This is a genomic window from Hymenobacter terrigena, assembly GCF_054776515.1.
In genome coordinates this window covers 115,344-576,716 of record NZ_BAAHBU010000002.1, presented here as the reverse complement: position 1 = coordinate 576,716, position 461,373 = coordinate 115,344, and the positions used below count along the sequence as shown (strand labels likewise).

Genomic DNA, 461,373 nt, shown 5'->3' with positions numbered 1-461,373 from the left:
TCGCTCACGCCTAGATGCGGCTGGATGCGCGAAATGACCTTCGGGGCTTTGAAGCCGTGCATGCGGTTGTGCACCGGGTCATCTTCGCCCACAAACAGGATGGGCGTGCTGGAGCCCGCCCCGCCCACCAGCCGCCACACCTGCTTCACAAACGGCAGAGCCCAGCCGGCGCTGTGCTTGAAATACACCACCGCCAGCTTGCTTTTGGGAATGGCCCGCACCGTGATATCCTTGTATAAATCTTCGCTGTCGGGCTCAATGGTGAGAATTTCCAGCGGAAACTCCTCGCTCAGCCGGTCGGTAATGGCGTTGGCTTCTTCCAAATCCACCTCATTGAAAACGAAGAATATATCCGTTTCCTTCTCGATGATGGGCGCCGGCGGGGCGGCCTGACGGAGGCTGCTGCGCAGGTCCTCGACCAGTTGCATGGCGCTGGGTGCGTTGGTGAAGGTGCACTGCTCGGTGAGCTCGTTGCGGATGGTGTTCACGAAGGCTTTCTGGGCGGGTTTCACGGCCAGGGCCTCATCGGGGCAGTACCACACAAACTGCCGGAAGGCCGGCCGGCTGCCGGCTACCCGCCGCGCCTCCTGGTAGGCATACATCGGGAAGGAGCATTCGTCGTCGTCCTCAAACCGGCGGCCAAACTCATTGCCCAGCAAATGCAGCGCGCACACCGCCGAGGCCAGTGCCTCCTGCGTGCGCAGCCGGAACTCGTTCTCATCCAGCGGGCAGTCGGACGCAGGTACTACGTGCAGGCCGGCTTTGGTGCATACCAGCACCAGTTCCTCGCGCCGGGCCGCCAGCTCCTTCGAGGTCCAGGCCAGAAAAACCACTGGGCCGGCGGCAGCCGACGGCACCTCCGCAATCGGGGCCGGTGTTGCCGGCGACCAAGTCGGAGCTGGGGCAGCGGCAGGCGTACTCTGGTGCTTAGCAGCGGCCACGAGCTCCTTGATGGCGTTGGCTACCTTGTTGATTTGGTTGCGGTAGAGCAGGCCGCCGGCGGGGCGGGGCAGCTCGTCGTCCTTGGCGCGCAGGGGGCGGTTCACGCCCAGGTCCTCGTACACGAAGTCTATCGTACGCAGTGGGCCGCCCATGGTGTGCTCCAGGAGCTGCACATCGGTGGCATCGAGGTTGTGGATGCGCAGGGGCAGGATGCGGCAGCCCACGTTGCCGCTGGGCAGGCGCAGGTGCAGGCCCAGGCGGTCGGCGCTGGCCTGTTGCAGAAAGGGCAGAAACTCGTGCTGCCACGAAAACCGCTCGGTGTCGCAGTAGGTCTGCGAGATGAGCGGAATCAGGATGAAGGAGCGCAGGCGGTGAGCCAGGCTGGGGCCCACAATGTGCGTATCGCCCAGGCCGTCGGTGCGGTCCTTGTCGAAATAAATGCTCAGCCGCTCCTTGATAGTGGCCGCTAGCTCTTCCTGCAGCCGGGCCACAAACTCGGTCACCCAGCCGTCGAATCGGTTGTCGTTGTGCCGGTAGCTGATGAAGATGTCGTACTCGAACTCGGGTAGCAGGGCAGCCATAAGGCAGGTAGAGTTGGAAAAGAAGCCGGCCGAAAGCTGCCTCATGCCGGATGGAGCGGCGTTTGTCTGAATATAGCCGGGCCGCAAGGTAGCAGTTGCCAGTTGTTTATGGAAAAGCAGGGTTGAGAAAAGGCCCTGAACCTGTTCGGCGGTGCCGTAGCCGTGCGTACTTCGCCGCGGGACGGGCGTGGCGGTTGGGGTGGGTCGGCATTCGTTCCCCGCTATCTTGCTCATTCCTCGCTAACTAGCGCATCATCCCATTGCTCTTCGATGCGGCTTGTATTATGCAAAATTCCAGCGCCTTAAGTCCTGAGCTATTCGTCATCGGTTTTGTGGGCAAGCGCCTGTTGCCGCCGGGCGGCGAGGCGACTTTGCGTGCCACGCTCGCGCAGGTGCTTGACCACCTGGAAGCCGAGCACCCCGGCCCGGACCACGCGCTGCTGGGCGTTTCGTCGCTGGCGCTGGGGGCTGATACCGTATTTGTTGAGCTGCTAGCGGAGCGCGCCCGCCGGGTGCCCGCCACCGGCCAGCCGGCTTACGCGCAGCTGATATTTCTGCCCACGCCACCCGCTGGTTTCTTCCTGCCCGAAGACTTCCGCCTGGGCGACGAGGCCGCCACCGACCCCGCCGTGGCAGCCCGGGTGGCTCGCTCAGAAAGCCTGCTACGAGGCCCCAACGTGCGCGAGGTACGTATCACGGGCACCAGTGCGGACCGCGACGAGCGGTTTGCCGAAACGGCCTTCGCCATTGTGGCTGCGTGCGATGTGCTACTGGTAGCCTGCACCCAGGCCGACTACGACGCAGCCCTCGCCCCGGAGCCGACTACCAAGCTGGCCCGCGGCGGCTCGGCCGAGACGTTGCGGCATGCCAGGGCCGCGCACAAGCGGGCCACAGTGATAATAGTAGACGCACTAGGAGCAAATGCGCAACTACCCATTAAACTGGTAGAACCGCTCTTATAGCGCGTGGTCGGTCTTCACATCCTGGCCCGACCAGATTTGGCGGGCGGTCCAGTCCTGCGCCGGGCTGGTCCAGAACGGGTCGCTCGCGGGCAGGCCCAGCGGCAGAAACGCGGTGGTGCACAGGTACAGGCTGCCAGTCGAAATGTAGGTTTCGCCAATGCCCGGCTGGTGTCCGCACAGCCCGATTTGCAGCCAGCCCTGCGCGTCGAACGTGCCTTTGGGTTCCATCGTGCGCCGAATCACGGCCGTGAGGGCACTGCGCACCTGCCCGGCCGGCAGCTCGGCGGTCAATAATTGCTGCAAACTGACCTGAGCCAGGTGCTGAAAGGCCCCGCAACGATAAGCCAGTGAGCGCCCGAAAGCCGCAAACGAGCCATCGGGCGCAATCAGCCGTTCCTGCACGGCGGCGTAGCGCCGGGCGCGGGCCTGGAGGCGCTCCAGCAGCTCCTTGGTTTCCTTGCCGGCCGCCACCAGCGTGCCCACCACGTCCAGCAGCATGGGCTGAATGACGTAGCTGTTGTAATAGTCCCAATGAAAATCGGGGCCGTCGCCGTAGGTGCCGTCGCCCTTGTACCAGGTCTGGTGCTCCTTGATGGCGTAATCCATCCGCATCAAATCGCCGCTACCAGTGAACTTGAGCAATGCTGCCTCAATGATGCCACTGAACAATAACCAGTTGCTATACACCGGCTTGATAATGCGGCTGCTTTGCAGCGCCTGCACCAACTGCTGCTGCGTGGCAGCGGGCAGTTTGGCCCAGAGTTGAGTAGGCGCGCGTAATAGGGCATGAGCCAGGAAAGCCGCATCTACCACCGGCTGTCCGCCCTGAGTAAAGTTCAGAAAACCTGGCGACTGTGGGTTTACAGCGTGGGCAATGGTCTGGCGGGCCTGTTCGGCGGCGCGCTGCTGGCGCGCTTGCTCGGTCGCGGGCACGTCGGCCAGTTCCAGCCAGGGGGCCAGGCCGGCCAGGGTGCGGCCCAGCGCTTCGAGGTGCGTGACGCGGCGGCGGCTTTCCTGCTGCCCGGCCGCTGATTCCACGGGCATAGCTGTTTTGAGTGTGCCTTCGGCCCCGGCTTTTAGCACCGGCTCTACGATACGCAGCAGAGTTGTCACCCAGTAGTCGCGGTCGGCCACCGGCTTGGCGGGCCGCGTGGCCTCGATGGGCAACGCCACCGTCGGCATTGAAAGCGCCGACAGGCCCGCACCAACTCCCGCAATAAATGAGCGTCGCTTCATAGGTAGCAGGGCCGAAAGGCCGCTAAATCAATGCTTGAGCTTGATGACTTCGGAGCCGGCCAGCAGGAAGGCCCCGGTGCCGTACACTTCCCAGCTTTCGGCCGAAAAGTCGCGGCGCGGGTCGGCCCCGATGGGCTGCACCCAGCCCACGCGGCCTTCCGGCGATACCACTTTGTTGAGCGCTACCCAGGCTTTTTGCACGGCGGGCAGGTAGGTGGCCTGGTCGAGCAGGCCGTTATTGATGCCCCAGGCCATGGCGTAGGTATCGAAGCCCGAGCCCGAGGTTTCGCCGCCGGGGTAAGCGGCCGGGTCGAGCAGGCTGGAGCGCCACAGGCCGTCGGGCTGCTGCAATTGCACCAGCCGGGCGCTCATTTCCTTGAACAGGCCCGCGTAGAAAGGCCGCGTGGGATGGTTCGTGGGCAGTTCCTGGAGGATTTGCACCAGGCCGCCCATCACCCAGCCATTGCCCCGGCTCCAGAAAATGCGTTGGCCATTGCTCTCCTTTTTGCCTTCACCCGATTCGCTCCACAGGTAGGAAGCATCGCGCGAAAACAGGTGCTCCTGGTGGTTGAACAGCCGCCGGTACGTCTGCTGATACAGCGTGTCGCTCAGGGCCACGTATTTGGGCTGATTCTCAATCAAACCCAGCTTCACGAGCACGGGTGGCCCCATGAACAGGGCATCGCACCACCACCAAGCAATGCCGTTTTTCTGCACTTCCGGGCCGGGCACGGTGCGGAATTTTTCCACCACGGCCAGGGTCGGCTCTATCATGCGCCGGTCCTTTTTCAGGCGGTAGAGGTTGAGGTAGGTCTGGCAGATGGCAATGTCGTCGGCGTGGTCGTAGCGGCGGTCGGGCTGCCACTTGGTGCGTTCGCCCATGGCCATGAGCGAGTCGAGAATGAGCTTCGACTTGGTGGTCTGGTACGCGGCAAACACGCCGGAGTAGAACGCGCCGTTGGTCCAGTCCGTGACCTTGTGCTTTGGATGGGCCAGCTGCCATTTGGTGGCTTTCAGCAACTGCTGCTTGATGAATTTGGGCTTGAAAACGGCCTTGTCGGCGGCGGTCATTTCCTGGGCGTGGCCGGCGCGGCCGAGGCCCAGGGCCAGCAGCAGCCCGCAGGCCAGCGGACGAAGAGAGAGGAACATATGGATGGGGTGGGGAATGAAGCGGGCCGAATCCGGCGGCGAAATCTAACCACAATACTAGGCCACCCCGCCGGGATTTGGCGGGGGCGTTTTGGGAGATTAGGGGGGCGGTTTTCGTCGGGTAGCTTGAAGGGATGCTGATTGTCAATGCCGTATACATGAGAATGCCATGCTTCGACTTCGCTCAGCATAACGTTCTTGCGCTTCACGCCACTGGTTCGGCCGAGGCGGCTTCCCGGCCCTGCCGGTGCTGCTTGGCGTATTCGGAGGGCGAGACGTTGTAGATTTTCTGGAACGCCTTGCGGAAATACTTGGCGTCCTCAATGCCCACTTCGAAGGCTACTTCGGACACGCGCATCTGGGTTTGAGCCAGCAGTTGGGCGGCGCGCTTCATGCGCACGTCGCGGATAAACTCCACGGCCGTCTGCCCGGTGATGCTCTTGATGCGGCGGTAGAAAACGGACTGGCTCATGGCCATTTCCTTCACCAGTACCTGCACGCTGAACTCGGAGTTGTCGAGGTTTCGCTCCACCACGCCCATGGCCTGCTCCAGAAATTGCCGGTCGGCATCGGCCACTACTATTTCGGTGGGCTCCAGCAGGATGTGGCGCTGGTAATACTCGTGCAGCAGCTCGGGCGACGAGCGGTGGCCCGCAACGGAACCGGCGTGCCCATCACCTTCGGCAGCGTCACGCTGCCGGGCGTGAACAGCCAAGTGGGGCTGTTGGCCCGCCTGAGAGACACGACGCTGCCTACGCAAAGTAGAGAAGGTTAAGACGGGGCACTGGAACCTTGCATTCGATAAGCGGTGTAGTGCTTAAACGTAAAACTAAATGCCTTGTGGCGGCAGTAGTTTCGCAGGGATGTATATTTGGGTTAGCCGTGCCGGGCGGGTTTATTTCCGGTGCTTTCTGGTTCGTCTGTGTTTAAAAGGCCTATAGTTTGTTGGATGAGCTGGTTGCTGCCCGTGTGGCTGCTGCTCATGGGCTGTGCCAGGCCAGCTGCACCCCCGGCATACCGCATTGGTTTCTCTCAGTGCAGCACCCACGGCGTCTGGCGCAAGGCCGTCTTAGAGGGGATGCAGCGGGAATTGAGTTTTCACCCGGAGGTCCAGCTGCGCATGCTCGATGCCGAGGACAGCAGCCCCCGGCAGGCCGAGCAGATTCGCCAGCTGATGCGCGAGGGCATCGACCTGCTGATAGTGTCTCCCTACGAGCCCGGTCCCGTGACGCCCGCGGTGGAGGAGGCCTTCCAAAACGGTATTCCTGTGGTACTGCTCGACCGTCGGATTACTTCGCAGCAGTACACGGCCTACGTGGGCGGCGACAACGTGGAGATAGGGCAAATAGCGGCTAAATACGCCGCTCAATTGCTGCATAAGCGCGGCGAAATCATCGAAATTCTGGGGGCACCCGGCTCTTCGGCGACCATAGGGCGGCATCAGGGATTTTCTCAGGCGTTGACGGCTTTTCCGGGCATGCGGCTGGTAGCACAGGTGAATGGCAACTGGAATATTACGACGCTCAAGCCGGTGCTACGGGCTGCTTTGCAGGCACATCCCGATGTGTCGCTCATCTTTTCGCACAACGACAATATGGGCCGCGCCGCCTCCGAGGTGCTAACGCAGCTGGGGCGCAAAGGGCAGGTGCGCATCATTGGGGTCGATGGCTTGACGCCCGAGCTGGTGAAGCAAGGCATCCTCACCGCCTCGATGTTGAACTCGCCAGCGGGCGAAGATGCCATTCGTACGGCGCTGAAAATTCTCAATCGGCAGCCCTTCAAGCGGGAAAACAAGCTGAACACGGTTGTCATCGATTCGACGAATGTGCTGACGATGCAGCAGCAAAGCGAGAAAATCCTCACGCAGCAAAAAGACATCGAGCTACAGCACGGCCTGCTGCAAAGCCTGCGCGCCACGTACGCCAGCCAGCAAACCGTGCTCTACGTGCTGCTCGCCACGCTGTTGATTGCCCTAGCGCTGGGCGCTATTGCTTGGCGCTCGGCCCGGCAGCTGGCCCTCCGGAGCGCAGAAAATGACCGCATCAACCGTCGGCTAACGGTTCAGAACGAGGAAATCAGCGCGCAGCGTAACCAGATTCAGGAATTGGCCGAGCAAGCCCGGGCCGATACCGAGGCCAAGCTGCGCTTCTTTACCAATTTCTCGCACGAGCTGCGCACGCCCCTCACCCTTATTCTGGGCCCGGTGGAAGAGCTGCTCAGCGCGAGCGCCAGCTTCTCGGGACCGCAGCGGCAGGACCTGGCCTTGGTGCGGCGCAATACCCAGCGGCTGCTGCAGCTGGTGAACCAGCTGCTCGACTTCCGCAAGCTTGAGGTAGGCAAAATGGCGGTGCACGCGACGGAAGGCGACTTGGTGGCATTTCTGCGGGAAATTGTGGAGGTGTTTGAAAAGCCGGCGCAGCTTCGGGGCGTGCGCATGCAGCTGCTGGCGGCCGAGCCGGTGCTGCCCGCCTGGTTCGACGGCAATATTCTCGACAAGGTGTTTTTTAACCTGCTGTCCAATGCCTTAAAGTTTACGCCCGACCAAGGCCTGATTACCATCAGCGTGCAGGCCGCCGAGCCGGGCCGGGTGCAGGTGAGCGTTGCCGATACCGGCCGGGGCATCAGCGACCGGGACCGGGCGCATATTTTCGAGTGGTTTTACCAGGGCGACCAGGGAGCCGTAGCCAAGGGCTCGGGCATGGGGCTGGCCCTGGCGCAGGGGCTGGTGCGCCTGCACCAGGGCCAGCTGGATTTCAGCAGCCAGCCCGGCAAGGGCAGCACCTTCACCGTGACGCTGCCCCGCGAGCTGCCCGAGGCGCTCCGCGCCGTGGGGCCCGCCAGTTTGCCCGCCATCACCCTCCTCGACGAGCCCGAGCCTATTCCGACTGACGCGGAAGGCGCTATGGCCGCGGAGGCTGCCGACCCCGGAAACGAAACCGTGGTGCTCGTCATCGAAGACAACCAGGAAGTAAACGATTTTCTGGTGCGGAAGCTGGGCAGCGCCTTCCAGGTGCGCAGCGCTACCGATGGCCACTCGGGCTTTCAGCTGGCCACCGACCTGATTCCCGACCTGATTGTGTGCGATGTGATGATGCCCGGCCTCAGTGGCCTGGAAGTGGTGACGCTGCTCAAGGCCGACTGGCGCACCAGCCACATTCCGGTGGTGCTGCTCACGGCCCGCAATGCGTCGGAGCAGCAGTTGGAGGGCGTGCAGGCCGGGGCCGACCTCTACCTCACCAAGCCCTTCAACCCTACCTTCCTGCTCGAAAGCGTGCGTACCCTGCTGGCCAACCGCGCCCGCCAGCGCGAGCATTTCCGCCGCGAGCTGAGCGTGGATACGGCCACGGTGGCCCCGGCCAGCCCCGACCAGAAATTCCTGGCCGACCTCACCGCCGCCGTCGAGGCCGGCCTGAGCGAGGCCGACGTGAGCGTGGAGGAAGTCGCCCGTCGGCTGGGCATCTCGCGCATGCAACTGTATCGAAAAGTGAAGGCGGTGCTGGGCACCGGCGTCACCGACTTCATCCAAAGCGTGCGCCTGACAAAAGCCCGCGAGCTGTTGCTCGACAGCCAGCGCTCCATTGCCGATGTGTCGTACGAGCTGGGCTTCTCGTCGCCGGCCTATTTCGCCACTAGTTTCCGGGCGCGCTACCAGCTTTCGCCATCGGCGTTTCGGGCGCTGCATATTTCCACCCCGAACTGAAACAATCCCGAAAGCCCTGTAATAAAATCGAAACCGATTCCCGAATGGGAGTCGGTTTTTGCTTTTTATATAATTGACAATTAATGATTTGAGTAAAAATCGGGGATTGAACAAACGTTGCAAAAAATGAGAAAGTGATACGGGTAAGCAGAAAAGAACTTTGAGATGTAGCAGGCTTACCCCCGAAGCAGCTTCCGTGAGTTGCCTTTGGCCGTGGAAGCTGACGCATCCCTCAACCATCTCTTTTCAATGGCTGGTGCTCCTTTGGGGCAACAGCTGAAAATCCCACCCCCGAGCAATTTTCAGGCTTAGCCTCTGGAAGTGGCCCGGTGCTTATTCGCAACGAACATGAGTTCTGTCAATCTCAAGCAGCTTGCCGCCCATTTGGGCCTGGCACAGTCCACGGTATCCCGCGCTTTGCGCGACAGCTACGAAATCAGTACGGCCACCTGCCAGCGGGTTCAGGAAGTAGCGCGGCAGCTTAACTACACGCCCAATCCCTACGCCGGCAGCCTGCGCAACAACGTAACCAAAACCATCGGCTTGGTGCTGCCCGAGGTCGATAACCACTTTTTCTCGCTGGCCATCAACGGCATCGAGGAAATCGCGCAGCAAAACGGCTACCACGTGCTCATCTACATCACGCACGACAGCCAGGAGCAGGAAGTTGCCGTGTCCAAATACCTCACCAGCGGCCGCGTCGATGGCATCCTGGTTTCACTGGCCAGCGGCACGGTCGATATCACGCATCTGGAAAACCTGAAGGAGATGGGCGTGCCCATGGTGCAGTTCGACCGTGTGAGCGAAAAGCTCAACACCGCCACCGTGACGACGGACGACTTTGCCAGCGGCTACAACGCCACCGAACACCTGCTCAAGGCGGGCTGCCGCCACATTGCCCACCTGCAGGTAGCCGAGAATTTATCAATTGGCAGCAAGCGGCTGCAAGGCTATATGGCCGCCCTTGAGGCCCATCAGGTGCCTTACGACGCCAGCCTGGTGCTCGACAGCAACGGCTCGAATGACGAAAACCTGGCGAACATCAAAAACCTACTGGAGCAGCACCCGCAAATCGATGGCATTTTTGCCGCGGTCGAGCGCCTGGCGTTGGGCAGCTACCGGGCCTGCCAGAGCCTGGGGAAAAGCATTCCCGATGACGTAAAAATCATTGGTTTTTCCAACATGGAAACGGCCTCGCTGCTCGCGCCCAGCCTGACCACCATCACCCAGCCCGCCTATGCCATCGGGAAGGAGGCGGCCCGGATACTGTTTCAGGCCATCAATAAAAACAAGCCGGTACTACCCAGCCAAAGCCTCGAATTGAAATCGGAGCTCATCGTCCGGGCTTCGTCGGCGGGGAACGGGCATTCTAAGTTGCGCAGCCTTTTTGAGAAGGCGTCTGCTTCCGATGATGAGGGCGCTAACTGGTACGGCCGCGTGGGATAGGCTTGCCATACGGGAGCCGGTTGCGGTCTGTTTGGCCGGCGTACCGGCGTAACACTGGCTGCTCATCGGCGCGCTTCAATACAGCAGCACGACGAGGCTGCGGGCGCCGTGGGCGCCAATGACGAGCGACTGCTCGATGTCGGCCGTCTTGGAGGGCCCGGCCACGAACTTGCCGTAGCCGCCGGTGGTGGGCAGCTGGGCGTAGGCCTGGTGCATGGTGGCCACCAGGCGCCGCTGGTCGAGCACCAGGGCCAGGTGCTGGGTGACGGTGGGCAGCGCCCGGTGCAGCATGTTGGCCTCGGGCAGCCACACGGCCCCGTTCTCGGCCACGCCGATTTCGCCCGGCAACACCGCCAAATCGATAGCCGCCAGAATGCCGGTGGGCGTCTGCGCATTGATGGGCACAGAGGCGGCAAACAAAGGCGAGGCCGTGGTGCGCGCCTCGGGGAAAAGCTGCTGCAGCGTGGGCACCAGCTCGCCCAGACCATTCAGGCGCACGACCGTGCCGCCGATGCCGGCCAGCACCGTGGTGAACCGTTCAATGGTGGCCTCGCCGCCAAAGTCGGGCACGGTGGGCAGGGGCAACTCGGCGGGTTTGTTGGCCCTGACGGCGGCCAGGATGCGGTCGCGGGATGCGGTGCTCATGCGGACGGTTTGGGTTGGGCGGGCTGGGCGGCGGGGGGGGGCTGCTGGGCGTACCACTCGCGGAAGCTGTGCCTGGGCGGCTCGGGCAGCTCGCGGGCCACGGCCCAGGCGTTGAAGCCTTTGGCGTGGGTCAGGCCGTGGGGCAGCAGGCGCAGGGCCCGGCGGGCAAACTGCCCGCCCAGCCCATACACGCGGGTGCTGGCCAGCACGCGGCCCATAAATTTCATACTCCACTTCTTGGCGGCCGGGAGTTCGCCCGCCTCGCCCAGCACCTGGCGCCACTTGTAGAGCTGGGCGTGGATGTCGATTTTCACCGGGCACACGTCGGTGCACGAGCCGCAGAGCGTGCTGGCAAAGGGCAGCGAGGCGTGCTTTTTCAGGTCGATGTTGGGCGAGAGGATGGCCCCAATCGGCCCGGGCACGGTAAAATCGTAGCTGTGGCCGCCGCTGCGCCGGTACACCGGGCAGGTGTTCATGCAGGCCCCGCACCGGATGCACTTGAGCGAAGCCCGGAAGTCGGGCCGGCCCAGTTGCTGGGTGCGGCCATTGTCCACGATGACAATGTGCATCTCCTTGCCTGCCACCGGCTTGGTAAAGTGTGACGTGTACGTCGTAACCGGCTGGCCGGTGGCGCTGCGGGCCAGCAGCCGCGTGAATACGCCCAAATCCGTGAGGCGCGGAATCAGCTTTTCGATGCCCATGCAGGCGATGTGGACAGCCGCCAGGCTCACGCCCAGGTCGGCGTTGCCCTCGTTGGTGCACACCACCACGCTGCCGGTTTCGGCAATCGCAAAATTCACCCCCGAAATAGCCACTTGCCCGGCAATAAACTTGCCCCGCAAATGCTGGCGGGCGGCCTCGGCGAGGCGCTGCGGGTCGCTTTCGCCCTTTTCCGTGCCCAGGTGGGTGTGAAAGGTGTCGCCCACGTCCTCCTTTTTCAGGTGGATGGCGGGCAGCACAATGTGGCTCGGCGGCTCGTCCCGGAACTGAATAATCCGTTCACCTAAATCCGTGTCCACCACCTCAATGCCGTGCTGTATCAGGTACGGGTTCAGGTGGCATTCCTCCGTCAGCATCGACTTGCTTTTGACAATGCGTGTGGCGCCCTGCTGCCGGATAATATCCAGAATAATGGCGTTGTGCTCGGCCGCGTCGGCGGCCCAGTGCACGTGCACGCCATTGGCCTTAGCGGCAGCTTCGAACGCCTGCAAGTAGTGGTCGAGCCGGCTCAGCGTGTGGTCCTTGATGGCGGAGGCCAACTCACGCAGCTCCTGAAACTCGGGTACGGCGTACGCGGCGCGGTCGCGCTTCTCGCGCACGAACCACAGGGTCTCGTCGTGCCAGCTGGTGCGGTCGGCATCCAGCAGGAATTTATCGGCGCGGGTGGCGTGGGTCATGGCGTAACTCCGTTTAAGATTTCGGCGGCGTGCAGCACGCGGATGGGCAGCTGGGCGCGGCGCACGATGCCCTCCAGGTGCATCAGGCACGACATGTCGCTGCCGGTGAGCACCTGCGTGCCGTTGCGCACGTGGTCGGCCACGCGGTCCTGCCCCATGCGGGCCGAAATGCCGGCTTCGCTCACGCAGAACGTGCCGCCGAAGCCGCAGCACTCGTCGTTGCGGTTGAGCTGGGTGAGTTCGAGGCCATCAAGGGAGCGCAGCAGGCGGCTGAGCTGCCCGTCGCGCACGGGCGTCAGTTCCGATTCGGTGGCCTGGTGCAGGCCGCGCTGGCCGTGGCAGCTCAGGTGCAAACCCACTTTGTGCGGGAAGGCACCGGGCAGGCTCTCTACCTTCAGAACGGTGGTGATGAAGTCAATCAGGTCGTAGGCCGCGGCGCGCACGTGCTGCACGTCGGCCGTCTGCTCGAGCTTATCGAAGTGCTTGCGCACGTGGTAGACGCAGCTGCCGGAGGGGGCCACCACGTAGTCGTAGTCGCGGAAGGTGTCGACGAAGTGCCGGTAGATGGGCAGGGCCTCGCGCTCGCAGCCGCTGTTGGCCAGCGGCTGGCCGCAGCAGGTTTGCCGGGCCGGGAAATGGGCCCGCACCCCCAGCTTCTCCAACAGCTGCAGCGTGGCAATGCCGACCTGCGGGTAGAACTGGTCGATGTAACACGGAACAAATAGCGCAACTTTCATTTAAATTATAGACAGGAAAATTAAAATTGGGAAGTTATGTTCACTGCGTAACGTAATTTGCGACAACCAAAATAATCAGAAAAAATATGGAATATTTAAAGCAAAATGCGCCGGTTAATTTTAAGAGGTTTTGCAAAACCATGGCATTGCAAGACAACCCTCAGCTAATTGAGCAATATAAAAAAGTGCATGCCCCAGGGGCAGTATGGCCCGCGGTCACCCAGGGAATGAAAGAAGTAGGGATTCTGGATATGGAAATATACTTCTTTAAAAATCACCTGTTTATGATTATGGATACGGTTGTTGATTTCGACCATGAGCAGGCAATGCAGGCCCTGGCGTTAAAACCTCAGCAATCAGAATGGGAGGCGTTTGTATCGCAATTCCAGAAAGCCGACGCAACAAATTCTGCTGCTGAAAAATGGGAATTGGTGGAACGAATTTACGTGCTTGACAAATAAGGCTAACTCGGTGCCAATAATCCGGTGGATAATTAATGAATTAGCGGTAATGGCTGCTGCTAAGCGTTAGCAGCCAGAGTCGGGTTTATGTCCTGACTTTGTAAAGCTTGGCTCCGAATAAAAATATAATAGCGTAACAGACGATGGGCAAATAGTAAGCTCTTGCTACGTCGTGGTTGGCTACCAGGCCCATAATTGGCGGGAAAACGGCCCCTCCAACCACTGACATGACTAGGAGGGAAGAGCCCTGTTGGGTCAGGGGACCCAAATCCTTTAATCCGAGGCTAAAGATGGTGGGGAACATGATGCTGATAAAGAAATTAAGCAGCAATAAGGCCACGAAGGAGGGCCAGCCCAAGTTTTGCGCAACTACTACGCACATGGCAATGCTACCCAGCGCGAAACCAGCCAATAATTTATTCGGGGCAATAAAGCGCATGAGGAAGGTGCCAACAAAGCGGCCTATCATGAGCAACAGCATGCTGAACGCAAAATAGTAGGAGGCTTTTTCCGCAACCAGCCCGATTTTTTCGATTCCGTAATTGATGAAAAAAGCCCACGCGCCGCACTGGGCCGCGACATTGAAAAATTGTGCGACTATCGCCCACACAAAATGGCGGCGGGCGAATAGCTTGCCCGGACGCTGCAAATCGTTGGGGTTGATGGGGGCGGCGTAGGAATCGGCCTCCGCTTCAACGGCGTGAATATCCTGAAACGCCGGAACCTTGACGAAATAAAATGCTACCGCTAATAAAAGAATGACCGCGCCGATTATTTGGTAAAGTAGCTTCACCGAAGCCAGGTCGTTGGAGTGTTCCTGGCCAGTGCGCAGAATGAAATAGCCGCCAATGAGGGGGCCCAGCACGGCGCCCAGGCCATTAAAAGCCTGGGCAAAATTGAGCCGCTGGTCGCTGCTGCGCTGGTCGCCGAGGGAGGCGACGAAAGGATGTGCTACCGCCTCTAACGTGGCCAGCCCGCAGGCCAGGACAAATAGTGCGATGCGGAACATCCCAAAAGATTCGGCATTGGCGGCGGGAACGAATAGAAATGCGCCTACCGCGTAAAGACTCAGCCCGAACAAAACGCCGTTTTTATAGCCGAAGCGCTTCATGACCATGCCCGCCGGTATTCCCATCACGGCATAAGCACCGAAGATGGAAAATTGCACTAACCCGGACTGCGCTTTGGATACGTGCAGCACATTTTGGAAGTGCCGGTTGAGCACGTCGCCCATGGTAATGGCAATGCCCCAGAGCATAAACAGCGAGGTGACAAATGCCAGGGTGACAATAAACTTCTTCTGGGTAAAAGCGGCCTTCGATGTTAAATCGGGAGCAGTAAGGGTATTGTTCATGAACAGAAGACCGTTGAAAAATTAAGTGACGGATGAGCTGAATTACTGAAAATTATTGCAGCAATTACTGCTGTTTTCAGGCCTAAAATTCAACTCTGCTTATTCGGTGGTAGAGTATAAGTAGGTTAGTGGGGCAAGTTAGTTTTTGGGAGCGATTGAACAAAACAGGTGTTTGTGAATGCCATACGGCATACGATTGCAAAAGCAACAACTCTTTTGTTTTGATATTGATAATCAGGGTTATAATCTGGTTGGTTGAGCTGTTTATTTACGCAACCGATTCCGTTGATTTTTCTTCGGAATCGGTTGCGTAAATAAACAGCTCAATTGGTGGTGCTTATTGTCAAAGGTCAACCTAGCTTTATTGTCTAATTCGTGTATGCTTCTTAATTGTAAGTAGTCAAAATACGCGTACGGATTTCGATTATTTGAGCTATTTCCAAGGCCTGGGCTTGGTTACACCGCTTTGTCGGACTCACGCAATACTTATTTAACCAAACGCGCTGAATTTTTCGCTTTAAAAAATAACCGATGAATAGAAGTAGACTCTTTCTGTTGCTCGTGGCTTTGCTAATTGCCTTTGCTGCCCAGGCGCAGCAGAGGCAGATTAGTGGCAGAGTAGTTGGTGCTGGCGATAAATCTCCTTTGCCGGGGGTAACCGTTTTGCTGAAGGGCACAACGACGGGGGCCGCAACCGATAACGATGGCAAATTCACCCTCTCGGTTCCGGCTGCTGGCGAAGCGGTGCTCGTATTTTCTTTTGTTGGGTATGACGCGACGGAAGTTCGGGTCGGGGCTGACTCGAACGTGGAGGTGGCCCTGAAGGAAAAAGCTACTTCCTTGTCCGATGTGGTGGTGGTGGGCTACGGCACGCAGCGCCGGGGCAGCGTAACCGGCTCGGTGGCAACGGTTAAAAGCGAGGATATTTCTAAAAGCGCGGTTACTGGCGTGGGCCAGGCCCTGCAGGGCAAGGTGTCGGGCGTTCAGATAACCAGAACGTCGGGAGCGCCCGGAGCCGGGGTTGATATTCGCATTCGCGGAGAGGGCACGCTTAATTCAGGCAAGGGCCCGCTGGTAATTGTTGATGGAATTGAAGGGCAGGATTTGAATACCATCAGCCCCAAAGACATTGATAATATCACGGTGCTAAAGGATGCCTCGGCGAGTGCTATTTATGGCTCGCGGGCTGCCAACGGGGTGATTGTGGTGACCACCAAGCGGGGTGCCGTGGGCAAAACCGTGGTTGACTATTCCTACGCTTACGGCGTGTCGCAGATTGCCCGGATGCCCAAATTGTTGAATGCTCACGACTTTGTGCGCCTGCAAAACGAGTCCATTATTAATGCCGGCGGCCAGCCGACCTGGAGCGACGACCAGATTGCGTCCTTCGGCGACGGCACCGACTGGCTGAAGGCGGTGCTGCGCAACGGCATCCGGCAGGAGCATAACATCTCGGTGAAGGGAGGCTCCGAAAAAGTACGCTATTTAATAGCTGCCAATTACCTCGACGAAACGGGCATCGTGGAATATTCGTCGTTCAAGCGCATAACGGGAAGGGTAAATCTGGATGCCAAGCTGAACGATAAAATTAGTGTTGGCCTGAACGCCTTTGTTTTCAATAGCAAGTCGCCCACCAGCGCGCAAATCAATTATAGCTCGGCGATTGAGTTTGTGCCCACGATTCCGCTGACCAACCCCGATGGCACGCCGGGCTACCGCTTGCCCGGCGGCCCCACCAACGCCGAAAATGGTGGCCTGAACCCCCTGCAAACCGCAGCTATTGGGGCCGATTACACGAATAATGGCCCTACCACGGGAACGAACTCGTCGTTCTTCGTCGAATACAATCCGTTTAGCTTCCTCAAGTTTCGTAGCACGGGCGGCATAAACCTGTCGTACAACCATTCGCAGACGTTTTTGCCGTCCTACAGCATTGTCGATTCCAAGGGGGTAACGGTTTCCGAGCGTCTGCCCCAGCAGCGGCAATTGACGGAAACCGACCGGCTCAACAATAACTGGATTGTCAACAACGTGCTGACGTTCACTCAGGCTTTTGGCGACCATAATACGTCGGTTTTGCTGGGCCATTCGGAGCAATACTCCAAGTCTGAATTCAATTCGCTGCAACGGACCAATTTCCCGAGCAACCAATTTATGGTGCTCGACGCGGGCAGCAATTTGCTGGACCGCGTGGTAGGCAACGTGCCGAACGAGAATTCGCTGCGCTCGTTTTTCGGGCGGGTGAACTATGATTACAAGCAGCGCTATTTGCTGGAGCTGGTAGGGCGCTACGACGGCTCCTCGCGCTTTTCGCCGTCGCGCAAATACGGTTTCTTCCCGTCGGCTTCGGTGGGGTGGCGCATTTCGGATGAGCCGTTTTTTGCCCCCTACACCAAATCGGTAAATGAATTGAAGCTGCGCGCCAGCTACGGCGCCATTGGCAACGAGGCAATTCCCAATTTCGTGTATTTACAAGGGGCCAGCCTCAACAACCCGTATTACCTGAATAACAACACGGTACAAGGTGTAGCGTATGATATTCAGAAAAACCCCGACATCAGATGGGAAACCGCCCTGCTCGCGGACATCGGCTTGGATATGGGCTTTTTTCAGAATAAGCTGACCGTTACGGTTGATGCTTATGATAAGCTGACGAAAGATATTCTGACCAACGTGCCGATTCCGGCTACGTCCGGTTTTTTTGGCACCGATGTTATAGCGGCGACGCAGATTCGGAACGTTGGTCAGGTGCGCAACCGCGGGGTCGAATTATTTACGGGTTACTCCGATTCGTGGGGGAAGGATTTGAAGTATTCCCTGAGCTTCACCGGCTCATATAACCAGAATAAGGTTGTCAGCCTGGGCGAGCCCGGCACGGTGATTTACGGCGACGCGGGCCGCTCCATCACGGCGGTGGGTTATCCGGTGGGCAGCGTGTACGGGTACCGCTCCATCGGGGTGTGGCAAAATGCCCGGGAAATTGGTGAAAACCCCCATCAGGTGAACGACCAGCCCGGTGACCTGCGGCTGGCCGATTTGAACGGTGATGGCAAAGTGGACGGCGCCGATAAGGAGGTGCTGGGCTCGTCGTTGCCGAAGTACACGCTGGGCATCAACGGCAATTTGTCCTACAAGAATTTCGACTTTAACGCGAGCACGCAGGGCGATTACGGCCGGCAGATACTACGCTACGCCGTGGGGGGCTATTTCGAGCTGGCTTACACCACCCGCAACAATTTCGACTACGTGCTGAACCGCTGGCGCGGCGAAGGCACGTCGAATACCATTCCGCGCGTGGTGAATTCCGAATACAACACCGGCGAAGCCACCAGCCTGCGCGTACAGGACGCGTCTTATTTCAAGGTGCGCCACCTGGAATTGGGGTATACCATTCCCCAATCCCTGACCCAAAAAGTCAAAATTGGCAGTGTGCGGGTGTATGCGGCCGGTGAAAACCTGTTCCTGTTCACGCCTTTTGTCGGGCTCGACCCCGAGCGGCCCGGCACGGTGCAACGGCAAAACGAAACGTACCCGCAGGCCAAAACTTACCTGTTCGGGGTCAACGTGCAGATTTAATTATACGGGCAATCATGAAAGCAACTAAAACGATGGTGTGGTGCATGGGTACCGCATTGGTATTGCTGGCGGGATGCAAGAAGGATTTGCTGGAATTGCAGCCGCAGTCTTCGTACACCGAGGAAAATTTCTTTCAAAATTCCAACGACGCGATTCTGGCCGTTAACGGCATTTACTCGTACCTGGTGAGCGACAATTTCTCGCGGGATTTAACCAACGAGAACGTCCTGACCGACGACGAAGCCCCCCAGATTCAGGGCACCGATGACCACATGTGGGGCCTGGCCAATGGCATTGAAACGGCCGCCGGGCGCAACGCCTATCCCTACCGCTTCTGGACGAGCCATTACGTTATCATCGGGCGGGCTAATGTGTTTCTGTCGAAGGTGGACGCCATTCCGATGGATGCCACGCTGAAGAAGCGCCTGATTGCCGAAGCCAAGTTCCTACGGGCGTTTTGCTACCATCGCCTCATCTGGCGCTTCGGCGACGTGCCGCTGCTCACCAAGAACCCCGACCAGGAGCCCGCGCTGCCCAGCCGTTCGCCCAAAGCGGACGTGGTAAAGCTGATTTACCAGGACCTGGCCGCGTCGTATGCCGATTTGCCCGCCAAATACACCGGCGCAGATAAGGGCCGCGTGACGCAGGGCGGCGCGTTGCTGCTGCTGGCCAAGGAATACCTGTACAACAACGACAACGTCAACGCCGCCAAATATGCCAAAATAGCCATGGGCCTGGGTTACACCCTGCTGCCCAATATGTCCGATTTATTTAAGGCAGGAAATAAGAATACCGACGAAGCCTTGTTTGAAATTCAGGCGGGCGACTCGAAGGGTGGGGGATACCCCAACATTCAAACGCGCTATCCGAACAATTCGAACGCGGCGCAGCAGGTGCCCGGTGGCGGCTCTTCCTACGGCAATTATTCGGCGCTACAATCCCTGGTCAACGACTTCGAGAAAACCGACGGGTCCAAGTTTAGCCCCGCCGGCATCGACGTAACGACCAACGACGCGCAGTACCAGGGCCGCGACCCGCGCCTGGGCATTTCGGTGGTGTACAACGGCGCCGACTACTACGGCAAGCCCTGGAGCCGCAGCTGGACGCCTTCGGGCTACACCTTCCGGAAATACACCGTTTCCAAGGCCGACCAGACCTTGTATACCGCGCAGGTTTCGGGCCTCTCGAACACGGGGCTGAACTGGATTATGTACCGCTACGCCGACGTGCTGCTCACCTACGCCGAAGCGCAGAACGAGGCCGTGGGTCCCGATGCCACGGTGCTGTCGGCCATCAACGCGGTGCGGGCCCGGGTATCCATGCCGGCTCTGCAAACCACTGACCCCAGCAAGCCAACTTACGTGGCCAACCAGGCCGATATGCGCGAGCGCATCCGCCACGAGCGGCACGTGGAATTTGCCGGCGAGTCGTCCCGCTTTGAGGATTTGGTGCGCTGGCGCCTGCTGAAAAGCGCGTTGGAAAACAAGTACCTGAACCTGGGAGCCAGCAGCTACCGGATTAGCAACTGGCAGGATTTCCGCTACCTGTGGCCCATTCCGCAGCTCGAAATCAACAACAACCCCAACCTGACGCAAAACTCCGGCTATTAATACTGAGCACCATGAAAATGTCGAAATATCTGCTCGTGGGCCTGGGAGTGGCTACGTTGGGCCTGGGCGCATGCAAAAAGAATTTCCCGGACGGCGGCACCTATGAAGAGCCCACGTTTCTAAAAATCTCGGGCCCGACGCAGGTAGCCAAAAACACCTCGCGCACCTACGCCACTTATTACCTGGATAACGGCGGCTACGTGTGGAGCTTCCCCGCCGATGCCGTGGCCACCACCGACCAGGGCAAATCCCAGATAACCGTCAAGTTCGGCGTGCAGAGCGGGAAAGTAACGGTGAAGGCCAAAGGCATGGAAGCCTCGGTGGACGTGGTGGTGCAATAGCCGTGGCCCTGTCAACCATCAACGCTTCGAACACCAAAAGCAGCAGCGCGGCCCATGGGGCGCTGCTGCTTTTTGATGCCCGGAAATTAAGCTTTTCTCCCTTAAATCAACGCTCGCCAGTGCCTTCATTCACGCGTTTGCCCCGGCTGTTGCGGGGCCTGACCAGCGCCTGCTTGTTGCTGGGGGCTGCCCCCGCAGCCTTCGCGCAGTCGGAAATCACGGCCGTGAGCCCCGACGGGGCAGTGGCGTTTCGGGCGTTTGTGCGCGATAAGCAGCTGAGCTATTCGGTGACGTACCAGAAGGCGCCCGTGGTGGAAGCTTCCCCCATCAAGCTGACTATTGACGGCGTCGACATTACCACCGGCGTGCAGCTGGCGGCAGCCCAAAAATCTTCCCTCAACGAAACGTACCCCTGGTACGGGGCGCACGCCCAGGCAGTAAACCACTACAACGGCCTCGCCATTCCGGCCACGGCCAACGGGCAGCAGTACACCGTGGAGGTGCGGGTTTTTAATGATGGCGCGGCGTTTCGGGTGGTGGTGCCCGGCGCAGCCACCGCGCAGCGGGTGCCGGACGAGGCTACTGCTTTTGTGGTGCCCGTCCGGGCCACCGCGTGGTACCACGACATGAACATGCACTACGAGAGCGTGCACGTCAAAAAGGCCATCGAAGACATCAGGGCCGGGGAATGGGCTGCGCCGCCTGCCACCTTCAAGCTGGCGGGCAGCAACCTGTACTTGGCCATTACGGAGGCCGCGCTGCAGAACTACAGCGGCATGGCCTTGCAGAGCGACGGCAAGAGGGGCCTAGTGGTGCGCCTGGCCAACAACCAGCGCACGTCGTACCCCTACAAGCTGCGGTATAGCCCCGAGGACACGGCCCGGCTGGCCAAGCCCGCCGTCGTGACCGGCACCATCACCACGCCCTGGCGGGTGATGATTGTGGGCAAAGACCTGAACGCTTTCGTCAACAACGACGTGGTGGCCAACCTCAACCCGGGGCCCGACAAAGCCCTGTTTCCGCAGGGCATCAAGACCGATTGGGTGAAGCCGGGCCGGGCCGTGTGGCAATACCTCGACGGCAAGAGCGACGGCACGGTGGCGCAGATGAAGGAGTTTTCCAAAATGGCCGCGCAGCTCGGCTTTGAGCACAACATCTTGGAAGGGTTTTGGAACCGGTGGAGCGACGAGGAAGTGAAGGACTTGGTGGCGTATTCGCGGCAGCTCAATGTGGGCATCTGGGTCTGGAAGCATTCGAAAGGCCTCGCGGACACCAGAACCCGGCAGGATTTCTTCCGCCGTTGCCACGACCTGGGCATTGCGGGCGTCAAAATTGATTTCTTCGACCACGAGGCGAAGGAAGTGATAGACCTGTATCAGCACATTCTGCGCGAAACGGCTGAACAGCACCTGCTGGTCGACTTTCACGGCGCCAACAAGCCCACCGGGCTGGCGCGCACCTGGCCCAACGCCCTCACCAGCGAAGCCGTGAAGGGCATGGAAGCCAGCAAGCTGGAAAACCGGGCCACCCACGAAACCACCATCCCATTCACCCGCTTCATAGTGGGACCGGCTGAGTATACGGTGGTGCATTTCGGCGACCGCCGCAAGAACACCACCTGGGCGCACCAGATTGCCAGCGCCGCCATCCTGAGCGCGCCGCTGCTCACCTATGCCGCCAACCCGGCGAATATCCTGGCTAACCCGGCGGTGGAAGTCATCAAAAGCATTCCGGCCACTTGGGACGAAACCATTGTGCTGCCGGGCTCCGAAATTGGAGAAGTGGCCGCGTTTGCCCGCCGCAAAGGCAGCACCTGGTTTATCAGCGTGATGAACGGCACCGCGCCCCGCAAGCTCACCATCCCCTTGAAGTTTCTGGGCCCCGGCAGCTACCGGGTCACCCAGGTGAAGGACGTGCCGGGCAGCCCGGCGGCGGTAAAAATGGAAAACGCAGCCTTCAAAAAAGGTGCAGTACTGAGCCTGGACCTAGGCGAAGGCGGCGGCTACGTTGCCAAGCTCGAACAATAGCCAACCCAGCCGCCGCACTTCAACTTCTTGATGATGAAAAAAACACTATTCTTCCTCGCCTGCCTCGCCGGCTCACACACCGGGGCGTATGCGCAAAAAAGCGTGACCCAGGATGAGCGCATGCAGTGGTGGCGCGACGGTCGCTTTGGCCTGTTCATTCACTGGGGACTCTACGCCATTCCGGCGGGCGAGTGGAAAGGCCAGGAAGTGCCTGGCATCGGCGAGTGGATAATGAAGCGCGCCCAGATTCCGGCCGTTGAATACCGCGAGCTGGCCAAGCAGTTCAACCCGGTGAAGTTTGACGCCAAAGCCTTCGTGGCGGTGGCCAAAAACGCGGGCATGAAGTACGTGACCCTCACGGCCAAGCACCACGACGGCTTTGCCATGTTCAAGTCGGCGGCCTCGCCCTACAACATCGTGGACGCCACGCCCTACGGCAAAGACGTGGTGAAAGCCCTGGCCGACGAATGCCACCGGCAGGGCCTGAAGATGTGCTTCTACTACTCACAGTCGCGCGACTGGAACGAGCCCAACGGCCTCGACAACGACTGGGACTTCCCGGCCACCCGCAACTTCCAGCAGTACCTCGACCAGAAGGTGAAGCCCCAGCTCACCGAGCTGCTGACGCAGTACGGCGAGGTGGGCATGATTTGGTTCGACACGCCGCTGACCATCAGCAAGGAGCAGGCCCAGAGCCTCAAGGACCTGGTGCGCCGCCTGCAACCGGCCTGCATCATCAGCGGGCGCCTGGGGGGCGGGGTCGAGACGGATTACAAATCGACAGGTGACAACTCGATTCCAGCCACCGTGCTGCGCGAAGACTGGGAGGTGCCCGCCACGCTCAACAACACCTGGGGCTTCAAGAAAAACGACCACAACTGGAAGTCGGCGGAGGTGATTACGCGCCTGCTGTTCGACATTGCCAGCAAGGGCGGCAACTACCTGCTGAACGTGGGGCCGACGGCCGAAGGCGTGATTCCCGAAGAATCGGTGAAGATTCTGGGCACCGTCGGCGACTGGATGAAGGTGAACCACGAGGCCATTTACGGCACCCAGGCCAGCCCTTTTACCACGGAGTTTGCCTGGGGCAACATTACCACCAAGCCTGGCAAAATGTACCTGGGCATCTATCAGTGGCCCACGAAGGAGCTGTATCTGGAAGGTGTTAAAAACAAGGTGCAGCGGGTGTACCTGCTGGCCGACCCGACCAAAAAAGCCATTGCCTTCACCGAAACCTACGACAAGGCCAACGACCACCACGTGATGAAGCTGGCCCTGCCCGCCAAAGCCCCGGACAAGGTTGTGTCCGTAGTGGTGGTGGAAATGCAGGGCGTGGCCAGCGTCGAAAATACCCTGGTGCAGCAGCAGGACCATAGCATCAACCTGCCCGGTGCGGTGGCCGATGTGCGCAGGCAGGATGCCCCGGCCAAGCTCAACTTCATTTCGCGCGCCGGCGGGGCCGAGGGCTGGACAGACCCCGCCATTTCGCTGAGCTGGGATTTCAAAGTGCTCAAGCCGGGCACCTACAAAGTCGACTTCATCACCACCGAAACCGGGCCCGCCGACAACCCCATCTGGCAGGGAGACCACGAAGTGAAAGTCAACTCCGGCACGCAGGCCTTCACCACCAAAATTGTGGCCGATTCCAAGGAGTTCAACCAGCGCAGCCAGTACTGGAAAAAGATTCACACCACGGGTGGTACGCTGGCTTTCAGCAAGCCGGGGGTGTACCACCTCACCCTCGCGCCTGTGAAAATGGCCGAGGGCAAGACGGGCTTCACTTTCCGCGAACTCCACCTGCTGCCCGTCAACTAAGCCAGTGCCTACGCAACTCATGAAAACAAGCAATTGGATGGTGGCCCTGGGCCTTGTGCTGAGCGCGCTCACGGCGCGCGCCGGCGCCGTGCCGGAGCCCAGGGCGGCCGTGAACTGGGCGGCCTTCCTGGCCCGCAACGACGCCGTGTGGAACCAGCTGCCCACGGGCTGGGACGATGCCGTGCTGCTGGGCAATGGCCTGCTCGGCACCACGCTGTTTCAGGAGGGCACCACGGGCCTGCACTTTGAAATCAGCCGCACCGATGTGTACGACCACCGCACCGCCTACAGCACGGTGGTGGGGCGCTGCCGGCTGCCCAACGGGCATTTTCAGCTGCAATACGCGGGCACCAACCCTACCGGCACCATGCGGCTGGACCTGTGGAATGCCGAAGCCCGCGGCACGGTGAAAACCAGCGCCGGCACCATTCAGGTGCGCTCCTTCGTGCACGCAACGGAAAAGGTATTGGTGGTGGAACTCCTTACCACGGGCCGCGAAAGCCAGGCCGCCTGGCAGTGGCGCCCCGATACCGCAAAAACCCCGGTAGCCGCCGGCATTCCGGCCGACTACGTGGCCTACCCGCAGCCGCAACAAAGCGCGACCGACGGCATCAACGTGAGCGTGCAGGCCCTGCCGGAAGGGGAGGCCTATAAGAATGCGGGCCAGGGCGCGGGCCAATACGCCACGGCTTGGAAAGTGGTGGATGCCGGCGCGGGCCGCCGGCTCATTTACATCAGCGAAGGCTACTCCTTCCCCGGCACCACGGCCGCTCAGGAAGCGGTAGCCTCGGTGAAAAAGGCCCTGAATGCCGGTATGACGCCTTTGGAGGCCTCGCACCGTGCCTGGTGGCATAGCTACTACCCCAAAAGCTTTTTGACGCTGCCCAGCGCAAAGGTGGAGGGCTTCTACTGGATGCAGATGTACAAAATGGCCGCCGCCACCCGCGCCGACCGGCCCATGATTGACCTGCTCGGCCCCTGGTTCACGCGCACCAAGTGGCCCGCCATCTGGTGGAATCTGAACGCGCAGCTGGCGTATGCTCCTTTTTACGCGGCCAACCACAACGACCTGGCCAACCCGCTGGTGAATGTGCTCAACGAACACCGGGCGGTGCTGACCGCGAATTCCGGTTTTCCGGACTCCTACAACATCGGCCGCTCGTCGGGCCTCGATTTGGTGCGGCCCGTGGGCCCGGAATGCGCCGACCTGACCTACGCCCTGCAAAACGTGTGGCAGCAGTACCGCGCCACCATGGACGAGGACCTGCTGCGCCACAAGCTCTTCCCGCTGATGAAGGGCAGCTTCGCCTACTTTACCCACCTGATGAAGACCGAGGCCGACGGCAAAATTCACATTCCGGCCACCGGCTCGCCCGAGTACCCGGGGGGCGAAAAGGCCGACGACGCCAACTACACGCTGTCGCTGGTGAAGTGGCTGGCCCGCACTCTCGTCTACGCCGACGACCGGCTGGGGCTGCACGACCCCGCCCGCGCCACCTGGCAGCAAATGGTGACCAACCTGGTGCCTTACCCCGCCGACTCGACCGGCTTTTTGGTAGCTAGGAACCTGCCGTTTGCGGTGTCGCACCGGCACTGGTCGCACCTGTTCATGATTTACCCGCTCTACGAGTACACCTACGACAACCCCGCCCAGGTGCCCCTCATCGAACGCTCGCTGAATAACTGGCTGAAGCGGCCGGAGGCATTTCGCGGGTTCTCGCGGGCCGGGGCGGTGTCCATCTACTCGATGGGCGGCAAGGGCAACGACGCCCTTAAGTACCTGAACATCTTGCTGGACCCGGCGGTACGCTACCCCATTTTGCCCAACACGCTCTACAAAGAAGGCGGGGCCGTCATCGAAACGCCGCTCTATGGGGCCCGGGCAATTCAGGACATGGTGCTGCAGAGCTACAACGGCATTATCCGGGTGTTTCCGGCCGTGCCTGATGCCTGGCCCAGCCTGGCGTTCGATAAGTTCCGGGCCGACGGCGCCTTTCTGGTGTCGGCCAAGCGCGAAAAGGGCAAAACGGCTTTCATCAAAGTGCAGAGCCTGGCCGGGGAGGTATGCCGGTTAAAATCGGACCTCGTGGGCCCGCTCAAAGCCGTCGGCAGCCGCGCCTTTACCCTGAAAAAGCTACCGAACAACGTGGTGGAAATCGACCTGAAAAAAGGCGAGTGGGCGGTGCTCTACGCCGGTGCCACGCCGCCAGCTTTCACCATCGACCAAGTGGCTACGGTGGACAAACCCAACTACTGGGGCCGCAAGTGAGGCGCCCGCACCCTGAAGATTTTTGCATGAAGTCCCCGAAAATGACATTCCTGAAAACCTGGCTCAGCCTCGGCCTACTGGTCCTCTCGGCCGGGCTGGCGCAAGCCACCGATGTGGACGTGAGCAAGTACGGCGCGGTGGGCGACGGCACGACGCTGAACACGGCGGCCATTCAGCAGGCCATTGATGCCTGTGCGAAGAGCGGCGGGGGCAAAGTGGTGGTGCCCGCCGGTAAGTTTCTCTCGGGCACCATCGCGCTGAAAGACAACGTCACGCTGCACCTTAACAAGGACGCGCTGCTGCTGGGTAGCCTCAACCTGGCCGATTACCAGAACCTGGACCCCTTCGCCGACGGGCTGGGCGTGGACGTGGGCTGGGCGCTGCTGGTGGCCGTCGACGCCAAAAACATCGGGCTGGAAGGCGAGGGCATCATCGACGGGCAGGGCTCGAAGCTCAAGGAGCAGCAGCTGCAGACCGACACCCGGCCCGAGGGGCAGCGCTGGGGGCGGCGGCCGTTTCTGGTGCGCATGGTGCGCTGCACGGGCGTGGCGGTGAAGGGCATCACGCTGCACTACGCGGCGGCCTGGACCTCGCACTATTTCCAGTGCAAGCAGGTGCGCATCGAAAACGTGAAGATTGAAAGCCACGGCGTGGCCCACAACGACGGCATCGACATCGACGGCTGCCAGGACGTGCGCATCAAGGACTGCGACATCGTGAGCGGCGACGACGCGCTGTGCTTCAAAACCACGTCGAGCAAGATGGCCTGCCGCGACATTGTGGTGTCGGGCATGCGCCTGCGCAGCAACCAGGGCGCCATCAAGATGGGCACGGAGTCGATGGCCAATTTTGAAAACATTAAAATTTCAAACTGCTACATCTACAACACCACCAACGGCGGCATCAAGTTGCTGACCGTGGACGGGGCGCACCTGCGCAACGTAGACATTTCCGACATCACCATGGTGGAGGTGAAAACGCCCATTCTGGTTCGGTTGGGCTCGCGGCTGAGCGTGTTTCGCAAGGGCCAGGACACCCAGCAGCCCACCGGCACGCTGGAAAATGTGCGTATCCGCAACGTGAAGGCCAAAGCCGCCGACAACGCCCAGCTTACCCCGCCCTCCGGCGTGCTGATTACGGGCGTGCCCGGCCACTACATCACCGGCCTCACGCTCGAAAACATTGAGATTGAGCTGGCCGGCGGCGGCACCGCCGAAGACGGCCGCCAGGTGGTGCCCGAGGCCATCGACAAGTATCCGGAAGTGAAAACCTTCGGCCCCCGCGTGCCGGCCTACGGCATCTGGGCCCGCCACGTGCAGGACCTGAAGCTCATCAACGTGACTTTCAAGCTGGGCAGCAACGACCTGCGCCCGGCCCTGGTGTGCGAAGACGGCAAGAACGTGCAAGTCACGAACTGGAAGCTGCCCCAAACCGAGGGCAGTCAGGCTCTCATCCGGTTCGAGGGCGTAGCGGGCGCCCGCGTGAGTGGGGTAGAGGCCAAGGGCACGACCCAGGCGCTGGTGCGCATTGAGGGGGCCGGCAGCCAGGGCGTGCAGGTGCTGAAAAACACGGCGCCCGGCAGCAAGAAGACAGTTGAGCTAGCCCCGGATGTAAACCCCGGCGCAGCAGTAACCGCCGCCAAAAACTAGCCCCGTCCGCATGAACCGCACCCAACAACTGCTGCAACGAACCGTGCTGGGCCTGGCGCTCCTGCATGGCGGGTGGGCGCACGCCCAAACGGCCGGCGACGAGGACAAAAGCATGCTCAACCGCGTGCAGCCGCGCGACCAGCAGGCCATCGACGAGGCCCAGCGCACCTGGAACCCGCAGGCCCAGAAAACCCGCGACCAGCGCCTGGCCTGGTGGCGCGAGGGTCGCTTCGGCATGTTCGTGCACTGGGGCGTGTACTCGCAGGCCGGGGGCGAGTACAAAGGCAAAAAGGTGAGCGGCTACGCCGAGCACCTGATGCGCAAAGAGAAGATTTCGCGCGCCGACTACCTGGCGCTGGCCAGCCAGTTCAACCCGGTGAAATTCGACGCCGAGCAGTGGGTGAAAACCGCTCAGCAGGCCGGCATGAAGTACCTGGTGGTGACGGCCAAGCACCACGACGGCTTCGCCATGTTCGACTCCAAGGTGTCGGACTTCAACATCGTGAAAAAGACGCCGTTTCGGCGCGACCCCATGGCCGAGCTGGCCGCCGCCTGCCGCAAGCACGGGCTCAAATTTGGGTTCTACTACTCCCACGCCTTCGACTGGGAGCACCCCGACGCCCCCGGCAACGACTGGGAATACGACAACCCCGGCGGCGACCGGCTGCTCCACGGCGGCGCCAACTGGTTTGATGCCGAGCCCGAGCGCCTGCCCAAAGCCGTGAAATACGTGAACGAGAAGGCCATTCCGCAGATTCAGGAGCTCATCCGCCAGTACCACCCCGACATCCTCTGGTTTGATACCCCGCACAAGCTGCCGCTGTCCGAGAACCTGCGCATTCTGAAAGTCATCCGCGAGACGGACCCCCGCGTGGTGGTGAACGGCCGGCTGGCGCGCAGCGGCTCGTATTCGTTCGGCGACTACAAAAACACCGCCGACCGTCCCGCCGAGTTTTACCCGGTGGAGGGCGACTGGGAGGCCATCCCGACCACCAACGAGTCGTACGGCTATTCCAAGTACGACTTGAGCCATAAGCCCGCCAGCTTTTTCATCCAGCTGCTGGCCAAGTCGGCCTCGCGCGGCGGCAACCTGCTCCTGAACATCGGGCCCAAGGGCGACGGCTCCTTTGACGAGAAAGACGCCGCCATTCTGAAGGGCATTGGCGCCTGGATGGCCCGCAACAGCGAGAGCATCTATGGCACCCACGCCTCGCCGCTGGCCTTGCAAAGCTGGGGTGTGAGCACGCAGAAGGGCAATAAGCTCTACCTGCACGTCTTCAACTGGCCCTCGAATGGCAAGCTGGTGGTGGGCGGCCTGAAAGGCACCATCACCAAAGCCTACCTGCTGGCCGATGCCGGCAAGAAAAGCCTGCCCGTGAAGCCCGAAAACGCTGCTGACCTAGCCGTGCAACTGCCCCGGCAAGCCCCCGACCCTGTGAACACCGTGGTGGTGCTGGAAACCAGCGGAGCTCTTACTACCGACCCCGTGCGGCTGCTGGCCACCGCCGGGCCCGCCAACCGCCTGCTGGCTTTTGACGCCGCGCAGCACGGCAAGGGCCTGCGCTACGGCGACGGCAAGGCTAACCGCTACTACGTGGAAGGCTGGAAAAGCCCCGACCAATGGCTGAGCTGGAACGTGCGCGTGAACGAGCCCGTGACCTACCAGCTGGCACTCAAATGCGCCAGCGCGGCCCAAACCGGCGGCACCTACCAGGTCAGCCTGGGCGATTTCAGCCAGCAGTTTACCACGCCCGCAGCACCCGCCACCGAGGCCGTGACCACCCAAAACCTGGGCACGGTGAAGCTGGTCCCCGGCCGCTACGAGCTGAAGCTGACGGCCGTGAATATTACCCAAGGCGAGCTGATGAAGCCGCTGGAAATCGAGCTTATTCCGCAGTAACGCCGGTACCGGCCGGCCCGCATACCCACACCAAATCCCCACCATTCAAGCACTAAACCGATGAAAAAGACCCTGGCTGGTACCGCCGCGCTGCTGCTCCTGGGGGCCCCGCTGTGGGCAAAGGACTACAAAATAAAATCGGCCGCCGAGCTGAGCGCCCTCAAGCTGGTGGCCGGCGACATGGTGATTTTGCAGCGCGGCGACTGGAAAGACCAGCGCCTGGTGCTGCAAGGCACGGGCACGCAGGCGCAACCCATCACGCTCACCACCGAGGCGCCCGGGCAGGTATTCCTGACGGGGCAATCCTCGCTGCAGCTCGATGGCACCTGGCTGGTGGCCGACGGGCTGGCCTTCAAGGACGGCTTTTCGGTGAAGGACGACGTGGTGCTTTTCAGCACCAAAGCCGAGTGGTGCCGGCTCACCAACAGCTCCATCGTCAACTTCGACAACCCCGACAAGAAAGTGGACTACAAGTGGGTGTCGCTGAATGGCGTGCACAACCGCGTCGACCACTGCTACATCAAGGGCAAAACCCACCAGGGCACCACGCTGGTGGTGTGGCTGGCCGACAAAGCCAACTACCACCGCATCGACCACAACTACTTCGCCGACCGGCCCGACCTGGGCGTGAACGGCGGCGAAACCATCCGCATCGGCACCAGCACCTGGTCGATGCACGACTCCTACACCACGGTCGAAAACAACATCTTCAACCACTGCGACGGGGAGCTGGAAATCATCTCCAACAAGTCCTGCCACAACACCATCCGCAACAACGTTTTCTTCGAAAGCAGCGGCATGCTCACGCTGCGCCACGGCAATTTTGCGGAGGTGTACGACAACTTTTTCATCGGTAACGGCAAGCCCAAAAGCGGCGGCATTCGCATCATCGGCGAGAACCACAAGGTTTACAACAACTACCTGAACGGCCTGACAGGCACCGGCGTGATGTCGGCCATCTGCCTGGTCGATGGCATCCCCAACTCGCCCCTGGTGGGCTACTGGCAGGTGAAAAACGCCCAGGTGGTGAACAACACCATCGTGAACTGCGCCGAGCCGTTCGCCCTGGGCTTCGGAAAGAACCCCCAGCGGTATTTGCCGCCGCTGGACTGCACCATTGCCAACAACCTAGTGGTGGGTACGGGCAAGTTTCTGACCTACTACGACCAGCCGACGGGGCTGAAGTTCGAGAACAACCTGGCCTCGGGCCTGGCGGCGGGGGAGGAGTTGCCGGCCGGCATCCGGCTGGCGACCGTGCCCGGCAAGGCCGACCAATGGGGCGCTTGGCGGCCGACAGCCAACAGCGCGGCGCAAGGGGCCGGCAGCAACGCCTTTGCCTTTGTGAAGCAAGACATGGACGGGCAGCCGCGTGGCACGAAGGTGGACGTGGGCGCCGACCAGATAAGCTCCAAAGCCGAACCGATTTTGAAGGAAACCGACATTGGTCCGGGCTGGCTGGGCCTGCCCGTAGTCTCCACCATTCGCATCAAATAAGCCCGCCGGGGTGGTTAGCCCTGGGGTATTCAAGAAATGAGTAACGTAAAATTGCCCTCCGCGCTGTTGTTGTCCGCCTTGCTGGTGTCGACGGCGGCCTCGGGCCAGAGCAAGAAGTCCATCTACCACAAAGGCTGGATTGACTTCAACAAGAACGGCAAAAAGGAAGTGTTTGAAGACGCGGCCCAGCCCGTCGAGGCCCGCATCGCCGACCTGCTGGCGCAAATGACGGTGGACGAAAAAACCTGCCAGACGGCCACGCTCTACGGCTACGGGCGGGTGCTGAAGGAAGAAATGCCCTCGCCGGACTGGAAAAACCACGTCTGGAAGGACGGCATCGCCAACATCGACGAAGAGCTGAACAGCGTGGCCTTCCACCCGGCCACCGACACCAAGTACTCCTATCCCTTCAGCAAGCACGCCGTGGCCATCAACGACGTGCAGAAGTGGTTTGTGGAAGAAACCCGGCTGGGCATTCCGGTCGATTTCACGAACGAGGCCATCCACGGGCTGTGCCACGACCGCGCCACGCCGCTGCCGGCCCCCATCAGCATTGGTAGCACCTGGGACAAGGCCCTGGTGCGGCAGGCGGGCGCCATCGTGGGCCGCGAAGCCAAGGCCCTGGGCTACACCAACGTGTACGCCCCCATTCTGGACCCGGCCCGCGACCAGCGCTGGGGCCGCGTGGTGGAGTGCTACGGCGAAGACCCGTTTCACATTGCGGAGCTGGGCAAGCAAATGGTGCTCGGCATTCAGGAGCAGGGCGTGGCGGCCACGCTCAAGCACTACGCGGTGTACAGCGTGCCTAAGGGCGGGCGCGACGGCAACGTGCGCACCGACCCGCACGTGGCCCCGCGCGAGATGCACCAGCTCTACCTCTACCCGTTCCGGCGCGTTATTCAGGAAGCTCACCCCATGGGCGTGATGAGCAGCTACAACGACTGGGACGGCGTGCCCATCACGGGCAGCCATTATTTCCTCACCGAGCTGCTGCGCGAGAAATTCGGCTTCACCGGCTATGTGGTGTCCGATAGCGAGGCCGTGGAGTACATCTTCAGCAAGCACCACGTGGCTGATTCCCGCAAGGAAGCCGTGCGCCAGGCCTTCGAGGCGGGCCTAAACGTGCGCACCAACTTCACCATGCCGGAAACCTACATCGGGCCCCTGCGGGAGCTGCTGAAAGAGGGCCGCGTGTCGATGAAAACCCTCGATGCGCGCGTGGCCGATGTGCTGCGCGTCAAGTTTCAGCTGGGTTTGTTCGACCACCCCTACGTGGCCGACCCCAAGGCCGCCGACAAGACGGTGCACACCCCAAGCGACGAGGAATTTGCCCTGCGCCTGAACCGGGAGTCGCTGGTGCTGCTCAAAAACGAGAACAACCTGCTGCCGCTTGACCTGAAAAGCCTCAAGAACGTGCTGGTAACTGGCCCGCTGGCCACCGAGACGCGCTACACCACCAGCCGCTACGGCCCGTCGAACAACCCCGTCACGTCCGTGCTCGACGGCATCACGAAGTACGTGGGCAGCGCCGCCAAGGTGAGCTACGCCAAGGGCTGCGACGTGGTGGACGCCACCTGGCCGGAAAGCGAAATCATCGAAACGCCCTTGACTAAGGAAGAGCAGGCCGGCATCGACGAGGCCGTGGCGCAAGCCCGGCAGGCCGACGTGGTGATTGCCGTGGTGGGCGAGGACGAGAAGCGCGTGGGCGAAAGTCTCTCGCGCACCGGCCTCAACCTGCCGGGCCGGCAGCTACGCCTGATTCAGGCGCTGCAAGCCACCGGCAAACCCGTGGTGATGGTCATGATTAACGGCCAGCCCCTCACCATTAACTGGGAAAACCGCTACGTGCCCGCCATTCTGGAAGCCTGGTTTCCGGGTCCGGAAAGTGGGCGGGTGGTGGCCGAAACTCTGTTTGGCGACTACAACCCCGGCGGCAAGCTGGCCATTACCTTCCCTAAGTCGACTGGGCAGCTGGAGTTCAACTTCCCGTTCAAGCCTGCGTCGCAGGCCGGGCAGCCCACTTCGGGGCCCAACGGCTACGGCAAAACCAGCGTGAACGGCGCTCTGTATCCCTTCGGCTACGGGTTGAGCTACACCACCTTCGAGTACAGCAACCTGGTGGTAAACCAGCCCAGCCAGCACGCCAAGGCCGATATTCAGGTGACGGTGGACGTGACCAATACCGGCAAGCGCGCCGGCGACGAGGTGGTGCAGCTCTACCTGAAAGACAAGGTGAGCAGCGTGACCACCTACGAGTCGGACCTGCGCGGCTTCGAGCGCGTGGCGCTGGGGCCGGGCGAGAAGAAAACCGTCAGCTTCACCCTGCACCCTGACGACCTGGCTCTGCTCGACAAAGACATGAACTGGACCGTGGAGCCCGGCGACTTCGAGGTGATGCTCGGCAGCTCGTCGGAAGACATTCGCCTGAAAAAAACCTTCACCGTGCAGGCTGACTAAAAAACCATCCAAATAGCAAAAGTGAACAGTCATGCTAAGCGCAGTCGAAGCATCTCTACCGCGCACTAACTCATTTGCTGCAACGAGTGAGGTGGGACGAATTCGTTGTGGAGTTGGTGAGCTGCATAACGCAACGAAGCGGTAGAGGTGCCTCGACTGCGCTCAGCATGACGCCTGTTTTGATTGATACTGCGCCCGTGCAGGCGCGTGGCCTCACTTTTTTATTTCTCTTCCCCTTGATGTTGATGCCCGCTTTTGACCTAAAATTTTCCGGTATCCGGCTGTTGGCCGCCTTGCTGCTGTGCGGCGGCCTTGCGCGGGAGGCCGCAGCCCAGGCCCCGGCGGCCAACCGTTGGAAAATCAACCCCGACGGGTCGACTACCTGGGTCATTGACCAGCGCCTGCCCCACGCCGACAACATCGAAATGAGCGGGGAGAAGATGTCGACCATCATCCGCTACGGCGTGGATGCCGACGGCGCCTTCACCGTGAGCCGCAGCTTCGTGTGGCCCATGCTGCGCTTTGCACCCAACAAAACCCGCAACCACCTGGCCCGCAACTCGGACTGGAACATTCTAAGCACTATCCAGGCCAACGGCGCCGCCCTGACGGGCGAGAAAGTATCGGCAATAACCCTGAACGGAGAGATGACGGTGAAAAGCACCGTGAAGCCAGGGCTGGAATTCACCCGCACGCTTTTTCCTTCGCCCACCCAGCCGGTGTTTCTGGAAAAGTACCTGCTGAAAAACACCTCGGAAAAGCCGGTATTTGTAGAGATTCCCAGCTACCTGAATACGTTCACGACCGATTCGGCTACGGCCATTTATGGCAAATACACCGTCACGTACCGGTCTACCGGCGGGCGCAGCCTGACGCTGGCCCCGGGCCAGAGCACCGCCTTCGGCGCCGTGTTCGGGGCTGCGAAGGCGGGCGAAAGCATCGCCGCCGTGAGTGCCGACGCTGAAGAAAAGCAGCGCCAGCAGCGAGTAGGGGAGTGGTGGAACAACCTGGTGCTGGAAACCCCCGACGAAACCCTGAACCGGGCGTTCGCCTTCGCAAAAATTCGCGGGGCGGAAAGCATTTACCGCACCAAGGGCGGCCTGATGCACGGCCCGGGCGGCGGGGCGTACTACGCGGCCATTTGGGCCAACGACCAGGCCGAATACATTGGGCCGTTCTTTCCCTTTCTGGGCTATACCGTGGGCAATGAGGCGTCGCTGAATGCCTATCTGCAGTTCGCACGCTTCATGAACCCCGAATACAAGCCCTTGCCCAGCTCCATTATTGCCGAAGGGGAGGGCGTGTGGCAGGGCGCCAAGGACCGCGGCGACGCCGCCATGATTGCCTACGGCGCCGCGCGGTTTGCCCTGGCTTCCGGTGATAAAAAGGTGGCCACGCAAGTGTGGCCGCTGGTGGAATGGACCCTGGAGTACTGCCGCCGCAAGCTGACCGACCAGGGGGTGGTGGCCTCCAACTCCGACGAGCTGGAAAACCGCTTTCCGGCCGGCAACGCCAACCTGAACACGTCCTCGCTGTATTACGACGCGCTGATTTCAGCGGCTGACCTGGGCAAGTCGCTGGGCAAGCCCGGCAGCCAGTTGCAGGCCTACCAAACGCAGGCGCAGCAGCTGCGCGCGGCCATCGAGAAGCACTTTGGGGCCAAGGTGGAAGGCTTCGACACCTACCGCTACTACGAGGGCAACGATGTGCTGCGGGCCTGGATTTGCACGCCGCTCACGATGGGCATTTATGACAGAAAGCAGGGCACCATCGCGGCGCTGTTTTCGCCCCGCCTGTGGACGCCCGACGGCCTGGCCACCCAGGCTGGTAAGGAGACTTTCTGGGACCGGGCCACGCTCTACGCGCTGCGCGGGATTTTCGCGGCCGGCGAAAAGGAAAAGGCCCTCGATTACCTGAAATACTATTCCAACCGCCGCCTGCTGGGCGAGCACGTGCCCTACGCGGTGGAGGCCTACCCGGAGGGCAACCAGCGGCACCTGTCGGCTGAAAGCGGCCTGTACTGTCGCATCTACACCGAGGGTTTGTTCGGCATCCGGCCGTCGGGCCTGAAGTCCTTCCGCACCACGCCCTACCTGCCCAACCAGTGGAACCAGATGGCCCTGCGCCACATCCACGCCTTCGGCGGCGACTTCGACCTGCAGGTGAAACGCGAAAAAGGCAACCTGCGCCTGACGGCTTTTGCTGGCAAGCGCCGGGTGTACAACGCTCGCATCAAGGAGGGGCAAACGGTTGAAATCAAGCTCTAAATACCGATGCCGAACCCCATTACGAACATGAGCTTTTTTGCCCTCTGCCAGCGCCGCCTCGGCCTGGCCGTGCTCTTCAGCGGCCTGGTGCTGCTGGCTTTCGGCGCGCGGGGCCAAAGCGAGAAGCAGGTATTGATTGAAACCAAAAACACGGTTCTGATTCTGACCATTGGCAACAACCAGCGCCTGTACCAAAGCTATTACGGGCCGCAGCTGACCGACCGCAGCGACTACACGCTTTTCAACAGCACGCGCCACGAGGCCTACGTAGCCGCCGGCATGGAGGACCTGTTCGAGCCGGCCATCCAGATGCTGCACGCCGACGGCAACCCCTCGCTGGAGCTGAAACACGCCAACACCGCCGTGCAGAAGCAGGACGACAACGTGACCACAACCATCTTCACGCTACGCGACCCGAAGTACCCGGTAGAGGTGACCCTGCACTACACGGCATATGCCAACGAGGACGTTATCAAGGCCTGGACGGAGATTAAGCACCAGGAAAAGAAGCCGGTCACGCTCAGCCGCTATGCCTCGTCGATGCTGCACTTTGATGCGGCCAGCTACTGGCTCACGCAATTCGACGGCGACTACATGACCGAGATGGGCATGAAGGAAACCGAGCTGGTGGCCGGCATCAAAACCCTGGACAGCAAGCTGGGCACCCGCGCGCACATGTACCGCAGCCCGGTTTTCTTTCTTTCCACCGGCGGGCGCTCCACCGAAACCACCGGCGACGTGGTGGCGGGCACGCTGGCGTGGTCGGGCAATTTTCAGATTTCGTTTGAGGTGGACCAGGCTAATTCCCTGCGGGTGCTGTCGGGCATGAATCCCTACAGCTCCGAGTACCGCTTGGACGCCGGCAAGCCCTTCGTGACCCCGGCCTTCCTCTACACCTACTCGGGCCAGGGCAAGGGGCAGGCCAGCCGCAACCTGCACCGCTGGGCCCGCCGCTACGGTGTGCTCGACGGCAACGAGCCCCGCCTGACGCTGCTCAACAACTGGGAGGCCACGCACATGGGCTTCGACGAGAAGCAGCTCGTTGAGCTGTTTGACGGAGCCAAAAAACTCGGCGTCGACCTGTTTTTGCTCGACGACGGCTGGTTCGGTACCACGTTTCCGCGCGACAACGACAAGGCCGGGCTTGGCGACTGGCAGGTCGACAAAAAGAAGCTGCCCAGCGGCTTGGGCTACCTGGTGAAGGAAGCGCAGGCCCGGGACCTGAAATTCGGCATCTGGCTGGAGCCCGAGATGGTGAACCCCAAGAGCGAGCTGTACCGGAAGCATCCCGAGTGGCTGCTGAAGCTGCCCAACCGCGACGAAAACTACTCGCGCAACCAGCTGGTGCTCGACCTGACCAACCCCAAGGTGCAGAACTTCGTGTACAAAACGGTGGACGACCTGTTCACGCAAACGCCGGGCATCTCGTTCATCAAGTGGGACTGCAACCGCATGATGACCAACGCCTTCTCGCCGTATCTGAAAGACCGGCAGGCCAACCTGTTCGTTGATTATACCCGCAGCCTGTACGACGTGCTGGCCCGGCTGCGCCAGAAGTACCCGCACCTGCCCATCATGCTGTGCTCGGGCGGCGGCGGCCGCACGGATTACGGCGGGCTAAAGTACTTCACCGAGTTCTGGCCCAGCGACAACACCAACGCCTTCGAGCGCATCTTCATCCAGTGGGGCTACCTCAACTTCTTCCCCGCGGTCACGGTCACGAGCCACGTCACCTCGATGGGCAAGCAGCCGCTGAAGTTCCGCACCGACGTGGCCATGATGGGCAAAATGGGCTACGACATCAAGGTGAGCAGCCTGACGGAGCAAGAGGTGCAGTTCTGCAGCGAAGCCGTGCGAACCTACAAGCGCATCAGCGACGTGGTGTGGAAGGGCGACCTGTACCGCTTGGTGTCGCCCTACGAGGCCAACCGCGCCGTGCTGATGTACGCCGCCGCGGATAAGAAACGGGCCATTCTGTTCAATTACATCATGAATACCCGGCACAAGGAAAAGCTACCGCTGGTGCGCCTGCATGGGCTGGACCCGGCCAAGCGCTACAAAATCGAAGAAATCAACCTGCTGCCCGGCACGCAGTCACTTAATCCCGCCCACGGCAACACCTACAGCGGCGACTACCTGATGAAGGTGGGCCTGAACCTGGCGCCGGGCCGCCTGACACCCATCACTAGCAACGTTTTTGAACTGACCGAGCAGTAAACGCCGGCTGTGGCCCGGCGCTAGCTGCCGATTATCAAATTGAAATTCCCATACCAATTCCTGAAGAAACCTATGAAAAAGATTCTGCTCTGTTTGCTGCTGACGCTGCTGTTTGGCGGCTCCGTTTCGGCCCAGCAAAAGGCCCTCACCAAGGACGAGCGCATGAAATGGTGGCGCGAAGCCCGCTTCGGCATGTTCATTCACTGGGGCCTGTACGCCCAATTGGCCGGGGTATACAAAGGCCACGAGGTAGGGCGCGGCGGCGAGTGGATTATGAACCGCGGCAAAATACCGGTGGCCGAGTACCAGGCGTATGCCAAGCAGTTTAACCCGGTGAAGTTTGACGCCGACGCCTGGGTAAAGACGGCGAAAGACGCGGGCATGAGGTACATCGTCATCACGGCCAAGCACCACGACGGCTTCGCTATGTTCAAGTCGAATGCCAGCAAATGGAATATTGCCGATGCCACGCCCTACGGCAAAGACGTGCTGAAGCCGCTGGCTGCCGCCTGCAAAAAGTACGGCGTGAAGCTGGGCTTCTACTACTCGCAGGCCCAGGACTGGAACAACCCGGGCGGCTCGGCGGCCCGCAAAATCACGGCGGAAGGCTGGGCCAACCCCGATTCGGCCAAGATTGACGCCTTCACCAAAGAGCACCACGGCCACTGGGACCCCGCCCAGGAAACCGCCACTTTTGAGCAGTATATCGACCGCGTGGCCGTGCCACAGGTGAAGGAGCTGATGACCAACTACGGCGACGTGGCCGTGCTGTGGTGGGACACCCCCACCAACATGACCGACGAAGCTGCCCTCAAACTCCAGGAGGTGTTGAAGCTGCAGCCCAACATCATCACCAACGACCGCCTCAAGCGGCCCAATTTCCCCGGCGACACCAAAACGCCCGAGCAAAAAATCCCCGGCCTGAACGAGCTCGACGGCAAGGACTGGGAAACCTGCATGACCATGAACGGCACCTGGGGCTACAAAAGCTGGGACAACAAGTGGAAATCGACCGAAACCCTGATTCGCAACCTCGTCGATATCGCCTCGAAAGGCGGCAACTACCTGCTGAACGTGGGCCCCAAAGCCGACGGCACTTTCCCCGAGCAAAGCACCGAGCGCCTCAAGGAAATCGGGCAGTGGATGAAGGTGAACAGCGAGGCCATCTACGCCACCAAGGCCAGCCCGCTGGAGGCCCTGCCCTGGGGCCGCTGCACCAAAAAGGACACCAAAGACGGCACCACGCTGTACCTGAGCGTATTCGAGTGGCCCAAAGACGGCAAGCTCACCGTGCCAGGCCTCAAAAACAAAGTGGCCGCCGCCAGCCTGCTGGCCAACGGCACCAAGCTGAAAACCCAGGTGGTGGGCAACGACCTGGTGATTGAAGTACCCGCCAAAGCCCTCGACCCCATTGCCACCGTCATCAAGCTGCAAGTGAAAGGCCCGGTAGAAAGCGCCGCGGCACTAAACGGCAAAATGAAAAGCGGCGCGCTGGATTAAGGCCCCTCCGCTTAATTCGCCGTAAACCGACCAAAAAGAAACCTCCGCGGCACGTGCCGCGGAGGTTTCTTTTTGGTCGGTTTACGCGAAAAGCAATGCTTTACTTTTTGCCTTGCTTGGGTGGGTAATAGTTGTCTACCGGCTGCACCTCAATCCAGGACTGCTCTTTGGCGGTAAGGCAGGAGGTGAAAAAGGCCGTGATTTTCCCCTGCTCGTTCACGAATACAAACGGCCGCTCCCGGCGCCGGAAGGTTTCGGAAGTGCCGTCGTCGTAGGTTACCGTTTTGGTGTAAATCGATTCCTTGGACACCAATTGGTAATTGATGCCGTCGAGGGAGGAATACTGGGCGCCGTTTTTCGGGGCGCCCGTCGCGTCGCCGCGAAAGTCGCTCAGAATGACGTTGTACTGGTTGGCCGCCCACCAGATGGTAGGGTCCTCCAGCTGGTTTTGGCCGGGCAGCAGGTTTTTGCCCTCGTTCAATAGCGTGTATTTGGCATTGAAAGCGGGCGCCTGATAGCCCTGCGCGATGCGAATGTCATTCACCGATTTGCGCCCGAAAACGTACACGCTGCCATCGGGCCGCACCAGGGGCGCGGGGTTGGAAAACGGCATGGCCACCGAATCAACGCGCGTCCAGGGGCCGGTGATGGACTTGGCGTAGGCGTAGCCCGTTTCGTTGGCCGAGGAAATGTAGTAGAGCACAAATGTGTTGCCGCTCCGCACAATCTTCGGATTGTGGGCGCGGTCGTTGTCCCATTTGCCCTCCCGTTTCTGAATCACGACTTCCTGAAACGTGTACGGGCCGACCAATTTGTCGGAAGTAGCGCGCACAATTTCCGAGTACTTGGTCCAGCCGCCCAAGCCGTATTGCTCGGGCCAGCGCGAGGCAAACATGTGGTAGGTTTTGCCCACTTTGATGACGCTCGGGCACCACAAAATGTAGCCGGGCATCTTGAAACCGCCGTTTTTCACGGCGGGCTTCAGGGCGTCTTTCAGCGTTTGGGCGCGGGCGGTCGGGCAGCTCAGGCCCAGCGCCAGCACCAAGAGCAGCAGCCAGCGTGCGCCGGGGCGGGCATTTTCGTTCGGGTATTTCTTCATAGCAGCTACAGAGGTTTTGCTGATGACCAGGCTAGCGCAACAGGGCCGCGGCACACCACAGGATGGGGGCCTGGCCGTGGTTGTCGCCGATGTTGCGCTTGCGGTCGAGGTAATATTGGCGGTCGTTTTTCTTGTTGGTGCCTTCGCACACTTCGTGCACTTCCGCGTTTTCGTCGATGTACGACACCAGGCTCAGCCAGCCTTTGCGGGCGGCGGGGCCGTAGGTCCTGGCATCGAGCCAGCCGTTCTTCACACCCGTAATCATGGCAAAGGTGAACATGCCCGTGCCGGAGGTTTCCGGCCAGGCCTGCGGGTCGTCGATGAGCTGGTGCCACATGCCTTTTTCATCCTGGTATTTCAGCAGCGAGGCCATCATCAGCTTGTAGCCTTTCATAATGCGGGCGTAGTTGGGGTCGCTTTTGGGCAGGCTGCGCAGCACTTCGCTCATGCCGGCGGCCATCCAGCCATCGCCCCGGCCCCAGTAAAAAGGCACGTCGGGGGCATGGTAAAACAGGCCATTGGGCTGCTGGAGCGAATCCAGGTACACCACCATTTCCTTGGCGGCCCGGTCGATGTACTTGCGGTCGCCCGTTGCGCGGTAAGCCTGGGCCTGCAGGGCCGTAATCATGAACATGTCGTCAATCCACATCCGAGTTTGCCAGCTCAGCCCCCGGTTGTAGAAGCCCTGCGATTCGGGCTTCACCCGGGGGCCTTCGGGCGGGCCCCACTGCTTGTCGGCAATGCCCTGGCCCAGGGTCAGGTATTTCTTGTCCTTGGTCTGAATGTACAGTTCCAGCGGCACCGCCCCGAAAACCGAGTAGTCCACATGGTCCGGCGTGGGAATCATACTGGCTTCGGCGCCAAAAAGCGGGTCGAACCGTTTTACCAGCTCCGCTTTCAGGGTTTTGTCCTTGCTTTCCTTGGCAAAGCTGAGCGCCCCATACCACACGCAGGTTTCGGGATAAGTAATGACTTTGGGCGGCGTGGTACGATTGAAATTGGAATGCGGCAACGACACGAAATGCTCGGCCACGCGCTTGCCAATTTCCTGCGGCGTGGCGCCCTTCGGGAAGTTCTTCAAATCGGCCTCATTTGGCCGGGTTTGCGCCTGGCCAATTCCCAGCGTAGCGGGCAGCAGCACCAAGGCCATCAGCAGGCCTTTTCGGGTAAGCATCATCATATGTTTTTATTTGGGTTAAGTGGTGGTGTCGAATAATTAATTCTTGCCCGCCCAACTTTCTGAACGAGCTATGAATAATAGGAAGGGAAGGGAGGCAATGCGCGCTGACACACCTGGCGCGGGCCAGGCATAGCGATGCCCAAAAAAATGCCTGTCGTCGACAGCCGCAATTTTCGATTTAAAACCAGTTAACCCTGCAAAAACAGCTACGCCAGCGGCTTATTTGGCATCTGGCGGGAGTGGCCGCGCGGGCTGCGCAGCGTGCCTCTTTTTCGGCGGCGGCCCGCCGCATTATTTGGCAACGCAAGGTAATTTAGAAAGGCGAATAAATATGCCGAAATGAGCCGCTAATTGTTGCGCAAATAAATAAAATATGCTTGGTGTTTATGGGCGTAAATAATACCTTTGCTTACATGGTAGGCCAACACGCTTGTTGGCACACAATACCAGTCAGTATTCAGCCCCTCGGAACCCCAAATTAGGCCAATTTAATTGGCCGGGGAGCGGCGCGTGTAATTTGTGTAATTACGGCCGCCCGGTCTGCTCAGGGAGTTTCAGCCTAACATGAACATGATGGAAAAAGAAGCAAGCGCGTATCTGCGGATTCATCCGGCCGATAACGTTTTGGTGGCGCTACAGGATTTGGCCGCGCAAACGACGGTTCGTTTCGAAGGCGACACCATTGTACTGCAGGAAGACATTCCGGCCAAGCACAAATTCTTCATCACCGATATGCACCCCGGCGATGAGATGCGCATGTACGGCGTGCTGGTGGGCAAGGCGCAGACCGCCATTCCCAAAGGCGGCCGCATGACCACCCAAAACACCGTGCACGCCGCCGAGGCCTACGCTTACCGCGGCTCAACTTCTGAGTGGCAGGCACCCGATGTAGCCCGGTTTCAGCGCCGCACTTTCAACGGGTACCGTCGCCCCGACGGCCGCGTAGGCACGGCCAATTACTGGCTCTTCGTGCCCATGGTTTTTTGCGAAAACCGCAACCTGGACATCATCAAGGAGTCGCTGCAGAACGAGTTGGGCTACGCCGCCACCGACAAATACCGCAGCTTCACCCGCCGCCTGCTGCAGGCTTATGAAGCCGACGGCAGCCTGCAAAGTGTGGACCTGAGCCCCACGCCCTTCACGCAGAATGAGCGGTATTTCAAAAATGTGGACGGCATTAAATTCCTGAATCACAACGGCGGCTGCGGCGGCACCCGCCAGGATGCCAGCACGCTGGGCGACTTGCTCGCGGCCTATGCCGACCACCCCAACGTGGCGGGCATTACAGCCCTGAGCCTGGGCTGTCAGCACCTGCAAACGGCTGACTTTCTGACTAGTATCAAGCGGCGTAATCCGTCCTTCGATAAGCCGCTGCTTGTATTCGAACAGCAGCTCGCCCAGAGCGAGGAGCAGCTGATTCGCGAAGCCATTCAGCAGACCTTTGAAGGGCTGGTGCAGATAAACAAAGTCGAGCGCGAGCCCGCGCCGCTGAGCGAGCTGTGCATCGGCGTGAAGTGCGGGGGCAGCGACGGCTTCAGCGGAATTTCGGCCAATCCGGCCGTGGGCTATGCGTCCGATTTGCTGGTGGCCCTGGGCGGAAAAATCCTATTAGCGGAGTTCCCTGAGCTGTGCGGCGCCGAGCAGAATATCCTCGACCGTTGCCCACAGCCCGAAACGGCCGACAAGTTCATTCGCCTCATGCAGTCTTACGACGAGCTAGCAACCAAAGTCGGCTCGGGCTTCTACATGAACCCCTCGCCGGGCAACATCAAGGACGGCCTGATTACCGACGCCATCAAATCGACGGGCGCGGCCAAAAAAGGCGGCACCTCGCCCGTGGTCGACGTGCTGGACTACACCGAGCCCGTCACCAAACCCGGCCTGAGCCTGGTGTGCACGCCCGGCAACGACGTGGAAGCCACCACCGGCAAGGCGGCGGCGGGTGCTACCCTCATCCTGTTCACCACGGGGCTGGGCACGCCCACCGGCAACCCGGTGGCCCCCGTCATCAAAGTGGCCACCAACTCGGCGCTCGCCCACCGCATGAGCGACATCATCGACATCGACACCGGCGACATCATCAACGGCACGAAAACCATCCCGCAAATGGGGGAGGAGATTCTGGAGTTCTGCATCAAAGTAGCCAGCGGCGAAATTATTCCCAAGGCCGTGCTGCTAGGACAGGATGACTTTATTCCTTGGAAACGAGGGGTTTCACTCTAGCGCAGCCGGTGTGAACCACCACTGCACGCCATTCACCATCCAACTCATTCATGTTTAGTCTACAAGGAAAAAGCGCCGTCATCACCGGCGGGGGCAGCGGCATTGGCAAGGCCATTGCGCAGCTGTTTGCCAGCCAGGGGGCCGCCGTGCACCTCATTGAACTCAATGCGGAAGCAGGCCAGCAGGCCGTCGACGAAATCAGACAAGCCGGCGGCATCGCCCACGTCTACGGGGCCGACGTGAGCCAGCAGGCGCAGGTGCTGGACGTGTTTCGCCAGATTGGCCAAGTAAATATCCTAGTCAACAATGCTGGTATCGCGCACGTCGGTACCGTCGAGAACACCGCCGAAGCGGATTTCGAGCGGGTGTATCAGGTCAACGTCAAGGGCGCGTACAACTGCCTTTTCGCCGCCATTCCGCTCCTGAAAGCCAGCGGTGGCGGGGCCATTGTCAACATGGCCTCCATCGCGGCCCACGTCGGCATCACCGACCGGTTTGCTTATTCGATGAGCAAGGGAGCCATTTTTGCCATGACCCTGTCCGTGGCCCGCGATTACCTGAAGGAGAACATCCGCTGCAACAGCATTTCGCCGGCCCGGGTGCACACGCCTTTCGTCGATGGGTTTATTGCGAAGAGCTACCCCGGCAAGGAAGCGGAAATCTTTGAAAAGCTGTCCCGGAGCCAGCCCATCGGGCGTATGGGCACCCCCGAGGAGGTGGCCACGCTGGCCCTGTACCTGTGTGCCGACGAAGCCGGGTTCATCACGGGCTGCGACTATCCCCTGGATGGCGGCTTCATCAAGCTCAATAACTAATTCATTTTTAAGCGCTACGTAATGAAGCTAATACGCTACGGTCAGGCCGACCAGGAGAAACCAGGCATTATCCTCGGCGATAAACGCTATGATGTTTCGGGGTTCGGGGAAGATTTCAACGAGGCTTTTTTTGCCAAAGATGGCCTCAGCCGCTTGGCCGCGTTTGTGCAGGCCCAGGCCGGCCGGCTGCCGGAAGTGGGAGCTGATGAGCGGCTGGGCTCGCCCGTCGCCCGCCCGTCCAAGATTCTCTGCATCGGCCTCAACTACGCCGACCATGCCCGGGAAACCGGGGCTGCCACGCCCGCCGAGCCCATTCTGTTCATGAAGTCGACCACGGCGCTGGTGGGGCCCAACGATGACATCGTCATTCCCAAAAACTCGGTGAAAACCGACTGGGAAGTAGAGTTGGCCGTGGTCATTGGCAAGCGGGCCTCGTATGTGGAGGAGGTTGATGCCCAGCAATATATTGCCGGCTATGCGCTGCACAACGACGTGTCGGAACGCGAGTTTCAGCTGGAGCGCGGCGGCACCTGGGACAAGGGCAAGGGCTGCGACACGTTTGCGCCCGTCGGCCCGTTCCTGGCCACGCCCGATGAAATCGGCGACGTGGACAACCTGCGCCTCTGGCTCTCGGTGAACGGGCACATGATGCAGGACGGCACCACCGCCAACCTCATTTTCAAGATTCCCTTCCTGATTTCCTACCTCAGCCAATTTATGACGCTGCTGCCCGGCGACATCATCTCGACCGGCACGCCCGCGGGCGTGGGCCTGGGCTTCAAGCCGCCGGTGTACCTGAAGCCCGGCGACGTGGTGGAGCTGGGCATCGACGGCTTGGGCACGTCGCGGCAGGTGGTGAAGGCATATGCTTAGAATCGACGCCCACCAGCATTTCTGGCAGTTCGACCCCGTGCGCGATGCCTGGATAACGGATGACATGGCCGCCATCCGGCGCGATTTTCTGCCGGAGGATTTGGCTCCGCTGCTCGAGGCGGCCGGCGTGGGCGGCTGCGTGGCCGTGCAGGCCGACCAGTCGGAAGCCGAAACGGAATTCCTGCTCGCCCTGGCTGCCAGGCACGACTTCATCCGGGGCGTGGTGGGCTGGGTCGACCTGCAGGCCGGTAACATCGAAGCGCGGCTGGCCCACTTTGCCCGGTTCGGCAAGCTCAAGGGCTTTCGTCATGTGCTGCAGGGCGAAAAAAACCGCGCCCTGATGCTTACGCCGGCCTTCAGGCGAGGCATCAAGGCCTTGCAGGCTTTCGGTTTCACCTACGACCTGCTCATTTTGCCAGACCAACTGGGCTATGCCGCCGAGCTGCTGGAGGCCTTTCCCGAGCAGCGTTTCGTTATCGACCACATCGCCAAACCGGCCATCCAGCGGCACGAAATGGCGGAGTGGGCCCAGGGGATTCGCGCCGTGGCCGCGCACGGCAATGCCTGGTGCAAGGTGTCCGGCCTCATCACCGAAGCCGATTGGCAGCACTGGCAGCCCGCCGATTTTCGGCCCTATATCGACACCGTGTTCGAGGCCTTCGGACCCGATAAAGTCCTATTTGGTTCCGATTGGCCGGTATGCCTGGTAGCGGGGCAATACCCGCGGGTCGTCGGCTTGCTTGAGTATTACCTGGCGGCCTTCTCGGCCACCGAGCAGGCGCAGTTTTGGGCGGACAACGCCTGCGAATTCTATCATCTTTAGCCTTTACACCGACATGGATTTACAACTCAAAAACAAGGTAATCATCGTTACGGGCGGCGCGAAAGGCATTGGCGAGGGCATTTGCCGCGTACTGGCCGCCGAAGGCGCTATCCCGGTAATTGTGGGCCGGAGCGAGGCCGATAACCGGCAGACCGTCGCGGCCCTGGAAGCCGCCGGGGGCCAGGCCTGGCAGGTGGTCGCGGAGCTGTCGGCTCCCGAAGCCTGCGAAGCGGCGGTACGGGCAGTGGTAGCGCAGTTCGGCCGCATCGAGGGCCTGGTGAACAACGCAGGCGTGAACGACGGTATTGGGCTGGAGTCTGGTGATTATCAACGCTTCATGGATAGCCTGCATAAGAACGTGGTGCACTACTACCTGATGGCCCACTACGCGCTGCCCGAGTTGAAAAAGACCCGGGGTGCTATCGTCAACATCACTTCCAAAACCGCCGAAACCGGCCAGGGCAATACCTCGGCCTACGCCGCTGCCAACGGGGCCCGCAACGCGCTAACTCGCGAGTGGGCCGTAGAGCTGCTGAAATACAGCCTGCGCGTGAACGCCATTGTGGTCGCAGAATGCTGGACGCCCCAGTACGAAACCTGGATTAAAACCCTGCCCAACGCGGAGGAAAAGCTGCGGGAGATTACCTCGAAAATTCCGCTGGAAAACCGGATGACGACCACCGAAGAAATTGGCAATGCCACGGCTTTTTTATTGTCGGAACGCTCCAGCCATACCACCGGCCAGATTGTGCACGTGGATGGTGGCTACGTGCACTTAGACAGGGCTTTGGCCAATGCCTAGTCGCATTTTAAAAAGTTGGTATTTCAATTAAATGCCAACTTTTTAAAGGGGATTTATCGCAATATTTCCATCTATAAAAAAGACTGATAACCAAAATAGAAACCTATTAACTAAGGTGTCATTTTTACGCAACCGATTCCGTAGAAATACAGCTTTCGCAACATTGTATCCGACCAACTTTCTCTATACTTGCACGGCCAAGCAACACAAAAAGATTTGGAGGAAAGGTGATGCAAAAACGTAGACTCGCCTTATCCGACGTAGTGGTGGTAGGCTACGGCACCCAGATATGTTCTGATATTACCAGTGCAATCGTTTCCATCGACGAGAAAGCCATTCGGGAGGTGCAGGTCGCCAACCTGGCCCAGGCCCATGAGTGAAATCGAACCCACTTACCTGCAGGAGGATTTGCGCCCGGCGTTTGTGCTCGGCCACGTGAGCGGGGCCACCCTGCACGACATCAGGGTGCAGAAAGCCGCCGGGGAGTCGGCAATCGTGCTGACCAATGTGAAGGACTTTGCGATTGCCGACAGCCAGCCAGTGGCGGATTTTAAAACGGCCGACGTCGCCCAAAAAGAATTGCCGTGAAACCTAATCGCATGAAAACAAATATCCTATCCCGATATCTGCTGCTGTCGGCGGCGCTGGGTGGCAGCCTGGCGCTCTACGCCCTGAAAACCGACGTTCGGGTGGTGCCTGATGCCGATAATGCGGGGCTGAAGCTGCCAGCCGGCTTTGGCGCGCTGAAAGTGGCCGACCTGGGAGCCAAGGCCCGGCACCTGGTAGTAACGCCGCAGGGCATCCTTTACGTGAAGCTGGCCAAGCCTACCAAGGACGGTGGCATTGTCGTGCTGCAGGAGGGCAGCAATGGCAAGGCCGAAGTCAAAAGCACGTTCGGCAACTACGGCGGCACCGGCATCTGCTTGAAAAACGGGTATTTATATGCGTCCTCCAACCGGGAGGTATTCCGTTACAAGCTGAACGGCACCAACGAGGTTATCAGCCCAGCCCAACCCGAAACCATTATTACCGGGCTGAAAATGGGCCGGCAGCACGAAACAAAATCCATCGTGCTCGACAACGCGGGCAACATCTACGTCAACATCGGGGCCTATTCCAACTCTTGTCAGGAAGCCGACCGCAAAGTGGGCTCGATGGGCATCCCCAACTGCCCGGTGCTGGACTCGGCGGGCGGTATCTGGCAGTTCCGGGCCGATAAAGCCAATCAATCGTACCGCGAAGGGGTAAAGTACGCCACCGGCCTGCGCAACGTGGTGGGGCTGGACTGGAACCAGCAGGACAACCAGCTTTTCGTGATGCAGCACGGCCGCGACCAGCTCTCGAACATGTTTCCGCAGTACTACGACAATAAAACCTCGGCCCTGGTGCCGGCCGAGTGCCTGTACGCCTTGAAAAAGGGCGATAACGCCGGCTGGCCCTACATGTACTACGACCAGCTACAGCATAAAAAAATGCTGGCCCCGGAATACGGCGGCGATGGCCGGAAAGAAGCCGACAGCAAATTTCTTGACCCCGCCGCGGCCTATCCCGGTCACCTGGCGCCCAACGGCTTGTTATTTTACACCGGCACCATGTTTCCGGAGAAGTACCGCAATGGCGCCTTCATCGCTTTTCACGGTTCCTGGAACCGGGCTCCCGAGCCGCAGGCCGGGTATTTTGTGGTTTTCCAGCCCTTCAAAAACGGCCGGCCTGCGGGCGACTGGGAGGTGTTTGCCGATAATTTTGCCGGTAGCCCCGAAAAAGCCGCCGCAGGCCGGGCCGACCACCGCCCCTGCGGCCTGGCGCAAGGGGCGGATGGCTCGCTGTACGTGACGGATGATTCGAAAGGCGCCATCTACCGCATCCTCTACACCCGCAAATAAGCGCCCGGCCGGCTCTAGGGCGTGCCGGCGGCAACGTCTTTGCCGGTGAGCCGGAGCTGCAGCTGCGCTTCAAACAGGGACTTGGGCAGCACGGCCTGGCCCTGAAGCTGGTTGAGGCCGGCATTTTCAAAAGTCACCGGTTTATCGGACTGGAAGCCGATGAGATAGGGCAGCGCAATGGTGTAGTTTCTACGGCGCGTCATGTCCCAGAAATTATAGTGCTGCTCTTTCGTCGAGCTATGCTGGAAATTCCAGAGTACCAATTGTTTGCCGTGATGCGGGTGGCCAGGCTCCGGGCCTCCCAGATTGTAAAATACCCCTCCCCGAATATCATCAAAAAGCGTTGCGTAGGGCTGCCCCGAATGAATATCGAAATTTTGGTCGGTGCCCAGCGTGCATTGGGTAATCACGGTGCCGGCAGCACTGTAGCCCGTGCCGGCCCCGTGGTGTTGGGCGTTATTAAAGTCACAGTTTTTTATCAGCACGCCATAGCCCGTGCGGGCATGCACCGAAGCATGGCCTTTCTTCCCCTTGAAGCTCACATTCAGAACGCTGACTTGGTAGCCCGCCCGAATAAAAATTCCCTCATTCCAGTCCAGAAACTCACAGTTTCTTACCCAGCTGTTTTTCACGTACTCCATTCCCAGCGCCTCATACGCATAGTCATGAATTGAATTTTTATGGTGAATAAATTCCTCGGGGTAATTCTTCCAATTGCTCGTGAACCGGATGTCTTCCACGCCGCATTCCTGCATTGAAAAATAAGGGTACAAATCAAATGTGCTGCTCGGCACCAGCTTAACATCCAGATGCAGCGGATTTTTGAATTTAACCCGGTTGCCCTCAATTTTCTCAATGGTATGAATCTCGCTAATCTGCATGCCGCCCCCGGGGCCGAACAGCCTCGTCCACTGCGGCTTGAGTTCCAGCGGGGCGAAATACTGGCGAGTGTATTCTTCACTGCGATGGCGTACCACCACATCCTGGCCGGCTTTGAGCCCGGCGGCGCTGGCTACTTTAATCCAGAAGCTTTCGCGGGCCGCGTCTTTGGTGATGGTCGTCAGCCGGGGGCCGCCCGTTTTGGTGGGCATAAACATGAATTGGCGGCCATTGATGCGTTTGTTGGCCTGATAAATTTCGGTTCCCTGCGCGCCGCTGCCGCTGCCTTTTAATACGATGTTGCTTTTGGAAATGCGAATCTGCTTTTTACTGTCCTCGTCGGGGGCAATTAGGAATTTTCCCGCCGGAAAGTAAACCACGCCGCCACCCACGTTTTTCTCCGCAGCATTTATTGCCGCCTGAATAGCTTCGTCATCAAATTTATCATCATTAGGAATCGCCCCGAAATCACGCACGTTGAAGACTTTTTTGGCAGAAACATCCGGAATCGGATTTTCCGAAAAGTGGTAGCCCGCATAGGAAAAATCGGGCAAGACCGGTTCCGCAGCCTTCTTTTTAGCTTCCACAAACTCCTTCCACAGTGGCGCTACCACCTGGGCATGTGCAGAAATAATAACAGGTGATGCGAATAGTGCGCAAATGATTTTTTTCATGTGATTTTTGACTGAAATTTATCTGAATCTCACGGCAATTTAGAGGTTAAATCCATTGTTTTTTACTCGCAGTGATAAAATATTTCGTACTACGTAAAACTTAATTTTAAATTAAAAATACAGCTCGCCAAAATGAAAAAAATAGTCTTCGTTTTACTCCTGTTGCTTGGCTGCCGCAGCCTAGTAAATGCGCAAGCTTTCGTCGGAAAAGTGTCAGGGGTACGGTCGGAACATCCGTTTAAGGCACCGGCCCTGCAGTTGCCGACTTTTGCCAGCCGCACCTTTAATGTGAAGGACTTCGGGGCAACCGGCGATGGCCAAACCAATGATACCCAGGCTATCAACCAGGCTATCGAGCAGTGTAATAAGGCCGGCGGCGGCACGATTACCTTCCCTGCGGGACGGTACGTGGCGGCCTCCATTCACCTCAAAAGCAATATTCGCTTTGCCCTAGATGGCAATGCCGAACTGTACGGCGCCGCCAGTGGCTACGATGCGCCGGAATCGCACGAGCCGTACGAAAAATACCAGGACTACGGGCACAGCCATTTTCACAATGCGCTGATGTGGGGCGAGGACATTGTGAATTTCGCCATTGAAGGCGGCAAAGTGACCGGTGGCCCCATCATCCAGGGCGACCCGAAAGGCCGGGATATCGGCGACAAAGTAATTGTCATTGTTCGGGGTAAAAACCTGATGTTCAAGAACGTGACCCACGATACCGGCGGGCATTTCGTGTACTTACTCAATGATTGCGAAAATATCCTCCTTGACCATGTCGTCATTAAAAAATCGCGCGATGCCGTCGATTTTATGGGGTGCCGCAATGTGCAGGTAGTTGGCTGCCATTTCACTGGTTGCGTGGACGACACGATTGGAATCAAGAGCGACTATGTATTGGGACGCCGGATTGCAAGCGCCAACTTTTACATCTGGGACTGCTATTTCGAAAGCGGGTGCAATGGCATTCAGTTTGGCTCGGAAACGGCTGGTGACTTCAAAAATATCCGGGCCTGGAGCATCAAAATCAACCTGGCTATGAAGGCGGGCCTGGGCATTACCAGCAACGACAGCGGCGTGATTGAGGATGTTGAATACCGCGACATTGAAATAAAGAACGCGGCCAATCCCATCTTCATCCTGATAACCGACCGGCTCCGGACGGGGGAGGCGGGCGCAAAAGTTGGGAAGATTAAAAATGTGAAAATCAGTAATGTTACGATTGCTGAGCAGCGGGCGGGCGCGCACCACGGGCCCGTCAGTACGGCGACCGTTTCGGGGTTGCCGGGCTTTCCCGTGGAGAACCTCACGTTGGAGAACATCCGGATTACCTACGCGGGTGGGGGCACCCCGGCCGATGCCGCCGCCGTGCCGCCATACTCGAAAGATTATTCGCCCAATGTATTCAAGACGCGCCCGGCTGCGGGCCTTTTTGTGCGTCATGCCCGGGGCCTGACCCTGAAAAACGTCGATTTTGCGTACGAGACGCCGGATTTACGGCCCTCGGTAGTGCTGTGGGATGCGCAGAATGTTACGCTCGATAAATTCAGCGCGCCCCGGCCGGAAGGCGTTGCGGGGCTTGCGATGAAAGATGTAAGCGGGCTAACCGTCCGCAATTCGGCGGGTATTCCCGGTGCCCGAAATGAGGCCGTGAAAGAGGGCAGTCGGTAGTATACCAGCAGGCAATAAGCCGCTTCGGCCCAGTGGTCGACCTGGCCCGTGCTAACGGCCCGGCATGCGATAGGACTGCGGGCGCGTGTCCGCAGTCCCATTGCTATTGATAGAAAGAATGGGAACTAAGCGTGGGTAGACCAGATGAGGGGTTGTACCTGGTTAAGACAGCCTTTATGCTGGCCCGGCCTGGCAAAGCTGATGCTGCAGCAGTGGCTACTGCTCCGGAACTAAGGTACTTACACTGTCAGGATAGGCGCTACAAGAATTTGACAGCCTATGGGTTGAGTACTGACCAGACTGAATTATCCGCAATCGATTCCGTAAATAAAAGTCGGTATTTCTTACGCTTGGCTAGCGGCCGCTTGTAAATTTGATAGGCTATATATCCTCTTCGTTGTGCCTTAAACTCAAAGAATGCCTTGCTCTAAATGGTTGTCTATAACCGGAATTGAGCAGCTTCTGGAGATGACCGAAAGGCTGGTTTAAAAACTCCTTGCACGGTCTGGAAAACACCGTTTAAAATTCCCACCAACGTACTTACTCATGATTAAAACAGTACACAGAAAGGCACCCGGCTTCCGGGTGCTCCTCACGCTATTCCTGCTGCTGATGGCGAGCCATGCGTGGGCTCAGCAGACCATCAAAGGGAGGGTAGTAGCGAACGATGGCAGTGCCCTGCCGGGCGTGACGGTCCGAGTAGAAGGAACCACAGTTGGGACTTCCACTGGGCCGGATGGCGAATACCAGTTGAGCGTGCCCGGCAGCAAGTCCGTGCTGGCCTTCTCCTTCGTGGGGTATGCCCCGAAAACGGTAGCCGTAGGCAGCCAGACGAGCATCAACGTAACACTGGTAGACGATGCAAAAGCCCTGGACGAAGTGGTGGTGGTGGGCTACGGCACGCAGAAGCAGCGCGATGTGACGGGTTCGATTGTGAGCGTCAACGCCGAGAAAATCAAGGAACGTCAACCCGTAACCGTATTGGATGCCTTGCAGGGCCAGGCTTCCGGGGTCCAGATAAACACCGAAAGCCAGCCGGGCGGCGGGGCCTCCATCCGCATTCGGGGCACGGGCACCTTCCTCGGGGGCTCAGACCCCCTGTATGTGGTAGACGGCGTGCCGATGGAAAACATCAACGGCATCAACCCCAACGACGTGCAGTCGATGGAAGTGCTGAAAGATGCGGCGTCTACCGCCATTTACGGCTCCCGCTCGGCGAACGGCGTTATCATCATTACCACGAAGAAGGGCGTGCTGGGCAAGCCGCAGCTGAACGTGACCTACAACCACGTATTAGGCCAGCTGGCCCACAAGCTCCCCCAGGCCACGGCCAACGACCGTCGCCTGTATGACTTGAAAATGAAAGGCAGCCTGGGCACCATCTCCCTGAGCGCGGACTCGCTGAACCCGTCGCAAAACGCCGACAACGACCTGCAGAAGATGCTGACCCGCACGTCGAACCGCGACCAGGTTGACCTGACGGTAAGCGGTGCCACGGATAAGCTGAACTACTATACCAGCCTGGGCTTCCTCAACGACCAGGGGATTATCATCAACAGCTACGACCGGATTGCCCGGGCGCGCATCAATGTTGATTATAAAGCCACGGAGCGATTCACCTACGGCAACCGGATGCAGTTTTCGTACGAAGCCGGCAACAGCATCGACGAAGGCAATACCCTGCGCCAGGCCATGCAGCGGCCGCCAACCTTCCGGATTTACCTGCCGGACGGCAGCTTTGCCGGCAACCTGGGCGGCCGGCACAACCCGGTGGCCGAAGCGCTGCTGTACAAAAACTACAACACGGCCTACGAGGGCAGCGTGTACAATTATCTGAGCTTTAAAATTCTGGACGGTCTGAAACTGACGTCCGACTTTAACGTGCGCCTGCGCTACAGCGAAAACACCAGCTTTTCGCCTAAAATCCTGAGTAACGACGGCACCCAGAATAGCGGCTCTTATAGCAACGGCCTGAACCTCTACTGGCTGCAAACGAATTACTTCAACTACGACAAGGTTTTTGCCCAGAATCATACCGTGAATGCGGTGCTGGGCATGAGCACCGAGTACTGGAACGACCAGAACACCCGCCTGAACGGCTCCAGCTACGTTTCGGAGGACATCCTGACGTCGAACGCCATGGGTATCCGGGACCTGACGAGAACCGACAATACGGCTACCCGCCACACCATGGTGGGCATGTTTGCCCGCTTTGGGTACAGCTTTAAAGGCAAATACATTTTCAACGCGAACGTGCGGCGCGATGGCTCCTCCCGCTTCGGAAGCAGCAACCGCTGGGGCCTGTTTCCCTCGGCTTCGGTGGGCTGGCGCTTCTCCGATGAAGGCTTTATGAGCTGGGCCCAGCGCTACCTGCAGGACGGCAAGCTGCGCCTGAGCTACGGCGCCACCGGCAACGAGCGCATTGGCAACTACAGCTCCCAGGGGCTCTACACCTTCGGCAGCAACTACTACAACGGTATTTCGGGCATCGTGCCGTCGAACCAGCTCGGCAACGACCGGCTGAGCTGGGAGACCACCAAGCAGTTAGACGCCGGTATCGACCTCACTTTCCTGGACAACCGCATTTCCTTCACGGCCGATTATTACCAGAAGGAAACCTCCAACCTGCTCTACAACGCCCCTCTGCCTTCCGAAATCGGCTTCACCACGACTACCGTCAACGTGGGCTCGGTGCAGAACAAAGGCTTTGAGTTTTCCATTAACGCATTCCCGGTGCGCACCGCGACTGTCAAATGGAACGTGGGCTACAACATGTCGTTTAACCGCAACTCGGTTAATAGCCTGTACGGGGGCACGGCCTTCATCCAGTCCAACATGTGGTACATCCGGGAAGGCGGCCAGCTGGGTGATTTCTTCGGCTACAAAAACCTGGGCGTGTATGCCTACGACCAGTCGAACGCTTACACCCCGGACGGCACCCGGCTCACGCCGAACTTCAACGAGCAGGGCACGTTCGTGAACTACAGCCTGGACGGCCAGACCTACACGGGCACGGTGAAACAGCTGAAAACTACCGGCGGGGTTTCCAAAGGCGGCGACGTGATTTGGCAGGACACCAACGGCGATGGCCTGATTGACGACAAAGACCGGGTGGTGTTGGGCAATGCCCAGCCCAAGTTTACGGCCGGCCTGTACAACCAGGTGAGCTATAAGCAGTTTTCGCTGTCATTCAACCTCTACACCCAGTGGGGCAACACCATCTACAACAAAGGCCGCTACGACCAGAGCACCTTCAACGGCACCAACCTGACGCCGGACCGCTACATCATCCAGCAGGCGTGGACGAAGCCGGGCGACATTACCAACGTGCCGAAAGTGCCCGGGGCCAGCACCATGATGAACATGCCGGAGCTGAACAGCTACTTCCTGGAAAACGGCTCCTTTATCCGCCTGCGCAACGTGCGCCTCACCTACGACCTGAACCCGGCGGTGGCCAACTACTTAAAGTTGAAAGCGCTGAGCGTGTACGTGTACGGCAACAACCTCGTCACCTGGACCAACTACCTCTGGTTTGACCCGGAGCTTAATCTGGGCAGCCCGCTCACCATGGGCCTGGACGCAGGGGTGTATCCCCGCAGCCGCCAGGTTGGCGCTGGTTTAAATCTTAGCTTCTAATACCGATGACTACGTTCAAGCACTTCAAAAAAACGCTTTGGGCCCTTCTGCCCCTGGGGCTGGCCCTGTCGGCCTGCGAAAGCTTTCTGGACCAGCAGCCCGTGTCGCAGCTGTCCACGGACCAGTTCTGGGAATCGCGCGATGACATTATCGCGGGCACGGCCGGTATGTATGACGGGCTGCAGTCGGTGGTGAGCAACCGCTACATCGACTGGGGCGAAGGCCGCTCCGATAACCTGACCAACGGCGGCACCGGCGTCACCTCGATTAACTTCGCCCTGAACGGGCTGACGTCCAACATGTCGGAAACGAGCTGGGATGCCTTGTATTCCACTATCGGGCGGGCCAACCTGATTATCCAGAACGTTCCAGGGATAACGAAAAACATCACGGTAGCGGAGAAAAACAATTTTCTGGCGCAGGCCTATGCCATGCGGGCGTACTGCCACTTCACGGGCATGAAGGTGTGGGGCGACGTGCCCCTGATACTTGCCCCCGTCACCGACCGCACGTATCAGCCGGTGCGCACGCCCGCCAACCAGGTGCTTACGCAGGTGGTGGCCGACCTCAACCAGGCGCTGACCCTGGTGGACCCGGCGAACACCGACGTCTACTCGCTCAATGTCGGGGCCATCCAGTCCATCCTCATGGATGCGTACATGTGGCAGCGCGACTACCAGAATGCGCTGACGATAAGCGACAAATTGATTGCCCTGAAACGGTACAGCCTCGTGACGCTGCCCCTCGACTGGAACACGATTTTCACCAACCCGGCCACGTCGAAGGAAGCCATCTGGAGCTTGTCGTGGGTGCTGGCCCAGGACGGGGCCAATGGCTACGCGGGTAAGCTAGGCTCGAGCAGCAACACCAGCCCCTACATCATGGACCCCGCGGTGCTTTCCCGCTGGGAAACGCAGAAGCGCGATTTCCGCCGCTACCTGACCTACGACACGGTAGAAGCCAAAACCGGCAGCGTGCAGGACATCTACAAGTACTACCCCGTGGTGGGGGGCAAACAGGCCCTGCCGACCACCTCGACTTGCGAAGTTCGCAATTCGATGTATCGCTACGCCGACATCCTGCTGATGCGCGCCGAGGCTTACAACCAGCTCAACAACAAAACGGCGGCCGTGCCGCTGCTCAACCAAGTGAAGGCCCGGGCCGGGGCTCCGCAGGTGTCGGCGACCGCGTTCACCACGGTGAGTGCCTTGGAAACGGCTATCCTGAACGAGCGGCAACTTGAACTCTTCGGGGAAGGCAAGCGCTGGTTTGACCTCCGCAGAACGGGCCACGTCATCGACGTGATGGACCCCGTCATTCGGCAACGCCAAACCTCGCGCAACCTAGTGGTGACGGGCTTCGGTGACCCTGGGCGTATTTTGTTTCCGCTCAACACCAACAACCTGAACGCCAACCCCAACCTGATTCAAAATTCGCCCTACACCCGGTAGGGTCTAACCCGCATTCGCAATGAAGAAGCATCTATTTGGCGTCAACGGGCTCCTCGTATTGGTACTGCTGTGCCTGTGCAGCAGCTGTGAACTAGTGGGCCTGAAGTTTCAGAAAGACGACCCCTACAACTACCACGTACTCGACCCGAAAGTCAACATGACGGCCTGGGAATACATCAACCAGCCTCGGACCGACACATTGTTCAACATGATGCTGCGCGGCATTAAGTACGCGGGCCTCGAAGACGAATACAAGAAGCCGAACCGCACCTTTCTGATTCTGACCAACAAGGCCATCGTGGCCTACGACTCGAAGGGTGTAGTGCTACCCACCACGCTGTTCGGTGCCAAAACCGTGGGTGGCAAGGCCGTGAAATCGTGGTCGGGCTATACGGTGGCCCAGGCGCGCAACTACCTGCTCTACCACACCATGGAGGGAGTGTACTCGTACGATAACCTCACGGCCGACAACCTTATTGTGCCCACGTTGCTCGCCGCGACGCCTAACACGATAGCGCTCAAGGTGACCAATGACCGCAACTCCAACCTTCAGGTGAACAACTTCACCGGCACGCTGCGCACGGTGAACGCCCGTACCAGCAACATCCAAACCACCAATGGCGTGGTGCACGTGTTCGATGGCTTTGTGGAGCCCGGGCCCTAAGGGAAAAGTAAAGGGGCCCATTACTCGCTAGTGGGTCCCTTTATCAACTAGCACACCCCAAGCCGGAAGCATAAAATGACCGGGCCGCCGCGCAAAATGCGGCCGGGGTGGAGCCCTTTTGCCGATAGCGGCAGGGCCAGGACGTGAGAATTGCCCGGATAGTGGTAGAAAGAATTGTTTAGGTGGAAGGAGAAAGCCCCGCCTCGTGGTCCAGGACCTGGGGCCGCCTCGGCATGCTGGCAAAGGCAGCTGCAGGGAGCAACAGCTTTAGTGAAAATGCATAAAATCCTTATTGTCTTACTTGTCCTCCTCGGAGTCGGCCGCGCCGCTGCGGCGCCGCCCAAAAAGCTGGACGGCACGCTGAAGCTGTGGTACAACCGCCCGGCCGCTAACTGGAACGAAGCCCTGCCCATCGGCAACGGCCGGCTGGGAGCCATGGTGTTCGGGCAGCCGGCCAGCGAGCAGCTGCAGCTCAACGAAGAAACCGTGTGGTCGGGCGGGCCGAACAACAACGTAACGCCCGAATCGGGCGCAGCCATCCCGGAGCTGCGCAAGCTGCTGTTTGAAGGCAAATTCATGGAAGCGCAGGCCCTGGCCGACGCCAAGATGATGCCCAAGAAAAACAGCGGCATGGTGTACGAAACCGTGGGCAGCCTGTTTTTGAAATTTCCGGGCCACGAAAACGCGAAAAACTACTACCGCGACCTCAATATTGAGAAAGCCATTGCGCGGGTGAGCTACGAGGTGGGCGGCGTGAGATACACGCGGGAAATGTTTTCCTCCTTTCCCGACCAGGTGATTATGGTGCGCCTTACAGCCGACAAGCCGGGGATGATATCCTTCGCGGCCTCGCTGGAAAGCCCGCAGCAAAGCACCATCGGCATTGAAAATGGCCGGCTGGTGCTGGCGGGTACCACGGCCGACCACGAAGGCGAAAAGGGCCAGGTTAAATTCTGCACGCTGGTGAAAGCGGTGGCGGAAGGAGGGAAGGTATCCACGGAGAATAAGGCGCTGGTAGTCCAGCATGCCAACTCCGCTATCGTGTACGTGTCAATTGCAACGAACTTTAAGAACTACCACGACATCAGCGGCGACGCACCGACCAAAGCCGCGTCGTATCTGGACCGGGCGCTGACCCGGAAATACTCCGCTGCTACTGACGCCCACACCAAGGCCTACCAGCAGTATTTCAACCGATTGAAGCTGAACCTGGGCGTGACCGACGCCGTGAATTTGCCCACCGACGAGCGGATTCAACGGTTTGCCCAGACCAACGACCTGCAGCTGGCCGCGCTGTACTTTCAGTTCGGTCGCTACCTGCTGATTTCGAGCTCCCAGCCGGGCACCCAGCCGCCCACGCTCCAGGGCATCTGGAACGACAAGATGCTGCCGCCCTGGGATAGCAAGTACACGATTAACATCAACACCGAGATGAATTACTGGCCCGCCGAGGTCACGAATTTGTCGGAGCTGCACGACCCGCTGTTCAAGATGCTCAAGGACCTGTCCGTAACCGGTCAGGAAGCAGCCAAGCTCGTGTACGGCGCCAACGGCTGGGTGACGCACCACAACACCGACCTGTGGCGCATCAGCGGCCCCGTCGACAAGCCCTACTCCGGGCTGTGGCCCATGGGCGGCTGCTGGCTGAGCCAGCACCTGTGGGAGCATTACCTGTTCACGGGCGACCGGAAGTTTTTGCAGGAATACTACCCGGTGCTGAAAGGCGCGAGCGAGTTTTTTCTCGATGTGCTGCAAGAGGAGCCCACCCATAAATGGCTGGTGGTGGCCCCATCGGTGTCGCCCGAAAATACCTACGTGGAAGGCAAACGGGTGTCCATCTCGGCCGGCACCACCATGGACAACCAGTTGGTGTTCGACCTGCTGACCCGCACGGCCAAAGCTGCCGAGGTGCTGAATACGGACGCGGCCTTCCGGCAGCGCTTGCTGGCCACGCAGGCCCGCCTGGCCCCCATGCAGGTGGGCCGGCACAGCCAGCTGCAGGAATGGATGCACGACTCCGACCGGCCCAACGACGTGCACCGCCACGTGTCGCATCTGTATGGCCTGTACCCGAGCAACCAGATTTCGCCCTTCCGCACCCCGGAGCTGTTCGATGCCGCCCGCACCTCGCTGCAGTACCGCGGCGACCCCGCCACGGGCTGGTCGATGGGCTGGAAAGTGAACCTATGGGCCCGTTTCCTGGATGGCAACCACGCCTACAAGCTGATGACCGACCAGCTGAAGCTGGTGAGCGGCACGCAGGACGGCGTGACCATGCAGGGTGGGGGCACCTACCCCAACATGTTCGACGCGCACCCGCCGTTTCAGATTGACGGCAACTTTGGGTGCACGGCGGGCATCGCCGAAATGCTGGTGCAGTCCCATGACGGCGCCGTGTACATCCTGCCCGCCCTGCCCGATAACTGGCCCTCGGGCGAAGTGAGCGGCCTGGTGGCGCGGGGCGGCTTCGAAATTGCCATCACCTGGAAAAACAAGCAGATTAGCCAGCTCAAGGTGAAATCGCGGCTCGGCGGCAACTGCCGCCTGCGGCTCGACGAGGCCCTCAAACTCACGGGCCCCGTGAAGCTGACCGCGGCACAAGGCCCCAACCCCAACCCGTTTTTTGAGGTGCCGGCCGTGAAGGCCCCGCTCGTTTCGCCGGAGGCGAAGCTGAAGCCGGTCAACGTGAAGGCCTCCCGGCTGTACGATTTCAACACGGTGGCGGGCCAGGAATATGTTTTCAAGGGCTAAGAGCCCTGCTCCGTGGGCAAGGGCCAGCGCCATCTTCAACAAGTAGTTAACCAATCCAACGAATGAAGCTTTTCCATTCCCTCTTTAGCATTGGCCTGGCCGTGGCCTTCGGGCACGCCGCGCAGGCGCAGCAGCTAAAGTGGACCGAAGTGCAGCCCGGCATTTGGAAAACCGTGGTGGGCAAGCCCGAAGAATACGACTTGCTGAAAGCCAGCGGCGCTACGCCCAACAAGGAAGCCCTGGCTGGCCTGGCCAAGGTGTCGTTTCCGACCTTTCAGGACGACATCACGGCCCGGGTAGCCGATGGCAAAACCTACCTGCATTTCCCGCTGGAGCAGGCCGAGCAAATCTTTGGCTTCGGGCTGAACTTCCAGACCGTGCACCAGCGGGGCAAGATACTGGAGTTGCACGTCGACAACTACGCCGGCAAGGACAACGGCCATACGCACGCGCCGACGCCGTTCTACGTGTCCTCCAAAGGCTACGGCGTGTTCATCAACGCCGCCCGCTACATCAAGGTATACGCCGGCACGGCTGTGCAGCGCGACAGCAAAACGCCGCCCAAGGTGCAGGACCGCAACCTGGACAAGAGCTGGACGTCGCACCCGTATTCCGATGCCGTGGATATGCTGGTGCCCGCCGAGGGCGTGGAGATTTACGTGTTTGGCGGCCCCAAGCCGCTCGATGTGGTGCGCCGCTACAACCTGCTCAATGGCGGCGGCTGCCTGCCGCCGCGCTGGGGTCTGGGCTTCACGCAGCGCGTGCAACGCCTGACCGATGACGCCGGCGTGCGCAAGGAAGCCAAGGACTTCGAAGAGAAAGGCTACCCGCTGGACTTCATCGGCCTGGAGCCGGGCTGGCAGAGCAAGTCGTACCCCTGCACGTTTGAGTGGGACCCGAACCGCTTTCCGCAGCCGAAAGCCCTGGCCCAGGACTTGCTGAAATCCGGCGTGCGGCTCAACCTCTGGTCCAACCCCTACGTGTCGCCGGAGGCGTCCATCTACAGCAGCATCAAGCCCCTGACCGGCAGCCACACTGTGTGGAACGGCCTGGTGGCCGACATGACCCTGCCCGCGGCCCGGGATATTTTCTTCGGCCAGCTCAAGAAAAGCCAGGTCGACATCGGCATCAGCGGCTACAAGTTCGACGAAGTGGACGGCGGCGACCAGTACCTCTGGCCCGACGTGTCCACCTTCCCCTCGGGCCACAGCGCCGAGCAGATGCGCCAGACCTACGGCCTGCTGATGCAGCGCTACAGCGCCGAGATGTACCACCAGCGCAACCAGCGCACGTTCGGGCTGGTGCGGGCCTCGAATGGCGGCGGCTCGTCGTTTCCCTACGTCATCTACAACGACTACTACAACCACCAGGATTTCATCACGGCGCTGATAAACAGCGGGTTTGCCGGTACGCTGTGGACGCCGGAAGTGCGCGCCTCCAAAACGGCAGAGGAGTGGCTGCGGCGCTTCCAGTCGAACGTGTTTTCGCCCATGGCCATGATAAACGCCTGGTCCAGCGGCACCAAGCCCTGGACCTTCCCCGAGGTGGCCGAAGAAGTGAAGAAAACGGCCCTGCTACGCATGCAAATGATGCCGTACTGGTACAGCGAGTTTGCCAAATACCATTTTGAAGGCACGCCGCCCTTCCGGGCCATGAACCTGGAGGAAGGTTTCCAGGGCGAGGTGAAGAAGGAAGTGAAAAAAGGCGAGCCCAACCTGGAAGAGAATCCCTACGAGGAGGTAGCGAGCAAGGAAGTGAAGGACCAGTACATGGCCGGCGAAAACCTGCTGGTGGCGCCCATGTTCACGGGCCAGACCACGCGCAAGGTGATTCTGCCCAAGGGCGACTGGTACGACTTCTACACCGGCAAGCTGGCCGGCAACGGCGAGGTGATAAGCGTGACGCCCGGCCTCGATAAAATCCCGGTGTACGTGAAGGACGGCGGCATTATCCCGATGATGCCCGCCCTGTTGCACGCCCCCAAGGCGGCCCAGAAAGTTGACATCGAGGTGCGCTACTACGGCCGCAAGCCCGGCTCGTACCGGCTGTACGACGACGACGGCGAGACCTTCAACTACGAGCAGGGTCAGTTCTCGTTCCGCGAAATCAAAGTGGAAAAGCAGAACGGCCGCCTCAAAGGCAGCATTGCCGCGGCCGTGAAAGGCAAGCCCAACACCGTGGGCAAGGTGACCTTCAAAATGATGACCAACTAACCCGCCGCTCAGGTCGACTACTCATGCTGAGGAACGCAATAGGCTTTATGACCTTGTTGGTGGCGCTGTGGGCCGCCTGCCCCTTGCCGGTCCTGGCCGATGCAGGCAGCCCGGCCATTGAAAAAGCCGCCCGGGAAGTACTGCGGAAATCAGTGCTCGAAGAAGCGGCCTGGGCCATGAAGCAGGCCCCCGAAACGGTTACGGCCCATACTTCGCCGCGCAGCGCTGGCGGCCCGCACGACTTCTACTCCGAAGGCGACTACTGGTGGCCCAACCCGGCCGACGCCAACGGTCCCTACGTGCAGCGCGACGGCATGACCAACCCCGACAATTTCGTGGCCCACCGCCTAGCCATGATTCGCTTCAGCCGCATTATTGGGGCGCTGGCCTCGGCCTACAAGCTTACCAAAGACGAGAAGTATGTGCGCCAGGCCGTGGTGCACCTAAAGGCATGGTTTATCACGCCGGAAACGCTGATGAATCCCAACCTGCAGTTCGCGCAGGCCATCAAAGGGGTTTCAACGGGGCGGGGCATTGGCATCATCGACACCATTCAGCTGATGGAAGTGGCCCAGGGGGTGCTGGTGATGGAAGGCGCCACGGCGCTGGATGCCAACACGCGGGGCGGCGTAAAAAAGTGGTTTGCCGACTACCTGGAATGGCTCACGACCAGTAAAAACGGCCGCGATGAGCGGGCCGCCAAAAACAACCACGGCACCTGCTGGGCCATGCAGGCCGCGGCCTTTGCCCGCCTCACCGGCAACCAGGCCATTCTGGATTCGTGCCGCGTGCGCTACAAAACGGTGCTGCTGCCCAACCAGATGGCCGCCGACGGCAGCTTCCCGCAGGAACTGCGGCGCACCAAGCCCCTGGGCTACTCGCTGTTCAACCTGGACGCGATGACCACGCTGTGCCAGATTCTTTCGACCAAGTCCGACAACCTCTGGACGTTCCAGACGGCCGACGGGCGCTCCATCCGCAAAGGCATCGCCTACCTGCACCCCTTCATCGCCGACAAAAGCAAGTGGCCCTTCGCCAAGGATGTGATGTACTGGGAAAACTGGCCGGTGGCGCAACCCGCCCTGATTTTTGGCGCCAACGCCTACCAGGAGCAAACTTGGTTCGACACCTGGAAAAGGCTTGACCATAGCCCTAGGGTGGAAGAAGTCATTCGTAACCTGCCCGTGCGGCATCCTCTCATCTGGCTGTAGCCAGGCCCTACCTATCCCTTGTCCTTATTCATTCCCGGCTTGCTGTTATGACTCATTATTTCAAACTCGGGCTGGTGTGTGCCGCCCTGTTGCTCCCCGGCCTGGGCGCTTCGGCCCAAAGCAGCCGAAGCCCGTTTATCCTGCTCGATGCCGCGCAAATGGCCGCTTACAAGGCCGCGTATGCCAAAGGCAGCCCCGCGGAGGTGAAGCAGGTGAAAGCCGTGGTCAGCGAAGCCGACCATGCCCTAACCGCCGGGCCGTACACCATCACCACCAAGCCGCAGGTGCCGCCCAGCGGCGACAAGCACGACTACATTTCGCAGGCGCCTTACTGGTGGGCCGACCCCACCAAGCCCGACGGCAAGCCCTACATCCAGAAGGACGGGCTGCGCAATCCCGAGTCGGCCAATATGAAAGACAGCGACAACTTGTCGAATCTGTGCAAGGATACCAAGACGCTGGGCCTGGCTTACTACTTCACCGGCAACGAAAAATACGCCGACCACGCCGCCGCGCTGCTGCGCACGTTTTTCCTCGATGCCAACACCCGGATGAACCCCAACCTGAACTACGGGCAGGGGATTCCGGGCACGACCAACGGCCGCAGCTTCGGCATCATCGAAACCCGCAACCTGGTGGAAATACCCGATGCGCTGGCTTTGATGGCCGGCAGCAAGAGCCTGAATGAGCCGGTGGTGAATGGGGTGAAGGCGTGGTTCAAGCAGTTTAATACCTGGCTGACCACCAGCAAAATCGGCATCGAGGAAGGCAACAACAAGAACAACCACGGTACTTTCCATGACGTGCAGGTGGTCGACTTCGCCCTGTTTACCGGCGATGTGGCCCTGGCCAAAAAAGTGCTCAAAGACCAGACCCTGCCGCGGGTGCCGGTGCAACTGGCCCCCGACGGTGCCCAACCCCTGGAGCTGGCCCGCACGCGGCCCTGGAACTACACCAGCATGAACCTGCAGGGGTGGGTGCGCTTGGCCCAGCTGGCCAAAAAGGTCGACGTGGACCTGTGGCACTACGCCACGCCTGATGGCCGCAGCCTGCAAAAAGCGGTGGCCTGGTTCCGTCCCTACCTGCTGCACGAAAAGCAGATGGAGAAGAAGGAGCTAACTCCCTCCAGCAATACCACGGTGCTGGCCATCTACGGCCTTGCTGCCCGCGAGTACCCGGCCCTGGACGCCCCAAAAGTTTTTGCCCAATATCCTGATTTTGCCCGGACCCCGTGGGGAATTTAGGGCGAATAGCGGCAACCCCCTATTTCATGAAATTGACTCTAAAAGTCTCCTGCGCAGTACTGTCGCTGCTTTTTTCGGCCACCGGCGCGTGGGCGCAGGGGCGCAACGGCCTGCCCGTGGCCAAAGTGGTGGCCCGGGCCGAAGCCCAGTACGCCGCCTACCTGCACCAGTACCCGGACAGCACCCAGCACCCCCGTAGCACGAAAGAAGACGGCTCCATTCTGCTCACCAACTCGCGCAACTGGACCAGCGGCTTCTTCGCTGGCAACCTGTGGTACCTCGCCCGGCTTACCGGCAAGGAGGGCTGGCGCCGCCGCGCCGCCGCGTGGACCGAAACCCTGGAAGCCGAGAAAAACGTGACCACGACCCACGACCTCGGCTTTATCCTCAACGATTCCTATGGTCAGGGCTACGCACAGGTTAAAGACCCGAAATACAAAGCGGTGCTGCTGCAAGCCGCAGCCTCGCTGTCGAAACGCTTCAACCCCACGGTGGGCGCCATCCGGTCCTGGGACCACCACGCTGAACTGTGGTCGTACCCGGTCATCGTCGACAACCTGATGAACCTGGAAATGCTCTTCTCGGCTTCCCGGCTCAGCGGCGATACGTCGTACGCCCACATCGCCAAAACCCACGCCGCTACCGATTTGAAGCATCGCTTTCGCAAGGATTTCAGCACCTACCACGTCCTGAATTTCGACCCGGCCACCGGCAAGCTGCTCACCTCGGTCACCCACCAGGGCTTTGCCGATAACTCCTGCTGGGCGCGCGGGCAGGCCTGGGCCATCTACGGCTACACCATGGTGTACCGCGAAACCAAAAATCCGAAATTCCTGGCCGCGGCCATGCACGCGGCCGATTATTTCATTCAGCAAACCAACAAAATACCGGACCACATTCCGTACTGGGATTTCAACGCGCCCGACATCCCCAACGCCCCGCGCGATGCCTCGGCCGCCGCCGCTGCTGCGTCGGGCATGCTGGAAATGAGCAAATACACCAAGGACAAGAAGTACTACAACGCCGCCGTGGCCATGCTGAATAGCCTGTGCTCGGACCAATACCTGGCGGCCCCAGGCACCAACCAGTTCTTCCTGCTAAAGCACAGCACCGGCAACATGCCCGGCAAGTCGGAAATCGACGCGCCCCTGGTGTACGCCGATTATTATTTCCTGGAAGCGCTGTGGCGCTACCAGCATTATGCCGACCTGAATCTTAACTAACTGGAAACAGACATGACCGATAATTTTTCCTTGCAGGATAAAGTAATAGTGGTGACCGGGGGCACCGGCATTCTGGGTAATTCCTTTGTGAATGCCATTGCCGAAGCGGGCGGCACGGTGGCCATTCTGGGCCGCACCGAAGCGGTGGCCCGGGAGCGGGCCGAAGCCGTGGTGCAGCAGGGCGGCAAAGCCCTGGCGCTGGTAGCCGACGTGCTGAAGGAAGACCAGCTAACCGCTGCCTGCCAGCAGGTGCTGAACACCTTTGGCCGCATCGACGGCCTGGTAAACGCCGCCGGCGGCAACGGCCCCGACGGCGTACTCGACCCCGCGGAAGACGTCTTCAAGATGAATCTGGAGGGCATGAAGCGCGTGATGGAGCTCAATGTATGGGGCACGCTGCTGCCCACGCAGGTATTCGGCGAAGCCATTGCCCATTCGGGCAAAGGCAGCATCGTGAACATCTCGTCGATGAACTCCAAGCGGGCCATCACCAAAGTGCTGGGCTACAACATGGGCAAGGCCGCCGTGGACTGCTACAACCAGTGGTTTGCCGTGGAGATGGCCAACCGCTACGGCGACAAAATCCGCATGAACGCCCTGGCACCCGGCTTCTTCCTGACCGAGCAAAACCGCAGCCTGCTCACCAAGCCCGACGGCGGGTTCACGGAGCGCGGAGAGAAGGTGATTCGCCAGACGCCGTTCAAGCGGTTCGGTCACCCCGACGAGCTGAAGGGCGCCCTGGTCTGGCTGCTAAGCGACGCCTCGCAGTTCGTCACCGGCTCCATGATTTGTGTGGATGGCGGCTTCTCCATTTTTGGAGGGGTTTAAGCGCATGACATCGCCCCAACCCTACACCCTGCAACAAACCATGCGGTGGTACGGCCCGGCCGACCCGGTGAGTCTGGCCGATATCCGCCAGGCCGGGTGCACGGGCGTGGTCACGGCCCTGCACCATATTCCCAACGGCGAAGTGTGGCCGGTGGCGGAAATTGAGCAGCGCCAGGCCGAAGTAGCCGCTGCCGGCCTGGTCTGGAGCGTTGTGGAAAGCGTGCCCGTGCACGAAAGCATCAAAACGCAGTCGGGGGATTTCCAGCGCTACATCGCCAACTACCAGGAGTCGCTGCGCAACCTGGCCGCCTGCGGCATTTTCATTGTCACCTACAACTTCATGCCGGTGCTGGACTGGACCCGCACCGACCTGGCCTACGAAGTAGCAGACGGCTCCCGGGCCCTGCGCTTCGAGCGGGCCGCGTTCGTGGCCTTCGATGCCCTGCTGCTGAAGCGCGCCAACGCCGCGGCGGATTACTCGCCCGAGGAGCTGGCTCGGGCCCAGGCGCGGTTCGAGCAGATGACTGACGCGGAACGGCAGCAGTTGCAGCGCAACATCATTGCCGGCCTGCCGGGCAGCGAGGAAAGCTTTACCCTGGCGCAGTTTCAGCTGGCCCTCGATGCCTACCAGGGCATCGATGCGGCCCGGCTGCGGGCGCACCTCGTCTATTTTTTGCAGCAAGTAGCCCCGGTGGCCGAAGCCTGCGGCGTAAAGCTGGTGATTCATCCCGACGACCCGCCCTACCCAATTCTCGGGCTGCCGCGGGTGGTGAGCACGGCGGCCGACGTGGCGGCGCTATTTGAAGCCGTGCCTTCGCCGAGCAACGGCCTGTGCTTCTGCACCGGCTCCTTCGGCGTGCGGGCCGATAACGACCTGCCCGCCATGGTGCGGCAGTTTGCGGACCGCATCCACTTCGTGCACCTGCGCAGCACCCGCCGCAACGAAGCCGGCGACTTCTACGAGGACAACCACCTCGAAGGCGACGTGGACATGTACGCCGTGGTGCGCGAGCTCATCCAAGCCATGCGCGCCCGGAAAGTCAGCCTGCCCATGCGCCCCGACCACGGCCACCAGATGCTCGACGACCTGCACAAGAAAACCAACCCGGGCTACTCGGCCATTGGCCGCCTGCGCGGCCTGGCCGAGCTGCGCGGTTTGGGGATGGGCATCTACCGAAGTCTGCCTGAAAAAACTGAAAAATGAGCAGCTGGATTCATGGAGGCGCCTTAAACGGGGCGGACTTCTGTGCACCAGCGAGTTTGCCGTAGCGTATTAAGTGCCACACCGTGAGAATTAGAATACTTATTGCCGCCCTGCTGGCCTTCGCATTAAGCAGCCGCGTGAGTTTTGCCCAACAGAAAACCCGGCTGAATGCCGACTGGGAATTTATCCGGCAGGACCTGGGCGGCCCGTGGGAAGCCGTGCGCGCCGTGGTGGCCGGCAATCCCGAAAGCGTGCCCTTGTGGCAGCCCGTCACCTTGCCGCACTGCTTCAACGCCCGCGATGCCGTGGACCCCGACGTGAACTACTACCAGGGGCCCGGCTGGTACCGCACCCAGCTCACTGTCAAAAACCCCTACCAGAGCGGCCGCACCCTGCTCCACTTCGAAGGTGCGGGCCAGAAAACGGAGGTTTACATCAACACAACCAAGGTGGGCAGCCACGTGGGCGGCTACGACGAGTGGACCGTGGACATCACGCAGGCGGTGGCCGACTTCCAGAAAACTGAGGCCTTTCAGAAGCAGTTCAAGGGCAAGGTGCCGCTGTCTATTCGCTGCGATAATTCGCGCGATTTGGAAATGATGCCATCCGACCTGTCCGACTTCAACCTCTACGGCGGCATCTACCGCTACCTGAACCTAGTATATGTGCCCGCGCATTCTTTCGAGCACGTGCTGGCCAAGACCGAAGTCGACAAAGCCGGGACCGTAGGCAAGCTTGGAATTCGGGCTTCCTTGCTGAAGCCGACCGGCAGCGATGCCGACGTAAGCGTGCGCGTGGCCGACCCCAAGGGGAAAGTAGTGGGCCAGTACCAGGGCAAAATGCCCGCAGCGGAAGGCGAGCAGGATATTCATGCTTTCCAGCTCAAAAAGCCCGCCCTGTGGTCGCCGGATAACCCGCAGCTCTACACCGTCACGGTCACGGTGAAAGCCGGCGCCGACACGTATTCGCAAACCGAAAAGGTCGGTTTCCGCAACATTGAGTTCGTGGAGCACGGCCCGTTTATGCTGAACGGCAAGCGCCTGCTGCTGCGCGGCACGCACCGCCACGAGGACCACGCCGGCGTGGCCGCCGCCATGACCGAACCCATGATTCGCACCGAAATGCGGATGATGAAAGACATGGGCGTCAACTTTATTCGGCTGGGCCACTACCAGCAGTCACGCATCGTGCTCAACCTCTGCGATTCGCTGGGCATCACGGTGTGGGAGGAGGAGCCCTGGTGCCGGGGCGGCCTGGGCGGCGCGGTGTACCAGGCCCAGGGCCGGCGTATGCTCACCAACATGATTCAGCAGCACTTCAACCACCCGGCCATCATCATCTGGGGGCTGGGCAATGAAAACGACTGGCCCGGCGACTTCCCCGAGTTCGACAAGGAGAAAATCCGCACGTTCATGAAGGCGCAGAACGACTTGGCCCACCAGCTCGACCCCTCGCGCTACACCGCCATCCGGCGCTGCGACTTCTGCAAGGACATCCCCGACGTGTACTCGCCCTCCATCTGGGCCGGTTGGTACCGCGGCATCTACACCGAGTATAAGGAGGCCACCGAGAAGGAGTTTAACGGCGTGAAACGCTTCCTGCACGTGGAATGGGGTGGCGACAGCCACGCCGGCCGCCACTCGGAAAGCCCCGATAATGCCCTGGCCAAAGTAAGCCGGGGCCAGGGGGCCGACGAGCGCGCCGGCGACGCCAGCTTGTTCGGCGGCAGCGCCCGCGTCTCGAAAGACGGCGACTGGAGTGAAAGCTACCTCTGCAACCTGGTCGACTGGCACCTCAAGGAACAGGAAACCATGCCTTGGCTCAGCGGGGCCGCCTACTGGCCGTTCAAGGATTTCTCAACGCCCGTACGCCCTGACAACCCGGTGCCCTACATGAACCAGAAAGGGGTGGTGGAGCGTGACTTCACCAAAAAAGAAGCCTACTACGTCTTCCAGTCCTACTGGACCGCTAAGCCGATGGTCCACCTCTACGGCCACTCCTGGCCCGTGCGCTGGGGCGAGGTTGGCGAGCAGAAAATGGTGAAAGTGTACTCCAACTGCGAAGAAGCCGAGCTGTTTGTGAACGGCAAAAGCTACGGCGTCAAAAAGCGCAACAGCCAGGATTTCCCGGCCGCCGGTCTGCGCTGGCTGGTGGCCCTCAATGAAGGCAACAACACCTTCAAAGTAGTTGCAAAAAAAGGCAAAGCCGTGGTGCAGGACGAAATAACCCAGCAATACCAAACCGCAAAATGGACCAAGCCGGCTAAAATAACCCTCGAAAAAATCGCCGAAAAAGACGGCATCGCCACTGTTCAGGTGAAGTTCCTCGATGCCCAAGGTGTTGCCTGCCTCGACGCCGCCAACTGGATAAACTACTCCTTAGCCGGTGACGGCACTCTGCTCGACGACTTGGGCACGAGCACGGGCTCGCGCAAAGTGCAGGCCATGAATGGCCGCGGCCTTATGCGGGTGAAAACCAACGGCGGCAAAAGCGTGCTGAGCGTTAGTTCCAATGGCTTGGCGACAGCGTTTGTCAACCTCTAACCGTCAATGCGCGGTGCTAAGCCCGCGCATGAGCAAGGGCGTTAGGCACGGACCTGCGCATTCAAGCAGCAATTAACTGTAATTACACGCCCTATTGCTATTGACTCTACTGACGAAACGGAACCGGGCAGTCGCAGAATGGTGGGAACAGTAAGGCGACTGCCCGGGGAAGTTTTATCAATGAATCCGAACAAGGTTTATTTCATTTTCAACTGGCCATATGAGAGCAGTTTGGATTAGCACTGCTTATTGAACACTTATTGCCACCCACCTAAAGGCCCCGAAAACAGCATTTTCGGGGCCTTTATTATTGGGAGTATTTGAACGCTCTACCTTTTGGAAAATCACTTTTCGTGGACTACTCCTGTCTTCCGGATAAGGTGGCCAACAGCTTCTCCAGGTTGCTCAATGACATCTTCATGCCCTTGGTGAAGCCGTCCAGTATTCTTTCTATCCTTTCCAGGGATTCATTGTAAATCGAGAGGCGCACGGTGGTGGTGCCGTTTTGCTCGCTGAACGCATGATGCCATTCGGAACCGGGCAATTCGGGGTTTTCGTCCTTGTCGGCAAACGCATTGTGCATGGTGAAGTGGGTCTTTGGCGTGATGGACGTGTATGCCTGGAGGGCCCAGCGCTCCTCGCCTTCGGGACTGACCAGGGCATAAAAGCGTTTTCCCCCACTTTGAAATCCTGGTATTGGGTCTTGGCGGTCATGGGGTGCGGGGGCAGCCATTGGTCCAACAGCTCGGCTTTGGTAAACGCATCCCATACCAAGGAAAGGTCGGCGTCAAATTTCCGGGTGATGTTTACGGTTTTGGCTGCCTTGTCAACAGCAAAATCAAATGCTACAGCGTCGCTCATTGTTTCTGATTTTTTAGGGTTGATAATACCGTGTCCAATTGCTTGAACCGCGTTTCCCACAGCTGCCGGTAGTGGCTCAGCCAGTGGTCAATTTCTTTCAGCCGTTCCAGTTGAAGGGAGTAGTAAATTTCCCGGCCCTGCGGTTCCTGCCTGACCAGCTCGCATTCCGTTAACACGCGCAGGTGTTTGGATACCGCTTGCCGGGTGGTGTTGAAGTGTTCGGCAAGGGCGTTGGGCGTCATGGCTTGCAGGGCAATTAAGGCGATGATGGCTCGCCTGGTCGGGTCTGCTATTGCTTGAAAAATATCTCTGCGCATGGGGTCGAGGCATTTTTTATGAAACCGATTGGTTGCAAATATATGCGCAGCCAATCGGTTTTATAAATGTGTTTCAATTATTTTATCAAATTATCTAAAACGTCTGGTGAGGTGTCTATTCGGGGCTTTTTAAACGCCCGAAAAAAAGGCCCCAAAAACCGTGTTTTTGGGGCCTTCTGGTGGGTACCGAAAAGTGTTCAAAAAAGAAATCTAATTTGAACAGTAGCTTGCTAACTTGAACCACCGTTTGAATGAACGCCTTCCTCTGAATCATGGAAACGAATCCGCCATCATTTCCCTTCGACCAGAAGGGCACCATCCTCGATGGCGAAAACGCGGGCTGGTCGGTCTGGATTGTCGATGACACCGCTGAAACGGGCGGCTATTTTATTTATATCGAGGACCCCAACCCTAACCCGGATTCTGCGGACTTCGAGGTATATGATTGGTGGCTTGAACACGCCGCACACATTCCGGTCTTCCTCAACGACATGGACTGGCAAATCCAGTGGCCTGCTGCTGCAACAGAAATTTAAATAATCGTCTACCGATTGACCGTTAAGCTGAACGCCCGCCATAGATTTGGTGGGTCCCTGACAGCGCGTACTGGGTGCCGCTATTCCTTTGGTGTGGCGGGCCACAGGCCCCGCTCGCGCAGCATCCGCGCCACCGGCGAGGTGGGGCGCAGCAGCGGCTGCACGGCTGCCCAGGGAATCGTGACGAGGGGCATGCCGTAGGCATAGGCCCCCAGTTCGTAGTCGGTATATTGGAAGGTCAAGCCATCGGCGGTCATGCCCACCCCGGCGGCTGCCAGCGCGGTCGTGGCCGAGTCCCCCTCGGCGGGGGCCAATACTTCCGCGTCGGGGAAGCCGTTGGCTCCCATCTCTCGCTGCAGGGCGGGGGTGACAAGCCGGCGCAGGGCCGGCTCGGTGCCGGGCCGCAGCAGCGCGGTCAGGTCCAGTGCCCGGCCGGTGCGGAGGTCGTACACCGCGGCGTCGACGTCGTGGCTGGGGTGGGCCGCGCCCTGGTAGTACAGCTCGTGGTACCCGGCCGTAGCCAGCAGGCCGTGGCCCAGGTAGGTAACGGTTACGTTCTCGGTCAAGTTGGCACAGTCGCCGGCCTCGCGCAGGGCGGCGCGCATGGCGCGGCGGCGCTGAGCCAGGGGCGGGCATTGCAGCCGGCTCAGCGCGGGCTGGAGGGTGTCGGGGCCCAATAGGTGCAGGAATTGCTGGTCCAGCGAGGCCGGAGGCAGGTCTTTGAGGCGTGCCCGGTACTCGGCCGGCGTTTCATCGGGGGCGCGCGCCGGCCGGCACGGGGTACCGGTGACAGTTTCGTGCAGCACTTCGTAGGACAGGGACACGCGGTGCCCGCGCCCGTCGGTGTAGTCCTCGCGCAGGACGAAAGACAGCGCGGGGCCCGCGGGGCTGCGCCACGTGCCCGTGAGCAGGGAACCGGCTGGTTGCGACGCCTGCCACGTGCCCGTGGCCACGCCTGGATGAGCGGCGTCGGTTTCGGTGAAAAACAGGGGCTGCCCCGGCCGGTAGGGCCGCGGGCCCTGCAGCAACAGCTGCCCGGCCGGGTGGCGGTCGTAGGTGCACGTCCCCCGGCACGCCAGCGGACCGGTGCCATCATCGCCCCGGTCCACGATGACCTCCACCGTGACGGCTTGGCCGCCCACGGTGCCCCGGTAGCGGCGTAATCCAAGAAAAGGGGTGCCGGTAACCGTAGCCGGGCGGTTGCCCGGGCTCTCAGCCGGTAGCGCGGCAGCGCCCCCGGCAGGAAGTTCGGGGGCCGCGCTGTGGGCGGGGTGTTTTTCGGGCGTGGACTGACAACTAGCCAGCAGGGCCACCCCAAGCAGGGGAATTCTCAGCGCATGCATGCGTCAAAGCTAAGGGGATAATACAGAGAGGAGGGAGTCCTAAAAGCTCCTTAAACCATATTGCCGCGTCTACCTTCGGACCGTGGCTGTTGCAGAAGTCGGTAAATGCCTTGAATCGGCTTGAGGTAGTCTGGGTGAAGGCGGCAAAGGCCTGTTCCCGCGCATTGCGGACCCACGTCCAGCTTTAAACCATCCGTCGGCCGAGTCTAATCGGACTTCTGCAACAGCCACGACCCTTTTCGTGAACCGTAATTTAATTGAATCATGAAAGCCCTCCTTGTCCTCTTTTTCTGGTTCGCCATTGAAGGCTCTTGCGTTGCACAGGATATTGTGCTTAGAAAAAGCGAGGCGTTTCTGTTAAAGCAGGAAGACGACAAAGCGGGAAAAATTCTGATTGAGGCGCTCAAAACAGACCCCACTAATTTGGATTACCAAGCGAAACTAGGGTTCGTCTACATGCGCATCCGCAACGACAGCAGTGCCCTGGGAAAGCAGCTGTTATTAAAGGTCTTGGCCAAGGATAGTCTCCAGCAGTTGGCCAATCTGTATTTAAGCATCTTGAGCTACCAGGAGAAGCAATACCGCAAAGCCATCCAGCAGGGCCAGCGGGCCACGGCCACCCCCAACCGCACGGGAACGGAGGATTACTTTCGGGCCTATTACATGATTGCGTATTCGTACAAACGCTTGTTGTCCCTCGAAGGCTTGACCTACACAGAAGTGGACCGCATGCTTGCTACCATGCGGCTATTCGCCAAGTCACCCTTGGCCACCTACCCGCGGGACGTGCTGAAGTACATCCAATACATTGAATCCACCAGACCAGATGCCTTTGTTGAAAAATGGCAGAAGATTGATTGAGGTTGTCAGGGCATGATGGCCCGCCGGCCTCGTCGACGCGAAATCAGGGGCTATCCTTTGGGCAGGCAGGAACCAAGAGGGCGGACATCTAAAACGTTCGTGGCTGTTGCAGAACTCATTAGGTAGCACAAAGACGGCGTAGGCGAGCGTCTATAGGACGGTGAAAGGCCCATTTCATGGCCTCATTAGCGTGGTTCATCTCGCGGAATGATTGCTGAACAGGCCTGCCGTGAGTTCTGCAACAGCCACCCTCGTTTCCGTGAACGGCTCCTTTCGGCTCCCTTAATTCGGTCAGTGAACCAATTGGAGTGACAAAACTTCCCCTCGGGGATGAATTTCGTGCACCGCGAGTCATCCAAAAGACATCGTATTCCGGGCTTTTCAAGGTACTCAAACGGCCCGAAAATGCAAGAAGCCCCGGTCGCTCACGCAGCCGGGGCTTCTTCTTGCTTCTCCTTTGCCAAGTCTGCGGGCAGCGGGCTTTTTTGGTTTGGCCAATCTTCGATTTGGCGAACTCAGCAGCGGAAGCTACGGCGTAGTGCTGCTTCACGGGGTAAGCGCCGCTGCCCTACCGGTCGACGTGCTGGCCGGGTCGGGAGAAACTAGCGACGCAGGCGGGATAGGTCTAGGCTATTGAGGGTTATGCCGCTGGTGACTAGCAGCAAACGCGTAAGCAACTTAATCATGTAAAGAAAAGGGCTGTTTGCTTTACAGGTATTCGACTTCGTGTAAAGCAAACAGCCCTTTTCTTTACATAACCTTTCACTTTCTCCCGTACGCTTTATGAATGCTTTGTGGCAACTCTCGCCGTTACCTCCCACCATCGAGCTAGAAACCCGGGTGGTGCTAAAGCGGCTGCCCGCAGCTCACCGCGCTTTGGCTGAGTTGAAAGGCATACTGGGCACCCTTCCCGATGCTGAAATCTTACTAAACACGCTGCCGCTGCAAGAAGCCAAAGACAGCTCTGCCGTTGAGAACATCATCACCACCCACGATGAGCTATTTCGGGCTACTTTGCAAGCCGACACGCAACCCAACCAAGCCACTAAGGAAGTTCAGAACTACGCAGCGGCCCTGCAACGCGGCTTCGAGTTGGTGCAGAAGCACGGGTTTCTGAGCGTGAACCAACTGGTCCAGATTCAGCAGGAACTGGAGCACAACAACGCCGGCTACCGCCGCCTGCCGGGCACCACACTAAAAAACCAGCAGACTGGCCAGGTTGTGTATACGCCCCCGCAGGACTACGACACCATTATGCAGCTGATGAGCAATCTCGAAAAGTATCTCAACGACGATGAGTTGAGCGATGTCGACCCGTTGGTGAAAATGGCCGTGCTGCATTTTCAGTTCGAAAGCATCCACCCATTCTACGATGGCAACGGCCGCACCGGGCGCATCCTCAATATCTTGTACTTGGTGCTCAAAGGCTTGCTCGACCTGCCGGTACTTTACCTCAGCCGCTACCTTATCCGTAACAAGGCCGCTTACTACCAGCACTTGCAGCAAGTACGTGATACCGGCAACTGGGAGCCGTGGCTGCTCTACCTCATCACTGGCGTAGAGCAAACCGCTCAGGAAACCATCACGCTCATCAATGCCATGCGGCAACTTATGCAGCGCACTCAGCAGCAACTCCGCGGCTACCGCTTCTACAGTCAGGACTTGCTCAACCACCTATTCCGTCATCCCTATACCAAAATCGAATTCGTGCAGCACGAATTGAATGTGAGCCGCCTTACCGCCGCCACCTACCTCAATCAATTAGCCGAGCCCGGCGGCTTGTTGCAGAAATACAAGCAAGGGAAAGCCAATTACTACGTCAATCAGCCGCTATTCGAGTTGCTCTCGAAGATGGAATAGCCCGTGAAGTGGCGGAGAATAGGGCGTGCGCCGCTTCGGGGGAAACTGGCGGCGCAGATGGGGCCGCAACTTCTCAAAAAGAAATCTGATTTGAACGGTGACTTGCTAACTTGAACTACCGTTTCGGCGAACTTAGAGTTCTTGCACCTCAAAGCTTCGGGCAATGACATAACAGGTGCCAATGAAGAGCACGCTGAAGGGCTCCGTAATGGGTGCGGGTGCGGGGCCGAGCGGCCCCAGGGAATAAATGGCTGCCCCGTGTTGTTGGCAAACCGCCGAAACGGCTTGGGCAATGACCACAGGCGCGCCTTCCACCAGCAGGCCGCTGCCATCGGCTAAATTCTGTTCCAGCAACGCCAACGAGTTCGCCCGGTTGGACCCAAATAAGTAGCGGTCCAGCGCGCGCCATTGGTGCGAGGCGGTGGCCACGGCGCGTTGCAGGGCGTCGACCAGCGCGGGTGGGTCCGGGGCCGCGCCCGATACGTACAGCGTGTTCCAGGGCCCATTGTAATCCCACAGCAATGGGTGCTCGGTGACGTGCGCCAGTGCCCCGTTGGCCCCGTTCCGAATCAGAAACTCGGCTTTGTCGCGGTAATGAACGCGGAACGTGCCGGTCGTAACCGCCAAGTCCAGGAAAGTGGTTTGGGTCCGGGTAATGGTTGCCGTCGCGTATTGTTCAATGAAGGCGTCAAGCATGGGGGCAACCTGCCGGGTACAAATGGATTGCAAATAACCGCTCCTTTTGCTGTTCTGACCCTTTTCCTAAACGGCCTGCATTTGCGACCTTGGTGTTAGCGAGGGAGGCGTCAGAGTGGTTGCCTGCAGCAAGGCCTCAATAAAAAGCCCCGTTGGCATTGCCAGCGGGGCTTTTTATTGAGGCCTTGAAAAGTTACTCCCGCACGATGCGGCGCACGTCGTTGCCCCTGTCGGTGGCCGCGCGTAGCAGGTAGATGCCCGCGGCCGAGCTCGACAGGTCCAGCTGGGCCCGCGTCTGGCCGGGGGCCACTTCCTGCGCGAATAGTACACGGCCGAGCGCGTCGATAACCGTCAGTTTCACCGCTTTGGCGTAGCCCCTGAGTTCTAGGGTGAGCCTGCCATCCGCTGTGGGATTGGGGAACAAGTGCAATGACGTGCCGGTCAGCGGCTGAGCCGTCGATGTCACCGTGAGCGGGGGCGAAGGGAGCGATTGGCAACCAGTGGCCGTGCTGAGGAAGCGCACGGTGTAGGCGCCCGGGGCCGTGGCGCCGGCGGCCGTGTACGTCTGGGCCGTGGCCCCGGCAATGGCCGTGGTGCTCGTGCCCGTGGTCAGGTACCACTGGTAGGCGGTGCCGGCCGGCGCCACGCTACTGGTCATGTGCACCGTGCTGGGCGTGGGGTACGTGTAGGTGTAGGTCGGCGTAGCCGGCAGTGCGTTGATGGTCACGGTGGCCGCGCTCGTCGCGGCGGCGCAGCCACCGGAAGCGGCCACGGTGTTGGTCACGGTGTAGGTGCCCGCCACGGCCGTTGCGCTGACCGTCACCACCCCCGTGGCGGCGTTCACCGACAGGCCCGTGGCGGCGGGCAGCGTGAACGTGCCGGCAGTGCTCGTGCCCAGTGCCGGCGTGAGCGTGCTGGCCGTGCCCGCGCAGCTGCCGGTGGTGGGGTAGCTGAAGGCGGCCGTGGCCGGCGCCGTGATGGTGACGTTCTGCGTGGCCGAGCTGGGACAGGGGCCACTCACCGCGTAGGTCACGGTATATGTACCGGGCGTTGAGGCGCTCAAGTTGATGATGCCCGTGGCCGCAGCCAAACTCAGGCCGGCGGCGGCGGAGAACGTACCCCCTACGGTACCCGTTACGGCCGGCGCGGGATTGGCCCCGCCCACGCAAAACGAGGACCCATTGTAGGCAAATGTGGCCGTGGTGGGCGGGCTCGCCGTGACGGTCGCGGTGGCCGTCGCGGTGCAGCCCGCGGAGTTGGTCACCGTCACGCTGTAGGAACCGCCAGCCGAGACGGTGATGCTGGCGGCGGTGGCCCCCGTGCTCCATAGGTAGGTCCCCGCGCCGCTGGCGGTGAGGGTCACGGCCCCGCCCTGGCAGAGGGCCAGCGGCCCGCTCGGCGTGATGCTCAGCGCAGGCGTGGCATTCACCGTAGCGGTCACCGGCACGCGCGTGCTTTCGCAGCCCGATGCCGCGCGCACGCTGACGTAATAGGTGGTCGTGGCATTCAGCACCGGGGTGGTGTAGGTGGCACCGGTAGCACCCGCAATGCTGGCCCCGCCGGTCGAAGTCGTGTACCAGCTGTAGCCCCCGCCGCTGCCCGGCGTGCCGGAGGCCACCAGGGCCAGTGCCCCGCTGCCGCACCGGCTGCTGCCGGTAACGGCCGGAGCCGCGGGCCGCGGGCCGGTCGTGACGGTGGTGTTCACATAAGCCGAGCCGCAGTTATTGATGTCGCCCGTCACGGAATAAGTGCCGGGCGTGGTCACGGTGATGCTGGCCGTGGTTTGGCCCGTGCTCCAGAAATAGGAGGTGGCACCGCTGGCCGTGAGCGTGACGCTGGAGCCGCTGCAGAGCGCCAGCGGACCGTTGGCCGTGACCGTGACCGTGGGCGGCAGTGTAACGTAGGCCGTCACGGCGGCCCGGGGGCCTTCGCAGGCCGTGCTGCCGCTGCCCGTGGTCACGGCCACGTAATAGGTGGTGGTGGCCGACAGCACGGGGCTGTAGAGTGCCCCCGTTACGCCCGGCAGGGGCGTGCCGCCGGTCGGTACCGTGTACCACGCGTAGCCACTGCTGGCCACGTTGGGCGAACCCGATACACGCAAGGCCACCGGCCCCACGTCGCACCCCGAAGCCGAATAAGGCGTGGTGGTATAAGTGACGCAAAACGGCGCACTGGTGGCCGTTCCGCCAGGAGTGGTCACGGTAAACACCCCGGCGGTGGCGCCTGCAGGGAGCAACAGGGTAATGGCCGTGCCCGTGCTGTTGACGAAGGCGCTGGGCACCGCCACGCCGTTGAGCGTGACCGACGTGCTGCCCACCACGAAGTTGCTGCCCGTCAGCGTTACCGTGGCGCCCACCGTGCCCGTGCTGGGGCTCATGTTGGTGAGCACCGGCGCCGGATAGGGGGCCGCGCCCCGCAGGTTTACCAGGTAAGTACCCAGTTCGGAGGTCAGGCGGAGGAGGCCCGTCCGGGGGCCTACCTGGGTGGGGGTACAGGTAAGCGCAAGCGGGGCGCTGCCGCCGGGCGGCAGGGCCGAGGGCAACGTCCCCGCCAGGGCAAAGTCGCCACTGACCCGAATGTCGGTCAGGGTGAGGGGGGCGGTGCCGACATTGGCCAGCCGGAACGTGACCGGGGGCGAGGTTGCGTTCAGGGCGTAGGTGCCGAAATCGTAGGTGGCTCCGCTACGGTAATACGCGCTGCCCTGCTCCACCCGCAGCTGGGCGGCGGCCAGCGTGGAGTCGGTCAGCGACGCCACAATATTAAAGTCGTTGCTGGACGGGAGGCCGGCACCAGGCAGCGGAATGGGATGGGTACCAAAAGCAGAGGGCAGTTGCGCGGTGCCGGTCACCAGCAGAGTGGTTCCGTTCAGCGCCAATTGGTTGCCGGTTTCGCTGCGCGCGCCACCGCCCTGCCTGACCCAGTTGAAGGTAGTGGCCGGCCCGGCCTCCGTCAGCTTGGCCACGTACACATCCGGAGCTCTCAACCCGGGCGTGGTCGGGAGGGGGGGAGGCGGCAGGGTCTGCGCGCCAAACCGCGTGGCGGTGCCACTGTAGTACCCCGTCAGGTAAATGTTGGCGTTGCGCACCAGCAGCCCGCCCACCCGGGTCGACGTGCCGTTGGCATCGCCCGCTGCCTGAATCCAGTCGCCCACGAAGGTCGTCCCCTGGTCCAGCACCCGGGCCACAAACACGCTGGAAACCGCCGCGCTGACCCCACTTAGCGGGTTGGGATTGGCCAGCGTGAGGGTGCCAATTCTTAACTGCTGGCTATCGAAGTTGCCGGTCAGGTACACGCCGGCGGCATCGGCCGCGAGGGCCTCCACGGTCTCGGCGTACGAGCCACTCCCGCTCACGCCGGTGGCCCAGCTCACCGCCGCGCTGCTGCCGTTGTCGAGGAGCTGCGTGAGGTAGTAGTCGTAGTTGTTGGAGGCGTACAGCGTCGTGCTGCCCAGCGGGAGGATGCCATTGAATTGCCCACTCACGTACACCTTGTTGCTAACCGCGGCCACCTGGGTCACCCGGTCACTGTTGGAGCTGTAGAGCAACCGGGCCCAGCCGGCACTGCCCGAGGGGCCGGCATCGACAAACTTGGCCAGAAACCCGCCCACGCAAACCGAGCAGCGCGAACCGGTCAGGGTGGTGGTGCCACTCGTCACCGAACTGCCATTGGTGTAGCCGCCCACGTACACATTGGTCCCGCTCACGGCCACCGCGGTGCCGCGTTCCGAGCCCAGCCCGCCCACGCGCTGCGCCCACAGGCAACGGGCGCTGGTGCCATCGTCGGTGAGTTTGACCACAAACGCGTCGGACGTCCGGATATTGGCCGTGTTCGGGTCGGTGTTCCCGAGGCTCACTGAGCCCATGGAAAACGCCCGCCCGGTATAAAAGCCGGTGATGTAAATGTTGCTGCCGCTCACCGCCAGGCTGCTCACGGTGTTGTCGTCGTACGAACTGCTACCGGGCACCACCCACACGAAAGTGCCCGTAGCCGGGCTCCATTTGGCGACGAATGCGTCGTTGAAACCCAGGGAGGTGAGACTGGTTGCCCCAAAGCTGACCGTGCCAGAAAAACTACCGGCCATAAAAATATTGCCCGCTGCGTCCGTCGCCGTCGCCGCAATGACTGGTTGGTTGGTCGCAACCGGAAACAGCGCGGCGGCGTTTTCCCAGATAGGGGCTTGCGCCTTAGCGCCCTGAACGAGCGAGATGAGCAGGGCCAGCAGCGAGAGCCGACTGCCCCGCAGCAGAGAGTAGATATAGTTCAGCATAAACGAGAAAGGAATAAGTCACAAAGCTAGGTATCTATGCTGATTCTCTGACCGGTTGAGCCGACAGCGCTTCTCCTTGTCGGCTTGCGTAGTGGGCTTTCCGTCGGTGTGGAAGCCGTCGCGAGCTTCTGTTGGCCCTAGCCCATCATTTCCACTTGTAAGCATTAATAATGGCAAGCGTGTGGGGGCTGTTCTGCCGGTTGTTTACAGGCAGTGGTGGCCACCGACAACGCGTGAAAATGGAGTTTAAGAAACTCATTCATTCGGCGCGTTTCGTAAACTTTGATTCGTAGACGAGTTTCGTAAACTCGCCACGTGCCGCAGTAGCTTGCAGGCACCTGATAGCGGGCTGCTGCTAGTGGTTTGCCGAAAGGAGGGTAATTTTAACGCATGCGTTTACCTGAAGACGACCTGCTGGATATCCAGTGCTTTGTGTATTTCCTCTTCAAGGGCACGTTACACCCCAAGTTGATTGGAGCGGATTACGTTTCCCACTTGGTGCGAGAACCCCACCTGCTTGAAAATGTCTTTCTGCTATTCACCGAGGCACTACGGCAGCATGGCCCGGGTCAACGAGCCGATGACCGGGCAGCAGAGTACCTAGTCGAGTACTTCGTTAACCGGGACATGGAGCAAGCACAGGTGCTGCTGGCCACGGCCCCTGTTGAGCAGCCGGACGACGTTTACGCACACTTTTTTCAGTTGGCCCATCACTTCATTCACAACACCTTTGCTGACCCCATTCAATCGCCCAATTACTTGTTGGGACTCGATGGCGTTGGCACCGATGCGGTGCCCGCCTTTGCCGTGTGGACCAATGTGGTAAACGCGCCGGCACCTGATGAAGCCACGGCATACGCGCGGGCCTTGCGACGAGCCAATGACCGTGCGCGTGCGCAGTTAGACGGAGACATGCCGCAGGAGCCATTCACCGAATGGGAACTGGAGCAAGAAATCTATTAGCGCGGCCTATTCATCAACGCAGCTTAGTAGGTTCACGAAAACGGTGGGATAAATCTACGAGACTGCACGAGTAATTTCGGGGATGAGAGTAGCCATCTACGCCCGGGTATCGACGAAAGACAAAGGCCAGGACCCGGAGAACTAGGTGCACCAGCTGCGCGAGTTTGCCGAGCAGCACGGCACCATCTATAAGGTGTTCACCGAGGAGGTGTCGGGCGGCAAGTCCGACCGCGCCCAGTTTAAGCAGCTACTTCTCGAAGCCTACCAGAAGAAGTTCGACCTGGTCGTGTTCTGGCGGCTGGACCGCTTCAGCCGGGAAGGGGCCCTGCCCACGCTCAAGTACCTGAAGGAACTGCGCGACCATGGGGTGAACTACAAATCCTTCACTGAGCCTTACCTCGACTCCCTCGGGCCGTTCGGCGATGTGATTGTCTCGATGCTGGCCACCATCGCCGCCCAGGACCTGATTAAGATTTCGGAGAACACCAAAGCCTCGCTGGCCAAGAAGAAAGCGGTTGGCATTAAGCTCGGGGCACCCACGAAAAGCCCGGTGGTAGAGCAGGCACGGGTACTGAAGGGGGAGGGAAAGTCGAACGGCTACATCGCCCGCACCCTAGGAATCTCCCCCAGTACGGTGGCCAAATACATAGCCTGAAAGAAACTGCCACCAAAACTGCCACCAGTATTAAAGAAAAAGGCCCTCAGCGTGTGCTGAGGGCCTTTTTTGTGGTCGTGTAAGGAGTCGAACCTTAAACCTTCTGATTCGTAGTCAGATGCTCTATCCAATTGAGCTACACAACCATTTCCCTGTGTTGGGAGCACAAAGGTAAGAGGAGAAAAAGCGGCTGTGCAAGCCACGCGCACTTTTTGCCGCAAGAAAAATGCATGCGTGGCAGCAAGTGGCTAATAATCAGCCGGAGATTTTTTGTTCGTTTCGGCGCCGCCCTGGCGCAATACCCGTTGCAGGGCTCGATTGAAAACGAAATACAGCCCGAACAGCGACGCCGCTACCAAGCCCAGCAGTACCAGCTTGCTGAGTGTGCCCTCGTCGGGGTCGCGTAGGAGGGCCAGCACATCGGAGGCTTTTGTGCCGAGCCAGTAGAAGAACAGGCTGCGCGGCAGCATGCCCAGCACCGAAGCAGCCAGGAAGCGCTTGCGCGGCACGCCCACGATGGCCAGCACAAACGTCATCAGGGCAAAGGGCAGCACCGGCGACAGGCGCGTGAGCAGGATGAGCTGCCAGCTCTGGTTTTGGAGTTCGCCCAGCACGGCCTCGGCCTTGGGGAAGAGGTGCAGGAAGTGGCGCAGCTTGCCGTGGTCGAGGCGCTGGGCCAGCTCGTAGCCGATGGCGGCGGCCAGCGCGTAGGCCAGCACCATGCCCGGCAGCCCCGCCCAGCCAAAGTAGTAGCCCGTCACGATGGCCACAAACGTGGTGGGCGTGAGCGCAAACGCCATCGTAAACGCAATGACCACGAAATACAGCACCGCCTGCCCCGCGCTGAGGTGGTGCAGCAAGTCCTGCTTTTCATACAGTAGCGTCAGCAGCGAGGCCGAGCCCAGCAGCGGCACCGCCACCAGCAGAAACATGGTGAGCAGCGTGGAAAAGTTTTTCTGGAAAAGCTCGCGCAGCAGTCGGAACATAAAGAAGGCCGAAACTCCGCCAGTTGGCAGCAGAGTTTCGGCCTGCAAGTACGGCGGAAAGCCGGGGAGCGGCGAAAAAATTACGCCTCGGGAGTTTCTTCGGTGGGCTCTTCGTCGGGGGCGGGGCCGCCGGCGGGGGCCAGCTTTTTGCCCGTAAAGAAGCGCTTGATGCCCGCCCAGGCGCCGCTGAGCGCCAGCAGGCCCAGCTTCCAGAACTTGAGCAGCACGGCAAACAGGCCCACTTTGGCCAGTACCTTGCCCGCAATGAGCCCGCCGATGCCGTAGGCGGCCACTTCGTCGAGGCCGGAATTAAAGTCGGTGTACTGCTGGCCTTTGGCGAAACTCACGGCATTGAGCAGGCCCGGAATGCTGGCCTTTATATCGCCCAGCTGCTGCTCAGAGCCCACAGCGTTCAGGATGAGCACACCCTTGCGGCCCAGCACGCGCACGTTGTAGTTCAGGGTGTTATCGGGACTGTCGCCGAATTTCAGGGTTTTGGCCCAGTGCAGGGTGTGGGTAGCTTTGTCGTAGTAGGGCGAAGACGCCCAGCCCACCAGCGCCACGGGCTCGTAGCCGGCGGCGGTGCGCTCCTTGTTGGCAGCTGCCATGTCGTCGCGCATTTCCTTCAGCAGGTCGTCGTAGTTGATGTCGTCGGCATCGTCGTCCTTCACGTGGCCCGAGGGGTCGTATTCGATGACGTAGGCCCAGCTGTTCTCATCCAGCGGGTTCAGCTTGCTGGGGAAGAGCATGCCCAGCGACGTGCCGTCGGGGTTGTGCCAGTAGCGGGTGAGCACCGTGCGGCTCTGGGCCGAGTCGAGGTAGCGGAACCCGTTGGGCACTTCAATCTCGCTGATGCCGCCGGGCAGCGTCACGTGGCCTTGCTGGTAGTGCAGCGAATGGTTGAGCGAGTCGAGGAGAAAGGTGCGACGGGCGGCCGAGTCGGCGGCCGTGAGCAGGGGTTTTGGGGTGGCCTGGGCCGCCAGGGGCAGCGCGAGGGTAGCCAGGGCAAGTAGAAAATGCTTCATGCAGAAGGAATACAAATACGTGGATGTGAAAAGGGTTGAAAAAATCAGCAGGCAAGGTAGGCACGGAAGGCGAGCCGGCACCGCCGGCCGTTTCCGATTATTCGCCGACCTTTGCCGCCGGCCCGCGCGGCCCTTCAACTCTCACAGCCCATCCATGAAATTCGCCACCAAAGCCATTCACGCCGGCGTGCACCCAGACCCCGCCACCGGGGCCATCATGACGCCCATCTACCAGACTTCGACCTACGTGCAAACGTCGCCCGGCAAGAACATGGGCTTCGAGTACTCGCGCACGCACAACCCCACCCGCTCGCAGCTGCAGGATGCCCTCGCGGCCCTTGACAATGGCCAGCACGGCCTGGCGTTCGCCTCGGGCATGGCCGCTATGGACTGCGTGATGAAGCTGCTGAAACCCGGCGATGAGGTGATTTCGACCAACGACCTGTACGGCGGCAGCTACCGCCTCTTCACCAAAGTGTACGAGCCGTTCGGCATCAAATTCCACTTCGTGCCCATGCACGACATGGAAGCCGTGCGCGCCGTGGTGAGCGAAAAAACCAAGCTCATCTGGGTCGAAACGCCCACCAACCCGCTGCTCAACGTTATCGACATTGCCGCTGCCGCTGCTGTGGCTAAGGAAGCCGGCGCGCTGCTGGCCGTAGACAACACCTTCAGCACGCCCTATCTGCAAACGCCGATGGACCTTGGGGCCGACATCGTGATGTACTCGCTGACCAAGTACATGGCCGGCCACTCCGATACCGTGATGGGCGCGCTGGTGGTGAACGACGACAGCTTGCACGAGCGCCTGAGCTTCTACCAGAATGCCTGCGGCGGCACGCCCGGCCCGCAGGACTGCTTCTTAGTGCTGCGCGGCCTCAAAACCCTGCACATTCGGATGCAGCGGCACTGCGAAAACGGCCGCGCCGTGGCCGAATACCTGCGCCAGCACCCCAAAGTGGAAAAAGTGTACTGGCCCGGCTTCGAAAACCACCCCAACCACGCGGTGGCCGCAAAGCAGATGCGCGATTTCGGCGGCATGCTTTCCTTCATCCTGAAAGGGGATAAGCAGGAAGATGCTATTGCCGTGCTCGAGAAATTCCAGTACTTCACCCTGGCCGAAAGCCTGGGCGGCGTGGAAAGCCTCAGCGGCCACCCGGCCACCATGACGCACGCCAGCATCCCGGCCGAGCAGCGCCGGAAGTCGGGCCTGAGCGACTCGCTCATCCGCCTGAGCGTTGGTATTGAAGATGCCGAGGATTTGATTGCGGATTTGGCCCAGGCCATTGGGTAATGCGGAGGGCATGCACTGCCGCCGCGCTGGGCGGGCTGCTGAGTTTGGCGCTTCCGGCGGCTCAGCAACCCGCTCCGGCCGCCGGACCAACCAGCCGGGCCAACCTGATACTGGTAGCAACTGCAGCCCAGCCGGCTGAGGTGCTGGCCGGGCTGCGGGCCTATTTGACCAGCAATGGCTTTGTAACGGATACGCTGGACCCCGCCCGCGGCCTGCTCACGACCCGGGTGCAGGAATCGGGGGAAACGCTGACGGAACAGATGAAAATCCGGGCCGTGCGCGTGGCCGATGGCTGGAAGCTGACGGGGGTTTATCTTATGGGCGGACCAATGAATAGCGGTTACACCGCCTTCCCGGCCACATTCTTTGGTCTCAACGATGCTCCGGCGAAAGTTGCTTTCCGGGAGTTGGATGCCGCCGCCCGGGCTATTCCCGGCGGTACGCTGCGCTACGGCCGCGCCAAAGTCCCGTTTGGGGCGTTTACCAAGTGGCAGGATGCGCTGAAGATGCCCTGGTGATTCGGGGCAGTCGTGCAGGGCGTTGGTCAGGCTTGGCGACCAGCACCGGACGATAAACAGTCGAAGAGTTGACCAGACGGCCTCACCAGCAGAATGACGTATGCAGAACCCGCCCATCATCACCCTGCCGCTCTTCCCGGAGCTCGACCGGTTGCTACTGGAGTTGCTGCGCTCCCTCACGCCCGAAGACTGGCAGCGCCCCACCCTGGCCCGCAAGTGGACGGTGAAGGATGTAGTGGCCCACTTATTGGATGGCAACCTGCGCATTGTGTCGATGTTGCGCGACGGATATTTTGGCGAAGCACCGGATGATTTTTCCTATCCCGGCATGGTGGCCTACCTCAATCGCCTGAATGCTGAGTGGGTGCGGGCCATGCATCGGCTCAGTCCGGCCGTGCTCACGGAGCTGCTGGCGCAAACAGGCCCGGCCTACATTACTTACCTGGCCTCGCTCGACCCCTGGGCCCCGGCGGCGTGGTCGGTAGCCTGGGCCGGCGAAAGCGAGTCGCTGAACTGGTTCCACATCGCCCGCGACTACACCGAGAAATGGCACCACCAGCAGCAAATCCGCGAAGCCGTGGGCCAGACCGCGCCGCTACTGGAGCCGAAATTCTTCCGGCCCTTCATCGAAACGATGATGCGGGGGCTGCCGCACGCTTACCGGGCGGTGGCCGCGTCGGTGGGTACCCGGGTGCAGGTGGTGGTGAGCACGGACGCGGGCGGCACCTGGGAACTGGCCCGCGCCGCCGAGGGCTGGCACCTGCAGCCGCCCGGAACAGCCGCGCCAGCCGCCACCCTCACGCTGGCCCCGGCCGATGCCTGGCAGCTGTTTACCAAAGGCTTGAGTGCGGCTAAGGCCCGGGAGCGGGCTGCGGTGGCCGGCGATGAGAACCTGGCCCAGGCCGCCCTGCACATGGTGGCCGTGATGGGGTAGGGGCAAGGGGCGGCAATCTGCATGCGGCGGCGCGGCGTAGGTGTGTCGCTTACTGCCAAACTGCTTATGATGTCGCTGCGCCCGCTGCTGGTTTCTTTGCTGATTTTTTGCTGCAATGGCTGCGCCGTGTCGCCGCCCTCACCGGCTCCCAGCGTTAATGCTCCCGGCGTGTCGTTTCTGGCGCTGGGCGATTCGTATACCATAGGCGAGGGCGAGACGGAGGCGGGCCGCTGGCCCGTGCAGCTGGCGGCGCTGGCCCGGCAGCAGGGCCTGGCCTTGCAGGCGCCCACCCTCATTGCCCGCACCGGCTGGACCACCGCCGAGCTGCAGGCCGCCATCGCCGACGCCCATCCGGCTTCAACCTACGGGCTGGTGTCGCTGCTGATTGGGGTGAACAACCAGTACCGGGGACAGGGCGCGGCGCGCTACCGCCCCGAGTTTCGGGCGCTGCTGCACCAGGCCATCGGCTTTGCCGGCGGGCGGGCCGGGCGGGTAGTAGTGCTGTCCATTCCCGACTGGGGCCAGTCGCCGTTTGGGCAGCAGCAGGGCCGCGATGTGGCGGCTATCGGCCTTGAAATCGACCAGTTCAACGCCGTGGCGCAGGACGAATGCCGCCAGGCCGGCGTGGCCTACGTCGACATCACACCCCTAACCCGCGCCGCGGCCACTGACCGCAGCCAGTTCACCCGCGACGGCCTGCACTACTCCCAATCCCAGATGCGTCAGTGGGCCGAGCGGGTGCTGCCCGTGGTGCAGTCGCAGCTGCAATAAGCTGTATAAGCGACCTGAAAACTCCGCCGGTGAAGCATTAAAAGCGCATTAATGCCTAACCCTGTCCCAACGGATGAGGTTTAAGGAGCAATTCTGTTTTTATTGGTCGGCCTCGCGCCGGCTCTGTTGTGTATGCTTCCCTTTACCGATTGGCGCCGCTGGGGGCGCGTGCTGCCCGGCATTGCGCTGCTGGGACTAGCGGGCTGTAACCTGATTGAATTCAGCCCCAACGACCACCGCGTCCCCGAAGAATTCACCAACCTCACCGAGAAAAACCTGGCCCGGCTGGCTGGCCGCCCGCTGCCCGCCGGCGATACCCTGCGCTTCATCTTCACCGGCGACTCGCAGCAATTCTACGACGAGGCCGAGGCACTGGTAGCCAGCGTGAACCAGCAGCCCGGCATCTCCTTTCTGGTGGTGGCCGGTGACATTTCCGACTTCGGCCTAGCCCGCGAAATGCAGTGGGTAGACGAGAAGCTGCGCCGCCTCACAGTGCCCTACGTCACGGTCATCGGCAACCATGATTTGGTAGGCAATGGCCGGCCCACTTACCAGCACATTTTCGGGGCGTTCAACTACTCGTTCATATACGGCAACACCAAATTCATCATGGTCGACACCAACGGCCGCGAGTATAATTTCGACGGCACGGCCCCCGATTTGGGCTGGTTGAAGCCCCAACTGGCCAATCACGACGGGGCGCGGCGGCAGGTGGTGATTTCGCACGTGCCGCCTACCAACGACGACTTCGACCCCGCCCTGCGCCAGCCCTACGTGCAGGCCCTGCGCGAGGCTCCGAATCTGGTATTTGAGATGAATGGCCACAACCACTCCTCCAGCATCACGCAGCCCTACAACGACGGTGTGACCTACGTCAATTCCGACGCTTTTTCAGAGCGCCACTACATGGTGGTCACCGTGTGGGGCGACAAACAGTTTCGCATCAAACGGGTCGCTTTCTAATGAAAAAATTCCTGCTCTCCGTGCTGCTGCTGGCTGCTGGCGTTCCGGCCTTCGCCACGCCGCCCGATACTGCCGCCGTCGCGGCTCCGCCCATTGGTGCCCGCGCCGCGCGGCCCTGGTACCGCCCCACCCACCTGGCCCTGCAAACCGGCGGCGGCCTGGGCATGGTGGCCGCCGGGGCCGGCTACGAATTCTCGAAAACCCGCCTCGAAACCGATATTCTCATCGGTTACGTGCCGAAGCACTACGCCGGCTCCACGCTCAGCCTGGCTTCGCTGAAGTTTATGTATTCGCCCTTTCACCTGCCGGTGGGCGAGAAGATTCAGGTGGTGCCCCTCACCGTGGGGGCCTATTTCAGCTACACCCACGGCACCATCAACGACGAGCTGAAGGGCCAGTATGCCAGCGACTACTATTGGTTTTCGACCGATACCCGCTATGGTCCGTTGCTGGGCAGCCGCGTCACGTTTCTGACCCCGCCCGTGGCGGCCACCGGCCAGCCGCGCAAAGTGTCGGTGTATTATGAGCTGGGAAGTAACGATTTATACCTGGCCAGCTACCTCAACAATCGCAACGGCGGCCTGGGCTTCGGCCAGCTGCTGACGTTGGCGCTGGGTATAAAAGCGGACTTTTAGCCCAAGCCATCAAAACAAGCTTTCCCGGCGCTGCATCAAACATTGCGGCCGCTGCTGCGTCTACGCCTGCGATGAAACCAGTAGCCTCCGCCCGCCTGCAAGCCGTTCGCCACGGCAAAATCTATCAAAACGCCGTGCCCACCAGCGTCAGCCCGCCCTCTGGCTACGGCACACTGATGAAGCGCTGGTTGTTTGAGAAAGCCGAGCGGGAGCCCAAAAAGCCCCTCGGCCCTTTCCACGCCGATGCCGCCGCCCTGGCCGCCCCCGTGCCGGCCGATGCCCTGCGCGCCACCTGGCTGGGCCACAGCAGCATGCTGCTCGAAATCGACGGCCACCGCTTCCTCACCGACCCGGTGTGGAGCGAGCGGGTGTCGCCCTCGCAGCTGATGGGGCCAAAGCGGTTTTTTGCCCCGCCGCTGCCCTTGGATAAGCTGCCAAAGCTCGACGCCGTTATCCTCTCGCACGACCATTACGACCACCTTGATTCGGCCGCCATTCGCGTGTTGGGGCGCACGGGCGTACCATTTTTCTGCCCGCTGGGCGTGGGCGCGCACCTGCGCCGCTGGGGCGTGCCCGCCGCCAACATCACCGAGCTGAGCTGGTGGGAAACCGCCCCACTGGGCGACGACTTCACGCTGGCGGCCACGCCGGCCCGCCATTTCTCGGGCCGGGGCCTCACCCGCAACGATACCCTCTGGGCCTCGTGGTGCCTGCTGGGGCCGACGCACAAGGTGTTTTTCGGTGGCGACTCCGGCCCCTTCGAGGAAGGCTTCCGGCAGATAGGGGAGGCCTACGGGCCGTTCGATTTGACCATGCTGGAAATCGGTGCTTCCGACCCCGAGTGGGCCGATATCCACATGGGCCCCGACCACGCCCTCACGGCCCACCGGCTGCTGGGCGGCGGCCCGCTGCTGCCGCTGCACTGGGGCACGTTCAACCTGGCATTCCACGCCTGGCAGCAGCCCGTGCAGCGCCTGCTCGAAGCCGCCGGCCCGGAGGTAGCGCTGCTGCTGCCTGCCCCCGGCCAGCGCGTAGACGTGGCCGCCGGCCCGCTCAACTCGCGCTGGTGGGAGCGGTAGAATAAGTGGTTAAATAAGCGCGGCCGTAAACAATTATTGCGTCCGCCGCTTATACCCACTCGATTCCGGCCGCAGCCGTGGCCCGGCAATCCGACTTTATTTTTACCGCGTGATACAATTTCTCACAGCCGCCCCTTTATCGGGAAATCGGCTGGCCTCCACCAGCTTTTCCCCAAACCTTGCCAGCCTGTCCGTGCCCATGCACGCGGCGATGGTAGGGTGCTGTTGCTGTTGTTGTTAGGCTAGAGCGTTGGCCGGTGTGCACAGGTGATTTCCTTGCCCAGCCAAATGCCAGACCAGAAAAGTGCGGGATGCTGCCCCGGTGCCAATAGCCGCGCCGCGAGAAAGCTGCACAGCAACCTTTTGGTTGCTTATACTATATAATTTATTGGTTTTGTGGACGTCTATGGCGTCGGAGTTGCCATACGGCCGGCTCCGGCCAACGGCCGCCGTGGCTTTTCTTTTTCCTGGGTTTATCCGGCCCAAAACCCGCTGAGGCGGCCGCCGGAATCCCGTTTTACTTCCCCTTTTTCTTATGACACATCCCACAACTACCCGAATCGGGCTGGTAGCGCTGCTTTTGTGGCTGACCACTGCCGCTGCCTGGGCTCAGAATCTCACCGTAACCGGCCGCGTGCTCGACGCCACCGGCCAAAGCCAGCCCGGCGTGACCGTGCTGGAGCAAGGCACCACCAACGGCACCAGCACCGACGGCGACGGCCGTTTTACCCTCAGCAACGTGCCCGGCACGGCCACGCTGGTCTTTTCCGCCGTGGGCTCGCTCACCCAAACGATACCACTGAATGGCCGCACCAGCCTCGAAATTCGCCTCGCCGCCAACCAGACTGAGCTGAACGAAGTGGTCGTAACGGGCTCGCGCGCTACCGAGGGCCGCTCCAACATCCTCACCACCTCGCCGGTGGATGTGATTTCGGCCCGCGAAATCAAGGCGTACGCCCAAACCGACGTTACCCAGATTCTGACATACATCGCGCCCTCGTTCCAGAGCACGCGCCAGACCGTGACCGACGGCACCGATTTTGTGGACCCCGCCACGCTGCGCGGCCTCGGCCCCGACCAGGTGCTGGTGCTCGTGAACGGCAAGCGTCGCCACACGTCAGCCCTCGTCAACATCAACGGCACGCCCGGCCGCGGCTCGGTGGGCACGGATATGAACGTGATTCCGCCCGCCGCCATCAAGCGGATTGAGGTGCTGCGCGACGGCGCCGCTGCTCAGTACGGCTCCGATGCCATCGCCGGCGTCATCAACATTCAGCTGAAGGACGACACCACCGGCATCAGCGTGAGCAGCACCGCCGGCCAGACCACCAAGAGCGACGGCCAGTTGTTCCAGGCCGATGCCAACCTCGGTTTCGGCCTCGGCCACCGGGGCTTTGTGGACGTGAGCGGCCAGTTCTCGAATCGCAGCTACGTGGACCGCAGCGGACTCGATACGGCCCCGCTCATCTACCTGGGCACCACCGGCGGCAACTACCCGGCCGGCCTCAGCGACGCCCAAAAACTCGACCTGAAAGCCCGGGACAACGCCCTGGTGGCTCAGAACGGCTTCAACCGCCGCGACATCCGGGTGGGTAGCGCCGATACGCGCACCTACGGTAGCTTCGTGAATGCGGCCTATACGCTGGCCCCCAGCATCGGCCTCGAAGCCTATTTTTCGGGCGGCCTCACGCGCCGCACGGGCTCGTCGGGCGCGCTGTACCGGCTGCCCACGCAGGTCACCCAAACCGATGCCAGCATCTACCCCAACGGCTTCCTGCCCTTCATCAACAGCACCGTGAACGACGGCTCGGCCATCGTGGGTTTGCGCGGCAAGGTCTTCGGCTTCGCGGCTGATGTGAGCAATACCTATGGCCGCAACGCGCTCAAATACAACATTACCAACACGCTGAACGCCTCGCTGCCGGCCGGCACCAGCCCCACCAGCTTCTATGCCGGCGAGCTGGCTTTTCAGCAGAATACGACCAACTTGGGCTTCACCCGCAAGTTCGTTGAGGTGGGCCCGCTGGCCACGCTGAACGTGGCGTTCGGCGGCGAGTTTCGGGTGGATAACTTCCAGATTAACGCCGGTGATGAGGGCTCTTATATCCTCGGGCCGCGCCTGGTGAACGGTACGCCGGCTGCCGCGGGCTCACAGGGTTTTGCCGGCTACCGGCCTTCCGATGCGCTGAACCGGAGCCGCAACAACGTGTCGGGCTACATTGATTTGGAAAGTGACCTGACCGATAAGCTACTGGTGGACGTAGCCGGCCGCGCCGAGCGCTACTCCGATTTCGGCTCGAACGTGAGCGGCAAAGTGGCCGCCCGCTACAGCATTCTCGACGACCTGGCCCTGCGCGGCGCACTCAGCAACGGCTTCCGGGCGCCCTCGCTCCAGCAGCGCTACTTCACTAATTCGAGCACCCAGTTTACCAGCGGCGAGCTGCGCGAAGTGCTGACCACCAATAACGACGACCCCATCACCAAAGCCTTCGGCATTGGCTCGCTGAAGCAGGAAAAGTCGACCAATTACAGCCTCGGTCTAACGGCGCGCCTCTTCAAAACCATCACGCTGACCGTGGATGCCTACCAGATTGACATCCGCGACCGCATCGTGCTCAGCTCGCAGTTCAGCCGCGGTAATGCGGCCGTGGCCGCCATTCTCGCCGCCAACCCGCGCCCCGGCCAGAACCCGGTGCAGGGCGTGCAGTTTTTCGCCAACGCCGTGAACACCCGCACCCAAGGCATCGACATCGTGGCCAATGAGCGCCTGACCCTCGGCCCCGACAGCCGCCTGACCCTGACGGCTGCCGCCAACTTCAACGAAACCGTGGTGCGCAGCTTCAACAGCTCCAGCACCATCGACAACAATGCCAGCCTGCAAAACACGCTGTTTGACCGCGCCCAGCGCGCCCGCCTCGAAAACGGCCAGCCCCGCAGCAAAATCAACCTGAGCGCCGATTACGGTTACAAAATCTTCGGCCTGAACCTGCGCACCGTGCGCTTCGGCGAAGTGCAGACCAAGGACGCCGACCCCACCCGCTCGTTCATCGACCAGACGTTCTCTGCCAAATGGGTGACCGACCTGACCCTGAGCGCGCAGGTTATTAAGAACATCGGTCTGAGCGTGGGCGTGAACAACCTGTTTAACGTTTACCCTGACCGCCTCTACCAGGACCCCAACAACAACGAGCAGAGCCTGAACTACACCACCCTCGACGCCACCAACCGGGGCCGCTTCCCCTACGGCTCCAACCAGTTCGGTTTCAACGGTGCGTTCTACTTCGGCCGCGTGAATTTCACGCTGTAATTCTGCCGTTTTTATTGCTGAAAAAGCCAGCTCCGTACCCGGGGCTGGCTTTTTTGCTGGTTGGCTGGCGGGTGATAAGGCGCGGAGGAAGTCGGGCCTGAGCAACAGGCGATGCTATTAGCAGTTAAAATATATAAAATATAATATTTTTATAGTACTTTCCATCGTCTTCCTGCATTTCTGCGATTTATGGCCGCGGGCTTGGTCCGGCGGGCACAAAAGCGCCGTCGCAGGGCAAGGGCCACTGTCGCATCTTCTTATCACTAAAAACTTCGCTGTATGAAAACTCTTCTACTTCTCATTTTGCTGGTGCTGATGGCCGGGGCTGCGGCCCAGGCGCAGAAATCGACCGTAACGGGCCGGGTTGTGGGAGCGCAGGGCGAGGGGCTGCCCGGCGCCACGGTGCTGGAACGTGGCACCAGCAACGGCACCAGCACGGGTTCCAGCGGCGATTTTACGCTCTCGGTCGACCCCGGCGCCATCATCACGGTGCAGGCCATTGGCTACGCCACCCAGCAGATTCCGCTCAACGGCCGCACCACGCTGGACGTGCGCCTGGTAGCTACTGCCCAGGATTTGAACGAGGTCGTCGTCACCGGCTCACGGGCTTCTGAGGGTCGCTCCAACATCCTCACCACAGCCCCGGTCGATGTGATTTCGGCCCGTGAAATCAAGGCCTACGCCCAGACCGACGTGGCCCAGGTACTGTCCTACGTGGCGCCCTCGTTTCAGTCGTCGCGCCAAACCATTTCCGATGGCACCGACCACATCGACCCCGCCAGCCTGCGCGGCCTCGGCCCCGACCAGGTGCTGGTGCTCGTGAACGGCAAGCGCCGCCACAATTCCTCGCTCGTGAACATCAACGGTACCATCGGGCGCGGCTCGGTGGGCACCGATTTGAACGTGATTCCCACCGCCAGCATCAAGCGGATTGAGGTGCTGCGCGACGGGGCGGCCGCCCTCTACGGCTCCGATGCCATTGCCGGCGTTATCAACATTCAGCTTAAAGACGACTCGACGGGCGTGACGGCCAGCAGCACCGTGGGCCAGACCGTGGAAAAGGACGGCGGCGTGATTCAGGCCGATTTCAATGTGGGCATTGGCCTGAACAAGCGCGGCTACCTCGATTTGAGCGGCCAGTTTCAGAAGCACAATGCCTACAACCGCGGCTTTGCCGACACGGCCCCGCTCATTTATCTCGGCAATAATGGCGGCAACTACCCCGCCAGCGCCACTACCGAGCAGGCCCGCCGCGACCTCAAGGCCCAGGACGATGCCCTGGTGGCCCAGCGCGGCTTCAACCGCAACGACCTGCGCATCGGCAACGCCGCTACGCGCAACTACGGCGGCTTTCTCAACGGGGCCTACCGCCTCGGGCAAGGCTACGAAGTGTACGTATCGGGCGGAGCCACGTACCGCACGGGCACGTCGGCGGGTTTCAACCGCCTGCCCAATCAGGCCACCCAGAGCGACCTCACGCTGTTTCCAAACGGTTTTCTGCCGCTCATCAACACCACTATTTACGACCAGTCGGCCATTGTGGGCCTGCGCAAAGTCTTCAGTGAATTCGCGATTGACCTGAGCAACACTTTCGGCCGCAACGAGCTGCGCTACGACATCAGCAACACCGTAAATGCCTCGCTGCCACAGGGCCCCGGCATTGTGAATCCCACCGATTTCTACGCCGGTCGGCTGGCCTTCCTGCAAAATACCACCGACCTGGGCGTGTCGCGCAAATTCACGGACGTGGGCTTTCTGCCCACCGTGAACCTGGCTTTTGGCGGCGAGTTTCGCTACGATAAATTCCTGATTGGCAAGGGCGAATACGCGTCCTACATCAACGGCGGCCGCCTGATTGGGACCACGCCCGCGGCTTCGGGCTCGCAGGTGTTTCCCGGCTACCAGGCGCAGGACGAGGTGAACAAGAGCCGCACGAACGTGGCGGGCTACGTCGATTTGGAAAGCGACATCACCGAAAAGCTGCTGGTGCACCTGGCGGGCCGGGTCGAGAATTACTCCGATTTCGGCAGCAGCGTGAGCGGCCAGGCCGCCGCCCGCTTCAGCATTCTGGAGGGGCTGGCGTTGCGCGGGTCCATCGGCAACGGCTTCCGGGCGCCGTCGTTGCAGCAGCGCTACTTCACCAACACCAGCACGCAGTTTGTGAACGGCCTGCCCAACCAGGTGCTCACCGTGAACAACGACAACCCCATCGTGCGCAACCAGGCCACGGACGCGCAGCCGGGCTTTGGCCTGGGCGCCCTCACCAAGGAAAACTCGCGCAACTACAGCCTGGGCCTCACCGCCCGCGTGGCCCGCACCATCACCCTGACGGTGGATGCCTACCAGATTGACATCGACAACCGCATTGTGCTCTCGTCGCAGTTCACCCGCACCAACCCCACGGTGAACACCATTCTGGGCACGCGCGACGTGAGCCGGGTGCAGTTTTTCGCCAATGCCGTGGATACCCGCACCCGGGGCATCGACATCGTGGCCAACGAGCGCATTGCGCTGGGCGACAAAAGCCGGCTGGGCCTGACGGCTGCCGCCAACTTCAACGAAACCACGGTGCGCGCCTTCAACAGCACGTCCACCACCATCAACAACGACCCGACCACCGGCACCGCCAGCCTGCAAAACACGCTGTTCGACCGCCAGCAGCGCGCCCGCCTCGAATCGGGCAACCCGCGCTCGAAAATCAACCTCTCGGCCAACTACGGCTACGGCATCTTCGGCATCGAAGCCCGGACCGTGCGCTTCGGCGAGGTGCAGTACAAGGACGCCGACCCCGCCCGCTCGTTCATCGACCAAACCTTTGCTGCCAAATGGGTGACCGACCTGACCCTGAGCGCCCAAATCACCAAGCAAATTGGCGTCATCGTGGGCGTGAACAACCTGTTCAACGTCTACCCCGACAAGTTCTTCCAGAACCCCCGCAACAACGAGTTCAACTTCTCCGTCGACCCCAACCTGAGCTACAACTCCACCCTCGACAACACCAACCGGGGCCGTTTCGTGTACCCCGCCAACCAGTTCGGCTTCCAGGGTGCTTTCTACTTCGGGCGGGTGAACGTAACGCTGCCGTAGCGGCTACGCGAGTCATTAAAAAGGCCGCCCTGGCTCCAGAGCGGCCTTTTTTGATGCGGAATAAATAAGCCTCGAGCTGGCGTTACCTGCCGTTGTAGGACAAGCGGGCTACCTGGGTGCCGCTCTGGTTGCGGGCGATGTAGAGGCCGGCGGCCACGCTGGTAGCCGGCCGCCACACCACGCTGCCGTCCGCAGCGGTGGTGAGCTGCGCCACTGCCCGGCCCATTTCATCGGTAATGAGCACGGTTTGGCGGCCCTGCCCCGTCAACTGAAACCGGACCTCGTCCTGAAACGGCACCGGGAAGGGCGGCTGCGCCAGCGCTTGCCGTGAACGGGTGGCCAGCACCTGCTGCGTAACCAGCACGGGTACCGTCACCACGCCGAAGCCCGGGGCCGGGCACGCATTATCATTGGCCGTAACGGGCAGCACGTAATGTCCCAGCGGCAGCGTGGCCGGCACCTGCCAGGTGAGCTGGCCCTGGCCGTTGCCCAGGTCCTGAAACGTGGTGCCGGGCACGATGCCCGGCACGATGCTGCCCAGCGTCAGCGTTTGTCCAGCATCGGGGTCGGCGGCCGTGAGCGAGAGCACCAGGGTTTGGCCGGGGTTGACGCGAATGGTTTGGCCCAGCAGCTGGCCGGTTGGGTTGCTGGCGAGGGCCACGCGGGTAAAGGCCGGTACCTGATTGGTGCCAACCGACACCAGATACGTCATATCGCGCGTGATGCTGCCGATTTGCTGCCAGGCTCCGCCCACCCGCCGGTACTCATCGACCCGCGCCGCCAGGGCGTAACGGCCCTGCTGCGTGGGGCCCGCCACCGTCAGGAGCTCGCCCGTGGTGGCATTCAGCTGAAAGTGGGGCGCGATGGCTCCAACTGTGGGTTGGCCGCAGGGCACTGCCGTAGTCGGGTTGGCCAGCGGCTGCACCAGCTGATAGACCAGCGAGTCGCCTTCGCTGTCGAAGGCACTCAGGCTGTAGTGCTGCGGCTGCGTACTGGTGAGGTGCAGAAGCTGGGCAGTGGTGAAGCGGGGTGAAAAATTGGTCAGGCCCGTGGTGTTGTCCAGCACCGCCTGCACGTAGGTACTCATCTGCATCGATTGGGCAACGTTGGCCAAGCCGTCGGACCGGTTCGAACAGTTGATGCTCAGCGTCCAGCGGGCGGGTGCCAGCTGAACCATGCCTTCCAAAGTGCTGATTTGAAAGGGGAACTCTGAATTGGCACAGGCCCGGGGCGCCACCACAACCCCCGTGCGCACCAGCTGAGTAGTGAAACTGCCGGGCAGCGTAGCCGCGCATCCATTTTTGCCACAGGTTAGCTCCATTTGGACGTCTGCCACCGGCGAATTCAGGTCTTGAAAGAGCCGGGCCGTGACGTGGTATTGGTTGGGATTAGCAGCGGTGCCTGCGTACTCGTAGGTTAGTTCTGCCCCCAGAATGTGAGTGGCCTGCGCAACCGAGAAACTGCCCAGCAAACAGGCGAGAATTGCGAAGCCGCGGGAAAGGAAAGATGGATGCATGTTCAAATTGGAAAAGGGTAGTTACCAAATAAGGCCTCCGGCGTTTCCGGAGGCCTTGCGAAGGTATCCCAAATCGACTGAAAATGTGTCCGTTGAAGTAACTATTTATTTGTCGGCCGGGGCCACTGCCGGGGTGGCCGGTGTGCTGGAATTGCTGTCCAGAATCTGAAATAGGTCGTTGAGCTTGGGCGTGAGAATAATCTCGGTGCGGCGGTTCATGGCCTTATTCGCCGGCGTGTCGTTGGCGGCCACGGGCACGTACTGGCCCCGGCCCGACGCCGTGACGCGCTCCGGCGAAACCCCCGCCGTGGTGAGCAAACGCGCAATTTCGGTGGCGCGCAGGGCGCTCAGGTCCCAGTTATCGGTCATGCCGGCCGTGCCGCGCAGGATGGGCACGTTGTCGGTGTGGCCTTCCACCACCACGTTTACGTCTTTCTGCTCCTGGAGCACGGTGGCGAGCTTTTTCAGCGCCTCCTGGCCCTTGGGGTCCACTTTGGTCGAGCCCGATTTGAACAGCAGCTGCTCCGACAGTGACACATACACCTTGCCGTCCTTTAGCTTCACCTGCAAGTCGCTGCTGTTGAAGCTGAGCAGGGCCTTGCTCACGCGGGCTTTCAGGTCGTCCACGGCTTTGTCCTTGTCGGCCAGGGCTTTGGTGAGCTCGGCGAGGCGCACTTCGCGGGCCTGCAGGTCGGCGGCGAGGCGGTCGTTGTTGGCTTTGCTTTTCTGGAGGGTGGTTTCCAGGTCGCCCAACTCGGCCTCGCGGCGGGCCAGGTCCTTAGCTACTTTGTTGTAGTCGGAGGACTTATTGGCTAGCTCCCGGTCACTGTTTTTGAGCAGCTTGTCGTAGCTGCTGTTCAGCTCGTTGTAGAGGGTGCGGGTTTTGCGGTAGGCCGCGCCAGTTTCGGCCGAGTCGGTCACAAGGCGCTTTTGGGTGAGGCGTAGTTGGGCCAGCTCGTCGCTGGCCTTTTGCAGCTCGGCGGTAGCCCCGCGGTACTGGCGCTCGGCGGCGGCTTTGCCCTCGGCATCGGCCTTTTGGCGGGCGCTGAGGTCGTCGTATTTTTTGGCCGTCACGCAGCTGTTCAGCACCGGGGCGGCCAGCAGGCAAAGGCCCAGCAGGGCAGGGGAGAGGGTTTTCACGGAGGAGAGAGGGACGAAGTACCGGGCCTTTCGCGGCCGGACTGCCCGGCCGCGTTGGCGAGGCAAGGTAGCGCTTAACCCGCGCTCAATCCTTCCGAAACCGCTTTCGGCCTGTGTTTTCGGGCTATATTTGCTTGCTTCCCACCCTGGTACGTGCCCGCCCGGCCCGGCCCGGCCTGCATCCGCGCTTGCTCATGGCTGATTCCATCTCCTTAAGCCCCGAAAACGAAGCCCTGCTTTCCCACCAATGCGTGGTGAATAAGGACCTGCTGCACGCGCCCGGCCCCGATTTTCTGGACCGCTGCTTTGTGCCCGGCAGCCGCTCGGTCCAAGTGCTGCGCAGCCTCGGGGCCATTTACGGGCACGGCCGGTTGGGCGGCACCGGCTACGTTAGCATCCTGCCCGTCGACCAGGGAATTGAGCACACCGCCGGCTCGGCTTTTGGGCCAAATCCGATGTATTTCGACCCCGAAAACATCCTGCGGCTGGCCGTGGAAGGCGGCTGCAATGCCGTGGCAACCACCTTCGGTACCTTCGGCACGGTGGCCCGGAAGTACGCCCACAAAATTCCATTTCTGGTTAAAATCAACCACAACGAGCTGCTCACCTACCCCAATAAGTTCGACCAAATCATGTTCGGCTCGGTGCAGCAGGCCTGGGACATGGGCGCCACCGCCGTGGGGGCCACCGTCTATTTCGGCTCGGCCGAAAGCAACCGCCAGATTACGGAAGTGACCGCCGCCTTCGAAGAAGCGCACGCGCTGGGCCTGGCCACCGTGCTCTGGTGCTACACGCGCAACAATTCCTTCAAAACCGCCGATAAGGACTTTCACGTCGCCGCCGACCTCACTGGCCAGGCCAACCACCTGGGAGTAACCATGGGCGCCGATATCATTAAGCAAAAACTGCCCGAAAATAACGGCGGCTTCACCACGCTGAAATTCGGCAAAACCTTCCCGAGTATGTACGACACGCTCAGCACCGACCACCCCATCGACCTGACGCGCTACCAGGTGCTGAACTGCTACGCCGGCCGCATCGGCCTCATTAATTCCGGTGGCGAAAGCCATGGCGCTACTGACCGCGAAGAGGCCATTCGCACCGCCATCATCAACAAGCGCGCCGGTGGGCAGGGGCTGATTTCGGGCCGCAAAGCCTTCCAGCGGCCTTTTGCCGAGGGCGTAGCACTCCTCAATGCCATTCAGGACGTATATCTCGACGGCCGCATCGCCCTGGCGTAGCCTGGGCCCGATGACCGGCGCAAGCGTCGGCCGCTTTCTTTGCAAAATGAGGCGTTAGTTATGGCTTATCTTTGACGCCCTGTATTAGTCTTTGCAAGCCCGAAGCTTGCGGCTCTTCTTCAAAAAATATCCGCTGTCGGGCCCCGGTCCCCAGCTCCTAGCAACTAAAAAATGGCCTGGTTCAAGCGCGTAGAAAAGGGCATTGTGACCCCCACCGACCAGAAAAAAGAGACGCCTGACGGCCTCTGGTACAAGTGTCCCGAGTGTAAAACGGTGGCCACCATGGCCGAGCACAAGCGCCTGCTGTTTGTGTGTGGCAATTGCGGTCACCACGACCGCATTGACGCGGCCGATTACTTCGAATTGCTCTTCGACCAGGGCGACTTCACGGAGCTCGACGCCGACCTAACCTCCGGCGACCCGCTGCACTTCGTGGACACCAAGGCCTACCCGCAGCGCGTGGCGGCCACCGAGCGCAACACCGGCCTGAAAGACGCCGTGCGCACTGCCCACGGCCTCAGCGCTGGCCAGCCGCTAGTGGTAGCAGCCATGGATTTCAAGTTCATTGGCGGTTCGATGGGCTCGGTGGTGGGCGAGAAAATTGCCCGCGCCATCGACTTCGCCCGCCAGAATCGCACGCCGTTCCTGATGATTTCGCGCTCCGGCGGGGCCCGCATGATGGAAGCCGGCTACTCGCTCATGCAAATGGCCAAAACCTCGGCCAAGCTGGCCCTGCTCGCCGAAGCCGGCGTGCCCTACGTAAGCCTGCTGACGGACCCCACCACGGGCGGCGTCACGGCGTCGTTTGCCATGCTGGGCGACTTTAACATTGCCGAGCCCGGCGCGCTCATCGGCTTTGCCGGCCCGCGCGTTATCAAAGAAACCATCGGCAAGGACCTGCCCAAGGGCTTCCAGAGCGCCGAATTTGTGCTCGAGCACGGCTTCCTCGATTTTATTGTGGACCGCCGCGAGTTGAAGCAGCGCCTGGCCGATTTGCTGGGCATGCTGCAGCCTGCGTCGGCTGCGGCTGCCAGCACTCCTGCGCCGCGCCGCGCCGCCGCCAAGGCCCCGCAGCAATAAAGGGAAGGCCCTTTTCGTTTTCGGCACACTTCTTGAAAACCCGCTTTCCGACCCCGGAGCGGGTTTTTCCGTATACGGGCCGAAAACAACTTCACCAATCCCTCATTTTCACATGAACACCTCCAAATCCCTTCTTTCTGTTCTAATGGCTTTCGTGCTGCTGTTCAGCTCCTGCGCCACTTCGCAGCAAGCCAGCACCACCCAACCCGACCTCTCGACTAACAACGGCACCGGCGCCCGCAAAACCGGTATGAGTAAAACGACTAAAGGTGGCCTGTTGGGCGCCGGCGGTGGCGCCGTATTGGGCGGCGTAGTAGGTGGCCTGCTGGGCGGCGGCAAAGGCACGGCCATTGGCGCTATCGTGGGTGCCGCCGCTGGTGGTACCACGGGTGCCATCATCGGCCGCAAGATGGACAAAGCCGCTGCCGAGCTGCAAAATGACATGAAAGGTGCCCGGGTAGAGCGCGTGGGCGAGGGCATCAAAATCACCTTCGATTCGGGCATTCTCTTCGATACCAACTCGGCTACGCTGCGGCCGGCTTCGGAAGCCGACATCACCAAGATGGCCGCTGTGCTCCAGAAATACCCCGACACCAACGTGCTGATTGAAGGCCACACCGACAACTCGGGTTCCGATGCCATCAATCAGCCCCTGTCCGAGCGTCGTGCGCAGGCAGTGGCCAACTCCACCATCGCCAAAGGTGTGGCATCGAGCCGCATCACCACTCAGGGCTACGGTTCGAGCCAACCCGTGGGCGACAACACCACCCCCGAAGGCAAGCAGGCCAACCGTCGCGTAGAAGTGGCCATCTATGCCAACGAGAAGATGAAAAAGGCCGCTGAGCAAGGCCGTCTCTAGTCAGCAGAACCCCGGCACTAGCTGCGTGTGGCATCAAAAAGGCCGTCTCCGTGGAGACGGCCTTTTTTGTGGCTTTTGGGCCGAAAGGCAACGAAAGGTTTTGGCCCTTTCAGCAACCCTGGTTGTTTGGTGTGCGTTGAAACCCCGTAATCCCTCCCATTAACTCTAACTTCCTGAATCATGAAATCCCTGCGCGTAGTATTCGCTTTGCTTTTGATGCTCTTTGTATTAGCTGGCTCCAGTGTTCAGGCCCAAACTCCCAAGAAGGGGTGGAGCAATAAGGCCAAAGGCGCGGCCATTGGCGGTGGCGCGGGTGCCGTGACGGGTGCCGTGCTCGGCGGCGGCAAAGGTGCCCTGATTGGCGGTGCGGCTGGTGTTATTGGCGGCGGCCTGATTGGCCGCAACAAAGACAAGAAGAAAGACCCGGCCCGCTACAACGCTTACCACAACAAGAAGTAACTCCGCTGCGCAACATCGTTGCTTCAACCGAATAAAAAAAGGCCCTGCCACTCGGCGGGGCCTTTTTTATGGCTAAACGGGCCGGGCAATGGGTTGGGCGCGCCAACAGGCTTGCCCAACCCGAATAGTTTGGCAAGGTGGTTGCAAATGGCGTACTTGCTGGCCTAATTCACGAGCTGTGCTTTCTGGCCGGCATTTTTTATCCAAACCCTTTTTTAAACATGAAATTTCTTCGTTCCTCCCTTGCGTTTCTGTTCGCCCTGCTGCTGCTGGTAAACAACTTCGCGCAAGCCCAAACTTCTACCGTTTCGACGGATAAGCCGAAAGGCATGAGCAAAACCCTCAAAGGCGGCATCATTGGCGGCCTGGGCGGCGCAGTGGCCGGTGGCGTAGCCGGCCGCCTGATTGGTGGTAAGTCGGGCACGGCCAAAGGCGCTATCATTGGCGCCGTGGTAGGTGGCACCGCGGGTGCCCTCATCGGCCGCAAAATGGACAAAGCCGCCGCCGAGCTGCGCCGCGACCTCGAAGGCGCGACCGTAGAGCGTGTGGGCGAAGGCATCAAAATCACTTTCGCTTCGGGCATCCTGTTCGGCACCAATTCGTCGAGCCTGACCCCGGAAGCTGCCGGCAACATCGACCAGCTGGCTACCACGCTGAAAAAATACGCCGACACCAACGTGGTAGTAGAAGGCCACACCGACAACTCGGGTTCGGATGCTATCAACCAGCCCCTCTCGGAGCGCCGGGCGCAGGCTGTATCGAATGAGATTCAGGCCCAGGGCGTGGATGCGGCCCGCATCACGGCCAAAGGCTACGGTTCGAGCCAGCCCGTGGGCGATAACTCTACCGCCGCTGGCAAAGCTGCCAACCGCCGCGTAGAAGTGGCCATTTTCGCCAACGAGAAGATGCAGAAGGCCGCCAAAAAAGGCCAGCTGTAAGACAAAGCCGGCGGTGTAAGAGCCGCCGGTATTCAACTGAAAAGGCGACCAGCTTGGTCGCCTTTTTTTATGCTGTTAAAGCAGCGTGGAGGCTAAATAAACGCTGGGAGCGGGCAACTTTGCCCGGAGCTAAACGGTAAACCCGTCATGCCTGCTCCCGACGCTACCTATGCTTCGCCCGCCGCCGAAAAAGCCTGGGCCGACCACCAGATTCTCGACCATTTCTATGGCCACCTGCCACCCGAGCCGCGCCGCACGCCCATGCGCGAACTCATTTCCACGGTTCTGTCGCACCGCACTACGCACGCCGACGAAGAGCTGGCCTACGACCGCATGCTGGAAGCTTTCGGTGACTGGGCCGGAGTGGAGGCCGCCCCAACGCAGGACCTGGCCCACGCCATTCGCACCACGCGCTGGCCCGATACCCAGGCGCCGCGCATCCAGGAAATCCTGCGCCGCATCCGGGCCGAAACGGGCGGGCCGTTCGACCTGGATTTCCTGGCTGACTGGCCGACCGAGAAAGGCATGGCCTGGCTCACCGATATGCCCGGCATTGGGCTGAAAACGGCTTCGCTGGTGCTGCTGTTTAATTACCACAAGCCCGTGCTGCCTGTCGATACGCACGTGCACCGGGTGGCGCAGCGAGTGGGTTTTCTGGGGCCGAAAGTATCGGTGGAGAAGGCGCATAGCGTGCTGTTGGCCCTGCTGCCGGCCGATGCCGAAATGCTGTTTAACTTCCACAAGCACAACTACTGGCATGGCCAGCAGATTTGCTTTTTCCTGCGGCCCAACTGCGCGCGTTGCCCGCTCAAGGGCTTCTGCAATTACTATCAAGAGCATTTCGGGGAAGCCACGGCCGAGGCGCTGGCTGCCACGCCCACGCAATGGGACCCGGCTGCCTGGGGCAAGCTGCCGCATTAGCTTTGTAGCGCGGACTTTTAGTCCGCGAGTTGAAAACTATTCAGGTGCCTGCTCGGTAGCTCGCAATTGAAAATCAGTTCATGCGCGGACTAAAAGTCCGCGCTACCGCCATGCGCCTCGTCAAGCACCCCGTTCTCTGCAATTACTACGTGACCTACCGCTGCAATGCGAAGTGTGCGTTTTGCGACATCTGGGAGAAGCCCTCGCCCTACATCACGCTCGAAGATGTGGACCGCAACCTGCGCGACCTCAAGCGGCTGGGCGTGTCGGTTATTGACTTCACCGGCGGCGAGCCGCTGCTGCACCGGCAGCTGCCCGAGTTTCTGGCCTTGGCGCGGGAGCTGGGCTTCATCACCACCGTCACTACCAACGGCCTGCTCTACCCCAAAAATGCGGAGAAACTGCGCGGCAAGGTCGACATGCTGCACTTCTCGCTCGACTCGGCCGACCGCGACACCCACGACCTGGGCCGGGGCGTGGCCTGCTACGATTTCGTGCTCGAAAGCATTCGCGTAGCCAAAGAGTTGGGCGAGCGACCGGACATCCTCTTCACCGTCTTTCGCAAAAACCTGAAGGATTTGGAGGCCGTGTACCGCGACATCACCCAGCCCAACGGCCTCGTGCTCATCCTCAACCCCGCCTTCGAGTACGGCGACGTGGAAACCGGCGAGCAGCTCACGCCCGAGGAGCTGGACTACCTCTCTGCCTTCGGCAAGCGCAAGGGCGTGTACCTGAACGAGGCCTTCATCGAGCTGCGGCGCGATGGCGGCAACCACGTGGCCGCGCCCGTGTGCCGGGCCGCTAGCACCACCCTCGTCATTTCGCCCAGCAACGAGCTGGTGCTGCCCTGCTACCACCTCGGCGAGCAGAAATTCCCCATCGATGGGAAGCTATTCGACCTCTACAACGCGCCCGAAACCCAGCGCTTGGCCGCACTCGAAGGCCGCCTGCCTGCCTGCGAGGGCTGCACCATCAACTGCTACATGCAGCCCAGCTTCGCGGTGGAAACCAGCAAGTACTTTTGGCAGGCGCTGCCCAGCACGCTCAAGTACAACTGGGAAAAGGGAACCTGGAAGCGGCTGATTGGGGCGTAGTATGCAACTAGTTCAGCCCGGCAACTGGCCCAGTGCTTGTAAAGTGGCGGCCAATTCCTCGGGCCGCTGAGTACCAAGGAGCAGGCGGTCGCCGCTCTGAAACACGAGCTGTAGACCGTGGCTGCCCCATACGTTGTAGGCCAGGTTACCGGGGAAACCTCGGATGCCCCAGCCGCCAAAGTCACCGAGCGGGGAATAGGTACGGGGTTTAACCTGCCGGAAATCTGCCCAGGGCCAGTGCCGCCAGCGGTTGAGAAGAGGCAGGTAACGGTAATGAATGCCTACCTCATCAATTCGAGTTTCGAGGCGCATGAGCCATACCAGGCTGCCGGCCGCTATGCCAATGAGGGCTGGTCCACTACGTACCCACAACGTGGCCTTCTCGGCCATTAATAGGCTAGGCAAAAGGCCCAGCGCTGCTATGATTAACGCCAGCCACCACCAACGGCGGCCCATCACCTGGGTTTCGATAAAGACCGGCGAAGCAGCATTGTCGAATTTCATGGGGCTAATTTAGCGACGAATCCAACGGTGGCATCCCAATCAGCCCCGCCCGTTTACCCGCTTTTTATGCCCGCTCTCATCCTCCCCATCCACGGCATCACGCCCACCATTCCCGCCGACTGCTACATCGCCGATAACGCCACCATCATCGGCGATGTCGTGCTGGGCAATAAGTGCACCGTCTGGTTCACGGCGGTCATTCGTGGCGACGTACACAGTATCCGAATCGGCGACGAAACCAATATCCAGGATGGGGCCGTGCTGCACTGTACCTACCAGAAGGCCCCTCTCAGCATCGGCAGCCGCGTGAGCATCGGGCACCGGGCGCTGGTGCACGGCTGCACCGTGGAGGATGACGTGCTCATCGGTATGGGCGCCATTGTGATGGACCATGCCGTGGTGGGCACCGGCTGCATCATCGCGGCCGGGGCCGTGGTGCTGGAGAATTTCGTGTGCGAGCCGGGTTTTCTCTACGCCGGCGTTCCGGCCAAGAAAATCAAGTCCGTGACGGAAGAACAGCGCGCCGGCCTACGCCGCACCGCCGCCAACTACCAGACCTACGCCAGCTGGCTGCAGCCAAAGCACTAATCGGTCTCAATGGGCAGAAACAGGTGGCTATACGTAGCTGTGCTGCCGAGCCAGGTAAGGGGGCAATGGCGGGCTGTGTTCCATATGGATAGTTTGGTCTAAAAATATTCTAAAATCAATAGAAAAAATTAGGATGCTATTCAGGCATTTCTATAGCTTTGCCACGAACATCCAATCCAACCATCTTTTTTCAATGAAAAAATTTTACAAGCTTATGCTGGCGCTCACTATGGGCGCAGCCACTGTTTCATCGTGCAGCCGCGCCAACTTTGCCTTTAACCCGGCCGGTGCTTCGTACATGGGCACTACCCGCGCCCACGCTGCCGTGGCTGTAGCCGCCGACGAGCCCGAAGCTATGCCCGAATTCACTGCTTCGACGGAGGCTACCCCTTCGGTGATGCCGTCGGCTGCCCGCACCGTGGCCCATCACGCCGCGGCACCGGCCGCCGCTCCGCAGGGAGCTGCCGTTGCCCATGTTTCGCGCACCAGCTTCACCAAGGTCGAGCGTCAGCAGCTGAAGCAGCTGGTGCGTCAGGCCAAGCACGAGGCCAAGCAGAAAATGTCGCCCGCCAGCACCACCGACGAAGGCAAAAGCCAAATTATTGCGCTGATTTTGGCGGTTCTCGTGGGCGGCCTCGGCATTCACCGCTTCTACCTGGGCTATACCGGCATCGGCATCGCGCAACTGCTCACGCTGGGCGGCTGCGGCATCTGGTCCCTCATCGACCTGGTGCGCATCATCACCGGCGACCTGAAGCCCAAAGGTGGCGACTACGCTAAAAAACTTTAAGCGGGTCCGGGCGCAGGCAGTGGTAGTGGGGTCGGTGCTCATCTGGCTCACCCTGCTGCTGCTGCCGGCCTCGTTCTTCGACCACGGCCAATCCATTTGCCTGAGCCAGCTGCTGCTGCACCGGGCCTGTCCCGGCTGCGGCATGACCCGCGCCTGCTTGCACGCGCTGCACTTCGACTGGGCCCAGGCCTGGCACTACAACCGCTTGGTGGTAGTGGTGCTGCCGCTGCTAACCTGGCTCTGGGGCCAGGAAGTATGGCAGCAGCTACGCCAGCTGGACTGGGTGCCCGCCAACTGGCGCCATTAGTGGTCAAGCGGATTCCGCCACCGTCTGCCCGGACGGCTGCTCAAACAAAAAAACGCTCCGAGTCACTCGGAGCGTTTTTTTGTTGGCCATAAGCAAGGCCGGCCTAAGGCACATTACACCTCGTCGCTCAACTCGCCGCGCGGGGCTTCGCGCTCGGCGGGCGTCGTCACGCGAAGCTGTACCAGCTCCACGGCGCGGCGTGAGCGTTGCAGCACGCGGAACTCGTAGGGGTCGAGCACGGCCACGTCGCCCACTTCCGGGATGCTGCCGTAGATGACGTTGAGCAGGCCGCCCACGGTTTCGTAGTCTTCGCCCTCGGGCAGCGGGTAGGGGAGGAATTCGTTGGCGTCGGGGATGGGGGTGGCGGGGTTCACGCGGTACTCGTCCTCGGCCACTTTCTCCACAACGGGCACCTCGTTGTCGTACTCGTCCTGGATTTCGCCCACCAGTTCCTCCATGATATCCTCGATAGTGACGATGCCCGACACGCCGCCGAACTCGTCGCTCACAATGGCCATCACAATGTGCTTGCGCTGAAACTGGCGCAGCAAGCGGTTAATTTTCTTGGTTTCGGGCACGAAGTAGGGCGGGCGCATGATGCGCGCCAGCTCCACTGCCTCGCCGCGCCGGATGAGGGGCAGCAGGTCTTTCACGTTGAGCACGCCCACGATGTTGTCGATGTTGCCCTCGTATACGGGCATCCGCGAAAATCCTTCGCTGAAGATGGTGTCGAGCAGCTGGTCGGCGGGCGCGTTCACGTCCAGGGCCGAGAGCTTGGTGCGGGGCACCATAATCTGCTTCACCATGCGGTCGTTGAACTGAAACACGTTCTCAATCAGCTCGTGCTCCGAATCCTGAATCTCGCCACTTTCCTTGCTCTGGTCGAGCAGCAGGCGCAATTCGTCAGAGGTGTGGGCCTCAGTGCCGTGCACGTTCTGGATACCCACCGCGCCCAGCAGCAGGTTGCTGGCCTTCGATAAGAACCAGGTGAGGGGCCGGGTAATAAAATAGAAGCCCCGCAGCGGCAGCACCAGCGCCAGGCTCACCGCCTCGGGCCGCTGAATGGCCAGCGCTTTTGGAAACAGCTCACCAAACAGCACGTGCATGAACGTGAGGACAATCAACCCCATCGCCACGGCGATGCTGTGCGCCGTAAGGGGCGAAATGGGCAGGCCCATCCGGGGCAGGAAGCCCAGAAATATTTCTGTGAACAGCTCTTCGCCCACCGCACCCAAGAGCAGCGAGGCAATGGTAACGCCCAATTGCGTGGCCGAGAGGTAGTCGTATAGCTTATGGAGCACCCCTAAGGCCTGACCGGCCAGCCGGCTGCCTTCCTTGGCTTTAATCTCCAGTTGCGAGAGGCGCACGCGAATCAACGAGAATTCGGCGGCCACGAAAAATCCGTTTACTAAGACGAGTAAAACGGTAAATAGTATTTGTAAACCCATGTCGGCGGCCCCCGCGACGCGGTCGGTCTGAAGGCCTTTGTAACCCAAAAGTACGCAGTTTGGCGCAGGTGGTTGGCTCGCTGAACTTTTAACTCACCCGTTTGTCATGTAGCGGGACTTAATTTTGGGGCCCGAAGCAGGTGTAAGCTCTGGCTGGCCGGCCCGACTACCAACTGCCCCCAATGGGGTAATTGCAACGAGAATGGCCCTTTGCCGGTTAGGAAGAAGCCAGGCGTGGCGAGTGATAACGCGTTATTCAAATACAATGAAGAATTTCCGGATGCTGACTGCGGTGCTGCTCTGGCTGGGCCTGATGGGGCCGGCCACCGCCCAGATTCTCACGCCCACCCACCTGAGCACCGCCCTGAGCAAGCCCACCGCCAAAGTAGGCGAGGAGGTCGAACTCATCATCAACGCCCGCATCGACGACAAGTGGCATCTCTATGCTTCTGATTTCAGCGATGAAGTGGGGCCGGTGGTGTTCACGCTTAAGTTCAAGCCCAGCCCGGCCTACGAAATAGTAGGTAAGCTCCAGGCCATCAAGTCGCACCACGAGCAGGACGAGGTGTTCAAGGGCGAAGTCGCCTTCTGGGAAAAAACCGGCCAAATGCGCCAGCGCATTAAAGTCCTGCAACCCGGCCCGCTCACCGTCCTGGCCGATGCCGACTACCAAAGCTGCACCAGCGTGGATGGTAAATGCGTGCCCGGCAACGAAACCCTGAAATTCGGCCCGCTGACCGTGACCGGTGCGGCAGCTCCCGATAAAGCGGCTGCTATGGTAATACCTGCGCCCCCTAGGCCTAATCCTCATGGCATTGCCCCGGTCGTTTTGAAGGCTGACACCAGCCAAAAGGCCGATGCTGTTTCAGCAACCGCACCGGGAGTTGCAACTGTCGCCGATACCATGCCCGCTGTGGCCGCTGCGCCGACTGCCGCTGCTCCGGCTGAAACCAAGTCCGCCAAAGCAGCCCCTGCGCCCGCCGTGGCTGATGTCGCGCTCAACGCCGACCCCGTGAACAAGGCGGGCGGCCTGTGGGCTTTTGCGTTGCTGGCCTTCACCTTTGGCCTCGCCGCCCTCATCACGCCCTGCGTGTTCCCGATGGTGCCCATGACGGTTTCGCTCTTCACCAGCGGCAACGACAGCCGCCAGCGCGGCATCTTCAAGGCCTTGGTGTACGGGGCCAGCATTATCGGAATTTATGTGCTGATGGGCGTGCTCGTGTCGGTGCTGCTGGGCGAGGACGGGCCGAATCTCATTGCCACGCACTGGGTTCCGAATCTAATTTTCTTTGTCGTTTTCGTGGTGTTCGGCCTTTCGTTTCTGGGCTTGTTTGAAATCACGCTGCCCCACCAGATTGTGAACACCGTGGATGCGCAGGCCGACAAGGGCGGCTGGGCCGGCATCTTCTTCATGGCCCTCACGCTGGTGGTGGTGTCGTTTTCGTGCACCGCGCCCATCGTGGGCAGCATCCTGAGCATGGCCGCCCGGGGCGAACGGATTACGCCCATTGTGGGCATGCTGGGCTTCTCGCTGGCCTTTGCGCTGCCATTCACGCTGTTCGCCATTTTCCCCTCGTGGCTGAAAAGCCTGCCCCGCTCCGGTGGGTGGCTGAACACGGTGAAAGTCGTGCTGGGCTTCATCGAGCTGATGCTGGCCCTCAAATTCCTGAGTACTGCCGACCTGGCCTACCACTGGCACCTGCTCAACCGCGACGTGTACATTGTGCTCTGGATTGTGCTCTCCGCGCTGCTGGGTTTCTACCTGCTGGGCAAGTTCCGCCTCTCGCACGACTCGCCGATTGACCACCTCAGTGTGGGCCGCTTGATGATGGCAGTGCTCGCCTTCGCCTTCACCGTCTACCTGGTGCCGGGCCTGTTTGGCGCGCCGCTGCCGCTGCTGGCCGGCTACCTGCCACCCCAGAGCAAGCACGATTTCTCGGTGGCCGCTGCTGAGGGCAGTGCCGTGCCCGCCGTAGCCACCAGCGCTACCGCCGCGCACGAATCTCCCCGCTTCGGTGATTTCCTGGAGCTGCCCCACAACCTCGACGGCTACTTCGACCTGGAACAGGCCAAGCGCGTGGCTCGCTTGCAGCACAAGCCCATTTTTGTTGATTTCACCGGCCACGCTTGCGTGAACTGCCGCAAGATGGAAGCTACGGTGTGGAGCGACCCGCAGGTGCTCACCCAACTCCGCAACGACTACGTGGTGGTGGCCCTGTACGTGGACGATAAAACCGAACTGCCCCAGAATGAGTGGTACACGTCCACTCACGATAAACAGCTAAAAACCACCCTCGGCAAGCAGAACGCCGACTTGCAGATAACGCGCTATGGCATCAATGCCCAGCCTTATTATGTAATTCTCGACCCCGACGATGCAACCAATAAGCCCCTGGTGACGCCTATTGCCTATGAGCCCGACGTGGCGCAATTCAGCACTTTCCTGCAAGCCGGTTCGAAGCAATTCCGCAATCAGCGCGGACCGGTGGCGGCCCGCTGAAAACCAGTTGAGTAGAACCTTGTCGGCAGCACAAACGAACCCCAAACGATTGAAAGCACGAAGAGGCGGCCCCCACCCAGAGGCCGCCTCTTACAAGTGTGAGGAGCGCACCCACCCAGATGCGCGGCCTCGTTTTCCCCTCTTCTCCTCCGTATCCAACCACGGCCGTAACAAAAGGAAATATCCTTTTGTGAAGAACTTAGCGTGTAACATTGCCGAAATATCGGCCTTGTTTCAAACGCTGGTAGGTTCTTGCTTAGCACCGCGGCCTTCTGCCTAGGATTGTAACAAATGTAAGTGGCTTGGTTAGATGGTGCAAATAATTCTTTCGTTTAACTGAAAATTTGCAATAAATTTAAATTTCAGCGTTTAATTCAACATACTTTCCAAATCCTTTCTGCAAAAAATGGCCAGAAATTACGAACTTGATGACACCGACCGGAACATTTTGAATCTTTTGATTCAGGATGCGAAAATGCCGTACACCGAAATCGCCCGCAAAGTCAACGTTTCGGGCGGCACCGTGCACGTGCGAATGGCGCGGCTTGAGGAGCTGGGAATCGTGCAGGGCGCGACGTTGCGCATCGATTACCAGAAGCTGGGCTACGGCGTAAGCGCCTTCCTGGGGATTTACCTGCTGAAAAGCTCGGTGTATACCAGTGTGGTGCAGCAGCTGCGGGAGATACCGGAAGTGGTGAGCATTCACTTCACCACCGGTGCATATGGGGTCTTTGCTCGCCTGGTGTGCCGCGACACCCAGCACTTGCGCGACGTGCTCCACGACCGCATTCAGCCGATTGACGGCATTGAGCGCACCGAAACCCTGATTTCGCTGGAAGAAGTGGTGAACCGCCCCACGCAGCTGACCTAGCCACGCCGGCTGAAATTCAGTTGCAAAACTTATGAGGGCATGCCGCATTGGCCAAGCGTAGATTGCGCTGGCCGGTGCCGCATGTCCTTTGTTTTTGCTTGGCATTGAGCGAAAGTGGTAGCCGGAGCCAAAGCAAGCATACCCGCAACACCGTAATTTTGTGCCGTGCCCACGACTCCTGCCCCGCCCGCCACGCTGCTCATCCAAACCGCTTTCATCGGCGACGTTATTCTGATGACGGCGCTGCTGGAATACCTGCACCAGACCGAGCCCGCTACGCCCGTGGATGTGCTGGTGCGACGCGGCAACGAAGGCCTGCTGGCTGGCCACCCACACGTGCGCAACGTGCTGATTTGGGACAAGAAACACCGCAAATACGCCGCGCTGTGGGACTTGCTGGGGCAGATTCGGGCCGCGCAGTACGGCCGCGTCGTGACCTTGCAGCGCTTTGCCAGCACGGGCTTCCTCACGGCATTTTCCAAAGCCCGGGAACGCATCGGCTTTGCCAAAAACCCGTTGAGCCGGTTTTTCACGCGCCGCGTGCCGCACCACATCGGCGACGGCACCCATGAAGTGACGCGCAACCTACGCCTGCTCACCGACGCCGAGTCCACGCCCCTGGTGCCGCCCCGCCTATACCCCTCCGCGGCCGATGAGGCGGCCGTCGCGCCATATGCCACGGCTGGCCCTTACATCTGCCTGGCCCCGACTTCGGTTTGGTTCACGAAGCAGTACCCGGAAGCGAAGTGGCTGGAATTGCTGGCCTCCCTGCCCCAGAATGTGCGGGTATATCTGCTGGGTGGCCCGCCCGATGTGGCCGCCTGTGAGCGTCTGGCAGCCGCCAGCGGCCGCGAAAACGTGACCAGCATAGCCGGCAAAATCGGCCTGCTGGCCTCGGCTGCCCTCATGCGCGGAGCGGTGATGAATTACGTGAACGACTCGGCCCCGATGCACCTGTGCTCGGCCGTGGGCGCGCCCGTGACGGCGGTTTTTTGCAGCACCGTGCCGGCCTTTGGGTTTGGGCCGCTGTCGCCCGTTTCCTTCATTGTGGAGACTAAGGAAGAACTGGCCTGCCGGCCGTGCGGGCTGCACGGGCATGCGGCCTGCCCGCTGGGGCACTTTCGCTGCGCTTACGGCATTGAGGTGGAACAACTACTGGCCACCTTGCCGGTTGATGTAGTGCGGACTTTGTAGTCCGCGTCCCGCGCCATTTATAATAACAACGTTCTGGGACGCGGACTACAACCGAAGGACGGCAGCCAACGTCCGCGCTACGGTACCTTTGCAATCTTATGCTCGATTATCACATTCACGAATATCCCAACGGTATCCGCCTCTTACACAAGCAGGTACTGCACACTAAAATAGCGCATTGCGGGTTTTTGCTCGACATTGGCTCGCGCGATGAGGCGCCGCACCAGCAGGGCCTGGCCCACTTCTGGGAGCACATGGCCTTCAAAGGCACCGAAAAACGCAAGTCGTTTCATATCCTCAACCGCCTCGAAACCGTGGGCGGCGAGCTGAACGCCTACACCACCAAGGAAAAAATCTGCTTCTACGCCTCGCTGCTGAGCACGCACTTCGAGCGGGCGTTTGAGCTGTTGACCGATTTGACGTTTAACTCCGTATTTCCGGGCCGCGAGCTGGAAAAGGAGCGGGGCGTCATTTTGGAAGAAATGAGCATGTACCAGGATGCCCCGGAAGATGCCATCATCGATGATTTCGATACCGTCGTGTTTGGCGACCACCCGCTGGGCGTGAACATTCTGGGCACGCGCGAGAGCGTGAGCCGCTTCCAGACGGCCGATTTTCATGCCTTTTTGCAAGAGCAGATGCGAACCGACCGGCTGGTATTCAGCTCGGTGAGCAACCTGCCGTTTGAGGCAGTGAAGAAATTAGCCGATAAATTCCTGGCCCCGCTGCCGGCCCGGCTGGGGCCGCGCACGCGCCGCCCGGTGGGCAGCTACGAGCGCAAAACGCAGACCGAAACCCGGCCCATCTCCCAGGCGCACTGCCTGGTGGGCGGCCCGGCCTACTCGCTGAACGATGCCCGCCGCATCCCGTTTTTCATGCTGAATAACATTCTGGGCGGGCCGGGCATGAACTCGCGCCTCAACCTGGCCGTGCGCGAGAAATACGGCCTCGTGTACACCATCGACAGCACGTACTCGCCCTACACCGATACCGGTTTGTTCGGCATCTACTTCGGCACCGAGGGCAAGCAAGTGAAGCGCACGCTGGGCCTGGTGCAGAAAGAGCTGAAGCTGCTGCGCGAAAAAGAGCTGACCACCAATCAGCTGCACACCGCCAAGCACCAGCTCATGGGCCAGCTCGCCATGAGCGAGGAAAGCAACGGCGGTATGATGCAGCTCCTCGGCAAAAGCACCCTGGACCTGGGCCGCGTGGAGCCGCTGAGCGAGATTTTCCAGAAAATCGAGAAGATTTCGGCCGCCGAGCTGCGCGACATGGCCAACGAAGTGCTGACCGAGGAGCACCTGAGCGTGCTGCAATACCTGCCGGAAGGGAAGTAATGGCGCAGCCCGTTTTTGGTCACGTGGGCAGCTACCGGCCGGGCGACACGTTCCGCAACCGCATCGAGTTATCCCTGACTGGCGTGCACCGGCCGCGCCGGGCGGGCGTGTGCGGTACCCAATTGCTCGGCGCCGAAAGCATTGTCTTGGCCGGGCAGTACGAGGAAGACGACTTCAGCGAGGACGAAATCCGCTATTCCGGCAACGGCGGCCGCGACCCCAAAACCGGTCATCAAATTAGTGACCAGGTAGCCACCACGGGGATACTAGCGTTGCTGAAAAGCGTGGAAGCCGGCCTGCCGGTACGGGTGATGCGCAAAGTGCCGGCCGAAGATGGCGGGCTTGAGGTGTACCGCTACGAGGGGTTGTACCGGGTGGTGGGCTCCAGCTACGGGCCGGGCAAGTCGGGCTTTCAGGTTTTCGTATTCCGGTTGCGGCCACTGGTGTAAATGTGCTTTTTGAAAAAATGACGACCAACGAAACGGCCATCCAAACCTACGCCGAGCAGCACACCGCGCCCGAGCCGCCGCTCCTCGCCCAGCTCACCCGCGAAACCCACCTGCAATTGCTGATGCCGCGCATGAGCAGCGGTCCGCTGCAAGGCCGGCTGCTGAGCATGCTCAGCCACCTGGCGCGGCCGCGCCGCATCCTTGAAATCGGCACGTTTTGCGGATATGCCACGCTGTGTCTGGCCGAAGGATTGGCAGAGGGCGGCTTGCTGCACACCATCGAAATTGACCCGGAGAAGGAGGCGCGCATCCGGCGCTACGTGGCGGCGGCCGGCCGCACGGAGCAGGTGCGGCTGCACATTGGCGCGGCGCTCGACGTTTTGCCGGGCCTGGTCGATGAAGTGTGGGATTTGGTCTTTATTGATGCCGACAAGCGCAACAACGACGCGTATTTTGAAGCGGTGATTGACCAGGTGCGGCCCGGCGGGCTGCTCATCGTTGATAATGTGCTGTGGGGCGGCAAGGTGCTGCCCGCGCACGAATTGAAATCTGGCGACAAGGACACGCCGTTGGTGCGGGCTTTCAACGACAAGATGGCCCGGGATGCGCGGGTGGAGCCGGTTTTCCTGCCCCTGCGCGATGGCCTGCTGCTGCTGCGCAAGAAGTAGCGGCGGCCGGCCCCGGCTAACCTTCGGCCCCGGAATACCGTCAGACACCCCTATATCGTTTTAACCAAGTCTATGCGGCATTTTACGGTTTTGTTTTTTCTGCTGATTGGGTTGCAGGCAGCCCGGGCCCAGGCCCCCACCACCGTGAGCGGGCGCGTGACGGACGGCAAGGACCAGTCGGCCCTCATCGGGGCCAACGTGCTGCTGATTCACCTGCCCGACTCGGCCAAAAGCGGTGCTGCAGCCGACGCCGAGGGCCGGTTTCAGTTCGATAACGTGGCCGCCGGGCGCTATGTAATTGATGCTTCCTTTGTGGGTTATCAGAAGATTCGCCAGACCGTGACGGTGGCTGGGGCGCCCGTGCAGCTGGGCACGCTGGCGCTGCAAGCCGGCGGCGTGCAGCTGAAAGGCGTGGTGGTGACGGGTGCCGCTGCGCAATCGGTGCAGAAGGGCGATACCACCCAATTCAACGCCCGCGCCTTCAAAACCAACCCCGACGCCACCACCGGCGACCTCATCGACAAGCTGCCCGGCGTGAGCCGCGGCACCGACGGCAAGGTGCAGGCCCAGGGCGAAAACGTGCAGCAGGTGCTGGTGGACGGCAAGCCCTTCTTCGGCAACGACCCCGACGCGGTGCTCAAAAACCTGCCCGCCGAAATGGTGGACAAGATTGAGGTATTCGACCAGCGCAGCGAGCAAAGCCGCTTTTCGGGATTCGATGACGGCAACACGACCAAGACCATCAACATCGTGACCAAGGTGGAATTCCGCAACGGCACCTTCGGGCGGGTGGTGGCCGGCGCGGGGCCGGACCGCTACAAGGCCAGCGGCAACGTGAACAAATTCAAGGGCAACGAGCGGATGTCGGTGCTGGCCCAGAGCAACAACGTGAATGAGCAGAACTTCGGTACCGAAGACCTGCTGGGCGTGGTAGGCAACTCGAACCAGGGCGGCGGTGGGCGCGGCGGCCAGCGCGGCGGTGGGGGAGGCGGTGGCGGCAACGGCGGCAATGCCGGCGACTTCCTCGTGAACCAGAGCGGCGGCATCACCAAAACCAACGCCGTGGGCCTGAATTACTCGAACTCGTGGAACAAGAAAACCGACCTTTCGGCCAGCTACTTCTTTAATAGAGCCAATAATACCCTCAACAGCAACACCAACCGCCAGTACGTGCTGCCGGCCGGCACCACCTACACCCAGAACGCCAACACCAACAGCCTCAATACCAACCAGCGCTTCAACCTGCGCCTGGAGCATAAGATTGACTCGGCCAATTCCGTCCTGTTCCGCCCGCGTTTCAGCTACCAAATGAACGACGCCAACAGCAGCGTGAATGGCCTCACGCGCCGCGCCGACACCACGCAGAGCAAAATCAACAGCCTCTACGGCTCCAACAACAAGGGCCTCAACACGGGCGGCGACCTGTTGCTGCGCCACCGCTTTGCCAAGGCCGGCCGCACGGCCAGCCTCAGCATCGGCGGCACTTACACGCAGCGCAACAGCAATACCACCCTGCGAACCACCGACACTGGCTCGCGCCTTAACAACCTCAACCAGGCCAGCGACTTAACCCAACACGGCGGCAGCATCAACACCAACCTCTCGCTTACCGAGGCACTGACCAGGCAGGACATGCTGCAGGGCAACTACGCCATCAACTACGCGCCCAACAACTCCAGCAAATACACTTACGACGTGCTCACCGGCGACACCCGCCAACTGAATGAAGGCCTGAGCAACGTGTTCCAAAATTATTATCTGACGCAGTCGGGCGGGCTTACCTACCGGCACATTACGCCCAAGTACCAGGCGAGTTTCGGGCTGGCCGGGCAGTATTCGGAGCTGTACAGCGACGCGCAGTACCCGCGCCCCAGCATCGGGCGCTACTATTTCGTGAACGTGCTGCCCAACGCCATGCTCAACTACCGCTTCACGAAGCAGAAGAACCTGCGCCTGTTCTATCGCACCAATACCAATGCGCCCAGCGTGAGCCAGTTGCAGGCGGTGGTGAACAACTCCAACCCGCTCCAGCTCACCATCGGCAACCCCACGCTGCGCCAGGAATTCCAGCATTCGGTCAATATTCGCTACTCGGCCTCCAACCCCGAAGTGTCGAGCAACTTCTTTGCGCTGCTGTCGGGGGCTTACACCCAGAACCCAATTTCGAACCGCACCATCGTGGCCGCCCGCGACACCATGGTCACACCCGAAGGCGCGCCCGCCGTGCGCCTGCCCGCCGGGGGGCAGCTCATCCAGCCCACCAACCTCAGCCAGCAGTACACGGTGCGCTCGCTGGTGAGCTACGGCCAGCCCATCAAGGCCATCAAAACCAACGTGAACCTGAGCGCCAACGCCGGCTTCACCCAAACCCCGGGCTTGGTAAACGGTGGCCTGAATTACGCCCGCGTGCCCACCTTCGGAGCCGGCCTCACGCTGAGCTCCAACATCAGCGCCAACCTGGATTTCACGGCTTCCACTACTTCGAATAAGAATTTCGTCATCAACACGCTCCAGACGCGCCTCAACACCAACTACTTCTCGCAGGTAACACGCTTCCGCCTGAACTGGATTGTAGGCCCCGGCATCAACATTGCCACCGACCTGCTGCACCAGGCCTATTCGGGCCTCTCGGCCGGCTACAACCAGCAGTACCTGCTCTGGAACGCCAGTCTCGGCAAGAAGCTCTTCCCCGGCCAGCGCGGCGAAATCCGGGTGTACGCCTTCGACTTGCTGGGCCAGAACCGCAGCATCTCGCGCAACGTGACCGACGCTTACTACGAAGACGTGCAAACCACCATCCTCCAGCGCTACGTCATGCTGATGTTTACCTACAACATCCGCAGCGGCAACGTGATAGCACCCGCGCCGGGCGAAGGCGGCGGGCGCGGCGAAGGCCGGGGCTTTGGTCGCCCGGATGGTGGGCGGCCCGATGGGGGCGGTGGCCGGCCCGATGGGGGTGGAGGGCCGCAGTAGTAGCGCGCTTTTGCGCAAAAATCAGGTTCTTTGTAGCTTCCGGGTCGAACGCCGCTGCGGTAGCCGCTGTCGGCCGGGGATTGTTTATGCGAAATTCGATTCTGCTGCTGGCACTTCTACTGACGTTTACCGGCCCGCTGGCGGCCCAGCCGCTGGCCCCGCGCCCGCACCCCGACGTGCCCGCCGCCATGGACGTGGCCGGCATTCACCTCGTCCTCAGTGAAGAAGCCCAGCGCCTCGTGCAGCAAAAAGCCGACGGCCTGTGCCGCCACCAGCCGTCCTTTCAGGCGCGGGTTGATTTGGCCGATGCCTCGTTTCCCATCATCGACCGGGTCTTGAAAGAAGAAGGCGTGCCGCTCGATTTCCGCTACCTCGCCCTCCAGGAAAGCGCTTTGGTAGGCAATGCGCGCAGCAACCACGAGGCCGTGGGCTACTGGCAGCTCAAGCAGGAAACTGCCACCGGCTTGGGTCTCAGCGTGAATGAGGCCGTGGATGAGCGCCAGCACCTCACGGCCAGCACCCGCGCCGCCGCCCGCTACCTCACCCGCAGCAACGCCAGTTTGCACAACTGGATGAACGCCCTGCTGAGCTACTACACCGGTCTGGGCGGCGTGAAGCCCTACACGCTCCCCACCGATTTCGACGCCACCGAAATGGCCATCACCGAGGCCACCTCGCCCTACGTGCTGATGTTTCTGGCCCAGAAAGTAGCCTTCGAGCCCGCCTGCGGCCTCAACCCCCGGCCGAAACTACTGCTCCGGGAGTTTCCCGCCGTGGCCGGCCAGAGCCTCTATGACCAGGCCCTCACGCTGCACGTCGACTCAGGCGCGCTGGTCACCCACAACCACTGGCTGTTGGCCGCCGCCGTGCCCGCCGACAAAGCCTATACGCTCATCGTGCCGGTCGGCGACATCACCCAGGCTGCCGGCATCGTGGCCAACCAGCGCCTGCAAAGCCGCGGCCAGCTCCTGAACGCGCCCACCGTGGCCGCCAACGCCGCCGAAGTGCGCCTCAACAACCTGCGCGCCCTCATTGCCTTGCCCGGCGAAACTATGGCCGACCTGGCCCGCCGGGGCCACCAGCGTCTGGGTGAATTCCTGAAACACAACGAATTGTCGGCCTTCGACCAGGTAGTAACCGGCCGGCCATATTTCCTCGAAAAAAAGCGCGACGTGGCCGCCGTGGAATACCACGTCCTCCAGCCCGGCGAGCGGATTTTCGACGTGGCCCAGAAGTACGGCATCCGGCAGAAAGCCATTTACAGCAAAAACCGCATGGCCCGCGTCGAGGAGCTGCGGCCCGGCCGCGTGCTGTGGCTCCAGCACACCCGCCCCCGCGAAACCGCCATTGAATACCGCACCCAGCCCGAAGGCGCGGCCCTGGAGCGGCCCAGCATAGCCGCCACAGTCGCCGAAACCGAAACGGATATTCTGGTCGACCAAGCCAATGAAGCCGTCGCCGCCCGCCGCACCGAATCGGGCGGCGACGGCAAAGTGAAGGTTAAAATCAAGGTCAAAAGCGACACTGGCAAAACCAAGCGCGTCAGCACGGAAAGCACCGATGGCTGGGGCGAGGCGCTGGAAACGGCCACCACGACAGCCGCTACGGCACCCGCAGCAGCACCCGCGCCTGAACCGGTGGCATCTGCGCCCGCTGTGCCGGCCCCGGCTCCCGTTCGCCCAACTCCAACGCCGACCCGCCCGGCTCCGGTTGCCGCCCCCACGCAGCCGTCTTTTGCCAAAAGAACCTACCTGCCGCCCCCCGCTGCTGCCCCGGCTCCTGCCCCCCTGGCCGATGAGCCGCGCCAGCCCGACTCGACCGTGGCGGTACCTGCGGTTAGCCGTCCGGCGGTAGTTGCCAAGCCCGTAAACGTGCCCACCGCGCCGGTATATGTGCCGAAGCCGGCTCCGGTGAAAGTGGTTGCACCCGCTGTTTCTGCTCCGGTTGCCGTTACGCCAAAACCGGAGGCTGCCTCGGTGCCTACCGCGGCCGCACCCACATCAAAGCCCGCCACTGCGGCCGTGCGCGCCATTCCCAGTGATGCTACCCACCGTGTGGAAGCCCGCGAAACCGTGTATTCCGTGGGCCGGCTCTACAATATTCCGCCCGCCACGTTGATTGCCATCAACCAATTGGCCCCGCCTTATGGTTTGGTCACGGGCCAGGTGCTGACGTTGAAAGCCGCCGAACAACAGCCCACTCCGGCCGCCAAAGCTGCTCCGGTTACTACACCCGCGCCGATGCCAGCCGCACACGCCTCCGGGCAAATAAACCCGGCGCTGCTGTACGTGCCCAAAGCGCCCCAAAAGGCTTCTCCAGCAGCTACCACCGCACCATCCGTACCGGCTGTCCAAACGGCCACCCAGCACACCGTTGTAAAAGGTGAAACCCTGTACAGCATCGCCAAACGCTACCAGGTAACCGTTGCCGACCTGCAAGCCTGGAACAACAAGCCTGATGCCTCGGTAAAGCTGGGCGAAGTGCTGCGCGTGCAGGCCGATACGAAATAAAACAGCGCGAAAAGCGGGGTGGGGCCGGCTCACGAGCCGTAAAAAACGCAGCAGTCAGGGAATCAGCACGCAGGAGTTTAGGGTTTGGGAATGCCTGCCAGCCGGGGGTATCTTTACGATTAGCCCGTTCCCAACGCCTTGCCCTATGCCCGTTTTCTCGCACCTCCACAGCCACACGCAATACTCGCTTCTCGACGGCCAAGCCAGCATTTCGGCCCTGATGAAGAAGGCCCAGAAGGACGGCATGCCCGCCGTGGCCCTCACCGACCACGGCAACATGTTCGGCGCGTTCAACTTCGTGGCTGAGGCCAACAAGTACAACGTGAAGCCCATCGTGGGCTGCGAGTTTTACCTCGTGGAGGACCGCCACAAGAAGGCATTCAGCCGCGAAAAGGGCGAGCGCGACACCCGCCACCACCAGCTGTTGCTGGCCAAGGACCAGGCAGGCTACCACAACCTAGCCAAGCTCTGCTCGCTGAGCTTCATCGAGGGCGTGTACTCCAAATTCCCGCGCATCGACAAGGAGCTGTTGCTCAAATACCACGAGGGTCTGATTGCCACGAGCTGCTGCATCGGGGCGGAGATTCCGCAAACCATCCTCTTCGGCACCGAAGCTGAGGCCGAGGAAAAGCTAAAGTGGTGGCTCGATTTGTTCGGCGAGGACTACTACATCGAAATCCAGCGCCACGGGTTGATGAATTTCGACGGCACCGGCAAAAGCCAGGAAGACGTGAACCAGATTCTGCTGGGCTTTGCGAAGAAATACAACGTCAAGGTCATCTGCACCAACGACTCGCACTACGTCGACCAGACCGACTACGCCGCCCACGACCTGCTGCTGTGCGTGAACACCGGCGAGGAGCACAGCATCCCCGTCGGCGACATTCGCACCAATTACTACACCCTGATGACCAATCAGGGCGAGGTGAAGTACGACCTGCTCGACAATCTGCGCCGCGACCACTCCCGCGATGAAATGGCGATGCGCCAGCTCCGGCGCATCGACGAGGAACTGCAGAAGCCCAAGCCGCACACCCGCTTCGGCTTCGCCAACGACCAGTTCTTCTTCAAGACGCAGGCGCAGATGAACGACTTGTTCGCCGACGTGCCCGAAAGCGTGGACAACACCAATGAGATTGTCGACAAAATCACGCCCCCGAAGCTGGCGCGTGACATTCTGTTGCCCAACTTCCCCATTCCCGCGCCTTTCGCCAACGCCGACGAATTCCTGCGCGAGCTGACCTACGTGGGCGCTTTCGGGCCGAGCGCTGGCAAGGGCGTGGTGACGATGAGCAAGCCGCCGCGCTACTCCGAGCGCACGCCCGAAATTGAGGAACGGCTTGATTACGAGCTGCGCATCATCCAGACGATGGGCTTTGCCGGCTACTTCCTCATCACCCAGGACTTCATCAACCACGGCCGCAACATCGGCGTGGCGGTGGGGCCGGGCCGGGGGTCGGCCGCCGGCTCGGCGGTGGCCTATTGCGTGGGCATCACCAACATCGACCCGATTAAGTATTCGCTGCTGTTCGAGCGCTTCCTCAACCCCGAGCGTGTGTCGATGCCTGATATTGACATTGACTTTGACGACGTGAACCGTCAGAGAGTCATTGACTACGTGGTAAATAAGTACGGCAAGACGCAGGTAGCCCAGATTATTACCTTCGGCACCATGGCCGCCAAGTCCAGTATCAAGGACGTGGCCCGCGCCATGGAGCTGCCCCTGCCGCACACCAACGACCTCACCAAAATGGTGCCCGACAAGCCCGGCACCACCCTGGCCGGCGCCTTCGCCGAAAACCAGGAGCTGGACATGATTCGGCGCGACGAAAGCCCCGAAAACCTGAAGGGCCAGATTCTGCGCCTCGCCACGCAGCTGGAAGGCTCGGTGCGCAACACCGGCATCCACGCCGCCGGCGTCATCATCGCGCCCGACGACATCACGAAGTACATCCCCGTTTCGACCTCCAAGGACTCGGACCTGCTCATCACGCAGTTCGACGGCAAGGTGATTGAATCGGCCGGGATGCTGAAAATGGACTTTCTGGGCCTCAAAACCCTGACGGTTATCGTGGATGCCATGAATCTGATTGAGCGCAACCACGGCGTGAAAATCGACATCGACAATATTCCGCTCGACGACGAAAAGACCTACGCGCTCTACCAGCGCGGCGACACCATCGGCACGTTCCAATTTGAATCCGAAGGGATGCGTCAGTACCTCAAGGACTTGAAGCCGACCAACATCGAGGACTTGATTGCCATGAACGCCTTGTACCGTCCCGGCCCGATGCAGTTCATCCCGAACTTCATCAACCGCAAGCACGGCCGCGAGGAGGTGGAGTACCCGCACGAGCTGCTGAAACCCATCCTGGAGTACAGCCAGGGCATCATGGTGTACCAGGAGCAAATTATGCAGACGGCCCAGATTCTGGCCGGCTACTCGCTCGGTGGCGCCGACTTGCTGCGCCGCGCCATGGGTAAAAAGGACATGAAAAAGATGGCCCTGGAGCGTGAGAAATTCATCGAAGGCGCCAAGAACATCCACGGCATCCCGGCGAAAAAGGCCAACGAAGTCTTCGACGTGATGGAGAAATTTGCCGAGTACGGCTTCAACCGCTCGCACTCGGCCGCCTACTCGGTGGTGGCCTACCAGACTGGTTATCTGAAAGCTAACTACCCAGCCGAGTACATGGCCGCCGTGCTCACCAACAACATGGGCGATATCAAGAAGGTGACCTTCTTCATTGAGGAAGCCCGCAAGCAGGGCGTGCCCGTGCTCGGGCCCGACGTGAACGAAAGCCTCCTGAAATTCAACGTGAACCAGGAAGGCGCCATTCGTTTCGGGATGGGCGCGGTGAAGGGCGCGGGCGAACTGGCCGTGGAAAGCATGGTGCAGGAGCGCGAGAAAGCCGGCCCGTATTCTGATATTTTCGACTTCGCCAAGCGTGTAAACCTGCGCACCGTGAACAAGAAAACCTTCGAAAGCCTGGCTCAGGCCGGCGCGTTCGACGGCTTCGACAAGCACCGCCGCCTCTACCTCGATGCCCCGGCCGGCGACCAGAACCTCATCGAAAAGGCAATGCGCGTGGGGCAGCAACACGCGGCGGCCAAGGAATCGGCCCAGCACAGCCTGTTTGGCGCGGGCGCCTTTGGCGCGGTGGCCGCCCCCATGCCCAAAATCCACGACATGGAGCCCTGGAGCAAAACCGAGCAGCTGCGCCGCGAAAAAGAAGTGGTGGGCTTCTACCTCTCGGGCCACCCGCTCGACGCCTACAAGCTGGAGCTGGACGCCTACTGCACTTGCGGCCTGGAGAAAGTCGACGAAATCAAGAACAAGGAAATTGCCGTAGCTGGCTTGATTAACAATGTGTTATTCAAGACAACGAAAACCGGCCAGCCCTTCTGCACCTTCACCCTGGAGGATTATGAGACGAGTATCAACCCGGCCCTGTTCCGCGACGACTACACCAAATTCGCGCCCCTCATCAACCCGCGCAACTACCCCAACGAGCAGGTGCCGCCCATGTACGTCAAGCTCAAGCAGGAGCTGCGCCGCCACACCCAGGACCAGTGGGACCTGCGCATCCTGACCATGGAGCCGCTGGCCGACGTGGCCGAAAAACGCAGCAAAGGCGTGCGCGTGCGCCTCGACCTGCGCACCGTGACCGCCCCCATGCTCGACCGCCTCGAAGAAGCCATCGAGCACGCGCCCGGCGGCAAGCGCCTCGAAATCCAGTTTGTGGAGCCGCACGAGCACCTGGCGGTGGATATGTTCTCGCGCCGCTTCCAGATTGAGCCCAAGGCTTTCATCGAGAAGATGAAGGAGCTGGACATGGAAGTTTGCACGCTGATTTAGGCCCGTCTGTCGTGCTGGGCGTCGCGACGTGCTTAGTTAAAGCTGGCGTGGGATGCGCGCCGGTAATCAGATGCTTCGTGGTGCTCGGCGTGACGTTCGGATAGAATTTTGCGACCTTCGTCCGGCGGAAACCACCCCGCTGAACTTTCCCCCGGTCCCGCTGTTTTACCATCCAATCTGCTACCTTGCGACCCCGTTGGCCGTATACGCCAGACTATTTTTAACCCCAACCCAAATTGAAATGGGACACAAAGCAATTGAGATAACCGACGCCAATTTTGACGAAATCATCGGCGGCGACAAGCCCGTATTGGTCGATTTCTGGGCCGAATGGTGCGGCCCCTGCCGCATGGTGGGCCCCGTAGTGGAGGAGCTGGCCGGCGAATACGAAGGCAAAGTCGTGGTCGGCAAAGTTGACGTGGACGCCAACCCCCAAACTTCCATGAAGTTCGGCATCCGCAGCATCCCCACGCTGCTGGTCTTCAAGAATGGCCAAATCGTTGATAAACAAGTAGGCGCCGTGCCCAAGCACGTGCTCGCCCAGAAGCTCGAAGCCCAGGTGACGGCTTAATTGCCACCGCCTGATGCTAAAAAAGCCCCTTGCCGCATTGGCACGGGGCTTTTTTATGGCCGAAAGTCAGACCAGGTACTAGTTCAGGGCGCGGGTGCAGCGCCGTTTGCGGGCCTGAGAGGCGTGCAGGGCCTGCCGTTTCAGCTGCTTCTGGTGCTGGTGCAAGCGCCAGTCCAACTTGCCTGGGGAGGTGACTTTCCGGGTGGCTTCCAGGCCCAACAGCACGAGCACGGCCCTGCGGAGCTTGGTAGATGATTTGCGGGTGGTTCGGGCGTTGGTGCGGGTCATTAAGGCGGCTTTTTTGGCTGCTACAGCGCGCTCCCGTGCCGCCTTGCGCTGGATTTCGGTCGGATTATCTTCGGTATCGGAAGCCCGGCCAGGTGCCGCGGCAGCAATGTCCGGAGATAGCAGCAGCCCTCCGGCTAGCAGCAAGGTGTAGCAGTGTATATTCATGATAGTGTTGGGAAAAGGGGAAAGAATGAAATCATGCCGGACTACCAGGGGCCCGCGCTTGCAGCGGCCCCTGGGTTACCGTTGGCCTTGATTATATACTAAAATATATATTTCATAATAAATTCACAAATTATTTCTACTGTGTTCAGGTGTTTTGCTGTAGTGAACCAGAACAGTGAAGGTGTACCATTTTAATGAATAGCAAAACGCCCCTTGCCGGGGGCGGCAAGGGGCGTTTTAGGGTAATTAAGCCGGCTGAGGCCTACTCATGGGCACGGTGGCGATGGGCGCGGGCGGCCATGCGTGCCCGGGCCTTCAACTGTTTCTGGTGGGAGTGGAGTTGGCGGCGAAGGCGTGCCGGCGAGGTAACGGCTTTGCTCTCTTCCAGGCCAAGAATCACGAGTACGGCTCGCTGAAGCTTACTCGATACTTTGCGGGATTTTACGGCAAGACGCTGCATTTTGGAAGCCTTCTTGGCTGCGACAACTTTTGCACGGGCGGCGGCCTTCTGCTCGCGGGCGGCGGTTTTGCGCTGTGCGTCGGCGGGCGTGTCGTTCAGGCTGTGGTGGGTAGGAGCAGCGCTGGCTGAGGGCGCCCCAAGTAGCAACAAAGAGCTGATAGTTAGGACGGAGTAAAGAATGTGTTTCATAAAAAGAGCGGCAGGAAGTGGATGGATGAACCGGCAGATTCCAGCCGGGTATGTCTTTGTGTGCACTAAAGTAATATTTAATTTAAAAACTCAACCATTGTTCATAAAAAATCCCTGCATCTGATAACAGATGCAGGGATTTTAGCAACGTAATAAGAGGCGATAGGACCGACTGCCTTAGCGCACGGCGCGGGGCCGTTCCTGGGCGTCGTGCTTCTGGCGGTAGATGGCGCGGCTGGCCTGGTTTTCGTCCTTGCGAATGTCCTGGCGCTCGTCGCGGGTTACAATGCCATCGGCGCGGGCGGCGCGCTTGTCCTGCCGGATTTCGGCTTCGCGGCCTTTGAGGCGGGCGGCTTCGGGGCGGGTGAGCTCGCCGGAGGCTACGCCCTGGCGGATGCGGGCGCGCTCATTGCGCTGGCGGGCGTTGATGCCGGGCGTCACGACCTGGGCCACGGAAGTATAGGAAACAGCCAGCAGGCTAACGGTGGCCAACAGCGAAAACAAGGACTTTTGCATGGGAATAAGAAATAATAATGAGGGGAAAGATGCGGGTTGGAGGCTGGGCCGCCGGAAAGGTTTAACCAGTACGGCAGCGGGGAAATGACGTTGGCACGGAATATGAAAAAGGAATATGAAAAAATAGCTACATTGCCATCCAACCACGCGGCCCGAAACTGCGTAGGAGGCGCATTCTCTCACTCTTCAGCTTACTCCCATTACCATGAAACGCATTCTCGGATTCCTCGTCTCTCTCAGCATGCTTGGCGGCTCGGTGGCCCAGGCCCAAACGGCTACCCCGGCAGCCGGCACCCAGATGAGCACCAGCTCGTCGAAAATGACGACGACCAAAACCATGCAGGCCCCGGCCACGAAAACGACGGTGAAGTCGTCGACGATGACCAACCCGGCGGGCATGACCAAGTCGAGCACCATGACCAAGGGCGCGGCTACCACCAGCAAATCGAGCACGATGACCACGCCCTCGGGCATGACCAAGTCGTCGACTTCGACTAGCAGCACCAAAATGAAGGCCGATGGCACGCCCGATATGCGCTATTCGGAGAACAAATCGACCAAAACCACCAAGATGAGCACCGGCCCTCTGAAGGCCGACGGCACGCCCGACATGCGCTACAAAGCCAACAAAACGACCGTAAAAAAGACCTCAACCAAAATGTAAGGTTCAGCGGTTAACCATTCAAAAAGCCCTTGCTTACGATAAGCAAGGGCTTTTTGGGTTTTTGTTCCGTTCGGAACCGGCCTGTGGCGGCAGCCCGTGCCGGCTGCCGACTACCTAACTTGCGGCCCCATTCCAACTCAACTCTTGCCCATGCGCTACGCTCCCCTTGCCCCCGAGCTTTTTATTGAAAACCGCCGCCGCTTCCGCGAGCTGCTGCCGCCGGCGTCGCTGGCTATTTTTCAGAGCAACGACATCATGCCGACCAATGCCGACGGCACTATGGCTTTCCGCCAGAGCAACGACTTGTTCTACCTGTCCGGCGTGGACCAGGAGGAAAGCATCCTCGTAATTTTCCCGGATGCGCGCCTGCCGCAGCACCGCGAAATCCTGTTTTTGAAGGAAACTTCCGAGCACATCCTCATCTGGGAAGGCTACAAGCTGACCAAGGACGAAGCGCGTGCCAATTCTGGCATCCCGACCATTATGTGGCTGGATAGCTTCAAGTCGGTGCTGCCCGCGCTCATGAACGAGGCCGAGAATGTGTACCTGCCTTCTAACGAGCACATCCGGGCTGTGGTGGAGGTGGAAACGCGCGATGCCCGCTTCATCAAGAGCCTGCAGGCGCAGTACCCGCTGCACACCTACCGCCGGGCGGCGCGCCTGCTGCACCAGCTGCGCGCCATCAAGAGCCCCGAGGAAATCCGGGTGATGCGCGAGGCGTGTGACATCACGGGCAAGGCGTTTCGGCGCTTGCTGGGCTTTGTGAAGCCGGGCGTGTGGGAGTTCGAGATTGAGGCCGAAATCGTGCACGAGTTCATGCGCAACCGCAGCCGGGGGCCGGCCTACGGCAGCATCGTGGCCAGCGGCAAAAATGCCTGCGTGTTGCACTACACCACCAACGACAACCAGTGCAAGGACGGCGAGGTGATTCTGCTCGATTTCGGCGCCGAATACGCCAACTACGCCGCCGACCTTTCGCGCTCGATTCCCGTGAACGGCAAGTTCACGCCGCGCCAGCGCCAGGTGTACGATGCCGTGCTGAGCGTGATGGATTTTGCCAAAACGCGCCTCGTGCCCGGCGGCGAAATCGAAGCTTACCACCAGGCCGTGGGCGAGTTCATGGAGCAGCAGCTCATCAAGCTCGACCTGCTGAACGCCGCCGACGTGAAAAACCAGGACCCCGCCGCGCCGCTTTACAAGAAGTATTTCATGCACGGCACCAGCCATTACCTGGGCCTCGACGTGCACGACGTGGGCTACAAGTACCGCACCTTCGAGGCGGGCATGGTGTACACCTGCGAGCCGGGCATCTACATTCCCGAGGAAGGCCTGGGCATTCGCCTGGAGAATGATATCCTGCTCACGGCCAACGGCAATGAGGACCTGATGGCCAACATTCCGATTAAGGCGGAGGAGATTGAAGCCTTGATGGCCCAGGGCCGATAGAGTATAAAGTAAACGCAAAATGCCCGGCGGAACGAAGGTTCCGCCGGGCATTTTGCGTTTATTTCAAGTTGACAAATTACTTGCTGGTGGCCTGCACAATCTGCGGTAGGTACTTGCTCAGCGCCGCAACCTGGGAGCTGGTGAAATTGCCCTGCACCGATACCAGCACGAAGGAATCGGCCACGTCGGGCAGGGTGCCGAGGGCGGCAAACTCCGAAATACTATTGCCCGAGCCGCGCGTGGACACGGCGTAGTTGCTGCCGCCGAAGCCGGCGGTGGTGAGTGGGTCGTACTTATTGTTTTGCAGGATGCCGGCGGCTTCGCTGCGCAGGCCCTGACTGGCCAGCTCTTTGGCCGAAGTAGTAGTGGGCGCAAAGCTGATGACCTTGGCCGAGCGGATGCCGGTGATGGCGTTGGTGAGGTCGGAGCCGCCGAGGAGCTTGGCGGCTTTCACCAAGGCTAGGCGCTGGAGCAGGTCGGCCGACCATTCGGTGGTTTTGAAGCCTTCGCGGCCTTCGTATTTCGAGAAAAACGAGGATACCGTGCGGGCCGGCGAGCCGGGGCCACCGGCGCGGCAGCCGGCCAGCAGCAGAAACAGGATGAGGACGGGGAAGCGGAGTTTATTAATCATGCGGCAAAGGTGGCGAGAGGATAGGTGCGTTGTACGCGCCAATCCCGCGTCACGGTTATTCCGAGGCGACTAAACCCGTCCGCTTTAACTTAAAACACCACCGAGTTCAGGAAAAATACGTCCCGGTCTTTGCCGTGCTCCACGCGCACGTGCTGGTAGCCAGTAGCCACAAAGCGGCTGCCGAACCAGGGCAGCAGGTCGGCCTGGTAGGTATCGGTGGCGTGCTCGGCGCCGTTATCGGTAGGGCCGGTCCCGATTTGGATGGGCACCTGCTGGTCGTTGGGCGACGACTCAGCCCCCTTCACCAGCTTGTAGCGCAGCTTGTTGTCATCGAGGTAGGCCAGTACCACGCGGCCGTCGGGCAGGGTTTGCAGGCGCACGGCTTCTTCAAGCTCGGACCGGCGTAGGTTTTCCACCACGAAGGTATTGTCCCAGATGAGGTTGCCGGCGCGGTCGAAGCCGCACACCAAGGCGTGGGTGGTTTCGTAGCCATCGAAAATTCGAGCGCTGCTGTAGGGCGAGCCATACTGGTTGCCGATGCCGCTGTAGAGCGGGCCGGTGTAGCTGCCGTAGCTGTTGTAGCGGTAGTGGGGGTAGTACACTTCGGCCACCAGCACGTAGCCGCCGTCGGGCTGGGGCAGCAGCTCGTGCAGCAGCAGCCGGTAGTGCCAGCGCAAGGGCGGCACCGACCGGGCCAGGCGGCGCTCGGTGCGCAGCCGCAGCCGGGCCTGGCGGCTGGGCTTGAGGTAGTCGAAGAAATGCTTGAGGTGCAGAAAATCGTAGAACCGCAGCGGGGGCTTGATGCCGGTATTGGCCCCCTTGCTCAGGTCGGTGGCAAACAGGCCCTGCGCGTAAGTAGGGTCGCGCAGCGAGTAGGTGCCCATGAGCAGGCGGGCCGTGGTGTCCTGCGGGGGCGTGAGCTGGGCCGTGATGAGGCTGCGTTCGCTCTCAGCCTGCACGAATTCAGAACTCACGAGCTGGCCTTTGTCGGTGAGCTGCTTGAGGAGCAGGCGGCTTTTGCGGCCGTTGGTCTGGCTCAGCACGTACTCGGCGCGCCGGCTGGCGGCATCGGCCACGAAGGTGAGCTGGGTGGGCAGCGGCTCGTACACGGAAGGCAGGTACTGCATCTGGCCGGTGGCCACGTCGAGCAGCAGGGCCGTGACGTGCTGCTGGTCATTAAGCAGCACCGTGGCGAATAGGCGGCCGTCGAGGGCCTTCAGCTCCACCACCTCGCGGCTGAGCTTGGTGTCGAACGTTTGGGTACGGGTTTGGCCCACCCGGCCATCGAAGGCGGCCACCAGCAGCCGGCCGGGGTTGGTGTGCGACGTGAACAGGGCATACACCGTGGTGCCCTCGGCGCACATGCGGGTAAAATCAAACTCGTCGGCAATTTCCAGCGGCAGCTCCTGGCGTAGGTGCAGGTCGCGGTCGTACTGCTGAAACGAAAACGTGGATTTATTCGACAGCGGCCGCTCGCGGCCCAGTAGCACCACCACGGTGCTATCGGCGGCCAGGGGCTGCACGTGCGCCTCGCTCTCGTGGCGGTCCAGCAGCAGCTCGGTGCGCGCCGGCTGGCGGGGCGCGTTGGCGGGGAGCGGCAACGGGGGCTTCTGCTGGGCGCGCACCGCTGCGGGGGCGGCCAGCGTCGCCAGTGAAAGCAGCAAAAGGTAGCGAAGTTTCATGCCCGTGCGCCGTAAAAAACAACTGTGAATGTACCCGTTTCTAACGCGTGGCTACTACTTTAAAGTTACAACCGAATTCTGCGTTTTGTCTGGCGACTCACCATCTTATTCGGCCCCCAGCTCCAGAATGGCATCGAACTCCTCGGGGCGTACTGGCAGCACCGACAGCCGCGACTGCCGGATGAGGGCCAGTTCGCCCAGCCGCGCATCGGCCTTGAGCTGGGCCAGGCCCACGGCCCGGGACAGCGGCTGCACCGGCCGCAGCGGCACGGCCACCCAGGGCGAGCCCGTCTCGGCCGTGGCATCGGGGATGGCCAGAGCCGCCACTTCGGCCAGGCCCACAATGGCCTTTTCGCTCACGCTGTGGTAGAAGAGCACGAGGTCGCCGGGCTGCATCAGGTTCAGGTTGTTGCGGGCCTGGTAGTTGCGCACGCCGGTCCAGGCGGTGCCGTCTTCCTGCACGAAGGTGGCCCAGGAGTAGGCTTCGGGTTCCGATTTAACGAGCCAGTGTTTCAAAAGAGTGACTGAGTGAGGGAGTGACTGAGTGAATGACGCGACATGCAAACGGCCGGCACTGGCATTGATGCCGGCCGGCCGTTGGTTTACACACCGCAAAGAAAATAAATCCGGGCGCAAATGCCCCGGTTCTCAGAGGGCAAAGCCCAAATCGAAGCTGATAATGTTGGCCTTCAGGTCGGCCCGATTCGCGGCGGTGTAGATGGTGGAGCCGGTTTGCTGGTAGTTGGCGTAGCGCAAATCCAGGGATTTGAAGCGCATGACGCGGGGCAGGCCCTGCACGTTTTTGCCCGGCACGTGGAAGCGGCCGATGCCATACACCGGCGAGTAGCGCAGGCCCAGGCCCACTTTGTTGGCGGAGAAGGCCGACAGGTCGTAGTCGGAAGTGTAATAAGCGTCGTTGATGGAGTGTTCCATGAAGGGTGCGAAGTACTGGGCGGCCGTTTGGGTGTGGTAGCGGTAGAAGGGGTAGGCGACGAAAAACGGCGTGATTTTCACGGGCAGTTCCAGCTCGAACGTGTGGGCTGTGATGCCAAAATTGTCGTTGTAAAAGCGGTAGAAAGCGCGCACCTGAACCAAATCCGTGGCGTAGTAATTCAGCCGCAGGCTCACCGGGTACTTGAAGCGGGCACGGGGCAGGTTCTCGATGCGGGCCGCCGTGGCAACGTGGGGCGAGAAGCCGTCGCCCACAGACGGCGCTGGGTTCAACGTCGTGTTGTCCTTGAAATACACCCGATGAAACGGCGTGCTCAGCAAGCCGTTCTGCGACACCAGCTCCGTGCTGATGGCCGCCTGCAACCGCTTGGTGAGCACCTGCGAGTAGGTGGCCGTGAAGTTATAGGTCTGGCGCGTGTCGGAGCCGTAATTCTTCTCGCCTCGGTTGGTGGTAGAGCCGGTTGAATAGCCTTCCCGCAGCTCCAGCGGCTGAATCAGCGTCACGCGGTCGAAAAACACCTGGCCCGCCAGGCTCAGCTGGCGGTTGCCGTCCTGCGAGGTTTTGGCGAAGGAGCCGGCCAGGTTAAACGACAGATAGTCGTATTCTTTCGAAACGCCCGTGCCCACGCCCCAAATGGTGCCTTTGGCCTTTTGCTCGCGGCTGTAGCCGAAATCGCCGTGGTAGCGCACGTCGCTAGCCGAGGGCGTACTCAGCGCAAAATCAATGCGGTCGGTGGAAGCAGAAGCGTAGAAATCGGCACCCACATTCACCGTCAGCCGGCTCACCGTATCCAGCGGCACGTTCACGATGATGGCCGGGGGCACATCGGTGAGCTGCTGGGTGCCGCGGCCGCCTTCAACCGCGCCGTGGCTGCCGTCCTGCTGGTAATAGCCGCCGATGATGTCGATGGTGGTTTCGTCGGCCGCGCGGCTCACCGGCACCGAGGGGCTCACCGGCGCGCCGTAGCCGTCGATGCGGTTCGGGTTTTGCGTGGTGCCGGTTTGGGCCAAGGCCGGGGTGGCCAGGGCACTCAGGGCCAGCAGCGGGAATAATAGCTTTTTCAAGGAATCGGGCCGATACGGAGTGATTAATTGCAGCCGCAGCCGCCGCCTACTTTGCCGCCGTTGGCTCCGCCGGCGCCCTCGCGGTAGCTCTCGAAGTTGGTCTCGGGCGTTTCCACGGTTTTGCTGGCCAGCCTCATGTCCTCGTCGTTGAGATACACTTTCTGGTAGGCTTTCACCGAAACGCAGCTCGGCAGCGCTGCCCCCAGGGGCAGCAGCAACAGCCCCAGCGCCAGGCGGGGATGCGCGGATAGGGATATTCTTTTCACAGTTATTGGGTACGAAAAATCAGGGGCGGGCGGCCGGAGTCGCGCCGTGGTAGTAGTTCAGCGTCATGCCGCGCGAGGCCAGCGTCCGGTTATCGTCGGTTATCAGCGTGCAATCAACGCCCTTCAGGCTGTTGATGAAAGCCAAACCGGCGGTTGGGCCTTTCACGAAGACGACTTCGTCCAATCCGTCGGCCAGTTCCACATCGGGACAAAGGATGGTGACCGAGCGCAGCCCGATGGACGGATAGCCGGTGTGCGGGTTGATGATGTGGCCGTACACCTGCCCGCCCACCGTGAAATATTGCTCGTAGTTGCCGGCCGTGACTACGGCCATATCGGTCACATCGACCCAGGCGGCCACGCTGTTGGGGTGGTCGGGGTCGCCGATGGCCACGCGCCAGAGCGAGCCGTCGGCCTGCCGGCCCCAGCAATAAATGTCGCCCGAGCCATTCATCAGCCCGCCCTTGGTGCCCATTTTGTCGAGCACCTGTTTGGCCCGGCGCAGGCCGTAGCCCTGCAGAATGCCCGCCAGGTTGATGCGCATGCCCTTTTCGGGCAGAAAAACCGTGTGTTTGGCGGCATCCAGCTGGATTTTCTGCCAGCCAATGCGCCGCACCGACGCCCGGACGGCCGCCGAGTCGGGCAGGGCAGGGTGGGCCTGCCGGTCGAACTTATATAGTTTGTCGGCGCTGGCGAAGGTGATGTCGAACGCGCCGTCGCTGAGCCGGGACAGGCGCAACGTGCGGGTAATCAAATCAAATGTTTCGGGCGATACGGCCACCGGCCGCACACCCGCCGCCCGATTTATCCGCACCACTTCCGACGTGGAATCCCAGAACGACATCAGCCGGTCGATGCGCTTCACTTCGCCCAGGCCCGCCCGCAAGGCCCGCTGCCCGGTCGAATCATCCTCGGCCACCACCGTGAAGGTGAAGTGCGAGCCCATGAGGTGGGCGCTCCGCGTGAAGGTATGGCGCGGGGCCGCAGCCGTTTGGGCGCTGACCGGCCTTGCCAAAAACAGCATGACCAGCAGCGCCCAAACGGCAATTCCAGGTTTCAAAGTCGAATGCATGATTGCCTAAAGCGTGGGCACTACCTTTTTCAGGTAGGCCTCGAAGGCGGCCGGGCCGCCGGCGATGTAGCCGGTTTTGGCCAGCACCTTGCCATCGGGCGCGATGACAACGGCCAGCGGGAAATCACCTTCCTTATTAAGCTGCGCGGCGGCGGCTTCGTTCAGCTTGAGCTGAGCGGCAGTGGGCTGGTTCTTTTTCAGGCGCGGAAAATCGAAGTGGGCCAGCACCAGCTTGTCCTTGGCGTAGGTCATAAACTCGGGCTTGGCAAAAACCTCCTGCTCATACATGATGCAGGGCTTGCACCAGTCGGACCCCGAAAAAACGGCCACAATGGGACGGTTGGTGGCTTTGGCCTGGGCCTGGGCCGCGTCGAGGTCGGAAATCCAACCGGCGGGTAGCTCAGCTTTCACCACCTGCGGAGCCGAGATACCGGGCGACTTTGGGATGGGCTCCGTCGGCATGGCCGCGGCGGCCACCTCTTTGGGTTCGCCCAGGGGCGGACTGGTTGCGGTGCTGGTTTTAACCTTGCTGCTTTTAGTCTTAACCGTGGTTTTCTGGGCGTGGACCGGGGCCAGGCTGATGAGGGCCAGGCCAAGGGTAAAGGCCCGTACAGGGCCAAAAGAAGGGACGAGGGACATGGGGATAAACGCGTAAAAAGTGAGAGACTGCGAAAAAGCCGCCCCTGCTCCACTGATTTCTACGACGGGCAGGGCCGGAAGTTGAAGCGCGGAGCCGGGGGCATTTCGCTCACCGCCTTATGCGAAAATTCCTGCCAGGAAATGAATATGCCGTGAAACGCCGGTGCCATAGCACCAGCCCCGCGCTGAAAGGGCTGATTTAGTGTTCAAACGCCTTATTTCACTCGCCGCAGTTTCAATACATTATTATTCAGCGACAGAATTTCGAGCGTGTAATTGGGTTCGTGGCCGTCCGTGAGGTGAATGATGAGGTGGGTAGTGCCGTCGGCGGTCCAGGTGCCGGGGTGGCCGACCAGGCCGTCGGCGGGCGCGATATCGAACTGCTCGAACCGGCCGAAGGACCTGATGGCGAAGCCTGTACGGCCCCGCGCCGGCGGGAATTTGTAGGTGTTGGGGCGGTACACCAGCGTATCGCCCCGGTTTTCTTCGTGCGAGGCCAGCCAGGTGCCTTCCAGCTGCTTCATGGAAGCGGGGGAGGAGGTAACGACGGCCGGCTTGTGGTGCTTGCAGGCCGCGACCAGCAGGAGCGGGGCCAGCAGCAGACGGGCAAATGAAGGGGAGTTAACCATTGAAAGCGACGAATAGCAACTGGAGTAGCGGCAAGGTACGGCCGATGCAACGGGGCAGTTGAAGGACAGAGTTGACGTTCGGAGCCGGCGGCAATCCAAACCGCCCGTGCCACGTAAGCCCGGGGATAAACTACCTTCGTGCCCCTAAAAGCCCTTCCCCGTGGATAACCGCGCCCTGACCCGTGCCTTCAAGCTGGCCGCCCAGCTCATGGAGCTGCACGACGAAAACCCGTTCAAAATTCGCGCCATCGAAGGCACGGCCAACGCGCTTGATGCGCTGAGCTTTCCGGTGTCGGAAATAGAGCGCTCCGGCCTGCCCGACCGCACCGGCCTGAGCAAAACCGCCGCCGCCAAAGTGGCCGAATTGCTCGATACCGGCACGTTCTCCGATTTGCAGCGTCTGCTGGAAGTCACGCCGCCCGGCGTGGTCGAAATGCTGGGCATCAAAGGCATTGGGCCGAAGAAAATTCGCAGCCTGTGGCGCGAGCTGGGCATCGAAACCATCGAGCAGCTGCGCGAAGCCGCCGAAACCGACCAAGTGAGCAAGCTCAAGGGCTTCGGCAAAAAGACCCAAGACAGCATCCTCGAAGCGCTGGAGTTTGCGGGCCAGAGCAAGGGCAAGCTCCTCTACCCACAGGCCGAAACACTGGGCAATGAGCTGGCCCAGCTGCTGCGTGACGGCCTGAAAACCGAGCAGGTAGCCGTGGCCGGCGAAATCCGCCGCCGCCTCGAAACCGTGGAAACCGTGCGCCTGGTAGCCGCCACCGACAAGCCGGCCAAAGCGCATGAGCTGCTGAACAGCACGGCCGGCCTCACGCCCGACCCGCGCCGCTCGGGGCCGTTCGCCTGGCGCGGCACGGCCACCGAATCGGGCACCCAGGTGGAAGTGCTGCTGGTGAAGCCCGAGGATTTTACCACCGAGGTTTTCCTGAATTCCGCGGCTGAAGCGCATTTGAGCGAGCCGCTGCCCACTTCTGGCACGCTGCGCCAGTGGGCACGGCGCGAGAAATTTCAGCAGGAGGAAGCCCTCTACGAGAAGGCCGGCCTGCAATTCATCGTGCCCGAGCTACGCGAGGGCTTGGGCGAAATTGCTCTCGCCGCCGAGAAAAAATTACCCCGTTTGCTCGAAAACGGCGACCTGCGCGGCTCCCTGCACAACCACAGCACCTGGTCCGACGGCAACCACAGCATCCGCGAAATGGCCACCTGGCTGCGCGACCACAACTATGAGTACCTGGGTTTGTGCGACCACAGCCAGGCCGCCCACTACGCCAATGGCCTGAGCGTGGAGCGCGTGCGCCAGCAGCACCAGGAAATTGACCAGCTGAACGCTGAGCTGGCCCCGTTCCGCATCTTCAAAGGCATCGAAAGCGACATCCTCGGCGACGGCTCCCTTGACTACCCGAACGACGTGCTGGCCAGCTTCGATTTCATCGTGGCCAGCGTCCATTCCAACCTGAAAATGGACGAGGCCAAGGCCACCAACCGCCTGCTGCGCGCCATCGAAAACCCCTACACCACTATGTTGGGCCACCCCACGGGCCGGTTGCTGCTGCGCCGCCAAGGCTACCCCATCGACTACAAAGCCGTCATCGACGCCTGCGCCCAGCACCAGGTCATCATCGAAATCAACGCCAACCCCTGGCGGCTCGACCTCGACTGGCGCTGGGTGCGCTACGCCCTCGACCAGGGCGTGCAGCTCAGTATTAATCCCGATGCTCACCACACCAACGGCTACGAGGACATGCGCTACGGCGTGTTGATGGGCCGCAAAGGCCATTTGACGAAGGAAATGACGTTCAACGCGAAGTCGGTGGAAGAAGTGGCAGCCTATTTTGAGGCTCGCAAAGCCGCCATCAAGCCGCCGCTTGAGTACAAAAAGTCGTTGTTTGAGTAGCGTGAAAATCCTCGTTCTCCGCTTTTCTTCCATCGGCGACATCGTCCTCACCACGCCCGTGGTGCGGGCGCTGGCGCAGCAGGTGCCGGGCGCGGAGGTGCACTTTGCCACCAAGCCCGGCTACCGCAGCCTGCTCGAACCTAATCCCTACATCACCAAAGTACACTGCCTCACCGGCAGCCTGGGCGAGCTGGTGGCTGCCCTGAAAGCCGAACGGTTCGATTACATCATCGACCTGCACAACAACCTGCGCACCCGCCTCATCAAGCTGCGGCTGGGCGTGAAATCCAGCAGTTTCGATAAGCTGAACTGGCAGAAGTGGCTGCTGGTTAATTTCAAGATTGACAAGCTGCCGCGCGTGCACATCGTGCTGCGCTACCTGGCCGCTGCCGCGCCGCTGGGGGTTAAAGACGACGGCCGGGGCCTCGATTACTTCATCCCCGCCGGCCAGGAAGTGGACCTGACTACCCTGCCCGTCGACTTCCGGCGCGGCTACGTAGCCGTGGCCATCGGGGCGCAGCACGCCACCAAGCGCCTGCCGCTGGAGAAACTGGTGGAACTGTGCCACAAGCTGGCCCCGCGCCCCATCATACTGCTCGGTGGCCCGGAAGATGCCGCCGTGGCCGAGGCGCTGATTGCAGCCGTAAGCCAGGAAAATTCATCAACCCAACAATCCGCCAACCTACCAATCCACCAGGGTTGCGGGCGGTACTCGCTGCACCAGTCCGCCTCGCTGCTGCGGCAGGCCGATTTTGTGGTGAGCCACGATACCGGCCTGATGCACATCGCAGCCGCCTTTGGCAGGGAGATTTTCAGCGTGTGGGGCAATACGGTGCCCGCCTTCGGCATGTACCCCTACCGCACCGAATTCAAGGTGCTGGAAGTGCAGGGGCTGAGCTGCCGGCCCTGCTCCAAAATCGGGTTTGCCAAGTGCCCGCAAGGCCATTTCAAGTGCATGCGCGAGCAAACCCTGAACCTGGAATTGCCCCCGGCCCGCGACGGGCGCTAGCTTAGGCCACCGGCGGCTCTAGTTCCAATACGAGCACCAAGGCATCGTTGCTCAGCGCTTCGAGCTCAATTTCGGCCACATTCCACAGCGCTAGCCCGTCTTTTTCGTGCAGCAGCCGGCTTTCGACCTCGAAAGCACCGGCCAGGGCAAACGCAAACACGCTGTTGGCGGGGTTTTGAAGCTGATAAACGGCTTCCTGCCGGCCCGCAAAGCGACCCAGACTTACTGTAAATGGCAACAAGCTGGCCGCCGGCAGCAACTGCGCCAACTGGTTCTGGGTGGCTTCGCTGCTGAAGCGAATGCGTTGGTACTTGCTGACGGCTGCCGGTGCATCGGCCAGCAACCAGAGGTGTAGAAAACTCACCAAATGGGTGTCATAGGGGTTGCGCACGTGAAGTATGCTGCCAGCCGGGAGCGCCAGTACCATGGTTTCTTCCACGCTTACGGTGGTTTCGGGTTGGCCAAAACCGGTCAGTACCACCGCTCCGGTGATGGGAATGATGACAACATGCGAGGCTTGTGCTACCGTAAAATCCAGCGCGTGGCCGCCGGCCAGCGTTTCCTCATTCAGGCCGTAGAGTCGCCCAAACGGCTCCTTGTGCGGGTGCGCAAATGGCCCGAAGCTGAACGTACTGTAACGGCGAAAGCGGTCTGATTCGGCCAGCCCGCGCTCATCGGCCAGAAAGATTTTACCTGGCGTTTGCGCTATCATCGGAAGCAGGCGTGAGGATGGAATAAATACTGAGAAACGGCTGAAGCTGCACCAGATGCGTCAAAATTTCGGCAGTAGCAACCGATGCCGCAGAAGCCTTCGATACCACCAGAAACGCGCCCACAGTATCGTGCCAGCGCAGCGGCTCAGACACAAAATTGACCGCTACCTGGTGCTTGCTTTTATCGTGTAAGTCGGAGTTAATCAGCTCGAACTGGAACCGCTTGAACCGCAGAAACGGCCGCCCCAGGTTATCGGTAATGTCGGGCAGGCGCTCGTTGAGCTGTTGCACGTAGCCCGTCACCGCCCCGCTCACCAGGAAATGCAGCCGCTCGGCTCCCGGCACAAAGTGCAGGATTTCGCCAAACGAGCGGTACTGGTTGCCAGGGTTGAAATTCTGCGCCTGCAGCCGGAACTCAGCGTAGCTGTCGTTCCACACCAACCGGTCCCAGGAACGGGCAGCGGTAGCATCGATGATTTTGCGGTAGCACAGCGTGATGTGACGGTCGGGCATTGGGTAGGGGGCGGGGTCGTACCCGGTAGGGCTTGCCCCCGCCCGTCGGTGAACGATGTAAATAACACAAAGCAGCGCGGCCGACGGGCGCGGGGGCAAGCCCTACCGGGTACGACCCCGCACCCTACGGCTAGCCTATGCTGGCACACCCATCGAAAACGCCAGATGAAACCCGGCCGCTGTGCTGCCCGTCACCGTAGCCAGCTCCTGCGCCACACCGTCGCTGAACACGTTGTCAGCGGCATTGGTGGTGTAGCCGCTCATACCCTTGGCGTAGCCGTTCACGGCCGCCAAGGCCGTGCCCGTGCCTTCGGGGAAGGCAATCTGGGTCACTTTCAGCGAAGTGCCGGTGGCCGAGTACACGTGCACGTGGATGTGCGTGGCGCGCCCCGAATACCAGCCCGGGAAAATGCTCGTGAATTTCACCTGCCCGTTGGCATCCGTTACCTGCCGGCCGCGCAGGAAGTGCACCGACTGGTAGTTGGTGGCCTGCATGCCCGTGCCGCCGTACTCCGAATAGTTGCCCTCGGCGTCGCAGTGCCAGATATCAACCAGCGCGCCCGCCAGGGCGGCACAACTGCTGTTGCTATTGGTGAGAATGATGCTGATATCCAACTGGTAACCCGTCTTGCCGTCGCGGATATCGCTGCGCACGTACGACGACGGCACTTTGGTGGGGAAAGGCCCTTCGGTTTCGGTGGGGGCCACCGCGCAGCTGCCCGAACTAGTGCCGGTGGTGCCCGTAGTTCCCGTCGTGCCGGTGGTCGTTGTGCTGGAAGTGGGCGTCGCTGTGTCTTTACTACAAGCCGATAGCAGCACGGGTACCGAGGCAGTGCCCATCAGGAGGCTTTTCAAAAAGTGTTTTCTTTCCATGATGATAGGGGCTAAGCGGTTAGGGAATCGGATTGCTGATTAGATTACCCAAAGCTGCCTTCTAACATTCCCGCGGCTGCTACCGAATCGCCGGTTTCGGGCAGCGGCTCGACGGTTTCGCCGTTCGGCTCGCAAAAAGAATTGCTATATTTCATGAGCCGGGCAGTCCCGGCCGGTCATCTGCCTTCTCCAAACGCCCCTCCGTCATGCCCGAAACCGAACCCTGCCAGCACCTCACGGCCCTCACCAGCCTCAAAACCGCTCCCGAATATGCCTGCCCCGAGTGCATAGCTCTCGGCGATACGTGGGTGCACCTGCGCGTCTGCCAGCAGTGCGGCCACGTCGGCTGCTGCGATTCTTCCAGAAATAAGCACGCTACCAAGCACTTCCACGCCAGCCAGCACCCGGTCGTGTCTTCGGCCGAGCCCGGCGAGCGGTGGCTTTGGTGCTACGTGGACGAGGAAATGGCGGAGTACTAAAGATTGCCTGTCATTGTGAGCGGCGCGCCCATCTGTCATTGCGAGTGGAGCACAGCGGAACGCGGCAATCCGTCCTGTCAAAACAGACACCTAATATTGTGACCAACCCTTTTTGAAAGTAAAAGCCCCAACTCTGGAATAGAGTTGGGGCTTTTCACATCTTAGGGCATTTTGGTGTTGAGAGGACGGATTGCCGCGTTCCGCTGCGCTCCACTCGCAATGACAGGCGACTACCCAATTTTGTCAAATCCGCAATACGAGTGCAGCACCGCTGGCAGCTTGATGCCGTCCGCCGTCTGGTTGTTTTCCAGCAAGGCGGCCACGATGCGCGGCAGCGCCAAAGCCGAACCGTTCAGCGTGTGCAGGAGTTGCGTTTTGCCGCCATCGGCGCGGTAGCGGCACTTTAGGCGGTTAGCCTGATAGGTCTCAAAATTTGAAGCCGAGCTCACTTCGAGCCAACGGCCCTGGGCGGCGCTCCACACCTCCAAATCAAACGTCAGGGCGCTGGTGAAGCCCATGTCGCCGCCGCAGAGGCGCAGCACGCGGTAGGGCAGTTCCAGCTTTTGCAGCAGCCCTTCGATGTGGGCCACCATGGTGTCGAGTGCTGCGTAGCTGTGCTCCGGCTCCGTGATTTGCACGATTTCCACCTTGTCGAACTGGTGCAGGCGGTTGAGGCCGCGCACATCGGCGCCCCACGAGCCGGCCTCGCGGCGGAAGCAGGGCGTGTGGCCAGTGATGCGCACGGGCAGCTTTTCCACCGGAATAATCTCGTCGCGGTAGATATTGGTCAGCGGTACTTCGGCCGTGGGGATGAGGTAAAGGTCGTCCTTGGCGTCGTGGTACATCTGGCCCTCCTTGTCGGGGAGCTGGCCGGTGCCGTAGCCGCTGGCCTCGTTCACCAGAATGGGCGGCTGCATTTCGGTGTAGCCAGCGGCCCGGGCCTCATCTAGGAAAAAGTTGATGAGCGCGCGCTGCAGGCGGGCGCCCTGGCCCTTATACACGGGGAAGCCCGCGCCGGTAATTTTCACGCCCAGCTCGAAGTCGATGATGTCGTACTTCTTAATCAAATCCCAGTGCGGCACAGCGTCGGGACCGAGTTCGGGCTTGGCCCCATGCTCGCGCACCACTTCATTATCGGCAGCGGTGCGACCTTCGGGCACGCTGGCGTGGGGCAGGTTGGGCAGCTTATAAAGGAGCTGCTGCTGCTCTTTTTCCACCTGGGCCAGCTCGGCGGCGGCGCTTTGGGTGTGCTGTTTGAGCTCGGCGGTGCGGGCCTTGAGGGTTTCGGCCCCGGCTTTGTCGCCGGACTTCATGAGGCCACCGATTTGGCGGGCTAGCTCGTTGGCCTCGGCCTGGGCCGAGTCGTGGCTGGTCTGGAGCTGGCGGCGGCGCTGGTCGAGGTCGAGGATGGCGGCCACGTCGGCGGGGCCGGTGGCGTAGCGTTTTTTGGCGAGGCCGGCCAGTACAAGGTCGGTCTGGTCGCGGAGAACGGAAAGTTGCAGCATGAGGCAGGTTGGGGTAAGCCGGGCAAAGGTCGTAAGTAAAAACCGACCTCACCACCGCCTTGGCTGCGAAAGCCTTGGCGCGGCGCGCAACTTATTTTGCCGCGCCTCGTGTTCCAACACCAGCCGCAAGGCATCCGATTTGGCAGTTTGTCCGTAATGCGCTAACATTGCGGGAGCAACCGGCCGCCCTGGTCGGGCCCGCGGGCCACAGTGCCCGTCGCTGGTCCGCCTGTTTGCTGAATTTTCAGCGGCCCATTCTGCACCTCATTTTCCTGCGTATTCATCTCGCACCGTGCGCCGCTCACTAGTAGCTCGTTCGGACCCCGCGAATTAATATTTCCAGCGGCCCCGCCGCCGTGCCGTAGCTGGCTTTTTTGTGCCCCCAGTGGGCCTCAGCGGGCAGCCAGCCCCCCGCGCTTTACAGCCAGATGTTCCCCCCTTATTCCCATTATGTACACCATTAACGAGTTGAAGGACCGGCTGCTGTCCGACCTCAAGGAAATTGCCGAAAAGCTAAACGTCGGCAACTTTAAACGGCTCAGCAAGCAGGATTTGATTTACAAAATCCTCGACCAGCAGGCCCTCACCCCCAGCGCGGCCGAAGCCCCTCCCGTCCCGGCAGCAGCCATCCCCGCCGCCAACTCCGCCCGGCCCGCCCGCTCTGCCACCCGCCGGGCCGCCCCCAGCACGGCCGAACAGCCTTTTTCCGATGTGGCGCCGCCCGCCGCTAAGGCCCAAAATGCCCGCCCCGCCCGCGAGCCGCGCCGCGAAGCGGCCGTTGCAGTAGCCGAAGCGCCGGCTCCGGCAGTTGCTACCGCCCCGGCCCCCACGGTCGAGATATTGGACTCTATTGAGGGTCTGGCTCTGGTAGCGCCTTCTGAAGCTACTGGTGCCACCCTGGCCCAGGCTCCGGCCACTGCCGCCGAAACGGCGGCCGACACCGATTCCCAGAATACCACCGCCGTTGTTCCCCGCCCCGACCGCCCCCGCCGGGAGCGCGTCGACCGCGCCGGCCGGCCCATCACCGAACAGCGCGCCGCCGAAATGGCCGCCGAAAAAGCTGCTAACGAAGCCGCGGCGGCCGCCGCGCCCGCTGCCGAACCTGGTACCGACCCCCGCGAAGGCAACGCCAACGGCCGCCGCGATTTTGGTGGCAATGGCTTTGCCGACCGTCGCGAAAACCGCGCCGACCGTTTTGAGCGCGACAACCGCGAAGTGCGCGATAACCGCCAGGACCAGCCCCGCACGCCTCGCCAGGACCAGCAGCCCCGCGAAAACCGCGACAATCAGCAGCCGCGTAACGACCAGCCCCGCCAGGAGCGTGAGCCGCGCCAGGACCAGCCGCGCAACGACCAACCCCGCGGCGAAGGCAACAATAACAACCACCGCAACCTGACCCGCGAGGAGCGCTACGCTCAGCGCGACCTGCAGCGCCAGCAGCGCCAGCAAAATCCCGACGGCTCGCCCCGCACCGACCAGGGCCAGAATCAAGGCCAAAACCAGCAGCAGAACCAGCGCCCCCAGCGTCAGGACCTCGATTTGGTGGTGCCCGGTGGTGGCACGTTTGAACTAATGCCCGACGGCGGCTACGGCTTCCTGCGTTCGCCTTATTATAACTACCTGGCCTCGCCCGACGACGTTTATGTATCGCCACAGCAAGTGAAGCAGTTCGCCATGAAGGCCGGCGACACGGTGGTGTGCAGCATCCGGCCGCCGCGCGAGGGCGAGAAATACTTTGCCCTGGTGAGCGTGGAAAGCATGAACGGCCGAACCGTGGAGGAGGTCCGCGACCGGGTGCCGTTTAGCCACCTCACGCCGCTTTTTGCCGACCACCGCATGAAGCTGACCACCAAGCCCACCCAAATCAGCACCCGCGTGCTCGATTTGTTTGCGCCCATCGGCAAGGGCCAGCGCGGCCTCATCGTGGCCCAGCCCAAAACCGGTAAAACGGTGTTGCTCCAGGAAATCGCCAACGCCATTGCCGAGAATCACCCCGAAGTATACCTCATGGTGCTGCTCATCGACGAGCGCCCCGAGGAAGTGACCGACATGGCCCGCACCGTGAAGGCCGAAGTGCTCAGCTCGACCTTCGACGAAACGGCCGACCGCCACGTAAAAATTGCCGAAATGGCGTTGGACAAAGCGCGTCGCCTCGTCGAGTGCGGCCACGACGTGGTGATTCTGCTCGACTCCATCACCCGCCTGGCCCGCGCTTATAACACGGTGCAGCCCAGCTCGTCGCGCATCCTTTCGGGTGGTATCGACGCCGGCGCGCTTCAGAAGCCCAAGCGCTTCTTCGGCGCGGCCCGCAACGTGGAGGGCGGCGGCTCGCTCACCATCATCGCCACGGCCCTCATCGAAACCGGCTCCAAAATGGACGAGGTTATCTTCGAGGAATTCAAAGGCACCGGCAACATGGAACTGCAGCTGGACCGCAAGCTGGCCAACAAGCGCGTGTTCCCGGCCATCGACATCCCGGCTTCCGGTACCCGCCGCGAAGACCTGCTGATGAGCAAAGACGAGCTGAACCGCGTGTGGGTGCTGCGCAAGTTCATGTCGGACATGACGGCCACCGAGGCCATGGAATTCCTCAAGGACCGCATCAAAGGCACCAAGGACAACGAAGAATTCCTGCTGGCCATGAACGGCTAATAGGTCGTTTTTTCAAAAACAAAAAGGCCCGTTGCAGCAATGCAGCGGGCCTTTTTGATGGTTTAAAACGTTGGCTAATTTCCTGAATTATTCAATTTATAAAAATAATTCAATTATCTGAATGGGGCCCGAAAAAGCCCGTTACATTGCTGTAACGGGCCATCGGTAGAATAATAATCGTGGATAATAATAAATGGACGTATAAAAATTGTCCACTTGGATAGCGCTAGATATCACGGAGCAAACTACAGGTCAAAGGAATAAATTCATCATCGCTGAAAATAAATTGCGCCCAGCCCGCACAAGCCGCCGGACGAGCAATAGGACCCTATTTTTGGCAGAAAATATTTGCGTATGAACCCCGAACCCATCGTCCAACTGCCCGAATTGCTCTACGTTCACGACCCGCTGTGCGGCTGGTGCTACGGCATGAGCCCGGTTATCAACCAGGTGCAGCGCGAGTTTGCCGGGCGCGTCGATGTGTCGGTGCTATGCGGCGGCATGGTACGCGGCGATGATGCCGGGCCGATTGGCGAGAGCTGGGAATACATCCGTCAATCCTTAGTGCAGGTGGAAGACGTGACCGGAGTGGAATTCGGCGAGCCGTTCAAGGCGCTGGGCGAGGCCGGCACTTACCACTACGACTCGGAGCCGCCGAGCCGGGCCATCGTGGCATTCCGCCACCTGACGCAGGACCCGGCCCGTGCCGTGGCCTTCGCCCACGCCGTGCAAACGGCCTTTTTTCGCGATGGTCAGGACTTGAACGCCGCCGCAACCTATGCGCCGCTGCTGGCCCCGTTCGGGCTGGACGAGGCCGAGTTTCTGCGCCGCTTTGCCTCGCCCGAAACGGCCCGGGCTGCGCAGCAGGAGTTTGCGGCCGTGGCCCGCATCGGCGTGCAGGGTTTCCCCACGGCCGTGGTGCGAATTGGGGAACAGGGCTACGTGCTGGCGCGGGGCTACCAGCCGTTTGAGCCGCTACGGGCGGGGCTGGAGCAGCTGCTCCAAGAGGAGTCGGGACGCTAGCATGGCCGTTACCGCACTCGCACGGTCTGCTTTTTCAGGGGCGACCAGGCAATCTGGCGGCGGTCTTCCTTGCCTTTCAGGTACTCGAAGCCGATGGCGTCGGGCCGTTTTTGCAGGTCATTCCAAGTAGCGCGGTCAAGGTTTTCGACACCGCCCGGGAATGCGGCTTTAGCGGCTACGGCCGGGGTATGGAACTGCGTGGGCAGGAAAAACCGGTCGATGCGCCGGAGCACGAAGGTTTCGCGCTCGGCGCGGGTAGCGGTGGGGCCTTTCAGCTCATACCCCAGGGCGGCTTCCAGGTCGGGCTCGGTCAGCATTTCGCGGAAAATAACCTGGCCGTCGGGGTCGGTGATGGTGAATTCGCCGGTGCCTTCGAGGATGGACGGGCCGCGAAATACGAGCTGGAATTTATCGGCCGGGCCTTTGGGACGGCTGAAATTGTGCGCCAGCCGCGCCACGCGCAGCGTATCGCTCACGGCCGAAACGGCTTTGGTGTGGGCGGTATCAGGGGCAGGCAGGGCGGAGCTGGTCGTAGCGGGCGGGCCGGTGGTGCCGGGCGCCTGGTGGTCGGCTATGCGGGAAACTGAGCCTTCGTTCACAACTGAAGGAGTGGAGTTGCAGGCGGCCAGCACCGGCAGCAACAGGAAGAGGCGGGTATTGCGCATGATAGGGACCAGTGAAGTAAAACTTCCCAATGATACGCGGCGCAGGGCGGCCATAGTTACCGCTGTCGGCGACCTGGCTCAACGCCAAAGCAGCATGGCAATAAAAGCCGCACTCAGGCACAGCGACGAAACCTGGTTCATTCGCATGGTGTGCTCGAAATCGGCGGCGCTTTCGTCCTCCCACACGGCCCAGGCCCAGCGGCTAAACAGTGCCACCACCGGCCCGGTGGCCACCAGAAAAATCAGTAATGGACGCATTTCCTGGCGTAGCCAGTAGGCCAGGCCCAGCGCCGCCGCGCCCGCCAGCAGCCCGATAGCCGCGAAAATAAACGTGCCCCGAATGCCCAGCCGCAGGCTCAGGGTGCGGTCGCCGCGCCGGGCATCTTCCTCGTGCTGATATACCTGCGTGAGCGGGTAGGAGCCGCACAAAAACAGCGTGCTGACCAGCGCCAGCAGCAAATTGGTTTTCTCGAAAAGCTGCTCCGACGTGGCTCCCACGCCCACCTGCGTCATCAACAACGTGAAGGCCCCCTGGAAAACCACCACCACCAGCGTGCTCAGTAGCGGGTATTTCTTTAGCCGAATGCCTTCGTAGCTGTAGGCCTTCGAGACCAACAGATAAGCCACCACCAGCACGGCGAAAGGCAGCGAAAGCAGCGCTGCCCCCGCCACGGCCAGCGCATCGAACAGCCATACCAGGTGCAGCAGCTCCGGCGTGACTTTGGGCGGCACTTTCAGGCCGCCGATGCTGCCTTCGTCCTTATCGTAGTAGGAGTTGTAGCCGTTGGAGGCCGGGTAAGCCAGCAGGTGCAGCACTATAAATACGCCCACAGCCCGCCACCCGCTCCACGGCCCGCGCAAGGCGCTCAGCCCAAACCAGAACACGGGCATGAGGTAAACGGAAAACGGGATGCGCAGTAGCGGCAGCGCCTTCTTGTAAGCAGTGAGCAAGGGTTCAGTTAGTTAGGCAGGGTCAAGGTAGCCGGCGGCCGCAAAGGTGAGCAAAAGCTGCAACAGAAACAGCCGCAACTTAGGCGTCATTGTTGCTGGCCGGTTGCGCAGCCCCAACCGGCCAGCCGATAAGGTACGTAACCTGCGGCCCCCACCAATGACGCTTTTTGCCCGCCTGCCAGGCGAATGCACCCGCCGGGTCGGCCACATGGGCCAGGGTCAGCAGCTCATCGACTGAATACATCCGCAGCAGCGACACCGACCCATCCCAGATGGTGCAGAGCGGAATGAGCGGAATCAGATAAGTAAAAAACAGCCGGCTGAGCCGGAATGGCCGAAAAAACGGCGTGAGCAGTAGCTGCGCCACCGGCAGCACCGTGAGGGCCAGCAGAAGTTCGGCCCAGTGCTTGCCCGCGCCCTCAAACACGCCGATGCCGGTGCCGGCCCGCACGGCATCGCGCAGCATGGCGGTGGCCGCGTCAGGCGGGAAGTGGTGGAAGGCCGAAAAAATGGTGCGGAAGCCCGCCAGCTGCGCAGGCACGGCCAAGGCATCCACCGACGCTGGCTCGAAGCCAATGGCCCCGTTGGTGCGGCGGGCGATGTCGGCCCAGGCGGCGGGCTGGGGGTAGAGGTCGGTGAGGGTGATGGTGGCGGGCTGGCCCAGGGTGTGCAGAGCTGCCAGTACGGTTTCGGTGCCGCCGCCGGCCCCGGCCCCCAGCTCCAGCACGCGGGTTTGGGCGGTGCGGGCGAGGCCCTCAGCTAGTAGCGGGGCAATGGGCCGGTAGGTGCCCAGCGCCGAAATCATAAAGCGCAGGTAGTCCATCATCCCCGCCCGGATGGCAGCCGGAAACCAGGGCAAGTCTTCAAATTCAAATAACCGTAGGCGAAGGTGCATAGGCCCTGTGATACGCAGAATAACGCAGGCAGTCGGTTCTTACACCCATTAGTTCAGGGAAGCCCTATGTGGGTCACGCCGCTAATTCCCAACATAGAAACGCTATCCATCAACTCGGAAAAGCCATTTCTGATATTCCAATCCTGTGGCAATAATAGCCCCCAAATAGAAGGGAAGTAGTAGCTCAACGATTGTTGGTGTGGACAAATTAAATTCCTGGTTGATGTAAACCACAAAGCCAACAGCGACTGTAAACAACCCGGTAACGGATAAAAAAGCGAGACAGATTCGCCCCTGTTTGCTTGGAAACTGTAAAACCCGCTTGAAAATGGGTACGGATAGGGGGATGGTCGGAAGAGAAATCCCAGCAGCAAAGAGACTGATTATTACAATCCATGCAAAGTTGCTTTCGCCCTTAGCAAATAGCCGCAATCCTAGTAGCAGCGTGCCTATAACATTCGATAAAAGCCACAGCATTGCGCTGTGCCTCCAAGGATGCTGCATTTGGATTAGGGGGTTCATTAGAATTATTTTATCTGAAGTGATGCAAACATACCAATTCTTTTCTTCAACTTTGCATCACAAAGCACTTCGATAATTATGAAGCCCGCCGCTGCTCCCGACCCGCTTGCTCAGCTCACCGAAATCCGCGCCATCATGGAGCGCAGCTCGCGCTTTTTGTCGCTTTCCGGCCTGAGTGGGGTAGGGGCGGGCGTGGTGGCGCTGCTGGGCGCGGCGGCCGGCCATTTCTACCTGCAAAGCCAGTACCCCAGCGAATACGGGCCGGCCGGCTACTCGCACCTGATGGCCAGTACCGCGCCGGAGCGACAGGCGGCGCTGCCGTTTCTGCTGCTGCTGGCGGGTAGCGTGATTGCGGCGGCGCTGCTGGTGGCATTTTTCTTCACCCAGCGCCGCACCCGCCGCGCCGGCCAGACGCTGTGGAGCGGTCCGGCGCGCCGGGTGGCCGTGGCGCTGGCGGTGCCGCTGGTGGCAGGCGGCTTGTTCTGCCTGCGGCTCTACCTGAGCGGCGATGCGGGCATGGTAGTGCCGGGGCTGCTGGTGTTCTACGGCCTCGCATTGCTCAACGCCAGCAAGTACACGCTGGACGAAATTCGCTGGCTGGGGCTCACCCAGATTGGCCTCGGGCTGCTGGCCATGCTGCAACCCGGCTGGGGCCTGCTTTACTTTGCGCTCGGTTTCGGCCTGGGCCACATCGGCTACGGCCTGCTGATGTATAACCGCTACGAGCGGACGGGCGCGGCGGCCCAATAACCTTTAGTATTCCGGTGAAGCACCTCATTCATACCCTCAACAAGGCTTTCGACCACCGCGTGCGGCTGGGCGTGATGGCCGTGCTGCTGGCTAATGATTCGGTGAGCTTCAACGACTTGAAAGAAGCCCTCGACCTAACCGATGGCAACCTGGCCAGCCACGTTGCGGCCCTCGAAAAGGCCGAATACGTGCTGGTAAGCAAGCAATTCGTCGGCAAGAAACCGAACACTACCTACACTGCTACTGCCGCCGGCAAGGCCGCTTTCCAACAACACCTGGCCACGCTGGAGAAGCTGTTGCGGCCCTGATTTTTTGAAAAGGAAGCCATCGAGGCTCTTTTTTTTGCGTCTATACTTTGTATTTCAAAGTTCTTTAACATGCGCGTCAAACTCATCCTGCCCGCCCTCACCGAAGCCACCAACCCGTATTGGCGGCCGATAAAGTATTCCCTGTTTCCGCCGCTGGGGCTGGCTACGCTGGCGGCTTACCTACCGACCGAGTGGGAGGCGGACTTGCGGGATGAACATGTGGAAACCCTGCGCCTCGACGACCAGCCCGACCTCGTCATCATCCAGGTGTATATTACCAACGCCTACCGCGCCTACGCGCTGGCCGACCACTACCGTGCCCGCGGGGCCTACGTGTGCCTGGGCGGCCTGCACGTAACCAGCCTGCCCGACGAGGCCGCGCCCCACGCCGACAGTATCTTCCTGGGGCCGGGCGAGGAAATATTCCCGCAGTTTCTGCGGGACTGGCAGGCCGGGCGGGCGCGGCCGCGCTACGTATCGGGGGCGGGGCGCACGCTGGCGGGCATTCCGCCCATCCGCCGCGAGCTGATTAAGCGGGAGCGCTACCTCGTGCCCAACTCCATTGTGGTGACGCGCGGCTGCCCGCATCACTGCGATTTCTGCTACAAGGACGCTTTTTTTCAGGGTGGCAAGAGCTTTTACACCCAGACGGTGGACGATGCCCTCGCCGAAATCGACCGCCTGCCGGGCCGCCACCTCTACTTCCTCGACGACCATTTGCTGGGCCACACGCGCTTCGCCGCGGGGCTGTTTGAGGGGATGCGCGGCATGGGGCGGCTGTTTCAGGGGGCCGCCACGGTGGACAGTATTCTGCGCGACAATGGTCTGCTGGAAAAAGCTGCGCAGGCGGGCTTGCGCAGCCTGTTTGTAGGGTTTGAGACGCTGAGCCCGGCGAACCTGAAAGCCAGCAACAAGCCCCAGAACCTGGGCCGCGACTACGCGGCGGCCATCCAACGGCTGCACGATTTGGGCATCATGGTGAACGGCAGCTTCGTGTTCGGGCTCGACGATGACCGGCCCGACGTATTCCAGCGCACCGTGGACTGGGCCGTGGGGCAGGGCATCACCACGGCCACCTTCCACATTGCTACGCCCTACCCCGGCACAGCGCTTTTCCAACGCATGGAGGCCGAAAACCGCCTGCTGCACCGCCGCTGGAACGAGTACGACACGCGCACCGTGGTGTGCCGCCCCGGTCCCCACCTCACCGCCCGCCAGCTAAAAGACGGCTACGACCAGGCCTACCGCGACTTTTATTCCTGGGCCAACATCACCAAAGCCAGCCTCGTGCACGACACGTTGCGCCACCAGCTCAAGCACTTTGCCTACGCCGGCGGCTGGAAAAAATTCGAGCCCCTCTGGAATTTCCTTATCAAGTCGCGCCACCTCGACGCGATGCGCCCGCTGCTCGAAGCCATCCTGAGCAAGGTGCGCACGAGTGCCGACCCCGCCGCCCTAAAGCCGCCCCTGGAGCCTGCTGACGCGGCCACTTTCCTGCCGCTGCCCGTGCTGCCGCACTAGGCTGCGCCACCGCGTGCCTGCCACCGGTTGGCGAAGCCATTTCCTACTCATTTGCATCACCTTTTTAGCTCATTTTCAATGAATCCTGTCTTTCCATTATCCGAAGGTTCGGACGCAGTTCCGCTGCAATCCGCCCCCGCAGCTTTGCTTTCAACCATCCAAAAAGTGCTGTTAACCTTGGGCGTGGTGCTGTTCGACTGGCTGTTCTGGCGCGAAGGCGGCGGAATAAACATGCTGGTGTTCACCGTATTCATCATTGCGGTGCAGCTGGTGCTGCTGCCGCGCTACGCGGCGGTGCGCCGCTCCGGCTACTTCTGGCTCATGGTGGGCGGCAGCCTGTTTGGGGCCGCCATGATGGCGGTGTACGGCTCGGCGGTAGCGGCGCTGGCCTGCATGGCCTCGGTGATGCTGCTGCTGGGCTACGTGAACCAGCCGCACCTGAAGCTGGTGCTATACGCCTTGCTCACGGCGGCTAACAGCCTGGCGCAAGCTTGGTTGCGGGTGTTGCAGAGCGTGCGCCCCCCGCGCAACACCGGGGCCGGCGTGCGCCGAAGCTGGTTCTACGGCCGCCTGTTTCTGGTGCCGCTGGGCATTCTGGGAGCCTTTCACCTGCTCTTCGCCGTAGCCAACCCGCGCTACGAGGCCCTGAGCGGCCAGGTGCTGGCGCAGCTCGGCGAGTGGCTGGCGCGGCTGCTGCCCGATATTTCCATTGGCCATTTGCTGTTTATCGCGCTGGGCTTTGTGGTAACGGCCGGGGTGGTCGTGGTGGTGCCGGTGTATTACTTCGCCGACCACGAGTCGCGCTTCGGCGAGTTCGTCCGGCGGCAGCGCGACCGGGTGGCCTCCTTCGGCGTGCGCCGGCCCGATTTCAGCTTCCGCACTACCCGGATGCTCGATTTGCGCAAGGAGTTTCTGGCCGCCGCCGCAGTCTTCGGGCTGGTGAATGTGCTGCTGCTGGCAGTGAATGCCATTGATATCAATTGGCTCTGGTTTGGGTTTGAGCCCGCCCCGGGCTTCGACCTGGCCCAGTTCGTGCACGAAGGCACTTACGTGCTCATCTTCAGCATCCTGCTCGCCATGAGCATTGTGCTGTGGTTCTTCCGCCGCAATCTCAATTTCTATCAGCCCGGCTTGCCGTGGCTGCGCTGGGGCGCCACCGTGTGGGTGGTGCAGAATGCCATCCTGGCCATTTCGGTGGGCCTGCGCAACTACTACTACATCCTGAACAGCGGCATCGCCTACAAGCGCATCGGCGTGTGCTTCTTTCTGCTGCTGGTATTTTTTGGGCTGGCCACGGTGCTGCTCAAAATCTGGCAGCGCCGCTCGGCCTACAGCCTCATACGCCTCAATTCGCTGGCCGTGTACGCGGTGCTGCTGCTGCTCGCCGCCGGCAACTGGGAGGTCTGGATTGCCGAATACAATCTCCAGGCCCGCTTTCGCAGCATCGACGTGGGCTTTCTGCTGGCCATGCCCGGCCGCACGCTGCCCACCCTGGTGGCTCACCGCGGCCGCCTGGATGCCGCTCACCTCACCACCGAGGATGAATACGGCAATGCCACCACCATCACAGCCGCTGCCGCGCAGCAGCAACTCAACGTGGCCGTGGCCAACTGGCGGGCGCACCACGAGGCCCAAACCGGCTGGCAAGGCTTCACCTACGCCGACTGGCGGGCGTACCAACTATTGAGCGGCCATGAATAAGCTAATCCACACGGCCCCGCCGTCGGGCCTGCTGCGCTGGCTGGGCAACAGCCTTGCCTGGACCGCCGTCTGCCTGCTGCCCTGTGCCGCCTTCTGGTATTGGGTGATGGAGGTGAAGGATGCCAACTGCCGCTCCTGCGGCACCACGGCGCTGCTTACGCCGCTCGCCATTGTGGTAGTGCTCGGCTCGAAGGCGTTTCTCACCCGGGCGTTTGCCGGCTCGACCTCTTTGTTTCAACAAGCCCGATGGGATGATTGGACCACCACGGTGGCCTTCGGCTGGCTCCTGGTGCTGCGGCTAATCCTGATGGCCTGGCTGCTGCTGGACCTGGGCATCGTGATTCTGATGCTGTTCAGCTGGCTGGACGACGGCAAGTCCTGGAGTGTCTAACCTGAATTTTTAACGCTTTACCAACTCACGCAATGCTTCCGCAATTTGCTCTCACCTTCCTTGGCGTCCTGTTCTGCATCGGCGATGTGGCCGCGCTGGGCCTGCTGCTGGCCTGGCAGGAGCGCGCCGCCTCGCCCGATGCCCGCTGGCGGCGCCTGATACGCGGCGTGCTGCCGGCCACCATTGTGCTGCTGGCGCTGCTGCTGCTGGCCTTCACCCAGCTCATGCTGCTGTGGTCGCGGCAGTAGGGGCGGCCATATCCATCACCAACATGAATGCTAACAAATGGAATTGGCTGCCGCCTTGGCCCGTGGTGCCGCCGCGGCTGCGGTTCACGGCGGCGGGTGTGGTAGTGGCGGGTTTCAGCATCCATTTTCAAAATGAAATATGGCCGCACTACGCTAAAGCCCAACAGTGGAGTTGGATTGTAATGGGGCTTCTGCTTGAGGCTGCTGGTGTTCAAATAATCCAGTTGCTTACGGCTTGGGTGCGAGGATACCGTGGCCCCGTCTGGGCCCCGCTATTGATGTGGGGGATAGTGTTGCCCATTTATGGCGTGGTGGCGCTCATGATGCTGGGTTTTGTCCCGTTTCTTTTCTTTGGCTTGGGAAGCATTACACAGGATTAGCTGTAGTTCGGAAAGCGCAACCTACTTGTGGGAATCATTTCTGGGTATTGCCCAATCAGGGGATTATGTAAACTGCCACTGCGCCAAATTGTGAAAAGTATTGACATAAAATGCCTATTAAGGCTCAATGGTTGACTTTTCAGCAGTGTTTGCAGCCGCAGGATGAAAACCTAAAAACTTGAAATAATGATTTATTAGAGATTATTGTTTAGCTTGGCGGCCCGTTGGGCTTCCCATCCTGAGAACGGCCCGCTACGGCACCATCATCGCCTATACCACATGGCCCGTAAGCTGCTTCTGACTGTGCTCATCATCGCCCTGCTCTTCGAGCTGGCGCTGACGGGGGGCGCGTTTTTCGCACCGGCTTTCACGCTAAAGCAGTTCGGGGTGACGTATGGCCCCGATACCACGTTTCTGGCTTACCTCGTGGCGTGGCTGCTGCTGTTTGTGTCGCTGGTAGCGGCTGTGGCTGTGGTGCAGGTGGTGCGGCGCCGGCCCGGCTTCGCTACCTGGTGCTACCTGCTGGGCGTGTGGTGGATAGGCATCGGCGCGGGTATTTATTTCGCCTTCGGCAAACCCGACAACTTGTTGCTGGATTCCGTAAAAGGACTGTTGATTATCGTCCTCACGTGGCGCTGCCAGGCCTCGCGCACCATGGCGCGGCGTTACTAGCCGAAGCTCAGTATCTTGGGGCCAATTAGCCGCTCTGCATTGTCCCGCCCTATGCCCACTTCTCACTTGCACCCGCTGGCCGTCGTTCCGAAAATCTCGCGCTTTGGCCGGGCCTTGGCCGGCGCGCAGGTACTCAAGGAAACGCTTAGCATCATCTTTCTGGGCCTGCCTTTGGTAAAGGCTGCGCCGCTGGTGCTGCTGTCGGCGCTGCCCGGCGTGGCGCTGTACCTGCTGCATTGGCAATTGGCATTGGGGCGCGTGGGGCGCGTGTTTGCGGCGGCGGTGTGGGGCTTCACCCTGATTGATGAGCTGTGGGGCCTGTTGCTGTTTCAGGAATTGGACTCGCCCACGCGGGGCCAGATTCGTTTGCTGCACTGGAGCTATTTCCTGGGGCTGGGCATTATCCTGTTGGCCTTGGGCGAGTTGGGCTGGCGTTGGCAGCGCCGCCGCGTCAAGGCCCAGCGCAACGTGCACCATAAAGCCATTCTGACGGCCCGGCAGCGCCACTAACATCAGGCCGGAGTACGTCGCCCGATTTGCTTTATCGGGCGCTTAATCCGGACTATTGGGGCGAGGGTCTGGTATATTTGCCGTTCTTCGCGGCGGGACTTCGGCCCCGTCACCCACTTGCCGCCTCGCATGGCCGACCTCAAAACGTCTCCTTCTGCTTCTTCTTCCGGCGCTAAATCCAAGCCGCCGCGCCGCCGCTGGCCGCTGCGGGTGGCCAGCTGGGCCTGGGTGCTGTTCGGTTTAGTTGTCATTCTGTTTCTGGTGTACCCGTTTCTGGTGAGCACCAATTTCATGTTCCTCTTTGGCAAATCGCCCAGCCTGGCCGATTTAGAGAACCCCAAAGTAGAGCAGGCCTCGGAAATATATACTTCGGACGGGGTCCTGATTGGCAAGTATTTCCGCGAAAACCGTTCGCCGGTGCCGCTCAATAAGATGTCGCCCGTGCTCATCAAGGCGCTTATTGCCACCGAGGACGTGCGCTTCTACAAGCACTCGGGCATCGACCTGGAGGCCGTACTCGGCGGGGTGTTTTCGTCGTTGCGCGGCGAGAAGCGCGGCGGCTCCACCATCACCCAGCAGCTGGCCAAAAACCTCTACAAAATCCGCCGCCAGCAGAGCCGCGGCGCGCTGGGCTACATCCCGGTGGTAAGCACCATCGTGGCCAAAACCAAGGAATGGCTCACGGCCGTGGACCTGGAGCAGCGCTACACCAAGGAGGAAATTCTGCGGATGTACCTCAACACCGTGGAGTACGGCTCCAGCGCGTTCGGCATCAAAGTGGCGGCCAAAACCTTCTTCAATACCTCGCCGGATAGCTTGAAACCCGAGCAGGCGGCCATGCTGGTGGGCGTGCTCAACAACCCCACGGCCTACAATCCCAAGTTCCACCCGGCCGCCGCGCTGCGCCGCCGCAACGTGGTGCTCGACCGCATGGCGCAGGCCGGCGTGCTGCCCCAGGCCGAAATCACGGCCCTCAAAGCCACGCCCATCGTGCTCGACTACCACGTCGAAAAGCACATCGACGGGCCCGATACCTACTTCCGCAGCGCCATCAGTCAGTTTGTGGATGCGTGGTGCGACAGCACGGGCCACGACATGTACCGTGACGGCCTCAAAATCTACCTCAGCATCGATTCGCGGATGCAGGCCCACGCCGAAGAAGCCTTGCACGAGCGCATGAAGGCCTTGCAGCGCCAGTTCGACAACTTCTGGAAGAACAAGGGCAAAGACCCGTGGGTGGACGACGAAGGCAACGTCATTCCCGACTTCATCATGACCCAGATGAAGCGCACCGAGAGCTACAAAACCCTCGCCAACCATTATCGAAACCAGCCGCAGCGCCTGGATTCGGCCCTGAACGCCAAGCGGCCGATGAAGGTATTCACCTGGAAGCACGACGACAACGACACCACGCTGGTGATGTCGCCGCTCGATTCGCTGGCCTACTACAAGCACTTTCTGCAGTCGGGCATGATGTGCATGGACCCCTTCACCGGCCACATCAAGGCCTGGGTGGGCGGGCTCGACTACCGCTTTTTCAAGTACGACCACGTGAAGCAGGGTAAGCGCCAGGCCGGCTCCACGTTCAAGCCCTTCGTGTACCTCACGGCCCTCGACAATGGCTACTCGCCCTGCGACCGCATCCGCGACCAGCGCGTGACCATCAAATACGTTGAAAACGGCAAGCCCATGGAATGGAAGCCCGACAACGTGACCCGCGAATACACCGGCATCAACATGACGCTGCGGCACGCTATGGCCCGCTCCGTGAACTCGGTGACGGCCCAGCTGACCGAGAAAGTAGGTTGGGACAACGTGGCCAAATACGCCCACAAAGTCGGCATCACCTCGCCGCTGCTGGCCGTGCCCAGCATCGGCCTCGGCTCGGCCGGCGACGTGAGCGTGTACGAAATGGTGGACGCCTACAGCACGTTCATGAACACCGGTTTCCGCTCCGACCCGCGCCTCGTTACGCGCATCGAGGACCGGAACGGCAACGTCATCAAGCAATTTGACCCCGTGCAGCATCGCGCCATCCCGGCCGAAACCGCCTGGCTGATGACCTACATGCTGCGCGGCGGCATGGAAGAGCCCGGCGGCACCTCCCAGGCCCTATGGGACTACGACCTCTGGCACAACGACAACCAGATTGGCGGCAAAACTGGCACCACCTCCAACTACTCCGACGGCTGGTACATGGGCATGACCAAGGACCTGATGACCGGCGTGTGGGTGGGCGGCGAAGACCGCAGCATCCATTTCACCGGCTCGCAGCAGGGCGAGGGCGGCCGCACGGCCCTGCCCATCTTCGGCAAGTTCATGGAGAAGGTTTACAAGGACAAGGAACTGGGCTACACGCCCGGCCACTTCCCGCAGCCCACCGTCAAAATCACTAAGAAGTATAACTGCGTGTCGCCCGAGGAGCCCAGCCGCCGCCGTGCCGAAGCCGTGGACACCATCGCCGCCGACAACCTCTTGGAGCAGATGAATAACGGGGGTAGCATCCCGGATAGTTTGAAGGGCGGGCGCTAGCGCACAATGTATTCGGGTGCGATATCTGCATTTTCCAGTTTTCCGCCAGCTATTAATAGCTGATTGAGTGCTTTAAATGAGGCGCTACGACTTGCGATTTTTAGGAAATCAGCCTGCTTAAAATCACCGGCTAAGTAGGAAGTCATTGCCTCCTTAATGGCCAGAAAACGAGGGTTATCGCTATACTGAATCTGGATTTGTTTTTCTTGAGAAACAAACTCAACGTAGTAGGAAGGCCAGTCAACTTGAGGAAGCATGTGCCGGCAAAATGCATCTGGTAGAAACAGCAGCAACTCGATGGCTTCATCGCGCGGAATAGAATTCGCACAAAACAGATTTACTACTTCCTCGTCCTCAAGATGCCCGTTGCTGTTGGCCACTAAGGCAATTGCTCTTCTCGTATAAGCAGGAAACTCAATCGGCATCGTGCTCATCGATATTGATTGAGAAGGGTTGCTTCCGAAAAGTTTTTTAAAGAAATTTTTCACGAGAATTGATGGGTGTTGAGCAAGCAAAACAAAGCTTCTTGCCATCATCGTATCGCCAGCCGTGGCCATCGGCTGTCTCCTACGCTACTCCGCCCCGTACAGCGCCTCCAGTGCCCCGCGCAGCTCCGGATACTCGTAGGTGAAGCCCTGCGCCAGCACCTTAGCCGCACTCACGTTCTGCGATGCCAGCACCACCTCGCTCATCTCGCCCATGGCCAGCTTCAGGCCGAAGGCCGGCACTTTGGGTAAAATCAGCGGGCGGTGCAGCACCTCGGCCAGCACTTCGGTGAAGGCCTGGTTGGTGGCGGGGTAGGGGGCCACCGCGTTGTAGGTGCCGCGCCAAGTCGGGTCTTCCAGCATAGCGATGAACAGGCGGCATAAGTCGTCGAGGTGAATCCAGGACATGTATTGCTTGCCGCTGCCCAGCGCCGCGCCCGCGCCCAGCTTCACCGGCCGGGCAATCTGGGGTAAGGCCCCGCCCTCTGTGCTCAGCACCACGCCAATGCGCGGAATCACCGTCCGGATACCCAGCGCCGCGATGGGTGCGGCCGCCAGCTCCCACTGCTGCGACACATCAGCCAGAAAATCGTTGGTGGGCACTGCCGGGGGCGTTTCCTCCGTCACCAGCTTGTCGCCGGCATCGCCATAAATCCCCACCGCCGAGGCCGAAATCACGGCCTGCACGTGGTGGCCGGGCTTGGCCAGCTCGCGGGCCAGCAGGGCCAGGCCGCCCAGCCGGCTGGTCATAATCTCGCGCTTGCGCTCGTCGGTCCACTTGCCATCGGCCACGCTGGCCCCGGCCAGGCTCACAATGTAGTCGGCGTACGGAATGGCTGCCTCGTCAATCGTGCCCGCCTGCGGGTCCCACCGGAAGCTGCGGAAGTGGCTGCTCTTGGCCGGCTCGCGGCTCAGCAGCGCCACCTCGTAGCCGCTATCAATCAGCATTTCGGCCAGGCGGGTGCCAATGAGGCCGGTGCCGCCGGTAATGAGGACTTTACGAGGTGAGTTATCGGTCATGGCTAGTATTTCGAACAAAAGTAAAACCGCCCTTCTTCCCCGCCGCCACCCCAGCCAGCTAGCCCGAGTGACAGCTTATCTAACCCGTCAGAACTATTTCCCAATCTGCCGCAGAAACTCCCGCCGCAGCGCTTCGTCCTCAGCAAAACGCCCGCCATATTCGCTGGTCAGCGTCGAGCTGCTGGTGTCGTTCACGCCCCGGCTCATCACGCAAAGGTGGTCGGCTTCGATGAGCACGGCCACATCGTCGGTGCCCAGGCTTTGCTTCAGCTCCTCGGCAATCTGGCGCGTGAGGCGCTCCTGCACCTGCGGCCGGCGGGCGTAGTACTGCACCACGCGGTTGAGCTTGCTCAGCCCCACCACGTGGCTGCCCGGCAAGTACGCCACGTGCGCCTTCCCGATAATGGGCACGAAATGGTGCTCGCAGCACGAAAAAAGCGTGATGTCGCGCTCCACCAGCAGCTGGTGGTAGTCGTAGCGGTTGTCGAACATGCGCACCTCGGGCCGGTTCTTCGGGTCGAGGCCCTTGAACCATTCCTGCACGTACATTTTGGCCACGCGGCGCGGCGTGCCGGCCAGGCTGTCGTCGGTCAGGTCGAGGCCCAGCTCGCGCATAATGGCCTCGAAATGGCCGCTGATGGCCGTAATCTTGTCCTCGTCAGTGCGCGCAAAGGCGTCATCGCGAAGAGGAGTGCGCAAGCCCGCAGGCAGATGGGCGTCGGTGGCCGGAACCGGTCCGGAAGGTTTATCCATGATATTCCACAAAGTTACGGTCCGTCTCGTAGAGCGTGACCGAGAGGGCCAGGGCCGCGTCCAGGTGCGGGCGCAAGCGCTGCCAAATTACCACGGCGATGTTTTCGGCCGTGGGGTTCAGATGCCGGAACTCTTCCGTATCCAGGTTCAGGTTGCGGTGGTCGTAGCGGTTGAGGATTTCGTGCTTGATGAGGTCGCTCAGCCGTTTCAGGTCGTACACGTAGCCGGTTTCCGGGTCGATTGCGCCAGTCAGCCGCACGGTCAGGTTGTAGTTGTGGCCGTGAAAATGCGGGTTATTGCACTTGCCAAACACCCGCTGGTTGTGGGCATCGTCCCAGGCAGGATTGTGCAAGCGGTGGGCAGCGTTGAAATGCTCGGTTCGGCAAACGGTTATCAGCATAGGCGGCTACAACCTCAGATTGCGATACTTTGTTGCGCTGCCCGGCGCCGAACTGGTAGTATTCTGAGTTTGTGGAGTCGCAATAATAAACTTTTGTAGAATTTAATGTGGCCCTGATATGATTTAATCAACAAAAATGGCATTATTCTGAAAAAAGTACGGGTTCGCAGAAGTTGCATAGAATAAAGGTCCTAAATTTGAAAAGCCGGACAACGGTACCCCTAGCAAAGGCTTTCTGACCGACCATTTTTAATGCTTTCATAAGTTTTTATTCCCATGAAACGAAGCGTACTAATTCTAATCCTGATATGCCTGGCCACGCTGGGTAGTTATGCCCAGAAATCTCCTGTTGATGAGGCAGATAAGTCAATCAACAGCATCCCCCGCAAAGGCCAGCAGGTGAGCATGCAGCTCGATAACCGCCGCGTAGAAGCCGCTTGGCTCAAGCAGTTAGGCGACAAGTTTGGCAGCAAGCTCAAGAACAACAAAGGCGTGCTCACGCTGGACGGCGTCGTTATCGAAGAAATTGCACCCAACCCGATTCGGGTTATCAGCAAGGTCGACGCTACGCCCACCGGTACCACCGTGTGGTGGAGCATTGACTTGGGCAATGCTTACCTCGGCAAGGAGTCGACGCCCGTGCAGTGGAAATCGGCCGAGAAGTACCTGAAAGACTTCGCCCGCATGATGTACCGCGAAGACCTGGTTTCGCAGATTTCGGAAGCCGAGCGTGCCCTGGTGGCCTCGCAGAACAACCACATGGCCGTTATCGAAAAGGCTAACACCATCAAAAAGGACATCGAAAAGAACAAGGCCCGCAAGCTGGAAATCCAGCAGATGCTGGCCGCTAACGCCGCCGAACTCCAGCAGTTCAACAACCTCATCGACACCAACCTGAAAGAGCAGGAGGCGGCCCGCGGCGATATTGTGAACATGCGTGTGGCCCTCGAAGCCGTGAAGGACCGCCTGAACAAAATTGAGTAGCGCCACGCTGGCCCCGGCCGACAAATCCTCCTAAAACAAAAAGCCCCGCCTTCACCGGCGGGGCTTTTGTTTGCCCGGCAGCCAACCCTGCCGGCTCAACTACGTTGGCAATAAAGGCAGTAGCTAGTGCCGTATTATCCCAACCCAAGACGCCCCAGCCATGGAAAAGACCGAAGTTCAAAACCAGGTACACCTCGATAGCGCCATCCACCTCCTCACCGGCGACCTCTCCGAAGTAACCGACCGCGCCGGTCTCGACAATCAGCTTCAGCGCTGGATTGAGGATTTGAAAGACGCCAACAACCCCGCTTTTCACCAGCTGGTAGTTGACCTGCAAGCGTTGAAGGCGCACTTCGGCAGCGGCTCGCTCGATGTGAACGTGATTGCTCCGCTGCTGGCTCGTTTGGGCACCAACACAATCCAGGCGGCCAACTTCGCCGAAGGCAACACGGCCCCGCGGGTAGCCAAACTGGGCGAAACCCTATCAGCCGTGGCCGCGCAACTGAAAGGCGGCTCCGTAACCCCTGACGGCACCGTGCCGCAGGATATGTCGTCGCACGACTAAACTGCCCGTTCAGCGCCAGCTGGTGCTACTACAAACCTAAAAAAGCCGGCCCCACGCATGGGGCCGGCTTTTTTATTATTCAACAACCCAAAGGTTGCGGCAATGCTTATGCTACGGGAGCCTTGGCTACCACGTTCAAGCGACGCTCTTTGATACGAGCCTGCTTGCCCGAGAGGCCGCGCAGGTAGAACAGACGGGCACGACGTACTTTACCGCGACGGATAACCTCGATTTTCTCGATGTTAGGCGACAGCAGGGGGAAGATACGCTCGGTACCGATTTGGTTCGAAATCTTGCGAACGGTGAAGGTTTCGCCGTTCGAGCTGGGGTTACGACGCTGCAACACCACGCCCTGGAACTGCTGAATGCGCTCCTTGGCACCTTCACGGATTTTCACGTGCACGTTAATCGTGTCGCCGGCGGCGAACTGGGGGAAGCTGGCGCGGCGCTCCTGCGATTCGGCCTGGATAAAGTCAAGTAGTACGCTCATGGCTGAGAAAATTGCGAAAGACGGCGCCGCCGTCGGGAATTAGTATTTTATCGAAACGGAGCGCAAAGATAGCGCTTTCAAGTGATGATAGCAAGGGGTTTGTAGAACATGATTTAGCTTGTTCCCTGATTTGCTGTTAATTCAAGCGTATTTCAGGGGGTGGAACAAGCCAAAGCCGGTGCTACGAGAGCAAATCGGGGCGGCGGGCCTGGGTACGGGCCAGGGCCTGGTCGTGCCGCCACTCTTCAATTTTGGGGGTGTTGCCCGAAAGCAGGATTTCCGGTACGGCCTGCCCGCGCCACTCGGCCGGCCGGGTGTAGATAGGCGGAGCCAGCAAATCATCCTGAAACGAGTCGGATAAAGCGGATTCTTCGTTGCCCAGCACGCCAGGCAGCAGCCGCACCACGGCATCAACCAGAATAGCTGCGCCGAGCTCGCCGCCGCTCAGCACGTAGTCGCCCACGCTGATTTCGTGGGTGATGTAGGTCTGGCGAATGCGCTCATCGATGCCCTTGTAGTGGCCGCAGAGCATGATGATGTTCTGCATCAGCGAGAGGCGGTTGGCCAGCGGCTGGCGCAGGGTTTCGCCATCGGGCGTGAGGTAGACGATGGCGTCGTAAGCACGCTGAGCCATCAACTCATCCATCCACGCCGCAATGGGCTCGACGCGGAGCACCATACCAGCGCCGCCACCAAACACGAAGTCATCAATCTGGCCGTGCTTGTTGATGGCTTTATCGCGTAGCTGGTGTACGTGGATTTCGGCCAGGCCTTTGTCCTGCGCCCGCTTCACGATGGAATAGGCAAAGGGGCTGACCAGCAATTCCGGCAGACAGGTGAGGATATCGATTCTCATGAAAGTAGCGCGGACTTTTAGTCCGCGAGTCGGTCAATGCATTCGGAGTTTGTTGCCCGCGGACTAAAAGTCCGTGCTACTCGGCTTCGTCAGCTTCGTCCTGCTGGCGGGTGCTGGGCTTGAGGTACACGTCGAGCAGGCCGTCGGGCAGGTTTACGTAAATCTCCTTTTTGGCATGGTCGGCGTGGCTAATCAACTCATCGACTACAGGAATCAGGACTTCCTGGCCCTGGTAGCGCATGGCCAGCATGTCCTGCTGGGGCAGCTCATAAAAATTTTCCACGGTGCCCAAGGTGCCCAGATTTTCATCAACCACCGAGAAGCCGATAACGTCATGGAAATAGAACTGGTCGTCTTTCAGCTCGGGCAGGGCGGCCAGGGGCAGGTGCAGTTGGGAGCCGCGCAGGGGCTCGGCTTCCTCAATTCGGTCGATGCCGCGTAATTTGAGAAGCACCCTGTTGCCGGACTGGGGCTGCACCTTTTCAATCTGGTGCTCCACCAGCTTGGTGGGGGCACCGGCCAGGGTGAGGTACACCGTTTTGAGCTTGGTGTAGGCCGCAACATCGTCCACATCGAAGTGCGCCACCAGGTGGCCGCGCAGGCCGTGGGTTTTGATGAGATAGCCGAGCTGATAGGTTTCGTCGAGCGTCATGATAGGGGAGAGGGATAACGAAAAAGCGTTTGGGGTTGCCAGCCGGTCCGGCTCACAACTCCCAAACGCTTTCGGTTTTCAGGTACCTAAAAACTACTCGGCAGCAGCTTCGGTAGCTTCTTCAGCCGGAGCCTCGGTGGCTTCGTCGGCAGCCGGAGCATTAGCAGCCAGCAGCGCAGCAGCTTTCTGACGCTGAGCTTCGGCGCGAGCCTCTTTTACCTTGGTTTCGGCGTCGAAAGCAGCTTTCTTGGCGGTAGCCTTGGCATCAACGAGGCCGGTGCGCTTGCCTTCGATTTTGGCATCTTTCTCGTCTTTCCAGGCGCTGAAACGCTGGTCAGCAACTTCCTGGGTGATGGCACCCTTGTCAACACCCAGCTGGAGGTGACGACGGTAGAGCACGCCGCGGTAGCTGAGCATGGCCCGAACGGTGTCGGTGGGCTGAGCACCGGTCATCATCCAGTAGAACGCGCGGTCGGCGTCGTAGTTGATGGTGGCGGGGTTGGTTTGGGGGTTGTAGGTGCCGAGTTTCTCGATGAAACGGCCATCGCGGGGAGCGCGGGCGTCAGCTACTACGATGTCGTAAGTCGCGGCCTTTTTGCGGCCACGGCGGGCGAGGCGGATTTTAACTGCCATAAACCGGTGGGGTTGTGTGACGGAGCTCGTCCGTCGGGTGAGGGTTTCCCGAAATTGGGAGTGCAAAGGTAGCGTTTGTTCAGGGCATTAGCTAGTCAGGAAACAAAAAAAGCCCTGGCGCGCAGCCAGGGCTTTCTTAAAATTTCAACCGATGATTACGCGGCTATGGCTTCGCGTTTGGGTTTGGCCAGTTTGGAAATGGCGCTCAGGTTCATGTTTTTGCGCTTCACCTTGATGATGCCCACTTTGTCGAGGCCCCAGATGGCGACGTAGGTGGGGTCGAATTCCCACCATTTCACGCCGAAGTTGACGCGCATGGGCAGCTTGTGGTGGTTATTCTGGAACAGCTCGCCAAAGGCCAGGAAATCCAGCGCCAAGGTGTTGCGCGATTTGTCGCGGTTGTCGAAGTTCTGGTAGCCGTATTTATGGCCGCCCCAGTTCACGATGGCACCGTGAATAGGCCCCATCAGGAAGTGAATGGGCAACAGCAGGTACTGCCACCACGCCGTGGCAAAGTTGATGTAGAACAGCACGTAGGCCGTGCCCCAGCCGAGGCGCGAATACACGGTGCCGCCAAATTTATCGAGCCAGTTCCACTCGGGAATGTCGCCTTCGAAGCGCTTGGCACCATCGTGGTTGTGGTTCACTACGTCGTTGTAAATCACCTTGGTCTTCCACATCATATCGAACGCGTTGTTCGAGAAGTGGGGCGAGTGCGGGTCCAGCTCGGTATCGGAATAAGCGTGGTGCATGCGGTGCAGCAGCGCGTAGGCCCGGGGCGAGAGGAAGCTGCTGCCTTGGCAGATGTAGGTGAACAGGAAGAAAAACTTCTCCCAGAACTTGTTCATCGTAAACATCTTGTGCGCCGCGTAGCGGTGCAGATAAAAAGTCTGGGTGAACAGCGACAGGTAATAGTGAGCAACGAAGAAAATCAGAATAGCCATAAAAGCTGGAATAGGGAAGCTGACCGCACAAGCAAAAGTGCCAGGCTTAGGTTCAGCAGTGACAATACAAAATTACGGCCGGGGTGAGCGCAGCGGGATTTTCGGTCCGGGAAGGCCAAAATCTTGCACGTAGTGCGAGCTTTTAACACGTAGTGCGAGCTTTTAAATCGCAAGCCTTTTGACCCGAAGTGATGCTCGCAGACTAAAAGTTCGCGCTACTTGTAGTACTCGCGGGCGGCGTCCCAGTGCGAGGCATCGGGCAGCGGGGCCACGAAATTCATCAACTCTTTCGTGACGGGGTGCTGCAATTGCAGCTGGCGGGCGTGCAAGGCAATGCTTACGTCGGGCAGCGGGGCGATGAAGCCGTATTTCACGTCGCCGATGATGGGCGTGCCAAGGCCGGTGGCCAGCTGGGTCCGAATCTGGTGGGGGCGGCCGGTGACGGGGTTTACCTGCAATAAATAGCGGTTGCCGGCAGGCCCGAGCAACTCGTAGCTCAGCTCGGAGCGCAGGCCCTGGCTGTGCTTTTCGGGGTAAGCTTTGGTGACGTTGCGCACGGTGTCTTTCACCAGCCAGTGCACCAGGGTGCCGCTCTCGGGCACGGGTGGGCGGCCGGTGAGGGCCCAGTAGGTTTTGTGAATTTTGTCGTCGCGGAACATCTCGTTCAGGCGGCTCAGAGCCTTGCTGGTCTTGGCCAGGATGACGATGCCCGACACCGGCCGGTCGATGCGGTGGCACACGCCCACAAAGGCCTCGCCGGGCTTCTTGTACTTGAAGCGCAGGTATTCGGCAGCTTTTTTGGAGAGGGGCTCGTCGCCGGTGGCATCGCCCTGCACGAGGATGCCGGCGGGCTTGTTGATGACGAGCAGGTGGTTGTCTTCGAACAGAATTTCTCTGCCTTCGGACCAGAGGTTGGGACGATTCACGCGGCGGGAACGGGCGGGATATTGGACTATTGGCAGGAGCAGGCCAGCGCCCCTCGGGGGCTACTGCACGACATCAGACCACACGCACCGGGTGCTCCGCTCCTGCTGTTGATGGGACGAAGATACGAAGCTGGGCGGGAGTACGCAGAGTAATGGCTGCCATCCCGAACGCAAAGAAGGACCTTACCACGGCTGAACAATTCGTTCGGGCGTAGCAAGGTCCTTCTTTGCGTTCGGGATGACAAACAGGAATTAATACCCTTCCTCCTTGCTTGGGAATTCGCGGCTCTTCACATCGGCCACGTAGTGTTGCACGGCCTCGGTCATCACGTCGTGCAGCTCGGCGTAGCGGCGCAGGAAACGGGGTTTGAACTCTTTGGTGATGCCCAGCAGGTCGTGCACCACCAACACCTGGCCGTCCACATCGGGGCCGGCGCCGATGCCGATGACGGGAATGGTGAGCTCTGCGGCCACTTGCTTGGCCAGGGCAGCCGGTATCTTTTCGAGCACCAGCCCAAAGCAGCCGATTTCCTGGAGCAGGCGCGCGTCTTCGAGGAGCTTCTTGGCCTCGGCTTCTTCCTTGGCGCGCACGCTGTAGGTGCCGAATTTGTAGATGGACTGCGGCGTGAGGCCAAGGTGGCCCATGACCGGGATGCCGGCCGTGAGAATGCGCGTGATGCTGTCCTTAATCTCGGCCCCGCCTTCGAGCTTGATGCCGTGGGCGCCCGATTCCTTCATGATGCGGATGGCCGAGCGCAGCGCCTCCGACGAGTTGCCCTGATAAGAGCCAAAGGGCATGTCGACCACCACGAAGGCGCGCTTCACGGCGCGCACCACGCTCTGGGCGTGGTAAATCATCTGGTCGAGGGTGATGGGCAGGGTGGTTTCGTGGCCGGCCATGACGTTGGACGCCGAGTCGCCCACGAGCAGCACATCAACGCCCGCGCCGTCGAGAATCTGGGCCATCGAGTAGTCGTAGGCGGTGAGCATGGAGATTTTTTCCCCCCGCTCTTTCATGGCGAGCATCTGGTGGGTGGTGATGAGTTTGACTTCCTTGTGCTGAGACATGGCGGGCAGGCAGGTTTGCGAGATAAAAAGCCGTTTGGCGGGGCAAAGCTGGCAACAATTTCGTTAGCCCGCGCCGCGCGCCCAGCAAAAAGCCCCTGGCCGAAGCGCAGGGGCTGAAAACGAAATGTACCGTTTAGCTTGGGCTTACTGATACTGGGCGTAGCGGTTGCGGTTCAGCTTGAGGTCCTGCAACAGGCTGCTCTTGGCCGCGATGGTGAAGTTGTAGCCCTTGAGCTGGCCGAAGGGAATCCAGGTCCCGTTAATCTGCCAGCAGTGCAGGTCGCGGAAGAACGACACGGTGGGAAAGGTAACGGCCGCACTGGTGAAGTCATACCCAAAGCCGGTGGTGAAACGCAGGTTTTCGGTGAGTTTGATGGAGCCATCGGCCCGGATGTTGTTGAGGGCCAGGATGGGCGGGCGCTTGTTGGCCGATGTGAGGGGCACCGCGTTGGTCGTATAGCCGGCCGAGTACGACAGGTTAAGCTCCCACGGAATGTCAAAATCGACGTAGTCGGCGTAGTAGTTGGGGCCTACCGCGCCCAGGCTGGGGTTGTTGGCCGGAGCCACGGCGCGGGGCACGGCGCTTTTCTTCTTGCCAGTGGCGGGGTTGAAGGAGTAGTTGGTCTGGAAGCTGGCCGAAGCCAGGCGCAGCAGCTTGCGCGGGTCGGCTTCAAACAGGAATTTATTGATGGGCCGGCCCTGGCTGTCGCGCTGGTACGCCTCGAAGCTGGCCCCGCTGTTGAGGCTAAGCTTCTTGGCGACTTGGGTGCGGAAAATCACGTTCAGCGGGGTGAGCTTCTGGACGCCGGGCAGGGCCGCAAAGTTGTAGCCGATGTTAAAATCAAGCCCGTCAATCAGGCTCACTTTTTTGAAGGGGTTGAGGCCGGTGGTGTCTTTGGAATCGCGCACCTTCATTTCCACCGAGTTTTGCAGGCTGAAGGAAACCTGACTCTGGCGGGCGCCACCAGGCACCGAGTACAGAAAGTTGCTGTAGTTGTTGAAGGCGTAGCTATTGAGAATAGCGGCGTCGGTGGGGTTATTAGCGAATAAGGTCTGGCCGAACTGGTTGGTGTAGCCATTCAGTACATTGGCACCTTGCGGATACACACTCGCCCGCTTATCCAGCGGCGGAGCGTAGGCGTAGTTCAGGCTGGGCGTGGCTTTGTGGCGGATGGCCTGGATTTTATGCGTGCCTTTGCGCACGATGGTGCCGTAGAACGTGGTGTTCAGGCTCAGGGCCGCCGAATAGCCATTGATACGGTTGAAGCCATACGCAGTATCGATGCGGACGGCCTTGGCCTCGGAGATGTAGCTGTAGTTCAGCTTCTGAGCAAACCACACTTCGCTGTACGATACCGACGGGTTCAGCTTGAGGTGCGGCCCGAGCGAGTAAGACCCTAGCCCAATGCCGAACTGATGCTGCATGCCGTTGCGGGAGTTGGCCAGTAGCCGGCCGATGTTGGCAAAGCTTACCGGAATGTTGGTAGGCGTGCTGGTGCCGCCCAGCAGCGGCAGGCCGTTGCTCAGGGTGCGCGACGTGAGCACGTTGCTCAGCTCGTTGCGGGCCGTCACGTTGTAGCTGAACGTGAACTGCTCGTAGGTGTTGGCTCCCAGCTTGCCGCCCGCGCCCGGCTTGATGCCAAACCACTGGTACGGGTACTGCCGCGCCAGGCCCACGCTGATGTCGGGCAGCACGAAGGTCATGGTGCCGTCGGTGCCCTGGCTCTGGCTCACTTTGATGTCGTAGTTCCAGGGCGAGTTCCGAATCTGCTTCGAGTAGCCGATGCTGGAGCTGAACTGCGTGGACAGGTAGCGGCGCGCATCCAGGCTGTTCACCTTGTTGAAGCTGCTGGTGCCGGCGTTCACGCTGGCCGTGAAGCGCCCACCGCCGGGCTTGGGCACCGGCGTGTGGTTCCAGGTAACCCAGAACGAGTTGGACGACGGCGGCTTGATGTAGACCGGCGTGGTCGTGAGGGCGTCGGTGGCCAGGATGGGGTTGAGCGGCCGGTTCGAGAAGCGGAAGTTGAAATTGCCCTGGTAGGTGTAGCGCTTCAGGTACGAAATATCGGCGGTGGCCCCGAAGCCGCCCCAGGTCTGGGCGTTGCCGGCGTAGATGTCGCCGGTGAGGCGCACGCCGATGTAGTCATTCGGAGCAAAGTAGTAGCCGCCGTTGGTGAGGTAGTAGCCGCGGTCGGCCGCCTGCCCAAACGTGGGAATGAGCACCCCCGAGCCCCGGCTCTTTTTCGGCGTTGGGAAGAAGCCGAACAGGAAGCCCAGCGGCGTGGGAATGTCGCCAATCACGAGGTTGAACGGCCCGGTCACCACTTTCTCGCCCGGAATCACCTTCATGCGCTTGGCCTGAATGTAGAAGTGCGGGTGCTCCAGGTTGCAGGTAGTGTAGCGCCCCAGCAGGCCGTTAATGTCGCCGTTGGGCATGCGCTTGATGGTGGAGGCGCTCACGTAGCCTTCGCCCTGGGTGGTCACGGCTTCGGTCACCTTGGCCTTCTTGCTCTTGAAGTTGTAGGCAATGCTGCCGGCCGTGTACAGGCCGCCCTTGTCCTTGAGCACGGGCCGGCCTTCCAGCTTGTGCTTCAGTGAGTCGAGCCGGCCATCGGCCTGCATGGTGTTGGTGCCGTAGTTGATGGTGATGAGGTAGGCCTTCAAATCGGTGTCGCCATACGTCACGCTCGACTTGTTATAGAGCCGCGCCACTTTCTGGGTCACGTCGAACTGAATCGAATCCTGCGCCTTGTAGTTGATGGTAGTTTCAATCTGGCCTTTGGGCCGGGCCGCCACTTGCAGCGAGTCGTTGGCGCGGCGCACGCCGTTCACCAGCCGGCTGGTGTCGGTGGGTGCGTTGGGGCCGCCGGGGCGGGCCAGTGTGTCGGGCACCGGCTTGTGCGAAGCGCCGGGTATGCGCGACTGGCCGGTGTTGCGCACGCCGGGCGGGGGCGGCCCCACGGGGTCGCGCGGGTCCACGGAGATATTGCGTACCGGCGGGGTGGGGGCCGAGCCGGGGCGCTGGCCGGGCTTGGCCGGTGGAATAGCCTTGGGACGGGCCACGGTGGTGGTGTCGCCCTGGCTGGTGGGAGCCGCCAGAATGGCTTTCACCCGCGCCTTCCGGGCCTGGATTTTGGCTTTGCGCGCGGTTTTGGGTTGGGTGGGCGTGCCGGTCTGGCCCCAGGCGGCATCGGCTAGGCCCGTTAGTAGTAGAAAAAAGAGGCCAAACAGGCCGGGAGATGCCCATAAAAAGCCGGCGCGGCGGCGCGGCGCGGGCCGGAAATCAGCTTCGGAACGAAGGCCAAACCAAACAGGCAAAGTATAGTAGCAGTTAAATCGTTTACTTTTGGGGCTTATACAAAGGTAGCAGGTCGCTACCGCCCCTTCAACGAACAACGTGCGGATTATTGTCATCCTGGCCAGTGCCGCTTTGCTATTGCTGGGCGCCGGCAGCGGCGAGTGGAAAGCGGAGGCCCAAACCCCGGCCGACTCCGCCCGCATCGCCCCCGATTCAGCGCTTTCAGCTTCTACCCCTAATGTGCCCTACCGCTACCGCCTGCGCACGGTGGTGCTCGATGCCGGCCACGGCGGCAAAGACCGGGGCTGCGCCGGCGCCAGTGCCCGCGAAGCCGACGTGGCCCTCAGCATCATCCTCGCTTTAGGCAAACAGATTGAGGAGAACATGCCCGATGTGAAGGTGATTTACACCCGCAAAACCAACGTATTCATCGAACTCGACGAGCGCGCCGCCATTGCCAACCGTAACCACGCCGACCTGTTCATTTCCATTCATTGCAACGCCGGCCCCAGCCAGAGCCACGGCACCGAAGTCTGGACCATGGGCCTGCACAAAACTGACGCCAACCTGGGCGTGGCCCAGCGCGAAAACTCGGTAATCCTGCAAGAAAAAGACTACAAAACCCGTTACGACGGCTTCGACCCTCGTTCGCCCCAAAGCCACATCCTGTTCTCGCTGTTCCAGTCGGCCTACATCACCAACAGCCTGCGCTTTGCCCAGCGCGTGGACCGGCAGCTGCGCACCAGCGTGAGCCGCCCCAGCCGGGGCGTGAAGCAGGCCGGCTTTCTGGTGCTCTGGAAATCCACCATGCCCTCGGTGCTCATTGAGTCGGGCTTTCTAACCAATCCGGCCGAAGAGCGTTACCTCAACGATAAATCCAATCAATCGTATATGGCCGCAGGCATCTACCGCGCCTTCCGCGAATACAAACGCGAACTGGAGGGCGGGTAACCAAGCGGCGCACCTGGGCGTTGTGCTGCCGGGCAACCAGCAGTCGCATTTCCGCCGTAAATTCCGTAAGTCGCCTTCGCCTCCCTCTATTCTCATCCAACTATTACCTCCGTGTCTAAAGAAATAAAAGTGGCGCTTCTCGCCATCGTCGCCATTGCCGCTCTCGTTATCGGCTATAATTTTCTGCGTGGCAGCAACGTCCTTTCCTCCGACCATACCTATTACGCTACCTACCCCCGCGTTGATGGCCTGAACGTGGGCGCCCTGGTGGCGCTCAACGGCATTAAAGTAGGCCAGGTGAAAAGCATGGAGCTGCAGCCCGAGAAAGGCAACTCCGTGCGTGTGGCGCTGGAATTGCAGAAGGATGTGGTGGTGGGCGACTCCACCACCGCCAGCCTGGGCGGCTCGCTGCTGGGCTCCAAGGCCATTACTCTTACCTTGGGCCGCAACTCGAAGAATTACACCGGTGGCGAAGAAATCCGCACCGTGACGCCGTCCGGCATTGCCGATGCTTTCCAGGCCAAGGCCCTGCCCGTGCTCGATACCGTGGGGGCTACCTTGGCCCACATCAACAGCTTCCTGAACAAGGATGCCCAGACCAGCATTCAGGGCACCCTGGCCGGCGCGCGCGCCAGCACCGAGGCCCTGCAGAAGCTGATTGTGGCCAACCAGGCCAACATCGCCCTCATCACCCGCAACCTGGCCCAGATGAGTACTGCCCTGAACAAGACCACCGGCAAGCTCGATAAAATTGCGGTGAACTTCTCGCAGCTCTCCGACTCGCTGAAAGCCGCGCCGGTGGGCCCGGCCCTGCGCCGCCTCAACTCGACCCTGGCCGATGCGCAGACTACCGTAAAAAGCCTCAACACGGCCCTCAGCGACCAGAAAGGCTCGATGGGCCGCCTGTTGCACGACTCGACACTCTACAACAACCTGGCCGCCACCACCGCCAGCTCCAACGACCTGCTGGTCGATTTCAAGGCCAACCCCAAGCGCTACGTGCACTTCTCGGTATTTGGCGGCGGCAAGGACAAGAGCAAGGTAGAAACCAAGAAGGAGCCCGACGGCAGCATTAAAACGGAAGTGAAAAAGGTAGAAACCTCGTCACTGAAGTAATGCGCATGCCATCTTGAGCGGAGCTCATGCCATCCTGAACGGAGCTAAGGATGACAGTTGATAATCGGACCAACGTTCAAACCCGCCGTACCTTTGAAATCCGCCCCCGGGCGGATTTTTTTGTGCCCATTCCTCCAAATCCCACCCGCTTTTTTATGAACGTCGAGTTCAACCGCAACGAAGACCAACTCAAACAACTCAGCTTTAATCTCAGCCAGAAGCTTCAGAAAGTAGCCCTCGGTGGTGGTGAGAAGCGCATTGCCGCCCACAAGGCCAAAGGCAAGCTCACCGCCCGCGAGCGGATTGACTATCTGCTGGATAAAGGCGCGGCTCAGGTCGAAATCGGAGCTTTCGCGGGCGAGGGGATGTACAAAGAGGAGGGAGGCTGCCCCGGTGGCGGTGTGGTCGTGGTCATCGGCTACGTGGCGGGCCGGCAGTGTGTGGTGGTAGCCAACGACGCCACTGTGAAGGCCGGTGCCTGGTTTCCCATCACGGCCAAGAAAAACCTGCGGGCCCAGGAAATCAGCATCGAAAACAAGCTGCCCATCATCTACCTCGTCGACTCGGCCGGCGTGTACCTGCCCATGCAGGACGAGATTTTCCCCGATAAGGAGCATTTCGGTCGCATCTTCCGCAACAACGCGGTGATGAGCAGCATGGGCATCGTGCAGATTTCGGCCATCATGGGGCCCTGCGTGGCCGGTGGGGCCTACCTGCCCATTATGAGCGACGAGGCCATGATTGTGAACGGGACGGGCTCGGTGTTCCTGGCGGGTTCTTATCTGGTGAAGTCGGCTATCGGCGAAACCATCGACAACGAGGCATTGGGCGGCGCCAGCATGCACTCCGAAATCTCGGGCGTGACGGACTACAAGTTCGATACCGACGAGGAGTGCCTGACCCACATCCGCAACATTTTCGACAAGATGGGCGGGCAGGCTTCGGCCGGTTTCAGCCGCAGCACGCCGGCCAAGCCGGCACTGGACGAGCAGGAAATCTACGGCCTGCTACCGGCCGACCGCGTGAAGCCCTACGACATGATGGACATCATCAGCCGCTTGGTCGACAACTCCGAGTTTGAGCCCTACAAGGACCTGTATGGCCAGACGCTCATCTGCGGGCTGGCGCGCATTGATGGCTGGGCCGTGGGCATCGTGGCCAACCAGCGCAAAATTGTGAAGAGCAAGAAAACCGGCATGCAGATGGGCGGCGTCATCTACTCCGACTCGGCCGACAAGGCGGCGCGCTTCATCATGAACTGCAACCAGAAGCGCATCCCGTTGGTGTTTCTGCACGACGTGTCGGGCTTCATGGTAGGCTCGGTTTCCGAGCAGGGCGGCATCATCAAGGACGGCGCCAAGATGGTGAATGCCATGAGCAACTCGGTGGTGCCCAAGTTCACGGTCATCGTGGGCAACAGCTACGGCGCCGGAAACTACGCCATGTGCGGCAAGGCCTACGACCCGCGCCTCATCGTGGCCTGGCCCACCGCCCAACTGGCCGTGATGAGCGGCGCCGCAGCCGCCAATACCCTGCTGCAAATCCAGGTGGCCTCGCTCAAAGCCAAGGGCGAAGTCATCACCCCCGAGGCCGAAAAGGAGCTACTCGACCGCATCAAGGCCCGCTACGACGAGCAACTCTCGCCGTACTACGCCGCCGCCCGCCTCTGGGTCGACGCCGTAATTGACCCGCTGGAAACGCGCAAGGTGATTTCGGAAGGGATTTCTGCGGCCAACCACGCGCCGATTGAGAAGGCGTACAACGTGGGGGTGATTCAGGTGTGAAAATGAAAGCCTTGTTGATTTCATGCCGGAAATGAAGACATTAACTCACATTGCTTATTTTCTGACATTGTTCTTATTGACAGGTTGCAAGTCTGCCGCTGAAAAGGCAATTGACGGCCTTTGGAGCATTGATACGATTATAAAAGACGGGCAAGAATACATGGGCTGCTTTGGCAGTAATGTGTGGGCCTTTGAGTCAGACGGTTCGTGCGTTTTACCGACTGACCTGCGTTGTTCTGAATTGAACTTGAGGGCTAGCGATAAGCAAGGAATATGGAAGTTTGATTCAAAGGATAGAGCATTGAGAATATATTCGGCGAACAAGTTTTTCAATAGAAGTTACCGCGTGGATTTTGTAGACGACACGATTAAAAGAATGCTGGTTATGAGACTTACTTCGGATAATGTTTCTATAACCTGTCGTAAAGGCCTTTATTTTTATGATAAAGCAGAAGTAATAGAATTAGTCAACTGAAGCCGATGAAACCGGTGTATCTCTGACCCCGACTGCCCCCAACAGAGTGGTCAAAACTGCCTCTGCCTCACCCAACCACCCATTCCTATTCCTGCCACTCGCCTTCCCTGCCTTGCCATTATGAACCGCTTCTCCCGCACCGCCCTGCTGCTGGGCGCTGCTTGGTGCGCCACCGCCTTTTCCGCTCCCAAAGCCGCTGCGCAGGCTTTTGCCAAAGGTGCCGACGTAGGTTGGCTGCAACAGATGGAAGCCAACGGCTACGTGTTTCGCAACGAGCAGGGCGTGCCCCAGGACTGCTTCACCATCCTCAAGGCGCAGGGCATTAACTCCATCCGGCTGCGGGTGTTCGTGAACCCCTCCGACGACAAAACCAACGGGCATTGCAGCCCCGCCGAAGTGGTGACCATGGCCAAGCGGGCCACGGACCTGGGCTTTCGGGTGATGATTGACTTCCACTACAGCGACACCTGGGCCGACCCGGGCAAGCAGGCCAAGCCCGCTGCCTGGGCTAGCCACCCCTTCAGCCAGCTCCTGACCGATGTCTACGACCACACCTTCAGCACGATGAAGGCCTTGCGGGCAAGCGGCGTAACGCCGGAGTGGGTGCAGGTCGGCAATGAGATACCCGGCGGCCTGCTGTGGCCCGAGGGCAGCACCAAGAACTTCCCGCAGCTGGCCCAACTCATCACCAAAGGCTACGAGGCGGTGAAGGCAGCCAGTCCTACCAGTAAAGTTGTCGTACACCTCGACCGTGGCAACGACAACGCCATGTACCGTGATTTCTTCGACAAACTCACCGCCAACGGGGACAAGTTCGACGTCATCGGCATGTCGTATTACCCCTACTGGCTCAAGCAGGACTACACGGCCTCCATTGCCGACCTGCGCGCCAACCTGCTCGACATGGTGAGCCGCTACCCTGGCAAGGAAGTGGTGGTGGCCGAAGTGGGCAACGACTATACGGCCGTGCAGAACACCTACGACCTGCTGGTGGCCACCCAGCAAGCCGTGCGCGCCGTGCCGAAGCACAAGGGCCTGGGCGTGTTTTACTGGGAGCCCGAGGGGGCCAAAAGCTGGAGCGGCTACCAGCTTTGCGCCTGGGGCGACGACGGCAAGCCCTCGCCCGCCCTCAAGGCCTTTCGCGCTGCCGTCAACGAAGTTGCCCCGACCAAGCCCGCGAAAACCACCAAATAATCCTTGCTGCCTGCACTGGGCTGCATTATGCTGAGCACGATTACCGCCACATCATCAGCGTGGTCGGCAAGGACGTGTTTAAGGCCCGGGCGTTGTTGGGCCAACTGCTCTTGGAAGAGGGCGACACGGGCCATCCCGGCTTCTAGGCGAGGCTGTGGCGCCACTTGGCCCGAATTTCGAATTTCAAGAAGGTGGTTGAATTATTGGCGAGTAGCTTCCGAACGATGTACAGACGCAAGTATGCGTCTGTACGCCATTCCATCAACTCAAGCCGCGCTTATCCCCTCCGCCACCCGCTCGAAAAATGGCATATTGTACAGCGCAGCAAATTCCTTGATGTGGCTGCGGAGCCGGGTTTCCTCAGCCGCATCGGTGCCGACGGCGAAGTGCAGCTCGACCAGCCAGATGTGCACCTGAAAATAGTCGAGCAGCCAGCTGTTGGTTTCCAGGTTGAAAAGCGTATGCAGGTGCGGGGCGCGGGCGCTGATGAGCCCGGTACGCAGCTCGGCTACGGCCTGAAAGGCACGTAGTAGCTGGTCGAACACATTGGTTTCCAGCCAGGGCAGTTCGGGATACTCACGGTTGGTGAGGGCCAGCCAATCGAGCAGCGCCGGAAACTGGCCGGTAAGGAACAGGCCCTCGGCTATCAGAAAGTGGTAGCCGGCCGGAAATAAATTATAGAAAGCCGGCAGCGGAGCCGGGGGCACCAGCGTGCGCGGCACCGTGACGGCTTCCTCGTGCAGGCGGGCCAGCAGGTCGGCCGGCACCACATGGTCGGGCGCATCGTACCAGGCCGATACTATCTCGGCAAACGCCCGTCGGCCCCGGGGGAAGGCGTGCACTTCGGGCGGCACGGGCAGGGCCAGCAGCCGGGCCAAACGTTGGCGCCAGGCGGGTTCGTTCTCGGCCAGAAATTCAGCCAGAAACAAGGCCGCATTTCCGAAAAGCTGCGCCTCGGGCGTGTGCTTGTGTTGCAGGTAAGTGGCCAGTACTTCGCCAAACGCGCTGGTCAGGTGGGCCAGGTCCACGAAGGATTCCACGTAGAATTCCTGGCCTGCCGGGTGCATGGCCAGCTGCAAGGCCAGTGGCGCGGCGGCCCCACCGGGCTGCGCCGGCCGCGTGATGCGCCCCAGAAAATAGCCCAGCAGCAGGCGCTCGGGATATGCCAACTGCTCCATGGCCAGCAGCTCCGGAATGTCGGTGGCACCGCCCGGCGCCGCGGGTTCCTGCATAGCCATGCCCGACACCGATTGGCCAAAGGCCGCAAAGTCGGCATGGCCCGCGTAGCGCGCCAGGGTGTCGAGGGTGTGCAGGTGGTAACCGCCGTCCTTGTCTACCAGGCCGAAGAAGCGCCGCAGGGTGCTGGGACTCAGGCGGCGCCCGCCAGTAGCTACGTTCTGCCGCAGCTCCAGCTCAAGGGCGTCGCAGTGGCTGGGATAGCGCAACGGCTGGCCGAAGCGGGTCGCAACGGCCTTGCGCAGGGCAGCTTGGATGGGTGGAGGAAGACGTGGCACAGCAGTGAATATAATATGAATTTAACTAAAAAGAAATTTTTGAACTTTGTACTTCGCCGAGGCGATTGTGGATATTTGAAATTCGATAATATACACATGAATTAATATGTCTATAATTGATAGAAAGAAGTATTGCGAACATGGCCATCTGGTCCTTGGCGTTACCTGTAACGAGTGTGCTCAGCGCACCAATCCGACAACGGAGGAAAAGCCAACACCCGCCGTGCCTACCACGCCCAACCGCACCCTAGTCGAATTGCGAAACCTGAAAAGCATGCTGCAGAATGGGCTCATCACGGAAGAGGAATACGATGAGCGGCGCAATCATGTCCTGGCTAACTTTTAGTTGAACAAGCTTCATATTCAGACAAAAAGCCCATTCCCTGGCAGGGAATAGGCTTTTTTGCGAGAAGTAAAATAAAATTTGCGGGGTTGATGATTTCTGACTTACGTTTGCAGTGTACTAGAACAATAATACACTAGGCAAGCGCACATGGTCACCATCCGCAACCTCCATTTTGGGTACTCCAAGAAGCGCCCGCTCTTCCAACACCTCGACCTGACGCTGGCGCGCGGGCACATCTACGGCCTGCTGGGCAAGAATGGCGCGGGCAAGTCCACGCTGCTTAAGAACATGGTGGGGCTGGCGTTTCCGGACGGCGGCACCTGCGAGGTGCTGGGGCAGCCGGCGGCGCGGCGGCTGCCGGCCGTGCTGGCCGACTTGTTTTTTCTGCCCGAAGAGATTCATGTGCCGGCCGTGACGGCCGCAAAATTTGTGGCGCAAACGGCCGGCTTCTACCCCAAATTCGACCACGAGGAGCTGGCGTACTACCTCAGCGAGTTTGAAGTGCCGGCCCAGGCGGTGCTCACGGCGCTGAGCTTCGGGCAGCAGAAGAAGTTCATGATTGCCTTTGCGCTGGCCGCCAATACCAGCCTGCTGGTGATGGACGAGCCCACCAACGGCCTCGACATTCCGAGCAAAGCGCAGTTTCGCAAGCTCCTGGCCACGGCCCTCACGGAAGAGCGCTGCCTGATAATCTCGACCCACCAGGTGCGCGATTTGGAAAGCCTGATTGATACCGTGGTGGTGCTGCACGGCCAGCGCATCGTGCTCAATGCCGACCTGGGCGAGCTGGCCGAGCGGCTCACGTTTGCCACGGTGCCGGAGGCGAGCGGCGCCGACCTCTACGTCGAAGAGTCGGTGCGCGGCGCGCAGGTCATCCGGCCCAACCGCGGCGGGGTGGCCGGCCGCATCGATTTGGAATTGCTGTTCAATGCGCTGGTGGGCGAAGCGCCCGCCCTGACTTCTTACTTATCTCAAAAGCAATCCACTCATGAGCCAGTTCTTTGATTTTTCGCGCTTCGGGCGCTTGTTCAACAAGCACACCACCGAGCACGCCGGCGGCTACCTGCTGGCCACGGGCGTGCTGCTGGGCGGCATTGGACTGGTGCTGGGGTTCATTGCGTACATGTCGTCGGGGCCGCTGCTGCCGGACATTCAGCAGGTGATTTTCACGATGGGGCTACTGGCGGCGGGCTCATTTTTCACGAGTACTGTTTTTGCCTCGTTCGGCAACAAGAAGCAGGCCACGGCGGCGCTGATGCTGCCTGCTTCGCACTGGGAAAAATACCTGGTGGGCTGGCTCTACTCGCTGCCGATTTTTCTGGCCGTGTACGTGGGCTGCTTCTTTCTGATTGACAGCCTGGTGCTGCAGCTCGATAGCGGCGACGGCCAACCGGCCAAAATGGTGCAACTGTTTTCGAACGAGAGCCGGCTGTATTGGTCGCTGGTGGTGTACGCGGTGGTGAATTCGGTGTTTTTGTGGGGCAGCATCTTCTTTGTGAGGCAGCATTTTGTGCGCACGGCCTTTGGGATGCTGCTGGCGGCCGTGGTGGTGGTCGCCCTCAATTTTCAGGCGATGCAGGCCTTGGTGGGGCAGAAGCTGAACACGGTGATGCCGTTTGCGGAAATGACGCTGCGTGAGGGCAAAGAATGGCATGTGCTGCAGCTGCCCCACGCCCAGATGAGCTGGTTTGCGCTGGTGCCGTTGGGCATGATGCTGCTGGCCTGGGCGGCGGCCTACCTGCGCGTGACGGAGAAGCAGATTTAAGGGAAGTACATCATGGAATTCAAAGATAATGAGGCCATTTACCTGCAGATTGCCGGGTACGTGAGCGAGCTGATAATGCGGGGCAAGTGGCCGACGGACAGCAAGATACCGTCGGTGCGCGAGCTGGCCGGCGACCTGCAGGTGAACCCCAACACGGTGATGCGCACCTACGAGCTGCTGCAAAGCCAGGAGGTGCTGTACAACAAGCGCGGCATCGGCTTTTTTGTGGCGCCCGCCGCCGTGCAGCAGGTGCAGGCCGCCCGCCGCGAGCGGTTTCTGAGCCAGGAGTTGCCGGAGGTGTTCGGCACCATGCTGCTGCTCGGCATTGGCCTGCCCGAAGTGCAGCGCCGCTACGAGGAATTTAAAAACGCTCAACCCCAACCCCTTTCCACGCCTGCCTGATGAAAACCAGTAACAAGCTTTTTGTGGCCGCCGTGGCCCTGGTGCTCGGCTCGCTGGTCACCTACGATGCCGCCCTGCACGCCGAGTACCGCACCGGGCACTACAAAGACCCGCTGCAGAACTTCGCCAAGCAAGCCAGTACCGCCTTCGATGTTGTGGAAGTGCCGGCGGGGCTCTACTTCCGGGTGAAGATTGAGGCCGGCCCGGCCGGTGTGTGGGTAAATAAGGAGGCCACCAAATACGTGCGCCTCCGCCAGCATGGCCGGACCCTGGCCGTGACGCTCACCGACCCCAAAGAAGAACATTTCCTGGGGGGCCAGCCGCATGTAATTATTCATTGCCCGCAGTTGCTGCAACTGACCACGGACGCGCCTTACGCGCCGGCCCAGCGCAAAGACTACCGCAACAGCCCCGGTGGGGAGGTAGTGGTGCGCAATTTCAACCAGGACAGCCTGCGCCTGAGCCAGCGCTGGGCCGGCACCGTGACGCTGGAAAGCAACAACCTGCGGCAACTGCGCGCCGTGGCCGGGACGGTGGCTGGCAGCACGCCCACGCTGGAAGTGGCTGGCAATAACAACATCCAGGCCGCCGACTTGGCCATCGAACACCAAAGCCGGCTTTCGCTGAAAACGAGAATCCCGCAGCTGCGCTACCGCTTTTCGGATAGCGCCACGGTCACCTTTGGCGGGGCAGCGGCGCAGGGGCTGAGCCTGAAATAACACGCCCGTCGCCATGACTCGCCAGGCTATGAAACACTCGCTGCTGCTACAGCTAGGCATTATCTACACCCGATACCTGGTGGGCGGCGCGTTTGTGTTTGCCAGTCTGATTAAAATCAAGGGGCACCGCTTCACCCAGATGTCGGTTGACGGGGGCGTGCACAGCGCCGGCTATTTCTTCGAAATGATGTACCAGTCGGGGCTGTACTGGCAGTTTATTGGGGTGGCGCAGTGCCTGGCGGGAATGCTGCTGCTCACGCAGCGCTTCGCCCTGCTGGGGGCGCTGGCCTACGTGAGCATCATGGCCAACATCTTCGTCATCACCATTTCCTACGACTTTCGGGGCACGCCCCTCATCACCGGGCTGATGCTGCTGGCGGGCCTGCTACTGCTGGCTTGGGACTGGACCCGCCTGCGCGTGGTGGTGAACCTGCCCGCCGTGCCCGAAACCACGTCGCCGCTGTTTGAGAGCCGGTTGTGGGAGGTGGTGGGGGCGGTGCTGTTTGCCTACACTGCCGTATACCGGGCCGTTTTCGACCAGTATAATATGCTGTTGTGGCTGGGCATTTGCGGGCTGGTGGGCGCGGTGGGGCTGCTGGTGGCGTGGCGGCAGCGCTACTTCGCGCAGCAGCCCCAGCCGGTGAATGTCAGGTAGCAGAAGCGGCGATGTGCAGGGCGGGTATATTTGCTGGCCCTGAGCGGCGGAGGCCATTTCCCGGCCGTGGGATATTGAATGAATAAGCTTATTTCTGCCGGCTTGCTGGGGCTTTTGCTGGTGGGTTCGGGAGAAGCCCGGGCGCAGGCCAACGCTACCCACCCCTGGGGCACTTGGTTTATCGGTACGGTAATTCTGCCGGGCACGGCCGACCACAAGCTGGGGGGCTACGCCGAAGCCCAGGCCCGCCTCAACGGCGTGTTCAGCCAGTATTTCTACCACGAGCTGAAAGCGGGCGTGAGCTACGATATCGACCCCAATTTCTCGGTGCTGGTGGGCGGCGGGCGCTACGTCACGGCCGACTACCAGGACCTGGGCGCCGGCCCGCTGAACGTGGAAAAGCGCCTCTGGCAGCAGCTGACGCTGACGCAGGTAACCAAGCGCCTGAAGCTGGAGCATCGCTACCGCATCGAGCAGCGCTGGCTGGCTTTTCGCAACGACAGCAGCGCGTTCCGGCAGCGGCTGCGCTACCGGCTCAACGCGTTCTACCCGCTGAATAAGCCGACCATTACAGCGGGTACCTGGTTTTTGTCGGCTTACGATGAAATTTTTCTCAATCCAAAAGGGCCGGTGTTTGAGCGCAACCGGGTGTACGGCGGCTTCGGCTACCAGCCCACGGCGCGCCTAATTCTGCAATTGGGCTTCGTGAACCAAGCCAACTACAACCTGCCGACTTACCGGGCGGGCCAGTTCATTCCGCAGATAAACTCGGCCAAAAACAACCTCGTGCTGGCCCTCACTTATAAGCTGGCGCGCCGCTCGGCGGTGCCGGCCACCGAGCAGCTGCCCTCGCAGCAGGATTAGCGGCCGGGCGGCGTCTTCGGTTAATCCTGCTGCTGATAAAAAGGCTCGGCAAATACTGCCGGGCCTTCTGTTTTTGCGTAGAGCCCCTGACCCTAACGCAGAAAAATATGCCCACAAAATCCGTAGCCGCCATCATTGTTGATACCCTCGTTGCCGCCGGCGTGAAGCGCGTGTTTGGCGTGGTGGGCGACTCCCTCAACGGCATCACCGACAACATCCGCACTCGCCACAACATCGAATTCATTGCCGTACGGCACGAGGAGGGCGGGGCCTTTGCCGCCGGGGCCGAAGCCTACCTGACGGGCGACCTGGCCGTGTGCGCCGGCTCCTGCGGCCCCGGCAATACCCACCTCATCAACGGCCTGTTCGACTGCCACCGCAGCCGCGTGCCGGTGCTGGCCCTGGCGGCCCAGATTCCGAGCGTGGAAATCGGGACTGGCTACTTCCAGGAAACCCACCCCGAGCGGCTGTTCCGCGAATGCAGTCACTACTGCGAGCTGATTTCAGTGCCCGAGCAGGCCGTGCGCACCGTCGAAAGCGCCGTGGCGGCCGCCCTGGGCCAGCGCGGCGTGGCCGTGGTGGTACTGCCCGGCGACGTGGCCTACCTCGAAACCGAAGCCCCCGAAACCCTGCTGCCCACCCACGGCCGCCGCAGCACCCTGCGCCCCTCAGAGGCCGATATTAAGCAAGCCGCGGCACTGCTGAATGCCGGCGAGAAGGTGACCATTCTGGCCGGCATCGGCTGCGCCGGGGCGCTGGATGAGCTGGTGCACACCGCCGCCGCCCTGCAGGCGCCCGTGGTACACGCCCTGCGCGGCAAGGAGCACGTGGAGCCCGGCAACCCCTACGACGTGGGCCTGACGGGCCTGCTGGGCATGCCCGCCGGCTACCATGCCCTCATGGATGCCGATACCATCCTGATGCTGGGCACTGACTTTCCCTACCGCCAGTTTTACCCCGAAAAAGCCCGCGTGGTGCAGGTCGATATTCGGCCCGAGAACATTGGCCGGCGCACCCGCGTCGAAATTGGGCTGGCTGGCGACGTGGCCGAAACCCTGCGCCAGCTGCTGCCCCACCTCACGCCGCGCACCGACCGCGCCCACCTCGAAGAAGCCCAAAAGCGCCACCGCGACGACGACGCTCACCTCGCCGAGCTGGCCACCGGCGACGCCGGCGATACCAGCCTGCACCCGCAACACGTAGCCCGCCTGCTGGATGAATTGGCCACCGAAAACGCCATTTTTACCTGTGACGTGGGCACGCCCACCATCTGGGCCGCCCGCTACCTGCACATGAATGGCCAGCGCCGGCTCATCGGTTCGTTCGTGCACGGCAGCATGGCCAACGCCGTGTCGCAGGCCTACGGTGCGGCCCTGGTGGAACCTAGCCGGCAGGTCATCGCCCTGTGCGGCGACGGTGGGCTGGCCATGCTGCTGAGCGAATTACTGACCATTCGCCAGCACAAAATCCCGGTTAAAATCATCGTCTTCAACAACTCTGCCCTCGGCTTCGTGGAGCTGGAAATGAAGGCCGCCGGCATCCTCGAATACGGCACCGAACTGGACAACCCCGATTTCGGCGCGCTGGCCACGGCGGCCGGCCTCAAAGGCTTCCGCGTGAGCGACCCCGCCAACCTGGAAAGCGTGCTCCGCGAAGCCCTGGCCCACGACGGGCCCGCGCTGGTCGATGCGGTGGTGAAGCGCCAGGAGCTGAGCATGCCGCCCAGCATCGAGCTGAAGCAGGCGCAGGGCTTCGGCCTGTATACGCTGAAGGCGCTGATGAATGGGCGCGGCAGTGAGCTGCTGGAAGTGGCGAAAACGAACCTGTTTCGATAGGCTGTAGCGTGGCCTCTGCGAGTCCTCGCTACAGTCTATCGCGAGTATGACTTTGCGCTATTAGCAGGCAATGATTGAACTCGCGATGCGCGTGCGCGGACTCGCAGAGGCCACGCTACATCGTTGTATGAAACCCAAAAGGCCGTTCCGCGTGTTAAATTCGGCCCCGCAACCCTAGCGACGGCCGTTTCGCATCCAATGACCAACAAAGAAATCAAAGCCCTAATCTCGCTGCTCGACGACCCGGAAATCGCGCCGCAAATCCAGGATAGAATTCAGAACCTGGGCGAGAGCATAATCCCCTTTCTGGAGGAGTCGTGGGAGGAAACGCTTGATAGCCAGCAGCAGCACCGGCTGGAGGATTTAATTCACCACCTGCAGTTTGAAGGCCTGCAGCAGCGCTTAAAAGTGTGGCGCGAGGCCGGCGCTACCGACCTGCTCGAAGGCATGTGGCTGCTGAATACCTACCAGTACCCCGACGCCGACTACCAGGCCCTGAACCGCGCCATCGAGCAGCTCCGTTTTGAAGCCTGGACGGCCCTGCGGCCCGACATGCACCCCGCCGACCAGGTGCAAACCCTGAACTACGTGATATTCCGGCAGCACAAGTTTGCGGCCAACACCCAGCACTTCCACTCGCCGGCTAACTCGATGCTGCAGCGTGTGATTGAAACCAAGCGCGGTAACCCGCTCACGCTGTGCGTCATTTACCTGCTGGTGGCGCAGCGCCTGCATTTGCCGGTGTTCGGGGTGAACCTGCCCAACCTGTTCGTGCTCACCTTCCGCCCCGAATTGCCGGGAGCCGAGCCGTTCTACATCAACTGCTATAACCGCGGCCTGGTGCTCTCGCGCACCGATATTGAGCACTACGTGTCGCAGCTCAACATCACCTCGAACCCCATTTTTTACGAGCCCTGCTCGCACCTCGACATCGTGCGCCGCGCCATGCGCAACCTGCAAATGAGCTTCGAGCGCCTGCAGGAGCCCGTGAAAGCGGCCGAGGTGGCCGTGCTGCTAAGCATTTTGGAGTAATAAAACGCCGTAGGGTGCGGGGGCAAGCCTTTCAGGTACGACCCCGCACCCTACGGCGTTTTGTGTTGCAGAAACGGGGTTTTGTGTAGGTTCCTCGCAGGGGACGGACCGGACCTTTGAGGCATCAAAAAACCTCAAAAGCAACCCCAATATGACGAGTGAAATCAAACGCGTAGCCCTCGGCAGTCAGGGGCTGGAAGTGCCCGTAGAAGGCCTGGGCTGCATGGGCATGACGGCCGGCATCGACGGCATGAGCGTGTACGGCGAGGCCGACGAAACCGAAAGCCTGGCCACCCTGCACCGCGCCCTGGAGCTGGGCGTCAACCTGCTCGACACCGCCGACCTCTACGGCCCCATGCTGAACGAGCGGCTGGTGGCCAAGGTGCTGCCCGGCCGCCGGGCCGACATCATTCTGGCCACCAAATTCGGCTTTGAGGTGAGCGACGACGAGAAGTTCACGGGCAAGCTCAACGGGCGGCCCGAGTACGCCCGCAAGTCCATCGAACGTTCGCTGCGCAACCTGGGCACCGATTACGTCGACCTCTACTATCTGCACCGCCTCGACCCCGAAACGCCCATCGAAGACAGCGTGGGCATGATGAGCCGCTTCGTGGAAGAGGGTAAGGTGCGCTACCTGGGCTTGAGCGAAGTATCGGGCGACATTCTGCGCCGGGCGCATGCCGTGCACCCCATCACGGCCCTGCAAACCGAGTATTCGCTTTTCGACAGGGGCGTGGAGGAAACCGGCGCGCTGCAGGCCGCCCGCGACCTCGGCATTGGGTTCGTGGGCTATTCGCCGCTGGGCCGGGGCTTTTTGTCGGGCGATATCAAAACCCCCGACGACTTCGAACCCAACGACTCGCGCCGCTGGTTCCCGCGCTACCAGGGCGAGAACTTCTACCAGAACCTGGCGCTGGTGGAAAAGCTGCAAGCCCTGGCCCAGGCCAAAGGCGTGACGGCCGCGCAGCTGGCCCTGGCCTGGGTGCTGGCGCAGGGCGTAGTGGCCATTCCTGGCACCAAGCGCCGCAAGTATCTGGAGCAGAACGTGGCTGCGGCCAGCATTACGCTAAGCCCGGCAGAATTGGCCGAGCTGGAAGCCATCATGCCGGTAGGCAGCTCGGTGGGCGCGGCGTATCCGGAAGGGTTTTAGGCGGCAAGGCTGGCATTCGGAACGGTGAAGTAAAACCGTCATGCTGCAACTGCTGCCACAATGGCGGCTAAGTTTGCCAGGTACCAACGGCCATTTTGCCGAATCCCTTAACCCATGCCCGACTTTGTAGGCTGCCGCACCCTGGAAATCGCCGATGCCGCGCTGGGACTGACCTTCCCGCTGCTCGTGCTGTACCCCAGCAGCATGCCCGGCCGGTCCGAGGCCATCGGCCCCTACACGCTTGACGTGGCGCTGGATGCGCCCATCGAACCCGGCCCGTTTCCGCTGGTGCTGATTTCGCACGGCACCGGCGGAACGCCGCTCACGCACCGGCTGCTGGCGCATTTTCTGGCCCGCAATGGTTTTGTGGTGGGCCTGCCTTGGCACCACGCCAACCACCGCGACGACAACTCATGGCACAACACGCCCGATAACCTCGTGGCCCGGCCGCGCCACCTCAGCCTGGCTATTGATGGGCTGCTGGCGGAATTTGGGGCGGCGCTGCGGCCCGATTGGGTGGCGCTGATTGGGCATTCGCTGGGCGGCTACACGGCCCTGGCCCTGGCTGGCGGGCAGCCCGGCTCGCTCCCGGCCACGCCGGCAGGTGGCACGCCGCAGCCCATCCCCGTCGTGCCCGATGCGCGGGTGCGGGCGCTGGTGCTGCTGGCCCCGGCTACCGTGTGGTACCGGGCGGCCGATGCGTTGCGCAACGTGCGGGTGCCCATCCTGCTCATGATGAGCGAAAAGGACGAATGGACCCCCGACTTCCACGCGCAAATTGTGCTGAACGGGGTGGCCGACCGCCGGCAGGTGCAGCACCGCATCATCGCAAATGCCGGCCATTATTCCTTCTTCAGCCCGTTCCCGCCTGAGCGCACGGGGCCGGCCTTCCCGCCCTCGCAAGACCCGCCGGGGTTCGACCGGCTGCAGTTTCAGACGGAATTGCAGGCCGAAATTCTGCAGTTTCTGTTGCAGCAGTTGCCGCTTGCAGCTGCGGAGTAACGGAAGCCTAAAACCATTTGTCATCCTGAGCTGGCGAAGGACCTTATCACAATTGAACAGCTTGCAGTAATTCTGTCGATGTGAACGTGACAAGGTCCTTCGCCAGCTCAGGATGACAGGAGTTAGAAAAGAAAATTTTTTCATGAAACAGCCGGTCCCCGAAATCCGCGTCCTGGAAACCGTGACGGACTATACCCGCCTGTGCGGGCTGCCCGCGCCGGCCCACCCGCTGCTCACCGTCATCGACCTGGAGCAGACCCGCGGCAACGTGCTGCCCGAAAAGCTGACGCCGGTGCTCCAGCAATTCTACACCGTCTGGGTCAAGAAAAACCTGAAGGGCAAAGTCCACTACGGCCATCAATCCTACGATTTTGGCGAGGGTGTGATGGGCTTCCAGGCCCCCGGGCAGGTGTTTGCCATTGATGCCACGCTGGATATTTCCCAAATCAGCGGCTGGATGGTGGTGTTTCATCCCGACCTGCTGCGCAAGTACCCGCTGGGCCAGAAAATTGCCGGCTACGGCTTCTTTTCCTACGCTGTGCACGAAGCCCTGCACCTCTCGGCCCAGGAAGAAACGGCCCTGGATGCGCTGCTGGATAACATTCGGGCCGAGTACGGGCGGCCCATCGACGCCTTTAGCCAGGATGTGCTGGTGTCGCAGCTCGACGTGCTGCTCAACTACGCCAACCGCTTCTACCACCGCCAGTTTCTCACCCGCCGCAGTACTGAGCACGACCTGCTCAGCCGCTTTGAAGCCCTGCTCACCAATTACTTTGCCGTCGATACCGAGCAGCCGCTGCCCACCGTGCAGCACTTTGCCGATGCCCTGCACGTGTCGCCCGCCTACCTCAGCGACATGCTGCGTACCCTCACCGGCCAGACCACCCAGCAGCACCTCCACCAGGCTCTCATCGAAAAGGCCAAGCGCCTGCTGCTCAGTACCTCGCTCACCATTAATGAAACCGCGTTCCAGCTGGGGTTTGAGTACCCGCAATATTTCACGCGGCTTTTTAAGAGCAAAACCGGGCTGACGCCAGCGGCTTTCCGGTTTTCGGCGCAGTAAATGGGTTTCGCCTGTCATTGCGAGTAGAGCGCAGCGGAACGCGGCAATCCGTCCTCACAAAGCGACCAACTCTGAGATATGACAACGTTTAACAGTAGAAAGCCCCGATACAGCGAAGTATCAGGGCTTTCTGATAAAAGAAAGTGTCTGGTTTTAACAGGAAGGATTGCCGCGTTGCGCTGCGCTTCACTCGCAATGACAGACGACACTTTTATTTCTATCGCTTAATCAAGCAGCCCGCCGCGCGCTTGTCGGCTACGCCGACGGGGCGGCCGGCCAGCACATTATCAAGCACCTGCTTCAAGTACGGCTGCTGCACGCTGCCGGATACCTGGGGGTTATCGTCAATGGCGCCGCGGTAGCGGATGGTGAAGCCGTTGCCGGCCGGCTCCAGCACCACAGCCTCGGCGGTTTTGGTTACGCCGAGCAGGCCGGCCACCTGCTGGCTGGCATCGGTGAGGGTGGGCAGCTCAACTTCGCCGGGGGCAGCGGTGCCCGGCGCATCGATATTGATGGGCACGTTGATGAACAGAAACTGGACGCCCCGGCCCCGGTAGGCGCTGCTGAGCGAGGCCAGCCGCTCCTGATAGAGGCGCGAAAAGGCGCAGGCCGGGTTCAGAAATACCACCACCACGGCCTTGTTCTGGGCGTAGCTTTTGAGGGCAACGTCGGCGTTGGCGGCGGTTTTCAGGGTGAAATCGGAGACGGTACCGCCACCTTGGGCGCGGGCTACGCCCACGGCGAGCGTGACGGCCAGCAGGGCCACGGCGGTCAGAATGGAAATGCGACGGAAAGACATGGCGGGAAGGTAAGACAAAACGGCGCGGCGCAACATGCTCGCGGCTACTCGGCGGGTTCGTGGCAATACGTAAGCACGTAGCCGGGCGCGGGTTGGGTATAGCAAATGCGGTGCCGCGTCTCAGCGCCGCTCAGGACTAACGTAGCGGGGATTTCGCCGGATGCCTGCGGGCTAAATTCGTGGAGTAGCAGCTGTTGGCGGAAAATAATGCCGCGCTGCGCGGCCAGCTTGTACAAGGATTCTTTGGCGCTCCAAAGCAGGGTGTAATGTGCGTCAGCGGCTGCATCGGCGGTGGCGGCGCGGGCGTGCGCCCACTCGTTTTCGGCCAGAAATTTTTTAGCCAGGCGCTGGGCTTTGTCACGGATGAGCTCGATGTCGACCCCGGCGCGGCCACCTTGGGCCAGCACGGCGGCTGCCCACTCGCCGGAGTGCGACAACGACACCACCGTGTCGGCCGGCGCGCCGAGCAGCCAGGGACGCCCGGTGGCGTCGTTCTGGACCAGCGTTTCGGGCGGCAGGGGCGTGGGCAATTCGCCGAATAGCGCGTGGGCCAGCCGGCGGCCCGCCAGCCACTGCGCCTGCCGCCGGGCATCGGCGGTGGCGGGCAGTAGCGGCTGGTACGCTTCTGCGTGGGGCAGGGCGGGCCACAGGTCTTCGGGCGTTTCGGTGAGGTGCCAGAGGCCCAGCACGGCGGTAGGGGAGAGGCGCTGGACGGAATGCAGGGGCATAGGGGAGAGGCTGGATTGGGGAGGGCCTCTTGTCATCCTGAGCTTGCGAAGGACCTTGTCACGCCTGCGCTGCTGGAAATTATGGCAAGCTTTTCGGCTGCAAGGAAGGTCCTTCGCAAGCTCAGGATGACAGACGCTTACAAACAAAGCTACCTTTGCGGCACCTGATATGTCCGAAATCTTCCGCCCGCCCGTCACCCGAATTGCTACGCTCGCCGGCCACCGCGATGCTGTGTACGCCCTCACGGGCGGCCACGCCAACCGCATTTTTTCCGGCAGTGCCGACGGCATGGTAGTGGGCTGGGACGCCGCCGAGCCCGACCGCGACGGCGAGCTGCTGGCCCGTGTGCAGAATTCGGTGTATGCCCTACGCCACTTGCCGGAGCTGGATTTGCTGGTGCTGGGGCACAATTTTCAAGGCATTCAGGCCATCGATTTAAGCCAAAAGCAGTTGGCCCACGCCACGGCCCTCCCGCCGGTGGCCATCTTCGAAATTGTGTTTTCGGCCAGCCGGCAGCGGCTGTATGCGGGTTTGGCCGATGGCACGCTGGCAGTATTGCGCCTGCCTGATTTTCGGCTGGAAAAGCTGCTGCGCATCACCGATAAAAGCCTGCGCACGCTGGCGCTGCACGAACAGCGCGGCGAGCTGGTCATCGGTAGCTCCGACTACCTGACCCGCGTGCTGGACGTGGATTCGCTGGAAACCAAGTTTACACTGGGCGAGAGCACCAATTCGGTTTTCTCCGTGGCCTTCTCGCCCGATGGCGCGCACCTGCTCACGGCCGGCCGCGATGCCCAGATTCGGCGCTGGGACGTGGCTGCCGGCTACGCCCTGGCCGATACCGTGCCGGCCCACATGTACACCATCAACCACCTGGCCTTCAGCCCCGATGGCCGCTACCTGGCCTCGTGCAGCCTCGATAAAAGCATCAAGCTCTGGGACGCGGCCACGCTCACGCTGCTGCGCGTGCTCGACCGTGCCCGCTCGGCCGGCCACGGCACTTCGGTGAACCGGCTGGTTTGGCCGGGCAACCAAAACCGGCTAGTTTCGTGTAGCGACGACCGCAGCTTGGCCGTTTGGGAATTGGGGGCGTAGCTGCGGGCGGTTCTTTGTCAGTTTTCGGGGATAAAAATGCCTGATTCCTGCCTCTGATTTGGACTGCCGCAATGAATAACTGACAATTGAAAAAATGAAACTCACCGCTCTCGATATCCGCCAGAAAACGTTTGAAAAATCCTTTCGGGGGGTTGACAAAGACGAGGTGCAGGCCTTCCTGACCACCATTTCGCAGCAGTGGGAGCGGCTGGGCGACGAAAACCGCGAGCTGCGCCTCAAGCTCGAACATGCCCAACACGACGTGCAGAAAATGCGCGAAGTGGAAAGCAGCCTCTACCGCACCCTGAAAACGGCCGAGGACACCGGCAATAACATCACCGAGCAGGCCCAGCGCGATGCCGACCTGCGCATCCGCGAAGCCCAGTTTCAGGCCGAAAGCATCCTCAGCGAAGCCCGCCAGCGCGCCCGCGAAGTGGTGGACGGGGCCTACCAGCAAGCCGAAAAAACCGTGGCCGATATGCAGCGCGAAGTCGGCGGCCTGGGCCAGGAGTGCCAGCGCCTCGAGCAGCAGCTCGACGGCCTCGTGCGCGACCTGCATCACTTGGCGTCGGATGCGCTGGACAAGGTAGAAAAAGCCCGCAACCGGCCCAAGGGCGGCACGGCGGCCATCCTTTCGCGGGCGGCCCGCGTACAGGTAGAGCGGCCCAAGGAAGCCGCCGAACCCACGCCCGAAACCCCTGCCGCCATGCAAGTCACTTCCTCTTCCGCCGTTTCATCGGCCGCGGCCGTTGCTGCCGCCACGCCTGCTGCCTTCGCGCCCACGTCGTTGGGCCGGGCCGAAGAAACCCTGGAGCGCGCCGCCCAAACCACCGGCTACAACCCCAAGCCCGGCCAGCAGCCCGACCCCGGCGCGCCCGCCCAGAACCCGCACCCCGAAATTGAGCGCCCCGGCGCCCCGGCCGAAAACCCCGGCATCTCGCCCGCCCCGCATATCGACCCGCCCGCGCCCTCGAAGGTGCCCGAGCCCAACCCGCCTTACATTCAGCCGCCATCGCCCGATATTCAGCCCGTGACGCCCCACCATCCCGAAATCGCGCAGCCCGAACCGGCCATTCATCCTGGCCAGCCGGGCATGGCGGCAGCTGCTACATCGGCCCCAGCAGAAGCTGCGGTAGCGGAGAAGTCGTTTTTCGATGAAATCTAGACCGCGGATTTATCGGATTCGACGGATTAGTTGGAATTCAAAGTGGTGAATTGAAGAAAGCCTGTCCTCGGATGGGCTTTCTTTTTTTATGCGCCGACCTTTGCGGTGGCGCTGGTACAAGCGCTGCCGCATCCCGTTCTCCCATTTCACCACCTCACACCTCACCACATGGGCCAAATCGCACTCGAAGGGCTGGAGTTTTTCGCCTTCCACGGCTACTATGATGAAGAGCAGAAAATCGGCAACAAATACGGCGTCGACCTCTACATCAAAACCGATTTGCTGGCCGCCGGCGAGTCCGATAAGCTGCAGCAAACGGTGAACTACGAAGTGCTCTACCGCCTCGTGGCCGAGGAAATGCGCGCCCCCGCCCGCCTGCTGGAACACGTGGCCCACCGCGTGCTCGACCGCATCACGGCCGAACTGCCCGGCGTGCGCAAGGTGAAAATCAGCGTCAGCAAGTTCAACCCGCCGCTGGGCGGCATCTGCCAGCGCGCCCGCGTGACGCTGGTGAAGCGGCGGGGGCAGGGGAAGTAGCCCCGATGTATAGCCGCAACACTTTGCGTCTCTCAATTGAACGACGCAGGTTAAACAGCAGGTTAATTGAAAATTAACCTGCTGTTTAACAGTGGATTAATTCAGGTTTTGGCATTAATACGAAATTTTTCGTAGGTGCTTCTTGCAACTACGAAGGCATTCGTATAATCTTTGCCTTATCCTACGAAATAATTCGTAGTAACCTCGTATCTTTCGACATGAGCAAAGCACCGCCCCCCAAACCTACGGATTCCGAGCTGGAAATCCTGCACGTGCTCTGGCAGCACGGCCCCGCCACCGTGCGGGCCATCAACGACCACCTGAGCCAGCGCCGCCAGGCGGAGGTGGGCTACACCACCACGCTCAAGATTTTGCAGCTGATGCTGGAAAAGGCGCTGGTGCGGCGCGACGACGCCGACCGCAGCCACGTGTACCGCGCCGCGGTGCGCGAGCAGGAAACGCAAGGCCTGCTCCTCGACAAGTTCGTGGACGCCACTTTCGGCGGCTCGGCCCTGAAGCTGGTGATGCAGGCCTTGGGCAGTCGCCAGACCTCGGCCGACGAGCTGGCGCAAATCCGCCGCCTGCTGAATGACATTGAAATCCAGAATTCCACCCCTAATTCCGACGACGATGACCACGCTTGAGCAATTCGTTTCGCCCGCCCTCACGCGGGCTCTGGGCTGGACCTTGCTGCACTCGCTGTGGCAGGGCGCACTGGTGGCGGCTGTGCTGGCCGGGGCGCTGCTGCTGCTGCGCCGTCAGCGGGCCGAAGTGCGCTACGCGGCCTCGGCCGGGGCGCTGGGCGTGGTGGTGGCGCTGGCCGGCATCACATTCGGGCTGTATTTCAAGTCGGGCCCGGCGCAAGGCGTTCTGCTGAGCCCCGGCACCGTTAAAACGCAACAGATGGTGCCAATGAAGCAAGCTAAATCTCCTGCGGCGGGTGTTTCGGTAGCTACGAAAAGAGCAGAGAAAGCAGTGACAGCCGCCAGCAAGGCTGTGCATTTGCACCAGGTTTCGGCTACTGCTGAAAGCCTGACGGCTTCGGACGCCACGCCAGATTGGCTGGCTACCGGCCTTCGGTATTTCGATAATAACCTGCCGCTGCTGGTGGTAGCGTGGCTGCTGGGCCTGCTGGCCATGAGCCTGCGCATGCTGGGCGGCCTGCTGTATGTGCAGCGGCTGCGGAGCTACCGGGTGCGCCCGCTGCCGGCCGTGTGGCAGGAGCGGCTGGCCGCGCTGGCCGCCCGCAGCGGCGTGCAGCGGCCGGTGGCGCTGCTCGAATCGGCGCTGGTGCAGGTGCCGCTGGTGGTGGGCCACTTGCGGCCCGTGATTCTGCTGCCGCTGGGCACGGTGGCGGGCCTGTCGCCGGCTTGTTTGGAGGCCATTCTGGCCCACGAGCTGGCCCACGTGCTGCGCCGCGACTACCTCGTGAACCTGCTGCAAACCGTGGCCGAAGTGCTGTTTTTTTACCACCCGGCCGTGTGGTTTATGGCCAGCTGCGTGCGCACCGAGCGCGAAAACTGCTGCGACGACACCGCTACGGCCTTGGTAGGCGGCGACCCGCTCCGGCTGGCCCGCGCCCTCACCGCCCTGGCCGAGTGGAGCCAGAGCGCCGTGGTGCCCACCGCCCCGCGCCTCGCCCTGGCTGCCATGAACCGGCCCGGGGCCCTGCTACTGCGGGTGCGCCGCCTGGTGCAGCGCCGCCCTGCCGCGCCCACCGTAGCCGAAGGCCTGATGGCCGGCGCGCTGGTGCTGGGCGGGCTGGGCCTGCTGGGCGGCAGCGTAGCCCTGGCCGGCCCGCTGGCCGATAACAACCATACCGCCAAGCCGGCCGCATTCGACTGGCAAACCGGACCCACGCCGCCCGCCAAAGCCGGCGGCGTGGCCGATACCAACAAGCACGCCACCACCACGACGACTACAACCAATACGACGACCGCAACCCCGTCCACCGAAGTGCGTCGCGAAATCACGGTTATCAAGGACGAGGCCGGACCGGCCGATGAGGCTTCGCAAGACGACCCCGGCCGCCCGCCGCGCCGGAAGCGCCAGCAGCGCCGCGTCATCATCAACGGCCAGGAAATGGGGCCGATGCCCTTCGCGGGCAACCCCGGCACGGTGGTGGTGACCAAGGACAAAAAGGGCCGCCTCACCGACCTCGTGGTGAACGGCCAGCACGTGGATGCCGCCATTGGCAAGCCCAAAAAAGACAAGGGCGGTAAAAACCAGCAGGTTGAAATTATCCAGATTGCTCCGGCTCCTGATATGCGGGGCTTTGCGTTCCGCACCGATGGCGGCGATATGGAGCGGCACATGGAGCGCAACCTGAGGCGGAAAGTGGAGGCGGAGAAGGAGTTCAATCCCAACTTCAACCGGAATTTCCAGTTCAATTTTCCGGACATGAACGGGGCGATGGATGGCGCGTTCCGCAGCATGGCCCCCGGCGGGTCGATAAACCGGGTGTACCGGCTCAAAACCCTCAACGGCGGCCAGGACCCCGAAACCAGCCGCGCTACCATCGACGCCCTGCGCGGGGCCGAGCGCGGCCTGCGCACCGCCGCCGCTACCAAGGGCCTGAGTGCTGCCCAGCGCAAGGAAATCAACAAAGAGCTGGAGAAAGTGCGCGTTCAGCTGAAGCAGGCCGAGAGCACGGCCTCCTCGGGCCGGCAGCTGCGAATGAACGGCGACCAGGACGCCGACATGCGGGTGCATCAAAAGCTGATGCTGGAACACAACCAGCTGATGCAGGAAAACCGGCAGGAAATGCGGGAGCGCCAGCAGGAAATCAAGGAGCGCATCCGGGAATCGCAACAGGAACTGCGCGACCTGGAGCAGGACCGCAACCAGACCGACCAGGACCGGGCAATGGCCGACCGTGACCGCATTCAGGCCGAGCGCGACCGGCGTCAGGCCGACCGTGACCGTGCTCAAGCTGACCGCGACCGTGCCCGGGCCGACCGTGACCGCGACCGCGCCGAGCGGGACCGCAAGCTCAATGAGGGCCTGATTGACCAGCTGCAAAAGGACGGCCTCATCAAGGACAAGGATAATTTCCAACTGCGCCTCACGCCCAACAGCATGACGGTGAACGGCAAAGACCAGTCTGGCAAAGTGCGTGACAAGTACCTGAAGCTGTTCGCCGAAGCCAACGGCCGCACGCTCAGCGGCAACGACGTGATAGTAATCCGCCGCAACGGCCGCAGCGATACCAGCTTCAACATGAGCCCGGCGCCGCGCCCGCCCCGGCCGCCACGCGCGCCTCTGGCCCCGCTGGCCGCTCCGCCGGCCCCGCCGATGATGGATTTGCCGGCCCCGCCCGCGCCTCCTACGCCGCCCCGCGTCGACACGGAGGAGTTGCGGAGTGAGCTGCGCAAGGACGGCATCCTCGGCGCCAACGAGAAAAACCTGCAGTTCCAGCTCAACAATTCGGGGCTGACGGTGAACGGCAAAAAGCAGTCGGACGAGCTGGCGGCCAAATACCGCCAGCTCACCGGCCACGCCGAAGATAAGAAATTTAATATGTCGATTTCGACTCAGGAATAGGGGCGAAGCAGACGCAAAAAGCCGGTTTTTCTCTGGATAAACCGGCTTTTTTGTGCCCAATTATTTTCAGGTCATCTGAAAAATTGCCCGCCTGCAAGCAACTTTTCCACCTCATTCCGCATCTCTTGGCCCTTCCGAAAGCCATTCTGTTTCGGACTAATGTTATGCGCTGTTTTTTACTGCTTTGTTGGTTGAGTCTTCTGATTGGGGTGGCCCGTGCCCAGAAAGCGCCGGCGGCCGCACCCGCCGCTACCGATGCTGCCCGGCCGGCTCCCAAGCGTCAGTTGCAGGCCACGCGCATCAGCACCCCGCCCAAGCTCGACGGCCTGCTGGACGAGGCCGTGTGGCAGTCGGCCCCCATCGCCACCAAGTTTTATGAGCTGGAGCCCACGCCCGGCCCCATCGAAACCCACCCCACCGAAGTGCGCGTGCTCTACGACGATGCCGCGATTTACGTGGGCGCCATCATGCACGATGTGTCGCAGGATTCCATTTTTCGGGAGCTGAGCGCCCGGGACAATATTGGCAATTCGGACTGGTTTGGGGTGTTTTTCGATACCTACAACGACCATCTGAATGGCTACGAATTCATCCTGACCTCGGGCGGGGTGCAGCTCGACGCCCGGCAGTCGCCCACCAACGGCGAAGACGGCAGCTGGAACGCCGTGTGGGACTCGCGCACCGCCCTGCGCGGCACCGACTGGATAGCCGAAATCCGCATTCCCTACTCCGCCATTCGTTTCAGTAAGGCCACGGAACAGGTGTGGGGGCTGAATTTTGGCCGGCAGCGGCGCAGCACCCGCCAGAAGTTTTTCTGGAACGAGGTGAAGCCCCAGGTCGATGGCTTCGTGAACCAGTGGGGCGAGCTCACCGGCCTGCGCGACCTCAAGCCGCCGCTGCGCCTCTCGCTCACGCCCTACGTGAGCGCCTACGTCAACCACTACCCCTACAACGAGCAAGGCAAGCAGAACACCACCACCACCTTCAACGGCGGGGCCGACGTGAAGTGGGGCATCAACGAAAGCTTTACGCTGGATGCCACGCTGGTGCCCGATTTCGGGCAGGTGCAGAGCGACAACCAGGTGCTCAACCTCTCACCCTTCGAGGTGCAGTACAACGAAAACCGGGGCTTTTTTACCGAAGGCACCGAGCTGTTCAACAAAGGCGGCCTGTTCTATTCGCGGCGGGTGGGGGCGCAGCCGCTGGGCTTCGGCAGCGTGGGCGCCCAGCTGCGCACCGGCACCACCGACGTGGATGGCAAGCGCCACGCCGGCGAATTCATCGTGCAGAACCCCGGCATCACGCGCCTGCTCAATGCCACCAAGGTGTCGGGCCGCACCAGCAAGGGCCTGGGCGTGGGCATTTTCAACGCCGTGAGCAACGACGTGTACGCCACCGTGCAGGACAGCACCACCGGCCAGCGGCGCGACATCCTCACCCAGCCGCTGAGCAACTACAACATCGTGGTGCTCGACCAGAGTCTCAAAAACAACTCCTACGTGAGCCTGGTGAACACCAACGTGACCCGCGCCGGTGCCACCTACGACGCCAACGTAACCGGCGGCCTCTTCAAATTCGCCAACAAGGCCAACTCCTACGCCATCAACGGCCGCGTGGTGTACTCAAACCGCCGGGGCAAAGCCTTCGGCTTGCAGGACGAAGTCTCGGACCGCGACGGCTACAAATACTACCTGAACTACGGCAAAATCTCGGGCAAATTCACCTGGAACATCGACCACGGCATCGAGTCGCACTCCTACAACCCCAACGACCTCGGCCTGCTCTTCGCCAACAACAACATCTCGCAGTCGGCCAACGCCAGCTACAACATCTACACGCCGTTCTGGAAGGTTAATAAGCTCTTTACCTACGCCACCGTGGCCTACTCGATGCTGGAGCGCCCCACGCTCTACCAGGACATGGGCGTGTACCTGGGCGGCAACACCACCTTCACCAAAAACTTCCTTACCACCGGCATCAACCTCGACGCCGCGCCCCTCACCCGCGACTACTTCGACCCGCGCCGCGCGCCGCTGGGCAAATACTACGTGCGCAAGCCCGCCAACTTCGGCGTCAATGGCTTTTTCTCCTCCGATTACCGCAAGAAATTTGCCTGGGATATCAACTACGGAGCCCGCTTCTTCACCGCCGATGGCGACCGCACCGGCCGCAATACCTACGCCCTGAGCCTGGGGCCGCGCTACCGGGCCAGCAACCAGCTCAGCTTCGTGTACTCGCTGAGCTACGAGCGGCGGCTGAACCAGATTGGCTACGCCGGCGGCCTCGACACTTCTGACTCCACCGATGCGCCCGTGTTCCGCCGCTTCGGCGGCGACCAGGGCGACGTGCTCCTGGGCCGTCGCAACGTCACCACCTTTACCAATACCGCCACGGCCACCTACACCTTCACCAACCGCATGTCGTTCAACATCCGTCTGCGGCACTACGTGAGCAACGTGCACTACCGCGACTTTTCGCGCCTGCACCCCGACGGCGTCGAAACCCCCGAACCCACCTACGACCGCAACCGCGACAACACCTTCAACGCCTTCAACATCGACGCCGTCTATTCCTGGTGGTTCGCGCCCGGCTCCCAGGTCAGCATCGTCTGGAAAAACGCCGGCGCGTCCTTCTTCGAAGCCAACGCCGCCACCCCGCTCTACTTCGACAACCTGAACAACACCATCAACACCCCGCACAATAACTCGGTGTCGGTAAAAGTGCTGTATTACCTCGATTACCTGGCCCTGCGCCCCCGGCGCGGGTAGGGGCAGTTAATGCCGCTCAATGCGTAACGTTTGCTCCGTGTTGCGGCGTTCGTCGTGCACGCGTAGCAGGTAGCAGCCGGCAGGTAGCCCGGCCAGCGAAAGCCGGGCCGGGTCCAATCCAGCCAGTGTCCCCGTCTGCATTTCCCGGCCCAGTAGGTCCAATAGCGCCCAGCGGCCCACCAGCACGTGCTCATCGGCCGTAACCAGCGTCAGGTCATTCGCAGTAGGGTTGGGGTAGGCGAAAACGCGGTTTTGGGGCGCGGGCTGACTGGGGCGGGTGGGGAGTAGCCGCGCCCAGCTACGCAGGCAAAACCAAAGGTGGGCGTAGATGGGCGAGGGGTTGTTGATGAGGTAGGTGTCGGTGCTGGCGGCCAACAGGTAGTTGCCGGCCGGCGTGAAACCCACGCCTACGGGCGTTTCATTGGCTCCTCCCCGGAACATCAGCGTATCGCGCAGCAACACGCCTTGGTGTGAAAACAGCTGCACCGTGACGTCCATATCATAGCCATTGTACCACGAGCCCATGCTGAGGTAGTTGCCGTTGGGCAGCTCCACCACCCGAGCTAAGCCCTGGCGCAGACTATTGCCCAACCGATACGGCCGAGTCCAGATGGTGTCTCCCACGGTGGTGAACTTGGCCAAGCCGCCATTCACCAGCCCTATCAGGTTACCATCGGAATCCAGCCGGATAGGCCCGGCCCCGGCTGGGCCGCTGAGCCGTTCCTGTTGGTACACGCCCAGCTCATTCACGCTGATAAGCTTGCTGCGGAGGCCGCCATAATTCGGCATGGACTCAACCAAATAGCCATTGGGCACGGCCACCAGCGTGCTGAGATAGCCCATCCGCGTATTGTCGTAGGGCAGCAAGTGGCTCCAGACCACCGCCCCGGCGGGGCTGTACTTAAACAGTGTGGGAATGGTCCCCAACGGCGTAGTTTTTACATCGCTGGCGAGGACATAATTGCCGTCGTTGCCCAGCACCAACGTATTGATGCCGTTCCCGGTCAGGCGGGTCCAGAGCGTGTCGCCAGTGGGGGTGAGCTTGGCCAAGCCGCCCCAGCTTTGCGAGGGTGTAACGGTGCTGTTGAACACCGTGGCCGATACGACGAGGTTGCCAGCTCGGTCCTCTATCACGCCCCGCGCATACACTCCGTTGCTTGTCGGAAACCGGATGCGCCGAGTCCAGAGCGTGTCGCCCACATAGTTCACTTTGCTGAGGTACAGCAAGTCGAACGAGGCCTTTTGGGTTTCGCCCACCATCACGAAGCCCCCAGTCACGGGCGTCATAAACTTGCCGGTTTCCCGCCGGGCGGGCGTGCTCACCAGCTTCGACCACAGCACCTGCGCCGCCACTGGCCCGCAGCCCAGCAACCACCCGACAAGTGAAAAAACGGTAATCCAGCAGTAAATCTTTTTCATGAGCAGCTAAAAAAGTTGTGAAAAAAACAGCGCGGAGCCACCCAGCCCCGCGCCATCTTCCCAGCCTACCTATACCACCCGTCGCACCACCACCGTGGCCTGCCCGCCAGCCTCACCCTCAAACTGCGCCGTGAGGTACCGCGCCATGTCCGGCCCCAGTTTCTCCCGCGTCAGCTCCGTCACCGCGCCGGCCGGGCAGGAGAGGGGCGTCGTTTTGGCTCCATCCTTCTGGGCCATCCATAGGAGCAGGGGTGTGGCGGCGCGGTTTTCCACGGTGAGGGTATAGGCCGGGCCGTAGTTCGTGTTGGCCAGGCGCACGGCGGCCCCGTCGGGCGCGGTCAGGGGCAGCGTGCGCACGATGCGCGGCCGGCCCCCCGCCGCTTGCCGGTACTGGCTGACCACTTTCTGGCGCTTGTTGGCCGCCACGAAGGCCGAGTCCAACGCCGCCCACTGAAACTTCGGGTCCGGGTCGGTGCGCTGGCCCGCAATCAGGGTTTGCATCAGGCGCAGGGCTGCGCTCAGGCGGCGCAGCAGTTCGGGCAGGGCCAGCGTGGCCAGGCGCGGGGCGGCCTTGGCCTCCGTCTGGGCATCGGCGGCCGCCTCAAAGGCATCAGCGGCATCGGCCGGGGCCTGAATTACAGCCTCGCTCAGGCGGAAATCCGTCCGCACCTTGGCCGGCAGGACGGCCACGGCCTTCACTAGGTCGCGCACGTGGTTTACGTCCTCGGCGGCGTCGCCGTAGCGCACGTCCGAATACGAGAGCGTAAACGCCTGCTTCAGCGCCAAATCGCCAATGCTCAGCGCGTAGCCCACGGCCCGGGCCGAGAGGGTAGCCGCGGCCGTGGCCATCGTTTCGCGGGCCGCGTCCTTCGCCGTGGTGGCGTGGGCAGTGGTCGTGTCCTGGGCCGCCTGCCGGGCCGCAATGGCCGCCACCAGTTCGGCGCGGTCGGTTTCGGCGGCTTGCAGGGGCGCAAAATCGGCCAGCTCTTTTGGGAAGCGGGCCACGGCCAAGCCCACGCGGTGGGCACTGTCAAAAAGGGAGGTATCTCTGTTGTCCATATGGGGTAAACAAATGTGGATTAGTATAAAAGCGAATGTAGGGGGGCGCGCCAATAGTCTCCCCGTTCCTCGCGCCGCCTTGCTTGCCCAACGGCCCAAAACCGATTCTACAACTCCCAAAGGGCCTTTCTGCGGCCAAAAAAATGTGTCAGGCAGTGCGTGGGGCATGTCAACCTCCGCGCGGGCCGTGTCAACTTGCATGTGGACCATGGCAACCTCCGCGTGGCGTATGTCAACCTGCACTTAAACCCTGTCAACCTATGCGTGGGCCTTGTCAACCCGCAGTTGGGGCATGTCAACCCATACTTTGCCCATGTCAACCGGCATTTGGGCCAGGTCAGCTTGCACGAGGACTATGTTAGCTCCCACACATCGACCCAACCTCCCGCAAGCGCCCGGCAGCGAACACCTGCCCAATATCGAACAGCTTTTTACTCTCATGAATAACGAATTTTATAAATAAAAACTTGAAAAATAATTACTTATAAAATTGGCACAACAATGGAAATAACCTGGTTACCCCCGGCCCGCCACCGCTCAAAACCGGACACCAGCCGGGGGCGCATCACCTCCATTTCCACCTTTTTACTGCTTGTTGCCATGAATCTCGCCGCCCACCTCCGCCCCGCCATTTTCGCCCTGACTACCGGGGTCAGCTTCGCCGCCCAGGCCCAGCCGTCGCAGCCCGTGCAAGTCACCCAGCCCGATGCCGCCAGCCTGCGCGTCCGCATCTATAACGCCTTCAGCCGGCCCATCTCGATGCGGGTAGAAAACCTCAGCACCGCCACTTACATCCTCGACGAAACCCACCGCCTGCCCGCCTACGGCACCCTGCTCAAGTTCAACACGCTGCCCAGCGGCCGCTACGCCCTCACCCTCCGCGTCGGCCCCGACCGTTACCGCTACACCATCCAGGTCGAGAACAAAGCCCCCGGCGCCGCCACCATCGCCGTGCGCGAAACCACCACGCACCGCGTCGAAAGCGGCCTGGCCGCGCTGTAGCCGGTCGGCAAAGGCTACAACTATAACCCCAGCAATTCCTCGGCCGCCGCGAAGGGCGTGAGCTGGCCGGCGGCCACGGCGGCCTGCACCGCTGGCAGCCGCTCCCGCACCCGGGCATCGGCGTAAAAGCGCGATTCCAGCGCCTGCGCGATGCTTTGGTGCAGCCACTGCAACTGCTGCTGCTGCCGCCGCTGCCCGAAATAGCCATTGGCCCGGGTGGCGGCGGCGTAGTTTTCAATCACGTCCCACACCGCCGCAATGCCCGTCCCGTCCACCGCCGAGGTGAGCAGCACCGGCACCGCCTGCCCCGACGGCGGCGCCGGAAACAGGTGCAGCGCGCTCTGGTAGTCCACTTTGGCGCGGCGGGCGGCCTGCTCGTTGCCGTGGTCGGCCTTGGTAATGCACAGGGCATCGGCCATTTCCATGATGCCGCGCTTAACGCCCTGCAATTCATCCCCGGCCCCGGCCAGCATCAGCAGCAGGAAGAAATCGACCAACCCGTGCACCGTGGTTTCGGACTGGCCCACGCCTACCGTCTCCACAATAATCACGTCGTGGCCCGCCGCTTCGCATAATAACAGCGCTTCGCGCGTGGCTCGTGCCACCCCGCCCAGGCTGCTGCCGGCGGGAGAGGGGCGGATGAAGGCCGCTGGCTGGGCCGAGAGCCACGGCATCCGCGTCTTGTCGCCGAGAATGCTGCCGCCGCCGCGCTGGCTGCTGGGGTCCACGGCCAGCACGGCCAGTTTCAGGCCCTTTTCTTCGACCAAAAACCGGCCAAGGGCTTCAATAAACGTGCTTTTGCCCACGCCCGGCACCCCCGTAATGCCCACCCGCAGGCTGCGCCCCGTGTGCGGCAGCACCGCCTGCAATACCTCCTGGGCCAGGGTGTGGTCGCTGGGCAGGGTGCTTTCGACGAGGGTGATGGCGCGGCCCAGCACCGTGCGGGAGCCGGCCCGGATGCCAGCGGCGTACTCGGCGGCGGAAAGGCGTTTGGGAGGCAATGTTTGGGCGGTTGGCGTTAGCTTGCGGATGCAAAGAACGGGCGTTTCGGTAATCAATACCGCCACGGGGCGCGAATAGTCGACGCGGCCGGCGCGTTGGCCGACTGCGGTTGTGCCCACCAACTGGCGCTTGGTTCTTTGCACCCGCATCCCTCACCACCCCTTATTTGTTCTGCATGAATCCATCATTACGCTTTTTATCGCTGGCCGCCGGGCTGGCCCTGCCCGCCACCGCCTTCGCCCAAAACGAGCTCAGCAACTTCTCGGCCACGGGCCGGGGCGGCGTCATCAACACCTTCGCCACCGACTACCAGGCCGTCGGCATCAACCCCGCCAACCTGGGCCGCAACACCAATTTCCGGGTGGCCTTCACCATCGGCGAAGTAGGCGCGGGCATCGGGTCGCAGTCGCTCACCAAAACCACCTTCAAGCACATTCTTTACGACGGCAAGCAGAGCATTGGGGCCGCCGAAAAGGCCACGCTGGTCGACCAGCTCTCCGGCGACAACGTGCTGAACCTGAACCTCGACACCAACCTCTTCGGTTTTGCGGTGACGCTGCCCAACGGCCTGGGCGGCCTGGCTTTCAGCAGCCGGCAGCGCATCGGCGGCCACCTGGCCCTCAACCGCAACGCCGCCGACATCATCATCAACGGCCAGAATGCCGCCGTGGTGAAGCAATATTACCCCACGCCCAACACCAGCGGCACGCCCACGCCCACGGCTGCCAACGCGCCCCTGATTTCTACGGTGCTGGACGGCACCAGCATCCAGGCGGCCGTGACCAACGAATTCAACGTAGCCTACGGCATCCAGGTGTATCAGAATGAGGCTTTCAAACTGTCGTTGGGGGCGGGCTACCGCTACATCCAAGGCATTGGCATTGCCGATATCCGGGTGAGTGGCGGCAACCTGACCGCCTACACGTCGCTCTCGCCGGTGTTCGATGTGAACTACGGCGCGCTGGCCACCAATGCTTCGAACTTCAACTATGAGTCGGGCTCAGGCCTGCACCCGGTGGGCCACGGCAACGGCTTCGATGCCGGTGTATCGGCCGAAATCGGCAAAATCTTCCGCTTGGGCGCGTCGGTGACGGACATGGGTTCGATGACCTGGACCGGCAACGTGCTCGAAGCTTCGGACCAGAAGCTGCAGCAAACTTCCTCCACGGGCGTGACGACCTACAACGTGTTCAAGGAAATCAGCTCGCAGTTTGATACCGACAAGCAGAACCTGTTCACCTACACCACGGCCAAGGAGCGCACGGCCGCCCTGCCCGCCAAGCTGCGCCTGGGCGGCGGCATCCGCATCAACAAATTCTTCGAAGCCGGCCTCGACCTCACCGCGCCCCTCAACAAGGTGGCCGGCAACCTCACCACCACCTTCGTGGGCCTAGGCGTCGACTACAAGCCCCTGAACTGGCTGAAGCTAAGCAGCGGCTTCACCGGCGGCGCGGGCTACGGCAAGAGCCTGCCGCTGGGCCTCACCATCGTATCGCCGCTGTGGGAGGCAGGCATCAGCACCCGCGACGTAGTGGGCCTGCTCAGCGAAACCTCGCCGTATTCGTCGGTTGCGTTCGGCGTGCTGCGCTTCAAGATTGGTGCCAGCGAGTAGGGCCGCCTGTCAGCACACAGGGCGTTTGTCATTGCGAGCGAAGCGCGGCAATCCGTCGTGTTCTCAGCGACTAACCTAATAATGTGAAAAGCCCCGACACTGCGCAGTGTCGGGGCTTTTTGCGTTTCAAAACAGGCATATCACATCTTCAAGTTGGTCGCTGAGAACAGGACGGATTGCCGCGCTTCGCTCGCAATGACAAACGCCCTGTGCCCCGCAAGGACAACCCCCTGACTACGGCACCACCACAAACGCCGGCAGGCCCAGCTTGCTGCGGCGGCCACCCAGTTTCAAGCCTTCGTCCACGTATTTGCAGTCCTTGCCCGGGGCGTTGGGCTGCTCGATGACGCCGAGGTTGGGGTTGTCTTCGCGGGCCACGTAGATGCGGCCATCAGGCCCGAGCTGGAGGGCGCCGATTTTGCGGTTGGCCGACTTGCCCACCAACGTTTTTTCCTTGGTTTTGAGGTCGAATTGCCAGATTTGGGTTTCGCCGCCGCCGGTGCCGTTGCAGGTGCCATACACCTTGGTGCCGTCGGGCGAAAACTCTACGCCGTAGGCTTCGGCGAAGGGTCCGAAGCTGCGCGGGTTGCTCACCTTGCCGGTATTGCGGTCGAAATCATAGATTTCAAACTTGTTGGTTTCGCGCCACAGCGCAGCCGCCAGGTGTTTGCCGTCGGGCGAGAACTTGAGCGCGCCAATGGCGTTGCGGCCGGGGCCGGCGTTCATGCTGCCCACGTTGCTCATCAGCGGCTTGGCCGATACGCCATCGGCCGTGACGAGGTAGCTCACGAAGGCGTTGGAGTTCCAGCGGTGGGCCACCACCCAGGTGTCACGGCCGTTGGCATGGCGCACGGCGGCCAGCTTTTCGGCCACCGGCTGAATGAGCAGCAGGTTCACCCGGGGCAGGTCGCCGAAGCCGTCGTCGCGGGTCATGTCCACGATGGAATAGCGCAGGCCATTGGGCGTGCCTTGCGGCGCTACCGTGAAGATGTAGAACACGTTGCCCGAGCCCGGGTCGGGCACGATGAGGGCCGATTGGGTGCTGCTGCCGCTGCCCATCAGCTTGCGGCCGTTGGGCATGGGCTGGTGCTTGCGGTTCCACACGGTTTCGCCGTTGGTGTAGAAGAGCAATTCTCCCTTGGCGGTGGTGGCTACGGCGCAGCCCTCGTAGGTGCTCATCTTGCCGTCATTCAGGGGTTTGGGCGTGCCATCGGCGAAGCTGAGGCCGGCCTGCTGGCCGAAATACCAGATGTCAGTAGGGCGCTGGGCGCGGGCAGCTACAGTGAGCAGCAGCGGCAACAGGGCGAGAAAAAGGCGTTTTGAGCGCATTGGGTTGAAAAGTAGTTCGCGGGGTTAACGAAAAAATCAGGCCAATCGATTTGTGCATTTGCCCAATCAGCTGAGCGCCGCCCGGCTTATGCGCGCAGTGGCGCCGGTGGGCGTGGCCCAAGCACCAGCAGGTACAGCAGCAGCCCCAGCGTGGCCAGCGGCAGTGTGAAGTAAAGCAGCTGCAATGCCGCCGGCTGCCCCAGCCGGTCGAGCAGGCCGTTAATGGGCAGGAAAAACGGCACCGTCAGCGCCAGCAGTCCCGCCTGCACCCGCACCGGAAAGGCCCGCCCGTAGGCCAGCAACGGCAGCAGCAGCAGGGCATCGTACACCACATGGTAGGTGAAAAGCAGGCCCAGCAAGTGCAGCAGCAGCAGCACGTAGAGCCCATCGAAGGACCGGCCGACCCGCCACAGACCCCAGAGTCGGAATAGCACGAGCCCCACCAGCCCCACCCCCGCAAGGCCAGCCCAACGGTGACCACCGGGCCGCAGAAACTCCAGCAGGTTGCGCAGCTCAAACTGCAGAATCATGCCCCGGCCCAGCGGGTAATTGGGCTGCGTGGGGCGCACCACGTCGGCCTGCACATAGTCGAGCAGGTGGCGGTAGCTGGCCAGGCTGGCGGCCGGGTCGGCAGCCCAAAACCAGAACAAGGCCAGCAGCGCCCCGCCCACGGCTCCGCCCACCACGATGCTGCGCCAACGCTTCTCCAACAGGAATAACCCAATAAATGGCAGCGCCACGGTGATTTTGAACGAGGCCAGCCCCAGGAGCACCCCGGCCAGCGTGCGCCGTCCCGCGCCGGCGGCCCACCAGGCCCCGGTGGCCAGCGCGAGGGCCAGAAACGTGTTTTGCCCATTGATGAGGGCCACCACGGTGGCTTTTAGGGCCAAGGCGGTGAGGAACAGGTCGGCGGTGGTGAGCGGCGGGGCGTGGAGGCGTACTAGGGCGCGCTGGGTGGCGTAGCAGGCGGCCAGCAAAGCCAGCAGTACCACGCCGTACCACAGCGGCCAGGCCAGGCCGTAGGGCAGGGCGCCCAGCAGCAGCCCCAACCAGGCCGCCGCCCAGGGCGGGTAGATAAACGCCTGGTCGGGCAGGCCGGGGGTACTGTGCGATGCTAAGTTTTCGTCGGCCACAATGCGCCGCCAGCTTTCCCGAATGTCGTGGTCCTGGTAGGGGTCGAGGCCGTGGCGTAGGGCCCACTGGCCCACGTAGGCGGGGCGGAAATCCACCGGCCGGTCGGGGCCGAAGTGCACGGCGCCGAGCTTGGTGAGGTTGGCGGCGGCCACCAGCGCCAGCACCAGCACCAGCCCCGGCGGCAGGGCAAACCAGCGCCGCACCGCCCGGCCGGCTTGGTGAATAACGGAAGAATTCATGCAAAAAACGCCGCTGAACTGCGCGGCCGGTCAAACTTACGCCCGCCGCGCCGCTACTTGCCGGCTACGGCCAGCGGCATCAGCTCGGCCGGCTCGTGGTGTTTTTCGAAATATGCGTAGCCCGGCATCAATCCGCGCCAGAAGGCCTGGTGCGGGCTCGTGGCGTGCTTCGCCAACTCAACTTCCGTAATTGGAAACGGGAAAATTTGCACCGGAATCACTGCTTGCCCGGCCGCCCGGGCCGTGACGGCCAGCAGGTACACTTCTTCGATGCCGGCATTGGTGATGGGCAGGCAGCCGATGCTGGCTTCGCCGCCGTGGATGAAAATGTCGCCGCCGGGGTTGGGCTCGCCCAGTGCCAAATCGGCAGCATTGGGGTAGTTGAGGCCGAGGGAGAGGTGGAAGTTGCTCTTGGGATTAAAGCGGTCGATTTCGTAGAAGCCTTCCGGCACCTGGTAGTCGCCGGCCCGGCGCTTGGGGCCGAGCGAGCCCGAGGTGGCGGCCAGCGGGTAGGCGTGGAGCAGCTCAAACGGCCCGCCGCCTTGGTTGCGCGCCCACACTTCCAGCTCCACCCGGGTTTTCACAAGCCGAAACATGATTTCCAGCCGGCGCGGGTCGAGGTAGTGGGTGCGCAGCAGAGTGGCTACCGCCGGGCCGGCAGTTGCTTCAGCGGCCCGCACGCGGGGGAATAGCCGCTGCTGTCGCCAGAAATCGGCTGAATTCGTGCCGGGCAGGCCCTCGGCGGGCGTGGTGCAGGACTGGGCCAGCAGCTGAAAAACAGGCAATACCAACAGCACGCAGCACGAGAGTCGACGCAGCATAAAAACAACCGGAATGAAGAGGAATGCGCCTACAACGGCATTCAGGAGTTTCTATTTTATACCGACCGTAAAAGCCCGGGCGCCGCATCGATAATGCCTGCGTAATGGGTGCGACGCGGCCCGTCCGCTACCTTCGCGGTGGCTGGAGCGGTGGTTTCTCCGTCCGGCTGCCTGCTTATGCGTATTCTCGTTACATACCGCTGCCTCGCCTCCTTATTGCCGCTGCTGGCGCTAATTGGCTGTTCCGGCAACCCCAGCACCAAGTCCGCGCCCGAAGCGCCGGGCGTGCTGCCCGGCCCCATCGCCGGCACCAGTCAGACGCAACTCTCCAACGGCTGGAAACTCAGCCCCGCCGGCACCTCCACGCCCCTCGGCGACCTGCCCCTGAGCCTGCAGACCAGCCCCGACGGCCGCCTGGCCGCCGTAACCAATGCCGGCTGGGGCGAAAACTCGGTGCAGCTCCTCGATGCCACCACCGGCCAGGTGCTCGACACCAAAGTGGTGCCGGCCGCCTGGGCCGGCCTCGCCTTCGCCCCCGATGGGCGCACGCTCTACGCCTCCGGCGGGCAGCACAACCGCATTCACTGCTTCCGGATTGAGGGCCAGAAACTCCAGCCCGACAGCGCTTTCGTGCTGGGCGAAAAATGGCCAAAGCAGAAAATCGGCGTGGCCGGCCTCGCCGTCGATGGCCGCCGCAGCGTACTCTACGCCGTGACGCGGGAGGATAATTCGCTCTACACCTTCGACCTGAAAACGCGCCGCATCCTGCGCACCCTCAAGCTGCCGGCCGAAGCCTACGGCACCTTGCTCAGCCCCGACGGTGCCCGGCTTTACATCACGCTTTGGGGCGGCCACGCGGTAGCGGTGTACGATACCGAAAAGCAGGCGCTGCTCGCTACTATTCCCGTCGAAAGCCACCCCAACGACCTCGCCCTGACCCGCGACGGCCGCCGCCTGTTCGTGGCCAACGCCAACAGCAACTCGGTTTCCGTCATCGATACCCGCGCCGGCCTCGTCACCGAAACGCTGAATACGGCCCTTTTCCCCGCTTCGCCCGCTGGCAGCACCCCCGATGGCCTGGCCCTGAGCGCCGACGACAGCCAATTGTTCATCGCCAATGCCGACAACAACTGCCTGGCCGTGTTCGACGTGCGCGAGCCCCGCGCCAGCCGGCCGCTGGGCTTCATCCCCACAGGCTGGTACCCCACGGCGGTGCGCGTAGTCGGCCAGCAGCTCCTGGTTACCAACGGCAAAGGCAGCACTTCCAAACCCAACCCCGACGGCCCTAACCCGGTGCGCGATGTGGGCGAAAAAGGCAAAGGCTACATCGGCGGGCTGCTGCTGGGCTCACTCTTGCGCCTGCCCGTGCCCGATGAAAAGGCCCTGGCTGCGTTCTCCACTCAGGTCTACGCCAATACGCCCTTCACTAAAACCCGTGAGGCTGCGCCCGATGTACCCGCCGGCAGCCCCGTGCCCCAGCGCGTGGGCGATGCCTCGCCCATCAAGCACGTTTTCTACATCATCAAGGAAAACCGCACCTACGACCAGGTGCTCGGCGACCTCCCGGCCGGCAACGGCGACGCTAGCCTCTGCCTCTTCCCCGAAAAGGTGACGCCCAACCACCACGCCCTAACCCGGGAGTTTGTGCTGCTTGATAATTTCTACGTCGATGCCGAGGTGAGCGCCGACGGCCACAACTGGAGCACCGCCGCCTACGCCACCGATTTCGTGGAGAAAAGCTGGCCTAGCAACTACAGCGGCCGGGGCGGCGAGTACGATTTTGAGGGCAACCGGGGCGAAGTAGCCGAGCCCAAAGATGGCTTTCTGTGGGACTACTGCCGCCGCGCCGGCCGCAGTTTCCGCAGCTACGGCGAGTTTGTGTACAAGGGCAAAGCTAGCCTGCCGGCCATCGTAGGCCACTTTTGCGAGCCCTACGCCGGCTTCGACCTGCACGTGCGCGACGTGGACCGCGAGCGCATCTGGGAGCAGGATTTCGACCGCCTCGTGACCGCCAACCAACTGCCCGACCTCAGCATTATCCGCCTGCCCAACGACCACACCTTCGGGGCGCGCAAGGGCGAATTCAGCCCCCTGAGCTACGCCGCCGACAATGACTTAGCCCTAGGCCGCCTCATCGAACACCTCTCCAAAAGTCCCGTCTGGAAGGAATCAGTGGTGATGATAGTGGAAGACGATGCCCAGAATGGCCCCGACCACATCGACGCGCACCGTTCCACGGCCTACCTCGCGGGCCCCTACATCCGCCGCCACGCCGTGGTGCACACCGCCTACACTACCTCCGGCATGCTGCGCACGCTGGAGCTCATCCTCGGCCTGCCGCCCATGAGCCAGTACGATGCCGCTGCCCTGCCGCTCTGGGCCTGCTTCACCGCGAAACCCGATTTTAAACCCTATACCCTGCGCCCCGCTACCACCCCACAGGACGTGCGCAATACCGCCTTCAACGCCCCCGCCCGCCGCTCCCTCAAGTTCGATATGACCCGCGAAGACGCCGCGCCCGACCTAGCTTTCAACGAGAGCATCTGGCAAGCCATTCGCGGTGAAAACAGCCACATGCCCGCTCCGCGCCGCGCCGCATTTCTGCGCGAGGCGAAGACCGAGCATGAGGAAGCAGAAGGGGAGGATGACTGAAAAAGAAGAAAAGGCCGTCATGCCTCGGCTCCGCTCGGCATGACGTTCAAGTTAGATAACCGCCTACCGCATCCCCAATTCCCATGCAGCTCAAACCTCTCTTCACCTTTCTCACCGCCCTTACTAAAAACAACGACCGGCCCTGGTTCCAGGAACGCAAAGCCACTTACGACGCGCTGCGCAAGCAATTTGAGGAAGATGCCGAATTCTGGTATCAGGAGCTGGCCAAGCTCGACCCGGGCATCGCGGGCCCCAAAGGCCGCAAAAGCATCTTCCGCATTTACCGCGACGTGCGGTTCAGCAACAACAAAGACCCGTACAAAACACACTTCTCGGCCTACTTCACCGCCAGTGGCAAGGACATCGAAACGCCCGGCTACTACGTCCAAATTGGCCCGAGTGGCAATACGCTCATCGGCGGCGGTTTTTACATGCCTGATAAAACGCAGTTGGCCGCCATCCGTCAGGAAATCGACTACAACGCCGACAAGCTAAAAGCCATTCTGGCCGCGCCCGATTTCCAACGCTACTTCGGCACCATAAGCGGCGACAAGCTCAAAAAATCACCCGCCGCCTATTCCGTTGACCATCCTGAAATCGAGTTATTGAAACATAAAAGCTTTACCGCCACACACCTGATGGCGGATGCCGAAGTGCTAAGCCACGCCGATTTCCGCGCCCATGTCGTGGATGTATTTGCCGCGATGGTGCCGTTCTGCCAGTTCCTGCGCGGCGCGATTGAGGCGTAGCGTGGACTTTTAGTCCGCGAGTTCAATGATTCTATTCGCGGACTAAAAGTCCGCGCTACATCACCAGCCGATGGTTTCCTCCTCGTGGCCGGCGCGGAACAGGGCGCTTTGCTTCTTGCCGTTGGCCTCGATGTTCACGATGTTCATCTGGTCGGCGAAGGTGTCGAGCAGCACGGCTTGGCGCAGCTTCACGGCCGTGACCGGGCCGGGCAAGGGCACTTTGCAATAGAACCAGCAGCCGTCGTTTTCAGCCTGCATGCCCAGCACTTGCAGCAGCAGGGGCTTGCCGCTCGTCACGCTCACCTGCAAGGTGCGTTGGAAGTAGGCCGTGGCCAACACCAGCGGGCGTGGCCCGGCATCGGTGAGGTTGACGCGAGTGGGCTGGCCTTGCGAAAGCGCCTTCTCAAAGTCATCAACGAAGACTTTGACCGAAATCTCCAACTGCTTTTTGGCCGCGTTGTAGCGCAACTCCGTGATGGTGGAGTGGTAGGCGTGGAACGCTGGCGCCGCCCCGGCCAGCGGAAAGAGCAGCAGTGTAACAGCAAGAAGGGTGAGCAGGCGCATGGGCGAGAAACTGATTGAGTGAAAAAAAGAACGTCATGCTTCGACTTCGCGCAGCATGACGTTCTGGATAACCTATCGGTTCCGTTTAGTGGAACAGCTTCATCACCTGCTTGAACACAATCACATACGCCATCAGGGCCAGAATCAGGACCGTGCCCACGCGCTGGGCGCCCTCCAGAAACTTATCCGATGGCTTGCGGCGCAGAATCATTTCGTAGAGCAGGAACACCACGTGGCCGCCATCGAGGGCCGGAATGGGCAGCAGGTTCATGAAGGCCAGTACCATGCTCAGGCCACCGGCCAAGCCCCAGAAGTGCTGCCAATCCCAGATGCCACCGAATTGCTGCGCAATTTCAACCGGCCCGCCCAGACTTTCCGAGGCCGAAGCCTCGCCCTTGAAAATCTTGCCGAAGGCCCGCGCCTGCAAGCCAATCACCCCAAACGCCTTGCTCACACCCTGCGGAATGGACTCGGCCAGCGTGTACTTGCGGGTGCCGAGCTGCAGGGTCGACTTGCGCTCGAAGCCGATGCGGCCCGAGCTGGTGACGGCAATATTCAGCGTGAAGGGCTGGCCGCCGCGCTGTACCTGCACGGGTACAGTTTTGTCCTTGTTGGCCAGCAGCACCGCTTGGAGCTCGTCGAAGAACTGTACCGGCTGGCCGGCCACGTTCGTAATCACGTCGCCCACTTGTAGGCCGGCTTTGGCGGCGTTGCCGCCGGGCGTCACGCGGTCCACGGCGAAGGTTTCGCGGGGGCGCACCAGCAGACTGTCAGCGCTTTGCTTGCCGAATTTATCGAGGAAGTTTTTCGGAATTTTGATGTCTTCCAGCTGCCCGTTGCGCTCCACGGTGTAGTAGGAGTTGTCGCCCATGATGACCTCAGGCTTGTACACGTCATCGAACTCGGCGAACGGCCGGCCGTTGATTTTCACAATCTTGTCGCCGGTGCGGAAGCCGATTTCGCGGCCCAAACCGTTAGGCAGAATGCCGTAACGGGCCTCCGAAGCTGGCAGAAACGTGTCGCCGTAGTGGTACGTCATCGCCCCGAAGATGATGATGCCCAGAATCACGTTCATGATGATGCCGCCGAGCATCACCAGCAGGCGCTGCCAAGCGGGCTTGCCCCGGAACTCGTCGGGCTGCGGCGGGCCGGCCAGGGCCGAGGCGTCCTGCGTCTCGTCAATCATGCCGTGAATCTGCACGTAGCCGCCCAGTGGGAACCAGCCAATGCCGTACTCCGTCTCGCCAATCTTCTTTTTGACCAGCGCGAAGTTGGCCACGTTGGGCATCGGAAACAGAAAGTCGAAGAAGATGTAGAACTTATCGACCCGGATTTTAAAGAGCTTGGCGAAGGCGAAATGGCCGAATTCGTGCAAGCCAACGAGGATAGAAAGTGCCAGCACAAGCTGGCCAATCATGGTGAGGATAGCCAAGGGAAACGAACTAGATAAGGAGAAGTTGAGAAAAGAATGAGTCCGTCATGCAGAGCGCAGCGAAGCATCTTTACCGCGCGACGCAATCCAACTGATGGGATTAGTGACTGCGGACAAGATGCTTCGCTACGCTCTGCATGACGTTCTGGCCGGTTACGTTAAACCAGGGTTTCGGCCAGCCGGCGTGTTTCCGCGTCGGTAGCCACCAGGTCGGCCAATATCGGCTCCGCAAGGTACGATACCCGCGCCAGGCACTCGGCCACAAGGTCTGACATCTGACGGAAGCCCACCTGCTCCCGCAAAAATGCGGCCACGGCTACCTCGTTGGCGGCGTTGAGGATGCAGGGCGCGTTGCCGCCCCGCCGCATGGCCCCAAAGGCCAGCTCCAGGTTGGGGAACGCGGCCCGGTCGGGTGCTTCAAACGTGAGCGTAGGATAATCTAAAAAGGAGAAGCGCGGGAAGGTGTTGGCCAGCCGCTGCGGGTAGCCCAGCGCGTACTGGATGGGCAGTTTCATATCGGGCAGGCCAAGCTGGGCTTTCAGTGAGCCGTCCTCGAACTGCACCAGCGAATGCACGATGCTTTGCGGGTGCACCACCACGTCAATCTGCTCATTGGTAAGCCCAAACAACCACTTGGCTTCGATTACTTCGAGGCCTTTGTTCATGAGCGAGGCCGAGTCGATGGTGATTTTGGCGCCCATGTCCCAGTTGGGGTGTTTCAAGGCCTGGGCCTTGGTCACGGTTTCCATCTGCTGGGCGGTGCGGCCCCGGAACGGCCCACCCGAGGCCGTGAGAATGATTTTCTCGATGGGGTTGGCTTCCTCGCCCACCAGGCACTGAAAAATGGCCGAATGCTCCGAATCGACGGGCAGCAGGCGCACGTTGTGCTGCTTGATGAGGGCGGTAATCAGCTCGCCGGCCACCACCAGGGTTTCCTTATTGGCGAGGGCAATGTCCTTGCCGGCCCGGATGGCGGCCACCGTGGGCAGCAGCCCGGCGTAGCCCATCAGGGCGGTGAGCACGATGTCGATTTCGGGGCGCGTCACCACTTCGGCCAGGGCGGCGGTGCCGGCCAGAACTTCGGTTTCGGGCTGGTCGGCGAGGGCGGCTTTCAGGGATTGGTAGCAGCTTTCGTCGCCGATAACCACGGCGGCGGGCCGAAACTCGCGGGCCTGTCGGGCCAGCAGTTCCCACTGCCGCTGCGCGCTGAGCACCGCCACCCGGAACCGGCCCGGCTGCTGCCGCACCACCTCCAGCGCCTGCGTGCCAATGGAACCCGTCGCGCCGAGCAACGCCAGCGTTTTTACCTTCTTTTCTTCAAGCATAATGATGCAAACACGGAAACGGCGCAAAAGTACGCCGCCCCTGCGCTCACGGAACAGGTTGTCATTCCTCCTGCATCGGAAGTAAGCATTATACCCGTTTGAGCGTAGCGGCCACGAACTGGTCGACAATAGCCGCGATGGATTTTACCTCGGCCACCACGCTCTCGGTGAGCTGCGCCGGGGCATCCGTGCCCGCCGTGCGCTCGGCCAAAGCAGTGAGGCGGGAGAGCTGGCCACCAATGGCTTGGTACACGGGGTTCCAGAGCACGGCGGTGCTATCGGCGTGCGCGCCCAGGATGCGGCGCAGCTCCAGCAGGCGCATTACCAGGCCGGCCAGGGTGGCCAGCAGGGCGCGCTCGACGGGAGAAAACTGCCGGGGCGGGCCGTCGTACACGCACAGCGAGCCGAGGTTGTAGCCCTCGGGCGTGCGCAGGTTGTGGCCGGCGTAGAAGCTCAGGCCCAGCTGCTGTAGCAGGGAAATGTCGACGCCCGGTGCGCTGGCCAGGTTCATGTTTTCATACACCGCCGTTTCGTCCTGCAAAATGGTGGCCGAGCACATGCTTTGCCCACGCGGCACGCGCTCGATGTTTACTGGCAGGTTGTAGGGAGCTTTTACCAACACCTCATCTTTCTCCACAATGGAAAGCATGGCGTTGGAAACGCCGAACAGCCGGGCGGTGGCGGCCACTACATCATCGAGGACTTTTTCGCTGCGCGCATCCAGCAGCTGGTAGCTTGCAAGGGCTTGCAGCCGGGCCGCGTCGTTGGCCGGTATCAGGGAAATAGAATTATCAACCAAAATAAAACAGGTAAGAAGGCGCGGCCAGGAAGAGGCGAATGGCGCTGGCTGGCCGAAAAGCGGCTGCCGGTACCGCCGAGGTTTCGGGTACTGCTTGTACCCTGGGCAGGGGGCCAGGGTTGCGTGACTGCGCCGGGATGATGCGGCTACGTCCGGCGCAGCGTGGCTACCACCAGTTTGTCGAGATTGGCCACGATGGCGCCGGCCTCCTGGGCTACGGCCGGGGCGAGCGTGTTATCGACATGGGGCGCGTGCCGGGCCAGGTTATTGAGCACCGCCAGCTGCTCGCTCATATTACGGTAAATAGTGCCCCAGAGCAGCGCCGTGAGGCCGGAATGCGGCCCCATAATGCGGCGCAGCTCCAGCAGGTGCATCACCAGGCCCGCCAACTGACTCAGCAGGTGGCGCTCGGCGGGCGGGAAGTGCCGGGGCGGGCCATCGAAGAGGCAGAGCGTGCCGATGTTGTAGCCGTCGGAGTTGCGCAGGTTGTGGCCGGCGTAGAAATGCAGCCCCAGTTGCAAAATGAGTGAAATGTCGACGCCCGGCGCACTTTTTTGGTTGAGGTCTTCGAACACGGCCGTCTCGTTTTGCAGGATGGTGGCCGAGCACAGACTTTGCTCGCGCGGAATGCGCTCGATGGGCACCGGCAGGTTGTAGGGCGCTTTGAGCAGCACCGTGGTGCCCTCCACCATGGTAAGCATGGCGTTGGAAACCCGAAACAGGTGGGCGGTGGCGGCCACCACATCGTCGAGGATTTGTTCGCGGTGCGCGTCCAGCAGCTGGTAACGGCTGAGGGCTTGGAGGCGGGCCGCGTCATCGGCCGGAAGCAGAATGTTCGGTAGAGCAGTCACGGCCGGAAGCTGAAGTGTGAATGAAGATACGCAAAACGTTCGGGAATGTGACAAGGCCGCGCCCAGCCGCCCGGGCGCGGCTGCTACCTTTGGTCCCGTGCCTGTTTCTTCCCCATTTGATTACGACGTGGCCATCGTCGGTGCCGGGCCCGCCGGTACCGCTTGCGCCCTGGCCCTGCGCCAAAGCGGCCTGCGCGTGGCCCTGCTGGATAAGGCCCGGTTTCCCCGCGACAAAGTGTGCGGCGACGCCATTCCCGGCCACGCCCTCAAAGCCCTGCGCCAGCTCGACCCGGCGTTTGTGGAGCAGCTCTGGCAGCTCCAGCCGCGCGACGACGTGCGCGATTCCTGCCTCGTGGCCCCCAGCGGGGCCAGTCTCACCCTGCAATGGAAGTTGCCCAGCTTCAACAGCCCCCGCGAAACATTTGACGCGGCGCTGCTGGAACTGGTGCGTCAACATTCCGCCACCGAAATCCTCGAAAATACCGGCCTCAAAACCCTGCAAGTCGAGCCCGACCATGCCCGCCTGACCACCACCGACGGCCGCGAAATCACGGCCCAATTAGTCATTGGCTGCGATGGGGCTAACTCCACCGTAGGCCGCAAGCTGCTGCCCGCGCCGCTCGACCGCGCCCACCACTGCGCCGGCGTGCGCGCCTACTACGAAAACGTGGCCGGGGCCAGCAGCGGCACCACCGAGTTTTTCCTCAGCAGCGACTATCTGGCGGGCTACGTGTGGCTGTTTCCGGTAGGCGCGGGCCGCTATAATGTAGGCCTGGGCATGCTGTCCGAAATAGTGGCGAAACACAAAGTCGACCTCAAAGAAGTGATGACGCGAATGCTGGCCACGCACCCCGCGCTGGCCGGTCGCTTTGCCGAGGCGCGGCAATTGGGGCCCATCGTGGGCTTTGGGCTGCCGCTGGGCGGCGGGCGGGTGCGGCCCATCAGCGGCACCCGGTTTATGCTGTGCGGCGACGCGGCTTCCCTGATTGACCCCTTGCAGGGCCACGGCATCGATACGGCTATTCAGAGCGGAATATTGGCCGGGGCGCAGGCCGCGGCGTGTTTTGCCCGGCAGGATTTCGGCGCCGGATTTATGCAGCAATACGATGCCCAGGTGGCCCACAAAATCGGCCGGAAGCTGGCCAAAAGCTACCGCCTCATGCGTTTCCTCAGCAACAAGGCGTGGCTGGTGAACGTGGCTGTGCGCCTGGCCCGCGTGCCGGGGCTGAAGCCGTGGGTGCAGCGGGCGATAGGGTAGGGGCATTTATGCTTTGGTCACGAGTTACCCTGCGCCAAACCTGCGCCAGTGCTAAGGCCTGAAATTCCGCAATGCCGCGGTTTGTCACATTATCGGGTTAGTCGCTTGAAGAAGACGGATTGCCGCGTTTCGCTGCGTTCCACTCGCAATGACAGGCGATTTTACGCAAACATCCCCACCGCATTCTTGCTCGGAAGCGCCGTTTTTCCCGTCAGAAACACATCAACTTCCCGCGCCGCCTCGCGGCCTTCCGAGATGGCCCAGACGACCAGCGACTGGCCGCGGCGCATGTCGCCGGCCACGAACACGTTGGGGCGGGAGGTGCGGTAGGCTTTTTCATCGGCGCGCACGTTGCCGCGCTCGTCGAGGGCCACGCCCAGCTCAGTGAGCAGACCGTCCACGCGGGGGCCGGCGAAGCCCAGGGCCAGCAGCACGCGCTGGCAGGGGATTTCGCGGTCGGAATCGGGCACCTCCTCGAAGCGGATGCGGCGGCCCAGCACGTCGGTTTCCCAGGTTACATCGCTCACGCGCAGGGCGCGGAGCTGGCCGTACTCATCGGCCAAAAAGGCTTTGGTATTGATGCCCCAATAGCGCTGGCAGCCTTCTTCGTGCGAGGTGCTGCTGCGGAAAATGTGCGGCTCCAGCGGCCAGGGGGTATGGGCGGGGCGCTCGGTACCGGGCTGGTGCATGAGGGCGAATTGCGTGACGGAGCGCGCCCGCTGGCGGTTGGCCGTGCCCACGCAGTCGGAGCCCGTGTCTCCGCTGCCGATGACCACCACGTCCTGGCCTTCAACCCAGATTTCATCGTCTTCGATGCCTAGCTCGCTCACCCGGCGGTTGTGCTGGGTGAGGTAATCCATAGCGAAGTAGATACCGGGCAGCTCGCGGCCGGGAATGTTCAGGTCGCGCGGCACGCTGGCGCCGCCGGCCAGCACCACGGCATCGTAACCGGCGGTGAGTTCAGCGCCCGAAATGTCGCGGCCGATTTCGGTGTTGCAGCGGAAAATGATGCCGTCGTCTTCGAGCAGCTTGATGCGGCGGTCGATGACCCATTTATCCAGCTTAAAATCGGGGATGCCGTAGCGGAGTAGGCCGCCGGGCCGGTCGTCGCGCTCGAATACGGTGACGGTGTGGCCGGCCCGTGCCAGCTGCGCCGCCGCAGCCAGACCGGCCGGGCCGGAGCCCACCACGGCCACCGTTTTGCCCGATTTTAGCACCGGCGAAGTCGGCTGCACGTAGCCCTTAGCGAAGGCAATTTCAATGATGTGCTTCTCGATTTCCTCAATGGCCACCGGGCTGCTGTGGATGCTGAGCACGCAGGCCGCCTCGCAGGGCGCGGGGCAGATTCGGCCCGTGAACTCGGGAAAATTGTTGGTGGCCGAGAGAATCTGGTAGGCGTCTTCCCATTTTTCCTCGCGCACAGCGTCGTTGAATTCGGGAATGATGTTGCCCAACGGGCAGCCCGAATGGCAGAAAGGGATGCCGCAATCCATGCAGCGGGCGGCCTGCTGGGTGAGTTGGCTTTCGGCATAGGTGCCCACGAACTCGCGGTTGTGGGCCACGCGCTCCTGCGGCGCGGCCTTGGGCGGCAGCTCGCGGGCAAATTCTTTGAAACCGGTGGGGTTGGCCATGATTGGTAGTGGTTTTGTTTTTGAGGCTGGCGCGGCGTTACCCTACTGTGGCATACCGGGTCTTCGCCAGCACCTTCTTATACTCGCTCGGGAACACCTTCACGAACTTCCCGGCTTCCTCCTGCCAGTTGCCCAGCAGAAACGCCGCAACCTGGCTGCCCGTCAGTTCCACATGTTGCCGCAGCAGCGCCTGAATCTGGTCCTCGTCGTCGGCGTCGAGCGGGTCGAGTTCTACCATTTCGGGGTTGCAGTTTTGGGGGAAGGTGCCGTTGGGGTCGTAAATCCAGGCGATGCCGCCGCTCATGCCGGCGGCGAAGTTGCGGCCCGTCTGGCCCAGGATGAGGGCCCGGCCGCCGGTCATGTACTCGCAGCCGTGGTCGCCCACGCCTTCGACTACGGCCGTCGCGCCGGAGTTGCGCACCGCAAACCGCTCGCCGGCCTGCCCGCGCACGAACAGCGCGCCGGAAGTCGCGCCGTACAGTGCCACGTTGCCGATGATGATGTTCTGCTCGGGCACAAACCGGGCAGCGGGGGAGGGGAAAATGGCCAGCTGGGCCCCGCTGAGGCCCTTGCCCACGTAGTCATTGGCTTCGCCTTCGAGCGTGAACGACAGGCCCGCCGCGCTGAACGCGCCGAAGCTCTGCCCCGCCGAGCCGCGGAAACGGTAATTAATCGTATTCGCGGGCAGGCCAGCGGCGTGGTAGCGCTTGGCAATCTCATTCGAGAGCAGCGTGCCGATGGTGCGGTCGGTGTTATGAACTTCAAACTCGCCGTACACCGGCGTTTGTTCATTCAGCGCCGGTTGGGCGTGTTCCAGCAGCTGCCAGTCCAGAATGTTGTCGAGGCCGTGGTCCTGCGCTTCGCTCTGATATAAGGTGCCGCCGGAGCTATTGGCAGCCGGGTGCAGCATGCCGCTCAGGTCCAGATGGCGGGCTTTCCAGTGGGTGATGCCTTCGCGCACTTTCAGGAATTCGGGGCGGCCCACCATCTCGTTGATGGTGCGGAAACCCAGCTCGGCCATGATTTCGCGCAGCTCCTCGGCCAGGAAACGGAACAGGTTTACGATGTGCTCGGGCTGGCCGGTGAAGAGCTTACGCAACTCGGGGTCTTGCGTGGCCACGCCCACGGGGCAGGTGTTGAGGTGGCATTTGCGCATCATCACGCAGCCGCCGGCTACCAGCGCAGCCGTGGCTACGCCCCATTCTTCGGCTCCCAAAAGCGCGGCTACGGCCAGGTCGCGGCCGGTTTTCAGCTGGCCGTCGGCTTGCAGCACCACACGGCTGCGGAGCTGGTTCTGCACCAGCGTTTGGTGGGCTTCGGCCAGGCCCAGCTCCCAGGGCAGACCGGCGTGCTTGATGGAGCTGATGGGCGAGGCGCCCGTGCCGCCGTCGTAGCCGGCAATCAGAATCACGTCGGCATGCGCTTTCGCCACGCCCGCCGCGATGGTGCCCACGCCCGCTTTGCTCACCAGCTTCACGTTGATGCGGGCGGCGCGGTTGGCGTTTTTCAGGTCGAAGATGAGCTGGGCCAGGTCTTCGATGGAGTAGATGTCGTGGTGGGGCGGAGGCGAAATCAAACCCACGCCGGGCGTGGCGTGGCGCACTTTGGCAATCCACTCGTCCACCTTGTGGCCGGGGAGCTGGCCGCCCTCGCCGGGCTTGGCACCCTGGGCCATCTTGATTTGCAGCTCGTCGGCGTTAGTGAGGTAGTGGGCCGTGACGCCGAAGCGCGCCGACGCCACCTGCTTGATGGCCGAGCGCATGGAGTCGCCGTTTTCCATCACTTCGTAGCGCATAGGGTCCTCGCCGCCCTCGCCCGTATTGCTCTTGCCGCCGATGCGGTTCATGGCAATGGCCAGCGTGCTGTGCGCCTCGTGCGAAATCGAGCCAAACGACATGGCCCCGGTCGCAAAGCGCTTCATAATATTCTCGGCCGGCTCCACTTCCTCCAAGGAAATCGGGTCGCGGTGGTGAGCGAAATCCAGCAGCCCGCGCAGCGTGAACATGCGCTCTGGCTGCGTATTAATCAGCTTCGCGTACCGCTGATAAGTAGTGTAGTTATTGGTGCGCGTGGCCAGCTGTAGCAGGTGCACCGTTTCGGGGTTGAACATGTGCGCCTCGCCGCGCCGCCGCCAGTGGTAGAGGCCACCATCGGGCAGCAGGGTCTGCTCCTCCGGGGTGCTGGTTTTAAAGCCTTGAAAGTGCTTGTATAACGTCTCGCGGGCAATTTCATCGAGCCCCAGCCCGCCGATGCGCGTAACGGCCCCACAGAAATAAGCATCGACTACCGCTTGATTCAAACCTAAAATCTCGAACACCTGCGCGCCGTGGTAGCTCTGCAAAGTCGAAATTCCCATCTTCGAGAAAATCTTCAGCAGGCCGTCGCACACGGCTTTGATGTAGTTATAGGTGAGCTGCGACTGGTCGAGCGAGGTATTCAAATGGCCCGCCTCGCGCATGGTCCGCAGCGTGGAAAGCGCCAGATAGGGGTTAATAGCCGTGGCCCCAAACGACAGCAAACAGGCAAAATGGTGCACTTCCCATACGTCGCCGGCCTCCACCACCAGCCCCACCGAGCCCCGGAAACCGAGCTTAATCAGGTGGTGATGCACGGCCGACACGGCCAGCAGCGACGGAATCGGCGCGTGCTCCGAATCCACGGCGCGGTCCGACAAAATCAGCACCTCGAAGCCGTCGTTCACCGCGTCTTCGGCGTAGCGGCAGAGACGGGCGAGGCCGCGCTCCAGGGCGCCGGGCAGGCCGTCGGCCTTAAAATAGGTTTGCAACGTCTTGGCATTGAACATGCCGGTGTCGATGCTGCGCAGCTTTTCCAGCTCGTGGTTGCTGAGGATGGGCTGGCGCAGGGCCACGCAGTGGCAGTGGTGCTTGTCCTCATCGAGGATGTTGCCGTTGTTGCCCAGGAAGGTAGCCAGGCTCATCACCAGCCGCTCGCGGATGGGGTCGATGGGCGGGTTCGTGACCTGCGCGAAAAACTGCTTGAAGTAGCTGCTCAGGTGCTGGGGCTGGTCCGAAAGCACGGCCAGGGGCACGTCCACGCCCATCGAGCCGATGGGTTCCTTGCCCTCCAGGGCCATCGGCGTGATGAGCACGTCGATGTCCTCGCGGGTGTAGCCGAACACCTGATGGTACTTAAAAACCGCGTCAGCAGCCAAGTCCGTGAACATCTGGCGCGGCTCGGGCAGCTCTTCGAGGCGAATCTGGTACTCGTCTAGCCACGCGCCGTAGGGCTGGCGACCGGCGGCCTGGGCCTTCAATTCCGCATCAGTGATGATGCGGCCGGCCACGGTATCCACCAGCAGCATTTTGCCGGGCTGGAGGCGGCCTTTCTGCACCACGGTAGCCGGGTCAATGTCCAATACACCGGCTTCGGAGGCCACCAGCACGCGGCCGTCGGTGGTTTCGAGGTAGCGCAGCGGGCGCAGCCCGTTGCGGTCGAGCATGGCTCCAATCTGCTGGCCGTCGGTGAAGATGAGGGCGGCCGGGCCGTCCCAGGGCTCCATAAACGTGGCGTGGAACTCGTAGAAAGCCTTTTTGAGCGGGTCCATCTGGGTGTTGCCGTCCCAGGCTTCGGGCACCAGCATCATCATCACGTGCGGCAGCGGGCGGCCCGAGTGCAGCAGAATTTCCACCACGTTATCCAGGCAGGCCGAATCCGATTGCCCGGCATCGACCACCGGCAACAGCATGTCCATTTCCTCCGCTGAGAAGTAGGGGGACACGTAATTGCGCAAGCCCGCATAAAACCAGTTCAGATTCCCGCGCAACGTATTAATCTCGCCATTGTGCGCCAAAAACCGGAAGGGCTGGGCCAGCTTCCAGCTCGGAAACGTGTTGGTCGAAAACCGCGAATGCACCAGCCCGAAGGCCGACACCACCCGCTCGTCGCTGAGGTCGGGGAAGTAGCCGCGCACCTGGTAGGTGGTGAGCTGGCCCTTGTAGACGATGGTTTTGCAGGACAGCGAGGCAAAGTAGAACACGTCCATCGCGGCTGGCACGGTTTCGCGCACCGTTTTGAAAATCAGCCGCCGCAGCACGTAGAGCTTGCGCTCGAAATCCTCGGCGGTGACTATGCCGGCCGGGCGACCGAAAAACACCTGCTCCATCACCGGCTCGGCGGCCAGCGCCGTGGGGCCGATGCCGGTCGGGTTCACCGGCACGGGCCGGTAGCCCAGCAGCGGGAACCCCAGCCGCGCGGCCGCGCCGTTTATCACGTCGTGACAGGCGGCGCGCAGCTTATCGTCTTTCGGCAGAAAGGCCGTGCCCACGCCGTAGCTGCCCGGCTCGGGCAGGCGGATGCTGAGAGCAGTGCATTCTTCGAGCAGAAACCAGTGCGGAATTTGAATGAGCAGGCCGGCCCCGTCGCCGGAGTCGGTATCGCAGCCGCAGGCGCCGCGGTGCTCCATGTTTTCGAGCATGGTCAGCGCGTCGGCGACGGTCTGGTGCGTTTTGCGGCCGTTGAGATAGGTGATAAAACCGGTCCCGCAGGCATCGTGCTCAAATTCGGGGCGGTACAGGCCCTGCGGAGTGTCAGTGGATGGCATCGGGATTTTGGAAAATCAGGAAAAAAAGGTGCCGCCAGTCGGCGGGAGCGTTAGCAGGGCAGGAGATTAAGCCAGCCAACTGCGCACAGGCGTTTACAAGGAACGGCTCGCCGGTGGCAGGCAAAATCGCGGCATCGGTTGCTTTACTATTTCCAGTTGGCTGGATTGGATATTAAATTATTGATAATCACAAATTTAAATGCGGGTGCTGTACAACTTCAAAATCAACTCTGCGAGCCTCCTGCTGCCGCTGAATGGCCGTCTTCCTGCCTCGGCCAGATTGCACAGAACGGTAAGTTACGGGAGCTTTTTTCAGATTCAGCAGCTAATTCAAGAAGTTTAGATTACTTTTTCGAAAAATTGCCAACTGCCCTTAAATCAAAAGGCCCCAAACGTTTTCAGTGCTTTATATCCTGTATCACCCTGCCAAATGCAAGGCCTGCTGCCCATCTTGTTTGCTTCCGTAGCCGGTATGGGCCACGCTTTCGAACCCGACCACTTGCTGGCCGTGGGCAACCTCATCTCGCGCCGTGACACGCTAGCCGAAGCCCTGCGCGATGGCGTGTACTGGGGCCTGGGCCACACCACCACGCTGGTCGTCGTGGGAGCCGTCATCCTGCTGGGCCGCGTCACGTTTCTAACCTCGCCTTGGTTCGAAGCCGCCGTGGGCCTTATGCTCATTGTCATGGGCATCAGCCGACTGCTGGAGCAGCGTCGGCCGCCGGCTAAAGTGCGGCCCGGCGCGTCGCCATCGCGGGCGGCCTTCGCGGTAGGCCTGCTCCACGGCCTGGCCGGCAGCGGCGCGCTGGTGTTGTTGGTAATGAGCGAAATCCGCAGCCCTTGGCTGAGCGTGCTCTACTTCGCGGTATTCGGCATCGGCTCTATCCTGGGCATGTTCATCGTGGCCGGATTGTGCAGTGTGCCGTTCACCCGGCGCATGCGGATTAGCCGGGTGCTGAAAACCTCGGCGATTACGCTTTCTTCCCTCGTATGCATCGTGTACGGCGGGCACATGATTTATGAAAACTTGTAGGGTGCGGGGCTTGCCCCCGCCCATCGTTGCACGACATTCACTGAAACTATAATCTAAATCGGCGCGAACGCCGGGCGGGGGCAAGCCTCGCACCCTACTCATGCACCTCGCCCCCAAAGACCTCGACAAGCTCGTACTCCACCAGGCCGGTTTTGTGGCGCAGAAACGCTACGCCCGCGGCCTGCTCCTGAATTACCCCGAAGCCCTGGCCCTCATCGCCACGCAGCTGCTGGAGTTCATCCGCGACGGCGAGCGGGTGGCCGTGCTCATGGACAAGGGCAAGCAGCTGCTGGGCCTGGCCGATGTGCTGCCCGGCGTGGCCGACCTGCTCCACGAAGTCCAGATTGAAGGCACTTTCCCCGACGGCACCAAGCTCGTGACCGTGCACCACCCCATCTGCCGCGAAACCGGCGATGCCGCGCTGGCCCTCTACGGCTCCGGCCTGACCCGCGCCACCGCCGCGCCCGCCGCGCCCGCCGGCCCCCCGCCGCCCGGCGAATACCTACTGGCCGACGGCGACATCATCCTCAACGAAACCCGCGCCACGGTCACGGTCGACGTCGTGAACATGGGCGACCGGCCCGTGCAGGTTGGCTCGCACTACCCCTTCTTCGAAACCAACGCCGCGCTGCACTTCGACCGCGCGGCGGCCTACGGGTTCCGCCTCAACATCCCGGCCGGCACCGCCGTCCGCTTCGAGCCCGGCGAACGCAAGCGCGTTACCTTGGTGGCCCTCAGCGGCGAGCGCATCGTGTACGGCGGCAATGGCTGGATTGATGGGCCGCTGGATGAGGCGGGAAAGAAGCAGCAGGCGCTGGAGAAACTGTGTTAAGTTTGATAAAACATTAATAACCAATCATCATGGCTTTAAAAGACCGCACGCCACTATTCTCGAAACGTCAACTTGATGAAGCCGGGCAAGTACTAATTAATAAATCGACTAAATTTCAACCTTTTGAAGCTACAATAATCCTTAACAATCATAGGTCTTGTCATGCATATCCTATAAATACTTTTCAGGCTACACTCAGAAAAAAACTAGGTAAGTTAAAATTTGATGCAATAATATCTCAGCGCTTGAAAAGAACACCTTCTATCTTGGACAAACTTGACCGTTACCCTCAGATGAAGTTGTCAAGAATGCAGGATATCGGGGGAATAAGAGTTGTGCTTGCTGAAAACGAAGATGTATACAAGCTAGTAGATAAATATAAACATCCAGGATTTCCGCATAAATTAAAAAATGAGAAGGATTATATCAAAAGTCCTAAAGAATCGGGTTATCGTTGCTACCATTTAGTCTATGAATATTCAAACCCAATAAATCCGAATTATGATGGTTTGATGTTAGAACTGCAAATCAGAACTAAGCTGCAACATGCCTGGGCAACAGCTGTAGAAACTGTAGGGACTTTTCTAGACCACTCTTTGAAATCGAGTCAAGGACCACAAGAGTGGTTGGATTTTTTTGCTCTAGTTAGTCACGCATTCTCGTATGTAGAGAAGACTAATGGCATTGAGAAATTCGCCAATGATTCACAGGAACAAACTTTTAAAGAGGTAAGGTCTGAAGCAAAAAGACTAGGGGTCGTAAATAAATTGATTGCATTCAGTCAAGTAATTAAGAACGTTACTACTGATAAGCGCCAAGGTTCAATTCATCTAGTCGTTCTTGATATTGTTGATGCTCAGGTCACGATTAAGACGTATTCAAAAGCTGCTATAGACCAAGCTTCTGACGATTATATGAAGGAAGAAGCCACTATAACACCAGAGAATAGAAAGCAAGTAGTACTTGTTTCGTCAGATTCTATTGAACTTCTTAAAAAAGCTTATCCAAGCTATTTTCTGGATACTCAAGAATTTCTTAATCAGCTCAGGAAGATTATGAATACAAAGTTTTTTTATAGACAAGCTAAGTTTTTTGAAGGAGATTCCCAATTCTAATTTATCTGTTGGCCATGTCCCTCCCCATCTCCCGCCGCGCGTATGCCGACATGTACGGCCCCACCACCGGCGACCGGGTGCGCCTCGGCGATACCGACCTGCTGATTCAGGTAGAAAAAGACTACTGCGTGTACGGCGAGGAATGCAAGTTCGGCGGCGGCAAGGTGCTGCGCGACGGCATGGGCCAGGCCGCCGGCATCGGGCCGGCCGACGCGCTGGACCTCGTGATTACCAACGCGCTGGTGGTCGACTACACCGGCATTTACAAGGCCGACATCGGCATCAAGGGCGGGCGCATCGTGGGCATCGGCAAGGCCGGCAACCCGCACATTATGCCCGGCGTGACGCCCGGCATGGTGGTGGGCGTCACCACCGAAGTCATTGCCGGCGAAGGCCAGTTGCTCACCGCCGGCGGCATCGACTGCCACATCCATTTCATCAGCCCCCAGCAGATTCCCGAGGCGCTGGCTTCGGGCGTGACGACCATGATTGGGGGCGGCACCGGGCCGGCCGCCGGCACCAACGCCACCACCTGCACGCCCGGCGCGTTCTACCTCGAAACCATGCTGAAGGCCACCGAGGCCTACCCGCTCAACTTCGGGTTTCTGGGCAAGGGCAACGCCTCCAAGCCCGAGGGGCTGCGCGAGCAGGCCGAGGCCGGGGCGCTGGGCTTCAAGCTGCACGAGGACTGGGGCACCACGCCGGCGGCCATCGACATGTGCCTGAGCATTGCCGAGGAATACGACGTGCAGGTTTGCATCCACACCGATACGCTGAACGAAAGCGGCTTCGTGGAAACGAGCACGGCCGCATTCAAGGGGCGCACCATCCATTCCTACCACACCGAAGGGGCGGGCGGCGGCCACGCGCCCGACATCATCAAAATCTGCGGCGAGCCGAACGTCATTCCCTCGTCCACGAACCCCACGCGGCCCTTCACGGTGAACACCATCGACGAGCACCTCGACATGCTCATGGTCTGCCACCACCTCGACCGCAACATCCCCGAGGACGTGGCCTTCGCCGAAAGCCGCATCCGGGGCGAAACCATCGCCGCCGAAGACATCCTGCACGACCTGGGCGCACTGAGCATCATTTCCTCCGATTCGCAGGCCATGGGCCGGGTGGGGGAGGTCATCACCCGTACCTGGCAAACGGCCCACAAGATGAAGCAGCAGCGCGGCGCCCTGCCCGAAGATGCTCACCATCAGGCCGACAACTTCCGGGTGCGCCGCTACGTGGCCAAGTACACCATCAACCCGGCCCGCGCCCACGGCATCTCGCACGAAGTCGGCTCCGTCGAAATCGGCAAGCTGGCCGATTTGGTACTCTGGAAGCCTGCCTTCTTCGGCTCGCGCCCCGAGATGATTATCAAGGGCGGCATCATCGCGCAATCGCAAATGGGCGACGCCAACGCCTCCATTCCCACGCCGCAACCGTCGTTCTCTCGCCCCATGTTCGGCGCGCTGGGCGGGGCCATTGGAAAGAGCTCGATGGTCTTTGTTTCCGGTGCTTCGGTAGAGCGGGTGCGGGCCGATTATGGCCTGACCAAGCAGGTAGTGGCGGTGAGAAACTGCCGGAATATTGGGAAGAAGGACATGGCGCTAAACGATTACCTGCCCAACATTTCGGTGGACCCGGAAACGTACCGCGTGATGGTAGACGGCGTGCACCTGACCTGCGAGCCGGCCGCGACGCTGCCGCTGGCGCAGCTGTATAATCTGTTTTAGAACTGTAGCGTGGACTCTGCGAGTCCGCGCCCGATTGAACGTCCAGCCATGCGCGGACTCGCAGAGTCCACGCTACAGCCCATGCATTTCGCCCGCCTCCTGCACCTCGTCGATTCGGCCATTCCCACCGGCTCGTTCGCCTATTCTTACGGGCTGGAAAGCGCCCTCACGTTTGGGTTGATAAACACGCCATTCGACCTGCGCAACCACCTGTATTCCTACTTGCAGCAAGCCGCCAGCGCTGAATTGCCATTCATCCTTTCCACCTTCCAACTCACTGAAAAAAGCCCCGAATTTCAAGCTGTAGCCGAAGAATACGACGCCCAATTGCTCGTTCCCGCGCTCTATAAAGCCAGTGCCGTGCAGGGCCGCAACTGGCTGAAGCTGTTGGCCACCTTCTACCCCGAAGCTGCTTTAGAAACCATCACCCAGTGGTTCAAAACCCAGGAAATTCCGCCGCATTTCACGCTGGTGTTTGCGCTGGCCTTGCAGCGGGTGGGCTTCGAGCTAAAGGAAGTGCAGGCCATGTACCTGCACATGCTGCTGCGCGACCAGCTCAGCGCCGCCATTCGCCTTGGGTTTCTGGGGCCGCTGGAGGGACATCAGCTGCAACATGACTTTTATGCCGTGTTCGAGCATATTCTGGCGGCGCAGGTGGGGAAGGGGTATGGAGAGTCAGTGCGCTCCGCGTTTTTGCTTGACGCCGCGCAGGTGCTGCACGAGGATATCTATTCTAAACTTTTTCAGAACTAAGTAGCGCGGACTATTAGTCCGCGAGTCCACATCATACCACTTATCCGCGGACTAAAAGTCCGCGCTACTGCACATGGCTTTTGTCGAAAAACTCGCCCTCCTTCTCCACGGCCACCAGCACGAAGCCTACGAGTCGCCCGGCGACTTCAACGAGCGCGAAACCCGCCGCCTGCCGTCCTACCGCAACTTCCGCAAGCGCGCGTTCACCGTGGGCATTGGCGGGCCGGTGGGCACGGGCAAAACGGCTTTGCTCAAAGCGCTGTGCGAGCGCCTGCGCCACGAATTTGAATTGGGCGTGGTCACCAACGATATTTTCACCCGCGAAGATGCCGAGTTCCTCATCCGCCACAGCGCTTTGGATGAAACCCGCATCGTGGGTGTCGAAACCGGCGGCTGCCCGCACGCCGCCATCCGCGAGGATATTTCGCTGAACATGGACGCGCTCGAAGGTCTCATGCAGCGCTTCGACTACGGCCTCGATTACCTCTTCGTGGAAAGCGGCGGCGACAATCTGGCCGCCCACTTCAGCCGCGAGCTGGTGGACTATTCCATCTACGTCATCGACGTGTCGGGCGGCGACAAGATTCCGCGCAAGGGCGGCCCCGGCATCACGCAATCGGACCTGCTCATCATCAACAAAATCGACCTTAAAGACCTCATCAAAGCTGACCTGGGCGTGATGGAGCAGGATTCCAGGAAGATGCGCGGCGAAGGCCCGTTCCTTTTCGCCCGCGCCACCGACGGCTACGGGCTGGATGAAATCATTGCCCACATCAAAGCCGCCAAAGCCCGCGCCCTAGCCGCCGTGCGCGAAGACCGGCGCTAATACTTCCTCCCCAGCGGATTATACCCCAGCAGCTGCTCATCTGCCAGGCCGGCCAGCAGCGCGTTGCACAGCGGCTGCAGGGCCATGCGGCTGTGCGCCGCCGCCCGCAGCACCCACGCATTTTCCCGCGCCTGCGCCACCGAAACCACGTACTCCTGGCTGTTGATGTTGAAGTGCGGCCCGGTGCTGCCGGGCATCTTTTGCTGCGCCAGCATCGCGGCCAGTTGTTGGAAGCGCACATCATCGGGGCTGCCCACCAGAAATACCGAGAAGAAGGTTTGGTACCCCGCGAAATTGGCTGGCGAAGTGGCGATGTTTTCCGCGGGCTCAAACCCAAACCTGTCCAGCACCACCAGCCGGCCCGCCACCCGCACCCGCAGTTCCGAATGCAAGGACGTGAAGGCAAACCGCTCGCCCTGGTCCATGCGGCCGGAATGAAACCAGTCGACCAGCAGCAGGAGGGAAGTGGGCTGCAGGTGCCACTCCTGCACCTGCCGGTAGCGGCTTTCGGCCTGCAGCACCACCGGGTCGGGAAACACCACGGCCAGCGCGTTTTCGGCCAGCGTGCCCGCGGTGTGCTGCTCGGCCACGGCCCCGTCAATCGACCGGAAAATTTTCGTGCTGGCCTGCGTGCTGAGGATGAGCCGCGCGCCCGTTTGAACCGACACCCGCAGCCGGATGGTGTCGCCGGTCACCATGCCGCCGCCGTAGCTGCTCAGCACCACGTGGGCGGCGCGGCTGGGCGCGGCCGGTTGCAGCAGCTTCAGCGGCTGAATGTTCTTGCAGGCCACCAGCCGCGAGCGGCCGCGCACCTCGGCCACGTCGAGCACACTCCAGGCGGGCGCGGCGGCCTGAGCGGGTGGGGGCAGCGCAAGGGAAGTGGCCGAGTCAGTCGTCATAAGAATGCGAAGTACGGCCGGCCGGCCGCCAATTCCGCACCGTGGCGGCGGCTACTGCCCCAGACTGGCGCGGGCTTTGGTCTGGCCAAAGCAATAGCCCGGGGCAAAGTCGCGTTTTGAAATAGCCCGGTGCTCTGTATTTTAGGGCTTCGCCGCGCCTTTCACTTATGCAGAATTATTACCACCTGCTGGGCATCGACTCCACGGCCACCGCGCCGGAAATCGTGCAGGCGTACCTCGCCCAGCGCACCCGCCTCAAGCGCCTCGCCGCCGACCCTGCCATGAAATCCCGCCTCGCCGAGGTCGAGGCCGGCTACGGCATCATCGGCCACCCGCGCCGCCGCCTGGCCTACGACCTGCTGCTGGCCCAGGAGCCCGCCCTGCCGCCCCACTACGCCGCTGCCGAAGCCCGCTGGCTTCGCTACGCCCGCATCGCCCGCAGCCTCAACGTGGCCCTGCTGGCCTGCTGCCTGCTGCTGGCCCTCGACTGGGCCCTGCCGCTGCGCCAATACGCCCACGAAACCGTGCAGAGCCGCTTCCCGGTATCCGTGCCCTCGGCGCTGTCTGCCCCCGAGGTGGCCTACCGCGTGCACACGGCGCATACCAGCTTCCGGCTGCCCAGCGCCATCGGCCACCGCGTGCGCACCGGCCAGGCCATCACCGTGTGGCAAACGCCTATCCTGGGCATCGTGCAGCGCATCAGCGCGCCCGAATCGCCCGACGGCCCGGCCCCTTTTCGGCCCTACGGCGGCACCATCTACGGCACCTTTTTCCTGCTGCCGCTGCTGCTGGCGGCGGTAGCGGCCGTGGGCACCTGGCCCGGCCACTCCCCCGAAACTTATGTGAATACTGCCGCCGTGGGCGCACTGCTGACCATTCTGACGCTCGTCATCCTGCTTTGTTTCTGAGGCTGTAATTCCACTGCCAGCCCCGCGCCGCACATCAAATGCCGGAGTAATCCGTAAGTGTGGGCGGGGTGCCCGCCGGCACCGCCGCCCGTTTCGTTTCTCATTCCTCATTGATTATTGCCCTTCATGGATTCCAACGCTGCCCGTTCCGAAGACCTTCTGTTTGATGCCGCCCGGCGCGGCGATGTGCCCGCCCTGCGCGACCTGCTGGCCACCGGCCTCGCCGTGGATACGGCCAACTCTAAGGGCTTCACCCCCCTCATCCTGGCGGCCTACGACAACCACCCCGAAGCCACCGCCTTCCTGCTCGATGCCGGGGCCAACCCCAACGCGCAGGACTTCAGCGGCAACACCGCCCTGATGGGCGTCAGCTTCAAAGGCTACCCCGAAATCGCCCGGCTGCTCATTGCCCGCGGGGCCGGCCTCAACCTGCAAAACGCCAACGGCGGCACGGCCCTCATGTTCGCCACCATGTTTGGCCGCAACGAGCTGGTGCAACTCCTGCTCGACGCCGGTGCCGACCGCACCATTGCCGACGGGCGGGGCCTCACGGCGCTGCACCTGGCCGGCCAGCAGGGCAACGAAAAAGCCTGGGCCCTGCTGGGTGGCGAGCCACAAGCGGCTGGATAACCCACCCTCTTGCAATCAGCGCGGCATCAGCCCAAGCCCCGCCAACAAGCCTATCGGCTTGTTGGCGGGGCTTTCGCATGCGTACGCGTAGTGAGAAGGTCTGTTATTACAAATTTGACATTCTGAGAAATTATTACTTGAAATAGTCTAATTGAAAATAAGCTCGGATTGAATCTGTGATTGTGAATATATTTTGAACGCTTGCAATGCGTAGGCGAGGCTATTTATTTGATTTGTGTGCTATTTATCGTTTATTTGCTCTGAAATAAACGCAGTTAACCAACGATTTGCAATTGCCAATAGCGTCTTATTTATAAATTAAATAAGATGAGCAAACGTTTGTCTTCTGCCTGTTATTGACCTCATGCTCGGAAAAAATCAATTGACAGGAACAGCTTTTTAGCCTGTTTCAGCCGCCCGTTTGCTGTTTTCTACTGAAAACGATTGCGGCCTGGCTACCCAATGGATTTTCACCCGCGCCGGCTTTGCAAACACTCATTCTCTTCACCAAAATCCTACCGCTTATGTTCCTCTCTACTCTGCTTGTCGCTACGCAATTGCTGGCTGCTGGCCCATTGTCAGCGCCTAAATCCAGCGCTGGCCCTGCCACCGTACTGGCGGCACCGGCCGTGGCCGGCCGCGTTACCAACGAGGTGGGAGTGCCGCTGCCGGGCGTGTTCGTGGCGGTGCAGGGCACTCCCCAGGCCACCAGCACCAACGCCGCCGGCGATTTTCTGCTGGCCCTTACCAGCGCCAAATCCGTGCTGCTGTTCAAGTGCCAGGGCTACCGCGACCAGACGCTGGCCGTAGCGGCCGGCAACTCCCTGACCGTGAAAATGCAGTCGCTCACCAAAGCCGTGGCCGCGCCGGCTGGCCCGGTGCCCGTGGCCCCGGCCGCCGAGCCCGAGGCTGCCACCGCCGCCACCGTGCTCAAGTTCTCAGAAGTGTTGCCGTCCTTCCCGGGTGGTGAATCGGCTTATTATGCTTTCGTGCGCCAAACGGCCCGTTTCCCTGAAGAAGCCCTGAAGCAAGGCCTTTCGGGTACGGTGTACGTGAGCTTCGTGGTCGACCAGCAGGGCCGCATCGTCGATGCGGAAGTGGCCAAAGGCTGCGGCCACGGCTTCGACGAAGAAGCCCTGCGCGTGATTCGCCTCATGCCGTGGTGGACGCCCGGCCTGGTGGGCGGCAAGCCCGTACGCGTGGCCCGCACCATGTCGGTGCCGTTTTTATTCCGCTCGCGCGACTAGCGCGTAGACGGGCACCGAAATCAAGCCAGCTGCAGGGCCGCCAGGGCCAGCAGCGCGGGCACGGTTTGCACCAGCAGAATGCGCCCGCCGGCCGTGAAGGCGCCGTAGATGCCCGCCACGGCCACGCAGCCCAGAAAGAACGCGCCCACGTTGCGGTGCCAGGCCGGGTCCGTTATCAGCAGCGCCCAGACGAGGCCGGCGGCCAGAAAGCCGTTGTACAGGCCCTGGTTGGCGGCCAGTACTTTGGTGGGCGCAAACAGCTCGGGGCGCAGGGAGCGGAAGGTTTGGGGGCCGCGGGTGGTCCAGGCGAACATTTCCAGCCACAGGATGTAGGCGTGAATGAGGGCCACCAGGCCGATGAGAAGCTGGCTGAGCAGGTGCATAACAACGCGGGGGAAGAAGTGACGCCCCGGCCCGCTGCATCAGCCGGCCGGGGCGCACAAGGTAAGCGCTGCCCGCGCTAGTGCTGCACCACCACCTGCTGGGTGGTGGTTTTGCCCTGAGCCGCTATCCGCAGCACGTACAGGCCATTGGGCAGGGCCGAGGTATCGAAATGAACATCGGCGGCCGGCTGGATGGAACGAGTGGCGACTGGGGTGCCCAGCGGGTCGTACAGCGTGGCCTGGCCGGCCGGGGCCTGGCTATCGAGCCGCAGCGTGAGCAGGTTTTGGGCGGGGTTGGGGAAGAGGTTTAGCGCCGGGGTGCGAAAGTAGTTGCCGTAATCGGGGCCGCCGCCCCGGTTGTACTGGGGGGTGCCGTAGCGGGCCAGGTACCCTTGCGTGGCCGCACTACTTCGGGCCAGTGCCCCGAAGTGGCAGCTGCCCGTAAACGAGCCGGTGGTGTACACATTGTTCTGGTCGTCGATGGCAATACCGCCGCCGCCGCTGGTGCCGGGGCCGCCCACCAGCTCCTGCTGCTGCACGCGCCCATTGGGCGCGAGGCGGGCCCAATAGGCCTGCGTGCCGGCGCTGCCCGTTGCGAATACCTGCCGCGACTGCTGGTTGACGACCACGCCTTTCACCGAGGTGTTCACGGCCGTGGCCCAGGCCACGTTGCCGGTGGCGGCGTAGCGGGCCACGTAGCCCGTGGCGGCGGTGCTGGTGAGGGTGACGCCCCCGCCGAAGTCGGCCGTGCCCACAAAATCGCCGCCGATGCAGGCATCGCCCTGCTTGTCGATGGCAATGGGCCCGCCGAAGTTATTGCTGGGCACCGCCTTGCCCCACTGCAACTGCCCGGTGCCCGAGTCGAACAGCGCCAGGTAATTCGAATCCCCGTTGATGGTCACCGTCAGCCCATCGAGCCGCCAACCGCCGCCGCTGTAGCCGTTGAGGTAGCAGTGCCCGGCGTTGTCCACGGCCACGCCCAGCGCCCAGCTCGACCCAGTTGCCCCACGGATGCCCGTCAGCGCCTTGGCCCAGCGCACCTGTCCATTCCGGTCATAGCTCGCCAAAAAACCATCGCGCCGATGCCCCCCAAGGGCAATGTTATCGGCCACCACGCTGCCGCCCGTGACGTCGCCGCTGAGGTAGCTGTTGCCGGCCCGGTCCACGGCCACGCCCATGCCGTGGCTGGCCCCGTAGGGCGTGCCCTGGCCGCCGTGGGCCTGCTTCACCCAGCTCACGCGGCCGTTGGCCCCGCACTTCACCAGCATCACGGAATAGCCGCCCGCGTCGGCAATGGCCCCCGCCGTCTGGCCCCCGGCGTAGGTGATGGTGCCGTGCAGCCGGCCGCTGATGTAGGTGTTCCCGTCCTGGTCCACGGCAATGCCGGTGGTGTTGCTGCCTTCTTCGGCCCCTTCCAGCTTGGTCACGCGCACTACCTGGCCCTGGAGGCTGAGCTTGGCAATGTAAAGGCAGCGGCCGGGCAGGCTGCTGCTGATGGTGGAGCCGCCCAGCTGCGTGGAGCCGCCCACGAAGCTGCCCGTGACGTAGGTGGTGCCGTCGGCAGCGGCGGCCACGGCGGCTATGCCGGCGGGGGCGGGCAGGGCGTAGGTCCAGGCAGTGGGCTGGGCCCAGGCATTCAGGCTAATAAATAGGAATACGGAGAGGAGGAAGTGTTTCATAGGGTAACGGGATTGTGGGAATTGTGGGAAAATGAGAGGGTATGATTGCAAACCGACCCGCCTTGCTCCAGGGTATCCTTCAGCAGCACAGCCAACGGCCCAGCGGCACCACAAGGGCCGGGCGACACGATTCTATTCTTAAACTTAGAAAGGAATTTTATAGAATCATATAAATAATATATTTGATTTTAATGTAGCTACAGCGGTTGCCGGATGCATTGCCGCCGGCTGCCTACATTTGGTAGCAGGTGGGTTCCTCGTTTCCACATATTCCCCCATCTACCTGATTGCGTATGCGTACCGCTACTTTTTTTCGGGTCCGGTGGGCCCGCCTGGGGCTGCTTGCAGCCGCCGGCCTGCTGGCCGTTCCCGCCGCCCGCGCCCAAACCGACCCCGCCTGGGCCAGCGTCCAGCGCAGCACTTCGCCCAATGGCAGCTTTGGCGGCGGGCTCGGCTTGGCCGTGGCGGCCGATGGCAGTTGCTACGCGACTGGCAGCTACAGCGGCACCCTCACGCTGGGCACCACCGTACTCACGGCCGGCTCCGGGGCGGCGCACTTTTTTCTGGTCAAGTACAGCGCCACGGGCACCGCGCTCTGGACGCGTCCGGTGGAGGGCAGCGTGGCGAATACTCTCGACTGCCGCGTGGCGGTAGATGGGGCGGGCAATGCCTTTATCGCGGGGCCCTTCACGGGCACCGTCACGGTGGGCGGTACCACCCTCACCAGCGCGACCAACGATTCTTACCTGGCCAAATTCGACGCGCAGGGCCAGCCGCAGTGGGTGCGTCAGGGTGGGGCCGGTACCTACGCCGGCAGTCTGGCTACCGATGCCAGCGGCAACGTGGCCGTGGTCGGCCACGCCAGCACGGCCGTTGCGTTTGGCGGGCCGGCCGTGGCGGGCGCGGGCGTGTTCTACTACAAATTCTCACCGGCCGGCGGCATCCTGCAAGGCCGTTTCATCGGTACCGGGGCGTGGCTCGATAACACCCGGGGCCTGACCCTGGATGCCGCCGGCAATGCCTACCTCGTGGGAGCGTTCAGCGGCACCGCGCAATTTGGGGCCGCTACGGTGACCAGCCTGATGGGCTCCATGGACGTTTACCTGTGCAAGCTCGATGCCACCGGCACTCCCGTCTGGGCCACGTCGCTGGGCGGGGCCGCCGCCGACGTCGCCGGCGGCGTGGCCGTGGATGCCAGCGGCTCGGCCGTGGTGTGTGCCAGCAGCGAATATGCGCAGCCTGGGGGCGGAATTGGCCCCCCCTTCGGCAGCACCCTGTACCTGGCCCGCTTCACGCCCCAGGGTGCGCCGCTGTGGGAGCGGCGCATTAACCCCAGCGGCGCGGCCAACGGCCCGGGCACCAATTCCGGTCCCAGCCTGGCCTTCGGCGTGGCCTACGACGGGCGCGGTGGCTGCTACCTCGCCGGTCGCCTGCGCGGCACGGCCACCTTCGGAACCACCACCCTCTACGCCCTCAACCCGGAGCTGTTTGTGGTGCGCTACGATGGCCAGGGCAATGCCGTGTGGGCCAGCCAGGGCGTGGGGACTACTGCCACCCCCGGCACCGATGGTTCCAGTGCCAACGGCATCGGGACCGATGCGGCCGGCAATGCCTACCTCACGGGCTCGGCGGGAGGTGCCGTCGCGTTCGGGCCCCTAGTCACAGCGTCCAGCACGGGCTCATCCGATGTGCTGCTGGCCAAGCTCACGGCCGGCAGTGTGCTCACGGCTGCGCACCCGGCCGCGGCGGGCCTGGCGCTCGCAGCCTACCCCAACCCGGCCAGCGGCACCGTCACGCTGCGGCTGCCGGTGGGCGGCGGGCAGCTGGCCGTGCTCGATGCGCTGGGCCGCCCCGTGCGCCAGCAGGCGCTGCCCGCCACGGCCGGCGACTGCCCGGTGTCGCTGGCCGGGCTGGCCCCCGGTCTGTACCAGCTGCGCGCCACCCTCGGCAACGGCCAGCCCGCCACGGCCCCGCTGCTGGTGCGCTAGAGCGGGTTTATTCCATCAAAAAGGGCCCAGATGTAGCATCCGGGCCTTTTTTGATGGAAAGAGGTTTGTTTCAGCAGCCTGATTTCGATGGGTAGGGTGTTGTCGCTGCCGTTCTGGGTGCGAAGCCCTGGCTGGCGCGGTCCCACTGCGAATCCTTTACATTTAACGCGGCGCAGAGCTTTCCCATTGCGTCACGGGTCCTTTTAGCCACCTTTCAGCCTAGTGCTTATGCCCAGTTTTACGTTGTTTCAATCCTGGCGGCTAAGGCTGCTATTGCTATTGGGGCTGGCCACTCCTGCCGCCCGCGCCCAAACCGCGCCCACCTGGGCCAGCGTGCGGCGCCTACCCGCCGCCGCCAGCGCCGGCCAGAGCCGCGCCGAAAGCATTGCCCTCGCCGCCGACGGCAGCCAGTACGTGGTGGGCCGGTTCACGGGTACGCTGGTGTTGGGCGGCACCACCCTCACGGCGGGCACCGCCGGCACCGGGCACCTCTACCTGGCCAAGTACAGCGCGGCCGGGGCCGTGCTGTGGGCCACCCAACTGGAGGCCAATAGCGGCTCGGTCCACGCCAAGGTGGCCGTCGATGCCGCCGGCAACGCCTACCTGGCGGGCGATTTTGATACCTTCCTCACCCTGGGTACCACCACGCTCACGGCCCCGGGGGCCGCCAATGGGTCACCCATCGATGCGTTTCTGGTGAAGTACGACAACCAGGGCGTGCAACAGTGGGTGCGGCAGGCCGTGGGAACCCGCAATACCGGCGCGGCCTACCTCTACGGCGTCGCCACCGATGCCAGCGGCAACGTGACCATCACCGGCGATTTTACCGGCTCCGTTGCGTTCAGCGGCACGCTCTTTACGGGCGCGGGCGTGTACCTCTACCGCTTCTCGTCAGCCGGCACCGTGCTGCTGAGCAAGCAGGTGAGCAACGACGGTTTTGCCGATGACCTGGTGCTCGACGCGGCCGGCAACGCCTACATCACCGGCGGCTTCTACAATGGCACCGCTTTCGGCTCCATCGCCCCGTCCAATGCCGGCAACGCCGACCTGTTTCTGTGCAAGGTGAGCGCGGCCGGCACCACGCAGTGGGTGCAGGCGGCCGGCGGCCCCGGCGAAGACGTGGGCGTGGCCCTGGCCCTCGATGCCGCCGGCAACGCCGTGGTGGGCGGCTATTATGGCTCCAGCAGTAAGTACGTGGTGCGCGTCACGAACCAGGGTACCCTGGGGTGGACGCGCGTGGTTAGTTCCAGCATCCTGGGCTATTCGCCCATCAACGCCGTGGCCTACGACGGGCGCGGCGGCTTTTATGTGGCGGGGCGGTTCACGGGCACCGCCGTCTTTGGCGCCACCACGCTGACCTCGGTGGGCAGCAGCAGCGCCTGCGTGGCGCGCTACGACGGGCAGGGCAACGCCGTGTGGGCCGGCCAGAGCGTGAACATGTCCCCGTCGGCCAACGCCGGGGCCGATGGCCTCGCCGCCGATGCGGCCGGCAACGTGTACCTCGTCGGTTTTGCCGCAGACGCGGTGCAGTTCGGCAGCCTGCCCGTGTCCACCGGCGCATCCGATGCGGTGGTGGCTAAGCTCACCGCCGGCGGCATCCTCACGGCCACCCGCCCGGCCGCGGCGGGCCTGGTGCTGGCGGCCTACCCCAACCCGGCCAGTGGCACCGTCACGCTGCGGCTGCCGGTGGGCGGCGGGCAGCTGGCCGTGCTCGATGCGCTGGGCCGCCCCGTGCGCCAGCAGGCGCTGCCCGCCACGGCCGGCGACTGCCCGGTGTCGCTAACCGGGCTGGCCCCCGGCCTCTACCAGCTGCGCGCCACCCTCGGCAACGGCCAGCCCGCCACGGCCCCGCTGCTGGTGCGCTAGGCGCGGCTTCGATGTAGGGGCGGGGCTTGCCCCCGCCCGTCGTTGAACGGAGTCGTTGAAACGGTGCTAACGACGGGCGGGGGCAAGCCCCGCCCCTACATCGAAACCGCCCCAAGCGCAACTCAATCAAACGAAAAAAGGCCCGGATGCTGCATCCGGGCCTTTTTGATGGGTAAGAAGCAATGCGCTTAGTGCAGCACCGCGATTTCGACGCGCACCGGCGTGCTGCTCGTATTGAACACTTCCAGCCACTGGCCGTCCGGCCCCAGGGCCTCGGCCGTGGTGTCCAGCTCGCTGCCGGCGGTGGTGAGGGTGGCGTGGGCGCGGAGGCTGTTGCCGGCCGCCATCACACGGCCCACTAGCGCCTCCTGCGCGGGCTGGGGCACGGCCAGGCGCAGGTGCAGCCGGGTGGTGGCCAGCAGCGGCGTGCTGAACAGCACGCTGCCCAGCGCCCCGGGGGCCACGGTCAGCTCGTGGGTTTCGGGGCCGGCGGGCGCGGCCGGCCCGCTCAGCCGAAACAGCTTGAGCGTGGGCGCATCGGCGGCAAAGAGCACCTTGGCCGCCGCGCTCACCTCCTGGCCGAAGCCGTAGGCCAGGTTTTGGGTGGTCACGTAGTGGTCGGTGCCTTCCACGTTGGTGCCTTTGGTTACTTCTTGGGTGGTGTTGGTATCGGCGAGTTGGGCCACCAGCGTGCCCAGCGCGGCGAGCATGGCCGGGGCGTAGCCTTTGGCAGCCAGGGCGGTTTTGTCGCGGGTGGCTGAGGTGAACGCGGTTTGCAGGAGGGTTCGCATCTTGTCGTGGTTTTCGCGGGCGGCCACGTAGGTGCTGCGGCCGTACTGTTCGAGGCGGCCGGCATTGTGCGGGTAGGCCCGGCCCACGAAATAAAACAGGCTTTGGATGGCCGTGCGGGCTTGCTCCATCACATCGGTCACCTCGGCGGTATCCTCCACGAGTTCACCGGTGCGCACGGTGTTGTCGGGGGTAGTATCGGCCGCGCCAATGGCCGCCAGCCAATCCGTCCCGAACGCCGGGGCGAATTCGGGGTTGAAAGCCGCAAACGCTGCTTCGTGGGTGAGGTAATGCGCGTGCATGGTGCGCATGTTCTGGCGCATCGTGGCATCGGCCGTGGGGTAGTGCCGAAGCACTGCGGTAGCTCTTTTCATCTTATTAAGAATGAATGGTGAAATAGGAAGCCGGAAGGTAGGCGTTTGGAGCCGGTTCGCACCGTTAAGGAGCCTCTTCCCACCCATGCGAAGAGGCTCCTTAGCGGTGCGAACCGGCTCCTTAAGGCTGCGAAATGGCTCCTAAGCCCCGGGAAGCGGCTTTTTGCCGGTGCGCCCCGGCTCCTCGCACCTGAAAAAAAGCTCCTTGTGGGTGCGGGTTGGCTTCTTGCTCGTGCGGGCGGGCTTCGTAGGTCCGCGGCCCGTCTCCTTGCCACGCAAAAGGCCCGCCGGGTGGGGCGGGCCTGGGAGGCATTGAGCGGGATACAGGGGCTTCTTAAGAAACTGAGGCAGTTATAAAAGAAAATAATGAATTCAGCTAAGGCAAAACCATGATTTGATTCGTGTATCACTAATTATTTATGACTCTATATCAAATAATCTTGGTTAGTTAAGTAGTTGTCAAACTGGTTAATTGTATACGAACAAAGTAAATTCAAATCGTTAAACCTGGTTTCCAAATCTGACACACTAAATCTACCCCCTATGAACTGTGGGGATTCTCGTCCATGAGCCACTGCATTTCTGTTATCAACTAATTCAATTAATCTGCCCTTAAACCTTAGATGAGGCAGGTTTGGTGTAGTTATAGCAAAAGCATTCCATATCAAGTCTAGTTGCTCTTTCCTTATGTTTTTTCCGCCTGCTGGGTCTAATCCTTGGTTGAGTACTAAAGTAGACGCAGAATCGATAGCAGCCATTAATTCTATCTTTTTTGACCATTTATTTTCTATGCCAGCCATTGAATAAGCGGTAACATAAGAATCTAAAGCCAATGACATAAAAGGGGATTTGCATTGATTAATAGTATGCAGCCTTGAATTAATGATTTCAATTGAGCGCGCCACTAAAGATGTTACTGTTGATTCCCAAACTCCATACATATGGACGAAAAACAATCCTTTCAGAGTTCTAATAGAATTAATAGCATCAGGTGCGGAACTGGGTTCTAAATGCTTTATTACATTCAAATTAAACCTTAGCTCAGAAATTCTAGTCGTTGTTATCGTTCTGATTGTTGTCAGCATTACGATAGGAATTGGTCTCGACAAAACTCTATTCTAGCTTTTACTCTGGTTCGCGAGTTTGTAGCTCCGGTTGTTAAATCCTTCATTTCATTACTCTGCATCCAATTTGCGATTCCCGCAAGATTAATATCATCTTTTTGGAGTAATGCGAGTGCTGCACCCACTGCAACAGCTTCATAAAGGTTAGCAGGAGTGTTATTTCTGTTTGTACTGCGAGTTATGCCATTAGGCAATGCGGTCGCAAGCTTATGGAAGGTTTTGTCAAAAATTTCTTCTCCTGCTTTGTAACTGAACTGTTTAGTTGCCTCAGTCATGTAATCAGTTAAGAATTCCTTTACTGAGTGGTCAAACGTCTTGTAACTGTTTAGATAAGAAAAGAAACGCAGCACCCATTCTTCCCTTGTACCATCTGACTCACCCGATTTTGGTAGCTTAACTGTACGCTGAAATTCGAGGGATTTACCCCTTTCCTTTAGGAATTCATTAAACTTGCCTTGTAATATGCAGGACCGAATTTCTTGGTCAGTTAGCTTTATGCCACCTGAGTTAAGTCTTTCGAATAGGTCAAATCTAACCTTCGCGACACTTTTATCGCTGAGAGTTACTACTTTGATTGGCTTCAACTCAAAACCCATTTGTACTGCTCTAGGTATATCTGTAAAAGATTTTCCATTGAATGCAGTGAGTTTTAAAAGCTCTTTCAATTGCAAGGGAGTAGCAGCCTTCAGCCCAATCTTTGCACGAACTTCTGCATCACCTGCGAAGTGAATCATAGTGCTTAATCGTTGGACGCCATCAACTAATTCCCAAGTGCCATCTTTATTGGCTGCTGTGAAAAGGCTAGGTACAGGTATTCCAAGAAAAATAGATTCAACAAGAGTTGATTGTCTTTCTTCATCCCAACGGAACTGGCGTTGATAATCTGGAGCAATGTCAATGTAACCATCCTTGACCATATTGATAAGTTCTTTGACAGTAATATCATAACTGTCAAAATCAACTTTCATCTTTTGCTCGCTGAGTTGTGTTGTTAAATCCATCATGGTTCTTAAAAATTTGTTTAATTAACAATTATTCTGCTACTCCCCCAGCTTCGCCAGAATCTCCAGTGCGGCGGTGGCGATGACCGTGCCGGGGCCGTACACGCCGGCCACGCCGGCATCGTAGAGGAACTGGTAGTCCTGGGCGGGGATGACGCCGCCGGCGATGACCAGGATGTCTTCGCGGCCGAGCTGCTTGAGCTCCGCCAGCAGCTGGGGGAGCAGGGTTTTGTGGCCGGCGGCCAGGCTGCTCACGCCCACGACGTGCACGTCGTTGTCGGCGGCCTGGCGGGCTACTTCGGCGGGGGTTTGGAAGAGGGGGGCAATGTCGACGTCGAAGCCGACATCGGCGAAGCTGGTGGCGATGATTTTGGCACCACGGTCGTGGCCGTCCTGGCCCATTTTGGCCACCAGCATGCGGGGGCGGCGGCCTTCGCGGCGGGCAAACTCCTCGGCGGCCGCGCGGGCCTGCTCGAAGGCGGCGTTGTGGCTCATTTCCTGTGAATAGACGCCGGCCACGGTGCGCGTGGTGGCCTGGTGGCGGCCAAACTGGGCTTCGAGGGCATCGGAGATTTCGCCGAGGGTGGCGCGGGCGCGGGCGGCGGTCACGGCCAGGGCCAGGAGGTTGTGGGCGTCCTTGTCGGCATCGGCGGCCAGGTCGGCGAGGCGCACGCCGGCGGCTTCGGTGAGGGCGGCCAGGGCCACTTTCACGGCCACGTTGTCGCGGGTGGCGCGGATGGTTTTGAGGCGGGCAATCTGGCTTTCGCGCACGGCGTCGTTGTCGATGTCGAGCACTTCGACCTCCGTTTTCTCGGTGGTCTGGTACTTGTTCACGCCCACGATGATTTCCTTGCCCGAGTCGATGCGGGCCTGCTTGCGGGCGGCGGCTTCCTCGATGCGCAGCTTGGGCAGGCCGGTTTCGATGGCCTTGGCCATGCCGCCCAGCCCTTCCACCTCCTGGATGAGGGCCCAGGCGCGGTCGGCCAGCTCGTGGGTGAGGGTTTCGACGTAGTAGCTGCCGCCCCAGGGGTCCACCACTTTGGTCACGTCGGTTTCGTGCTGGAGGTAGAGCTGGGTGTTGCGGGCAATGCGGGCCGAGAAATCGGTGGGCAGGGCAATGGCCTCGTCGAGGGCGTTGGTGTGCAGGCTCTGGGTGCCGCCGAGCACGGCCGCGAGGGCCTCGATGGCGGTGCGGGCCACGTTGTTGTAGGGGTCCTGCTCGGTGAGGGAGTAGCCCGAGGTCTGGCAATGGGTGCGCAGGGCCAGGCTTTTGGGGTTGGTGGGGTTGAACTGGTTGATGAGCTTGGCCCACAGCAGGCGGCCGGCGCGCAGCTTGGCAATCTCCATGAAGTGGTTCATGCCGATGGCCCAGAAAAAGCTCAGACGCGGGGCAAATTCGTCAATCTTCATGCCCGCCGCGAGGCCGGCGCGCACGTATTCCAGGCCGTCGGCCAGGGTGTAGGCCAGCTCCAAATCGGCCGTCGCACCGGCTTCCTGCATGTGGTAGCCCGAGATGGAAATGGAGTTGAATTTGGGCATCCTGGCCGCCGTGTAGCTGAAGATGTCGGCGATGATGCGCATACTCGGCGCGGGCGGGTAGATGTAGGTGTTGCGCACCATGAACTCCTTCAGAATGTCGTTCTGAATGGTGCCTTGCAGCTTTTCGGGCGGCACGCCCTGCTCCTCGGCCGCCACAATGTAGAAGGCCAGCACGGGCAGCACCGCCCCGTTCATGGTCATGGACACCGACATTTCGCCGAGCGGAATCTGGTCGAAGAGGATTTTCATGTCCTCCACCGAGTCGATGGCCACGCCGGCTTTGCCCACGTCGCCCTGCACGCGGGGGTGGTCGGAATCGTAGCCCCGGTGGGTGGCCAGGTCGAAGGCCACGCTCAGGCCTTTCTGCCCGCCAGCCAGGTTGCGGCGGTAAAAGGCGTTCGATTCCTCGGCCGTAGAAAAGCCGGCGTACTGCCGGATGGTCCACGGGTTTTGGGTGTACATGCTGGCGTAGGGGCCGCGCAGGTAAGGCGCCTGCCCCGCCCCGAAGCCCAGGTGGTCGAGGTGGGCCACATCCTCGGGGCCGTACACAGGCTTGATGGCAATGCCCTCGGGCGTGAGTGTGGCAGCCGTTTCGGGCGCAACGGGAGCGGCGGGGGCCGGGGCGGCGTTGTAGGGAATCGAAGAGAAGTCGGGCTTCATGGGTGGGTAAGAGCAGAATTAGAACGTCATGCTTCGGCTTCGCTCAGCATGACGTTCTTAAAAATGACGTTCAGTTGATTACTGGCGCCCTTGCAAACGGGCCAGCACTTCCTCGGTGGTATAGCCCTGCACCTTCATTTCCTGGAAGCCGAACACGCGTACGGCCTCGTGCATGGTAGCCAGGTCGGAGCTGAGCAGGGCCGGCGGGATGAATTGCTGCTTCTCGGTCGGAATCTGGTAGATGAACCGGGCAAACTTGCTGAACTGCTCGGGCGTGGCGTACATCAGGGTAGCCTCTTCGGCCGAGGAGTAGAGCAGCGACAGCGTGCCGGCCGGGTGGCTGGCCGCCAGCTCGGGCCGCTCGTGCTCCTGCAAGGTTTGCAGAAACGTCTCCAGGATAACCTGGTTGGTGTTGCCGCCCAGCAGCACCACGGCGGCGCGCTTGCTCTTGCGGTCGCGGCGCTCGAAGTGCATGGCCGTGGCCAGGCGCAGTACCTCGGTGGGGTAGGCGGCCCGCGTCACGTCGAACTCGGCAGAGCGCAGCAGCTTTTTGGGGTGGAAGTGGAACTGCTCGTTCTTGTTCTGGAAGCGGTTGGTGCCCACAATCACCTGTTGGCCGCTGGCAATGCGCCGGAAGGTTTCGGTCGCTACCGCTTTGATTTCTTCGAGCAGCTGGCCGCGCACGGTCGGCAGCCCACCCGCCGCTTCGGTGCGCTGAAACAGCGTCCAGGCCTCCTGGGCCAGCTGGTCGGTGAGGGTTTCGAGGTAGTAGGAGCCGGCGGCGGGGTCCTGCACCCGGCCCAGGCCGGCCTCCTCGCGCAGTAGCACCGAGAGGTTGCGCGCCAGCCGGGCCGAAAAGTCGTTGGCCTCGGCAAACAGGCAGTCGAACGGGGCTACGGATAGCGAATCGGCCCCGCCCAGCACGGCGCTCATGGCCTCGGTGGTGTGGCGCAGCAGGTTGGTGTGCGCGTCGAGGGTAGTCTGCGTCCAGGTGGCCGTCATGGCGTGGATGCGCAGGTTCGCGTTCAGCTCGGCGGGCAGGCCAAAGCCGTGCAGCAGCGTGGCCCACAGCCGGCGCAGGGCGCGCAGCTTGGCAATTTCGAGGAAGTAGCCGGGCATGATGGCCACGTGCAGGTGCATGGCGGCGGCCACTTCGGCGGCCGTGGTTTCGGCATCGGGCAGCTCGGCCAGCAGCGCGGCAGCGGTGTTCAGCGTGAAGGCAATCTGCTGGGTGGCAGTAGCGCCCCGGTTGCCGAAAAAGGCCCCGTTCACGGCTAGAGCGCGGAAATCGGGCATGCCGGTGGTTAGGCGCACGCAGCGGCGCAGGGCGGCGCGGTAGTCGGCCAGCTCGGCTCCCTCGGGCACGGGGCCGGGGGCAAAGCGCAGGAAGCCGCGTAGCTGGGTGCCGGGCGCGGCTTCTACCAGCTGGCTCAGGAGCTCATCGGGCGTGGCCATCACCGTGTAGCCCACGAAGGTGCGGGCCAGCGGCAGCTGCTCGGCCAGGTAGTGCACGGCCAGCGCCGCAATGTCGTGGATAATGAAATGGATGCCATCGGCCCCGTTGGCAAGGGCCGCGACGGCCAGGTCAACCTGGTTGCGGCCATCGGTGCCGGTGGGCACGGTCAGGGCCGACACGTTCAGCCAGGGCGCAATGGGGTGGGGCAGGGGCGCGGGCGGGCCGCCCAGCGCCGCGAGGGCTTCGCGGTGGTAAAAAGGCTCGAGGCTGAAGCCGTCGGGCAGGGGCCAGCGCAGCGTGGCCGGGTCCCGGCCTTTGAGCTCGCGCGTGAGACGGGCCTGCCACTCGGCGGTGGTGACCGCTGGGAATTCAGCGAAGGAAACGGGCGTGGCCGTGAGGGTGTCGGACATAGCTAGCAAGCGTTTCAGCGGATAGCGCGCGGTAATTCCCGCAACTACGAACTCCGGCAAAAACAGGCCGAAAGATACCGCGCCGGGGCCGAAGCGACCAGCCAACTCCTGCGGTGGGCGGTGGCTGGCCGGGTTCAATCGTAGCTTTGCATAAACTTTCGCCCGGTATTCGTCGGGTATTGTCCGCCTCCGCTGTATTCCATGTTGCACCACCCATTTCGGACCGCCTTCACTCCGCTATTACTGGCTCTGACGCTCGCCACCGGCTGCCAGCGCGCCGCCTACGCGCCCACGGCGCACTTTGCGCCCGTCACGAGCCAGGTGGTGGGCAAAACCCAGGCCGAGGACCCCGCCATCGCGGCCCTCATCGCGCCCTACCACGACAAAGTAACTTCCCAGATGTCTGAAGTGCTGGGCACCGCCCCAGCACCGCTCACCAAAGGCCCCGGCGAAAACACGCTCTCCAACTTCGTGGCCGACTTGCAGCGCCAGCGCGCCAGCGCCGAGCTCAAACAGCCCATTGCCTTGGGCGTGATGACCAACGGCGGCCTGCGCGCCGGCTTCGCAGCCGGCCCCGTCACGCTGGGCTCGGTGTTCGAGCTGATGCCGTTTGAGAACGAGCTGGTGGTGCTTGACGCGCCCGGCCCGGTGGTGGAGGACTTGTTCGAGTATGCCGCGCACATCAAAATGGCGATATCCGGCGCTACCTATTCCGTCACCTTCGACGGCATGCCCAAGGACATTCGCATCGGCGGCCAGCCTTTTGATGTGAACGATTCACGCACCTATTCCATTGCCCTGTCCGACTATCTGGCCACCGGCGGCGACAATCTTTCGTTTTTCAAAGCCCTCACGCCGCGCCACACCAACGTGTTGCTCCGCACCGCCATCGCCGACCACATCCGCGCCCTCACCAAAGCCGGCCAGCCCGTCACGGCCCGCATCGAAGGCCGGGTGAAAGCCAATTAATTGCCAGCCGCTAACTGTCGAACCATCATGCAACGCCGCGAATTCCTCCGCAACTCCCTCCTCGGTACTGCCGGCCTCACCGTGCTGGGCGGCCTGGCCAACTCGGCCGAAGCCGCCGCTACCGCCAAGGCTCCGCGCAAGCTCACTATCCTGCACACCAACGACATGCACTCCCGCATCGAACCCTTTCCCGACAACGGCGGGCAGTGGGCCGGGCTGGGCGGCATGGCCCGCCGCGCGGCGCTGATTAAGGACATCCGTGCGAAGGAGCCCAACGTGCTGCTGCTCGACTCGGGCGACATTTTCCAAGGCACGCCTTATTTCAATTTCTTCGGCGGCGAGCTCGAGTACAAGCTCATGAGCCAGATGGGCTACGACGCCAGCACCCTCGGCAACCACGACTTCGACAACGGCCTCGAAGGCCTGCAGCGCCAGCTGCCCAACGCCACTTTCCCCTTCCTCATTGCCAACTACGACTTCTCGAAAACGCCACTGGCCGGCCGCTTCGCTCCTTATAAGGTGTTTGAGAAGCAGGGCATCCGGGTGGGCGTGTTCGGCATCGGCATCGAGCTGAGCGGGCTGGTGGCCGACAAAAACTTTGGCCAGACCGTGTACCTCGACCCCGTGGCCAAGGCCAAGGAGATGGTAACTCAGCTGCGCGGCCCCGAAAAATGCGACCTCGTTATCTGCCTTTCGCACCTCGGCTACAAGTACGAAAACGCCAAGCTCGACGACCGCAAACTCGCGGCGCAGGTTTCCGGCATCGACCTCATACTGGGCGGACACACCCACACGTTCATGGACGCGCCCGAACCCATCGCCAGCCCCGACGGTCACGCCACGCTCATCAACCAGGTGGGCTGGTCGGGCATCAACCTGGGCCGGTTGGATTATGAATTTTCAACAAAAAGCAAGCGTGCCGGGTTAGCAAGCGCCGCTGTGCTGCCGGTTCGGGCGGCCTGCTAAAAGCACGACATAAACAAGCCCACATCGGCTTTTTTAACTGCGAAGTTTTCCACAATTTTGTCCCCCTCTAAAAAATAACGCCCACCCCGGGCGGCTGATTTCGGTCTTCTTTTTGCTCCCGGTTTGTGGCCGGTTTCCTTTCAAACGTTCAAATGCTCAAGGATTTTCGCACGGTTTGGGCTGGCTGCCTGCGCAGCATCTCGGCGGAAATCGGGGAGCAGAGCTTTAGGACTTGGTTCCAGCCCATTGTGCCGGTTGAGCTGAAAGGCAACGTGCTTACCATTCAGGTGCCAAGCGCCTATTTCTACGACTGGCTGGAGGAGCACTACGTGGACGAGCTGCGCCGCGCGCTCTACCAGCAGCTGGGCTCCGAAGGCCGCCTCGAATACAGCGTGGTGGTGGACCAGGGCAACGACCAAACGCCGCCCCGCGCCCTGCACCTGCCGCCCACCCGCAAGCAGGCCGCCCCCGACCCGCGCGACGCGCCCCAGCCCATGCCCGGCACGGCCGTCGGCAACCCGCTGGCCGGCAATAACCCCCTGGCTGGCAGCGCCCGCGCCGCCTCGGCCCGCTACGTGAACTCGGGCGCGGTGCGCACCACGCCGCGCGGCAACAACTTCGCCAACGCCGCCGGGGCCGACACCCTGGCCCCGCCCCGCAACCCCTTCGATCAGGCCCGGCCGATGGACGGCAACCTCGTCCCGTCGCAGCTCAACGGCTCTTACACTTTCGATAACTACATTGAGGGCGACTGCAACCGCCTGGCCCGCTCGGCCGGCCTCGCCGTGGCCAACAAGCCCGGCACCACCAGCTTCAACCCGCTGATGGTGTACGGTGGCGTGGGCCTGGGCAAAACGCACCTGGTGCAGGCCATTGGCAACCACATCAAGGCCACCGCGCCGGAGCGGTTTGTGCTCTACGTATCGGCCGAGAAGTTCACCAACCAGTTCATCGACAGCGTGCAGCGCGCGCAGGTGCAGGATTTTGCGAACTTCTATCTGCAGGTCGATGCCCTGATTCTGGACGACGTGCAATTTCTGGCCAACAAGGGCAAGACGCAGGAGATGTTCTTTCACATCTTCAATCACTTGCACCAGTCGGGTAAGCAGATTGTGATGACTTCCGACCGGCCGCCCAAGGACCTGCTGGGCCTGGAAGACCGTTTGCTCAACCGCTTCAAGTGGGGCCTGACGGCCGACGTGCAGAGCCCGGACTTTGAGACGCGCGTGGCCATCATCCGCAACAAGATGGAGCAGGACGGGATTGATATTCCGCCGGACCACGTGGTGGACTACCTCGCCAATTCGGTGCACACCAACGTGCGCGAGTTGGAAGGCGTTATCGCCTCGCTGGTGGCGCAGAGCAGCCTGAGCCGCCGCGACATCGACCTGGAAATGGTGAAGCAGGCCTTGCGTCACATCATCGAGGAGGTGGAAGCCGAGGTCAACCTCGACTTCATTCAGAAGACCGTGGCCGCCTATTTCAACATTTCGGTTGATTTGCTGAAAGACAAAACCCGCAAAAAGGAAGTGGTGACGGCCCGGCAGGTGGCCATGTATTTTGCCAAGCACCACACGGCCCACACGCTGAAAACCATTGGTTTCCACTTCGGTGGCCGCGACCATACCACCGTGATGCACTCGGTGCAAACCGTGTCGGACCTAGTGGATTCGGACAAGAAATTCCGCGACCAGGTGGACGAGCTGCGGAAGAAATTCGCCAAGAAATAGGGTTTTTAGCCCAACTAAAACAATCAAAAAAGGGGCTCCAGACATGTTTAGTGTCTGGAGCCCCTTTGTTTGGTTGAAAAATATAGTTTAGGCGGCCGCCGTTGGGCTCACTTCCTGCAAGGGCAGGTTGTGCTTGGCAGCAAAGTCGCGTACCTGCTCGCGGAAGCTCATTTTGCGACGCTTGCCTTTCACTTCACGCAGATTGAGGGCGTAGATTTCGCCGTCTTTCTGGCGCACACGCAGGACCATGGGCTTAAGCTCCAGGGCGGCAATGTTTTCGGCGGCAAATACCTGCTTGGGGCGGAACAGGCCGTTTTTGTGCACGATGTAGCCGGGCGTGAATTCGAGGTAGCTCTGGGTGCCGAAAATAGGCGCGTTGTTCACCAGCACGTAGCCGAGGTACACGAAGGTGAAGACCAGGAACACCCAGTGCAGAAAGTGGTAGTCCTGCGCGCCGGTGTTGCTCAATATGCCAAACAGCACGTAGGCCAGCCAGAACAGGCCGATGGCGAGCTGGCCCCAGAACGGGACGCGGGAGTTGTTGGCGGGGCGAAGGCGGATGCGGGTGGTACCAGTGGGCATAGGGACAAATTTAGTGGCTAGTGACGGGTTGTGCCTAGTCAGGTACAAAAAGAACGGTTATGTAGCAAAATAAGGCCGTCATGCCGAGCGCAGCGAAGCATCTTTACCGCAATAGTAAATCTGATTACTGTTGCGGTAAAGATGCTTCGCTGCGCTCGGCATGACGGCCTTTATTTATTCGACCAAGCTGTGGACCCTAGCCCACAAGCTTCGCTTCCAGCGTCATTTTGGGCACGGCGGCCAGCACTTTCGATACCGGGCAGTTGGCCTTGGCATCTTCGGCGTGCTTCTGGAAATCTTCGGCCGTGATGTTGCCGCCCGTGACGTGGCCTTCGGTGCGGAGGTGGATGTGCTCGATGGTAGGCTGGCCGTTGTTGGGGTTCATCGTTACGGTGCTGGTCGTGGTGATGCTCTGCACCGTGTGGCCGTGGCGGGTGAGCGCCCCGGTCAGGTACATGGTGTAGCAGCCGGCGTGGGCCGCGCCGATGAGCTCTTCGGGATTGGTGCCGGGCTTGCCTTCGAAGCGGCTGCCTACCGAGTAGGGCGCGTTGAGGAGTCCGCTGTCGGTGGTGAGGGTGCCGCTGCCTTTGATGTCGCCGTTCCAGACGGCTTTGCCTGCATGGTCTGCCATGATGAGGTGAATGAGTAAGTGAGTAAATGAGTGAGGCAAGCTTTCGCTGGCACCGTAGTTCTGGTGCAGTAGCTAAGCCCGAAAGCTTAACGCGGGCAAGCTACTCAGGTTGCCCCGACCCAACGGCTGAACTCGGCCAACGTACCTTCGCAGCCCTTCCAACGGCCTTTTACTTCGGATTTATGGGATTGAAAGCCACCCTGAGCCAGCCCCTGGCCCGCTACATTGCCCGCCGCTACGCCCGCTGGCAGCACCGTCCCGAAACCACCCAGCGCGAGCTGCTGGCCAAGCTGACGGCCACGGCGGCCGGCACCGCCTTTGGCCGCGCTCACGACCTGGGCGGCATCCGCACGCCGGCCGATTTGGCGCGTCAGGTGCCCGTGCGTGATTACGAGGCCCTCAAGCCCTGGTTCGACCTTACCCAAGCCGGCGAGGCCGACGTGCTCTGGCCCGGCCGGCCGCTGTATTTGGCCAAAACCAGCGGCACCACCTCCGGCACCAAGTATATCCCGATTACGAAGGACAGCATCCCTAACCACATCGACGGGGCCAGGGATGCGCTTTTGTATTACATCTACCGCACCGGCCGCAGCCAGTTTCTGGATGGCAAGCTGATATTTCTGTCCGGCTCACCGGAGCTGGAGATGCACCACGGCATCCGCACGGGCCGGCTCTCGGGCATTGCCAACCATCATGTGCCAGCATACTTACGCCGCAACCAGCTACCCAGCTACGCCACCAACATCATCGAAGACTGGGAGACCAAGCTGGAGCGCATCGTGGGCGAAACGCTGGGCCAAAAGATGACCCTGATATCCGGCATTCCGCCGTGGGTGCAGATGTATTTCGACCGCCTCACGGCCCGCACCGGCCGGCCCATCAAGGATATTTTCCCCGATTTTAACCTGTTCGTGTACGGCGGCGTCAACTTCGAGCCCTACCGCGCCAAGCTCTTCGAAAGCATCGGCCGGCCGGTGGACAGCATCGAGCTATTCCCCGCTTCCGAAGGCTTCCTGGCCTTCCAGGACGAGCCCGGCAACCCCGGCCTGCTGCTGCTACTCAACAGCGGTATCTTCTACGAATTCATCCCCGCCGAGCGGTTCTTCGAGCCCGACGCGCCCCGCCTCACCATCGCCGACGTGGAGCTGGACCGCAACTACGCCGTCGTCCTCACCTCCAACGCCGGCCTGTGGGCCTACAGCCTCGGCGACACGGTGCGCTTTGTGAGCCTCGCGCCGCACCGCGTGGTGGTCACGGGCCGCATCAAGCACTTCCTCTCGGCCTTCGGCGAGCACGTGATAGGGGAGGAGGTAGAGCAGGCCCTGCGCGAAGTCATGGCGGGCTTTCCCGAGGTTGAAGTCGCCGAATTCACAGTGGCCCCGCTCGTGAGCGACGACCCCGCCACTCCCTCGCGCCACGAGTGGCTGGTAGAATTTGGTCGCAAGCCGCACGACCCCGCCGCCTTCGCCGCCGCCCTGGATACGGCCCTGCGCCGCCGCAACACCTACTACGACGACCTGCGCCGGGGCAATATTCTGGTGCCGCTGCTCCTCACGCCGCTGCCCGCCGGAGCCTTCCAGCGCTACATGAAAAGCCTGGGCCGCTTGGGCGGGCAGAACAAAGTGCCGCGGCTGGGAAATGACAGGAAGGTGGCGGGGGGATTGTTGGCGCTGTCTAGTTTAAACAACTAGGACCATGGGAACTATCAATTACATTGTTGCAACTATGCTGGGATTGGCTACTGCATTGCTGGCAGCCTTCTTTTTCCTGGGCTCTCAAGAGCAACATGCCTTGCTTCTGCAACAAGGCCTTTGGTATGGCTTTGGGTGGCGTTTTTATGGCTTTGGTATGCTGGGTTTAATTGCCGCTGCTTGGTGGTGGAGTCTAAATGTGGTGCTGCTCAAAACAGGTATTACGAAAGACGTAAAGCTTGGCCGGACGGCAGTCATGTTAGCTGCCGGACCAATAGTGGGCTCCTTTTTTGGTACTGTTTTTTTCTGTTTCGCTTGAAACATGCGCCTAGCCTTCGACCTTGACAACACCCTCATCCGTTGTGGCCATGACTTCCCTTTGGAAAAGCCCCAACGGCGCATCTGGGCCAAACTGCTGGGCAACGAACAGCTACGCGAAGGCACCAAAGCGCTGACCGATGCCTGCCGCCAGCGCGGCTGGGAAGTGTGGGTTTACACCACGTCCTACCGCAGTGCCTGGCGCATTCGCCGGCTGTTCTGGCTGCACGGCATCCGGCTGGATGGCGTGGTTAACCAGCAGCGGCACGACCGCGAAGCCCGCGCCCGTTGCACCAAGCACTCGCCCAGCTTCGACATTGATTTGCTGATTGACGACTCCGAAGGCGTGCGAATTGAAGGCGAGCGCCACGGCTTTCGTGTGCTAGTGATAACGCCGGAGGATGCGCAGTGGACGGAAAAGGTGCGGGCCGCGCTGAATTCATTTTAACTTAGCCCCATGCGCAAGCTTCTCGGTCTCTTCAGCTGCTGGCTGCTGCTTTCCGGCAGCAGCAACCAAGCGCCGCCCGCCGTCTTTCCCGATGTGCCGACCATTACCGAAACTTCCGTGGGAAAGGCGCGGATTGGCATGCCCGTCACGGAGTTGCGGAAGCTATATAGCTGCTATACATTCACGCCTGCCTACTTCGGCTCGTACGGCTACGATGAGTTTCCTGATAAGCCAGATGCGGTAATTGTAAGTAACGGCAAATTAAAGCTCTTCCTATACTATACCAGTTACGATACCTTCCCGAACCGCCTGGTTTACAGAAAAGACGTTGCAGTGCTTATTGCGCTTCATCCTGCTTACGTTATGAAGAATGGCATCCATGTGGGGAGTACCTCCGAAGCACTGCGAAAAGCAGTTCCAACCATCCGAACCGCTCCCGACGCTATGTCTTCCGACAACATTCAAATTGCTACAAAAAAGGGTGCTGCCATCGAATATGGGTTTCTTAATCAACCAGATTTAGGCCCACAACGCCCCAATCATTATGGAGAAGACGTACCGATTACAATCAAAACCGGCAAAATTTCCTGGATTGTAATTCACGCCAAATGACCAAACCCATCCTCCACGCCGCCTGCCAGTCCTTCATCGAGCAGCGCATTGCCGCCGCCCGCACCGCCATGCAGGCCGCCCAGGAATCCTCCTCCTCCGAAACCAAGAGCAGCGCCGGCGACAAGTATGAAACCGGCCGCGAAATGGCCAACGCCGAGCGTGACCGCAACGCCGCCCACATGCAGCAGGCCCAGCAGCTGCAAGCCGAGCTGGTCCGCATCAGCCCCGATGCCCCCTGCGATACCGTGCGCCCCGGTGCGCTCGTGAGCACCAGCCTGGGCCGGTTCTACATCAGCATCAGCGCCGGTAAGCTGGAGGGGACGGATGTATTCGCCGTATCGCCCGCCGCGCCGGTGGCCGTGGCGCTGAAAGGGATGCGGGCCGGTGAGGAGGCCGTTTTTAACGGCAAAACGGTACGGATTGAAGCCGTGGAATAAAAGCAAACGGGCCATTTGCATGTCCAAACGGCTGCTCGTGGCTCAGCGCTACTTCCAAGCCCCGCCGCCGTCGGCGGCCTTGTCGCCGCCTTCGGGCTTGATGAGCTTGAACTCCACGCGGCGGTTCACCTTGGCGTCGGCCTCGGTCACTTCGTCCTTGAGGGGGTGGCTGGAGCCGTAGCCGAAGCTCTCGATGCGGTTGGGGGCCAGCTTGCCCTTGCGCTCGATGTACTTGCGGATTTCCTCGGCCCGGTCCTGTGAGAGCTTCTCGTTCACGTCCGGGTCGCCGCTGGTGTCGGTGTGGCCCGAAATGCTGAGCCGGAACGTGGGATGGTCCACCAAAAACAGCGCAATGCGGTCCAGCGTGGCGTGCATGCTGGGCAGCACGTTGGCCTTGCCCGCCTCAAACTCCAGGTTTTTGAAAATCAACGGCAGCTTGTAGTCGATGCTGTTGGTGAGCAGCGTCATCACCGTGTCGCCTTTCAGCGCAAACTGCTTTTCCACCGAGAAAAAGTCGTTGCTCTGAATCAGCATGGCGTAGTGCGAGCCCTCAATCAGCTCAAAGTCAAACGTGCCATCGGGCCGGATAAACTTACTGGCCACCTCCACACCATTGTCGGTGTCGATGATGCTCACGATGCCCTTGAGCGGCTTGCTGTTCACCGAATCCAGCAGCGTGCCCTCCACTCGGGTGGTGGCCAGCGGCTGTGCCTCCATCGGCAGCGGGAAGGAATACAGGTCCAGATTATTGATTTCCTGCGCCTCCGAGCGGGCGTAGTACAGGTTTTTGCTTTCCCTATCGATGGTGAAATAATACTCCGACCCCTTCCCATTCACCAGCGGCCCGATGTTTTTCGGCTCCTGCCAGCGCCCGCCCACGCGGTAGGTTTTATAAATGTCGAAGTCGCCAAAATTCAGCAGCTGCCCCCGCGAGCTGAAATACAGCACGTGGTAGAGCGGGTGGTAAAACGGGCTCACCTCGTTCTCGCGCGTGTTCACCACCGGCCCCACGTTCTCGGCCGGGCTCCACTGCCCGTTCTTCAGCTTGCGGGTATAATAAATGTCCGACAGCCCAAAGCCGCCCAACCTATCCGACGCGAAATACAGCGTGTCCTCGCCCTGCGACAGCGTGGGCTGCGAGTCCCAGCCCGGCGAATTCACCAGCGGCCCCAGGCTTTTGGGGGTGCTCCACTTGCCGTCCTTGCCGCGCGTGGCGGTGTAGAGGTCGCAGTTGCCGTGGCAGGTGGCGCACTCGCAGCGGGCAAAATAAATCGTCTTGCCGTCCTTGCTCAGGCAGGCCGAACCCTCGTTGTTGGGCGAGTTGATGGGCTTGGGCAGCGGCTCGGCATCGGTCCAGCTCACGCCTTCGCGGTGCGAGGTATACAGGTCCTCGTCCACCACGCCGGTCAGCCCACGCCGCTTGCGCTTGCTGCTGAAAATTATCAGCGAATCGTTGCCCGCCAGCGCCGGCCCGTAGTCCGGCGCCTTGCTGTTGATGGCGTCGCCCATGCTCGTGTACACGCCCTTGGGTGGGTGGAAAGTGTTGAGGTTCTTGCGGTACTCCACCAGGTCGTAGTACGTTTTCAGGGGCACGTACAGGTCGGTGTTTTTCTGCTCCAGCGAGTCGTAATAGAGCTGCACGCGCCGGGTATCGGCACGGCTGTGTTTAAGGGCCAGGCGGTAGTAGGCCTTGGCTTTCACCGATTGGCTGTCGCGTTCCAGCAGCTGGCCCAGCCGCCAGAGCATGTTGGTGTTCTTTTCGAAGTTGACCGGGCCGAATTTGGCCACGTAGTCTTCCAGCAGCAGGCGCGTCTGGTGGTACTGGCGGCGTTTTTCGGCCTTGGCAATGGCTTTCAGCGCCTTCTTATCCTCGAAAAACGGGTATTTGTTGATGAAAATAAAGTCGGGCGTGCCGTCCGGCCGCAGGTGCAGCTTGCGGCTCACGCGGCTGTTGAGGCCGCGCACGCGGTAGGTGCCGGGCGCGATGGCCGGCTTGGCTTTGGCCGGGGTGCCCGCCGTCTTTTTGGGCGCGGCCGAAGCCCCGCCGCTGGTGGTATCGGCGGAAGGGGATGCGGCGGCGGGAATCCGCTTGGCGGGCCGGCGTTGGGCCAGCGCGGTGGGCGAAGCCAGCAGCCACACGGCCGCGCTCAGCAGCAAAAGCAACCAGCTCCGACGCAATAAAGCCGACATGGGTAGAGTTTTGGATATAAAATATTGCGCAAGTTGCCAACAAATTCGGGAATTAGCCATATTTGGTGTCCGTCGCCGGGCTTGGTGCGCCGCTTTGGCGGATTTGGTCCGCTGGCACGGCCCTTGAAGGCCAAACGCGCCGGGAACCCGTACCTTGTATTTTCCCAATCAAAAGGTCCAAAACTGTCAATCTGGCACCTGCGGCCCTTGCTTCTGCTTTATTTCCTTTCATGAATCTGGCCTCTTTTTATCTTTCCGCCGCGGCTCCGGTTCGCACGTTTAGCGACGCTAACCCGCAACCCGAAGCCATCGCCATTATGGCCGCCGACCCCGAACACCTCCTGCACGGCGACGACGCCCCGCCCACATTGCCCCTGCTGCCGGTGCGCAACACCGTGCTATTTCCCGGCGTGGTGCTGCCCGTGACCGTGACGCGTAAAAAAAGCGTGAAGCTGGTGCGCAAAGCCTACGCCGAAGACAAGCTCCTCGGCGTGGTGGCCCAACTCAACCCCGACGCCGATGAGCCCACTGCCGACGAGCTACACCCCGTGGGCACCCTGGCCCGCATCCTGAAGCTGCTGGAGCAGCCCGATGGTCAGATTACCATCATCCTGCAAGGCCAGGTGCGCTTCACAGTAGAGGAGCAGCTGAGCTTCACGCCGCTGGTGGCCCGCGTCAGCTACTTCCCCGAAGTGGCGCTGAACCCTGAAATTCCCGGCGAATTCGGCCTTTTGCAGGCCCTGCGCGAGGCTGCGACCAAGGTGCTGGAGCTCACACCCGAGATTCCGATGGAAGCCCGGGCCATGCTCGACGGCATCCAGTCGCCGGCTTTTCTCACGCACTTCCTGTCCAGCAACGTGCAGCTCGACCTGCCCGCCAAGCAGCGCCTGCTGGAGCTGGCCGACCCTGAGCAGCAAGCCCGCCTGCTGCTCGAAGCCCTGCTTAGCCAGGCCGAGCTGCTCGAAATCAAGCAGGACATCCGCTCGAAAACCCACACGGGCATCGACGCTCAGCAGCGCGAATATTTCCTGCGCCAGCAGCTCAAAACCCTGCAGGACGAGTTGGGCCAGGACGGCTCCGAGGAAGACGTTCACCGCCTCAAGGCCCGCGCCGAAACCAAGAAATGGCCCGAAGCTGTGGCGCTCCACTTCAAAAAGGAGATGGAGAAGCTGACGCGCACCAACCCCATGGCCCCCGATTATTCGGTGAACATGAACTACGTGGAGTTCCTGCTCGACCTGCCCTGGGGCGAGTATACCAAAGACAAATTCAACCTCAAGCAAACCAAGAAAATCCTCGATGCCGACCATTTCGGCCTCGAAAAAGTGAAGGAGCGCATCCTCGAATACCTGGCCGTGCTCAAGCTGAAGCAGGATTTGAAAGCGCCCATCCTGTGCCTCTACGGCCCTCCCGGCGTGGGTAAAACTTCGCTGGGCCGCAGCATTGCCACGGCCCTGGGCCGCAAGTATGTGCGCATGAGCCTCGGCGGCGTGCGCGACGAAGCCGAAATCCGTGGCCACCGCAAAACCTACGTGGGCGCCATGCCCGGCCGCATCATCGCCCAGATTAAGAAGGCCGGAGCCTCGAACCCGGTCATTATTCTCGATGAGATTGATAAGGTCAGCAGCGACTTTCGGGGCGACCCCAGCTCGGCCCTGCTCGAAGTGCTCGACCCTGAGCAGAACGCCACGTTCACCGACAACTATTTGGAGGTAGAATACGACTTGAGCAAGGTCCTGTTCATCGCCACAGCCAACTCGCTCGAAACCATCCAGCCGGCCCTGCGCGACCGCATGGAAATCATCGACCTGACCGGCTACACCCAGGAGGAGAAGGTGCAGATTGCCCGCAAACACCTCTGGCCCAAGCAGCTCAAAGAGCATGGCTTGGGCGAAGCCGAAGTGAAAATTACCGATGCCGCCCTGCACCGCGTGGCCGACGACTACACCCGCGAAAGCGGCGTGCGCGGCTTGGAGCGCAAGCTGGCTGCCGTGACGCGCAACCTGGCCCGCCGCAAGGCCGGCAAAGAGCCCCTGCCCGCCACGATGGAGCCGGCCGAAATCCGTAAAATCCTCGGCGCGGCCATATTCGACCGTGACCAGTACCAGGACAACGACACCGCCGGCGTGGTAACCGGCCTGGCCTGGACTTCGGTGGGCGGCGACATTCTGTTCGTGGAAAGCCTGCTAAGCCGGGGCCGCGGCAAGCTCACGCTCTCGGGCCAGCTCGGCGATGTAATGAAGGAGTCGGCCATTACGGCCCTCAGCTACCTGCGCTCGCGGGCCGATGAGATTGGCATCGACTACCGCCTGTTTGAGCAGTATGACCTGCACATTCACTTCCCCGAAGGCGCGGTGCCCAAGGACGGCCCCAGCGCCGGCATTGCCATCTTCACCAGCATGGCCTCGGCCTTCACCCAGCGCCGGGTGCGCGCCCACCTGGCCATGACTGGCGAAATCACCCTGCGCGGCAAGGTGCTGCCCGTTGGCGGCATCAAGGAGAAGTTGCTGGCCGCCCGCCGCGCCGGTATGAAGGACATCATCCTCTGCCCCAAAAACCGCAAGGATATCGAAGAAATCCAGGAGGATTACCTCAAGGGCCTCACCATCCACTACGCCGACCGCGTGGACGATGTGCTCCGCGTGGCCCTGCTCGATGAACTGGTGCCCCACCCACAGAAGCTGCCCGTGCGCGACGAGCCCGTGCCCGCTCCCGGCCCAAGCGTGGAGGTGCAATAGTTGGGCTGAGAAAATCCCTTAAAACGTCATGCTGAGCTTATCGAAGCATTTCTACCGCGAGAGCTAATTACTTGCGTAATAGAGATGCTTCGATAAGCTCAGCATGACGTTTTAGTATACTAAAAAGAGGCCTTCAAGTAATTTCCGGGCCAGGCGGTGCGTTACTTCCGAAAGAGGCTTTTCTTCCTCCGTACCTTAGCTATATGAAGCAGCTTTCCGCGCGCCGGGCTACCGGTTTTTTACTTCTGATTGGGTTGATGGGGCTGCGGCCGGCGGCCGCGCAGCAGTTGGGTGGCCGCACCGTGTTTCCGTTTCTGGACCTGCCGCCCAGCGCCCATTTGGCGGCCCTGGGCGGGATGAGCGTCTCGGCCCGCAACGACGACCCCACCATGCTCTACGGCAACCCTGCGCTGCTCAATGCCGACATGGACGGTCGCCTGGCCCTGAGCTACGTGGCCTATCTGACCGATATCAAGCAGAGCACGGCTGCCTACGTGTTCAATACGGAGAAGGCCGGGCGTTTCGGCGTGGGCATCACCTACCTCAACTACGGCAGCTTCGAGAGCTACGACCCGGCCGGCAACAGCCTGGGCACATTTAGCGTGAACGAGTACACCGTGGGCCTGACCGATTCCTACACCAAGGGCAAATTCACGTTTGGCGCTACCACCAAGCTGGCCGTTTCCAGTATTGCGGGCAGCCGCTCGCTGGCCGGCGTGGCCGATGCCGGCGTGGTGTACAAGCACCCCACGGCCGACTTCACCGCGGGCCTGGCCGTGAAAAATGCCGGCTATCAGTTCTCGCCTTACCCCGGCACCGAGCGCGGCCCGCTGCCGCTCGACGTGCAAATCGGGGCCACCGTGAAGCCCGAGCATATGCCGGTCCGCTTCTCGCTCACGGCCCACCACTTGCAGCAATGGGACATTCAATACCTCGACCCCAATGCCCGCGGCACCCTCGATGCCAGCGGCAATGAGAAGAAACCCACCAAAAGCTTCGGCGACAATCTGGCCCGGCACTTCACCGCCAGCGCCGCCCTGATACTTGGCAAGGGCTTTCAGCTCCGGGCCGCCTACAACCACTTGCAGCGCCGCGAATTGCGCCTTGACAACACCAGCGGCAGCGCTGGTCTGGCCTTTGGCGTGATGCTGAAGATTAGCACGTTTCAGATTGATTACACCCACGCCACCTTGCAGGCGGCCGGCTCCAGCGAGTATTTCACCATTTCGCGCAATTTGAATTCGCTGTTTAAGAAGAAGGAATAAATAGTCTAATTGAAACGAACAACGCCTGTCATCCTGAAGCACAGCGAAGGACTTTCCCCAGTCAAAAAAAGGTTTGCCACAATCAAACCGGCTCTGACGCGAGAAGGTCCTTCGCGGTGCTCCGGATGACAGTTCTTTTATCCCCTGCCTTCTGACCCCCGTACACTGCCCATGCTCAACCAGGATTTCCTCACCCCGGCCCAAATCGTGGCCGAACTCGATAAGTACATCATCGGCCAGCACGAGGCCAAGCGCCACGTGGCCATTGCCCTGCGCAACCGCTGGCGCCGCCTGCACGCCCCGCTGGATATGCAGGCCGAAATAGTGCCCAACAACATCCTCATGATTGGGGCCACGGGCGTGGGCAAAACCGAAATTGCCCGTCGTCTGGCCCACCTCGCCGATGCGCCCTTCGTGAAAGTAGAAGCCAGCAAGTTCACCGAAGTGGGCTACGTGGGCCGCGACGTGGAAAGTATGGTGCGTGACCTTGCCGAGCAGTCCTTCAACCGCGTGAAGGCCCGCCGCCAGGAAGCCGTAAAATCCCAGGCCGCCGATGCTGTGGAAGAGCTCATCCTCGATGCCCTGATTCCCGCCATCTCGCAGCCGGCCGGCACCAAAACCGGCCTCGGCTTCGGCAGTGGGGGAGGCGATGACGTGCCGCATTCCGATGCCGAACTCAACGAACGCACCCGTGAGCGGTTCCGCCAGAAAATCAAAAACGGCGAGCTCGAAGACCGCAAAATCGAAATCCAGGTAGCCCAAGCCGGCCCCAGCATCGGCGTGATGGGCGCGCCTCCCGGCATAGACGAGGGCACCCTCTCGGGGCTACAGGACATGCTGGGCAACATGATGCCTAAGAAAACCCGCAAGCGCAAAGTGACCGTGGCCGAAGCCCGCAAGCTCCTCCTCGACGAAGAAGCCGCCAAGCTCATCGACCTGGACGAAGTAAAGGACGAAGCCGTGCGCCAGTGCGAAAACGCCGGCATCATCTTCATCGACGAGATTGACAAAGTGGCTAGCAGCGGCGGCAAAAGCGGCGGTGGAGGCCCCGATGTGAGCCGCCAGGGCGTGCAGCGCGACTTGCTGCCTATCGTGGAAGGCTCGGCCGTAAATACCAAGTACGGCATCGTCAACACCGACCACATCCTGTTCATCGCCGCCGGCGCCTTCCACGTATCTAAGCCCAGCGACCTCATTCCCGAGCTGCAGGGCCGTTTCCCTATTCGCGTCGAACTGCAAAGCCTGAGCAAGGAAGACTTCTTCCGCATCCTCAAAGACCCCAAAAATGCCCTTACCAAGCAATATGAGGCCCTGCTCAAAGCTGAAGAAGTAGAGCTAACCTTCGACGATGCCGCCTTGGAGCGTGTGGCCGAAATCGCCTTCGAGGTTAATGCCGAGGTGGAGAACATCGGGGCGCGCCGCCTGCACACCGTCATGAGCCGCCTGCTCAACGACATCCTCTATGACGTGCCGGATAAGATTGGGGCCAATGCCCGCATCCTCATCACATCAGGCTTGGTCGATGAACGACTGAATAGCATGGTGAAGAACCGAGATTTGAGTCAGTACATCCTGTAGTTTTGAGCTATTGAACTGCCTGTAAACAAAAAATCCCCAGCCGATTCGGCTGGGGATTTTTATGTGTGCTAGACTATCGATTAATAGCCGGGGTTCTGCGTTAGCAGCGTGTTGAGCGTTACTTCCTGAGAAGGAATCGGGAAGATTACACGGTTATCGTTGTACGCAATTTTGGATACCGTACCGTGTGCAGGAATATCACGCTTGTAGCGAAGTAGGTCGTATAAACGGAAGCCTTCAAATGCCAGCTCCAAGTGACGCTCTTCTAAAATAGCATCGATCAGACCTGCCTTCGTAATTACAGTGGTCGGGTCAACGGGCGTAGTAGAGCGGGTACGCACTTGGTTGAGCAACGTAATCGCCTCGGGGCTTGGAGTAGTGCTAAGCTGGGCCAGCGCTTCGGCGCGGGTCAGCAACACTTCTGGGTAACGAACGATTGGAACCCAGTTTTCAACAGCATAGAACTTCGCCGTGAAATAGTTGGTGTTCGTGCCCGACACCCGTGGGTCAAGCAAGGTTGTACGGCGTTTGTCCGTTGGCAGCAAAGTGGTGCTGGTAGCGTAGGGCGTCACCGTGATGTCGGCCCGACGGTCTGGTCCGTAGTGCTGCCCAATAGCGTTGTTGGTATTGGGGTTGTCGGCTACCGTCATAGCTACCGAGAAGATAGATTCCTTGGTAGTGTAGGTGTAAAAAGGGTCGCGGGGGCTGTTGTTGAGAACGTACGCGCCAGGAGTAATTACTTGCCCAGCCAGGTCGGCCGCATTCTGGTAATCCCCTTTATACAAGTAGACCCGTGCCAGCAGTGCTTTGGCGGCGTTGCTGGTTATCCGGCCCACGTTGTCGATGCTCCGAGCAGTTGTAGGTGCCACAACCGGCAGGTCGGGAATGGCCTCCGTGAGGTCCCTAATCATTTGGGTATAAACCTGAGCCACCGTGGAACGGGGCAGGCGCTGGCTTACATCGAAAGCATCGGAAGCAGACGCAGAACCCGTGAGCTGCAGCACGATGCCCGGATGGGAAGCATCCGACGTGAAGTTGTAGGGCTGCGCAAACAGGTTCACCAAGTGCCACATGGTTAAGGCCCGGATGGCTTTGCACTCGGCAATGTACTGTTTCTCCAACGCGGGAGAAACCTTGCCCGAATTCAAGGCAATGTTCCGCAGGAAAGAGTTAGCACCGAAGATGGTGCGGTACCCGCCGTACCAGGCATTGGCAGCAAATGCATCGGTAGACAGCATTTGAAAACGGCCTACGTTACCAAAGTAGGTAGGGATATCCGTATCACCGCTCCGGATGTCGGAGTAAATCAGCGCCCGGCCACCTAGGAATTCGGCATTTTGCAGGCCATCGTATACGCCCACCATTGCTTTGTTGATGTGGTCAGCATCAGCAAACATGGAATCAAGGGTAAAGGCCGTTGGTGGGTCTTGGGTAAGGACGTCGCAGGCGGTGCCTCCAGCTAATAGAACAGCCATAAGGGCCGCCTTCGCAATAGTGCGAGAATGAAAAACGCTCATGAATAAGGATGATTAAAAGCTGACGTTAAGACCAAGGGTGTAGCTCCGGGCCTGGGGTACCGAGCGGTTGTCGATGCCGTAGCCAATGTTGCCATTAGCACCGCCGGTAGTAGTGCCACGGTTATAGTTCACTTCGGGGTCTGAACCTTTGTATTTGGTCCATACATAAGCGTTCTGAACCTGGCCGTACACACGAAGGTTGCTTACACCAATGTGGTCAATGATGCCTTTGGGTACATTGTAGCCCAGGCTAATTTGACGCAAACGCAGGAAGCTGCCATCCTCGAGCCAGCGGGTCGATGCCTGCTGAGGAGTGTTGTCAGCCAAGTACAAACGGGGAACGTTCGTTTCTTGGCCAGCAGTAGTCCAACGGTCTTTGATTTCCTCGATATTGTTGTTATACAAGTTAGTCATCAGGCCAGCGCGGGTTGCATTGTAAATCTTGTTGCCACCGCTATACTGCAGGAATACGCCCAACTCAATTCCTTTGAAGCTGAAGGTGTTGTCAAAGCCACCATAATAGGTGGGATAACCACTTTCCTTGGTATATACTGCGTCGTTCTGGGTGATGGGGGTAGTCGGAGCACCTTCAGGCGTGAGGTAAGTGCCGGTAACCGGATTGTACTGCTTCACGTTGCCGTTGATGTCCAGGAACTGGGCATTGCCGTTAGCTGGGTTCACACCTGCCCACCGGATGAGCTTGTATACGCTCAGCGAGCTGCCGATGCTGGCCCGTTGGTTGCCTTGGATAAGGTCAGCCGGGTCGTTCAGAGCAGTAACCTGGTTTTTCAGAATCGAACCATTGAACGAGCTCGTCCAGCGGAAGCCGCTAGCCGTTTGAACGTTGGTCGTGTTCAACGTCAATTCTACGCCGCGGTTATACATCGAGCCCACGTTGCGAGCCACGGTGCCACCGGGAATGCCCAATTGCTGAGGAATTGGAGCATTCAGCAGCAGGCCGCTGATGTTGTTGTTGAAGAAGTCGAATGTCAGGGTGAAACGGTCGCTCAAGAAACCGGCGTCCACGCCGATGTCCAACTTCTTGGAAGTTTCCCAACGCAGGTCGGAATTGCCTACTTGCGTGATTGCAAAGCCGTTCAGGGTTGCATACTGGCCGCCACCGCCCAGCGTGCGCGAAGCATAGGAACCAATGCCGTTGGAGTTGCCTACCAAGCCGTAGCTGCCACGGAGCTTCAGGTTAGAAATAACGGACAAGCCTTCCATGAAGCTTTCAGACTTGATGCGCCAGCCTGCCGATACGGCGGGGAAGAAGCCGCGGCGGTTGTTGCTACCGAAACGGGAGTCTTCATCGGCGCGCTCCGAGAACTGGAAGAAGTACCGGTCAGCGTAGTTATAGCCTACACGACCAAAGAAGGAACGGTAGCCGTTACCAAACTTGGTACCGCCGCTGAACTGGTCACCCGAATAAAGACCATCCAGGAGAGAGTTGAATTTGGGGTCGGAGATGTTGTCACCACCCGTGTATATCTGCTGCTCCTGGGTGTCCTGAATTTCGTAACCAGCCGTAGCGCTAACGCTGTGCTTCTCAGCAAACGTCCGGTCGTAGTTGATATAGTTCTGCCAGTTGATTTGGGTGCGGTCCAGACGGTTGTCCTGAATCAGGCCGCTGTATGCCCTGCCAAGACCCGACAGGCGAGCATCGCTGTACTGGTCCTCGAAGTTGTCCAAGTAGTCCACACCATACTTACTGGTGAGGCGCAGGCCCGTAATGGGCTGGATTTCGATGTAGCCGTTGGCCAGCAAGCGCCGCGAGGTGTTGGCGTTGCGGTTCAGCTGTAGTACAGCTACCGGGTGGTTCACCGTATTGGCAATGTTGGAAGTAACAGTCGTGTTGTTGCCTTGGCCAAGGTTGCCGGCGGCGTTTAGGTAGTAGGTGCCATCGGCCGCGTACACTGGTACGTTCGGAGCAGCGTTGTAAGCCGAAACGCCTGCACCAGCCAGGTAAGTATCGGTCAGAACGCCATTGTTCGCCGACTGGGCGTAGTTGGCGCTTACGCCAGACTTAAGCCATTTTTTTGGCGTAATGTCAAGGTTCAAACGCACGGAGCCCCGGCGCAAGCGGTTGGTCAATACGATGCCGTTCTGGTCGGAATAATCGCCGGAGCCGTAGTAGCTGGCTTTGTCGTTGCCACCTTGCAGGGCAACCTGGTAGTTTTGCGAAAAGCCTGTGCGAAAAACCTGCTTCAACCAGTCCGTACGGTCCGGAGCGCCATCGCCATTGACGTCAACATCTTTGGCAATCGTGGCACGTGGGTCAGCTGCTCCGTAACGGTTGGCTGCTTTTTCGTTCTGAATAGCCGTGAAGTCATCTGCACTCAGCAGCTTGGGCAACCGCGTGGCTTGGTTCCAGCCAACATATGTATTGAAGGAAATTTTGTTTTGCCCAGCGCGACCGTGTTTGGTCGTGATAATGATAACACCGCTGGCAGCCCGCGAACCATAGATGGCCGAGGCCGAAGCGTCCTTAAGCACATCTACCGACTCAATGTCGTTGGGGTTGATGTCGGCCAAAGGGTTGTAGCGCGTACCGTTGCCGCTGTTAAATACGTTGGCATTTTCACGGGTGCTTACTGGTACGCCATCAATAACGTACAACGGCTGCGAGCTTCCGCTGATGGAGTTGGCACCACGAATACGTACCGATACGCCGTCAGCAAGCGCACCGCTGCTGTTGGTTACCGATACGCCAGCTGCACGACCTGTGAGGGCCTGGTCAAAGCTTTGAACGGGTTGGTTCAGAAACTTTTCAGCTTTTACTGTCGTGACAGAGCCCGTAATGTCTTTTACATCCTGCGAGCCGCCATAACCAGTTACAACTACTTCACTCAACTGCTTAACGTCAGCAACCATTGAGACAGAAACAGTGCTCTCATTGCCAATAGCAAGTTCTTGGCTGATATAACCCACGGAGCTGAATACCAAAGTTCCGCCCTGACCGGGCACACTGAGAGTGAACGCACCATCAGAGTTAGTGGAAGCACCATTTGTAGTGCCCTTCAGCAGTACTGTCACACCTGGCAATCCTTCATTAGACTTCCTGTCAGTGACCTTTCCAGAGACGGTGCGTGTTTGCGCCATCGCTCCGTGAAGCAGTGTAAACATGAGCATCATGCTCATGAGTAAGATTTTTTTCATGGACTAGGGGTTAAGATTGAAAAAAGTAAAAAATGGGGGAATGCTTAAAGACTACCAAAAATAAGCCATTGTTCCCATACAGTTGCCATAAAGTGAACACCAGGTGATAAAATTTGCCGGACTTACAAGGCAAAATCGGAGAATATTCGAACTTGTTAAGCGGATTGGCAATTGACAACCTACTGTGCTTTATTTATAGGTAGTGGTATTATTTTAAAGTCTCATATTATAAAGGTGTGTTAATCAGGTGTATTTCTTACGGTATCAATCAAAAAAGCGTGCCATGAATCATACGATTCATGGCACGCTTTTTTGATTGATACCGTAACAGCTTTTTTACAGTTATGCTACAAAGTGGCGGGGCTTAACTAAACCATATACTACCCACTGCGCAGTTTTTAGCGATACCCTTAGGGTTTTAATTTAAAAAGGGCAATAGCTGCATACGGTGCATTAACCAAGGTGCCGGTTGGGGCGCCTACCGTACCCTCGGTGGTGGAGAGGGGGGTGAGCACAATGCGGCGCCCGTCCTTCATCACGTACTCGAAGGTGAAGACAACGCCACTTTGCGCGATGGATGGCTGCTCAATCCGGTTGGTGCTTGAGGCAGTGGCTCCCAAAATAGCAAGCGGAGCGGGTTGACCGGCAATGGGGCTGCTGGGGTACAAGCCGGCAATGGCTTCTTGGCTGTCCATGGTAATGGTAGTCGGAAAGCTCGTGATGTCGCGCACTTTCACCCGCGGCCCCAGCCGCGAGCCCCGCAGGTAGCTTTTATACAGCTCAACCGTTTGAATCTCGGCCTGGCCTTTGGAAGGGTTGACCACGAATTCAAAAACCGGGCGCGCGGTGTTGTTCGCCGTGGCCAAATTGACGGACGCCCGGCTGGCATTGAACTCGAAATAAGATTTCTCGGGGTTGATTTCTGGCAGGATAAGCGGGACACTGTCCACGGCTGGCTCCGGAATGCGGGCTTGGTCCCGGCAACTGCTGGTCCCGGCCATCAAGGCCAGGGACAATAGGCTAAACAATAACTTTTTCATGAAATGGCGGATGTTGAGGTGGGGAAAACGACCAGTGCTATTGCACATCCCAGAAAATAGGCTTCGACTCCTGTGCCTGTGGGCCATTGGGATTCACCAGCAAGTCGTTCAGCGGGTAGTACAGGCGGCGGGGGAATGCGCCGGTTGATACCGTTACGGGGTCGTTGTCGTCGATGACACCCCGAGCAGGGTCTGCGTTGCCGGGGACTTTGATGCGCGGGTGGCCGGTGCGCCGGAAATCGGTGTACATGTCGACGCCGTAGCCAAAGCTGGCCACGTATTTCTCATACATCAGCACTTCCAGCTTGGTGTCGAGAGTAGCGCCGGCTTTGTTAAAGGCCGCCAGAGCGGTGTTGATATAGGTCGTGATTTGAGTCTGGGGAATGGTGGGACTACCATCTTTGGCGGCAATGGCGTTCACTTTATCGAAAGATGCCTGGACGGCATCCTGCAAGGCGGTAGTAGCAGCGGCGTTGTCATTAAGCACGGTCAACTGCAATTCAGCCTCGGTGTATTTGCGGCTGAAGTAGGTATGCAGGCGCTGGGCCACTACGCCCTTGCCCGATACCGTGCCCGGAATGCTGGCCGTGGCGCTGGCGACACCACCCTTGCCGTCATCGTAGCGTCCGCCAACGGGGTAGAGGCCAGGCAGGGTAATGATTGTGCTGTTGGAAGCACTGGCGTACGGGCCGTTGCTGCCAAAGCGCACCGTTACAAAGTTGCCTTGGGCAAAATCCTGCGTTACCGCCGAGAATGAGTTGGTGGTAGAGGCTTGGTTGAAGAAATAGTACGGTACCCGCGGGTCGGCGGCACCGGCGGCATTACCATACCGGCCATCGCCATCATTCATGAGGCGGAAGAAGTTGGGATTAATACGATTTTCGCGGCCGGGGGTAGCGTAATCGGCAATGAAGCCCAGGTTGCGGTTATCGGGCGTGATGGTCGTGCCGTAGTTCAGTTCAAAGTCCTCGTTAGACTGAATCAGGTTACTGCCGTTGGCTAGCAAAGGGGTAACATCGGCGGCCACGTTCCGGGTTTTCCGGATTTGGTTGTACAGCTTCAGCTTGAGGCTGTTGCCGAAATGGGTCCAACTGACTTTGTTGCCACCATAAATGAGGTCAGCTTTTGCCAGGCCCGTATTGGGAGCCGGCTTGGCCAGGTTGGCAAGGCCCTCGTCGATAAGCGAAAACAGACTTTGAATGCCGGATGCGCCGTTGTAAATATCAAAATCATTGTCGAATCGGGGCGTGGCGATGGTACCGCCCTGCAGGGCCTGCGAGTAGGGAATGTTGCCCCACAGGTCCACCATCTGGCTGAACACGAAGGCCCGCTGCAGCTGGGCAATGCCCACGTAAGTCCAGCTTTGCTCAGTGGTGCCCTGCGTAATGATTTGCTGGTTGTTGATGAGCATATCGGTGTACAGCGACGACCATTGGTTGGAGAAAGCATCGCCGTTCTGGTTGAAGGTGCCGATGCTGCGCGTACTGGCCAGCTGCTGCATCAGGGCCATCGTGTATTGGCTCATGCCCGACGGACTATCGCCTAGACCGGTGGCCATGGCTACCTGCGTCACCGGAAGCAGCGAAAACAGTTCGGCTTTGGTCGGAGCCAGGGGGCTCACGTTCACGTCGTAGAAGTCTTTGCAGCCCGGAGCGGCTGCCAGCACGCTCAGCAAGGCGAGGGTGCCGGGTAATTTATGAAATTTCATATAGGTTAGGAAACCAAAAGTCGTGGATTAGAAGGTCACCCGCAGGTTCACGCCGTAGCGGCGCGTGGTGGGCGCGTTCGTGTATTCGAAGCCTTGCTGGTTGCTGGCGCCGAACGTGCTGGTTTCGGGGTCGAAGTTGGAATACTTCGGAATGTTGGGCGAGTACCAGTACAGGTTGCGGCCCGATACGGAAAGGTTGACGATGCCAAAGGGCGTTTTTTCCAGCAGCGATTTGGGCAGGTCGTAGCCCAGCGTGATTTCGCGCAGGCGCACTGTGGTGGCATCATAAATCGACTGCTCATCAAAAGCACCGATTGCCGCCGAGCCCGACCCGAAGTAGAAATCATTCATGCTGATGGCTGTGGTGTTCGGAATGGTGCTGCCGGGAATAGGGTTGCCCGAAGCATCTTTCTGAGTAAGGGCTTGCTTCGTCACAGGGCTGCCCTGCACTCCTTTGATAATTACCAAGCGGTTGCGGTCTTCGGTGTCCTTGGTTACCCCGCGGCCCAGTTCCTGCTGCAAGGTGGTAGAATACAAGTCGCCGCCCTTGCGGAAGTCAATCAGTGTGTTCAGGGTGATGCCCTTGTAGGTGAACTGGTTGATGAAGCCCATGATGAACTGCGGGTTCGGGTTGCCGATAATCCGGCTGGTGCCCTGAATCAGGCGGCCCGTGGCGGGGTCAATCAGGTAGTTGCCTTTGTCGTCGCGGGCGGCCACCGAGCCGAAGATGACGCCATAAGGCTGGCCGGCAATGTGCACCGAGTAGGGCCCGCCGGAGAAATTGGTGCCAAAAGGAATCTGGGCCACTTTATCACTGCCGCTGCCCAGGCTTTCCACAATGTTCTTGTTATGCGTAAAGTTGAACGTGCTGCTCCAGCGGAATCCGCGGTTATCAACCGGCACCACCGTCAAAGCAATTTCCTGACCTTTGTTGGATACCTCCCCAAAGTTGGTTACGCGGGCGCTGTAACCGGTCGAGGCGGCGATGTACTGCGGCAGAATCTGGTTGGTCGAACGCTTGTCATAATATGTAGCATTCAGCGAAACCCGGTTGCGGAAAAGGGTAATTTCAGTGCCTAATTCCAACTCTGTGGTAAACTCCGGCGTAAGGGCCGGGTTGTTGATGACGTTGCTCAGAGCCAAGCCAGGCACGCCATTAAATGGAAATGAGCTATTGCCAGTATTATTGCCGTAGGTCGGGTTGATGGTGTAGAGCGGAGCCCCCGACTGGTAAGGCGAGGCATCGCGGCCCACACGGCCGTAAGCAGCGCGCACCTTAAACAGGTCCAGCCAGGAGGTATTGAACTGCAAAGCCTCGTTCAGCACCACCGAACCACTCACGCTGGGGTAGAAAAACGAGCGGCCGCTCTGCCCGAATACGCCGTTCTTGTTCAGCGTCGACGACCAGTCGTTACGGCCGGTTGCGGTCAGAAAGGCCCAGTTTTTGTAGCCCAGCGTCACGTTGCCCAGCAGGCCCATGAGGCGGCGCTTGCTGTAGGCGTAGCCGTTGGTGTTCTTCTGCTCGGTGTTCTCGATGTTGTCGATGCCAAACACGATGATGGGGCCGCCGGCATAGGACAGGCCTTCAAACTTGCGCTGGTTTACGTTCTGGCCAAAGCTGGCCGTCAGGCTGATGTCTTCGGTCAGGTTCTTGTTCACGTTCACGAGCAGGGTCTGCTCTAGCTCGGTGTTCTGGAAACTGTCTTCCAATACGTTGCCCAGGCCCGAGTAGCCCACTGAACCCGGCCGTACGGTGGTGCGACGGAAGTCGGTGTAGGTATTTACGCCACCTGTATAGGTCACCGTCAGCCAGTCTTTGATGGCATAGGCCAGGCCCACGCTGCCCACCACGCGGTCGACGCGCGACACGTAGCTGTTGTTTTCTACCGACCAGATGGGGTTGTCGGCCTGCTGCGTCAGCCAGGCAAATTGCGAAGCCTTGGTAACGGGGTTGATGTAGGGCAGGCCCTGAAGGTCGAGGCTGCGCGTCAGGAACAGGATGCGCGAGAACGCCGAGTTGTTGCCTACAGCGTTGTTGGCACCCAGCTGCGGGCCGTGCTGCTCACTGTTGGTATAGGCCACGTTGCCGCTCACCGTGAACTTCTTGAAGTGGCCCGAGCCGCCCGCGCTCACGTTGTTGCGAACGAACGACGAGTAAGGGATGATGCCCTGCTGGTCGGCCCGCGATATGATGGTGGTAAACGAAGCGTTGTCGCTGTTGCCGCTCAACGAAAGCGAGTTCTCAAAAACGTGGCCCGTTTTGAAGAAATCCTTCACGTTGTTTGGGTAGGCCTGATAAGGAATCTGGGTGCCAGCCGGGATATTGGGAAAGTCGGCCAGGCCTGCCTGCGGATGGGTGATAGTAGCTGGCGCGAAGGAGCTGCCAAACTGCGGACCCCACGAGCCGTTTACGTTCGTTTGCACGAAGTTGGCGCCCGCGCCGTAGCTGTTTTGGTATACGGGCAGGGCCGCGATTTTCTCAATCGAATAACCTGTGGTGTAACCTAGCTGCACGCCCTTGGCACCGCGCTGGCCGCCGCCGCCGGTTTTGGTGGTGATAACGATAACCCCACCCGCTGCCCGCGACCCGTAGAGCGCCGCCGCTGCCGCACCTTTCAACACGTTGATAGTAGCAATGTTGTTGGGGTCCACGTCGGCGGTGCGGCTAGAGTATCCGGCACCGTGCACCAGCGAGTTCTCCGAATCTGTCTGCGAGTTGTCGTACGGCACGCCGTCTACGATGAACAGCGGTTCGTTGCTGCCCAGCAGCGATGTATTACCCCGGATGGTGATACGGGACGACGAGCCCGGTACCCCGCTGGAGCTGATGATGTTCACGCCCGGCACTTTACCGGTGAGGGTGCGCAGAATATCGGGCTCCGACTTCTGCACTACTTGTTCTGCCTTTACCTCCGAAACGGCAAAGCCCAGTGCCCGCTTTTCCCGCGAGATGCCCAAGGCCGTTACTGTCACTTCGTCCAACTGCTTGTTGTCGAGTGCCATCGAGACATTTATCGGCCCACCGGTGCCAATGGGCTGCTCAGTGGTGACGTAGCCCAGGTACTTGAACTGCAGCGTGGCAGCCGAGCCGGACACATTCAGCTCAAATTTGCCATCGATATCGGTAGCAGTGCCGGTGGTGGTGCCTTTCACAATAACGCTCACCCCGGGCAGGCCTTCGTTATTGCTTTTGTCGAGTACGCGGCCCGTTATCTGCCGTGTCTGAGCCCAGCTCTGCCCGGCCAGGGTCAGGAGCAAGAGCAGGCTTAATAGTAAGGTTCTCTTCATTGAGTTATAAAAAGTGGGGGTGTGAAAAAAAGGGGAAAACAGTATAGGGGTGGCAGTTTAAAAGGTGAAAGTACGGCTTTTGCCGAAAACCTACCCACAGTAGGGCCGCGATATTTCCCTTTAACAGCCTTTTAAGGACGCGGAAACCCGGCAGGGTCTGTTGCAGTCGCAGAAATGATGCGTGGTGCTCACGCATTACACACGCATTAAAGTGGACTGGGGTGATAATTATTGATTGTTAGATATAAAAAAATGAATATGTATATTTATGGTATGCTTGTGTTGATTGATGTCATGGATGACTCTGTGGCAGATGGCTTAACCATTGGGATTGGGCGGGCTTGTTCGGCGCAGCACCTTTTTCGCCACTTTTTAACATCCATTCACTATATCTCACTCTTACATGAAACGCTTTTACTTCATGGTCATCTTATTGATGACCGGCCTGTTGCAGCAGGCAGTAGCGCAGGACCGAGTTATCTCGGGACGTGTGACGGACCGTGCTACGGGGCAAGGATTGCCGGGCGTAACGGTCTTGGTGAAAGGAACCACCATCGGCGCGTCCACCAACGCAGATGGCTCGTTCTCGCTCAGTGTGCCGCCCACGGCCACTATCCTGAGCATTAGTTCCATTGGGTATACCAGCGTGGAGCAGCCCATTGGCAACAACTCGGCATTCAATGTGGCCCTGGCATCCGATACCAAGCAGCTGGGCGAGGTAGTGGTGACCGGCGCTCTCGGCATTCAGCGGCAGGCGGGGCAGGTGGGCTACGCCACAGCCACGCTCGACACAAAGGAGATTAACCAGGCCCGGGTGACGAACGTGACCAACGGGCTGGCCGGCAAGGTGTCGGGCTTGCAGGTTCAGACCCTGAATTCGGGCATCAACCCCAGCGTGCGGGTGACCCTGCGCGGGTCGCGCTCGCTCACGGGCAACAACGAAGCCCTCATCGTAATCGATGGGGTGATATCGCCAAACGAGGTGCTGACGGCCCTCAACCCCGACGACATCGCCTCCATATCGGTACTGAAAGGGGCCAACGCGGCCGCCCTCTACGGGTCGCAGGCGTCGAACGGGGCCTTGATTGTGACGACCAAGCAGGGTGGGGGAACCCCGCAGGTAACGCTGTCGCAAACCTCGCAATTTGAGTCGCTGGCGTTTCTACCCAAGTTCCAGAGCGAGTTCGGGCCGGGGGCCAACTCCTGGAACGGACCCCGGCCGGGCACCAAGTCACGGCCGGATTTCAGCCCCGATAACAGCGTGGACAGCCAGGAAATTTACGCCTACACCGGCTACGAAAACCAGCAGTTTGGCCCGCGATTCGATGGCTCCCTCCGGCCTTTTGGCGAAACGCTGGCCAATGGCGACCTGCAGATGATAACCTACGAAGCCCGCCCCGACGAGAAGCGGAAGTTCTTCAACAACGGCTACCAGATGCAGAACGGCGTCACGTTTTCGGCGGGTACGGATAAGAGCAAGTTTTTTGCCTCCTACCAGAACGTCCACAACAACGGCATTATTCCGAAGGATAAGTTCGACCGCAATACTTTCCGGCTTAACGCCTCGCATGAGATTGGCCGGCTCTCGGTGGGGTTCAACGTGTCGTACTCGCAGCAAGTGGTGGATGCGACTGCCAACCTCGACCGGAATAATTCGGTTTATTGGAACGTCTTCAATACGACGGTGCTTTCTCCGCTCACTTCCTACAGCGACTGGCGCAACAACGAGTTTGCCAATCCGAACGGCTATGCTAACGCGTTCTATTTCAATCCTTATTACATTCTCGACAACAACCGCCTGAAAGACAAGCGCAACACGCTGCAGGGCAACGTTGACCTGTCGTACAAGCTGCTTGACTGGCTGCGGATACAGTACCGTCTGGGCACGACCAACATCAACCAGACCGCCCTCTACACGCAAAACCGGTTCGACTACAACGCCTACGTGCGTGCCGGCAATACCAACAAAAGCGGCACCGGCGACCCGGGGTTTGTGCAGGACGTGGGCAGCGTCCTGACCCGGCTCAATTCGGACCTGTTTGCGAGCGTGGACAAGACCTTCGGGGATATATCGGTGCAGGCCATTCTGGGAAACAACGTGCAGCAGCTCGACAGTCGCTTCAACTACGTGGCCTCGAGTGCGCTGGCGACGCCCGACCTGTTCAACCTGCAAAACCGCATCGGCAACCTGAACGGTTTTGATGGCTCGGCCCGCACGCGCCTGTACGCCTTCTACGCCGACCTGACGCTGGGCTTCCGGGATTTCCTGTACCTGCACGGCTCGGGGCGCTACGACAATACGTCCATTCTCAGCGCCTCCAATCGCAGCTTCTTCTACCCGGGCGTCGATGCGTCGTTCATCTTCACCAACGCCATCCCCACGCTCAAGGAACTGTCATTCTTGGACTACGGCAAAATCCGGGGCGGCATCACCAAAGTGAGCCAGGTGAACCTCGGCAATGCGCCTGTGCTCCCGGCCAGCCTACCGGCCGGGGTGAACTTCGGCGTGTTCCAGACCGGTGGGGCTTACCGGCTGAATTCAACCTACTCCCTGGGCGTGGGCTACCCGTTCGGCTCGTCGGCTTCGTTCACGGCCGACAATGGCCTGGTGAACGCCAACCTGCTGCCCGAAACCACGCGCTCCATCGAAGCGGGCATTGAGCTCAGCTTCCTGAAGCGCCGGGTGGCGGGAGCTTTCACGTACTACACCCAGCGCAGCACCGGCCAAACCGTCAATACCAGTATATCGACGGCGTCGGGCTACAATGCCTTGCTGCTGAATGCGGGCGAGGTGCAGAACCGTGGCGTAGAGGCCGACCTGAGCATCACACCGGTCCGCATCCAGGACGGCCTGACCGTAACCGTTGGCGGCAACTTCAACTACAACAACAACGAAGTGATTTCGCTGCCGGGTGGGCTCACGCAGCTGGCGCTTTCCACCGGCGGCAATGCCCAGCTCTACGCCATTCCGGGGCAGCCGTTCCCGGTGCTGCAAGGCTCGCACTACCAGCGCACCGCCGATGGACGCATCAAGATGGGCACCACGAAAAATGCCTACGACAAGACCGACCCCACGACGTACTACTTCCCCCTGAAGGCTTCCGATAACCAAACCTTTGGCAATACCCAGCCCAAGTACAAGTATGGCATGAACGCCAACATCACCTACAAGGGGATAACGCTGGCCGGCCAGGGCGAGCTGCGTACCGGCTACGTGGTGTACAACACCATTGGCGAAGACCTCGACTTCACGGGCAGCGGAGCGCGCAGCGCGCAGTACGGTCGGCAGGATTTTGTGTACCCAAACTCCGCCATTTCGAACGACGGGGGCGTCACCTACGTGCCCAACACCTCGGGCCTGACGCCCGGCGGTGCCGAATTCTGGGCGCAGAACTCGACCTGGAACCGGACGGTGGCCGAGAACTACGTTACCTCCGGCAAGTTCTTCAAAATCCGGGAGGTTTCGCTGGGGTACGCCTTGCCGGCTTCGATGCTGACGAAAATCGGCTTTGTGAAGGGCCTTTCGCTGAATGTGTACGGCCGCAACATCTACACCTGGGTGCCCAAGGAGAACATCTATACCGACCCCGAATTCAGTTCCTTCGCCTCGACAAGCAATGCTGTGGGCATCAACAACATCCTCCAGACGCCGCCCACCAAGTATTACGGCGCTACACTTTCGGCCTCTTTTTAACCGCTCATGTTTATGAAACCAGCACTTAAGTTACTCGCAGCAGGGGCGTTTGCATTGGCCGTCGGTGGTTGCTCAAAATTCATCGACATCAACGACAACCCCAACGCTCCCACAGTTGTGAAGCCCGATGCCCTCCTGGCACAGGCACTGGCCATCACCGCTGCCAACTACAGCGGCGGCCAGGGGGCCATTGCGCCCAACAACCAGAACTACAACAGCTACGCCAGCTTTGCCGCCGATTACTGGGGCAAATCGGGCGTGGTGAGCGGTTTCGGCGAAGAACGCACCTACAACTACTCGTCGTCGTACTACGGCAACCTGTTCAGCTTCACTTACGACAACCTCAACGACTACAACATCATTCAGCAGCAGGGCACTGCCCAGGGCTACCCATTCCACGCCGCCATTGCCCGCATCATGAAAGTGTATAACTTCCAGCTGTTGGTAGACGAGTACGGCGACATTCCCTACTCACAGGCCTTGCAGGCTGCCAGCAATGTTACCCCCACCTACGACAAAGCCGATGCCATCTATAAAGACTTCATCGTGCAGCTTGACGGGGCCATCGACGACATAAATAAAGCGACGGCTGCCCCCGGTTCGCAGCCAGTAGGGGCGGAGGACATTGTATTTGGCGGCAACATGACCAAGTGGAAGCAGTTTGCCAATAGCCTTAAGCTACGCGTGCTGCTTCGGGAGTCGCAGGTGCCGGCCCTGGATAGCTACGTGCGCACCGAAATGGCCCGACTCCAGGCCGCACCCGACGGCTTCATTGACGCTGATGTAGTTGTGCAGCCGGGCTATACCCAGAGCACCAACCAGCAAAACCCGCTCTGGAATCGGTACGGACTCACGCCCTCGGGCTCGAATACCACGGAACGAAGCTACCAGATTCCGACCAACTACATCATCGCCCAATACGTCGACAACAACGACCCGCGCGTTTCCCAACTCTATGCCCTCGGCAGCCGGACTGTGAACGGCGTGACGACCAATACCTACGTCGGGACTGATGCTGGCGAGAGTGGCCCGCCCTCGTTCAACGGTAATCTAGTGGCTTCGCGCTTCCTCCTCAACGGAGGAATTCTGAAAGGCTTCAATGCGCCAACGCCGCTGATGCTGCTGGCCGAACACTTGTTTTCCAAAGCAGAAGCCGAATCCCGGGGCTTGTTCGCCGGCGGCGACGCTGCCGCCAAGGCCGACTTCCTCAATGGCATTAAGGCTTCCTTCGTGTATTTCTACCGGTCGGCCACGGGCAGTGTCAACCCCTTGGCGAGTTCAACCGCCGGCGTGGCCGAATACAATACCTACATCGCCGCCAATGCTGCCAACCCCCTCGTAAACTACGACCTGACCCCATCCTCAGGGGCATTAGGCAAACAGTCGGTTATCATCTACCAGAAGTACCTGGCCATGAATTCCGTCGCCAGTACCGAAGCCTGGGATGATTACCGCCGCACCGCCCAGCCCAAAATTCAGCCCTCGCTGGAATCTGCTTCCCCACGCCCCGACAAACTGCCCACCCGCCTCTTGTATCCGCTGAGCGAGGTGAGCACCAACGCGGCCAACATTCCAGCAAACGTGGACCAGTACACAAAAATCTTCTGGGATGTGGTAGACTGATTCATGTGCTCATGGCACATTAAAAAAGGGCTGCCAATATTGGCAGCCCTTTTTATTTATCAAGCTCTAACCACTAGAACTTATCCCAGAACAGCTTGCTGGTTACTTTATCGCCGCCCATTGCGGAGGAAGCAGTATTGTAATTAGCCGTGTTCAGGTTGGTCTCCGGAGTCGGATAAGTAAGACGCAACGGAATTGCGGTTTTTGCATCAGGTGGCGCCTGCAGGCCGGGAGTGTCAAGTCGACGCCATTCCGTCCAGGACATTACCGGCTGGTCGTAAAGCGAAATCCATTTCTGAAGGCCAATTTTCTGCTTGTAGGTGGTGCCGGGCGAAGTAGCATAGGCTACAGTCGGTTGCAACAAGTAGGTAGCGGCATCAGCCGGGCTACCACCCCATTCTTCAATGGAAGCAGTAACAGCAGCATTATAGTGGCCAGGAGTAGTGCCGCCCACGGCGTAGCCGCGAGCTACTGCCTCAGAAAGTAGGAATTCAACTTCCGAGTAAGACAGCAGTACGCCCGGCAGGCTGGGGTCACGCTGCTTGGCACCGGGCTCCGAATTGGAAGGCGCATCGTTGCTGGCTCCGTACTCCCCACCGATGTAGGTGCCGCCCGCCGTAGGCGTATTGAAGTAAGCAGCCAGACGAGGGTCATTGAAGGCCGCCAACGTATCGATGAACAGGCTGGTACCAACAAAGTCATGGCGGCCGCTCTGCACCAGGTCCTCATAGAGGGGGTTGGTGTTAGGCGGAGAGGCTACGAAGCTCAACTGGGCCTGCTCTCCGAGAGAGGTGAACACGTTCTTGGAAGCTTGCTCAGCCAGCGTTTTTGCCTTGGCAGGGTCGTCGTCAGCGATGGTCAGTGCCAGACGCAATTTCAGAGAGTTACCGAATTTCTTCCAGCTCGAGATGTCACCATTGTAAAGAATATCCTCAGTTCCCATGCCTTCAGCCGAAGCATCAAGGGCAGCAATAGCGGCATCTAGACGGGTAAACAGCGAGGTATAAATACCTTTGGCATCATCATACTTCGGCTGGGGCTTGCTGAAGTCCAGCGCTTCCGAATAAGGAATATTGCCATACGTATTTACCAGCGTAGACCAAGTGTAAACGGCCAGAATCTCCACGCAGGCCTGGCGGTTGCTCAGCACCTTCGCAGTTGCGAACTTGTCATTCGGAATTAAGCGTTTGGCTTCGTTCAGATTGCCAAGTACGGTATACAGGGCATCCCAAAAATTGCGGTCAATCTGCCGGGTTTTGATGTCGTAGTTCGTCTCATCGGGGTAAGTCGTCTCCGCCCAGTACTGTGAGTAGAGGCGGAAAGGGTTCTGGTTGACGTTGGTGCTTGTCACCTCACGGGTCAGCGACCGTTCGGCACCCGCAAATAATGCGGGGCCGGGTACCGTAGATGGGTTTTTAACGTCGACGTTGTACTCCTTCAGGTTATCAACGCAACCTGTCGCGACTAACAGCGACGACAGTGCAAACAAAGAAATTTTTTTCATTTCCGGTTAGAGATTAGAAGCTGAGGCGGAGGTTAGCTCCGATGGTGCGGGTAGTGGGGTACGCACCCCCCTGATAACCTTGGCCCAAGTTGCCCGAACTTACGATTTCTTCGGGGTCAGCGTCAGGCAGGTTCTTGTGGATAATCCACAGGTTGCGACCAATCACGGACAGGCTGGCGCCTTTCACGATGGCGAGGTGGTCGGTGATAGACTTAGGGAAGTTGAAGCTTAGGGCAACTTCACGCAGCTTCACGAAGCTGGCATCGTAAACGAAGGCAGCGTTGGGCTGACGGGCATAGCCAAATAGGCCGTAGTTGGTGTTGCTTACGCGCACCGTGTTCGGCGAGCCATCAGCTTTCACACCTGGCTGCAGGATACCACCGCTATTCGATGCATAAGTGCCATCGGGGTTGCGAACGATGGGCGAGCGCGACTCATTACCCAAATCGTTGAGGGCAGCCGTTTCGGGCTGCAGACCCGTAGCCAGGCCATAGTACCGGTCGAGCGAGAAGACCTGCCCACCCTGACGCATGTCAATCAGGAAGTTCAGCGATACAGATTTGTACGTAATGGTGTTGGTGAGACCACCGCGCCATTTGGGGTTAGGGTCAGCGATAACATTGTTGGGGCCGGTTTGCAGGTATTGGCCGTTGGTACCTACTACACGCTGACCGTTCAGGTAAACGTAGTCCGTGCCACGAATGGAGCCGAAAGGCTGACCAACAGTCGCGTTGGAAGAAACACCGCCCTGGTAGGTAGCGAGCACAATGTTGTCGACGCCGTTGAAGAGCGAGAGCACTTCGTTGCGGTTGCGGGCCCAGTTAGCCGAAATTCTCCAGTTGAAGTTATCCGTTTTTACCGGTACGGCGAAAGCCGTCAATTCAACACCGCGGTTGCGTACTTCGCCGGAGTTTACAATGCGGGCGCTGTAGCCAGTAGCTGTGGAAATGCGCAGCGGAATGATTTGGTTGATGGTGTTGGTCTGGTAAACCGTAGCTTCCAAGCCGAGGCGGTTTTCCAGAAATGCCAAGTCGATACCGGCTTCGCTGCTGCGCGTACGCTCGGGCACGATGTCTGGGTTGTTTTTGGTGCGGGGCAGGTAAGCAATAGCGGCATTACCCAAGGCCGGGTTCTGACGGTAGCTATCGAACAGATACAGTGGGGAAGCACCAGCACCTACTTCAGCATAGTTCACCCGGAGCTTGCCGTACGACAACCAGGGGGCGCTTTCGCGGAAGCTTTCGGAGAAGACGTAGCCCAGCGAAGCGGCGGGGTACACGAAGGCATTGTTGCCCGTGAGCAGCGTCGTCGTCTTGTCACGACGCACGGTCATGTCCAAGAACACACGGTCACGAAAGCCGAAGGTGGTGCTGGCAAATAAACCGTCGACGGCAACGCGGGTATCGGTTTCAGTAGGAGCGATGAGCGGCGAAACCGTGTTGGTCAAAGCGTACAGGTCGGGCAGAGCTAGGCCGCCGTTCGTCGAGGCATTGATGGACTGGTCGTAGATGCGGCGCATGTTGGCACCAATCAGGCCCTGGAACGAGAAGTTCTCGCTAATGGCTTTCTTAAAGTTGCCAATCAGGTCGTAGTTGAATTCGCGGTAGGTGTGGTTGTAGCGCGAATAGTAAGGTACATAACTGGCCTGGGTGCTGCCCAGTGCCGACCGCTCTTCCTGCAACTCGTCGTAGGAGTCCATCGTTACCCGGCCCAGTACGTTGAACCAATCAGCGAACTTATAGGTCGCGGCAACGTTGCCGAAGGTACGGTAGCGCGAGTCCTGCTCATAGTTCTTATAGCGTACGAAGTAGGGGTTGTTCCAGAAGATAGGCGAAAAATCACCGTTCTGGGGGCTGTTCAGGTTCCAGGTAGCGTTGGTCTGGTCGCGGTTGTAAGCGTCTTTCAGCTCCTTGATGTCCACGTTCGTCTCCCACCACTGGCGGAAGTTGGTCATGAGGTTTTCCGAGCCGTAGCCCGTGCCGTAACGGCCCAGACCAGCAATGCGGGTAAAGTTTACCGAGGCACTCGTCGTCAGTTTCGGAGTCAGGTTATACGAACCGCCGAAGTTGATGATGTCTTTGGTGATACGGCTGTTCGGCAGTACGCCGCGCTCTACGTTGTTGGTGTAACCCAACTTGAACGTTCCCTGGTCGTTGCCACCATCAGCCATGATGCTGTTGAGAGTTGATACCGAGGTTTCGAAAAAGTCAACCGGCGTGTTGGCAGCTGCTACCCAAGGCGTGGCCTGACCGAAGGTGGGCGAGCCGGGCGTGTAAGAGCCCCACTGGCGAACATTCAAGTTCGGGTTGAAGCGAGCACCGTAAGAAGCATCTTCCGATGAAGGAACTACCAAAGCACCCGATGCATCACTGTTGAAATAGGGGTTGCCAGCCGCGCTGTAGTAACGGCCGTAGCCAGCGCCATATTTGTCTTGGTACTTGATGAAGGTGCTCTTATCAATCTTGCCAGCGGTAATGCCCGAGTTTACGTTGATGTTAAAGCCCTTACGACCTTTCTTCGTCGTAATCAGGATTACACCGTTCGAAGCCCGCTCACCGTAGAGAGCAGTAGCAGCAGCACCTTTCAGTACCGTGGTCGAAGCAATGTCGTCGGGGTTAATGTCAGCGGCAGCGTTGCCGTAGTCATAGCCCGAAGAACCAGTTTGCTGAGCCGTGCTGTTGGTATTGGCGTTGCTAATCGGCACACCATCGACCACAAACAAGGCTTGGTTGTTGCCAAACAGCGACTTGGTGCCCCGGATTACCACGTTGCTCGAACCGCCCAGCGTGTTGCTTTGCGTGATGTTCAAGCCCGCAACTTTGCCGGATAGGCCGTTGATAGCGTTAGGGTTACGTGCAACCGTGATGTCGTTGCCCTCCACTTGCGTGGCCGAGTAAGCGAGCGAGTTACGAGTACGCTCTACGCCGAGAGCCGTTACCACAACTTCATTAAGTTGTTTGGTATCCGTCATCAGCGAGATGGAAATGTTGTTGGAGTTGCCAATGGCCTGCTCTTGCGAAGCATAGCCAATAAAGCTAAAAACCAGCGTTGTAGCAGTGCTGGGTACAGTCAGTGAGAATCCACCGTCCGCATTAGTGCTGGTACCCACCGTGGTGCCTTTGGCTAGCACTGTCACGCCGGGTAGTCCTTGGTCGGTGGCCCTGTCGGTCACCTTACCAGAAATGGTTCGGTCCTGCGCCTGGGCCTGCTGCAACAGGGCCATAACAAGCGCAAAAACCAACAATAATGATTTTTTCATGCGGTTAAAAGTTTGGTGAGTGAAAGGAAAAACAAGAAAACATTCTTGATGATGGCGGCAAGTATAGCATAAAAAAGTGTTAAAGCCGGCAGTATGGGCCGGATTGAATGCACATAAACGTACTATTATATCTATTTTGTATTGTCTTTTTTTTGCGCTGATTATGAGTGATTTATTGTTGGTGCTTTTGCATTTCACCTAGTGCATAAAGCTACGAAATCTACCGTTCACAATAGCATTGCCGAATGTCCATAAAGCAGGCATGCTAATCTAGGAGCATTGCTCAACTCTGCATCAGGAAGCCCTTGATAAACTCATCCAAATCCCCGTCCAGTACATTCTGCACGTCGGTGCGTTCGATGCCGGTGCGCAGGTCCTTGATGAGCTTGTAGGGGTGGAGCACGTAGTTGCGAATCTGAGAGCCGAAGTCGATGCGCTTCTTGGAGGCTTCCACCTTGTCGCGCTCGGCGTGGCGCTTGTCCATCTCAATCTGATAGAGACGCGATTTGAGCATGCGCAGGGCGTGCTCCTTGTTCATGAGCTGGCTGCGCTCAATCTGGACGGCGATGATGATGCCGGACGGCGCGTGGGTGAGGCGCACGGCCGTTTCCACCTTGTTCACGTTCTGGCCACCCGCGCCGCCGGCCCGGAACGTGTCCCAGGAAATGTCGGCGGGGTTGATTTCGATGTTGATGGTGTCATCAATCACCGGATAGGCAAATACCGACGCAAACGACGTGTGCCGCCGCCCGCTGCTGTCGAACGGCGACATGCGCACGAGGCGATGCACGCCGATTTCGCTCTTCAGGTAGCCGTAGGCGAAGTCCCCGTCAATTTCGAGCGAGGCAGACTTGATGCCAGCGCCTTCGCCGGGCTGGTAGCTGATTTGCTTCACCCCAAAGCCGTGGCTTTCGGCCCACATGATGTACATGCGCATGAGCATTTCGGCCCAGTCCTGGCTTTCGGTGCCACCCGCCCCGGGGTTGATGTCGATGATGGCCGAAAGTTGGTCTTCCTCGTCCGAGAGCATGCGCTTGAACTCCAGCGCTTCCACTTTTTTTAGGGTCGCGTCGTAGTCGGCCTGCATTTCGGCTTCCGACACGTCACCTTCCTTATAAAAGTCATAGAGGACTTCGGTATCGGCCAGCATCTGTTGTACGGCTTCGAAATCGTCGGTCCAGGTTTTAATCGGCTTGATTTCGCGAAGCGTGGCTTCGGCGGCTTTAGAGTCGTCCCAGAAGCCGGGGGCCGTGGTTTTAGCCTCGTAAGCGGCTAATTGTTCTTTGCGGGCATCGTAGTCAAAGATACCTCCTCAGGGCCTCGGCGCGGCCCTTCAAGTCCTTAATCTGGTCTTGGGTCATGGTGGGGGAAATGGTGAAAGGTGGCCGGTGGCAGCGCCAAAGGCTCACCCAGGAGAATGATTGAACCGCGAAAGTACCGAATTCCAAGGCGGCAACCCGTCGTGGCCTTATGGCGTATTTAGAGGTCAAGTCGAGTTTTTCGGCCTATTTCCCCATCTCACGGGGCAACTCCCGGTTTCGCGACAGGTGGTTTGCACCTTACTCTCGCTACCGGTATAGATTTTCCCATGACCACGGAAGACCTGAAACAGGATTTTGATTCCGCTCGCATCAAGCATGTACACTTTAAGAGCAAGCTGCGCTCTTTTCTTTTTGGTAATAGTGGCGACGAAGGCCCCCTGCGGGACCCCGAGCAATGTGGCTTGGGCCAGTGGATAGCAAACCGCATGCGCGGGGCCGGGGCGTATGCGCACCTACCCGAAGCCCGACAGTTTGACCAACAGCATGTGCTGATTCACAGGGAAGCTAGCCGGCTAATGGACCTCTACCTCGCCGGCCACGTACAGGAGGCAGGAGCGGGCTACGTGCCCCTGCAAGCCATTGCCGATGAAATGATGAGCCTGCTCCAAACCATGGAGACCAAGCTTCGTACCAAGGCCTGACCCGAAAGCGTTGCGCCCGCGCACCAGTGCATGAAAATAACCCTTACTACGAAGTTGTTTGCCGGATTTGTGCTGTTGCTGGCGCTGTTTGCGGTGATTGTCCTGTTCTCGTACAAGCTGGCAGGCCAGGTGTTGCGCAACTCCCGTCAAGTGGAAGCATCCCAGCACGTTTCGAACGAAGCCGTGAGCATGCTGCGCAATATCGTGGACATGGAAACCGGGTTTCGGGGCTACATTCTTATTGGCAATGAGTTGACGCTGGACACCTACTATGCGGGGGAGCGCGACTTGATTGGTCGGTTTTCGCAGCTGCGCACGTTGGTTGAAGAAAGCCCCGAACAGGTCCAGTTAATTGACCAGACCCAGCGGCTTTTTCAGCAGTGGCTGGGCTACAGCCATTTGCTGATTGCCGAAAAACGCGAAGCCCGCCGCCGCAATCCCTTGCAGCGCAGCCTGGACGACATGCCGCACCACCGCCTGGCCGAAACCCTCACGGGCAAGCAGCTCATGGACAACATCCGGTTTCGGCTAAATAATTTTGAGTTGAGGGAAGCGGCCTCCCGCAAGGCCATGCGCCGCCGCCTGAACGACAGCATCACCCGGGCCGAATGGCTATCAGTCGGGCTGGCCATTATGGCGCTGGTGCTGGGCCTGCTGTGGGCGCTCTACATCGTACGGACGTTTGCCCGGCGGCTGCGCGGGATGCTGAACCTGGCCCGGCGCATGGCCGATGGCGACTACGACACCCAGATTGTGGATAATGAGCAAGACGAAGTGAGCGAGCTAACGTCGGCCCTGAACGTGATGGCCCGCACCGTGGGGGCTAACATCAACCAGCTCGAAAGCCGCAACCAGGAGCTTGACCAGTTTGCCTACGTGGTGTCGCACGACTTGAAAGCCCCGCTGCGCGGCATCGAAAGCGCTTCCCGCTGGATTGAGGAGGACATGGGTAAGGACGCGCTGCCGCCGCACATCCGCGAGTTTCTGGACATGATGCGCCAACGGGTGCACCGCATGGAAAAGCTCATCAGCGGCATTCTGGACCTGGCGCGCGTAGGCCGGGTAGCGCAGGCCAACGAAACCGTCTTCGTACGTACCCTGCTGCGCGAAATCATCGACAGTCTGCACCTGCCCACCGGCTTCAAGGTCGAGCTGCCCTTCTTCCTGCCCACGCTCACCACCAATGCCGTGCAGCTCCAGCAGGTATTTACCAACCTCATCAGCAACGCCGTGAAGTACCACGACCACCCCGCGACCGGCACCGTGCACATCGGCTGCGACGACGCTGGCGAATTCTACTCGTTTTCGGTGGCCGATGACGGACCGGGTATCGACCCGGAATACCACGACCGTATTTTTGTCATCTTTCAGACCCTGACGGAGCGCGACACTTTTGAAAGTACCGGCGTAGGGCTGGCCATCGTGAAAAAAATTGTGGAGCGGCAGGGGGGGCGCATCAGCGTCAAATCGGCCGAAGGTCAGGGCGCTAAGTTTATTTTTACCTGGCCCAAGCATCCGCCCAAAACCAAAAATGTGGCCGCTGCGGTGGCCACGCCGGCCCTTTCCACCGTATCAACGTCAAATTTATAGCAGTTTCGCCCTGCTATTCGCGGGCATTTTCCCGCTGTTGCCAATTGCCTAGCCTATGTCCGCCGACCATCCCACGCCCAGCATCCTGCTCGTGGAAGACGACCAGATGGACGTGATGAACGTGCAGCGCGAGCTGCGCCGCCAAAACATCAACGTGCCCCTCATCCACGCCCGCAATGGCCGTGATGCCCTCCGCATGCTCCGTGGTGAGGGCAATGAACCCAAAATAGCCAAACCCAGCCTGGTGATGCTCGACATCAACATGCCGCGTATGAATGGCCTGGAACTGCTGGAAGTGCTGCGGTCCGACCCCGAATTCGTGAGCCTGAACGTCTTCATCATGACGACTTCCGACCTCGAATCGGACCGCCTGAAAGCGCAGGAACTGGCCGTGAGCGGCTACATCATTAAGCCACTTAGCTTTGATACCTTCGGCGAAGGGGGAACCAGTGTGGACGGATTCAGTCTTTTTCTGGACCTGCTTAAGTTAAAGGACTAACCTAGCTTACAGCAGCCGAAACCCCATGCGGTGGTGCGGGCTTGGCCCGTGCGCCTGAATAGCTGCCCGATGACTTGCCGTGGGGTAGCCCGCATTCTGTTGCCAGCCATATTCCGGGAATTCATCGGCTAGGGCCGCCATGTGCTCGTCCCGAAATGTTTTGGCCAGAATGGAAGCGGCCGCAATGTTTCGGTACAAACCATCGCCGCCGATAACGCAGGTGTGCGGGAAGCCGGCCATTGGCTTGAACCGGTTGCCATCAATCAAAAGATGCACCGGCTCAACGTTGAGCTTCGCTACGGCCCGGTGCATGGCCAGGTAGCTGGCCTGCGCAATGTTGATGCTGGCAATTTCCTCTACTGATGCCTGTCCTACTGCCCACGCTATGGCTTCGGCACAGATGACGGGGCGCAGGGCGTCGCGCCGTTTGGCGCTGAGTTGCTTGGAGTCGTTGAGAAAGCGCGGGGCAAAGTCGGGCGGCAGGATGACGGCGGCCGCGAAAACCGGGCCCGCCAGGCAGCCACGCCCAGCTTCGTCAAGGCCCGCTTCGAGGGCGTGGCCGGTGTAGGTAGCTGTTAGCAACGAAAAAGGGAGTGAGGGAGGAAAATAACCAGTGCAAAGTTACTTTCTTCCCTCACTCCCTTTTTGGCAGTGGCGGCTAATTAGTGGCTGCCGGCCGTGCTGCCCAGGCCCGTGGACGTGGGTTCGCCCCGGCGCTGGCCTTGGCTGTCGCGGGGACCTTCATCGATTTCCGTCTCCTCGTCGGTTGATACATATTCGTTAGTAACGGGGCCGAGGCCCTGGGTTTTCTGAGCCAGGTCGGCTTCGGCCTGTGCGTGCTTCAGGTTGAAAAGTGGGTCGTGTTCTTCCGGGGTGGGGTTTTGCTTGGAATTGGGCTTAGCCATAGGGAAAGTGCCGGCCGGGATGTATGCAGTCGGATTAACATGGTACGGCGGCCCACCCGCCAGGGTTAAGCCCGACAGGGACCCGATTCTCTACTACAAGCATGATAGGGCCCAGCCAGGGCACAAAAAAAGGTCGCCACCCGAGGGTGACGACCTTAAAGTGGCGGGTCTGGCTTTGGAGGTGTCTACCCCACCTTTTCAGCCAGAGCGCCGCCGCACGAGAGGTCCTTCCTTTCCACATTTCCAGCCCGTGCGGGGGTACTTATGGGTCAAAGCTACGAAACGAAAAGGGGGGAACGCAAGTAGTATTGGATTAATCTGGATATTTAAGCGGCCAACGGCATCTTTTTCACGGTGGATGGCGGGTAACCATCTGCGAACGGAAACTTCATGAAGGCCATTGCCAGCGTAATTTTGCGTTTTCTACTCCATAAATAACCACAGATAGCCATGCAATCCGAAAGCCGCCCTGATTTGGACGAAACTCATAATCCTTGGCACACGCTCAGTAGCGAAATCAAGTACCATAACCCGTGGATTTCGGTGCGCGAAGACCAGGTGCAGAATCCCGGCGGAGGTCGGGGCATCTACGGCGTGGTGACGATGAAGAACAAAGCGCTGGGCATTGTGCCCGTCGATGCCGAGGGCAACACTTGGCTGGTGGGCCAGTACCGCTACCCGCTGAACGAGTACAGCTGGGAGATTCCGATGGGCGGCGGCTTAGTAGAACTGGATATTCTGGAATCAGCCCAGCGCGAGCTCAAGGAAGAAACCGGCCTCACGGCGGCCCGCTGGACGCGCATTGCCCGTCTGCACACTTCTAATTCGGTGACCGACGAAGAGGGCTTCGTGTACTTGGCCGAAGACCTGACGCAGGGCGAGCTGGAGCCCGAAGAAACCGAAGACCTGCGCCTGTGGAAACTGCCGCTGGCCGAAGCCATCCAGATGGTGATGGATGACCGGATTACGGACGGTATCAGCGTAGCGGGCCTGCTGAAGGCGGAAAAAGTGCTGGCTGCCCGCGCTTAGTGGCGGGTTGGTGGGAGATTTTGCCACTGCCCAAGGGCTGTCGCTCCTGGCCCAACAGCTTTGCGCAACGCACAACGGCTGGCTAGCCTAACTTTGCTGCCATGCGCCATAAGCTTCGTTACCTCGGCCATCGCCTTTACACTACGTGGGCTACGTTCTGGTTCATCGTGCCGTTTGTGCTCACATACCCGCTACAATGGTATTTCAGCCGGCGACCCAATGGGGGAGAGGTGGTGCACGCCATAAACCGGTTCTGGTCGTGGCTCTCCATCACGATGTGGGGTGTGCCGGTAGAAGTAGTGCGCGAGAGCAAAGTCCCCAACCCACAGCCCAGCGTGTACGTGGCCAATCACGGCTCGTACATCGACATCATGATGCTGTTCAAGTACATCCCGGGGTTCCTGAATATGATGGGCAAGGCTTCGCTGGCGAAAGTGCCAGTGTGGGGCCCTATTTTCGGTCGCGTCTACATCACGGTAGACCGAGCCAGTGCCGTGAGCCGGGGCCGGGCCATGGTGGCCGCGCGACGCAACCTGGCCGAGGGCAAGAGCATTGCCATTTTTGCGGAAGGCCGCATTTCGCCCACGCCTGGCAAGGAGCTACTGCCGTTTCTGGATGGGGCCTTTCAGATGGCCATCGAGGCCGGGGTGCCCATTGTGCCGGTGGGCATGCCGCTGAACCACATGTTTATGCCCGACGTGGAAAAGGGCCTGCGCGTGCGCTACCACCGCCTCAAAATCGTTTTTCACCCGCCCATTCCTACCGCCGGCCTCACCCTGGCCGATATACCCGAGCTGAAAGCGCGGGTGTATGCCCAACTGGCTGCTGATTTTCTGCCCGAAGGCGCTGTAAAGCCCGGCCCCAGCACCTGGCGCCCCCCGGTGGCCGTTGCCCCGCCTAAGGAGCAGCGTCGCATCAACTCCTAATGCTTAACTCAAAACTCCTAACTATACAATGAGCACCGACCTTGGCACTTTGCGCGGCCTGGCCCACCTGGCCCGCCTTGAATTTGACGAAACCCGCGAGCAGCAGATGCTCGGCGACCTGAATAATATCCTGGATTTCGTGGCCCAGCTCGAAGGGCTCGACACGACGGGCGTGGAGCCGCTGGTGCACCTTTCGCAGGAAATTAACGTGCTGCGCGACGACGAAGCCCGCAACACCGTGAGCCACCAGGACGGCCTGCGCAACGCGCCCCGCAAGGATTCGGACTACTTCCGGGTGCCCAAAGTGCTGGAATAAGCTGGTGACGCCGCAATCTGTAAGCCCTCGCGCCGTGACGCGGCCCGGCTGGCTGGTCTGGCTGGCCGCGCTGGCCGTAGGCCTGACCATCTTTTATTATTTCACGGGCGAAAACAGCACCCTGCCCGTGCGGGAAGTGGCGCACCTGCAAGCCATGCCGCTGACGCTGGACAGCGTGGCGGCTGGACCGGTGCACCTGCCGGTGCAAGCCAGCAGCTTCATCGTGACCCTGACGCACGACGTGACGGGGCCGTTTACACAGCCGGTAGCGGCGGGCGTATTTCTGGTGCTGCTGGCGGTGGTGCTGGCCGGCTGGGTGGCGGTGGTGAGCACGCTGGCGCGCACGGCTTTTGTGGCGGGCATGGTGCCCATTATTTTCCTGCTGCTGTCGCTGAACACCGAGTCGCTGGGCATCTTCAATACCAGCGAGCGGTATTTCCTGTACCTGATGCTGGGGCTGGTGGGCGGCATCGGCTTCGCCCTGCACGCTTTCGCGGAGAATTGGCCGCTCTGGCGGCGGGCCGTGGTGATGGGGGCCGTGGTGGCCGGACTGAGCGTGTTGCTGCTTGCCCAAAGCCAGCTGCCCCTCGTGGATACCGTGTTGCAGCTGGGGGCTTATGCCACGCCGGCCGGCGCGGTGCTGGTGGTGCTGCTGGTGCTGTGGGTCGGCATCGAAAATATCCGGGCTTTGCTATGGTTCAATACCCAGGCCGAGCAGCCAGCGGGTCGGTTCGGGCTGCTGCCGTTTGTGGCGGCCAGCCTGCTCTACTTGGGCGCGCTGTTCCTATACGTTTGGAATGACGGCGCGCTGCAACTGCTGCCGGGCCTGAACCTCGACCCGCTGGTGCTGCTGCTGCCGGCCGTGGTAACCAGCTGGCTGGGGCTGCGCCTTCGCGCGCCCAGCTACGCGGCCTGGGTGCCGTATGCCCCGGGCATGGCGCAGTTGTATCCGCTGATAGTGCTGGGCGCAGCCGGGGCGCTGGGTTATGCGTTTGCCACAGCCAATACGCCTCTGCTGGTGGCGGCCCGCAGCTTTACGGGGCTGGCGCTGTTGCTGCTGGGAGCGCCGTTTCTGCTATATGTCGTCCTGAATTTTGCGCCGCTCATCCGGCAGCGGCTGCGGGTGTACAGGGTGGTATTTGAGCCGCGCCGGCTGCCATTTTACGCAGTTTATATTCTGGGGATTGGCGGGCTGGTTGCAGTGCAGTCGCGCCAGAATTTTCCGCTGCCCGACCAGGTGATGGCCGGGCAGTACAACTATCTCGGCGACCTCACGCGCCAGCAAAGCGAAGCCGCGCCCGACGACCTCAGCCTCGCCGGCCTGGCTGAGCGCTACTACGCCGAAAGCGGCGACGTGCTGTACCGCGCCAACCGGCACGCCGAATTTGGCCGGGCGGCAATTTTCCGCTTTCGGCAGCAGCGCCAGAACGAAATCAACTCCTTGCGCCGCGCCCTGCTGCGCGGGCCCGATGAGAAGGTTTCGCTGCGCCTGGCCACGCTCTATAACGAACCAGACGACCTGTTCGAAGGCCTCGATATTCTGCGCAGCGGCCTGAAAGCCCACCCGCGCAATGCAGCGCTGGCCGGCGATTTGGCCCAGCTCTTCACCCGCACCACGATAACGGACTCGGTCGCCTTCTACCTCGACAAAGCCGAGCAGCTGGCCCCCGGCAGCTATGCCAGTCGCACCAACCAGCTGGCCTTTTTATTGAGCCAGAACCTGCTGGCCGAAGCCCGGAAGCGCAGTGCCCAGCTGAATTTGAAGACCACGGAGCCAGCCCTGATGAGCAACTACACGCTGCTCCAGCTTCGGACCGCTCCAATGGAGCCTGCTCCCGCGGCTCCGGCCGCTGATGTGCAGGTGCTGGACGACGCCAGCTTTGCCCAGCTCTACCACGTTGTGCTGTGGGACGTGGCCCGACGCAAAGCCCAGCTTACGCCCGCCCTGCTTGCTCAATTGAACCGCTTGGCTACGCAACCGGCTAACGCCAGCTACTACGAGCAACTCGTGTTTCTGCAGGCGCTGGCGCGGCACGCGCTGGGGCAGGAACTGGTGGCGCGCCAGCTACTGTTGCCGCTGGCAACGGGCACCACGGCCACCTCGGCCTATTTCCAGCAACTGCTGGCACTATGGCAGCTCCAGCAGGGGCAGTATGCTACTGCCGCCGACCAGCTGGCCTTTGCCGCGTCGCACGGAGCTCCCCAGGCCGCCGAAATGCGGATATATGCGCTGGCCCTGAGCGGTAATGCCGACTCGGTGCGAGCGGCTACGGCACGGCTGCTGGTTTCGCCCGATTCGGCTCAGCAGCGGCAGGGGAGGCAAGCGCAGCAGTTGCTGGCGGTTGGCCGCCCGGTGCTGCCCGCCGATACCGCCGCTCGCGTGGGCATTGCTTGGCTGGCCGAAGCCCGGCGGGCCGAACAGCAGCGCAACGCCGCCGGAGCAGCCAAAAGCTACCAGCGCATTGTGCGCGAAGCTCCGTTCAATGCCCCGGCCGTTCTCGCAGCCGCTAACTTTTACACGCGCCGGCACGACTATACGGCCGCCTACGCTGCGCTACGCGCCGGCCTCGATGAAAACCCGCAGTCGCTGCCGCTGTTGAGCGCATACGTGTTGGCCGCCGCCGATGCCGGCCTCACCGAATACGCCGCCGATGCCCTGGCCCAACTACGCCGGCTGCTACCGCCCGATACTTATGCTACTTTAGCAACGGAGTATGCCGCCCATCAGGCAGCCCGCGCGGCGGCCGGGGCGTCCTTCTCCCAAGCGCCCGCTCCCTCACCTCTGCAATAAGCCCTCTGCTCCATGAATCCGAACGTTATTGAAACCACGGGCATCGCCAAAACTTACGTGATGGGCACCGAGGAAATCCACGCGCTGCGCTCGGTGAGCATCAAAATTCCGCGTGGCGAATACGTGGCGTTTATGGGACCGTCGGGCTCGGGCAAGTCGACGCTCATGAACATTGTGGGCTGCCTCGATACGCCCAGCAAGGGCCAGTACATCCTTAACGGGCAGGACGTGAGCCGCATGAGCGACAACCAGCTGGCAGAAGTGCGCAATAAAGAAATCGGCTTCGTTTTCCAGAGCTTCAACCTGCTGCCCCGCGCCAGCGCTTTGGATAACGTGGCCCTGCCGCTCATCTACGCCGGCCTGAGCAAGCGCGCCCGCACCGAGCGCGCCATGGAAAGCCTGCGCTCGGTGGGCCTAGCCGACCGCGCCTCGCACCGCCCCAACGAGTTGAGCGGCGGCCAGCGCCAGCGCGTAGCCATTGCCCGTGCCCTCGTCAACAACCCCAGCGTGCTGCTGGCTGACGAACCCACTGGCGCTCTCGATTCGAAAACCAGCCACGAAATCATGGACCTGTTTGAGGCACTGTATTCCAAAGGCAATACCATCATTATGGTGACGCATGAAGAGGACATCGCCCGCTACGCCCATCGTATCGTGCGCTTGCGCGATGGCTTGGTGGAGACGGATGAAATCAACCACGACGTGATGAAGCACGCCGTCGTCGGCCACTAAAAACGGTCGGTATTACCGTAATAAACCGTTTTCAAGCCCCATGAAAATCTACACCAAAACCGGCGACAAAGGCCTCACCTCCCTCATCGGCGGCACACGCGTGCCCAAGAGCAGCCTGCGCATTGAGTGCTACGGCACGGTGGACGAGTTGAACTCCCACGTTGGGCTGGTGCGCGACCAAGAGGTGAACGCCGGCCGCCGGCCGCTGCTGAAGGAAATTCAGGACCGGCTGTTCACCATCGGCTCGGCCCTGGCGGCCGACCCCGAGAAATCGAAAATGAAGCTGCCCGACCTGCACGCCGCCGATGTGACGCTGCTGGAAGACGAAATGGACCGCCTCAACCTTGATTTGCCCGAGCTGCGCGCCTTTATTCTGCCGGGCGGGCACCCGGCCGTAAGCCACGCGCACGTAGCCCGTTGCGTGTGCCGCCGCGCCGAGCGCCTCGTCATTCACCTCGCCGAAGATGCTTTTGTGGCCGAATTGGTGGTGGTATATCTGAACCGCCTGTCCGATTTCCTGTTTGTGCTGAGCCGGGCCATGGCCCACGAGCTGGGCGTAGAAGAAGTGACCTGGCAGGCCCGGCTGTGAACTGAAACAACCCCTTTAAACGTCATGCAGAACGAAGCCCAGCGGTACCGCTCTAGCCTTCGAGAAAGTCGTTGAGCCGATTGATTCAGGCCACCTGACGACCTTTGATTTCTTAATTACCCACACCCTCTCCAATTCCGTACTCGGAAAATCCCACCCACGCATACCCCGTAACTGCCTTTTTATGATAGACACTCTTCCGATTCACACGCAGCCAACCACGGCCTCGCGGCTGGCCACGCAGGACTTCGAGCACCTCGAATTCGGCAAAGTTTTCGCTGACCACATGTTTGTGGTGGATTACCGCGACGGCGAGTGGCAGGACGCCCAGATTTTGCCCTACGGCGACCTCTCGGTGAGCCCGGCCAACTCGGCCCTGCACTACGGCCAGGCCATTTTTGAGGGCATGAAGGCCTACCACCAGACCGATGGCGGCGTGGCCCTGTTCCGCCCCCTCGACAACTGGGCGCGCCTCAACGCCTCGGCCGAGCGCATGTGCATGCCGACCATCCCGGAAGAGCTGTTTATGCAGGGTCTGCGCGAGCTCATCAAGCTCGATGCGGGCTGGGTGCCCACCGGCGCTGGCAGCTCGCTATACATCCGCCCGTTTATGTTTGCCACCGATGGCTTCATCGGTGTGCGGCCCTCGGAGGCGTACCGTTTCGTGATTTTCACCTGTCCCGTGGGCCTGTACTACAACAAGCCCCTGCGCGTGCGCTTCGAGCAGAAGTACGTGCGCTCGGCTGAGGGCGGCGCGGGCTACGCCAAGAACGCCGGCAATTACGGCGCGGCCATGTACCCCACCAAGCTGGCCCAGCAGGAGGGCTACAACCAACTTATCTGGACTGACGCCTCGGAACACCGCTACGTTGAAGAATCGGGCACGATGAACGCCATTTTCGTGATTGATGGCCGCGTGGTGACGCCCGCCCTCAGCACCAGTATCCTCGACGGCGTGACGCGCCGCAGCGTGCTGGCCCTGGCCCACGACATGGGCCTGCCCGTGGAGGAGCGCAAAGTGAGCAGCCGCGAAATCATGGAAGCCCTGGTTGCCGGCAAGCTGGAAGAAGCTTTCGGCGCCGGCACGGCGGCGACCATTGCGCCAATCGCCGTTATCGGCTACGAAGGCCACGACTATGAGCTGCCCGAAGTTGGCCCCAATGCCTTCTCGAAGCGCGTAGGGGCGGCCCTGGATGCCATCCGCACCGGCGAAGGCGCCGACGTGCACAACTGGATGGTGGCCGTGTAATTGTAGCGTGGTCGTACCCGGTAGGGACGCTGCGAGTCCGCGCCTGAACGAAACGCCATGCGCGGACCCGCAGCGTCCACGCTACAGGAAAAGCCGCTTCGCATAGAAGCGGCTTTTCTTTTTTGCCCCACCTTTGCAGCTCCAAACGCATTCCCACTCACGCAGCCACTCCGCTACTCAGTCACTCTTCTATGACCGTTTCCCTGAAAACCGTTACCCTCGACAGCAAGCACCGCGAGCTGGGTGCCAAAATGGTGCCTTTCGCCGGCTACGACATGCCCGTGCGCTACTCCTCCGACCTCGATGAGCACCACACCGTGCGCCGCGCCGTAGGCATGTTCGACGTGTCGCACATGGGCGAGTTTCGTCTGCGCGGCGCCCAGGCCCTCGACCTTATCCAGCGTGTGACCAGCAACGACGCCAGCAAGCTCACCGACGGTAAAGCGCAGTATTCGTGCCTGCCCAACCATGACGGCGGCATCGTGGACGACCTGCTGGTGTACAAGCTGGCCGATGAAGACTACTTGCTGGTAGTCAACGCCTCCAACATTGAAAAAGATTGGAACTGGATTCAGCACCACAACACGCAGGGCGTGGAAATGGAGGATATTTCGGACCGCACCAGCCTGTTTGCGGTGCAGGGGCCGAAGGCGCAGGCCGCTTTGCAGTCGCTTACCGACGTGGACCTGAGCAGCATTCCCTACTACTCCTTCGTGCAGGGCACTTTTGCCGGCGCGCCCGATGTCATCATTTCGGCCACCGGCTACACCGGCGCGGGCGGCTTCGAGCTTTACATCCCGAACGAAAGCGCCGCCATGGTGTGGGATAAAATCATGCTCGCCGGTCAGCCCTACGGCATCAAGCCCATCGGCTTGGGCGCACGCGATACGCTCCGCCTCGAAATGGGCTACTGCCTCTACGGCAATGATATTGACGACACGACGTCGCCCCTCGAAGCCGGGCTGGGCTGGATTACCAAATTCACCAAGGAGTTCACCAACTCCGAAAACCTGAAAAAGCAGAAAGAAGCCGGCGTGACCAAAAAGCTGGTCGGCTTCGTGATGGATGGCCCCGGCATCCCGCGCGGCCACTACGAGCTGGTAAATGCCGACGGCCAAAAAATCGGCGACGTGACCAGCGGCACGCAGTCGCCCTCGCTCAGCAAAGGCATCGGCCTGGGCTACGTGAAAACCGAATTTGCCGCCCCCGGAACCCAGATTTTCGTCCAGATTCGCGGCAAAAACATGCCCGCCACGGTGAGCAAGCTGCCGCTCACGAAAGGCACCGAAGAATAGCGTTAGGAGTTGCAAGTCAGGAGTTAAGAGTTGACAAAGGACTCTGAGGTCTCCAACTGTCAACTCTTAGCTCCTGATTTCTAACCCTTAACTGAAAAAGTGCCCAAACTAGATATCTGCTTCTCTCCCGAGCTGCTTCCCCTTTATGATTTGCGCGGCAAGGTGGCCGTTATCGTGGATATTCTGCGGGCTTCCAGCACCATCGTCACGGCGCTGGGGGAGGGCGTGACACACGTTTTTCCGGTGGCTTCGCTGGACGAATGCAGCGCTTACGGCCAGCAGCACGACTGCCTGACGGCCGCCGAGCGTGACGGCATAGCCGCCCCCGGCTTCGACTTGGGCAACTCGCCTTTTGGCTTTCTTGATGCCGCCCGGCCGGTGCGGGGCCGCGCCCTCACCATCAGCACCACCAATGGCACGGCGGCGCTGCGCCGCTCGCTGGCGGCCGATGCGGTAGTAGTCGGCAGCTTCCTGAACCTGGCGGCCGTGGCCGATTTTGCCCGCCGCCAGCAGCGCGATGTGCTGGTGGTGTGTGCCGGTTGGAAAGGTCAGTTCTGCCTCGAAGACACCGTATTCGGCGGCGCGCTGGCCGAGCGACTGAGCGCCGATTTCGACGTGCGCAGCTCCGATGCCGCGCTGGCGGCGCTAAACCTATGGGAACAGGGCAAGGGTGATTTGTCGGCGTATTTGCTGCAATCGGCCCACGTCCGGCGGCTCAACTCGTTGGAAGCCAGCAAGGATTTTGAATTTTGCCTGCGAATTGATTCTTACGCCGACGTATTGCCGGTGTGGGAAAATGATAGGCTGGTGCCAGCTTAATTGCTTGTCATGCTTCACAGCGTTCGGAATGACAGTTTGGGCTACTTCAGCTTCTCGTTATCCTGATGGCGCTGGCTGTCGCGCTGGTTTTTTTTGGCCAGGTTGCGGGTCATCGCCTCGGTGAGGTTGACGCCGGTTTGGTTGGCGAGGCAGATGATGACGAACAGCACGTCGGCCAACTCATCGCCGAGCTCACGGCCTTTGTCTGATTCCTTGAACGACTGCTCGCCATACTGGCGGGAGATGAGGCGGGCCACTTCGCCCACTTCTTCGGTAAGGATGGCCATGTTGGTGAGCTCGTTGAAATAGCGCACTCCCGTGGTCGTAATCCAGGTATCGACGGTTTTCTGGGCTTCTTCGAGGGTCATAATGAAAAATTAAAAGGCGGAATTTAGGCCGGCGAATCGAGCACGATGGTCACAGGGCCGTCGTTGAGCAGGCTGACTTTCATATCGGCCCCGAAGACGCCAGTGGGCACGGGCTGGCCCAACTCGGCGGCTACCATGGCCACAAACTGCTCATAGAGCGGCTCGGCCACGGCGGGCGGAGCGGCTCCGATGTAGCTGGGCCGGTTGCCCTTGCGGGCATCGGCCAGCAGGGTGAATTGGCTCACCACCAAAACTTGCCCGCCGGTGTCCTGCACGCTACGGTTCATCTGGCCGTTTTCATCGCCGAAAATGCGGAGCTGCACCAGCTTACGGCACATCCAGGTGAGAGAGGTGGAATTATCGGTAGGAGCAAAGCCGGCCAGTGCCAGCAGGCCGGCACCAATCTGGCCCGTAACCTGCCCGTCGACGGTGACCGAGGCTTGGCTGACACGCTGAATAACGAGACGCATATTTTTTTTCTAACTGAGAATGGGTAAAGCCAGGCGTTGCGCCGAATGTTGCGGCGGGCGTACCGACCTTCGCGCCCGCTCGCGCCACCGCTCATGCTTTCACCTGACTCTGCAAATAACGCCCGCTTCTCCGCTAGCCGCCGCTGGTGGTTGCTGGCGGCGCTGGCGCTTGTAACCATTAGCCGGCTGTGGCGGCTGGCTGAGGCCGGTGCGCCCGATTCCGACTCAGTGCGCGACTGGCAGATAATCCAGCAGATGGCGCACGGGGATTTCTCCCAACTCTTCCACCACGGCAGCCCGGGGTTTAGTGTTTTTTACCTGCCGGTGGCATTATTTGCGCACCGGTTTGTGGTGCTGCAAACCATCAATGCGCTGCTGGGCGTGGCCGGGCTGGGCTTTTTCATGGATTGGGTAGGCCGCAAAGCTCACCTAAACGGCCCCGAGACGGCGGGCCTGGCATTACTGGGCGGTACGTCGTTGCTGCTCACGTTCTCGGGCCGCGATTTTACCATGAGCTCGCTCAACCTCGTGCTGTTTGCCGGACTAGTGCGCAGCCATTTGGCTCGATTACAGCGACCTAGCCCTGCCGCATTGGCTCGCGTAGCGCTATGGCTGGCGCTGGCCCTGAGCGTGGACTATAAGTTTTTGTTTACCATCCCCATCCTGGTGGTGCTGGAGTGGTGGCAGGCCGATGGCCTGTGGCAGCAGCCGCGCACGTGGGGGCGGGTGCTGGGCATCCTGGCCACGCCTTACGTGCTATTCGGCGCGCTGGGGTGGCTGGTGGGCCTGCCGTGGTACCGCTGGCTGGCCTTCTACGTGCGCGTGGCCATCCCCAAAACCGCAAACCTGGCGGGCCGGCAAGCCACCATGAGCCTCGATAGCACCTACTACTTGCGCTACTTGGGCAGCTTCGAGTCGCCGCTGCTGCTGCTGGGGTTGGGGCTGGCGGCGTGGCTGGTGCTGCGCCAGTGGCGGGCCGGCGGGTGGGCGGCCACCCGGCAGTGGACGATGATGCCCTACCTGCTGGTTTGGGCCGCGCTGCTGTTGGCCGGCATGTCATTAGTCGTAAAAGCGCCCCGGGGGCTGCTGTTTGCCTACCTGCCGTTGGCGGCGCTGGCCATACTGAGCGGCCGGCGCGTGCTGCCCGGCTGGGCGCTGGCCGGGGTGCTGCTGGCCGCGGTGGGCCAGAATCTGTTCCGCATTCAGCGGGAGCTGTATGCGCCGCTGCCCACACACTACCCGCAGGTGGCGGCGTGGCTGCGGCAGCACGACGCCACGCGCATCGCCAGCACCGTGGGTGTGAACCTGACCCCGTACCTGAACAATCATCAATCCCTAACCGTGGTCACCGACGAGCGGCAGCTATCGGCCCTGCGCCGGCAAGGCGTGCAGTACGTACTGCTCGATGGCTACCGGCACGTGGCCGGGGTGGCCCGGTTCGATTCGCTGGCGGCGCAGCGGCCCGTAGCGGCCTGGCCCGAGCCGGCGCTGCACCGGCCGCTGCTGTTTCTGGAGCATTCCGAGTACACGGGGTTGAGCTACGCTGAAACCCTGGCCGCATGCCAAGCCGCCCGCGCCGATACGCTGCCCCTGCGGCTGTACCGGCTGCAATAAGGAGCGGGGCAATCTGTTATTCCCACAAAAAAGCTCCGTGGCCTGGTCCTCTTCTGAGCACTAGGCCACGGAGCTTTTTTGTGGGAATAACAGATTACACCAGCCGGGACGACACTATTGGGCAGTTGCCGGCAGGCGGTTTACGTCGATGGCCGGGATTTGGGTCCGGTAGGCGCGGTTGAGGGCGGCGATAATGGCATTGGCCAATAGCCCGTTGCCGCGCGGCGTAAGCGAGTAATAATCCAGTGAAAAGAAATTGCCCCGCACCAGTTCGGGCGAATACTGTACGCCACCCACTGCGATAATACCGGCCACTTGGTTGAAGAGCAGCACATCCGTATCCAGGGTGCTTTTGTTGGTGGCAGGCGTGAGAATGGGAAGTTTGTAGGTAATGCCGGCTAGGTCGTTGAGATAGTTATTGTAGTCTTTTCGTACCCCATCAATCAAGTCAAACTCTCTCGATTTGTCGAGCACATCGGCATCGCGGATGGGGTTGCGGATGTCGCGGCCGTACGGCAGCATCAGCGTTGTGCCGTTCACCACCACGGCTGTAGGGCGGCCAATGCGGGCAAGGGCCGGGGCCAGCACGTAATCATTATTGGTGATGTGCACCGGTGGCCCCAAATTAATCGGGTCTTCGATGTAAATCCGGGCGGTATCGCCGAAGCTGGCCTGTAGGCGGGCTTCGAGGTTAAGGCCCTGGCCGGCCCGCAGGAATGGCAGGCTCGTGAGCGGCGGCAACTGCATAATTACGCCCCGCTGGCCTTTGGCTACGAGGCGGGCAATTACTAGGCCCGCGTTGGTACGCATAGTGCTGATGCTGGGCAGCGTGGCCGGGTTGGCCCCGCACTGGCCGCCGCTACGTACGTAGGGCATCAAATCATCAAGGCCCTGGAAGTAGGTAAAGAAGGTGGCTGTGGCAGCGGCATCGGTTACGGCCTGCAGGTAGGTGCGATTGTCGGCGGCCGGCAGCAGGCGCTCAAAGTAGGGGTTGAAGGCCACGCCGGGCCGGGCGTTGGCCTCATTGCCCAGGCCTGCCGTTGCAACTTGGGCTAGGGTGAGGCCGGGCACGCCCAGGTTCTGGGGCAGGGCGCTGGCCGTGGCCGAGCGCACCAACAATCGCGTGGTGTCGGGGTTGCCGCAATTGCCGGGGGTGATGATGGCGCTTCCCCGCACGGCCTGCCCGGCCACGCGGCGGCTGCGCACCAGGCCTGAGGCAGTGAAATCGACAAAGTCGAGGTAGCCCGAGCCCGAGCCCGCTTCCAGTAGCGGCTGCGAGAAGGTACCGCCGCCCGAGGCCAGCGCGAACTGCTGTGCCAGCAGGTTCGGAAACGAATACTGCTGGCTGGCGCGGGTGAGGCCGCCCGCGCTCACGCCGGCCGTGTAGGTGTCGCCCACGGCTAGGTAACGGCTCAGGTCGAGGCCGGTGGTAGCGGCGGGGGTGGGGGTATCCTGGGCCGGGGCGCAGGCCGTGAGCAACAGGGCGGTGGCGGCCACTAAGCCAGCGCGGCCCGAAAGCGTAAAAGAAAAATGCTTCATCGCGAAAATCAGAATCGAATAATGCAGAGTTGAGAGGAGGCGGCCCCGTGGGCTTATCAGCCGGCCAAAGCCTAGCTGGCAAGCTGCCTAGAAGGCCACCGCAATGCCCACTGAGGCCGTGTTGACGGCCATGCGGTAGGTACCGGCCACGTTGGCCACCTTCTCATCGGTGAGGGCTACGCGGGCGGTGCGCAACGTGGCGTAGTCGAAGGAGTAAGCGCCTTCCAGCGTCAGCCGGGGATTGAGCCGGTAGGTCAGGCCCAGCGATGCGCCTATGCGGTTGGCATCGAGAAACTCGGGGTTGATGTACTCGTCGCGCACGGGCGACTCATCGTAGTGCAGGCCGCCGAGCACGGACAGCTTGGGGCTCACCTGGTATTCGGTGCCCACCCGGAAGCTCAGGGCATCCTCGTAGCGGCGGGCGCTGCTCAGGGTACGGGCCGGGGCGCTGCCCGAGGCGTCGACGGTCAGCTTCAGCGAATCCACCGAACTCCAGCCGCTCAGGGAGAAGTCGAACGTGAGCAGCAGTTTTGGGGTGATGCGGTCAGCCACGCCCACGGCCAGCGTGTTGGGCAGCCGGATGCGGGTGCTGAAGGCCGAGGTGGCCGGGGCCACGCTGGCATCGCGGGCGGGCACGCCGGAGTTGGTGAGGGTGCCGTTGTTCATTTTCAGCTGCACGCTGCTGCGGTAGCTGATGCCGAAGGAAAGGTTGTCGCCGCTGCGGCCGTACAGGCCTACGTTCAGGCCCACTCCCGAGCCGCTGGCGCTGAGTTGGGCCTGAGCCGTCGGGTCGTCGTACTGGCCCAGAGCCCGACGCTGGGTGTATTTGCCAAAAGCGTACACAAAGCCCACGCCGGCGCTGAAGTTGTCGTTGAGCCGAATGCCCACGGTGGGCTGCACAAAGTAGGTGCTGAGCTGGCTTTCCTGCACCACGGAGCGGCCTTCCCAGGTGTTGGGCCACTTGGTGTGGTAGCCGTAAGGCGTGGTGATGGCCAGGCCCAGGGCCACGCGCTTGTTCAGGGCGTGGGTTGCATACAGGTAGCCGCCGGGCTGCACCACCAGGTCCTGGTCGGTGCGCTGGTAGGTGTCCTGACCCACGAAGGAGGCCCGGCGCACCTGGCCGATGCCGCCAATGCTGATGCGGGTAAGCGAATCGGTCCACTGGCCCAGTAGGCCGGGGTTGGTGCTCAGGCCGGCAATGCTGTTGATGTAGGCCGTGCTGGCGCCGCCCAGGCCCAGCACCCGGGCCCCCTGCGGGCCGCTGTCATACCCGCTGGCCAGGGCCGACGAAGCCGTTAATCCACAGAAGACAGGAATCAAGAAAAGAAGAGGTTGACGCATACGGGCGGTTTTGCGGAAAATTGGGAAACAAATGTACACCACCGCCGGGTAGCAGGCCAGCAACTGACGCGCGGGCGGGGTTAAAGAAATCGTGCCCGCGAGGTTTCCCGCTGCCATATGCTTGAAAATGCTAAAGCCCTCGGGCAACGGCGGGGCTGCTGCACACTTGGTTAAAGCAGTCCGCCGTTGCCCGAGGGCTTTACATACATTCTTTAAAACAGGCCGGCTATAGTACAAATTGGCTACCCCAAAACTTTTTCACCGCTTCACCCCCAAGCTATCCAGCCGGTGCTGATAGCGGCGGGCGTTGCGCTTGTGCTGGGCGTAGGTTTCGGCGAAATCGGAGAAGCCGCTGCCGTCGGGCCGGGCGCAGAAGAACAGGTTTTTGTTGTGGGCGGGCTTGAGTACGGCCAGCAGCGAGCCGGGCAGCGGCGTGGTGATGGGGCCAGGCGGCAGGCCCTTGTGGCGGTAGGTATTGTAGGGCGAATCGACTTTTTTGTCCACGTTCAGCACGCGCTTGCGGGTGCCCAGGCCGTGCAGGGGCCAGAGCAGGGTAGGGTCGGCCTGCAGGGGCTGGCCGTTGCGCAGGCGGTTGAGGTAGACGGCGGCGATGAGGGGCTTATCCGTCGGCTGGGCTGTTTCGCGCTGCACGATGCTGGCCAGCACGCTCACCTGCACGCGCGTCATTTTCAAAGAATCGGCCCGGGCCTGCCGCTCCGCCGTCCAGAACCGGCGGTAGCGGGCGGCCATGGTATCCAGAAAAACCGGGGAGCTGGTGTTCCACAGCAGCCGGTACTGCCCGGGGATAAACATGGTGCGAATGGTGCAGGTATCGAGGTGGTAGCGGCGTTGCAGGCCCTCGTTATCGCCTAACAAAAGCTCCAGCTTGAAAGAGTCGGTTTCGAGTCGGCCGCATACCTTGCGCGGCAGCTGTTCAATGTAATGAAAGGGCTTGAGCTCGAATTTAACCGTGTCCTGCTGGCCAAATAGCAGCATTTTCAGCAGGTCGATATTGCCCATGCCGGGGTCGAGCCGGTAGCGGCCGGGCTTCACGTGGGGCGGGTAGTCGTGGTGCTCGGCCATCCAGCGGAAAGTGGCCGGCTCGATGAGCAGCTCGTGTTTTTGCAGCGAATCAAGCACCGCCGCGTAGCCCGTGCCGGTGCGGATGTAGAGGTAGGCTGGGCCTTCGGGAAAGACCGTGACGTTGGGCCGGTAGGCCACGCGCCACCCCACGTAGCCGGCGGCAATGAGCAGCAACAGTAATATCCCGCCGATGAGGTAGCCGCGCCGCATCAGACTTTCCCTTCTACCAGTTCCGCCACGGCCGCCTCGAACGCCGCCCGTTCGGCCAGCCGCACAATCTCGGTGGGGGCCGCCGCGCGCGACTCGCAATCGGCAATCGGGCAGCGCTCGCAAGTTTCGTTCACGATGCGAAAGGGCAGGGCCGGGTCAGCCAGGAAGCGAACGTGCTGTTTTAGATTATCATCGCAACGCAGGCCGATGGTCACGCTCAGGGCCACCTGGGTGGGCGTGCCGGCGCGGGCCAGTGTGAAGCACAGGTACTCGTCGTCGGTACCGAAGTAGCGGGACTTTTGCGCCCCGGCCACCGTCACAGGAGCATCGGCCGTATCGGGCACGGGCATGGCGCGGGCCTCGTTGATGAAGCGCAAACTCACCCAGCGGCGGCAGTAGTGCTCGTTGAGCTCGTTGCCGTGGGGGTTGTGCAGGCGGGCCAGGTGCAGCTCCTTGGTCAGCTCGAAAGGCGCGAGGGAATCGGCCTGGTCGAAGCGCAGGAAGAACAGGCTTTGCAGCCCAAAATGCCGCGGCAAGAGCGTGGTAAGGCGCTGCATGAACATCTCGGGGCTCACGTCATATTGCGTCATCAGGTTCAGCAGCAGCTCCGGCTGCCACTTTTTGGCCCCGAAAAACTTCTTCACGTCGCGCAACAGGCTCTCCTCCTCCATTAGCAGCGCCCCGGCGAAGTAGGAGGCCTTGAAGTTGTTCAGTACCTCATCGAACGACCGCACCTGCAGGCTGCTGCTCACGTAGGGCCGCTCCGTCAGCTTCAGGTAGTTGAAGGCCACTTCGCGGCCCAGCACGAAGGCCTGCTGGCCCCGGCTCAACCCCGGCCGCAGCAGCAGGCGCCGGGTTTTGGGCTGAAATACGCTCCGCAGCCGTGCCTGGGTGGCCACGGCGTGGTGGCCCAGCGTTTCGCGGTCCAGCGTGTAGCCGTATTCCTCCGTGAGTACGCGCTCCAGCTGGCCGAGGTCAAACGGCGCGACAGTACTCAACTGGTGGCTACCCACGAAGGCGCGTACGTCCTGCTCCAAATCCTCGAAGTAGTTGTCGTGCATCTCCTGAAACGAGCGCAGTGCGGCCAGGAACAGGTGCTCCTGGCGCATCTCGTAGTTGCGCGCAATCTCGAAGATGGTGCTGATGAAGGCATTCATCCGGGCCGGTGCGTTGGCAATCAGCTCAATGATGCGGGCCGGCTCCAGGCCGTACATCTCCAACGGAAATTCCTTCAGCAGCTTCGAGTTCAGCAGCTCGCCGATGGGCTCCAGCCGGCGCGGCAGCTCCAGCGAGGTGAGCTGGTCGTAGCGCACGTCCAGGGCCTTGCTCAGGCTCAGAATCTTGTCGGCCTTGGGGTACTTCTTGCCCTTCTCAATCTCATTCAAGTAGCTCACCGACACGTCGCAGACCCGCGCCAGCTCGGCCGGGCTCAGGCTGCGCTCCTGCCGCAGCTCGCGCAGCTTCAGACCAAAGATGAGGCGAACGACTTGGCCGTGATTAAGCATAGGGGAAATAATATTTTGGCATTGCGCCTTAGTAGTGCTGTCGCAAAAACCACTGCCATTCGTCGCAGAGGTCGTTTTGACGAAGCTACGGCAACCCAGCTAAATGCGTGGTTAAAGCGAATTTTATTTTATCAGCGAATATTCGCTGATAAAATAAAATTCGCAATGTATGTTTGTGCCAAGCCCGGCCTAAAGTCTTACCCCGAACCACCGGCAACCGGCGTAATTCAACTGAAAACCAGCCCCGCCACTCATTGCTCACCATATAACTGACCAAGACATGACTTTCATCGACGTTGCCCCCGCCCCCCCGCCCACCTACCTCACCCCGGAACGGGTGAAAGTCCTCGGTACTTATTCGCCGGCCTTCGCCGAAATCCTCACGCCCTCGGCCTTGGCTTTCGTGGCCGAGCTGCACCGCCGCTTCGACCACACCCGCCAGGCCCTGCTGGCCCGCCGCGCCGAGCGCCAGGCCGATTTTGCCGCCGGCATTCTGCCCGATTTCCTACCCGAAACCCAGCGCCTCCGCGAGCAGGACTGGACCGTGGCCCCGTTGCCGCAGGACCTGCTCGACCGCCGCGTGGAAATCACCGGCCCCGTGGAGCGCAAGATGATTATCAATGCGTTGAATTCCGGGGCCAGCGTATTCATGGCCGATTTGGAGGACTCCAACGCCCCGACCTGGGACAACGTCATTCAGGGCCAGATTAACCTGCGCGATGCCGTGCGCCGCACCATCTCGCTCAGCACGCCCACTAAGGAGTACAAGCTGAACGGGAAAACGGCTGTGCTCATGGTGCGCCCGCGCGGCTGGCATCTGGTAGAGAAGCACATTCTGGTCGATGGCGAGCCCATCAGCGCTGCGCTGCTGGATTTCGGCCTTTATTATTTCCACAACGCGCACGAGCTGTGCGCCCGGGGCACCGCGCCGTATTTCTACCTGCCCAAACTCGAAAGCCACCTCGAAGCCCGCCTGTGGAACGACGTATTTGGCTTCGCCCAATGGTCGCTGAAACAGCCGAAATGCGTCATCAAAGCCACGGTTTTGATTGAAACCTTACCGGCCGCTTTCGAACTAAATGAAATCCTGTACGAGCTGCGCGAGCACAGCGCGGGCCTGAATTGCGGGCGCTGGGACTACATTTTCAGCTACATCAAGCGCCTAGGCCTGAATCCTGAATTCCGCCTGCCCAACCGCGCCGAAGTGACCATGACCGTGCCCTTCATGGCCGCCTACTCGGCGCTGGTGGTGCAAACCTGCCACCGCCGGGGCGTGCACGCCATCGGCGGCATGGCCGCCCAGATTCCCATCAAAAACGACCCAGCCGCTAATGACACAGCCTTGGAAAAGGTTCGGCAGGACAAAATCCGCGAAGCCACCAATGGCCACGACGGTACCTGGGTGGCCCATCCCGGCCTGGTGCCGGTAGCGCTGGAAGTCTTCAATCGCCTGATGCCAACCCCCAACCAAATCGAAAACAAGCGCCCCGATGTTCACGTCACGGCCGCCGATTTGGTGAAAGCACCGGTGGGAAATATCACCGAGGATGGCCTGAAGCTGAACATTGATGTGGCCATTCAGTACCTAGCCTCTTGGCTGGGCGGCAACGGCTGCGTGCCGATTTACAACCTGATGGAAGATGCCGCCACGGCCGAAATCAGCCGGGCGCAGGTGTGGCAGTGGCTGCACACGCCGGGTACGGTTTTGGCCGACGGCCGCGCCGTGACCACCGAACTATACCGCTCACTGGTGCCCGGGCAGTTGGAGAAAATCAAGGCGTTGGTAGGGGAGGAGACTTATGAAAAGGGCCATTTCGTGCAGGCTGCGCGACTTTTTGATAAGCTGGTAATGAGCGAGCAGTTCATCGAATTCCTGACCGTGCCGGCCTACGAGCAACTGGCCTAACGCACTGTAGCGTGGACTCGCAGAGTCCACGCTACATTCTGCTTCCGAACCCCAAAAAAGCTGCCCCAACGGGCAGCCCGGTACCCTATTGCCCAAACCCAACCTCCACCATTCAATCCCATTTCCATGAAAACGCACACCCAACGCGCCGCCGAAATTGCCCTCGACTGGGCCCACAATCCCCGCTGGATAGGCATCCAGCGTCCGTACTCGCCCAAGGATGTGGTGAAGCTGCAGGGCTCTGTGCACATCGAGTACTCACTGGCCCGCCAGGGGGCTGAGCGGCTCTGGGAGTTGCTGCACACCCGCGAGTACGTGGCCGGACTGGGTGCCCTTACCGGCAATCAGGCCGTGCAGGAAGTGCAGGCCGGGCTGCTGGCCATCTACCTGAGCGGCTGGCAGGTGGCAGCCGATGCCAACGGTGCGGGCCACATGTACCCCGACCAAAGCCTCTATCCCGTGGACAGCGTGCCGGGCGTGGTGCGCCGCATTAATAACGCCCTGCTGCGCGCCGACCAGATTCAGCACCTCGACGGGCGGAGCGACGTGCACTACCTCGCGCCCATCGTGGCCGATGCGGAAGCCGGTTTTGGCGGCAACCTGAATGCGTTTGAGCTGATGAAGATGATGATTGAGGCCGGGGCCGCCGGCGTGCATTTCGAAGACCAGCTGTCATCGGCCAAAAAGTGCGGCCACTTGGGCGGCAAAGTGCTGGTGCCCACGCAGGAGGCCATCAACAAGCTGGTGGCCGCCCGCCTGGCCGCCGATGTGCTGGGCGTGCCCACCCTGATTGTGGCCCGCACCGATGCCGACGCGGCCGACCTGCTCACGGCTGATGTGGACCCGCGCGACCAGCCCTTCATTTTGCAGGAAGCTGAGCGCACCAACGAAGGCTTCTACCGCATCCGTTGCGGCGTGGAGGCGGGCATTGCCCGGGGCCTGGCCTACGCGCCCTACGCCGACCTCATCTGGATGGAAACCTCGCACCCCGACCTGGGCGACGCCCGCAAATTCGCCGAAGCCATTCACGCCAAATACCCCGGCAAGCTGCTGGCTTACAACTGTTCGCCGTCCTTCAACTGGGCTTCGAAGCTGAGCGTGGAGCAGATGGAAACCTTCCGCGAGGAACTGGCCGCACTGGGCTACAAGTTTCAGTTTATCACGCTGGCCGGCTTTCATGCCCTCAATACCAGTATGTTCGAGCTGGCCCAGGCTTACCGCCAGCGCGGCATGGCCGGCTACTCGGAATTGCAGGAGCGGGAATTTGCGCTGGCGAAGGACGGCTACCAGGCCGTGAAGCACCAGTCCTTTGTGGGCACCGGCTATTTCGACGCCGTGCAAAACGTGGTAACCAGCAACCAGACCAGTACTGCCGCCTTGGTAGGCAGCACGGAGGAAGCGCAATTTTAGACCACGGATTTGCTCGGATTCTTCAGATTTCACGGATTCTTCGGACGTCGCGTCTTTCAGTGCGAATCCCACAACAGAAAAGGCCACTCGCACGAGTGGCCTTTTCTGTTCAGTCCGGGAAATAATCATCCACAAAATCTGTGGAATCCGAAAAATCCGAGCGAATCCGTGGTCTAGAAAGGTTGCTCAATCGAGGCGTAATCCTCACCGTGCTTCTCAGCCGAATCTTTCAATAATTGCTGCTGCCAGGGGCGCAGGGCGGCTTCGGTGCCTAGTTCGATGATGTCGGCGATGAGGCGGTTGCTGAGCACCATGTTGGCCATGGTGCTGCCGTGGTCGGTGGCGAGGTGGCCTTTGAGGGCCATGAGCAGGGCTTCGCGGGCATCGGCGCGGGCGGCGGCGGGGCCGCTGAGGCGACGGCGGAACGGGAACTTGCGCTGCTCGGCCGGCAGCGGCGCGTCGGGTTCCAAATCGGTGGTGCCGATGGCGAGGAGCTGCTCGGCGTAGGGCGAGCGTTTCAACTCGGGATGTAGGCCGTTGGCGCCGCGCAGCTGCAGGGCGGTTTCGAGCGGGTTGCGGGCCAGCTCGGCTAGCCGGTCGTTGCTGAGCACGTGGTAGGGCGGGCGGTCGAGCTGCCGGGCCACGGCATCGCGCAGCATGTACAGCTCCCGGAAAATGGGCATTTCCTGCGCGGTAATCTTGTATTTGGCGGCGTTGCGCGACCACGGGCGCGGGTCGTCGCGGCCGTAGCGTACGGCTTCGAGGGCCAGGTTTTCCTGGGCGGCCCAGTCGGCGCGGCCCAGCTCCTGCAGGCGCGCGCTGAGGCGGTCGGTGAGCTCGAAGAGGTAGAGCACGTCGTTGGCGGCGTATTCCTTTTGAGCCTCGGTGAGCGGGCGCTTCAGCCAGTTCGATTTCTGTTCGCCTTTGTCAACTTCAAAGCCTAACTCGGCCTGAATGAGGCGGCCCAGCGAAATATTATTGTCCTCGGCCGCCAGCAAGGTGAATTGTACGCTGGTGTCCACGATGTTGCGGCAATTGACGCTGAACACCTCATCAAGCAACAGAATATCGGACTTGCAGGAGTGGAACACCTTGGCCACGGCCGGGTCGCGGAGTACCGCGAACAGCGGCTCCAAATCGGCGGCCATGTCGGGCAGGGGCAGCGGGTCAATCAAGTAAACTTCGGCCCCATCAAATACTTGAATAAGTGCCAGGTGGCGGCCGTAACGGTGGCGCATGTCATCAAACTCGAGGTCGATGCCGATGCGCGGCAAAGTAGCAAAGTGCGCGGCGGCAGCGGCAATGGGTTCGGCCGTGGTGAGGTAATGAATGGTGGGCATTGATAAGCAAAGAAAAAATCGGCAGCACGCGTGGCTGGCGCCGCAGGCAATAGCGCGGTAAAGGTAGGGAAGTATAGCAAGCCGTTGGAATATATGCGGTAAATGGATAAATTTAATATATGCAATTATAAGGTTTTTGGCATCTTATGAATATGGCTCTGGCATTGCAAAGGAGCGACATCGCCGGTTGGCCCTTCTGTTTTTGCTCGTGCTGTTTTCCGAGGTTTTTATCATCTCTAACCGCTACTTAATATCCATCTCATGAGACGCAGACTTATTACTCATTTAAGGCTTTTGCTGCTCTTTGCGGCGTGCCTGTATTCCGCCTCGGCGTGGGCCCAAAGCCGGGCCATTAGCGGCCGGGTGGTCGGGACCGACGGTGGGGGCATCCCCGGCGTGACGGTGCTGGAACAAGGTACTACCAACGGCATCAGCACCGGTGCTAATGGCGACTTTAGCCTAACCGTGCAACCCAACGCGACGCTGGTAATCAGCTCGGTGGGTTACAAGGCGCAGACCGTAGCCGTGGGCAGCCAAACCACGCTCAACGTGACGCTGGCCGCCAGCACCACCGAACTCACCGAAGCCATTGTAGTGGGCTACGGCACGCAGACCAAAGCCGACCTCACGGGTTCTGTTACCCAACTGTCGGCCAAAGATGTGGCCAACCAGCCGGTAGTGAGCTTCGAGCAGGCCATTCAGGGTCGGACGCCGGGCGTAGCCATCAGCCAGGGCTCGGGCAAGCTGGGCGCCGGCGTGCAGATTCGGGTACGCGGCTCGGCTTCGGTTACGGCTTCGAACCAGCCGTTGTATGTGATTGACGGCATTCCGGTGACTTCGCAGGACCAGTCGCAGGCCAACACCGACGGTGCCAACCCGCTGGCCGACCTCAACCCCAACGACATCGAGAGCATCTCCATCCTCAAGGATGCTTCGTCGTCGGCCATCTACGGCTCGCGTGCCTCCAACGGCGTGGTGCTCGTGACCACCAAAAAAGGCCGCCAGGGCCAGACCAAGGTGAACGTGGGCTACTACGTGGGCCGCAGCACGCCCACCCGCAAGCGCAAGTTTCTGAACGCAGCCCAGTACAAGGAACTGTTCAGCGAATCCATTATCAATGCCGGTTACGTAGGAACGGGAGCCGACCAGTATCCAAACGTAGCAGGCGTTTTTTCCGATTTCGGTGGGATTGATTACAATTCGACTTCGGATACGAACTGGGGCGACCAGGCCTTCCGCGACCACGGCACGGTGAGCCAATACGACTTGAGCGTAGCTGGCGGCGATGCCAAGACGCGCTTCTACCTGAGCGGCACCTTCAACGACCAGACGGGCATCATCATCGGCAACCGCTTCCGGCGCGGCAGCATCCGCCTCAATCTCGACCACAGCATTTACGAAAAGCTGCGCGTGGGCATCAACCTGTCGCTCACCCGTTCGGTAAACGACCGGGTTTCGGACGACAACGCCTTTGCCAACCCCTTGCAGCTGAATGCCCTGCCGCCCTTGCAACCGGTGTACGACCCTACCTCGGGCAAGCTGAATCCCAACACGCTGTACTATAACAACCTGCTCGACCAGCAGCTCGGCAGTAACCGCGCCGGCAACTTCCGCTCGTTCAGCACCGCCTACCTGAGCTGGGAGCCGCTGAAGGGCCTGACGCTGCGCACCGAAGTGGGCGGCGACTTCCTGAACCTGAACGAGGACCTGGTGCGCGGCGCCGGCACGCAGGACGGCGGCTCCACCGGCTACGCCTACAGCGCTCAGACGCAGGTAATCAACTACACCACCAACAACACGGCCACCTACGGCTTCAACCTCGGCGACGACAACCGCTTCGAGGCTTTGGCTGGTTACTCCTACCAGCGCTCCGACACCAAGCTGACGGCCGCCGAAGGCCGCGGCTTCCCCACGCCCGAGTTTACGCGCATTGCCAGCGCCGCCGTGAAAACCAGCGGCAACCAGTCGTTCGGCACTGGCTTCTCGTTCATTTCGTATTTCGGGCGCCTCAACTACGCGTTCCGCAACAAGTTCTTGGTGTCGGGCAGCATCCGCCGCGACGGGTCGTCGCGCTTCGGGCAGGACAACCCTTACGGCACGTTTGGGGCCGGCTCGGTGGGCTACGTGGTTTCGGAAGAAAGCTTTTTGAAGGACAATTCGGTGGTGAGCTTCCTGAAGCTGCGCGCCAGCTACGGCCTCACCGGCAACGCCGAAATTGCCAACTTTGCTTCCCGCTCGCTGTTCGCGGCGCTGCCTTATGCCGACCAGTCGGGCACGGCTCCGCTGAACACGCTCGGTAACCTCAACCTGACCTGGGAAAACACCAAGCAGGTGGACTTCGGCGTAGAATTCGCTTTCCTCAACAACCGTATCACGGGCGAAGCCGACGTGTACCAGAAAAACACCACCGGCCTGCTGCTCAACCGCCAGCTGCCCTACACCGGCGGCTACAGCATCATCACCGAGAACATCGGTTCGCTGCGCAACCGCGGCCTGGAACTGGCCCTGAACGGCCGCGTGCTGGACGGCGACTTCAAGCTGAGCGTGGGTGGCAACATTTCGTTCAACCGCAACATCATCACCACGCTGAAGGATGAAATCATTCCCGGCGGCAATACGCTGAGCCGCGTGCGTCAGGGCGAACCCATTGGCGTGTTCTGGGGCAAGAAATACGCCGGCGTCGACCCCGACAACGGGAACGCCCTCTACTACAATGCCGATGGCTCAAAAACCAGTGACTACGCTTCGGCTCCCAACCAAAAGCTCGGCAACCCGAATCCGAAATATACGGGCGGCGTTACGCTCAATATGTCCTATAAAGGCTTTGACCTGAGCGGCCTGGGCCAGTTCACGGTTGGTAACGACATCTACAACGGTGCGGGAATTTACCAGTCGGTAAACGGTGACTTCTTCGACAACCAGACCATCGACCAGCTCAACCGTTGGCAGAAAAAGGGCGACATCACCGACATTCCGCAGGCCCGCTTTGGCGAAGGCAACGGTACGGGTACTTCGTCGCGCTGGATTCAGGACGGCTCGTTCTTCCGCATCAAAAACCTCACCCTGGGCTACAACCTGCCCGCCGACCTGGTGAAGAAAGGCTACCTGCAAACGGTACGCATCTACGTGACGGGCCAGAACCTCGCCACCTTCACCAAGTACACCGGCTACGACCCCGAGGTAGTATCGGGCCTCTACAATGCTAACACGGTATTGGGCCACGATTTCTACACGCCGCCGCTGGCCAAAACCTTCCTGGCGGGTGTTAACCTGGGCTTTTAATCTTTTGACTTCCTCTCCGATATGAAACATACCTTTATTCGGCCAGCCGTGCTGGCCCTGGCCCTGGGGCTGAGCCTCACCGGCTGCAAAGACCCGCTGGACATTGCCCCGCAGCAGGGCATCGACGTATCGGTGGCCCTCACCACGCCCGAGAAAGTGGGCGGTGCCGTAGTGGGCCTCTACGCCAAGCTCGACGACCCGCGCCTCTACGGAACCGACCTCATTCTGGTGCCCGAGCTCATTGGGTCCGAGAACTACATCCGCTGGGATGGCACGTTCACCAATTACCGCCAGATTGCCACGCGCTCATCCTTTACTTCGCTTAACACGACGGCCGCCGGCATCTGGCAGCGGGCTTACGAGGACATCAACCAGGCCAACCTGGTGCTCAGCGCCCTGCCCGTGGTCACCAATGCCGACCTGAAAGCGCAGTATGAGGGCGAAGCCCGCTTCGTGCGTGGCCTGTTGTATTTCAATCTGGTCCGGCTCTACGGCCAGCAATACCAGCCCGGCACCGCAAACTCGCAGCTGGGCGTGCCCATCACGCTTTCGGCCAACACCACGGTTGACCAGGCCACCGTGAAACTGCCCCGCGCCACCGTGGCGCAGGTCTACGCCCAAGTAATTGATGACCTGACGACGGCCATGCAGAAGCTGCCCGCGAGCAACGGCACCCGCGCCACTACCTACGCCGCCGAGGCGCTGCTGGCCCGCGTGTATCTGCAGCAAAGCAACTTCACGGCCGCCCGCGCGGCAGCCGACGATGTCATTAACCACAGCGGGAAGTCGCTGGCGGGCTCGGTGGCCGCCATCTTCGCCAACCGCAACGGCAGCGAAACCCTGTTTGAAATCCAGCAAAACGACCAGAACAACGCCGGCACGTCCAACGACGGCCTGGCCACCTACTTCGCCAGCGACGGCGGCGTGGGCCGGGGCGATGTGCGTATTCTGCCCGCTTTCTCGACCCAATATGAGGACAGCGATGCCCGGGGCACCGACTCACTGGCCGCTTCGGCCACGCGTAAGCTCATTTACCTCGGTGATGGGGCCCGGCCCGGCCGGTTGCGCAGCATCAAGTATCGCACCTACGGCCAGAATATTCCCGTCATTCGCTTAGCCGAGATGTACCTCATCCGGGCCGAAGCCGACGTGCGCGCCGGCAACACGGCCGATGCTTTGGCCGACGTAAACCGCATTCGGACGCGCTCGGGCGCTACGCCGCTTACCACCGTTACGCTCCAAGACGTGCTGCACGAGCGCCAGCTGGAGCTGGCATTCGAAGGCTTCCACATCTACGACCTCAAGCGCACGAATGCGGTCATCGTCCCCGCCATTCCGGCCACGCCCGATAACCCCGCCGTGCCGGCCGTGAATGCCAACGACCCCAAGTTGATTCTGCCCATTCCGCAGCACGACATCAACCTGAACGAGTTGCTGGTGCAAAACCCTTCTTTCTAACCAATAGTCAGAATCGGTAAATGAAAAAGCCCCGTCGCAACAGCGACGGGGCTTTTTGTTGGAGAATGGTAGCGGACGCTATTTGTCGCCAATCAGCAATTGCGGCGCTGCGCCGCGCCCGCCACCCATGATGATGACCTTGGCATTGGGCGATGTAGCAATGGCCTGGTTGGCCTTGATGGTTTCATACTGCAAAAGCTTGTCGCTCAGCTCGGTGTTCACGATGCGCTGGTAATCGGCAATGCCCTGGGCCTCTACGCGCTTGCGCTCGGCTTCCTGCTTTTCCTTTTGCAGCACAAACTGCATTTTCTGCGCGTCCTGCTCGGCCGAAATCTTGCTCTCGATGCTGCGTTTCACCGACTCGGGCAGTTGAATATTGCGGATAAGCAACTGGTCGAGCTGCAGGCCGTTGGTCCGGAAATCCTTCTCGATGGCAGCCAGAATACGAGCCTGAAATTCCTCGCGGCGCGTAGAATAAAGTGCCACGGCATCGTAGTAAACCGCGTTATCCCGAATGCGGGTGCGCGAAATGGACCGCACGATTTTTTCCTGATAGTCCTCGCCAATGGTGGCCAGAATGTGCGGTGCCTGCGCCGGCACCACGTGGTAAAGCACCGTCAGGTCAATCACAACTTCGAGCCCATCGGCCGAGAGCACCCGGATGGCGTCGTCGCCCGATTGGGCACCTTCCCCGTGCTGGGCCGACATGGTGTAGTTCTGCGTGCGGGTGTCGAAGCGCGTCACGTCTACCAGCGGGTTCACCACGCTCAGGCCGGGTGGCAGCACGCGCTTTTGCACCTGCCCAAACAGCGTTTGCACACCCACCTGCCCTACGCCAATCTGCACTACCGTGCTCAGGGCCAGCCCCAGAATCAGGAACGCGCCGCCGAGGAAAACGAGGCCGCCGCGCAGGCGCTCCAGCCGTTCGGAGAAGCGGCTGGCATTCAGCCCCAGTACCAGAATGATAAAACCGAGAATGCTGAGAAACATGGGAGGGGAGGGTTTGAGATAATTAAATCACAGTAGCGCTCAGCATGACAGATGGCAGAACAGGACGTTCTACTCGTCTTCGTCGGCGCTGAAATCCAGGGTGCGGGCCAGGTTCACGCCTTCCTGCGCCACCTCTTCCAGCAGCTCGGGGGCGTCGGCATCCAGCGTGCGGCCGAAGAGGTTGAGCAATTCCTCGCCCTCCTCGTTCACGTACAGGTTTTCGTAGAGGCGGTCAAACAGGCGCGCTTCGCGGCCGATGATGCGGTCAATGTCTTCCGGTGAGCGGGCCTCGTTGAGGGCGCGGTGCAGCACATCCAGCACCTGCCGGCTTTCGTCGTGGTCGCCCAACTCCGAAACCAGCTTTAGCAGGCTCATGGCCAGGCCCAGGCGCACCTGCTCGAAGCGGAATGGCTGCTGCGCGGGCGGCGCTTTGCGCAGCAGGTCGTAGGCCTGCAACGCGTTGGGGGTGAGGTAATACTTCACATCGTTGGGCGCGGTGAAGGCGAGGTGCAGCAGTTGTTCGTAAGGCGTCATAAAGCGAAGGCGGAATCCGTAGCCGAAACACGGTTCGGCCCGGTGCGTAAGCAGAAAGCCGAAAGGTACGTGCGGATAGCAGCCCAGAAGCTGAATCGGCGCACGCGGCCCAGCATTACACCCTCATTCTTTTTTTCGATGACGCATAAATCCAAATGGCTGATTTTTGCCCCGCTGGGGCTGGCTACCATTGGCGCGGGCGCCAGCATGGTACACTGGGCTGGCAGCCTGAAAGACCAGCGCCAGCCCACCTCCAGGTGGCTGGTGGCCGGCACGGCAGCCTTGGTCGTGCTCAATTCGGGCCTTAGCCTGTTTGGGCGTGGCGTGGTTGAAAAAATGCTCTATGAGATACGTGAGAAACCCGGCTTGGAGTAACCGTTTTCCTTCGCAATCAGACAAGAAAAAACCCCGACCTAGGCCGGGGTTTTTTCTTGCTGGAAAGCGGAAAGGAACAGCTCTTCGAAAGGACTATTCGGTTTTGGCCTCCACTTTCTCGGTGCCTTCTTTGGTTTTTTCGCTTACTTTATTGGCGCCATGCTTCACAGCATGGCCGGTTTTCTGTGCGCCACGCTTCACGGCATGTCCCGTTTTATGGACAACGTTGCCGGCGGCATCTTTCGTGTTTTCGAGGGCTTGGCCGACATTGGTTTTACCGGTTTTGGTTACCACTTTGGTGGTGCCATTGTCGCGCACTTTAACCTCCGTCTTAGGAGTGGTTTGCGCAAAAGCAGCAGTAGCAAAAGCGGAAAATGCGAGCAACAGGGTTACTTTTTTCATGGTCAAGAGAAAGAAAAAGGGTTATGAGGGCTTGTACGCTCTCTACGGGCAAAGGTTGGTGCAAGGAGTGTGCCGGAGTTAGCGCGGCGCCCAAAACATGGTTTGGGCCGCCTTAGGGCAATAGCAGGGAGCTGTCGCCGTAGCTCAGGAAGCGGTAATCGTTGCTTAGGGCGTGCTCATACACATTGCGCCAACCTGGCCCTAGCAGCGCTGCTACCAGCAATAGCAAGGTGCTTTCGGGCTGATGAAAATTGGTGATGAGTCCGTTGACTAGCCGGAACTGATACCCTGGGGCAATCAGTAGCTGCGTGTTGGCCTGCAGGGTATCAGTGCCCGTGGCTTCGAGGTGTTGGAGCAGGGCCGAGAGGGCCATTTCGGGGCCGATGCGGGCCGCCACGTTGGCCAGTTCGTAAGGTTGCCATTGCGTTACCACCAATTCGCCCACGGCGGATGCGGCGGGTTCAACCGCTGTTTTTGCTGCATGCAGCAGGCCCACACCCAGCCAATACAATGTTTCCAGGGTGCGCAGGCTGGTGGTGCCCACGGCGATTACCGGCCGGGGGCGGTGGGCCAGCAGCTGGCGCAGCAGCCCGGCCGTGACCAGAATGGGCTCGGTGTGCATGGGGTGGTTGGCCATGCGGTTGGCCTTCACGGGTTGGAAGGTGCCCGCGCCCACGTGCAGCGTTACGTGGCCGGTGGCAAAGCCCTTTGCCTGCAGTTCGGCCAGTATTTCGGGCGTGAAGTGCAGGCCGGCGGTGGGAGCAGCCACGGCCCCTTCGGCCGCGGCGTACACCGTCTGGTAGCGCACGGCATCGGTGGCCGTATCGGGGCGGCCGATGTAGGGAGGCAGGGGCAGGTGGCCGGCCGCGCGCAGCACTTCGGCAAACGGCAATTCCGCGGGCTCCCAGCGGAAATCAATGAGCGCCGTACCAGCTTCCTGCCGCTGGCGCTCGGCATACAATGTGGCCGGCTGGCCATCAGCGGCCGTGAAATCGAGCATTACCGGGCCTTCTTTCCAGCGGCGGCCGTTGCCCACCAGGCAGCGCCAGGTGCAATGGCCGGTTTGCTGCAAGGCCAGTTCCAAGCTACGGTGCGGAGCCACGGGCTCCAGGCAAAACAGCTCGACCTGGCCGCCGGTGGGCCGGCGGGCCAGCAGCCGGGCGCGCACCACGCGGGTGTCGTTGAAAACGAGCAACGCGCCAGCCGGCAACTCGCCGGGCAAATCGCGGAAGTTTTTATCGGTGAGCTGGCCGTGGCGGCTCACCAGGAGTTTGCTGGCAGCGCGGTCGGGGAGGGGTTCCGGCGCAATGCGTTCGGCGGGCAGCGGGTAGGTGAAATCGTGGATGGAAAGCTGGCGTGGGTCGGGATTCATGCCGCAAAGGTCGCAAGCCGGAGCTTACGCTACTTGCGCTGAAACAAGAGCAGGTGCTGCTGCGGCAGCGTCTCAATAGAATCGGCCAGGAACATGCCTACGGCGGTCATTTCCTTGCGGGCCTGCCCAATGCTCATTTTGTGAATACGCTTGATGGGCACATTGGGGTCTTCGGCCCGGTACTCGACCAGCGCCAGCCGCCCGGTACCGGGGCGCAAGGCCCGCCGGATAGCGCGGCCCATCTCGCGTGGGTGGTCAAACTCGTGGTAGGCGTCTACGATGAGCACCAGGTCCACGCTGTCGGCGGGCAGGCCGGGGTTGGAGGTTGTGCCCAGCACCGGGCGCACGTTCGTGACCTTCTGCCGGCGCTTGTTTTCCTGCAGCGCCGCAATCATCTCGGGTTGAATGTCAACGGCCAGTACTTTGCCTTTGGGGACTCTCTTGGCCAATTGGAACGAGAAGAAGCCCGTGCCAGCCCCAATGTCGGCCACCACATCGGTGGGCTTCAGCTTCAGCTCCTGCAGCAATAGGTCGGTGCCTTCTTCCTGGCGGCGGCCCTTGCGCTCCAGCCAGCTGGCGCCTTCGTGGCCCATTACGTGCGCAATCTGGCGGCCCAGGTAATAGGTGCCAATGCCGTTGGGGTCGCGGGGAGGAGCGGTTTCGTAGCCGCTAGTATCGGCTACCAGCATGGCCTGCATGCGCCGCTCGTTGCTCATCGACGGACGGGTTTCGGCCGGTAGCTGCGTGCAGCTTAGCACCAGAACCCCGGCTCCCGTACTTATTCCCACTACGCCCAAAGCCCGTTGCCAGGTAGAAAAACAGTATTTCATACGGTTTGCAAGTAAGCACATCTGGGGTATTCAACAGCAATTTGCCGTGCTGCGTTCAGACAGGGCCCGACTTGAAACAAGCCGAAGCGCAAAGGAAACCACGCTGAAAACCAGCTTTAAAAATCGCCTGACCGAATAAAGTGATTCCAAAGAATCGCCTATTTGCGATTTTTGCCGTAGAAGTGGGCATTCAAGTTTTCTCTTACCCCGCACACCTATGAAGAATCTTTTTCCTCCCTTCGCCAAACTCGTTGCGCTCGCCGCCTGTGCCCTTTCATTGGGTAGCTGCAGCCGCGCTGAGTATGCCATGTTGCCAAAGGGCAGCTCCTACGGCACGACGCGCGTAGCCACGCCCGTGCCCGTTGCCAAGCCCGCAACGGCTGTTGTGTCTGTCGATGAGCCTGTTGTCGGTACTGCCCCGACCGTAACGCAACCCGCTGCCGCTAAGGTAACCGCTAGCGCCCCAGCCGTTAAGGCTACGGTTAAGGTAGCAAGGCCCGCTGTTGCAGTTCAGGCGCCCACGGAGGTTGCGGCTGTTCCGGCTCCCAAGCTGAACCTTGTGCAGCGCATTGCTATGAACAAGGTGATGCACAAGATGGATAAGATGATTCAGAAATCCGGGTCATTTCGCCAGCACGATAACACGGCTTCAACTTCCAAGACGGCAGCCATCAGCGGCAACCTGCGCACGGGCTTGATTTTCCTGCTCGTGGGCTTGCTGATATCGCTCTTCAGCGGCATCAGCGGCATTTTTGGTGTCATCGGCGCCATCTTTGCCATCATCGGTCTGGTGTTCATCATCCTCTGGCTGCTCGACCAAGCGTAAGCTTCGTCAATAACTCCACAAAAAAGCCCCGGTTGCCTTGTGCAGCCGGGGCTTTTTTGTGGGGTTTAACTCAGCTTTTACATCGGGTCAACATCGGCCACGAGGCGGACCTGCTTGAACTCCTTCTGGTCTTTTACCACGTCCATGGCTTCGCAAATCATCTGCTTGGCTTGCTTGAGCACGGTGTGGGCGCGGTCGAGCTTGATGGTGATTTCCTGCAAATAGAAATTGCGAATGCGGAAGATGTAGGGCGCTTCTGGCCCCAGCACGGCGGCGCGTCCCAGCCGGTCAACCAGTTCCTGCGTCAGCAAAATGGCGGCGGCTTCGCCCACATTCTGGTCAATGTGCTTCACCGTCATTTTGATGACGCGCATGAAGGGCGGGTAGCCGTGCTCGTGCCGCTGCACGATTTCGTAGTTGTAGAATTCGATGTAATCGTTGCGGATGACTTTATCGAAAATCACCTGCGTGGGGTCCGAGGTCTGGATGATGACCTTGCCCTTTTTTCCCTTACGTCCGGCCCGGCCGCTCACCTGCACAAACATCTGGTAGGCGCGCTCGTGGGCCCGGAAATCGGGGTAGTGAATGATGCTGTCGGCGTTGATGATGCCCACGAGGCTCACGTTGGCAAAGTCAAGGCCTTTGGTCACCATTTGGGTGCCCACCAGCACGTTGGTGGCTTGTTTCTCGAAATCGGCGATAATGGTCTGGTAGCTATTCTTAGCGCGGGTCGTGTCCAAATCCATCCGCTGGATGTTGGCCTGCGGGAGCATGATTTTGAGGTCGTCCTCAATCTTTTCGGTGCCGAAGCCCTGGGTTTTCACGGCGCGGGAGCCGCAGGCGGGGCACTTGCTCACCATGCTGTCGTGGTAGCCACAGTAGTGGCAGCGCAGCTCGTGGCTGTGCTTGTGGTAGCTCAGGCTCACGGCGCAGTTGGTGCATTTAGGAATCCAGCCGCAGTCCTGGCAGGCCACCACGGGCGCGTAGCCGCGCCGGTTCTGGAACAGAATCACCTGCTCCTTGCGGCCCAACGTGCGCTCCACTTCGCCCAGCAGGTCGGCGGTGAAGTGGTTGTGCATGGTTTTCTGCTCGCGGGCCTTGCGGGTATCTACTAACTCTATTTCGGGCATCCCGGCCTCGCCGAAGCGCTTGGTGAGGCTCACCAGCCCGTAGCGGCCCTGCTTGGCCTGGTAATAGGTTTCGACGGCCGGTGTGGCCGAGCCCAGCAGGGTTTTGGCCCCCTGGAAGTTGGCCATCATCAAAGCCACTTCGCGGGCGTTGTAGCGCGGGGCGGGGTCGTACTGCTTGTAGCTCGATTCGTGCTCCTCGTCAACAATTATTAGCGACAAATTATCAAACGGCAAAAAAACCGCCGAGCGCACGCCCACCACCACCTGGAAACGCCCCGAAAGCACGCCATTCCACACTTCCACTCGCTCGTTATCCGAGAATTTGGAGTGATAAACCCCCAGCCGCGAGCCAAACACGCGCATCAGGCGCGTCACAATCTGGGCCGTGAGGGCGATTTCGGGCAGCAGGTACAGCACCTGCCCGCCGCTTTCCATGGCCTTGCGGATGAGGTCAATATAGATTTCGGTTTTGCCCGCGCCCGTCACGCCGTGCAGCAGCACGATTTCCTTTTCGCCAAAATGGGCCATGATTTCATCCCGCGCCGTAGTCTGGGCTTCGGTGAGGGAGAAATGCATTTGAATGGCTGCCTCGTTTTCGAGCGGGAAGCGCGACACAATCACATCAAACTGCTCCAGCACGCCATTTTTGATGAGCGTATTCACGGCCGAGGCCGAGAGGTGCGGGCTACTGGCCAGGTAGGCTTTTTCGATGCCGTTCTGGTTGGAGTGCTCGTTTTGGTACACCGGCACGCGCTGGAGGTACTTCATCAGCACATCGAGCTGCTTGGGCTTGCTGGTAAGCTGCTCAAACAGCTGCTCCAACGAGGCTTCGGATACGAAATGATGCGCCAGTCGCACCTTCTTCACCACCTTGGGAGCATACTTGTCGGCGGTATGCTCGAAGAGGAAAATCACGTCCTTGTGCATCAGCGACTTGATGACCTTGTGGAAGGACGTGATGCCGAGTAGGTCGCCCACTTCGGTAAAGGTCAGGGCTTTGCCATCTTCCACCACGCCCAGCGCGTCCACAATCAGCTCTTCCTGGGTGGAAAGCGGGTACTCGTTTTCCTCCCGCGAAAAGCCCGGATGCAGCTGAATGCGCGACTCCGAGCTGAGCTTCAGCGCCGAGGGCAGCGCGGCATTAATCACCTCGCCGATGGTGCACATGTAGTAGTCGGCCATCCAGCGAAACAGCTTGAGCTGCGCTTGCGTGACCACCGGCGCATCATCAATAAATTCGAGGATGTACTTGGCCTGATAATCCTTGGGCGCGGTTTCGTGCACGGCCGCCACGATGCAGCTGAGCGTCTTTTTGGCCCCGAACTGCACGATGACGCGCCCGCCAATCACCACGTTGTCATTCAGCTCATACGGCACCCGGTAGGTGTAGAGCCGGGGCAGGGGCAGGGGCAAAATGACATCGGCAAACAGCGTCACCCGGTCGGCCGCGGGCGCGGCTACGGGAGAAATAAAATCAAGCGTAAGACTCAAAACAGGTATAGCGTAGGGGCGGATAGTAAAGATAACAGGGCAGTAGCGCGAACCATAGCGCCGCCGCTACAGCGCCGCCAGCGCATTGGTCACGCTATACACCGGGGCCTGGCAGGCGTAGTTGCGGCACACGTGCACGGCCGTGCGGCCGTCCGTGGGCGTGGGCAAGAGCTTGAGCAGTGGCAACTCCGATGCGGCTTCGGTGCCGGCCAACACGGTATCAAACAAAAAATGCCGGCTAAGTTCTTCGCGGAATTCCTCCGTTGCCGGACCTTGAATGGCGATTTCAGCCCCCGGCCGCAGCAGCGCCGCGTAGAGCGACGCCCAGTTGGCAAGGTGCTGGGGTTCTTTCACCACGAGATGGCGGAGCTGAAGCAGCATTTTGGCCGCCAAGTCGGTGTAGTGGGCTTTTTCGAGGTGGCGGCCCAAGCGGCGCAGGTTGTGCGCCATAATGGAGTTGGAGGCCGGGATTACGTTGTCGAACAACTCCTTTTTGCGGGCGATGAGTGGTTCGGCGCTGCTGTCGGTGTAGAAAAACAGCGTTTCGGTGGGGTCAAAGAAATTGCTCAGCACGTATTCCGTCAGCACTTCGGCCTCGCGCAACCACTTTTCGGCGAAGGTGACTTCGTAGAGGCTAACGTAGGCTTGAATAACCAGCGCATAGTCTTCCAGAAAGCCGCTGATGCTGGCCCGGCCGTCTTTGCACGTCCGGAACAGGCGCGTTCCATCGCGCAGGTTAGCCTCGATGAAACGGGCATTGCGCTCGGCCACCACCAGGAATTCGGGCTCGCCGAAGGCCCGGTAAGCATCCGTCAGGCCTTGCAGCATCAGCGCGTTCCAGCCGGTGAGGACTTTGTCGTCGAGGCCCGGGCGCACGCGGGTGGCGCGCACGGCCATGATTTTCTGCTTCCACCCCGTCACCAGCTCCGGCAGCACGCCGGGGGCCAGCTGGTGGGCGGCAGCAAAGGCTTCGTCGGTTTCGCGGCGGTGCAGAATGTTGCGGCCGTGCTCCCAGTTGCCCACGGCCGTGCAGTTGTAGTAATCGGAAAACAGTGGTTCTTCATCACCCAGAATCTCGCGCAGTTCTTCCTTGGTGAAGACATAAAACTTACCCTCTTCGCCCTCGCTGTCGGCGTCGAGCGACGAGTAAAAGCCGCCTTCATCGTTTGTCAATTCCAGCCGGATAAATTCGATGGTGTCGTACACCGTTTCCCGAAAAAGCTCGTCCTGCGTCAGCTGGAAGGCTTCGCTGTAGAGGCTCACCAGCTGGCCGTTATCATACAGCATCTTCTCAAAATGCGGAGCCAGCCACTCGCCATCCACCGAGTAGCGGGCGAAACCGCCGTGCACCTGGTCATAAATGCCGCCCCAGGCCATTTCGCGCAACGTCAGCACGGCCTGGTCCAGCACCGCCCGGCTGCCGCTGATGGCGTGGGCCCGCAGCAAAAACCGCCAGATGCTGGGCATCGGAAACTTCGGGGCGCGGTTCATGCCGCCGCGCTCGCGGTCGAAGTTTGTGCTCAGGTTGTACACCAAAAGCTTGAATTCGTCGTCGGAAACGCCGGCTGGGCCGGTTTCCGGCGCTACTCCTATGGCTTCCAATGCTGCGTAATCGGCTTCCTGAGCCTCGTTGCGGTTGTGCCCGCCGTACTTGGCAATCTCGCTCTTGCCAATCACCTCCATAAACCGCTCGGCCGACTGCTCCAGCTCAGCGCGGTGCTCACCGGCATAGGCCTGGCCGATATTGGTCAGCAACTTGGTCCAGTTGCCTTGGGGGAAGTAAGTGCCGCCGTAAAAAGGCTTGGCATCAGCCGTCAGAAACACATTCAGCGGCCAGCCTCCCTGCAAACCCATAGCGTGCAGGGCGTCCATGTAAATCTGGTCCACATCGGGCCGTTCCTCGCGGTCAACTTTGATGCACACGAAATGTGCGTTCATCACGGCTGCCACCGCCTCGTTCTCAAACGACTCGCGTTCCATCACGTGGCACCAGTGGCAGGCTGCATAGCCAATGCTCACCAGAATGGGCTTCTGCTCGGCCTGAGCGCGGTTTAACGCCTCCGGTCCCCATGGGTACCAGTCCACGGGGTTGTGGGCGTGCTGTTGCAGGTAAGGACTGGTCTCCTGAGCGAGGCGGTTTGTATGCGAAGCAGTGTGAGCCATATAGAAATGGAGTAGGGGAGGTGCTGAAACACCAAACCCGGCGAAAAAGGCCGGGCTTGGAAAATAAATAACGCAACTCGCCGGATTTCAGCGGCCTTTCGTTCGGCGCTAAGCTGACTTTTTAGGCGTTTTGGATTTAGCAGCCGGTGTAGCAGCCGTCTTAGCTGGTTTATCAGACTTAGCTACTGCTTTTTTTGGCGCAGCTGGTTTCGGGGCAGTTGCTTTCGGAGCCGCCTTTTTGGGAGCTGTCTTAACTACTGCAGCTACCGGCTTTTCTGCTTCTGGAGCAGCCGGCTTTTGAGCCGGCTTAGCTGCCTTTTTAGCTGGTATCGGCTTAACTACAGCTGCCGGGGGAGTTTGCGTGATGGCAACCGGAACTTGTGGTTCAGGCATAGCCGGAGCCGCAACGGCCTTTGGTTTCGCTGCTGCCTTGCGCTTCGGTGGTGGCGTTGCACTAGGCGTAGGTGCCGTCGCCTCTGGTGCGCCCGGTACTGTGGCCGCCGGTGCTATAGCTGCTTTAACCGTCTTAGCTTTTGGAGCGGCCTTCTTGGTTACAGCATCCTTTGCCTTTGCCGCTTTGGTTTCGGTTGCGGAAGCTTTCGGTTCAGGAGTCTGCGCCACCAGCGAAGCCGATGTACCCGTCATGCGACCGGCCGCCACTTGCGTGCGAACAACCGTAGGGTCAACCACAGGAATTACCGGCGTGTCAATGTCCGGCTTCTGCGCACGGCCGCCAATGGCCGCCCGTCGCTTACGTCCCGTCTGCTTGGCCGGAGCTGGCTGTGCAGCGGAAGGGGCAACTGCGTCGGCTGTTTCTATTGAAATGGCGGCCGTAGCCTGCCCACCTACCGGCAGCGCAGCTACCAGCTCCTGCAGTCGTTGGGTATTTTCGCGCCGGTTCTCAAGCGGTAGTTCCGATGAATTTGGACCGGAAAGTTGCTCTGCACTGGCAATTGGCAAAGGCTGATTTGTATCGGCCTCGGCTGCATTCATCGCAATGCTACCTATAGCATTGGCATCAGCGGCTTGTTTCCGGGCCTTCTTCTTGTTCCTATTGCGGCTGTTGCGAGAAGGAATAACAGGCGCTACCAAATCTGCGTCGGGGCTATTGGTTACCACCGCCGGAGCAGCTATCGTCGCGTCAAAATCAATCAGCGTCGGTGCTTCAGCATCAACAGTTGGCAACTCAGTATCAGGCGTTGCTTCTACCACTGGAGCCGCAAATAATGCCACGCGCGGCATCCGGCCCGGCTCATTGCGCCGCCCACCGCGTTTCACCGGCTGTGATTTGGTGATAACGCTGGATTTCTGCGTCTCCGGGCGAACACCCTGTTCATCGGGCAAGGCGCCAGCCGCTGCTTCCAAAGTCGCTTCCGCTGCTGGCAACTGGCTTTCATCCACACCCAATTCGGCAGCAAGGCGCAGCGCGTGCTTGCGGGCCGTGCGCTTGGCCCCACCCCGCGAGCGCCGCTTTTTCTTGCGAACAGGCTCCTCTCCGAGGCCGTTCGCATCCTGCGCAAAAACCGGAGCGCCCACAGTTGCCTCAGGCGCAGCGGCTACGGGAGTCAATTCCGCTTGTGGTGCATCGCCAACAGCCAGGAAAGGCTGCTGCGCAAATTCATCTGCTTCCCCAAAACTTGCGGCCTGGAATGCCTCCGTTTCGTTGGGCGAGGCCACCTGGCCTTTGCCGCGGCCATCGCGCCGTCCGCGCTCAGGCCGGCCCGTGCGCCCTGCCCGCTGCGCCCGGAACTCTTCCGGCGATAGGCGGGGTGGGCGGCTGGTATCAGCGCTGCTGCTTGTTTGCTCAGGTATTACCGCCTCATTAACTGGGGCAACGCGCGTCGCTGCTGAAACCTCAGCGCCTTCGCCAATATCAATCCGCTCTTCGTCGTCCTCCAAATCTTCAGCTGCCAGCGGAGGTTGCACTGGTTCCGGGAGCGCCGCAATGCGCGCCCGCACCGTGCGCAGCTCATCGGCCACATCTACCTTGCGCAGGCTCAGTTGCTCCAGCTTTTCGCGGGTGCTTTCCAGAAACTGCCGGTGCTCGGGCGCGCCCTCGTGCAACGGCCGGTGGCCCAGCGACTGCCGCACCGCCGCCCATTCCTTGCGGAAACGGCCAAAATCAGCATCGAAATACGCCCGGGCAAACTTCTCCCAGATATAATCCTCGGCCACTTCCGAGGGATGCAGCATATCTGCCGCATAAAAGCGGTAATCGCGCAAATCGTCCACCAGCAGCTCGTAAGCCGGAAAATACGCCACGCCCGGCAGCAAGTCGCTCACAATGTGCGTAGCCAGCCGTAGCACCGACTTGCTCACCGCATTCAGCTGCAAGGTGTCTTTTAAATGCCGTACCGGGCTCACCGTCAGTACAAAACGCAAATCGGGATTGATGCGTCGCAGATAAGCGTGCGTTTCGGCCAGCGCATTGATGATTTCGTCCGGCGTCAGCAATTCGCGCACGAACAAGTCGCTCGGCTGCTTGTGACAATTGCTCACCAACTCACCGGTTTCACGCAGGCGGTAGGCCCAAGCCGTTCCCAGCGTCAGCATCACCACGTCCGTATTGCGCAGGAACTCGCCCGTTTGCCGCACCACTTCCTGAATGTACTGGAGCAACTCCACCGGCGAATCGGCTCCGATGCTGCCGTGCAGGTCGTAGCTCTGCCAACGTCCACGCGCCTGCACCAAATGCCGCTGCCAGTCCATTTCTTCGCCCGCCGCGGCGCGCAGCAACCGGGCCAGCGCCAAGGGCTGGAACACCGTGCCAAACGGATTCACCCGCGCCTCTACCTTATTGGCCACCAGGCGCGCCCCAATGCTGTCGGCAAAGCAGGAGCCCATGGTGAGCACCCGCGCCGTGCGCGCCAGCTGGCCGACGGCCGGGGCAATTGTCAATTCAGTTCTAAACATTAAAGCAAAAATAGCCCGTAACCGGGCTATAGCCCGAAAACCGGAATAAAAAAAGCCCCGCCTGCAGGCGGGGCTTTTTCAATCTGGCAGAGAAACCGAGACTACTCGGCTACAACGCGGAAGTTAATCGTGTGCTTCACTTCCTTGTGCAGGTTAGCCGTTGCAGTGTAGTCGCCAGCCGAAGCAGGCTCCTGGTCAAACGACAAACGCTTGCGGTCGATGTCCACACCTTTAGCTTTCAGCGCGTCGGCCAATTGTAGGGTGGTTACGCGACCGAAGATTTTGCCGCTCTCGCCCACCTTGGCGGGGATTTCCAGCACCATGCCACCAACCTGGTCGGCAATAGCCTGAGCGTCACCTTTGATTTTGTCGGCTTTGTGAGCGGCTTGACGCACGTTCTCGGCCGTGATTTTCTTGTTCGTCTTGTCGGCCAGCATGGCCAGACCCTGCGGCAACAGGAAGTTGCGACCGTAGCCCGATTTCACGGTCACGATGTCGTTCTTGTACCCGAGGCCCTTAACGTCGTCTTTGAGGATAATTTCCATGTCTTGATTAAGATGTGAAAGCTGAAAGCGTAGAATCCGGAGCAAGCAAATGCTCGCTCAAATCCTCGGCCCTCAGTTCTCAGGTCTAAGGTCTATTTCAGGGCGTCGGCTACGTACGGCATCAGAGCCAAGTGGCGGGCCTTTGCGATGGCCTGGGTCACTTTGCGCTGGAATTTCAGGCTGGTGCCGGTGAGACGACGGGGCAGCACGCGGCCCTGCTCGTTCACAAACTTCAGCAGGAAGTTCGGGTCTTTGTAGTCCACGTACTTAATGCCGTTCTTCTTGAAGCGGCAGTATTTCTTACGGGTGTCCTGCGGCTTGTTCATAGCCGACCGGTCGTTGTTGCGGTTGAATGCGGGAGATGCCATGTCGTTGCTAAATTATTGGGCTACGGCTTCGGTTTCTTTGGCAGCCTTCTGCTGGTTCATTTCGCCGTTGCGGCGGCGGGCGTTGTACTCCACAGCGTGCTTATCGAGCACGGTCGTGAGGAAACGGATGATGCGCTCGTCGCGGCGGAAAGCCAGTTCGAGCACGTCCACGATGTTGCCTTCGCCAGTGTAAGACAGGCAGAAGTAGTAGCCTGTGCTTTTCTTTTGAATCGGGTAAGCCAGCTTGCGCAGGCCCCAGGCTTCGGTGGATAAAAGGGCGGCGCTATTTTCCTTAAGCACCTGAGTGAACTTCTCGACCGTTTCTTGCACCTGGCTCTCGTTCAATACGGGAGTCACGATGAAGACCGTCTCGTAATTTCTTTGTTCCATTACGATGGGGGTGAATGGGGGTGAAAAAAATGATTGGGGCGCAAAGGTACTGACTTTCCGGCACATTGCCAAGACCGATGTATTCATCTACTCGAATTGCCGACCTATCCACAGCGCGCTCAGCTTAGCTATAAAACATAGGTGCCGGTGGCTACGGTCGGTGTTACTTATATATTAAGGAGTAGGAGCGAGGTAAAAAGCGGTGAATCTGATTCGATGCCAAACCAAAGATTTCAACCAAAATCCCCGGCGTAAGCCAACAAAAGATGCTCGCGGTAGTTCCGATTTAGGGCTTTAAAAATCACCGCATAACCAGTAGTAGCCAGCCGTTTTTCGCTGCTCTTTTAGCTCCCTTATTCGCCATCCCGCATTGTCTGCTTGGCCTGCAAAAGCCCGCAAAAGGGCCAATCCAAACGGTTGCCAATGCCCGGAAATTGTATTTCAGTTTTTGCCGCCTACGATTCCTGACCTACATTTGTGGCCTTGAAATGCCCTAGCGTTTCGTTTTACCGTCTATTTTCTTATGAATAGCATTCGACTCCGTTCCTTACCTCATCTGTTGCTGGCGCTAGTGCTCACGTTTGCCGGCATCCAGCAGGCTTCGGCCCAAGACGCTGCCGCCGTGAAAAAAGAAGGGGTAGCTCCTGATGCCACGGCTGCCGCTACGCCCGCAACCGCTGCTGCGCCGGCCGCTGGTGGTGGTGACGCGGCCGCCATCGCTGCCGGCGATGCCCTTTTCAAAGGCAACTGCGCCCAGTGCCACGCCGTGAATGAGCAGGTAGTGGGCCCTGCCCTTGGTGGCATCACCAAGCGCCGCCCCATCTCCTGGATTTTGCCTTGGGTAAAGAACTCCAGCAAAGTAGTAGCCAGCGGCGATGAGTACGCCGTAGCTCTCTTCAACAAGTTCAACAAGCAGCAGATGCCCTCCTTCGCCCTCTCGGACAAGGAAGTGACTTCGATTGTAGCTTATATCACTTCGCAAGAAGGCGCTACCAAGCCTGCTGCCGCAACTGATGGCGGTGTAACGGCTGAAAATGCTGGTGCCGCAGGCGCTGGCGGTGCCGAAGCTGGTGCTGGCAAATATGTTGACATCCTGCTGATTGTCCTCGTAGTAGTCCTGATTGTACTGGTGGTGACGCTCGTTATCATTGGTAACCTGATGAAAGATGTGCTCCGTGGCCGCAAGGACCTCGACGGCCGCGACATCGAAATTCTGGAGCAGCGCTTCGACTGGGGCAAGTTTTACCGCTCGCCTGTGCTGCGCGGTATTGTAGGTGTCGTTTTCGCCCTCGTTTTACTTTATGAAGGCGTGCAAAGCGTAATGGCCGTTGGCCTGAACCAGGGCTACCAGCCCACGCAGCCCATTGCTTTCTCGCACAAGCTGCACGCCGGCACCAACCAGATTAACTGCGCCTACTGCCACACCTCGGTGTACAAGAGCAAGTCGGCCAACATTCCTTCGGCAAACATCTGTATGAACTGCCACTCGCAGGTAAAGACGGAATCGCCCGAAATCAAGAAAATCTACCGCGCCATCGAGCGCAAGCAGCCAATTCAGTGGGTTCGCATTCACAACCTGCCTGACCTGGCTTACTTCAACCACTCGCAGCACACCCAGGTGGCTGGCCTCCAGTGCCAGACCTGCCACGGCCCCATCCAGAACATGGAAGTGGTGTACCAGTATTCGGCCCTCACCATGGGCTGGTGCATCAACTGCCACCGCGAGATGCCCCTCAACACGAAGGATAACAAGTACTACGACAACCTCGTGAAGCTGCACGACTCGAAAAACGCCGGTGCTCCCTTCACCGTGTCGTCGAACGGCGGCACCGAATGCTCGAAGTGCCACTACTAATATTAAGCTGATTTCAGTAGGGAGTACTGGGTAGTCAGTATTCTAACCTGCTCGTTGTTAACTACTGACTACCCAATACTGATTACTGATTACCCTCCCAAATGAAGTACTGGAAAGGAATTGAGGAACTGGAAAGCGCCCCGGAGTTCATGCAATCGGCCTTCGCCGAGTTCATGCCGGTTAAGGAAAGCCACGAGAGCAAGGACGATACTTCGGCTCCTCGTCGCGACTTTCTGAAGCTTATGGGTTTTGGCGTAGGTGCTGCCATGCTTGCCTCGTGCGAAACGCCCGTGGTGAAAGCCATTCCGTACCTGAACAAGCCCGAGGAAATTGACCCGCTCATTTCCAACTTCTACGCTTCCACCTACTTCACCGGCTCGGATTACAACGCCGTACTAGTGAAGTCCCGCGAAGGCCGGCCGATTAAGCTGGAAGGCAATCCCGAGTCGCCCATCACCAAAGGCGGCCTGTCGGCCCGCGCTCAAGCCGCTGTGCTGAGCCTGTACGACGGTGGCCGTTTGCAGCATTTCGCCATTAAAGGCCAAAAGGCTGAGGTGAAGCAGGTTGACCAGGAAATTCGCACGAAGCTGGCGGGCACTACGGGCCGCATCGCCATCGTGTCGCACACGATTATCAGCCCGAGCACGAAGAAGGCTATTGCTGAATTCGCCGCCCGCTACCCCAACACCACCCACGTAATGTATGACGCGCAGTCGGCTACCGGCCTGCTGCAAGCCAACGGCGGCGTGGTTCCCGGTTACGATTTCAGCAAGGCTAACGTCATCGTGAGTCTCGGCGCCGATTTCCTCGGTACCTGGATTTCGCCCGTGGAATACGCCAAGCAGTACGTGGTAAACCGCAAGGTGAGCACGGACAAGCGCACCATGTCGCGCCACTTCCAGTTCGAAACCATCATGTCGCTCACCGGCTCCAACGCCGATGTGCGCGTGCCGGTGAAGCCTTCGGAAGAAGGTGCCGTAGCCCTCGCACTGTATAACGCCGTGGTAAGCGGTGGCAGCGTACCGACCTCCGCTCCTTATGGCAAGCAGCTGGCCATCGCCGCTGCTGAGCTGAAAGCAAGTGGTAGCACCGGCCTCGTGGTTTCGGGTTCGAATGACCCGGCTGTACAGTCGCTGGTAACTGCTATCAACCAAGCTCTTGGCAATGCCGGCACCACCATCAGTGCTGCCTCGAGCAACGTGCGCCAGGGCGATGATGCCCGCATGGCTGCGCTGATAAACGACATGAACAACGGCAGCGTAGGCGCCGTTATTTTCTACAATGCCAACCCGGTGTTCAACCACCCGATGGGCGAAAAAGTGAAGTCGGGCATCGCCAAAGTGCCGCTGACTATTTCGCTCAACGACCGTTTGGATGAAACCGGCAGCCTCTGCCAGTATGCTGCTCCCGACAACCATTGGCTGGAATCGTGGAACGACTTTGAACCCAAAGCCGGCTACCTCAGCTTGTCGCAGCCGGTGATTACCCCGCTGTTCACCACGCGCCAGGCTCAGGAAAGCCTGCTGCATTGGGCTGGCAACAACACGACTTACTACCACTTCCTGCGTGCCAACTGGCGCGGTATCACCCCCACGGACGCGGCTTGGGACAAAGTTGTGCACGATGGTGTGGCCATGGGTACTGCCTTGCCTGCCGCTCCAGCCATGACGGCCATGAGCGCCGCCGCCGCTGCCTCGCAGCTGAGCGGTGCCGCCAAGCCGAACGGTGTTGAGCTTGCTCTCTACGAGAAAGTGGGCCTGAGTGCCGATGGTTGCGGTGCCAACAACCCCTTCCTGCAGGAACTGCCCGACCCGATTTCGAAAGCAACCTGGGGCAACTACGTAGCCGTACCCCGCGCTATGGCCGTTGCCAACAAATGGGAGCAGGGCGACGTCGTGAAAGTGACTGCCAACGGTCACAGCATCGAGTTGCCCGTGCTGATTCAGCCCGGCCAGACCAATGGCACGGTGAGCATCGCCCTCGGCTACGGCCGTACGATGGCTGGCAAAGCCGGCGACAAAGTGGGGGAGAACGCTGCTCCGCTCGCCATGACAGCTAACGGCATTCAGTACATGAATGTGGTGACGCTGGAGAAGACGAGCGCAACCTCGCCCATCGCGCAGACCCAGACGCACCAGACGCTGATGGACCGCCGCCCGGTAGTGCAGGAAAACACCCTGGCTAACTACAAAAAGAACCCCAAGGAAGTAACGGAGTACGAGAAAATCGCTACACCTGACGGTTTGGAGGCTCCCAGCAAAGTATCGCTGTGGCAGGACTACCAGTACAACAACCACCACTGGGGCATGGCCGTGGACCTCAACTCGTGCATTGGCTGCGGCTCGTGCGTGATTGGATGCCAGACCGAAAATAATACTGCCGTTGTAGGTAAGCAGCAGGTTATCAACCGCCGCGAGATGCACTGGATGCGCATCGACCGCTACTACAGCTCGGATGCGCACAAGAGCGACTTCGAAAGCAAAGGCAAAGTAGGGACCTACGCTGCTATGGAAGACCCGTCGGAAAATCCGCAGGTTATCTTCCAGCCGATGATGTGCCAGCAGTGCAACCACGCGCCTTGCGAAACGGTGTGTCCGGTATTGGCTACCACGCACAGCTCGGAAGGTCTCAACCAGATGACCTACAACCGTTGCATCGGCACGCGCTACTGCGCTAACAACTGCCCGTATAAAGTGCGTCGCTTCAACTGGTTCTCGTACTACTCGAACGAGAAGTTCGAAATCGTGAACGGCCACATGTTTACCGACCTCGGCCGCATGGTGCTGAACCCGGATGTAACGGTGCGTGCCCGCGGTGTGATGGAGAAATGCTCGTTCTGCGTGCAGCGCATTCAGCTCGGCAAACTCGAAGCCAAGAAGCAGAAGCGTCGTCCGATTGATGGCGAGATTGTAACTGCCTGCGCCCAGTCGTGCCCCACCGAAGCCATCGTGTTCGGTGATATGAAAGACCCCAACAGCCGTATCAGCAAGCTCCTGCGTCGTGAAGACGGCGAGCGCGCCTTCCACTCGCTCGACTCCATCAACGTGCAGCCGAACGTGACGTACCTGACGAAGATTCGGAACTCCGAGTCGGAGTTCTTCGGCAAAGAAGCTTAAGAAAACGCTTAATCTATATCAACTATGCAGCACGTATCAGCCGTACGCGAGCCGCTCGTAACTGGCGGTAAGACGTTACACGACGTAACGCAAGACATCTGCTATCAGGTCGAAGCCAAGCCCAACCTCCGTTGGATGGCTGCTCTGAGCGTGGCGCTGTTCTTTCTGGGGGTGTTCTTCTACTCCGTATACCGCACCGTATGGTACGGCATTGGCGAGTGGGGCCTGAACAAAACCGTGAACTGGGCCTGGGACATCACCAACTTCGTGTGGTGGGTAGGTATCGGCCACGCCGGTACGCTGATTTCGGCAGTACTGCTGCTGTTCCGTCAGAAGTGGCGGAGCTCCATTAACCGCGCGGCCGAAGCTATGACCATCTTCGCCGTAATCTGCGCCGCCATGTTCCCGGTATTGCACATGGGCCGTCCGTGGCTGGCATTCTACGTTTTCCCGCTGCAAAACACGCTAGGTTCGCTGTGGGCGAACTTCAATTCGCCGCTGCTCTGGGACGTATTCGCCATCTCGACCTACTTTACGGTGTCGCTGGTGTTCTGGTACATCGGTCTGATTCCCGATTTCGCCACCATCCGTGACCGTGCCAAAGGCCCTATTGCTCGTTTCAGCTATTCCATGCTGAGCTTTGGTTGGAAAGGCTCGGCCAAAGCCTGGTCGCGCTACGAAACGGTTTCGCTGATTCTGGCTGGTGTTTCAACCCCGCTCGTACTCTCGGTACACACCATTGTATCGATGGACTTTGCCACCTCGGTAGTACCCGGCTGGCACACCACTATCTTCCCGCCCTACTTCGTGGCAGGTGCTATCTTCTCGGGCTTCGCCATGGTGCTTACCCTGATGTTGATTACCCGCGTGGTATTCCGCCTAGAAGACTACATCACGCTGGAGCACATCGCCCTAATGAACAAAATCATGATGGTAACCGGCTCCATCGTGGGTGTGGCTTACATCACGGAGTTCTTCATCGCTTGGTACTCGCAGGTTGAGTTTGAGCAGTATGCCTTCATCAACCGTGCTACCGGTCCTTACTGGTGGGCTTACGCCTCGATGATGACCTGCAACGTGATTACGCCGCAGCTGGTGTGGTTCCGTCGCGTGCGCTACAGCATTCCGCTCACGTTCATCCTGTCCATCATCGTGAACATCGGTATGTGGTTCGAGCGCTTCGTAATCATCGTGACTTCGCTGCACCGCGACTACCTGCCTTCGAGCTGGGCCATGTTCTCGCCTTCGATTATTGACATCGGCCTGTACGTTGGTACGCTGGGCCTGTTCTTCACGCTGTTCCTGCTCTTCGCCAAGTTCTTCCCCGTGATTAACATGGCCGAAGTGAAAACCATCCTGAAGTACACCGTTGATAACGGCCCGACTTACAACCCCGAGAAGGCTCATGCCGCTCACGCTCATCAACCCGCCATCCACGGGGCTCCTGTTTCGGCTCCCGTAACTTACAACCAGCATGACTAAGCGCTTCGCCCTTGGCATCTTCGAAGACGAGGATGTACTGCTGCACGCCGTTGAGAACGTGCGCGCCGCCGGCGTGAAAATCCACGACGTGTTTTCGCCTTATCCTGTTCACGGGATTGATGATGCCCTCGGCATCGAACGCTCGCGCCTACCTATCGCCGCCTTCTTCTTTGGCATGACGGGCCTGGCCTTCGCGCTGTGGATGCAGATTTACATGCTCGGTTTCGACTGGCCGATGATTATCGGTGGCAAGCCGCACATCTCGTTGCCGGCTTTCGTGCCGGTTGCCTTCGAGTTGACGGTGTTTTTTACCTGCCACGGCATGGCCATCACCTTCTTCACGATTACGGGTCTGTATCCGCGCTTTAAGGTGCCGGTTATGGATGTACGCGCCACCGACGACAAGTTCGTAATGGCCATCGAACTGGATGAAACCAGCTCGCAATTTCCCCGGCTGACCCAGCTGCTGCGCGACAACGGCGCTTCGGAAGTCAACCAAAAAGAAATGACCAACAACTAATGACGCATCCGCTGACCCTGAGCCTGCGCGTTTCGGCGCTGCTGCTGTCCCTGGGACTGGCCACCACGGCCTGCACCCACGACGGAAACGACCCCGGCGTAGAATACGCCCCGGAGATGTACGAATCCATCCCCTACGAGCCGTTGCGCCAAACCACGTTTAACACCGTGAATTCGTTCGGCATCAATGAGCGCACCCCCGCCAACGGTACCATTCCCCGCGGCAAACTCAGCTATTTCGACCACATCCCTAAGGACAGTGTGCGGATTGCTGAGCGGGTACTGCATAACCCGTTCCCCTACACCAAGGCTAACCTGGAAGAAGGCAAAGTGCTTTACACGCGCATTTGCCAGCATTGTCACGGTGAGGCCGGCGATGGACAAGGCCCGGTTGGAAAGATTTTCAAAGGTGTGCCGAACTACTCGACGGGTGCCTACAAGACGATGAACGATGGTCATATCTACCACGTCATCGAATGGGGCCGCAACCGTATGATGCCTCACGGCTCGCAGGTGAACCCCGAAGAGCGTTGGAAAATTGCCATGTATGTGCACGTGTTGCAACGTGGCGAAGGCCCCGATGCACTCAGCAAGCTGATTGCTAAAGGCCCGACCAATACGGTAACCAGCGACTCTACTGAAACCAAAGACGCCACCAACACTGCTCCAGTCGGTCAGGCTCAAGCCAACACCGGTTCAGAAACCCCGGGCGAAGGCAAAACCAAAGCAACTAACGGCAACGCCCACTAACGCACTATGGCAACTCTGACGCACCACGAAAGCGCCACGGCTGAACAGCTCGTCGTTACGGATGGCGCCCGTAAAACCTTTATTGCCATCATCGTTACCGGTGTGGTTGTACTAATTCTCGGCATCCTAGCCCAAGTATTGGGTTGGGGTGCTGCTGAGCACAGCGAAGCTGCTGGTCATGCGGCCGCTGCACATGGTGCTGCTCACGAAGAAGGCCACTCCGTGCTGATTAAGCGCGTGATTGTGAGCCTCTGGCACAGCAACCTGTTTTTCCTTGGCGTATCCACCGTTGGTACGGTGTTTATGGCCATCAATTACGTAGCCTACGCCGGCTGGTCGGTAATGGTGAAGCGCATTTCTGAAGCCCTCAGCGCCTGGGTTATTCCGGGCGGCGTGATTATGCTCATCGTTTTTCTGGTTGGTCGTCATGACATTTTCCACTGGACCCACGAGGGTATCATGGACAAGAATAGCCCGAACTACGATGCCATCATTGCCGGTAAGAGCGGTTTCCTGAACCTGCCTTTCTACCTTATCCGCACTATCGTTTACCTCGCCATATGGGCTTACTTCAGCTGGAAGCTGCGTCAGCTGTCCTTGCAGGAAGACCTGAACGGTGGCACGGTTTGGTTCCACAAGAGCATCAATGCTTCGGCTCTGTTCCTGGTGTTGTACGCTGTAAGCTCGTCGATGTCCGCCTGGGACTGGGTGATGTCGGTTGACACGCACTGGTTCAGCACTATGTTCGGCTGGTACGTCTTTGCTTCGTGGTGGGTGTCCGGCATCGCTGCTATCGCACTGGCTGCTATCTTCCTGAAACAAGCAGGTTACCTCCGGGCTTTGAACGCCAGCCACATCCACGATTTGGGCAAGCTGATGTTCGGTTTCAGCATCTTTTGGACTTACGTATGGTTCGCCCAGTTCATGCTGATTTGGTACGCCAACCTTCCTGAAGAAGCAGTATACTTCAACCAGCGCTTGGGTGGCTTTGAAGGCCGCTACACTTTCCTGTTCTTCTTCAACATTGCCATCAACTTCGTCTTCCCCTTCCTGGGTTTGATGACGCGCGATGCCAAGCGTCAGATGATTATCATGAAAATCGTGGCCATTGCCATTCTCTGCGGTCACTGGTCCGACTTCTACCTGATGCTCATGCCGGGCACTTTGCGTGGGGATAATGGGTTCCTGATTGAGATTGGCATTGCTGCCATTTTTCTCGGCGCTTTCCTGATTTTGTTCACGCGCCGTTTGGCTTCTGCTTCCCTGGTTCCGGTCAATCACCCGTTCCTCGACGAGAGCATTCACCACACTACCTAGACTTTAGATTGAAGAACTGAGCGTAAGCTGTTAAATAAACTTGCGCTCAGTTCTTAATACTTAGTACTCCATACTAAAACTCAATGACTGCTCTTACCATTTTGCTGGTGTTGGTGCTGCTGTTGGTCGTATTCGGCCTGCTGTTTCGCCTGCAGATTTTTACCTCTATTTTCTCGGGGACTTTCACCCGCGACATTGGCATGAGCAATAGCGTTAACGCTATTCTAATGCTGGTTTTCCTCGTTGGCGGTGGCGCATGGTTTGCCTACTCTTTCGTTGAGAACTTCAACAAGATGAACCCGCCCATTGCTTCGGTGCACGGCCACCAGATGGAGCGGATGTTCTGGATTACGATGGCAGTGATTGGCGTGGCGTTCGCTATTACCCAAACCCTGCTGTTTGTTTATTCTTATAAGTACCAGCACAAGGACGGCCGTCGCGCTTACTTCTTCGCGCATAACAACACGATTGAAGTTATCTGGACGATTATCCCGGCCATCGTAATGGCTTCGCTGATTTTCGCCGGCTGGAAAGCTTGGACCCGCATCACCGGTCCTGCTCCGAAGAACTCAGTAGTCGTTGAGGTAATGGGCAAGCAGTTCAACTGGTTGGTGCGTTACCCCGGCCGCGACATGAAGCTTGGAGTAATTAACTACCGCATGATTGATGCTGTGAACGAGTGGGGTTTCGACCTGAGCGACAAGTCTTCGCTAGATGACTTCACAACCAACGAAATCCACGTTCCCAAAGGCGTTCCGGTGCTGATTAAGATTCGCTCGCGCGACGTTCTGCATGCAGTTTACATGCCGCACTTCCGTGTGCAGATGTATGCTGTACCAGGTATGCCAACCCGTTTCTGGTTCACGCCGACTACCTCGACTGACGAGATGCGCGCCAAACTGGGCAACCCCAAGTTCAACTATGAGTTGGCTTGCAACCAGGTTTGCGGCGGTAGCCACTTTGCTATGAAAGCCACCGTGATTGTGGACGAGCCGGACGATTACCAGAACTGGTATGCGGCTCAGCAGTCATTCGCTCAGAAGAACCCAGATGTGCTGGCTGCTTTCAAACAGAAGGCCAAAACGATGGTTACCCCCGTAGCCGCCGCACCTCAGGAAAAAGAAGCGGCTCCCGTGCCTTTGGCTGCTTCTTACTAATAACTACTAACGGTATTCCGCTATGTCAGACATGACACCCAAACCCAATCTTTCTCCGGGCGTGCAAACGCAAGGCGGTATTGGTTCCGCTCCGGTGCCGGCTACCGAGCACGGTGACCACCTGCACCACGATGACCACGACCACGAGCACCACGACCAGCATTGGCTGTGGAAGTACGTGTTCAGCCAGGACCACAAGCAGATTGCCAAGCAATTCCTGATTACGGGTATGTTCTGGGCCATCCTAGGTGGTACCCTGTCCAGCTTGTTCCGTTTGCAACTCGGTTGGCCTGAGGGCACGATGGAGTGGCTGAAGCCAGTCCTCGGCGGTTGGATTCAGGCAGGTAAGCTGAATCCCGAATTCTACCTCGCGCTGGTTACAATGCACGGTACCATCATGGTATTCTTCGTGCTGACGGCTGGTTTGAGCGGTACATTCTCGAACTTCCTTATTCCGCTGCAAGTGGGTGCCCGCGACATGGCTTCGGGCTTTATGAACATGCTCTCGTACTGGTTCTTCTTCCTGTCGAGCGTTATCATGTTCTCCTCGCTGTTTATTGAAACTGGTCCGGCTGCAGCTGGCTGGACAATTTACCCGCCGCTGAGCGCACTGCCGCAAGCCATCCCCGGCTCCGGTACTGGCATGACGCTGTGGTTGGTGAGTATGGTGTTCTTCATCGTATCGCAGCTACTGGGTGGTGTAAACTATGTGACGACGGTTATCAACCTGCGTACCCGTGGTATGAGCATGAGCAAATTGCCGCTCACCATCTGGGCCTTCTTCCTGACGGCTATTCTGGGTATCCTATCGTTCCCGGTTCTGTTCTCCGCGGCTTTGTTGCTGGTGTTCGACCGTTCGTTTGGCACGTCGTTCTTCCTGTCGGATATCTACATTGCTGGCCAAGCACTGAGCAATCAAGGCGGTTCGCCGGTATTGTTCCAGCACTTGTTCTGGTTCCTGGGTCACCCCGAGGTATACATTGTAATTATGCCTGCAATGGGTATGGTATCGGAAATTCTGTCGACCAATGCCCGCAAGCCCATCTTCGGCTACCGCGCCATGATTGGCTCGCTGATTGGCATCTCGCTGTTGTCGTTCGTCGTGTGGGCTCACCACATGTTCGTAACGGGCATGAACCCCTTCCTGGGCTCGGTCTTCATGTTCCTGACACTGATTATTGCCGTGCCTTCGGGCGTGAAAGTATTCAACTGGCTGGCCACGCTGTGGCGCGGTAACATTCGTTTCACGGCTGCTATGCTGTTCTCCATCGGCTTTGTGTCGTTGTTCATCTCGGGTGGTCTGACGGGTATTATCCTCGGCAACGCTACGCTCGATATCCAGATGCACAACACTTACTTCGTGGTGGCTCACTTCCACTTGGTAATGGGTAGCTCGGCATTCTTCGGTCTGTTTGCCGGGGTTTACCACTGGTTCCCGAAGATGTTCGGCCGGATGATGGACGAGAAATTGGGTTACATCCACTTCTGGTTGACGTTCTGCGGCGTGTATCTGGTGTTCATGCCAATGCACTACGTAGGTATCGCTGGTTTCCCCCGTCGTTACTATGCTTGGACTGGCTTTGATGCTTTCTCGCAGTTTGCCGACATGAACAAGTTCATCTCGATTGCGGCCATCATCGCCTTCCTCGGTCAGTTCATCTTCATCTTCAACTTCTTCTACAGCATCTTCCGCGGCCGTCGTGCTACCCAGAACCCTTGGAACTCGACCACGCTGGAGTGGACTACGCCGGTTGAGCCCGGCCACGGCAACTGGCCCGGCGAGATTCCGGCCGTTTACCGCTGGCCCTACGACTACAGCAAGCCCGGCTCGGATGTGGACTTCATTCCCCAGAACGTGCCGTACTCGCAAACGCAGGCGTCGAACTTGCCCTACGAGCAAGAACTGGCTGACTAGTTGAAAACGCCTTGATTAGCCAAATCATTTGGTAAAGTCCCGAAGCGGGCCGCCTAACCGGCGGCCCGTTTTTGTTTCACGGCTTTTGCTTATCTATTTCAATCTTATGTGCTGATGCTGCCCCCGTATATATATGCCGCGGCCGCATGAGCACCGGTTATCATGGAAAATGTTCATCTGAAACCTGCTGTTCGGCGCTTCCGCTTTGTTGGGATTCTCACGGTTATAAGCGTCTACCTCTTGATTTTGGTGGGGGGCGTGGTGCGCAGTACCGGTAGTGGTATGGGCTGCCCCGATTGGCCCAAATGCTTCGGTAGTTGGGTTCCCCCAACCAAAGCCAGCCAGCTACCGGCCAATTACAAAGAAATCTATACTGCGCAACGGGTGGCCAAAAACCAGAAGCTGGCCCGTACATTGCAGCGAATGGGCTTCGCTCAGGTTGCAGGAAGCATATTCGCGCATCCTACCCAATACATCGAAACGGATTTTAACCCGGTAAAAACCTGGATTGAATATGTGAATCGATTGTTGGGTGCCCTGATTGGGGTATTTGTTTTTCTTACGGTTGTATTCGCCTTGCCGTACTGGCGGCAGGACCGGCCCATATTTTGGTTGGCTTTTGCCTCGTTTCTGCTGACGGGGGGGCAGGGCTACCTGGGGTCGCTGGTAGTCTCTACCAATTTGCTGCCCGTGATGGTAACGGTGCATATGGCGCTGGCGCTGGTAATCGTGGCATTGCTGCTGTATGCGGTTGACCGCGCGCGGTGGGGGCAGGGCAATGTTGTATCGAGATTGCCAGAAGCTGGAATAATCGATGCTCCAGCGATGCCGAGGCGACCTGTGGGGGCTTTGCAAATCTGGCTTTGGGCTGCGCTTCTGCTTACTTTCTGGCAGATTGTACTTGGCACGCAGGTGCGTGAACAGGTGGATATTGTATCGGCCGCAGCGGGTTACGTGGGGCGCGAAAGCTGGGTAGCCAAGTTGGGCAGCGTGTTCAGCTTGCATCGAACCATGTCAGCCGCGGTATTGCTACTGAATGTGTATGTAGGCTACGAAATATGGCAGTTGGCTCACAAGCGCCTGCGTAATTTGGTCACGGCCACACTAAGCCTGATTGGGCTGGAAATATTAGCTGGAATCGTGCTGGCATCATTTGCGCTGCCCGCGGCAGTGCAGCCGATACATCTTACGTTGGCCACCGTACTCTTCGGCATCCAGTTCCTGACGTTGCTGGCCGTGGCCCGCGCCCGCAAAAGCCCGGAAACTATTGCGCCCACGGATGCACCCCGGCAGGTTGTTGCGTAACTTTGCGGCCCCGTTGGGCCTGGCTTCGATAAGTTGGGCCGGGCGACGAAATTATTAGTACGATTGATGGTTAAGGCCCGCGCCTATTTTCAGCTGCTCAAATTCCGGCTTTCGCTCACGGTAGCGTTTTCCAGCGCCATCGGGTACATGTTGGGTGCGCACGAGTTTAGCTGGAGCCGGGCGCTGCTGGTGATGCTAGGCGGTATGCTCGTAACGGGCTCGGCTAATATCATCAACCAAGTGCACGAGCGGGAGTTGGACAAGCTAATGACACGCACGGCCAAACGCCCGTTGCCGCTGGGTATTATCTCGCCAGCAGAGGCTTGGGTGTTCTGCGTGCTATTGGGCGTAGCGGGGCTGGCTTTGCTCTGGTATTGTTTCAACCCGCTCACCGCTGGGCTGTCGCTGCTGTCGCTTATTCTCTACGGCTTCATCTATACGCCGTTGAAGACGATTTCGCCCATCTGTGTAGCTGTAGGGGCCATCCCGGGCGGTTTGCCGCCGCTCATTGGCTGGGTAGCTGCTACGGGCTACATCGGGGTAGAAGCCTGGGTGTTATTTGGAATCCAATTCATGTGGCAGTTTCCGCACTTCTGGGCCATTGCCTGGGTGGCCGATGACGACTACAAGCGAGCCGGCTTCAAAATGCTGCCCACGCCCGGCAACCGCGACCTGCGCACTGCATTCCAGATAATGACCTACACGTTGCTACTGATTCCGCTGAGCCTGTTGCCGCTGGAATTTAATATTTCGGGGCGCATTTCGGCGCTGGTGGCCGTGGTGGCTGGGGTATTATTTCTGCTGCTCACGGTGCAGCTCATGCGCACGCAGTCGCGGAAGGCAGCGTTGCGCATCATGTTTGCTTCTTTTCTATACCTGCCCATCGTACAAATTGCGTTGGTGCTTGACAAAATATAGCCGTCAGTTGTTGATAGTTGGTTGCCAGATAGACTTGAATAAATCAGACAATCAGCAACTAAAAACGGACAACTAATACCTAATAACTACCTTATGAATCCTTCTGAAACGTTATCCGAAAAGGAAGTTGGACTTGGTTGGCACCCCAAACGGGTTCTGCTCATCCTGCTTATTTTCAGTATTGTGATGATGTTTGCGGCTTTCACCAGCGGCTACATTGTGCGCCGCGACGAAGGCAACTGGCGTGAGTTTGATTTGCCCGGTTCGCTACTCATTAACTCCATTATCATTGCGCTGAGCAGTGCCAGCATGCAATGGGCCTATTTTTCAGCGCGTAAGGACGAAATCAGCCGTGTGAAAACCGGCCTGATTATCACCCTGGTACTGGGTCTGGCCTTCCTGGTAGGGCAGTACCACAGCTTCGGCGATTTGGTGGCGGGCAACACCTACTTTGGCGGGGCCGACGCCAATCCTTCCGGTTCGTTCGTATACGTATTGATGGGCGTGCACGCTTTTCACCTGGTTACGGGGCTTATTTTTCTGGCTGTCGTACTCAAGCGGACGCTTAATTATCAGGTGCATTCGCGTGCCCTGCTATCCATCGGCAATGCTACCTTATACTGGCACTTCCTGGGCGGGCTTTGGCTGTACCTGTATTTGTTCTTACTTTTGAACCACTAAAACGACGTTACGCTGTCTGCTATGGCCCAATCGACCACTTTGCCGCACCCCGCGGCTTCCGCTACCCAAGACGCCCCACGCACCGGCAACTGGGATGGCGGCAATGAACCCTTCAAAGCGAGCTACGGCAAGCTGATGATGTGGTTCTTCCTGCTTTCTGACGCATTTACTTTCGCCGCCTTCCTCACCACCTATGGCATGATTCGCCATAAGCACGAGGTATTCACCGGCGAAGCCAAAGACTTTGTGTTCAGCACGCGCTGGTGGCCCATTCCCGACCATGTATTCAACGCCTTCCCCGGCATGGGCGAGGCAAACGTCCCCCTGGGTTTCGTGGCCTTGATGACCATGATTCTGATTTTGAGTTCAGTAACGATGGTATTGGCCGTAGAAGCTGGCCACCGCATGGACAAAGCCGATGTGCAGAAATGGCTGCTTTGGACCATTCTGTTCGGCAGCACTTTCCTGGCTAGCCAGGCGTGGGAATGGACTCACTTCATCAACGGCCACCACGAAGGCACGGTAATGGCCGACGGTACGGTATTCCACGGGGCCAACCTGGCGATGAACCAGTACGGTCCGGTGCTCTTTGCCGACTTGTTCTTCTTCATCACCGGCTTCCACGGTACGCACGTATTCTCGGGTGTCTGTCTGTTGATTTGGTGCTTCATTGCCACCACCAACGGCACTTTCGAAAAGCGTGGCCACTACGAGATGATTGAGAAAATCGGCCTCTACTGGCACTTTGTAGACTTGGTGTGGGTATTCGTATTCACTTTCTTCTACCTCGTTTAAAAGAGTGTTGAATGCTGAATGTTAAGTGCTGAGTTATCAACTTGGCCAACATTCAAACCTTAACCCTCAACATTCAAAATTTCAAAAATGGCTTCTCACGCAACTACTGAACATGCCCTCGCGCCGGGCGAAATTGCCAAGCCGAACACCGCCTGGATTTGGCGGGTATTCGGCATTCTGGTTGGCATCACGGCTGTCGAATTCGTTTTCGTATTCCTGATGCACCCAAGCACGCTGCGCAACAGCATCTTTATTGTGCTTACCATTATGAAAGCCTTCTTCATTGTGGGCGAATTCATGCACCTGAAGCACGAGACCAAAGGCCTGATTTGGACCATTCTGGTGCCGGTAGCGCTGCTGGTGTGGCTGCTGGTGGCCCTGATTACCGAAGGCTCGTTCATCGGCGAAGTCTTGCAAAACATGTTTAAATAGCGGATGCGGCCCCGCCAAACCCTTTTGCTGGGGCTGCTGCTATTGGTGCCGGTACTGGCTTTTTTGTTCCTGTTCCGCTTCGGCACCAACCGTTACGCGCTGCCAACTTACCTGCCCGACCGTGTGGATTCCACCCAGGTTGGCGGGGAGTGGCAGCGCGATACTGTTTTCCACCAAATCGCACCGTTTCAATTGCCGTCCTCTACCGGACGCGAGGTAAGCAGTGCAGAGTTGGGAAAAGGTCTTTACATTGCCCAATTCTTTGGAGCGGATGAGGCCAGTGCCCGCGTAGCGCGCCAGTTGCTGCGGGTACAGGAGAAATTTCGGCACGAGCCTCGCGTACGTTTGGTCACTTTTGTGCTGAATGCAGGTTCTGGACAAACCACAACCCTTGCCCAACTAGCCGAGCAATACGGCACCATTGCGGGCAAATGGTTTTTCCTGACAGGCAATTCCGACACGCTTACGCGACTCACCCAGCAGGAATTCCGCCTGACGGCAGACCCCAAACGGTTGCCAGGGGCGGTATACACAGCCAACATCCCCGCAGGTCGGCTGTTACTGGTTGACAATCAGCGCCGGGTGCGTGGCATTTACGATGGTACCGACGGACGCGAAATAGACCGCTTACTCACGGAAGTAACCGTGCAGCTTTACGATTATGAACACCCCCACTGAACAACTGCATCCGCCAGTGATGGCCCCCGGCGATTATACGCGCTATAAAATCATTCTTGGGGGCTTGGGAATAGTGGTGCCGCTACTAGTAGCGGTGCTGTTCTATTTCAAAGGAATTTTCAAGATTGACGGGGCCGATGCTTACCTGCGCATGCTGCCGGCCGTTAACGCTGGCTTGAATTCGCTGACTGCCGTTGCGCTGTTGGTGGGATACTACTTTATCCGGCAGCAGAATGTGCTGGCGCACCGCACGGCCATGGGTACTGCCTTCGCCTTGGGCGGGCTGTTTCTACTGTCTTATGTGGCCTACCACTCGCAGGTAGAAAGCACGCATTTTGGTGGCATTGGGACCATTCGGGCCGTTTATTTCTTTTTGCTGCTCACGCACATCAGTTTGGCGGTGGTAACAGTAGGGTTGGTGTTGTTTACGCTGTATTTCGCGCTCACGGGGCAGTACACTAAGCATAAAGCCATTGCGCGCTGGACCTTTCCGGTATGGCTGTACGTATCGGTGACGGGCGTTATCGTGTATTTCATGATTGCGCCGTATTATACCTGATGGTAAGAAACTTTGCGCCAATCATTGTGTTGATTTAGTTATGAAAAAGACCTCTTTTGCTGCTGCTTTCGCTCTATTATTGGGCGTGATGCTGAGTTTGGCCCCATTGGTGGTTCAGGCCCAATGCACGATGTGTAAATCGCAGGTGGAGGCGGCCCGGCAGGAGCGCGACGACTACGACGTGGCTGGCCTCAACAAGGGTATCGTGTACATGATGACGGTTCCGTATATCCTGATGGGCGCGGTCGGGTATTTCTGGTACCGGCGCACGCACCCCAAGTCGGCTAAAGTATAGTGGAACAGCCTACTACGGCTATTTCATCAACAACCCGGGCGCTGTTGGAACTACGGTGCCCGCGTTGCCATATAGGGAAGCTGTTTACGCACCCGGCGTTCAGTACCAAGTTCATGGAAATGCCTGATGCCTGCCCGGTCTGCCATCAGACTTATGAGCCGGAGCCGGGGTTTTATTATGGGGCGATGTATATCAGCTCGGGTTTCTCAACGGGGGTATTGCTGGCGATTGGGTTTCTGCTCTACTATTTGGCCGACGACCCGCCGCTATGGGTGTATGTGACCGCAGTGGCAGCGGCTGTGGTGGCTATTACGCCGTTGCTGTTTCGCTACTCGCGGGCCGTTATGCTCTACGGGTTTGGCGGCGCTAGTTTCGACCCGCGATACCTAAGTTGGGAGAAATAAAAGTATTATGGATTTCAAAAATGCTGCCGAAGGGCAGCATTTTTTATTAGGCTTGGATTTTGCGGATAGCGTACTTTAAGCGGCCTACGCATCAGGTAGTTTATTCTGTTGATGGCGCTGCTTCGGTAAGAGGGGTTTGTGACTGAGTAACCTGTTTACTTTGGGTGGCTGCCTTTGCTTCGCTGGATTAACGACTTTACTTCTTCTTTTTTGCGCCCGATTTCTGCCCTTGGTTCATCCGTAAAACCAGCTTCCTCGTGGCGGCTGCCTTGGCTGTTACTGCTGGGGGCTGTTTTGTGCTTTGTGGGCGGATACCTGGCCAGCCGTTATGCCCAAACGCCGGGCGTGGTACAGCGCACCGATGTGGCCCGCCTGCAACAGCTGGTGCGCAACGCCGAGGCCACGGCCCGTCGCGAGGCCGACAGCGTGGCTGCCGAACTACCACGCGGCAACTATAGCTTTCAAAAGCTTATTGCGCAGACTACTTACCCCACCTACGTACTCGAGAACGGGGCCCTGCGCTACTGGTCTGATGCAACCTTGCGGCCCGAGGCGGATGCCACCACAGCCGCCGAGCGACTGGTAGAAACGCCAGTGGGGGATTTTCTCCAGTTGCGGCGGCTCGCGGGGCGGTATTCGATTCTTGTCTATTTGCCCCTGGAGCGGCACTACAACATCAGCAACCGCTACTTGCGGGAGGGCGGCGAACAAGCGCTTTTTCGCGGGCTGGAGCTGGAAGTAGTGGCAGATAGTGCGGCCCAAGGCCTGGTCCGGTTTGAAGCCCCCGATGGCCATTATTTGTTTTCCATCAAGCGAAAGCAGCCCAATCCGCTCACCGGGCAGTATGTGCCGCTGGGGTTGCTGGTATTGGGCAGCCTGCTGTACGCCGCGGGGTGGTTGCTGCTGGCGTGGCGTTGGTGGCGGGCCAGGCTGCCAATAGCCGCCGTATCTGCTTTGGTGGTGCCGTTGGTGCTGTTGCAGGCGCTCCTGCTGTATCTGGGGCTGCCGTACTCGTTCATCGAGTTGCCGTTGTTCGACCCGCGGGTGTATGCGGCGGCTTGGTGGGCACCTTCGCTGGGCGACTTGCTGCTTGATTCCTTGCTGGCCTTGCTCGCAGCCGTGGGGGGCGGGGCGTTGTGGCGGTATTTTCAGGTACCGCAGCGGGTGCGGGCCCCGCGCGCGCGCAGCCGGCAGATTATAGCCGTAGCAGTGGTGGGAGGTGCTTTTTGCGGGTGGCTGGGGCTGTTGTTCAGCTATTACACCACGGTTTTCGGGAGTTCCCAGCTCAGCTTTGATGTGAGCCGCAGCGTGCAGATTACGGGTTTCTGGGTGGTGCTGGCGCTGGCGGTGCTCCTGCATACGGCCGCGTGGCTGGTAGGCTTGTTTGGACTGACGCAACTGGCGGGTGCCTTGCTGCAGCACGTGCCGCGCCGGTTGCTGTTGCTGACCCTGGCGCTGGCTGCGCTGCCCGTGCTGGGGGTGGGCCTGGTACTGGGGCAGCCGTGGCTTTTGCTGGTAGGGGTTTTGTTATTATTCGCGGCACTGGTGCGGGGCGTGAATTTGCGAGCCGAGCCCACGACCAGCAACTACCAGTCCTCGGTGCTGCTGGTGCTGCTGCTGGCTCTCACGTCGGCTACCGGAGCGCTGGCCTTGTATTCCCGCTTCGAAAAGCAAGTATTGGTTGATAAGCAGCGGCTGGCGGGTAACCTATTGGTTGATAATGACTTTCAAGGGGAGTATCTGCTGAGTGAGCAGATGCACAAAATCGCGCGTGACCCGTTTGTGCGGCGGGCTCTCACTGCCGCTTTTGGGCGGCCCGAAGCGGTACGCGAGCGCATTGCCCGCCAGTACCTGAGCAACTATTTCGACAAATACGAAAGCACCATCACGCTGTATGACGCGGCCGGCGACCCGGTGGGGGCCCCCAAAGGCACGCCCAGCCTACGCGAAGCCCGCGCGGCCACGGCGCGCCAAGCCACGCCCACCGGGCAGGCCGGTGTTTTTCTGGTGCAGTCCGATAACCCATTTGGCTCGCGGCGCTACGTGGCGCACGTCACCGTGCCGGGGCAGCAGGTGAATGGCATTGGCTTGCCGCTCGGGGCCGTCCGGGTAGAATTAACGCTCAAAAAGCTCACTTCCTATAGCGTGTTGCCAGAACTGCTGGTGGACCAGAAGTTTTTCGAGCCGGGGCTGGCCACCGAATTGAGCTATGCCGGCTACAACCACGGCCGGCTGGTGTATAGCGAAGGCGACTTCGACTACGCCAACCGCCTGCCCACAGCCCTGCTGGCCGAGCCGCGCCTCTACACGACGGGCATCACGCGCAAGGGATTCCACCAATTTGCCGTGCGCGGCTCCCTGGACCGCACCGTGGTGGTGACTACGGCCACATATTCGGTGGGCGACTGGCTGGCTAACTTTTCGTTTCAGTTTCTGCTGTCGACGTTTTTCTGGCTTGTAGTGGGCGGAGCGGCTTTGCTGATACGTGGCCGGGCGCTGCCCCGGCTCAACTTCAGCACCCGCATTCAGCTGCTGCTGAATGTGGGTATTGTAGTGCCGCTGCTGGTAGTGAGCGTGGCCACGGCCAGCCAGCTCATCGACTCCTACAAGCGCGACCTGGCCCGCACCTACGAGCGGCGTGGCCAGCTGGCGCTGGAAAGCCTGCGCCGACAGCGCCACTTGCTGTCCGATAGCACGGCCCGCCCCACGCTGGCCGCCCTGGCCAAAAACGTGGCCGCCCTCACCGAAATCGACCTCAACCTCTACGATGCCCACGGCGAGCTGCTGGCCAGCAGCCAGCCCCTGATTTTTGATGCCGGGCTGCTGGGGCCGTTGGTGAATCCGCAGGCCATGGTGGCGCTGCGCGAACGCAATCGGCCGCGCGCCCTACTCACAGAGCGGGCCGGTTCGTTGTCGTTCAACTCGTTGTATCTGCCGGTGCGGGCCGGGGCAAACGAAAAGGTGGTGACCGATTTGGCGGGGCACGCCCTGCACGAACGACTGCCGGTCGCGACCAATAATAAAGGGGTAGAATATTCGGTCAAATCGCCATTCGATGATGATGATGGCTCGTCGGCTGACGAAATTGACATGCCTACTGGCCCAATTCTGGGCTACGTGGGCATTCCGTTCTTCGACTCGGAAAAGGCGCTGGATACCAAGCTGACGGAGTTGTTTACCACGATTCTGAACATCTTTACGCTGATGTTCCTGCTGTTTCTGGGGCTGGCGTTTGTGGCGGCGCGGCAGCTCACGGCCCCGCTCAAGCTCATTGCGGAGAAACTAACCAAAACCACGCTTACCGGCGAAAACGAGCTGCTGGACTACCGCAGCTCCGACGATGAAATTGGCCTGCTGGTGCGCGAATACAACGCCATGCTCACCAAGCTGGAGGCCAGCAAGCGCGAGCTGGCCGCGCAGGAAAAGGAGGCCGCCTGGCGCGAAATGGCCCGGCAGGTGGCCCACGAAATCAAAAACCCGCTCACGCCCATGAAGCTGAGCCTGCAATTTCTGCAAAAGGCCATTGCCGAGCGCCGCGCCAATGCCGAGGAGCTCATCGGCCGCATCAGCCAGACGCTCATCACGCAAATCGACGTGCTGAGCGACATTGCCACCAGCTTCAGCACCTTCACCAACCTGCCCACTATGCGGCCCGAGCGGCTGGACGTGGCCGCCGTGCTGCGCCGTAGCGCCGGCCTGCACCAGCCCGATACCAACGACGGCGCCCTGGCCCTGCACCTGCCGCCGGATGCCGAAACCGGCCGCTACGTGGTGTTTGCCGATGAAAACCTGCTGGTGCGCACCTTCAATAACCTGCTGATAAATGCCCGTCAGGCCGTGCCTGAAGGCCGCGCCCCGCACATCGACGTGTCGCTGGAACCAGCCGGCTCGGGCAGCGTGCGGGTGGCCATCCGCGACAACGGGGCGGGCATTCCCGAGGACGTGCGCGAGAAGGTGTTCGTGCCCAATTTCACCACCAAGGCCAGCGGCTCGGGCATCGGGCTGGCGGTGGCCAAGCGCGGCATCGAGAGCGCCGGGGGCAAAATCTGGTTTGAAACCAAAGTGGGGGAGGGGACGGACTTTTTCATTGAGTTGCCGCTGGCGGGGTAAAGGAACCCGAATGCCCCCACGACGGCACGAAATTCCCAGTTCGTGTCGTTACCTGCCAAACCCGACCTTTACCGCATGATTCGTCGCTTACGCCTGTGCTTTCCCTTGGTGGGCCTGCTCGTCGCGGCGCTATTTTGGGGTAAGCAGGAGGCGTGGGCACAGGCGCGGCCGGCCAAAAACGGCGAGGCGCTGCCGCCCAGCACCCGCCGCTGCCGCTGGGTGCGGCTAGCCGAGGGGCGCGACACCACCAGCTTCGCGCTACTGGATTCGCTCACGGTGGTGCCGTCGTCGGTAGTCATTAATGGGCGCGGAGCGGACTACGACGGACGCACCGACCGCTACCGCTGGGTGCGCCCCGCCCTGCATGACAGCAGCGGCGCGGCGCGGCCCGATTCCATTCTGGTGTGCTACCGGGTGCTGCCGCTGCGGCTCACGGCACCCCGCTTCCGGCGGCCCCGCAGCCTGATGGACAGCCTGGGCTTCCGGCAGGTGATTTCGCGGTACGAGGATTTCTCGGTGAAAGAGCAGATTCTGAATACGCCAGGCGTGAGCAAAACGGGCAATCTGAGCCGGGGGCTGAGCTTTGGCAACACCCAGAACGTGTTTGTGAACTCGGCCCTGAACCTGCAATTGGAAGGCCAACTGGCTGAGAACATTCACCTCACGGCCGCCATCTCTGACCAGAACGTGCCCTTCCAGCCTGAGGGCAACACCCAGCAGCTCCAGCAGTTCGATAAAATCTACATCACCCTCACCAACCCCAACTGGAACCTGACGGCCGGCGATGTGGTGCTGCGCAACAAGCCCGACTACTTTCTGCGCTACTACAAAAACATCCAGGGTGCGGCCGTGGAGGCCAATTTCGGTCCGCCCATCGTGGGGCTCAGCGGCTTTGGAGCGACGCAGGGCGTGGCCAATGCGGTATTTCTAAACGGCGTGGCGGGGCAGGTGCCGGGCGGCGGTGTGGCCGGGCCGTCGCCGGCCACGCTCAACCCGCCGGCCATCAGCCAGCCCCAGCTCACCGACCCGAACCGCCAGGTGCCCGGCACCGGCGCGCCCCTGGCGGGAGACCAGGCCGGCCTGACCGGCAGCACCGTCCGCAGCGCTGGGGTGCGCAAAGGGCTGGCGTGGCGCTCGTCCACGTCGATAGCCGGCGGGGTGGCGAAGGGCAAATTTGCCAGCATCCAGGTGTCGCCCATCGAGAACGTGCAGGGACCGTACCGCCTGAACGGGCCGAATGGCGAGCAGTTCATCATCGTGCTGGCCAATTCGGAGAAGGTTTACCTCGACGGCCGCCTGCAAACCCGGGGCTTCGATGCGGATTATACCATTGACTACAATTTGGCTGAAGTCACGTTCACGCCGCGCCACCTCATCACCCGCAATTCCCGGATTAGGATTGATTTTGAGTATTCGGACCTCAACTATTCCCGCTCGCTGGTGGCCGCCAGCCACTACCAGCAGCTGGGCCGCCTGAACGTGCACGCCAACCTCTACCAGGAAGCCGACAACCCCGACAACGCCCCCAACCTCAACCTCAACGACACCCTGCGCGCCGCCCTGCGCCGGGCCGGCAACGTGGCCGTGGCCACCGCCACCGGCGGCGACTCGGTGGCTTACGACCGCCGCATTGTGCAGTACCACCGCGAGCTGCGGCTGGTGGGCAGCCAGCGCGTGCCGGTGTTCACTTACGTGGGGGCCGATTCGCCGATTGACTCGCTGCGCGGCTCCTACACGGTGCGTTTTACCGACGTGGGCCAGGGCAACGGCGACTACGTGCGCAGCACCAACCCGCGCTTTCTTACCACCAACGGCACCGTGTACGAGTACCTGGGGCCGGGCCTGGGCCGCTACCGCCCGGTGCGCCTCATTCCCACGCCGCTGCTGAAACAGATGGTGACAGCTGGCCTCAGCTACCAGCTGGACAGCAGCACGACGGTGTTTGCCGACGTGGCCCGCTCGCGCCTCGACCGCAACCGCTTCTCGCCGGAAAGCGACCAGGACGGGGCCATGCACGTGGGCTACGCGGTGCAGGACCGCCGCCTGCCCGCCGCGCTTGCGAATGGTGTTTTGAAGAATTACCGCCTGCGCTCGACGCTCGATTATGAGTACACCGGCAAGCGCTTTTCGCCGATTGACCGCTACCGCGACATCGAGTTTGACCGCAACTGGAGCAACGTGAGCACCGCGACCACTACCGGCACCACGCCGGTGGCAAAGGAGGATAATATCTTCAATTTCAGTGTAGGGGCCAATAAAGACGCGAATAATGGCGTGAACTACCGGCTGAGCCGTCGCTTCCGGCCGGGCGAGGTGAACGGCCTGCAACATTGGCTGGATGCGGCTCAGAAAGTGGGCAGCCTGGAGATGCGCGGCTCGCTGTTTCTGCTGAATTCGGACGCCGGACGCTTCCATTCCAACTGGGCGCGGGGTGAGGCCACGGGACGCTTCGTGGGCGGTCGCATCGTGCCGGGCTACGCGTACCGGTTCGATAAAAACCGGGTGACTTCTGCCACCACCGATACCATTCGCTCGGCCAACTACTTCGACGAGCACGACGTGTTTATCCAGAGCCGTGACTCGGCCCGCACGCAGTTCCGCCTCGACTATACCTACCGCCGCGACCAAACCCCCAACCGCGAGCAAACCTCCTTGCAGCGGCGCGGCACCGCCCAAACCTGGCAGGGCACGCTGGCCTCGCGGCTGGGCAAGACCCAGGATATCCGGGTGCTGGGCACTTTCCGCGACCTCGATTCCCTGGGCTTGGCCCGCAACCGCACGGTGCTGGGCCAGGTGTTCTACAACGCCGGCCTGCTGCAAAACCAGATTCGCTCCGAACTAAACTACAGCGTTGCCACCGGCCGCGAGCTGAAGCGCGACTACTCGTTCTTGGCCGTGCCGGCCGGGCAGGGCACGCATTACTACGCCGGCGACCTCAACGGCAACGGCCGCGAGGACAAGGACGAGTTTTTCGAGGCCCAGACGCCGGATGCGCAGTACCGCACCTACATCAAAGTCTATCTGCCCACCACGGACTACATCACCGCCTTCACCAACCGGCTGGCCTACCGCCTCACCACGGCCGCCCCGCGCGGCTGGCGCGAAGCCGGTGGCTGGCGGGCGATGGCCTCGCGCTTCGCCACGCTCACCAGCATCACCGTGGACCGCCGCACCACCGACCCGTCGGTGCTCAAGCGGCTCAGCCCGTTCAGCTTCGATAAGGAGGACAACCAGCTGCTGGCCTTCAATCAGCTGTTTCGGAATACACTGTATTTCAATCGGTCGAACCCCATTTTCGGGGCTGAATTCACGGTGCAGCAGACGCAGCAAAAGACTCTTTTGGCCCAGGGCTCCGACCTGCGCAACCTCACCACCCAGAGCCTGCTGCTGCGCCGCACGCTGGCCACCTCGTTCACGGGCCGCCTCACCGGCTCGCGCGACATTCGCGAAGCTACCAGCAGCTACCTGCTGGCCCGCAACTACCGCCTGCTGATTTACGCCATTCAGCCCGAAATCAGCTACCAGCCCACGCCCAGCCTGCGCCTGACGGGCACCTACGCGCACACCTTCAAGCAAAACACGCTCGATGCGCCGCTGGCCACGTTGCCTACGCCCACCCCGGCCGAAACGCACCCCGGTTTCTTCGATGACCTCGGCCTCGAAGCGCGCCTCAGCCAGGTGAGCAAGCGTACCATTTCGGCCGCCACGCACTACACCCGCGTGCAGTTCGACGTGGACCCTGCCGCGCTCAACTCGGTGGTGGCCATTGAAATCCTCAACGCCCTGCGCCCCGGCAGCAACTTCACCTGGAACCTGAACGTGGAGCAGCGCCTCAGCAACGGCCTCAACATCACGCTGGCCTACGACGGCCGCAAAGCCAGCAACCTCAACACCGTGCACACCGGGCGCATGCAGGTGGCGGTGCTGTTTTAGTCCCAAAGATGTCTAGCGGGCCAGCGCCATGCGCTGCTTGGCGGCCCGCGCCGCCAGTCCGGCCGTGAGCTCGCGCTGCTTGAAGCACAGCGGCAGCGCCGTGCCCGAGCGGAAAGCGCGCACGGTGATTTCGGCGCAGGCGCGGGCGTCGCTCAGCGCGTCGTGGTGGCTGAGGGGAATGCCGAACTGCCCGGCCACGTGGTCGAGCTTGTGGCGCTCGAAATGGGGCCAGCACACCTTGGCGAGCTTCACCGAGCACAGGGCATGGAAGGCGGGAATGGGCAGGCCGAAATCGCGGCAAGTGTATTCGAGCACGCTCACGTCGAAGGCCGAATTGTGGGCCGCTACGGGCTGCTGGTGCAGGTAAGGCAGGAGCTGGGGCCACACGTCGGCCAGGCTGGGGGCGTGGTGCAGCTCGGCTTCCGAAATGCCGTGAACCTGCTGGTTGCGCCAGTCCACGCGCAGCACACGGGGGCGCAGCAGGGTGGCGTACGTTTCCACAATCTGGCCGCCGCGCACCCGCACTACGCCCACGGCGCAGGCACTGTCACGCCGCTCGTTGGCGGTTTCAAAGTCGATGGCCGTGAAGTCGAGGTTGGCCAGCGCCCGGGTAATTTCTGCTTGCATAATAGGCAAGTTAGCCGCGAAGGGGCTAATCTGAACTATTGGCCCGGGGTTATTGAACGGCGGGCAATGGCGGCGCGGTTACGTCGCAGCACACGTCGGGTACCTCGAAGTAGCGCTCCATCACACCGTTAATATTGCCCGCGCAGCCCGGCGTGAGGTCGATATCGAACTCAATATCCGAGCTGAATTGACGCAGCGGGGCCAGCACCCGGCCGTAGCGCAGGCGTAGCGGCGGCAGCGTAACTTGTGGGGTACCGGCTTGGTGCGCCGCCCGCAACGTGGCAAAGCGCGCCTGCATCTGGGCCTCAAATGGGGCGGCGCTGGTGGCCAGCTCCCGCCAGGCTTCGGGCGTATGGCCGGCCCCCAAAGCGACCATGAAAAGCAGTAGCAACAGCAGTTGAATTGGTAGCTGCCGGGCCTTCGTCACAGCAGTTGAGGGCCGAAGGTGCTGCCCCGCCAGCCACCCCAGCCCGGCCGTAGAAAGCAGAAGTACAAGCAGAATTTCGTTTTGAGCACGAGGCAATGGCGGCCCAACCACAAGGTGACGGAATAGCAGGAAACCGATAAAATTCAGGGTGCCAAAAGCCAGCAGCAGCGCAGTCCAATATTGGCGGGGAAGCGAAATAAAGGATTGGCCATCATGTAATTGTTGGCGGCCAAGCCACAGGCCGGCTATTCCGGCCGCCAGCGTGCTGCACACAATAAGGGGTTTGCCCAGAAACTGGGCCATTGAATAAGTGGCGCGGGGGGCCAGTACCAGCCAACGGTAGGCGTGGTAAGGGTCGGAAGGCGGAGCCATGGCGGCAACGCGGGCCCAGTTGCCGGGCGCGGCAGCCGCCAGTGCGGTGGCCGCCGCGCCGATGCCGAGCCACAATAGCAGCTTGGGCCGGGCGGACCGGGGCAGGGCGAAGCCCAGCAGCGCCAGCACGGGCACGGCCTGCACCAGCGTCAGCTCGTTGCCGGTGAGGGCCAGCACCAGCGGCAGGCAGGCCAGGCCGGCATTGCGCCACTGCGTAGGCGGCGGCCCCCAGCCCGCCCGAAGGGCCAAAGCCGTGAAATTCAGCAGCCCCATCAGCGGCAATTGATAAGCCACGATGCCGCAGAACCAGTACAGAAACGAGAATGGTGAGGGCGCGGCGTTGCAGAACAGCGCCAGCAGCAGCCCCGCCGCCCACAGCGCCTGGCCCCAGGAGCATGCCCTATGCAAAGCCGTATGCCACAGCGCCCGCAGTAAATGCGCCAGACTGGCCCACAGTGCAATAAACGCACCCGCCGCCACCACTTTCACGCCGCCCAGCCAGCCGTAGGCCACAGGGTTCAGCACCGTCATGATGAAGGTGGTAGTGAAGCGCCCGGTCCAGGTTTGAAACAGCCACAGCTGCACGCCCCAGGTGCCGTGCTCCCGCATCCAATACGCATTGCGGAAGTCGTCGAAAAACGGCTGGTTGAACGCGGTGAGCAGCAGAAAGGGCAGCAGGGCCAGAAGTATGCCCAGGCGCAGCAGACGTAACGAAGAAGTAGGCAAAGCAAGATGGCTGTGGAAACGCAAATATGCGGCTCTACAGCCCGGCCAGCTTGCGGGCCGCTTTCACCACGGCCAGCTCGGCCTGGCCGGCGGGGGCTTGGGCGGCATCCAGCGTGGCACGGGCGGCTGCCAGCCACGCCAGAGAGGGTGACTGGCCGGTTTGCAACTGCGTAAGGCGCTCCTGTACCACTTTGCCTACAGCAGCCAGCCGGGTAGAAAGCGGGCTGTATTCCGTCAGGCTGGGATTGGCGGCGAGCAGGGGTTGGAGCAATACATCATTCGCCTGCCAGCGCACGGCCTGGGCGCGCAACGCCGCCAACTGGCGCAACGAGGCCGGCAGCCAGTTAGGCGAAGCCGGCTTGAATGCCACCACGCTATCCACCAGCACGCCGAAGCGGCGCGCTACTTCCGATTCGGCCGGCGCGGCGTCCACCAGGCGGTTGAGTGGCGTGGCGGTAGTGTAGTTGAAGCCCTGGAAATTGCGTTTGTACTCTTTGACGGGCTCAATAACTTCGGCCAGCGTGCGCAGCGGAACCACATTGCCGGTGCCGGCCAGTTGCTTGAGTAGCAGCTCGGGCACGCGGCGATGACGTAACCCCAGCGTTTCGAGCTGAGGAGACAAGACGTTCAGTCGGCGGTACATATCGGCCACGCTTTGGGTCGCGGCCTGCGGCGACCACAGCCGCTCAGCCACGGCCCCCGCCCGGGGCCAGATGCGCGAATCGAGCACCACCGAGTCGGCGTATTCGGCCCACATCGCGGCCTCGCCACCCAGCACCAGCCTTTGCTCGGCGGGCGTGAGGGGCGTGTCAGGCGGCAGCGGGTCGGTGAGGTAGGAGCTGGCCGCAGTCAAATTCAAATCCAGATAATAGCCACTGGAAAGCAGCGAAGGATGGCCCAGCTTAACGGCGTCGTTCAGGCCTTTTTTGCCGCGCCAGCTTTGGATGATGGCCTCTTTCGGCAGGTCGGGGCCGAGAATTTCATCCCAGCCAATCATGGTTTTGCCGCGCTGTTGCAGCATCGCCATCACGCGCCGGTTGAAATAGGTTTGCAATTGGTGCTTGTCCACGGTTTTGCCGTCGGCTTTCACCATTTTATGGGCCTGCATCCAGGCCACAATGCGCGGGGTGCGCCGCCAGTTGCGGCCGTCGTTCTCGTCGCCGCCGGCGTGGAAATACGGGTCCGGAAACAGCGTCGTCATCTCAGTCAGCAGCGAATCGAGGAAGGTGTAGGTGGTTTCGCGGGTGGGGTCGATGGCCACGTTGGTGGTGCGCCAGCGCGTGTAGGGCGCATACACCGAGTCGTTGGAGGCCAGGCGCGGGTAGGCCACAATCCAGCTGGTGGTGTGGCTGGGCATGTCAAACTCCGGCACCACCCGGATACCGCGCGCCGCTGCATAGGCCACCACCTCGCGCACTTCGGCCTGGGTATAAAAAAGCCCGTCGGTGCTGCCCACGGTTTGCAGGCGCGGAAAAACTTTGCTTTCGATGCGGAAGCCCTGGTCGTCGGTCAGGTGCCAGTGCAGCACGTTCAGCTTCACGGCCGCCATGCCGTCGAGGTTGCGCTTGATGACAGCTACCGGCATAAAGTGCCGGGCTGCGTCAATCAGCAGCCCGCGCCAGGCAAAGCGCGGCTGGTCTCGGATATCAACTTCGGGCAAATAGCGGACTTTCTTATCGGTGCGCGGCAGCTGCTCCAGGGTGGCCAGCGCCCGCAGTACGCCCAGGCTGGTGGGGGCGTCGATGCTCACGCCCATCGGTGTCACGCGCAGCGAATACCGCTCTTCGTCAAACAGCTCGGGCCGGCCCACCCGGCCGTAGCGGATTTGCAGCACGGGGCCTTTGGCCGGTTCGGCAGGCCCTTGCAGGCGCGTGAGCAGGCGGCGGGCCGCGTCGCGCACGCTGGGGGCGGCCGTAGCGTCGAGCTGTAGTTTCAGAGGGGTTTTTAGCGGCAACTGGCCCTTGCCCCAGTGCGTGTCGGCGGGCAGCGGGAGCAAGGGCGAAGCCGACTGGGCGCTGCCCGCCCCGGGCCACAGGCCGAGCCAGCCGAGAAAGAGGAAGGTAAGCCAGAATCTTGTCATCGGCCCAAAGTACGGCATCGCGCCGCCTGGGAACGTGACTTTGTGTCCAACTTGCGCCTAAATCAGGCTATTTATCCTCGCATGAAATCACCCTCCTGGCTGGCCTGGCTGTTTTGCAGCCTGTTTATCGCAACCATCGCCTTCGGCCTTGTGCCGCGCTGGAATACCAAAAACTCGGGCGCCGTCATTGGTTGGGATGTGTCGGGCTACTACCTCTACCTGCCCGCTGTTTTTATTCACCACGACCTTCAAAACCTGGCCTTTAAAGACCAGATGATGCAGGAGTACGCCCCAACGCCCGATTTTCAGCAGGCGTTTCGGCACCCCGGCAGTGGACACTACGTGATGAAGTATTCGGCGGGCATGGCCGTGCAGTACCTGCCGTTTTTTCTGGTAGCGCACGCACTGGCCGCTCCTTTGGGCTACCCCGTCGATGGCTTTTCGCCGCCGTATCAGCTCGCTATTCTCGGGGCCAGCGTGCTGATGTCCATTCTGGGGCTGGGGCTGGTGCGACGGGTGTTGCGCCCGCGCTTCGGCGAATGGCCCACGGCGCTTACGCTGCTAGGCATCGTGCTGGGGACCAACTATCTGGACTACACTGCCATCGGCGGAGCCATGACGCATAACTGGCTTTTTACCTGGTACGCCGCGTTGCTGCTGCTTACCCCGGCCTTCTACCGGCAGCCTACCCGGGGCCGGGCGCTGGCCATTGGGGCCATTGTGGGCCTGATGGCCCTGACGCGGCCCACCGAACTGCTGGCCTTGCTCATTCCGCTGCTTTGGGGCCTGCGGCCTACTGGTCCGGCTGTGCGCGAACGGCTGGCGTTCTGGCAGCAGCACTGGACATTACTGCTCGCCGCCGGATTAATTGGGGCCGTCATTTTAAGCGTGCAGCCACTGTACTGGCACTACGTGAGTGGCGACTGGATAGTGTATAGCTACCAGCAGCAGGGGTTTAGCTGGCTGCGGCCGCATTTATGGGACGGCATCTTCAGCTTCAAAAGCGGCTGGCTGCTGTACTCCCCGCTGTTGGTGGTGGCGCTGCTGGGCTTTATGGCGCTGCGCCGGCAGCAACCCGCCGCCTTTTGGCCGCTACTCGTTTTCATCGCCCTGTTCACCTACGTCACCTTTGCCTGGGATGAATGGCTGTACGGCGGCTCGCTGGGCCAGCGGGCCATGGTGCAGAGCTATGCGGTGCTGGCCTGGCCGTTCGCGGCGGCCCATCAGTGGCTACTGGCCCGGCGGCCCTGGCTACTGGCCTACGGTGCTTTCGCGGTGCTGGGCTGCTATTACAATCTCTGGCTGACTTACCAGGCCCACCTAGGGGGGCTGTTGGTGGCTGGCCAGATGACGCGGGCCTACTGGTGGCGCATTCTGGGCCGCTACGATGTGCCTCCCGAAACCCGCCTGCTGCTCGATACAAACTACGATTTTACCGGTACTCCCCGCAACTATCAGGTGCTTTGGAAGCAGGATTTTGAAACTCTGGCCGGCAACGCCGGTTGCGGACAGCCCGCGCTACGCGGTACTTGCTCCCTGTTGCTCGATGCCGCCCATCCGCAAAGTGCTGATTTCAATATTCCGACCCGGCCGGGGCAGTTCAGGTGGGTGCAGGGCCAGGCCGTGGCCAGCACCAGCCAAACCGAGTGGATTGAGGGCAAGATGACCCAGTTCGTGGTTCGGTTTTGCCAGGGGCCGCGCGTGGTGCGCGAGCGCACCGTGCAGTTTCAGCGAGTATTGCAGCCCAACGTGCCCCAGGAGCTGCGGTTCTACATCAAGGCCCCGCACGAGGAGTTCGACCACATCACAGTGGTGTTTCTGCACCATGGCCAGGCCGCCATGCGGTTCGACGATGCCCAACTGGCCGGTTTCGATGAGTAGTCCGCCGATTTATATCAGGCCCCGGGCTTTGAACTCCAGGTACTTGTTGATGGTGTTCGCAGTCAAATCCTTGGGCGCTGTCAATAAGGAATAAATGCCGTAGCGCTGCAGTTCGAGCACAATCTGGCGTTTTTCCTGGGCGAATTTCTCGGCAATGGTCTGATTGTACACATCCTCCGTGGTGGCCGCGGGCGCTTCAAGGAAGGTCCGCAGCTCAGTGTTTTCGAAGAACACCACCAGCAGCAGGTGGTCTTTGGCCAAACGGCGCAGGTAGGGTAGCTGGCGCTGCATGCCGTGCAGCGTTTCGAAATTGGTGAACAGAATCAGCAGGCTGCGCTGCTTGATTTTGGCCCGCACTGTGGCGTAGAGCAGCTCAAAATCGGTTTCGAGGTACTTGGTTTTCTGGCGGTAGAGGATTTCGAGCAGCTTCAGCAGGTGGCCGGGGCGGCGGTCGGCGGCCAGCGCGGCGCCGGGGCGGTTCGAGAAGGTGAGCAGGCCGGCTTTATCGTGCTTGAGCAGCGCAATGTTGCTGACCACCAGCGTGGCGTTGATGGCGTAGTCAAGCAGACTCAAGCCGTCGAACGGCATCCGCATCACGCGGCCTTTGTCGATGAGGCAATAGACCTGCTGGGCGCGCTCGTCCTGGAAGTGGTTCACCACCAGCGCGTCATCGGCCCCGGTGCCGGCGCGGCGGGCGGTGGCTTTCCAGTTCAGGCTGCGTGGGTCATCGCCGGGTACGTAGGGCCTGATTTGCTCGAATTCCATGCTGTGGCCCACCCGCCGGATGCGCTTCACGCCCACTTCCGTGAGGCGGTTGTGGATGGCCAGTAGCTCGTACTGCCGCATTTGCAGGAAGGACGGGTACACCGGAACCACCTTGCCCTGCGCGTAGCGAAACCGCCGCCGCACCAGCCCCAGCGGCGAGGCCGCGTAAATATTCAGCGCCCCAAACTCGTACTCACCGCGCTTGGTGGGCCGCAACTGGTAGTCGATAATCTGCGTTTCGCCGGGCCGGATGGTGGTTTTGAAGAGCACGTCGCGCCGCTGAAACTGATGCGGAATTTCATCAATCGTTTCGGTTTGGATGGAAAACCGGTAGCGATTTTCGAGGTAAATCCGCACGTCGTTATCCGAGCCGTTGGCTAACTTCTCGCCGAGCACCCGCCGGCCAAATACCGGTGCGGCCTGCCCTTTAACGGGCGCGTAAAGCAACAGCGCATCAAGCAAAGCCAGCACCACGAACAGGCCGAGCACAATTTTCATCGGCCCCAGCAGCCAGGGCAGAAAAAAAGCCACCACAAAGCCGGTGGCAATGGCCGCCAGCACCTGAAAAAAACGGGAGGTAAGAAACAGCGTCAAGGGTAGCTGGCGTGAGGGGAAAGGCAATATTCGGCAATTTCACACCAACCTGCGGCACATTGTAGCGCGGCCTTTTAGTCCGCGTCCCCACGCCGCTGAAATCGTTCGGGGACGCAGACTAAAAGGCCGCGCTACAATCGCGCCTGCTACACTGCGCTGCGCACGATGCCGCCATCTACGCGCAGGGCCGCGCCGTTGATGGCTCCGGCCAGCGGGCTGGCCACGAACACCGCAAAATCAGCAATTTCTTTGGGCTGAATGAGGCGGCCGATGAGCGAGGTGGGCCGATTTTCGGCCATGAAGCGGCGCTCGGCGGCGGCGTAGTCGGCTTCGTTGGGGAATACCTGACGGATGAATTCTTCTACGCCGGGCGTGTGCGTCGAGCCGGGCATTAGCGTATTTACTGTCACGGCAGTACCCTTGGTCAACTCGGCCAAGCTGCGCGAAATGGAGAGCTGCATAAGCTTGGTGGCGCTGTAGTGGGCCATTTCGGGGGCCGGGTTCAGGGCCGATTCACTGCTGATGAACAGGATACGGCCAGTGTTGCGGGCCAGCATGCCGCGCAGGTAGTGGCGGCTCAGGCGCACGCCGCTCATCATGTTCACTTCAAACAGGCGCTGCCAGGCTTCGTCGGTGGTATCGAAGAAATCGGTGGCCTCGTAAATACCCAGGTTGTTGATGAGCACGTCCACTTCGGGATATTGCGCAATGGTGCGGGCGGTGCCTTGCGCCGTGCCATTGTCGGCGGCCAAGGGCAGCAGCTGCGCCTGGGGAAACTCTTTTTGCAGCTCGGCAATGGCCTGGGTCACGCTGGCCTCGGAGCGGCCGTTGATAATGACTTTGGCGCCTTCACGGGCAAAGGCGCGGGCCATTTCCAGGCCAATGCCGCCAGTAGAAGCGGTGATGAGAACGGTTTTATCGGTGAGTTGAACGTCCATGAGACAACGGGTAAGGAATAAAAACAGCCGGTCGAAATGCGGGCTGGATGAAGTACAACCTGCAACGGCAGCCCTCGGTTATCGTCGCCGCAATTCGTCGCGCACTTCCATCAGGGCAAAGCCCAACAAATTGGGTCCCAACCAACGGCTTGGGTCGACCGCATCCGCCGAGTCAGCAGCCAGCCCAATGCCCCAAATAGTATCCACCGGACTGGCTTCAACGAGCACCCGGTCATTGGTAGAAAGAAGGAATTTCGCCAGATTCGGGTGTTGCCCGAATTTGTGCAGGTTGCCGGCAATCACGATTTCTACCTTGCGTGCTTCCCAGGTTTCAGGTTCAAAATTCTGGATTTCGCGGCCTAGCTTTTTTGCTTCGGCGGGGCTTTTAGCTGCCAAAATCAAAGCCAGGGCATTATCGTCGCCGAACAGCCGTGCCTTTTCCGCCATCATCCAGTGCTCAGTCGAACGGTAAGTGACGCCGGCCACCACAAAATCGGCCAGCCACCACTGGCTCAGGCAGGATTTAGTGATGGTGCCGTCCTTGCTGGGCTGATTACCCCAGAAGAACAAGTACTTGACGCGGGCATCCTGCGCCAACTGGTCGAGCAGCCACTCGGTGGAATACCTCATGATTACCGCGGCACTTCCACACTCTGAATAATCTGCTTCACCACCTCATCGGGCGTGCCGCCTTCCATCTCGCGCTCCGGCGTGAGCATAATGCGGTGGCGCAGCACGCTGGGAGCCAGAAACTGCACATCTTCCGGCGTCACGAAGTCGCGGCCGCGCAGGGCGGCCAGGGCTTTCGCGCCGTTCAACAGCGCGAGCGAGGCGCGGGGCGAAGCACCTAAATACAGCGACTTGTGCGCCCGCGTCTGGCCCACCAGCTTGGCGATGTATTCCAGAATATTGGCCTCCACGCGCTGCTGGCGCACTTGCTGGCGCAGCTGGGTCAGGTCGGCGGCGCTGAGGATGGGCTGCACGGCTTCCAAATTGGTGCTGCCCTGGCCGTCGTGGTGACCGGTCAGAATCTGCACTTCCTCCGCCAGCGTGGGGTAGCCCACGTGCAGCTTGAACAGGAAACGGTCGAGCTGGGCTTCGGGCAGACGGTAGGTGCCTTCCTGCTCCACGGGGTTTTGGGTGGCCAGCACCAGGAAGGGCTCCTGCATGGCGTAGGTAGTGCCATCCTGGGTCACGGTGCGCTCCTCCATCACCTCAAACAGCGCGGATTGTGTCTTGGCCGGCGCGCGGTTGATTTCGTCAATCAGGACCACGCTGGCGAAAATAGGACCGGGCCGAAACTCGAAATCAGCCTTATTCTGCTGGAATACGGAGGTGCCCAGCACATCGCTCGGCATCAAATCGGGGGTGAACTGGATGCGGCTGAACGGCACGGCCAGCGTGCGGGCCAGTAGCTTGGCCATGAGGGTTTTGGCCACGCCGGGCACGCCTTCGAGCAGCACGTGGCCATCGGCCAGCACGGCGGTGAGCAGCAATTGCAGCAAATCGGTCTGGCCGACGATGATTTTGCCGATTTCAGTCCGAATGGCTTCGGTTTGGGCCGTGAGGCGGGCAAAGTTGGTGCGCGGGGCAAAGGCGGCTTCGGGAGCGGTGGTTACGTCGGCCGGTACTGCGGGCATCGGAGTGGCTGTTTCGGACATTGCTGGAGCGGGAAATTGGGGAGTCAAGTCGAGGTTTTCGGGTTCCATCTACAAAGTGCTGGCGTAGCCAAGTAAGGTCTGGGCGGTTTCGTCATCGGCGCAAACGGTGCGCAGAGTAGCGTGAATTTTAACGGCGTACTCGTCGGAAACGAGGTTTTTATGGTAAAGCGTAAGGTCCTGCAGCAACTCGGCCAGGGCGTGCCAGTCGAGGTCGGCCAGCAATGATTTTTCTTCGGCCAGGCCCTGCTTGTTGAACCGGCGGTAATCCCAGCGGTATTTGATGAAAACGGCAAGTTTGGCAACGGTGAGCATAGCGAAAAGTAGTTAGCGGCGTGCTTCGCGTTTGAAATCAGTCAGCGCCCTGCTTAGTTGCAGCAATTGCTGGTCGTTTATCTGCGGGGCGGTGCGGGCGAAATTCACCAGTCGCAGCAGCTCATCCACACGGGGCCGGGCGAGGCCCGACTTCTGGCTGAGCCGTTCCCGGAAGTCCTCGTCGCCAAAATCCGGGCTCGTTTCCTGAAAGCGGGTGCGCAGGTAATCCATAAACAGCCCAACTTTCTTCTCCGCAATCAGCGCGTGGCTGCTGCCCTGGCGGTAAAGGCTGGCCACCGTGCGCGTAAACTGCAGCGTGGTGTTAGGCAGCGGTTTGAGCGTGGGAATGATGCGTTGCCGCCGCCGGGCCTCCACCAGCACAAACAATATCCCGCCGATGATGAGCAGATACCACGCCGTGTTCAGGGCTTCGTGGCCGCTCACGAGGCGCAGCAGCGACTGGTCGCCGAGGCGGCCCTGCTTCTGGTATTCGTCCCACCACGTGGGCCGGGCGGGCAGGTAGGAGAGGGCCGTAGCAGCAAACTGACTGCTGGCGGGCCGCAGCACAAACTGGTTGGTGAAGGCAATGGGCACCGAGCACAGGTACACGTGCCCGCGCCCATAATCGAGGCGCACAAACACGGGGCGGCCCTGCGCATCGGTGGCCAGTGCGCGGCCCACGCGGCCCGAATCCACCACGAAGCGCACATTGGCATCGCCGCCCGGCAGGCGGTAGCGCGGGCCGGCCAGGGCAGGGTTGGTGAAACGCACCGTCACCGAATCGGGCACGGGCAGGCCGCGCGGGCCGGCGTGGGTGGGCAGCTTCACGGTGCGGGTGCGCACGCCCAGCGTGTCGAGCAAGGCACTGGTGGAATCGCCAAAATTCTCGGCCACGATAAACACGTCGTTGCCGTTGGCAATGAAGCGCAGCAGCGCGTGCGCGTCGGCCTTGCCTGCGCTGAATTCGGTGTTTACAAATAAGTAGTTGGCGCGAGCCCGGCGCAGGTGCTCGGCTACCCAGTCATGTTCCGGTTCTTCTTCGTCTGAATCCTCGCTCCGGGCTGTGCTGTCCGTCGTGGTGGTTTCGTCGGTGTCGGCACCTTCTTCGGAAGCAGCTGGCGCGCTGGTTGAAGCGGTGGCCGTAGTGCCGGAATCAGTTTCAGAAACCGAACCTGACGTTGCAGAAGTTGAATCGGAGTTGGTCGTAGCGGCAACGGTCGAGTCGGAAGCAGGCTCCGGGCCGGCTTCGGTGGTAATGGTGCGCGACTGCGATTCGGCCAGCGCATCGGTCACTTCCAGCGAGAGACCGGTGAGCTGGTTGTAGATGGGCAGGCGCGTGGTCTGGACAGAATCGGTGCCGAGCAGGCGCGGCAGCTGGTCGTACAGCACGTAGGTGCCGTAGGGAATCTTGTCCTTGTTGATGAGCGTGGGGCGCCAGTCTATGGGCTTGGGCCGGTAATATTCCAGCGCCACGTAGGCCCCAAACAGGGCCAGCAAACCCAGCAGGTACCAGCGAAAATTCGAAGTCATGAGACAGGAAAATTAACTCAGGCAGCGCGGCGAGCGGCCGGGCCATCTACCAGTTTTTGGAAAGCGCGCTGCCCGTCCCGCACCCGCTCGTATAGCGGCCCCGACAAGGCCAGCTCGCCGTACCACACAAACTCAAACTGCCGGGTAATTTCGCGAAAATCGGCCCGGATTGAACCCGTGGGTGATAATTCGGCCAGGTAGGCGTGGTTGGTTTTATCGGGCTGCCAGTTGATGAGGCCGCGGTCGGACAAACTTTTTAGCAGTTGCAGGTAACCCAGGCGCACGGCCAGCCGCCAGTTGGCGGCTGCCTCCGCTTCGGCCAGACGGGTGGCAAAATCCACTTCGTGAATGTTCTCAGGGGCCGTGTCGTAGGCCAGCGGCACGCGCCGGGGCGAGCGGCCCAGTAGGGCCGTGAAGTCAATTTGCAGCAGCTTGAGCACCACAAACACACCCGCGCCCAGAAACAGCGCATAGAGCACCCAGCGCCAGAAGTGGCTGTAGCTACGGCTGTTCAGCCACTCAATAACCGTCTGCCACACCCGGGCCCAAAACAGGCTCCAGGCGCTTTGTTCGGCGCGGGTAGCAGGCTCTACGTACTGAAACTCGCGCTGCCCGCGCAGCTCCCGCAGGCGGGCGGCATCGGGCCGGCGCAGGCGCGGGGCCGGGCCGGTGTCGGGCGGCAAGGGGCGGGTGGCGGCGGGCCGCTCGGGTGCCTCGGGCACGGCAGCCCGGGTGGGGCCGGCCAGCACCAGCAGCAGCAACAAGGCCCGAAACCAAGATGAAAAAGCAGCCACGAAGGAGAGAGGAGGACAGAAAAAAGGACGAGGTTGTAGCAAGTTAGCACCCATGGCTGCTGCCGGTGCGAAAGCTAGTATTCGCCTTCGTCGTCGGGGCGGTAGGCGGTGTTGCGCACGGCCGGCGGGGCCTGGCCCAACTGGTTCACCATGTGGCGCAGGCCCACGCCGTCGCGGCGTTCCACCAGGTTAAAATACTGGAAGGCAATGGCTAGCAAAATGGGTGGGTAAATCAGCAGGTTGAGCACCCCGCCGAGCGTGGTAAGCACAATGAGCAACACGCTGAAGGTCTGGGTGGCGCCGTCGGTGCCCAGCGCGCCGCGCGTCATGCCCAGCGTGAGGCCGCCCGCCAGGCCCCCCACCACCGCAAACAGAATCCCGAGCATGAGCAGCATCACGAAAAGCAGGCCGAAAGTCGACCACCACTTGCCCTTAATCAGCTGCAGGCAGCGGCTCAGCGTGGTCCCGAAGCCGGTGTCTTCCATCACCTTCACCACAAAAAACAGGCTCAGCGCGACCGATAAATAAATGCCGGGTATCGCCAGCAGGAAGAAGCCAATGATGACCAGCAGCGCCAGCCCGAAATACGACAGAAACGAGCCCAGAAAATGCTCCTTCACCCCCTGCCACACCTCACCCGGCGTGATGGGCTCGTCCGTCGGGGCGGGGTGCATGCAGAGCTTCACGTAGCTATACACGGTGAGAACCAGCAGCGTAGCAAAAGCAAAGCTGACGGAAATGTTGAGCCAATACAGGGGCGTGCTCGTCATGCGGCCCATCAGGGCCAGCTGCTCCAGCGCGGCTGTGTTGGGCGAGTAGCGGGTGCCGGAGCGCACCGCGCCCAGCGTTTCCTGCAGCATCTGCTGTTGCAGCACGGCCGCCGCTACGCCCCGCAACAGCGCCGCCGGCAGCACAATGTAGAGCAAGGCCCGCCCCAGGCCCCGCCAATGGGCGCTGATGAATTCAAACGTGGCCGAGAATTTTTGGCCGAAATCCCGCTGCTGGCGAAAATCAGATTCCTGGGTAAAGGGTAAGCGCATCATGAAAAGAATGAAAAGGAAGAAATAACACCCAGGGTGGCCGGCCTAGCGGCCCGCTGCGGGTGGCGCAGCCAGCGCGGCGCCCTGCCGCCGCAGCCGCCACGGGTACCACCCGAAATACCACAAAATGAACGCCGCCGAACCACCGATAATAGTTACGCTGACCGCCACCGGCATCTCGGTGTGGCGCGTCACGAAGCTTTCCAGAAAGCCGGCCAGCACGAAAATGGGCACCAGCCCCAGCGCCAGCTTGCCGCCCTCGCGGGCCGCGTGGCGGAACGACTCGGCCCGGCTGTGGGTGAGCGGAAACAGAATGCCCTTCGCCATGACAAAGCCCGCGGCGCCGGCCAGCACAATGGCCGAAATCTCCAGCGTGCCGTGAATCCAGATGGTGAGCACCGAGGCGGCCAGCACGTGCTGCTTGTAGAAGAAATACTGAAACGAGCCCAGCATAAGGCCGTTGTAGAACAGCGCCGCGCCCGTGCCCAGCCCCGCCGTGATGCCCATGGCAAAAGCCGTGAGCGCCACCTTAATGTTGTTGAAGGTGATGAACAGAAACATCGACGTTTCCTCGTCGCTCTTGTAAATGGCCATCGGGTCGCCCTTGTGGATGTTTTCCAGCGTCTGGTTCACGTAGCCATCGCCGAGGATGCTGCGCACGAAGGTGTCGTCATAGGCAGCCGAAAGAGCGCCCAGGGCCGTGCAGAGTACAAAAAACAGCAGCGTCCAGGCCAGTATGCCCTGGTGGCGGCTCACCACCAGCGGCAGCTCGCGCGCCCAGAAGTGCCCGAAGCGGCCCCGGGCCTCGGCCTTGTTCTTGTAAATGGCCTGGTGCAGCTTGCCGGTGAGCGTGTTGAGGTAGGCCGTGGTGGGCGACTCCGGGTAGAAGGTTTGGGCGTAGGCCAGGTCGTCGGTCAGGGCTACAAAACGGGCGGCCAGCTCGTCGGGGTTGGCGGCGGGCTGGGTTTCGTATTGCTGCCAGCGGGCCTGGTTTTGCCGCAGGAAAAGGGCTTCGCGCATGGGGCGTGGAATAGGACCTTAAAGGTAGCAAAAGCGGCGATAGTAGCAGAATATCAGAAAAAAAGGCGACAATCTGGGTTTGTCGTCCGGCTGATTATATGCCCGGCTTCGCCGTACTTTTCGCAGCCGAATCCTGACCCCCGCATTATCCCGTTGCCGCCTTACCGCTCATGAGTACCATTCGCATTCAGACCACCCAAAACGTTTCGCTGGAATATGAAATTGCCAGCGCCGGCGACCGCATCCTGGCTTCGCTCATCGACTATGGCCTGTATTTCGTGTGGTTTATTGCCTGGGCCTGGCTCAATGGCGAATACCACCTGAGCCCCGGCGGGCGCGCCGGCCAGGTAATACCGCTGCTGCCCACTACGTTCTACATGCTGGCCTGCGAGGTATTTTTCAACGGCCAGTCATTGGGCAAAAAAGCCCTTAACCTGCGCGTGGTGCGGCTGGACGGCACCCGCGCCGGCCTAGGCGACTACCTGCTGCGCTGGCTGCTGCGGCCCATCGAAATCGTGGCCACGTCGGGCGTGGTGGCCCTGATTACCATCCTGCTCAACGGCCGGGGCCAGCGCCTGGGCGACCTCGCGGCCGGCACCAGCGTCATCAGCCTCAAGAAGCGGCCCGACTATGCCACCCCTTTGGCCGGCGAAGTGGCGGCCATTGCGGGCTACCAGCCGGTCTTTGCCCAGGCCGCTGCGCTGTCCGACCACGACGTGGCGCTCATTCGCAAGCTGCTCTACCACGGCAGCAAGCAGGAGAATTATTTGCTGCTAAACGAAGTCGCCAATAAAGTGAAAGCCATTACCGGCATTCAGACCACCTTGCAGGATGCACCATTTCTGAAAACCATTCTGCGCGACCACGCCCATCTGGCAATACATGGCTCAGTTTAATCCTTGGAAATAAGCCCACAAAAAAGGCCCGCTGAGATTCAGCGGGCCTTTTTTGTAATAAAACTGACGGGTTACTCCCGCTCCACGCGCAGCATGGTAGCGCTGCCGTCGGGCAGCTGCAGGCGCACCAGGTAGAGGCCGGCGCGCAGGGCAGCGGCTTCGTTCCAGGTGAGGGTGCTGGTACCGGCACCCACGCGCTCCACGGTGCGGTGCAGCAGCAGGCGGCCGGCCACGTCGTAGAGGTTGAGCTCCATCTGCGGCTGGGCCGAAGGCAGATTCAGGTGAAGCTGCAGGCCCTGCGAACCAAAGGGGTTGGGCTGGGCCGTGAACTCGCTGGCCTGGGCCAAACCGGCTTTCTGGGCTGTTGTCGTGTTGGTTGTCAGGTAGGTGGTTACCGTCTGGGTGCCTTGCAGCACGTTGGCACCGTTGCGGAGCTCCACAATCTGGTTGCCGCCGCAGCCGTTGATAACCTGAATGTCATCGATGAACCAGCCCTCAAATGTGCCGGGGCTGCCGTTGTCGGTGCGGGTGCGGAAGCGCACGAGCATGGGCATGCCCGCGAACGAGCGCAAGTCGAGCGCCGAGCGGATGAAGCTGGCGGTGCCCGTCACGCTGCGGCCCGAGAAGCACTTCTGGCCCGGGGCGGTGGTGGTGGCATCAAAGGTGCTGTTGTAGCCATTCTGAATCCAGAGCGTGGCCGGATTCTGCCAGGTGGTACCGTTGTTGGTGGAAATCTCTACGGTGCCGCCGTCGTAGCTGCCCTCGAAGTCAAAGTAGTGGTAGAATGAGAGCACCGACAGGCCCGTGGGCGTGAACGGGGCCGAAGTCAGCACGAAATCGGTGGGGATGGCCGGCGCCGTGGCCCACCACGAGGTGGTGCCGCTGTTGGCGTGAGCCGTGCTGGTAGCAAAAGTGGAAGTGCCCGTGATGGGCGCGGCCACGAAGCCGCCTGTGGTGCTGGCGTCGCGGTTGTCGTTGACGGGCGTGAGCGGGGCGCAGGCGCTGGCCGCAGCCGCCTGGCCAAGGAAGCGCAGCGTGCGCGTCTGGCCGGGTGCGGTGAAGGTCAGGTTGCTGAATGTCACTTTATTGCCAACGAGCGTGCCGCCCGTGGTGCTGCTCACGAATTGCATACCCGTGGGCAGCTCGTCGGTGAGGGTGTAGGGGGCGGTGGGCACGCTGCAGTTGCAGGTCAACTTGTATTCGTTGCTGAACGTGTTGCCTGAAACCAGCGGCGTCACTTTCTGCAGGGTCACGGGCGGCGGCATGTCGTAGGCCGCCGTTTGGTCGGTGGCGCTGCCCGAAGAGCCTTCCACGGCGCTGTAGCCCATGCCGCGGCGGGCAAAGGCACTCCAGATGGTGCAGTGGTACTGGCCCTGGTAAAGCAGCGAGTCGGCGCTCAGGATGGCGTCGCGGGCGTCGAGGAAGCCGGGCTGGCAGGGCTGGAGCTTCATGCCTTGCAACACGAGCTGCAGGGCAATGTTGTTGCCGCCGTTGGCCGCGCCGTTGTACAGGTTGGGCTCGATGCGGCCGCGCTGCTGAATGATGTTCCAAGTCATGTCCCACAGCACTGCGCACCAGATTTCGCCAATGGCGTGCACTTCGGGGTTGGCGGCTACGTTGGCGTAGGTCAGCGGGTTCACCGTGAGGTTGGTGGAGTAGGGGTAGCGCCGGATGCCGCTGGCGTTGGCCGTCTGGCCGTTGGCGTAGGTGCCCACGGGGCGGGCATTGGGGCCGTCGGTAAGGGCCGCCGTGGTCCAGTCGGTGGTCAGCATCAGGGCCAGGTAGTCGCTCCAGCCCTCGCCGCCTTGCTCGGCGTTGTTGAGGCAGCTGCTGTTGGCAGGGCCGCCCGTGAGGCGGGTGCTCACGCCATGGCCGTACTCGTGCACCATGATGCCGTTGTCGAAGTCACCGTCCAGCATCGGGCCAGAAGCCGCCGCGCGGGGCAGGGTTACCTGAATGTTGTTGGCAATCTGGGCCACGAGGGTGGCGCCGTCGGCCTGCGAAATCATCACCGACGGAATGGTCACCGTGTTGTCGGTGCCACCCATTACCGAAGGCGCACCGGCCACGTTGTTTATCACGATGGCGGCGGTGGCCCCGGCCAGCTGGGCGTTTTTCACCTTTACCGAGAAGTTGCAGGTGCCCCGGTAAATCAGCGCGATTTTGCCGGTGAGCGACGTGGTGGTCGCCGTGCAGCCCTGGTTGCCGGCGTCGTTGTACAGTGCCAGCTGCCCCGAGATGGGGCCCAGGGTGGCGAGGCTGTTATTGGCGCTAAAGGCGCCTTCCACGGCCGTATAGCTGCCGGCCACGGTGCTGGGAGCCGTCACGGTCAGCGAGTAAGCCGGGGTAGCAGCGCTCCACAGGTACATCTGCATGCGGCCACTGCTGCCATCGGCCGGCGTGCTGAAGTTGGCGTTGTTGGTGCCGAGGCCGTCCTGGGCTTCGGCTTTCACGTAGTCGTTGCCGCTGCCGCCGCGGCCCAGGTTATCGGCCTGGAAGTTGCCGGCGGCTTCCGTGAAGCCATACTGATAAGTAATGTCGTGGATGATGTTGTTCCAGTAGAACAGGTTCACCACGGCCGCGTTGCGGTTGGTCACGCCGCTGGGCGCGAGGGTAAAGTCGGGGGTGTAGTTGAAACTGAGGGCGGGGGCCGCCGTCTGCGAGTTGGCGTAGTTGCCGGGCGCGTTGGTGTTGGCCGCGTCGTCGTAGGCCGCCACGTTGTTGCCCCGCGTGAAGGCGTAGTTGGTGGTGCCGTCGAAGTTCCAGCCGTAGGTGGTGGCGTTGTTGGTGGCCCCGGCTTTCAGCCACGGGTCGGTATCGGTCTGAAGGCCGTTGGTGGCGGTAGGCCGCTCCCGGGGAAAGGGAACTACCAGAAACGAGGACGAGGTAGTAGTAGGCGGCGGAGGCGGCAGGAACTGCGTGGTCTTGGCTACAGCACTTTTCGCAGCCGTAACAGCGGGCCGGGCGTGGGAGGCAGCCGCTTCGTTCACGGTCCAGTTGTCCTGGCTCACGATGGCACCGGTGGCAGCATCTACCCGTACGTTCCACCAGTCGGACGAGCCGAGCAGGTCAATGTTCACGTTCCAGGTCAGGTGGGCCTTGCCGGCCTCGTCAAACGCCCAGGTCAGGCTGGCCACAATGTCTTGCCGGGCCACGCCGCTGGCGGCAAAGGTCTGGCGGGCTTCGGGGCCACCTTCCTCCTTAATAAGGAGCGGAGTAGCACCAAATGGCCGCTCCAGGTGCTGCAAGGTGCGGCTCACGGCCACGGCAGCCGTGATGGCCGGCGTGGCGGATACACCCGCCAGCTGTTTGGCCGGCACAAATGCCCCGGTGTGCGAGGCCAGCCGCGTGCCCACAAAGGCCAACGACTGAATTTTGTTGAACACCGGAATGCCTTGGTACAGCTGCTGCACATAGATGTGCTCCAAGCCGTTGGCATCGGCATAGGCGCTGCTCATGCGCAGGTCGGCGGGTGCGAAGCCGGGGCCGACCCACTGGCTGCGCACGGCCAGGGCTTTTTCCATGGCCTGCTGGGGCGGAATGGACTGCGCGTGCAAGGCAGAAAGCGGCAGCAGGCCAAGCAGGGCCAAGCTTAGCTTCTGGAAGGTAAAAGGTTTACTCACGGGCAAGAAATAGGTGGTGATGAAACGATTTGAAACTAGGAGAACTAAAAGTACAACATCTCAAGGGCTTCCCGATAACGACACGATGCCTATTGACTTAAAATGCCTGAAACCTGTGATTTTGAGACAAATTTGATAGTCGGGCATAAAGAAAGCCCCGCCGGATGATTTCGGCGGGGCTTTCTTTATGCCCGACTGTGATAGTAGGCAAGCCGTTGAACAGGCCTATTCTACCATTACCTGGCGAGTGGCGGCGGGCTGGCCGTCTACCACGAGGCGCACCAGGTACAGGCCGGGCTTGGCCGCGCCGGCTTCCCAGCGCAGCTCCTGCAGCCCGGCCGGCAGTGCGGCCGAAGTCACGGTAGCCACGCGGCGGCCGAGGGCATCAACCACATTCAGCTCGACGCGGGCGGTGCGGGCCAGGGTGAAGGACAGGGCCGTGCGACCGTTGGTGGGGTTGGGGTACAGGCTCACGCCGGTGGCCAAATCGGCGCGGTCGCGCACGGCGGTGTTCACGCCGGCCGGGCCGGCCACGGCGATGTCGCGGGCTGCCAGGCCGTTGCCGATGGTGCCCACCAGCGTGGTCGCGCCCGTGGTCAGGTTCACGGTGTAAAGATTCGTGTTGGCCGTAGTGCCGGGATTAGCCACCAGGTAGGCGGTGTTGGTGCCGGCTACTGGGGAATAGATATCCAGGTCCAGGCTGGAAGCCGTGGCGTTGGCCGTGATGCCGGAGGCCCCTACCGTGTTCAGGGTGCCGGCATTCGGCGGGTTCTGCGTGGTGAGGATGTTCAGGCTCAGGTCGTAGTTGTAAAGGGTGGTGGCGGTGGCGACGGGGCCGGGCACGCTGTTGGTATAGGCCGCGGCTCCGATGTTGGGCGTAGCGGCGGCGTTGACATCGCCGGTGGCGTAGGCCAGCTGGGTATCGGTGGCGGCAATGGTGCCATCGATGGGGTTCAGGCGGTAGTTGGCGCGGTTAGAGGAAGTTACGCGGATGCGGTCCACCGTCGGGTTGAAATCAAAGCCGACTTTGCCGGTACCCAATTCCAAGCGAATGGCCGAGCCCACAGCCGTAGCCACGCCCGTCACGGCACTTATCGAATATACCTGCGCATTCAGCCCGGGCGCGGCCAGGGACGCGTCGTAGCCCAGGGCGAAGAGCGTATTGGTGAAGGGCCGTACATCGAGGCCCACCAGGGTTTGAGTAGCGGCCACACCCGTGATGCCCAGCGAGGTGCGAATGGTGCCGGGCAGCGCCGTATCAAACGTTAGCAGGTTGGTGCCCGACAGGGCGTAGGCGAGGTTGCCGGTTACCGTAGCGGGCACCGTGCGCGTTATTTGCAGGGCAATGTCCGTGACCGGCGGCGTGAGGTTGCCGCCCACGGGCCCCACCAGCGTGGTAGCACCCGTGGTTAGATTCACGGTGTAGAGGCTACTGTTAGTAGTGCCCGGCGTCACGTTAGGTAGCGCCGTGAGGTAGCCCACATTCGTACCCGTGCTGGCATTGAAGTAGATATCGAGGTCGGAGTTGCCGAAGTTTGCAAAGCCGAGTGCGCCCACCGTGTTCAAGGTACCGTTGTTGGGTGGGTTCTGGGTAGTCAGGCGGGCGTTGGCTTCGTCCACGTTGTAGAGCGTGGTGGCCGAAGCGCCGATGTAGCTGTTGGTGTAGGCCACGGCTCCGATGCCGGGCGTCTGGGCGGCGTTGGGGTCGGTGGTGGCGTAGGCCAGGTTCGTATCAGTAGCGGCCAGGGCGCCGTTGTTAGGGTTCAGGCGGAAGTTGGCGTTGTTGCTGCCCGTCACCCGAATGCGGTCCACGGTCGGGTTAAAATCGAAGCCAATGCGGGCGGTGTTGGTGCCCAGGTTCAGGGTGAGGAGCGCGCCGACGGCGGTAAGCGCGCCGGTGGTCACGTTCACGGTGTAGAGCTGCACTTGCGTGGTGGCCGCATTGTAGCCCATGGCAAACAGCTGGCCGGTGTTGGGCCGGCTATCCAGGCCCACCAGCGTTTGGCCCGTGCCCAGGCCGGTGATGGCCGTGGTGGCCGTGTACGTGCCCGGGGCCGTCACCTGAAACGTGACGAGGCTGGTGGCGGTAGCGGAAGTTTGCAGGCCGTAAGCCGTCTGGGCCTGGGCTGATGCGGACGTTACTAGTAGCAGCGCCGCCGCTGTCGCCAGCCGGGCGGGAGTAGAAAGGGGTTTCATTAGTGAAAGCGTTTGTGAAGTATTGATGAAGGATATCTAAATCAACTACGTACCCTTCGCCAAAGCAGATTGACTTTAATGGCGTTTTAATTCAGTTAGTTGGCTCTTCAGGCCGCTGTTTCCAGTTTCCCGCCTCATCCCAAACAAAAAGCCCTCCACTGCCCGGCAGGCGGGCAGTGGAGGGCAGAAAGAGAGCCGCCAGGTAGCATGGAAACCGAACCAGCTACGGCACGACGGCTAGCAAACGCAACTTAGTTGCGGGTCATGAGCTTGTTGGTAGCCAGCTCCGTAGAGGGGATGGGCCACACGTACAGGACGTCGCTGGGGTTCACAGCCGACACCGAGCCCTTGCCCGGAATGGGGGCGTTGAGGCGCATGAGGTCGATGTTGCGCAGGCCTTCGCCCAAAAACTCGATGCGCCGTTCCAGCAGCATGGCGGTCAGCATATCGGCAGCCGAGGCAAAAGTGGTGTAGGCCCCGGCGGGGTTCGAGCGGGTCCGCACGGCGTTGAGCAGCACCAGTGCTTGCGCGTCGACGCTGTTGGTGGAGCGCACCCGGGCTTCGGCCAGGTTGAGCATTACCTCGGCGTAGCGAATAATCGGGGCCTTGTCGACGTACGGCGTGCTGGAGTTAGTGCCCGCGGAATACTTCTTCAGAAAAGACTCTCCGCTCACTACCTGCACAAAATTGGTGCGGCGCGCATCGGTAGCGGCAAAAGCGGGGCTGGCCAGGATGCCGCCAGCCGCGGTGTTCAGGCCGTATTCGCCGTTGCCGCCGTTGGCAGAGCCCGGCGGCAAGAAGTAGTAGGCCAGTTGGTTTTGGGTGCCCGGCCCATCCGCCGTGGTGAAGGGAGAAGACAGAATACTTTCCGGCGTTTCCTCGGTGCCGGTAAATACAGCGGCTATCGAGGCGTTCAGGGCGTTGGGCACTCCAGTGGGCGCTACGAAGGGAGCTGCGGTGGGCACTATTTTATTGGCTTCCCGAATCACGTCGGTGTAACGGCCCATGCTCAGGTACACCCGGGTTTTGAGCGCGATGGCCGTGTTGCGGTGGGCTCGCGTCACGTTGAGCGTCGCGTTCGCATTCGTTAGTGGCAGGTTGGCCTCGGCGGCGTCCAGGTCGGTCAGAATCTGGGTGTACACCTCGGCCACCGAGCTGCGAGCCAGGTCATTGCCAGTGTCGTCGCTTTCGGCCCGCAGGCGCAGGGGCAGCCCCGGCTTGCTGCCGTTGCCGTCGGCGTAGGGCCGGGCATACAGCTGCAGCAGCGAGTAGTAGCACAGCGCGCGCAGCAGTTGAGCCTCGCCGCGGTAGTTCTTGACTTTGTTGGCGTAATCCGCGGGGAAGATTGGAGCCACAAACTTCGCTGCATTGGCGTCGAGGCCGGCCAGAAACACGTTGATTTGGTTGATGGCGGCGTAGCCCGCACCCCAAGTGTTGATGACGTCGTTCGGCGAGCCTTCGTAGAGCGTGTGGTTCCACACGGCCGTGCCAGTCACCAGGTTAGAGGCGCGGTTAAGGAAGTCCTCGGCCCGGATATCGTTAAAAATCTGGAAGCGTCCCCCCAGGAAAATCCCGGTTTTCACGTAGCTGTACATGCCATTGGCCTGCAGCTCGACCCGAGCGGGGGTATCAAACACTACCTTATCCGAGAACAAGGTGACGGGAACCGGGGAGAGCTTATCGGTTTGGCAGGACGAGAACGCGCCGGCCGCGAGCAGGGCTGCGCACAGGGCAGCGGTTGCTTTCGTTTTAAGAAATACTTTCATCGGAATAAAGACAAGTTAGAAGCCAATGTTGAAGCCCACGGTGTAGGTCCGGGCCTGGCCCACTGAGTTGCGGTCGACGCCGGCGCCGGTGTTGGCGCCGGTGTTGACGCCGCTTGTGCCGTTGGTCGAAATCTCCGGGTCGATGCCCGAGTATTTGGTGAACAGCAAAGCATTTTGCACCTGCACGTAGAGGCGGGCACTGGCCACGTTGAGGCGGCTCAGCAGCGTTTGGTCAAACGAGTAGCCCAGCGATACCTGCCGCAGACGGGCGAAATCGCCTTTTTCCACGTTCGACGACATCACCAGGGCCGAGCCGTTGGAAACGTTGTCGCCGTACACCACCCGGGGCCACTTGGCATTATGGTTGCTATCGGTCCAATGGTCAAGAATGTCCACTTCGTTGTTCCAGAACCGCTGGTCGTGCAAGCCCGATTTGGTGCCGTTGTAGATGTAGTTGCCGCCCGAAAACTGCACGAACAAGCCCAAATCGATGCCTTTATAGCGGAAGGTGTTGTCGAAGCCGCCGTACCAGGTGGGCAGCACCGGGCCGTAGTACACGCCGTCGGCGAGCTGCGTGGGAGCCGTGGTGTTCTTGCCATCCAGCGTGGTCCAGCCGGTCGAGCCCACACCGGTAGTGCCCTGGTGGTTGTACTGCACCACGGTGCCATCGGCTTTCCGAATCATGCGCTGGCCGTTGTCGGGGTTCACCCCCAGGGATTGCACGGCTAGAATTTCGCCCACCGAGTGGCCTACTTGGGTATAGTTGGCGAATTCGAGGCCGCCGGTGGACGTGCTAATGGGCGGCTGGCCTTCGTAGGCCAGCGCCAGCACCCGGTTTTTGAGGGTCGTCACGTTGGCACTCACGGTCCAGCTGAAAGCTTTGTCCTGGAAAACGTTGTACGACAAATCCATCTCGACGCCGGTGTTGCGCATCGAGCCCACGTTGGCCGGAAGGATGTTGCCGGTTGTGGAGCCGGGGCCGGTCGAGCCGTTGGGAATGCCCTTTGATGGGGGCTGGGGCACGTTCAGAATCAGGCCATCGACTAGGTTTTCGTAGTAAGCGAAATTGCCGCGCAGGCGGTCCTGCAAAAAGCCAAACGAGAGCCCCACGTCGGTTTTCTTGCTCGTTTCCCAGGTCAGATTAGAGTTGCCGGCGTTATTGAAAAACAGCGTAGGGCTGCTGGCGTACAGGCCCGAGCCGTAGGTATTGAGCGCCGTGAAATCGTCGATGCCTTGGTTGTTGCCCACCACGCCGTAGCTGCCCGTGAGCTTGAGGGTGGAGAAGACCGAGCCAAACGACGAGTTTTTCCAGAAGCCTTCTTCCGACACCACGTAGCCCAGCGAGGTGCCGTAGAAGTTGCCGTACTTCTTGGCAAAGGCCGAATAGCCGTCGCGGCGCACGTTCACGGTGGCCAGGTACTTGTGGGCGTAATTATAGTTCACGCGCCCGAAGAACGACACCAGGTAGTTCGTGCCCTGAAACTGGCCCGACGACGCAATGTTGGTGTAGTTGCCCTGGAAGGTGGTGAAAAAGTCGTCGGCCACTCCGGTGCGCGAGGCGCCCCAGCGCTGCACGTCGGTGTTCTGCTGCTCGTTGCCTACCAGCAGCGACACGTTGTGATTCTCGCCAAAGGTATGGTCGTACTGCAGGGTGTTCTGCCAGTTCCAGCGCTTGTTGGTGCGGTAGTAGTTGTCGGCTTCGCCGGTGGGGGTGAGCGAGCCGGGCAGCGAGGTGTAGAAAGCTTTGTCCTCGAAGCTAAGGTTGTTGACGCCGTAAGTCGTGCGCAGGTTCAGCCCTTTGAGCAGTTCCCAGTCGGCGTACACGCTGCCTTCAATCTGGGCACCATCGGAGGTGAAGCGGTTGTTTTTGATGTCGACCACCGGGTTGATGAAGCCAATCACGAAGGGCTGGCCGTTGGCCGGATTCAGGTTGGGGCCGGGCCCGATGCTGGTGCCGCTCACGTTGGGGCTGCCGTCGGGGTTGTAGGCGGCCAGGTTGGGCGGCAGCAGGATGGGCACCCGGCCCAGGCCCGCCGAGCCAAAGGAGTTGTCGCCCACCGAACCCGTGTTCGGCGAGGAGTTCATCGTGTTAGAATACGCCACGCGCATGCCCACCGTAAAGTTCTTGAACACCTTGTGGTCCACGTTTAGCCGCGCCGAAATGCGCTTGAACTCGTTGTTCACAATCATGCCCTTCTGGGTGGTGTAGCCCACCGACGAATAGAAGCTGGTTTTGTCCGTGCCGCCTGAGAAGTTCAGGTTGTGCGACTGCGAAAAGCCCGTGCGGTAGATGTAGTCGTACCAGCGGGTGTCGGCCGCGTTGCCGTTGGCATCGGCCAGCTTAAAGCCTTCCACGTTGGTGGCCGCCGCGCCTATGGCGCGCCGGTTGGCGTTCAGGTTGCGCACCGCTTCGTTTTTCACGTCCACGTACTGTTGGGCGTTCAGCACGTCGTACAGCCGCACGGGCTTCGACCAGCCGGCCCAGGTGTCGTACGACACGTGGCTCTGGCCCTTCTTGCCCTTTTTGGTGGTGACGAGGATGACCCCGCCGGCCGCCCGCGACCCGTAGATGGCCGTGGCCGAGGCATCCTTCAGCACTTCCATGCTCTCGATGTCGGCCGGGTTGAGGTTGCTGAGCGGGTTGTTCGGCACGCTGCCCAGGGCCGACGTGTTGCCCGTGAACGTCGGAATGCCGTCAATCACAATCAGCGGCGTCGAGCTCAGGTTGATGGAGTTTACGCCCCGGATGCGGATAACCGGCGGGTTGTTCAGCACGCCGTTGGGCGTGGTAATGTTCACGCCCGGCGCCCGGCCCTGCAAGGCCTGGTCGAAGCTCTGAACTGGCGAAGTCGCAATTTCTTTGCCGCTAACGGTGGCCACGTTGCCCGTCAGGTCGCGCCGGCTCTGAGTGCCGTAGCCCACCACCACCACCTCTTCGAGGCTCTTGGTGTCGGTCACCAGGCTGATGTTGAAGGAGGTTCGATTGCCAATAGCGACTTCCTGGGTGGCGTAGCCCACGTAGGAAAATACCAGCGCAGTAGCGGTAGCGGGGGCTGCCAGGGAAAACTTGCCGTCCGCATCGGTGGAAGTACCCAGTTTGGTGCCTTTCACGAGCACGGTCACGCCCGGGATGGACGCCCCATCCGCCCCTGCGACCGTGCCGGAGATGGTCCGGTCCTGGGCCTTTAGGTTGTGCGCCGCGAGGCCCAAAACCATGAACAGAAATAAGAGTAAGGTTTTTCTCATGTGAGTGATTGGTTGGTGGAAACTGAGTAACTGAATTGCCGAATATAGTTGCGAATTTCTGATTAGTGCATATTGTTCTTATTGCAGATGCAAATTCAATGGATTTTGCATAATAATTGGTCGCATAACTTGTAAAAATTGGTATCGTAAATATTTAACGACTCATTTATTTGATAAAAGGTATCATTACTGGTGCCCCATTTGTCGGTGGGCAGCGTCGGAATGAAAAGGAAGGGGCCCGCCCGTTGATTACTCAACTGGACGGGCCCCTTCAGTGGGCGCCTTGCGGCTTTAATCTGGAACGACTGGCTAGGGTAGGACCTGGCCAGCATCTCTGCTGGCTACCATGGCACAGGCTGGCCCTGCCAGGTCACGAAGCTGCCGTTTTCCTCGGCGTGCAGCTGCTCGGCCAGGCGGATGATGCCACGGGCCGAGTCGGCCGGTTCCTGGGTGGCGTGGTCGCCGCCCATCTCGGTGCGCATCCAGCCCGGGTCCACCAACACCGAAATCAGGCCCATGTGGCCGATTTCGGCGGCCAGGCTGCGCATGTACATGTTCAGGGCGGCCTTGCTGGCGCTGTAGTGGTAGGGGTCGCCGGTGGCTTTCCAGGTCAGCGAGCCCTGGCCCGACGAGATGCTGAGGATGCGCCCCTTGCGCCCGGCGCGCAGCAGCGGCAGCAGCGCCTGCGACACCAGCAGCGGCCCGATGGCATTCACCTGCATGGTTTCCATCGCATCGTCGTGGGTGAGCTGGCCCAGGCGCTGGTGGGCGTCGCCGGAGCCCGCGTGCGGGTACACCCCGGCGTTGTTGATGAGCACGTCGAGTCCGTCGGTGTTGGCCAGCACGGTTTGCACGGCTGCCGCGATGGAAGCGGCATCGGTCACGTCGAGGGGCAGCAGCACGAGGCGGTCGGCGTATTGTTGCTTCAGGGATTGCAACTCGGCGGCCTGGGCGGGCTGCCGGCTGGCGGCAAATACCTGGTCGCCGCGCTCGAGGTACTGGCGGGTAAGTTCGAGGCCCAGGCCCCGGTTGGCTCCGGTGATGAAAGCGCGCATAAGTATTTTAAGGAAGTTGGTGAGAAGAGCAGTAAGGCAAACGAATGCGCAGTTTACATACAAAAGCCCATCCTGCCACAGGAGTTGCCCTTTTGTCCGTCTATTATTTCCGGCCCAATAGTTTTCTTGCGCCCCTTATGACCCCGCTCATTACCTCCCTCAGTCCGGCCGAAGCCCGGGCACTAATACCCCAGCTCCACGAGTTGCTGCACGACGCCGTCGATTCCGGCGCTTCCGTTGGTTTTCTGCCGCCGCTGCCTGCCGCCGAGGCTCAGGATTACTGGCAGAGCGTCATCGAAGCCGTGGAGGAAGGGCACCGCGTGCTGCTGGTGGCCCGCCAATCCGGCACCGATGACCTCCTCGCCACCGTGCAGCTCGACCTGGCCACCCGCCCCAACTCCCTGCTGCGCGCCGAAGTATCGAAGCTGCTGGTGCACCGGCGGGCGCGCCGCCAGGGCCTGGCCCGGCGGCTGCTCCTGGCCTTGGAAGACCACGCGCGCACACTGGGCCGCACCACGCTGGTACTCGACACTCGCCACGGCGACATTGCCGAGCAACTCTATCAGTCAATGGGTTACGTATTCGTGGGCGCAATCCCGGCGTACTTCATCAACTTCGACGGGCAGCCGCACGCTACGGCGGTGTACTATAAGTTATTAGCCGGCAACTAAAAAAGGCGGCAGTCATTCCTATGACTGCCGCCTTTTCTTCAAGGAGCCAAATGCTAAAGCCTATCCTGCCGCGATGGCCTTGCGGCGCGAGCCGGTGGTCGGTCGACGCTCCTCGCCCTGGGCCAGCAGCTCATCGTCGCGCTCGGTCTTCTTCACCCAGCTCACCGAGTACAGGTCCTTGCGCCGGTCGCGCAGGTTGCGCACGGCGCCGCTGGTGTTCAGGTCTTTGAGCAAGTCAAGGTCGAGGTCGGCGATGAGGGTCATCTCCGTGTTCGGGGTAGCTTCGGCTACGATGGCATCGTGCGGGAAAGCGAAATCCGAAGGGCTGAACACAGCCGACTGCGAATACTGAATATCCATGTTTTCGACGCGCGGCAGGTTGCCCACCGAGCCGGTGATGGCCACGTAGCACTCGTTCTCGATGGCACGGGCCTGCGCGCAGAGGCGCACGCGCTGGTAGGCGTTCTTGGTATCGGTCCAGAAAGGCACGAACAGGATTTTCATCCCTTCGTCGCTCAGCATGCGGGAGAGTTCGGGGAATTCCACGTCGTAGCACACCAGAATGCCGATTTTGCCAAAATCCGTATCGAAGCACTTCAACTTGTCGCCACCGCGCATGCCCCAGTAGCTGGCCTCGTCGGGCGTCACGTGCAGCTTGTACTGCTCGTCCACGGTGCCGTCGCGCCGGCAAAGGAAGGCCACGTTGTGCAGCTTCTCGTTCTCGTACACGGGCATCGAGCCGGCCACGATGTTGATGTTGTAGCTCACGGCCAGTTCCATCATCTTGGCCTTGATGGGCTCGGTGAAAGCCGCCATGGCCCGAATGGCTACCGCCGGCGAATCCTCGTTGGTGAGCGCCATGAGTGGCGCGTTGAAGAACTCCGGAAACACCACGCAGTCAGACTTGTAGCCACTCACCGTGTCCACGAAAAACTCAATTTGCTGCAACAGGTCTTCCAGCGAGCGGGTAGCACGCATCTGCCACTGCACAATGCCGATGCGGACGTTGGATTTCTGGTTACCGATGAGCTTTTCGGTCTCCTCGTAGTACACGTTAATCCACTCCAGCAGCGTGGCGTAAGCCTTTGATTCCGAGTCGTAAGGCAAGTAGCCACGAATGATTTTACGCACATAAAAATCGTTCGAGAGCTGGAAGGTGAGAATGGGGTCGGTGAGCTCCTTATTGCGCACCTTTTCCACGTACTTGGCGGGCGTCATCTCGTTGGCGTAGGTGGCGTAGCCGGGGATGCGGCCGCCGGCCACCATGGCGCGCAGGTTCAGGTTTTCGCACAGCTCCTTGCGAGCGTCGTAGAGGCGGCGGCCCAGGCGCAGGCTGCGGTATTCGGGGTCCACAAATACGTCGACGCCGTAAAGGGTGTCGCCGTCGTCGTCGTGGGTGTCGAACTTGCCGTTGCCGGTGATTTTGGCGTAAGTGTGCTTGTCGCCGTACTTGTCGTAGTCCACGATGATGGCCAGGGCAGCGGCCACCAGCCGGCCGTTGTCCTCAATGCCAATCTGGCCCTCCGGAAACTTGCGGATGAGGGCGCTGAACTCGTCGGCCGACCACGCGCCTTCCATGTTGGAATACACCTGGTCCATGATGTCCTTGATGGCCTTAAAATCGGAGCGGCGCAGCGTGCGCAGCACGAGCTTGTGGGCCGGCACGGCAGTGGGCGTGAGGCGCTCAGCGGCTACGGGCGGGGTGGGCTTGCCCACTTTTTTGGCGTGAGCACCGCCGGGAGCGGTTTTGCCGTTGGCAGATTGAGCCATGATATAGTCAGGTTAAGAAAAAACAGAAGAACGAATGAGGGCAATATGCCTTAACACGCTAATTTTCGGGCAAAGTTCACCTTTTTTATTCTGCACAGCATGAGAGCACTGATTACCCTATTGTTGATAGGAAGCGCCGTGGTTGGCGCGGCAACCGGCGCCGTGAGCCAAAGCCACCCCACGAAGCGAGCCCCCCTGGCAGCCGCAAGCCCCAAGACCGGGCCCGCGGGCACCAGCACGGCGCCCTGCCAGCAGCCTGTGGCGCTGGGCCGCTACGCCTGCGGCCACACTTCCATGCGCGGCATGTTCATGGCTTACCCCGATTTAACTATCAAATCAGCTACCACCTATACCCAGGACAACCAACCCGGAACCTACCGCTACGACACTGCCAAGCGCCAGATTACCTGGCTGACCGGCCCGCTGGCCAAAACCGGCTGGCACGCCGAATTCTTTCCTGCCGGCTGCGAGTACACGGACGCCTACGGCGCCAAAAACAGCATGAGCGAAGCCACCATCGATGTATTGGACAACAAAAACGTGTCGATATACACCGGCAAGCTGGCGGCCAAATAACACACGCCGAATACCTCTAACAAAGCGGCCCAGCCCCGAAAGGCTGGGCCGCTTTCTGCGTCTTAAGGCCGCCGACTGTTTACTCCCGCACCACGCGTCGCGTGGCCGTGCCGCGGGCCGTGGCCACGGTGAGTAGCGCCACGCCCCGGAAGTTGCCAAACGTTTCGGCCCCGAGTGTAAGCACCTCAGCCGGCGTGTTGAAATGCCGGCTGAAAAGCCGCCGCCCCACCAAATCGGTGGCCGAAACGGTGAGCGGCCCGCTACCGGCCGGCACCGTCAGCAGCAGCGGCGTGCCGATGGCCGAGGGGTTGGGGGAAGCGGTGAGCACAGCGTCGGTGGCCGCGTCGCGGTTGGCGGTGCGGATGATGCGGCGGTAAATGTCGCGGTATTCCACGCCGGTCACGGTTTCCGTGCCGCCTACCATGCGCGTGGTGATGGTGAGCAGCGGCACGTGCTGGGTTTTGGCCAGCCATTTATACTCGCGGGTCAACGGAATATCGAACCCCTGACCGGGCATGCCGCCGATGGCCGCGCTGTCGTGGTCGATAAGTTTAGTTACCACTCGCACCGTCTGGAACGTGCCGAAGGGCGTGACAAGTGTACCCCAAGCATCGGGCTTGTTTACGCGCTTACGCTTCTGGCTGAGGTAGCCCGCTGTGGCAACGGCCGCTGGGGTTGAGAAAAAGGAATTGCTGGAATCGGGCAGGCTGGCGAAACTCAGCGGAAAGCGATAAATCACGTCCTGCTGGGCTGCGCTGGCATACGTTGCCGGGATGGCCGTGCCATTGAGCGAGGCTCCAAAGCCCACAGAGCGGAAATCCTGCTGGGCCGCTGTTGCCGCTGAAGTGGCGTAGAACTGATAAGAATCGGTTATAGGAATGGGCAGCGCTATGGGGATAGGCAGGGCTTGGGGCGAAGCCACAGTAGCCCGGTTGGCCCCGCCCAACGGCCCAAATACGAAGGCGTACGTGAGCGAGGTAGCCGTTACTGGCACAAAGGATTCGACCCGTTGCGAAGCTGGCGTGAGGGTGCTGTAGTTCCAGGTCTGGTTGGCCCCACGCCGGCTCAGGGGCGGCACGGTGCTGGGCAGCACCGGGCTGGCCACGCTCAGCCGCAGGCTGTCGACGGTGGTCGTGGTGGACGGCATATCGGTCCGGTCGATTATTGGCGAAACCTGGGCCTGGGCCAGCACGGGCAGGGCAGTAAGGAGCAGCAGGGGTAAGAGTTGGCGCATAGATTCAACAATAAAGGGTGGTGACGAAGATACGCCTGCTGCCTTATTTTCAGGATACTAAAGCATCATTTCGGGCACCTCGCCCTTGGGCACCACCAACTTGCCAGCCGTGGCAGCCACAATCTGCTCTACGCTCACGCCGGGGGCGCGCTCACGCAGCACGAAGCCATCGGGCGTCACGTCGATGACGGCTAATTCGGTCACGATTTTCTTCACGCAACGCAGGCCGGTGATTGGCAAAGTGCAGTCAGATAATAGCTTAGAAGAGCCGTCGCGGGCCACGTGCTGCATGGCCACGATGATGTTCTTGGCCGAAGCCACCAAATCCATCGCGCCGCCCATGCCTTTCACCATCTTGCCGGGGATTTTCCAGTTGGCAATGTCGCCGCGCTCGGAAACTTCCATTGCGCCGAGGATGGTGAGGTCGACGTGCTCGCCGCGAATCATGCCGAACGAATCGGCCGAGGAAAAGATGCTGGAGCCGGGCAGGGTGGTCACGGTTTGCTTGCCGGCGTTGATGAGGTCGGGGTCGACCTGGTCTTCGGTGGGGAAGGGGCCCATGCCGAGCAGGCCGTTTTCGGATTGCAGCTCGACGTTGATGCCCGCCGGGATATAGTTGGCCACCAGCGTAGGAATGCCGATGCCGAGGTTGACGTAGGAGCCGTCTTTCACTTCCTGGGCGATGCGCCGGGCGATACCGTGTTTGTCTAACATAATTATCTGAACCGTAGACTTATCGAATTAAACAGAGTCCGCGGATTTTGTGGGTGGGAGTTTAGAAGGAGTATGAAAAAGTTACTTGGTGCCCGAAGAAACTGGAGCCGGGGCTAATTTTTGGTCGGGCACAAACGACTCGTACACGGCCGTTTTGAACTTGCCAGCCAAGTCACGGCTGGTGCTATTGGGGTATTTCTGGGTGTAAATCAGGCCCACCAGCTTCTGTTGCGGGTCGACCCAGTACGTGGTGCCAAAGATGCCACCCCACTCGTACGAGCCGGCCGACAGCCCCGGCACCCGGGCGTTCTCGGGCGTGGTGATGCTGAAGCCCAGGCCGAACTTGTTGCCGCCCTGGCTCACGGCCCCCATCTGGTTCTGGGTAATGAGGGCGACGGTGGCGGGCTTGAGCAGCTGGCGGCCGTTGTAAGAGCCGCCGTTCAGCATCATTTGCAGAAACCGGGCGTAGTCGTCGATGGTTGACGATAGGCCGGCTCCGCCCGAAAAGTACGTGCCCTTGGCCTTCGGGTAGTTGGGTATCATGCGCCCCTGCGGCTCCATTTCTACGCTTTGCTTGGCAGCATTTTCGGTATACAGCAGCGCCAGGCGCGCTTGCTTGTCGGCGGGCAGGTAGAAATAAGTGTCTTTCATGCCCAGCGGCTGAAACAGGCGCGTGCGCAGAAACTGGTCCAGCGACTGGCCCGAGAGCACCTCAATCAGTCGGCCCAGCACGTCCACGCTCAGCCCGTAGGTGAACCGTTCGCCCGGCTGGTGCATCAGCGGCAGCTTGCCCAGCGCATCCATTGAGGTAGCCAACGTGCCCGAGGGCGTACCAATGCCGCTTGGAATGCCCGCTTTGGCATAAATCGCCGTGGCTTCTTTGCTGCCAATCACCGGGTAGCTGATGCCCGAAGTGTGCGTAAACAGCTGCCGGATGGTAACCGGGCCGTTGGCCGGCACCGTGGTGTAGGTCGAATCCTTCGGGTTGAAGGTGGCTAGCACCTGGGCGTTGGCAAAGGCCGGCAGGTACTTCGAAATGGGGTCATCGAGCTGGAATTTTCCTTCGTCGTACAGCAGCATCAGCCCGACGCTGGTCAGGGCCTTGGTCTGGGAGGCGATGCGGAAAATGGCATCGGTGCGCAATGGGCTTTGGGTGAACATGTTGTCTACACCAAAGGACTTGCGGTACACCACCTTGCCGTCGCGCAGCACCAGCGCCAGAGCACCGGGCACGTGCTTGTCGTATCGGCGGATTGAGCCAGCGGCAGTCGGCAACGATAACGGGCCGTACGCGCCGCGCGTGCCCACGTCAGCCGTGTACTGAGTCAGCAGCTCATCAATACGCCGGGCCTCGGCCGGGGCGATGGTAGGTGGCGCTACTGCTGGGGCTGGCGCCGCTTTCGGGCGCGCCGCCTTGCGGGCCGGAGCCGCCACCTGAGCAAACGCGCCGGGGCTACTCAGCAATAACAGCAGGACAAGGGTGGACCTTTTCATGGGCAAATCAGAAAAAATAAGCCTGGCGCGATGGAGGCATTATGCCCGCACCGTGCGCTGCTCAATGCGCTTTTCGTACTTCTCGCCCTGATAGATGCGCTGCACGAAAATGCCCGGCGTATGAATCTGGTTAGGGTCAAGCTCGCCGGCGGGCACCAGCTCTTCTACTTCGGCCACCGTGATTTTGCCGGCCGTGGCCATCATCGGGTTGAAGTTGCGGGCCGTCCCTTTGTAGACGAGGTTGCCGGCCGTGTCGCCTTTCCAGGCTTTCACGAAGGCAAAATCGGCGTGCAAAGCCGTTTCCAGCAAATACATTTTGCCGTTGAACTCGCGGCTTTCCTTGCCTTCGCCTACCTCGGTGCCGTAGCCAGCCGGGGTGAAGAAGGCCGGGATGCCCGCGCCGCCCGCCCGGCAGCGCTCGGCCAGGGTGCCCTGCGGAATCAATTCCACTTCCAGCTCGCCGCTCAGCAGCTGGCGCTCAAACTCAGCATTTTCGCCGACGTAGCTGGAAATCATCTTGCGCACCTGCTTGGTTTGGAGCAAGAGGCCGATGCCGAAGTCATCAACGCCCGCGTTGTTCGAGATGCAGGTGAGGTTTTTCACACCAAGGCGCAGGATTTCCTGAATCGAGTTTTCGGGGATGCCGCACAGGCCGAAGCCGCCGAGCATCAGGGTCATGCCATCGGCGAGGCCTTGCAGGGCGGCTTGTACGTTGGGAACGGTTTTGTCAATCATGGGTGGGTTTGGGAGGCGGCGGCCGAAGCCGGCGGTAGGTAATTCACGGGTAAAAATTCACCCATTTTTTCGAACCCCCAGTATTCGTCGGTAAATACGGCCAGCGGGTTCGTCAATTGGCCGTTGGGTTGAATCTCGATTTCACGCTGCATCAGCACGAGTTGCGACACCTGCCGGTCGGCGGGCGGGTAAGGCGCAGTGGTGGGCAGGGCGGGGCGTATTTGGTACAGCGGGTCAGGCGCTTCGCGCAAGTAGCTCACCTGCAAGTTGTCGCGGAAGCGCAGGAACACCGGCTCGCCACCGGCCGCCACGCGGCGCAGGCTATCCACGGGCAGCACCTTCGTGTAGAGTAGCGAAAATGCCTGGGGCACCTTTGCCCATCGCCCGATGGAATCCTGCTCGGCGCGCGTAAAGGCCGAATTCAGGTGCTCGCGCACTAATTGGCGGCGCAGGCTGTCGGCCCGAACAAAGCGCGGGTTGGGCACGATGCGTAGGCGCTGGGCCGTGAAGCCTTCCTCGGCCACCCGGCCGGTGCGCACGCTCCGCAGAAAATGCGTGAGCGAGCCGTAGTAGGCCGCCCTACGGTTGGCTTCCCAGCGGCGCTGCTGGCGGGCGTTGCGGGCGGTCATTTCCTCAAATACGGGCTGGCCGTAGAAGCTGATGACGTGCTGCGTGAAGTTGGTGTTGAAGCGCAGCCCGTAGTATTTGATGCGGTAGCCGAGAGCCTGATTATCAACTTGCACGAAGTTGATGGCCGTGGCCGTCAGCTCGTTGGTTTCGGGGTCGAAATCGACCAGCACATCATCAGGATTGCGAATGCGGCACTGGCGCGAAAACGTGGTGCGGCCCAGAAACAACTCCGTGAATTTCTGGTAGTCGCTGGCGCGGTTCGGGTTGGGGCGCACCACCACTTCACCGAGGCGGTTGGCCGTGGGGGGCAACTGCAGCGTGAGCTGCTGCGCGTTGGTACTTACTGTTACGGGCTGTTTGGCCAGCCGGTAGCCCACGTAGGAGCCCACCAAGTCATAATTCCCAGCGGGCACGCTCGGGAAATTGAACTGGCCCTGCTCAGTGGTCGTCACGCCCAGCGTGGTGTTCGCCAGAAACACACTGGCAAAAGCCAGCGGCTGGTGCGTCACTGAATCCAGCACCACGCCGCTCAGCCGGCCCTGCGCTTGCACTCCACTGGGCCGCACCAGCAGCGCCAGCAACAGCAAAAGCACCGTGAAGAAGCGCATTCGGGCGGACCAGAGGTAAGATGACGCTGAAATCAGGCCTTATTTTACTGGCGAGGCGACGCCGTAGATGCCGTGGGCGGCATGTAGTCGAACGGCAGAAACTCTCCGATTTTCTCAAAGCCCCAGTATTCGCCGTTGTACACGTCGAGCGGGTTCAGGAGCGAGCCGTTGGCCTGAATGGCGGCCTCGCGGCCCTGCAGCTTCAGGCGCGACACCTGCCGCTTGGCCGGATACGGAATTTTGGGGTAGCCCAGCGGCGACATCGGCCGCTTGTACAGGGGGTCGGGCGCCTCGCCGAAGTGCGCCACTTGCAGCTCGCCCGTGAAACGCAGGAACGTGCGTTTCCCATTCGGCCCCACCCGCCGGATGCTGTCAATGGGCAGCGGAGCCTGGTTGAGGGTAGCAATAACCGGGGCCATGTCCTCCCATCTATCCAGCGAGTCCTGCTCGGCGGCGGTGAATTTGTTGTCGGGCCGGCTGGCCAGCAGGATGCGGCGCTTCTCGTCGGCGCGCTCGAAGCGTGGGTTCGGGCCCACAATGATTTGCTGGGTCAGAAAGCCCTCGGCCTGCACGCGGTTGTTGTACACGCTGCGCAGAAAGTGCATAAACGAGCCGGTGTAAGCCGTGAGGCGGTTGGCCATCCACTGCTTGCGCTGGCGCTCATCGCGCGGCTTCAGTTCCTCAAAAACCGGCTGGCCGTAATAGGAAATCGAGCCGTCCTCGTCGTTGGCCGCGAAATACAGCCCGTAGTATTTCAGGCGGTACCCCAGTGCCTCGTTGTCAATCTGCACAAACTCCTTGGCCTGTGCGGTCAAGGTTTTGGTCGAGTCGTCGAAAAATACGCGTACATCATCGGGGTTGCTGATGTGGCACTGCGCCGAAAACGTGCTGCCGCCCAGAAACAATTTTGAGAATTTCTCATACTCTTCGGGCTTATTGGGCTCCGGTTTCACCACCACTTCGCCCAGCTGGTTGCCGGTGGGGGCCAGCTGCAAGGTAATCTGCTGGGCCGCCGCACTCATGGTCACCGACTGCTTGGCGAGGCGGTAGCCCACGTAGGAGCCCACTACATCGTAAGTACCGGCCGGCACCTTGGGGAACTCAAATTTACCTTGCTCCGTCGTCGTCACGCCCAGCGTGGTATTGGCCAGGAAAACGCTGGAAAACGCCAGTGGCTCGTGCGTTACCGAATCCAGTACCACGCCAGTCAGCTTGCCCTGCGCCTGTGCCGCGCTCCACGTTCCCAGCAGGCAGCAAATCAGCAATAATTGCAAATATCTCATTATGAAATAATAAGGTAAAATATTGGCGGCCGGCTAAGCCAGCGCGGCCCGTGTGTTCTGCGCATCCAACGCCAGTTGAGCCGTTAGCGCGTCCAAGCCGTCGTATTTTTCTTCGGCCCGCAGCCAGGCCACAAACTCCAGCGTCAGCAGCTGGTCGTATAAATCGCCGTTGAAATCAAGTAAGTTCACCTCAATCGTCTGGGCCAAATCAGTGCCAATTGTGGGCCGCACCCCAATGCTGAGCATGGCCTGGTGCCGCGTGCCTGCCGCCGTGACGGCCCACACCGCGTAAATACCCCGGGCTGGCACCAGCTTCAACGGTTCCTGAACGGTCAGATTAGCCGTCGGATAACCGATGGTGCGGCCGAGTTTCTGCCCGTGCTCCACCAAGCCCGTGAGCGGGTAGTGGTAGCCCAGGTAGCGATTGGCGGTAGCGATGTCGCCCTGTCGCAGCGCCTGCCGGATGCGGGTGCTGCTCACGCCCACGGCGTCCACGTCTTCGCGGGGGATTTCCTCCACGGTCAGGCCGTAGCGGTCGGCATTTTGACTAAGATAGTCGAACCCGCCTTCGCGGTTTTTGCCAAAGCGGTGGTCGTAGCCGATGACCAATTGCTTGGCCCCCACAGTTTTCAGCAGCAGGTTCTGAATGTATTCTTCTGAAGTCCACTGCGCGAACTCCTTGGTGAAGGGCACAATGAGCAGGTAGTCAACGCCCCGCTCGGCCAGCTTGGCAATGCGCTCATCCAGCGTGTTCAGCAGCTGCAAATCCAGTAGTTCGGGGTGGGAGGGAGGCGGCCCTAGCACCAGGCGCGGGTGCGGCCAGTAGGTAATCACCACCGACGGCGCGCCGCTGGCCTGCGCCACTTCGCGCAGCCGCGCCAGAATGCGCTGGTGCCCCACGTGCACCCCATCAAAGGTGCCACTGGTCACAACGGCATTACCAAGAAAAGGAAACTGGGCCGGGTCGCGGATGACGTGCATAAGGCGCCGGAGAAGCGTATTTGAAGGGATAAAAACCGCCACGAAGGTAGCGGGCACAGGCCTGAGACGCCGCAGCTACGCGATAATCCAGCGTGGCTACTCCGGGCTGGCTTCGGGCGCTTCCTCGTGCGCCTGGTGTTGCTTGGCCGCCAAGGCATCGGCCTGAAGTGCGGCAAAATATTGCAATCCAGCACGGTTAGGAGCGGTGTGCGGGCGTTCGTGGCGGGGGCGTGCAGGCGCTTCGCCCTCGGGCCGCGGCGGGCGCAGGGCCTCGATGGCATCGAGCGTAAAAGCATTTTCCACCCGAAAATCGCCGATGCGGGTACGCACCAGCCGCGTGAGGTGCGCGCCGCAGCCCAGAGCCACACCCAGGTCGCGGGCCAGGCTGCGGATGTAGGTGCCCTTGGAGCAAACCACGCGAAAATCAACTTCGGGCAGCGCAATACGTGTGAGCTCAAAGGTTTTGATTTCGACCGTTTTGGACTTGATTTCAGCTTCCTGGCCGGTGCGGGCCAGCTCGTAGGCCCGCTTGCCGTCGATTTTCACGGCCGAGAAAATGGGCGGCGTTTGCTGGATTTGGCCGGTGAACTGGGCCGTGGCGGCCGTAATCTGCTCATCGGTAAGGTGGGCGTAGGGGCGGGCCATGTCCACGGCCGTTTCCAGGTCGAAGCTCGGGGTGGTTTCGCCGAGGCGGAAGGTGCCGGTGTATTCTTTTTCCTGGGCCTGAATCTGGTCGATTTCCTTGGTTTTCTTGCCCGTGCAGAGGATGAGCAGACCCGTAGCCAATGGGTCGAGTGTGCCGGCGTGGCCGATTTTCTTAATGCGCAGCGTGTTCTTCACCTTGCGCACCACGTCGAAGGAAGTCCACGTCAGGGGCTTGTCCAGGAGCAGCACTTCCCCCGTTTCAAAGTCGAAATCGGCCAGGGTCTTCGTCATTATACCAGATTTAAGGGCAGTTTCAACGCCAACATAATCAACAAAATACCGCCCGCAACGATGCGGTAAATACCAAAAGCCCGGAAGCCGTATTTGGCCACAAACCCAACAAACAGCCGGATGGCCAGCAACGCCACCACGAATGCCACCGCGTTGCCCAGCGCCAGCTGCTTCAGCTGCTCGCCCGTGAACAGGTGCGCCATGTCCACGCCCTGTGCCTTGGCATCCTTGTAGTAATCGTAAATGTCTTTCACGGCCGCGGCCGCCATGGTGGGCATGGCCAAGAAAAAGGCGAATTCCGCCGCCGCGCGGCGCGTGAGCTTCTGGGTGAGGCCGCCGATGATGGTAGCAGCCGAGCGACTGGTGCCCGGCACCACGGCCAGGCACTGGAACAGACCGATAATCAGGGCTTCCTTAAAGCTGGGATTGGTAACGGGGTGGCCGCCTTCCTGCGGGTCTTCCTGCGGAAACCAGCGGTCGATGAACAGCAGCACCACGCCGCCAATGACGAGCATCACGGCCACGGTCGTCACCGATTCGAGCAGGGCGTCGATGTGTTTTTTGAACAGCAGCCCCACCAGCACAATGGGCAGGAAGGCCACTAACAGCTTCAGGTAGAAGTCAATGCTCTGGAAAAAGCGCTTGTAGTACACTACAAACACCGACAGAATCGCGCCCAGCTGAATGACTACCAGATAGAGCTTGAAAAACGGCGTGGGCGGAATGCCCAGCAGGGCCGAGGCAATAATCATGTGCCCGGTGCTGGAAACGGGCAGAAACTCGGTAATGCCCTCCACGATGGCGAGGAGTAGCGCGTGCCAATAGGTCATTTAACAGGTAGTCGGTTTTCGGTGAGCCGTTGGTGTTAAGCTATTTGCCGATTCAAAATTGGCAAATAGCTCACTGCTAGGGCTAATAAGGGCGCTTGTAAGCCGGTGCGGCAGCAGGAGCGTTGCTGGCAACGGGCACCTCGGTGGTGAAAGCTGGCGTTACCACATGGGCATCGGGAGCGGCAACCAGCGACTTATCGCGCACCATGATGGCTGCGAACTCCACGATAAACCCGGCAATGAGCAGCAGCGGCCCGAGCGTGATGCCCACGAAGTCTTCGCCGTAGTTGGCCTTGTCGCCAAACATCATGGTGATGAAGCCGGCGGCCAGCAGGGCCAGGCCCGCCCACATCAGGCGGTAGTTGCGGGGGCCAAAGGCGAAGCGGAAGGCGGGTTTGGTGGGTTGCATAGGGATTTCGATTATTCGTTTTCAATGAAACATCAGGCTTCAACTTCGGTCAGCCTAGTGTTTCGGAATATTAATACAAGTCGTCGAGCGACATTTTGAGGTACTTGTGCACGGCGCGGGCCGAGCTGAAAAAGCCAATCACTACGCCCAGCACGATGACGCCGAGCAGCAGCAAGCCGAGGCGCAGGTCGTCGCGCAGCAGGCGCAGCGGCTCTACTTCGAGGTAAGCGTATTGCAGCAGCGCCACCAGAATCAGGGCCGCCAGCAGGCCGCTGGCGAGGCCCTGCCACGTAGCGCGCCGCAAAAATGGCTGCTGAATAAAGAGCCGCGTCGCGCCCACCAGTTGCATGGACCGGATGAGAAAGCGTTGCGAGAACAGGGCCAGCTTAATCGTATTGTTAATCAGAATGACCACCACCAGCACCAGCACCGCCGCAAAGCCCAGCAGCACAAGGCTCACCCGCGTAAGGTTGTTGTTGATGCTGGCGAACAAATCCTGCGGATACTGCACCTCAAACACGCCGCGCTGGGCCGAAATGCTGCGGTTGAGCTGGCCCAGGTGGGTAGTATCGGTGAATTCGGGCTTGATTTTGAGCACGTAGGCATCGCGCAGCGGGTTGTCGCCGAGGAACTGACGAAAGTCTTCGCCGGTGCTTTGCAGCAGCTGGCGGGCCCCTTCTTCCTTGCTCACAAAACGGATTTGGGGTTTGCCGTTGCGCTCGGCCACGAAGGGCTGCTGGCCCAGGTCCTGTTGCAGGCGCAGCAGTTCCGTTTCGGGCAAGTCGCGGTCGAGGTATACTTGCACCTCCAGGTTTTCGCGCACCACTTCGCTCAGCTTTTGGGCGTGCACCAGCAGCAGGCCAAACAGGCCAATCACCACCAGAGCCAGCGTAATGCTGAACACCACGAGCAAAGTGGGGTAGGAGCCGAGCTTTTTCTTGCGGGAATGGGAAGTGGTTGGGGCAGCCATATCCGGCAAAGGTAACGGAAGGGATAAGTAAAAAGAACGTTCTACAGATTCGTGCGCGGGTCGTCGTCCACGTTCATCACCTCCTTGCCTTCGCGGGCTTTCTGGGTATTGCGTTCCTTCTTTTTGGGATTCTTGCGGGTGAACAGCTCGCCGAAGGAGTTGAACTGCTCGGTGTGCAGCAGCGAGAGGCCCGCCCTAGGCTGGTTTATGGTTTCCAGGTCGCGCGGGGTTGTCTCGTAACGCAGCTTCGCCCGGAACTTGCCATCGGCGCGCAGGTAATATTCCAGGCTAAGGTCCCCAAGCAGGGATGCCTGGCCGGCGGTATTGCCGGTACCTATGGGCACGGTGGAGGTGCCTCCCGTGGTGCTATTTACCAGGTTGGCATTGCTGGTAAAGCCGCCCTCGCGCGTCACCCGAAGCCGCCCGTTCAGGAACGAGTAGCTGAGCCGCACCTGCAGGGCCTGCAGCTGCTCGGCGGTGATGCCGTTGATGTTAAAATCGATTTCCAGGTTCTGGTCGATTTGCGAGGTGAGCAGGCCGAGTTGGGTACTCAGCACCTGCCCCAGGCTTTTGAACGCGGTATTGTCCTGTCCCCGAATGGAAATGGTGTTGCCAAATGAGCCCGGCGGCGAAAGCTGTTTAAATACCAATAGGCTGAAAACTTGTCGGTTGAGCTCCTGCTCATCGTTGCGCAGCGAAGTGGTGAATGCGGCCAAATCGCCCTGGAGCGTACCCGGCGTGTCGTTGAATTCCAGATTGAGCTTGATGGCCGGCAGCAGCAGCGGGCCGGTCAGGGTCATCACGGCCGTCACGGGCACCACCGCCACGCTGCCCGACGAGCCAGAGCCCAGCACCGGGGCCAGCGAAGTGCGCTGCGTGTAGGTGGCCGTCACGTTCATCTCGCCGGCCAGCGGGTCGCCGTTCCAGGAAATGATGCCGCCGGGGCGCACCACAAACTCCTTGTTAATCAAACCTTGCAGGGTGAAATTATAAGCGCCGCGCACAATTTCCACCTGCCCATACATATTGAATTCGCCGCGCGTGTCAATGGCCATGCGCAGCTGCCCGGCGGCCGAGCCGCGAATAACATCCCCCGTGCTTTCATCGAGCAGAATCTCCATGTACGCCTCCGGCGTAATGGTCAGGTTCATATTAAGCTTGATGCCCGACAAATCCACTTTGTCCTGCGCGGCCACCGCCACGGCCTTTTTCGTGATGACGGTATCGCCCACCGGGTTGTTATTTACGAACTTGATGTAACCCGCCTTCTCGGCCTTAGCTGCGTTGTCGAGGGGAAGCGAGACGCGGGTACCGGCCTCGCTGCTGGCCCGCACGGTTACGTCCAGGTCGTCGGTGGGGCCCGTCACGCGGGCGGTGCCGGTGGCGTAGGCCGTGCCGAAATACAGCTCGTTGTCCTTGCGCGTGGTGTTGAGCACCTGCATCTTCCGGAAAGTGGCCGCGATGTCGAGGCTCATGTCCTTGAAGCCGTGGTGCGTCACAATGCCATCCACGGTGCCGGTGTTGCCCAGCACGTCGCGCAGCTTAATGTTGCGGAATTCTATCGACTTGTTGGTGAAGCTGATGCGGTCAGCAAACGTGTAGGTTGTGCCCAGGTAGCCAAAGGTGAGACGGCCGTTGCTTACGTCCACGTGGCCAAGCAGATTCGGCGCGCCAAACAGGCCCGTGAGGCGCAGCTCGCCCTGCCCGGTGCCGCCCAGGTTCTTGAACAGCGAGCCCAGAAAGGGCTGCGCCAGCACAATGGGCGCGTCGTTGAGCGTACCGGTGAGGTTGAACTGGTTGGTCTGGTCCTGCGGGGCGATGTCGCCCAGCACCGTCAGCACCGACTGGCCGGCGCGGGCCACGTCCATGTTCACGCGCAGCTTGCCGGCGGCGTTGTCCCAGTCGCCGCGCCCGGCCACCTGGCCAATCAGCGTGCCGTCGTATTTCAGCGAGTCCACGCCCAGCGTCGTGCTGATGGCCAGCGGGCCGTACACGCCGCTCACGGTACCCTGCGCATTCACGCGGCCGGCCAGGTTCTGGCCGGTGAGCGTCTTCAGCGTGGCCAGCTCGAAGTCCTTGATTTGCAGCTGCAACGGCGGCTGGCTGGCATCGGGCGAGATGAAGCCCTGCGCGCCCACAAACTGCTCGCCGTTGCTGAACGTCAGGTTCTTGATATCGAACTCCTTGCCATAATTGGAAATCCGCACCGAGTTATTCTCCGCGATGGTCCAGTCCTTATCCAGCAAATGCACGTCCGACTTCCGGAAAATCACCTCCACTGCCCGCGCCAAGAAACCCAGCGAGCCGTTGATGGTGGCCTTGTTGGTGGTGCCCGTCTGGGCCAGCGAGGTCGAAAAATTGATGCGCTGCTGGTCCCACACGCCTTCCACAATGAATTTTTCGGTGCGGCCCAGCCCCGGCAGCACCTGCCGGTCGCTCGTGATGCTGGCCTGGGCCAGAATGTCGGGCTTGTAAGGCAGCTTGGAGGTGAGGAAGTCGAAGTTGTCGTTCACCGTGCGCACCGGGCCGTAGCGCAGGCTGTCGAGGTGGCCGCCCAGCTGGAAAATCGACGTGGCCCCGTTCCGAAACGAGCCGTCGATGCGGCTGCCGTCGGCCACCCGCAAATCAGGCACGAACAGCGTCAGCAGGGGATTGGCTTTTTTCAAATTCAGCAGCAAATCAACCTGATACACCGGCAGCGTGCGCTGGCGCTTGCGGCGGTAGTAGTCGGCCGTAGCGGCGGGGTTACTCTCGAAGTTGAGCCGGTATTCGGCGATGAGCGTTTGCACATCGCGCACCACATCCGACGTGTTGAACGTGCCGGCCAGGCTAGCATTCAGCGCCTCCGAGCGCAGCATTACCCGGCGCTGATTCAGGCGGTTGCGGGTACTCACCACGTCCAGCGTGTCAAGATTCAGCTTGCGGCCTTCCAGAGCGAAGCGCGAGTGGCGCAGGTAGGCGTGGCCAATGAGCGAATCGAGCTGCACGCCCTTAAATTTCACGTCTGCGGTAGTGGACACGGTCAGCGGCTGGCTCATCAGGCCCAGCGTGCGCAGGTTGGCGTGGTCAATTTTGGTTTTAATGTCCACGTCCTGGTGCTCGCGGTCGAGGTCCACGTGGCCGTCGGCCACAAGGCGCACAGCCGGGTCGTTCACCGTAATGTGGCCGTTAAACGACTGTTGGTGAAAGTCGCCATTAAGGGCGATGTTGTGGTAGCGGTAGCCGTTCAGCCAGATGGCTGGCACCGTTAGCTCGGCCTGACCCCGCGCAAAGGGCGGCAAAAAGCCCACGCCCGACACCTTGCCGTTCAACGTCACGTCCCGGATGATGCTTTCGTCGCCGAGGAACTTGCCCAGCTGGAAGGCATTGGAATGCACGGTGCCTTCGTAAGTGGCGTGCGTGAGGTCGGTTTTGGTTTTGAGGTTCACGTCTGTTGCCACAAAGCCCAGCGCTGTGTCGAACGAGGCATTGGCCACGAAGTCATTGTAAAACCCCAGCACCTGGCCCTGCAACTTCACCGTGCCCAGGCGCTGCACAATCTTGTTGGCTGCGGGCGGTAGCCACTTCTTCAAATCATTGGCCACCACCACCGACGGCAGCAGGCGTAGGTCGATGAAGCTCTCCTTATAATTAGGCAGGCCGTCGGCGTGGGCGCGCTTGGCCACAATGTGGGTGCCGCTGCCGTAGTGCACATCCAGGTTGTTCACCTTGAAATCGCGCACGTAGCCTGTGGCATCGCCCGAAATAGCCACCGACTCGTGCATTTCGCTTAGCTGCGGCGCAAACTTGGCAATGTCGTCCGAGTAGACCTTCGAATTGCGCAGGTGCGCAATGGTCTTCATCGAGTCGTTGTAATCGGTGAAATTGCTAAAAACCCGAAACTCAAACCGCACATAATCTTTGATTTGGCTGCGGCCCACGCGCAGGCTCAAATCCTTGAATTCCCAGAAATGCGGCCCGTACGTCATGTCCGCCGTGATTTCGCGCAGCGGCGTCCGCGAGGGCGTTTCCACGGCGTGCAGTTGGCTGATGCGCATCCGCAGCGTGTCTTCGAGCCGGATTTTAGAGATGTCGGCGTAGATGCTATCAACTAAAAGATGGTCGTAGTCGATGCTCTGGCCGTAGGTTTTGGCGTGCGGCACGTCGCCTTTCTCAATGGCAAAGTGCCCGTTGCGCAGGGCCACGGCAGCAATCTGAAAATCAAAGGGCGCCGACTTTGCCGTGTCCTTCGATGGCCCAATCAGCCGCTTCACCGCCCGAATAAACTGACTGAAAGTGGTCGAATCGGGCTGGCCGGGCAGGTTTTTTAGCTCGAACCGCGGCTCATTGAGCGTGAGCGTGGCGATGTGCAGGTGGCGCGGGTCGAACACTGAAAACAGCGCGATATCGGCATCAGCCCGCCCAATGCTGAACAGCTCGCCGCCGCGCCGGTCCTTCACGCTCACCGCATCGAGCAGCACCCGCGAAAACGGCCGGATATCCACCGCGCCGATGGTGACCTGCTGGCCCAGTTTCTTGGTCAGCACATCGGCCGCCTCGTGGGCCAGCCGGGTTTGCACGCTCGGAATGCGCAGCGCCACCAATGCCCCCACCACGGCCAATACCACCAGCAGCACGAGGCCCAGCAGTATTTTTAGCAGAATGGCGAAGAAACGACGCACCGGACCAGGAAGATTTGAATGCGAGAATCGCGGGTGAATCCGCAAAGTTGCGGTTTTTTAGTCGTCTGAGACAACTATCACGCCAAGGGAACGGCCAATGCCTGGTCGGGGTTCAACTCCTTCGGCCGAACTTTGCGGGCGCACTATCCCAGTCTCGCTTCTCGAAGCGGTTGATTTTTCGCTGTGCTGTGCCCGTTTTTGTCGTTAGTTAATCCGAATGCTATCCATGCTCGCCCATCCCATCATCCTCGCCATCGAGTCGTCGTGCGACGACACCGGCGCGGCCGTCCTGGCAGGCGGCCAGCTGCTGAGCAACGTCGTGGCCACGCAGAAAGTCCACGAACAGTACGGCGGCGTGGTGCCTGAGCTGGCCTCGCGCGCCCACCAGCAGCACATGCTGCCCGTCGTCACGGCCGCTCTCCGCGAAGCCGGCATTACCAAAGCCGACCTCGACGCCGTGGCCGTCACGCAAGGGCCCGGCCTGCTCGGCTCCTTATTAGTAGGCGGCATGTTTGCCAAGACCCTGGCGCTGGCGCTGGATAAGCCGCTGCTGGCCGTGAACCACATGCGGGCCCACATCCTGGCCCACTTCCTGCGCGACCCCAAGCCCGAATTCCCTTTCCTCTGCCTCACCGTAAGCGGCGGCCACACGCAATTGGTAGTGGTGACCTCGGCGCTGGAAATGGACGTCATCGGCCAGACCATCGACGACGCCGCCGGCGAAGCCTTCGATAAAACCGCCAAGCTCCTCGGCCTGCCGTACCCCGGCGGCCCGCATCTGGATAAGCTGGCCCGCCAGGGCAACCCGCAGCGCTTCGCTTTCCCCGTGGGCGCCATGCCGGGCTACGATTTCTCCTTCAGCGGCCTGAAAACGTCGGTGATGTATTTTCTGAAAAAGGAAGTGGCCGCCAACCCCGATTTCGTGCAGGAAAACCTGCCCGACCTCTGCGCCAGCATCCAGCACACCATCGTGGCCACGCTGCTGCGCCAGCTCCGCCGCGCCGCTGCCGATACCGGCCTCACCCAAGTGGCCCTGGCCGGCGGTGTGGCCGCCAACTCCGGCCTGCGCACCGCGCTGGAGGCCGAAGCCGTGGCCCAGGGCTGGCAGGTATTCATCCCAGAATTTCAGTTTTGCACTGACAATGCTGCCATGGTGGCCATGACCGCGCATTTTCAATACCAAGCCGGCGAATTTGCCGACCAGCTCAGCAGCCCCAACCCGCGCCTGAAGCTCACGTAGGCGTAGCTTCGCGCCCCGTTCGCGGCGTTGCAGCACCTGCTTTAGTGGGTGCCCGCCAGAACAAAGCACCGGCTACCGCAGGTGCTACAACCCATTACCACCATGGCCAAAGACGATAAACCTGTCATCATCAACATCAAAAACCGCCGCGCCAGCCACGAATACACCTTCCTGGCCAAGTACGACGCGGGCGTGATGCTGCAGGGCACCGAAATAAAAAGCATCCGCGAAGGCAACGTGAATCTGACGGACGGCTACTGCACCTTCGACCACCGCGGCGACCTCTGGATTCACAGCATCCGCATCGCGCCCTATTCCTTAGGTACTTACAATAACCACGACGCCATGCGCGCCCGCAAGCTCCTGCTCAACAAGCGCGAACTGAAGCAGTTGGCCGGCAAAAGCGTGGACCAGGGCCTCACTATCATTCCCCTGCGCTTGTTCGTGACGGACCGCGGCTTCGCCAAAATCGAAATCGCCCTTGCCCAGGGCAAAAAGCTCTACGACAAGCGCAACGACCTGAAGGAAAAAGCCCAGAAACGCGACATGGAAAGAATGTGATAAATGTGAGGAATATGGAAATGTGATAATTGAAGAGATTCATTTGAGGCAGCGGTAGCATCTTTGTAGTCTGTGGAAACGCTCATTGAGACTAATTCTCACATTTCCACATCACCCGCATTTTTACATTATTTTGAATCCCGGCATCTGCGCGCTTAGCGCCGTCCCCGTCCGCGCCGAGCCCAACGACCGGGCCGAACTCGTCACCCAGCTGCTTTTCGGCGAGTGCTACCACATTCTGGTGAAGCAGGAAAGCTGGCTGCAAGTCCAGCTCGCCGCCGACGACTACGTGGGCTGGATTGATTTCAAGCAGCACACGCCCGTTTCGCCCGAGTACTATGCTGCCTGGCGCGCCCAGGACCACCCCCGCGCCCTCGATGTGGTGCAGGCCGTGAGCGACGCTACCACCAAGATTCCGCTCACGCTCGGCTGCCGCCTGCCGTTTTTCGATGGCATGAACGTTCGCATCGGCGAGCGCAGCTACTTCTACAACGGCACCGCCACCAACCCCACCGCCGCGCCCGATGCCGCCCGCCAGGCCCTGCTGCTGCGCAAAGTGGGGCTGCTTCACCTGAAAGCGCCCTACGTGTGGGGCGGCAAAAGCATCTTCGGCCTCGACTGCTCCGGCCTGTGCCAGCAGCTCTACGGCCTGGTCGGCATCCAGCTCCCGCGCGATGCCCGCCAGCAGATTGACCACGGCCGCCCCGTCCATTTCGTGGCCCAGGCCAAATTCGGCGACCTCGCTTTCTTCGACAACGCCGAAGGCCGCATCGTGCACGTGGGCATGGTGATGGACGAAGGCCAGATTCTGCACGCCCACGGCGAAGTCCGCCTCGACCCGCTCGACCACAACGGCATCTACAACCGCGACCGGCAGCGCTACAGCCACAAGCTGCGCCTGATAAAGCGCCTGCTGCCGGAGTAGGAGGGGAGCGCAGAAGAGAAAACAGAACATGCCTCGGCTGTGCTTGGCATGACCGTTCTTTTACTATTGCAATCCCGCTGAACTTAACTCCCACACGCTTGTTTATTTGGTCGGAAACCGCTAGCTTTCGGCGGGTTATCCGAGCCCAAAAGCGTGTATGGACCAAAAAGTGTTAGTGCTGAATGGCGACTATACCGCCATCACCCTGTGCAGCGTGCAAAAGGCGTTTGTGCTCCTGTTCCTCGACAAAGCGGAAATGGTGGCCAAGTCTGACGGCACCCTTCGAACGATTTCGCAGGCCTATCCCAAGCCGAGCATCATCCGCTTGCAGCGGTACGTGCGCGTGCCCTACAAAGGCATTGCCCTGAGCCGCCACAACATCTTCAAGCGCGACCATTTCGAGTGCCAATACTGCGGCTCGACCAAAAATCTCACCCTCGACCACGTCGTGCCCCGCTCGCGCGGTGGAGAATCTTCGTGGACCAACCTGCTCACGGCCTGTGCCCGCTGCAACCACGCCAAAGGCCACCACACGCCCAATGAAGCAGGTTTAACCATTCGGCAGCAGCCCAAAAAGCCCACGCTGGCTGGCTTCCTGCGCCTCTCGGCAGGCACCATCGACCAGAACTGGCACGCGTACCTGAATTAAGTTCAGCCGTATAGGGTTAGGAAGGGGTACCTTTGACCTTCATTCCCCCCTTACTCTTATATGGCCCTCCCCAAGTTCGCTGCAACCCGCTCGTTTCATACCGAGCTCAAAACCCGCATAAATCACTATTTCGAGGAATCGGGGCAGCGAATGACTGGTGACTTTAGCCTCATTTTCAAAGGGGGGATATTGGTGAGCCTGATGGCTGCCCTTTATGTGCATCTGGTGTTTTTTACGCCGGCTTGGGGTTTGGCTTTGTTCGAATGCGCGCTGCTGGGCTGCGTCATCGCCGCCATTGGCTTCAATGTGATGCATGACGGCGCCCACGGCAGCTTTTCGCGCTTCGCCTGGGTTAACAAGCTGGCAGCTTACACGCTCGGTGTGCTGGGCGGTAGCCCCTACATGTGGAACTCCAAGCACAACCTCATTCACCACACCTATACCAACATCGAGGGTCACGACGACGACATCAACATCCAGCCCTGGATGCGCATGACGCCCGACCAGCCCAAGCACCCGCTGCACAAGTACCAGCACTTCTATTTCTGGGCGCTCTACTGCATGCTCTACACGTCCTGGATTTTTGCCATGGACTACCAGAAATACTTCTCCCGTCAAATCGGCGCCATCGGCCTCAAGCCCATGAATACCGGCGAGCACGTCAGCTTCTGGGGGTTTAAAGTGCTGAACCTCTTACTCTACGTGGTCCTGCCCATCTACATGGTCGGCTTCCTGCCGTGGCTTGCGGGCTTCATGCTGAGCACCGCCGTAGCCGGCCTGGTCCTGAGCATGGTGTTCCAACTGGCCCACACCGTGGAGGATGCCGCTTTTCCCGTGCCCTGCTCCGTCACCCACAAGCTAGAAGACGAATGGGCCATTCACCAGGTGCGCACCACCGCCAACTTTGCTACCGATAACAAAGTGGTTAGCTGGCTGGTGGGTGGCCTCAACTTCCAGATTGAGCACCACCTTTTTCCCAAAATCTCGCACGTACACTACCCGGCCATCAGCAAAATTGTGCAGCAGGTATGCAGCGAGTTTGACATCACGTACAACAACTACGCCCGCACCCGCACCGCCATTGCCTCGCACGTCGGCTTCCTGCGCCAGATGGGGCGCGTCGCTTAGGCATCGTATCCAGTCAAATGAAAAAGGCCCCGACGCATTTGCGTCGGGGCCTTTTTCGTATTTCTGAAGGCTGTTTACTTGCCGACAAAAGCCAGCAGGTCAGCCGTCAGCTTATCCTTGTCGGTGAAGAACAGGCCGTGTGGTGCGCCCTCGTACACCTTCAGCTCAGCGCCGGCTACCATTTTGGCCGTCCGCTCGCCGCTCACTGGATATGGTACCGTCTGGTCCTTGTCGCCATGAATCACGAGTGTGGGTACGGTTACCTTCTTCAAATCGTCGCGGAAATCGGTACCCGAGAACGAAGTCACGCACTCGTCAGTCGCATTCGGCGCGGCCAGCGTGGTCACCGTCTGGTTCCAATTGAGCACCGCCTGGCTCACGGGGTGGCTGATGAGACTCTGGCCGTAGAAATCTTTGGCAAATCTTTCCAGGAACGCGAAACGGTCCTTCGCAATGCCTTCGTGCATCTGGTCGAACACCTTTTGCGGCACACCGTCGGGGTTGTCGGCGGTCTGGAGCATGTAGGGCGTCACGGCGCTCACGAAGGCCACGCGGGCCACCCGCGCCTGCCCGTAGTTGCCAATGTAACGGGCAATTTCGCCGCCGCCCATCGAGAAGCCCACCAGCGTCACGCCGGTCAGGTCCAGTTCCGTCAGCAGCGCGTTCAGGTCCGAGGCTAGCGTGTCGTAGTCATAGCCGCCCCAAGGGCGCGAGGAGCGGCCGAAACCGCGCCGGTCATAGGCAATCACGCGTTTGCCAGCCTTAGCCAGCGCCACCGCCTGATGCTCCCACATGGTATGGTCGAGTGGCCAGCCGTGGATGAGCACCACCGGCGCGCCCTGGCCCCAGTCTTCGTAGAAAATTTGGACCGGATGCCCGGCTGCGTCGTTGCCTGCTTTGATATAAGCCATGAGGTAAAGGAGTTTTGGATGAGTTGATACATTCTCCTTACGGGCGTGGCGTTGTGGGGGGTTTGGCGGCGTAGGGTTAAGATTGTGGCTTATGCTTATGGTACATTAGACTTCCTTTGCTAAGAAACTACTCACGCCAGCTAAAAATGAGATTCCCAACTATCAAGACTGACTTCTGGGAGCTTCGGTCAGCGGAAGCTTCGCACCATAAGAACCCTAAGTCGTTTTGGATTCCTCCGCTGCATGAGCGCCAAAACTTGCAACGCGGTCAATTAGCTAGGCTAATTTTTGATATCGAAGTAGAAAATGAAGCAGGAGAACTCGAAGTAGTTGGGGAACGCATGTGGGTAATGGTGAGCGAAGTATTATCCGATGGCTTTATTGGCCTTTTGGACAACCAACCTGCTTGCTGCGATGTCGACAGCGACTTTTATTTATCATTTGGCGCTGAAATTCCTTTTCGAGTAGAAGATATAATCGATATTATCAATCCTGAGCAAGAACATGCTGATTGGCATTTGAGTCAAACTCCTGAAAGAAATTGGCCCCGTGATTAAGTTATAGACACTTACACGTGAAGTCAGGACTAGCAAAACCGCTTGAAAATCCGTACCTTTGCGGCCCCGCCAAGGTGGCGGGCCTTGCGCCTTAACAGCAAGAGGTTCAAAAGCAACGGCGTAGCAGCCTGGGCTTCGGCCGCTGCGCTTTTACATAGAAGCCCGCAGAGTATTTATGGCAACTGAATTAGTTGACGATTTTGATTGGGACAACGTTGGAGCCACTGGCTTCGGCGGTAACTATTCTTCGGACCAGCGTGCTGAGATGGAGAAAATGTACGGCGACACGCTGACGACCGTACAGGAAGAAGAAGTAGTGAAGGGCACCGTGGTAGGCATCACCGACCGCGACGTAATCCTGAACATCGGCTTCAAGTCGGACGGCCTTGTGTCGATTACTGAATTCCGCGACCTGCCCGACCTGAAAATCGGTGACGAGGTGGAGGTATTCATCGAAGACCAGGAAGACATCAACGGCCAGCTCATCCTGAGCCGCAAGAAGGCTAAAATCAAGCAGGCCTGGAAGGCTATTTACGACGCTCTGGAATTGGATACGATTCTGGAAGGCGTAGTGAAGCGTCGCACCAAAGGCGGCCTCATCATGGAGCTCGACGGCGTAGAGGCCTTCCTGCCCGGCTCGCAAATTGACGTGAAGCCCATCCGCGACTTCGACATTTATGTTGGCCGCCGCATGGAAGTGAAAGTGGTGAAAATCAACTCCGCTTTCGACAACGTCGTGGTTTCGCACAAAGTACTCATCGAGAAAGACCTCGAGAAGCAGCGTGAGGCCATCCTGAACAACCTGGAGAAAGGTCAGATTCTGGAAGGCAACATCAAGAACATGACCAATTTCGGCGTGTTCATCGACCTCGGCGGTGTCGACGGTCTGCTGCACATCACGGACATCTCGTGGGGCCGCATCGCTCACCCGAGCGAAGTGCTGACCCTGGACCAGAAGCTCAACATCGTGGTTCTGGACTTCGACGAAGCCAAGAAGCGCATCAGCCTGGGTCTGAAGCAGCTGACGCCCCATCCGTGGGATTCGCTGCCGGCCGACCTGCAGCCGGGCTCCAAAGTATCGGGCCGCATCGTGAACGTGGCCGACTACGGCGCTTTCATGGAAGTGGTACCCGGTGTGGAAGGCCTCATTCACGTATCGGAAATGAGCTGGAGCCAGCACCTGCGCAACCCGCAGGACTTCATCAAGCAGGGCGACACGGTAGAAGCGCAGATTCTGACGCTCGACCGCGAAGACCGCAAGATGAGCCTCGGCATCAAGCAATTGACCGAAGACCCGTGGACCCGTGGCGACTTCGCCGACAAGTACGCCGTGGGCACCAAGCACAGCGGCCTCGTGCGCAACCTGACCAACTTCGGCCTGTTCGTTGAGCTGGAAGAAGGTGTGGACGGCCTCGTGCACGTTTCCGACCTGTCGTGGACCAAGAAAATCAAGCACCCCTCCGAAATGGTGAAGGTGGGCGATAAGCTGGACGTAGTTGTTCTGGAGCTGGACCTCGGCGCTCGCCGCCTGGCCCTGGGCCACAAGCAGCTGGAAGAAAACCCCTGGGATACCTTCCAGACGGTGTTCACCCCCGGCTCGGTGCACAAGGCTACCATCACCGAGAAGTCGGAGCGTGGCGCAGTACTCGAGCTGCCGTACGGCATCGAGGGCTTCGCTTACCCCAAGTCTTTGGTGAAAGAGGACGGCACGACCGCTGAAAACGGTGAGTCGCTCGACTTCCGCGTAACGGAGTTCTCGAAGGACGACCGCCGCATCGTGCTCTCGCACACGGCCGTTTACAACAAGGAAGCCGCCGCTGAAGACGACAGCCGCAACAACAAGTTCAAGAAGAAAACCAACGCCAAAGCGGGTGAGCCCCAGGGCGAAGGCAAAATCAGCGACTTGAAGAAGCCGGAAGAGAAGTCGACCCTCGGCGACCTCGACGCCCTGAGCGCCCTGCGCGACCAGATGATGGGCAACGAGCGCAAGGCCGGTGAGCAGAAGCTCGCCGCTGCTGCCAAGGCTCCCAAGGCCGAAGCCGCTCCGAAAGCTGAGGCTGCTCCCGCGGCTGAGGAAGGTGGCCTGCTGGCCAGCATCAGCGGTGCTGCCGCTGCTGCCCTCGACACCGTGAAGCACGTTGCTTCGGACGCCGTGGACGCCGTGACGCACTCGGAAGCTTTCCACAAGGCTTCGGAAGTAGCCGGCGACCTGGTGGACAAGGCCAAAGGCCTGGTTGCCGGTGACGACGCTGCCGACAAAAAAGACGACGAAGCCAAAGCCTAACCGCCTAGCTTAGTTGCAGAAAGGAGCCCCGGCGCATGCGCCGGGGCTTTTTTTGTGTCAAAACCTTGCCTACGCCAAAAGCCCTCGCTACCTTTGCGCTCCCAAAAGACCACTACTGGTGACGTGACCGAGTGGCTAGGTAGAGGTCTGCAAAACCTCCTACGGCGGTTCGAATCCGCCCGTCACCTCTGATTATTGTTGCGAAAAGCCTCATTTGCCACCCGGCCGATGGGGCTTTTTTCGTGCCCGGCGGGCCGCGCGGCAGGTTTTGGGCGCATTATGCCTACATTTCGTAGCCAAGCTGAGCCATTGGCCGTACTTGCGCCTGAACCTTGTCTTTTACCACCCATCCCCTTATGAAGATTGTTGACCTCCGCACCATGCGCGGGCCGAGCTACTGGTCTGTGAAGCACCACAAGCTCATTGTTGCCAAAGTTGATTTGCAGGAGTTTGCCGGGCAGTGGTCGAATGCCGTGCCGGGATTTGCCGGACGGTTGATGAAGTTGTTTCCGAATATTGGGACCGTGCAGCCGGGCGGCATGAGCGGCAAGCAAGCCGCCAAGCACCAGCCCCTGACCCTGGAGGCGCTGAATGACGGGGAGCCGCTGGGCTACGTCATCCAACACGTGGCGCTGGAATTGCAGCGGCAGGCCGCCATGCCGGTGTACTGGGGCAAAAGCTACCCGGCGCATGAAGAAGGGGTGGAGTATGTGGTGTTTGCCTACCAAGAGGAGCGTGCCGGTCGCCGCGCCATGGAGGCCGCCGTGGAAATCGTGGAAGCCGTGTGCAAAAAGAAAAAGGTGGACTTGAAACCCATCATCACCGAGCTGCACGAAATTCGGGAAGACGAGTTTTTTGGGCCGAGCACCTACAGCATTGTGGCCGAGGCCGCCTCGCGCAACATTCCCTACATCCAGCTCAAGAACAGCAACATTATTCAGCTGGGCTACGGCGTGAACCAGCGCCGCATCTGGGCCACCACCACCAGCCTGACCTCGCACGCGGGCGTGGAAGTGGCCGGCAATAAGAACCGCACCAAGGCCATGCTCAACGATGCGGGCGTGCCCGTTCCGCGCGGCACCACGGTATACTCCGAGGCGGGCCTGCGCGATGCTATCGACGAGCTGGGTTTCCCCATCGTGACCAAGCCGCTGGACGGCAACCACGGCAAGGGCGCCACCATCCGCATCATGAACTGGAAGGATGCGGTCGAGGGCCTGAAAGCCGCGCAGGTGTACTCGCGGGCCGTGATTGTAGAGCAGTTTATCGAAGGCTTCGATTTCCGCTTGCTGGTGGTGAATGGCAAGCTCATTGCTGCTGCCAAGCGCACCCCGGCCGCCGTGACCGGCGACGGCAAGAGCACTATTCAGCAGCTCATTGATGAGGTGAACAAGGACCCGCGCCGCGGCATTGGCCACGAAAAGGTGCTCACCAGCATCAAGGCCGATAAGCACACACTGGACATTCTGAAGGCCCGCAAGCTGACGTTGAAGTCGGTGCTGCCGGCCGGCGAAGAAATCTACCTGAAAAGCACAGCCAACATCAGCACCGGCGGCACCGCCACCGACGTGACTGACCAGATGCACCCCTACAACGTGCTGCTGGCTGAGCGCGTGGCCGGCATCGTGGGGCTTGATATCTGCGGAATTGATTTGATGGCTACAGATATCGCTGTGCCACTCAATGAAAGCCGCGGGGCCGTGATTGAAGTAAATGCCGCGCCGGGCTTCCGTATGCACATTTCGCCGGCCGAAGGCCTGCCGCGCAACGTGGCCGCTCCGGTGGTGGATATGCTCTTCCCACGCGGCAGCACGGCCCGCATCCCAATTATCGCCGTGACCGGCACCAACGGCAAGACCACCACCACGCGCCTCATCGCGCATCTGGTAGCCAGCAAGGGCTACAAAGTGGGCTTCACCACCACCGATGGCATCTACATCCAGGGCGTACAGCTGCAAAAGGGCGACTGCACCGGTGGCCAAAGCGCCGAGTTCGTGCTGAAAGACCCGACCGTGAACTACGCCGTGCTCGAAACCGCGCGCGGCGGCATGCTGCGCTCGGGCCTCGGCTTCCATAATTGCGACATCGCGGTGGTGACCAACGTGGCGGCCGACCACCTCGGTATGCGCGACATTTACACCGTGGAGGAAATGGCGGCCGTGAAGGGCGTGCTGCCCCGGACGGTGCGCAAAAACGGCTGGGCCGTCCTCAACGCCGATGACGACCTGGTGTATGCAATGGCCCGCACCGTGGACTGCCGCGTGGCCCTGTTCAGCATGGACGAGAAAAATCCGCGCATTCTGGAGCACGTGGAGGCTGGCGGCGTGGCGGCCGTGTACGAGGAAGGCTACGTGACCATTTACCGCAACAGCTACAAGCTGCGCATCGACCGGGCCGCCGAATTTCCGGTGACGTTTGAGGGGCGGGCGGGCTTCAATATCGAGAACTGCCTGGCGGCGGGTCTGGCCGGCTACCTGGCTGGTTTTGAGAGCGACGACATCAAAACGGCTTTCCGCACCTTCGTCCCCTCTGCTACGAAGACGCCGGGCCGCATGAATATCTACAAATTCCCCAAGTTCGAGGTGGTGGTGGACTACGCCCACAACACGGCGGGCATCACCAAATTCGCCGAGTTCATGGAAGCCACGCCAGCCACCCGCAAAATCGGCATCGTGTCGGGCCTGGGCGACCGTCGCGACGAAGACACGCTGGGCTTCGCCCGCATCGCCGGCCGCATCTTCGACGAAGTGATTCTGCGCCAGGACCGCGACCTGCGCGGCAAGTCGGCCGAATTCCTTAAGGAAATCATGGAGCGCGGCCTGCGCCTCGACAAGCCCGACCTGAAAATCACCTACATCGAAAAGGAGCCCGACGCCATCGACCACGTCCTGAAAACGGCCCCGCAAGGCGCGGTTATCACCATGTTTGCGGAGAATATTTCGGCCACCATCGCCAAGCTGGACGAGTTCGAGAAGACGAGCGCGGCGGGGTAGGGGCGGCTACTTTCTATTGTAAGATAGGGTGTGGGGCCTTGGTTCCGCACCCTATTTTTGTATCATCCCATAACCAGTGCGTTACGCTACTTCCTTTCCTATATGCCAAACTTTTCCTCTTTCCCAATTCCTGCCGCGTTGGTTCGCACCCTGCTGGCCATTCTCCTACTGGCCTTGCACCTGCCGGCAGCGGCTCAAGCCCCGGCTTGGCAGTCGGCGCGGGCTATTGCGGCGGTTACGTCAGCGGGAGGCGGTCTCTCGTTAGTATCGGCCACAGCCGTCGATGCAGTAGGTAATGTGTACCTGGCCGGGCGTTTCACCAACACCGTGGCACTGGGCACCACTACGCTGACAAGTCTCGGAAACACTGACGTATTTGTGGCCAAATTCAACCCGGCCATCAACCAGTTCGTATGGGCGCAACGAGCGGGCAGCCCGGGCTATGAGGGAGCCACCGCGCTAGCTGTAAGCGGCACCAGCGTGTACGTGGCCGGTTATTTTAATAGCCCTACCGCCGACTTTGGCGCTACCACCCTGACCAGTACGGGCACGGTTGATATGTTCGTGGCCAAGCTCACCGACGCGGGCAGCACAAGCAGCTTTGCTTGGGCGCAGCGAGCCGGCGGCAGCGGGCGCGATTATGCCACTGCGCTGGCCGTGAGCGGCACCAGCGTGTACGTGGCCGGTTATTTCAACAGTCCCACGGCGGGCTTTGGCCTCGCCACCCTGGCCAACGCGGGCGATGATGACGTGTTCGTGGCCAAACTCACCGACGCGGGCGGTACAAGCAGCTTTGCGTGGGCGCAACGAGCCGGCGGCACGGGCAATGACCAAGCCACCGCACTGGCAGTAAGCGGAAACAACGTGTACATGGCTGGTTATTTCGACGGCCCCACGGCCAGCTTTGGCACGGCCATGCTAGCCAATGCCGGCATCACCGGCTATTTTGATTCATTTGTAGCCAAGCTCACCGACGCGGGCAGCTTTGTGTGGACGCAACAGGCCGGTGGTACCGTCAATGATTTTGCCAATGCGCTGGCCGTGAGCGGCACCAGCGTGTACGTGGCCGGCCATTTCAACAGTCCCACAGCGGGCTTTGGCCCCGTCACCTTAACCACTTCAGGCTCTACTGACGTGTTCGTGGCCAAGCTGACCGACGCGGGCAGCACGGGCCACTTTATGTGGGCACAGCGGGCCGGCGACAGTGGCTACGAACAAGGTACTGCCCTGGCTGTAAGTGGCACCAGTGTGTACGTGGCCGGTTCTTTCAGTGGCTTCACTGCCAGCTTTGGCCCCACCACTTTAACTGGTGTTGGGGGTGACGACGTATTCGTGGCCAAACTAACGGATGCTGGCCTCACGGGCAGCTTCGCATGGGCGCAGTGGGCCGGCGGCACCGGAGGCGATGTAGCTTATTCGCTGGCTATAAGTGGTACCAGCGTGTGCGTGGTCGGCTATTTTGATAGCCCCACGGTCGCCTTTGGCCCCACCACCCTCACCAACCCGAACCCCAGCCCCAACACATCTCTCAGCTTCCTCGCCTCCCTCACCGGCCCCACCCTCACCGCCACCACCGCCCCCGCCGGCCCCCGCGAGCCTGTGCAGTTCTTCCCCAACCCCGCTCACGGCACGGCCACCCTGCGCCTGCCCGCCGGCACGGCCCCCGCGCCCCTCACCCTCACCGATGCTCTGGGCCGGGCCGTGCGTCGCTACCCCACCCCAGCCGGCTCCGAGGCTGTGCTCGACCTGCAGGGCCTGCCCGCCGGCCTCTACCTACTGCGCGGGGCTGGCCCGGCTCAACGCTTAGCGATAGAATAGAATAGGGGAGAATCCTTAGTTGGGTATAACATGCACAAAAAAAGGCGCTCCAACGAGCGGCTTTTTTATGTAATGCGAACTAAACGTTCAGGCTATTTCAGCGTGAAGGTCGTTTTGCCCATCAGCTGGCCGCTTTCATACAGCTCCACCGTGTGCAAGCCCTTTTTGTATTCGGCGCCTTTGGCGTACACGAATTCCAGCTTTTGCCGGGTATTGTCGTACACCACGTCCTGCTTTTGGGTGTAGAAAGCCTCCTGACCGTCCACGGTGAAGGTGCCGCCTCCCGTGCTCAGGTTGTAGAGAGCCGCGCCATCCGGCTCCAGAATGCGCAGGTAGATGGCTTTGGTTTCCTTGGGCGACACGTCGTTGCGGGCCAGGTTGGCGGTGATTTTTATTTTCTCCACGCGCTTGGCCTTGAACTCCTCCTTGTCGTCGTCTTTCTCCTTGTTTTTGGCAGTGATGATGGCCACATGAATGTTATCAGCCTGCAGGCGCGAGGCCACCGATACTTTCTCGGACAGCTCCTTGTTGCTGCGCACCACCGTGCTGATGGTATCGGTCAACTTGTTCTGCTTCTCCTTCAGCGTGGTGGTTTCGGTGTAGAGCGACTCGTTGTCCTTTTTCAGCTGGGCAATGTCGTCATCCTTCTTGCGGAGCTGGCTTTCCAGGTTCTGGGCACGCTTCTTGAACAGGTTTTGCTGGGCAATGGAGAAGCTGCCGGCCTTGAAGGAGCGCAGTTTCAGCAAGTCGGCATTCACACTGGCAATTTTGGCTTCGAGCGAGTCGTTGCTCAGGCCCAGGGCTTGCAGCTCCTGGCTTTGACGCTCAAAATCAGCCTTCAGCGCTTCGTATTGCTTGATTTGCTCCTGGAGCTTGCTGTCTTTGGCTTTTACTTCGGTGGTCAGCACTTCGTTTTGCTGGCCTTTCTGCTGGTTGAGGTAGAACAGGACGCCGTTGATACCCAGGAGGACCAGCACGAGGGCTACCCAGAGGAGGACGCGGCTGTTATTGGAGCGGGGTTCGGGGGTTTCGTTCGGGTCCATGCGGGAATAGTTATGCGAGAGAAGCGGAAAAAAAATCAAGGTTCGTGCCGTTGTGCGCCGCGTACCTTTGGCGTAAAAATAGGGGACTTTATTGCCCTGGCAAGTTTATTCTATACTTCGGCCATATGGAAACGGTTTCTGCGAACTTCGATGCGGCCTACTGGCAAGCACGTTACGCCACCGGCCGCGATGGGTGGGATGCCCATACCATCACCCCGCCGCTGCGCGCCTATTTCGACCAACTCGACGTGGCCGCGCAGCCGCGTATCCTCATCCCCGGGGCCGGCCGCGCCTACGAAGCCGAGTACCTTCACCAACTGGGTTTCCGGCAGGTGTTCGTGGCCGATATCGCTCCGGAAGCTCTCGCTGCTCTAGCCGCCCGCGTGCCCAATTTCCCCCGTGAGCACCTGCTGCTGGCCGACTTCTTTGCGTTGCCCAACGACCCACCCTACGATTTAATTGTGGAGCAGACGTTTTTCTGCGCCCTCAACCCGGCCCTGCGGCAAGCCTATGCCCGGCAATGCGCCAATCTGCTGCGGCCCGGCGGCACGCTCATGGGCTTGCTCTTTGATACCGATTTCGGCCCCGTGCAGGAGCCGCCGTTTGGCGGCAGCCGGGAAGAATACCGCGCATATTTCGCGCCGTATTTTGAATTCCGGCATTTTGAAATTGCTACCAATTCGCTCAAGCCCCGGCAGGGGCGGGAGCTGTTTATTTGTTTGAAAAAGAAATAACATCCCATGCTCCAAGCCCTCGCCAACACCCTCCCGCACTTCCGCCACACCAATTCCGGCCAGTTTTTCCTTATGGCCGGGCCCTGCGTCATCGAAGGCGAGGACATGGCCCTGCGCATCGCCGAGCGCATCAAGCACATGACGGACAAGTTGCAGATTCCCTACATTTTCAAGGGCTCGTATCGCAAGGCCAACCGCTCGCGGCTGGATTCATTTACCGGCATCGGCGACGAAACAGCGCTGCGCATCCTGCAAAAAGTAGGGCGTGAAATCGGCGTGCCGACGGTGACGGATATTCACGAATCGACCGAAGCCGCGCTGGCGGCCGAGTACGTGGACGTGCTGCAAATCCCGGCTTTCCTGTGCCGACAGACCGATTTGCTGGTGGCTGCCGCCCAGACCGGCAAGGTCGTTAACATCAAAAAAGGCCAGTTCCTGAGCGGTGAGGCCATGAAATGGGCCGTGGACAAGGTGCGCCAGGCCGGCAATCCCAACGTCATTCTCACTGAGCGCGGCAACTCCTTCGGCTATTCCGAACTGGTGGTCGATTTTCGCAACCTGCCCACCATGCGTCGCTTTGAGGTGCCCGTGGTGATGGACGTAACGCACTCGCTGCAGCAGCCCAACCAAGCCAGCGGCGTGACCGGCGGCCAGCCCGCCCTCATCGAAACCATTGCCAAAGCCGCCATTGCCGTAGGAGCCGACGGCCTGTTCATCGAAACCCACCCCACGCCTGCCACGGCTCTGTCCGACGGGGCCAACATGCTCCCACTCGACCAGCTCGAAGCGCTGCTGGTGAAACTGACGCGTGTGCGCGATGCGCTGCGCCCAATGCCTGGCATCGACCCGCAAGGCCTGCAAGCCTAACAACATGCGTGTCAGGCTATGACCGAATTTCGGCTGTATAAATCCCGTTGGAAAGCCCTGAAGCTGCTAGTGGGCTGCGCAATGTTTGTCGGGCTGGGCTGCTTTATGCTGAGCCAGGCAGATGCCCCGCGGCTGGTGGCCTGGGCCAGTATCGGGTTTTTCGGTCTCGGCATCCCGGTTAGCCTGTTCCAGCTGCTCGACCGCCGCCCGCAGATAATTGTGAATGAATTTGGGATGTTTGACCGCACCACGCACCACGAATTCATCAACTGGGAAATTATCCAGGACCTTTATCTGGTCGAGACGAATAGGCAGCCGTTCATTTGCCTGATAGTCGACGAAGCCTTCGAGCCGTCCCGCCGAAAAAGTAAATTCAAGCAAAACATGGCCAGCCTGAGCAAGGAAATGGGTTTTCAAGAGCTGAATATCTCACTGGGCTTCGTGCGCGTCGACGCCCTGCGGTTTGCCGAGTTTATCTTGGCCATGCGGGGTGCCAGGCCCGCCGAACGGCAGGCAATGGTTCAGAAAGCAATTGCCACTTGGTGACCGTTGCCAGGCCTACACCCGCAGCGAGAAATGCTGTTTGGGCTGGTTCTTCCGAAAAAAGACCAGCCCAATATAAAATAGGTCTACCGTCACCGTCACATCGGGGTGGAGTTTGATGGCCTCCCAGGCCCGTTCCATTTCCTCGGACCAGTGAATGTCATCAAAAACGAACACCGATTCGTCGGTGCGGTGGGCCAGACACTGCTCGAAATAGCGTAGCGTCGGCTCGTAGCGGTGGTTGCCGTCGAAAAAGGCGAAATCGATGGGCGCGGGCAGGGCCGCCAGGGTGGGCGCGAGGGTGTCGTCAATATTACCCTCCACGATGCGCACATTGCTGATATTCAGTGCGGCAAAAGTTTCGCGGGCTACGCCGGCCACATTGGGGCAGCCCTCGAAGGTGGTGACGTGGTGGCGCGAGTCGGCCGCGGCCAGGTAGGCCGTGGTAAGGCCCAGCGAAGTGCCGAGCTCCAGAATGGTAGCTGGCCGGAAGTAGTTGACCAACCGAAACAGCAGCTTCGCCAGGTGCGGCGGCTTGGCCGCTGTGCGGGCAATGTCGGCCACGCGGCGCTGCTGGCCCGCGCCGGTGTGCGAGCCCGCCCCCAAATCGGTAACGCTGATGCTGGCCGAACTGCGGAGAAGTTGCTGCCGCCGCGCCTCCACAGCCGCGTAAGCTCCGTAGCGGCCCGTGTGCCGGACGGCCGAGGTGTAGAGGCCGAACACAAACGGCGAGTGCAGCCCGTGGGCATTGCCCGAACGAAGCCAGAAGCGGAGGTAAGCGAGGAACTGAAACAAGAAGCGGACGGACAATGCGAACCGCAAAGGTCGCACCGCCGTCCGCTTTTATGGAAATGGGAGAAGCTTGTTAGTTCAAGCGGTAGGGTACCATGAGGGTAAACTCCGGGATTTCAACCGTGAATTCCTGCCCGTTGGCCAGGCGCTCCATGAGGTAGGTACCGCACATTTTGCCCACTCCCGATTTCAGGTTGCAGCCGCTCACGTACTGGTGGGCCTCGCCGGGCTCCAGCACAGGCTGGCGGCCCACCACGCCTTCGCCCTCCACTTCGCGCACCACACCGTTGGCGTCGTGAATGTGCCAGTGTCGTCGCAACAGCTTCACAGTGAACTCGCTGTTGTTGCGAATGTCGATTTTATAGGCGAATACAAAATGCTCCTGGCCGGGGCTGGAGTAGTCGGGCAAGTAGTTGGTCGTAACCGAAACGGTGACGCCTTGCGTAGTGGTGGTGGGCATAGTCGGCGGAGCTAAGAGGTAGCTGCGGGCGTAACAGCCGCCCGCCAGAATTGGTTTTACGCAAATTTGGCTCCAGAACGCTGCACCAATCCCGTTTATTTTCTCAAAAACTTCAATGGTAAAGATAGCCGAAAGCTGGCGGCCCGTGTTGGCCGATGAGTTCGAAAAACCGTATTTCCAGCGCCTCATTGCGTTTGTGAAAGGCGAATACGCCACTGCCACGGTCTACCCGGCCGGCTCCCAGATTTTTCACGCCTTCGAGGCCACGCCGTTCGACAAAGTCAAAGTCGTGATTCTGGGCCAGGACCCGTACCACGGCAAAAACCAGGCGCACGGTTTGTCGTTTTCGGTGCAGGACGGGCAGCGCACGCCGCCCTCGCTTGTTAATATTTTCAAGGAATTGCAAGCCGATATTCCCGGCACGCCGCCCCCCACCAACGGCAACCTCGACCGCTGGGCCGAACAGGGCGTGCTGCTTCTGAACGCCACCCTCACCGTGCGCGCCAGCGAGCCCGCCTCGCACCAGAAAAAAGGCTGGGAAGAATTTACCGACGAGGTTATCCGTAAGGTTTCCAACGAGAAAGAGCACGTCGTGTTTATTCTCTGGGGCGCTTACGCAGGAAAAAAATCGGAGTTGATTGATGAGCGGAAGCACTTGATTATAAAATCGGTGCACCCTTCACCATATGCGGCAGATAAGGGTTTTTTCGGCAGCAAGCCCTTCAGCAAGGCCAATGCCTGGCTGGTGGAGCATGGACTTACGCCGATTAAGTGGTAAGTCGCGCCGTCTGTCATTGCGAGCGAAGCGCGGCAATCCGTCCTCTCGATGCGCCTAGCTCTGAGATGTGAGAAGGTCTTTTAAAACGAAAAAAGCCCCGGTGCTGCAAAGTACCGGGGCTTTCTGGTAAAAGGGAGTGTCTGTCTGGTTTTGACAGAACGGATTGCCGCGCTTCGCTCGCAATGACAGACAGCGCGGCGTTTAGTGGATAATGTTGAACAGGCGGCTCCAGCGGATTTTGTGCCAGAAGTCGGCGTTGGGGTCGGTTGAGAGCCAGATGAGGACGGCTTTGCCCACCACGTGGTCTTCGGGCACGAAGCCCCAGAAGCGCGAGTCTTCCGAATTGTGGCGGTTGTCGCCCATCATCATGTAGTAGTTCTGCTTCACGGTGTAGCTGGTGAGCTGCTTGCCGTTCTGGTAAATCATGCCATCCTGCCAGGTGATGCCTTCGTTGTGTTCGTAGCGGGCCACGATTTTGTAGTAGATGGCGGCGTTGGCAGGGGAGAGGGCAATGGTCTGGCCCTTCTTGGGGATGGGCAGCGGGCCGTAGTTGTCGAGGTTCCAGTTGCGTGGGGTGGCGCTCATGGCCGCCGAGCCGTGGAAATCGGCCACGTCGGGGAACAGCTGCACCTGCGGCTGGAGCACCGTCATGGCCTTCACGTAGGGCTGCTTTTTGAAGTAGTCGGCCGCCGCCTGGGTGCAGCTGATGGTGTAGCCGTAGGTGCCCTGCGTAGGGCCAGGCACGGCCTGGGGGATGCCGCCGGGCGCTTCGTAATCGACCACGCCCTGGGCGCGCAGGGCGGCCAGTACCTCATCATTCGGATTGTCAACCTGCATGAAATAAGTGGTTTGCAGGCCGGGCGGCGTTACGCCGGGCTTCCCGTTGAGGAATACCTTGCCGTCTTTGATTTCGAGGGTATCGCCGGCGATGGCTACGCAACGCTTGATGTAGTTGGTGCGCAGGTCGGCCGGGTATTGGGTTTCGTGGGGCACATGGAAAACCACCACGTCGTTGCGCTTGATTTCGGAGAAGCCCGGCAGCCGGTAAGTGGGCAGCTGAATGAGGTCGGAGTAGCTTTTCAGGCCCGTGCCCCAGAGGGTCTGGTGCGTGAGGGGTACCTGCAGGGGCGTTTGAGGCGTGATGGGCCCGTAATGCAACTTGCTCACAAACAGATAGTCGCCTACCAGTAGCGACGATTCCATACTGGGCGAGGGAATGGTGTACGCCTCAAATGTGGCCCAGCGGATGAGCGTGGCGGCCACGATGGCAAAAATCAGCGAATCGGCCCATTCGCGGGTTTTCGTTTTGGGCGGCTGGGGCGGAGCAGTGGGGTCGGTTTTGAGCAAAGACATGGGGAGCAAGCTTGGGCTTGGCAATGAAAATCAGGCAAAGAAACGCAGCAGAACGTGAGGCTGGCCCGGAGCCGCCCACGAAAGCTGGAAGGACTACAAATCCAGCAACTCTTTCATTCCGAAAACGCCCTGGCGGCCGGGCAGCCACTCGGCCGCCAGCAGTGCTCCGAGTGCAAAACCTTCGCGGCTGTGGGCTTCGTGCTTCAGCTCCAACGTGTCCACATCAGAAGTATAGGTAACGATGTGCGTCCCCACCGCATCGCCGGTTCGCTCGCTGATAATGGCCAGCTCGGCGGGCATTTCGGCGGGGGCGTTGCGCCAGGTGGTTTTGGCGGGGAAGTGGCGCAGGATGCCTTCGGCGGCCGTGAGGGCAGTGCCGCTGGGCTGGTCGATTTTCTGGGTGTGGTGGATTTCGCGCATCGCCACGTCGTAGCCCCCAAACTGGGCCATTTTGGCCGCAATGTACTCGTTGAAGTGGAAGAACAGGTTCACGCCCACGCTGTAGTTGGAGGCGTAGAACAGGCTGCCGCCCAGCTCGGTGGTCAGCGCCCGGGCTTCCTCAAAATGATGCAGCCAGCCCGTGGAGCCGCACACCACGGGAATGCCTTGGCCCAGGCAGGTCATCACGTTGGCAAAGGCCGAATCGGGATGCGTGAATTCAATGGCTACGTCAACGGTTTCTGGAGTGAAATCGGCGATGATGGATTGGCTGGCGTGCAGGTCCACGATGCCCGCGATTTCGTGCCCGCGCTGGGTGGCCAGCGCGCCAATGGTCTGGCCCATTTTGCCGTAGCCGATGAGGAGAATTTTCATTTGTTCAGGTAGTCGGAATGCAGTAAGTGGTAGATAGCGAGGGTAAAATGCCTGAAACAGAATTATTTCACGCGCAGCGCAAACATGACTCCCGGAGCCGTGGGCAGGAAGCTTGTTTGGCCGGGCACGGCCATCAGCCGGGGTTCCCAGTGCAGGCTCAGGTCGTCGCTCACGTCAAAATCATGGAGGTGGGCATCGACCAGCGCATCCACGATTTGCAGGCCATAGGCCAAGCCGATATAGAGATAGAAAATGTCGCGGTAGCCCCGGTAAAATATTACGCCGGTGTTGAGGCCGTCCACGCTTTTTACCAACTTGGCGCGGTCGCCTAAGTTACTGTCGCCAATCTTGTAAAAGACCCCGGTTTTCGGATTTATCTCCTTGTTTGTGATGTGGTTGTAGGCATCGGCAAATTCCCGGTAGCCCTTCTGATAGAAGTATTCGCCGTAAATAACCCCGCCCAGCGCGCCGTACACGAGGGGCAGCTTCCAGTAGCGGTGGTTATAAATCTGGCCCGCGCCGGGCAGCACCAGGGCCAGCATGGCTGCTTTGCCGGGCCGCGTGAGGCGGATGCCCTTGAAGCCAAAGGCCCGGAACATATGCTCGGTGCGCTTGGCCGAGTCGGCGGCGGCTTTTTGCTTCTTGGCTTCGGGCGTCATCACCACTTCCCGTCGTTCGGTGGTGTCGGGCACGATGGTGGTGGGCGGTGTGGTAATACCAGGCGATGTAAACACCTGCGCCTGAGCGCGGTAATTGCTTAGAAGCCCGGTGGTGAGCAGGGCAAAACCCGCGAGGTAGGAATACAGATTTTTCATGGCAAGCCTGTTAACGAGAAACGCCGGCGTTTAGCGCATGGGTCAACGAAGGGCTAAAAATCCCCGATGTACATCATCGACCCTGGCTGCGCGGCCGGCGGGGCAGCCGGCTTACGAGGGTTGCAGAATGTGCAGAATGCGCTGCATGTCTTCCACCGAGTCGAAGGCGATTTTGATTTCGCCGTTGCCCTTGGGCGTGGGCCGCACCTGCACGCGCGAGCCAAACCGGTCGGTGAGGTGGCGCTCGGCGCGGCGGATTTCGGCCACCGGCACGGCGGGGGGCGCGGGCGTGGTGTCGCCGTCGGCCTTAGGTTTGGCCTCGGTGCCCGTGCGGCCGAAGCCGTTGCGTACCAATTCTTCCACGCGGCGCACGGAGAGCTCCTCGGCCACGGTTTTGCGGAACAGCTCCACCTGCAGCTTGGGGTCGTCGAGGCCTATGAGGGCGCGGGCGTGGCCCATGCTGATTTCGGCGTCGCGCAGGCCAATCTGCACGTCGGGCGGCAGCTTGAGCAGGCGCAGGTAGTTGGTCACGGTCGTGCGGTTCTTGCCCACGCGGTCGCCCAGCTCTTCCTGGCGCAGGTTGCACTCGCTCAGCAGGCGCTGGTAGCTGAGGGCGATTTCGATGGCATTCAGGTTTTCGCGCTGAATGTTCTCAATCAGGGCCATTTCCAGCATCTGCTGGTCGTCGGCCTTGCGGATGTAGGCCGGAATCGTCTCCAGACCCGCCAGCTTGGAGGCCTGCAGGCGGCGTTCCCCCGAAATAAGCTGGTAGGAGTTGGTGCCGAGCTGGCGCAGGGTCACGGGCTGAATAATGCCCTGAATTTTAATACTATCGGCCAGTTCCTGCAGTGCTTCCTTGTCGAAATGGGTGCGGGGCTGGTAGGGGTTGGCCTCGATGTGCTCGACGGCGATGAAGCCCACCGAGTTGACGGGGTGCGACACGAGCCGGTCGCCGGAGCCGGGCCGGTCGCCTTTTTTCTCGTAGCTGCCCTCAATCAGGGCGTTGAGGCCGCGGCCCAGTCCACCCTTGCGTTTCACTGCGGCGGCGGCGGCCAGGGCAGCTTGCAATTTCTCTTCGTTCTTCTCTAGCGGCATAGTTCATCGGCCGGGCCCATAAAAGGCAGTCGGCAACGGATGTCAAAATTACGGATTGTTGGGCGAAGGGCAAGCCGATAAGTTTGGCGCGGGCGGTTGAGGTTAGAATCAAGCTAATTGCAGGCAGTTCACCTCGCTTTCAAGAGCCAATGAGGTATAAATCATCAGTTGATGATTTCGCAGCAGGTCAACCACTTGGGCACTGGGCAAATTACCAGTGCGGAGCAACAGAACTTTCGGCGGCGAGCCACGCAGCAAACTCAAGTCTAAAAAGTCCTCATCCTGAGTTAGAATCACAAATCCCTCCCGCTGGGCGTATTCCCAGATTACCGCGTCGCGATGGTCCATAAGGCCCAGGCGCCGCACCTGCTCCGTGCCCGGAAAAAGCTCCTGCAACTGCTTCACCAATCGATACGACAGATTCTGGTCAATCAACAGCTTCATCAGGCGACCAGTCGGGTATGCCGCTGACGGTCAGCTGCGTAGCGAAGACAAGCTCGGATGTGCTCTTCATTCAACTCTGGGAAATCCTCGATGATGTCGGTGTTGCTCATCCCATTGCCCAACCAGCCCAGCACGTCATCCACACTAATGCGCGTACCAATAATGCACGCCCGGCCGAACCGAACTTCCGGGTCGATACCAATCAGCGGGTGAGTGGGGGAGGTGTACATTTTGACAATTTATTAAATCCGCTCGTCCTCCGCCGTTTCCTCGGTGGCTTCTACGCTGTTCTTTTCCACGATTTCGCGGGCCAGGTTGAGGTAGCTGATGGAGCCTTTGCTTTCGGCGTCGTGCAGGATGACGGGGATGCCGAAGCTGGGCGACTCGCTCAGCTTCACGTTGCGCGGGATGATGGTGTCGAAGGCCAGCTGCTGGAAGTGCATGCGAACTTCTTCCACCACTTGGTTGCTCAGGCGCAGGCGCACGTCGTACATCGTGAGCAGGATGCCTTCAATTTCAAGCTCGGTGTTGAGGCGGCTCTGAATGATTTTAATGGTATTCAGGAGCTTACCTAAGCCTTCGAGGGCGAAGTACTCGCACTGCACCGGGATGATGACCGAGTGTGCGGCCGTGAGGGCGTTGACCGTGATGAGGCCGAGCGAGGGCGAGCAGTCGATGATAATGAAGTCGTACTCGGCGGCAAGGGGGCGCAGGGCCTCCTTCATTTTCTCCTCGCGGTTGGGCAGATTTATCATTTCCACCTCGGCGCCCACCAGGTCGATGTGGGAGGGCATGAGGTCGAGGTGGGGCAGAATGTTGGTGGGCACGATGATGTCCTGGGCGTTGATGCCGTCCACCATGCACTCGTAGATGCTGTTCTGGATGTCCTTGGGGTCGTAGCCCACGCCCGAGGTAGCGTTGGCCTGGGGGTCGGCGTCGACGAGCAGGGTCCGGTAGTCCAGGGCGGCCAGGGACGCCGCGAGGTTAATGGAGGTAGTGGTTTTGCCCACCCCGCCTTTCTGATTGGCTACCGCGATGATTTTTCCCATGAGTCTCTCTAGTTGTCAGTTGTTCGTTGTCAGTTGCTAGTCGTTCAGTGCTTCATCGTCAGTGAGTGGGCTTTTTACGGCCTTAGGGCTACTACCTGACAACAAACAACGGCCAACTAAAAACTAATAACTTTTGCCGTAGCATTGCACAAAGATACATTCTTTCCCTGTTCGCATGGCCCCTTTTTTGGCTCGTTGGGCTAGCTTATTGGCTAAACCTTTTGGATTCTGGCTGGGTGCGCTGGCGCTGGCCGGTTGCCACGACGCGGCCCGCCCGGCAGCCGATGAGCGCCGGGTGTTTCGCTATAACCAGCCCGAGGCGCTGTCCTCGCTCGACCCCGCCTTTGCCCGCAACCAGGCCAACTGGTGGGCGGTGGGGCAGCTCTACAGCGGGCTGGTAGAGTTAGATTCGACCCTACAGCCAGTGCCAGCGCTGGCCCGTCGCTACGCTATTTCCGCCGATGGCAAGACGTACACTTTCGTGCTCCGGCCGGGCGTACAATTTCACGACAGCGACGTTTTTGCCGGTGGCAAAGGGCGAGTAGTGAAGGCACAGGACTTCGTGTATAGCTTCAAGCGAATTCTGGATGCGGCCACAGCCAGCTCGGGCGGCTGGATTTTTCGGGGCAAGGTACTGGAGAAGCCCGATGGCAGCATCAGCGACACAGCTTTTGTGGCCGCGAACGACTCGACACTGCGCATTCACTTGAAGGAGCCGTTCATTCCGTTTTTGGGTATCCTCACGATGCCGTATGCTTACGTGGTGCCCCACGAAGCCGTCGAGAAATACGGCAAGGACTTTCGGGAGCATCCGGTCGGCACGGGACCATTCCGCTTCAAGCTTTGGGATGAAGGCAACGTGCTGCTCTACGAGCGCAACCCCAACTACTGGCGCACCGACCGGCAGGGGCATAAACTGCCGTATCTCGATGCCGTGGCGGTGAGCTTCCTGCCCGACCGCAAAACCGAGTTTCTGACCTTTATGCAGGGTAAGCTGGATTTCCTCTCGGGCATCCGGGCCGGCTCGCGTGACCTCATTATGCACCCCGATGGCACCATTCGGGAAGATTTTAAGGGCAAGTTTACGGTGCAGAAAGCGCCGTACCTGAACACCGAGTACCTGGGCATTCAGCTCGATTCGGCCAATTTGATTGGGGAACAGGCCATCCAAGGCCGCGCTTTGCGCGACAAGCGCGTGCGGCAGGCCCTGAACTACGCCCTCAACAAGCCCGAAATGCTGACTTACCTGCTGAACCGGGTGGGCCATGCCGGCACATCGGGCTTCGTGCCCACGGCGCTGCCGTCGTTTTCTGAAAAAGAGGTGCCCGGCTACACCTACCAGCCGCAGAAGGCCCGCCAGTTGCTGCGCGCCGCTGGCTACGGCCCGCAGCGGCCGTTGAAGCTGCGCCTGAGCACGGTGCTGGAACGCAAGGAGATAGGGGAGTACTTGCAGAAGCAATGGGCCGATGTGGGCGTGCAGGTTCAGATTGACATCAACCAGTCGGCCGCGCAGCAGGATTTGGTGGACAACGGCCGGGTGGCCTTCTTCGCCAAAAGCTGGCTGGGCGACTACCCCGACGCAGAAAACTACTTGGCGCTGTTCTACAGCCCCAATTTCAGCCCCGCCGGTCCGGATAAAACGCATTTCAAAAATGCGGCCTATGACAAGCTTTACGACGAAGCCCGCCGCACCCAGGACGTAGCCAAGCGCACCAAACTATACCAGGCCATGGACCGGATTGTGGTGGAGGAGTCGCCCGTCATTAGCTTGTACTACGATGAAGTAGTGCGCCTCACGCAGAACAACGTGCGTGGCCTCACCCCAAACCCGATGAACCAGCTGCTGCTGGAGCGTGTGTACAAGGAGTAGCCTTTCACCAAAATGAAACAGACAATGCGATATTCAAGAGTGATAATGGCTGCGGCAGCATTAATGGTTGCCGAAATGGGTGCTGCGCATGCGCAAACGGCAACTCCTGCTGCCGCCACGCCGCTGGTCATCGGCCAAACCTTCACCCTCGAATCCAAGGCGCTGGGCGAAACGCGGCGCATCAACGTGTATTTGCCGGCGGCTTACACCGACTCGGCTACGGTACGGCTGCCGGTGCTGTACATGCCCGATGGCGGCCTAGCCGAGGATTTCCTGCACGTGGCGGGCCTTGTGCAGGTGCTGACGGGCAACGGTGGGATGCGGCCCTTCATCCTGGTTGGCATCGAGAACACCCAGCGCCGCCGCGACCTGACCGGCCCCACCACCAATGCCGAGGATAAGAAGATTGCGCCCAAAGTAGGCGGCTCGGCGGCCTACCGACAGTTTCTTCGTGAGGAGCTGATGCCGCAGGTAAAGCAGCGCTACCGTACCACGGCCGAAACGGCCATTGTCGGCGAGTCGCTGGCCGGCCTGTTTGTGGTCGAAACGCTCTTGCTGGAGCCCAAGCTCTTCAATACCTACCTCGCTTTCGACCCCAGCTTGTGGTGGAACAACGGCCAATTGGCCGAGCAGGGCATAAAGCTGGTCCACGCCGCAGGCCGCCCGCCCGTTACTGTTTACCTGGCTACCAGTAGCCAGGGCGAGCCAAAGCCCATGCGCCAGTTGGTAGAGGCGGCAGGCCCCGAAGCTGCCCGTACGGGTGCCTGGCACTACGAGCCGATGCCGGAGGAAACCCACGCCACAATTTACCATCCGGCGGCGCTCCGGGCATTTCGGGCAGTATTTAAGCCGCAGCCAAAAGGCAAACGCTAGTGCGTTAGGAGGTTATTTCTCCACGCCATTCAACTGGGCTAGCTGGTCGAACTGGTTGCCGAGGTAGGTGAAATAGCTTTTCACATTCTCCGGGGCGTTGCTTTCGACTGTTACTTTTTTGAGGGTGCCGTCGGGCTGACGGATGGTGACGATGGTGCTCGGCAGGTCGGTCGCGCCGCTCAGGTATTCTTTCTCGAAGGTTTCAAAGTGCGCTTCTTTGGCTTGGCGCAACATATCGGTTACGGTGCTGACGGACAGCTTCAGGTCTTTTTTGCCCATGATTGGCACGGAGTGGCGGCCTTCGTAGGCCACGCGGCCGTCGGCGTACACCTGCATGATGTAAGCCGGGCACTTCCCGTAGCAGGGCGTGCGCTCGAAGGTGAGGACCGGGCCGGCCGGGGTGGGCGTGGCCGCTTTGGTGGTGGCCACCGTCTTTTTATTGGCCTTTTTAACCTTCACCTTTTTGGTAGGCGCGTGCTGGGCACTGGCGGGCAGCACGAAGCTGAGACTAAAGAAACTGAGCAGCAGGAGCGAGAAGTAGCGCATGGCGGTTGGGGTAATAGAGCGAGAGCGTAAAAATAGGCTCACAAAAAACGGTCATACGAAAACCATGCCTGGTGTTTCGTATGACCGTTTTTTGTGGGTTGTCATTCTGAGCGGAGCCAGGAATGACAGATGAAGGGGAGCCTTACGACTTCTTGCGGGCCTGGGCCTCACGCTCCTGCGCGGCTTTCATGGCTTCGGCAATGCGGCCCTGGAGGCCGCTGGGCTTCTTGTCCTTGTTCTTGACTTTGTTGGCGTCGAGCTGGGCGCGGATTTTCGTGTCGTCCACGAAGGTCTTCGTGATGGCCTGCTGCGCGAAGGTGATGACGTTGGACACGAAGTAGTACCAGGTGAGGCCCGCCGCGAAACTGTTCAGTACGAACAGGAAGATGATGGGCATCAGGTAGCTATAGGTCTTCATCGGGCCCTGCATGGCCGTGTTGGTCTGGTTGCTCTGCCAGGTCATGAGCAGGGTAGAAGCCGTCATCATCAGCGTGAACATCGAAACGTGGTCGCCGTACCATTTCACATAGAAAGGCAGCTTGATAAACACGTCGTAGCTGCTCAAATCCTTGGCCCAGAGAAAGCTTTGCTGGCGCAGCTCAATGGCGTTCGGGAAGAACTGGAACATGGCGAACAGAATCGGCAGCGTGAGCAGGGTAGGTACGCAGCCGCTCAGCGGGCTCACGCCGAATTCCTGGTACAGCTTCATGGTTTCCTGCTGCACCTTGGTCTGGTCGTCGCCGTGTTTGGCTTTCAGCTCGTCAATCTCCGGCTTCAGCACTTTCATGCGGGCCTGGCTCTCGTATGTTTTGTAGGTGAGCGGCCAGGTTACCAGCTTGATAAGCAGCACCAGCAGCGCGATGATGACGCCGTAGGACGAGATGAACTGCTCCAGGAAGTGGAACACGGGCAGCACCACGAAGCGGTTCACCCAGCGGAACAGGCCCCAGCCCAGGTACACGTTGCGGTCGAATTCCGGTGTCACGGCCTTGAGCAGGTTGAACGAGTTCGGGCCGAAGAAGAAGCGGTACTGGCCCCGGCCCTGCTCCACCTCGGCCACCGGAATGGTCAGCGTCGAGCTCAGGGTTTTGATGGTGGAGGAATCGGCCAGGTTCACGTCGGAGTTGAACGCGCCGCCCGCGAAGGGCTGCTGGTCGGCAATGAGGCCGGCCACGAAGAAGTCGTGCTTGTGGGCGGCCCATTTCACGGGGCCGGCGGCCTTGTATTCTTCGGGCTTCTCGCTGGCTTCGGCCAGCGCGCCCTGGTCGCCGGCGGCCAGGTAGTGGTTGATGGTGGTGTGGTTGCGGTTCTGCTTGAGGTCCTGCTCGGTCTGGCGCACCTGGTCCACGAAGGTGAAGGTGAGCGGCTCCTGGGCCACGGTACGCTCCAGGCCCAGCAGGCGCAGGTCGTACTTCAGCTCGAAGCTGTTGGCAGGTAGCGAGTACGTCTGCACGATGCTGCCCCCGGCCACGGGCGCGGTGAAGGTGAGTGCCGAACCACCGGCGGCCTGCGACGGCACGGCCTGGAAATTCAAATCCGAAAACTTGATGGTTTTGCCATCCACGGTCCGGAATTTGGTGTCCATGCGGGCGCTTTTGGCATCGAACAAATCGAGTGGCTGGCCGAAGAACGTCTTGTACTTGTTCATCCGCACGGCCGTGACGCGGCCACCGCGGGTCGAGAAGGTGATGGTCAGGTTCTCGTTGGCCAGGGTCACATCCTTGGCCGGGCCGGCCGTGGTGTCGAGGGCGACTTCCGGGGCTAGGGCTGTGGGGGGGGCGGGCGTGGCTCCGTTTTGAGCGGCGGCGGCAGTAGCGGGCGGGGTTTTGCCGGCGGCTTTTTCATCCGGCTTCTTCGGGCTGAAGAAGAACAGGTACACGAGGAGCAAGGCCGAAATAAGGAACAGGCCGGTTGCTGAATTTCTATCCATTAGTAAAAAAGGTTGCGAAGGGGCAAAGGTACGGTGCAAGCACGCGCCCGTCTGTCATTGCGAGCGAAATGGAGCGGAGCGAAATGCAGCGCGGCAATCCGTCCTGTAAATGCGACCAGCCCTGAGGTGTGATGAAGCTCTTTATTCGGCCAGCTCTTCCCAAGCGGGGTTGTTCAGATTTATCAGTGCCAGCTTCTTTGCCCGCGAGCCAGCCTTTAGCTGTTTCTCGCGGGCAATAGCGGCGTTTACATCCGGGTAGGTTTCGAAATGAACCAGCTTGTGCACGTTGTATTGCTGGGTAAGTCCTTCGTGCACGCCGGCTTTGTGCTCAGCTACTCGGCGCGTGAGGTCGTTGGCCACACCAATATAGAGGACGGTATGGTTGGCATTGGTGAGTAGGTAGACGTAATAAGTGCGCAGCATATTTTGGCGATTTACGCTAAAATTATGCTGCGCACTTTTAGTTGGGCTTAGTCACATCTCAGGGCTTTCTGCAGTGAGAGGACGGATTGCCGCGTTCCGCTGCGCTCCACTCGCAATGACAGACGGCCCCTGTCCCGACTGCGAATTACGCCTTGCGGTGCTGGATGGCCGCCCGCACAAACCGCACGAACAGGGGGTGGGGCTGCTCCACGGTGCTTTTCAGCTCGGGGTGGAACTGGCCGGCCACAAACCAGGGGTGCGTGGGTAGCTCAATCACTTCGACCAAGCCGGTTTCGGGGTTGGTGCCGGTGGCTTGCAGGCCGGAGTCCTCAAATTGCTTGAGGTACTGGTTGTTGAATTCGTAGCGGTGGCGGTGGCGCTCGCTGATGTGGTTTTTGGCGTAGGCTTTGGCGGCTTTGGAGCCGCGGCGCAGGTCGCAGGCGTAGGCGCCGAGGCGCATGGTGCCGCCTTTCAGGGTCACGTTTTTCTGCTCTTCCATCATGGCCACCACGGGATTGGGCGTGAGGGAGTCCATCTCGGTGGAGTTGGCATCGAGCAGGCCCATCACGTTGCGAGCGTACTCTACCACCGCCACCTGCATGCCCAGGCAGATGCCGAAAAAGGGGATGTTGTTCTCGCGCACGTATTTCACGGCGGCAATTTTGCCCTCGAAGCCCCGCTCGCCGAAGCCAGGCGCTACCAGCACACCGTCGCAGCCGTGGAGCAGGCCGGCAATGTTTTCGGGCGTCACGTTGTCGGACTGAATGCTGCGCACCGTCACCTTGCACTCGTTCTGGGCGCCGGCGTGCACGAAGGCTTCGTTGATGGATTTGTAGGCGTCGGGCAGCTCCACGTACTTGCCCACGAGTGCAATAGTCACTTCCTCGGTCGGGTTTTTTAGCTTGCCGAGGAAGTCTTTCCAGGCTTCCAAATCCGGCTGCGGGGTGCCGCCGGTCAGTTTCAGGCGCTTGATAACCCGCTCGTCGAGGCCCTCTTTGCGCATGAGCAGCGGTACCGAGTAAATGCTGTCGGCATCAAGGCTTTCGATAACCGAGTTGATTTTTACGTTGCAGAACAGCGCGATTTTGCGGCGCATCTCCATCGGAATGGGATGCTCGGAGCGGCACACCAGAATATCGGGCTGGAGGCCGGCCTCGCGCAGGTCGCGCACCGAGTGCTGGGTGGGCTTGGTTTTGAGCTCGCCGGCGGCCTTCAGATAAGGCAGCAGCGTGAGGTGAATAACCAGCGAATCGTACTCCGGCAGTTCCCAGCGGAGCTGGCGCACGGCCTCCACGAAAGGCAGGCTCTCGATGTCGCCGATGCAGCCGCCGATTTCGGTGATAACCACGTCGAACTGGCCGTTCTGGCCCAGCAGCAGCATCCGGCGCTTGATTTCGTCGGTGATGTGGGGCACCACCTGCACGGTTTTGCCCAGGAACGCGCCTTCGCGCTCGCGGCGGATAACGTGGTCGTAGATGCGGCCGGTGGTGACGTTGTTGGCCTGCGAGGTCGGCGTGTTCAGGAACCGCTCGTAGTGGCCGAGGTCGAGGTCGGTTTCGGCCCCGTCGTCGGTCACGTAGCACTCGCCGTGTTCGTACGGGTTGAGCGTGCCGGGGTCGATGTTGATGTAGGGGTCGAACTTCTGGATGGTGACTCGGAACCCGCGGGCCTGCAAAAGCTTGGCCAGCGAGGCGGAAATGATTCCTTTGCCGAGTGAAGAAGTGACGCCGCCGGTAACGAAAATGAATTTCGCAGCCGACGCGGAGGGGGAGGGGTTGGAGCGTTCGGGCATGACGGGAGTCAAAGGTACGGCATTTGAATTTGAGAAGCCGGAAAATCAACCCAGGTATTCGGACGCTGGCCACCTACGGATGAGCTTAACTGCCTGAGCTACGACGGTTCCGACTGCCTGCCACCAACATCAAAAAAAGCCCCCGCGGCCGAGTGGCAATGGGGGCTTTCTGAAAGCAATACAAGTGTTGCCAGGTGGTTATTCAAGCACAGCGCGCTTGATTATCGTGCGGTTGCCCGCCTGTATCCGCAATTGGTACACGCCCGGAGCCAAGCCCGCAGTGGCAAAGGCGAGCGGAGCCCCGGCCGGCAGCGCGGCGGTCTGCTGGCGCACCGCTTGGCCCAATGCATTTAGCAGTGTGGCTTGCACGGGAGCAGCGCCCCAGGCGGCCGGCAACTGCACCGCGAAGCTGCCCCGCGCCGGGTTGGGAAACAGGGACACTTCGGCTGCGGCGGTGCCGGTAGCAGCGGCCAAGGGTGCAAAGGTGCCCGTATTCAGGAGCACGCCCACGGTGTTGCTGTTATAATTGGCTGTGACAAGGTCGGGCCGACCGTCGCCGTTCATATCCGCTGCGGCTACGGCCATTGTTCCAAGGCCGCCCGAGTAGGAACTAACGGAGCCAAAACCGCCGCCAGCTTGCCCCAGCAATACCCCGGCAGTAAAATTGCCATTGTTGGCCGTAATAATGTCCTTTCGCCCGTCGCCGTTTACGTCAGCCACAGCTACACCCTGGGGCTGGCTGCCGGTACCGCTGGAGTAAGTATTTGCGGTGGCGTATCCCCCGCCCGCTTGCCCCAGCAGTACCCCGACCGTTTGGCTGCCGTTGTTGGCCGTGACGATGTCCAGTCTTCCGTCACCGTTCATGTCAGCAACGGCCACTCCCTGCGGGTAGCTGCCTGCGCCGGTAGAATAGCTATTGGCGGGAGCAAACCCTCCACTGGCCTGGCCTAACAACACGCTGGCCGAATTGCTAGTACCATTGGCAGTTACTATATCGGGCCGGCCATCGCCATTCATGTCGCCTACGGCCACCCCATAAGGGTAGCTGCCGGTATCGGTAGGGTAAGTATTGACAGTAGCAAAGCCCCCGCCGACCTGCCCCAGCAGTACCCCGGCCGCGCCGCCGGCACCATTGGCGGTGATAATATCCTTTCGCCCGTCACCGTTTACGTCAGTCACAACCACCCCCGTGGGGTAGCTGAATGCGCCAGTCGAGTAGGTGGTGACGGTGCCGAAGCCCCCGCCGGCCTGCCCCAATAATACCCCGACTATGCTATTGGAGCCATTGGCCGTAACGATGTCCATTCGCCCATCACCGTTTACATCGGCTACAGCCACACCGGTGAGGCCACTGCTTGCACCAGCAGGGTAGGCACTGGCAGCGCCAAAGCCGCCACCAGCCTGCGCTAGTAGCACCACGGCAGCGCCAGCATTGGAATTGCCCGAGATGATGTCGGGTCGCCCGTCCCCGTTCACGTCGGCAATAGCTACAGCGCTGGGCCCGCCACTGCCTGCGAAATAGGTAGTGACGGTGGCGAAAGATGCTGGCGTCTGGGCGTGGGTCACGCCGGCTGGCAGCAAGGCCAGGGTCAGCGCCGCCAAGGGGAGGGGAGCCGGCCGCAGCCAGCCAAAAAGAGTAATTGTTGTCGTCATACTAGGTGGAAGAAAAAGTGTGTGCAGGTATTTTAAAAGCTGTTTCGGAGCGGTTGAGCGAAATAAATACACCTATAGCGGTCGACTTCTGCGCACCAACTCATTCGGCGCGATGGCAGGCCTGCCGTGCATTGCCCCTTACTAGGCGCCTTCGCTGCCGCAACAGGCAATGGGGACCGGTGGCCCCGGGCCAGGCCAGCCGCCCAGCCCGAGGCCGCTTGTAGACAACGCGCTGCCAGCCAGGGGCACGGCAAATGTGGGAAAGCACTGCTGTGCGGACCCTCAGAAGCCGTGGCCCGCGTGGCGTCAGGGCCAGCGAGGCGAAAATAAGAATGTGATTTCAAGAAAAAAAAACTGTAGGCCGGGTGCATGGACATAGCAAACGATTGCGGAAATCCGTATATTTAATTCATGGCACATTTCATCAATCACCTCGTCCAATCCTGGGGCCTGAACCCGGTGCACTATTGGCACCTGCGGCTGCTGTTCGCTCTGCTGCTCACGCCCCTGCTCGGGGTGCTCTACGTCGTGCTGTTCGACCGGCCCAAGCGCCCGACCATGGGCCGGCGGCTGTGGCACCAGTAGAAGCGCCGGAGTCGTTTGGCGGAGCCAGTTGATACACAAAAGCCGCCATGATTCGCTGCGCGCTGCATGACGGCGTTTCGCAGCAGGGCATTTCGCGGGCCCGCTCCGCGTGGCGTTTCTTTGGGCTGTTGAATCGAATCCGGCCCCATGCTGCACGAAATCTTACTCCTCATCCTCGGCCTGTTGTTCGCCGTGTTTCTGCTGGTGATGCTGGGGCAGAAGCTGGGCATTTCCTACCCTATTTTCCTGGTGCTGGGCGGCCTAGGGCTGAGTTTCGTGCCCGGCCTGCCGCGCGTGGCCATCGCGCCCGACCTCATTTTTCTGATTTTCCTGCCGCCATTGCTCTACGAAGCGGCCTGGAACACGGCATGGAAGGACTTCTGGCGCTGGCGGCGGGCCATCGGACTGCTCGCGTTCGGGTTGGTGGCCTTTACCTCGCTCATCGTGGCCTACGTGGCGCGGGCCGTCATTCCGGGCTTCACGCTGGGGCTGGGGTTTTTGCTGGGCGGCATCATTTCGCCGCCCGATGCCGTGGCCGCGACTTCGGTGCTGCGCGGCATCAAAGTGCCGCGGCGCGTGACGGCCATTCTCGAAGGCGAGAGTTTGATTAATGACGCCAGTAGCCTGATTGTGTTTCGGTTTGCGCTGCTGGCGGTGCTCTCGGGTACGTTTGTGTGGCAGGAGGCGGCCACCAGTTTTTTGCTGGTGAGCAGCATGGGGCTGGCGGTGGGGCTGGGCGTGGCGTATGGGTTTTACCTCATCCACAAATACCTGCCCACCACGCCCAGCATCAACACGGTGCTCACCTTCATGGCGCCCTACGTGATGTACCTGCTGGCCGAGGAATTCCACTTTTCGGGCGTGCTGGCGGTGGTGAGCGGCGGGCTGCTGCTCTCGCACCTCTCGCACCGGGTGTTCGATGCCAATACCCGCCTGCAGGCCTACAGCGTGTGGGCCAGCGTGAGCTTCGTGCTCAACGGGCTGGTGTTTATTCTCATTGGCTTGCAGCTGCCCATTGCGGTGGAGGGACTGGGCAATTATTCGTTGCGGCAGGCCATCACCTACGGCCTGCTGATGAGCGGGCTGGTGATTGTGATTCGGATGCTGTGGATGTACCCGGCGGCTTTCGTTCCGCGCTTTCTGAGCCAAAAAATCCGCGACAGCGAGCCTAGCCCGGGCTGGCAGGGCACGCTGGTGCTGGGCTGGGCGGGCATGCGCGGGGTGGTGTCGCTGGCTTCGGCGCTGTCGGTGCCGCTGCTTTCGGCCGATGGCCTGCAATTCCCGCAGCGCAACCTGATTCTGTTCATCACCTTCGTGGTCATCCTGGTCACGCTGGTGCTTCAGGGCCTTTCGCTGCCGGCCATCATTCGCTTCACCAAAATAGCCGACCGCGACGACCGCAAGCCCCTCGAAGAGCAGGAAGCCGGCGTGCGCCTGCACCTGCGCACGGTCGCCGTGAAACACCTTAAACGGCAATATTCCGCCGAGTTGCAGGCCAATGAGCTCGTGGCCCGCCTCCACCAGCGCATGGAAACGGAGGTTAACCTCACCACCCGCACCCTCAACTCGCTGGAAGTGGACCAGGCCGGCCGCGAGGCCCTGCGTCAGTACCACCGCGTACTGCTCGACGTGCTGCAGGTGGAGCGCGCGGCGCTGGAACACCTGCGCCATTACGACTCTTTCGATGATGAAGTGTTGCGCCAGCAGGAAGCCCAGCTCGATTTGGACGAGGCCAAAGTGAAGCACATTGAGCGGTAAAAAACGTAGCGCGGAGGTTGTAGTCCGCACCCCCGCGCTGTCGCAACAGCTCTTTCGGGAATGCGGACTACAAAGTCCGCGCTACTGAAAATGGCCTGCGAACCTGCCAGAATTACACCAGCGTGCGCAGCGCCTCGCGGCTGAAGCCCTTCATCTCTTCGGACCGGCCTTGCTCGATTTTCTCCACCCAGTTCGGGTCCACAATCAGCTGGCGGCCCACGGCCACGAGGTCGAACTCATTGCGGTCGAGGCGGCGCAGCAGCTCATCGAGGGAGCGCGGCTCGGAGGCTTCGCCCGCGAAGCCGGCCAGAAACTCGCCTGAGAGGCCCACCGAGCCCACGGTGATGGTGGTTTTGCCGGTAAGCTTTTTCACCCAGCCGGCGAAATTCAAGTCCGAGCCTTCGTTCTCGAACTCCGGCTCCCAGAAGCGGCGCTGCGAGCAGTGAAAAATATCGACGCCGGCCTCGGCCAGGGGCTGGAGCCACGCTTCCATTTCCTGGGGCGTGTGGGCCAGCTTCACGGCGTAGTCCTGCTGCTTCCACTGCGAAAGACGCAGGCTGATGACGAAATCCTCGCCCACCTGGCGGCGCACTTCGCGCACCAGCTCCACGGCCAGGCGGCTGCGCTGGGTCAGGTCATCGCCGCCGTAGGCGTCGGTGCGCTGGTTGAGGCCGGCCCAGAAAAACTGGTCGATGAGGTAGCCGTGGGCGCCGTGCAGCTCCAGGCAGTCGAAGCCGAGGCGCTTGGCATCGGCCGCGGCGCGCCCAAAGGCGGCAATGGTGTCGGTGATGTCGTTTTCGCTCATGGCTTTGCCAGTGGCCTCGCCGGGCTTGAGCAGGCCGGAGGGCCCTTCAAAATTTTCCGCCGGTTTCCAGCCGGAGCGGTGCTCGGCCATCACGCCCATGTGCCAGAGCTGCGGGCCCATTTTGCCCCCGGCGGCGTGCACTTCGTCGATGACGTGCTGCCAGCCGGCCAGCGCGGCCTCGCCGTAGAAATGCGGAATGCTGGGGTCGTTGGACGAGGCCGGGCGCTCTACCACCGTGCCTTCGGAGAGGATGAGGCCGACCTGGCCCTCGGCGCGGCGGCGGTAGTAGGCGGCCACATCCGCGCCCGGCACGCCGTTGGGCGAGAAGGAGCGGGTCATGGGGGCCATCACAATGCGGTTTTTGAGGTGGAGGGATTTTAGCGCGAAAGGCGCGAACAGGGCGTTGGTGGACATAATATGCGGTTGCTTTCTTCGTATGATGGAAAAGTTGACAACAACAGGGCGGGGAGGATTTTGATTTTTTACAAACCAAAGTAGGGTGCGGGGCTTGCCTCCGCCCGTCGTTGAACGGCTCGCGTTTGAATTACTCAATTACTTGACCAACGACGGGCGGAGGCAAGCCCCGCACCCTACTCCGTGAAAAGGATAATTCCTCCCAAAAAGCCACCCCAGCCCCGTTTGCTGCGTAAGTTGCGGCCCATGCTACGTCCACTCTATTTCCTGCTGCTACTTATTATTGGTACCACCCAATTATCGGCCTGCGCCCAGGCCCCGGAGAAGCCGCCGGTGGCCGCCGCGCCGACGGCCGGCCCGCGCTTGCCCTGGCTCGATTCGCTGCTGGCGGCCTCGCCGGTGCTGGCCCAGCACCAGGTGGGCCTGAGCCTGGCCTATGCCGACAGCACCCGCCCGTTCTACGGCTACCAGGAAGCCAAGTATTTCACCCCGGCCAGCAACATGAAGCTGTTCAGCTTCTACACCGGGCTGCACCTGCTCGGCGACTCGCTGCCCAGCCTGCGCTACTTCAGCCGCAACGACACCCTGTTTTTCCAGGGCACCGGCGACCCCACGCTGCTGCACGGCGACGTGCCCAGCCGCCGCGCCTACAACTTTCTGCTGCACCGCCCCGAAAAAAGCCTGGCCTACTGCGCCATTGCCTGCGTGGCTCCCTTCGGCCCCAGCTGGACCTGGGACGACTACGGCTACTATTTCCAGCCCGAGCGCACGGCCTTCCCAATTTACGGCAACACCGTGCGGTTCTACGCCACGCCACCCGTGCCGGTGCGCCACGGCGGCGTGGCGGCCGTGCGGCCGGGGCTGGTGCCGCAATCGCGGGTGCGGGTGTTGCCGCGCTTTTTTGCGCCGCTGGTGGGGCCCGCCGCGCCCGATTTGCTCACGCCGGGCCTGGACAAGGACACCCACGTCATCCGGGCTTTGCACGAAAACCGCTTCTACGTGCTGCCCACCACCAAAAAGTGGGTTGACGAAACCCCGTTCGTGACCAGCAGCGGGCTGATGCTGCGGCTGCTGGGCGACACGCTGCGTCGCGCCACCACCGGGGCCGTGTGGCGGCCCCGGCCTGGTCTGGACTCCATCCGCACGCTGAATGGGCTGCGCGTCGACTCGCTCTACCGCCGCATGCTGCGCGTGAGCGACAACTTCCTGGCCGAGCAATTGCTGCTGATGTGCAGCACCAAAATTGGCAACCACGACTCCCTCAGCACCGGCCGCGTGATTCGTTACGCCCGCAAAAACCTGCTCACCGACCTGCCCGACCCCATTTTCTGGGTCGATGGCTCGGGCCTTTCGCGGCTGAATCTCATCACCCCGCGCACCCTAACGGCCTTGCTGCTCAAGCTGCACCGCGAAGTGCCCGAGCGCCGCCTGCTGAGTTTGCTGGCGGCCGGCGGCGGCCAGGGCACCCTGCGCAAGCGCTACCACGACGCCAGTGGCCCGTGGGTGTGGGGCAAAACCGGCACCCTGAGCAACAACCTGAACGTGTGCGGCTACTTGCGCACCAAAAGCGGCCGGCTGGTAGCCTTCACCTTCATGAACAACAACCACGTGGTGGACAGTGGCGACATGCGCAACGAAGTGGAGCGCGTGCTGCGCCAGGTGCGCGAGCGGCTGTAGCAATATTGGCCGGGCATGTCCGGTGAATGGCGGCTGTATTTCTGAGCCAAAAGTATGGGCTCAGAAATACAGCCGCCCGATGAAAGCCTTGCCTCCCGTTGTGTTTGCTGTGCCGCCCGGCATGCACTTGCTCGATTTCTCCCTGTCTAATGCTCAACGACATGGCCCATATACTTGACAATCCGGTCTGGAACGCGCTGATTTCGGGCAATGAATCCTTGGCCAATGGCACCGCGCAGGTAAAGTATTTTGCGGCGGACGTGTCGCCTTTTGTGGGGTTTGAAATGCCGGGCCGACAGGCGTTTGATGCCCTCCACGCTCTCGTGCCAGTCAAGCGGGCCCTGGGCGTGGTCAGCGCCGGGGCGCTGGAGGTGCCGCCCAACTGGCAGGTGTTGCAGCAAATGCAAGTGTATCAAATGGTGCAGGAGCACCCGGTGGGTGGCACCGTGGGCATGCCGACACTCGTGCCGCTGGGGCCGGAGCACGTGCCCGCCATGCTGACCCTCACCAAGCGCACCAATCCCGGCCCGTTTTTCACCAACACCATTGCATTTGGGCATTACCAAGGAATTTTTGATGATGGCGCGCTGGTGGCCATGGCCGGGCAGCGGCTGCATCCCGCGCCGTATGCCGAAATCAGTGCCGTGTGCACCCACCCCGACTACCTGGGGCGCGGGTACGCCAGCCACTTGCTGCACTACCAGGCCCAACGGATTCGGGCAGCGGGTGGTATCCCGTTCCTCCACGTCAGGACCGATAATGCGACGGCGATAAAAGTCTATCAAAACCTGGGCTTTACGATTCGGCAGGAGCTGAACATTTACATCATCCAAAAGCAGCCTGCGTGAGGCAGGGCTGCCAGACGCGCGGCCCTGAAGTCGGCTAATCCATCATCAGCGCGTCATTACTGTCTTCTGGGTGGCCGTGGTGCCCGAGCCTGCTGCTCCCGGGAAGTAAACCCCCGGCGGCTAAGTCCAATAAGTCAAACCGGGGAGCTGCTGGCTTAGCCCGACGCAGCTGGAGGGGAAAGCCAGTCGCGTCGGGCGGGCCCAACACCCGTGGCCGGCGGGCCGCGCGCCGACCAACGGGCGTTTTGGGACGATGACTTGCCTATTATACCCGATAAAGTATGCGCGCCGACTAAAAACAGGCCTCTGGAGTCTGTAAACGCACTTTTCATTCGGCTACAGTTCCGTTTCCATTCGCCGGGAATTCTTGCGCTATTCGCCGAGGAACCGCCGTCTTTAGCCGAAGGAAAAAATACTGCCCGGCTCAGATGAGGAGCTTTGTATCATCGAAACGGCCGCAGCTAAGCTGGCCTTTCCCCAAGTCACTGCTCCTCATTACCAGCAATATGTTTACACTTGTTACGCCCACCGTTCGTTTGTTTTGCCTGGCTACCCTCGGTTTGCTGCTGCCCGCCGCCGCCATGGCGCAGGCGCCCACCATCAGCAGCGTAACGCCAACCACCGCCGCCCCCGGGGCCACGGTTACCATCACCGGCACCAACCTCACGGGCTTCACTTCGGTGCTGCTGAACGGCCAGGCCGTGCGCGCCACGCCGGGCCTGGTGCCTGCTACAACGGCCACCTTCATTGTGCCGGCCGCTGCGGGCACGGGCCGGGTGCGGCTGACCACCACTGCCGGCACCGCCGTGAGTGCCGCCCGCCTGGGCGTGACCCGGGGTTCCTCCAACAGCAACTACGGCCAGCTGAACACCAATGCCACCAGCGCCACCGCTGCCGGTGCTTATTCGACCCCCGTGGCCACCGACCTCGACAAGGACGGCCTGCTGGAACTGCTGGTAGGCCAGGGCGACGGCACCATGGTGGACTACGAGCAAACGGCCGCCAACGGCGCTTTCAGCACCACGGGCACGGTTATTACCTTGTTTTCGGGCGGTGCTACCGTCGATGTGGGCCTCTACGCCAAGCCGACGGTGAGCGACCTCGACGGCGACGGCCTGCAGGAAATCATCGTGGGCGAAGAAACCGGCAAAGTGCTGATTTATGAACAAAACGCCAGCACGGGCGCCAACGCCTTTAAAATGGGGGCCGGCACCACCTTGTTTGCCAACCCCTACGGCGCTACCACTTCGGGTACGCCCAACGCCGGTTCCTACGCCCGTCCTTCGGTGGGCGACATCGACAACGACGGTCTGATTGACATCATCGTCGGCAGCAACAACGGTTACCTGAACCGCTACGAGCAACTCGCCAGCACCAGCAACACCACGGCCGGCTTCAGCGCCGCCACTACCATCAAGCTGGCCAATGGCACAACCATCCTCGATGCCGGCGACGTGAGCAAGCCCCTCATCACCGACTACGACGGCGACGGCAAACTCGACATGCTGGTGGGCAACTACGCCGGCAACGTGCAGCTCTATACCCAAACTTCGGTCAACGCCCTCACCTTTAGCTTCGTGCAGAACCTGAGCGCCGCCGGCACCGCCGGCACAGTTATCAACATGGGCAACTCGGGCACCAACCCCAGCAACAGCGGTGGCTACGCCGCCCCGGCCGTGACCGACTACGACGGCGACGGCTTGCTCGACCTCTTCATCGGCAACGGCAACGGCACGGTTTATCGCTACGAGCAAAGCACTTCGGCCGCTGCGCCCACCATCACGGCCCCGCTGCCAGTCGTGCTCAGCGCCTTCAGCGGCCAGGCCACCAGCGCCGGCAACCGCCTAAGCTGGACCACGGCCCAGGAGCTGAACAGCGCCAGCTTCGTGGTTGAAGCCTCGGCCGATGGCACCGCCTTCGTTACCGTGGTCGAGCTGACCGCCGCCGGCACCAGCACCATCGCCCACAACTACGAGTACCTCGATGCCTCGGCTGCGGCTCAGGCGGCTGGCCGCCGCTACTACCGCCTGCGCCAGGTGGACCTGGACGGCACCACCAACTACTCACCGGTAGTAGCCCTGAGCCACACCACTGCCACTACTGCTCCCGCCACCGCCGAAGCTTACCCCAACCCCTTTACCGACCAACTGTCGGTGGCTCTGCCCGGCACCATCGAGCCCCAGGCCACGACCGTAACGCTGCTCTCGCTGGCTGGCCGCCCGGTGTTTGCCACCAAGCTGGCCCTCGGTGCCGCGCCTCAGGCCCTGGCCGGCCTGCCCGAACTGCCCGCCGGGGTCTACGTCCTGCGCCTCGCCACGGCCGGCGGCAGCATCACCCGCAAGGTTACTCGCCAATAAAAATCGGCATTGTTTGGAATGAAACCGGCCCCGGCCTCCGCAAGGAGAACCGGGGCCGGTTGTTTTCGGGGTATTCTGCTACGCTAATTACGCTGTTATTCTACCACTACTTGCCGAGCGGCGATGCGGCCACTGGTTTGCACCCGCACGGTATAGAGGCCGGCGGCAAGGGTGCTCACGTCTACCAGGGTTTGGGTGCCGGTGGGGTTCAGGTCCAGCGTGCGGATTTGCACTGGCTGGCCCAGACTGTTGATGAGCGCAATCTGAGCGGTGCGCTCGGCGGGCAGGGCGGGCAGGCGCAGGGTGAAGCAGCGCGGCGCAGGGTTGGGAAAAACGTCGATGCTGGCATCCCCCAGCGCCGGGTGCGTGGCCAGGGCCGCCGCCGGGGTGAAGGTATAGGTTTGGCCGGCGGCCGGCCGGGTGTTGATGGTATTGATGGGCAGGGCGGCAGTGGCATTGTTGACGATGGACGGGCTGGCGGAGGCATCGGTGAGGGAGACAAAGTTGCCGCGCCCGTTCACCGAGGTCGAGCCGCCATCGATACCAATGGAAGCACTGGCAATGGAACTGTCGAAAACGCCCGGCTCGGGCCGGTACACGAACTGGATAACGTTGGTGCCTTCGTAGAGCTTCACCTGAAACGAGAGGCTGGGGGTGGTGGCCAGGTAGCCATCGGCCCAGTTCAGCCACTGAAACGTGAACACCCGGTTGGGCGTGCTGCCCGTGACGGCGTAGGAAGCTGTGCCGTTAACGCCGGTCATGTCGTCGTAGAAAGGCGCGATGGTTGTCAGGCCCATGCCCAACGAATTGACTGATTGCGAATAGGTACTGTTGCCCCGCACGTCGATATAACCGTCGGTGGTGGCCTGAATCGAGTTGATGGGCTGGCCGCCGTAGTAGAAAGTAAAAGGCAGCGCAATGTTGGCGGAAATGGCGTCATTGGCCGATAGGTTGCTGACGGCCGTGCCCCCAACAACAGGCGTAAAGGTGCCGCTGCTGGCCGCAAACTGGTACCGCGACACGTCCTGTGCCAGGCCGGGCCGCGCGGTGAGGAGAAGCGGCACCGCAGCCAGTAATACTTGAGCAGCGAAGGGCCGACGGGGCTGCCACAACGAGAAAGTAGGATTGAAGTGTATCATAATATCAGGTGTTGGTATAGATTAAATATATATAATTAATTATTAATATTATTTGCTATAATTAGCGTACAATCAACTTATTGCATAATAATTACAAATGAAAATGCTTCATTGCTACATAAATCCGAGCAGTAGTTGTGGCGCTAAAATGAGTCGTGTAAAATCAATCGGTGCCGACATGGTTGGCAGTTTTGGCTTCCTGCAAGGGGGCTGGAATAAGCCGGCCGAAACGCAAAAAGCAGCCACCGGATGAAGGTGACTGCCTGTTGCATTCGGGGGACTGAGGGTTAGTACAGCACCCGGAACTTGATGGTGTGCTCCACCTCGCGCAGGGCCTGAATCACGTCGTGGTCGTACTCGCGGTTGATGTCGGTAATCACGTAGCCGATGTGCTCGTTGGTTTTCAGGTACTGGCCCAGGATGTTGACGTGGTGCTCGGCCAGCACGTTGTTGATTTTAGCCAGTACACCGGGCACGTTGGCATGGATGTGAATGAGGCGGTGGGCCTGCTGCGCGGGCAGCTGAATGTTGGGGAAATTGACCGACTGCTGGGTGTTGCCGGTGTTGATGTACTGCATGATGCGCTCGGGCACAAACTCGGCAATGTTGCGCTGGGCCTCGGCCGTGCTGCCGCCGATGTGGGGCGTGAGCAGCACGTTGGGCAGGCCGCGCAGCTCGCTCTCGAATACTTCCTGGTTGGTTTTGGGCTCGTAGGGAAACACATCCACGGCCGCGCCGCCGAGGTGGCCGCTGCGCAGGGCGGCGGCCAGGGCGGGCACGTCCACCACGTGGCCGCGGGCATTGTTGAGGAATAGCGCGCCCTTTTTCATGAGGGCAAACTCCGCGGCTCCGATGTAGTTGGTGTTTTCCTGGCGGCCGTCGATGTGCAGCGTCACCACGTCCGATTGGGCCAATAATTCCTCCAGCGTGCGGCACTTCACGGCGTTACCAAGCTGGAGCTTTTCGGCCACGTCGAAGTACACCACCTTCATGCCCACGGCCTCCGCCACCACCGACAATTGCGAGCCAATATTGCCGTAGCCCACGATGCCGAGGGTTTTGCCGCGAATCTCAAACGAGCCGCTGGCCGACTTGTCCCACTCGCCCCGGTGCATTTTGGGGTTCTTTTCTGGGATGCGGCGGGCCAGCACAATGATTTCGCCTAACGCCAATTCTACCACCGAGCGGGTGTTGCTGAACGGCGCGTTGAACACGGCCACGCCCTTTTTCATGGCCGCCGTGAGGTCAATCTGGTTGGTGCCGATGCAGAACGCGCCGATGCCAATCAGCCGGTTGGCCGCGTCGAGCACGCGCTGGGTCACCTGCGTTTTGGAGCGGATGCCGAGCAGGCTCACACCCTCGATGCGCTGGATGAGCTCATCCTCATCCAAACCGCCCTTAACTTCCTCTACCTGATAGCCTTCCCGACGAAAAAGCTCGGCGGCGCGGGCATCAGGGTTTTCCAGCAGGAGGACTTTGATGCGGTTTTTGGGGTATGATAAAGTCATGGGAAGTCTTAGTTGGTACAAAAACTCGTCGAAGGTGGGCAGCACTTCGTCGGCCTGGGCCACCACGGTGGGGCGGCTAACATTCTCGGTGTAAGCGTAGAAGCGGTGGGCCAGCCCGGCTTCACGAATTTGGTAGTCGGTATAACCGTCGCCGAGCACGTACACCGGCCCGTCCAAATCGAGCAGCACGAGCTGGCGGATTTTGCCGCCGTCGCGGCTCAGCACGTTGGCCGGGTCGCAGCCGGTGATGTTGCCGGCTTCGTCGAAGGTGAAGGTGTTGGCCAGCACGTGGCAGGCCGGAATGCCAAACTCGGCCACCACCGGCTCGATGAACTCGCGGAAGCCGCTGCTCACCACGTAAATCCGGTCGGCAAACTGCCGGAAGAAAGCCCCGTTGCGCCGGATGCTCTCGCTCACCTTGGTTTTGAGGCGGGCCACGAGCGGGGCGAGGTGGCGCTCGTTGGCTCCGAGCAGCGCCAGCCGCTTCGCCAGCGATTCCTGAAACCCGATTTCGCCGGCCATGCCCTGGTCGGTGAGGGCTTTAATCTGACCTACAACTTTGGCTTGGTCGGGGTGGCCTTGCAGGGCAATATCGGCCAGCTCATCCAGCCCTTCCACTTGCGTGAAGGTGCTGTCGAAATCGAACACTAGGTAAGGCAGGGGAGCGGCGGCGTTGGGCATGAGCGCAAAGATGCGCCCGGCAGTACCTTGGCGCGGCATTCCTTTCCCAAGTATTTTATGAAATCATTGCTGCTTCTGCTGCTCACGCTGATGCTGAAACTACCCGCCGCTGGGCCGCCGGCCGTGCGCGTCACGTTCAGTCCGCTGACGAAGGCGGCGTACTTGGCGGCGATGAAGGGGGCGGTGGTGACGAAGCCGGCCATAACCTTTCCGCTCAGGAAGCAGAAGGGGCGTATTGTGATTCCAACAGCTAAAGGCAGTGTGATTTTTAAAGACAATCCTGTTGATGAAGAGAATCCTGATTGGGAAAAATTCTCATATAGAGGCTACCTGCCGCAGTTTAAATCCCACTTAATTGAGCATAATCATTACGAATGGTCCCGGTATATCTTAATTGATAATAGTGGCAAGGAGACAGAAACTTCCAATATGGCTGTGTATTCACCCGACACCAGGAGTTTTGTTGCCATATCAGGAGGTGTTGAGAGTGCGATGTATTCCAATTCTATTCGGCTTTTTCGCTTTGAAAACCACCATTGGCGGGAAGTATGGAAAATAGAGCCTTCGGTAGAGCCGGCCACGTGGGAGCCGGACGAAATCCACTGGCTTTCCAATTCAACGTTGTTGCTGAAAAAGAAGATGTGGACCGGCAAAAACCCGGGCAGTACGTTCACCTACGCCAAACTGGAAATTCACTAGCCATGAAGCCTTTCCTGCAACTGCTGCCCCTCGCGCTGGCCCTGACCAGCACGCCCGCCCTGGCCCAGAAAGTCCCCGCTTTCCATACCCTCGACGGCCGCACCCTACGCCCGGCCGACATCGACCGCACCGTGCAGACGCTCATGGATTCGGCCAAAGTGCCGGGCTTGGCGGTGGCGCTGCTCGAAAATAATAAGGTGCGCTACCTGCACACCTACGGCTACCGCAACCTGGCTACCAAAGCGCCTTTGGAGCCGCAAACGGCCATGTACGGGGCCTCGTTCAGCAAGGCAGTGTTTGCTTATCTGGTGATGCAGCTGGTGCAGGAAAAGCGCCTCGACCTCGACAAGCCGATGGCCGGGTACCTGCCCCGGCCGCTGCCCGAGTACGAGGCTTACCAGGACCTGGCCGGCGATGTCCGTTGGCAGCGTCTCACGGCGCGCATGGCCCTCACGCACACCACCGGCCTGCCCAACTGGCGCTGGATGGAGCCCGATAAAAAGCTGCGCTTTAAGTTCGAGCCCGGCGCGCGCTACGGCTACTCGGGCGAGGGCCTGCAGTTACTGCAGTTGGTTATCGAAACCATCACGCAACAGGGCTTGGTACAGCTCAGCAACGAGCGGATTTTTGGGCCCCTGAACATGAGCCACACCAGCTACGTGCGCCTGCCGAGCTTCGAGCAGAACTACGCCGTGGGCTACGACGAGCAGGGCCAGCCCGTGCCCAAGCGCAAGGGCGTCAAAATCCAGGCCGCCGGCTCGCTGGAAACTACGCCGGCCGACTACGCCTTGTTTATGGCCGCCGTGATGCAGGGCCAGGGCCTCGCGCCGGCCACCAAAAAGGAGATGACGCGCACCCAGGTTCGCATTCCGTTCAAGGCGCAGTTCGGGCCGTTGGCGACGGTGGCCGCGCCCGATAGCAACCGCACCATCCGGCTGGGGTACGGGCTGGGCTGGGGCACGTTTGACTCGCCCCACGGCCACGCGTATTTCAAGGAAGGGCACGACGATGGCTGGGAAAACCACAGCGTCATCTTCGCCGACCGCCAGCGGGGCCTGCTGCTGATGAGCAACAGCTCCAACGCCGATAAAATCTTCAAGGCCCTGCTGGAGCGGCTGCTCGGCGACCGGGCCACGCCCTGGCAGTGGGAAGATTACGTGCCCTACCAATACGCGGAGAAGTAAGCTTTCTAAATGCCATTTTAGCCATTTCCCCATTCTTCGATGCTGCCCCAACGCCTCGTTTTTGTGTACAACGCCGACGGCGGCCACCTTGCCGGGCTGAAGGACCTGTTCCACAAAATCCTCTCGCCGGGTACCTACCCGTGCTCCCTGTGCGCCATCACCTACGGCGCTATATCGATGCAGCCGCTGTGGCGCGAGTTTATCAAGACGCTGCCGTTGCCGGTGGATTTTCGGCACCGCGATGAGTTCGTTCGTGACTTTCCGCAGTGGGCAAGCCACCCGCTGCCGGCCGCTTTTGCTGTGAACGAGGATGGCGCGCTCATGCCTTTTATTGAAGCGCCGGAGATGGACGCGGCCGATTTGAATGGGCTGATGCAGCTGGTGCAACAGCGGCTGCGCTAGGCACCGTGCAACCCTGTGCAACGACTGCTACCTTTAGCCGGGAAACCGGCTGCGGGCTGGCCCCGATGTCACCATTTCTCTTTGCTAAAATTCTTCATGAAGCTCCCTTTCCTGCCCGGCGCGCTGCTGGGCGCGGCCCTGCTGGCGGCCGGTCCAGCCCTGGCCCAAACTCCCAATATCGGCCCGGCCTACGACTCGCGCACGCTGTTCAACCCCTCGTTTATTGAGCAGCTGAGCACGCCCACGCGCACGGCCGGCGGCCAGCCCGGCGCGCAATACTGGCAGAACGCGGCCGACTACAAAATCGACGCCCGTCTCGACGAGAAAACCGCCCGCGTGACGGCCACTGTGGCCATCACCTACACCAACAACTCGCCCGATGCGCTGCCTTTCGTGTGGCTGCAGGTCGACCAGAACCTATACCGCGAAGACTCGCGCGGGGCGGCCATCACGCCCGTCGGTGGCGGGCGCTTCGGCAATAACTCGCGCGGCTTCCGCGGCGGCGACTCGCTGCAAACCGTGACCATCGAGCTGCACGGTAAAAAAATGAAGGCCAACTACCGCGTGACCGATACGCGGATGCAAATCATACTGCCCGAGGCGTTGAAACCCAAAGGCGACAAGCTGAAAATCGACATTGCCTACGGCTTCACCATTCCCGAATACGGCTCCGACCGCCTCGGCCGCCTCAAAACCAAGAACGGCGAAATCTTCGAAGTGGCGCAGTGGTACCCGCGCATGGCCGTGTACGACGACGTGGAAGGCTGGAACACGCTGCCCTACCTCACGGCCGAGTTCTACCTCGAATACGGCAATTTTGACTACACCCTCAACGTGCCCGCCAACTACCTCGTGGGCGGCTCGGGCGAGCTGGTGAACCCGGCCGAAGTCCTCACCAGCGCCCAGCAAAGCCGCCTGGCCAAGGCCGCCGGCTCGGACCAGACGGTCATCGTCCGCTCGGCCGATGAGGTGACGCAGGCCGGCTCGCGGCCCGCCGGCAAAAACGGCCGCCTGACCTGGCACTTCAAGTGCCAGCGGGCGCGGGATGTGGCCTGGGCCGCGTCGTCGGCCTTCGTGTGGGACGCGGCCAAGATGAACCTGCCCAGCGGGCGCAAGTCACTGGCGCAGTCGCTCTACCCGGTGGAAGCGGCCCAGGACACGGCCTGGAACCGCTCGACGGAGTACGTGAAGAAGAGCATCGAATACAACTCGAAGCAGTGGTACGAATTCACCTACCCGGTGGCGACGAACGTGGCCGGCGTGGTGGGCGGCATGGAGTACCCGGGCATCGTGTTTTGCGGCGTGAAGGCCCGCAAGGCCAGCCTGTACAGCGTGACGGACCACGAATTCGGCCACAACTGGTTTCCGATGATTGTGGGCTCGAACGAGCGCAAGTACCCGTGGATGGACGAGGGCTTCAACACCTTCATCAACATCCTGTCGTCGGGCAATTTCAACAACGGCGAGTATGCCAAGCGGCTGAACGACACCACGCGGCTGGTGCAGGGCAACATCCGCTACATCATGGACCCGGCCACCGTGCCGCCCTACACCGTGCCCGATGTGACGCCCTCCAACTACCTCGGCTACGCGGCTTACAGCAAGATGGGCTACGGCCTGTTTCTGCTGCGCGAGGAGATTCTGGGGCCGGACCGGTTCGACTATGCGTTCCGCACCTATATCAAGCGCTGGGCTTTCAAGCATCCGCAGCCGAAGGACTTTTTCCGGACCATGAACGAGGCCAGCGGCGAGGACTTGACCTGGTTCTGGCGCGAGTGGGTGTACAACAACTGGACCCTCGACCAGGCCGTGACCACCGTGGCCTACGTGAACCAGGACCCTGCCCAGGGCGCCCTCATCACCGTGGAGAACAAGGGCCAGGCCGCCATGCCCGTCATCGCCGACGTGACCGAAACCAACGGCAAAACCACCCGCGTGCGCCTGCCCGTGGAAGTGTGGCAGCGCAGCGGCACCTGGACGTTCCGCTACAATTCCACCACGCCGCTCACGCTGGTGCGCCTCAACCCCACCAAGCTGCTGCCCGATGCCAACCCCGGCAACAACGTGTGGCGCGCGCAGGTGCTGAAGTAATTTCTCCCAGCATCAGCGCTGAGAAACGCAAAGCCCCGGCTGCTTCCTGAGCAGCCGGGGCTTTTTTGTGTCTGCCGTTGTGGCTTATTAATCTTGCGAAGCGCCGAGGTGGCGATGCTGCTTCCAGTTCTTGTTATACTGCGCGCCGCCAAACAAATACAACATCAGCGCCCGCGAATACCGCAGGATAACCGGCGTGAGCAGCACCGTGACCCCGGTGATGATGGCCACGTACACCCACGTATCGGGGTTGCCCAGTAGGTAGTAAATCAGCACGCCCAGCACCAGAAAAGTGGCCACGTTGAAGGCGAAGGTGATGTACATCGAACCGAAATAGAAGCCCGGCTCGGGCTCGAACGACTGGCCGCACACGGGGCACTGCGCAGGCATTTGGGCGAATTTGGTCACGTTCAGGGCCGAGTGCGTGAACAGCTTGCCCTGGTGGCAGCGTGGGCAGCGCAGCATGAGCAGCGCCAGCACGGTGGAATCAACGAATTCGGGTGTCTTAGCAGGTTCGGCCATAACCGGGGCAGGGGAGGGAAGCATAAGGCAGATAGGAGCTATACGGGAAAATGCGGCCCGCGCCCATGCGCCAGTGGCCGGCGCGGCACCTGCCGCTTTGATACCCCAAAATTACCCGGTGCCTGCCTCGCCTGCGTAGCCCGTTTGCGGGGGCTTACAGGACAAATCAACGCTGCTGCCGAAACGCCTCCGGCGTGGTGCCGGTATACTTGCGGAAGTAGCGCCCGAAGTACGACGCGTCCTCAAAACCCAACTCGTAGGCTACCTGGGCCACGCCCAGCGCCGAGTGGCTCAGCAGCCGCTGCGCCTCGGTGATGATGCGCTCGTGGATGAGGTCGCTGGCCGTTTTGTTGAGCACGCGGCGGCACAGGGCATTGAGGTGGTTAGCCGTGAGGTGCAGCAGGTCGGCGTAATCGCGCACGCTGCGGTGGGTGCGATAATGCTGGTTGAGCAGCGCCCCAAACTGCCGGATTTGCTGCTGGGCCAAGCCCGCTTCGGCCGGGGCCGGAGCCGTATAGTGGCGCGCCGCCAGCTCCAGGCACAGATGCAGGTAGGACCGGAAAACCTCCGCCTGATTGGGCTGCGGCGCTTCGTATTCGGCGAACAGGCGCTCGATGAGCGGTCGGATTTCCGTTTCGGCCGGCGGCAGGCAGAGCACCGGCGGGTGCATGCTGTCGAAAAACGGGAAGTTATAGAGCCCGCTGCCGGGGTAGCGGAACAGGTAGAAATCGGCGCTGAAAAATACCACGTAGCCGCGCGTTTCGGGCGCTAAGTGCCAGTGGTGCACCTGCCCCGGCGCCAGAAAAAACAGGCTGCCCGGCCGCAGTTCATACGTCACCAAATCAACCGTATGCGTGCCCGAACCTTCCGTAATGTAAAGCAGCAAATAGAAGTCGTGGCCATGCGGCGCGTTCACGTGCGGAAACCGCACGACATGGCGTTCCAGCCGGTCGCAGTAGTACGGTGTGCGGGCCAGCGGGCCGGGAAAGGAGACCAGGGCGAGAACCGGCGGGGCGGTGGGCTTCATGCGGCCAAAGGTAAAAGGGGAAGGCGCCAGGCCCGATGGAATCACGCCTCTCTTTTTGCCGCGCACACCGGCACCCATTCTTCGCCCTTGCACACCGGGCAGATGGCCGTCTCGCCCCGGGCCAGTTCCCGCACTTCGCCGCACTTGCAGCAGGCGTGCGGGCCGGCGGCCTCCATGCGGTGCTGCGATTTGGCTAATAACTCGGGCCAGATGGGCAGGCCGGGGGCGGCCTCTTCGGGTGCGTAGAAGTAGGCGCTGAGGTTGCCAGTGGCCTCCATGTAGGCGCGGCGCACCTGCCCGAGGTGTTCCACCTGCTGCTGCCGTAGCTCGCCGAATAATTCCTTCTGCGTCAGGTTCAGGTTGTCAAGGTTTTTCACGTTGACGCGGCCTTCCTCCACCAGCAGCACGGGCGTGCCTTCGAGCCAGTCGCTGAAGCGCGGAAACCACTCGGTGAGGCGGTTGAAAAACCAATAAAGTAGGCTCACCACCGCAAAAACGAGGATAACGGGCAAAAACGGCGTGTCGTGGTAGAGCATCGTATCGCCGGCTGCTGTGCCCAGGCCGAGGATGATGCTTAACTCGAAAATGGACAGCTGGCGCACGCCGCGCCGGCCCGTCACGCGCAGGGTGGCCAGCAGCAGCAGGTAGGTCACCACGCACCGAAACACGACTTCGAGCAGGAAGGTGGGCGGCGCGTCGGCCGTCCAGAGCAGGCGTTGCCAGTCGAAGGGCGTGATGGGTTCGGCGAGGAAAAGCATGAAGATGAAGCAGTGGTGAAGCCGTTGCTGGTACGCACGGCCCGCCCCGCGGTTGGCCGCGCCGTACCTTTGGGGTACTGCTGGGGTCTGGTTGACCCTGACTGGCGGGCGCCGTCGCAGGCGCCGCGTTGGCGGGCATCGCACGTTGCGTTGGCCGCCGAGTTGGACTGATTTTCAGCTTCCAATCCAGCTTGGCCGACGCCCGCCAGCAGCGACCTGTTGCCTCGTTGCCGTGAACGTTTCGTTGTTGATTTCCCCCGCCATTTGGGCGGGGCTGCTGGGGGCGGCCGCGCACCTGCCAGGCGTGGGAGCCCTGGGCCAAACGGCGGCCACGCCCCGGAGCCGGACCTTTTGGCTCACCAGCACGGCCACCGTACCCGTGCCCCCGGCCGGCACCAAAACCCTCGATTTGTGGCTGCCCGTGCCCCACGCCGATGCCTCGCAGGACGTGCGCGACCTCAAAATTGAATCGCCGGTGCCGTATAAAATTGAGCAGGGCGAATACGGCACCCGGATGCTGCACCTGCGTCCGGCCACCGTGCCTACGGCGCCGCTGGTGGTAAAGCTCACGGCCCAGATTACGCGCCGCGAGCACCTCAACCTGCGCGCCACTACCCCCACGGCCAAGCCTGCCAAAGAGAAAACCGACCCCAACCTGGCCCGCTGGCTGGCCCCCGACCGCCTCGTGCCGCTCGACCCGCACATCCACCAGCAAGCCGAAGAAGTGGTGGCCAAAGCCGGAGCCAAAACCCCGCTCGAAAAAGCCCGCGCCATCTACGAGCACGTGGTGAGCACCGTGACCTACGACAAAACCGGCCAGGGCTGGGGCCGCGGCGATATTTACTACGCCTGCGACGCCCGACGCGGCAACTGCACCGATTTCCACGCCATCGTCATCGGCTACTGCCGGGCGTTGGGCATTCCGGCCCGCTTCAGCATCGGGCTGCCGCTGCCGGCCGAGCGCGGCCACGGCGAAATCAAAGGCTACCACTGCTGGGCCGAGTTCTTCACGCCGGAAACCGGCTGGGTGCCCGTCGATGCGTCCGAAGCCGCCAAGAACCCCGACAAGCGCGCCTACTTTTTCGGTGCCCACGACGAAAACCGCGTCGAGTTCACCCGGGGCCGCGACATCGAGTTGACCCCCAAACAAGCCGGCCCACCGCTCAACTACTTCGTGTACCCCTACGCCGAGGCCGACGGCCAGCCACTGGAAGTGGCCCGGAAATACGAGTTTTCGGACATCACCGCGCAGTAATTACTGCAGACACCCGACCCGGCCCGCCGGCGCTCCCGCAGCGTCGGCGGGCCGCTGCGTTTGGGCGGGGGCGAGTGGGGGAGAAGGTTCGGCTGGGTGGGCCAGCGGAAATGGCTCGTGGAAGTGATGCGGAGCTTAAACTTTAGCAGGTGCGGAGCATCGAAGGCGAAACCTGCGGTTTGGTGGGCTTATCGGGCGGCGCTTATGCGAGGGCGCCGACCAGCCGGCCGCTGGGGCATCACCTTCCTCATTTTTTCCCTGCTTAATTATGAAACACCGGTTACTTCTTGGCTTATTGTTCGCGTTGATAAGCCTGGCCTGGGGCCGCACAGGCGCGGCGGCTACTATCACCACTTCGGTGCTGAACGGCCCGAATTTCTGTCAGAATACGGCCGTGCGGGTGAGCTATACCGTGAGCGGGGCCCTCGACCCCAGCAACGTATTCACGGCTCAGCTGTCGGACGAAACGGGCTCGTTTGCCGCGCCGGTGGCCATTGGCTCGCTGGCGGGCACGGCGGGCGGCACCATCACGGCGGCGCTGCCGGCGGGGGTGGTCACGGGCTCGGGCTACCGCATTCGGGTGGTGGCTTCCAACCCGGCCACCATTGGCACCGACAACGGCCAGGACCTAACCATCACCAACATCGGAACCGTGACGGCGGGCAGCAACTCGCCGCTCTGCGCCACGGGCAACCTGCTGCTCACGGCCAGCACGGTGCCGGGCGCCAGCTATTCCTGGACCGGCCCCAACGGCTTTACCTCGCTGCTGCAAAACCCCACCATTGCCAACGTGGGCGTGAACCGCTCGGGCACCTACACGGTGACGGCCAGCTCGAACGGCTGCTCGGCCACGTCGTCGGTGACGGTGACGGTGAACGCCCTGCCCACGGCCAGCGTGAACCCGGTGGGCACGGTCATCTGC

Annotated in this window: 369 protein-coding genes, 2 tRNA genes and 1 pseudogene (2 of these 372 running past the window's edge); 211 read left to right on the top strand and 161 right to left on the bottom strand. The window is 60.6% G+C overall.

Annotated elements, in window-relative coordinates; all coding sequences use genetic code 11:
- Positions 1–1,523 carry the 5' portion of a hypothetical protein gene (locus ACYU7Q_RS09310; protein ID WP_460609176.1) on the bottom strand. Its footprint begins 43 nt before the window's first position, so the window shows 1,523 of its 1,566 coding nt (coding positions 1–1,523); its start codon is at positions 1,521–1,523; the stop codon falls past the left edge of the window.
- 284 nt (positions 1,524–1,807) lie between these two features.
- Here ACYU7Q_RS09310 and ACYU7Q_RS09305 point away from each other — a divergent pair, with 284 nt between their 5' ends.
- Entirely contained in the window at positions 1,808–2,485 is a 678-nt protein-coding gene (locus tag ACYU7Q_RS09305) for a hypothetical protein (protein WP_460609175.1), read from the top strand.
- Here ACYU7Q_RS09305 and ACYU7Q_RS09300 read toward each other — a convergent pair.
- From ACYU7Q_RS09300 to ACYU7Q_RS09290, 3 genes are all read right to left on the bottom strand, one after another.
- The gene (locus tag ACYU7Q_RS09300) at positions 2,480–3,721 is read right to left on the bottom strand and encodes a DUF2264 domain-containing protein (RefSeq protein ID WP_460609174.1); all 1,242 of its coding nucleotides are present in this window, start codon (positions 3,719–3,721) and stop codon (positions 2,480–2,482) included. The genes ACYU7Q_RS09305 and ACYU7Q_RS09300 overlap by 6 nt on opposite strands.
- A gap of 27 nt (positions 3,722–3,748) precedes the next feature.
- Positions 3,749–4,870: a glycoside hydrolase family 88/105 protein gene (locus tag ACYU7Q_RS09295; protein ID WP_460609173.1), complete on the bottom strand. Its 1,122-nt coding sequence runs from the start codon at positions 4,868–4,870 to the stop codon at positions 3,749–3,751.
- Between the two features lie 205 nt (positions 4,871–5,075).
- The gene (locus ACYU7Q_RS09290; RefSeq protein WP_460609172.1) at positions 5,076–5,585 is read right to left on the bottom strand and encodes a helix-turn-helix domain-containing protein; all 510 of its coding nucleotides are present in this window, start codon (positions 5,583–5,585) and stop codon (positions 5,076–5,078) included.
- Positions 5,586–5,819: 234 nt separating this feature from the next.
- On the opposite strand from ACYU7Q_RS09290, the gene ACYU7Q_RS09285 reads away from it, so the two are divergent.
- Together ACYU7Q_RS09285 and ACYU7Q_RS09280 are read left to right on the top strand one after the other, a co-directional pair.
- Entirely contained in the window at positions 5,820–8,570 is a 2,751-nt protein-coding gene (locus ACYU7Q_RS09285) for a substrate-binding domain-containing protein (protein ID WP_460609171.1), read from the top strand.
- Positions 8,571–8,918: 348 nt separating this feature from the next.
- Complete coding sequence (locus ACYU7Q_RS09280; RefSeq protein WP_460609170.1) at positions 8,919–10,016, top strand: LacI family DNA-binding transcriptional regulator; 1,098 nt, start codon at positions 8,919–8,921, stop codon at positions 10,014–10,016.
- Positions 10,017–10,091: 75 nt separating this feature from the next.
- Here ACYU7Q_RS09280 and ACYU7Q_RS09275 read toward each other — a convergent pair whose 3' ends face one another.
- Genes ACYU7Q_RS09275 through ACYU7Q_RS09265 form a run of 3 tightly spaced genes read right to left on the bottom strand, consistent with a single transcriptional unit; the run spans position 10,092 to position 12,795 of the window.
- Complete coding sequence (locus ACYU7Q_RS09275; protein ID WP_460609169.1) at positions 10,092–10,661, bottom strand: LutC/YkgG family protein; 570 nt, start codon at positions 10,659–10,661, stop codon at positions 10,092–10,094.
- Positions 10,658–12,058: a lactate utilization protein B gene (locus ACYU7Q_RS09270; protein ID WP_460609168.1), complete on the bottom strand. Its 1,401-nt coding sequence runs from the start codon at positions 12,056–12,058 to the stop codon at positions 10,658–10,660. Before ACYU7Q_RS09270 ends, ACYU7Q_RS09275 begins: the two co-directional genes overlap by 4 nt.
- Positions 12,055–12,795 (bottom strand): (Fe-S)-binding protein, encoded by a 741-nt coding sequence (locus ACYU7Q_RS09265; protein WP_460609167.1) that lies wholly within the window; start codon positions 12,793–12,795, stop codon positions 12,055–12,057. The genes ACYU7Q_RS09270 and ACYU7Q_RS09265 overlap by 4 nt, the downstream gene beginning before the upstream one ends.
- Before the next feature lie 86 nt (positions 12,796–12,881).
- On the opposite strand from ACYU7Q_RS09265, the gene ACYU7Q_RS09260 reads away from it, so the two are divergent.
- Positions 12,882–13,256 (top strand): L-rhamnose mutarotase, encoded by a 375-nt coding sequence (locus ACYU7Q_RS09260; protein WP_460609166.1) that lies wholly within the window; start codon positions 12,882–12,884, stop codon positions 13,254–13,256.
- An 85-nt stretch (positions 13,257–13,341) separates the two neighbouring features.
- Here ACYU7Q_RS09260 and fucP read toward each other — a convergent pair whose 3' ends face one another.
- Positions 13,342–14,610 carry a sugar MFS transporter gene (gene fucP / locus ACYU7Q_RS09255; RefSeq protein WP_460609165.1) on the bottom strand — a complete coding sequence of 423 codons (1,269 nt, stop codon included), beginning with the start codon at positions 14,608–14,610 and terminating at the stop codon, positions 13,342–13,344.
- 531 nt (positions 14,611–15,141) lie between these two features.
- Between fucP and ACYU7Q_RS09250 the strand changes: the two genes are divergently transcribed.
- The 13 genes from ACYU7Q_RS09250 (at position 15,142) to ACYU7Q_RS09190 (ending at position 39,732) form a co-directional block, all read left to right on the top strand.
- Positions 15,142–18,186 carry a SusC/RagA family TonB-linked outer membrane protein gene (locus ACYU7Q_RS09250; protein WP_460609164.1) on the top strand — a complete coding sequence of 1,015 codons (3,045 nt, stop codon included), beginning with the start codon at positions 15,142–15,144 and terminating at the stop codon, positions 18,184–18,186.
- A 14-nt stretch (positions 18,187–18,200) separates the two neighbouring features.
- A complete protein-coding gene (locus ACYU7Q_RS09245; RefSeq protein WP_460609163.1) occupies positions 18,201–19,796 on the top strand; it encodes a RagB/SusD family nutrient uptake outer membrane protein in 1,596 nt (531 codons plus the stop codon).
- 11 nt (positions 19,797–19,807) lie between these two features.
- Positions 19,808–20,137 carry a hypothetical protein gene (locus tag ACYU7Q_RS09240; protein WP_460609162.1) on the top strand — a complete coding sequence of 110 codons (330 nt, stop codon included), beginning with the start codon at positions 19,808–19,810 and terminating at the stop codon, positions 20,135–20,137.
- Between the two features lie 119 nt (positions 20,138–20,256).
- Positions 20,257–22,164, top strand: a complete 1,908-nt coding sequence (locus ACYU7Q_RS09235) for a glycoside hydrolase family 97 protein (RefSeq protein ID WP_460609161.1) — start codon at positions 20,257–20,259, stop codon at positions 22,162–22,164.
- 33 nt (positions 22,165–22,197) lie between these two features.
- Positions 22,198–23,979 (top strand): alpha-L-fucosidase, encoded by a 1,782-nt coding sequence (locus ACYU7Q_RS09230; RefSeq protein ID WP_460609160.1) that lies wholly within the window; start codon positions 22,198–22,200, stop codon positions 23,977–23,979.
- Between the two features lie 19 nt (positions 23,980–23,998).
- Positions 23,999–26,248, top strand: coding sequence for a glycosyl hydrolase family 95 catalytic domain-containing protein (locus ACYU7Q_RS09225; RefSeq protein WP_460609159.1), 2,250 nt, complete (start codon positions 23,999–24,001; stop codon positions 26,246–26,248).
- Between the two features lie 26 nt (positions 26,249–26,274).
- Positions 26,275–27,897: a glycoside hydrolase family 28 protein gene (locus tag ACYU7Q_RS09220; RefSeq protein ID WP_460609158.1), complete on the top strand. Its 1,623-nt coding sequence runs from the start codon at positions 26,275–26,277 to the stop codon at positions 27,895–27,897.
- A gap of 10 nt (positions 27,898–27,907) precedes the next feature.
- Positions 27,908–29,797 (top strand): alpha-L-fucosidase, encoded by a 1,890-nt coding sequence (locus tag ACYU7Q_RS09215; protein ID WP_460609157.1) that lies wholly within the window; start codon positions 27,908–27,910, stop codon positions 29,795–29,797.
- A 60-nt stretch (positions 29,798–29,857) separates the two neighbouring features.
- Positions 29,858–31,291 carry a polysaccharide lyase 6 family protein gene (locus ACYU7Q_RS09210; RefSeq protein ID WP_460609156.1) on the top strand — a complete coding sequence of 478 codons (1,434 nt, stop codon included), beginning with the start codon at positions 29,858–29,860 and terminating at the stop codon, positions 31,289–31,291.
- A gap of 36 nt (positions 31,292–31,327) precedes the next feature.
- Positions 31,328–33,748, top strand: coding sequence for a glycoside hydrolase family 3 protein (locus ACYU7Q_RS09205; RefSeq protein WP_460609155.1), 2,421 nt, complete (start codon positions 31,328–31,330; stop codon positions 33,746–33,748).
- Between the two features lie 245 nt (positions 33,749–33,993).
- Positions 33,994–36,015: a hypothetical protein gene (locus ACYU7Q_RS09200; protein ID WP_460609154.1), complete on the top strand. Its 2,022-nt coding sequence runs from the start codon at positions 33,994–33,996 to the stop codon at positions 36,013–36,015.
- Positions 36,016–36,021: 6 nt separating this feature from the next.
- Positions 36,022–38,232, top strand: a complete 2,211-nt coding sequence (locus ACYU7Q_RS09195; protein WP_460609153.1) for an alpha-galactosidase — start codon at positions 36,022–36,024, stop codon at positions 38,230–38,232.
- A 72-nt stretch (positions 38,233–38,304) separates the two neighbouring features.
- Positions 38,305–39,732 (top strand): alpha-L-fucosidase, encoded by a 1,428-nt coding sequence (locus ACYU7Q_RS09190; RefSeq protein WP_460609152.1) that lies wholly within the window; start codon positions 38,305–38,307, stop codon positions 39,730–39,732.
- 100 nt (positions 39,733–39,832) lie between these two features.
- Here the strand turns inward: ACYU7Q_RS09190 and ACYU7Q_RS09185 are convergent, their stop codons facing one another.
- On the bottom strand, positions 39,833–40,831 hold the full coding sequence (locus ACYU7Q_RS09185) for a glycoside hydrolase family protein (protein WP_460609151.1): 999 nt from the start codon (positions 40,829–40,831) through the stop codon (positions 39,833–39,835).
- A 31-nt stretch (positions 40,832–40,862) separates the two neighbouring features.
- Positions 40,863–42,008: a glycoside hydrolase family 88/105 protein gene (locus tag ACYU7Q_RS09180; RefSeq protein WP_460609150.1), complete on the bottom strand. Its 1,146-nt coding sequence runs from the start codon at positions 42,006–42,008 to the stop codon at positions 40,863–40,865.
- Positions 42,009–42,584: 576 nt separating this feature from the next.
- Between ACYU7Q_RS09180 and ACYU7Q_RS09175 the strand changes: the two genes are divergently transcribed.
- From ACYU7Q_RS09175 to ACYU7Q_RS09140, 8 genes are all read left to right on the top strand, one after another.
- Positions 42,585–44,234, top strand: a complete 1,650-nt coding sequence (locus ACYU7Q_RS09175) for a UxaA family hydrolase (RefSeq protein ID WP_460609149.1) — start codon at positions 42,585–42,587, stop codon at positions 44,232–44,234.
- Between the two features lie 50 nt (positions 44,235–44,284).
- Complete coding sequence (locus tag ACYU7Q_RS09170) at positions 44,285–45,049, top strand: SDR family NAD(P)-dependent oxidoreductase (protein ID WP_460609148.1); 765 nt, start codon at positions 44,285–44,287, stop codon at positions 45,047–45,049.
- Positions 45,050–45,070: 21 nt separating this feature from the next.
- Positions 45,071–45,922 (top strand): fumarylacetoacetate hydrolase family protein, encoded by an 852-nt coding sequence (locus ACYU7Q_RS09165; protein WP_460609147.1) that lies wholly within the window; start codon positions 45,071–45,073, stop codon positions 45,920–45,922.
- On the top strand, positions 45,915–46,745 hold the full coding sequence (locus ACYU7Q_RS09160; RefSeq protein WP_460609146.1) for an amidohydrolase family protein: 831 nt from the start codon (positions 45,915–45,917) through the stop codon (positions 46,743–46,745). Before ACYU7Q_RS09165 ends, ACYU7Q_RS09160 begins: the two co-directional genes overlap by 8 nt.
- A gap of 13 nt (positions 46,746–46,758) precedes the next feature.
- Positions 46,759–47,547, top strand: coding sequence for an SDR family oxidoreductase (locus ACYU7Q_RS09155; RefSeq protein ID WP_460609145.1), 789 nt, complete (start codon positions 46,759–46,761; stop codon positions 47,545–47,547).
- 230 nt (positions 47,548–47,777) lie between these two features.
- Positions 47,778–47,927 (top strand): hypothetical protein, encoded by a 150-nt coding sequence (locus ACYU7Q_RS09150; RefSeq protein WP_460609144.1) that lies wholly within the window; start codon positions 47,778–47,780, stop codon positions 47,925–47,927.
- Positions 47,920–48,135, top strand: coding sequence for a hypothetical protein (locus tag ACYU7Q_RS09145; protein ID WP_460609143.1), 216 nt, complete (start codon positions 47,920–47,922; stop codon positions 48,133–48,135). The genes ACYU7Q_RS09150 and ACYU7Q_RS09145 overlap by 8 nt, the downstream gene beginning before the upstream one ends.
- 11 nt (positions 48,136–48,146) lie before the next feature.
- Positions 48,147–49,430 (top strand): PQQ-dependent sugar dehydrogenase, encoded by a 1,284-nt coding sequence (locus ACYU7Q_RS09140; protein ID WP_460609142.1) that lies wholly within the window; start codon positions 48,147–48,149, stop codon positions 49,428–49,430.
- 14 nt (positions 49,431–49,444) lie between these two features.
- On the opposite strand, the gene ACYU7Q_RS09135 is transcribed toward ACYU7Q_RS09140, so the two are convergent.
- Positions 49,445–50,983: a DUF4955 domain-containing protein gene (locus tag ACYU7Q_RS09135; protein ID WP_460609141.1), complete on the bottom strand. Its 1,539-nt coding sequence runs from the start codon at positions 50,981–50,983 to the stop codon at positions 49,445–49,447.
- A 132-nt stretch (positions 50,984–51,115) separates the two neighbouring features.
- On the opposite strand from ACYU7Q_RS09135, the gene ACYU7Q_RS09130 reads away from it, so the two are divergent.
- The 12 genes from ACYU7Q_RS09130 (at position 51,116) to ACYU7Q_RS09075 (ending at position 71,622) form a co-directional block, all read left to right on the top strand.
- Positions 51,116–52,654: a glycoside hydrolase family 28 protein gene (locus tag ACYU7Q_RS09130; RefSeq protein ID WP_460609140.1), complete on the top strand. Its 1,539-nt coding sequence runs from the start codon at positions 51,116–51,118 to the stop codon at positions 52,652–52,654.
- A 546-nt stretch (positions 52,655–53,200) separates the two neighbouring features.
- Positions 53,201–56,290, top strand: coding sequence for a SusC/RagA family TonB-linked outer membrane protein (locus ACYU7Q_RS09125; protein ID WP_460609139.1), 3,090 nt, complete (start codon positions 53,201–53,203; stop codon positions 56,288–56,290).
- 5 nt (positions 56,291–56,295) lie between these two features.
- A complete protein-coding gene (locus tag ACYU7Q_RS09120; RefSeq protein ID WP_460609138.1) occupies positions 56,296–57,741 on the top strand; it encodes a RagB/SusD family nutrient uptake outer membrane protein in 1,446 nt (481 codons plus the stop codon).
- A 19-nt stretch (positions 57,742–57,760) separates the two neighbouring features.
- Positions 57,761–58,405 (top strand): fasciclin domain-containing protein, encoded by a 645-nt coding sequence (locus ACYU7Q_RS09115; protein ID WP_460609137.1) that lies wholly within the window; start codon positions 57,761–57,763, stop codon positions 58,403–58,405.
- A 276-nt stretch (positions 58,406–58,681) separates the two neighbouring features.
- Complete coding sequence (locus ACYU7Q_RS09110; RefSeq protein WP_460609136.1) at positions 58,682–61,156, top strand: glycoside hydrolase family 95 protein; 2,475 nt, start codon at positions 58,682–58,684, stop codon at positions 61,154–61,156.
- A 62-nt stretch (positions 61,157–61,218) separates the two neighbouring features.
- Positions 61,219–63,369 (top strand): glycoside hydrolase family 31 protein, encoded by a 2,151-nt coding sequence (locus tag ACYU7Q_RS09105; RefSeq protein ID WP_460609135.1) that lies wholly within the window; start codon positions 61,219–61,221, stop codon positions 63,367–63,369.
- A gap of 23 nt (positions 63,370–63,392) precedes the next feature.
- The gene (locus ACYU7Q_RS09100) at positions 63,393–64,580 is read left to right on the top strand and encodes an alginate lyase family protein (protein ID WP_460609134.1); all 1,188 of its coding nucleotides are present in this window, start codon (positions 63,393–63,395) and stop codon (positions 64,578–64,580) included.
- A 47-nt stretch (positions 64,581–64,627) separates the two neighbouring features.
- Positions 64,628–65,824 carry an alginate lyase family protein gene (locus tag ACYU7Q_RS09095; RefSeq protein ID WP_460609133.1) on the top strand — a complete coding sequence of 399 codons (1,197 nt, stop codon included), beginning with the start codon at positions 64,628–64,630 and terminating at the stop codon, positions 65,822–65,824.
- A gap of 26 nt (positions 65,825–65,850) precedes the next feature.
- Positions 65,851–67,047: a glycoside hydrolase family protein gene (locus tag ACYU7Q_RS09090; protein ID WP_460609132.1), complete on the top strand. Its 1,197-nt coding sequence runs from the start codon at positions 65,851–65,853 to the stop codon at positions 67,045–67,047.
- 12 nt (positions 67,048–67,059) lie between these two features.
- Positions 67,060–67,875, top strand: coding sequence for an SDR family oxidoreductase (locus tag ACYU7Q_RS09085; RefSeq protein ID WP_460609131.1), 816 nt, complete (start codon positions 67,060–67,062; stop codon positions 67,873–67,875).
- A gap of 4 nt (positions 67,876–67,879) precedes the next feature.
- Positions 67,880–69,079 (top strand): mannonate dehydratase, encoded by a 1,200-nt coding sequence (gene uxuA / locus ACYU7Q_RS09080; protein WP_460609130.1) that lies wholly within the window; start codon positions 67,880–67,882, stop codon positions 69,077–69,079.
- Between the two features lie 83 nt (positions 69,080–69,162).
- Complete coding sequence (locus ACYU7Q_RS09075) at positions 69,163–71,622, top strand: glycoside hydrolase family 2 TIM barrel-domain containing protein (protein WP_460609129.1); 2,460 nt, start codon at positions 69,163–69,165, stop codon at positions 71,620–71,622.
- A gap of 358 nt (positions 71,623–71,980) precedes the next feature.
- On the opposite strand, the pseudogene ACYU7Q_RS09070 reads toward ACYU7Q_RS09075, so the two are convergent.
- Together ACYU7Q_RS09070 and ACYU7Q_RS09065 are read right to left on the bottom strand one after the other, a co-directional pair.
- Positions 71,981–72,336 (bottom strand): annotated as a pseudogene (locus ACYU7Q_RS09070) (SRPBCC family protein).
- Positions 72,337–72,479: 143 nt separating this feature from the next.
- A complete protein-coding gene (locus ACYU7Q_RS09065; protein ID WP_460609128.1) occupies positions 72,480–72,800 on the bottom strand; it encodes an ArsR/SmtB family transcription factor in 321 nt (106 codons plus the stop codon).
- Between the two features lie 272 nt (positions 72,801–73,072).
- Here ACYU7Q_RS09065 and ACYU7Q_RS09060 point away from each other — a divergent pair, with 272 nt between their 5' ends.
- Positions 73,073–73,336 (top strand): hypothetical protein, encoded by a 264-nt coding sequence (locus tag ACYU7Q_RS09060; RefSeq protein WP_460609127.1) that lies wholly within the window; start codon positions 73,073–73,075, stop codon positions 73,334–73,336.
- A gap of 80 nt (positions 73,337–73,416) precedes the next feature.
- Here the strand turns inward: ACYU7Q_RS09060 and ACYU7Q_RS09055 are convergent, their stop codons facing one another.
- Positions 73,417–74,679 (bottom strand): RsiV family protein, encoded by a 1,263-nt coding sequence (locus ACYU7Q_RS09055; RefSeq protein ID WP_460609126.1) that lies wholly within the window; start codon positions 74,677–74,679, stop codon positions 73,417–73,419.
- A 264-nt stretch (positions 74,680–74,943) separates the two neighbouring features.
- Between ACYU7Q_RS09055 and ACYU7Q_RS09050 the strand changes: the two genes are divergently transcribed.
- Positions 74,944–75,540 (top strand): tetratricopeptide repeat protein, encoded by a 597-nt coding sequence (locus ACYU7Q_RS09050; protein WP_460609125.1) that lies wholly within the window; start codon positions 74,944–74,946, stop codon positions 75,538–75,540.
- A gap of 783 nt (positions 75,541–76,323) precedes the next feature.
- Positions 76,324–77,400 (top strand): Fic family protein, encoded by a 1,077-nt coding sequence (locus tag ACYU7Q_RS09045; RefSeq protein WP_460609124.1) that lies wholly within the window; start codon positions 76,324–76,326, stop codon positions 77,398–77,400.
- Positions 77,401–77,532: 132 nt separating this feature from the next.
- On the opposite strand, the gene ACYU7Q_RS09040 is transcribed toward ACYU7Q_RS09045, so the two are convergent.
- Both ACYU7Q_RS09040 and ACYU7Q_RS09035 read right to left on the bottom strand, forming a co-directional pair.
- Complete coding sequence (locus ACYU7Q_RS09040) at positions 77,533–78,096, bottom strand: hypothetical protein (protein ID WP_460609123.1); 564 nt, start codon at positions 78,094–78,096, stop codon at positions 77,533–77,535.
- 193 nt (positions 78,097–78,289) lie between these two features.
- A complete protein-coding gene (locus ACYU7Q_RS09035; RefSeq protein WP_460609122.1) occupies positions 78,290–82,363 on the bottom strand; it encodes an Ig-like domain-containing protein in 4,074 nt (1,357 codons plus the stop codon).
- A gap of 390 nt (positions 82,364–82,753) precedes the next feature.
- On the opposite strand from ACYU7Q_RS09035, the gene ACYU7Q_RS09030 reads away from it, so the two are divergent.
- Together ACYU7Q_RS09030 and ACYU7Q_RS09025 are read left to right on the top strand one after the other, a co-directional pair.
- Positions 82,754–83,326 carry a DUF7677 family protein gene (locus ACYU7Q_RS09030; RefSeq protein ID WP_460609121.1) on the top strand — a complete coding sequence of 191 codons (573 nt, stop codon included), beginning with the start codon at positions 82,754–82,756 and terminating at the stop codon, positions 83,324–83,326.
- Positions 83,327–83,471: 145 nt separating this feature from the next.
- The gene (locus ACYU7Q_RS09025) at positions 83,472–83,981 is read left to right on the top strand and encodes a recombinase family protein (protein WP_460609120.1); all 510 of its coding nucleotides are present in this window, start codon (positions 83,472–83,474) and stop codon (positions 83,979–83,981) included.
- Positions 83,982–84,053: 72 nt separating this feature from the next.
- Here ACYU7Q_RS09025 and ACYU7Q_RS09020 read toward each other — a convergent pair.
- The 3 genes from ACYU7Q_RS09020 to ACYU7Q_RS09010 form a co-directional block, all read right to left on the bottom strand.
- Positions 84,054–84,127: transfer RNA gene (locus tag ACYU7Q_RS09020), tRNA-Arg, on the bottom strand.
- A gap of 102 nt (positions 84,128–84,229) precedes the next feature.
- Positions 84,230–84,967 carry a TVP38/TMEM64 family protein gene (locus ACYU7Q_RS09015; RefSeq protein WP_460609119.1) on the bottom strand — a complete coding sequence of 246 codons (738 nt, stop codon included), beginning with the start codon at positions 84,965–84,967 and terminating at the stop codon, positions 84,230–84,232.
- Between the two features lie 80 nt (positions 84,968–85,047).
- The gene (locus ACYU7Q_RS09010; RefSeq protein ID WP_460609118.1) at positions 85,048–85,992 is read right to left on the bottom strand and encodes a DUF2167 domain-containing protein; all 945 of its coding nucleotides are present in this window, start codon (positions 85,990–85,992) and stop codon (positions 85,048–85,050) included.
- A 154-nt stretch (positions 85,993–86,146) separates the two neighbouring features.
- Between ACYU7Q_RS09010 and ACYU7Q_RS09005 the strand changes: the two genes are divergently transcribed.
- From ACYU7Q_RS09005 to ACYU7Q_RS08965, 9 genes are all read left to right on the top strand, one after another.
- Positions 86,147–87,286: a trans-sulfuration enzyme family protein gene (locus ACYU7Q_RS09005; protein WP_460609117.1), complete on the top strand. Its 1,140-nt coding sequence runs from the start codon at positions 86,147–86,149 to the stop codon at positions 87,284–87,286.
- Positions 87,286–87,804, top strand: a complete 519-nt coding sequence (locus ACYU7Q_RS09000) for a hypothetical protein (protein WP_460609116.1) — start codon at positions 87,286–87,288, stop codon at positions 87,802–87,804. The genes ACYU7Q_RS09005 and ACYU7Q_RS09000 overlap by 1 nt, the downstream gene beginning before the upstream one ends.
- 100 nt (positions 87,805–87,904) lie before the next feature.
- The gene (locus ACYU7Q_RS08995) at positions 87,905–88,738 is read left to right on the top strand and encodes a maleylpyruvate isomerase N-terminal domain-containing protein (protein WP_460609115.1); all 834 of its coding nucleotides are present in this window, start codon (positions 87,905–87,907) and stop codon (positions 88,736–88,738) included.
- Positions 88,739–88,804: 66 nt separating this feature from the next.
- Complete coding sequence (locus ACYU7Q_RS08990) at positions 88,805–89,509, top strand: SGNH/GDSL hydrolase family protein (protein WP_460609114.1); 705 nt, start codon at positions 88,805–88,807, stop codon at positions 89,507–89,509.
- A gap of 132 nt (positions 89,510–89,641) precedes the next feature.
- A complete protein-coding gene (locus ACYU7Q_RS08985; RefSeq protein WP_460609113.1) occupies positions 89,642–90,472 on the top strand; it encodes a metallophosphoesterase family protein in 831 nt (276 codons plus the stop codon).
- Positions 90,472–91,107, top strand: coding sequence for a hypothetical protein (locus ACYU7Q_RS08980; protein ID WP_460609112.1), 636 nt, complete (start codon positions 90,472–90,474; stop codon positions 91,105–91,107). Before ACYU7Q_RS08985 ends, ACYU7Q_RS08980 begins: the two co-directional genes overlap by 1 nt.
- A gap of 71 nt (positions 91,108–91,178) precedes the next feature.
- Positions 91,179–92,186, top strand: a complete 1,008-nt coding sequence (locus ACYU7Q_RS08975; protein ID WP_460609111.1) for an MBL fold metallo-hydrolase — start codon at positions 91,179–91,181, stop codon at positions 92,184–92,186.
- 535 nt (positions 92,187–92,721) lie between these two features.
- On the top strand, positions 92,722–95,493 hold the full coding sequence (locus ACYU7Q_RS08970; RefSeq protein ID WP_460609110.1) for a TonB-dependent receptor: 2,772 nt from the start codon (positions 92,722–92,724) through the stop codon (positions 95,491–95,493).
- Between the two features lie 279 nt (positions 95,494–95,772).
- Complete coding sequence (locus ACYU7Q_RS08965; RefSeq protein WP_460609109.1) at positions 95,773–98,580, top strand: TonB-dependent receptor; 2,808 nt, start codon at positions 95,773–95,775, stop codon at positions 98,578–98,580.
- Between the two features lie 82 nt (positions 98,581–98,662).
- On the opposite strand, the gene ACYU7Q_RS08960 is transcribed toward ACYU7Q_RS08965, so the two are convergent.
- Both ACYU7Q_RS08960 and ACYU7Q_RS08955 read right to left on the bottom strand, forming a co-directional pair.
- Positions 98,663–100,096, bottom strand: a complete 1,434-nt coding sequence (locus tag ACYU7Q_RS08960) for a hypothetical protein (RefSeq protein WP_460609108.1) — start codon at positions 100,094–100,096, stop codon at positions 98,663–98,665.
- Between the two features lie 105 nt (positions 100,097–100,201).
- The gene (locus ACYU7Q_RS08955) at positions 100,202–101,236 is read right to left on the bottom strand and encodes an OmpA family protein (protein WP_460609107.1); all 1,035 of its coding nucleotides are present in this window, start codon (positions 101,234–101,236) and stop codon (positions 100,202–100,204) included.
- A gap of 194 nt (positions 101,237–101,430) precedes the next feature.
- Between ACYU7Q_RS08955 and ACYU7Q_RS08950 the strand changes: the two genes are divergently transcribed.
- The 7 genes from ACYU7Q_RS08950 (at position 101,431) to ACYU7Q_RS08920 (ending at position 107,828) form a co-directional block, all read left to right on the top strand.
- A complete protein-coding gene (locus ACYU7Q_RS08950) occupies positions 101,431–102,477 on the top strand; it encodes a class I fructose-bisphosphate aldolase (protein WP_460609106.1) in 1,047 nt (348 codons plus the stop codon).
- Positions 102,478–102,648: 171 nt separating this feature from the next.
- Positions 102,649–103,557, top strand: a complete 909-nt coding sequence (gene accD, locus ACYU7Q_RS08945) for an acetyl-CoA carboxylase carboxyltransferase subunit beta (RefSeq protein WP_460609105.1) — start codon at positions 102,649–102,651, stop codon at positions 103,555–103,557.
- Between the two features lie 145 nt (positions 103,558–103,702).
- A complete protein-coding gene (locus tag ACYU7Q_RS08940; protein WP_460609104.1) occupies positions 103,703–104,416 on the top strand; it encodes an OmpA family protein in 714 nt (237 codons plus the stop codon).
- A gap of 180 nt (positions 104,417–104,596) precedes the next feature.
- Positions 104,597–104,875, top strand: a complete 279-nt coding sequence (locus ACYU7Q_RS08935; protein WP_460609103.1) for a YMGG-like glycine zipper-containing protein — start codon at positions 104,597–104,599, stop codon at positions 104,873–104,875.
- A gap of 221 nt (positions 104,876–105,096) precedes the next feature.
- Positions 105,097–105,813, top strand: a complete 717-nt coding sequence (locus tag ACYU7Q_RS08930; RefSeq protein ID WP_460609102.1) for an OmpA family protein — start codon at positions 105,097–105,099, stop codon at positions 105,811–105,813.
- Positions 105,814–105,960: 147 nt separating this feature from the next.
- A complete protein-coding gene (locus tag ACYU7Q_RS08925) occupies positions 105,961–106,734 on the top strand; it encodes an endonuclease III domain-containing protein (RefSeq protein WP_460609101.1) in 774 nt (257 codons plus the stop codon).
- Positions 106,735–106,844: 110 nt separating this feature from the next.
- The gene (locus ACYU7Q_RS08920) at positions 106,845–107,828 is read left to right on the top strand and encodes a radical SAM protein (RefSeq protein ID WP_460609100.1); all 984 of its coding nucleotides are present in this window, start codon (positions 106,845–106,847) and stop codon (positions 107,826–107,828) included.
- A gap of 12 nt (positions 107,829–107,840) precedes the next feature.
- On the opposite strand, the gene ACYU7Q_RS08915 is transcribed toward ACYU7Q_RS08920, so the two are convergent.
- Positions 107,841–108,332 (bottom strand): hypothetical protein, encoded by a 492-nt coding sequence (locus ACYU7Q_RS08915; RefSeq protein ID WP_460609099.1) that lies wholly within the window; start codon positions 108,330–108,332, stop codon positions 107,841–107,843.
- A 66-nt stretch (positions 108,333–108,398) separates the two neighbouring features.
- On the opposite strand from ACYU7Q_RS08915, the gene ACYU7Q_RS08910 reads away from it, so the two are divergent.
- The 3 genes from ACYU7Q_RS08910 to ACYU7Q_RS08900 all read left to right on the top strand — a co-directional run bounded on the left by ACYU7Q_RS08910 (position 108,399) and on the right by ACYU7Q_RS08900 (position 110,017).
- Positions 108,399–108,920, top strand: coding sequence for a gamma carbonic anhydrase family protein (locus tag ACYU7Q_RS08910; protein WP_460609098.1), 522 nt, complete (start codon positions 108,399–108,401; stop codon positions 108,918–108,920).
- Positions 108,921–109,113: 193 nt separating this feature from the next.
- Complete coding sequence (locus ACYU7Q_RS08905; protein ID WP_460609097.1) at positions 109,114–109,710, top strand: TM2 domain-containing protein; 597 nt, start codon at positions 109,114–109,116, stop codon at positions 109,708–109,710.
- Positions 109,685–110,017, top strand: a complete 333-nt coding sequence (locus ACYU7Q_RS08900; RefSeq protein ID WP_460609096.1) for a DUF2752 domain-containing protein — start codon at positions 109,685–109,687, stop codon at positions 110,015–110,017. Before ACYU7Q_RS08905 ends, ACYU7Q_RS08900 begins: the two co-directional genes overlap by 26 nt.
- A gap of 113 nt (positions 110,018–110,130) precedes the next feature.
- Here the strand turns inward: ACYU7Q_RS08900 and ACYU7Q_RS08895 are convergent, their stop codons facing one another.
- On the bottom strand, positions 110,131–111,465 hold the full coding sequence (locus tag ACYU7Q_RS08895) for a hemolysin family protein (protein ID WP_460609095.1): 1,335 nt from the start codon (positions 111,463–111,465) through the stop codon (positions 110,131–110,133).
- A 265-nt stretch (positions 111,466–111,730) separates the two neighbouring features.
- On the opposite strand from ACYU7Q_RS08895, the gene ACYU7Q_RS08890 reads away from it, so the two are divergent.
- From ACYU7Q_RS08890 to trxA, 10 genes are all read left to right on the top strand, one after another.
- Positions 111,731–113,965, top strand: coding sequence for a protein-disulfide reductase DsbD family protein (locus ACYU7Q_RS08890; protein ID WP_460609094.1), 2,235 nt, complete (start codon positions 111,731–111,733; stop codon positions 113,963–113,965).
- Between the two features lie 406 nt (positions 113,966–114,371).
- Positions 114,372–114,836, top strand: coding sequence for an Lrp/AsnC ligand binding domain-containing protein (locus tag ACYU7Q_RS08885; RefSeq protein WP_168671949.1), 465 nt, complete (start codon positions 114,372–114,374; stop codon positions 114,834–114,836).
- Between the two features lie 165 nt (positions 114,837–115,001).
- Complete coding sequence (locus tag ACYU7Q_RS08880; RefSeq protein ID WP_460609093.1) at positions 115,002–116,030, top strand: glycosyltransferase family 9 protein; 1,029 nt, start codon at positions 115,002–115,004, stop codon at positions 116,028–116,030.
- A gap of 98 nt (positions 116,031–116,128) precedes the next feature.
- Positions 116,129–117,367: a M16 family metallopeptidase gene (locus tag ACYU7Q_RS08875; RefSeq protein WP_460609092.1), complete on the top strand. Its 1,239-nt coding sequence runs from the start codon at positions 116,129–116,131 to the stop codon at positions 117,365–117,367.
- A complete protein-coding gene (locus tag ACYU7Q_RS08870; protein WP_460609091.1) occupies positions 117,367–117,816 on the top strand; it encodes a YDG/SRA domain-containing protein in 450 nt (149 codons plus the stop codon). The genes ACYU7Q_RS08875 and ACYU7Q_RS08870 overlap by 1 nt, the downstream gene beginning before the upstream one ends.
- A gap of 17 nt (positions 117,817–117,833) precedes the next feature.
- On the top strand, positions 117,834–118,484 hold the full coding sequence (locus tag ACYU7Q_RS08865; protein WP_460609090.1) for an O-methyltransferase: 651 nt from the start codon (positions 117,834–117,836) through the stop codon (positions 118,482–118,484).
- Positions 118,485–118,556: 72 nt separating this feature from the next.
- The gene (locus ACYU7Q_RS08860; RefSeq protein WP_460609089.1) at positions 118,557–121,457 is read left to right on the top strand and encodes a TonB-dependent receptor; all 2,901 of its coding nucleotides are present in this window, start codon (positions 118,557–118,559) and stop codon (positions 121,455–121,457) included.
- Positions 121,458–121,543: 86 nt separating this feature from the next.
- Complete coding sequence (locus ACYU7Q_RS08855; protein WP_460609088.1) at positions 121,544–123,967, top strand: LysM peptidoglycan-binding domain-containing protein; 2,424 nt, start codon at positions 121,544–121,546, stop codon at positions 123,965–123,967.
- Between the two features lie 145 nt (positions 123,968–124,112).
- On the top strand, positions 124,113–127,826 hold the full coding sequence (gene dnaE, locus ACYU7Q_RS08850; RefSeq protein WP_460609087.1) for a DNA polymerase III subunit alpha: 3,714 nt from the start codon (positions 124,113–124,115) through the stop codon (positions 127,824–127,826).
- Between the two features lie 241 nt (positions 127,827–128,067).
- Positions 128,068–128,397: a thioredoxin gene (gene trxA, locus ACYU7Q_RS08845; RefSeq protein WP_046244603.1), complete on the top strand. Its 330-nt coding sequence runs from the start codon at positions 128,068–128,070 to the stop codon at positions 128,395–128,397.
- 78 nt (positions 128,398–128,475) lie between these two features.
- On the opposite strand, the gene ACYU7Q_RS08840 is transcribed toward trxA, so the two are convergent.
- From ACYU7Q_RS08840 to ACYU7Q_RS08830, 3 genes are all read right to left on the bottom strand, one after another.
- A complete protein-coding gene (locus tag ACYU7Q_RS08840; RefSeq protein ID WP_460609086.1) occupies positions 128,476–128,850 on the bottom strand; it encodes a hypothetical protein in 375 nt (124 codons plus the stop codon).
- A 262-nt stretch (positions 128,851–129,112) separates the two neighbouring features.
- Positions 129,113–129,499 carry a hypothetical protein gene (locus ACYU7Q_RS08835; protein WP_460609085.1) on the bottom strand — a complete coding sequence of 129 codons (387 nt, stop codon included), beginning with the start codon at positions 129,497–129,499 and terminating at the stop codon, positions 129,113–129,115.
- Between the two features lie 177 nt (positions 129,500–129,676).
- Positions 129,677–130,015: a hypothetical protein gene (locus ACYU7Q_RS08830; RefSeq protein ID WP_460609084.1), complete on the bottom strand. Its 339-nt coding sequence runs from the start codon at positions 130,013–130,015 to the stop codon at positions 129,677–129,679.
- A 205-nt stretch (positions 130,016–130,220) separates the two neighbouring features.
- On the opposite strand from ACYU7Q_RS08830, the gene ACYU7Q_RS08825 reads away from it, so the two are divergent.
- Together ACYU7Q_RS08825 and ACYU7Q_RS08820 are read left to right on the top strand one after the other, a co-directional pair.
- Positions 130,221–130,679, top strand: coding sequence for a hypothetical protein (locus tag ACYU7Q_RS08825; protein ID WP_460609083.1), 459 nt, complete (start codon positions 130,221–130,223; stop codon positions 130,677–130,679).
- Positions 130,680–130,829: 150 nt separating this feature from the next.
- Entirely contained in the window at positions 130,830–132,125 is a 1,296-nt protein-coding gene (locus ACYU7Q_RS08820; RefSeq protein WP_460609082.1) for a Xaa-Pro aminopeptidase, read from the top strand.
- Positions 132,126–132,201: 76 nt separating this feature from the next.
- On the opposite strand, the gene ACYU7Q_RS08815 is transcribed toward ACYU7Q_RS08820, so the two are convergent.
- From ACYU7Q_RS08815 to ACYU7Q_RS08780, 8 genes are all read right to left on the bottom strand, one after another.
- The gene (locus ACYU7Q_RS08815; protein WP_460609081.1) at positions 132,202–132,756 is read right to left on the bottom strand and encodes a DUF4252 domain-containing protein; all 555 of its coding nucleotides are present in this window, start codon (positions 132,754–132,756) and stop codon (positions 132,202–132,204) included.
- A gap of 89 nt (positions 132,757–132,845) precedes the next feature.
- The gene (locus ACYU7Q_RS08810; protein ID WP_460609080.1) at positions 132,846–134,438 is read right to left on the bottom strand and encodes a hypothetical protein; all 1,593 of its coding nucleotides are present in this window, start codon (positions 134,436–134,438) and stop codon (positions 132,846–132,848) included.
- Positions 134,439–134,543: 105 nt separating this feature from the next.
- Positions 134,544–134,954, bottom strand: a complete 411-nt coding sequence (locus tag ACYU7Q_RS08805; protein ID WP_460609079.1) for an EVE domain-containing protein — start codon at positions 134,952–134,954, stop codon at positions 134,544–134,546.
- Positions 134,955–135,086: 132 nt separating this feature from the next.
- The gene (locus tag ACYU7Q_RS08800) at positions 135,087–136,454 is read right to left on the bottom strand and encodes a DUF3570 domain-containing protein (protein ID WP_460609078.1); all 1,368 of its coding nucleotides are present in this window, start codon (positions 136,452–136,454) and stop codon (positions 135,087–135,089) included.
- 23 nt (positions 136,455–136,477) lie between these two features.
- Positions 136,478–136,675, bottom strand: coding sequence for a DUF4266 domain-containing protein (locus tag ACYU7Q_RS08795; RefSeq protein ID WP_460609884.1), 198 nt, complete (start codon positions 136,673–136,675; stop codon positions 136,478–136,480).
- Between the two features lie 64 nt (positions 136,676–136,739).
- The gene (locus tag ACYU7Q_RS08790) at positions 136,740–137,780 is read right to left on the bottom strand and encodes an FAD:protein FMN transferase (RefSeq protein ID WP_460609077.1); all 1,041 of its coding nucleotides are present in this window, start codon (positions 137,778–137,780) and stop codon (positions 136,740–136,742) included.
- Between the two features lie 18 nt (positions 137,781–137,798).
- On the bottom strand, positions 137,799–138,431 hold the full coding sequence (locus ACYU7Q_RS08785) for a thioredoxin family protein (RefSeq protein WP_460609076.1): 633 nt from the start codon (positions 138,429–138,431) through the stop codon (positions 137,799–137,801).
- A 215-nt stretch (positions 138,432–138,646) separates the two neighbouring features.
- Positions 138,647–139,060 carry a lipocalin-like domain-containing protein gene (locus tag ACYU7Q_RS08780; protein WP_460609075.1) on the bottom strand — a complete coding sequence of 138 codons (414 nt, stop codon included), beginning with the start codon at positions 139,058–139,060 and terminating at the stop codon, positions 138,647–138,649.
- A gap of 160 nt (positions 139,061–139,220) precedes the next feature.
- On the opposite strand from ACYU7Q_RS08780, the gene ACYU7Q_RS08775 reads away from it, so the two are divergent.
- Both ACYU7Q_RS08775 and ACYU7Q_RS08770 read left to right on the top strand, forming a co-directional pair.
- Positions 139,221–140,957: a helix-hairpin-helix domain-containing protein gene (locus tag ACYU7Q_RS08775; protein WP_460609074.1), complete on the top strand. Its 1,737-nt coding sequence runs from the start codon at positions 139,221–139,223 to the stop codon at positions 140,955–140,957.
- 1 nt (position 140,958) lies between these two features.
- Entirely contained in the window at positions 140,959–141,966 is a 1,008-nt protein-coding gene (locus tag ACYU7Q_RS08770; RefSeq protein WP_460609073.1) for a glycosyltransferase family 9 protein, read from the top strand.
- Position 141,967: 1 nt separating this feature from the next.
- On the opposite strand, the gene ACYU7Q_RS08765 is transcribed toward ACYU7Q_RS08770, so the two are convergent.
- The 3 genes from ACYU7Q_RS08765 to ACYU7Q_RS08755 all read right to left on the bottom strand — a co-directional run bounded on the left by ACYU7Q_RS08765 (position 141,968) and on the right by ACYU7Q_RS08755 (position 144,065).
- Positions 141,968–142,678, bottom strand: coding sequence for a pirin family protein (locus tag ACYU7Q_RS08765; protein ID WP_460609072.1), 711 nt, complete (start codon positions 142,676–142,678; stop codon positions 141,968–141,970).
- On the bottom strand, positions 142,656–143,192 hold the full coding sequence (locus ACYU7Q_RS08760) for a hypothetical protein (RefSeq protein WP_460609071.1): 537 nt from the start codon (positions 143,190–143,192) through the stop codon (positions 142,656–142,658). The genes ACYU7Q_RS08765 and ACYU7Q_RS08760 overlap by 23 nt, the downstream gene beginning before the upstream one ends.
- 135 nt (positions 143,193–143,327) lie before the next feature.
- Positions 143,328–144,065, bottom strand: a complete 738-nt coding sequence (locus tag ACYU7Q_RS08755) for a dioxygenase family protein (protein WP_460609070.1) — start codon at positions 144,063–144,065, stop codon at positions 143,328–143,330.
- Positions 144,066–144,271: 206 nt separating this feature from the next.
- On the opposite strand from ACYU7Q_RS08755, the gene ACYU7Q_RS08750 reads away from it, so the two are divergent.
- The gene (locus tag ACYU7Q_RS08750; protein WP_460609069.1) at positions 144,272–144,544 is read left to right on the top strand and encodes a ubiquitin carboxyl-terminal hydrolase family protein; all 273 of its coding nucleotides are present in this window, start codon (positions 144,272–144,274) and stop codon (positions 144,542–144,544) included.
- A 230-nt stretch (positions 144,545–144,774) separates the two neighbouring features.
- On the opposite strand, the gene serS is transcribed toward ACYU7Q_RS08750, so the two are convergent.
- Positions 144,775–146,049 (bottom strand): serine--tRNA ligase, encoded by a 1,275-nt coding sequence (gene serS, locus ACYU7Q_RS08745; protein ID WP_460609068.1) that lies wholly within the window; start codon positions 146,047–146,049, stop codon positions 144,775–144,777.
- A gap of 450 nt (positions 146,050–146,499) precedes the next feature.
- On the opposite strand from serS, the gene rho reads away from it, so the two are divergent.
- Positions 146,500–148,701, top strand: a complete 2,202-nt coding sequence (gene rho, locus ACYU7Q_RS08740) for a transcription termination factor Rho (RefSeq protein ID WP_460609067.1) — start codon at positions 146,500–146,502, stop codon at positions 148,699–148,701.
- 354 nt (positions 148,702–149,055) lie between these two features.
- The gene (locus ACYU7Q_RS08735) at positions 149,056–149,724 is read left to right on the top strand and encodes a DsbA family protein (protein WP_460609066.1); all 669 of its coding nucleotides are present in this window, start codon (positions 149,056–149,058) and stop codon (positions 149,722–149,724) included.
- Between the two features lie 8 nt (positions 149,725–149,732).
- Here the strand turns inward: ACYU7Q_RS08735 and ACYU7Q_RS08730 are convergent, their stop codons facing one another.
- The 4 genes from ACYU7Q_RS08730 to ACYU7Q_RS08715 form a co-directional block, all read right to left on the bottom strand.
- Positions 149,733–150,389: a hypothetical protein gene (locus ACYU7Q_RS08730; protein ID WP_460609065.1), complete on the bottom strand. Its 657-nt coding sequence runs from the start codon at positions 150,387–150,389 to the stop codon at positions 149,733–149,735.
- 78 nt (positions 150,390–150,467) lie between these two features.
- Entirely contained in the window at positions 150,468–151,340 is an 873-nt protein-coding gene (locus tag ACYU7Q_RS08725) for a UbiA family prenyltransferase (RefSeq protein ID WP_460609064.1), read from the bottom strand.
- Positions 151,341–151,419: 79 nt separating this feature from the next.
- A complete protein-coding gene (locus tag ACYU7Q_RS08720) occupies positions 151,420–152,235 on the bottom strand; it encodes a class I SAM-dependent methyltransferase (protein ID WP_460609063.1) in 816 nt (271 codons plus the stop codon).
- Positions 152,236–152,337: 102 nt separating this feature from the next.
- Positions 152,338–152,739: a hypothetical protein gene (locus tag ACYU7Q_RS08715; protein ID WP_460609062.1), complete on the bottom strand. Its 402-nt coding sequence runs from the start codon at positions 152,737–152,739 to the stop codon at positions 152,338–152,340.
- Positions 152,740–152,835: 96 nt separating this feature from the next.
- Here ACYU7Q_RS08715 and ACYU7Q_RS08710 point away from each other — a divergent pair, with 96 nt between their 5' ends.
- The 10 genes from ACYU7Q_RS08710 (at position 152,836) to ACYU7Q_RS08665 (ending at position 161,770) form a co-directional block, all read left to right on the top strand.
- A complete protein-coding gene (locus tag ACYU7Q_RS08710) occupies positions 152,836–153,507 on the top strand; it encodes a hypothetical protein (RefSeq protein ID WP_460609061.1) in 672 nt (223 codons plus the stop codon).
- 14 nt (positions 153,508–153,521) lie between these two features.
- The gene (locus ACYU7Q_RS08705; protein WP_460609060.1) at positions 153,522–153,815 is read left to right on the top strand and encodes a winged helix-turn-helix domain-containing protein; all 294 of its coding nucleotides are present in this window, start codon (positions 153,522–153,524) and stop codon (positions 153,813–153,815) included.
- Between the two features lie 69 nt (positions 153,816–153,884).
- Entirely contained in the window at positions 153,885–155,336 is a 1,452-nt protein-coding gene (locus ACYU7Q_RS08700; protein WP_460609059.1) for a B12-binding domain-containing radical SAM protein, read from the top strand.
- A 165-nt stretch (positions 155,337–155,501) separates the two neighbouring features.
- A complete protein-coding gene (locus ACYU7Q_RS08695) occupies positions 155,502–157,037 on the top strand; it encodes a DUF4153 domain-containing protein (protein WP_460609058.1) in 1,536 nt (511 codons plus the stop codon).
- Positions 157,030–157,428 carry a hypothetical protein gene (locus ACYU7Q_RS08690; RefSeq protein WP_460609057.1) on the top strand — a complete coding sequence of 133 codons (399 nt, stop codon included), beginning with the start codon at positions 157,030–157,032 and terminating at the stop codon, positions 157,426–157,428. Before ACYU7Q_RS08695 ends, ACYU7Q_RS08690 begins: the two co-directional genes overlap by 8 nt.
- A 32-nt stretch (positions 157,429–157,460) precedes the next feature.
- Positions 157,461–157,676: a hypothetical protein gene (locus ACYU7Q_RS08685; RefSeq protein WP_460609056.1), complete on the top strand. Its 216-nt coding sequence runs from the start codon at positions 157,461–157,463 to the stop codon at positions 157,674–157,676.
- 23 nt (positions 157,677–157,699) lie between these two features.
- Positions 157,700–158,056 (top strand): hypothetical protein, encoded by a 357-nt coding sequence (locus ACYU7Q_RS08680; RefSeq protein ID WP_460609055.1) that lies wholly within the window; start codon positions 157,700–157,702, stop codon positions 158,054–158,056.
- 279 nt (positions 158,057–158,335) lie between these two features.
- Positions 158,336–158,728 (top strand): hypothetical protein, encoded by a 393-nt coding sequence (locus ACYU7Q_RS08675; RefSeq protein ID WP_460609054.1) that lies wholly within the window; start codon positions 158,336–158,338, stop codon positions 158,726–158,728.
- A 51-nt stretch (positions 158,729–158,779) separates the two neighbouring features.
- A complete protein-coding gene (locus tag ACYU7Q_RS08670; RefSeq protein WP_460609053.1) occupies positions 158,780–159,238 on the top strand; it encodes a hypothetical protein in 459 nt (152 codons plus the stop codon).
- Between the two features lie 129 nt (positions 159,239–159,367).
- Complete coding sequence (locus ACYU7Q_RS08665) at positions 159,368–161,770, top strand: penicillin-binding protein 1A (RefSeq protein WP_460609052.1); 2,403 nt, start codon at positions 159,368–159,370, stop codon at positions 161,768–161,770.
- Here the strand turns inward: ACYU7Q_RS08665 and ACYU7Q_RS08660 are convergent.
- The 4 genes from ACYU7Q_RS08660 to ACYU7Q_RS08645 all read right to left on the bottom strand — a co-directional run bounded on the left by ACYU7Q_RS08660 (position 161,767) and on the right by ACYU7Q_RS08645 (position 164,428).
- Positions 161,767–162,327, bottom strand: coding sequence for a hypothetical protein (locus ACYU7Q_RS08660; RefSeq protein ID WP_460609051.1), 561 nt, complete (start codon positions 162,325–162,327; stop codon positions 161,767–161,769). The two genes, ACYU7Q_RS08665 and ACYU7Q_RS08660, sit on opposite strands and share 4 nt — an antisense overlap.
- 15 nt (positions 162,328–162,342) lie before the next feature.
- On the bottom strand, positions 162,343–163,275 hold the full coding sequence (locus ACYU7Q_RS08655; protein WP_460609050.1) for a TIGR01777 family oxidoreductase: 933 nt from the start codon (positions 163,273–163,275) through the stop codon (positions 162,343–162,345).
- A gap of 93 nt (positions 163,276–163,368) precedes the next feature.
- Complete coding sequence (gene folE / locus ACYU7Q_RS08650) at positions 163,369–164,028, bottom strand: GTP cyclohydrolase I (protein WP_460609049.1); 660 nt, start codon at positions 164,026–164,028, stop codon at positions 163,369–163,371.
- Positions 164,021–164,428 carry a 6-pyruvoyl trahydropterin synthase family protein gene (locus ACYU7Q_RS08645; RefSeq protein WP_460609048.1) on the bottom strand — a complete coding sequence of 136 codons (408 nt, stop codon included), beginning with the start codon at positions 164,426–164,428 and terminating at the stop codon, positions 164,021–164,023. The genes folE and ACYU7Q_RS08645 overlap by 8 nt, the downstream gene beginning before the upstream one ends.
- Before the next feature lie 276 nt (positions 164,429–164,704).
- Between ACYU7Q_RS08645 and ACYU7Q_RS08640 the strand changes: the two genes are divergently transcribed.
- Positions 164,705–165,412, top strand: coding sequence for a hypothetical protein (locus ACYU7Q_RS08640; protein WP_460609047.1), 708 nt, complete (start codon positions 164,705–164,707; stop codon positions 165,410–165,412).
- Between the two features lie 160 nt (positions 165,413–165,572).
- Positions 165,573–165,977 carry a hypothetical protein gene (locus ACYU7Q_RS08635; protein WP_460609046.1) on the top strand — a complete coding sequence of 135 codons (405 nt, stop codon included), beginning with the start codon at positions 165,573–165,575 and terminating at the stop codon, positions 165,975–165,977.
- Between the two features lie 106 nt (positions 165,978–166,083).
- On the opposite strand, the gene rplS is transcribed toward ACYU7Q_RS08635, so the two are convergent.
- The 8 genes from rplS to ACYU7Q_RS08595 all read right to left on the bottom strand — a co-directional run bounded on the left by rplS (position 166,084) and on the right by ACYU7Q_RS08595 (position 174,864).
- A complete protein-coding gene (gene rplS, locus ACYU7Q_RS08630; RefSeq protein ID WP_460609045.1) occupies positions 166,084–166,467 on the bottom strand; it encodes a 50S ribosomal protein L19 in 384 nt (127 codons plus the stop codon).
- A 181-nt stretch (positions 166,468–166,648) separates the two neighbouring features.
- Positions 166,649–167,323, bottom strand: coding sequence for a tRNA (guanine(37)-N(1))-methyltransferase (gene trmD, locus ACYU7Q_RS08625; protein WP_460609044.1), 675 nt, complete (start codon positions 167,321–167,323; stop codon positions 166,649–166,651).
- Between the two features lie 76 nt (positions 167,324–167,399).
- Positions 167,400–167,975, bottom strand: a complete 576-nt coding sequence (gene rimM, locus ACYU7Q_RS08620) for a ribosome maturation factor RimM (RefSeq protein WP_460609043.1) — start codon at positions 167,973–167,975, stop codon at positions 167,400–167,402.
- 93 nt (positions 167,976–168,068) lie between these two features.
- Positions 168,069–168,608 carry a 30S ribosomal protein S16 gene (locus ACYU7Q_RS08615; protein ID WP_460609042.1) on the bottom strand — a complete coding sequence of 180 codons (540 nt, stop codon included), beginning with the start codon at positions 168,606–168,608 and terminating at the stop codon, positions 168,069–168,071.
- Positions 168,609–168,763: 155 nt separating this feature from the next.
- On the bottom strand, positions 168,764–169,552 hold the full coding sequence (locus ACYU7Q_RS08610) for an acyl-CoA desaturase (RefSeq protein ID WP_460609041.1): 789 nt from the start codon (positions 169,550–169,552) through the stop codon (positions 168,764–168,766).
- A gap of 215 nt (positions 169,553–169,767) precedes the next feature.
- Positions 169,768–170,478 (bottom strand): RluA family pseudouridine synthase, encoded by a 711-nt coding sequence (locus ACYU7Q_RS08605; protein ID WP_460609040.1) that lies wholly within the window; start codon positions 170,476–170,478, stop codon positions 169,768–169,770.
- Positions 170,479–170,730: 252 nt separating this feature from the next.
- Complete coding sequence (gene panB / locus ACYU7Q_RS08600) at positions 170,731–171,546, bottom strand: 3-methyl-2-oxobutanoate hydroxymethyltransferase (RefSeq protein WP_460609039.1); 816 nt, start codon at positions 171,544–171,546, stop codon at positions 170,731–170,733.
- Between the two features lie 144 nt (positions 171,547–171,690).
- Positions 171,691–174,864, bottom strand: coding sequence for an LPS-assembly protein LptD (locus ACYU7Q_RS08595; protein ID WP_460609038.1), 3,174 nt, complete (start codon positions 174,862–174,864; stop codon positions 171,691–171,693).
- A gap of 181 nt (positions 174,865–175,045) precedes the next feature.
- Between ACYU7Q_RS08595 and ACYU7Q_RS08590 the strand changes: the two genes are divergently transcribed.
- From ACYU7Q_RS08590 to ACYU7Q_RS08570, 5 genes are all read left to right on the top strand, one after another.
- On the top strand, positions 175,046–175,795 hold the full coding sequence (locus tag ACYU7Q_RS08590; RefSeq protein WP_460609883.1) for an N-acetylmuramoyl-L-alanine amidase family protein: 750 nt from the start codon (positions 175,046–175,048) through the stop codon (positions 175,793–175,795).
- Between the two features lie 111 nt (positions 175,796–175,906).
- Positions 175,907–176,911 carry an MlaD family protein gene (locus ACYU7Q_RS08585; protein ID WP_460609037.1) on the top strand — a complete coding sequence of 335 codons (1,005 nt, stop codon included), beginning with the start codon at positions 175,907–175,909 and terminating at the stop codon, positions 176,909–176,911.
- A gap of 155 nt (positions 176,912–177,066) precedes the next feature.
- On the top strand, positions 177,067–178,695 hold the full coding sequence (locus ACYU7Q_RS08580; RefSeq protein ID WP_460609036.1) for an acyl-CoA carboxylase subunit beta: 1,629 nt from the start codon (positions 177,067–177,069) through the stop codon (positions 178,693–178,695).
- Positions 178,696–178,726: 31 nt separating this feature from the next.
- The gene (locus tag ACYU7Q_RS08575) at positions 178,727–179,170 is read left to right on the top strand and encodes a hypothetical protein (RefSeq protein WP_460609035.1); all 444 of its coding nucleotides are present in this window, start codon (positions 178,727–178,729) and stop codon (positions 179,168–179,170) included.
- A gap of 120 nt (positions 179,171–179,290) precedes the next feature.
- Positions 179,291–180,364 carry a glycoside hydrolase family 53 protein gene (locus ACYU7Q_RS08570; RefSeq protein WP_460609034.1) on the top strand — a complete coding sequence of 358 codons (1,074 nt, stop codon included), beginning with the start codon at positions 179,291–179,293 and terminating at the stop codon, positions 180,362–180,364.
- Positions 180,365–180,630: 266 nt separating this feature from the next.
- Here the strand turns inward: ACYU7Q_RS08570 and ACYU7Q_RS08565 are convergent, their stop codons facing one another.
- Entirely contained in the window at positions 180,631–181,878 is a 1,248-nt protein-coding gene (locus ACYU7Q_RS08565; RefSeq protein ID WP_460609033.1) for a hypothetical protein, read from the bottom strand.
- Positions 181,879–181,984: 106 nt separating this feature from the next.
- Here ACYU7Q_RS08565 and ACYU7Q_RS08560 point away from each other — a divergent pair, with 106 nt between their 5' ends.
- The 12 genes from ACYU7Q_RS08560 to ACYU7Q_RS08505 all read left to right on the top strand — a co-directional run bounded on the left by ACYU7Q_RS08560 (position 181,985) and on the right by ACYU7Q_RS08505 (position 192,711).
- Positions 181,985–182,224, top strand: coding sequence for an SHOCT domain-containing protein (locus ACYU7Q_RS08560; protein WP_460609032.1), 240 nt, complete (start codon positions 181,985–181,987; stop codon positions 182,222–182,224).
- Positions 182,225–182,371: 147 nt separating this feature from the next.
- Positions 182,372–183,229: an ABC transporter ATP-binding protein gene (locus ACYU7Q_RS08555; protein WP_460609031.1), complete on the top strand. Its 858-nt coding sequence runs from the start codon at positions 182,372–182,374 to the stop codon at positions 183,227–183,229.
- Positions 183,213–183,989, top strand: coding sequence for a hypothetical protein (locus tag ACYU7Q_RS08550; protein WP_460609030.1), 777 nt, complete (start codon positions 183,213–183,215; stop codon positions 183,987–183,989). The genes ACYU7Q_RS08555 and ACYU7Q_RS08550 overlap by 17 nt, the downstream gene beginning before the upstream one ends.
- A gap of 12 nt (positions 183,990–184,001) precedes the next feature.
- A complete protein-coding gene (locus tag ACYU7Q_RS08545; RefSeq protein ID WP_460609029.1) occupies positions 184,002–184,391 on the top strand; it encodes a GntR family transcriptional regulator in 390 nt (129 codons plus the stop codon).
- Positions 184,391–185,110 (top strand): hypothetical protein, encoded by a 720-nt coding sequence (locus ACYU7Q_RS08540; RefSeq protein ID WP_460609028.1) that lies wholly within the window; start codon positions 184,391–184,393, stop codon positions 185,108–185,110. Before ACYU7Q_RS08545 ends, ACYU7Q_RS08540 begins: the two co-directional genes overlap by 1 nt.
- 28 nt (positions 185,111–185,138) lie before the next feature.
- The gene (locus ACYU7Q_RS08535) at positions 185,139–185,765 is read left to right on the top strand and encodes a hypothetical protein (RefSeq protein ID WP_460609027.1); all 627 of its coding nucleotides are present in this window, start codon (positions 185,139–185,141) and stop codon (positions 185,763–185,765) included.
- A gap of 78 nt (positions 185,766–185,843) precedes the next feature.
- Positions 185,844–186,629: a DUF2490 domain-containing protein gene (locus tag ACYU7Q_RS08530; protein ID WP_460609026.1), complete on the top strand. Its 786-nt coding sequence runs from the start codon at positions 185,844–185,846 to the stop codon at positions 186,627–186,629.
- Between the two features lie 107 nt (positions 186,630–186,736).
- Complete coding sequence (gene poxB, locus ACYU7Q_RS08525; RefSeq protein WP_460609025.1) at positions 186,737–188,464, top strand: ubiquinone-dependent pyruvate dehydrogenase; 1,728 nt, start codon at positions 186,737–186,739, stop codon at positions 188,462–188,464.
- A gap of 198 nt (positions 188,465–188,662) precedes the next feature.
- On the top strand, positions 188,663–189,496 hold the full coding sequence (locus ACYU7Q_RS08520) for a transglutaminase-like domain-containing protein (RefSeq protein WP_460609024.1): 834 nt from the start codon (positions 188,663–188,665) through the stop codon (positions 189,494–189,496).
- A gap of 151 nt (positions 189,497–189,647) precedes the next feature.
- Positions 189,648–190,646 carry an aldo/keto reductase gene (locus tag ACYU7Q_RS08515; RefSeq protein ID WP_460609023.1) on the top strand — a complete coding sequence of 333 codons (999 nt, stop codon included), beginning with the start codon at positions 189,648–189,650 and terminating at the stop codon, positions 190,644–190,646.
- 114 nt (positions 190,647–190,760) lie between these two features.
- The gene (locus tag ACYU7Q_RS08510) at positions 190,761–191,648 is read left to right on the top strand and encodes an alpha/beta hydrolase family protein (protein ID WP_460609022.1); all 888 of its coding nucleotides are present in this window, start codon (positions 190,761–190,763) and stop codon (positions 191,646–191,648) included.
- A gap of 142 nt (positions 191,649–191,790) precedes the next feature.
- Positions 191,791–192,711, top strand: a complete 921-nt coding sequence (locus ACYU7Q_RS08505) for a helix-turn-helix domain-containing protein (protein ID WP_460609021.1) — start codon at positions 191,791–191,793, stop codon at positions 192,709–192,711.
- 217 nt (positions 192,712–192,928) lie between these two features.
- Here the strand turns inward: ACYU7Q_RS08505 and ACYU7Q_RS08500 are convergent, their stop codons facing one another.
- Positions 192,929–193,510, bottom strand: coding sequence for a thioredoxin domain-containing protein (locus tag ACYU7Q_RS08500; protein ID WP_460609020.1), 582 nt, complete (start codon positions 193,508–193,510; stop codon positions 192,929–192,931).
- A gap of 44 nt (positions 193,511–193,554) precedes the next feature.
- Positions 193,555–194,238 carry a 4'-phosphopantetheinyl transferase superfamily protein gene (locus ACYU7Q_RS08495; protein ID WP_460609019.1) on the bottom strand — a complete coding sequence of 228 codons (684 nt, stop codon included), beginning with the start codon at positions 194,236–194,238 and terminating at the stop codon, positions 193,555–193,557.
- 169 nt (positions 194,239–194,407) lie between these two features.
- Between ACYU7Q_RS08495 and ACYU7Q_RS08490 the strand changes: the two genes are divergently transcribed.
- The 6 genes from ACYU7Q_RS08490 (at position 194,408) to ACYU7Q_RS08465 (ending at position 203,347) form a co-directional block, all read left to right on the top strand.
- On the top strand, positions 194,408–195,334 hold the full coding sequence (locus tag ACYU7Q_RS08490; protein WP_460609018.1) for a WD40 repeat domain-containing protein: 927 nt from the start codon (positions 194,408–194,410) through the stop codon (positions 195,332–195,334).
- Between the two features lie 94 nt (positions 195,335–195,428).
- Positions 195,429–196,499, top strand: coding sequence for a DivIVA domain-containing protein (locus tag ACYU7Q_RS08485; protein WP_460609017.1), 1,071 nt, complete (start codon positions 195,429–195,431; stop codon positions 196,497–196,499).
- A gap of 168 nt (positions 196,500–196,667) precedes the next feature.
- Positions 196,668–197,036, top strand: coding sequence for a dihydroneopterin aldolase (gene folB / locus ACYU7Q_RS08480; protein ID WP_460609016.1), 369 nt, complete (start codon positions 196,668–196,670; stop codon positions 197,034–197,036).
- 218 nt (positions 197,037–197,254) lie between these two features.
- Positions 197,255–197,680, top strand: coding sequence for a BlaI/MecI/CopY family transcriptional regulator (locus ACYU7Q_RS08475; RefSeq protein ID WP_241937221.1), 426 nt, complete (start codon positions 197,255–197,257; stop codon positions 197,678–197,680).
- Positions 197,667–200,579, top strand: coding sequence for a M56 family metallopeptidase (locus tag ACYU7Q_RS08470; RefSeq protein WP_460609015.1), 2,913 nt, complete (start codon positions 197,667–197,669; stop codon positions 200,577–200,579). The genes ACYU7Q_RS08475 and ACYU7Q_RS08470 overlap by 14 nt, the downstream gene beginning before the upstream one ends.
- 191 nt (positions 200,580–200,770) lie before the next feature.
- Positions 200,771–203,347, top strand: a complete 2,577-nt coding sequence (locus tag ACYU7Q_RS08465; protein WP_460609014.1) for a DUF5916 domain-containing protein — start codon at positions 200,771–200,773, stop codon at positions 203,345–203,347.
- A 6-nt stretch (positions 203,348–203,353) separates the two neighbouring features.
- On the opposite strand, the gene ACYU7Q_RS08460 is transcribed toward ACYU7Q_RS08465, so the two are convergent.
- Together ACYU7Q_RS08460 and ACYU7Q_RS08455 are read right to left on the bottom strand one after the other, a co-directional pair.
- Positions 203,354–204,766, bottom strand: coding sequence for a T9SS type A sorting domain-containing protein (locus tag ACYU7Q_RS08460; protein ID WP_460609013.1), 1,413 nt, complete (start codon positions 204,764–204,766; stop codon positions 203,354–203,356).
- A gap of 69 nt (positions 204,767–204,835) precedes the next feature.
- Positions 204,836–205,825, bottom strand: coding sequence for a hypothetical protein (locus ACYU7Q_RS08455; protein WP_460609012.1), 990 nt, complete (start codon positions 205,823–205,825; stop codon positions 204,836–204,838).
- Positions 205,826–206,425: 600 nt separating this feature from the next.
- Here ACYU7Q_RS08455 and ACYU7Q_RS08450 point away from each other — a divergent pair.
- Positions 206,426–206,827, top strand: a complete 402-nt coding sequence (locus ACYU7Q_RS08450) for a hypothetical protein (RefSeq protein ID WP_460609011.1) — start codon at positions 206,426–206,428, stop codon at positions 206,825–206,827.
- 20 nt (positions 206,828–206,847) lie between these two features.
- On the opposite strand, the gene meaB is transcribed toward ACYU7Q_RS08450, so the two are convergent.
- Positions 206,848–207,828 carry a methylmalonyl Co-A mutase-associated GTPase MeaB gene (meaB, locus tag ACYU7Q_RS08445; protein WP_460609010.1) on the bottom strand — a complete coding sequence of 327 codons (981 nt, stop codon included), beginning with the start codon at positions 207,826–207,828 and terminating at the stop codon, positions 206,848–206,850.
- Positions 207,829–208,004: 176 nt separating this feature from the next.
- On the opposite strand from meaB, the gene ACYU7Q_RS08440 reads away from it, so the two are divergent.
- Positions 208,005–209,441, top strand: coding sequence for a DUF5723 family protein (locus tag ACYU7Q_RS08440; RefSeq protein WP_460609009.1), 1,437 nt, complete (start codon positions 208,005–208,007; stop codon positions 209,439–209,441).
- A 234-nt stretch (positions 209,442–209,675) separates the two neighbouring features.
- Here the strand turns inward: ACYU7Q_RS08440 and ACYU7Q_RS08435 are convergent, their stop codons facing one another.
- The 3 genes from ACYU7Q_RS08435 to ACYU7Q_RS08425 form a co-directional block, all read right to left on the bottom strand.
- The gene (locus ACYU7Q_RS08435) at positions 209,676–210,770 is read right to left on the bottom strand and encodes a TolB family protein (protein WP_460609008.1); all 1,095 of its coding nucleotides are present in this window, start codon (positions 210,768–210,770) and stop codon (positions 209,676–209,678) included.
- 86 nt (positions 210,771–210,856) lie between these two features.
- On the bottom strand, positions 210,857–212,143 hold the full coding sequence (locus ACYU7Q_RS08430) for a glycosyltransferase family 87 protein (protein WP_460609007.1): 1,287 nt from the start codon (positions 212,141–212,143) through the stop codon (positions 210,857–210,859).
- A 53-nt stretch (positions 212,144–212,196) separates the two neighbouring features.
- Positions 212,197–212,964, bottom strand: a complete 768-nt coding sequence (locus ACYU7Q_RS08425; protein WP_460609006.1) for a L,D-transpeptidase family protein — start codon at positions 212,962–212,964, stop codon at positions 212,197–212,199.
- 177 nt (positions 212,965–213,141) lie between these two features.
- Between ACYU7Q_RS08425 and ACYU7Q_RS08420 the strand changes: the two genes are divergently transcribed.
- Both ACYU7Q_RS08420 and ACYU7Q_RS08415 read left to right on the top strand, forming a co-directional pair.
- On the top strand, positions 213,142–215,616 hold the full coding sequence (locus ACYU7Q_RS08420) for an alkaline phosphatase family protein (RefSeq protein WP_460609005.1): 2,475 nt from the start codon (positions 213,142–213,144) through the stop codon (positions 215,614–215,616).
- 83 nt (positions 215,617–215,699) lie between these two features.
- Positions 215,700–216,365, top strand: coding sequence for a DUF2461 domain-containing protein (locus ACYU7Q_RS08415; protein ID WP_460609004.1), 666 nt, complete (start codon positions 215,700–215,702; stop codon positions 216,363–216,365).
- Positions 216,366–216,425: 60 nt separating this feature from the next.
- On the opposite strand, the gene ACYU7Q_RS08410 is transcribed toward ACYU7Q_RS08415, so the two are convergent.
- The 5 genes from ACYU7Q_RS08410 to ACYU7Q_RS08390 form a co-directional block, all read right to left on the bottom strand.
- Positions 216,426–216,929 (bottom strand): DUF6702 family protein, encoded by a 504-nt coding sequence (locus ACYU7Q_RS08410; protein WP_460609003.1) that lies wholly within the window; start codon positions 216,927–216,929, stop codon positions 216,426–216,428.
- Between the two features lie 85 nt (positions 216,930–217,014).
- Complete coding sequence (rseP, locus tag ACYU7Q_RS08405) at positions 217,015–218,361, bottom strand: M50 family metallopeptidase (RefSeq protein ID WP_460609002.1); 1,347 nt, start codon at positions 218,359–218,361, stop codon at positions 217,015–217,017.
- 158 nt (positions 218,362–218,519) lie between these two features.
- Complete coding sequence (locus tag ACYU7Q_RS08400) at positions 218,520–219,686, bottom strand: 1-deoxy-D-xylulose-5-phosphate reductoisomerase (protein WP_460609001.1); 1,167 nt, start codon at positions 219,684–219,686, stop codon at positions 218,520–218,522.
- 88 nt (positions 219,687–219,774) lie between these two features.
- Positions 219,775–220,485: a GAF domain-containing protein gene (locus tag ACYU7Q_RS08395; protein WP_460609000.1), complete on the bottom strand. Its 711-nt coding sequence runs from the start codon at positions 220,483–220,485 to the stop codon at positions 219,775–219,777.
- Between the two features lie 146 nt (positions 220,486–220,631).
- Positions 220,632–221,336, bottom strand: a complete 705-nt coding sequence (locus ACYU7Q_RS08390; protein WP_460608999.1) for a GAF domain-containing protein — start codon at positions 221,334–221,336, stop codon at positions 220,632–220,634.
- Positions 221,337–221,433: 97 nt separating this feature from the next.
- Here ACYU7Q_RS08390 and ACYU7Q_RS08385 point away from each other — a divergent pair, with 97 nt between their 5' ends.
- Positions 221,434–222,594, top strand: a complete 1,161-nt coding sequence (locus ACYU7Q_RS08385; protein ID WP_460608998.1) for a geranylgeranyl reductase family protein — start codon at positions 221,434–221,436, stop codon at positions 222,592–222,594.
- Between the two features lie 161 nt (positions 222,595–222,755).
- On the opposite strand, the gene ACYU7Q_RS08380 is transcribed toward ACYU7Q_RS08385, so the two are convergent.
- Positions 222,756–224,225 (bottom strand): glutamate synthase subunit beta, encoded by a 1,470-nt coding sequence (locus ACYU7Q_RS08380; RefSeq protein WP_460608997.1) that lies wholly within the window; start codon positions 224,223–224,225, stop codon positions 222,756–222,758.
- A 37-nt stretch (positions 224,226–224,262) separates the two neighbouring features.
- Complete coding sequence (gene gltB, locus ACYU7Q_RS08375; protein ID WP_460608996.1) at positions 224,263–228,786, bottom strand: glutamate synthase family protein; 4,524 nt, start codon at positions 228,784–228,786, stop codon at positions 224,263–224,265.
- Between the two features lie 430 nt (positions 228,787–229,216).
- Here gltB and ACYU7Q_RS08370 point away from each other — a divergent pair, with 430 nt between their 5' ends.
- The 6 genes from ACYU7Q_RS08370 (at position 229,217) to ureG (ending at position 235,075) form a co-directional block, all read left to right on the top strand.
- Entirely contained in the window at positions 229,217–229,819 is a 603-nt protein-coding gene (locus ACYU7Q_RS08370) for a HupE/UreJ family protein (RefSeq protein ID WP_460608995.1), read from the top strand.
- 100 nt (positions 229,820–229,919) lie between these two features.
- Positions 229,920–230,651, top strand: coding sequence for an urease subunit gamma/beta (locus tag ACYU7Q_RS08365; RefSeq protein WP_460608994.1), 732 nt, complete (start codon positions 229,920–229,922; stop codon positions 230,649–230,651).
- 29 nt (positions 230,652–230,680) lie between these two features.
- Positions 230,681–231,766, top strand: a complete 1,086-nt coding sequence (locus tag ACYU7Q_RS08360) for a RelA/SpoT domain-containing protein (protein WP_460608992.1) — start codon at positions 230,681–230,683, stop codon at positions 231,764–231,766.
- Positions 231,767–231,780: 14 nt separating this feature from the next.
- Positions 231,781–233,496 carry an urease subunit alpha gene (ureC, locus tag ACYU7Q_RS08355; protein ID WP_460608990.1) on the top strand — a complete coding sequence of 572 codons (1,716 nt, stop codon included), beginning with the start codon at positions 231,781–231,783 and terminating at the stop codon, positions 233,494–233,496.
- Positions 233,497–233,544: 48 nt separating this feature from the next.
- Positions 233,545–234,249, top strand: a complete 705-nt coding sequence (locus tag ACYU7Q_RS08350) for an urease accessory protein UreF (RefSeq protein WP_460608988.1) — start codon at positions 233,545–233,547, stop codon at positions 234,247–234,249.
- Positions 234,250–234,322: 73 nt separating this feature from the next.
- Positions 234,323–235,075 carry an urease accessory protein UreG gene (gene ureG / locus ACYU7Q_RS08345; protein ID WP_460608987.1) on the top strand — a complete coding sequence of 251 codons (753 nt, stop codon included), beginning with the start codon at positions 234,323–234,325 and terminating at the stop codon, positions 235,073–235,075.
- Here ureG and ACYU7Q_RS08340 read toward each other — a convergent pair.
- The gene (locus ACYU7Q_RS08340) at positions 235,072–235,974 is read right to left on the bottom strand and encodes an urease accessory protein UreD (RefSeq protein WP_460608985.1); all 903 of its coding nucleotides are present in this window, start codon (positions 235,972–235,974) and stop codon (positions 235,072–235,074) included. The two genes, ureG and ACYU7Q_RS08340, sit on opposite strands and share 4 nt — an antisense overlap.
- Before the next feature lie 167 nt (positions 235,975–236,141).
- On the opposite strand from ACYU7Q_RS08340, the gene ACYU7Q_RS08335 reads away from it, so the two are divergent.
- The 3 genes from ACYU7Q_RS08335 to ACYU7Q_RS08325 all read left to right on the top strand — a co-directional run bounded on the left by ACYU7Q_RS08335 (position 236,142) and on the right by ACYU7Q_RS08325 (position 238,759).
- A complete protein-coding gene (locus ACYU7Q_RS08335) occupies positions 236,142–236,882 on the top strand; it encodes a J domain-containing protein (RefSeq protein WP_460608984.1) in 741 nt (246 codons plus the stop codon).
- 126 nt (positions 236,883–237,008) lie between these two features.
- The gene (locus tag ACYU7Q_RS08330) at positions 237,009–237,512 is read left to right on the top strand and encodes an ankyrin repeat domain-containing protein (RefSeq protein ID WP_460608983.1); all 504 of its coding nucleotides are present in this window, start codon (positions 237,009–237,011) and stop codon (positions 237,510–237,512) included.
- A 524-nt stretch (positions 237,513–238,036) separates the two neighbouring features.
- Positions 238,037–238,759, top strand: coding sequence for a TonB family protein (locus ACYU7Q_RS08325; RefSeq protein ID WP_460608982.1), 723 nt, complete (start codon positions 238,037–238,039; stop codon positions 238,757–238,759).
- A gap of 20 nt (positions 238,760–238,779) precedes the next feature.
- Here ACYU7Q_RS08325 and ACYU7Q_RS08320 read toward each other — a convergent pair whose 3' ends face one another.
- Positions 238,780–239,142 carry a DUF1304 domain-containing protein gene (locus ACYU7Q_RS08320; protein WP_460608981.1) on the bottom strand — a complete coding sequence of 121 codons (363 nt, stop codon included), beginning with the start codon at positions 239,140–239,142 and terminating at the stop codon, positions 238,780–238,782.
- A gap of 77 nt (positions 239,143–239,219) precedes the next feature.
- On the bottom strand, positions 239,220–240,821 hold the full coding sequence (locus ACYU7Q_RS08315) for a T9SS type A sorting domain-containing protein (protein WP_460608980.1): 1,602 nt from the start codon (positions 240,819–240,821) through the stop codon (positions 239,220–239,222).
- Positions 240,822–241,114: 293 nt separating this feature from the next.
- On the opposite strand from ACYU7Q_RS08315, the gene ACYU7Q_RS08310 reads away from it, so the two are divergent.
- A complete protein-coding gene (locus tag ACYU7Q_RS08310; protein WP_460608979.1) occupies positions 241,115–242,809 on the top strand; it encodes a hypothetical protein in 1,695 nt (564 codons plus the stop codon).
- A gap of 228 nt (positions 242,810–243,037) precedes the next feature.
- Positions 243,038–244,675: a hypothetical protein gene (locus ACYU7Q_RS08305; protein WP_460608978.1), complete on the top strand. Its 1,638-nt coding sequence runs from the start codon at positions 243,038–243,040 to the stop codon at positions 244,673–244,675.
- A gap of 188 nt (positions 244,676–244,863) precedes the next feature.
- On the opposite strand, the gene ACYU7Q_RS08300 is transcribed toward ACYU7Q_RS08305, so the two are convergent.
- The 5 genes from ACYU7Q_RS08300 to ACYU7Q_RS08280 form a co-directional block, all read right to left on the bottom strand.
- On the bottom strand, positions 244,864–245,838 hold the full coding sequence (locus ACYU7Q_RS08300) for a hypothetical protein (RefSeq protein WP_460608977.1): 975 nt from the start codon (positions 245,836–245,838) through the stop codon (positions 244,864–244,866).
- 425 nt (positions 245,839–246,263) lie between these two features.
- The gene (locus tag ACYU7Q_RS08295) at positions 246,264–246,923 is read right to left on the bottom strand and encodes an MAE_28990/MAE_18760 family HEPN-like nuclease (protein WP_460608976.1); all 660 of its coding nucleotides are present in this window, start codon (positions 246,921–246,923) and stop codon (positions 246,264–246,266) included.
- Positions 246,923–247,966 carry a GmrSD restriction endonuclease domain-containing protein gene (locus ACYU7Q_RS08290; RefSeq protein WP_460608975.1) on the bottom strand — a complete coding sequence of 348 codons (1,044 nt, stop codon included), beginning with the start codon at positions 247,964–247,966 and terminating at the stop codon, positions 246,923–246,925. The genes ACYU7Q_RS08295 and ACYU7Q_RS08290 overlap by 1 nt, the downstream gene beginning before the upstream one ends.
- Positions 247,967–248,002: 36 nt before the next feature.
- Positions 248,003–250,162, bottom strand: coding sequence for a methylmalonyl-CoA mutase (gene scpA, locus ACYU7Q_RS08285; protein ID WP_460608974.1), 2,160 nt, complete (start codon positions 250,160–250,162; stop codon positions 248,003–248,005).
- A 78-nt stretch (positions 250,163–250,240) separates the two neighbouring features.
- Positions 250,241–252,028, bottom strand: coding sequence for a methylmalonyl-CoA mutase family protein (locus ACYU7Q_RS08280; protein WP_460608973.1), 1,788 nt, complete (start codon positions 252,026–252,028; stop codon positions 250,241–250,243).
- 201 nt (positions 252,029–252,229) lie between these two features.
- Between ACYU7Q_RS08280 and ACYU7Q_RS08275 the strand changes: the two genes are divergently transcribed.
- From ACYU7Q_RS08275 to dnaA, 3 genes are all read left to right on the top strand, one after another.
- The gene (locus ACYU7Q_RS08275; protein WP_460608972.1) at positions 252,230–252,997 is read left to right on the top strand and encodes a bifunctional UDP-sugar hydrolase/5'-nucleotidase; all 768 of its coding nucleotides are present in this window, start codon (positions 252,230–252,232) and stop codon (positions 252,995–252,997) included.
- A 27-nt stretch (positions 252,998–253,024) separates the two neighbouring features.
- Positions 253,025–253,963, top strand: a complete 939-nt coding sequence (locus tag ACYU7Q_RS08270; protein ID WP_460608971.1) for a bifunctional metallophosphatase/5'-nucleotidase — start codon at positions 253,025–253,027, stop codon at positions 253,961–253,963.
- Positions 253,964–254,115: 152 nt separating this feature from the next.
- Entirely contained in the window at positions 254,116–255,693 is a 1,578-nt protein-coding gene (gene dnaA / locus ACYU7Q_RS08265; protein WP_460608969.1) for a chromosomal replication initiator protein DnaA, read from the top strand.
- Positions 255,694–255,780: 87 nt separating this feature from the next.
- Here the strand turns inward: dnaA and ACYU7Q_RS08260 are convergent, their stop codons facing one another.
- Both ACYU7Q_RS08260 and ACYU7Q_RS08255 read right to left on the bottom strand, forming a co-directional pair.
- Complete coding sequence (locus tag ACYU7Q_RS08260; protein ID WP_460608968.1) at positions 255,781–256,275, bottom strand: hypothetical protein; 495 nt, start codon at positions 256,273–256,275, stop codon at positions 255,781–255,783.
- A 196-nt stretch (positions 256,276–256,471) separates the two neighbouring features.
- The gene (locus ACYU7Q_RS08255; protein WP_460608967.1) at positions 256,472–256,906 is read right to left on the bottom strand and encodes an OsmC family protein; all 435 of its coding nucleotides are present in this window, start codon (positions 256,904–256,906) and stop codon (positions 256,472–256,474) included.
- Positions 256,907–257,088: 182 nt separating this feature from the next.
- Between ACYU7Q_RS08255 and ACYU7Q_RS08250 the strand changes: the two genes are divergently transcribed.
- The 5 genes from ACYU7Q_RS08250 to ACYU7Q_RS08230 are packed head-to-tail and all read left to right on the top strand — an operon-like array spanning position 257,089 to position 260,412.
- A complete protein-coding gene (locus tag ACYU7Q_RS08250) occupies positions 257,089–258,597 on the top strand; it encodes a GH3 domain-containing protein (protein ID WP_460608966.1) in 1,509 nt (502 codons plus the stop codon).
- 4 nt (positions 258,598–258,601) lie between these two features.
- Positions 258,602–258,916, top strand: coding sequence for a hypothetical protein (locus ACYU7Q_RS08245; protein ID WP_460608965.1), 315 nt, complete (start codon positions 258,602–258,604; stop codon positions 258,914–258,916).
- A 3-nt stretch (positions 258,917–258,919) separates the two neighbouring features.
- Positions 258,920–259,363 carry an HAD family hydrolase gene (locus tag ACYU7Q_RS08240; protein ID WP_460608964.1) on the top strand — a complete coding sequence of 148 codons (444 nt, stop codon included), beginning with the start codon at positions 258,920–258,922 and terminating at the stop codon, positions 259,361–259,363.
- A gap of 9 nt (positions 259,364–259,372) precedes the next feature.
- The gene (locus ACYU7Q_RS08235) at positions 259,373–259,975 is read left to right on the top strand and encodes a hypothetical protein (RefSeq protein WP_460608963.1); all 603 of its coding nucleotides are present in this window, start codon (positions 259,373–259,375) and stop codon (positions 259,973–259,975) included.
- On the top strand, positions 259,972–260,412 hold the full coding sequence (locus ACYU7Q_RS08230; RefSeq protein ID WP_460608962.1) for a 3-oxoacyl-ACP synthase: 441 nt from the start codon (positions 259,972–259,974) through the stop codon (positions 260,410–260,412). The genes ACYU7Q_RS08235 and ACYU7Q_RS08230 overlap by 4 nt, the downstream gene beginning before the upstream one ends.
- Before the next feature lie 48 nt (positions 260,413–260,460).
- On the opposite strand, the gene ACYU7Q_RS08225 is transcribed toward ACYU7Q_RS08230, so the two are convergent.
- Entirely contained in the window at positions 260,461–262,602 is a 2,142-nt protein-coding gene (locus ACYU7Q_RS08225) for an OmpA family protein (protein ID WP_460608961.1), read from the bottom strand.
- A gap of 317 nt (positions 262,603–262,919) precedes the next feature.
- Between ACYU7Q_RS08225 and lon the strand changes: the two genes are divergently transcribed.
- The 3 genes from lon to hslU all read left to right on the top strand — a co-directional run bounded on the left by lon (position 262,920) and on the right by hslU (position 268,183).
- A complete protein-coding gene (gene lon, locus ACYU7Q_RS08220; RefSeq protein ID WP_460609882.1) occupies positions 262,920–265,340 on the top strand; it encodes an endopeptidase La in 2,421 nt (806 codons plus the stop codon).
- A 203-nt stretch (positions 265,341–265,543) separates the two neighbouring features.
- Positions 265,544–266,605, top strand: coding sequence for a type IX secretion system protein PorQ (gene porQ, locus ACYU7Q_RS08215; protein WP_460608960.1), 1,062 nt, complete (start codon positions 265,544–265,546; stop codon positions 266,603–266,605).
- Between the two features lie 171 nt (positions 266,606–266,776).
- Positions 266,777–268,183 (top strand): ATP-dependent protease ATPase subunit HslU, encoded by a 1,407-nt coding sequence (gene hslU, locus ACYU7Q_RS08210; RefSeq protein WP_460608959.1) that lies wholly within the window; start codon positions 266,777–266,779, stop codon positions 268,181–268,183.
- Positions 268,184–268,263: 80 nt separating this feature from the next.
- On the opposite strand, the gene ACYU7Q_RS08205 is transcribed toward hslU, so the two are convergent.
- The 5 genes from ACYU7Q_RS08205 to ACYU7Q_RS08185 all read right to left on the bottom strand — a co-directional run bounded on the left by ACYU7Q_RS08205 (position 268,264) and on the right by ACYU7Q_RS08185 (position 278,892).
- Positions 268,264–269,580: a RagB/SusD family nutrient uptake outer membrane protein gene (locus ACYU7Q_RS08205; RefSeq protein ID WP_460608958.1), complete on the bottom strand. Its 1,317-nt coding sequence runs from the start codon at positions 269,578–269,580 to the stop codon at positions 268,264–268,266.
- Positions 269,581–269,712: 132 nt separating this feature from the next.
- Positions 269,713–272,856 carry a SusC/RagA family TonB-linked outer membrane protein gene (locus ACYU7Q_RS08200; protein ID WP_460608957.1) on the bottom strand — a complete coding sequence of 1,048 codons (3,144 nt, stop codon included), beginning with the start codon at positions 272,854–272,856 and terminating at the stop codon, positions 269,713–269,715.
- A gap of 410 nt (positions 272,857–273,266) precedes the next feature.
- Positions 273,267–273,896: a hypothetical protein gene (locus ACYU7Q_RS08195; RefSeq protein WP_460608956.1), complete on the bottom strand. Its 630-nt coding sequence runs from the start codon at positions 273,894–273,896 to the stop codon at positions 273,267–273,269.
- A 37-nt stretch (positions 273,897–273,933) separates the two neighbouring features.
- Positions 273,934–275,604, bottom strand: a complete 1,671-nt coding sequence (locus ACYU7Q_RS08190) for a RagB/SusD family nutrient uptake outer membrane protein (protein WP_460608955.1) — start codon at positions 275,602–275,604, stop codon at positions 273,934–273,936.
- A gap of 27 nt (positions 275,605–275,631) precedes the next feature.
- Positions 275,632–278,892 carry a SusC/RagA family TonB-linked outer membrane protein gene (locus ACYU7Q_RS08185; protein WP_460608954.1) on the bottom strand — a complete coding sequence of 1,087 codons (3,261 nt, stop codon included), beginning with the start codon at positions 278,890–278,892 and terminating at the stop codon, positions 275,632–275,634.
- A gap of 403 nt (positions 278,893–279,295) precedes the next feature.
- Here ACYU7Q_RS08185 and ACYU7Q_RS08180 point away from each other — a divergent pair, with 403 nt between their 5' ends.
- Both ACYU7Q_RS08180 and ACYU7Q_RS08175 read left to right on the top strand, forming a co-directional pair.
- Positions 279,296–282,586, top strand: coding sequence for a SusC/RagA family TonB-linked outer membrane protein (locus ACYU7Q_RS08180; protein ID WP_460608953.1), 3,291 nt, complete (start codon positions 279,296–279,298; stop codon positions 282,584–282,586).
- Positions 282,587–282,598: 12 nt separating this feature from the next.
- Positions 282,599–284,209 carry a SusD/RagB family nutrient-binding outer membrane lipoprotein gene (locus ACYU7Q_RS08175; protein ID WP_460608952.1) on the top strand — a complete coding sequence of 537 codons (1,611 nt, stop codon included), beginning with the start codon at positions 282,599–282,601 and terminating at the stop codon, positions 284,207–284,209.
- A gap of 73 nt (positions 284,210–284,282) precedes the next feature.
- On the opposite strand, the gene ACYU7Q_RS08170 is transcribed toward ACYU7Q_RS08175, so the two are convergent.
- From ACYU7Q_RS08170 to prfB, 3 genes are all read right to left on the bottom strand, one after another.
- Positions 284,283–285,713, bottom strand: a complete 1,431-nt coding sequence (locus ACYU7Q_RS08170; protein WP_460608951.1) for a RagB/SusD family nutrient uptake outer membrane protein — start codon at positions 285,711–285,713, stop codon at positions 284,283–284,285.
- A gap of 13 nt (positions 285,714–285,726) precedes the next feature.
- Positions 285,727–288,972: a SusC/RagA family TonB-linked outer membrane protein gene (locus ACYU7Q_RS08165; protein ID WP_460608950.1), complete on the bottom strand. Its 3,246-nt coding sequence runs from the start codon at positions 288,970–288,972 to the stop codon at positions 285,727–285,729.
- A gap of 283 nt (positions 288,973–289,255) precedes the next feature.
- A protein-coding gene (prfB, locus tag ACYU7Q_RS08160; protein ID WP_460608949.1) for a peptide chain release factor 2 occupies positions 289,256–290,333 on the bottom strand; the annotation gives its coding sequence in 2 pieces (ribosomal slippage) (positions 289,256–290,272 and positions 290,274–290,333; 1,077 coding nt in all).
- 227 nt (positions 290,334–290,560) lie between these two features.
- Between prfB and ACYU7Q_RS08155 the strand changes: the two genes are divergently transcribed.
- The 3 genes from ACYU7Q_RS08155 to ACYU7Q_RS08145 are packed head-to-tail and all read left to right on the top strand — an operon-like array spanning position 290,561 to position 293,024.
- Positions 290,561–290,935 carry a CZB domain-containing protein gene (locus ACYU7Q_RS08155; RefSeq protein WP_460608948.1) on the top strand — a complete coding sequence of 125 codons (375 nt, stop codon included), beginning with the start codon at positions 290,561–290,563 and terminating at the stop codon, positions 290,933–290,935.
- Between the two features lie 30 nt (positions 290,936–290,965).
- Positions 290,966–292,525, top strand: a complete 1,560-nt coding sequence (locus ACYU7Q_RS08150) for a sensor histidine kinase (RefSeq protein WP_460608947.1) — start codon at positions 290,966–290,968, stop codon at positions 292,523–292,525.
- A gap of 55 nt (positions 292,526–292,580) precedes the next feature.
- The gene (locus ACYU7Q_RS08145; protein ID WP_460608946.1) at positions 292,581–293,024 is read left to right on the top strand and encodes a response regulator; all 444 of its coding nucleotides are present in this window, start codon (positions 292,581–292,583) and stop codon (positions 293,022–293,024) included.
- Positions 293,025–293,030: 6 nt separating this feature from the next.
- Here the strand turns inward: ACYU7Q_RS08145 and ACYU7Q_RS08140 are convergent, their stop codons facing one another.
- Together ACYU7Q_RS08140 and ACYU7Q_RS08135 are read right to left on the bottom strand one after the other, a co-directional pair.
- The gene (locus tag ACYU7Q_RS08140) at positions 293,031–293,606 is read right to left on the bottom strand and encodes a ribonuclease HII (RefSeq protein ID WP_460608945.1); all 576 of its coding nucleotides are present in this window, start codon (positions 293,604–293,606) and stop codon (positions 293,031–293,033) included.
- An 80-nt stretch (positions 293,607–293,686) separates the two neighbouring features.
- Entirely contained in the window at positions 293,687–293,929 is a 243-nt protein-coding gene (locus tag ACYU7Q_RS08135) for a hypothetical protein (RefSeq protein WP_460608944.1), read from the bottom strand.
- Positions 293,930–294,379: 450 nt separating this feature from the next.
- Between ACYU7Q_RS08135 and ACYU7Q_RS08130 the strand changes: the two genes are divergently transcribed.
- From ACYU7Q_RS08130 to ACYU7Q_RS08090, 9 genes are all read left to right on the top strand, one after another.
- A complete protein-coding gene (locus ACYU7Q_RS08130; RefSeq protein WP_460608943.1) occupies positions 294,380–294,958 on the top strand; it encodes an NUDIX hydrolase in 579 nt (192 codons plus the stop codon).
- Positions 294,959–295,059: 101 nt separating this feature from the next.
- Positions 295,060–295,884 (top strand): lysophospholipid acyltransferase family protein, encoded by an 825-nt coding sequence (locus ACYU7Q_RS08125; RefSeq protein ID WP_460608942.1) that lies wholly within the window; start codon positions 295,060–295,062, stop codon positions 295,882–295,884.
- Positions 295,885–295,912: 28 nt separating this feature from the next.
- Positions 295,913–296,200 carry an Asp-tRNA(Asn)/Glu-tRNA(Gln) amidotransferase subunit GatC gene (gene gatC / locus ACYU7Q_RS08120; protein WP_168671800.1) on the top strand — a complete coding sequence of 96 codons (288 nt, stop codon included), beginning with the start codon at positions 295,913–295,915 and terminating at the stop codon, positions 296,198–296,200.
- 34 nt (positions 296,201–296,234) lie between these two features.
- Complete coding sequence (locus ACYU7Q_RS08115) at positions 296,235–298,991, top strand: tetratricopeptide repeat protein (RefSeq protein WP_460608941.1); 2,757 nt, start codon at positions 296,235–296,237, stop codon at positions 298,989–298,991.
- A 12-nt stretch (positions 298,992–299,003) separates the two neighbouring features.
- Complete coding sequence (locus tag ACYU7Q_RS08110) at positions 299,004–299,723, top strand: ABC transporter ATP-binding protein (RefSeq protein ID WP_460608940.1); 720 nt, start codon at positions 299,004–299,006, stop codon at positions 299,721–299,723.
- A 40-nt stretch (positions 299,724–299,763) separates the two neighbouring features.
- Positions 299,764–300,312: an ATP:cob(I)alamin adenosyltransferase gene (locus ACYU7Q_RS08105; protein WP_460608939.1), complete on the top strand. Its 549-nt coding sequence runs from the start codon at positions 299,764–299,766 to the stop codon at positions 300,310–300,312.
- A gap of 184 nt (positions 300,313–300,496) precedes the next feature.
- Positions 300,497–301,561, top strand: a complete 1,065-nt coding sequence (locus ACYU7Q_RS08100; RefSeq protein ID WP_460608938.1) for a branched-chain amino acid transaminase — start codon at positions 300,497–300,499, stop codon at positions 301,559–301,561.
- Between the two features lie 191 nt (positions 301,562–301,752).
- Positions 301,753–302,856: a glycine cleavage system aminomethyltransferase GcvT gene (gene gcvT / locus ACYU7Q_RS08095; RefSeq protein WP_460608937.1), complete on the top strand. Its 1,104-nt coding sequence runs from the start codon at positions 301,753–301,755 to the stop codon at positions 302,854–302,856.
- Between the two features lie 99 nt (positions 302,857–302,955).
- Positions 302,956–303,675 carry a 2-phosphosulfolactate phosphatase gene (locus tag ACYU7Q_RS08090; RefSeq protein ID WP_460608936.1) on the top strand — a complete coding sequence of 240 codons (720 nt, stop codon included), beginning with the start codon at positions 302,956–302,958 and terminating at the stop codon, positions 303,673–303,675.
- Between the two features lie 41 nt (positions 303,676–303,716).
- Here the strand turns inward: ACYU7Q_RS08090 and ACYU7Q_RS08085 are convergent, their stop codons facing one another.
- Together ACYU7Q_RS08085 and dtd are read right to left on the bottom strand one after the other, a co-directional pair.
- Positions 303,717–304,043: a nucleotide pyrophosphohydrolase gene (locus ACYU7Q_RS08085; RefSeq protein ID WP_460608935.1), complete on the bottom strand. Its 327-nt coding sequence runs from the start codon at positions 304,041–304,043 to the stop codon at positions 303,717–303,719.
- Positions 304,044–304,066: 23 nt separating this feature from the next.
- A complete protein-coding gene (dtd, locus tag ACYU7Q_RS08080; protein ID WP_460608934.1) occupies positions 304,067–304,513 on the bottom strand; it encodes a D-aminoacyl-tRNA deacylase in 447 nt (148 codons plus the stop codon).
- Between the two features lie 93 nt (positions 304,514–304,606).
- Here dtd and ACYU7Q_RS08075 point away from each other — a divergent pair, with 93 nt between their 5' ends.
- Positions 304,607–306,127 carry a hypothetical protein gene (locus ACYU7Q_RS08075; protein ID WP_460608933.1) on the top strand — a complete coding sequence of 507 codons (1,521 nt, stop codon included), beginning with the start codon at positions 304,607–304,609 and terminating at the stop codon, positions 306,125–306,127.
- Positions 306,128–306,241: 114 nt separating this feature from the next.
- Here the strand turns inward: ACYU7Q_RS08075 and ACYU7Q_RS08070 are convergent, their stop codons facing one another.
- The 4 genes from ACYU7Q_RS08070 to ACYU7Q_RS08055 all read right to left on the bottom strand — a co-directional run bounded on the left by ACYU7Q_RS08070 (position 306,242) and on the right by ACYU7Q_RS08055 (position 311,805).
- Complete coding sequence (locus ACYU7Q_RS08070; RefSeq protein ID WP_460608932.1) at positions 306,242–307,666, bottom strand: hypothetical protein; 1,425 nt, start codon at positions 307,664–307,666, stop codon at positions 306,242–306,244.
- Between the two features lie 87 nt (positions 307,667–307,753).
- On the bottom strand, positions 307,754–308,986 hold the full coding sequence (locus tag ACYU7Q_RS08065; protein ID WP_460608931.1) for an OmpP1/FadL family transporter: 1,233 nt from the start codon (positions 308,984–308,986) through the stop codon (positions 307,754–307,756).
- A gap of 279 nt (positions 308,987–309,265) precedes the next feature.
- Positions 309,266–310,300, bottom strand: coding sequence for an endolytic transglycosylase MltG (mltG, locus tag ACYU7Q_RS08060; protein ID WP_460608930.1), 1,035 nt, complete (start codon positions 310,298–310,300; stop codon positions 309,266–309,268).
- Positions 310,300–311,805 carry a helix-turn-helix domain-containing protein gene (locus ACYU7Q_RS08055; RefSeq protein ID WP_460608929.1) on the bottom strand — a complete coding sequence of 502 codons (1,506 nt, stop codon included), beginning with the start codon at positions 311,803–311,805 and terminating at the stop codon, positions 310,300–310,302. The genes mltG and ACYU7Q_RS08055 overlap by 1 nt, the downstream gene beginning before the upstream one ends.
- A gap of 280 nt (positions 311,806–312,085) precedes the next feature.
- Here ACYU7Q_RS08055 and aceB point away from each other — a divergent pair, with 280 nt between their 5' ends.
- Together aceB and aceA are read left to right on the top strand one after the other, a co-directional pair.
- On the top strand, positions 312,086–313,711 hold the full coding sequence (gene aceB / locus ACYU7Q_RS08050) for a malate synthase (RefSeq protein ID WP_460608928.1): 1,626 nt from the start codon (positions 312,086–312,088) through the stop codon (positions 313,709–313,711).
- Positions 313,712–313,837: 126 nt separating this feature from the next.
- Positions 313,838–315,121: an isocitrate lyase family protein gene (gene aceA / locus ACYU7Q_RS08045; protein ID WP_460608927.1), complete on the top strand. Its 1,284-nt coding sequence runs from the start codon at positions 313,838–313,840 to the stop codon at positions 315,119–315,121.
- A gap of 173 nt (positions 315,122–315,294) precedes the next feature.
- On the opposite strand, the gene ACYU7Q_RS08040 is transcribed toward aceA, so the two are convergent.
- Positions 315,295–316,461, bottom strand: a complete 1,167-nt coding sequence (locus tag ACYU7Q_RS08040) for a ribonuclease D (RefSeq protein ID WP_460608926.1) — start codon at positions 316,459–316,461, stop codon at positions 315,295–315,297.
- Positions 316,462–316,722: 261 nt separating this feature from the next.
- Between ACYU7Q_RS08040 and ACYU7Q_RS08035 the strand changes: the two genes are divergently transcribed.
- Complete coding sequence (locus ACYU7Q_RS08035) at positions 316,723–319,743, top strand: SusC/RagA family TonB-linked outer membrane protein (RefSeq protein ID WP_460608925.1); 3,021 nt, start codon at positions 316,723–316,725, stop codon at positions 319,741–319,743.
- 21 nt (positions 319,744–319,764) lie between these two features.
- Positions 319,765–321,201 carry a RagB/SusD family nutrient uptake outer membrane protein gene (locus ACYU7Q_RS08030; protein WP_460608924.1) on the top strand — a complete coding sequence of 479 codons (1,437 nt, stop codon included), beginning with the start codon at positions 319,765–319,767 and terminating at the stop codon, positions 321,199–321,201.
- Positions 321,202–321,279: 78 nt separating this feature from the next.
- Here the strand turns inward: ACYU7Q_RS08030 and ACYU7Q_RS08025 are convergent, their stop codons facing one another.
- Positions 321,280–322,191: a prohibitin family protein gene (locus ACYU7Q_RS08025; protein ID WP_460608923.1), complete on the bottom strand. Its 912-nt coding sequence runs from the start codon at positions 322,189–322,191 to the stop codon at positions 321,280–321,282.
- Between the two features lie 69 nt (positions 322,192–322,260).
- Positions 322,261–322,725 carry a hypothetical protein gene (locus ACYU7Q_RS08020; protein WP_460608922.1) on the bottom strand — a complete coding sequence of 155 codons (465 nt, stop codon included), beginning with the start codon at positions 322,723–322,725 and terminating at the stop codon, positions 322,261–322,263.
- 138 nt (positions 322,726–322,863) lie between these two features.
- On the opposite strand from ACYU7Q_RS08020, the gene ACYU7Q_RS08015 reads away from it, so the two are divergent.
- Positions 322,864–323,100 carry a hypothetical protein gene (locus ACYU7Q_RS08015; RefSeq protein ID WP_460608921.1) on the top strand — a complete coding sequence of 79 codons (237 nt, stop codon included), beginning with the start codon at positions 322,864–322,866 and terminating at the stop codon, positions 323,098–323,100.
- A gap of 93 nt (positions 323,101–323,193) precedes the next feature.
- On the opposite strand, the gene ACYU7Q_RS08010 is transcribed toward ACYU7Q_RS08015, so the two are convergent.
- The 3 genes from ACYU7Q_RS08010 to ACYU7Q_RS08000 form a co-directional block, all read right to left on the bottom strand.
- Positions 323,194–323,502: a hypothetical protein gene (locus ACYU7Q_RS08010; protein WP_460608920.1), complete on the bottom strand. Its 309-nt coding sequence runs from the start codon at positions 323,500–323,502 to the stop codon at positions 323,194–323,196.
- Positions 323,503–323,614: 112 nt separating this feature from the next.
- The gene (locus tag ACYU7Q_RS08005; RefSeq protein ID WP_460608919.1) at positions 323,615–324,874 is read right to left on the bottom strand and encodes an S-adenosylmethionine:tRNA ribosyltransferase-isomerase; all 1,260 of its coding nucleotides are present in this window, start codon (positions 324,872–324,874) and stop codon (positions 323,615–323,617) included.
- 29 nt (positions 324,875–324,903) lie between these two features.
- Positions 324,904–325,704 (bottom strand): class I SAM-dependent methyltransferase, encoded by an 801-nt coding sequence (locus ACYU7Q_RS08000; RefSeq protein WP_460608918.1) that lies wholly within the window; start codon positions 325,702–325,704, stop codon positions 324,904–324,906.
- Positions 325,705–326,263: 559 nt separating this feature from the next.
- Here ACYU7Q_RS08000 and ACYU7Q_RS07995 point away from each other — a divergent pair.
- Positions 326,264–326,530 (top strand): hypothetical protein, encoded by a 267-nt coding sequence (locus tag ACYU7Q_RS07995; protein WP_460608917.1) that lies wholly within the window; start codon positions 326,264–326,266, stop codon positions 326,528–326,530.
- Positions 326,531–326,607: 77 nt separating this feature from the next.
- Here the strand turns inward: ACYU7Q_RS07995 and priA are convergent, their stop codons facing one another.
- The 6 genes from priA to rpsF form a co-directional block, all read right to left on the bottom strand.
- A complete protein-coding gene (gene priA, locus ACYU7Q_RS07990; protein WP_460608916.1) occupies positions 326,608–329,151 on the bottom strand; it encodes a primosomal protein N' in 2,544 nt (847 codons plus the stop codon).
- 66 nt (positions 329,152–329,217) lie between these two features.
- Complete coding sequence (locus ACYU7Q_RS07985; protein ID WP_460608915.1) at positions 329,218–331,314, bottom strand: thioredoxin domain-containing protein; 2,097 nt, start codon at positions 331,312–331,314, stop codon at positions 329,218–329,220.
- A gap of 108 nt (positions 331,315–331,422) precedes the next feature.
- A complete protein-coding gene (locus ACYU7Q_RS07980) occupies positions 331,423–334,158 on the bottom strand; it encodes a GSCFA domain-containing protein (protein WP_460609881.1) in 2,736 nt (911 codons plus the stop codon).
- A gap of 170 nt (positions 334,159–334,328) precedes the next feature.
- The gene (gene rplI / locus ACYU7Q_RS07975) at positions 334,329–334,772 is read right to left on the bottom strand and encodes a bL9 family ribosomal protein (RefSeq protein WP_460608914.1); all 444 of its coding nucleotides are present in this window, start codon (positions 334,770–334,772) and stop codon (positions 334,329–334,331) included.
- A gap of 92 nt (positions 334,773–334,864) precedes the next feature.
- A complete protein-coding gene (gene rpsR / locus ACYU7Q_RS07970; protein WP_035561439.1) occupies positions 334,865–335,098 on the bottom strand; it encodes a 30S ribosomal protein S18 in 234 nt (77 codons plus the stop codon).
- Between the two features lie 54 nt (positions 335,099–335,152).
- Complete coding sequence (rpsF, locus tag ACYU7Q_RS07965) at positions 335,153–335,530, bottom strand: 30S ribosomal protein S6 (protein ID WP_342299859.1); 378 nt, start codon at positions 335,528–335,530, stop codon at positions 335,153–335,155.
- A 523-nt stretch (positions 335,531–336,053) separates the two neighbouring features.
- Here rpsF and ACYU7Q_RS07960 point away from each other — a divergent pair.
- The 19 genes from ACYU7Q_RS07960 to ACYU7Q_RS07870 all read left to right on the top strand — a co-directional run bounded on the left by ACYU7Q_RS07960 (position 336,054) and on the right by ACYU7Q_RS07870 (position 361,751).
- Positions 336,054–337,385 (top strand): cytochrome c3 family protein, encoded by a 1,332-nt coding sequence (locus ACYU7Q_RS07960; protein WP_460608913.1) that lies wholly within the window; start codon positions 336,054–336,056, stop codon positions 337,383–337,385.
- Between the two features lie 101 nt (positions 337,386–337,486).
- Positions 337,487–340,501, top strand: coding sequence for a Fe-S-cluster-containing hydrogenase (locus ACYU7Q_RS07955; protein ID WP_460608912.1), 3,015 nt, complete (start codon positions 337,487–337,489; stop codon positions 340,499–340,501).
- Between the two features lie 24 nt (positions 340,502–340,525).
- The gene (gene nrfD / locus ACYU7Q_RS07950; RefSeq protein WP_460608911.1) at positions 340,526–341,983 is read left to right on the top strand and encodes an NrfD/PsrC family molybdoenzyme membrane anchor subunit; all 1,458 of its coding nucleotides are present in this window, start codon (positions 340,526–340,528) and stop codon (positions 341,981–341,983) included.
- Positions 341,976–342,503, top strand: a complete 528-nt coding sequence (locus ACYU7Q_RS07945) for a DUF3341 domain-containing protein (RefSeq protein ID WP_342299864.1) — start codon at positions 341,976–341,978, stop codon at positions 342,501–342,503. Before nrfD ends, ACYU7Q_RS07945 begins: the two co-directional genes overlap by 8 nt.
- On the top strand, positions 342,503–343,252 hold the full coding sequence (locus ACYU7Q_RS07940) for a c-type cytochrome (RefSeq protein WP_460608910.1): 750 nt from the start codon (positions 342,503–342,505) through the stop codon (positions 343,250–343,252). Before ACYU7Q_RS07945 ends, ACYU7Q_RS07940 begins: the two co-directional genes overlap by 1 nt.
- A 6-nt stretch (positions 343,253–343,258) precedes the next feature.
- Positions 343,259–344,569 (top strand): quinol:cytochrome C oxidoreductase, encoded by a 1,311-nt coding sequence (locus tag ACYU7Q_RS07935; RefSeq protein ID WP_460608909.1) that lies wholly within the window; start codon positions 343,259–343,261, stop codon positions 344,567–344,569.
- A gap of 83 nt (positions 344,570–344,652) precedes the next feature.
- A complete protein-coding gene (locus ACYU7Q_RS07930; RefSeq protein WP_460608908.1) occupies positions 344,653–345,726 on the top strand; it encodes a cytochrome c oxidase subunit II in 1,074 nt (357 codons plus the stop codon).
- Positions 345,727–345,748: 22 nt separating this feature from the next.
- On the top strand, positions 345,749–347,641 hold the full coding sequence (locus tag ACYU7Q_RS07925) for a cytochrome c oxidase subunit I (RefSeq protein WP_460608906.1): 1,893 nt from the start codon (positions 345,749–345,751) through the stop codon (positions 347,639–347,641).
- Positions 347,642–347,803: 162 nt separating this feature from the next.
- Complete coding sequence (locus tag ACYU7Q_RS07920; RefSeq protein ID WP_460608905.1) at positions 347,804–348,946, top strand: COX15/CtaA family protein; 1,143 nt, start codon at positions 347,804–347,806, stop codon at positions 348,944–348,946.
- 66 nt (positions 348,947–349,012) lie between these two features.
- Entirely contained in the window at positions 349,013–349,864 is an 852-nt protein-coding gene (gene cyoE / locus ACYU7Q_RS07915; protein WP_460608904.1) for a protoheme IX farnesyltransferase, read from the top strand.
- Between the two features lie 93 nt (positions 349,865–349,957).
- Positions 349,958–350,545 (top strand): cytochrome c oxidase subunit 3, encoded by a 588-nt coding sequence (locus tag ACYU7Q_RS07910; RefSeq protein WP_460608903.1) that lies wholly within the window; start codon positions 349,958–349,960, stop codon positions 350,543–350,545.
- A 21-nt stretch (positions 350,546–350,566) separates the two neighbouring features.
- Positions 350,567–351,340: a cytochrome c oxidase subunit 3 family protein gene (locus ACYU7Q_RS07905; protein ID WP_460608902.1), complete on the top strand. Its 774-nt coding sequence runs from the start codon at positions 350,567–350,569 to the stop codon at positions 351,338–351,340.
- 87 nt (positions 351,341–351,427) lie between these two features.
- Entirely contained in the window at positions 351,428–351,772 is a 345-nt protein-coding gene (locus ACYU7Q_RS07900; protein ID WP_342299878.1) for a cytochrome C oxidase subunit IV family protein, read from the top strand.
- A gap of 24 nt (positions 351,773–351,796) precedes the next feature.
- Positions 351,797–352,450 (top strand): hypothetical protein, encoded by a 654-nt coding sequence (locus ACYU7Q_RS07895; protein WP_460608901.1) that lies wholly within the window; start codon positions 351,797–351,799, stop codon positions 352,448–352,450.
- On the top strand, positions 352,434–353,009 hold the full coding sequence (locus tag ACYU7Q_RS07890) for a DUF420 domain-containing protein (RefSeq protein WP_460608900.1): 576 nt from the start codon (positions 352,434–352,436) through the stop codon (positions 353,007–353,009). Before ACYU7Q_RS07895 ends, ACYU7Q_RS07890 begins: the two co-directional genes overlap by 17 nt.
- Positions 353,010–353,049: 40 nt before the next feature.
- Positions 353,050–353,304 (top strand): hypothetical protein, encoded by a 255-nt coding sequence (locus ACYU7Q_RS07885; protein ID WP_460608899.1) that lies wholly within the window; start codon positions 353,050–353,052, stop codon positions 353,302–353,304.
- A gap of 113 nt (positions 353,305–353,417) precedes the next feature.
- Positions 353,418–353,708, top strand: coding sequence for a DUF983 domain-containing protein (locus ACYU7Q_RS07880; RefSeq protein ID WP_460608898.1), 291 nt, complete (start codon positions 353,418–353,420; stop codon positions 353,706–353,708).
- Positions 353,709–354,011: 303 nt separating this feature from the next.
- The gene (locus ACYU7Q_RS07875; protein WP_460608897.1) at positions 354,012–357,818 is read left to right on the top strand and encodes a sensor histidine kinase; all 3,807 of its coding nucleotides are present in this window, start codon (positions 354,012–354,014) and stop codon (positions 357,816–357,818) included.
- Positions 357,819–357,893: 75 nt separating this feature from the next.
- Positions 357,894–361,751, top strand: coding sequence for a hypothetical protein (locus ACYU7Q_RS07870; protein WP_460608896.1), 3,858 nt, complete (start codon positions 357,894–357,896; stop codon positions 361,749–361,751).
- A gap of 12 nt (positions 361,752–361,763) precedes the next feature.
- On the opposite strand, the gene ACYU7Q_RS07865 is transcribed toward ACYU7Q_RS07870, so the two are convergent.
- The 3 genes from ACYU7Q_RS07865 to ACYU7Q_RS07855 are packed head-to-tail and all read right to left on the bottom strand — an operon-like array spanning position 361,764 to position 365,983.
- On the bottom strand, positions 361,764–362,378 hold the full coding sequence (locus tag ACYU7Q_RS07865; RefSeq protein WP_460608895.1) for a 3'-5' exonuclease: 615 nt from the start codon (positions 362,376–362,378) through the stop codon (positions 361,764–361,766).
- Positions 362,379–362,427: 49 nt separating this feature from the next.
- Positions 362,428–363,903, bottom strand: coding sequence for a hypothetical protein (locus ACYU7Q_RS07860; protein ID WP_460608894.1), 1,476 nt, complete (start codon positions 363,901–363,903; stop codon positions 362,428–362,430).
- Positions 363,904–363,937: 34 nt separating this feature from the next.
- Positions 363,938–365,983, bottom strand: a complete 2,046-nt coding sequence (locus tag ACYU7Q_RS07855) for a beta-N-acetylhexosaminidase (protein ID WP_460608893.1) — start codon at positions 365,981–365,983, stop codon at positions 363,938–363,940.
- A gap of 81 nt (positions 365,984–366,064) precedes the next feature.
- Between ACYU7Q_RS07855 and ACYU7Q_RS07850 the strand changes: the two genes are divergently transcribed.
- Complete coding sequence (locus ACYU7Q_RS07850) at positions 366,065–367,864, top strand: DUF2339 domain-containing protein (protein ID WP_460608892.1); 1,800 nt, start codon at positions 366,065–366,067, stop codon at positions 367,862–367,864.
- A gap of 9 nt (positions 367,865–367,873) precedes the next feature.
- Here ACYU7Q_RS07850 and ACYU7Q_RS07845 read toward each other — a convergent pair whose 3' ends face one another.
- The 9 genes from ACYU7Q_RS07845 to ACYU7Q_RS07805 all read right to left on the bottom strand — a co-directional run bounded on the left by ACYU7Q_RS07845 (position 367,874) and on the right by ACYU7Q_RS07805 (position 376,518).
- A complete protein-coding gene (locus ACYU7Q_RS07845; protein ID WP_460608891.1) occupies positions 367,874–369,223 on the bottom strand; it encodes a DUF58 domain-containing protein in 1,350 nt (449 codons plus the stop codon).
- Positions 369,224–369,369: 146 nt separating this feature from the next.
- Positions 369,370–370,161: an SDR family NAD(P)-dependent oxidoreductase gene (locus ACYU7Q_RS07840; protein WP_460608890.1), complete on the bottom strand. Its 792-nt coding sequence runs from the start codon at positions 370,159–370,161 to the stop codon at positions 369,370–369,372.
- Between the two features lie 78 nt (positions 370,162–370,239).
- A complete protein-coding gene (locus ACYU7Q_RS07835) occupies positions 370,240–370,758 on the bottom strand; it encodes an NADAR family protein (RefSeq protein ID WP_460608889.1) in 519 nt (172 codons plus the stop codon).
- A 35-nt stretch (positions 370,759–370,793) separates the two neighbouring features.
- The gene (locus ACYU7Q_RS07830) at positions 370,794–371,801 is read right to left on the bottom strand and encodes an AAA family ATPase (protein WP_460609880.1); all 1,008 of its coding nucleotides are present in this window, start codon (positions 371,799–371,801) and stop codon (positions 370,794–370,796) included.
- A 69-nt stretch (positions 371,802–371,870) separates the two neighbouring features.
- Entirely contained in the window at positions 371,871–372,134 is a 264-nt protein-coding gene (locus ACYU7Q_RS07825; protein ID WP_460608888.1) for a hypothetical protein, read from the bottom strand.
- 12 nt (positions 372,135–372,146) lie between these two features.
- Entirely contained in the window at positions 372,147–373,664 is a 1,518-nt protein-coding gene (locus ACYU7Q_RS07820; RefSeq protein ID WP_460608887.1) for a DUF4350 domain-containing protein, read from the bottom strand.
- Positions 373,665–373,681: 17 nt separating this feature from the next.
- Complete coding sequence (locus tag ACYU7Q_RS07815; protein ID WP_460608886.1) at positions 373,682–374,458, bottom strand: DUF4129 domain-containing protein; 777 nt, start codon at positions 374,456–374,458, stop codon at positions 373,682–373,684.
- 74 nt (positions 374,459–374,532) lie between these two features.
- Complete coding sequence (locus tag ACYU7Q_RS07810; protein WP_460608885.1) at positions 374,533–375,498, bottom strand: hypothetical protein; 966 nt, start codon at positions 375,496–375,498, stop codon at positions 374,533–374,535.
- A 45-nt stretch (positions 375,499–375,543) separates the two neighbouring features.
- Positions 375,544–376,518 (bottom strand): stage II sporulation protein M, encoded by a 975-nt coding sequence (locus tag ACYU7Q_RS07805; protein WP_460608884.1) that lies wholly within the window; start codon positions 376,516–376,518, stop codon positions 375,544–375,546.
- 170 nt (positions 376,519–376,688) lie between these two features.
- On the opposite strand from ACYU7Q_RS07805, the gene ACYU7Q_RS07800 reads away from it, so the two are divergent.
- Entirely contained in the window at positions 376,689–377,414 is a 726-nt protein-coding gene (locus ACYU7Q_RS07800) for an RDD family protein (RefSeq protein WP_460608883.1), read from the top strand.
- Positions 377,415–377,485: 71 nt separating this feature from the next.
- On the opposite strand, the gene ACYU7Q_RS07795 is transcribed toward ACYU7Q_RS07800, so the two are convergent.
- From ACYU7Q_RS07795 to ACYU7Q_RS07775, 5 genes are all read right to left on the bottom strand, one after another.
- On the bottom strand, positions 377,486–381,037 hold the full coding sequence (locus ACYU7Q_RS07795) for a M36 family metallopeptidase (protein WP_460608882.1): 3,552 nt from the start codon (positions 381,035–381,037) through the stop codon (positions 377,486–377,488).
- A 225-nt stretch (positions 381,038–381,262) separates the two neighbouring features.
- On the bottom strand, positions 381,263–383,233 hold the full coding sequence (locus tag ACYU7Q_RS07790) for a DUF4394 domain-containing protein (protein WP_460608881.1): 1,971 nt from the start codon (positions 383,231–383,233) through the stop codon (positions 381,263–381,265).
- Between the two features lie 251 nt (positions 383,234–383,484).
- On the bottom strand, positions 383,485–384,999 hold the full coding sequence (locus ACYU7Q_RS07785) for a RagB/SusD family nutrient uptake outer membrane protein (RefSeq protein ID WP_460608880.1): 1,515 nt from the start codon (positions 384,997–384,999) through the stop codon (positions 383,485–383,487).
- 15 nt (positions 385,000–385,014) lie between these two features.
- Positions 385,015–388,245, bottom strand: coding sequence for a SusC/RagA family TonB-linked outer membrane protein (locus ACYU7Q_RS07780; RefSeq protein ID WP_460608879.1), 3,231 nt, complete (start codon positions 388,243–388,245; stop codon positions 385,015–385,017).
- 341 nt (positions 388,246–388,586) lie between these two features.
- Positions 388,587–389,300, bottom strand: a complete 714-nt coding sequence (locus ACYU7Q_RS07775; RefSeq protein ID WP_460608878.1) for an SDR family oxidoreductase — start codon at positions 389,298–389,300, stop codon at positions 388,587–388,589.
- A 137-nt stretch (positions 389,301–389,437) separates the two neighbouring features.
- Between ACYU7Q_RS07775 and ACYU7Q_RS07770 the strand changes: the two genes are divergently transcribed.
- Complete coding sequence (locus ACYU7Q_RS07770) at positions 389,438–389,971, top strand: GNAT family N-acetyltransferase (RefSeq protein ID WP_460608877.1); 534 nt, start codon at positions 389,438–389,440, stop codon at positions 389,969–389,971.
- Positions 389,972–390,031: 60 nt separating this feature from the next.
- Here the strand turns inward: ACYU7Q_RS07770 and ACYU7Q_RS07765 are convergent, their stop codons facing one another.
- Positions 390,032–391,741 (bottom strand): GNAT family N-acetyltransferase, encoded by a 1,710-nt coding sequence (locus ACYU7Q_RS07765; protein WP_460608876.1) that lies wholly within the window; start codon positions 391,739–391,741, stop codon positions 390,032–390,034.
- A gap of 99 nt (positions 391,742–391,840) precedes the next feature.
- On the opposite strand from ACYU7Q_RS07765, the gene ACYU7Q_RS07760 reads away from it, so the two are divergent.
- A complete protein-coding gene (locus ACYU7Q_RS07760) occupies positions 391,841–392,317 on the top strand; it encodes a hypothetical protein (protein ID WP_460608875.1) in 477 nt (158 codons plus the stop codon).
- Positions 392,318–392,396: 79 nt separating this feature from the next.
- Here the strand turns inward: ACYU7Q_RS07760 and ACYU7Q_RS07755 are convergent, their stop codons facing one another.
- The 12 genes from ACYU7Q_RS07755 to ACYU7Q_RS07700 form a co-directional block, all read right to left on the bottom strand.
- On the bottom strand, positions 392,397–393,551 hold the full coding sequence (locus ACYU7Q_RS07755) for a hypothetical protein (protein ID WP_460608874.1): 1,155 nt from the start codon (positions 393,549–393,551) through the stop codon (positions 392,397–392,399).
- A gap of 57 nt (positions 393,552–393,608) precedes the next feature.
- Positions 393,609–394,265 carry a sugar phosphate isomerase family gene (locus ACYU7Q_RS07750; protein WP_460608873.1) on the bottom strand — a complete coding sequence of 219 codons (657 nt, stop codon included), beginning with the start codon at positions 394,263–394,265 and terminating at the stop codon, positions 393,609–393,611.
- Positions 394,266–394,346: 81 nt separating this feature from the next.
- Positions 394,347–395,759: a serine hydrolase domain-containing protein gene (locus ACYU7Q_RS07745; protein ID WP_460608872.1), complete on the bottom strand. Its 1,413-nt coding sequence runs from the start codon at positions 395,757–395,759 to the stop codon at positions 394,347–394,349.
- Between the two features lie 39 nt (positions 395,760–395,798).
- Complete coding sequence (locus ACYU7Q_RS07740; RefSeq protein ID WP_460608871.1) at positions 395,799–396,494, bottom strand: CoA transferase subunit A; 696 nt, start codon at positions 396,492–396,494, stop codon at positions 395,799–395,801.
- Positions 396,491–397,732, bottom strand: coding sequence for a carboxypeptidase-like regulatory domain-containing protein (locus ACYU7Q_RS07735; protein ID WP_460608870.1), 1,242 nt, complete (start codon positions 397,730–397,732; stop codon positions 396,491–396,493). The genes ACYU7Q_RS07740 and ACYU7Q_RS07735 overlap by 4 nt, the downstream gene beginning before the upstream one ends.
- Positions 397,733–397,776: 44 nt before the next feature.
- Entirely contained in the window at positions 397,777–399,015 is a 1,239-nt protein-coding gene (locus ACYU7Q_RS07730) for a carboxypeptidase-like regulatory domain-containing protein (protein WP_460608869.1), read from the bottom strand.
- A gap of 33 nt (positions 399,016–399,048) precedes the next feature.
- A complete protein-coding gene (locus ACYU7Q_RS07725) occupies positions 399,049–399,996 on the bottom strand; it encodes a bifunctional riboflavin kinase/FMN adenylyltransferase (RefSeq protein WP_460608868.1) in 948 nt (315 codons plus the stop codon).
- A gap of 96 nt (positions 399,997–400,092) precedes the next feature.
- Entirely contained in the window at positions 400,093–400,932 is an 840-nt protein-coding gene (truB, locus tag ACYU7Q_RS07720) for a tRNA pseudouridine synthase B (protein ID WP_460608867.1), read from the bottom strand.
- Complete coding sequence (locus ACYU7Q_RS07715; protein ID WP_460608866.1) at positions 400,932–401,762, bottom strand: undecaprenyl-diphosphate phosphatase; 831 nt, start codon at positions 401,760–401,762, stop codon at positions 400,932–400,934. The genes truB and ACYU7Q_RS07715 overlap by 1 nt, the downstream gene beginning before the upstream one ends.
- Positions 401,763–401,844: 82 nt before the next feature.
- Positions 401,845–402,171, bottom strand: coding sequence for a DUF3098 domain-containing protein (locus tag ACYU7Q_RS07710; RefSeq protein ID WP_460608865.1), 327 nt, complete (start codon positions 402,169–402,171; stop codon positions 401,845–401,847).
- 70 nt (positions 402,172–402,241) lie between these two features.
- The gene (locus tag ACYU7Q_RS07705; RefSeq protein ID WP_342296532.1) at positions 402,242–403,141 is read right to left on the bottom strand and encodes a cell division protein FtsX; all 900 of its coding nucleotides are present in this window, start codon (positions 403,139–403,141) and stop codon (positions 402,242–402,244) included.
- A 41-nt stretch (positions 403,142–403,182) separates the two neighbouring features.
- Positions 403,183–407,802 carry a translocation/assembly module TamB domain-containing protein gene (locus tag ACYU7Q_RS07700; protein WP_460608864.1) on the bottom strand — a complete coding sequence of 1,540 codons (4,620 nt, stop codon included), beginning with the start codon at positions 407,800–407,802 and terminating at the stop codon, positions 403,183–403,185.
- Between the two features lie 226 nt (positions 407,803–408,028).
- Between ACYU7Q_RS07700 and tsaD the strand changes: the two genes are divergently transcribed.
- The 5 genes from tsaD to ACYU7Q_RS07675 all read left to right on the top strand — a co-directional run bounded on the left by tsaD (position 408,029) and on the right by ACYU7Q_RS07675 (position 412,305).
- Positions 408,029–409,042 (top strand): tRNA (adenosine(37)-N6)-threonylcarbamoyltransferase complex transferase subunit TsaD, encoded by a 1,014-nt coding sequence (gene tsaD, locus ACYU7Q_RS07695; RefSeq protein WP_460608863.1) that lies wholly within the window; start codon positions 408,029–408,031, stop codon positions 409,040–409,042.
- 102 nt (positions 409,043–409,144) lie between these two features.
- Positions 409,145–409,603, top strand: coding sequence for an SsrA-binding protein (gene smpB, locus ACYU7Q_RS07690; protein ID WP_460608862.1), 459 nt, complete (start codon positions 409,145–409,147; stop codon positions 409,601–409,603).
- A gap of 133 nt (positions 409,604–409,736) precedes the next feature.
- Positions 409,737–410,528, top strand: coding sequence for a C40 family peptidase (locus ACYU7Q_RS07685; RefSeq protein WP_460608861.1), 792 nt, complete (start codon positions 409,737–409,739; stop codon positions 410,526–410,528).
- A 157-nt stretch (positions 410,529–410,685) separates the two neighbouring features.
- A complete protein-coding gene (locus ACYU7Q_RS07680) occupies positions 410,686–411,177 on the top strand; it encodes an HNH endonuclease (protein ID WP_198067922.1) in 492 nt (163 codons plus the stop codon).
- Between the two features lie 60 nt (positions 411,178–411,237).
- Positions 411,238–412,305, top strand: coding sequence for a fatty acid desaturase family protein (locus ACYU7Q_RS07675; RefSeq protein WP_460608860.1), 1,068 nt, complete (start codon positions 411,238–411,240; stop codon positions 412,303–412,305).
- A 74-nt stretch (positions 412,306–412,379) separates the two neighbouring features.
- Here the strand turns inward: ACYU7Q_RS07675 and ACYU7Q_RS07670 are convergent, their stop codons facing one another.
- Positions 412,380–413,216, bottom strand: coding sequence for an alpha/beta fold hydrolase (locus ACYU7Q_RS07670; protein WP_460608859.1), 837 nt, complete (start codon positions 413,214–413,216; stop codon positions 412,380–412,382).
- A 146-nt stretch (positions 413,217–413,362) separates the two neighbouring features.
- Here ACYU7Q_RS07670 and ACYU7Q_RS07665 point away from each other — a divergent pair, with 146 nt between their 5' ends.
- The 5 genes from ACYU7Q_RS07665 (at position 413,363) to ACYU7Q_RS07645 (ending at position 420,868) form a co-directional block, all read left to right on the top strand.
- The gene (locus tag ACYU7Q_RS07665) at positions 413,363–413,773 is read left to right on the top strand and encodes a hypothetical protein (RefSeq protein WP_460608858.1); all 411 of its coding nucleotides are present in this window, start codon (positions 413,363–413,365) and stop codon (positions 413,771–413,773) included.
- Positions 413,774–413,948: 175 nt separating this feature from the next.
- Positions 413,949–416,057 carry a 30S ribosomal protein S1 gene (rpsA, locus tag ACYU7Q_RS07660; RefSeq protein WP_460608857.1) on the top strand — a complete coding sequence of 703 codons (2,109 nt, stop codon included), beginning with the start codon at positions 413,949–413,951 and terminating at the stop codon, positions 416,055–416,057.
- Between the two features lie 117 nt (positions 416,058–416,174).
- Positions 416,175–416,245: transfer RNA gene (locus ACYU7Q_RS07655), tRNA-Cys, on the top strand.
- Positions 416,246–416,413: 168 nt separating this feature from the next.
- Complete coding sequence (cphA, locus tag ACYU7Q_RS07650) at positions 416,414–419,050, top strand: cyanophycin synthetase (RefSeq protein ID WP_460608856.1); 2,637 nt, start codon at positions 416,414–416,416, stop codon at positions 419,048–419,050.
- A gap of 102 nt (positions 419,051–419,152) precedes the next feature.
- Positions 419,153–420,868 (top strand): T9SS type A sorting domain-containing protein, encoded by a 1,716-nt coding sequence (locus ACYU7Q_RS07645; RefSeq protein ID WP_460608855.1) that lies wholly within the window; start codon positions 419,153–419,155, stop codon positions 420,866–420,868.
- Positions 420,869–420,960: 92 nt separating this feature from the next.
- Here the strand turns inward: ACYU7Q_RS07645 and ACYU7Q_RS07640 are convergent, their stop codons facing one another.
- The gene (locus ACYU7Q_RS07640; RefSeq protein WP_460608854.1) at positions 420,961–421,911 is read right to left on the bottom strand and encodes a hypothetical protein; all 951 of its coding nucleotides are present in this window, start codon (positions 421,909–421,911) and stop codon (positions 420,961–420,963) included.
- Positions 421,912–422,036: 125 nt separating this feature from the next.
- Here ACYU7Q_RS07640 and ACYU7Q_RS07635 point away from each other — a divergent pair, with 125 nt between their 5' ends.
- The 3 genes from ACYU7Q_RS07635 to ACYU7Q_RS07625 are packed head-to-tail and all read left to right on the top strand — an operon-like array spanning position 422,037 to position 424,058.
- A complete protein-coding gene (locus tag ACYU7Q_RS07635) occupies positions 422,037–422,645 on the top strand; it encodes a class I SAM-dependent methyltransferase (RefSeq protein WP_460608853.1) in 609 nt (202 codons plus the stop codon).
- Positions 422,646–422,651: 6 nt separating this feature from the next.
- On the top strand, positions 422,652–423,512 hold the full coding sequence (kdsA, locus tag ACYU7Q_RS07630) for a 3-deoxy-8-phosphooctulonate synthase (protein ID WP_460608852.1): 861 nt from the start codon (positions 422,652–422,654) through the stop codon (positions 423,510–423,512).
- An 18-nt stretch (positions 423,513–423,530) separates the two neighbouring features.
- Complete coding sequence (locus tag ACYU7Q_RS07625; protein WP_460608851.1) at positions 423,531–424,058, top strand: STM3941 family protein; 528 nt, start codon at positions 423,531–423,533, stop codon at positions 424,056–424,058.
- 12 nt (positions 424,059–424,070) lie between these two features.
- Here the strand turns inward: ACYU7Q_RS07625 and ACYU7Q_RS07620 are convergent, their stop codons facing one another.
- Positions 424,071–424,865: an O-methyltransferase gene (locus ACYU7Q_RS07620; RefSeq protein ID WP_460608850.1), complete on the bottom strand. Its 795-nt coding sequence runs from the start codon at positions 424,863–424,865 to the stop codon at positions 424,071–424,073.
- Between the two features lie 55 nt (positions 424,866–424,920).
- Positions 424,921–425,307: a Co2+/Mg2+ efflux protein ApaG gene (gene apaG / locus ACYU7Q_RS07615; RefSeq protein ID WP_198067932.1), complete on the bottom strand. Its 387-nt coding sequence runs from the start codon at positions 425,305–425,307 to the stop codon at positions 424,921–424,923.
- A 115-nt stretch (positions 425,308–425,422) separates the two neighbouring features.
- Here apaG and ACYU7Q_RS07610 point away from each other — a divergent pair, with 115 nt between their 5' ends.
- A complete protein-coding gene (locus ACYU7Q_RS07610; protein WP_460608849.1) occupies positions 425,423–426,085 on the top strand; it encodes a uracil-DNA glycosylase in 663 nt (220 codons plus the stop codon).
- Between the two features lie 201 nt (positions 426,086–426,286).
- On the opposite strand, the gene lepB is transcribed toward ACYU7Q_RS07610, so the two are convergent.
- From lepB to ACYU7Q_RS07575, 7 genes are all read right to left on the bottom strand, one after another.
- On the bottom strand, positions 426,287–427,438 hold the full coding sequence (gene lepB, locus ACYU7Q_RS07605; protein ID WP_460608848.1) for a S26 family signal peptidase: 1,152 nt from the start codon (positions 427,436–427,438) through the stop codon (positions 426,287–426,289).
- A gap of 93 nt (positions 427,439–427,531) precedes the next feature.
- Positions 427,532–428,251 (bottom strand): 4-hydroxy-tetrahydrodipicolinate reductase, encoded by a 720-nt coding sequence (gene dapB, locus ACYU7Q_RS07600; protein WP_460608847.1) that lies wholly within the window; start codon positions 428,249–428,251, stop codon positions 427,532–427,534.
- Positions 428,252–428,313: 62 nt separating this feature from the next.
- On the bottom strand, positions 428,314–429,066 hold the full coding sequence (locus ACYU7Q_RS07595) for a DUF5683 domain-containing protein (protein ID WP_460608846.1): 753 nt from the start codon (positions 429,064–429,066) through the stop codon (positions 428,314–428,316).
- A gap of 111 nt (positions 429,067–429,177) precedes the next feature.
- On the bottom strand, positions 429,178–430,161 hold the full coding sequence (locus tag ACYU7Q_RS07590; RefSeq protein WP_460608845.1) for a ParB/RepB/Spo0J family partition protein: 984 nt from the start codon (positions 430,159–430,161) through the stop codon (positions 429,178–429,180).
- 108 nt (positions 430,162–430,269) lie between these two features.
- Entirely contained in the window at positions 430,270–430,605 is a 336-nt protein-coding gene (locus tag ACYU7Q_RS07585) for a DUF5615 family PIN-like protein (RefSeq protein WP_460608844.1), read from the bottom strand.
- Positions 430,605–430,835 carry a DUF433 domain-containing protein gene (locus ACYU7Q_RS07580; RefSeq protein ID WP_460608843.1) on the bottom strand — a complete coding sequence of 77 codons (231 nt, stop codon included), beginning with the start codon at positions 430,833–430,835 and terminating at the stop codon, positions 430,605–430,607. Before ACYU7Q_RS07580 ends, ACYU7Q_RS07585 begins: the two co-directional genes overlap by 1 nt.
- 12 nt (positions 430,836–430,847) lie before the next feature.
- Complete coding sequence (locus ACYU7Q_RS07575) at positions 430,848–431,654, bottom strand: ParA family protein (protein WP_198067939.1); 807 nt, start codon at positions 431,652–431,654, stop codon at positions 430,848–430,850.
- Between the two features lie 208 nt (positions 431,655–431,862).
- On the opposite strand from ACYU7Q_RS07575, the gene ACYU7Q_RS07570 reads away from it, so the two are divergent.
- The gene (locus tag ACYU7Q_RS07570; RefSeq protein ID WP_460608842.1) at positions 431,863–433,524 is read left to right on the top strand and encodes an ABC transporter substrate-binding protein; all 1,662 of its coding nucleotides are present in this window, start codon (positions 431,863–431,865) and stop codon (positions 433,522–433,524) included.
- 75 nt (positions 433,525–433,599) lie between these two features.
- Positions 433,600–434,397: an alpha/beta hydrolase gene (locus tag ACYU7Q_RS07565; protein WP_460608841.1), complete on the top strand. Its 798-nt coding sequence runs from the start codon at positions 433,600–433,602 to the stop codon at positions 434,395–434,397.
- 12 nt (positions 434,398–434,409) lie between these two features.
- Here the strand turns inward: ACYU7Q_RS07565 and ACYU7Q_RS07560 are convergent, their stop codons facing one another.
- From ACYU7Q_RS07560 to ACYU7Q_RS07540, 5 genes are all read right to left on the bottom strand, one after another.
- Complete coding sequence (locus tag ACYU7Q_RS07560; RefSeq protein WP_460608840.1) at positions 434,410–434,943, bottom strand: DUF6438 domain-containing protein; 534 nt, start codon at positions 434,941–434,943, stop codon at positions 434,410–434,412.
- A gap of 142 nt (positions 434,944–435,085) precedes the next feature.
- Positions 435,086–436,873 carry a membrane protein insertase YidC gene (gene yidC, locus ACYU7Q_RS07555; RefSeq protein ID WP_460608839.1) on the bottom strand — a complete coding sequence of 596 codons (1,788 nt, stop codon included), beginning with the start codon at positions 436,871–436,873 and terminating at the stop codon, positions 435,086–435,088.
- A gap of 141 nt (positions 436,874–437,014) precedes the next feature.
- Positions 437,015–437,296, bottom strand: a complete 282-nt coding sequence (locus ACYU7Q_RS07550; protein ID WP_460608838.1) for a GIY-YIG nuclease family protein — start codon at positions 437,294–437,296, stop codon at positions 437,015–437,017.
- Between the two features lie 145 nt (positions 437,297–437,441).
- Positions 437,442–439,088: a CTP synthase gene (locus ACYU7Q_RS07545; protein ID WP_460608837.1), complete on the bottom strand. Its 1,647-nt coding sequence runs from the start codon at positions 439,086–439,088 to the stop codon at positions 437,442–437,444.
- A gap of 198 nt (positions 439,089–439,286) precedes the next feature.
- Positions 439,287–440,741, bottom strand: a complete 1,455-nt coding sequence (locus tag ACYU7Q_RS07540) for an FG-GAP-like repeat-containing protein (RefSeq protein WP_460608836.1) — start codon at positions 440,739–440,741, stop codon at positions 439,287–439,289.
- A 411-nt stretch (positions 440,742–441,152) separates the two neighbouring features.
- Between ACYU7Q_RS07540 and ACYU7Q_RS07535 the strand changes: the two genes are divergently transcribed.
- Complete coding sequence (locus ACYU7Q_RS07535) at positions 441,153–441,326, top strand: hypothetical protein (protein ID WP_460608835.1); 174 nt, start codon at positions 441,153–441,155, stop codon at positions 441,324–441,326.
- 147 nt (positions 441,327–441,473) lie between these two features.
- The gene (locus tag ACYU7Q_RS07530) at positions 441,474–443,084 is read left to right on the top strand and encodes a cation:proton antiporter (protein WP_460608834.1); all 1,611 of its coding nucleotides are present in this window, start codon (positions 441,474–441,476) and stop codon (positions 443,082–443,084) included.
- 112 nt (positions 443,085–443,196) lie between these two features.
- Here ACYU7Q_RS07530 and ACYU7Q_RS07525 read toward each other — a convergent pair whose 3' ends face one another.
- Entirely contained in the window at positions 443,197–444,303 is a 1,107-nt protein-coding gene (locus ACYU7Q_RS07525) for an NADH:flavin oxidoreductase (protein ID WP_460608833.1), read from the bottom strand.
- A 246-nt stretch (positions 444,304–444,549) separates the two neighbouring features.
- Here ACYU7Q_RS07525 and ACYU7Q_RS07520 point away from each other — a divergent pair, with 246 nt between their 5' ends.
- From ACYU7Q_RS07520 to ACYU7Q_RS07510, 3 genes are all read left to right on the top strand, one after another.
- Entirely contained in the window at positions 444,550–445,980 is a 1,431-nt protein-coding gene (locus ACYU7Q_RS07520; RefSeq protein WP_460608832.1) for a D-alanyl-D-alanine carboxypeptidase, read from the top strand.
- Positions 445,981–446,141: 161 nt separating this feature from the next.
- Entirely contained in the window at positions 446,142–446,828 is a 687-nt protein-coding gene (locus tag ACYU7Q_RS07515) for a GNAT family N-acetyltransferase (RefSeq protein WP_460608831.1), read from the top strand.
- Positions 446,829–447,334: 506 nt separating this feature from the next.
- Entirely contained in the window at positions 447,335–449,185 is a 1,851-nt protein-coding gene (locus tag ACYU7Q_RS07510; RefSeq protein ID WP_460608830.1) for an FG-GAP-like repeat-containing protein, read from the top strand.
- Positions 449,186–449,280: 95 nt separating this feature from the next.
- On the opposite strand, the gene ACYU7Q_RS07505 is transcribed toward ACYU7Q_RS07510, so the two are convergent.
- Both ACYU7Q_RS07505 and serA read right to left on the bottom strand, forming a co-directional pair.
- Positions 449,281–450,324: a T9SS type A sorting domain-containing protein gene (locus tag ACYU7Q_RS07505; RefSeq protein WP_460608829.1), complete on the bottom strand. Its 1,044-nt coding sequence runs from the start codon at positions 450,322–450,324 to the stop codon at positions 449,281–449,283.
- Positions 450,325–450,611: 287 nt separating this feature from the next.
- Positions 450,612–452,513: a phosphoglycerate dehydrogenase gene (serA, locus tag ACYU7Q_RS07500; RefSeq protein WP_460608828.1), complete on the bottom strand. Its 1,902-nt coding sequence runs from the start codon at positions 452,511–452,513 to the stop codon at positions 450,612–450,614.
- A gap of 57 nt (positions 452,514–452,570) precedes the next feature.
- Between serA and ACYU7Q_RS07495 the strand changes: the two genes are divergently transcribed.
- The 4 genes from ACYU7Q_RS07495 to ACYU7Q_RS07480 all read left to right on the top strand — a co-directional run bounded on the left by ACYU7Q_RS07495 (position 452,571) and on the right by ACYU7Q_RS07480 (position 456,889).
- Entirely contained in the window at positions 452,571–453,212 is a 642-nt protein-coding gene (locus ACYU7Q_RS07495; RefSeq protein ID WP_460608827.1) for a hypothetical protein, read from the top strand.
- A 2-nt stretch (positions 453,213–453,214) separates the two neighbouring features.
- Entirely contained in the window at positions 453,215–454,396 is a 1,182-nt protein-coding gene (locus ACYU7Q_RS07490; protein WP_460608826.1) for a serine hydrolase domain-containing protein, read from the top strand.
- Positions 454,397–454,435: 39 nt separating this feature from the next.
- On the top strand, positions 454,436–454,798 hold the full coding sequence (locus ACYU7Q_RS07485) for a hypothetical protein (protein ID WP_460608825.1): 363 nt from the start codon (positions 454,436–454,438) through the stop codon (positions 454,796–454,798).
- Positions 454,799–454,894: 96 nt separating this feature from the next.
- Positions 454,895–456,889, top strand: a complete 1,995-nt coding sequence (locus tag ACYU7Q_RS07480) for a M1 family metallopeptidase (RefSeq protein WP_460608824.1) — start codon at positions 454,895–454,897, stop codon at positions 456,887–456,889.
- An 87-nt stretch (positions 456,890–456,976) separates the two neighbouring features.
- Here ACYU7Q_RS07480 and ACYU7Q_RS07475 read toward each other — a convergent pair whose 3' ends face one another.
- The 3 genes from ACYU7Q_RS07475 to ACYU7Q_RS07465 form a co-directional block, all read right to left on the bottom strand.
- Positions 456,977–457,435, bottom strand: a complete 459-nt coding sequence (locus ACYU7Q_RS07475) for a DUF983 domain-containing protein (protein ID WP_460608823.1) — start codon at positions 457,433–457,435, stop codon at positions 456,977–456,979.
- Positions 457,436–457,577: 142 nt separating this feature from the next.
- Positions 457,578–458,438 carry a helix-turn-helix domain-containing protein gene (locus ACYU7Q_RS07470; protein ID WP_460608822.1) on the bottom strand — a complete coding sequence of 287 codons (861 nt, stop codon included), beginning with the start codon at positions 458,436–458,438 and terminating at the stop codon, positions 457,578–457,580.
- Between the two features lie 41 nt (positions 458,439–458,479).
- A complete protein-coding gene (locus ACYU7Q_RS07465; protein ID WP_460608821.1) occupies positions 458,480–459,196 on the bottom strand; it encodes a DUF421 domain-containing protein in 717 nt (238 codons plus the stop codon).
- Between the two features lie 232 nt (positions 459,197–459,428).
- Between ACYU7Q_RS07465 and ACYU7Q_RS07460 the strand changes: the two genes are divergently transcribed.
- On the top strand, positions 459,429–460,451 hold the full coding sequence (locus ACYU7Q_RS07460) for a transglutaminase-like domain-containing protein (protein ID WP_460608820.1): 1,023 nt from the start codon (positions 459,429–459,431) through the stop codon (positions 460,449–460,451).
- Between the two features lie 268 nt (positions 460,452–460,719).
- A protein-coding gene (locus tag ACYU7Q_RS07455; protein ID WP_460608819.1) for a T9SS type A sorting domain-containing protein crosses the window boundary here: on the top strand, positions 460,720–461,373 show its start. Its footprint extends 3,591 nt past the window's final position; the window shows 654 of its 4,245 coding nt (coding positions 1–654); its start codon is at positions 460,720–460,722; the stop codon falls past the right edge of the window.

Bases quoted from the DNA above. Each gene is read 5' to 3' on its own strand.
- ACYU7Q_RS09305 (WP_460609175.1), top strand. From the start codon at position 1,808: ATGCAAAATTCCAGCGCCTTAAGTCCTGAGCTATTCGTCATCGGTTTT.
- ACYU7Q_RS09300 (WP_460609174.1), bottom strand. From the start codon at position 3,721: ATGAAGCGACGCTCATTTATTGCGGGAGTTGGTGCGGGCCTGTCGGCG.
- ACYU7Q_RS09295 (WP_460609173.1), bottom strand. From the start codon at position 4,870: ATGTTCCTCTCTCTTCGTCCGCTGGCCTGCGGGCTGCTGCTGGCCCTG.
- ACYU7Q_RS09285 (WP_460609171.1), top strand. From the start codon at position 5,820: ATGAGCTGGTTGCTGCCCGTGTGGCTGCTGCTCATGGGCTGTGCCAGG.
- ACYU7Q_RS09280 (WP_460609170.1), top strand. From the start codon at position 8,919: ATGAGTTCTGTCAATCTCAAGCAGCTTGCCGCCCATTTGGGCCTGGCA.
- ACYU7Q_RS09275 (WP_460609169.1), bottom strand. From the start codon at position 10,661: ATGAGCACCGCATCCCGCGACCGCATCCTGGCCGCCGTCAGGGCCAAC.
- ACYU7Q_RS09270 (WP_460609168.1), bottom strand. From the start codon at position 12,058: ATGACCCACGCCACCCGCGCCGATAAATTCCTGCTGGATGCCGACCGC.
- ACYU7Q_RS09265 (WP_460609167.1), bottom strand. From the start codon at position 12,795: ATGAAAGTTGCGCTATTTGTTCCGTGTTACATCGACCAGTTCTACCCG.
- ACYU7Q_RS09260 (WP_460609166.1), top strand. From the start codon at position 12,882: ATGGAATATTTAAAGCAAAATGCGCCGGTTAATTTTAAGAGGTTTTGC.
- fucP (WP_460609165.1), bottom strand. From the start codon at position 14,610: ATGAACAATACCCTTACTGCTCCCGATTTAACATCGAAGGCCGCTTTT.
- ACYU7Q_RS09250 (WP_460609164.1), top strand. From the start codon at position 15,142: ATGAATAGAAGTAGACTCTTTCTGTTGCTCGTGGCTTTGCTAATTGCC.
- ACYU7Q_RS09245 (WP_460609163.1), top strand. From the start codon at position 18,201: ATGAAAGCAACTAAAACGATGGTGTGGTGCATGGGTACCGCATTGGTA.
- ACYU7Q_RS09240 (WP_460609162.1), top strand. From the start codon at position 19,808: ATGAAAATGTCGAAATATCTGCTCGTGGGCCTGGGAGTGGCTACGTTG.
- ACYU7Q_RS09230 (WP_460609160.1), top strand. From the start codon at position 22,198: ATGAAAAAAACACTATTCTTCCTCGCCTGCCTCGCCGGCTCACACACC.
- ACYU7Q_RS09225 (WP_460609159.1), top strand. From the start codon at position 23,999: ATGAAAACAAGCAATTGGATGGTGGCCCTGGGCCTTGTGCTGAGCGCG.
- ACYU7Q_RS09220 (WP_460609158.1), top strand. From the start codon at position 26,275: ATGAAGTCCCCGAAAATGACATTCCTGAAAACCTGGCTCAGCCTCGGC.
- ACYU7Q_RS09215 (WP_460609157.1), top strand. From the start codon at position 27,908: ATGAACCGCACCCAACAACTGCTGCAACGAACCGTGCTGGGCCTGGCG.
- ACYU7Q_RS09210 (WP_460609156.1), top strand. From the start codon at position 29,858: ATGAAAAAGACCCTGGCTGGTACCGCCGCGCTGCTGCTCCTGGGGGCC.
- ACYU7Q_RS09205 (WP_460609155.1), top strand. From the start codon at position 31,328: ATGAGTAACGTAAAATTGCCCTCCGCGCTGTTGTTGTCCGCCTTGCTG.
- ACYU7Q_RS09200 (WP_460609154.1), top strand. From the start codon at position 33,994: ATGCCCGCTTTTGACCTAAAATTTTCCGGTATCCGGCTGTTGGCCGCC.
- ACYU7Q_RS09195 (WP_460609153.1), top strand. From the start codon at position 36,022: ATGCCGAACCCCATTACGAACATGAGCTTTTTTGCCCTCTGCCAGCGC.
- ACYU7Q_RS09190 (WP_460609152.1), top strand. From the start codon at position 38,305: ATGAAAAAGATTCTGCTCTGTTTGCTGCTGACGCTGCTGTTTGGCGGC.
- ACYU7Q_RS09185 (WP_460609151.1), bottom strand. From the start codon at position 40,831: ATGAAGAAATACCCGAACGAAAATGCCCGCCCCGGCGCACGCTGGCTG.
- ACYU7Q_RS09180 (WP_460609150.1), bottom strand. From the start codon at position 42,008: ATGATGCTTACCCGAAAAGGCCTGCTGATGGCCTTGGTGCTGCTGCCC.
- ACYU7Q_RS09175 (WP_460609149.1), top strand. From the start codon at position 42,585: ATGGAAAAAGAAGCAAGCGCGTATCTGCGGATTCATCCGGCCGATAAC.
- ACYU7Q_RS09170 (WP_460609148.1), top strand. From the start codon at position 44,285: ATGTTTAGTCTACAAGGAAAAAGCGCCGTCATCACCGGCGGGGGCAGC.
- ACYU7Q_RS09165 (WP_460609147.1), top strand. From the start codon at position 45,071: ATGAAGCTAATACGCTACGGTCAGGCCGACCAGGAGAAACCAGGCATT.
- ACYU7Q_RS09160 (WP_460609146.1), top strand. From the start codon at position 45,915: ATGCTTAGAATCGACGCCCACCAGCATTTCTGGCAGTTCGACCCCGTG.
- ACYU7Q_RS09155 (WP_460609145.1), top strand. From the start codon at position 46,759: ATGGATTTACAACTCAAAAACAAGGTAATCATCGTTACGGGCGGCGCG.
- ACYU7Q_RS09150 (WP_460609144.1), top strand. From the start codon at position 47,778: ATGCAAAAACGTAGACTCGCCTTATCCGACGTAGTGGTGGTAGGCTAC.
- ACYU7Q_RS09145 (WP_460609143.1), top strand. From the start codon at position 47,920: ATGAGTGAAATCGAACCCACTTACCTGCAGGAGGATTTGCGCCCGGCG.
- ACYU7Q_RS09140 (WP_460609142.1), top strand. From the start codon at position 48,147: ATGAAAACAAATATCCTATCCCGATATCTGCTGCTGTCGGCGGCGCTG.
- ACYU7Q_RS09135 (WP_460609141.1), bottom strand. From the start codon at position 50,983: ATGAAAAAAATCATTTGCGCACTATTCGCATCACCTGTTATTATTTCT.
- ACYU7Q_RS09130 (WP_460609140.1), top strand. From the start codon at position 51,116: ATGAAAAAAATAGTCTTCGTTTTACTCCTGTTGCTTGGCTGCCGCAGC.
- ACYU7Q_RS09125 (WP_460609139.1), top strand. From the start codon at position 53,201: ATGATTAAAACAGTACACAGAAAGGCACCCGGCTTCCGGGTGCTCCTC.
- ACYU7Q_RS09120 (WP_460609138.1), top strand. From the start codon at position 56,296: ATGACTACGTTCAAGCACTTCAAAAAAACGCTTTGGGCCCTTCTGCCC.
- ACYU7Q_RS09115 (WP_460609137.1), top strand. From the start codon at position 57,761: ATGAAGAAGCATCTATTTGGCGTCAACGGGCTCCTCGTATTGGTACTG.
- ACYU7Q_RS09110 (WP_460609136.1), top strand. From the start codon at position 58,682: ATGCATAAAATCCTTATTGTCTTACTTGTCCTCCTCGGAGTCGGCCGC.
- ACYU7Q_RS09105 (WP_460609135.1), top strand. From the start codon at position 61,219: ATGAAGCTTTTCCATTCCCTCTTTAGCATTGGCCTGGCCGTGGCCTTC.
- ACYU7Q_RS09100 (WP_460609134.1), top strand. From the start codon at position 63,393: ATGCTGAGGAACGCAATAGGCTTTATGACCTTGTTGGTGGCGCTGTGG.
- ACYU7Q_RS09095 (WP_460609133.1), top strand. From the start codon at position 64,628: ATGACTCATTATTTCAAACTCGGGCTGGTGTGTGCCGCCCTGTTGCTC.
- ACYU7Q_RS09090 (WP_460609132.1), top strand. From the start codon at position 65,851: ATGAAATTGACTCTAAAAGTCTCCTGCGCAGTACTGTCGCTGCTTTTT.
- ACYU7Q_RS09085 (WP_460609131.1), top strand. From the start codon at position 67,060: ATGACCGATAATTTTTCCTTGCAGGATAAAGTAATAGTGGTGACCGGG.
- uxuA (WP_460609130.1), top strand. From the start codon at position 67,880: ATGACATCGCCCCAACCCTACACCCTGCAACAAACCATGCGGTGGTAC.
- ACYU7Q_RS09065 (WP_460609128.1), bottom strand. From the start codon at position 72,800: ATGCGCAGAGATATTTTTCAAGCAATAGCAGACCCGACCAGGCGAGCC.
- ACYU7Q_RS09060 (WP_460609127.1), top strand. From the start codon at position 73,073: ATGGAAACGAATCCGCCATCATTTCCCTTCGACCAGAAGGGCACCATC.
- ACYU7Q_RS09055 (WP_460609126.1), bottom strand. From the start codon at position 74,679: ATGCATGCGCTGAGAATTCCCCTGCTTGGGGTGGCCCTGCTGGCTAGT.
- ACYU7Q_RS09050 (WP_460609125.1), top strand. From the start codon at position 74,944: ATGAAAGCCCTCCTTGTCCTCTTTTTCTGGTTCGCCATTGAAGGCTCT.
- ACYU7Q_RS09045 (WP_460609124.1), top strand. From the start codon at position 76,324: ATGAATGCTTTGTGGCAACTCTCGCCGTTACCTCCCACCATCGAGCTA.
- ACYU7Q_RS09040 (WP_460609123.1), bottom strand. From the start codon at position 78,096: ATGCTTGACGCCTTCATTGAACAATACGCGACGGCAACCATTACCCGG.
- ACYU7Q_RS09035 (WP_460609122.1), bottom strand. From the start codon at position 82,363: ATGCTGAACTATATCTACTCTCTGCTGCGGGGCAGTCGGCTCTCGCTG.
- ACYU7Q_RS09030 (WP_460609121.1), top strand. From the start codon at position 82,754: ATGCGTTTACCTGAAGACGACCTGCTGGATATCCAGTGCTTTGTGTAT.
- ACYU7Q_RS09015 (WP_460609119.1), bottom strand. From the start codon at position 84,967: ATGTTCCGACTGCTGCGCGAGCTTTTCCAGAAAAACTTTTCCACGCTG.
- ACYU7Q_RS09010 (WP_460609118.1), bottom strand. From the start codon at position 85,992: ATGAAGCATTTTCTACTTGCCCTGGCTACCCTCGCGCTGCCCCTGGCG.
- ACYU7Q_RS09005 (WP_460609117.1), top strand. From the start codon at position 86,147: ATGAAATTCGCCACCAAAGCCATTCACGCCGGCGTGCACCCAGACCCC.
- ACYU7Q_RS09000 (WP_460609116.1), top strand. From the start codon at position 87,286: ATGCGGAGGGCATGCACTGCCGCCGCGCTGGGCGGGCTGCTGAGTTTG.
- ACYU7Q_RS08995 (WP_460609115.1), top strand. From the start codon at position 87,905: ATGCAGAACCCGCCCATCATCACCCTGCCGCTCTTCCCGGAGCTCGAC.
- ACYU7Q_RS08990 (WP_460609114.1), top strand. From the start codon at position 88,805: ATGATGTCGCTGCGCCCGCTGCTGGTTTCTTTGCTGATTTTTTGCTGC.
- ACYU7Q_RS08985 (WP_460609113.1), top strand. From the start codon at position 89,642: ATGCTTCCCTTTACCGATTGGCGCCGCTGGGGGCGCGTGCTGCCCGGC.
- ACYU7Q_RS08980 (WP_460609112.1), top strand. From the start codon at position 90,472: ATGAAAAAATTCCTGCTCTCCGTGCTGCTGCTGGCTGCTGGCGTTCCG.
- ACYU7Q_RS08975 (WP_460609111.1), top strand. From the start codon at position 91,179: ATGAAACCAGTAGCCTCCGCCCGCCTGCAAGCCGTTCGCCACGGCAAA.
- ACYU7Q_RS08970 (WP_460609110.1), top strand. From the start codon at position 92,722: ATGACACATCCCACAACTACCCGAATCGGGCTGGTAGCGCTGCTTTTG.
- ACYU7Q_RS08965 (WP_460609109.1), top strand. From the start codon at position 95,773: ATGAAAACTCTTCTACTTCTCATTTTGCTGGTGCTGATGGCCGGGGCT.
- ACYU7Q_RS08960 (WP_460609108.1), bottom strand. From the start codon at position 100,096: ATGCATCCATCTTTCCTTTCCCGCGGCTTCGCAATTCTCGCCTGTTTG.
- ACYU7Q_RS08950 (WP_460609106.1), top strand. From the start codon at position 101,431: ATGGCTGATTCCATCTCCTTAAGCCCCGAAAACGAAGCCCTGCTTTCC.
- accD (WP_460609105.1), top strand. From the start codon at position 102,649: ATGGCCTGGTTCAAGCGCGTAGAAAAGGGCATTGTGACCCCCACCGAC.
- ACYU7Q_RS08940 (WP_460609104.1), top strand. From the start codon at position 103,703: ATGGCTTTCGTGCTGCTGTTCAGCTCCTGCGCCACTTCGCAGCAAGCC.
- ACYU7Q_RS08935 (WP_460609103.1), top strand. From the start codon at position 104,597: ATGAAATCCCTGCGCGTAGTATTCGCTTTGCTTTTGATGCTCTTTGTA.
- ACYU7Q_RS08930 (WP_460609102.1), top strand. From the start codon at position 105,097: ATGAAATTTCTTCGTTCCTCCCTTGCGTTTCTGTTCGCCCTGCTGCTG.
- ACYU7Q_RS08925 (WP_460609101.1), top strand. From the start codon at position 105,961: ATGCCTGCTCCCGACGCTACCTATGCTTCGCCCGCCGCCGAAAAAGCC.
- ACYU7Q_RS08920 (WP_460609100.1), top strand. From the start codon at position 106,845: ATGCGCCTCGTCAAGCACCCCGTTCTCTGCAATTACTACGTGACCTAC.
- ACYU7Q_RS08915 (WP_460609099.1), bottom strand. From the start codon at position 108,332: ATGAAATTCGACAATGCTGCTTCGCCGGTCTTTATCGAAACCCAGGTG.
- ACYU7Q_RS08910 (WP_460609098.1), top strand. From the start codon at position 108,399: ATGCCCGCTCTCATCCTCCCCATCCACGGCATCACGCCCACCATTCCC.
- ACYU7Q_RS08905 (WP_460609097.1), top strand. From the start codon at position 109,114: ATGAAAAAATTTTACAAGCTTATGCTGGCGCTCACTATGGGCGCAGCC.
- ACYU7Q_RS08895 (WP_460609095.1), bottom strand. From the start codon at position 111,465: ATGGGTTTACAAATACTATTTACCGTTTTACTCGTCTTAGTAAACGGA.
- ACYU7Q_RS08890 (WP_460609094.1), top strand. From the start codon at position 111,731: ATGAAGAATTTCCGGATGCTGACTGCGGTGCTGCTCTGGCTGGGCCTG.
- ACYU7Q_RS08885 (WP_168671949.1), top strand. From the start codon at position 114,372: ATGGCCAGAAATTACGAACTTGATGACACCGACCGGAACATTTTGAAT.
- ACYU7Q_RS08875 (WP_460609092.1), top strand. From the start codon at position 116,129: ATGCTCGATTATCACATTCACGAATATCCCAACGGTATCCGCCTCTTA.
- ACYU7Q_RS08870 (WP_460609091.1), top strand. From the start codon at position 117,367: ATGGCGCAGCCCGTTTTTGGTCACGTGGGCAGCTACCGGCCGGGCGAC.
- ACYU7Q_RS08865 (WP_460609090.1), top strand. From the start codon at position 117,834: ATGACGACCAACGAAACGGCCATCCAAACCTACGCCGAGCAGCACACC.
- ACYU7Q_RS08860 (WP_460609089.1), top strand. From the start codon at position 118,557: ATGCGGCATTTTACGGTTTTGTTTTTTCTGCTGATTGGGTTGCAGGCA.
- ACYU7Q_RS08855 (WP_460609088.1), top strand. From the start codon at position 121,544: ATGCGAAATTCGATTCTGCTGCTGGCACTTCTACTGACGTTTACCGGC.
- dnaE (WP_460609087.1), top strand. From the start codon at position 124,113: ATGCCCGTTTTCTCGCACCTCCACAGCCACACGCAATACTCGCTTCTC.
- trxA (WP_046244603.1), top strand. From the start codon at position 128,068: ATGGGACACAAAGCAATTGAGATAACCGACGCCAATTTTGACGAAATC.
- ACYU7Q_RS08840 (WP_460609086.1), bottom strand. From the start codon at position 128,850: ATGAATATACACTGCTACACCTTGCTGCTAGCCGGAGGGCTGCTGCTA.
- ACYU7Q_RS08835 (WP_460609085.1), bottom strand. From the start codon at position 129,499: ATGAAACACATTCTTTACTCCGTCCTAACTATCAGCTCTTTGTTGCTA.
- ACYU7Q_RS08830 (WP_460609084.1), bottom strand. From the start codon at position 130,015: ATGCAAAAGTCCTTGTTTTCGCTGTTGGCCACCGTTAGCCTGCTGGCT.
- ACYU7Q_RS08825 (WP_460609083.1), top strand. From the start codon at position 130,221: ATGAAACGCATTCTCGGATTCCTCGTCTCTCTCAGCATGCTTGGCGGC.
- ACYU7Q_RS08820 (WP_460609082.1), top strand. From the start codon at position 130,830: ATGCGCTACGCTCCCCTTGCCCCCGAGCTTTTTATTGAAAACCGCCGC.
- ACYU7Q_RS08815 (WP_460609081.1), bottom strand. From the start codon at position 132,756: ATGATTAATAAACTCCGCTTCCCCGTCCTCATCCTGTTTCTGCTGCTG.
- ACYU7Q_RS08810 (WP_460609080.1), bottom strand. From the start codon at position 134,438: ATGAAACTTCGCTACCTTTTGCTGCTTTCACTGGCGACGCTGGCCGCC.
- ACYU7Q_RS08785 (WP_460609076.1), bottom strand. From the start codon at position 138,431: ATGTCCCTCGTCCCTTCTTTTGGCCCTGTACGGGCCTTTACCCTTGGC.
- ACYU7Q_RS08780 (WP_460609075.1), bottom strand. From the start codon at position 139,060: ATGGTTAACTCCCCTTCATTTGCCCGTCTGCTGCTGGCCCCGCTCCTG.
- ACYU7Q_RS08765 (WP_460609072.1), bottom strand. From the start codon at position 142,678: ATGATAGCGCAAACGCCAGGTAAAATCTTTCTGGCCGATGAGCGCGGG.
- ACYU7Q_RS08760 (WP_460609071.1), bottom strand. From the start codon at position 143,192: ATGCCCGACCGTCACATCACGCTGTGCTACCGCAAAATCATCGATGCT.
- ACYU7Q_RS08755 (WP_460609070.1), bottom strand. From the start codon at position 144,065: ATGGAAAGAAAACACTTTTTGAAAAGCCTCCTGATGGGCACTGCCTCG.
- ACYU7Q_RS08750 (WP_460609069.1), top strand. From the start codon at position 144,272: ATGCCCGAAACCGAACCCTGCCAGCACCTCACGGCCCTCACCAGCCTC.
- serS (WP_460609068.1), bottom strand. From the start codon at position 146,049: ATGCTGCAACTTTCCGTTCTCCGCGACCAGACCGACCTTGTACTGGCC.
- rho (WP_460609067.1), top strand. From the start codon at position 146,500: ATGTACACCATTAACGAGTTGAAGGACCGGCTGCTGTCCGACCTCAAG.
- ACYU7Q_RS08735 (WP_460609066.1), top strand. From the start codon at position 149,056: ATGAACCCCGAACCCATCGTCCAACTGCCCGAATTGCTCTACGTTCAC.
- ACYU7Q_RS08730 (WP_460609065.1), bottom strand. From the start codon at position 150,389: ATGCGCAATACCCGCCTCTTCCTGTTGCTGCCGGTGCTGGCCGCCTGC.
- ACYU7Q_RS08720 (WP_460609063.1), bottom strand. From the start codon at position 152,235: ATGCACCTTCGCCTACGGTTATTTGAATTTGAAGACTTGCCCTGGTTT.
- ACYU7Q_RS08715 (WP_460609062.1), bottom strand. From the start codon at position 152,739: ATGCAGCATCCTTGGAGGCACAGCGCAATGCTGTGGCTTTTATCGAAT.
- ACYU7Q_RS08710 (WP_460609061.1), top strand. From the start codon at position 152,836: ATGAAGCCCGCCGCTGCTCCCGACCCGCTTGCTCAGCTCACCGAAATC.
- ACYU7Q_RS08700 (WP_460609059.1), top strand. From the start codon at position 153,885: ATGCGCGTCAAACTCATCCTGCCCGCCCTCACCGAAGCCACCAACCCG.
- ACYU7Q_RS08690 (WP_460609057.1), top strand. From the start codon at position 157,030: ATGAATAAGCTAATCCACACGGCCCCGCCGTCGGGCCTGCTGCGCTGG.
- ACYU7Q_RS08685 (WP_460609056.1), top strand. From the start codon at position 157,461: ATGCTTCCGCAATTTGCTCTCACCTTCCTTGGCGTCCTGTTCTGCATC.
- ACYU7Q_RS08680 (WP_460609055.1), top strand. From the start codon at position 157,700: ATGAATGCTAACAAATGGAATTGGCTGCCGCCTTGGCCCGTGGTGCCG.
- ACYU7Q_RS08675 (WP_460609054.1), top strand. From the start codon at position 158,336: ATGGCCCGTAAGCTGCTTCTGACTGTGCTCATCATCGCCCTGCTCTTC.
- ACYU7Q_RS08670 (WP_460609053.1), top strand. From the start codon at position 158,780: ATGCCCACTTCTCACTTGCACCCGCTGGCCGTCGTTCCGAAAATCTCG.
- ACYU7Q_RS08665 (WP_460609052.1), top strand. From the start codon at position 159,368: ATGGCCGACCTCAAAACGTCTCCTTCTGCTTCTTCTTCCGGCGCTAAA.
- ACYU7Q_RS08660 (WP_460609051.1), bottom strand. From the start codon at position 162,327: ATGGCCACGGCTGGCGATACGATGATGGCAAGAAGCTTTGTTTTGCTT.
- ACYU7Q_RS08655 (WP_460609050.1), bottom strand. From the start codon at position 163,275: ATGACCGATAACTCACCTCGTAAAGTCCTCATTACCGGCGGCACCGGC.
- folE (WP_460609049.1), bottom strand. From the start codon at position 164,028: ATGGATAAACCTTCCGGACCGGTTCCGGCCACCGACGCCCATCTGCCT.
- ACYU7Q_RS08645 (WP_460609048.1), bottom strand. From the start codon at position 164,428: ATGCTGATAACCGTTTGCCGAACCGAGCATTTCAACGCTGCCCACCGC.
- ACYU7Q_RS08640 (WP_460609047.1), top strand. From the start codon at position 164,705: ATGAAACGAAGCGTACTAATTCTAATCCTGATATGCCTGGCCACGCTG.
- ACYU7Q_RS08635 (WP_460609046.1), top strand. From the start codon at position 165,573: ATGGAAAAGACCGAAGTTCAAAACCAGGTACACCTCGATAGCGCCATC.
- rplS (WP_460609045.1), bottom strand. From the start codon at position 166,467: ATGAGCGTACTACTTGACTTTATCCAGGCCGAATCGCAGGAGCGCCGC.
- trmD (WP_460609044.1), bottom strand. From the start codon at position 167,323: ATGAGAATCGATATCCTCACCTGTCTGCCGGAATTGCTGGTCAGCCCC.
- rimM (WP_460609043.1), bottom strand. From the start codon at position 167,975: ATGACGCTCGACGAAACCTATCAGCTCGGCTATCTCATCAAAACCCAC.
- ACYU7Q_RS08615 (WP_460609042.1), bottom strand. From the start codon at position 168,608: ATGGCAGTTAAAATCCGCCTCGCCCGCCGTGGCCGCAAAAAGGCCGCG.
- ACYU7Q_RS08610 (WP_460609041.1), bottom strand. From the start codon at position 169,552: ATGGCTATTCTGATTTTCTTCGTTGCTCACTATTACCTGTCGCTGTTC.
- panB (WP_460609039.1), bottom strand. From the start codon at position 171,546: ATGTCTCAGCACAAGGAAGTCAAACTCATCACCACCCACCAGATGCTC.
- ACYU7Q_RS08580 (WP_460609036.1), top strand. From the start codon at position 177,067: ATGAACGTCGAGTTCAACCGCAACGAAGACCAACTCAAACAACTCAGC.
- ACYU7Q_RS08575 (WP_460609035.1), top strand. From the start codon at position 178,727: ATGAAGACATTAACTCACATTGCTTATTTTCTGACATTGTTCTTATTG.
- ACYU7Q_RS08570 (WP_460609034.1), top strand. From the start codon at position 179,291: ATGAACCGCTTCTCCCGCACCGCCCTGCTGCTGGGCGCTGCTTGGTGC.
- ACYU7Q_RS08560 (WP_460609032.1), top strand. From the start codon at position 181,985: ATGTCTATAATTGATAGAAAGAAGTATTGCGAACATGGCCATCTGGTC.
- ACYU7Q_RS08555 (WP_460609031.1), top strand. From the start codon at position 182,372: ATGGTCACCATCCGCAACCTCCATTTTGGGTACTCCAAGAAGCGCCCG.
- ACYU7Q_RS08550 (WP_460609030.1), top strand. From the start codon at position 183,213: ATGAGCCAGTTCTTTGATTTTTCGCGCTTCGGGCGCTTGTTCAACAAG.
- ACYU7Q_RS08545 (WP_460609029.1), top strand. From the start codon at position 184,002: ATGGAATTCAAAGATAATGAGGCCATTTACCTGCAGATTGCCGGGTAC.
- ACYU7Q_RS08540 (WP_460609028.1), top strand. From the start codon at position 184,391: ATGAAAACCAGTAACAAGCTTTTTGTGGCCGCCGTGGCCCTGGTGCTC.
- ACYU7Q_RS08535 (WP_460609027.1), top strand. From the start codon at position 185,139: ATGAAACACTCGCTGCTGCTACAGCTAGGCATTATCTACACCCGATAC.
- ACYU7Q_RS08530 (WP_460609026.1), top strand. From the start codon at position 185,844: ATGAATAAGCTTATTTCTGCCGGCTTGCTGGGGCTTTTGCTGGTGGGT.
- poxB (WP_460609025.1), top strand. From the start codon at position 186,737: ATGCCCACAAAATCCGTAGCCGCCATCATTGTTGATACCCTCGTTGCC.
- ACYU7Q_RS08520 (WP_460609024.1), top strand. From the start codon at position 188,663: ATGACCAACAAAGAAATCAAAGCCCTAATCTCGCTGCTCGACGACCCG.
- ACYU7Q_RS08515 (WP_460609023.1), top strand. From the start codon at position 189,648: ATGACGAGTGAAATCAAACGCGTAGCCCTCGGCAGTCAGGGGCTGGAA.
- ACYU7Q_RS08510 (WP_460609022.1), top strand. From the start codon at position 190,761: ATGCCCGACTTTGTAGGCTGCCGCACCCTGGAAATCGCCGATGCCGCG.
- ACYU7Q_RS08505 (WP_460609021.1), top strand. From the start codon at position 191,791: ATGAAACAGCCGGTCCCCGAAATCCGCGTCCTGGAAACCGTGACGGAC.
- ACYU7Q_RS08500 (WP_460609020.1), bottom strand. From the start codon at position 193,510: ATGTCTTTCCGTCGCATTTCCATTCTGACCGCCGTGGCCCTGCTGGCC.
- ACYU7Q_RS08495 (WP_460609019.1), bottom strand. From the start codon at position 194,238: ATGCCCCTGCATTCCGTCCAGCGCCTCTCCCCTACCGCCGTGCTGGGC.
- ACYU7Q_RS08490 (WP_460609018.1), top strand. From the start codon at position 194,408: ATGTCCGAAATCTTCCGCCCGCCCGTCACCCGAATTGCTACGCTCGCC.
- ACYU7Q_RS08485 (WP_460609017.1), top strand. From the start codon at position 195,429: ATGAAACTCACCGCTCTCGATATCCGCCAGAAAACGTTTGAAAAATCC.
- folB (WP_460609016.1), top strand. From the start codon at position 196,668: ATGGGCCAAATCGCACTCGAAGGGCTGGAGTTTTTCGCCTTCCACGGC.
- ACYU7Q_RS08475 (WP_241937221.1), top strand. From the start codon at position 197,255: ATGAGCAAAGCACCGCCCCCCAAACCTACGGATTCCGAGCTGGAAATC.
- ACYU7Q_RS08470 (WP_460609015.1), top strand. From the start codon at position 197,667: ATGACCACGCTTGAGCAATTCGTTTCGCCCGCCCTCACGCGGGCTCTG.
- ACYU7Q_RS08460 (WP_460609013.1), bottom strand. From the start codon at position 204,766: ATGAAAAAGATTTACTGCTGGATTACCGTTTTTTCACTTGTCGGGTGG.
- ACYU7Q_RS08455 (WP_460609012.1), bottom strand. From the start codon at position 205,825: ATGGACAACAGAGATACCTCCCTTTTTGACAGTGCCCACCGCGTGGGC.
- ACYU7Q_RS08450 (WP_460609011.1), top strand. From the start codon at position 206,426: ATGAATCTCGCCGCCCACCTCCGCCCCGCCATTTTCGCCCTGACTACC.
- ACYU7Q_RS08440 (WP_460609009.1), top strand. From the start codon at position 208,005: ATGAATCCATCATTACGCTTTTTATCGCTGGCCGCCGGGCTGGCCCTG.
- ACYU7Q_RS08435 (WP_460609008.1), bottom strand. From the start codon at position 210,770: ATGCGCTCAAAACGCCTTTTTCTCGCCCTGTTGCCGCTGCTGCTCACT.
- ACYU7Q_RS08430 (WP_460609007.1), bottom strand. From the start codon at position 212,143: ATGAATTCTTCCGTTATTCACCAAGCCGGCCGGGCGGTGCGGCGCTGG.
- ACYU7Q_RS08425 (WP_460609006.1), bottom strand. From the start codon at position 212,964: ATGCTGCGTCGACTCTCGTGCTGCGTGCTGTTGGTATTGCCTGTTTTT.
- ACYU7Q_RS08420 (WP_460609005.1), top strand. From the start codon at position 213,142: ATGCGTATTCTCGTTACATACCGCTGCCTCGCCTCCTTATTGCCGCTG.
- ACYU7Q_RS08415 (WP_460609004.1), top strand. From the start codon at position 215,700: ATGCAGCTCAAACCTCTCTTCACCTTTCTCACCGCCCTTACTAAAAAC.
- ACYU7Q_RS08410 (WP_460609003.1), bottom strand. From the start codon at position 216,929: ATGCGCCTGCTCACCCTTCTTGCTGTTACACTGCTGCTCTTTCCGCTG.
- ACYU7Q_RS08400 (WP_460609001.1), bottom strand. From the start codon at position 219,686: ATGCTTGAAGAAAAGAAGGTAAAAACGCTGGCGTTGCTCGGCGCGACG.
- ACYU7Q_RS08380 (WP_460608997.1), bottom strand. From the start codon at position 224,225: ATGGCCAACCCCACCGGTTTCAAAGAATTTGCCCGCGAGCTGCCGCCC.
- gltB (WP_460608996.1), bottom strand. From the start codon at position 228,786: ATGCCATCCACTGACACTCCGCAGGGCCTGTACCGCCCCGAATTTGAG.
- ACYU7Q_RS08370 (WP_460608995.1), top strand. From the start codon at position 229,217: ATGCAAGGCCTGCTGCCCATCTTGTTTGCTTCCGTAGCCGGTATGGGC.
- ACYU7Q_RS08365 (WP_460608994.1), top strand. From the start codon at position 229,920: ATGCACCTCGCCCCCAAAGACCTCGACAAGCTCGTACTCCACCAGGCC.
- ACYU7Q_RS08360 (WP_460608992.1), top strand. From the start codon at position 230,681: ATGGCTTTAAAAGACCGCACGCCACTATTCTCGAAACGTCAACTTGAT.
- ureC (WP_460608990.1), top strand. From the start codon at position 231,781: ATGTCCCTCCCCATCTCCCGCCGCGCGTATGCCGACATGTACGGCCCC.
- ACYU7Q_RS08350 (WP_460608988.1), top strand. From the start codon at position 233,545: ATGCGCGGACTCGCAGAGTCCACGCTACAGCCCATGCATTTCGCCCGC.
- ureG (WP_460608987.1), top strand. From the start codon at position 234,323: ATGGCTTTTGTCGAAAAACTCGCCCTCCTTCTCCACGGCCACCAGCAC.
- ACYU7Q_RS08340 (WP_460608985.1), bottom strand. From the start codon at position 235,974: ATGACGACTGACTCGGCCACTTCCCTTGCGCTGCCCCCACCCGCTCAG.
- ACYU7Q_RS08335 (WP_460608984.1), top strand. From the start codon at position 236,142: ATGCAGAATTATTACCACCTGCTGGGCATCGACTCCACGGCCACCGCG.
- ACYU7Q_RS08330 (WP_460608983.1), top strand. From the start codon at position 237,009: ATGGATTCCAACGCTGCCCGTTCCGAAGACCTTCTGTTTGATGCCGCC.
- ACYU7Q_RS08325 (WP_460608982.1), top strand. From the start codon at position 238,037: ATGTTCCTCTCTACTCTGCTTGTCGCTACGCAATTGCTGGCTGCTGGC.
- ACYU7Q_RS08320 (WP_460608981.1), bottom strand. From the start codon at position 239,142: ATGCACCTGCTCAGCCAGCTTCTCATCGGCCTGGTGGCCCTCATTCAC.
- ACYU7Q_RS08315 (WP_460608980.1), bottom strand. From the start codon at position 240,821: ATGAAACACTTCCTCCTCTCCGTATTCCTATTTATTAGCCTGAATGCC.
- ACYU7Q_RS08310 (WP_460608979.1), top strand. From the start codon at position 241,115: ATGCGTACCGCTACTTTTTTTCGGGTCCGGTGGGCCCGCCTGGGGCTG.
- ACYU7Q_RS08305 (WP_460608978.1), top strand. From the start codon at position 243,038: ATGCCCAGTTTTACGTTGTTTCAATCCTGGCGGCTAAGGCTGCTATTG.
- ACYU7Q_RS08300 (WP_460608977.1), bottom strand. From the start codon at position 245,838: ATGAAAAGAGCTACCGCAGTGCTTCGGCACTACCCCACGGCCGATGCC.
- ACYU7Q_RS08295 (WP_460608976.1), bottom strand. From the start codon at position 246,923: ATGCTGACAACAATCAGAACGATAACAACGACTAGAATTTCTGAGCTA.
- ACYU7Q_RS08290 (WP_460608975.1), bottom strand. From the start codon at position 247,966: ATGATGGATTTAACAACACAACTCAGCGAGCAAAAGATGAAAGTTGAT.
- scpA (WP_460608974.1), bottom strand. From the start codon at position 250,162: ATGAAGCCCGACTTCTCTTCGATTCCCTACAACGCCGCCCCGGCCCCC.
- ACYU7Q_RS08280 (WP_460608973.1), bottom strand. From the start codon at position 252,028: ATGTCCGACACCCTCACGGCCACGCCCGTTTCCTTCGCTGAATTCCCA.
- ACYU7Q_RS08275 (WP_460608972.1), top strand. From the start codon at position 252,230: ATGTTGCACCACCCATTTCGGACCGCCTTCACTCCGCTATTACTGGCT.
- ACYU7Q_RS08270 (WP_460608971.1), top strand. From the start codon at position 253,025: ATGCAACGCCGCGAATTCCTCCGCAACTCCCTCCTCGGTACTGCCGGC.
- dnaA (WP_460608969.1), top strand. From the start codon at position 254,116: ATGCTCAAGGATTTTCGCACGGTTTGGGCTGGCTGCCTGCGCAGCATC.
- ACYU7Q_RS08260 (WP_460608968.1), bottom strand. From the start codon at position 256,275: ATGCCCACTGGTACCACCCGCATCCGCCTTCGCCCCGCCAACAACTCC.
- ACYU7Q_RS08255 (WP_460608967.1), bottom strand. From the start codon at position 256,906: ATGGCAGACCATGCAGGCAAAGCCGTCTGGAACGGCGACATCAAAGGC.
- ACYU7Q_RS08250 (WP_460608966.1), top strand. From the start codon at position 257,089: ATGGGATTGAAAGCCACCCTGAGCCAGCCCCTGGCCCGCTACATTGCC.
- ACYU7Q_RS08245 (WP_460608965.1), top strand. From the start codon at position 258,602: ATGGGAACTATCAATTACATTGTTGCAACTATGCTGGGATTGGCTACT.
- ACYU7Q_RS08240 (WP_460608964.1), top strand. From the start codon at position 258,920: ATGCGCCTAGCCTTCGACCTTGACAACACCCTCATCCGTTGTGGCCAT.
- ACYU7Q_RS08235 (WP_460608963.1), top strand. From the start codon at position 259,373: ATGCGCAAGCTTCTCGGTCTCTTCAGCTGCTGGCTGCTGCTTTCCGGC.
- ACYU7Q_RS08230 (WP_460608962.1), top strand. From the start codon at position 259,972: ATGACCAAACCCATCCTCCACGCCGCCTGCCAGTCCTTCATCGAGCAG.
- ACYU7Q_RS08225 (WP_460608961.1), bottom strand. From the start codon at position 262,602: ATGTCGGCTTTATTGCGTCGGAGCTGGTTGCTTTTGCTGCTGAGCGCG.
- lon (WP_460609882.1), top strand. From the start codon at position 262,920: ATGGCCGCCGACCCCGAACACCTCCTGCACGGCGACGACGCCCCGCCC.
- porQ (WP_460608960.1), top strand. From the start codon at position 265,544: ATGAAGCAGCTTTCCGCGCGCCGGGCTACCGGTTTTTTACTTCTGATT.
- hslU (WP_460608959.1), top strand. From the start codon at position 266,777: ATGCTCAACCAGGATTTCCTCACCCCGGCCCAAATCGTGGCCGAACTC.
- ACYU7Q_RS08205 (WP_460608958.1), bottom strand. From the start codon at position 269,580: ATGTTTGCTGATGCTGACCACATCAACAAAGCAATGGTGGGCGTATAC.
- ACYU7Q_RS08200 (WP_460608957.1), bottom strand. From the start codon at position 272,856: ATGAAAAAAATCTTACTCATGAGCATGATGCTCATGTTTACACTGCTT.
- ACYU7Q_RS08195 (WP_460608956.1), bottom strand. From the start codon at position 273,896: ATGAAAAAGTTATTGTTTAGCCTATTGTCCCTGGCCTTGATGGCCGGG.
- ACYU7Q_RS08190 (WP_460608955.1), bottom strand. From the start codon at position 275,604: ATGAAATTTCATAAATTACCCGGCACCCTCGCCTTGCTGAGCGTGCTG.
- ACYU7Q_RS08185 (WP_460608954.1), bottom strand. From the start codon at position 278,892: ATGAAGAGAACCTTACTATTAAGCCTGCTCTTGCTCCTGACCCTGGCC.
- ACYU7Q_RS08180 (WP_460608953.1), top strand. From the start codon at position 279,296: ATGAAACGCTTTTACTTCATGGTCATCTTATTGATGACCGGCCTGTTG.
- ACYU7Q_RS08175 (WP_460608952.1), top strand. From the start codon at position 282,599: ATGAAACCAGCACTTAAGTTACTCGCAGCAGGGGCGTTTGCATTGGCC.
- ACYU7Q_RS08170 (WP_460608951.1), bottom strand. From the start codon at position 285,713: ATGAAAAAAATTTCTTTGTTTGCACTGTCGTCGCTGTTAGTCGCGACA.
- ACYU7Q_RS08165 (WP_460608950.1), bottom strand. From the start codon at position 288,972: ATGAAAAAATCATTATTGTTGGTTTTTGCGCTTGTTATGGCCCTGTTG.
- ACYU7Q_RS08155 (WP_460608948.1), top strand. From the start codon at position 290,561: ATGACCACGGAAGACCTGAAACAGGATTTTGATTCCGCTCGCATCAAG.
- ACYU7Q_RS08150 (WP_460608947.1), top strand. From the start codon at position 290,966: ATGAAAATAACCCTTACTACGAAGTTGTTTGCCGGATTTGTGCTGTTG.
- ACYU7Q_RS08145 (WP_460608946.1), top strand. From the start codon at position 292,581: ATGTCCGCCGACCATCCCACGCCCAGCATCCTGCTCGTGGAAGACGAC.
- ACYU7Q_RS08135 (WP_460608944.1), bottom strand. From the start codon at position 293,929: ATGGCTAAGCCCAATTCCAAGCAAAACCCCACCCCGGAAGAACACGAC.
- ACYU7Q_RS08130 (WP_460608943.1), top strand. From the start codon at position 294,380: ATGCAATCCGAAAGCCGCCCTGATTTGGACGAAACTCATAATCCTTGG.
- ACYU7Q_RS08125 (WP_460608942.1), top strand. From the start codon at position 295,060: ATGCGCCATAAGCTTCGTTACCTCGGCCATCGCCTTTACACTACGTGG.
- gatC (WP_168671800.1), top strand. From the start codon at position 295,913: ATGAGCACCGACCTTGGCACTTTGCGCGGCCTGGCCCACCTGGCCCGC.
- ACYU7Q_RS08110 (WP_460608940.1), top strand. From the start codon at position 299,004: ATGAATCCGAACGTTATTGAAACCACGGGCATCGCCAAAACTTACGTG.
- ACYU7Q_RS08105 (WP_460608939.1), top strand. From the start codon at position 299,764: ATGAAAATCTACACCAAAACCGGCGACAAAGGCCTCACCTCCCTCATC.
- ACYU7Q_RS08100 (WP_460608938.1), top strand. From the start codon at position 300,497: ATGATAGACACTCTTCCGATTCACACGCAGCCAACCACGGCCTCGCGG.
- gcvT (WP_460608937.1), top strand. From the start codon at position 301,753: ATGACCGTTTCCCTGAAAACCGTTACCCTCGACAGCAAGCACCGCGAG.
- ACYU7Q_RS08085 (WP_460608935.1), bottom strand. From the start codon at position 304,043: ATGACCCTCGAAGAAGCCCAGAAAACCGTCGATACCTGGATTACGACC.
- dtd (WP_460608934.1), bottom strand. From the start codon at position 304,513: ATGCGTCTCGTTATTCAGCGTGTCAGCCAAGCCTCGGTCACCGTCGAC.
- ACYU7Q_RS08075 (WP_460608933.1), top strand. From the start codon at position 304,607: ATGCTTTCACCTGACTCTGCAAATAACGCCCGCTTCTCCGCTAGCCGC.
- ACYU7Q_RS08070 (WP_460608932.1), bottom strand. From the start codon at position 307,666: ATGAAGCATTTTTCTTTTACGCTTTCGGGCCGCGCTGGCTTAGTGGCC.
- mltG (WP_460608930.1), bottom strand. From the start codon at position 310,300: ATGCGGCGCGGCTACCTCATCGGCGGGATATTACTGTTGCTGCTCATT.
- ACYU7Q_RS08055 (WP_460608929.1), bottom strand. From the start codon at position 311,805: ATGCTTAATCACGGCCAAGTCGTTCGCCTCATCTTTGGTCTGAAGCTG.
- aceB (WP_460608928.1), top strand. From the start codon at position 312,086: ATGACTTTCATCGACGTTGCCCCCGCCCCCCCGCCCACCTACCTCACC.
- aceA (WP_460608927.1), top strand. From the start codon at position 313,838: ATGAAAACGCACACCCAACGCGCCGCCGAAATTGCCCTCGACTGGGCC.
- ACYU7Q_RS08040 (WP_460608926.1), bottom strand. From the start codon at position 316,461: ATGCCCACCATTCATTACCTCACCACGGCCGAACCCATTGCCGCTGCC.
- ACYU7Q_RS08035 (WP_460608925.1), top strand. From the start codon at position 316,723: ATGAGACGCAGACTTATTACTCATTTAAGGCTTTTGCTGCTCTTTGCG.
- ACYU7Q_RS08030 (WP_460608924.1), top strand. From the start codon at position 319,765: ATGAAACATACCTTTATTCGGCCAGCCGTGCTGGCCCTGGCCCTGGGG.
- ACYU7Q_RS08025 (WP_460608923.1), bottom strand. From the start codon at position 322,191: ATGTTTCTCAGCATTCTCGGTTTTATCATTCTGGTACTGGGGCTGAAT.
- ACYU7Q_RS08020 (WP_460608922.1), bottom strand. From the start codon at position 322,725: ATGACGCCTTACGAACAACTGCTGCACCTCGCCTTCACCGCGCCCAAC.
- ACYU7Q_RS08015 (WP_460608921.1), top strand. From the start codon at position 322,864: ATGACGCATAAATCCAAATGGCTGATTTTTGCCCCGCTGGGGCTGGCT.
- ACYU7Q_RS08010 (WP_460608920.1), bottom strand. From the start codon at position 323,502: ATGAAAAAAGTAACCCTGTTGCTCGCATTTTCCGCTTTTGCTACTGCT.
- ACYU7Q_RS08005 (WP_460608919.1), bottom strand. From the start codon at position 324,874: ATGAATCCCGACCCACGCCAGCTTTCCATCCACGATTTCACCTACCCG.
- ACYU7Q_RS08000 (WP_460608918.1), bottom strand. From the start codon at position 325,704: ATGAAATACTGTTTTTCTACCTGGCAACGGGCTTTGGGCGTAGTGGGA.
- ACYU7Q_RS07985 (WP_460608915.1), bottom strand. From the start codon at position 331,314: ATGGCTCACACTGCTTCGCATACAAACCGCCTCGCTCAGGAGACCAGT.
- ACYU7Q_RS07980 (WP_460609881.1), bottom strand. From the start codon at position 334,158: ATGGGCTCCTGCTTTGCCGACAGCATTGGGGCGCGCCTGGTGGCCAAT.
- rplI (WP_460608914.1), bottom strand. From the start codon at position 334,772: ATGGAAATTATCCTCAAAGACGACGTTAAGGGCCTCGGGTACAAGAAC.
- rpsR (WP_035561439.1), bottom strand. From the start codon at position 335,098: ATGAACAAGCCGCAGGACACCCGTAAGAAATACTGCCGCTTCAAGAAG.
- rpsF (WP_342299859.1), bottom strand. From the start codon at position 335,530: ATGGAACAAAGAAATTACGAGACGGTCTTCATCGTGACTCCCGTATTG.
- ACYU7Q_RS07960 (WP_460608913.1), top strand. From the start codon at position 336,054: ATGAATAGCATTCGACTCCGTTCCTTACCTCATCTGTTGCTGGCGCTA.
- ACYU7Q_RS07955 (WP_460608912.1), top strand. From the start codon at position 337,487: ATGAAGTACTGGAAAGGAATTGAGGAACTGGAAAGCGCCCCGGAGTTC.
- nrfD (WP_460608911.1), top strand. From the start codon at position 340,526: ATGCAGCACGTATCAGCCGTACGCGAGCCGCTCGTAACTGGCGGTAAG.
- ACYU7Q_RS07945 (WP_342299864.1), top strand. From the start codon at position 341,976: ATGACTAAGCGCTTCGCCCTTGGCATCTTCGAAGACGAGGATGTACTG.
- ACYU7Q_RS07940 (WP_460608910.1), top strand. From the start codon at position 342,503: ATGACGCATCCGCTGACCCTGAGCCTGCGCGTTTCGGCGCTGCTGCTG.
- ACYU7Q_RS07935 (WP_460608909.1), top strand. From the start codon at position 343,259: ATGGCAACTCTGACGCACCACGAAAGCGCCACGGCTGAACAGCTCGTC.
- ACYU7Q_RS07930 (WP_460608908.1), top strand. From the start codon at position 344,653: ATGACTGCTCTTACCATTTTGCTGGTGTTGGTGCTGCTGTTGGTCGTA.
- ACYU7Q_RS07925 (WP_460608906.1), top strand. From the start codon at position 345,749: ATGTCAGACATGACACCCAAACCCAATCTTTCTCCGGGCGTGCAAACG.
- ACYU7Q_RS07920 (WP_460608905.1), top strand. From the start codon at position 347,804: ATGGAAAATGTTCATCTGAAACCTGCTGTTCGGCGCTTCCGCTTTGTT.
- cyoE (WP_460608904.1), top strand. From the start codon at position 349,013: ATGGTTAAGGCCCGCGCCTATTTTCAGCTGCTCAAATTCCGGCTTTCG.
- ACYU7Q_RS07910 (WP_460608903.1), top strand. From the start codon at position 349,958: ATGAATCCTTCTGAAACGTTATCCGAAAAGGAAGTTGGACTTGGTTGG.
- ACYU7Q_RS07905 (WP_460608902.1), top strand. From the start codon at position 350,567: ATGGCCCAATCGACCACTTTGCCGCACCCCGCGGCTTCCGCTACCCAA.
- ACYU7Q_RS07900 (WP_342299878.1), top strand. From the start codon at position 351,428: ATGGCTTCTCACGCAACTACTGAACATGCCCTCGCGCCGGGCGAAATT.
- ACYU7Q_RS07890 (WP_460608900.1), top strand. From the start codon at position 352,434: ATGAACACCCCCACTGAACAACTGCATCCGCCAGTGATGGCCCCCGGC.
- ACYU7Q_RS07885 (WP_460608899.1), top strand. From the start codon at position 353,050: ATGAAAAAGACCTCTTTTGCTGCTGCTTTCGCTCTATTATTGGGCGTG.
- ACYU7Q_RS07880 (WP_460608898.1), top strand. From the start codon at position 353,418: ATGGAAATGCCTGATGCCTGCCCGGTCTGCCATCAGACTTATGAGCCG.
- ACYU7Q_RS07870 (WP_460608896.1), top strand. From the start codon at position 357,894: ATGATTCGTCGCTTACGCCTGTGCTTTCCCTTGGTGGGCCTGCTCGTC.
- ACYU7Q_RS07865 (WP_460608895.1), bottom strand. From the start codon at position 362,378: ATGCAAGCAGAAATTACCCGGGCGCTGGCCAACCTCGACTTCACGGCC.
- ACYU7Q_RS07855 (WP_460608893.1), bottom strand. From the start codon at position 365,983: ATGACAAGATTCTGGCTTACCTTCCTCTTTCTCGGCTGGCTCGGCCTG.
- ACYU7Q_RS07850 (WP_460608892.1), top strand. From the start codon at position 366,065: ATGAAATCACCCTCCTGGCTGGCCTGGCTGTTTTGCAGCCTGTTTATC.
- ACYU7Q_RS07840 (WP_460608890.1), bottom strand. From the start codon at position 370,161: ATGGACGTTCAACTCACCGATAAAACCGTTCTCATCACCGCTTCTACT.
- ACYU7Q_RS07830 (WP_460609880.1), bottom strand. From the start codon at position 371,801: ATGCCCGCAGTACCGGCCGACGTAACCACCGCTCCCGAAGCCGCCTTT.
- ACYU7Q_RS07825 (WP_460608888.1), bottom strand. From the start codon at position 372,134: ATGCTCACCGTTGCCAAACTTGCCGTTTTCATCAAATACCGCTGGGAT.
- ACYU7Q_RS07820 (WP_460608887.1), bottom strand. From the start codon at position 373,664: ATGACTTCGAATTTTCGCTGGTACCTGCTGGGTTTGCTGGCCCTGTTT.
- ACYU7Q_RS07810 (WP_460608885.1), bottom strand. From the start codon at position 375,498: ATGCGCTTACCCTTTACCCAGGAATCTGATTTTCGCCAGCAGCGGGAT.
- ACYU7Q_RS07805 (WP_460608884.1), bottom strand. From the start codon at position 376,518: ATGCGCGAAGCCCTTTTCCTGCGGCAAAACCAGGCCCGCTGGCAGCAA.
- ACYU7Q_RS07800 (WP_460608883.1), top strand. From the start codon at position 376,689: ATGAGTACCATTCGCATTCAGACCACCCAAAACGTTTCGCTGGAATAT.
- ACYU7Q_RS07790 (WP_460608881.1), bottom strand. From the start codon at position 383,233: ATGAAACCCCTTTCTACTCCCGCCCGGCTGGCGACAGCGGCGGCGCTG.
- ACYU7Q_RS07785 (WP_460608880.1), bottom strand. From the start codon at position 384,999: ATGAAAGTATTTCTTAAAACGAAAGCAACCGCTGCCCTGTGCGCAGCC.
- ACYU7Q_RS07780 (WP_460608879.1), bottom strand. From the start codon at position 388,245: ATGAGAAAAACCTTACTCTTATTTCTGTTCATGGTTTTGGGCCTCGCG.
- ACYU7Q_RS07775 (WP_460608878.1), bottom strand. From the start codon at position 389,300: ATGCGCGCTTTCATCACCGGAGCCAACCGGGGCCTGGGCCTCGAACTT.
- ACYU7Q_RS07770 (WP_460608877.1), top strand. From the start codon at position 389,438: ATGACCCCGCTCATTACCTCCCTCAGTCCGGCCGAAGCCCGGGCACTA.
- ACYU7Q_RS07765 (WP_460608876.1), bottom strand. From the start codon at position 391,741: ATGGCTCAATCTGCCAACGGCAAAACCGCTCCCGGCGGTGCTCACGCC.
- ACYU7Q_RS07760 (WP_460608875.1), top strand. From the start codon at position 391,841: ATGAGAGCACTGATTACCCTATTGTTGATAGGAAGCGCCGTGGTTGGC.
- ACYU7Q_RS07755 (WP_460608874.1), bottom strand. From the start codon at position 393,551: ATGCGCCAACTCTTACCCCTGCTGCTCCTTACTGCCCTGCCCGTGCTG.
- ACYU7Q_RS07750 (WP_460608873.1), bottom strand. From the start codon at position 394,265: ATGTTAGACAAACACGGTATCGCCCGGCGCATCGCCCAGGAAGTGAAA.
- ACYU7Q_RS07745 (WP_460608872.1), bottom strand. From the start codon at position 395,759: ATGAAAAGGTCCACCCTTGTCCTGCTGTTATTGCTGAGTAGCCCCGGC.
- ACYU7Q_RS07740 (WP_460608871.1), bottom strand. From the start codon at position 396,494: ATGATTGACAAAACCGTTCCCAACGTACAAGCCGCCCTGCAAGGCCTC.
- ACYU7Q_RS07735 (WP_460608870.1), bottom strand. From the start codon at position 397,732: ATGCGCTTCTTCACGGTGCTTTTGCTGTTGCTGGCGCTGCTGGTGCGG.
- ACYU7Q_RS07730 (WP_460608869.1), bottom strand. From the start codon at position 399,015: ATGAGATATTTGCAATTATTGCTGATTTGCTGCCTGCTGGGAACGTGG.
- ACYU7Q_RS07725 (WP_460608868.1), bottom strand. From the start codon at position 399,996: ATGCACGTCATCCGCGACCCGGCCCAGTTTCCTTTTCTTGGTAATGCC.
- truB (WP_460608867.1), bottom strand. From the start codon at position 400,932: ATGACGAAGACCCTGGCCGATTTCGACTTTGAAACGGGGGAAGTGCTG.
- ACYU7Q_RS07715 (WP_460608866.1), bottom strand. From the start codon at position 401,762: ATGACCTATTGGCACGCGCTACTCCTCGCCATCGTGGAGGGCATTACC.
- ACYU7Q_RS07710 (WP_460608865.1), bottom strand. From the start codon at position 402,171: ATGCAACCCACCAAACCCGCCTTCCGCTTCGCCTTTGGCCCCCGCAAC.
- ACYU7Q_RS07705 (WP_342296532.1), bottom strand. From the start codon at position 403,141: ATGGCTGCCCCAACCACTTCCCATTCCCGCAAGAAAAAGCTCGGCTCC.
- tsaD (WP_460608863.1), top strand. From the start codon at position 408,029: ATGCTCGCCCATCCCATCATCCTCGCCATCGAGTCGTCGTGCGACGAC.
- smpB (WP_460608862.1), top strand. From the start codon at position 409,145: ATGGCCAAAGACGATAAACCTGTCATCATCAACATCAAAAACCGCCGC.
- ACYU7Q_RS07680 (WP_198067922.1), top strand. From the start codon at position 410,686: ATGGACCAAAAAGTGTTAGTGCTGAATGGCGACTATACCGCCATCACC.
- ACYU7Q_RS07675 (WP_460608860.1), top strand. From the start codon at position 411,238: ATGGCCCTCCCCAAGTTCGCTGCAACCCGCTCGTTTCATACCGAGCTC.
- ACYU7Q_RS07670 (WP_460608859.1), bottom strand. From the start codon at position 413,216: ATGGCTTATATCAAAGCAGGCAACGACGCAGCCGGGCATCCGGTCCAA.
- ACYU7Q_RS07665 (WP_460608858.1), top strand. From the start codon at position 413,363: ATGAGATTCCCAACTATCAAGACTGACTTCTGGGAGCTTCGGTCAGCG.
- rpsA (WP_460608857.1), top strand. From the start codon at position 413,949: ATGGCAACTGAATTAGTTGACGATTTTGATTGGGACAACGTTGGAGCC.
- cphA (WP_460608856.1), top strand. From the start codon at position 416,414: ATGAAGATTGTTGACCTCCGCACCATGCGCGGGCCGAGCTACTGGTCT.
- ACYU7Q_RS07645 (WP_460608855.1), top strand. From the start codon at position 419,153: ATGCCAAACTTTTCCTCTTTCCCAATTCCTGCCGCGTTGGTTCGCACC.
- ACYU7Q_RS07640 (WP_460608854.1), bottom strand. From the start codon at position 421,911: ATGGACCCGAACGAAACCCCCGAACCCCGCTCCAATAACAGCCGCGTC.
- ACYU7Q_RS07635 (WP_460608853.1), top strand. From the start codon at position 422,037: ATGGAAACGGTTTCTGCGAACTTCGATGCGGCCTACTGGCAAGCACGT.
- kdsA (WP_460608852.1), top strand. From the start codon at position 422,652: ATGCTCCAAGCCCTCGCCAACACCCTCCCGCACTTCCGCCACACCAAT.
- ACYU7Q_RS07625 (WP_460608851.1), top strand. From the start codon at position 423,531: ATGACCGAATTTCGGCTGTATAAATCCCGTTGGAAAGCCCTGAAGCTG.
- apaG (WP_198067932.1), bottom strand. From the start codon at position 425,307: ATGCCCACCACCACTACGCAAGGCGTCACCGTTTCGGTTACGACCAAC.
- ACYU7Q_RS07610 (WP_460608849.1), top strand. From the start codon at position 425,423: ATGGTAAAGATAGCCGAAAGCTGGCGGCCCGTGTTGGCCGATGAGTTC.
- lepB (WP_460608848.1), bottom strand. From the start codon at position 427,438: ATGTCTTTGCTCAAAACCGACCCCACTGCTCCGCCCCAGCCGCCCAAA.
- dapB (WP_460608847.1), bottom strand. From the start codon at position 428,251: ATGAAAATTCTCCTCATCGGCTACGGCAAAATGGGCCAGACCATTGGC.
- ACYU7Q_RS07595 (WP_460608846.1), bottom strand. From the start codon at position 429,066: ATGAAAAATCTGTATTCCTACCTCGCGGGTTTTGCCCTGCTCACCACC.
- ACYU7Q_RS07590 (WP_460608845.1), bottom strand. From the start codon at position 430,161: ATGCCGCTAGAGAAGAACGAAGAGAAATTGCAAGCTGCCCTGGCCGCC.
- ACYU7Q_RS07585 (WP_460608844.1), bottom strand. From the start codon at position 430,605: ATGAAGCTGTTGATTGACCAGAATCTGTCGTATCGATTGGTGAAGCAG.
- ACYU7Q_RS07580 (WP_460608843.1), bottom strand. From the start codon at position 430,835: ATGTACACCTCCCCCACTCACCCGCTGATTGGTATCGACCCGGAAGTT.
- ACYU7Q_RS07575 (WP_198067939.1), bottom strand. From the start codon at position 431,654: ATGGGAAAAATCATCGCGGTAGCCAATCAGAAAGGCGGGGTGGGCAAA.
- ACYU7Q_RS07565 (WP_460608841.1), top strand. From the start codon at position 433,600: ATGGGTGCTGCGCATGCGCAAACGGCAACTCCTGCTGCCGCCACGCCG.
- ACYU7Q_RS07560 (WP_460608840.1), bottom strand. From the start codon at position 434,943: ATGCGCTACTTCTCGCTCCTGCTGCTCAGTTTCTTTAGTCTCAGCTTC.
- yidC (WP_460608839.1), bottom strand. From the start codon at position 436,873: ATGGATAGAAATTCAGCAACCGGCCTGTTCCTTATTTCGGCCTTGCTC.
- ACYU7Q_RS07550 (WP_460608838.1), bottom strand. From the start codon at position 437,296: ATGCTGCGCACTTATTACGTCTACCTACTCACCAATGCCAACCATACC.
- ACYU7Q_RS07545 (WP_460608837.1), bottom strand. From the start codon at position 439,088: ATGCCCGAACGCTCCAACCCCTCCCCCTCCGCGTCGGCTGCGAAATTC.
- ACYU7Q_RS07540 (WP_460608836.1), bottom strand. From the start codon at position 440,741: ATGACGACAACAATTACTCTTTTTGGCTGGCTGCGGCCGGCTCCCCTC.
- ACYU7Q_RS07535 (WP_460608835.1), top strand. From the start codon at position 441,153: ATGGCACATTTCATCAATCACCTCGTCCAATCCTGGGGCCTGAACCCG.
- ACYU7Q_RS07530 (WP_460608834.1), top strand. From the start codon at position 441,474: ATGCTGCACGAAATCTTACTCCTCATCCTCGGCCTGTTGTTCGCCGTG.
- ACYU7Q_RS07525 (WP_460608833.1), bottom strand. From the start codon at position 444,303: ATGTCCACCAACGCCCTGTTCGCGCCTTTCGCGCTAAAATCCCTCCAC.
- ACYU7Q_RS07520 (WP_460608832.1), top strand. From the start codon at position 444,550: ATGCTACGTCCACTCTATTTCCTGCTGCTACTTATTATTGGTACCACC.
- ACYU7Q_RS07515 (WP_460608831.1), top strand. From the start codon at position 446,142: ATGGCCCATATACTTGACAATCCGGTCTGGAACGCGCTGATTTCGGGC.
- ACYU7Q_RS07510 (WP_460608830.1), top strand. From the start codon at position 447,335: ATGTTTACACTTGTTACGCCCACCGTTCGTTTGTTTTGCCTGGCTACC.
- ACYU7Q_RS07505 (WP_460608829.1), bottom strand. From the start codon at position 450,324: ATGATACACTTCAATCCTACTTTCTCGTTGTGGCAGCCCCGTCGGCCC.
- serA (WP_460608828.1), bottom strand. From the start codon at position 452,513: ATGCCCAACGCCGCCGCTCCCCTGCCTTACCTAGTGTTCGATTTCGAC.
- ACYU7Q_RS07495 (WP_460608827.1), top strand. From the start codon at position 452,571: ATGAAATCATTGCTGCTTCTGCTGCTCACGCTGATGCTGAAACTACCC.
- ACYU7Q_RS07490 (WP_460608826.1), top strand. From the start codon at position 453,215: ATGAAGCCTTTCCTGCAACTGCTGCCCCTCGCGCTGGCCCTGACCAGC.
- ACYU7Q_RS07485 (WP_460608825.1), top strand. From the start codon at position 454,436: ATGCTGCCCCAACGCCTCGTTTTTGTGTACAACGCCGACGGCGGCCAC.
- ACYU7Q_RS07480 (WP_460608824.1), top strand. From the start codon at position 454,895: ATGAAGCTCCCTTTCCTGCCCGGCGCGCTGCTGGGCGCGGCCCTGCTG.
- ACYU7Q_RS07475 (WP_460608823.1), bottom strand. From the start codon at position 457,435: ATGCTTCCCTCCCCTGCCCCGGTTATGGCCGAACCTGCTAAGACACCC.
- ACYU7Q_RS07470 (WP_460608822.1), bottom strand. From the start codon at position 458,438: ATGAAGCCCACCGCCCCGCCGGTTCTCGCCCTGGTCTCCTTTCCCGGC.
- ACYU7Q_RS07465 (WP_460608821.1), bottom strand. From the start codon at position 459,196: ATGCTTTTCCTCGCCGAACCCATCACGCCCTTCGACTGGCAACGCCTG.